The organism is Ruegeria sp. BC8 (assembly GCF_056535705.1).
On the sequence record NZ_JBQFIV010000001.1, the window covers coordinates 702,119 to 1,155,337 of the forward strand.

Consider the following 453,219-nt stretch of genomic DNA (forward strand, 5'->3'; position numbering starts at 1 on the left):
GGGGCATCGTGGCCTTTGCGTCCTCGCTGGATCAGGCCGGGCCGATGACCAAGAACGTGCGCGATGCGGCCATCATGCTTGAGGCGATGTGCGGGCACGACCCGAAGGACTCGACCAGCGCAGAATTGGCTGTTCCGAATTTTGAGGCCATGCTGACCGGAGACATCAAGGGCAAGAAAATCGGCATTCCAAAGGAATACCGGATGGATGGCATGCCCGCCGAGATCGAAAAGCTCTGGGCCGATGGGGCCGAAATGCTGCGTGATGCGGGGGCCGAGATCGTCGACATCTCGCTGCCGCACACCAAATACGCGCTGCCCGCCTATTACGTGATCGCGCCGGCCGAAGCGTCGTCGAACCTGGCGCGCTATGACGGCGTGCGCTATGGCCGCCGTGCGCAGCTGGCGCAGGGCGACGGCATCACCGAGATGTATGAAAAGACCCGCGCCGAAGGCTTTGGCCACGAGGTGCAGCGCCGCGTCATGGTCGGCACCTACGTGCTGTCAGCCGGTTTCTATGACGCCTATTACAACCGCGCGCGCAAGGTGCGGACCCTGATCAAGAAAGACTTCGAGGATGTCTTTGCCGCAGGCGTCGATGCGATCCTGACACCGGCGACACCTTCGGCGGCGTTCGGTCTGGGCGAAATGACCGAGGCTGACCCGGTGCAGATGTATCTGAACGACGTGTTCACCGTGACCGTCAACCTCGCGGGTCTTCCGGGTATCTCGGTTCCCGCCGGTCTTGACGGGCAGGGCTTGCCGCTGGGGCTGCAGCTGATCGGTCGTCCGTGGGAAGAAGGTGACCTTCTGAATACCGCCTACGCTCTCGAGAATGCCGCCGGGTTTGTGGCCAAGCCGGGCAAATGGTGGTAACCCTCAGGCAGCGGTAACAACGCGAGGACGGAGCAGTTCCATGCGCAAAATGCTTCTCATTCCGGCCTTCGGGTTCGTCGCGGCTTGCGATACCGTGGCACCAGTCACGGACTCCGGCTTCAATACGCCGCAGTATCAGGCCGAACGCGAGGCGCAGCTGGCCGGGCAGGGCGCAGCAGGCAACCCGCTGCTGCCGCCCCCGGCCATTTCGCAGGAGCAGTTGAATGCCGAAGCCGGTCCTGCCCCCTTCACGACGGGCGACAGCGCCACGGACATTGCCAACCAGACCGCGGCGGCATTGGCGAGCACATCGGCGCAGCCGACTGCACCGGTGGCCGTAAGCTCAAACGGCATTTCGAACGAGCAGGATTTCGCAGCGGTTTCAAGCAGCCGCAGCATCCAGGATGATGCCGCGCTGATTCAGCAGAACCGTCAGACATACGAGGTTGTCGCGCCGACGGCGGTTCCTCAGCGCGGGTCGGACGGACAGCCCAATATCGTCCAATATGCTCTTACTACGACCAATCCAGTTGGAACACAGCTCTACAGCCGAGCCGGGTTCAATTTGCAGGCCAAGGCACAACGCAACTGCGCAGGCTACGCATCGCCCGACCAGGCCCAGATCGATTTCCTGGCCAATGGTGGCCCCCAGCGCGACCGCAAGGGCCTGGACCCGGATGGCGACGGATTTGCCTGCGGCTGGGACCCCAGCCCGTTCCGCAGTGCCGTCGGCAACTGAACTCTCGCCGATCTGGCACCCATCCCCCAATTTCGGCCCCCGCCGGGATGGGTTGAAGCCGTCGCTGGTGGTGCTTCACTACACCGCGATGAACAGCGCTCAAGCCGCGCTCGAGCGTTTGTGCGACCCGGCCACCGAGGTATCGGCCCACTATCTGATCGGCTGCGACGGAACGCTCTGGCAGATGGTCCGTGAGGAAGATCGCGCCTGGCACGCCGGTGAAGGTGCATGGCGGGGGTTCAGCGACATCAATTCCCGCTCCATCGGGATCGAACTCGACAATCGCGGCGATCATCCTTTCTCCGAACCGCAGATGGCGGTATTGGAAAACCTGCTTTCAAATTTGCAAGAGCGGTTGGGGATCAAGCCCTGGAACGTTATCGCCCATTCGGACATGGCCCCCGAGCGAAAGCTTGATCCCGGTCCCAAGTTTGATTGGGATCGTCTCGCGCAACAAAAAATGGCAGCGGGGCCGGCCGTTCTGAAGGGTATATGCCTTGATGAATTGCCGCCAGACGACCAATACTTTGCATTGGTTGCCAAGAGGGCCGGATACCCCAAAGCCCCTGCCGCGGATCTGCTGAAAGCGTTCCGAAGCCGGTTTGCCCCGTGGCGGCGCGGGCCCCTGTCCAAGAAGGATATGGGCGACATCGAACGACTGGCTGGTTTGATGGAACACCTTGACGGTATTCGGGTGGACGTTTAACCCGGCAACCGCGCGGAGGGCCGGATGGCCGCTGGGGCTTAGGCCCGAGAGGAAAGTCCGGACTCCACAAGGCAACGGTGCCGGGTAACGCCCGGGCGGGGAAACCCGACGGAAAGCGCCACAGAAAACAGACCGCCATGACGGATCGGAGGTTCGCCTCCGGCACATCATGGCAAGGGTGAAACGGTGGAGTAAGAGCCCACCGCGCCGCTGGCAACAGCGGCGGCACGGCAAGCCCCACCGGGAGCAATGCCGAATAGGGTCCCCGCGCGGGCCGGTCGGCGTCAGCCGATACCGCCGCTAGGCTCGCCTTGGCCGAGAGGGACCGGGTTGGCAGCTCGAGCCGCGCAGCAATGCCCGGCCTAGAGGAATGGTCATCGAAGGGGGCAACCCCGGAACAGGATCCGGCTTACAGGCCCTCCGCGCGTATCTTCTTCATCCTCCGGGCGGTGTGTAGGCCGCGACCAGTTTCGAGGCTTTCTCGGTGATGGCAACAAATTCGTCGGCCGACCAGGCCCGAACCGTTTCGACACGCGAAACCGCCCCCGAAGCCGCAACGGCCATACCAACGGCCACGGCATCCGTTCCGTCCGGAGCTTCGCTGATGACCACCACGTCATTTCTTCCGGTCGTCACGTAGAACGCCAGCAGTTTGCCGCCAACCTTCTCCAGCAGCGCCGACACCGGCCCGGTGCGGTTTTCCGGTTTCTTCAGCATCCCTTTGACACCGGCGTTGGAATAAGAGGCATAGGTGATGAAGACAGGCATGACGATCTCCTCGTGAACGAAATGTGCAGAGCGCTCCAATTGGCCGGCTCCTTGGCCCGGAAGACAGGCTTGCCGCATCAAACCAATGCGGTGATCAACACCCAGGCTCCCAATCCGATCAAAACGACACCGGCGACCGGCGTCAGCCATCCCGCCCGGGGCGACAGCTTTTCCAGCGCGACATAGACGGCGATTGCGACGATCCACCAAATGTTCATGATGCCGCCGACGAACAGCAGTGCCATCAAGGCCCAGCAGCAGCCCAAGCAGTAGGCTCCGTGCAGGGCGCCGCATCGAAACGCACCCCAATACCCGGGCCGGTTGTGGCGGGTCAGAAAGGCAGCCGGGCTCTGACAATGGCGGAGGCACGCGGATTTCAACCCGCTGAACTGATACATCCCGGCAGCACAGAGAACGATGCCCGCCAGGATTCCGGACCGGATGGTCATCATCGGGCCATCCATCGCTCCGATCTGTTGCAGGCCCCATTGCAGTCCGGTTGCCCCAAGGCTGAACACGGCCCAGGCAAAAAGATACCCCGACAGAAAGGCCAATCCGAAGCTGGCGCTGCGCTGCCTGTCGGGTCCAACCCGTTTCAACGCCACAAACAATAGGGCAGTCGGGGCCGCGCTGGGCGTCATCATTGCGACCATCATCACCCACCACATGGCAAAGACCAATGCGGCGTACCAAAGCGTCCAGACGGCACCGGCCCCCATCGGCATGGGCTGGCCAATTGGACCGGCCATCCGAGTCATCTCGACGGCCGACATCTGCATCCCGACACCGGCGACCGTGTACCAGACCGCACCCGAAACGATCAGAAGGACACTTCCAGCGACGATCAGACGTTCTTTTCGCAGTACTCGCTCGAGGCTGATCGTTCGGGCAGGGCGGGCCTGTTCCGACGCGTCTGCACTATGGCCCGACAACGCCATGACCTGAGATATTTAAATGCGCCAGATGGGCATGTGAGGACTCGAAGGTCAGGTCTATGGCTGAACCGCTTGTCCTGGCCGTTCCCGAGGCGACCTCGGCGTGGCGGTATTCGAATCCATGCGGCAACTGGATCGACGCGCGATGCGGTTGGCCCGAGACGATATGTGCGATCGGCTTGACGTCCACATCGAACACGTTCTTGACCTTCGCGTAGCCGGTCCGGTCTTCGCGGCTCCAGTTCACGTCGATTTCAGCAAACAGTGTCTCATGCTTGGTCGGCGCCATGGCGCTGTAGACATACCACATGGTGGCCATTTCATCGGTGTCCTCACCGGACATGATGGCCTGCAGGGCGGCCCGCTGATCGGCGTCCGCCCGTTCGTCGATGATCAGTTGCATCTGCCCGTTGCCCTCGTGAATCGGGCCTGGCCAGTGGTAGACACCCGCAGCCCGCAGGCCGGAAAGATCCGTGTCCCCGTAGTGGCCGCTTGTGATGTCAAAGACGACCACGGCCTCGCAATTCCCGTGACTGGGCAGGCTGCTGAACTGGCAGGGGCAACCGAAATCACAGTTGCAATTGGCCAGCGTCTCGCCCTGAAGTTTCCATTCTGTCATGATTTCCCCCAAGCAGACGTGCAAGAAAACTCTGCTGACAGAGGGTCTTGCCCGGTTTCGCTGCCTCACGCCGCACAACCTTGGACCGCGGCGTTCTGGGATGCTGTGACGCGATCATATCACGAAACCGTGATCTGTCCAAACCGGGCGCTGATCCACTGTGTGTCGGATACTGTGATTTGTGTTGAAACACCGCCGATTCCGGTTGACTCGGGCGCGCGACCGGGTAAAAGCGCACGCTCATAGGAATTCAACCGAAAGGCCCCTGCCTTTCCGGACGCAGGAGATAACCATGGCGAAGCCGACGACAATCAAGATCCGTCTGAACTCGACCGCGGGCACGGGCCACTTCTACGTGACCAAAAAGAACGCTCGCACCATGACCGAGAAAATGACCGTTCGTAAATACGACCCGGTCGTTCGGAAACATGTCGAGTACAAAGAAGGCAAGATCAAGTAATCTGCCTTTTTTCGACGTGAAAGCTTAAGGGGTTCTGCTTCGGCAGGACCCTTTTTCGTTGTTTTGACCGGGTCGTGTGGTCCTCAAGCCGCCTGAACCGGCCGTTTCGGGCCGTTGCAGAGGCGCATCAGGCCGACAGGTATTCTGATTGGTGTTGGCTTGCTTTTTTGCCCCGCCTGCCAGTACGGTTCAGCAAACCGCCACAAAATGTTGAGCGCCATGAAAAAAATCTTGTTGCCCGCAATCGCCATTCTGACACTTTCGGCCTGTGAGGACCCGTTCAACCGCCAAGGCGTCGGGTTCACCGGCATTGATGGCGAACCAAGAACCGTTTCGGACGTCAAAGGCGCCGTTGCCTTTGTTCCGCCTGCTACGAACGTCCCGGCTGAGTTGGCTGAATTGCCGACCATTCAGGCCAGCACTGACAAGACAGAATTCGACAAGGTCGCTGGCGTTGCCATCGACAATGGCGGACGGTCCGACACTACTGCCGTTCAGTTGACCGGCAGCAGCAGTACCATGTTCCTGAGCACGGTGAGCGTGAACGGAACCCTGTTCGGCGTGTTGCGCACCGAAAACAACAGCACCAAGGTGGACAACTCGGTTGGGGCCGCGTTCGGCAGCCAGACCGAACGCTTTACAGGCTGTCTGCCTGCGGGCGACGTATACCGCAAAGGCGGCTCGTCGCGCAGCTCGGGTTTCGCGGTTCCGCTGAACTGCAGCTGATCGGATCTTTTGCGATTACAATGATGAAAGGCCCTTGCCATTTGGCTGGGGCCTTTTTCTTTGGGCTGGCTTTGCTGGCGCCGGAACAAAAAAGGGCGGGCCTTGCGGGCCCGCCCTTTGATTTGGTGCTCCGGCAGTCTTACTCGCGATTGCCGAGCAGCTGCAGCAGGAACATGAACATGTTGATGAAGTCCAGGTACAGGTTCAGCGCGCCCATGATGGCGGCTTTGCCCAGCCACTCCTGATCGCCCGCATGGGCCATCTGGATGTAGGTGGTCTTGATCTTCTGCGTGTCATAGGCGGTGAGGCCCGCAAAGATCAGAACGCCCAGGATCGACACGGCGAACATGATGGCCGGCGATTGCAGGAACAGGTTGATGACCATTGCCACGATCAGGCCGATCACACCCATCATCAGGAACGTGCCCATACCGGACAGGTCCTTCTTGGTGACGTAACCATACAGCGACAGACCGGCAAAGGCGATCGAGGTCACAAGAAAGACCTGGGCGATCGAAATGCCAGTGAAGGCCACGAAGATCCAGCTGAGCGACAGGCCCATCACCGCCGCGAAGGCGTAGAAGAACAGTTGAGCGCCAGCTGCGCTGAGGCGGTTGATGGCCGCGCCGAAGGCAAACACCATGATCAGCGGAGCGAACATGACGATCCAGCCCAGAATGTTCGGGCTGAGGGTCACCGGATCGCGGAATACTGACAACAGCTGCGGGCTGGTGCCGACGGCCCATGCAACCGCAAAGGTGATCAGCATGCCCACGGACATCGTGCCGTAGACCTTGTTCATGTGGGCGCGCAGGCCCTCGTCAATCTCGGCAGCGCGCGCGCCAGTCGCCGTCCGGATCGTATCGAATTGTGCCATAGAGGTCTCCCTTGAATTCAGCTTTCAGCCCCCGGTTGCGGGGCGATTTCCCTGCAAATATCGGAGAGTGTAGCGCATGTTTCAAGGGTTTTGGGGCCAAAACTCAGCAATATGGTCAACAATTTCAGCGCCGCTTTGGAAGGTGGCGCTGAAATCCGTTGCAGGCCGTGCATTCAGGGCCGCTTGCGCCAGGTTTCGGGCGCGTCCCAGAACGGGCGGGATGCTTCTGTCAGGGCCTCTGATCGGGTGATCCCGATGTCTTGCAGGGCGCGGTCATCCAGCCGGGCCAGCTCCCGCCGTTGATGAGCGGCCGCAAGCATGCGCTGAAGCCAATTGCCCGTTTTGATCGATGCCGAGGCACAGGGTCGGTGTGCAGCGATTTGGGTCATGACTTGTGTCCTTTCATCGGTCTGTGATGTAAATCTGTTTTCTTATCAGCTTCCTTGAACTATATGGCGGGTTGTGGCATATTTTAAAAATGAATGTTTTTGAATTAATCCATAAGGATTGTTGATGATGCGGAACCTAGACATCACCACCCTGCGCTCATTCGTGGCGGTCGCGGACCACGGGGGCGTGACGCGCGCCGCCGGTTTCCTGCATCTGACACAGTCGGCTGTGTCCATGCAGCTGAAGCGTCTGGAAGAGCTGTTGGGCCTGGAATTGCTGGACCGGTCTGGGCGGACCATCGCGTTGACGGCCTCTGGCGAACAGCTGTTGGCTTATGCCCGGCGAATGGTGGCGTTGAATGACGAGGTCATCTCGAAACTGACCGATCAGGCCTTTGAAGGCGAGGTGGTGCTCGGGGTGCCGCACGATATCGTCTACCCGGCTATTCCACGGGTTCTGCAGCGGTTCAATGCCGACTTCCCGCGCGTGCGGGTGCAGTTGGTTTCATCCTATTCAATCCAGTTGAAAGAGATGTTTCGGCGTGGCGAATGCGACGTGATCCTGACGACTGAGGCTGCGAATTCGGATGGCGGTGAAACCATTGCAGAGCTGCCCCTGCGCTGGATCGGCGCGTCAGGAGGCTCGGCTTGGCGGCGCCGGCCGCTTCCTTTGGCTCTGGGTCGGCGCTGCCTTTTCCGGCCTCAGGTCATTGCCGCCTTGGATGCAGCAGGCATTCCATGGGAGCTGTCGGTCGAAACCGAGAACGACCGCACGATCGAGGCAACCGTCAGCGCGGACCTCGCCGTCCACGCCATGCTTGAGGGGACCGAGGCGGCACATCTGGAGAAGATCGATTCAGGTGGGGTTCTGCCCGAATTGCCGGCGCATATGATCAACCTTTACGGAGGCGATCAGGGGCGCGGCGAAGTGGTTGAGGCCCTCGCCGCGCTGGTGCGGCAGAACTTCCACATGCTTGGCGGAACACCGCTGCGCGCCGTGGTGGGCTGATCCGGTCAGATCGTGATGACGACTTTCCCGGTCGACTTTCGTTCCTTGAGCAGAGCCATGCCCTGCGCCACTTCGGACAACGGCAGGGTATGGCTGATATGGGGCCGGATGCGTCCCTCGGCATGCCAGGCGAAGAGGGTCTCAAAGCTGGTGCGAACGACCTCGGGCCGGAACCTCAGATAGCCACCGATGTAGAACCCGATCACGGTCAGGTTCTTCACCAGCAAGTGATTGGCCGGTATCTGCGGGACTTCGCCGCCGGCAAAACCTATCGGCAGCAGGCGGCCTTCGGGATTGGTCGCCCGGAAGGCAGCCTTGAATACATCGCCACCGATGGCGTCATAGACAACGTCTGCGCCGCCCAATGCCAGCACGCGCTCGCGCAGATCTTCGTCCGCGTCGATCAGGTGATCGGCCCCGGCCGCGCGGGCGACCGCCAGTTTATCGGCGCCCCGGGCCTGTGCGATCACCGTCGCGCCCATAAGCTTGCCAATCTCGACCGCCGTCAGCCCGACCCCGCCAGCGGCACCGGTCACCAAGAGGGTCTCGCCCGGCTGCAGTCGCGCCCGATGGCCCAGCGCCATATGGCTGGTGCCGTAGGCGATCTGGATGGCTGCCGCGTCTTCAAAGCTGCACGACTGGGGGATGAGCACGGCGCGGTCGGCGTCAAAAACACCGTATTGCGCCAATCCACCCTGGCCTGAGTATACCGCGACCCGGTCCCCGGGCTTCAGATGGCTGACCCCTGCGCCGATCGCGTCTACGACCCCCGCAACCTCAAGCCCCAATGTGAAAGGGGCCGCTGGCGTATCCTGGTACGTGCCCTTCTGCATCAGAAGATCGGCAAAGTTCAGCCCGCAGGCGCGAATGGCCACGCGGATCTGGCCTTCGGCGGGCGAGGGCACGGGTATCTCGCGCAATTTGGCCTGCTCTCCGGCAGACTGGATCTGGTAGGCCAGCATCTCAAATCTCCATGTTGGTGCCATTGATCGGGGCCGCCCCTGACTTGTCAATCATTCCGGAAGGGAATGGCCGGGGCGTCTTTGTCGCACTGGCCAAATCGTGCACAACCGTAAACCTTCCTTCAGGTGCGCAGATTCAACCATCTTGAAAATTTTCCAAAAAGCGGCAATATTGCTTGTCAGTGCTGTTTCGGGGGGCACGTTCCGTATTAGAGAGTTCTTTACAAGCGTCTCGCTAGTGTGCGGTCATGGTTCAGTTAGCGTTTTCCCGGGCGGTTGTGTGTAACAGAGGAGAATACCAATGACCCATCACGTCGATGTCCATGTGGGCAAGCGCGTACGGCATCGCCGCTGGTTGATTGGCATGACGCAGCAGCAGCTGGCACAGCAGGTCGGTATCAAGTTCCAGCAGATCCAGAAATACGAAACCGGGGCCAACCGCATCAGCGCATCACGCCTGTGGGACATTGCCGAAGCTCTGGACGTTCCGGTCAGCTTTTTCTTTGAAGGTCTGGAGGACGCCCAGAAGGAAGACTCGGGCAAAAAGTCGGTCCCTGCTGATCTGATGGGCGACAAGGAAGCGTTGGATCTGGTTCGGTCTTACTACGCGATCCCGGAAAACCAGCGCCGGCGCCTGTTTGAGCTTGCGCGAGTTCTCAGCGACGTGGCCTGAGACCGGGACTTGACTTCGCACAGGGCTGAGCGCACCAGTGGCGCATGACCAAAGCCTCTGCAAGTGATCTTGAAGTTGCCGAGAAAATGGCCGACGCGGCGCGTGCGGCCATTTTGCCTTACTTTCGCCAGTCGAATCTTGAAACCTCAAACAAGCTGCAAGGCGGGTATGACCCGGTGACCGTGGCCGATCGCGCAGCCGAGCAGGCCATGCGATCCGTTCTGGCCGAGCTGCGCCCCGACGACGGCATTTTGGGTGAGGAGTACGGTGCGGTCGAAGGCAAATCGGGGCGAACCTGGGTGTTGGACCCGATCGACGGCACCCGCGGTTTCGTCAGCGGCACACCGACATGGGGCGTTTTGATCGCGCTTGGCGACGATAGCGGGCCGATTATGGGGGTGATTGACCAACCCTATATCGGCGAACGGTTTGTGGGTCATGCAGACGGTGCGTTCATGACCGGTCCTCTGGGCAGAACCAGCTTGTCGACCCGTCGGACGGATGCCCTGCGGGACGCGATCCTGTTCACGACATTCCCCGAAGTTGGGACGATCGCTGAAGGCGACGCTTTTCGCGCCGTGGCCGGACAGGTGCAACTGACGCGCTACGGCATGGACTGCTACGCATACGCGCTGCTGGCGGCCGGGCAGGTCGACCTGGTGATCGAGGCTGGACTGAACGCGTATGACATTCAGGCCCCGATCGCGGTGATCAAGGCGGCCGGTGGCGTCGTGACCGACTGGCAGGGCGGGCCTGCCCATCAGGGGGGGCGGGCACTGGCGGCTGCGAACCCTGAAATCCACGCCGCGGCCCTCGAGATTCTGCGCGACTTCTGACGACGGTTGCCGCTGCGGTCGCGATTGATTAGGGTCGTCGCGCCGGTTCTTGCGCCCGTTTTCCACCGGCACACGCATTTCTGGCATGAGGCGGGCAGATGCAGGAGTGCGAGATGCCCGAAATCCTTCTTAGAAACGCCGATGCGATCCTGACCATGGACGACAACCGGCAAGAATTGGCCGGTGCCGATTTGCTGATCCGTGACGGGCAGATTGCCCGCATCGGCCAAGGTTTGACGACCGACGGAGAGGTGCATGACCTTGGCGGCTGTGTGGTGACGCCGGGATTGGTCAATACCCACCACCATCTCTACCAGACACTGACCCGAGCTGTTCCCGCGGGCCAGGATGCGCTGCTGTTCGGCTGGCTGCAGACGCTCTATCCGATCTGGGCGCGGTTCGGTCCCGACGAGATGTTCACTTCGGCTCAGATCGGCCTGGCTGAGTTGGCCTTGTCGGGCTGCACGCTCAGTGCTGACCATCTGTACCTGTACCCGAATGGGTCACGCTTGGATGACACGATCGCGGCTGCTGCGGAGGTGGGGCTGCGGTTCCATCCGACCCGCGGCGCGATGAGCATCGGCGAAAGCGACGGCGGTCTGCCGCCCGATACGTTGGTCGAGGCCGAGGCCGACGTCCTGAATGACATGATCCGTGTGGTCGATGCGTTCCATGACCCGTCCGAGGGCTCAATGTGCAGAGTCGGACTTGCACCCTGTTCGCCCTTCTCGGTCAGTCGGGATCTGATGCGCGACGCCGCACGGCTGGCGCGGGACAAGGGGGTCATGCTGCACACCCATCTGGCGGAAAACGACGAGGATATCCTGTATTCAGAATCCCAGTTCGGCTGTCGACCCGGCCAGTATGCCGAGGAACTTGGCTGGACCGGCCCCGATGTCTGGCACGCCCATTGCGTGAAGCTGGACGGGGCAGAGATCGACCTGTTCTCTCGGTCACGCACCGGGGTGGCGCACTGTCCCTGTTCGAATTGCCGTCTGGGCTCGGGGATCTCGCCGGTGCGCGCGATGCGTGACAACGGTGTCAGGGTTGGCTTGGGCGTTGACGGTTCCGCAAGCAACGACAGCGGCAACCTGATGGCCGAGGCGCGGCAGGCGATGCTTCTGCAACGTGTGGCGAACGGTGCCGATGCCATGTCGGCGCGCGAGGCTCTGGAAATCGCGACGCGGGGTGGGGCGGACGTGCTGAACCGGCCGGACTGCGGCCGCCTGATGCCGGGTAAACGTGCCGATATCGCTGTTTGGGACACAAGGGGTGTGGAATGCGCGGGCAGTTGGGACCCGGCCGCCCTGCTGCTGGCAGGTCCGGTGCACGTCAAACACCTGTTTGTCGAGGGTCGACAGGTCGTTCGGGACGGCAACATTGCCACATTCGACCTGCCGCGCGCGATCGAACGGCAGAACAGGTTGGCCCTAGCATTGCAGGGCTGATCTGCCTTCAGGTCGAAACGCGCCGTCCGCCGATCCACACATCGGCGATGGCGCGGTCATCTCCCATCATGATTGTCGGGAACACCGCCTCCCAAAGGGACTCGGCATTGGCTTCTCGCTGGGCAATCGCGGGGGTCGAGGCGAGGTCGAGCACGATCAGGTCCGCCTCCATTTCGGGGGCGATATTGCCAATGCGGTCGTCCATCCGCAGCGACCGGGCCGATCCTGCGGTGCCCAGCCACAGCAGTTGCGCCGGGTGCAGCGGATGTCCGCGCAATTGGCCAATTTCATAGGCGGCCGCCATGGTCCGCAACATGGAAAAGCTGGACCCGCCGCCGGTGTCGGTTGCCAGGCCGATACGATGGCCATCCCGCATCAACCCGTGCATATCGAACAGACCCGAACCGATGAACGTGTTCGAGGTGGGGCAATGGATCAGCGACGCATCGACCTCACGCAGGCGGTCTCGCTCGCGCGGTTCCAGGTGGATCACGTGGCCATAGAGGCCATTCGCGCCGAGCAGTCCGAACTTTTCATAGGTGTCCAGGTAGTCACGCGCCTCGGGGAACAGCGACCGAACCCATTCGATTTCGTCCGTCTGCTCGCTGAGATGCGTCTGCATGAGGCAGTCCGGGTGTTCTGCCCACAGCGCGCCCATCGCCTCAAGTTGTTCGGGGGTCGAGGTCGGGGAAAACCGCGGCGTGATCGCATAGGAAATCCGGTCGACACCTTGCCATTTTTCGATCAGAGCCTTGGACTGGTCATAGGCTGTTTGGGCCGTGTCCCGAAGACCCTCGGGCGCGTTGCGGTCCATGCAGGTCTTGCCGGCCACGACACGCTGACCGCGCTGCTGGGCGGCCGTGAAAAAGGCATCGACGCTTTCAGGATGAATGGTGCAGAAACTGCACATGGTCGTGGTGCCGTGTGCGGCGGTCAGGTCAAGATACCGGTTCGAAATCTCGGCAGCGTAGTCTGCATCACCGAACTTCATCTCTTCGGGAAAAGTGTAGGTGTTCAGCCAATCAATCAGCCGTTTGCCCCAACTCGCGATCATCGCCGTCTGGGGGTAGTGGACATGGGGGTCGACAAAACCAGCCAGGATCAGGTTTTCGCCATGGTGATGAATGGCGGCCTCGGGGTGCGCGGTTTGCAGGTCAGCGGTACTTCCCAACTCCTGGATTTTCCCGCCCTCGATCAGAACGGCTTCGTGCAGCCGGACCGCCTGATCCGGTTGCGTTTCGAAGGGGGAGTGTTCGAAACTCAGTACGCGCCCTGTCAAAAGCGTCTTTTGCGCCATCCGCCGTGATCTCCGCCTTGGTGAGTCCGGCTTGCAGCATAGGGATGTGAAAGATGCGGGTAAATCGCACCATTGTCATTGTTTTCCGGTAGCTGCTTCTTCTATTTAGGGGCCAATTCCCAGAACAAGGGGCAGCGCATGACAACCGGCACCGAAGACAACAGAACCGACCCCTCCCGCGATGATGACGTCTATGCGCTGGACCGGCGAACGGTGGCCGCAATCCTTTACGCCGTGGATGTCGAGGATCGCGAGAAGCTGATCGAGCTGATGGAGCCGCTGCACGCGGCCGATATTGCCGACCTTCTGGAACAGATCAACCCCTACGACCGGGCGCGGCTGATCCGCCTGTATGACCGGGAATTCGACGGGGACATTCTGTCTGAACTGGACGAATCCGTCCGCGAAGAGGTCATTGGAGTTCTGCGGCCCGACGTTCTGGCCGAGGCCGTACGAGAGATGGAAAGCGACGATGTCGTGGACCTTCTGGAGGATCTGGAGGAGCCGCAGCAGGAAGCGGTGCTGGAGGCCCTTGAGGCCTCGGAACGGATCGCGGCCCTGCAGGCGCTGGCCTATCCCGAGAACTCGGCAGGCCGACTGATGCAGCGCGAAGTGGTCATGGCTCCCGATCATTGGACGGTGGGGCAGGCAATCGACTACATGCGCTCGCAGGACGATCTGCCCGAGCAGTTTTATCACGTTGTTCTGGTCGATCCGCGGCTGAAGCCGGTGGCGCAAGTCATGTTGGGCAAGTTGATGGCCGCGCGGCGCGATACCAAGTTGCAGGACATCGCCGAGGACGAGTTCCACATCATCCCGGTCGATCAGGATGAAGAAGACGTTGCCTATGCTTTCAACCAATACCACCTGATTTCCGCGCCGGTGGTGGACAGTGACAAACGGCTGGTCGGGGTCATCACGATTGACGACGCGATGGCCGTTCTGGATGAAGAAATCGAGGAAGACATGCTGCGACTGGCAGGTGTCAGTGATGACAGCTCGATTTCAGACAGTGTTGCAGCAACCAGTCGTCGTCGTTTGCCCTGGCTGACGGTCAACCTGTGTACCGCCATTTGTGCCTCGCTGGTGATTTCACAGTTCGAGGCGGCAATCGAGCAGATCGTGGCGCTGGCAATTCTGATGCCCATCGTTGCCTCGATGGGTGGCAACGCCGGAACACAGTCGCTGACCGTTGCCGTGCGGGCGTTGGCGACCCGCGACCTGACGGGCTCGAACGTGGCGCGAGTCATCCGCCGAGAATTGCTGGTGGGCATGTTGAATGGGCTGTGTTTCGCCATCGTTCTGGGGACGGTGGGGATGATGTGGTTTGAATCCCCGCTGCTGGGTGTCGTGATCGGTTCCGCCTTGGTCGTGAACATGATCATCGCCGGGTTCGCGGGTACGGTAGTACCGGTGGTGCTGGATCGCCTGGGTGTAGACCCGGCATTGGCCTCGGGAACCTTCGTTACGACGACGACGGATGTGATGGGGTTCTTCATCTTTCTAGGGCTTGCAAGCGTGGTGCTGCTGTGACCGATCTGACCGAAATCAAGGCCGCAGCGCGCAAGGCTGCCTTTGCCCGACGCAAAGCGGCCTTTGACGCGGGGCCGCCGGCCGCCGCGGGCCGCCTGTCCGAGGTGCTGGCCGGATTTCGTGGGGTTCCGCTGACTGGCTACATGCCGATCCGCACCGAAATCGACCCTCTGCCCGCGATGGCCGAGGCCGCAGCCTATGGTCCCGTGGGTGTTCCGGTCATCCAAGGCGCCGGACGGCCTCTGCGGTTTTCGCGCTGGACACCCGAAGGGCCGCTGAAAGATGGTCCATTTGGCGCCAAGGTGCCCGAGACGGACGACTATTTTGACCCTGAAATCCTGATCGTGCCCCTTGTGGCATTCGATCCGCAAGGCGGGCGATTGGGCTATGGGGGCGGGTTTTATGACCGCACGCTTGAAGGGCTGCGCGCCAAACGTCCCACATTGGCCATCGGTTTCGCCTTCGACGCGCAAGAGGCCGAAGCCTTGCCGCTGGAACCGACGGACCAGCCGCTGGACATGATCGTTACCGAGACCAGGGTCCTGACGTTTTAGGCGTCAGTTCTCAAAGTGGCTCCGCAGATAGTCCCAGGCATCAACCTCGGTTCCATCCTCAAGGATGCACACGCCGTATTCCGATCCATCGGTGTTTTTGCGGATCTGATATTCGCCGCCGTTTTCGATGCAGAAGGTCGCGGCCGGATTTGCCATTGTGGTCTTGGTCGTCGCGTGAGCAAAGCTGCCCGAAATAGCGAGAGAGACAGTTGCGGTCAGGACTATGCGTTTCATCGAAATCTCCGAGTGAAAAAACCGGTTGCGCCAGAATTGCAGGTTTCCACCGGAATTCAACCCGCATGCGGCCCGCGAATTGCATCGTTCCGCCTTGTTATTGCCGTTTGCAGGGCCTAGGACCGCGATATGAGAATCTTGTTCCTGGGTGACGTGATGGGGCGCGCGGGCCGCGCCGCCGTTCAACAGCATCTGCCCCGTCTGCGCGACGAGTGGCGGCTGGATTTCGTGGTGGTCAACGGCGAGAATGCCTCGAACGGCATGGGGTTGACCGGCGATCATGCCAAGCTGCTGCTGGAGTCGGGCGCAGATTGTCTGACGTTGGGCGACCACGCTTTCGACCAGAAAGACATGCTGCAATTCATCGAACGCGAACCCCGGATCGTGCGCCCTGTGAATTTCGCCAAGGGTGCTCCCGGTCGCGGACATCGACTGTTCACCGCGCCGGGCGGACGCAAGGTGTTGGTGGTTCAGGTGCTGGGACAGGTGTTCATGAAACGGCCGTTCGACGATCCGTTCTCGGCGGTGGAACCGATCCTGAAGTCCCACCCGCGGGGCGGTCAGGCGCAGGCCATCATCGTGGACATGCATTGCGAGGCGACTTCGGAGAAGATGGCCATGGGCCACTACTGCGACGGACGCGCCAGCCTTGTCGTGGGAACCCATACCCATGTTCCGACCGCCGATGCCCAGATCCTGCCCGGCGGCACCGCTTACCTGACCGATGCGGGCATGTGCGGCGACTATGACTCGGTGATCGGAATGGACAAGCAGGAGCCGATGCGCCGCTTCATCACGGGGATGCCCAAGGCACGGTTCACCCCGGCCAATGGCGAAGCGACGCTTAGCGGCGTTTTCGTGGAAACTGATGACCGTGACGGGCAAGCCAAGACGATCAGCATGGTACGGGTTGGCGGGCGCCTGCAGCAGGCAGCACCGTGAATGCACGTCAGGCTTGCTCTGCGGCCTGCAATACGTGAAACTGACTCTCAGGCGCTTGGGCCGGGACAGGTTTCGGACAGAACACCACGAATGCAACTCCTTCAATTGTCAGATATGGGCAGCGCGATACTTGCGCTGGCGGTTGTTGCGGGCATGTTCATCATGTTCATGCGCGAGGTCTATCCGACCGAGGTCGTTGCCATAGGCGGCGTTTCGGTGATGCTGGTCACCGGCGTGCTTCCCTACCAAAGCGCACTGGCGGTTCTGTCGAACCCGGCGCCCTGGACCATCGCGGCGATGTTCATCATCATGGGCGCTCTGGTCCGGACCGGTGCCCTGCACGCCTTTACAGCGACGGCGCAGAAACAGGCGCAGGTCAACCCGCGCATTGCCATCGGTCTGCTGATGGCATTTGTCGTCCTGGCCTCGGCGGTCGTGTCGAACACGCCCGTCGTCGTCGTGATGATCCCGGTGTTCATCCAGATTGCCCGCACGTTGAATATTTCGGCGTCCAAGCTGCTGATCCCGCTCAGCTATGCTGCTATTCTCGGCGGGACGCTGACCCTGATCGGAACCTCGACGAACCTGTTGGTCGATGGTGTGGCCCGGGCACAAGGCCTGCCGGCCTTCACGATTTTCGAGGTCACGCCTTTGGGCATCATTCTTGTCATCTACGGCATGATTTACCTGCGCTTCATCGCGCCGCGCCTTCTGCCCGAGCGTGACAGCATGGCAACCATGCTCAGCGATCGGTCGAAGATGAAATTCTTCACCGAGGCGGTCATTCCGCCCGACAGCAACCTGATCGGCCGTGAAGTGACCGGTGTGCAGCTGTTCAAACGTCCGGGTGTGCGGCTCATCGACGTGATCCGCGGCGACGAGTCGTTGCGGCGCAACCTGAAAGGGGTCGAACTGAAGGTCGGTGACCGCGTGGTGTTGCGCACGGAAATGACCGAGCTGCTGAGCCTGCAAAGCAACAAGGAACTCAAGCGCGTTGATCAGGTTTCGGCGGTCGAAACACGCACGGTTGAGGTTCTGATCACCCCCGGTTGTCGCATGGTCGGGCGCACATTGGGTGCGTTGCGGCTGCGTCGTCGCTACGGGGTTTATGTTTTGGCCGTGCACCGGCGCAATCAGAATATCGGGGGGCAACTTGACGATCTGGTCGTCCGGGTCGGTGATACGCTGCTGCTCGAAGGCTCGCCGGCCGATATCAGCAAACTGGCTGCCGACATGGACATGGTCGACGTCACCCAGCCATCGGCCCGCGCCTTCCGGCGCGGTCATGCACCGATCGCGATTGCTGCGCTGATTGGGATCGTGGTGTTGGCGGCGCTCGGCGTGGCTCCGATTTTCCTGCTGTCGATTCTAGCGGTTGCGGTTGTGCTGCTGACGCGATGCATCGACGCGGACGAAGCGTTTTCCTTTGTCGAGGGCCGTCTGCTGGCGCTGATCTTTGCCATGCTGGCTATTGGGGCTGCGCTGGACAGCTCGGGTGCGGTCACCCTGATCGCCAACGCGATTGCTCCGTCCTTTGCCAACCTGCCGCCGTTCCTCATCGTTTGGGCCATCTATCTGCTGACCTCCGTCCTGACGGAACTGGTCTCGAACAACGCCGTGGCGGTTGTCGTCACGCCGATCGCCATCGGTCTGGCGCAGGCTGTGGGGGTGGATCCGCGGCCGCTGGTGGTGGCGGTGATGGTCGCGGCTTCGGCCTCGTTCGCCACACCGATCGGATATCAGACCAACATGATGGTCTACGGCCCCGGCGGGTACCGGTTCACGGACTTCATGAAGGTCGGGATTCCGCTGAACCTGACGGTTGGATTGCTGGCTTCGCTGATCATCCCGTTCCTCTGGCCGCTTTGATCTCCGGCACGAATTTGCCGCTTGGAACTGAAAAACCTTGTAAAACGCGCTGATGTCCCGATCTTTTGTGCTGGAAACTGGTGACAAGGGGATCGGACAATGCAAACCGCAAAAAGCCTGCTGGCAGGAACCGCGTTGTGGGCAGCCGTGTGGGGCGCCGCCCAGGCGGGAACCGTTGAAGGCACAGCCACATATCGCGAACGGATCGCGGTTCCGCCCGGGGCAACCCTGTTCGTCGAACTGCAGGACGTTTCACTGGCTGACGCGCCAGCCGTCACGCTGGCTGCGCAGCGCTATGCTTTGACGGGCGTGCCTGCCCAGTTCGAGCTGACTTATGACGACGCGTTGGTTCAGGATCGGCACCGCTATGTGGTGCGAGCCTCGGTGCATCAGGACGGCAAGCTGCTGTTCACCACCGATACCGCTTACCCGGTTCTGACTAACGACGCCGGAAACTCGGTCGATCTGGTCATGGTCAAGGTGCAGGAACGGGGTGCGGCGATGCTTGAGAACACGCAATGGACCGCAACCGAGGTAAACGGCGTTGCGCTGGACACCGAGAAACGCCCGCAGATTACCTTTGCCGAGGGCGGAGCCTTTGGGGGAACAGGCGGTTGCAACCGGTTCAGCGGACAGGCCGAGATATCGGGCAAGTCGATTTCCTTCCCCGACAACATGGCCGCCACTCTGATGGCCTGCCCGCCGCCGCTGGACGAGGTTGAGCGGGAATTCCTTGCCGCTCTCCCAAAGGTCGCAAGCTTTGTTCAGCGCGGGGACACTCTGGTTCTTCTCGATGCGGCAGGTGAACCGGTTCTGCAGTTCCGCCGCGACCAATAATGCCCAAGGGCCGTCAGGCGACGGCCCTCGACCGCCCGGCATTGCGGCCCGAGAAGATGCATCCGCCCAGGAACGTGCCCTCGAGCGCGTTGTAGCCGTGATAGCCCCCGCCGCCGAACCCCGCGACTTCGCCGGCCGCGAACAGGCCGGGCACCACCTGGCCATCGGCGCCGATCATCTGACTGTCCAGATTGGTCTGCAAGCCGCCCAGCGTCTTGCGGGTCAGCACATGCAGCTTGACCGCGATCAGCGGGCCGTTTTTCGGATCGAGGAACTTGTGCGGTTTGGCGGTGCGGATCAGCTTGTCACCGCGATAGTTCCGCGCCGCCAGGATCGCCATCATCTGAGCATCTTTCGAGAACGGATTGTCCACCTGTGAATCGCGGGCTTCGATCTGGGCGCGCAGATGCGCCTCGTCGATCAAGCCGCCGCCCAGATGGTTCATCCCGTTCACCAGTTCGGTAAGCGTGTTGGCGACAACGAAATCCTCGCCCTTTTCCTTGAACGCTTCGACCGGCCCGGTGGCCTTCGACCCCGAAAGGACCCGCTGACGGATGACCTCCTTCCAACTGCCCGAGGTGAAATCGGGGTTCTGTTCAGACCCGGACAGGGCGAATTCCTTCTTGATGACCTTCTGGGTCAGAACGAACCAACTGTATTCATAGCCGGTTTTGAGGATCTCGCGCAGGGTGCCCAGCGTGTCGAACCCGGGCAGGCAGGGGGGCTGCAGCCGGTTGCCGCGCGCATCGAACCACATGGAGCTGGGGCCGGGCAGGATGCGGATACCATGCGCGGGCCAGATCGGGTCCCAGTTGCGCACGCCTTCGGTGTAGTGCCACATTCGGTCGCCGTTGATCACGTGGCCGCCGGCCTTTTCACTGATCGCGATCATCCGACCATCCACATGGAAGGGCACACCCGCCACCATGTCCTTGGGCGGTTCGCCCAGGCGGTCGCGGGGCCAACTCTGGCGCACCATCTCGAAATTGCCGCCGATCCCGCCCGAGGTGACGATGACCGATGGGGCGTAGACCTCGAACTCGCCCACTTCGTCGCGGTTGGTCTTGCCGCCGCGCTGGGCCGCGTCATCGGCCAGAACCTCGCCCGAGACGCCCTTGGCCTCGCCGTTCTGCATGATGATGTGACTGACCTGATGGCGGAACTTCAACTGGATCAGGCCGGCGCTGACATGCTCGCGGACCCGGCGGATGAAATGCTCCAGCACGCCCGGGCCGGTGCCCCAGGTGATATGGAACCGCGGGACCGAGTTGCCGTGACCGTCGGCATAGGACCCGCCGCGTTCCGCCCAGCCGACCACGGGAAACCAGCGCAGGCCCATCTGGTGCAGCCAGGGGCGCATCTCGCCGGCGGCGAATTCGACATAGGCCTCGGCCCATTTGCGGGGCCAGGCGTCCTCGTCCCGGTCGAACTGGGCGCTGCCCATCCAGTCGCGCAGGGCCAGGTCGCGGCTGTCGCGGATACCCATACGGCGCTGCTCGGGCGTGTCGACCATGAACAGGCCGCCAAGGCTCCAGAATGCCTGACCGCCCAGGAAATGCTCGGGTTCCTGGTCCAGCACGATCACCTTCTTGCCGCGGTCACCCAGTTCGGCTGCCGCGGCCAGCCCGGCCAGCCCGCCGCCCACGACGATCGCATCAGCAGTGTTTTCGGTCATGCTCTGTCCTTTCAGCGGTTGCGGTACCAGGCGATGAAGGGGATCGCGACGGCGTACATGGTGATCCCGTAGACGGCCGAGGGCAGGGCCAGCGGGCTGAAGCCGCTTTCGGTTCCGGTGATCAGGGCCGCCAGCGTGATGCCCAGGGTCGAGTTCTGGATGCCGGTTTCGATCGAGATGGTCTTGGCCTCATTCCACGACAGTTTCGCCGCCCGCGCCAGCCCCAACCCCATCAGCAGTAGCGCGAGGTTCAGCGAGATCAACCCGGCGCCCATGATGCCCAGATTGTCGACGAACAGCTGCCAGTTTCCAGCCAGCGCGGCGATGACGATCAACACGAACAGGATGGTGGCCAGTTTCGAAAGGGGGCCGTCGATCCGGTTGGCAAAACCGGTTGCAAAATGGCGCAACCCAACGCCGATGGCGACGGGCAGTGTAGTGATCAGGAACATCGCCAGCGCAAGACCGCTGATCGACACTTCAGGTGCGTCCTCGCCCATGAAGTGGTCGATCGACCAGGCCGCCAGAACCGGTACCGTGACGATCGACAGCAGGCTGATCACCGCCGTCAGGCTGACCGACAGCGCCACATCGGCCTTCGCCAGTTTCGACAGGATGTTGCTGGTGACGCCGCCCGGGCAAAAGCTGAGCAGCATGAACCCGACCGCAATCGCTGGCGGCAGCGCGAACAGCTTGACCGTGACGAAGGCCGCGACCGGCAGCAGAACGACCTGGCAGACCGCGCCGATTGCAAACGGATAGCGCCGGCTGATCACGCGCCGGAAATCTGCCACCTCAAGCCCGATACCCAGAGACAGCATGATGATGGCCAGCGAAACCGGCAGGCCCACGTTTATCAGAAGATCCAAAACAACCCCTCCCAAAGTCGTTTCGGTCCAACCTAAGCGCGCGGTCCCCGGTCAGGCAACCGCGCCGTTGGGTCACCCGTAGCGCTGGGCGAAACGGCGCAGGATTTCGCCGGGCTGCGTGACCTCGGCCGCGTGGCAGCGGTCGATCAGCGGCTGGGCGTCCTCGGGACGGAAATAGCCGTGGTTCTTGTAGATGTGGATGCGCTGTTCAAAATCCTTGGCGTCGGCTTCGGGGTGGAACTGCGTTGCATAGACATTCTGGCCCCAGCGGATCATCTGGAACGGGCAGGGGTCTGACGCGACCAGATGCACGCAGCCCGCGGGCAGGGCCTGCACTGCCTCTTTGTGACCGACGAAGGCATCGAAGTCGGGCTCGAGCCCGGCGGTCAGCGGGTCGCGGGCGCCATCCTCGGTCAGGTGGCAGCGCGACGGGCCGACCGGCTCGCCATAGCGGTCCTTGCTGACCGGCGCGCCCAGATGCGCGGCCAGAATGCCCAGGCCATAGCAGCAGCCCATGAAAGGATGATCGTGCGCCGTGATCTGCGGCATCAGCCCCATGATCGCGCCCTCGATTCGGGCATCCATCTGAGATTTGCTGGCCGGGTCGTCGCTGACGCAGCCCGGCCCGCCGCCCACGATCACGCCAGCATAGTCGGTCACGTCAAGACCTTCGGGCAGGGCCTCGCAATCCAGACGGATGCGGTGGGTACGCTCGGGTGTCAGCCCGGACCGGTTCAGGATCGAGGCATATTCGGCGTCCGAGGCATCGGTCTCGGGGCGCAGCTGCAGGATCAGAAAGCGTTTCATGCGCTGCCCTTAGCGCGCGGTCCGGCAGTCACGCAAGCCCTCACAGCGGCCAGAACACGAGGATCGCCGGCACCGAAACCGCCACGATCAGAATTTCCAGGGGCAGACCCATGCGCCAATAATCGCCAAAACGATAGCCGCCGGGCCCCAGCACCAGCGTATTGTTCTTGTGTCCGATCGGCGTGAGAAACGCCGCCGAGGCGGCCACCGCCACCGTCATCAGGAACGGATCGGGTGAAACCTCGAGCGTGCGCGCCATTTGGATGCCCACCGGCGCGGCCACGATGGCGGTTGCGGTGTTGTTCAGCACGTCCGACAACGTCATGGTCACGACCATCAGAACCGTCAGGATGGCCCAGGCCGGCAGGCCGTCGGTCAGTTGGACCAGCGCATTCGCGATCAGTTCCGTTCCGCCCGAACTTTCCAGCGCACTGCCCAGCGGAATCATCGAGCCCAGCAGAACCACGACCGGCCATTCGATCTGATTGTAGATCTCGGTGATCGGGATGATCTTGGTCAGCACATAAGCGATTACCACCAGCCCCAGCGCGATCGGCAGATAGATCAGCCCAATGCTGGCGGCCAGAACGGCGGCGGCGAACAAGCCGATGGCCAGCCACGCTTTGTCATTCGCGGTCACGTTCAGACCGCGTTGGGCCAGCGGCAGGCAGCCCAGCCACTCGGTCACGTCCGCGCCCCGGTCGCGCGGGCAAAGCAACAGCAGGATGTCGCCCGGCTGTACCTCGGTCTTGCGGACCTGTTGGGTGATGCGCCGGCCCTGGCGGGAAATGCCCATCAGGATCGTATTCTGCCGCCAGGCCAGCCCCAGCCCCTGTGCCGTGCGGCCATTGATGCGGGCGCTTTCGGGCACGACGACTTCGATCACCTCCAGCCCATCGCCGACCGCGGTCAGCAGCTCTTGCCGGCGGGCATCCGAGAAATCCAGATTCAGCGCGGCGCGGAACTCGTCCAGCGCCTCGGGGCTGGCTTCCAGCACCAGCGCGTCGCCTTCCTGAAGGATCGCGTTTGCCGCGCGGCCATAACGGCGCTTGCCGTCCCGGATCAGGCCGATGATGGCGACGTCGGATTTCTCGGCGACCTCGTCCAGCTCGGCGACGCGCTTGCCGATATGGGGTGACTCGGCCGGGATTGTCAGTTCAGCGATATATTCCGCCAGCGTTTCCGAACTCTCGGTCTGTTCGCCGCGGTTGGGGATCAGTCGCCAGCCGATCAGGGCGACGAAGGCCAGACCTGCGATGGCCGCCAGCCCGCCAACCGGAGCGAAATCGAACATGTGGAACGGCTCGCCCAGGGTTTCCTGTCGGATCGACGCGATGATGATGTTGGGCGGTGTGCCGATCAACGTGGCCATGCCGCCCAGAATGGTGGCAAAGCTCAGCGGCATCAGCGTCAGCCCAACTGAACGCCCCGCCTTGCGCGCGGTCTGAATGTCGACAGGCATCAGCAGCGCAAGCGCCGCCACGTTGTTCATGAAGGCGGACAGAACCGCTCCGATCCCGCCCATCAGCGCGATATGCGCACCCAGACCCCGCGAGGCATCGACCAGCGTGCGGGTGATCAGAAACACCGCACCCGACCGCACCAACCCGGCCGAGACCACAAGCACTAGCGCCACGATGATCGTGGCCGGATGGCCGAACCCTGCAAAGGCTTTGTCAACCGGCACAACACCCAGGATCACGCCGACCATCAAGGCGGCAAACGCCACAAGGTCGTAGCGGAACCGACCCCAAAGCAGCAAACCGAATACGGTAATAAAGAGTGCAAAGAGAATGATCTGATCTGTCGTCATTGGGCCACCATAGCGGCACCGGCCTGCCGGGCAAGCGGGTGTCTTGATCCTTTGCCCCGCAAACGTCTATATGTGCGCCGAATACGCAATCACGATTACGAGGACGCAACATGGCAGGCCACTCAAAATGGGCCAACATCCAGCACCGCAAGGGGCGCCAGGACGCCGCGCGGTCCAAGCTGTTTTCCAAGCTGTCGAAAGAGATCACCGTGGCCGCCAAGATGGGCGACCCCGATCCCGACAAGAACCCGCGCTTGCGTCTGGCGGTCAAAGAGGCCAAGTCGAACTCGGTGCCGAAGGACGTGATCGAACGCGCGATCAAGAAATCCCAGGCGGGCGACGGTGAGGATTACGAAGAAATCCGGTACGAAGGCTACGGTCCCAACGGTGTGGCCGTGATCGTCGAGGCGATGACCGACAACCGCAACCGCACTGCGTCGAACGTGCGTTCGACCTTTTCCAAGAATGGCGGAAACCTGGGCGAGACCGGCTCGGTCGGGTTCATGTTCGACCGGAAGGGCGAAGTGATTTATCCCGCATCGGCGGGCGATGCCGACACGATCTTCGAGGCGGCCATCGAGGCTGGGGCCGAAGATGTGGAAAGCTCGGAAGACGGTCATATCATCTGGTGTGCGGATACCGACCTGAACGATGTGTCCAGCGCGCTCGAGGCGGCTCTGGGTGAATCTGAATCCACCAAGCTGGTGTGGAAACCCACGACCACCACCGAACTGGGCCTCGAGGATATGCAGCGCCTGATGAAGCTGGTCGAAGCGCTTGAGGACGATGACGACGTTCAGCGCGTGACCACCAATTTCGAGGCCACCGACGAGGTGATGGCGCAACTCTAAGCGTCGCACTCGGTTGTTTTCGGAGCCCGGCCGAACACGGCCGGGTTTCTTTTTTTACCTGCGACGCACTTGGTTCTTGGCGCATGTGGGTCCTGCGCATACCCTTGGGGTTGAACCGCGCAGAAAGGAACTGGCAGAGACCTTGCGACAGACAGGTCGGGGCCGGCACGACAGGACATGACAGGCAAATCCACGGAATTGGAGCGGCGAAATGTGCCGGTTCTGGCAAGCCAAAGCGTGCTGTCCCAGGTAGCATGGACGATGGGCAGCCCTTCGATCGTCTTGCCGTTTCTGGCGGTCTCCCTGGAGATGCCCATGTTTCTTGCCGGGGCGCTGGTTTCCGTGCGTCAGGCAGGCAACATGATTTCGGACATGTTCTTTGCGGTCCCTGTGTCCGCGAAGCAGCAGAAGAAACGTTCCATTGCCCTGACCGAGGTCGCGATTGGTGCGTGCCTTCTGGCAGCCATCGTGGTTGCGGCGATCGGGGGCTCGCCCATGGTGGCTGCGGCTTTCGTCCTAGCCTTCTTTGCAATCGGCATGATCGAAGAGGTCCAGGCGCTGATGTTCACTGACCTTTGGGGGGATCACCTGCGCTCGAAATCCCGGATCTGGATGAGCTATCTTCAACTGGGGGCAGGGGGGCTTGGGGCCATCGGACTGACACTGACGCTGCATCATCTGACTTCGGACAACCCGCCATTCTCACGTCACTCGACCGTGATCGCGGTGTCTGCCGGGTTCTTTGTGCTGTCCGGATTGTCCATTCTTGCCCTTGCGGAACTGTCGCGGTCGCAACCCAAGGCTCAAACCGGTCGTCGAGCAGCAGGGCAGTTCCTGTCGGACGCTCGGGCCATGTTCGAATTCGCCTGGTTCCGGCGGTATCTGACCATGCGGCTGCCGCTGGTCGGAGTTTCTCTGTCGGTGCCGTTCTTTGCATTGATCGCAGCCGAGGCGCATCATGGTTCGGCCAAGGGGCTAACGGCGTTGATCATTTCGTCGGCGACCGGCTATCTGGTCGCCGCGCCCCTGTGGCAGCTCGTGAACATGAAATCACACCGGGCGGTCATGGTGGCCGGGTCGTTGATGGTGGGGGTGACGGGCGTCGTTCTGGTTGCGGTTCACTATTTGAATCTTGACCACGACGTTCACCTGCACGCGATCGCCCTGTTCGTGGCGACCGTCGCGACAACCGGCATCGGCAGTGCGCGCAAGCTGTATTTCATCGACACCGCGCCCAAGGAACAGCGGGTCAAGGCGTCGGCCGCGATCAAGAGCATTTGTAGGCTCGTGGCGATTGTCGGGTCGGCGGGATTGGCGGCGGTTGCGCATATGAACGAGGTCGCATTGGCGGTCGCTTTCCTCACCCTGTGCAGTTTCTGGTCCGCAATCGCATGCTATCGTCTGGTCACGCCGCAGCCGAAGGATGCGGAACGCGCCACCTGAGCCATCGATCACAGCATGGTGTTACGGGTTTGCCAGCACCTGCGCCGCAACTTTCCGGACCGCTCGCGTCAACGGTGAAAGCGCCGGTGCAAGGATACGCCCGACCTGCCAGGTCAGAGGCACATCCAGCGGGGTGCCGGGCACAAGCTCGCGTAGACGGCCATCCGCGATCGCGCTTTGGACCAGATGCGCGGGGTTCATCCCCCAACCCAAACCTGCGGCAGCAGCGGCTACGAACCCGTGAGACGAGGGCAGAAAGTGGGTCGGCGGAGGCAGCCGGCTACCCGTTTGCGCATGTATCCAGGCCTTTTGCAGGGCATCCTTCCTGTTGAAGGTCAGGCAGGGTGCCTGCGACAGGCTCTGAGCATTCACTCCGCCAGAGAACCAACGAGCCATGAACTCGGGGCTTGCCGTCGGCAGGTATCTGAGCGTGCCGAGGGCAATGGAATCGCATCCCGGGACGGTCTGCCCGCCGACCGAGATGGCAGCGCTGACATCTCCACGCCGCAACCATTCTGCCGAGTGATCCTGATCGTCGATCACAAGGTCAAAAAGCATATCATCAACGGCTGCCATCGCGTCTATGAACCAGGTGGACAGAACATCCGCCGGAACCGCGATCCTGACCCGGGTAGGGCCTGTGCCCTGTTCCAGCGAAAGCTCGCGATTGAGTTGCGCTTCAAGCAGGCCGATGTCTTCGGCATGGCGGGCAAGCCGCAAGCCAGCCGGGGTTCCGGTGCAGGGTGTGCCGCGGTGAATCAACGATACGCCGACCCGATCCTCCAGCGCCTTGATCCGTTGCGAAATCGCAGATGGCGTTACCGCTAGTTCAGCGGCGGCGGCGTCAAAGCTGCCATGCCGCAGAATAGCGGCCAACGCGGCCAGGTGATGTGGGTCCAAGTGCATTAGAAAATCTAATTATGGCTCATTATCTTTAATTTGATACATGCGTATCTGTCGCGTAGTCAACGGACCTGAACAGGAGGGTCCATGTCTACATCCGTCATCGCCGGCTTTGCGCTTGGCTTCAGTTTGATCCTGGCAATCGGCGCACAGAACGCGTTTGTCCTCAGGCAGGGGCTCAGACGCGAGCATGTTTTTGTGTTGTGCCTGACATGCGCCGTGTCGGACGCCATTCTGATCGCCGCAGGTGTCGCGGGTTTCGGCAGCCTGGCAACTGCGGCGCCGTGGTTCGAGCCGATGATGCGATACGGCGGCGCGCTGTTCTTGACGTGGTACGGACTGCGCAGTCTGGCGTCAGCCTGGCGCGGCGGCGCCGCGCTTGAGGTCGGAGAGGCGAAGCGTACAAGTCTGCGCGCGGCCTTGCTGACCGTTCTGGCCTTCACCTGGCTCAATCCGCATGTCTATTTGGACACGGTGGTGCTGATCGGTTCGATTTCGGCGCAGTATGAAGACCGGATGGGTTTCGCCATCGGCGCCATGTCCGCCAGTTTCGTTTTCTTCTTCTCTCTGGGATATGGGTCCCGGGTGCTGTCTCCCATTTTCGCAAGGCCCAGGGCATGGCAGGTGCTGGATGTGCTGATTGGTATCGTCATGTTGGCGATCGCCTGGAAGCTGGTCGCAATGTAGAGGCTTGTTCGTCGCCGGGTTTCCGTGTTCAACCGGACCCATGACAACGATCGCCACCCAATCCCGCCCGCTTGCCGGAATGTTCTGGATGTTCAGCGCTGGGCTGTCTTTTGTGGCGATGACAGCCTTGGTCAAATCTCTGGGTACCTCGATGGATCCGATTGAGGCTGCGTTCCTGCGTTATGCTTTGGGGCTGGTCTTTCTGCTGCCAGCCATGCGGGCGATCCTGACCACGCATCTGACCCGCCGGCATATCGCCTTGTTTGGACTGCGTGGGGCCATACATGCGGTCGGGGTCATGTTGTGGTTCTTTGCGATGACCCGTATCCCGCTGGCGGAAGTGACTGCGATGAACTACCTGACGCCGGTCTATGTGACCTTGGGCGCCGCGCTTTTTCTGGGCGAGACGATGGCCTTTCGCCGTATCGCGGCCGTGCTTGTCGCCATCGTGGGCGCTGTAATCATTCTACGACCCGGGTTCCGCGAGATTTCCGCCGGACATCTGGCGATGCTGGGCACCTCGCTGATGTTGGGGGGGTCGTACCTGCTGGCCAAAGCGATGGTGCAGGACGTGCGGCCTTCGGTCGTTGTGGCGCATCTGTCGATCTGGACGACGTTGTTTCTTATCCCTTTTGCGATCGCCGTCTGGACTCCGCCCAGCCTGCGCGACATCGGCGTGCTGTTCATGATCGCCAGTTTTGCAACGGCGGGGCACTATTTCATGACCTTGGCTTTGCAGGCTGCACCCGTCGCGGTGACTCAGCCGGTCACCTTCCTGCAGCTGATCTGGGCCACGCTTCTGGGTGCGCTCGTGTTTCAAGAGGGCATCGATATCTGGGTCGTGGCCGGGGGGACACTGATCCTCGCAGCGGTCAGTTTCATAACCTGGCGCGAGGCCGTACTGAACCGCAGTGGCTTGACCCCTCCAAGCCTTGCCCCCAAGCTTTAAAAGCCCCGGAGCCCCAAGAGTAACGTTATTGATTGACGAGTCAATAAAAAGCCCTTAGCGTTTGTTCTGTTGAGACTAGGTTTGGGGGCGGTTATGCCAAAACTCGGAATGGAGCCGATCCGGCGCGATGCGATCGTCAGGGCGACGATTGCCGAGTTGGGGTCCAAGAAGTCCCTGGATGTAACCGTCAGCCAGATCGCCAAGCGGGCCGGCATGTCCAGTGCGCTGGCGCACCACTACTTCGGGGGGAAAGACCAGATCTTTCTGGCGGCGATGCGGCGCATCCTTGGCGATTTCGGCGCCGAAGCCCGGGCTGAATTGAAAGCCGCGGCGCCGGACCAGCGCGCCCAAGCCATTATCCGCGCCTGTTTCGCGCCGTCCTGCTTTACGCCCGACGTGATCGCCGCGTGGATGACCTTTTACGTTCTGGCCCAGACCAACGATGACGCGCTGCGCCTGTGGCAGATCTATCAGGCGCGGATCCGGTCGAACCTGATCCACGCGTTGCGCCCGCTGATGAAGGACCCGGTCGAAGCGGCCGAGAACATGATCGCTCTGATCGACGGTCTGTACATCCGCGCCGCTTTGTCCGCGCCCGAGGAACCGCAACTGGCGGTTACCCACGCCATGCGCGTCCTGACGACCTTGCTCGAGGCCGAAAAATGACACGACCCAACATTCTGATCCTGATGGTGGATCAGCTCAACGGAACCCTCTTTCCCGACGGTCCCGCCGAGTGGCTGCACGCGCCCAACCTCAAGAAACTGGCGGCGCGGTCAACGCGGTTTGCCAATGCCTATACGGCCTCGCCGCTGTGTGCGCCGGGGCGGGCCAGCTTCATGTCGGGCCAGTTACCCTCGCGCACGGGCGTCTATGACAACGCGGCCGAGTTCCGCAGCGACATCCCCACCTATGCCCACCACCTGCGCCGCTCGGGTTATTACACCTGCCTGTCGGGCAAGATGCATTTCGTCGGCCCGGACCAGCTGCACGGGTTCGAAGACCGCCTGACCACCGACATCTACCCGGCCGATTTCGGCTGGACCCCGGATTACCGCAAACCGGGCGAGCGCATCGACTGGTGGTACCACAACATGGGCTCGGTTACCGGGGCAGGCGTGGCCGAGATCACCAACCAGATGGAGTATGACGACGAGGTCGCCTATCACGCCAAGGCCAAGCTGTATGATTTGGCCCGTGGCAAGGATGACCGCCCGTGGTGCGTGACCGTCAGCTTCACCCACCCGCATGACCCCTATGTTGCGCGGCGCAAATACTGGGACCTGTACGAGGATTGCGAGCACCTACTGCCCGAGGTCGGCGATCTGGGCTATGAAAACCAAGATCCACATTCCCAGCGCATCTTCGACGCCAATGACTGGCGCAGTTTCGACATCACCGAAGAAGACATCCGCCGCTCGCGCCGGGCCTATTTCGCCAACATCACCTATCTGGACGACAAGATCGGCGAGATCCTCGAAGTGCTGGAGTCCACCCGGCAGGAGGCGATCATCCTCTTCGTCTCGGACCACGGCGACATGCTGGGCGAGCGGGGCCTTTGGTTCAAGATGAACTTCTACGAAGGCTCGGCCCGGGTGCCGCTGATGATCTCGGCGCCGGGCCTGCCGACGGGCCGCATCGACACCCCGGTTTCAACGATAGACGTGACCCCGACGCTGGGTGAACTGGCGGGGGTGGACATGGCGGAGATCGCTCCGTGGACGGATGGCGAAAGCCTGGTGCCGCTGGCCAACGGCACCGAGCGCGCGGCGCCGGTTCTGATGGAATACGCGGCCGAGGCGTCTTATGCCCCGCTGGTGTCGATGCGCTATGGCAAGTGGAAATACAACCGCTGCGCGCTGGACCCCGATCAGCTGTTCGACCTCGAGGCCGACCCGCACGAGTTGGTGAACCTGGCCGGCAAGCCCGAACACGCCGGTACGCTGCAAACCCTGCGCGCCAAGTCCGAGGCGCGCTGGGATCTGGACCGGTTCGACGCCGAGGTGCGCGCCAGCCAGGCGCGGCGCTGGGTCGTGTACGAGGCGCTGCGGCAGGGCGGCTATTACCCGTGGGATTATCAGCCGCTGCAGCAAGCGTCCGAGCGCTACATGCGCAACCACATGAACCTGGACAACCTTGAGGAAAGCCAGCGCTTCCCGCGCGGCGAATGACCTCTTTCGAATTTTGAAGATACGCCCACCGGTGGCAACGCACGGGACATCCGGCGCCACCGGTTGGGGCCAATGGAGACACGACCATGGAAGCAGATTTCGTCATCGTCGGCGCCGGATCCGCCGGATGTGCGATGGCCTATCGTCTCAGCGAGGCAGGGGCCTCGGTTTTGGTGATCGAGCACGGCGGCACCGATGCCGGGCCGTTCATCCAGATGCCGGCGGCGCTGAGCTATCCGATGAACATGCCGATCTATGACTGGGGCTATCAGTCCGAGCCCGAACCCCACCTGAACAACCGGCGGCTGGCCTGCCCGCGCGGCAAGGTGATCGGGGGGTCGTCCTCGATCAACGGGATGGTCTATGTGCGCGGCCATGCGCGCGACTTTGACACCTGGGCCGATATGGGCGCGGATGGGTGGTCCTTCGCGGATGTTCTGCCCTATTTCAAACGGATGGAAAGCTGGCACGACGGCGGCCATGGCGGTGACCCGAAATGGCGCGGAACCGACGGCCCGCTGCATGTGTCGCGAGGGCCGCGCAAGAACCCACTGTTCAAGGCCTTCGTCGAGGCCGGGCGGCAGGCGGGCTACGAGCTGACCGACGACTACAACGGCGAGAAACAGGAGGGCTTCGGCCCGATGGAGCAGACCGTCTGGAAAGGGCGGCGCTGGTCGGCGGCCAATGCCTATCTGAAGCCTGCGCTGAAACGGCCGAACTGTGACATCGTCCGGGGCCTCGCCACGCGCGTGGTGATCGAGGATGGCCGCGCAACAGGGGTCGAACTGATCCGGGGTGGCCGCACGCAGATCGTGCGCGCCCGGCGCGAGGTGGTGCTGGCGGCCTCGTCGATCAACTCGCCCAAGCTGCTGATGCTGTCGGGGATCGGACCGGCCGCGCACCTGGCCGAGCACGGCATCAATGTTGTCGCCGACCGGCCCGGCGTGGGCGCGAACCTGCAGGATCACCTGGAACTGTATATCCAGCAGGCCTCGCTGCAGCCGATCACGCTGTACAAATACTGGAACCTGTTCGGCAAGGGCCTGATCGGGGCGCAGTGGCTGTTCACCAAGACCGGCCTTGGCGCGTCGAACCAGTTTGAAAGCGCGGCGTTCATCCGGTCGAAGCCGGGGGTCGAGTACCCGGATATCCAGTACCACTTCCTGCCCATCGCTGTGCGCTATGACGGCAAGGCCGCAGCCGAGGGGCACGGCTTCCAGGCGCATGTGGGGCCGATGCGCTCCCCCTCGCGCGGGGCTGTGACGCTGCGCTCTGCCAAGCCCGAGGACGCGCCGGTGATCCGCTTCAACTACATGAGCACCGAGCAGGACTGGGAGGATTTCCGCACCTGCATCCGCCTGACCCGCGAGATTTTCGGCCAGGACGCGTTCAAGCCCTATGCTGGCAAGGAGATCCAGCCCGGAGCGGACGTGCAGACCGACGAAGAACTGAACGCGTTCATCGCCGAACATGCCGAGAGCGCCTACCATCCCTGCGGCACCTGCCGGATGGGGCGGGCGGACGATCCGAACGCGGTCGTCGACCCGCAGGGCCGAGTCATCGGGGTGGATGGGCTGCGCGTGGCGGACAGCTCGGTGTTTCCGCAGATCACCAACGGCAACCTGAACGCGCCGTCGATCATGGTGGGCGAAAAGATGTCGGATCATTTGCTGGGCAAAGACCCGCTGCCCCGGGCCAATGGCCGGCCATGGATTCACCCCAAATGGGCTGAGGCACAGCGTTGAAGGCATTGCCGGGGAGGGGAACGCGACCGCGAAGATAACATTCCCCTTTCAATTGATCCGAGTCAAAGTCAGCTTTGGTATTAGGGTCTAGCTGTAGTGCGAAACCAAACTGAAGGAGCGAGCAGGAATGTCCCATACCCCGCATGAACTGGCCGAGGAATTCCCGGACAAGGTTGAACTGATGAGCCAGCTCAAGCAGACCGATGCCCATTTCGCCCGGCTTGCGGACGAATATCACGAACTCAACCGTATGGTGCATCGGGCGGAAACCAATGTTGAGCCGATGGAAGACCTGGCCGAGGGCGAACTGCGCAAAAAGCGGGCCGCGCTCAAGGATCAGATCTGGTCGATCCTGAGCAAAGCGTGAACCAAAAAAGGGCGGGAACTGATCCTGCCCTTTTCCGTTTTTCAGCTCAGGTGACTTCGTAGGGCAGCGTGCCGCGCGTATGGGCGTCGATCTTCAGTCGGCGCTCCAGCGGTGGCACGGACCGTTGGTGGCAGGTCTGGCGTTCGCAGATGCGGCAGGAAATCCCGATCGGTTCGTAGGCGCTGGTGTTGTTGATGTCCAAATTGTCGGCATAGACCAGTGCTTCGGCGTGCCGGACCTCGCACCCGAGGGCGATGGCATAGCGGCGCACTGGCGCACCGAAGGACCCGCCAGACTTTGAAACGTCGCGCGCGATTGAGATATAACGAACCCCGTCGGGTGTTTCTGCCAATTGCAGCAGGAAATGACCAGGCGTTTCAAAGGCCCGGTGCACGTTCCAAAGCGGGCAGGCCCCGCCGAACCGCGCAAATTGCAGCCGTGTGGCCGAATGGCGTTTGGTGATCGTGCCCGCCTGATCGACCCGCACAAAGAAGAACGGGATGCCCTTGGCGCCCGGTCGCTGCAGCGTGGACAACCGGTGGGCGACTTGTTCGATCGAAGCGCCGAACCGGTTGCTCAGCAATTCAAGATCGTGCCGGTCTTCCTGCGCTGCTGACAGAAAGGCGGTGTAGGGCATCAGTGACGCGCCAGCGAAGTAGTTTGCGAGGCCGATCTTGGCGATCGAGCGGGCTTCGTCGCTTTGAAACTTGGCAAAGTCCAGCGTGGCCTCGAGCAGTTTGTCCTGGCTGATCAGCGCGACCTGCAGCAGCAGTTGAAACACTTGGGTCTGCGGCGCTGCGCGCGAAGACAGGCGCAATGTTTTTGTAGCGTTGTCATAGCTGCGCAGGGCCGGAATGTCTTCGAACATCACCTGAACCCCGCGTTCCTTCAGGCTGTCCAGTGCTGCCTGTCGGATGCCTCCCGGTCCTTCGGCGCGGGCGGCGAACCGTTCAGCGGCTCGATCGACCGCGTCAATGTAGTTGTCGCAATAGTGAAAGAAATCGCGAACCTCTTCCCACGGGCTGGCCTGGATGCGGGCATCCTCGCGTCCGAGGGCCTCGTCCAGCGAGGCGAGCCTCTCGTGGGTCTGACGGTAGGCTTTGTGCAGCTCGATGAAGGACCGTGCCAATGCGGGGGCATTGGACGCCGTTAGCCGCAGGTCCGCCAGAGGGGGGATGGCATCCGCGAAGACTGGATCGGCCAACGCCTCGCGCATGTCCGAGACCAGTCGTTCGCTGTCGCCGGTGCTCAGCTCGGTTACATCCATGCCGAATTCCTGCGCCAGCGCCAGAACAACCGTGGTCGAGATCGGCCGGTTGTTGTTCTCCATCTGGTTCAGATAGGGCAGGGACACGCCCAGCTTGGCGGCGAATTCCTTTTGCGTCAGCGTCAGACGCGTCCGCATTTCGCGCAGCTTTGCACCTGCGTAGAGTTTCTGAGTGGCCATCGGTTTTCTTTGCAGTTATTCCGCCTGCGCAGGCTAACTTTGCAAAGTCCCGGGTGCAAGATGGCTAGATGCCGAGTTGACGTTCCCGCCAGATCACGCTGCTGATCGCGACGATGGCTAGGACCGATGTGGCCAACATCAACCACAACAGCGGCATGGCGCCGGTTTCATTGGTCAGCATCGCACCGGCCAGGGCGCTGAGAGCTGCGCCGCCGCCCAGCATGATCGCGCCGCTTAGCCCGGATGCGGTCGCAGCCAGATGTGGTCGCACGGACAGCGATCCGGCGGTTGCATTCGGGATCGACATGCCGTTGCCCAAGCCGACGAATGTCATGAACCCGAAAAAGCTGAGCTCCGAGCCCCAACCCGCCAGAAACAGAACCGCGGACAGCGCGACGCCGATTGCATTCAGCCAGCAGCCCCAGCGCACCATCCGGTTCACGCCATAGCGTACCGAGTACCGGCCGCTGATGAAGTTCCCGAAGAAGTAACCGACGGCAGGGGCGCCGAAATAGATTCCGACTTCGGCGGCGGTCAGGCCAAAGATCTCGGTGCCGATGAAAGGCGCGCCGCCCAGATAGGCGAAGAACGCGCCAGACGACAACGCGGATGACAGCGAATACCCCCAGAACCGCGGAGAGGTCAGCAGTTCGGGATACTCCCGAAACTGTTGGATCAGGGTTTTGCCGCTCTTTGCCGAGGTTTCTCCGAAGTCATGATAGGTCAGCGCCAGCGCGAAGGCGGCCAGTCCGAAAGGCAGCCAGAAATTGGCCTTCCAGCCAAAACTTTCCTCCAGAATACCCCCGATGGCGGGTCCGATCATCGGCACGACGGCCATGCCCATAGTGACGTAACCGATCATGGATGCGGCCTGATCCTGGTCATACATGTCGCGCACCGCTGCACGGCTGAGGACGATCCCCACGACGATAACGGCCTGCCCCATGCGGAAGGCAAGAAATGTCTCGACGTTTGGGGCGTAGATGCACCCCAGCGTTGCCAGCAGAAACAGCACCAGCCCCCACAGCAGCACCGGCCGCCGCCCGGCCTTGTCGGCGATCGGACCGATCAGGATCTGCAGAACGGCGTTGATCAGCAGATACAACGCAATCGACAGCTGCATTACCTTGTAGTCGGCCTCAAAATACACCGCCATGAAAGGCAGGCTGGGAAGGAACAGGTTCATGCTGAGCGCCGACAATCCCGACAGCAGGACAAGCGTTAGCAGCTTGGGCGGAGAGCGGTGCGTAGACGTGGAACTGAACTGCATGGTTCACTCATAGTTCCGGTATTCGGGAAAGGCCATGCCGATGCACAAACATTAACTGATTTGCAATTCCCAGAAATGTAATTGCCAAAATTTTGCAAATTTGCCGAAAAGGCCTTTGGGTGATGCGGAGCAATCTATATTGTCGCCACAAATTTGACAGGGGAAAATCGTGATGAAGGACATCCTTGCCGAGCTTGAAAACCGCCGTGAGGACGCGCGCCTGGGTGGCGGGCAAAAACGGATCGATGCGCAGCATGCGCGGGGCAAGCTGACGGCGCGCGAGCGGATTGAGCTGCTGGTCGATGAGGGCAGCTTTGAAGAGTTCGACATGTTCGTGACCCATCGCTGCACCGATTTCGGCATGGAAAAACAAAAACCTGCCGGGGATGGCGTTGTGACCGGCTGGGGTACGATCAACGGCCGCATGGTCTATGTGTTCAGCCAGGACTTTACCGTGTTTGGCGGGTCTCTGTCGGAAACGCATGCGCAGAAGATCTGCAAGATCATGGATATGGCCATGCAGAACGGCGCGCCTGTAATCGGCATCAACGACTCGGGCGGGGCGCGAATCCAGGAAGGCGTTGCCTCGCTGGCGGGCTATGCCGAGGTGTTCCAGCGTAACATCATGGCCTCGGGCGTGGTGCCGCAGATCTCGGTGATCATGGGCCCCTGTGCCGGTGGCGCGGTCTACAGCCCGGCGATGACCGACTTCATCTTCATGGTCAAAGACACCTCGTACATGTTCGTGACTGGCCCCGACGTGGTGAAGACCGTCACCAACGAGGTCGTCACCGCCGAGGAACTGGGCGGAGCATCGACCCATACCAAGAAGTCCAGTGTGGCTGATGGCGCTTTCGAAAACGATGTCGAAGCGCTGGCCGAAGTGCGGCGGCTGGTCGACTTCCTGCCGCTCAACAACCGGGAAAAGCCGCCTGTGCGCCCGTTTTTTGACGAGCCGGGGCGGATCGAGACTTCTCTGGACACGCTGGTCCCGGAAAACCCCAACACCCCCTACGACATGAAGGAACTGATCACCAAGGTAGCCGATGAGGGTGATTTCTATGAAATCCAGGAGGATTTCGCGAAAAACATCATCACTGGCTTCATCCGGCTTGAGGGGCAGACCGTCGGCGTGGTGGCAAACCAGCCGATGGTTCTGGCGGGGTGTCTGGATATTGACAGCAGCCGCAAGGCCGCACGGTTTGTGCGGTTCTGCGACTGTTTTGAGATTCCGATCCTGACCCTGGTGGACGTCCCCGGCTTTTTGCCCGGCACCAGCCAGGAATATGGCGGTGTCATCAAACATGGCGCCAAACTGTTGTTTGCCTATGGCGAAGCGACTGTGCCCAAGGTGACCGTGATCACCCGCAAGGCTTACGGCGGCGCCTATGACGTCATGGCGTCAAAGCACCTGCGCGGTGATTTCAACTATGCCTGGCCAACCGCCGAAATCGCGGTGATGGGCGCGAAGGGTGCAACCGAAATTATCCACCGCGCCGATCTGGGAGATCCGGACAAGATCGCGAAGCACACCCAGGACTATGAGGATCGGTTCGCCAACCCGTTTGTCGCCGCCGAACGCGGCTTCATCGACGAGGTGATCATGCCGCATTCGACGCGCCGCCGTGTGTCGCGGGCCTTTGCCAGCCTGCGTAACAAGCAGTTGAAGAACCCTTGGAAGAAACACGACAACATTCCGCTGTAATCCGCCGGGGCGCTTTGCCCCGGTTCGATCCACGAATGTTCCCGATTGACCGCTGACACAAAACCGTTTCATGATCCCAGCCACCAGATACGGAACAGCGCAGGAGATGATCCTGGCGCCTGCGACCCCGGAAGGAGGAGCCTGCCTGTGGCAGGTCCGGGGTCGCGCTCTTGTTCTGGCTTTCATGTGTTTTGGATCGCCCGGTATCGCGCAGGACGGGAACCTGTTGCCGGTTCCATCCGGCCAGCCGGTGACACTTGAGGATGTTCTGGTCGATACCAACCCGGGTGAACTCTGGCTGCGGTTTCGATTTGTCGCGCCCAAGATCGGCGATGAGGTGGGCGGTATCGGCTATGACGTGGCCGCGACCGACATGGAGCATCTGTGTCAGACACTGGCCATTCCTTATGTCGCGCACCATCAACTCAGCCCGGCGCGGGTCGTGATCTCGCTGTCCGACCGCCCGGTGGAATTCGGCAACTCGTCTCCGGACGCGACGCAGTATTTTGAAGCCTACCGGTTGGAGCAATCCGCATGTATCTGGGAGGGACTCTGAACATGATTTCCCGATCTCATGTCGTCGGAGCATTCCGAGAAACTGATGCGGCTTTGGAGATACGCATGACACATTCATCCCTGCGCGGGTGCCCGTCGCGGACCGGTTTTTTGAACGAGGTGCCAGCATGTTGAAGCACCGTGGTTTTCCCGGGCGGCTGCCGGGAACCGATTTCCAGTTCACGATCCGCCGGGCAAATCCCAAGGGCGTGACGCCATTGACCCGTCGTGAACGCTATCGGGACCGAAAAGCCGCGGACAAGCGTGCCGATACGGCATTCCTCGAAGCATTGTGGGAGCATTTCGGAGATCAGCCGTTTGAACGCGGAAATCTGGACGCTGGTCGCCTCAGCTGGCTGTTCGGGCGCGAGGTCGTGCCTGCCGAGGATCCGTTCGATCCGGCCAGCTATGATGCGTTGCTGAAGATCGACTTTGAGACTGCGCGGCAATCCTTCCCCGATATCTTCGGTGGGGAGGCGTAGTTCAGCATGAGCCTTCAGCCAAATATTATGGGTTCATCTGCTTGGAGCGCGATCCGGCGGCGACCGGGTATGCGGTCCCGTCGGCGCCCAGTGATGGCTGAAGTCTGTGCCGGAACCCGTTGCAAACCGGGCTCTTTCGGCACGAACCTGCGCGCCGTTTCCGGGAATGGGCAATTTCCAGCCGGAATTTCCGGCGTTGCAATTGATCCGTTGGCGGCCGCATTTTTGCTGTGCAAGGTGATCGGGCCGTGCGGCTCGACTTTGCCTGCGCCGCACATGCACCTACTATTCCGTACCCCTTCCTTCCGCGGGCAGGACCGTGTTTCCAACACAGACCTGCCCGCGCTTTTCTTTGCCCGAACTGCGGAGCCAAGGCGGCAAAAACCTGCGCAAAGCCCTGTTTCACCCCGTTTGATATTGAATAACAAAGCCCGTTTCAGGCATTTGCTGTTCAATTCGACAAGAAACCAAAAGGGGCAGTATACATGCGAATCTCACGAGTTTTCCTTGCGCTCGCAACCTGTGGCGGGTTGGCAGCCTGCGGTGATTCAACCGGGGAACAGGCGCTGCTTGGCGGCGGTGTCGGGGCTGTCGGAGCTGCGGTTCTCAGCGCGGATCCGATCCTTGGCGCTGCGGTCGGTGCAGCCGGCAACGTGCTGTATTGCAAGACGCAAAACAACTGTAACTGATACCGGTTTTCCGGGGCGCGCGCCGTCCCGGTCATCATTTGACGGAACGCCGTTGCGGGGCATCAGCCCGGCAACGGCGTTTTCGTTTGTCCAGAACACAAAGACAGAGGACGTTCCATGTTCAACAAGATCCTGATCGCCAACCGAGGCGAGATTGCCTGCCGGGTCATCAAGACCGCTCGGAAAATGGGAATCGGCACTGTCGCCATCTACTCGGATGCCGACAAGCACGCGTTGCATGTGGAAATGGCCGACGAGGCGGTTCACATCGGCCCCCCGCCGGCGAACCAGTCCTACATCGTGATCGACAAGGTGATGGACGCCATCCGCCAGACCGGCGCGCAGGCGGTGCATCCGGGCTATGGCTTCCTGTCCGAAAACGCGAAATTCGCCGAAGCGCTCGAGGCCGAAGGCGTTGTGTTCGTGGGTCCTCCGAAAGGGGCGATCGAGGCAATGGGTGACAAGATCACCTCGAAGAAGATCGCGCAGGAGGCCGATGTCAGCACCGTTCCCGGATACATGGGCCTGATCGAGGATGCGGACGAGGCGGTGAAGATCAGCCAACAGATCGGCTATCCGGTGATGATCAAGGCCAGCGCCGGCGGCGGCGGCAAGGGCATGCGCATCGCCTGGAACGACGAGGAGGCACGCGAGGGTTTTCAAAGCTCGAAGAACGAGGCGGCGAATTCCTTCGGCGATGACCGGATCTTCATCGAGAAATTCGTGACGCAACCGCGCCACATCGAGATTCAGGTTCTGTGCGACACCCATGGCAACGGCATCTACCTGGGCGAGCGGGAATGCTCGATCCAGCGCCGCAACCAGAAAGTGGTGGAAGAGGCCCCGTCGCCCTTCCTGGACGAGGCGACCCGCCGCGCGATGGGCGAACAGGCCGTGGCGCTGGCCAAGGCCGTTGGGTACGCCAGCGCGGGCACGGTGGAATTCATCGTGGATGGCGACAAGAATTTCTACTTCCTGGAAATGAACACCCGCCTGCAGGTGGAACACCCGGTGACCGAGCTGATCACCGGTGTCGATCTGGTCGAACAGATGATCCGGGTCGCCGCGGGCGAGCCGCTGTCGATCACCCAGGATGACGTCAAGCTGACCGGCTGGGCGATCGAGAACCGGCTGTATGCCGAGGATCCTTATCGCAACTTCCTGCCCTCGATCGGGCGGCTGACTCGCTATCGTCCGCCGCAGGAGGTGGCCGCGGGGCCGCTACTGGAAAACGGCAAATGGCAGGGCGATGCGCCCAGTGGCGAGACAGCCGTGCGCAACGATACTGGCGTCTATGAGGGCGGCGAGATCAGCATGTACTATGACCCGATGATCGCCAAGCTGTGCACCTGGGCGCCGACCCGCGAGCAGGCGATCGAGGCGATGCGCGTGGCGCTGGACAGTTTCGAGGTCGAAGGCATCGGCCACAACCTGCCGTTCCTGTCGGCGGTGATGGATCACCCCAAATTCGTCAGTGGTGACATGACCACCGCATTCATCGCCGAGGAATACCCCGATGGGTTCAACGGTGTAGAACTGCCCGAAGGCGACCTGCGCCGCATTGCGGCCTCGTGCGCGGCGATGCACCGGGTGGCCGAGATCCGCCGCACCCGCGTTTCGGGCCGGATGGACAACCACGAACGCAAAGTCGGCAAGCGCTGGGTGGTCACGCTGCAGGGGCAGGAATATGCCGTGCAGGTGAATGCAGACCGCGACGGCGCCACGGTCAAGTTCGAGGGCGGTGCCGCCCTACGCGTCAGCTCGGACTGGACACCCGGCGACCAACTTGCGGTTCTGGACGTGGACGGCAGCCCGCTCGTGCTGAAGGTGGGCAAGATCTCGGGCGGGTTCCGCATCCGCAACCGGGGGGCGGACCTGAAGGTGCATGTGCGCCGGCCGCGCGCTGCCGAACTGGCCAAGCTGATGCCCGAGAAACTGCCGCCAGACACCTCGAAGATGCTGCTGTGCCCGATGCCGGGCCTGATCGTGAAGATCGATGTTGAGGTCGGCCAAGAGGTGCAGGAAGGTCAGGCGCTGTGCACGGTCGAGGCGATGAAGATGGAGAACATCCTGCGCGCCGAGCGCCGGGGCGTGGTGTCCAAGATCAACGCCGGTCCGGGTGACAGCCTGGCCGTCGATGACGTGATCATGGAGTTCGAATAACGCCCATGTGCGCTTGCCCGGAAAATGTGGGTTTTGCCCGTTCGGCCGCCATCTGCACCGTCGGTGCGGATGGGGCGGGCTTGGCAGACCCCTTCTGCCGGGCGGGTCTGGGTCGTCAGCGCCCCTCGCGCCGCTCGCGGACTTCGCGTTCGCGCAGGGGGGTCTTGTCGATGGACCGGCTGATCTCGCGCACGCTCCACGGCGTGGGCTTGCGCAGCTTCACCACACCGTCCTTGTCGACGAAGACCATTGCGAACCCGCGCGGGCGCAGTTGCGTCCGGATCGGGGATCGCGCCGAAGGGTCGGTGTCGGTCAGCACGATGACATCCCGGTCACGCATCATGTCTTCGCCCTCCAGCAACATGTCGATCTGCTGCTGGAACCGGGGATCGGCTGGCGTATCGGCGAACACCACTATGGGGCGGTGTGTCCAGAGAAACTCGTTCAGATCGCTGTCTCCGGCTGGCCGGATATATGCGGTTTCATCCGGGGCCGCACCGTCGGCGGCGACGGCAGCCACAGGCAAAAAAGCTGACAAAACAAGGGCAAGCGTGCGGGTCATGTGGTCTCCTGTTCCATTGAATATAGACCCAGTTGCCGCGAATGCGACCGGCGAAATGCGTGCGACGATCAAAAAATTGAATGATCGAACCTGCCGTGCGCCGGGTCGGCCCCTCCATATTCATACCCAGCCCCTCGGCGCGCCATTCGGGCCCGCGACGGGAACAGACAAGAGGATTACGCTATGACCGACACGAAGGATTGGCGCGCCCTGGCCGAAAAAGAGTTGCGTGGGCGCCCTGTCGAAGACCTCACCAAGACGACGCTGGAGGGGATCGAGGTCAAGCCGCTGTATACGCAGGACGACATCGAGAACCTGCCGCATATCGGGTCGCTGCCCGGCTTCGGGCCGTTCACACGCGGTGTGAAGGCAACCATGTATGCGGGCCGCCCGTGGACCATCCGCCAATATGCAGGTTTTTCCACGGCCGAAGAATCGAATGCCTTCTACCGCCGCAACCTCGCGGCCGGTCAGCAGGGCGTTTCGGTCGCCTTCGATCTGGCCACGCACCGCGGCTATGACAGCGACCACCCGCGCGTGGTGGGCGATGTGGGCAAGGCCGGGGTGGCGATCGACAGTGTCGAGGACATGAAGATCCTGTTCGACGGCATTCCGCTGGATCAGGTCTCGGTCTCGATGACGATGAACGGCGCAGTGATTCCGATCCTCGCCAATTTCATCGTCACCGGCGAAGAGCAGGGCCATGACAAGTCGGTTCTGGCGGGCACCATTCAGAACGACATTCTGAAAGAGTTCATGGTCCGCAACACCTATATCTACCCGCCCGAGCCATCGATGCGGATCATCTCGGACATCATCGAGTATACCGCGAACGAGATGCCCAAGTTCAACTCGATCTCGATCTCGGGCTACCACATGCAGGAGGCCGGGGCGAACCTGGTGCAGGAACTGGCCTATACCCTGGCCGACGGGCGCGAATATGTCCGCGCGGCCATCGACGCCGGCATGGATGTGGACAAGTTCGCCGGCCGTCTGTCGTTCTTCTTTGCCATCGGCATGAACTTTTTCATGGAGATCGCCAAGCTGCGCGCCGCGCGTACGCTGTGGCACCGGGTGATGACCGAATTCGGGGCCAAGTCGGACCGCTCGAAGATGCTGCGCACCCATTGCCAGACCTCGGGCGTTTCGCTGCAGGAGCAAGACCCGTATAACAACGTGATCCGCACGGCATATGAGGCGATGAGCGCAGTGTTGGGTGGCACACAGTCGCTGCATACCAACGCGCTGGACGAAGCGATTGCTCTGCCTACCGATTTCTCGGCCCGAATTGCGCGGAATACACAGTTGGTGTTGCAGGAAGAAACCGGCGTTACCGATGTGGTCGATCCGTTGGCTGGCTCCTACTATGTGGAAAGCCTGACCAATGAACTGGTCGAAAAAGCCTGGGCCCTGATGGAAGAGGTCGAGGAGATGGGCGGGATGACCAAGGCGGTTGCCAGCGGCATGCCCAAGCTGCGGATCGAGGAAAGCGCCGCGCGCCGTCAGGCCATGATCGACCGTGGCGAAGAAGTAATCGTCGGCGTCAACAAGTACCGCAAGGAAAAGGAAGACCCGATCGAGATCCTCGAGGTCGACAACCAGGCCGTCCGCGAGGCGCAGATCGCCCGGCTGGAACGCATCCGCGCGACCCGGGACGAGGCCGCCTGTCAGGCTGCGTTGGACGAACTGACCCGGCGCGCGAAAGAGGGTGGCAACCTCCTGGAAGCCGCCGTCGAGGCCGCGCGTGCCCGCGCAACCGTAGGAGAGATCAGCATGGCAATGGAAAAGGAATTCGGCCGTCATCGGGCCGAAGTGAAAACGCTGGCCGGTGTCTATGGCGCAGCCTACGAAGGTGACGAGGGCTTTGCCGCCATCCAGAAATCGATCGAGGAATTTGCCGAGGAAGAGGGCCGCCGCCCGCGTCTTCTGGTGGTCAAGATGGGCCAGGACGGTCACGACCGCGGGGCCAAGGTGATCGCCACCGCGTTCGCCGATATCGGTTTCGACGTGGACGTCGGTCCGCTGTTCCAGACCCCGGCCGAGGCCGCGCAGGACGCGATCGACAATGACGTGCATGTGGTTGGCATTTCCAGCCAGGCGGCGGGCCACAAGACGCTGGCACCGCAACTGGTGGAAGAGCTGAAAAAGGCCGGCGCCGAAGATATCATTGTTATCTGCGGTGGCGTCATCCCTCAGCAGGATTATCAGTTCCTGTATGATCACGGGGTCAAGGCCATCTTCGGGCCGGGGACCAACATCCCTGAGGCGGCACAAGACATTCTGCGCCTGATCCGCGAGGCGCGCGCCTGAACTGTGACTTTGGGGGGCTTTCTGCCCCCTTTTTCGCGATGCCTGCGGCCTCGGGCATTCACCCGCTGGGATGTTTGGTGTCAGACTAAGTGCCCAAGTCAGGCTTTTCATGGTATCCGATGGCATGAGGTCGGTTTTGGACGCTGGAGGCGCAATTATGGAGCTTGATCATCTGGCGGTGGCCGCGTCGACTTTGGACGAGGCGGTCGCGCATGTTGAGCATGCCTTGGGTATTCCGATGATGCCCGGTGGCAAACATGGAAAATTCGGCACCTACAACAAGCTTCTTGGGCTGGACGAGGGCCTGTATCTTGAAGCGATCGCGATTGACCCGGAAGCTGCCGATCCTGGGCGGCCACGTTGGTTTGATCTTGATCGTTTCTCGGGGCCGCCGCGGCTCAGCAACTGGGTCTGTCAGGTTTCGGATCTGCAGGCCTATGTCGATGGATTCTCAATCGACATTGGCGATATCCATGACCTTGATCGTGGTGCGTTGCGGTGGAAGATGGCGGTGCCAGGATCGGGGCGTTTGCCGTTCGACAACCTGTTTCCCGCTTTGATTCAGTGGCAAGGTGACCTGCATCCGGCTGGCATGCTGCGGGCCAGTGGCTGCCACCTGCGGCGGCTGGTGGTTTATCACCCGGACGCGCTGGATTTGGCGCAATTGCTCGGCCCGCTCGACAAGGTTGTTTTCGATTCCGGGCCTGCGGCTTTGCGGGCTGAATTTGAAACGCCGCACGGACCGCGGGTGCTGGAATGATCATTCGCCCGGCTCTGCCCCGGGATGCGGCTGAAATTGCAGAGATCACCAATTCGATCATCCGCGAGACGCTGATCACGTTTACCACGACCGAGCGAAGCCACGAAGAAATCGCGCGCGATATCGACGAGCGAGGGCTGGCGTTCCAAGTTGCCGAGCTTGACGGCCGTGTCGCGGGATATGCGACTTATGGCCGTTTTCGCTCGGGTCCCGGATATGCGCACAGCCGGGAACACACCATCCTGCTGGCTCCTGAAGGCCGGGGGCGGGGCGCGGGTCGCGCGCTGATCCGAGCCTTGGAGGAGGTGGCGCGATCGCAAGGCGTGCATGTTCTGGTCGCTGGAATCTCGGCCGAGAACCCGGGCGCGATTTCCTTTCATGCGGCGGTCGGTTTTGAGGCGGTCGGCCGAATGCCGGAAGTTGGTCATAAATGGGGGCGTTGGCTGGATCTTGTGCTGATGCAGAAAATTCTGGCCCCGGAATGAATGGTCGCACCTGACAGTCCGTACTCGGCGCGCTAGTGTGCGCTCATGTCGATCTGGTCCCGCATATCCGAGGCGCTGAGCGCGCTTGCCAAAGGTGAAAGCCTGACGGCCGTTTTTGAGAAGCTACGCACGCCGCCCGAACGTTCGGTGGCCTTCGCGATTGCTGTGATCGCCTTGGGCGCAAAGATGGCCAAGGCGGACGGGCAGGTGACCCGCGACGAGGTGACCGCTTTTCGCGAGGTGTTTCGTATTCCGCCGGAGGAAGAGGCCGGCGCGGCGCGCGTGTTCAACATGGCCCGGACGGATGTGGCCGGGTATCAGGAATACGCACGCAAGATCGCGCGCATGTTCGCCGAAGACAGCACCACCCTGTGCGACCTCATGGAGGGGCTGTTTCACATCGCCATGGCGGACGGGTTCTATCACCCCAACGAGAACGAGTTTCTGGAGGATGTGGCGCGGACTTTTGGCCAGACCGATGCACAGTTCAAAGCCCTGCGTGCGCGCTTCGTTCCAGATGCGCCCAAGGATCCCTACACCGTTCTGGGCGTGACCCCTGACACTCCACTACCCGAGATCCGAAAAATCTGGCGCAGGCTCGTGCGTGACACACATCCAGATGCGATGATGGCCCGTGGTGTTCCCGAAGAAGCAATTCGCCTTGCCGAAAAAAAGATGATCGACATCAACCGCGCCTGGGATGAAATCAACGGCGCGCGGGTCTGAGACGATGCGTCTGGCGACCTACAACATTGAATGGTTCGCCAATTTGTTCGACCGCAATGATGAACTGGTTGTCGATGACAGCTGGTCGGGCCGGCACAATGTCACCAAGGCACAGCAGATCGAGGCCATTGCGACGGTGCTGACGGCCGTCGACGCCGACGCCATGCTGATCGTCGAGGCGCCGAATACGGGCAAATCGCAAAACACGGTGCGCGCCTTGCAGCATTTCGCCGAGACGTTCGATCTGCGTACATCCAATGCGATCATGGGTTTCGCCAACGATACGCATCAAGAACTGGCCCTCTTGTATGATCCCGAGGCCCTGACCGCCCGGCACGACCCGAAAGGAGTGCAAGATGGCGGCCACGATCCCGACGATCTCCCACGCTTTGACCGCGAGTTTCGGATCGATCTGGACATTGACGCGACCGAGGATCTGGTGCGGTTTTCAAAACCACCCATGGAACTGGCGGTCCGAACCCGGGCCGGGTTCGAGTTCCGGTTGATCGGTGCACATCTGAAGTCCAAGGCACCGCACGGTGCCCAATCGCGCGACGAAGCCTTGCGCATCTCTATCGCCAACCGCCGCAAGCAGTTGGCGCAGGCTGTCTGGCTGTCGCGCCGGGTGCGCGCGCACATAGCCGCTGCTGAACCGGTGATCTTGCTGGGCGACTTGAATGACGGGCCGGGATTGGATGAATTCGAACATCTTTTCGGGCGGTCATCGGTGGAAATCCTTCTGGAAACCGGCCTGTACGATCCGCATCCCGCACAGGCACTTCGACCTCGGCCGGGCTGGATCCCATCGACCGCGCGCTTTGCCCGCCCGAAGGAAGGCCAATATCTTGAGGCGTTGTTGGACTACATCATGATCAGCGAGGATCTGAGGGTCCGCAGTCCGGTCTGGCGCATCTGGCACCCGTTCCGGGACGAGCACTGCTGGACGGTGCCGGAATTGCGCGATGCCTTGGTCACGGCCTCTGATCATTTCCCGGTGACGCTGGACATCGACATCTGACCCTTTCAACAACTGATCGCGCCCCTTATATTTCAGGTCATGAAACGATTGATGCTGATAGGTGCCACGGCCCTTTTTGCCGCGCCGGCCGCGGCCCAGGACGAAGGCGGTAAGTCCCTGATGGAGCAGGGGGCCGAACTGTTCTTCGAGGGCCTGCGAAAGGAAATGGAGCCCGCCCTTGAGGACCTTCTGGGGCTTGCCGAGGAATTCGGCCCGGCCATGCAGTCCTTTATCGAGGAGATGGGCCCGGCCCTTGCCGAGATCGGCGGCAAGGTCAAGGATTGGAGCGCCTATGAGGCGCCCGAGATGCTGCCCAATGGCGACATTATCATCCGCAGGAAACCGGACGTTCCCGACCAGCCCGACGAGGTTGCCCCCAAAGAGGACGACGAAGGCGCAACGGATATCTAATAGTCCAGATCAGCCCTAGATTTTGACGATCGGGCGTGATTTCAGCGCGTTCGCCAGTGACTCGAACCTTGCCTCGGCCACTTCGTTGAACAAGGGGCTGAGCGATTTGGGCAGATAAAACTCCAGTTCGCGTTTCTTGGGGTAGAACCGCAACTTTCCGGTGGCCGCGTCGTTCTGCATCCAGAGCATTGCGCCAAAACGCATGGCCTTTCCCAGAATCTCGGCCTGCTTCTGGTCGCGCTCGTCCAGCAGTTCGTACAGAGGGGCGAACCGGTTGCCCTCTCGCTTGTTCCGGTACCGATGCTGCAGGGCAAGTCCGATGAAGACACGTTCCGAGTGTTTCAGGCCGCCCAGGTTGGCGCGAGTCACATTGTCGAAACAGACCTCGGCCCGATAATCGGGGTGGGCGCGCCAGCTGACATCGTGCAGCAGGCAGGCCGCCTTGATCAGCCGAACTCGGGCCGGAGGGGCGGACCGGAACAGCGGCATCACGAAATCATAAAGATGCGGCCCGAAACCTGGCAGGCGAGCGTCCTTTTGTTCCGAGAACCGGCAGGCCTCGATCAAAGGGTCGCAATCCCGCAGAATCTGGGGCATCTGCTCGTACAACAGGCCCTCGCGGATACCATAGCTGGATATTGCGATGTCTTTGGGTTTGAAGGTGCGGATCAGCCGCGACAGCACGTCCATGGCGTAAGGGATCAGGGCCATCCGCGAGCTTGAGACCCCGGCCTGAGAGCGCAGGTGTTCGTGGTCGCCCTTTTCGATGAACTTGATCGTTTCGCGCACCTGCTTGGTGGTCATGCGGTATTCGTGCAGCACGTTCAGCGGATATCCGCGGCGCAGCATGTCCAACCTTGCAAAGGCTCGCCAGCTTCCGCCGACCAGGAACAGTCGGTCGCGCTGCGGCCCCATCTGGTCACGAAGCGCCTCGAGTGTTTCCTTGATGTGGGCCTTTCGGGCGCGGCGCCCGCCCTTGATATCCCGGAGTTTGAGCGGCCCCAGAGACGAGGACACGCACCGTCCGACCGATCCGCCGCCGATCTCTGCCAGCTCCATGGACGAACCGCCGATGTCGCAGATCAGGCCGTAGGCGCCCGGCCAGCCCAGCAGGACACCCTGAGCCGACAATCGGGCCTCTTCCTCGCCGTCGATGACCGAGATATGCAGCCCTGTCTCGGCCAGAACCTCCTGACAGAACTCCGGACCGTCTTCCGCCTCGCGCACGGCAGCGGTGGCTACAACGTGCAGTCCGGGCAGGCCAAGATCGCGGGACAGGTGTTCAAAGCGCCGCAGCGCCGCCAGCGCACGTACGCGACCGCGCGGGTTCAGCCTGCCGGTTTCCGACAGCCCGGCGCCAAGCTCGCACATGACTTTTTCGTTGTAGAAATAAGCGGGTGACCGGGCCGCGCCGTCAAAGATAACCATCCGAACCGAGTTCGATCCGACATCGACCACGCCAACGCGCGAGAGATCTCGGATTCCCGGATGGTCGAACAGCGGTCTTCCGAATGGTCCCCAGTCCGGGATCCTTGCAGCGCTCTGTTCCATGATCTCCCCAACGTTGCCTCGCGCAGGATGCGAAATCGGACCCCACGGGTCAATCACCGGAAACCGCCGTGTCGATTTCGTTGTTCAGAACGCGCACGGCCAAGGTCCGTGTGATCTCGCGCTTTTCTGCCAAAGCGACCTGATCAAGTTGGGCCACCACCTCGGCTGCGGTTTCAAACCGGCGATCCATGTGCTTGACGAGGTAGGCGATGACGTCCGGCCCCGGGTTCAGCTGTCGGTCGACGAACAGCTTGGCCAGAACCGCGCACAGCAAGGCATCATCGGGCGGATCAAGCGCCACATGATGGGCACCTTCCACCCGGCTTTGCAGGTCTGCCAGCGGCAGTTCCCAGTATTTGGGGGCAAGGCGCCCGGTCATCAGCAGGGCATGCCCCTCGGCCAGGACCAGATTGTGGAGGTGAAACAGGGTTTTCTGCTGGTCTATATCCCCGGCGATCATCGGGATGTCCTCGACCGCCACGGGACTTTGCGCAAGTGCGGGAACATCTTCGTGTTTCAGATCAGAGGCCTGCACGATACGCCCGCCTGTCTCGGCGGCCCAGACATGCGCAAGATGGGTTTTGCCCGATCCGGCCGGGCCGCTCAGGACCAGCTTGTTGCCCGGCCAAGAATTGGCCGAAATCATTGCGACGGCCAGCGCATTCGCGGGAGATACGAAAAAATCCTCGCGCCCCAGCGCCGTCATCGCCGGAAGATCAAAGCTCAGCTGTTTGGCCATTCACTCGCTTTCCGGATCCAGCTCGTCACGCCCCGTGTACAGGCGGCTTGTCAGATATTGTGAAGTTCCGAAACGTGCAAGCACGCCCAAGGCCGCAGCGACTGGAACGGCGATCAGCATGCCGACAAACCCGAATAGCGCGCCAAAAACGGACAAGGCCAGAAGCAACCAGACCGGGTGCAGCCCGACCGAGTCACCAACCAGTTTGGGCGTCAGGAAATTGCCTTCGACGACTTGGCCGATGGCGAATATCCCTGCCACCAGACCGATCGAGGCCCAGTCACCCCAGAATTGGAATAGCGCCAAGCCAATGGCCAGCGTACCGCCGATCAATGCGCCCAGATAGGGAATGAAGGTGACCAACCCGGCGATGAAACCGACCACCAGGCCGAATTGTAGGCCGACGATCATCAAGGCAACGGCGTAGTAGGTGCCCAGGATAAGGCAAACCGTACCCATGCCGCGCACGAACGAGGCAAGAACAGCGTCAATATCGGCGGCCAGCTTGCGGATCGTCGGCGCATGGTCCCGGGGCAGCAGATCGTTGATCCGGGCGATCATCCGGTCCCAGTCCAGCAAAAGGTAGACGGCCACGACGGGCACAATCACCAGAAGGACCACGATGTTCACCGCTGACCCGACCGAAGCCATGACCGTTTCGAGGATGTCGCCTGTTTTACCCTTCAGCGTGTCGCCCATTGAAAGAAGGAACTGGTGGGTGTTCGATTCCCGGTCCAACAGCGACGGGAATTGCCGCTCGACGAAGGCTCGCATTTCCTGGAACAGGCTGGGCAGTACGTCCACCAGATCGATCAGCTGAGTGATCAGGGCCGGAACCACCATCAGGATCATCAAGGCAAAGGCAAGAATACTGAAGACGGTAATGATCGCCGTCGCAGCCGCGCGGGAGAGCCCCATGTTCTCCAGCCGATCGGCTACGGGATCCAGGAAATAGGCCACTGCGCCGCCGATCACGAATGGCAGCAGAACGTCGCCCAGCAGCCACAACAGCAATATGAATATCGCAGCGGCGATGCCCCAATATCTGAATTGATCCCGAACCGGCAACGCCATCGCGGCCTCCTGACTGCGTCGTTGCCCTTGTTCTTGGCTGATGAAGGCCCGCGATGCAAGCGGTTCATGGATCAGTGTTTTTGTGTCTCAGTCGTGCAGAGTGCCCAGTTCCGGCGTGTCTTCGGCGGCGGTCTCGTCGGACCAGTTGGTGCGCCAGATCTCGGCGGACCAGTGACCGCAATGTACGGACGGGCGGTCAAATCCCGGCAGCGGCGGCAGCAGCGGAGAAACCACCACGTCGTGCCGTGGTACCGCGAAATAGGGAAAAGAGTAGCGCTCCTTTCCGGATCGGTTGACCACGCGGTGCGGGGTCGATTTCAGGCGCCCTCCGGACCAGAGCTCGAGCATGTCCCCGATGTTGACGACAAACCCACCAGTTGGGCAGTCGGGAGTGATCCAGCCGCCGCCCCGCGTCTGGACCTCCAGCCCACCCACCGGGTCAGGGGCGATGATGGTCAACGCGTCAGTGTCCTTGTGGGGGTGGATGCCATAGCCGCCCTCTTCCGGGGCCTGCGGCGGGTAGTGCAGCAAAGTCATGTTGGTCAACGGGTCGCGGAACGCATTCCGCAGGCTGCCCGCAGGCAGTTCCAGCCCGGCCTCCAACGCGCCCAGCAAGCTGTCGGCCACCTGATCCAGTCGCGCCCAGTATTCCAGGATGATACCATGCGCATCCGGTATTTCTGCGGGCCAGAGGTTGGGTCCGTACAGCGCGCAATCCCGGCGGATGGGCGCATCTTCGGCCACTTCATGGTGCAGCTTGTAGCCCTCATACTTGTCCGCATGTCCCGATCCGTCATTGGGGGTGAAAAACCCCATCGGGATATATCCGCGATAGTTCTCGCGGGTGATCGCCTGCTGCCATTTGCTGGCTTCGTCCACGTCGAAGATTGCGCGAACGCAAACCCGGACCCGCTCGACCAGCTCTGGCGGGATGCCGGTGCCGGTGATCGAAAGGAAACCTATCCCGGTGCACGCATCCATAACCTGCTGGACGGTATTTCCGTGGTGAGGGTGGGCCTCCTGCAACAAAGGCGCAGTGTCGATCGTCGGGATGCGTTCCATCAGTGGATCCTCACGCCTTGTCTGGCCAATTCGGAATGAACCGGAGTCAGGTTCAATTCGGACAGATCCTGATTGCTTTTCAGTGCGATGGCGGCCGCGATGCCGGCCCCTTGGCCCATCACCGCGCAGCAGGCCATGTTGCGCGTCGCCGCGTGGGCGATGCGGTCGGCCCCGTGAGACCGGCCAGCCACCAGCAGCCCGCGCACCCCCTTGGGCAGCATCGAGCGGTAGGGTACCTGCGTGTAGCGCCCGGTGGTGGGCAGGATCAGGATGCCGTAGCCGTCGATGAACTCGGGGTAGATGCCGATCGTGTCCTCGAACCGGCCCTGGTGGCGTACGTCGTCCTCGGTCATGTTGTAGACCGCGTCGATCTTGCGGGTGTCACGGATGCCGATGGTCATGCCGAAGTTTCGCAGCCGTGCATTTTCGCATCCGGGCATGAACCGGCGCAGAGCGTCAATCGCCAGCATGGTCTGGCGGCGGCCCTCGATCTCGCCCCTGGTCAGGCTGTCCGGGTCCGTCCCGTCGATCCCGGCCAGGTGGATCAGGTTCATATAAGTCAGCTCGCCCGTGTCATGCATTGCGCCCCAGGTGCCCGCGATGGTGTTCAGATGCGCCGGAATGAGGCCTTGGTCGATGGCCTGCTGAAACGGCTTGTAGACGAAGGGCGAAAACATGTCGTCCTCCTTGCCGCTGGTCTCGATGTTCCATTCACCGCCGCCGCCCCAGTCCTTGTAGGTCTGCGGGTCGGCCTTTACGCCCTCCATGAAGGCGCGCTTGTCGACCCCGGCCAGGTGGAACATGACCGAGGCCGCCATCATCTGTTCCGGCTCGGTCTTGCGGGTCGGTGCGCCGGCACGGTGGGCCACGTCGGCATCACCCGTGGCGTCGATCACGATGCGGGCAAGGATTGCCTCGCGCCCCGCCTTCGACTCGGTGATCACACCGGTGATCCGGTCGCCGTCCATGATCGGGGCCACGAACTGGCGATGCAGCATCGGGCGGACCCCGGCCTCTTCCACCAACCGGTCAGCCACCAGCTTGAAACCCTCGCTGTCCAACTCGTAGCTCAACGATTGGCTTTCCGGGACCGCCGCGCCCATCTCCTTGGCGCGTTGCTCGAATTCCCATCCGATGCCGCCGGCCTCGATGGTCTTGTCGTGCCTGTACCAGGCAAAGCCCTCGACCCCGACGGCGGTGATATTGCCGCCCATGCAGCCGAAACGGTCCAGCAGGGCGACCTCGGCCCCGGCGCGCGCGGCAGCAAGCGCCGCAGCCAGCCCTGCCGGGCCAGAGCCCACCACCAATACGTCAGTCTTGTGCACCACGGGGATGTCTCGGGCGGGTTCGCGGATGGTCTGCATCGGGGCCTCGTCTTCAGAAGTCTTCCCACTGTTTCGAGACCTGATTGGCGGGTCAATCAAAATTCCGACTGACCTGAGGTCGCAAATCCGCCATTGCCCGATTGCCCCCGGCGGGGCTTTCGCATAATCACGTGGCCGTGGAATTCTCACCTGCAAGGTAAAAACATGCGCCTCAGCCGTTACTTTCTGCCCGTACTCAAGGAAAACCCGTCCGAGGCCCAGATCGTCAGCCACCGGCTGATGCTGCGCGCCGGGATGATCAAGCAGGCTGCCGCCGGGATCTATTCGTGGCTGCCGCTTGGCTTCAAGGTGCTGCGCAAGCTGGAAAACATCGTGCACGAGGAGCAGATCCGCGCCGGGCACATCCCGATCCAGATGCCGATCCTGCAATCGGCCGATCTGTGGCGGGAATCCGGGCGCTATGATGATTACGGTCAGGAAATGCTGCGTATGCAGGACCGCCATGGCCGCGATATGCTCTATACCCCTACCGCCGAGGAACTGGTCACCGACATTTTCCGCGGTCACGTCAGCAGCTACAAGGACCTGCCGCTGACGCTCTACCAGATCCAGTGGAAGTTCCGCGACGAGATCCGCCCCCGTTTCGGCGTGATGCGCGGCCGCGAGTTCTACATGAAGGACGGCTACAATTTCGACCTGACGAAAGAGGACGCGCTGCACGCCTACAACCGCCACCTGGTCAGCTATCTGCGCACCTATGAACGTATGGGTCTGCAAGCGATCCCGATGCGCGCCGACAGCGGCCCGATTGGCGGCGACGATACGCATGAGTTCCTCGTGCTGGCGGATACCGGCGAATCCGAGGTGTTCTATGACAGCGCGGTCACCGACATTCGTCTGGGCGAGCGCGACATCGACTATGACGACAAGGCCCAGTGCCAGGCGATCATGGAGGAGTTCACCTCGCTCTACGCCCGCACGGATGAGACCCATGACGAGGCCCTGTTCCAACAGGTGCCCGAGGAACGCCGTCGCAGCGCGCGTGGCATCGAGGTGGGCCAGATCTTCTATTTCGGCACCAAGTATTCCGAGCCAATGGGCGCCACCGTGCAAGGCCCCGACGGCAAGCAGGTTCCGGTGCACATGGGTAGCCACGGCATCGGCGTCAGCCGCCTGATCGGCGCGATCATCGAGGCAAGCCACGACGACAAGGGCATCATCTGGCCCGAAGGCGTGACCCCGTTCCACTGCGGCATCGTCAACCTGAAACAGGGCGATGACGAGGCCGACGCGGCCTGTGACAAGATCTACAAGGCGCTGACCGCGCTGGGGCTCGAGCCGCTCTATGACGACCGCAACGAGCGGGCAGGGGGCAAGTTCGCCACGATGGATCTGATCGGCCTGCCCTGGCGCATCACCGTCGGCCCGCGCGGGTTGAAGAACGGAGTGGTCGAGCTGACCAGCCGCCGTACCGGCGAAAGCGAAGAACTGAGCCCCGAGGCCGCCGTAACCCGCATTGCCGAGATCTATGAGCGCACCGTCTGAAACCGAAAATACTCCGCTGATTTCGGTCATTACGGTTACCCGTAATCTGATCGAGGCAGGTCGCGAAGATGCGGTGCTGGAGACCCTGCGCGGCGTTCAATCGCAGTCGTTCCGCAATATTGAGCACATAATTTGGGATGGTGAATCTACGGATGGAACCCAAGAACTTCTGAAGGGTGCAATCGGGGGCATTGCATGCAATCCCGATCCAATTCCAGTCCGCTACTTTTGCGGTCCTGACAAGAGCCTGTACGATGCAATGAATAAGGCGGTAGACCTGTGTAGTGGCGAGTATGTTCTATTCTTGAACTCGGATGATCGTCTACCCGGGCCGGACTGCCTTCAAAAAGTTTCAAGAATAATCGGTGAGAGGCGGCCGGATTTCATATATGGCGAAACCGTTTTTGTCGAAAAGGACGGTCGCGAGCGCCATGCCCGTCGACTTACACTGAAGTCAGTTCTGCAAAGAATGCCATTCGGGCACAATGCTATGCTCGTTCGCGCGAGTGTCTTTCGGGAGCTAGGCGGGCATGACCTACAATTTCATAGCGTCGCTGACTACGATATGATCTTGCGTATGATTATGGCCGGATACAAGGGGCTACGGGTTCAGGTGCCTTTGTCGGTTTTTCAAAAAGGCGGTGTTTCTGCGGATACCGTAGCAGCCGGTTCAGAAATGGCTCGTTGTTGGGAAAAAAACTTTGCTGCATATTGCGACATTTCAAGTTATTCGCACGACGAGCGGGTCGAATGGTACCACATGGGTCAGCTTCCGATTCCGGTGGCTTTGGCGATCCTGCGGCAATCGATAGCACAGCCAGTTATTGCCCGCGCTGCATTATACAGCCTTGCCAAGTCTCTACGCCGGTCCGTCCAGTTCTGGCGGCGGTACTAGGACCCGCCCGTCGCCGGACGCGCGCGAAGAAGTTCCCCATCCGCCCTGTCACCTCGGGCGACCACGACGGGGCGGCCCATACGTCGGACCAGATCCATCAATTCGATGTCCAGGAAGCGCAACCCGCAAAGCCGTTTGCCGGTCGCGCGGTCCATCAGGCACATACGCCCGCTTTGGAATGCCAGGCGATAGCCTTTTTCGCGCAGCGTGTCGGCAAGACCGGCCCAACTGGCCGCGCCAGCAAACAGCGGACGGATGACGGCCCGCAGCAACGCCGCGGTTTCGCAATCCATGTCCTGAGAAGTGATCGTCGTGGCTGGCGCACCAACCTGTTCAATTTCCTTTTCAATATTCATGAGCGACCCCCGCTCTTTAAAATGTATTCCCCCACAATCAGGGTGCCAAAATTTCTTTAAAGAAGCAAAATGCGAAACAAAGTTGCTGTGAAAATGTTGCATTTCAAGTTCAGTTTAATGTCTGAACCTCACATTGACTTCATACCTGAAACAATAAGGGCCTGTCTGTGATGGGCTTCACAACCAGCGGTATAATCGTCTTTCGAAAATCATCCGCTGCTGGAATTTGCGCCCGATGGCTGATTCTGCGCCAACACGGCAAAGCGGATTTGGCGGCCGGTCGAGAAGCTGATACAGCGGCGCCAAGTGATAATGAAAGGCAACCCGACCGTGCTGAGTTTTGCCACGATAGTGTATTCCAAGGATTACCCGCTGCTCGAGTTGCAGGCGCGTTCCTTTGCGCGATTTGCTGATCCGGCCAAGGTTGCTTCCATCCATGTGGTTCTGAATGACGTCGACGAAACCGCATTGCGGGCGCGTATCGAGCCCATATTGGCGGCTCATGGTCCTTTGCAATCCAAGGTTCCGGTTAGTGGCGAAGATGGCGTTCGGCTCGCGCCCAGCCCATCTAGCAAGGATTCATTGGCCGACCTATTCGCAACAAAAGCTGGAAGACCTGATCGCCAGGATCGACGAACCGGAACTGTTGAGCCTTGGTCTGCACAACCGGGCGGTTTCCATGCTGACGCCTGAAACCCAAGATCGCTTGTTCGAAGCCTTGGCGCGTCGGGGGATCAGTGATCGTGAGACGACCCAGTCCGTGCTGAATGCAACTGCGTCGCTGGCCGGTTGAACGGGCGCGTACATCCAGAACCGGCTTGACCATCCAGCCAAATCCCGAAAATGTCCCCACCACAGATTTGCCGGAGCAGGAATGGCCAGAACACCCCCTCCCTTTGCCGCCTTCGAATGGAAGATCGCCTGGCGCTATCTGCGCGCCCGGCGTGCCGAAGGCGGTGTAAGCGTGATGACGTGGATCTCGTTGATCGGGATCACGCTGGCCGTGTTCGCGCTGATCGCCACGCTGGCGGTCCGGTCAGGGTTCCGGTCCGAATTCGTGGGCACCATTCTTGGGGCCAACGCTCATGTAACAGTCTACTCGGCCGGCGAACTGGACGCGCAAGGGCAGGTTGATCGCACCATAGTTGATTTCGACGCCATGGCCGAGCGCATCGCGCGGGTGCCGGACGTTCAACGCGCTGCGCCGCTGGTCAAGGGGCAGGTCCTGGTCACCAACCGCGATCGCAGCAGCGGGGTCGAGGTGTTCGGTATCCGCCCTGACGATCTCTACAGCCTGCCCGGTATTGCCGAAAGCGATCAGGCTTACGGCGACCTGTCCCGGTTCGAGGAGGGGATCGCCATCGGCTCGGGCGTGGCCCGCGCCATCGGTGCAACGGTGGGGGATCGGGTCAAGCTGACCTCGCCCAACGGGGTCAAGACCGCCTTCGGTACCTCGCCCCGCGTGAGTGCCTATGAAGTCGTCTACGTGTTTTCGGCCGGGCGCTATGACATCGACCGCACCCGCGTTTACATGCCGTTTTCCGAGGCGCAGAGCTTTTTCAACCGCGAGGGCGTCGCCGACGAGATCGAAGTGATGGTCGATCGCCCCGAGGACCTGAACCCCATCCTGATCCCTATCCTTGAGGCGGCGGGAGAACGCTCGCAGATCTGGACATGGCAGGATGCCTCAGGCGGTTTTCTGCGCGCGCTCGAGGTCGAGGACAACGTGATGTTCATCATCCTGTCGATCCTCGTGCTGATCGCCGCGATGAACATCGTCTCGGGGCTGATCATGCTGGTGAAAAACAAGGGCCGCGACATCGGCATCCTGCGCACTATCGGGCTGAGCGAGGGTTCGGTGCTGCGGGTGTTCTTCATCTGTGGCGCCTTCACCGGGATCATAGGCACCGCGATGGGCGTCATCCTGGGCTGCCTGTTCGCGCTCTATATCGATCCGATCTTCTCTTTCGTGAACTACGTGATGGGCGGCGGCGTCTGGGATCCGGCGATCCGCGGCATCTATGCCTTGCCGGCCGAGCTGCACCTGTCGGACGTGCTCAAGGCGGTGGGGCTGTCGCTGGGCCTGTCCTTCTTCGTCACCTATTTCCCGGCCCGCCGCGCGGCGCGGCTGAACCCGGTCGAGGCGTTGCGCTATGAATGATGTCACCTTGCGTCTGTCCGGCTTGAAGAAAACGTATCTGAAAGGCACACCCGCCGAGGTGCAGGTTCTGCGCGGCGCCGATCTGGAACTGCGCGCGGGCGAGGCAGTGGCGCTTGTGGCGCCTTCGGGGGCGGGCAAGTCGACCCTTCTGCACATCGCCGGTCTGCTGGATACGCCGGATTCCGGGACGGTCGAAATCGGCGGCAAGGATGCGACCGGAAAGGGCGACCGCACCCGCACCGCGATGCGTCGGCGGGATGTGGGTTTTGTCTATCAGTTCCATCACCTGCTGCCGGAATTTACCGCGCTGGAAAATGTCGTGCTTCCGCAATTGGCCAACGGCGTATCCGACAGGGCGGCCAAGGCCCGCGCGATGGATCTGCTGGGACGTGTCGGCGTCGCCGACCGTGCCGACCACCGCCCGGCGGCCCTGTCTGGGGGCGAGCAGCAGCGGGTGGCCTTCTGCCGGGCCTTGGCCAATGAACCGCGTGTCCTGCTGGCAGACGAGCCAACAGGGAATCTGGACCCGGGTACCTCGGATCAGGTCTTTGCCGCGCTGATGGATCTGGTGCGCGAGTCCGGCCTGTCGGCGTTGATCGCCACGCACAACCTTGACTTGGCGGCGCGGATGGACCGGATGCTGCGGCTGGACGGGGGTGTGCTCAGGCCAGCTGAGTGATCGCGACGCCTACGGCCATCACCGCGATCCCGCCGGCGCGCATCAGGGTCAGCGGTGTGACCTGCGCGCCGAAAAGGCCGAAATGGTCAATGGCCGCGGTGCTGATCAACTGCCCCAACAGCACGAAGAACACCGCGTTGCCGACGCCGAAATGCGGTGCGACGTGGGTAATGGATAGCACGTAGAAGGCAATCAGAACCCCACCCAACAGCAGATGTTTCGGGGTCTGCGCAACCTTTGCCAAAGCTTGTGTTCCGGGGAACAGCAGCATCACCAGCGCCGAAGACCCAAACGCCACTGCAAACAGGATGACCGCAGCGGTGGTGGGCGAGCCGATCAGTTTTCCGAGCGCCGCATTCAGCGCGGCGAGAATCGGAACTCCGATCCCGGCGGCGAGCATGATGGCTGCATAATGTGTCATGGCCCGGACCCCTTAGCCGATTTCGTTGATCTGGATCATTGCGGGTCCGGACGGTTCGGGCAACCCTGCTTTTGGCGTTAGAACGGAGGAACGCAATGAAACTGTTGACGTTTACCGCATTGGCCATGGCGGGTACGATAGCCGCCACAGGTGCTGAAGCCCAGGATGCCGAAGCCGGCGAGCAGCTTTACCTGCACCATTGCGCCACCTGTCATGGACTGGATGCGACTGGACACGGGCCAATGGCCGGCGTGCTGTTGATCCAACCGACCAATCTGAAGACGCTTGGTGACGCGGGCGGAGAATTTCCGACCGCGCGTGTGGTGCAGCGGATAGACGGCCGCGATCCTCTGGTCAGCCATGGCAGTCCAATGCCGGTCTACGGGCCGTATTTCGAAGGGCAGGACACCGCCATCAAGACAGATGCCGGCCAGCCGATCCTGACCAGCAAGCCGATTGCCGATCTGGTCGCGTATCTAAAGACCTTGCAAGGCAAGTGAACCTCAGCGGCAGATGCCTTCCACCTTGGCACCGCTCCAAGGGATAACCACGTCGCTTTCTCGCCGGGCACCCGGCAGTTTTTCCGGGTCGAAATGCTTGGCCAGCATGTCATGCAAACGCTGGGTCCGCGGGGCGTCCGGATCCAATGCGCGGCAGCAGACATATTCCTCGACGATGGCGCCCTGCTGTTCAAACCCGTAGTCCAGAAAATCGGCCGAGTTATCCAGATCGAACAGGTAAGGATCCTTGCGGCCACCATGTTCGGCGGCTGCCCTCAACGGGTGATAGCCGGTGGTTTTCCGGTTCTGCCATTGCCAGACATGGGTTAGTTCATGGGCAAAGATCATGGCGGCCACAAGGTTCATCTGGTCGGGGTACCGCGCCATGTAGTCGTCAAGATACCAGTCCTTGGTGAAGTATACCCGGTTGAACAGCGCGATCGCCGCCGGTTTTCCGGTTACGATCTCGTCCTTGACCGGCGGCAGGATACGCTCGCGGCAAGCCAGCCTCGGTCTGGCTTTTCGTTCGTAGGTGATGGAGGCGACCGGCGCGCCTTCGACCAGCCGAACCCGGTCAAGATCCAGCGTTTCGCCTTGAACCTTGCTTGCAAAGGCGCGCTCGTTCTCGGTCAGAGGGCGACCGCAGGACAACAGAGCAAGAAAGAGCAGGATTGAAATCAGCCGGACCATGACCAAACCCTAGCCCGCTGTGGTTCGGTCGCAAGCGATTCTAGAGGCTCATCGCAAGCACCCGGCTGATTTCGGTCAACGACCTGCCGGATTGATGCATCCAGGTGTTGAAGGCGTCCTGTACCGCAGCCATCGCTTTCTTGGAGGTGGCTGGCTTGTCGATGACGCCTTCGGCGATCAAACGGGCGGTTACGTCGCGTGACAGGATAAAGCTGTCTCTTCCGGCAAAGCGCATCGCATACTGGGCTGAAGCCCCGCCCAACCGAGAACCACGTTTTGCGAGCATGTCCAAAAGTCCGACATAGTCGGTAGATGGCCAGCCGCCCAACACTTTGCCAACGCCGCCTTCCGTGCGGAGTTCCATAAGAAACGCTGCGTTGTCGCGCACGGTGGCGATCTTGGTGCCGTTGCGCACGATGCGCGTGTCCTGCAACAGCGCGTCGAATTTCTCATCATCCATGAAGGCGCAGCGCCCAACGTCGAACCCGTCAAAGGCCGCCTCGAAACCGTCCCATTTCGCCTCGATGACCTTCCAATTGAAGCCAGCCTGGAAGATGCATTTGGTGATTGTCGAAAGCCACCGATCCTCTGACAGGGCGCCCAATTCCTTGGCGGATCTGGGCTTGGACAGTTTGTCTTCAAGCGCGTGCGGTCCGCCGTGCCGGTCGGCCGCCAGTCCATAGATCTCATCGAAATGGTGCATCGCAAAGCTCCCTTCGCGCCAAATGTTGCCAATTTGTTCCACTCAATGCAAGGGCGGCGGCCGAGTATGGTCTGCCATTTGGGCAAAACAGTCGGAAAATCAGGAATTTGCCCCATCGTCACAAGAAATACTCGACAAACGACCCCAATTGGGTTTGTGATTGACTCGTCAATCAATGTCCGGTCCGCGAAACCTCGGGCAAGCCGCCCCATGACACGAGGGCGCGAGAGGAATGAAATGCGGTACCGAGGCCGTTTATTGGGAATGACGCGAACTGTTCGCTTTCCTTTTCCGGCCAAATTTGTGCATGTTGCGACATGGTATTGTCGTTAGACAAGTCAGCCGGCGGGCACGTTTCCGCCGGGGTGGGCAAAACAAAGAAACAGGGAGAAAATCCATGAAAAAACTGAATGTAAGCCTTCTGGCGATCATGGTCGCTGGCGCCGCGCACGCGGCTGACATGGGCGCGGTGGACGAGCCGATCAAACTGGCGATCAACGAGTGGACGGGCCAGCACGTCACCACGCATGTCGCTGCAGAGATGCTCAAGGCCGCCGGTTACCAGGTTGAATTCGTCACCGCGGGCATGTTGAACCAGTTCCAGGCGCTGGCCGACGGGGACATCGATGCCACGCTCGAGATCTGGTCGTCGAACGTGTCGGACGAATACGCCAAGAAAATCGAAGAGGGCACCGTGGTCGAAATCGGCGACCTTGGCCTCGATGCGAAGGAAGGCATCGCATATCCGGCCCATGTCGCCGACTTGTGCCCGGGTCTGCCCGCGTGGGAAGCGCTGAAGGACTGCGCTCAAAACTTTGCGACGGCTGAGACCCTGCCGATGGGACGTCTGGTCGACTACCCGGCTGACTGGGGCACGCCCGGGGCAGACCGCATGGTCGGGCTTGAACTGCCGTTCAAGGCTATTCCTGCCGGGTCCGAGGGCGCGCTGATCGCCGAACTACGCGCTTCGACCGAACGCAAATCACCTCTGCTGATCACCTTCTGGCAACCGCATTGGGCCATGTCGGCCTATGATGTGAAATTCGTTGAGTTGCCGCCGGGTGAAGACGCCTGCTTCAACGATCCGGCCTGGGGGCCAAACCCCAATGCCGTCAACGACTGCGATTTCTCGCCCTCGCGCATCTTCAAAGCCGGATGGAGCGGTCTGGCGGACAAGTGGCCTGCCGCGTATGAAATCCTGAGCAACTATCAATTGGCGGTCGAAGACCAGCAGCCGATGATGGGTGCGATCGATGTCGACGGCGGCAAGGTCGAAGAGGTTGTCGCGGCCTGGATGGCGGACAACGAAGACAAGTGGCGTCCGGTCGTGGACGCGGCAACGAAGTGAGCCACCTAAGTGACTGACGCGAATACGCCAGCCATTGCCTGCCAGTCTCTCTGGCAGGTTTTTGGCCAAGGCGCAGAAAAAGCCCTGACCGACGCGTTGTCTCGGTCAGGGAACGACGCCGACAAGGCCGCCGCCGATTTGCGCGAACAGGGGTTCATCCCGGCTGTTCAGGATGCAAATTTCGAAGTCCGCGATGGTGAATTGTTCGTCATCATGGGTCTGTCGGGGTCCGGCAAGTCGACCCTGATCCGTTGCATCTCGCAACTGTTGCCCGGTACGGGTGGCGAGATCCGCATCGACGGCGACAACGTGATGGGTGCCCCGAAGAAGCAGCTGACCGAACTGCGCCGCAAGAAACTGGGCATGGTGTTCCAGCATTTCGGACTGTTCCCGCACATGACGGTGGCCGAGAACGTCGCCTATCCGCTACGCGTGCAGGGTGTGGGCCGCAAAGAACGTCTGGCCCGCGCGCAGGAAGTCATTTCGCTGGTGGGGCTCGAGGGCCGCGAGGACAGCTTTCCCCGGCAACTGTCGGGCGGTCAGCGTCAGCGCGTGGGCATCGCCCGGTCTTTGGCAGTGAACCCCGACATCTGGTTCTTGGACGAGCCGTTCTCGGCCTTGGACCCGTTGATCCGGCGGCAGCTGCAGGACGAATTCCTGCGCATTCAGGCGACGCTGAAGAAATCCATCGTCTTCATCACGCATGATATTCAAGAAGCGCTAAAGCTGGCGGACCGCATCGCAATCATGCGGGACGGCAAGATTGTGCAGATCGGCACGCCGACGGATATCGTTCTGCGCCCCGTCGACGACTATGTGCGCGAGTTCTCAAAGGACGTGGCCAAGGGCCAGCACGCCAAAGTCGCCTCGGTCATGCAAGCGGGCGAGGCCGAGCGCGGTCCCGATGACCCTGGCCTGACAACAAAGATGACATTGGACGCGGCGCTGGCGCGCTGTATGGCATTGTACGAGCCCGTGCCGGTGCATGACGAAACCGGCGCGATCGTCGGCACCGTGCACCCCTCGGATCTGGCCGCAGCCCTGCAGGTGGATGACGCATGACCGTCGTCGCCGATGTTCCCAAACCCACTCGGATTCACCTGACAGCCGGAGCGCAGGCGGCCCTGATCACGCTGATCGTGGGCGCGCTGTGTCTGGCGCTTGAGCCGCACGCGCCCTGGCTCGTCAAATGGCCTGCGTCGTGGGAGGTGCCGGCCACGCAATGGGTGGGCGCCTTCCTCGACTGGTTTCTGAACGCGATCAAACCGGCGGCCCGGCTGTTTTCCGATTTGATGGCCTATCCGATGAACTGGGCCAACTTCGTGTTGGGAAATACGCCCTGGCCGATCCTGATCGGGCTGGTGACTGCACTCGGTTGGTATCTGGGCGGGTTGCCCATGGCGGCGCTGGGCTTTCTAGGCCTCAGCTTCGTGCTGGCTTCGGGCTATTGGGCCGAGAGCATGAACACCTTGGCGCTGGTGGCCGTTTCGGTCCCGGTCGCGCTGATCGTCGGCAGTGCAATTGGCATTCTGGCCAACGAAGTGCCGCGGGTGAAATCGGTGGTTCAGGCAGTATTGGACATCATGCAGACGGTGCCGACCTTTGCCTATCTGACCCCGCTGTTGCTGCTGTTCGGGTTTGGCCCTGTGGTGGGCCTGATCGCCTCGGCCATCTATGCGGCGCCGCCGATGGCGCGCAACGTGATGCTGGGGTTGGAGCGCGTAGAGCCCGAGATCAAGGAAGCCGCCATCATGTCGGGCGGCACCCGGTTCCAGCAGCTGTTCCAGGTGGAAATCCCGGCGGCGGCGACGCAGATCATGGTGGGTGTGAACCAGTGTCTGATGGCGGCCCTGTCGATGGTGATCATCGCTGCGGTCATCGGCGGATTCAACGACATCGGCTGGGAGGTCCTGCTGACCATGCGCAAGGCGCAGTTCGGCGAATCTCTGCTGGCCGGCATGGTGATCGTTGTCTTTGCCGTGGTGATCGACCGCATGAGCGGCACGCTCGCCGCTGAACGCCAGCGCCATGACAACCGCGTCGTCTGGGCGGTTCTTGGCTTTGCGGTCCTGTTCACGCTGCTGTTCTGGGCACGGCTACCCAACCCGTCCGAACTGACGCTGCTGGATCCGGTCGCGCAGGCGGTGGACAGCGGCCTGACAGCCTTTACCCAGAATAACGGACCGTGGCTGGATTCGCTCAAGAACAACTCGATGTTCTATGTGCTGCTGCCGCTGCGGATCGGTCTGGATCAGGCGGTTTTGCCTTTTACCTGGGGGTTCCAGTGGACCCCGGCCATGAGCTATGGCCTGTTTGCGGCCGGTGCGGTGATCGCCTTGCTGATGGCGTGGCGTGGGCACCTGACTGGCGGTCTGGTCACGCTGATCCTGATCGGCATGCTCGAGACCGGCATCGCGAACCTGCCATGGCCCTTCGTTCTGACCGGCGCGGCGGCGTTGGGCTGGGTGGCGGGCGGTTGGCGTCTGGCGGCGCTGTCGGTAGCGCTGCTGAGCACGATCCTGATCTCGGGCCTGTGGGAGAGGGCGTTGCTGTCGCTTTATCTCAGCGGTGCGGCGGTGTTTTTCTGCGCCGTTGTCGGCGGGCTGATCGGCCTCGCCAGCGCGGTCTGGTCGCCGGTCTGGAAGATCGTGCGCCCGATCTGCGACATGCTGCAGACGATCCCCCTGTTCGTGTTCCTGATCCCGGTGCTGATGGTGTTCCAGATCGGCGAGTTCTCGGCCTTTCTGGCGATCTGCGCCTATGCGATCGTGCCGATGATCCGCTACACCCGTCACGGGTTGGTCAACACCCCGGACGAGATGATGGAGGCCGCGATCTCGAGCGGCGCGACCGAGTGGCAGATCATGCGCGACGTGCGTGCGCCCTATGCTGCACCCACGATCCTGCTGGGGTTGAACCAAACCATTCTCTATGCCTTTGCGATGCTGGTGATCGCGGCGCTGATCGGCACGACCGGTCTGGGCCAGTCGATCTATCTGGCGCTGGGGCAGGCGGATGTGGGTCTGGGCATTTCGGCCGGGGCGGCGATGGCCATTCTGGCGCTGATCGCCGACCGCATGGTTCAGGGCTTTGCCGAGGAACGCCGCAAGGCGCTGGGCCTGTAGCCTTGGATCGGGGGCGGCGCAGCTGCCCCCGACAACACTTGATTTTGGACAAGGACCGGGGCCGTTTCCCCCGGTATTCCGGGCGCAAAACAGGCGGAGATGACCATGGCCGGTTGGGGCGCTTTTGTTGCTGCACTTCTGATCTTTCTGCTGAGCCACGCCATTCCGGTGCGTCCGGCCGTGCGCGGGCGGTTGATCGGGTTAATGGGGCGCGGGCCCTATTTCGCAGTCTATTCGGCGCTGTCGCTGGCGGTTCTGGCTTGGCTGATCGTGGCCGCGGCCAACGCGCCTTATGTCGAGGTCATCCCGCCGCTGGCGATCCTGCGCTGGGTGCCGCTGCTGGTGATGCCCGTCGTCTGCTGGCTGGCGGTGGCCGGGCTTGCGGCGACCAACCCGTTTTCCTTCGGCGGGCTGGGACGCCGCCCGTTCAACCCGCAACAACCCGGCATCCTGCGCACCACCCGCCACCCGATCCTGCTGGCGATGATGCTGTGGGCGCTGGCGCATCTGCTGGCCAATGGTAGCCTGGCGCATGTGGTTCTGTTCGGCCTGTTCGCGGGTTTCGCTTGGATGGGCATGGCCCTGATCGACAGGCGCAAGGCGCGCGAGATGGGGGCCGATTGGCCGCGCTTGTCGCGCTACACGGCACGCCTGTCGCTGCGATCGCCAAGCCCCTGGCCGAGGCCTTGGGTCTGGTTGGTGGCTGGGCTGGCCTATGCCGCGCTGTTGCACCTGCACGCGCCGGTGATCGGAGTGTCTCCGCTGCCTTGATGCGGGTGCTGGAAGGGGCGCCCCATGCGTGCTAATTGAAACGACAGGATGAAACCCAGAAAGGTCTGCCGATGCACCTGGCCTACGTCACCACCACCGATCGCGGCGCGACCGACCGCCTGCTGAGCGCGGTAGCCGAACGCCTGCTGGCCAAGGGCGCCCGTCTGGCCGGCGTGGTTCAGACCAACACCGAATGCGCCGACAGCAGCAAATGCGACATGGACCTGCGCGTGCTGCCGGATGGCGAAACCATCCGCATCTCGCAATCGCTGGGCAGCCAGTCGCGCGGATGCCGGTTGGACCCGGCCGCGTTGGAGCAGGCGGTGGGATATGTGACGGCGTCTTTGGCCGACCGTCCGCAACTGCTGATCGTCAACAAGTTCGGCAAGCACGAGGCTGATGGCCGCGGGTTCCGCCCCGTCATCGGCGAGGCGCTGGCGCTGGATATCCCGGTGCTGGTCGGGGTCAACGGCCTGAACCGTGACAAGTTCGTGGATTTCACCGATGGTGCGGCGCAGTCGCTTGAACCCGATCTGGACGCCATCGAGGCCTGGTTCGACAGCGTCGCCAACCTGCGGCCTGCCGCCGAATAACAGCTTTCCCGACGTAACGTCCTGAAAACCGGGCTTGTTCGGTTTCGCGCTGGCTGCAATCCTCTGCCCCGGATGGAAGGAGGATCAGCCATGTGGCAGAATTGGGCAGGCAACCAGACCAGCCAAATACGGCCCAAGCGGCCGACCACGACCGAAGACCTGCAGCAGCTGATCGCCTCGGCCGAAACCCTGCGTCCGGTCGGGGCAGGGCATTCCTTCACCCCGCTGGTTCCGGGCGCGCAACATATCATTGACCTTACCGCCTTGGACCTGCCTGCCGTGACGCAGATCGAAGGTGAACGGGCTTGGGTCAACGCCAATGCCCGGCTGCGCGATCTGTCGCCGGCCCTAAGCCAGCACGGTAAGGCCTTCCGCAATCTGGGTGATATCAACGTGCAAACTCTGGCCGGCGCGGCGGCCACGGCGACCCATGGCACCGGGCGCACCCTGCCGTGCCTGTCTGCCGAGATCACCTCGGCCCGACTGATCGGCGCTGACGGACAGACCCTGACCACCAACGACATTCCGCTGAACATGGTGCAGGTCTCGCTGGGGCTGCTGGGCCTCCTGACCGAGGCGCAGATCAATCTCGTGCCGAAATACAACCTGCGCCGCCGGGTGCGTCTGTCAGACCTGCAGGACACACTGGAGCGCATGCACCAGCATTGGGACGAGAACCGGAATTTCGAATTCTTCTACATCCCCTTCACCGGCAAGACCGTTGAAATCCGACATGACATTACCGACGCGCCCGAGACCCGCGCGCCGCGCGATCTGGACATGATCGCCGTCAAGGTTCTGAAGCTGGCGCGCAGCGCGGGTGGGCTCAGTCCCGGCCTGCGGCGCGCCCTGCTGCGTCTGCTGACGATGGCCCAATCCGACGAGGATTACGTCGGCGAAAGCTGGCGCGTTCTGTGCAGCGACCGGCATATCCGGTTCAAAGAAATGGAATACCACCTTCCGCCCGAAAACGCCCGTGACGTGCTGTCAGAGCTGATCCGACGGTTGGAGCGTGACCACGCCGACATCTATTTCCCCATCGAGGTGCGCCAGACCGCGGGCGACGACGCCTGCCTGTCACCATTCCAAGGTGGCCCACGGGTATCGGTTGCCATCCACACCGATGCGAAGGAAGGCCATCTGCGCTATTTCGAGGCGATGGAGCCGCAATTTGTGCAGGCCGGTGGCCGCCCCCATTGGGGCAAGTTGCACAGCCTGACCTATTCCGATCTGTCGCGCCTCTATCCCGATTTCGATGCCTTCTGCGCATTGCGTGAACGGCTGGACCCAAAGGGCAAGTTCCTGACACCCGCGCTGGCCCGGATGTTCCGCCCATGACTGCAGAGTATCTTGAACATCTCGCCCAAGCGCTGCGCGATCATGGTGTCGACCGGCCGGTTGCCGTCGTCGATCTGGACCGGGTCGAGGCGAATTGCGACGCCGCCCGCGCGGGGCTGGGCCACGGCTTGAAGGCCCGGCTGGTGGCCAAGTCTCTGCCGTGCCTGCCTCTGCTGGACCATACCCGCGCCCGAATTCCGGCAACGGGCCTGATGAGCTTTTCCGAACTCATGCTGTCGGCCCTGCTGGCCGCCGAGCCGGACACCGATCACCTGCTGGGCAAGCCGCTGCCGGTAACGGCCGCCCGGCGGATTCTTGAGACGCATCCCGACGCCGCCCGGCGGGTACACTGGCTGATCGACACGCCACAGCGGCTGGACGCGTATCTGTCGCTGGCCGCTGACACGGGCCACACCCTGCGCCTGTCGCTCGAGATCGACGTGGGCCTGCACCGCGGCGGGTTGACCCCCGATCAGGTCGCGGGCGTCGCGGCAGGGATCGCGGATCACGCCCATGCCACCCTGTCGGGTATGATGGGGTACGAGGTGCATCTGGCCAAACTGCCTGCGCCGCTCAGACGCCGCGCGCGGCGAGCCAGTGCGAAAGCATATGAACGGGCGGTCGCTGCACTGGGGCAGGGGGCGCAGAGGCTGTGCCTGAACACCGGTGGCAGCCTGACCTTTCAGGACCCGGCCACGCAGAGCCTGGCGACCGAGGTCGCCTTTGGGTCGGTCCTGGTGAAACCCTCGGATTTCGACCACGCATCGACCGGGGCGTTTCTGCCTGCCCTGTTCCTGGCCACACCGATCCTCAAGGTCATGCCGCGCAACCCGGTGCCTGGGATCGACCTGCCCGGGCTGCGCCGGACCAACCTCGCCATTTCCGGTGGGCATTACCTGGCTAGCCCCGTCTGGCCCGACGGGTTCGGCTATTCCGGCGTGTTCGGGCGATCAAGCAATCAAGAGGTCTGGGTGGGTCCCAAAACAACCAAGGCGCAGCCCGGCGACATCGCCTTGCTGCGCCCCAGTCAGAGTGAAGCGGTTCTGAACCAGTTCGGCACGGTTCTGGCACTGCGGCAGGGGCGGGTCGTGGCCGAATGGGCCTGCCTGCCCAACTGACGCGGGTCAGATCGCCAGATATTCCTCGCGCAACTGGGTGTTCTCCAGCACCTCGTCCGCAGTGCCGTCGAACACGATGCAGCCGGTGTCCAGAATGATTGCCCGGTCGGCCAGTTGCAGCGCGCGCACCGCGTTCTGTTCGACGATGATGGTGGTCATGCCCTGCTGCTTGATGTGGATCAGCGTCTTTTCGATCTCGTCCACGATCACCGGGGCCAGCCCCTCGTAGGGTTCGTCCAGCAGCAACACCTTGATGTCCCGGGCCAGCGCCCGGGCGATCGACAGCATCTGCTGTTCGCCGCCCGAAAGGGTCACGCCCTCCTGCTTGCGTCGTTCGCCCAGACGCGGGAACAGCTCGTAGATCCGTTCCAGCGACCAGCCGATCGGGGGGGCGATCTGGGCCAGCTGCAGGTTCTCCTCGACCGTCAGGCCGGGGATGATCCGCCGATCCTCGGGCACAAGACCCAATCCGGCGGCGGCGGCCTCGTAGCTGGTCATGTTGTGCAGCGGCTTGTGGTCCAGCCAGATCTCTCCGTGGCGCACCTCGGGCTCGCCCACCCGCGCGATCGAGCGCAGGGTCGAAGTCTTGCCCGCCCCGTTCCGCCCCAGCAGGGCCAGAATCTCGCCCTCGTGGACGTTGAAGCTGACGCCTTGGACGATGTAGCTTTCGCCATAATACGAATGCATGTCCCACACCGACAGAAACGCGGGCGCGGTGCTGGCCATGTTGGCGTTTTTCGAAAAGTCAGGTTTCTCGTTCATAGCTTTTCCTCACGCCGCCTCGCCCAGATAGGCCTCTCGGACCTTGGGGTTTCCGCGGATGTTTTCGGGGGTGTCTTCGACCAGCGGCGTGCCCTGCGCCAGAACGGTGATCCGCTCGGCCAGGCTGAACACCACATGCATGTCGTGCTCGATGATCGCGATGGTGATGTCGCGTTCATCCTTGATCTGTTTCAGCAGGTCGATGGTGTTGTTGGTGTCGGCCCGTGCCATGCCGGCCGTAGGCTCGTCCAGCAGCAGCAGGCGCGGCTTCTGGCTGAGACACATGCCGATTTCGAGCCGCCGCTTGTCGCCGCGCGACAGCGAGGCTGAATGCATGTGCCGCTTGTCGGCCATATTCATCTCTTCCAGCATGGCCTCGGCCTGTTCGACCACCTCTTTTTCGTTGGCGATGGTCTCGTAGGCGTGCATGCGGAATGCCCCGTCGCGCATCGCGAAGATCGGGATCAGCATGTTTTCCATCACGGTCAGTTCGCCAAAGATCTCGGGTGTCTGGAACACCCGGCTGATGCCCATCTGGTTGATCTGGTACGGCTCGCGCCCCAGCACCGACTGGTTGTCGAACAAGACCGAACCGGTATCCGGGATCAGCTTGCCCACCAGGCAGTTCAGCAGGGTGGATTTGCCCGCCCCGTTGGGGCCGATGATAGCATGGACCGAGTTTTCCTCGACGCTCAGGTTCACGTCCGTCAGGGCCTTGAGGCCGCCGAAGCGCTTGCTGACATCTTTTACTTTCAGAATTGCCATTGACGCGTTCCCTTATTCTGCCGGCTCGGTTTTGCCTTCGCGGCTGTCATCCCCGCCAACGCTTTTGCGGCGGATCCAGTTCAGCAACCGCTGACCGCCCTCGACCAGTCCGCCGGGCAGGTAGATCACCACCAGCATGAACAGGATGCCCAGGGTCAGGTGCCAGCCCTTGCCGATGAACGGGTGGATGATGAACACCACCGCGTCCTCAAGCCCGTCGGGCAGGAAGGCGAACCAGCTGTGCAGCACGTTGTCGTTGATCTTCGAGAAGATGTTCTCGAAATACTTGATGAAGCCCGCACCCAGAACCGGTCCGATCAGAGTGCCGGTGCCGCCCAGGATGGTCATCAGAACGACCTCGCCCGAGGCGGTCCATTGCATCCGTTCTGCGCCGGCCAGCGGGTCCATTGCGGCCATCAGGCCACCGGCCAAACCGGCATACATGCCCGAGATCACGAAAGCGGCCAGAGTGTAGGGCTTGGAGTTCAGGCCGGTATAGTTCATCCGCTGCTGGTTCGACTTCACCGCGCGCAGCATCATGCCGAAGGGCGAACGGAAGATGCGGATCGCCAGGTAGAACACCACCATCATGATCACCGCGCACAGATAGTAGCCCGCGTTGAAGTCAAAGCTCCACGCGCCCACATCCATCGTATAGGTCGCGCGCATCGGCAGTCCGAACAGATGCGGCAGATCGGGCGCATTGGCCCCCTGCAGGATCTGCGGGTCGTCGGCATAGACCTGCAGGCCGGTTTCCCCGTTGGTCAAGTTGAACTTGGGGTTCGACAGCACCGAATAGGCCAGCGCAAAGCTCATCTGCGCGAAGGCCAGCGTCAGGATCGAGAAGTAGATCCCCGACCGGCGCAGGCTGACATAGCCGATCAGCACCGAGAACAGCCCGGCGACCACGACGCTCAGCGCGATGGCCGGAATGACGTTGTAGCTGAGCAGTTTGAACATCCAGACGGCCGAGTAGGAACCCACCCCAAGAAAGGCCGCGTGGCCGAAGGACAGGTATCCGGTCAGGCCGAACAGAATGTTGAACCCGATGGCAAAGATGCCGAAGATTACGAACCGCTGCATCAGGTCCGGATAGCCCGCGTTGAACTGCGCCATGGCGCTGTCAGTGGGGAAGGGGTTCAGGATGAAGGGGGCCAGCAGCGTCAGGATTGCGACGACGATCAGCAGGCTTGTGTCTTTTTTGTTCAGTCCCAGCATGGGTTATTCCTCCATCACGCCTTTGCGGCCCATCAGACCCCGCGGACGGGTCAGAAGAACGATGATGGCGACAAGGTAGATGATGATCTGGTTGATGCCCGGGATCGTGGTGGTCGCCCAGGTGGTCGAGGCAAAGCTTTCAAGGATGCCCAGAAGGAACCCGGCCAGAACCGCGCCGGGCAGCGAGCCCATGCCGCCGACCACGACGACCACGAAGCTGAGCACAAGGAAATCCATTCCCATGTGATAGTTGGGCGGGTTCAGCGGCCCGTACATTACGCCCGCGAGGCCAGCCACCGCGGCTGCGATGCCGAACATGATGGTGAACCGTCGGTCGATGTTGATGCCCAGAAGGCCCACGGTCTCCCGGTCGGCCATTCCGGCGCGCACGACCATGCCGAAGGTGGTGAACTGCAGGAACGAGAACACGCCCCCGATGATCACGACCGCGAACAGGAAATAGACCAGACGCCAGATCGGATAGATGATCGCGTTGGGATCGAATCCCAGCGCAACGCCCAGATCGACGGACCCGCTCAGCGCCGCAGGTGGCGGGGTCTGGATCGGGTTGGCGCCGAAGAAATACTTGATGATCTCTTGCAGAACGATGGCCAGGCCGAAGGTCACAAGGATCTGATCTGCATGGGGACGCTTGTAGAAATGCTTGATCAGGCCGCGTTCCATCACGTAGCCGACCATCAACATGATCGGGATGGCAAACAGGATGGCCAGTGGCACGGACCAGTCGATGATGGTCGCGCCCAGTTCGGGGCCGAACCAGCTTTCGACATAGGGGGTCTTCACCTTCAGCGGGTTGCCCAGAAAGTCGGTCTGGGTCTCGTCGACCACCTCGTAGCTGAGGTTGAAGATCTTCTGAAGCGTGACGGCACAGAAGGCGCCGATCATGAACAGGGCCCCGTGGGCAAAGTTCACCACGCCGAGCGTGCCGAAGATCAGCGTCAGCCCCAGCGCGATCAGCGCATAGGCCGAGCCCTTGTCCAGCCCGTTCAGAATTTGCAGTAGGATTGCGTCCATTGTCCTTACCTTTGACTGGTCCCGGCAGCTCTCCCCGGTCGTCTGACCGGAGAGAGCCGTTTTGAGGACTCAGGGGTTTTCTTGCGAAAAACCGAGTGTCGGGGTTACGCGCCCGGGTTGCACTTGCCCAGTTCGCCGCCGGCGAACATCGGGTGATCCGGATCGTACTCGACCTGCGCCCGCGGAGTGATCTCGACGATCTCCAGCGTGTCATAGGCGTTGGTCGGGTTTTCGTTGCCGCGCACGACCAGCACATCCTTGAAGCACTGGTGGTCGGCTCCGCGATACCAGGTCGGGCCGTTGCCCAGACCGTCGAACTCGAAGTCTTCGAGAGCCTCGACTACGCCGCACGGGTTGAAGGTGCCTGCGCGCTCGCACGCATCCGCGTACAGCAGCACCTGGGCATAGCAGGTCTGAGCCGAGTTCGACGGCGGCTTGCCGTACTTCTCGCCGAAGGACTTCACGAAGGCCTTGGTGCCCTCATCCTGCAGCTGCCAGTTCCAGTTCATCGAACCCAGAACGCCTTTGATGTTCTCGCCGGCGCCGGCCGCCATCAGTTCCGAGTACAGCGGAACGACGATCTTGAAGTCCTTGCCGTTTACGACTTTGTCCAGCAGGCCGAACTGGATCGCGTTTGTCAGCGAGTTGACCATGTTGCCGCCGTAGTGGTTCAGAACCAGCACGTCCGCGCCCGAGTTCAGAACCGGCGCGATGTAGGACGAGAAGTCGGTCGAGGCCAGCGGGGTCTTGACGGTGTTGACCGTCTCCCAGCCCATCGCCTCGGTCGACGCCACGATCGACTCTTCCTGGGTCCAACCCCAGTTGTAGTCGGCGGTCAGGTGATAGGCGCGGCGTTCGGTGCCCATTTCCTTGGCCAGCACCGGCGCTAGAGCGGCACCCGACATGTAGGCGTTGAAGAAGTGACGGAAGCCGTTCGCCTTCTTGTCCTTGCCGGTGGTGTCGTTGGCGTGGGTCAGGCCGGCCATGAAGATCACGCCCGCCTCCTGGCAGAGGCCCTGAACCGCAACGGCCACGCCCGAGGACGAGCCGCCGTTGATCATGATCGCGCCATCCTTTTCGATCATCGACTTGGCCGATGCACGGGCAGCGTCGGACTTGGTCTGCGTGTCGCCGGTGACGAACTCGACCTTCTTGCCAAGGATGCCGTTCCCTTTCAGCGCCTTCGACGTGAAGGTGTTCAGGCAGCCGCCGTCGCCTTCACCATTCAGATGCTCGACCGCCAGCTGCTGCGCCAGCAGTTCGTCATTGCCTTCTTCGGCATAGGGGCCGGTCTGCGGCACGTTGAAGCCCAGCGTGACTGATCCGCCAGTGGGTTCGTTGGTATAGGCCGCGGCCGACGAGGCCGTGAAGATCGTCGGCAATGCCAGACCGGCGCTTGTGACGGCACCAGACTTCAGCACGCCGCGACGCGTGACAGATTTGTTTGACATGAATTCCTCCCAATTAGCAGGCTACGCCCTCGGGCTCCTCTTCCGTCGGGTAAAACGCAACCTGCGCAGGGCAAGTATGAGGGGCAGAATGAAAATTCCCCAACAAGTCCCTAGAAATGAAATATTATTTTGTAAATTCTTGAACTCTTTGATTTATGAATTTGTAAATTTTTGGAATTGGAAGATGCTAAGCTGCTCATTGGAAAGGATGAGTCAGAAAATCCCGTTTCGATACAAGCATCGGGTGTCTCGACGCAACCGACAGTCCCACGCCGTCCGATGTCCGGCCGTTGATGCTCGGAGCATCGCATGATCTCCGGGCACTCAACCTTTGCCTGAATTTCCTCGCAGAATCGAGGGCAAACGCAAGGGACCACCTGGACAAATCCGGTGTGCAATATCCATCTGTGTTCTGATTTGCGGAAGAAAATGGTGGGCGACCCTGGAATCGAACCAGGCGTGCGTCTCCGCGAGGGAGTTACAGTCCCCTGCCACACCTTGCGGCCTGTCGCCCACTGTCAGGCGTTGCACCTGACGTGGAGGCGTGATTACTAGCGCTCAAAAGGAGCGTCAACAGGAAAATTCCGCTTTGGCGCAGGAAACATTGTTCCCGGCCCGGAGGCCAGTAAAATGAAGAAACCGAAGTGGGTGATCGAGAAAGAGCAGGCGCGCAAAGCGGCGGCTTCCGAAACCGTTTGGTTATTCGGATTGCACGCCGTGCGTGATGCGTTGATGAACCCCAAACGGCAGAAACTGCGCCTGATCGTGACCCGCAACGCGCTGGACAAGCTGGCGGATGCGATCGCGGAATCGGGCATGCAGGCTGAGCTCGTCGATCCGCGAAAATTCAACGCGCCAATCGACTCGGGCTCGGTGCACCAAGGCGCGGCGCTTGAAGTCAAGCCGCTGGAATGGGGCGGTCTGGCCGAGAATTGCATCGGGCGCGAAAACCCTCGGGTGCTGCTGTTGGACCGCGTGACCGATCCGCACAATGTGGGCGCGATTCTGCGCTCGGCCGAGGTTCTTGGCGCCAGCGCGGTCATCGGCACGCGCCACCACTCGGCGCCGGAAACCGGTGCGCTGGCCAAGACCGCCAGCGGTGCGTTGGAACGCCAGCCCTATCTGCGGGTGCGTAACCTGGCTGATGCGATCGTCGAGTTGCAGAATATGGGGTTCCTGGTTCTGGGCTTGGATGGTGAGGCCGAACAGACCATCGAGGCCGCTTTGGAGGGCAAGCGCGATCGGCCGGTTGCGCTGGTTCTGGGCGCCGAGGGGCCGGGGTTGCGGCAAAAGACCAAGGAAACGGTGGATATGCTTGTCAAAATTGACGCAGCGGGCGGTTTCGGATCGCTGAACGTCTCAAATGCCGCGGCGATTGCCCTATATGCTTCTCAGCCGCATTGAGAGGAGAGACCCATTCCCGCCCCATCCAAGATTGCTACGTGCTGCTACTGCGGAACCCGCGCGGCGCTGGTCCTCAAGGGGCGCCAGCGGCACGAACTCAGCTGTTCCAGTTGCGGTGCCCCACTGCATAACCTGAAGATGATCCCTGTAAAAAAGGCTTCGGATCCACAGCCGCGACACAGCATTCCAATGCAAAAGCCCAAAAAGAAGAGCTACAAGAAAAGGAAAAAAGGCCTTTTCTCGCGCGTTCTGGACGAAACTTGGGATGTGATCGAGGACGTGTTCGACTGAGCCCTTTCCGACACGACCCTTCACAACTGCGTCAAATGGGTTTCGCGGCGCGTCAAAAGTTGCATCTTATAGCGTCTGTAAACCACAACCCGTGAAATCTGATGCTATCCCGACGATCCGTACTTGCCGGTCTTACCTTTTCAATCGCTTGTCCGCTGACATTGCGGGCGCAGACCGCCCCGGTATTCTACTCCGCAAAAGGTGCGGCCATTACCGGTTATGACGCGGTCAGCTATTTTCGAGATGGCGGCCCGGTTCAAGGGCGACCCGACATTGCGGTGATGTGGAAGGGCGCTACCTGGCGGTTTGCCTCGCAGGAGAACCGAGAGGCGTTCGAACTTAATCCGCGTGCCTACGCGCCGAGGTTCGGCGGATATTGCGCCTATGCCATGGCCTATGGCGAGCTGACCAGCACGGACCCGATGGCGTGGAAAATCGTAGGTGGCAGGCTGTATCTGACGCATTCCCTCGAGATCGAAAAGATGTGGCTGACGGACACGACCGGCTTTATCCAGAAGGCCGAGAAAAACTGGCCGGCGATCCTATACGGTTGACAGGCAGATTCCCGCTTATCCGCTCGTGTCATCACAAAAATGCGCGCAGCCCCTTTTTTTTCCTCAACTCATGCCTAAATGTCACAGTGACCGCGGAACGGAACTGCCGCGGGTCATTTCACTGTCCCTCGTTCCAACAACTGGCGCCCAAGGTATCCTTGGGCGCTTTTTTCTTTTCCAAGTCACGGCTAGGCTGCAGCCATGACCGACTATTCCGATGACTTCCTCAGATCCGTCCTGAAACGCACCAAGGTGGTTGCGGTCGTTGGCGTGTCGATGAACCCGGTGCGGCCCAGCTATTACGTCGCGCGCTACTTGTCGCTCAAGGGGTATAGGGTGATCCCGGTTAATCCCGGCCATGCCGGAGCCGATCTTTTTGGGGAAACCGTTCGGGCCTCGTTGTCCGAAATCAGTGAACCCGTTGACATGGTGGATATTTTTCGCAGGTCCGAAGCCGTTCCTCCGATCGTGGATGAAGCGCTGGCTGCATTTCCCGACCTGCGCACGATCTGGATGCAGATCGGCGTCGAAAACGCCGAGGCCGCCGCGGTGGCGCAGGCGCGCGGTGTCGATGTCGTCATGAATCGCTGCCCCAAGATCGAATATCAGCGCCTGTTCGGCGAGCTGCGCATGGGCGGGTTCGCCACCGGCATCATCTCATCAAAACTCTGACCGCTCAGTTGACCGCCACGGCGTTGAGTTCCGCAAGCTGCTCTTGCCGCCGTTTCTCCAGCACGATGTCGCGCGGGACCCAGTCATAGCGCGTGTCCTCGCGCAAAGGACTCCAAAACAGGACCCCTCCATAGCGCCATGGGTCCAGAACGACACCGTCGTACATCGAATCACCGCGTCGGCTGATTATTGCCGTGCTGTGATCGATTCGGAACGGGTTGTCGGCGTTGGCGATCGCGCGGTGCAGGGTCAGCGTGCGAAAGTTCTCCTGCTTCAAGCGCCGTTCGATGTCCTCGGCCCAGTGCCAGCAAAGCCCGCGCGGGCGCAGCCCTTTGTTGACCTTGGCGTTATGGATCAGAGGGGGGTCTGTGATCTGGTATTCCTGCGACAGTTGCGCGGTATAGGCATAGGTGACGCGGGCCGCGCGCTGGGCCTCTTTCGGGTCGACCTCGGGCCCCAGCGCCTGGATCTGGGCTGCAAGCCGCGCGACGTCGTCGCTGCGAGCGGGCGGCGCGGATGAGCATGCGCCGAGCCCCAGAATGGCCAGCGTCGTCAGTGCCCAGATCATGGGTTTGAACATGCCTGTGTCCCTCGTCGCCCCTGCGCCCGGCAGGCGCTTCGGTCAACCACTATAGGGCGTGGATGTTGTTGGTGAAAGCCGGGTCTCAGCCCCGGTCGCGTGCGGCCTTTTCGGCGATGCCGCTGGTGCCCTGCCGTCTGGCAAGCTCGGCCAGAACGTCATCCAGCGGCACGTCGCGCGCGGCCAGCATGACCAGCAGGTGATACAGCACATCGGCGGCCTCGGATGTCAGCCGGTCGCGGTCACCCTTCACGGCTTCGATGATCGCCTCCACGGCCTCTTCGCCGAACTTCTCGGCGCACTTCTCGGGACCTTTGGACAGCAGCTTGGCGGTCCAGCTTGATTCGGGGTCCGCGCCCTCGCGGGATGCGATCGTGGCGGCCAGATCGTTCAGTATGCTCATGTCAGCCTCATGGGGATACCCGCGGCGGCCATGTGTTCTTTGGCCTCGCGAATGGTGTATTCGCCGAAGTGAAAGATCGAGGCCGCAAGCACCGCGCTGGCTCCGCCTTCCGTCACGCCTTCGACCAAGTGGTCCAGATTGCCCACGCCGCCCGAGGCGATCACTGGCACGTCGACCGCGTCCGAGATGGCGCGAGTGAGGGGAATGTTGAACCCCGCCTTGGTGCCGTCGCGGTCCATCGAGGTCAGCAGAATCTCACCCGCTCCCTTGGCGACGACGGTCTTGGCGAACTCTACCGCGTCGATGCCAGTTGGCTTGCGTCCGCCATGGGTGAAGATCTCCCATTTGCCGGGGCTGACGGTTTTGGCGTCGATGGCACAGACGATGCACTGGCTGCCGAACTGGTCGGCGGCCTCGGAGATCACATCGGGGTTGGCCACGGCGGCCGAGTTGAAGCTGACCTTGTCGGCCCCCGCCAGCAATAACGCGCGCACGTCTTCCTTGGTCCGCACGCCGCCACCCACTGTCAGCGGTACGAAGCACTGCTCGGCCGTGCGCTGAACCACGTCGAACATTGTGCCGCGGTTTTCATGCGTGGCGTGGATGTCCAGAAAGCAGATCTCGTCAGCGCCGGCGGCGTCATAGGCCTTAGCCGATTCCACCGGATCGCCCGCGTCGCGCAGGCCCACGAAATTCACGCCCTTGACCACGCGGCCATCGGCGACATCCAGACAGGGAATGATGCGGGTTTTCAGCATGGTTTGTCCTTTGTTGCCGCACCTCTACCGGCAAAGCCCCGCCGATGCCAGAGTTGTGATTGTCCTGCGCCCGGAACCTCGTGAAACTGAAGCGGATTTCAGCAGGAGGTGAAAACCATGCGCAACTTGTTTTTTACAACCGCTTTCATTCTGTCCGGTGCGACTTGGGCGATGGCTGACGACATCATCAAGGTCCCGACCGACAAGTCCGTGACCGAGGCCATCGACGCGCTGCAGGCTGCTGTCGAAAATGCAGGCGCGACTGTATTTGCCCGCGTTGACCACGCGGCCGGTGCGCACAAGGTCGACATGACGATACCGCCCAATCAGGTTTTGATCTTCGGAAACCCGGCCCTGGGAACGCCCGCCATGCAGATCGACCCGCGTGCGGGATTGTTCCTTCCGCTCAAGGTGCAGGCCTATGAGGATGCCGACGGTCAGGTCTGGTTGGCCTACGAGGATCCCAAGGAAACCATGGACGAGCTTGATGCGGTGGAAAAATCCCCGGTGATCGACAAGATGCGCGGTGCGTTGAGCAAGCTGACGAGTGCCGCAGCCAACTGATCGGCGTCATACCTGAGAGGCGCGCGCGATCCGTTTCATGCAATTGCGTACGATCAGAATGTGAAAGGGCATGATCACCAACAGATAGATCCGTCCCAAACGATTGTGAGTCCGCACCCAGGTTGCCATGACTATGCGGTCTTTGTCGCGATGCACGGCGATGCGGAAGTCCAGATGGCGGTCATCGATTCCCACGATGACCTCTGTCTCATCCCTGTAGGTCACGGGAAAAATCGCGCCGGTGCCTGCGTCGGGCGAGCCATTGTCGGTGTTCAAGTACTTGCCGCCCTTCAAGCCGAATGGGGCAACGATTGCGTTCCGGATTCCCATCAGGATCTTCACCCACCCCGGCATGTTCAGACCGGTTTTCATCGCGTCAAACGGTGCAAGGTCGCTTTGGACCGAGTACCCATCAACAAAATCACCCGGAGTGAACAGCGACCACAATTCAGACTGCTCGGGCAGAACCTGTTTGCGGACCGCTTGCAATATCCTAACCCTTCAACGCCGCCAGGGCTTCGCGCAGATCCAGCGCGCCGTCATAGAGCGCGCGGCCTGAAATCGCGCCGTTCAGGTTTGCGCCGCAGTCGCGCAGGGCGATCAGGTCGTCCAGTGAACTGACCCCGCCGCTGGCGATCACCGGGATCGAGACTGCACGGGCCAGATCGGCCGTGGCTTCGACATTGGGGCCTTGCATCGCGCCGTCGCGGTTGATGTCGGTGTAGATGATCGCCGCCACGCCCGCGTCTTCGAAGCTGCGCGCCAGGTCGGTCACCATCACGTCGGTTTCCTCGGCCCAGCCCTTGGTGGCGACACGTCCGTTGCGCGCGTCGATGCCGACGGCGACCTGGCCGGGAAAGGCCTTGGCTGCCTGACGGACCAGATCGGGGTTTTCCACGGCAACCGTGCCCAGAATCACCCGGGCCAGGCCTTTGTCCAGCCAGGTCTCGATAGTGGCCATGTCGCGGATGCCGCCGCCCAACTGGGCCGGTACGTCGCAGGACTTCAGGATCGCCTCGACCGGGGCGGCGTTCACGGGTTCCCCGGCGAAAGCGCCGTTCAGGTCCACCAGATGCAGCCATTCGCAGCCGGCCTCGACAAAGGCGCGGGCCTGGGCGGCGGGATCTTCGTTGAAGACCGTGGCCTTGTCCATCTCGCCGCGCAGAAGGCGCACGGCCTGGCCGTCTTTCAGGTCGATTGCGGGATAGAGGATCATGTCGGGCGGCCTTTTCGTGACTGGTACTGGCGCGGGATATGGCACAGGCGGGGCAGGGGATGCAACGCGACGCAAAGTCAATCTTGCCCGAACGGGTGCCGGCGGTCAGACTGCCTGCAAAACAGGGAGGATACCATGAACAAACTTGCTCTGGCCGCTGCGGCTGCACTTGTCACCTTGGCCACCGGCGCGCGCGCGGATGACCCGGTCGACGGGCTTTGGAAAACCCAGCCGGGCGATACCGGCGGATATCTGCACGTCTCGATCGGGCCCTGCGGCAGCGCCGTTTGCGGCACCATCGACAGCGCCTTTGACAAGGACGGAAACCAGCAGCTGGATTACGAGAATCTTGGCAAGAAGATCATCTGGGACATGGTCGCGGATGGCGGCGGCAGCTATAGCGGCGGCAAGATCTGGGCGCCGGACCGGGACAAGACCTACAATTCCAAGATGTCGCTGGACGGTCAGAACAAGCTGACGGTCAAGGGTTGCGTCGCGGGCGGCTTGATCTGTCGCGGTCAGACCTGGACCCGCGTGCAGTAACCGGTCAGGGGGCCCAGGTCAGGAAGTTTCCGATCATCCGCAGGCCCACATCCTGGCTTTTTTCAGGGTGAAACTGCATCCCGATCATCGTGTCGCGGCCGATCACGGCCGTGACCGGCCCGCCATAGTCCACATGGGCCAGACGTTGCGCCGGGTTGGCGACGCGGAAATGGTAGGAGTGGACGAAATAGACGTGATCGCCTGAGGCGACGCCGTTGAACACCGGGTGCTCGCTCTCGATCACCAGATCGTTCCACCCCATATGCGGAACCTTCAGCGCGCGGTCTTCGGGCTCGATCCGCACCACATCTCCGGTCACCCAATTCAGGCCCGGCGTGTCGGTATATTCACGGCCCGTGGTCGCCATCAGCTGCATGCCGACGCAGATGCCTAGAAACGGGCGGCCCTTCTGCTCGACCGCTTCGACCATCGCATCATGGATGCCCTTGTGCCCGCGCAGCTCGGCCGCGCAGGCGGGAAAGGCGCCGTCGCCGGGCAGCACCAGCCGGTCGGCGCGCGCGACGACATCGGCATCCGAGGTCACGACGACCTCACCCGCGTCCAGCTCGCGCGCCATGCGTTGAAACGCCTTTTCCGCCGAGTGCAGGTTGCCGCTTTCGTAGTCGATGATCGCGGTCAGCATCTATAGCGCGCCCTTGGTGGACGGAATCGCATCCCCCTTGCGTGGGTCGGTCTCGACCGCATGACGCAGGGCGCGGGCGACGGCCTTGAACGCCGCTTCGGCGATGTGGTGGCTGTTGAAGCCGTGCAACTGGTCGATATGCAGGGTGATGCCGCCATGGGTGGCCAGCGCCTGAAAGAACTCGCGCACCAACTCGGTGTCGAAACTGCCGATCTTGGGTGTCGGCAGGTCCACGTTCCACACCAGAAACGGTCGGCCCGACAGGTCCAGCGCGCAGCGCACCTGCGCATCGTCCATCGGCAGATGGCACTCGCCATACCGCCGGATGCCTTTCTTGTCCCCCAGCGCCTGCGTCAGCGCCTGACCCAACGCGATGCCGGTGTCCTCGACCGTGTGGTGGTCGTCGATGTGATAATCGCCTTTGGCCCGGATCGTCATGTCGATCAGCGAATGCCGCGCCAGCTGGTCCAGCATGTGATCGAAGAACCCCACACCGGTCTGGTTGTCATAGGTGCCGGTGCCGTCGAGGTTGACCTCGACCGTAATCGCGGTCTCGGCGGTCTTGCGGCTGATCGAAGCTGTGCGCATTGGCGAAATCCTCTTGCTACAGGGGCGCTTATAGACGGGGATGGGCGGCCTTATCCAGCCCGATCATTGCAATCGCAGCAAACTGTTGCAGGGGATTGCGCCCGGGCGCGGGGCGTGCCAGCCTGCGCCAAACGGAAGCAACAAGGCCACGAAATGTCCACCTGCGTTTTCATCCAGATCCGCTGCAAGCCCGGCACCACCTACAAGGTGGCCGAAGAGATCGCTCTGCGCGAAATCCACTCGGAACTCTACTCCACCAGTGGTGAATATGACCTGCTGCTCAAGCTTTACATCCCCGAAACCGAGGATGTTGGCCATTTCATAAATGAACACCTTCTGGTCATTCCGAACATCGAACGGTCGTTGACAACAATGACCTTCAGGGCGTTCTAAGGCTCAGCCAAGTTCGAACGTCGTCACGCCGAACACGCGGTTCAGGTCGATATCCGGCTCGTGGTCGGAATACATGCGCGCGGTTTCAAAGACTTTTTCCAGGCCCAAAGCGTCAGCCAGTGCAAAGGCCGCCGCGTTGGGCTGTGGCATGTCGACATAGACCTCAGAACTGTGGTGATCAGCGGGAACTTCGGCCAGGACCGCAGCCAGAAGCGCCTGCGCGATGTCCGGATCGTCGGCGAACAGCGGCCCTACCTTGTAGCCATTCAGGCAGGAGCGCAGAGTTGCATACCCGGCGATGCGACCTTTCTGGATACAAACACGCGAGATGTGGCCCGGTGCGCTCAGCCACTCCGTCAGAAAGGCATCCCGATGCGCGGGGAACAGGGCACGGTCATAGATGCGAAGGTCTTCGGACAGGCCACCGAGGGGCGCAACCTCGATACTGGTCTTGGGTAGGCTGGAGAGGATGCCTGACACTGTGCCGGAGACCCGATAATTGTTGTAGGCGAAGACAAAGCCCGACTTGCGGTAGTTGTCCTGTTGTTCGACCACCCCGTCCAAACCCATGTTTCGCCCCGTACAATGCGCCAGGGCGTGCTGGGCGATTTCCAGACCATGACCGGATCCGCGAAACTCGGGCCGCACGATATAGAAACCCAGAAACGAAAACGCGTCGTCGTAGTTCACGGCTGAAACCGAGGCGATCATCGCGCCGTCGAGAAACCCGCCCAGAAATCCGTCGGGGTCGGTCGAGCGAAAACAGATTGCGTCCTCATGACCCGGATTCCAACCCTCGCGTCCGGCCCAATCCACTGCGTGGCGCAGTTCTTCGGCGGTCAGTGTGCGAATTTGGTAGTCTGACATCGGGGCATCCATTTGACTGCTGCATGTCAGAACAGAATGGCGCAGGACCGACCGATCCGCCAGTGCTTGTTGTGGGAAGGTGGATATCTGGAGCGGGCGATGAGATTCGAACTCACGACCCTAACCTTGGCAAGGTTATGCTCTACCCCTGAGCTACGCCCGCAATCAGATATCTTGTGCGACCTTTCGGTCCTCGTTGGAGCGGGCGATGAGATTCGAACTCACGACCCTAACCTTGGCAAGGTTATGCTCTACCCCTGAGCTACGCCCGCGCCGTCGAGTGAGGCGTGAACTATAAATTCTGGCGGAAAGCTGCAAGAGGAAAAACGCACTTGGCCGGAAAAAAATTTGCGACGGAAAAGGTGTGCTGAGCCGTTGAAACCTACAGCCACGGATATTGACAACGGTGGAGACGGAGGGATGAACAAGGTTGAGAACATAAAACTGACTGCGTTGGTCGGAGCCATGCTTCTGAGCCTCTTTGCAGGTCCGTTGAGAAACGAGCAAGCCTATGAAGTTAATGATATTTTCAAACTGCCGCCCGAGGTCAATTCTCTCGAACTGAGTGGATAACAGCGGTTTCGTTCGAAGGCCAAATTTTGCCGTATTCGATAACTAGTATATGCATAATGCGAAATTTCTGCTCAAACTTGTGCCGGTTGGCGCAAGTATTTGGATACCTAAGAGGGGATTGGCATGCACTGGTTTATTTCTATGTCACGGGTTGTGGCGACATCTTTGTTGCTGACCGGGGCAGTTAGCTTCGTTGCGGTGTTGGCTACGCCAGATATCGCCATAGCCAAGAACGGGAATGGCAATGGCAATGGCAATGGTGGCGGAAATGGTAACGGTGGTGGAAACGGAAATAGTAACGGTGGCGGCAACGGAAATGGCAAAAGCGCCGAAAAATCCAGTGCCAGCCTCGGAGGATCTGCGCGCAGCACGAAGGGTGGGTCCGGCCAGGGCAAGGGTTTTCTCGCCGGTCTCGGTCTCGCTAAACCAAAGGCACAACGAAAGAACACCAAAACTACATCACGGACCAAAGGGCAGAACGGTTTTGCAGCCAAACTCGACGAATTCTTCACTGGAAAAAAGAAAGTCGAGAAGCCGATCCGTAAAGCGCGGGTAGCGGCGGCAGTTGTCGAGGAGCCGTATGTCAAACCAATCAAGCACGGCAAAATCGCGTCCGAGCTCAAGGGCTTGAATGCCGCGCACGCCAGCCAGACTGCCCTGATGAATGCGGCCCCGAACAGCATGCCGGGCAAGCTCTACAGCTATCAGCAGAGTATACTTGGTTTCTCTGGCGCGACAGAGGAGCTTGAAATGCGCGAACAGGAATTGTCCGAACTGGAAGGTCTGACCGAAGCGGAGATCGAGGACCAATTTGCGCCAACTGAAGAAGAAGCAGCCGAGGGCATCACCGCACAGGACAAATACGAGGATGCCGTGGCCGAAGCGGAGCAGGCTGTGACCGAAGCCGAAGAAGCCTTGGCAGGGGCGGATGATCCGCAGGAAGCACTTGATACCTTGACCGGTGGCCGTGACTTGTCCGATCCGGCTCTTCATGAACTGCACGATTTGTTGGGCTTGCCAGCGCCAATCGAGGAAGAGGTTTCGATTGACAGCACGCCGGAACAGTTGCCGCAACAGCCTGTCGCGGAGTCCAGCGACGGTTGAACTAGCCCGCTCGGATGAAAAAAGGCGCGCCTGATGGCGCGCCTTTCTGTGTTTTAACGGTTTTATTCCAACTCGACCAAAAGATCCTTGGCGTCGATCTGGCCGCCGGGCTGGACATGCACCGCCTTCACGGTTGCGTCGCGTTCGGCATGGATGCCGGTTTCCATTTTCATGGCTTCGATCGTCAGCAGAAGGTCGCCTTCTTTGACCTCCTGCCCGGCGGTGACGGCGACAGTCGAAACCACGCCCGGCATTGGCGCGCCGACATGGTTGGCCTTTCCGACCTCGGCCTTAGGGCGCTGGGCGGTCGAAGCTTGCACAAGGCGGTTGGGAACGCGGATGACGCGCGGTTGGCCATTGAGTTCAAAGAACACTTTGACCTCGCCATTCTCGTCCGTCTCCCCAATAGCCTGGCAGCGGATTTCCAGCGTTTTGCCCGGGTCGATCTCGGCCGAGATCTCCTCTCCCGGCTCCATTCCGTAAAAGAAGGTGCGGGTGGGCAGGGTGCGTACCGGGCCATAGATGCGGTGACGGCCCATGTAGTCCAGGAACACCTTGGGATACATCAGGTATCCGTTCAGGTCCTCGTCATCGACCTCCATGCCTTCCAGCTGTTTCGAGAGCTCCGCGCGGGTGGCCTCCAAATCAACCGGAGGCACGTCTTTGCCCGGCCGTTCGGTGTTCGGCTTTTCGCCTTTCAACACCTTGGTCAAGATCGTTTCGGGGAAACCGCCCGGAGGCTGGCCCAGATTGCCGCGCATCATGTCGATGACTGAATCGGGGAAGGCCACGTCGGTCGAGGGATCCTCGACCTGCTCGCGGGTCAGGCCCTGACTGACCATCATCAGCGCCATGTCACCCACAACTTTCGAGGACGGTGTCACCTTGACGATGTCACCGAACATCTGGTTCACGTCCGCATACATCTGCGCGACTTCGTGCCAGCGTTCCTCCAGCCCCATCGAGCGCGCCTGCGCCTTGAGGTTGGTGAACTGGCCGCCCGGCATTTCGTGCAGATAGACCTCGGAGGCGGGGGCCTGCAGCCCGGATTCGAAGGCCGCGTATTGGCCGCGCACCGCCTCGAAGTAGTCGCTGATTTCGCGGATCGCCTTCACGTCCAACCCGGTGTCGCGGTCGGTGTGGCGCAGGGCCTCGACCACGGTGCCCAGCGTCGCCTGGCTGGTGTTGCCCGAGAAGCTGTCCATCGCGCAATCCACCACGTCCACGCCCGCCTCGCTGGCAGCCAGGATGGTGGCGCTGGCGATGCCGGCGGTGTCGTGGGTGTGGAAATGGATCGGCAGGCCGACCTCTTCCTTCAGTGCGCGGATCAGCACCCGCGCGGCGGCGGGTTTCAGCAGGCCGGCCATGTCCTTGAGGCCCAGAACATGGGCGCCGGCGTCGCGCAGTTCCTTGGCCATGCCGACATAGTATTTCAGATCATACTTGGCGCGGTTCGGGTCTAGGATGTCGCCGGTATAGCAGACGGTGCCTTCACAGATCTTGCCGTTCTCGATGACCGCATCCATCGCCACGCGCATGTTCTCGACCCAGTTCAGCGAGTCGAAGACGCGGAACACGTCGATGTTCTGCGCGGCCTGGCGCACGAATTCCTGCACTACGTTGTCGGGATAGTTGGTATAGCCTACCCCATTGGCACCGCGCAGCAGCATCTGGGTCATCAGGTTGGGCATGGCCTCGCGCAGGTCGCGCAGACGCTGCCAGGGGCATTCCTGCAGGAAACGATAGGCCACGTCGAAGGTCGCCCCGCCCCAGCACTCGACGCTGAACAGCTGCGGCAGGTTCGCCGCATAGCTGGGCGCCACGCGGATCATGTCGATCGAGCGCATCCGGGTCGCCAGCAGCGACTGGTGCCCGTCGCGCATGGTGGTGTCGGTGATCAGCAACTGACGCTGGGCCTTCATCCAGTCGGCCACGGCTTGCGGGCCTTTCTGTTCCAGCAGGTTGCGCGTGCCCATCAACGGTTCGGCCTTGGGCGCCGGGGGCTTGGGTTCTTTCAGGTCGGCACGCGGGCGCGGGCGATCCTTGGTCTCGGGGTGCCCGTTGACCGTGATGTCGGCGATATAGGTCAGAACCTTGGTGCCCCGGTCGCGGCGCTTCTTGAACTGGAACAGCTCGGGCGTCTCGTCGATGAACTTGGTGGTGTATTCATTCGACAGGAAGGTCGGATGCTTCAGCAGGTTCTCGACGAAGGCGATGTTGGTGGAAACGCCGCGCACGCGGAACTCGCGCAGGGCGCGGTCCATCCGGGCAATCGCCTTCTCCGGCGTCGGCGCCCAGGCGGTGACCTTGGTCAGCAGCGAGTCGTAATACCGCGTGATCACCCCGCCGGCATAGGCCGTGCCGCCATCCAGCCGGATGCCCATGCCCGTGGCCGAGCGATAGGCCGTGATGCGCCCATAGTCGGGGATGAAGTTGTTAAGCGGGTCTTCGGTGGTCACGCGGGTCTGCAGCGCGTGGCCGTTCAGGCGGATTTCGTCCTGGCTGGCCTTGCCGGTGGCCTCGGCCAGGGTCTTGCCCTCGGCGATCAGGATCTGCGCCTGCACGATGTCGATGCCGGTGACCTCTTCGGTCACGGTGTGTTCGACCTGGACGCGCGGGTTCACCTCGATGAAATAGAACTTGCCGGTCTCCATATCCATCAGGAATTCGACCGTGCCGGCGCATTCGTAACTCACATGCGCGCAGATGCGGCGGCCCAGATCGCAGATCTCGGCACGTTGCTCTTCGGTCAAATAGGGGGCAGGGGCGCGTTCCACGACTTTCTGATTGCGGCGCTGAACCGAGCAGTCGCGTTCAAACAGGTGATAGATCTGCCCGTGCTTGTCGCCCAGGATCTGCACCTCGACATGGCGGGCGCGGGTGATCATCTTTTCCAGATAGCCCTCACCATTGCCGAATGCGGCCTCGGCCTCGCGGCGGCCTTCCAGAACCTTCTCTTCCAATTCGTCTTCGGAATAGATCGGGCGCATCCCGCGGCCGCCGCCGCCCCACGACGCCTTGAGCATCAGCGGATAGCCGATCTCGGCCGCTTCCTTGCGGATCGCGTCCATGTCGTCGCCCAGCACCTCGGTCGCCGGGATCACCGGCACACCGGCGGCAATCGCCACCTTGCGGGCGCTGGCCTTGTCACCCAGGGCGCGCATAGTTTCGGCCTTGGGGCCGATGAAAGTGATGCCGTTCTGCACGCAGGCATCCACGAAATCGGGGTTTTCCGACAGCAGGCCATAGCCCGGGTGGATGGCGTCGGCGCCGCTTTCCTTGGCGACACGGATGATCTCGTCGATCGACAGATAGGCCGCGACCGGGCCCAGACCCTCGCCGATGCGATACGCCTCGTCCGCCTTGAACCGGTGCAGGCCCAGCTTGTCCTCCTCGGCATAGACGGCAACGGTGCGTTTGCCCATCTCGTTCGCGGCGCGCATCACGCGAATGGCAATCTCACCCCTGTTGGCGATCAGGATTTTCTTGAAGTCAGTCATGGCAAGTCCCGGTCTTTTGCATTTGGCCGTGTTAATAGACCGAGATTACGCGCAGATATATCTGTAGTTCTGGGTAGAACCGGCATGTTATCGCTCGCAAACGCCGCCTATTGCGGCGTTTTATGGCACATGCTGCATCGCGGCATCAATGTTTGCGTTAACATCCGGCAGATCTTTTAGCGTTGCGGCACCCAATTGTCCCATATTTGCAAGCATGTCCTGCCGCAGAATGTCGATGACATGGGCCGGGCCGCGCGCGCCCAATGCTGCAATGCCATAGAGGAACGCTCGCCCTAACATGACCAGATCGGCGCCCAGCGCGCGCGCCCGCAGGATGTCCAGCCCGCCCGAAACGCCACTGTCGAAGATCAGCGGCAGGTCGGTCGCGGCGCGGATGGCGGGCAGCATGTCGATGCTGGCCGGCGCGCCATCGAACTGACGGCCCCCGTGATTCGACACCCACAGAGCGTCGATCCCGGCCTGTTTCAACCGCTCGGCATCCTCGGGGCGCAGCACGCCCTTTATGATGAACGGACCTTGCCAGTGGTCGCGCAGCCACGTGACGTAATCCATGCCCGGAGAGGTCCTGAGCAGGTATCCGATATGCGCCGTGGGAGGCAGGTTGGCGGTGCCATCGATATATTTGTCCAGCGTGCGCATCCGTGGCTTGCCGTGACGCGCCATGCCCCAGGCCCAGGCCGGACGGGCGGCGATCTGCGCCAGCAGGCGCGGCGTCAGGCGCGGCGGATGGGTCAGGCCCGAGCGGGTCTGCCGTTCCCGGCGCGAGGCCACGGGCACATCGACGGTCAGCACCAGCGTCCCGAACCCGGCGGACCGGGCGCGGGACAGCAAGTCGGCGCGAATGTCGGGGTCTTTGGGCGGGTACAGCTGGAACCAGGCGTCGGGTCCGATATGCGGGGCCATGTCCTCGGGGCATTGGCTGGCGACGGTGGACAGAACATACGGAATGCCCGCCTGCGCGGCGGCGCGCGCCATCAGCGCTTCGGCCCCTGGCCAGACCAGTCCGCACATCCCGATCGGGGCCATGCCGAAGGGCAGCGGATGGTCGCGCCCCAGAAAGCGGGTGCTGGTGTCGAATTCCAGCGGGCCTTTCAGGATGGCGGGCAGAAACCCGATGCGGTCCAGCGCCGCCCGGTTGCGTTTCAGCGTGGTCTCGGCCCCGGTGCCGCTGTCGACATAATCCCAGACAAAACGCGGCAGCCGACGGCGTGCGCGGCGCTTCAGATCCTCGATGCCCGGATAGGTGCTGTGCAGGTCCATGCAGATTGATCCGACCTGCCGCGCGATTCGGCAAGGGTTTCAGTCGGATGCAGCCCGCACCTGACGGCTCAACCAGCGCTACGAAAGAAATTCGCAAAACCGTGCGAACAAGCCGTGAACAAACCCTTTCCCTTGGCGCGCTTCCGGCTTAGTTTGGGCGCATGAGCAGTTTCGATGAAAATGACGCCTTCGAAGGCGCCTCGCTGTCGGCCCGCGCCATGGCCGCGCTTCGGCCCGAGGCGGACTACTTGAATGAATTGAACCCGGCGCAGCGGGAAGCGGTCGAGCTGTTGGATGGCCCGATCCTGATGCTGGCCGGGGCGGGCACCGGCAAGACCAAGGCCCTGACCACCCGCATTGCGCATCTGCTGAACACCGGGCGGGCCCGCCCGAACGAGATCCTCGCCGTGACCTTCACCAACAAGGCCGCGCGCGAGATGAAGGAACGGGTCGGCCGCCTGCTGGGCCAGCCCGCCGAGGGGATGCCGTGGCTGGGCACCTTCCACTCGATCTGCGTCAAGCTGCTGCGCCGCCATGCGGAACTGGCGGGGCTGAAGTCGAACTTCACCATTCTGGATACCGACGACCAGTTGCGATTGCTCAAGCAGTTGGTGCAGGCCGCCAATATCGACGACAAGCGCTGGCCTGCGCGGATGCTGGCCGGCATCATCGACGACTGGAAGAACCGCGCCCTGACGCCCGACAAGGTGCCCACCGCCGATGCCGGGGCCTACAACAACAAGGGCGCCGAGCTTTACGCTCAATACCAGACCCGCCTGCGCGAGCTGAACGCGGTGGATTTCGGCGACCTGCTGTTGCACATGGTCACCATCTTCCAGACCCACCCGGACGTGCTGGAGCAATACCAGCGCTGGTTCCGCTACATCCTTGTGGACGAATACCAGGACACCAACATCGCCCAATACCTGTGGCTGCGGCTGCTGGCGGGTGGGCACAAGAACATCTGCTGCGTGGGGGACGACGACCAGTCGATCTATGGCTGGCGCGGGGCCGAGGTGGGCAACATCCTGCGTTTTGAAAAAGACTTTCCCGGCGCCCATGTGGTGCGGCTGGAGCAGAACTACCGCTCGACCCCGCACATCCTCGCCGCCGCCTCGAACGTGATCCGTGGCAATGAAAGCCGTCTGGGAAAGGAGTTGTGGACCGACAAGCCCGGGGGCGAAAAGGTCCGCCTGATCGGCCACTGGGATGGTGAGGAGGAGGCCCGCTGGATCGGCGAGGAGATCGACGCCATGCAGGGCGGCACCCGCGGCGTGCGGCCGATGAACCTGGACGAAATCGCCATCTTGGTGCGCGCCAGCCACCAGATGCGCGCCTTCGAGGATCGGTTCCTGACCATCGGTCTGCCCTACAAGGTGATCGGCGGCCCTCGATTCTATGAACGTATGGAGATCCGCGATGCCATGGCCTATTTCCGGTTGGTGGTCAGCCCCGAGGATGATCTGGCCTTCGAGCGGATCGTGAACACCCCCAAGCGCGGCCTTGGAGACAAGGCGCAGCAGACGATCCAGCGCACCGCGCGCGAACATGGTGTGTCGCTGGTTCAGGGCGCGCGGATCGCTGTGGAGCAAGGGCTGATCAAGGGCAAGGGCGGCGCAGCTCTGCGCGAACTGGTCGAAGGGCTGGCGCGCTGGAACGCGATGACCCGCGGCCCGCGGATCGAGATCGAGGATGATGCGGTCATCGACGACGGAACCGCGCCCGTGCGCTATGGCCCGCCCGAGGTGTCGCATATCGAACTGGCGCAGATCGTGCTGGACGAATCCGGCTATACCGCCCACTGGCAGAACGACAAGACGCCCGAGGCGCCGGGCCGTCTGGAAAACCTCAAGGAACTGGTGAACCAACTGGACAATTTCGAGAACCTGCAAGGGTTCCTGGAGCATGTCAGCCTGGTGATGGACAACGAACAGGACAGCGGCGGGCCCAAGGTATCGATCATGACCCTGCACGCGGCCAAGGGGCTGGAGTTTCCGGCCGTGTTCCTGCCGGGGTGGGAGGACGGTCTGTTCCCGTCGCAACGGTCGATGGACGAAACCGGCCTCAAGGGGCTCGAGGAAGAACGGCGGCTGGCCTATGTGGGCATCACCCGCGCCGAGGAGGTCTGCACCATTTCATGGGCAGACAGTCGAGTTATTTTCGGGCGGCGAGAGCATCAGTACAAGTCGAGATTCATTGACGAACTCAAAGGAGGATTCGGCGTTGAATCTGGTGAGCATTTTGAAGACTTGACGGCGCCTAGCCTTCATAGCGGATATGGGTCAAATAATCTTGAAACCCGCGCGGCTAAGGCGAATGTCTACAATTCGCCCGGTTGGCGTCGGTTGCAGGCAAGGCAGGGGCAGTATGGAACCTCGCAGCCGCGTGAATCCCGCAACACCGTGATCGACGCGACCGCCGTGGCCAGCTTTACCCTGGGCGAGCGGGTGTTCCACCAGAAGTTCGGCTATGGCGGCGTGGTCGGGATCGAGGGGGACAAGGTCGAGGTCGAGTTCGACAAGGCCGGAACCAAGAAGGTCGTCGCACAGTATCTATCCGCAAAAGACGACGTGCCGTTCTAATCCTGTTGAATGTGCCTGCCGGCACATGCTCGATTTGCTGATTGGCGCCCGGTCTTGCCCGTGGCGCCTTTTTCATGCCGAATGAAAAAAACGGCGGTTCCCAGGGAGGAGTAGGGAACCGCCGTTCTTGTCAACATCAGAGCAGGGAGGAGGAGAGCCCCGATGTATCCGAACCCGGGTTTTCCCCGGTATCTGAAGCGCGCGGTGACACCAGGGAGGAGGAAGGGTGCCACCGCGCTCTTTTCACATCGGGAAGGGAGGAGGAGAACCCGATGTATCCGAACCCGGGTTTTCCCCGGTATCTGAAGCGCGCGGTGACACCAGGGAGGAGGAAGGGTGCCACCGCGCTCTTTTCACATCGGGAAGGGAGGAGGAGAACCCGATGTATGCGTTTCCGGGTCTGGCCCGGTATTTGAAGGGCGCGGTGGCATCAGGGAGGAGGAAGATGCCACCGCGCGCTTTCAACATCAGAGCAGGGAGGAGGAGAGCCCCGATGTATCAGCATCCGGCAGGTTGAGGCCGGTATAGGGTGCGGCAACATCAGGGAGGAGGAGAGATGCTGCCGCTGAAATACAGGTCCTATGGGAGGAGGAGTGGACCTGATCTCGGTGTTTCGTGGCGCTTAGCGCGCGAATTGTTCTTCGGCGGCCTGCATGGCCAGGCGACGGATCATCGAACGGTGCAGGCCCAGATCGGCCAGCTCGCGGTCCGACAGTTCTGACAGTTCGTTCACCGTCTGGCGGTACACGCGATAACGTGCGATACGGGTCTTCATGGTTTCGATCAGAGAGGCGAAACCAAATGTCGATGCGCTCTTGTGTGCGCTGTTGGTGCTTGCGACTGCCATGTTCGTTACCCAATCATCTGTCGTTTCCGCCGCGATGTTCCGGCGCTTGCTTGAGACTGAAGATAGGAAAATGCTGCGATTGCACAATACCGGACAGGATCAATGCTGCTATGCAGCAAGTGCATAGATTGACTGCCGGAATCCAGGCACCCGAAAATATGCCTTTAAAATATGGATATTTTCGTTAGCGCGAACTGCGGGGCATTGCTCGGGTCTGGCTGCCGCCCATCATTTTGATGAAAATTTGCGCGCGTAAACGTGGAATTTGTGCGGTTCAGGATTGCGCGATTTTTGTGCGTCTGGGTCAACTCCCGATTTGGGTGGGGTCATGGGACTTTGTGGGACTGGCGGGAATTGGTGGGAAATCCGGGGCGGTCTCTCTCGGGTTCGGCCTGGATCGCAGGGTGATTCGGCGCCATTTGGTCGAAAAAGTGAGGGGTGTTGGGTGGAATCAGGGTCATCATGCAAGAAATGTGGGAAATCGTGGGAAAATTTTGGCCGCGCTGAATCTGTCTATATGTTGTGTTTGAATATTGTGCGGCGTCTATCTGTGGTCATTTTTCATGTTTGCGTAAGAATTTCCACTGCTGTAGTTTTCCAAAGCTAATCTTCTTGGAAAAAAATCTCATTGATTTCCATGAATTCCCATGGCATCCCTTATTCATCCGATGAGGACGAGGCACATGGGGCGCCAAACGACCCCGAACCAAAAATAAACAGGTTTCATACAGGCATCTCGCTTTCATCACTCAAGAGATCCGGCGCGCGGGCGAGCAGACATCCCCCCAGGTGGCGCGCGCAGCTGGACATCCCGCACAGCGGGTCAATGCGGCGGGTTGATCAGTGGCAGCAGATCAACCCGCCGTTTTTCATCCGGGGGAAGACGTAGGTGGGGCGCAAGCGAAAGGGACAGTCGTCTTGGCGCGCAGGTTTAGAGGTGAAAGCCACCACAAGGTGGACGCGAAGGGCAGGGTGTCGATCCCGGCTTCGTTTCGCCGTGTGCTCGAGGCCTCGGACCCCAACTGGCAGCCCGGTGACAATCCTGAACTGGTGATCGTTTACGGTGACCACCGCCGCAAATACCTTGAATGCTATACTATGGAGGCGATCGACGAGGTCGACGCCAAGATCGACGCGCTGCCGCGCGGCTCGATGCAGCGCAAGATGTTGCAGCGCCTGTTCCACGGGCAGTCTTTCCCGACCAATGTCGATGAAACGGGTCGCCTGGTGTTGCCGGCCAAGCTGCGCAACAAGATCGGGCTGGAGGGCGAGGCGTTCTTTATCGCCGCGGGCGACACGTTCCAGATCTGGAAGCCCGAGACATACGAGGCCGAGGAACTGGCCGCCACCGAAGACTGGTTGGACGAACTGCCCGAGGATTTCGATCCGATGCAGTTCCTTGACGGCATCGAAGGTGCGTGACGGCATGGCCGGCGCGGATCACACTTCATCTGACAAACCCCATATTCCCGTTCTGCTGCGCCCGTTGCTGGACGCGGTTCATCCGGTATCCGGCACCTGGCTGGATGGTACCTTTGGTGCGGGCGGCTATACCCGGGGTTTGCTTGAGGCTGGCGCCGACAAGGTAATCGGCGTCGATCGCGATCCATTGGCCTTTGAAATGGCGGCGGATTGGGCAGCCGAATATGGCGACCGGCTGGCGATGCAACCGGGTGTTTTCTCGCGCATGGATGAATATGCCAACGACCTTGATGGCGTGGTGCTGGACCTTGGTGTCTCGTCCATGCAGCTGGACCAGGCCGAGCGCGGCTTTTCCTTCATGAAGGACGGCCCGCTGGACATGCGCATGAGCCAGGAGGGCGAAAGCGCAGCTGATCTGGTCAACACCGCGACCGAGGAGCAATTGGCCGACATCCTGTTCCACTACGGTGAGGAACGGGCAAGCCGCCGCATCGCGCGCGCCATCGTCAAGGCCCGCACCGAGTCGCCCATCACCACCACCCTGCGTCTGGCCGAGATCGTCGAATCCTGCCTGCCCCGCGCCAAGCCCGGCCAGTCCCATCCGGCCACGCGGTCGTTCCAGGCGCTGCGCATTGCGGTGAACGCCGAATACGAGGAATTGTTCATGGGCCTGATGGCCGCCGAGCGCGCGTTGAAGCCGGGTGGACAGCTGGCGGTGGTCACTTTCCACTCGGTCGAGGACCGGATGGTCAAACGCTTTTTCCAGTCGCGCGCTGGCAAGACCGGCCGTGCCAACCGCTATGCGCCCGAAATCCAGCAGGATCAGCCGCAATTCACATTGAAGACCCGCAAGGCCATCGGCCCCGACCCGCAGGAGTTGCAGGACAACCCACGCGCGCGCTCGGCCAAGTTGCGGGTTGCTGTTCGTACCGATGCTCCGGCGGGGGAAATTGATGCCCGCGCCATCGGCATGCCCATGATCGGGGGTAAGGCAAGATGAAGAGTATTCTGTTTGTATTGACCGCCTTGGGTGTTTTCGGCCTGGCCTTGTGGGCCTATCAGGAAAACTACCGCACCCAGCAGGTACTGAAGGAAACCCAATCCCTGCAGCACCAGATCGGCGCGGCGCAGGCCCGGCTGGCTGTATTGCAGGCCGAATGGGCCTATCTGAACCGCCCGGACCGACTGCGTGAACTGGCCGACCTGAATTTCGAGCGTCTTGCCCTGCTGCCGCTGCGCGCCGAGCAGTTCGGACGTGCCGACCAGATCGCCTATGCCGAGGATCCCGACCTGCCCATCGCCGACCCGATCGAATTGCAGGGGATCACCGACACCCAGGCCCTGGGCGAGGTGCAGATCCCATGACGCGCACACCGCTCCGCCCGCTTGCCCGCATCCTCGAGGCCCGCGCCCGCGGGGAAAACCCCAAGGTGATCGAACGCGAGAATATCCGCCGCCGCCACGAAGAGATGAAGGACCGCGCCCGCGCCCGCGCCGAGGGGCGGTTGCTGGTGCTCAGCGCGTTTTTCTTTGCGGCATTTGCCATTGTCGGGTTCCGGATGGGCGCTTTGGCAACTTCGGAGGCGCAAGAGCCGCTGGCGAGCGCCCCGGGCGCGTCGATTGCCATGCAGCGGGCGAATATCGTGGACCGCGAAGGCCGAATCCTTGCGACTAACCTTGATACCTACTCCGTCTATGCCCAGCCTCCGCTGATGATCGACCCGATCGCGGCCGCGGAAAAGCTGGTGGCGATCTTCCCGGATCTGGACAAAGAGCGGTTGGTCAAGGACTTCACCGGCAAGCGTAAATTCCTGTGGATCAAGAAACGCATCTCGCCCGAGCAGAAACAGGCGGTGCACGACATTGGCGATCCGGGCATCCTGTTCGGTCCGCGCGAGATGCGGCTTTATCCCAATGGCCGGCTGGCCGCGCATATCCTTGGCGGGTCAGGCTTTGGGCGCGAAGGCGTCTCGGCTGCCGAGGTGATCGGTGTGGCCGGGGTGGAAAAACAGTTCGATGACTATCTGCGCGACCCGGCCAACGGAACCAAGCCGCTGCAGCTGTCGCTGGACCTGACCGTTCAGGCGGCGGTCGAGCAGGTGTTGGACGGCGGCATGAAGATCATGAACGCCAAGGGCGCCTCGGCGGTGTTGATGAACGCCCATACCGGCGAAGTGATTGCTGCCGCCTCGTTGCCCTCGTTCGACCCGAACGACCGTCCGCGCCCGCCGACCTCGGGCTTTGACCCCTCGGACAGCCCTCTGTTCAACCGCTATGTGCAGGGCGTGTACGAATTGGGGTCGATCTTCAAGATCTTCACTGCCGCGCAAGCGGTCGATCTGGGGCTGGTGAATGCAGACACGATCATCGACACCTCGGGCCCGATGAAGATCGGGCGTTTCCCGATCGGCGAATTCAACGGCAAGAATTACGGCAAGATCAGCGTGGCCGATGTGATTGTGCACAGCTCGAACCGCGGCACGGGGCGGTTGGCGCTGCAGATCGGCGCCGAGCGCCAGCAACAGTTCCTGGACGCGCTGGGCATGTTCGACCCCACCCCGTTCGAGATCGTCGAGGCCAAGGGCGGGGTGCCGCTCAAGCCCAAGAAGTGGGGCGAATTGAGCACCGTCACCATTTCCTACGGCCACGGCCTGTCGACCAGCCCGATGCATCTGGCGGCGGGCTATGCGGCCATCGCCAATGGCGGGCATTATGTCAGCCCCACGATCTTGCGCCGCAACGGGCCGCAATACGGGCCGCGAGTGATGTCAGAAAACGCGGCCAAACAATCGCTGATGATGCTTCGCAAAGTGGTGACGGACGGAACCGCCAGCTTTGGTGACGTTCCGGGCTATGCCGTGGCCGGTAAAACCGGCACCGCCGACAAGCCCAAGCCGCGCGGCGGGTACTATGATGACAAGGTGATCGCCACCTTCGCTTCGGTCTTTCCGGCCTACGATCCGAAATATGTTCTGATCGTTGCGCTGGACGAACCGTCGATCCTGGCCTACGGCGAAAAGCGCCGCACGGCAGGCTGGACGGCGGTACCCGTGGCGGCCGAGTTGATCGGCCGCATCGCGCCGCTGCTGGGCTTGCGTCCGCGGCTTGAGCCTGAGGATCGCGCTGCTATAACGCTGACCTCGAATTAGGCAGTCCGACAGAGGTGGGTCATGGGCGCAAGGTCAAAGAAACTCAGCCAGCTGGCCCTGACCGCGCGCGGCGGTGCCGACCCGGAGATTACCGGGCTGGCCGTGGACAGCCGTCAGGTCAAGGACGGCTTTTTGTTCGCGGCGCTGCCGGGGACGCGCGTGCATGGCGGCGAATTCATCCAATACGCCTTGCGCATGGGGGCCGCCGCCATCCTGACCGATGCCGAAGGCGCGCGGATCGCCGCCGATGAACTGGCCGCCTCGGACGCCGCCCTGGTGGTGGTGCAGGACCCGCGCCAGACGCTGGCCTATACCGCCGCATTGTGGTTCGGGGCGCAGCCGCGCACCATGGTGGCGGTCACCGGCACCAACGGCAAGACCTCGATTTCGACCTTCGTGCGCCAGATCTGGACCGAACTGGGCCACATGGCCGTCAATCTCGGCACGACAGGGGTCGAGGGCGCGTGGACGGCACCGCTGGCCCACACGACACCCGAACCCATCACCCTGCATCGCTGTCTGGCCGAGGCCGCCGAGGCCGGTGTGACCCACGCCGCGATGGAGGCCTCGTCACATGGTTTGGAACAGCGCCGGCTGGACGGCGTGCACCTGACGGCGGCTGGGTTTTCGAATTTCACCCAGGATCACCTGGACTATCACGCGACGTTCGAGGCGTATTTCGCCGCCAAGGCCGGCCTGTTCGACCGGGTTCTTCCGCAGGACGGAACGGCCGTGATCAACATGGACGACCCGAAAGGCGCCGCGATCCGTGATATCGCGCAGGCGCGCGGTCAGTCGATCCTGACCGTGGGCAGCGGGGATGTCGATCTTTGCCTGTTGAACCAACGGTTTGATGCCACCGGGCAGGATCTGCGCTTTGCCTGGCGCGGCAAGACCTTCCAAACCCGGCTGAACCTGATCGGCGGGTTCCAGGCCGAAAACGTTCTGCTGGCCTGCGGGCTGGTCATTGCAAGCGGAGACGAGCCCGACCATGTCTTTGACACCTTGCCGCATCTGACCACGGTGCGGGGGCGGATGCAGTTGGCCGCGACGCGCAGCAACGGGGCTGCGGTGTTCGTCGATTACGCGCACACGCCCGACGCTGTGGCCACTGCGCTGCAGGCGCTGCGCCCGCATGTGATGGGCCGGTTGATCGCCATCGTCGGCGCGGGCGGCGACCGCGACGCGACCAAGCGCCCGCTGATGGGCCGCGCCGCGGCCGAGAACGCCGATATCGTCTTTGTCACCGACGACAACCCGCGCTCGGAAGACCCCGCCGCCATCCGCGCTGCGGTGATGGCCGGAGCCCCCGACGCGACCGAGGTTGCCGACCGGGCCGAGGCCATCCTGCGCGGCATAGATGCATTGCAGCCGGGCGATGCGCTGCTGATCGCGGGCAAGGGGCACGAGACCGGGCAGATCGTAGGTGACCAGGTTCTGCCCTTCGATGATGTGGAACAGGCCAGCATCGCCGTGGCCGCACTGGACGGGAGGGTCGCATGACACTCTGGACCGCATCCGAGGCCGCCGCCGCGACGGGCGGACGGGCCACGACCGACTGGCAGGCGGGCGGTGTGTCCATCGATACGCGTACGCTGCAACCGGGCGACCTGTTCGTGGCGTTGAAGGCGGCGCGCGACGGGCATGATTTCGTGGCGCAGGCGCTGGACAAAGGGGCTGCTGCCGCGCTGGTCACGCGGGTGCCCGAAGGTGTGGCCGCCGATGCGCCGCTGCTGATCGTCGATGACGTACAGACCGCGCTCGAGGCGTTGGGTCGCGCGGCCCGTGCCCGGTGCAAGGCCCGCGTGATTGGGGTGACGGGCAGTGTGGGCAAGACCTCGACCAAGGAGATGCTGGCGACCATCCTGTCGGATCAAGGCCGCACCCATGCCAGCGTTGCCAGCTACAACAACCATTGGGGCGTTCCGCTGACCCTGGCCCGGATGCCGCGCGACACCGAATATGCGGTGATCGAGATCGGCATGAACCACCCCGGCGAAATTGCACCCCTGGCGCGACAGGCCCGCCCGCATGTGGCGCTGGTCACCACCGTCGCTGCGGTTCACCTCGAGGCGTTCGAGTCGGTTGCCGGCATCGCTCACGAAAAGGCCACCATCTTCGAAGGGTTGGAGGCCGGCGGCACCGCCATCGTGAACGCCGACCTGGATCATACCGACATCCTGCGCACCTGCGCAGCCCGGCATGGCGCCGTGATCGTGGATTTCGGCCGCACCGCATCGGATTATCGGCTGACCGGCGTGACCCAGTCGCCCACGGACATCCACGTGACAGCCGAGGCCATGGGCCAGCCTTTCGCCTTCGACGTGCAGTCTGCGGGGACGCATTTTGCCATGAACGGCCTGGGCGCGCTGGCTGCCTGTGTCGCGCTGGGCATAGATCTGGACGCGGCCATTTCCGGCCTGGCCAAATGGGCGCCGGTCACTGGGCGGGGCGTGCGAGAGACGCTGGCCCTGCCGGACGGCGGGCAGATCGAACTGCTGGACGATAGTTACAACGCCAATCCGACCTCGATGGCGGCGGCGCTGGATGTGTTGGCGGCAGCGCAGAGCGAAAGGCGCATCGCCTTTCTGGGCGACATGAAGGAGCTGGGTCCAAAAGAGCGCGCCATGCACGCAGGGCTGGCCGATGTGCCGGCCATGGCACGGATCGACAAGGTGCATTGCATCGGTCCGTTGATGCGGGCGCTGCACGAGGCGTTGCCCGAGGACAAGCGCGGGCTGTGGTTCGAGACCAGCGCCGAAATGGTTCAAGAGCTTCCGCAGCTGGTTCGGGCGGGCGATGCCGTGTTGGCCAAAGGCTCCCTCAGCATGGCGCTGGCACGGATTGTTGACGGTTTGCGGAAAATGGGGCAAGTGGGCGCGCTTGATGCATGACCACCCATGACCGCGGTGTGAGAAAGGTTTTGTAATGCTCTATTGGTTGACCAGCCTGTCGGACGGAGGGGATTTCTTCAACCTCTTCCGCTACATCACGTTCCGCGCAGGCGGCGCCTTTCTGACGGCCCTGATCTTTGGCTTCCTGTTCGGCAAGCCGTTGATCAATGTGCTGCGCCGGAAACAAGGCAAGGGTCAGCCAATTCGGGATGACGGCCCCGAGGGTCACTTTAACAAGGCCGGCACGCCCACGATGGGCGGGCTGCTGATTGTCGGTGCTCTGGTGACGTCCACGCTGATTTGGGCGCGGTGGGACAATCCCTATGTCTGGATGGTTCTGTTCGTCACGCTGGCCTACGCAGCCATCGGATTCGCGGACGACTATGCCAAGGTATCGAAGCAGAATACCAAGGGCGTTTCAGGCAAAATGCGCCTGGCTTTGGGCATCATTATTGCCGCGCTGGCCGCGCTGTGGGCGACGCTGCACCACCCCGAAATGCTCCAGAACCAGCTGGCCGTGCCGATCTTCAAGGACACGCTGATCAATCTGGGTATCTTCTACATTCCGTTCTCGATCGTGGTGATCGTGGGGGCGGCGAATGCCGTGAACTTGACCGACGGGCTGGACGGGCTGGCCATCATGCCCGCGATGATCGCAGCCTCGACCTTGGGCGTGATCGCCTACGCGGTGGGTCGCGTCGACTTTACCGAATATCTGGACGTGCACTATGTCCCCGGCACGGGTGAGATCCTTATCTTCACCGCCGCATTGTTTGGCGGTGGGCTTGGGTTTCTGTGGTACAACGCACCGCCAGCGGCGGTGTTCATGGGGGATACCGGCTCGCTGGCCCTCGGCGGCGCACTGGGCGCCATCGCCGTTGCCACCAAGCACGAGCTGGTTCTGGCCATCGTCGGCGGCCTGTTCGTGGTCGAGGCGTTGAGCGTGATCATCCAGGTGCTGTATTTCAAACGCACAGGCCGGCGGGTCTTCCTGATGGCGCCGATCCATCACCACTATGAGAAGAAGGGCTGGGCCGAGCCAACCATCGTGATCCGGTTCTGGATCATCTCGCTGATCCTGGCGATGATTGGCCTTGCGACACTGAAAGTACGGTAAGGCTCCCGCCGGGCGCGGTGGGCCTGCGGCCCGCCTGTACCCGTTGGGCCCGGCTCGCGCCGAGGGCGCGAGCCTGACGCCGCCCTTGCCAAGGGTCAATTCTTCGGTACAGGGTAGCGGCGCATTGGCAGATGGAAGAAGGTGCGCGGCATGATCCCGGTCAAAGGGTTTTCAGGACATAAGGTTGCGGTTCTGGGGCTGGGGCGGTCGGGCCTGGCCACGGCGCGCGCATTGCGGACGGGCGGAGCCGAGCCGGTGTGCTGGGATGACAACCCCGCCGCGCGCGAAAAGGCCGAGGCCGAGGGGTTCATGTGTCAGGACCTGCGGCGGGAAGGCGCCTTTGACGCGATTGCCACGTTGATCGTATCGCCCGGCATTCCCCATCTTTATCCCGAACCCAACCCGGTTGTTGCCGCCGCGCTGCAGGCCGGCGTTCCGGTCGACAATGACATTGGTCTGTTCTTCCGCTCGCTGGGCGGTGCCGAATGGGACAAGTTCGATGTGCCGCCGCGTGTGGTCGCCGTCACCGGCTCGAACGGGAAGTCGACCACGGCGGCGCTGATCCACCATATCCTGACCCAATCGGGGCGCGAGGCGCAGCTGGCGGGCAATATCGGGCGCGGCGTGCTGGATATCGAGCCCGGCGGCGACGGATCAGTGGTGGTGCTGGAGCTTTCCAGCTATCAGACCGAGCTGGCGCGTGCGCTGACGCCCGACGTGGCGGTGTTCACCAATCTCTCGCCCGACCATTTGGACCGACACGGGGGCATGGGCGGCTATTTTGCCGCCAAACGCCGCCTGTTCTCAGAAGGCGGTCCCGACCGCGCCGTGATCGGCGTGGACGAGATCGAAGGCGCGTTTCTAGCCGGTCAACTGGCCGAAGGGCCGGGCGACGACCGGGTGATCCGCGTCTCGGTGGCGCGCAAATTGGCCGGCCCGGGCTGGCAGGTCTTTGCCCGCAAGGGGTTCCTGTCGGAATATCGCAAGGGGCGCCAGGCCGCGTCGATCGACCTGCGCGGCATCAAGGGCCTGCCCGGAACCCACAACCACCAGAACGCGTGTTCGGCCTATGCCGCCTGTCGCGCGCTGGGCCTGGCGCCCAAGATGATCGAGGACGCGCTGCACAGCTATCCGGGCCTGCCGCACCGCAGCCAGATCATCGCTGAGGCAAACGGTGTGACATTCGTGAATGACTCCAAGGCCACCAATGTCGACAGCGCGGCCAAGGCGCTGGGCGCGTTCAAAAAAATCCGCTGGATCTGCGGCGGGCTTGAGAAAGAGGGGGGTATCGCCGCGCTGAACGACGCGACCGACGAGGTTCTGTGCGCCTATGTGATCGGGCGCGAGGCGGCCGGCTTCGCCATGCAGTTGTCGGTTGAGGCCCGCGTTTGCACCACAATGGCCGAGGCAGTCGAACAGGCCATGCGCGACGCCGCGCTGGGTGAAACCGTGCTGCTGGCGCCCGCGGCGGCCAGTTTCGACCAGTACGACAATTTCGAACAGCGCGGCGACGATTTCGTGGCGCAGGTTCAAAAGCGGCTTTGAACTGTACATTTGCAATGAACCGCCGGTTGGGCCAAATTGAAGTGCTATCAGCTTGACGCACCAGAATTAATGTTTTTGTTACCCTAGGAATTCAACACGAGGTTAAGACCATGCTGAACCGCAAGCTTTCAATGATCCTGCCGGCCATCCTGGTGGCAGGGGCCTGCACGAACACAGGCGCGAACTACCAACCCATTGTGGATGGACCCGTCAGCCCGAACTACAACGCAGACCTGGCGCAGTGTCAGGCCGTAGCGCGGCAGCAGGGCACGATCGACAGCAATACCGCTGGGGCGGCGGCCATTGGCGCGGCGGGTGCTGCGGGCACCAAAGCCATCATCGACGACAGCGCAAGCGATCTGGGCCGTGCGGCCGTAGCCGGCGCACTGGTGGGGGCAGGGGCCAGCGCTCTGCAAAACACCCAGAAGCAGGAAGTCATCGTCCGCAACTGCATGCGCGGCCGCGGCTACAACGTCGTAGGCTAAAGGCGACCGGCGATCGCAATTCCGGCGGCGTGGCCCGAGGACCACGCCCACTGGAAATTGTATCCGCCCAGCCATCCGGTGACATCCACCGCTTCTCCAATCGCATAGAGGCCGGGGACATCCCTGGCCTCCATCGTTTTGGATGACAGGCTGTCCGTGTCGATGCCGCCCAAGGTGACCTCGGCGGTGCGGTACCCTTCGGTGCCCGAGGGGGTCAGTGCCCAGTCACTCAGCGCATCGGTCAGCGCCTGCAGCGCCGCATCTGACTGATCGGCCAGGTTGCCACGCATCGGGATCTGGGCGCTCAGAAACTCGACCAGGCGGGCGGGCAGGTGGCGCGCGAGTTCGGTGGTCAGGGCCTTGCGGCCTGCGCTTTGCCGCCGTTCGCGCAGAAGGTCGAAAAGGGGCAGTTCGGGGATCAGGTTGATCCGGATCGCCTCGCCCTCGCGCCAGTATGAGGACAGTTGCAGCACAGCCGGCCCGCTCAGGCCGCGATGGGTGAACAGCAGCGCCTCGTCGAAACTCGCGCGATCGTTCGACAGTCGCGCGGGGACGGAAACACCAGACAAGTCTTTGAACCGCCCATCGGGGAAGGTGAACGGCACCAGTGCGGCACGGGTCTCGGTGACGTGCAATCCGAACTGCGCGGCGATGTCATAGGCCAGCCCGGTCGCACCCATCTTGGGGATGGATTTTCCGCCGGTGGCCAATACCACGTTGGCACAGCTCAGGTCATATCGCGCACCCTCGCGCTCGACCACCAGTTCAAAGCCGGCTTCGGTCTTGCGCAGACCGCGCAGCGACGTGTGCAACCACAGCTCTGCGCCCGCGCGGTCCATCTCGGCCAGCAGCATGGCGATGATCTGCTTCGATGAGCCGTCGCAGAACAGCTGCCCCAGCGTCTTTTCATGCCAGGCGATGCCGTGACGGCCTACAAGGTCGATGAAGTCCCACTGGGTGTATCGCGCCAGCGCCGATTTGCAGAAATGCGGGTTCTGCGACAGGAAGTTCTGTGGTCCGGCGTAGAGGTTTGTGAAGTTGCACCGCCCCCCGCCCGAGATGCGGATCTTTTCCCCCGGCGCCTTGGCGTGATCGATCACCAGTACACGGCCGCCGCAATGGGCGGCGCACATCATGCCGGCGGCTCCGGCGCCCAGTATGATCGTGTCAAATCGCATCCCTCGCCCTTGGCGCGGATTGACGCCAATGACAAGAGGAAGAGGCTGGCCTGAGGGGCATTTTCCCTGTAGACTCTCGAACAGATCCCGAAAACGGGACGGTAACGAGGCAGATAGTGGCGGTATCTCATGACTGAGATGGTGTATGGCGCGGTCCAGGACCAGCGCGGTGAACCGATCCTTCCGAAATGGTGGCGGACGATTGACCGCTGGACGATGTCCTGCGTGCTGATCCTTTTTGCGATCGGGCTTCTGTTGGGGCTGGCCTCGTCGCCGCCTTTGGCGCAGCGCAACGGGTTCGATCCGTTTCATTATGTCGAGCGTCAGGCCCTTTTCGGTGTGTTGGCGCTGATCGCGATGATGCTGACCTCGATGATGTCACCCACCTTGGTGCGTCGGTTGGCGGTGCTGGGCTTTCTGGCCTCATTTGTTGCGCTGGCCTTTCTGCCGGTCTTCGGAACCGATTTCGGCAAGGGTGCGGTGCGCTGGTATTCGCTGGGCTTCGCCTCGCTGCAACCGTCCGAGTTTCTGAAGCCGGGCTTCATTGTCGTGGCCGCTTGGCTGCTGGCCGCCGCGCAGGAGATCAATGGCCCGCCGGGGCGGTTGTGGTCGTTTGCGCTGTGTATGTCGATCGTTGGCATGTTGGTGATGCAGCCTGATTTCGGTCAGGCCTGTCTGATCCTGTTCGGCTGGGGCGTGATGTATTTCGTGGCGGGTGCACCGATGTTCCTGCTGCTGGGAATGGCCGGAGCGGTCGTCTTGGGTGGCATGTTCGCCTACGCCAATTCTGAACATTTCGCCCGGCGCATCGATGGTTTCCTGAATCAAGAGGTCGATCCGACGACCCAGTTGGGCTATGCCACCAACGCAATCCGCGAGGGCGGGCTGTTTGGCGTTGGGGTTGGCGAGGGGCAGGTGAAATGGTCGCTGCCCGATGCACATACCGATTTCATCATCGCCGTCGCGGCCGAAGAATACGGCCTGATCCTGGTGCTGATCATCATCGCGCTTTATTCAATCATCGTGGTGCGGTCCCTGCTGCGACTGATGCGCGAGCGTGACATGTTCACCCGGTTGGCGGGCACGGGACTGGCATGCATGTTCGGTGTTCAGGCGATGATCAACATGGGCGTCGCGGTGCGCCTGCTGCCGGCCAAGGGCATGACGCTGCCCTTCGTCAGCTACGGCGGCTCGTCGTTGATTGCGGGCGGCATCGCGCTGGGCATGCTGCTGGCCTTCACCCGCACCCGCCCGCAGGGCGAGCTGGGCGACATTCTGCGCGGACGGGGCTGATGACGAACCCTTATTTGCTGATCGCGGCTGGCGGAACCGGGGGCCACATGTTCCCCGCCCAGGCGTTGGCTGAGGCCATGCTGAACAAGGGTTGGCGCGTGCGCCTGTCCACCGATGCGCGCGGCGCGCGTTATACCGGCGGTTTCCCGCATTCAACCGAGATCGTCGAGGTGTCCTCGGCCACATTCGCCCGCGGCGGGCTGGCGGCCAAGGCACTGGCCGGTCCCCGGACCGCGGCCGGTGTAGCCGGGATGACGGCCCAGTTGCTGCGCGACAGGCCGGACGTGGTGGTTGGGTTCGGCGGCTATCCGTCGATCCCGGCGCTGAGCGCGGCTGTTATGCTGCGTCTGCCCCGCATGATCCACGAACAGAACGGCGTTTTGGGGCGCGTGAACCAGTTGTTCGCCACGCGGGTTGCGCATGTGGCCTGCGGCGTCTGGCCCACCGACCTGCCCGAGGGCGCCCACGGCATCCACACCGGCAACCCCGTCCGGGCTGCCGTTCTGGAACGCGCGGCCGCGCCCTACATCCCGCCCGGAGACTATCCGATGTCGGTGCTGGTGATGGGCGGCAGCCAGGGCGCTCGTATCCTCAGCGATGTAGTCCCCGGCGCCATAGCTGCACTGCCCGAGAGCCTGCGCCAGTATATCCGCGTCTCTCACCAAGCGCGCGAGGAGGACACCGAACGGGTCAGCGCCTTCTACGCCGACCACGGGATTCTGGCCGAGGTCCAGCCCTTTTTCCACGACGTGCCCCGCCGCATGTCCGAGGCGCAGCTGGTCATCAGCCGCTCGGGTGCGTCCAGCGTGGCCGACATCTCGGTGATCGGGCGACCTTCGATCCTGATCCCCTTCGCCGCCGCCGCGGGCGATCACCAGACCGCCAATGCCCGAGGGCTGGTGCAAGCGGGCGGGGCAATCATGATCCCCGAAAATGCGCTTGACGTTCCCGCCCTGACCGAGCAAATCGCACTGGTTCTGACCAACCCCGAAGCCGCACAGAAAATGGCCCATGCTGCCCTGTCGGTCGGGGCGCCCGACGCGACCGAGCGTCTGGTGGCCCTTGTCGAACAGCTGGCGCAGAAGGAGACCCCATGAATCCAGCAACCAAACTGCCGCAGGATGTCGGACCGATCCATTTCGTGGGCATCGGCGGCATCGGGATGTCTGGCATCGCCGAAGTGCTGCTGAACCTTGGGTACCAGGTGCAGGGATCCGATTTGAAAGCTTCGAAGATCACCGACCGTCTGGCTTCGCTGGGGGCTGAGATTTTCGTGGGTCAGCGGGCTGAAAACCTCGACAATGCGGCCGTCGTGGTCGTTTCTACCGCGATCAAGCCGGGAAACCCAGAACTAGACGGCGCGCGCGCGCTAGGCCTGCCGGTGGTGCGCCGTGCCGACATGTTGGCCGAGTTGATGCGGCTGAAATCCAACATTGCCATCGCCGGTACCCACGGCAAGACCACGACCACCACGATGATGGCCGAGTTGATGGTGGCGGGCGATTTCGACCCGACCGTTATCAACGGCGGCGTGATCCATGCCTACGGCTCGAACGCGCGGATGGGGCAGGGCGAATGGATGGTGGTCGAGGCCGACGAGTCCGACGGCTCGTTCAACCGGCTGCCGGCGACCATCGCCATCGTCACCAATATCGACCCCGAGCACATGGAGCATTGGGGTGATTTCGACCGGCTGCGCGCGGGCTTTCATGATTTCGTCTCGAACATCCCGTTCTACGGTCTGGCGGTGTGCTGCACTGACCATGCCGAGGTTCAGGCGTTGGTGGGCCGCATCACCGACCGCCGCGTGCGCACCTATGGGTTCAACGCCCAAGCCGACGTGCGTGCAGTCAACCTGACCTACAAGGGCGGCATCGCGCATTTCGACATCCACTTGCAATACGAGGATACCGTGATAGAGGGTTGCACCCTCCCGATGCCGGGCGATCACAACGTCTCGAACGCGCTGTCGGCCGTGGCCGTGGCACGTCATCTGGGCATGAAAACCGCTGAAATCCGCGACGCGCTGGCCAATTTCGGCGGCGTCAATCGCCGCTTTACCAAGGTGGGCGAGGTGAACGGCGTCACCATCATTGACGATTACGGCCACCACCCGGTGGAAATCGCGGCGGTGCTCAAGGCCGCGCGTCAGGCGACCGAAGGCCGTGTGATCGCCGTGCATCAGCCGCACCGCTATTCGCGTCTGTCCAACCTGTTCGACGATTTCTGCGCCTGTTTCAATGACGCTGATGTCGTGGCCATTGCCGAGGTCTTCTCGGCCGGTGAAGACCCGATCGAAGGCGCCAGCCGCGATGATCTGGTGCAGGGCCTCATCCGCCACGGCCACCGCCACGCGCGCGCGCTGCTGGACGAAGGCGACCTGGAGCGTCTGGTCCGCGAGCAGGCCCGGCCCGGCGACATGGTCGTCTGCCTGGGTGCCGGCACCATCAGTACCTGGGCAAATGCGCTGCCTGACCGGCTGAAGGAAAAACAAGCCGTTTGACGTTAGCAGGCATTTGGGTGCACAACTTGCGGATGTGTCGCTGCCTTGGCACGTGACTCATTTGCGGAGAGAACCATGGATTATTCCGTCATCTTTGCCGCCCTTTGGGTGATCTGCGCCACTGTCGTGGCACTGCTGCCGATGCGCCTGCAATTCCCGCCGGGCATCGTGCTGCTGATCTGCGCGCCGGTTCTGATCGTCTGGCTGGGCGTGGCACATGGCTGGCTGATCGGAGTGCTGGCCTTTGCCGGGTTCGTATCGATTTTCCGCAACCCCATCCGGTATTATTGGCGCAAATGGTCGGGCCGCGAGGTGGAGCAATGAGCTGGTCGATCGCACTTGCCGCCCTGTGGGGCATCGCCGCCAATGTGCTGGCCATGATCCCCAGCAAGGACAACCACTGGACCCGCGCCTATGCGCTGATCGCCGTGGGTATTCCGATCCTGGGATATGTCACCTACGAGAACGGCCCGTGGGTTGGCCTGTTCGTTCTGGCCGCCGGTATGTCAGTGCTGCGATGGCCGGTGATCTACCTTGGGCGGTGGCTGCGGCGGCGGATTTGACCCTGCGGCTTGGAACGGGCTTGCCACGCCCCGCCGAATCCGCGATCTAGCCTCAATGACCACTTTGCCAACGCCTCAAGGCCGTCTGACGCCGAACCGACCACTGAACGACCTCACGTGGCTGCGTGTCGGCGGCCCGGCGGATTATCTGTTTCAGCCGGCTGACCTTGAGGATTTGCAGGCTTTCCTGCGCGACCTTCCGGCCGAGGTGCCGGTGTTTCCCATGGGCGTCGGCTCGAACCTGATCGTGCGCGACGGGGGCTTGCGGGCCGTTGTGATCCGGCTGGGGCGCGGCTTCAACGGCATCGCGGTCGACGGCACCACCGTCACCGTGGGGGCAGCCGCGCTGGATGCGCATGTGGCGCGCAAAGCGGCGGATGCGGGGGTGGACCTCACCTTTCTGCGGACGATTCCGGGTTCCATCGGTGGGGCCGTGCGGATGAACGCCGGCTGCTATGGCAGCTACACGGCGGATGTTCTGAAATCGGCTACGATCGTCACCCGGCAGGGCGAGGTGGTCGAGTTGAAACCAGCCGATCTGAACTTCCGCTATCGCCAGTCCGACCTGCCCGAGGGTGCGGTGCTGGTGTCGGCCACGTTCCAGGGCCCGGCGGGTGACCCGGCCGACCTGCACGCCCGGATGGAGGCGCAGCTGAAAAAGCGAGACGAGACCCAGCCCACCAAGGACCGCAGCGCCGGGTCGACCTTCCGCAATCCGGCCGGGTTTTCCTCGACCGGGCGGGCAGACGATGTGCACGACCTGAAGGCCTGGAAGGTGATCGACGACGCCGGAATGCGCGGCGCCCGGCGCGGGGGCGCACAGATGAGCCACAAGCATTCGAATTTCCTGATCAACACTGGAAACGCCACCGCCGCCGACCTCGAAGGGCTGGGCGAAGAGGTGCGAAAAAAGGTTTACGAAACAAGCGGGATCACGCTAGAGTGGGAAATCATGCGGGTCGGTGATCCGCTGACAGATTAAAGCCCCGACCGTCAGACCAAAACAGGCAAATTCAGGCGACGGATCAAAGGCATAATGAAATACGGACCACCAGATAAGGTCCGGGGACATTGAGGCGCACGAACGTGGGTAGGTCGAGCAGGACAAACCCCAAAGTGGCGGTATTGATGGGTGGCCCCTCGGCGGAGCGCGAGGTGTCTCTCAGCAGCGGGCGCGAATGCGCAGCCGCCCTTGTGGGAGAAGGGATCGAGGTCGTCGAACTGGACGCCGGTCCAGACCTTTGTGCGCGTTTGCAGGACATCAAACCCGACGTGGTCTTCAACGCGTTGCATGGCCGCTGGGGCGAGGACGGTTGCGTGCAGGGTCTGCTGGAGTGGCTGCGAATGCCCTACACGCATTCCGGCGTGTTGGCCTCGGCGCTGGCCATGGACAAGCAACGCAGCAAAGAGGTTTTTCGCGCGGCCGGCCTGCCTGTGGCCGACAGCGCGATCGTTCCGAAATCGGACGTGATGGCGGGGCACGTCATGCCCGCGCCATATGTGGTCAAGCCCAACAACGAAGGCTCGAGCGTCGGGATCTATCTGGTGTTCGAAGGGTCGAACGGCCCGCCGCAGCTGTCGGATGACATGCCCGAACAGGTCATGGTCGAACAATACGTCGCCGGGCGCGAGCTGACGGTAACCGTGATGGGCGACCGCGCCCTGACCGTGACCGAGATACTGACCGACGGCTGGTATGACTACGACGCCAAATACAAGCCCGGCGGATCGCGCCACGTGCTGCCTGCCGACATTCCGCCGCGGATCTTCGAGCTATGCATGGATTATGCCCTGCGCGCCCACCAGGTTCTGGGGTGCCGGGGCGTCAGCCGTACCGATTACCGCTGGGACGAGGCCCGGGGCGAAGAGGGCCTGTTCCTGCTGGAGACCAACACCCAGCCGGGTATGACCCCCACCTCGCTGGTGCCTGAACAAGCCGCGCATCTGGGCATGACCTTCGGTCAGCTCTGCGCCTGGATGGTCGAGGACGCCTCATGCGACCGCTGACCGCCACTCGTGCGCCGGTGATCCACCGCACCAAGCCTCTGTCCGGCCCTGATGCCGAGTTTCAGTCTGCGGACGCCGACGCCGTCCGTGCTGAGCCCAAATTGCGGTTGCGCGGTTGTCGGTTCTTCCGCCGTGGCAAGGGCCGTGCGGACCCGGCACCGTCGCGGTTTAGTTATCGGTTCCAGCGATGGATGCTGACGCCGGGAATCCGGCTGGGGGTCAAGATCGGAGTGCCGCTCTGCGCGGTCGTGGCCACGGTTGGGCTCTACTTCGCGGCCGAAGAGCGGCGAGAAGCGGTTCGGGCGCAGGTGGACAACTTGATCACGTCGTTCCAGGAGCGTCCTGAATTCATGGTCAAGCTCATGGCGATCGACGGGGCGGGGGCCGGCCTTGCTGACGACATCCGCGAAGTCGTGCCTTTGGACTTCCCGCTCAGCTCCTGGGATCTGGATGTCGAGCAGATCCGGGACACGATCACCGGCTTGGACCCGGTCAAATCGGCAACCGTGCGGATCCGTCCGGGCGGCATTCTGCAGGTCGATGTTGTCGAACGTCAGCCCGTGATCGTCTGGCGCACCCGTGAAGGCATCCAGCTGTTGGACGAAACGGGCACCCACGTGGCCGAGATCGCGGCTCGGACCGAGCGCTCCGATCTTCCGCTGATTGCCGGTCAGGGTGCAGATCAGCATGTGGCCGAGGCACTGGAGCTTCTGGCCACTGCGCGCAGCCTGGGCAGCCGGGTGCGCGGTCTGGTCCGCGTCGGCGAGCGGCGCTGGGACCTGGTTCTGGACCGAGGCCAACGGGTCATGTTGCCGACGGAACGTCCGGTGCGCGCGCTCGAGCGTGTACTGGCGGTGAACGAGGTGCAGGACCTTTTGGAACGGGATGTTGCCGTGGTCGATATGCGCATAGGGGCGCGGCCGACCATTCGGATGACAGAAGCCGCCAGCGCAGACTGGTGGAATACAAAAGTGACTATGGGTAACGGGCAGTAATACGATGATGACGGATCTCTATCAGTCTCAACGCGCAATGCGCCAGATGCGCAGACAGGCCATGCAACGCGGTGTCGTTGCAATCCTGGATGTCGGAAGTTCCAAGATCGCCTGTCTTGTGCTGCGGTTTGATGGGTCGGCGCGGCTCAGCGAGGACAACTCGATCGGGTCCATGGCCGGGCAGACCGGGTTCCGGGTGATCGGTGCGGCGACGACCCGATCGCGCGGGGTGCGCTTTGGTGAGATCACGGCCATGCAGGAAACCGAGCGCGCCATCCGCACCGCGCTGCAGGCCGCTCAGAAGATGGCCGATATCCGGGTAGACCATGTGATCGCCTGTTTCTCGGGGGCAAACCCTCGGTCTTATGGGCTGGATGCGCAGGTGGATCTGGACGGTCAGCTGGTGACCGAGGCCGAGATCGGTCGTGTCCTGAACGCCTGCGATGTCCCGGATTATGGGGCAGGGCGCGAGGTTCTGCATGCACAACCTGTGAACTTCGCTCTGGACAACCGATCTGGCTTGATCGACCCGCGGGGGCAGATGGGTCAGACGCTTGCGGTCGACATGCACATGTTGACGGTCGATGCGGTGGCGATTCAGAACATCGTTCGTTGCGTCAAGCGGTGCGACCTGGAATTGGCCGGCATCGCGAACTCGGCCTATGTGTCGGGGATTTCTGCGCTGGTAGAAGACGAACAGGAACTTGGGGCGGCCTGTATCGACATGGGCGGTGGGTCCACCGGCGTTTCGATCTTCATCAAAAAGCACATGATCTATGCCGACAGTGTCCGCATGGGCGGGGATCACGTCACCAGTGACATTTCGATGGGGCTTGGTGTGTCCGCCTCGGTTGCCGAGCGGATCAAGACCTTCAATGGCGGGGTTCACGCCACCGGAGCCGATGACCGCGACATGATCGACATTGGCGGCGACACCGGGGATTGGGAACACGACCGGCGTACCGTCAGCCGTGCCGAGTTGATCGGCATCATGCGACCGCGCGTCGAGGAAATCCTCGAGGAAGTCCGTGTTCGGCTGGACGCTGCAGGGTTCGAACATATGCCAAGCCAACAGATCGTTTTGACCGGTGGAGCCAGTCAGATCCCAGGTCTGGATGGGCTGGCCAGCCGCATATTGGGTCAGCGGGTGCGTCTGGGCCGACCGCTGCGTGTGCATGGGTTGCCGCAATCTGCGACAGGCCCGGGGTTCTCGTCGGCGGTCGGTCTTGCGCTGTTCGCGGCGCATCCGCAGGACGAATGGTGGGACTTTGAAATCCCAGTCGATACCTACGCAGCACGGCCGTTCAAGCGTGCCGTGCGCTGGTTCCGTGACAACTGGTAGGTTCCTGCTCCGGGCTGCGGTGTTTTGCGCAGCCTGGGTTCCGGCTGCGGCTGTCGCGCAGACCCGTATCTCGCCCGAAGCATTCCTGGACGCGGTGGTCGGGAAAACCGTCACGTTCCACGAATTGACCAGCGGTATGCTTGTGGGCACCGAGGAGTTCCTCAGCCCAACCCGCTCGGTCTGGCGGCGAGAGGGCGAGGGCTGCGTCTATGGCCAGATCACGACGCCGGACGGCAAGCTGTGCTTCCTCTATGACACCGAGCCCGGCCCGGTATGCTGGTGGCCATTCGAGCATGATGGGCGGTTGCTGGTCAGGATCGCGCGGCTGGGGGATGGCGAAATCCAGGAAGTCAGCGGGTTTTCGGACGACGGCCTGGATTGTCCTTCCGTTCCCATCAGCTGAAAATTCAGGTTGCGGTGCAGGGATTTATCCCTCAGAATATCGACAAGGCCCGTCAGAGGCTCGTCGGCAGGACCCGAGCAGTCAGCCGCAGTTTGAACAGGATGTCCAGCATCGCACCCGCCAAATCAGGTTGGGGGTTTTCGCGTGTGTGGTGGTCTGTCCGCCCTGAACCGCTAGATTTGCGCAGTCGGGCGAAATGCCGCGAAAAACCGCCTTATTTCTTCCATATTTTGTGGATTCACGCGATTTTTGGCGTGACGTTTGACGTTTGGAAAGGTAGAATCACAAGCGGATAGGCAAGAAAAACACCGCTTTGCGGGATCATAAATACAGGCGGACAGAGCATGACATTGAATCTTTCGATGCCCGGGCACGACGAACTCAAGCCTCGGATTACGGTATTTGGCGTAGGCGGTGCAGGTGGAAACGCCGTCAACAACATGATTGAAAAACAACTCGACGGCGTTGACTTCGTGGTAGCCAACACGGACGCGCAGGCACTGCAGCAAAGCCGCTCGTCGGCGCGGGTGCAGCTGGGCATCAAGGTGACCGAAGGGCTGGGCGCAGGCGCCCGCGCATCGGTCGGCGCCGCCGCCGCCGAAGAAAGCATCGAACAGATCGTCGATCACTTGGCCGGCGCGCATATGTGCTTCATCACCGCCGGCATGGGCGGGGGCACCGGCACCGGCGCCGCTCCGATCATCGCGCAGGCTGCGCGTGAACTGGGTGTGCTGACCGTGGGCGTGGTGACCAAACCGTTCCAGTTCGAAGGCGCCAAGCGCATGCGTCAGGCCGAGGACGGTGTCGAGGCGCTGCAGAAGGTCGTCGACACGCTGATCATCATCCCGAACCAGAACCTGTTCCGTCTGGCCAACGAAAAGACCACGTTCACCGAGGCCTTCTCGATGGCCGATGACGTGCTGTACCAGGGCGTCAAGGGCGTAACCGACCTGATGGTGCGTCCGGGCCTGATCAACCTCGACTTCGCCGACGTCCGCGCGGTGATGGACGAGATGGGCAAGGCCATGATGGGTACCGGCGAGGCCGAGGGCGAAGATCGCGCCATCCAGGCCGCGGAAAAGGCCATCGCCAACCCGCTGCTGGACGAAATCAGCCTCAAGGGCGCCAAGGGCGTATTGATCAACATCACTGGCAGCCATGACCTGACTCTGTTCGAACTGGACGAGGCCGCCAACCGCATCCGCGAGGAAGTGGACCCCGAGGCCAACATCATCGTCGGCTCGACGCTGGATCCCGAGATGGAAGGCAAGATGCGCGTCTCGGTCGTGGCAACCGGCATCGATGCCAGCGAAAGCGGCTCCGAGGCGCCGGCTCCGCGCCGGTCCATGTCCGCTCCTCTGACCCGTACCGTATCGGCGGAAGAAGAGGCAGCACAGCCGGCTCCGGTCGCGGCGGAGGTTGCTGAACCGGCCCCGCAGCCCGAAGCTCCGCGCGAACCGTCTCTGTTTGAAGCGGCCGAAGAGCCTTCGCACACGACTTTGCAATTCGGTCAAGGCGCGGATGAGGCTGTCGAGGACGATGACGACGGGCTGCCTCCCCCGGCCTATCAGCCGCGCAGCGCCGAGTTCGATCCGCAGCCCGAGCCGGTCGAACGCCCGGCGGAAAGCTATCAGCCGCAACAGGTGCCGCATACCCCTGGAACGCCTTCGCCTGCCGCGCTGGAACGGCTGCAGGCAGCTGTTCAGAACGTACCGACTTCGGCCCAGCGTCTGACCGCGTCGCGCCCGCAGGAACCGGCGCCGCAGCGCCAGCCCGCCGCCGAGGAACGGCCGCGGTTCGGGTTCAACCGTTTGATCGACCGGATGACTGGGCACGCCCCGGATACCCCCGCTCAACCGGCCCGGCAACAGCCTGCGATGCGCCAGACTGACGCCACGGCACCCTCGCATGAAGAGGTCGATCCCGAGCAGGAGCGTATCGAAATTCCGGCTTTCCTGCGCCGTCAGGCCAACTGATCGCGGTAACAATATCCACTCACGGGGTCGCCGAAAGGCGGCCCTTTTTCCTTTTGATGCAAACGTTTAAGTGCCAGTAAGCAGGGTTTTGCCGATCTGTTGCAGAACTGTTTCATTCAGTTACAAAGAGTGAGTTGAGCCTTGACCCGCGCTTCCTTAACTGAGGGTGCAACACAGCCGAAAAAGGCTGGACACCGCTCACCGAGGTTCAATTTGCAACAGACGCTCAAATCTTCGATCACGTTCAAAGGCGTGGGCCTGCACAGTGGCAAGCCCGCGACGATGGTTCTGAAACCGGCAGCAGCCGGTCACGGGATCTGGTTCAAGCGGACCGATATCGAACTGGGCAACGCGTTGATCCCGGCCATCTACGATGTGGTCGAAAGAACTCAACTGTGTACGCGCCTGGTCAATGACGCAGGCGTTTCGGTGTCAACCGTCGAGCATATCATGGCCGCGCTGGCAGGGTGCGGGATCCACAACGCATTGATCGAGATTGATGGTCCCGAAGTTCCCATCATGGACGGTTCGTCGATCGACTTCGTGCGCGGTATCATCGCCAAAGGCGTTCGCCGCCAGGCCAGCCCGGTTCTGGCGTATGAGGTTCTCAAGCCGGTCGTGGCCGAGCGGGAAGGTGCCCGTGCCTCGATCCGGCCGGCAGACGGTTTGATCATCGAGTTCCACATTGATTTCGAAGACACTGCGATCGGCAGCCAATCGAAGATCCTGGATATGCGCAACGGGTCGTTTGCTCGGGAACTGTCCGACTGCCGGACCTTCTGCCGCCGAACCGATGTCGAGGCGATGCGCGAAAACGGTCTGGCCTTGGGCGGCACACTGGAGAATGCGGTTGTTGTTCAAGGGGCCGAGGTGCTGACACCGGGTGGCTTCCGTCACCAGGATGAAGCCGTGCGCCACAAAATGCTGGACGCGTTGGGAGACCTGTATCTGGCCGGCGGCCCGATCTTTGGTCATTTCGTCGGCGAGAAATCCGGCCATGCCATGACCAACACATTGCTGCGCAAGCTGTTCGAGACGCCTGGCGCCGTGCGTCCGGTGCTGTGCACGCCTGAGCAAGCCGCACAACTTCCCGGGCAGGGGTTGGTCTGGGACGAAATCCCCGAAGTTGCCTGATCCGGCACGGCCCGGCGACAAATCGGTCGTGGGGCCGATAAGGCGTTTTGCACCGGAATTTTATGTGCTAGACCAAAGCTCAATCCGGGGTTACCCAAAGAGACAAGACGACTAGGATGGGCGGTATGGTTGGCACCAAAGCGGCAGTCAGGCTTGCGGGCGCGATTCTTCTGGCAGCTACTTTGACGGCCTGCGGCAACGCGGGCGGCCTGTTTGGCAACAAGGGCGCTGACAAGTCCCAGAACCTTGAAGGCTTTACGCCCGAGCAGATCTACACCCGTGGCGAATACGAGCTTGCGCAGAATCGTCCCGCAGATGCGGCCTGGTACTTTTCCGAAGTCGAACGGCTTTATCCTTATTCCGACTGGGCCAAGCGGTCACTGATCATGCAGGCTTTCGCGTTCCACTCGGACAAGGAGTATGAAGAAAGCCGCGCCGCCGCGCAGCGGTATATCGACTTCTACCCAACCGACGAAGACGCAGCTTATGCGCAATACCTTCTGGCGCTCAGCTATTATGACCAGATCGACGAGGTCGGCCGCGACCAGGGCCTGACCTTCCAGGCGTTGCAGGCGCTGCGCACTGTTATCGAGGTTTATCCCGACAGCGAATACGCCACCTCGGCGGTGCTGAAATTCGATCTGGCCTTCGACCATTTGGCGGGCAAGGAAATGGAGATTGGGCGCTATTACCTGCGTCAGGATCACTATACTGCGGCCATCAACCGTTTCCGTGTCGTGGTCGAGGATTTCCAAACCACCAGCCATACAGCCGAGGCGCTGTACCGCTTGGTCGAGGCTTATCTGGCCTTGGGTCTGGTCGACGAGGCTCAATCGGCCGGCGCGATTCTGGGCTACAACTACCAGTCGTCTGAATGGTACGACGCGGCTTACAAGCTGCTGACCTCGCGTGGGCTCGAACTCAAGAGCCGCGGCAACAACTGGCTCAGCACGATCTACCGCCAGACCATCAAGGGCCAGTGGTTGTAATCGCCATGGTCACAGGCTTGGGACGCTGACGACCCGATGCTGCGCGCCCTTGATATCCGCGATATGCTGATCATCGACCGGCTGGAATTGACCTTTCAGCCGGGCTTGAACGCGCTGACCGGCGAGACGGGGGCGGGCAAGTCGATCCTGCTCGACTCGCTGGGATTTGTGCTGGGCTGGCGCGGTCGGGCCGAACTGGTCCGGCAGGGGGCCGCGCAGGGCGAGGTCGTGGCCGAGTTCGAACTGCCCGAGGACCATCCCGCCCATGCGATCCTGGCCGAGGCTGGATTGCCCGGCGGGTCGGAGCTGATCTTGCGCCGCGTCAACACTGCCGAGGGGCGCAAGACTGCCTGGGTCAACGACCGCCGATGCTCGGGCGAGGTGCTGCGCGCGCTGTCGGAAACCTTGGTCGAACTGCACGGCCAGCATGATGACCGCGGCCTGCTGAATCCGCGCGGTCATCGCGCCATGCTGGACGCCTATGCGGGGTCCGAGCCGCAATTGACCGCCGTGCGCGCCACCTGGACCGAGATGGCGCGGGCCCGCAAGGCCCTGGCCGAGACCGAGGCCGCCGTGGCCGCCGTGCGCAGCGAAGAGGAATTTCTGCGGCACTCCGTGGCCGAACTCGACAAGCTTGATCCGCAGCCGGGCGAGGACGCCGAACTCGACGCGCGCCGCCGGATGATGCAGGGGGCCGAGCGCATCCGCGACGACGTGGCCCGTGCCTTTGCCCTGCTGGGCGGTGACGGGGCCGAAGGTGCGATGGCGGATGCCGTGCGCTGGCTGGAAGGTGTCGCCGACCGGGCCGAGGGCCAACTGGACGAGCCGATCGCCGCCCTGGGGCGCGCCCTGATTGAACTGGGCGAGGCGCAGGACGGCGTGACCGCCTGCCTCGAGGCGCTGGACTTCAACCCGGCCGAGTTGGAGCAGACCGAGGAACGTCTATTCGCCATCCGAGCGCTGGCCCGCAAACATGACGTGGCCCCCGATGACCTGAGCGGTTACGCCGACACGCTGCGCGCCCGGCTGGGCCAGCTTGAGGCCGGTGACGCCGACCTGGCCGACCGCCGTGTTGCGGTGCAGGCCGCGCAGGCCACCTATAACGCGGCCGCCGAGGCGCTCAGCGCCCTGCGGTGCGAGGCTGCCGGCCGGTTGGACGCGGCGGTGATGGCCGAGCTTGCGCCGCTCAAGATGGAGCGTGCGGTGTTCCAGACCCAGATCACGCCCGCCGACCCCGGACCCGAGGGGCAGGACGCCGTGGCCTTTACCGTGGCCACCAACCCGGGCGCCCCGTCGGGCCCGCTGAACAAAATCGCCTCGGGCGGGGAGCTCAGCCGCTTTCTGCTGGCGCTCAAGGTGTGCCTGTCGGGCGATGACAGCACCCGGACAATGATCTTTGACGAAATCGACCGCGGGGTGGGTGGCGCCACCGCGGACGCCGTGGGCCGCAGGCTTGCTGCGCTGGCGCAGGGCGGGCAGGTGCTGGTGGTAACCCATTCTCCGCAGGTCGCGGCCCGCGCGGCGCATCACTGGCGGGTTCAGAAGCACGTGACCGACGGGCAGACCCTGTCCACTGTCCTGCCGCTGTCCGAACCGGACCGGATCGACGAGATCGCACGCATGGTCTCGGGCGACGTCATCACGGATGAAGCCCGCGCGGCCGCCCGTTCGTTGTTGCAAGCCTGATGCAGCCGGGCGGCGACACTTGCCTTCAATATCTTGTCAGCCGACTTTTCTAAGCGCCCGGCGTGGCTTAGTAAGGGATACCTGTTTATCCGCAAAGCCCCATGACACAATCAACCCGAACCGTCCTGCGCACTCAGCTCAACCAGGCCCTGGCCGCGCTCAAGGACGCGTGGCGGGTGCTGCGGCACCGCGGGCCAAGCCAGATCCAGTTCTGGTTCATCGCGCTGGTGATCGGGATCACGGCGGGTTTCATGGCTTTGGGGTTTCGCAAGGGGATCGCGGCTCTGCAAGCGCTGGTCTATCAGACCGATGACATCCTGTTTCTGCACAGCTTTGCCGAGAAACTGCACTGGGCCTGGATTTTGGCGATCCCCACGGTCGGAGGGCTGGTCGTCGGAATCATCCTGCACCGCTTTACCGATGACGGGAGAGTTCGGTCTGTCGCCGATGTGATCGAAGGATCCGCGATCAGCGATGGCCGGGTCGAAACCAAAGCAGGGGTCGCGTCGTTTTTCGCCTCGCTGATCACGCTCAGCACGGGCGGGTCGACGGGCCGCGAAGGACCTGTCGTGCACATGGCCGGCGTGATTTCGACCTGGGTATGCCAGCGTATCAACGCGGATGGAATAACCGGCCGCGACCTGCTGGGCTGCGCGGTGGCCGCCGCTGTATCGGCCAGCTTCAATGCCCCGATCGCCGGGGCGCTGTTCGCGCTGGAAGTCGTGCTGCGCCATTTTGCAGTCCACGCATTCGCACCGATCGTGATTGCGTCGGTGGCCGGCACCGTCATCAACCGGCTGGCATATGGCGATGTGACCGAGTTTGTCCTGGACACGCCCGGATCACTGCAATTCTACGTCGAACTTCCGGCCTTTCTGATCCTTGGGCTGATCTGCGGGCTGGTCTCGCTGTTGCTGATGCGGTCGATCTTTTTTGCCGAAGATTTCGGCAATCACGTGCAGGCGCGCCTGTCGCTGCCGCGCTGGCTGCGACCCGCCGTGTCCGGCGCGATGCTGGGCGTGCTGGCGGTGTGGTTTCCGCATATCATCGGCGTCGGATACGAGACGACCATCCGTGCCCTGACCGGAGATCTGGTGCTGACCACGGCCATCCTGTTTGCAGTGATGAAAACCGTGGCAGTGGCCATAACCATGGGTGGTCGTATGGGCGGCGGGGTATTTTCTCCGTCGTTGATGATCGGCGCGCTGACCGGCCTTGCCTTTGGCCTGATCGCCACAGGCCTTCTGCCAAGCGTGTCGGGCACGCATACGCTATATGCTTTTGCCGGCATGGGTGCTGTTGCGGCGGCGGTTCTGGGCGCTCCGATCTCGACCACGTTGATTGTGTTCGAACTGACCGGAGACTGGCAGATCGGCCTTGCCGTGATGGTCTCGGTGTCCATGTCAACGGCGTTGGCCTCGCGCCTTGTGGACCGGTCCTTCTTCCTGACCCAGCTCGAGCGCCGCGGGGTGCATTTGGCCGCCGGGCCACAGGCTTATTTGCTGGCGATGCTGCGCGCCGGGGCCGTGATGCGCCCGCTGGGAGATCCGAATACGGCAAGCAGGGAGGAGGTTCAGGAGATGATCGAGCAGGGCCTGTGCGTCCGGGCCAGCGCAACCCTCGAGGCGGCAATGCCGTATTTCGATCGAGACGGAGTCACCTGGCTCCCGGTGGTTGTTCGGGATGACGACGGGGTCGAAAACCCGGTCGGAGCCTTGTACCACGTGGACGCATTGAAGGCGTACAACCGTGCACTGGCCGCAACAGCGGCCGAGGAACACTCATGACGAAGCAGTGGCAGGCCAGCCACTGAGAGTTTCTCTTTGATTTTGACACCTTGTCAAAAGGTGAGAACATTCTAGCCTGATTGAAGAATTATCCTTGATAGTCACTTTTATGGAGGTTTGAACATGTCTTTTGAACGGATTTCCTTGCTGACTGTGGTGGTTGCGGTTTCGATGATTGGTGCTGTCCCCGCACGGGCGCAGGATGCTCCGTACGTGACCGGCTTTCTCGGTATCACCGATATGGGCGACTATGATTTTGATTTTTTCCAGACAGTTCCTTCGGTCGTGGTTGGCCAAGGCACCATCACAACCGACAATGGCGTAACCTACGGTCTGGCCATGGGACTGCGTGTCGCACCGAATCTGCGGGCCGAGATCGAACTTTCATATGCTTCGAATGATACCAAGGAAATCGGTCGCCCGTTTACTCAGTATGACGGAAGCTTTGATGCGACCTTCGGGATGGCAAATCTTTGGTATGACGTCCCGGTACAGGGCAGGTTCAAGCCCTATGTTGGTGGCGGGCTCGGGTTTGCGCGCGTGTCCCACGACGGTCAGTCCGGTGCTGGCGTGACACTGGTCGATGACAGTGACACCGTCATTGCGGGGCAATTGGGGTTTGGCGGACGTTTTCAGGTAGGGGAACGCGGGAACATTGACATCGGGTACCGCTACAAGACGACCGGCGATCTTGATTTCGCCACGACCCAAGTGTTCATCCCGACAGATCTCGCGAATGGCCGCTACTCTTCGCACTCGCTCATTCTCGGATACAGCTACAGTTTCTGACAGACGTAGTTGAGGGCCAGGTTTGTCCAGCCCTCAAATCTGTTCGACCTTCACCGACTCCAGCGGGTAGAACGCAAGGTAGCCCTTGATTTGGGCAACGGCGGGTATCGGATCTTCATAGCTCCAGACCGCGTTCTGCGTCACGCTCGACTTGTTGACGATCGAGTAGTGCGTGGCATCGCCTTTGTGCGGGCAATGGGTCAACTTTTCGGTCTTGTCCAGAAAGGCCATCGCGATGTCTGCACGCGGAAAGTAGATGACGGGGGCCAGATCGCCTTCCAACAGTTCCAGGGCGTTGGTCGTTTCGCCCAGAATCGCGCCACCGGACCTGACGCACCACTTGCCAGGTGCTTTGCGGATCTTGATGTAATCTGTCATGTCTGCTCCTTCCCTCGTCGTCGCGGCCTCGTTGTGGTCAGGCCTTCGCCTATGCCCACAGTATGTGACAAACGGGTGTCACAAGGGCGCGGTTGCGGCATCCAACCACAGTTGCGCGGCATGTGACAGTCTTGGCCGGACTTTTTCCGCCACGTCCCGGTGATACGCGTTCAACCAATCACGCTCGGCACTGGTCAGCATGTCGACGACGATCAGGCGTCGATCGATGGGGACATATGTCAGTGTCCGCCAGCACAGCATCGCGCGCTCGGGGTCTGCGCCGGGCAGGGCGGGGGCCTCCTCAACAACCAGCAGGTTCTCAATCCGAATGCCGAAGGCACCTTCGCGGTAGTAACCCGGTTCGTTCGACAGGATCATCCCGGGCTCGAGCGGAACGTGGCTGACCCGCGCTAGGCGCTGTGGCCCTTCGTGAACGCTCAGGTATGCGCCGACACCGTGGCCGACGCCGTGATTAAAATCCTGGCCTGCGGCCCACAAAGGTGCCCGGGCGATGCACTCGATGTCTCGACCGGCCAGACCAACGGGCCAGCGCAGTTGCGACATCGCGATCATTCCCTTCAGAACCCGGGTAAAGCAGGTTTTTTCCTCGTCTCCCACCGTGCCGATGGGGATCGTCCGGGTGATGTCCGTGGTACCATCCAGATACTGCCCGCCGCTGTCCAGAACCAGAATATGACCGTCCTCAAGCCGGCTGTCGGTTTCTTCGGTCACTCTGTAGTGCATGATGGCGCCGTTTGGCCCGGTGCCCGCAATGGTGTCGAACGAGATATCCTGCAACGCATTGTCGCGCCGCCGGTTCTCCTCCAGCTGTGTGACCACCTGCGTTTCAGTCACGCTGCCGGGGGGTTGGGCATCCAGCCAGCACAGAGTTTCGATGACGGCGGCGGCGTCACGAAGATGCGCGGCGGCGCTGCCGGCAATTTCGGCTTCGTTCTTGCAGGCCTTGGGGCGTGCGCAGGGGTCGCCACCGTCCACAACCCGGTCGCCAAGCACATCGGCAACGGCTTGCGGCAGAGTTCCCATGTCCACTTGCACCGCGCCCTCAAGCGCCGCAACAGCGTTCAGGAACGCGTCGGGTTCGCGGATCGAAACGCGCGACCCCAGATGCTCGTCCATCCCCTTCAGCTTTTTTGCGGCCATGAACAGGTCCACGTGCCCGTCGGCCTGCAAAATCGCAAACCCATGCGCAACCGGGTTATATGGGATGTCTGACCCGCGGATGTTCAGCAGCCACATGATCGAATCCGGCAACGTGATGACGGCAGCCGACCTCCCGTTCTGAGCCAGAACCGAAGCCAGCCGCGAAACCTTGCTTTCGGCGCTTTCGCCTGCAAATTCCAGCGGGTGCACCTTGACCGGGTTCATTGGCGGTGGTGGCTGGTCGGACCAGATGCGGTCCACAAGATTGTCTGACGGAACCAACTGGATCCCGCTATTCTGCAGTTCGGCCCGGGTTGCCGTGATCTGTCCGGCGGAATGCAGCCACGGATCGAACGCCACCCGCCCTCCATCGGGCAACTGTTGTTTCAACCACGCCGAAAGGCTTACGTCGGGCCACGGTACCGGCGTGAAATCGGGCGCCACCTGCGCCTTGACCTGAGTGCGATACCGACCATCCACAAATACGCCGGCCACGTTTCGCAGCGCTGCGCAGAACCCGGCAGAACCAGTGAATCCGGTCAGCCAGGCCAGCCGCCCGTCGCGGGCGGCCACATATTCGCCCTGATGCGCGTCGGCACGCGGGACGATGAAGCCATCCTGTCCTTCGCGCTCCAATTCTTTGCGCAGCGCCGCCAAACGTGGCGGCCCCTGTTCGGGTCGCGCCGTGACTTCGAAAGACTGGAACATCTGCATCTCCTTCGGCTCACTACAGGTCTTGATCGCCTGCCTTCACCTTTCTTTTAAATGCTCTCGCTGGAGGCAAGACCGGCCTCATCCGGCCTTTTTCATGCCCATCACGCGGGCCCGCGCGCGCGGGTCGCTGTCGAACAGCGCGGCCAATTGCTCGGTCATCGCTCCTGCCAGCTGTTCGACATCGGTAATCGTGACCGCGCGATCATAATAGCGGGTGACGTCGTGGCCGATGCCGATGGCCAGCAACTCGACCATCTTGCGCTTTTCGACCATGGCGATGACATCGCGCAGATGCTTCTCAAGGTAGTTGGCGGGGTTCACGCTGAGTGTTGAATCATCGACCGGAGCGCCATCCGAGATCACCATCAGGATCTTGCGCTGTTCACGACGCGCCAGCATCCGGCGGTGGGCCCATTCCAGCGCCTCGCCGTCAATGTTTTCCTTCAGCAGGCCTTCTTTCATCATCAGGCCAAGGTTGGGCCGTGCGCGGCGCCAAGGCGCGTCGGCGCCCTTGTAGACGATGTGGCGCAGGTCATTCAGGCGGCCGGGTTGCTGCGGTCTGCCGTCGTTGAGCCACGCCTCACGCGCTTGTCCACCCTTCCATGCCCGCGTCGTGAAGCCCAAGATCTCGACCTTCACGTTGCACCGTTCCAGCGTGCGGGCCAAAACATCGGCGCAGATCGCTGCAATGGAAATCGGCCGTCCACGCATCGAGCCAGAATTGTCCAGCAACAGCGTCACCACGGTGTCGCGGAACTCGGTATCCTTCTCGACCTTGAAGCTGAGCGGTGTCGTGGGGTTGGCCACCACCCGCGCCAGCCGACCGGCATCCAGAATGCCCTCTTCGCGGTCAAACTCCCAACTGCGGTTCTGCTGTGCCTGAAGGCGGCGCTGCAGCTTGTTGGCCAAGCGGCTTACAGCGCCCTTCAGCGGCTCGAGCTGCTGATCCAGATAGGCCCGCAGCCGTTCCAGTTCGGCGGGTTCGGCAAGGTCCTCGGCCGCAATCTCTTCGTCATGCGTGTTCAGATAGACCATGTAGTCCGGATCGGCCTCGGAGGCGGGCGGTGGGGCGGGCGGCTCCAAAGGCGCTTCGCCCTCGGGCATCTCGGCTTCTTCACCCATCTCGTCATCGGCCATCTCGTCCATCGAGACCTGCGCCTGAGACTGATCCTGTTGCTCTTCCTGAGTTTGCTCGGGCGTCGCGTCGGCGTCCTGGTCGTCTTGGTCGTCCTGGCCGGTGCTGTCCGGATCGGGCTGTTCTTCGGCGTCTTCCTCGGCCTGATCTTCCTGATCTTCGTCCAGTTCGTCCGGGTCGTCACCCAACTGGTCGCCATAGCCCAGATCCTTGATCATCTGGCGGGCGAATTTGGCGAATTCGGCCTGATCCGAGAGCACCTCGTCGAGATTCTCCAACACACCGCCGGCCTGTTCCTCGATGAACCCGCGCCACAGGTTCATGACGTTCTCGGCTGCAGCGGGCAATTCACGCCCCGTGGCCAGATGACGGATCAGATAACCCGCCGCCACCGCAAGCGGTGCCTCGGAGGGTTGCTTGCACTGGTCATAGCCGCGCCGCAACGCCTCGTGGCCGATCTTGACGTCAATGTTCGAAGCCGTGCCGGGCATGTCCCGGGCGCCCATCGCTTCGCACCGGGCGGTTTCCATCGCTTCATAGAGGTCGCGCGCCATATCTCCGGGAGGCGCATAGCGCGCATGCGTCGCATCGTCATGGTAGCGCCGGTTCAGCGCGAGGGCATCTGCGGTGCCCCGCGCCAAAAGAACCTCTTCGCGTGTCATTCGACGTGACACCTGCGGCAGGCGCATCGAGTCTCCGGACAGGCCCGACGGGTCGACGGAATAGCTTACCGACAACTCGGGATCATCGGCCATGACCTTGGTCGCCTCGGCCAGAGCCTTCTTGAACGGATCAGCAGGGTTGTCGTTCTTCTGCGCCATATCTATCAGCCCTCACTCACGCCCTTAGGCCCGACGCCCGGTCGAAGTGACCGGACCCCGTCTTCATCTGGTCCCCGATGTCCCCGCCGGGGGCGTTGCGCCCGAACCGGGCGCAGCCGATGCCATCAACCCAGGCTCACGCTGGCCGCGCTTTCCGGCAGTTCTTCATCAAAACAACGCTGATAGAACTCGGCAACGGTCTGACGTTCCAGCTCGTCGCATTTGTTCAGGAAAGACAGGCGGAAGGCGTAGCCCACGTCGCGGAAGATCTCGGCGTTCTGCGCCCAGTTGATAACGGTACGCGGGCTCATCACGGTCGACAGATCGCCGTTCATGAACGCCGTCCGGGTCAGGTCGGCAACGGTGACCATCTGGCTGACGGTCTTGCGGCCTTTTTCGGTGTTGTAATGCGGCGCTTTGGACAGAACGATCATGACCTCGGCGTCGTGGCTGAGATAGTTCAGCGTCGCCACCAGCGACCAGCGGTCCATCTGGGCCTGGTTGATCTGCTGAACGCCATGATACAGGCCGGTGGTGTCACCAAGGCCCACGGTGTTGGCGGTGGCGAACAGGCGGAAATAGGGGTTCGGCGTGATGATCTCGTTTTGATCCAGCAAGGTCAGCTTGCCGTCATGCTCCAGAACCCGCTGGATCACGAACATCACGTCGGCGCGGCCTGCATCGTATTCGTCGAACACGATGGCCACAGGGTTGCGCAGCGCCCAGGGCAGGATGCCCTCGTGGAATTCAGTCACCTGTTTGCCATCACGCAGCTTGATCGCATCCTTGCCGATCAGGTCGATCCGGCTGATGTGGCTGTCCAGATTGACGCGCACGGCCGGCCAGTTCAGTCGCGCAGCGACCTGCTCGATATGGGTCGATTTGCCGGTGCCGTGATAGCCCTGGATCATCACCCGGCGGTTGTGGGTGAACCCGGCCAGAATTGCCAGCGTGGTTTCGGGATCAAACTTGTAGGTAGGGTCGATTGCCGGAACGCGGTCGCTGCTTTCGGCGAACCCTTTGACGGACATATTGCTGTCGATCCCGAACACGTCACGGACCGAGATCTCTTCGGTGGGTTTTGCGTTGATATCGGTCGATCCGTCAGCCATTCGCCTTGTCCTTATCCTTTGGCCCGTTTTGCCGGGTTTGAACCCGTGTGTGGTGCAACATATTGCAGATAAGGGCAAGGGAAAGCGGCCCCCTTGGAAAGGTGAGCAGGTTTTTCTTTCAAACTGGCCCTATTGACGCGCGGGCGATCCTTGGTCGCGACGCGTACCAGGTGCAGGTCAAGCCGCGTTTGTCAACAAAGGCACTGCGGCCTGTTCGGACGCACATGCCGATCCATGTGTCGGAAATGCTGTATGCAGGTAAGTATTCAATAATCCAAATGTTGAAAATGACCTTATCAGACATATGAAAAATGGTCTCATGGGGCTTTTTGCAAGTTGCTCAAGCACACAGCAGATTTCTTTGCTAGTCGCGAGCCAGAACTGTCAGGTGGCAATACCAGACGTCGAGATGGCAGTTTCTGGATTCAGCGTCATCCTAAGGACGTGTAGAAACTAGGCAGGGCAACACTTTCGGCGAACGGGAAAGTGACCTCGGGCAAATGCCACAAGAAATCGTCACAACTTGCGGCTCGTCACGTGCAGATATTGAAATGTGTTGTGGAGGTGGTACACTATTTCGGACTTAGTTTAAGTAAAAGGTTGCCATGGCTTTAGTAATTACCGGTCCAACGAGGATTTTCTTTCCTCCGAACACGGACACATTTTCTGTGGACTACGACTCCAGCAAGCCAGCGTCTTGGTTTGTATCTGTAACAGATGACGGACTTCTTTCCCCTTCAGATTACTCGGTTACGATTTCCAGTGCTGGTTTACTAACAGTGGACCTGCAGCCGGGGGTTATTGTTCCCCCAAATACAACTCTGAGTTTGATCGTCAGAGCCTCCAGCGGGCCTGGAAATGGCAACAATGCCTCGATTGGGGTAACCGTTAGGTTGCCCGCTGGAACGGTGCCGTGTTTCGTGAAAGGGACATTGATTGAAACTGAAAGTGGCTGTCGCGCTGTTGAGGAACTCGCTGTTGGTGACAAAGTGCGTGCTTCCAGTGGTGAACTGCTACGCATCGAGTGGATCGGAGAGAAGACCCTGCAGGCAGAAGCTTTGAAGCGAAACCCCCAGTTACGTCCGGTTTGCATTCAGAAAGGTGCATTCGGAAAAGGACTGCCTGACCGAGATTTGTACGTTTCTCCACAACATAGGATTGTCGTGGAGGGTTGGCGCGCAGAGTTGCTGTTCGGAGAGCCAAAAGTTTTCGCCGCGGCAGTTCATCTCGTTAACGATCATACAATTCGCCAAGTAAATACGTATGATCCCGTTACATACTACCATATTGCTTGCTGTCGCCACGCGATACTGTTGTCGAATGGTTTGCCAACTGAAAGTTTGTTCTTAGGTGAAATGGCGGTGATGTCCTTCGATCGGGAAGATGCCGAGGAACTCCGTGTGCTATTTCCCGAACTGCGAAACGCGGCATCCGCTTTTGAGCAAACGCGCCTACGTTGCCTAAAACGCCCCGAAGCTGCTGCGTTACGCGATACGTTCGCGCACTAAAACCGCTATTTGAAGTTTCTGCTGTCCTTGATCTGATCCCAGGCCCAGACGACTTCCTGCAGCTGTTCTTCCTGGCTGCGGTCGCCGCCGTTCATGTCCGGGTGCAGCACCTTGATCAGCTTTTTGTAGGCTTTGCGAACTTCGGCCTTGGTCCAGGTGTCCCTAGCTTCGAGGATTTCGATCGCACGACGCTCAGTAGGCGGCAGGCGACGGCCTGTTGCGGCCCGACCGGGGTTCTTGGTCGCGTTTTCGCCCAGAACCTGATGCGGATCTTCGATGCCAAGCCGGGCCCAGGCCCGCGCCTCGGGGTCGCCCATGGGCTTGGTTTCGCGTTCCCACACTTTGTCTTTCGACCGTTGGGCGTTCAGCTCGGCCTCGGTGGTGCCGTCGAAGAAATTCCACTTCTGGTTATACTCGCGCACGTGCTGCTGGCAGAACCAGAAAAAGTCGTCCAGCACATCCGGTGCCTTGGGCGCGCGGAACTTGCCGGCTTCCTGGCATCCTTCGTGGTCACAGACCCGGGTCGAGGTCTCGGACGCGCCCGACATGCCCCGACGCCCGCGCGGATTTTTCTTTTTGGCGCTGGACACCGACATGTCGAATCCGAAGGGATCTGATTTCACCATATGCTCATCCTCATGAACGCGTCTTTTCGACTCGGAGGCAGCAGTTTAATCTAAGTGATCGAAAGTAGAAGAGGGGCGCGGCAAAATATTTGCCGCTGAGCGTAAAAATGACCGTGACCGACGAAATCCGCCAGCGACTTCAGGCCGAGTTCAACCCGCGTGAGCTGGAAGTCGTGGACGACAGTGAACGCCATCGCGGCCACGCAGGGTTTCAGGAAGGCGGCGAAAGCCACTTCAATGTCCGAATTCGCGCTGCCGCGTTTCAGGGGCAGTCCCGCGTTGCGCGTCACAGGGCCGTTCACAAGGCCCTGGGCGACATCGTTCCGCGCATCCACGCCCTGGCTTTGGACATCGGTGATTGAAGCCTTCCGCCCGACTTTTCCGATTATTGTCGGTTTTTTCCAATAATCTGCTATGTTTCCCGTGATTTGCGCGGAGGAAACTATGGAACAGATGAGCCACGCCGTTCGTACGGTGCTGTCAAAATACGCAACCTTTCAGGGGCGCGCGCCGCGCTCCGAGTTCTGGTGGTGGGTGTTGGCGCTCTTTTTGGTGCTGGTTGTCACACAGTTGATAGACGGTGCGGTGGTGGCGCCTTTGCTGGGCTTCGATGCCTTCGCTTCGGAAGCCGGTCAACCGCTGTCGTGGCTAGTCTCGTTGGGCGTGATCGTGCCGAACATCGCGGTGGGTGTGCGCCGTCTGCATGACACCGGGCGGTCCGGTTGGTGGATCCTGATCGGTTTGATTCCGCTGATCGGTACGCTGATCCTTCTGTATTTCTACATTCAACCCAGCGAGCAGGCCGAAAACGCCTACGGTGCCGCGCCGGCCTGACGGGGCCTTCGCCTAGCTGTCGGGCTTTTCTTTCTCTTCCTCGGCATCCGCTTTGGGGGCATCTTCTGACTTGGCCGGCTTCAGCGTCAGCGGCGGGTCGTCATGATCCTGCGCGATGCGGGCCGGAGCCTCGACTTGACCCGCCGCAGCCGCATCGTCCGGGCCAGGAACCGGCCGTGCCAGTGGAGTGTCATCCTCTTCTGGCGGGGTCAGGAGGGCGGCGACGTCATCGTTGGCGACTTCGGTTTCGACCGCACGGCGAAACACCAGAACATTGCGCCAGTTTTCCGCGGTTCCGGTCAGGCCGACCCGCTCCTCGCTGGGCAGCAGCTCGGCGCGCTGGTACTCCCAGCCTTTCGCACCCAACTCGTTCAGCAATTGCTCGATGGTGACGGCAAACCGGCCCTCGGGTGTTTTGACCCCTTTGGCTTTGGTGCCTTTCTTGGGGGCCGGGACGACCTTGTATTCGTAACGCTGCATCAATGGTTCCTGAACTGGTGTTGGCGGGCAATGTATCGTTCCGTCCGGGACGGGGAACAGAAAACTTCACGCCCCGGCGAATTTCAGCCTCGACTGTTGCTTTCCCCATGCGTCGCCTTTGAGGCGATCTTCAGGCACAGCTCGGTCGCCACCGCCATGTCCTGGACCGAGATCCACTCCAGCGGCCCGTGGATGCATTGCATCCCGGTAAAGATGTTGGGGCAGGGGGTGCCAAATTCGGTCAGGCGCGACCCGTCGGTGCCGCCGCGGATCGGAACCGAGACCGGCTCGATCCCCATGTCACGGCAGGCCTCGCGCGCCAGATCTACCGGTGTCATGTCCTTTTCCAGCCAATAGCGCATGTTGCGGTACTGGTGGCTGATCTCGACGCTGATCTTGGCGCGCGGTTCGCTGGCCTGTACTGCATCACAGACCTTGTGCACCAGCTCGCCCTTGGCTTCCAGCCCGTCCATCTCGAAGTCGCGCAGGATCAGCTTGATCTCCATCTCGGACGAGCCGCCGTTCAGGTCGGTCACGTGGATGAACCCTTCGCGCCCGTCGGTGACTTCGGGGGTCATGGTGGCCTGCGGCAGCGTCTGCACGATCTTGGCGGCCAGGTGGGTCGCGTTCACCATCTTGTCCTTGGCCAGGCCCGGGTGAATCGAAACGCCCTCGATCCTGATCACCGCCCGGTCGGCCGAGAAGCTCTCGTATTCGATCTCGCCCAGTTGCTGACCATCCAGCGTATAGGCGAAGTCGGCGCCCAGATCCTTGGGAAGCGCCTCGGTCACGCCGCGGCCGATTTCCTCGTCGGGGGTAAAGGCGATGCGGATCGGTCCATGCGCGATCGTCCTATCGGCCAGCAGGTGCCCGGCCATGGTCATGATGATCGACACGCCCGCCTTGTCGTCGCCGCCCAGTAGCGTGGTGCCCGAGGCGGTGATCAGGTCGTCGCCGACCTTGCTGGCCAGATAGGGATGCTCGGCTGGGGACAGCACCAGCGACGGATCGTCGGGAAAGGTGATGTCGCCGCCATTGTAGCCCTTGATGACCCGCGGCTTGACCCCGGTCGCGTTGAACTGCGGCGCGGTGTCCACATGGGCCAGAAAGCCGATGGTCGGCCCCGGCGCGGTGCCCGGAATGGTGGCCAGAACGACGCCATAGCCCGTCATGGTCACATCCTGCGCGCCCATTTCGGTCAACTCCTGCCGCAGCAGGTTCAGCATGTCGTACTGGATTTCGGTGCTGGGGGTGGTGGGCGAGTTTTCGTCGCTCTGGCTGTCGATGGCCGCATAGCGAACCAGCCGCTCCTCCAGCTCCTGGTCAAATCTGTTCTGCATGGCACCTTACCTCTCTGGCCAAGACAAAGGCCGCAACCGGCCGCCCGAGTCAAGCGCCGCCTCGAGCCTGGAAGGCGTCAAGAACTCCGGGTAAAACTTTGAGCAACCGGGCAAACCCGGCTGCCCGGCCTGTACAAATGGAAAGACCTTATTGGCCCAGCTTCTGCGCAACCAACTGGTTGACCGCCTTGGGGTTGGCCTTGCCGCCGGTGGCCTTCATCACCTGTCCGACGAACCAGCCGGCCAGCTTTGGGTTCACCTTGGCCTTCTCGACTTGGGCCGGGTTGGCAGCGATGATCTCGTCCAAAGCAGCCTCGATGGCACCGGTGTCGGTCACCTGCTTCATGCCGCGCTCTTCGACGATCTGCGCCGGGTCGCCGCCTTCGGTATAGACGATCTCGAACAGGTCCTTGGCGATCTTGCCCGAGATGGCGTCCGAGGCGATCAGGTCGATGATCTCACCCAGCTGCGCGGGCGAAACCGGCGAGTCGGTGATGTCGCGGTCGTCTTTCTTCAGGCGGCCGAACAGCTCGTTGATGACCCAGTTCGCGGCCAGCTTGCCGTTGCGACCCTTGGCGACCTCTTCGAAGTACACGGCCGATTCAACCTCGGCGGTCAGCACCGAGGCGTCATAGTCAGTCAGGCCAAAATCGTTGATGAAACGGGCCTTTTTCTCGTCCGGCAGCTCGGGCAGCTTGGCGGCGATGTCATCGACCCAAGCCTGCTCGATCTCAAGCGGCAGCAGGTCGGGGTCCGGGAAATAGCGATAGTCGTGCGCCTCTTCCTTGGACCGCATCGAGCGCGTCTCGCCCTTGTCGGGGTCATACAGGCGGGTCTCCTGCTCGACCTTGCCGCCGGCCTCGACGATGGCGATCTGGCGACGCGCCTCGACCTCGATGGCCTGCTGGATAAAACGCATCGAGTTCATGTTCTTGATCTCGCAACGCGTGCCCAAGTGCGAAAAGTCCTGCGTTTCCATGTATTTCTCATAGTCGCCCGGACGGCAGATCGACACGTTCACGTCGGCCCGCAGATTGCCGTTCTGCATGTTGCCGTCGCAGGTGCCCAGATAACGCATGATCTGGCGCAGCTTGGCGATGTAGGCGGCGGCCTCTTCCGGGCCGCGGATGTCGGGGCGGCTGACGATCTCCATCAGGCAAACGCCGGTGCGGTTCAGGTCGACGAAGGACATGTTCGGATCCATGTCGTGGATCGATTTGCCTGCGTCCTGTTCCATGTGGATACGCTCGATGCGCACCATGCGCGCGGTGCCGTCGCCCAGTTCCACCAGAACTTCGCCTTCGCCCACGATCGGGTGATACAGCTGGGAAATCTGGTAGCCCTGTGGCAGGTCGGGATAGAAATAGTTCTTGCGGTCAAAGGCCGATTTCAGGTTGATCTGCGCTTTCAGGCCAAGACCCGTGCGCACTGCCTGTTCCACGCAGAATTCGTTGATCACCGGCAGCATGCCCGGCATGGCCGCATCCACGAAAGACACGTTCGAGTTCGGCTCGGCCCCGAATTTGGTCGATGCCCCCGAGAACAGCTTGGCATTGGACGAGACCTGCGCGTGCACCTCCATCCCGATCACCAGTTCCCAGTCGTGCTTGGCACCGGCGATGGTCTTGGGTTTGGGCAGTTCATAGGTCAAGTCGAGCATGGCGCGCCTCATTTCCGCAGAAGTTCAGGCATGGGTATTATGCCCGGCAAGGCCAAGGGGCAAGGGGCAAAGGGCGCCGAGACGCAATTCTCAGTGGCTGGTCAGTTGCAGACCTGAAGGCGTGAAGGTCACGTCGGTCCCGTTGCGCAATTCCTCGCGGAACAGATCACCGATGGCGCGCAAGGCGTCACGCTGTCCACGTGCCGCGAACCGCTCGGGTGAGTTGACGCGGACCGAGTTGTTGAACCCGTTGGCCGCGTGGGCCCAGATAAGCGGGTGCAGTTCGGTCAAATGATCGCGGATCAGCCATTGGGCGGCCTCCCGGATTTGGGACCGGACCAGATCGGCCTTGTCATCCAGACCGAACCCATTCTGCACCGTGATCGCGCAATACGAGGCCAGCAGATTGATCGTTTGCTGGTCCGGCATCCGTTGCACAATGTCGCGCAGACCTTCCAGAAAATACTCGACGTCCAGCCGCGCGCAGGCTTGTTCATCCAAGGCAATTGCGTCGAACTGAACCCACGTGTATCCGCCGGCACCCCACGTGTCGCGCGTGTTCGCGGCATTGCGCAGGGCCTGCACCTCAAGCTCTTCATAGCTGCCGAACCATCGCGGCAGCAGGTGGCTGCCCATCGCGCGCATGTGTCGATGGTTTCGCGGATCCAGCGAAATAAGGCGTTCGTACTGATCCGCCACCCGGGCCCGCTGGGTGCGCTGACCAGCCAGCAGGGCACAGTCGGCGGCGGCGACCACAGGGCTGTCCGGCAGCGCCTTGCGGCACTCGGGCAGGATGGCTGCAGCCCGGTCAAAATGTGCAGCACAGCGTGAACGATGCAGCGGCGGTAGCGCCGCGTCCAGAGCCGTGCCACGCCACGCCCATGCCAGATCGATGTGGGCCAGAGCGACGATGAGAGCAATCATCGGATCATCGGGATGATCCTGTTTCACACCCTCAAGCTCGGAAATACCGCCTAGCAGGTCGTACTCGGCGATCGCACCGCCGTCGGACAGCGCGTGTTCGGCGGCCAGGACAACATCCGATCGCGCGCCAAATGCCAGAAGATCGGCGATGGGCAGCCCGTCCGGGGCTGTTGTCCGCGCTTGGTCCGCGGCCCGGATCTCGGTTGACAGTTCGGCCCAACGATCCTGCCGAGCAAGATGGCGCCCGCGTTCGATCATGTCCCGCCCGATCAGGTCAGCCGCACCCAGTTCCGCAACGGGAATATTGAGACGCCCGACATCTTCCAGACAGCGGGAACCCGCGTCCGAAACCGGAGCCACGTGAGTTGATATGGGATTGATACGGGCAAGACCTGCCCAGAACGACCGGAACATCGAAAACACTCGAAACTGTACAAACTTGTTAACTAGCGATGAATTCTGAACCGGAATTGTGACCAGTTCAAGGATTCTAACATTAAACTTTCTGCTTCAATGGATCAGACAGGATCAATCTACGCGGATTCCGTGAATCGTTTCAGAAAACCGTGAAATGGTGCCGATCAACCCGGAAGCCGGCTTGTTGCAGCGCCTGTTCCAGCTGTTTGTGCGGCGGTAGGGACTCGTCCGGCAGGCGCAACCGCTTGCCGCTGGTCAACACAATCGAAACGCGCACGGAAAAATCCCAGCGCGTGTCGAAGCGGAAGAAGTCGATCTCGGTCAGGTCGATCTCGCCCTGCCGCGCGCCCGAATGCCAGCTCAGTTTGGCCGGGTCCAGGTTCAGCCCGGCATCGGTGTCGCGCAGCACGTCCCACAACGCGGGCAGGGTGCCCAGCGCCAGCAACCCGATCAGCCACCAGGCCGCGCCGAAAACCAGCACAAGTGCCAGCAGCCCCGCATAGACAGCGGCCAGGATGGCGATGCTGCGGGGCGACCGGTTGTGTCGGGTAAAGCGAAACCCGGAGCCCTCGGGCGCCGTCATGCCCCGAGGATGCGCGAGATCATCTCGGTCGTGTCGCGCGACAGGTTCGGGGTTTCGGCGATGCGGGTCAGTTGGGCGCGGATCAGGTCCTGACGGTCGGCGTCATAGCGTTTCCAGGTCTGGAAGGCGGTGCACATGCGCGCGGTGGTCTGCGGGTTGACCGGGTCCAACCGGATCAGCCAGTCGGCCAGCAGGGCGTAGGCCTCGCCGCTGGCGTGGTGGAACCCGGCATGGTTCATTGCCAGCCCACCCATCAGCGCACGGAACCGGTTGGGGTTCTTCCAGTTGAAATCCGGATGCTCGGACAGGGCGCGGGCGATCCGCGGCGCATCGTCCGGGGCGGCCAGCGAGGCCTGAAGCCCGAACCATTTGTCCAACACCAGCCGGTCATGGCGCCATTGGTTGTAGAATGCCGCCAGTTCCGCCTGACCTTTGCCAGCACGCAGCAGGCAGGACAAAGCGCTAAGCTGCAGGGTCATGTTGTCGGCCTTGGCATAGACCTCGGCCGCCATCGCCCCGCCGTCCAGCCGGGTGGTCAGGGCCAGCGCGGCGCTGCCCAGGGCGCGCTTGCCCGCCTGTTCGGCATCGGGCGAATAGGGGCCGTCCACCAGCGCCTCGGAGTGCAGGCGGGGCAACAGGTCTTGCATGTGCTGGGCGGTGGCCTGGCGCAGGGTCTCGACCGCGCGCCAGATCGCCATCGGGTCGGGCGTTTCGCCCTGTTCGTGCAGCGCGGCGGCCAGTTCCGACTGGGTCGGCAGGCCCAACATCAGCGCGCGATAGGCCGGGTCCAGTTCGGCGTCGCGCAGAACGGCCAGCAGACCATCCAGGTATTCGGCATCGGGGGCCGCGTCCTGGGTGATCATGCGCAGCAGGGTATCCTGCGCCAGCGTCCGTCCGGCCTCCCAGCGGTTGAACGGATCAGTGTCATGGGCCAACAAAAACGCGCGTTCGGCGTTTGGGCGGTCGTGTTCAAGGATCACCGGCGCCGAGAACCCCCGCAGGATCGAGGCGACGGGCCGCGCGGCCAGCCCCTCGAAGGTGAAGCTCTGGCGCGCTTCGGTCAGTTCCAGGACCTCGGTGCCGCGCACCTCGTCGCCATTCGGGCCCAGCAGGCCCACGGCCACGGGGATCACCTGCGGCAGCTTTTTGGGCAGGCCGGGCGTGGGCGGTGTGGTCTGGGACAGGGTCAGGGTATATGTGCCGTCGGCCCAATCCTCCTCGACCTTCACCCGGGGCGTGCCGGACTGGCTGTACCAGCGCTTGAACTGGGTCAGGTCGCGGCCGGTCGTGTCCTCGAACACTTTCAGCCAGTCCTCGATCGTGCAGGCCTGCCCGTCATGGCGTTCGAAATACAGATCCAGCGCTTTGGAATAGGCCTCGTCCCCCACCAGCGTATTCAGCATGCCGATCACCTCGGCGCCTTTTTCATAGACGGTCGCGGTGTAGAAGTTGTTGATCTCTTGAAAGCTTTCGGGGCGCACGGGGTGCGACAGCGGCCCGTTGTCCTCGGGGAACTGGCGCGCGCGCAGGTCGATCACGTCATGGATGCGCTTGACCGCGGCCGAGCGCATGTCCGAGGTGAACTGTGCGTCGCGGAACACGGTCAGCCCCTCTTTCAGGCACAGCTGGAACCAGTCGCGGCAGGTGATGCGGTTGCCGGTCCAGTTGTGGAAATACTCATGCGCGATGATCGCCTCGATCCGTTCGAAATTGGCATCGGTCGAGGTTTCAGGGCTGGCCAGTACCGCCGACGAGTTGAAGATGTTCAGCCCCTTGTTCTCCATCGCGCCCATGTTGAAATCATCCACGGCGACGATGTTGAACACGTCCAGATCGTATTCGCGGCCATAGACATCCTCGTCCCATTTCATCGACCGCTTCAGGGCTTCCATGCCGAAGGCGCATTTGCCCTCGTCCCCGGGCCGGACCCACAGGTTCAGATCCACATGCCGACCCGATTTGGTGGTGAAGCTGTCGGAATGGGCAAGCAGGTCACCGGCGACCAGAGCGAACAGATAGGCGGGCTTGGGCCAGGGGTCGGTCCATTCGGCCCAGCCTTCGCCCTTGCCCGTCGGGTTGCCGTTGGACAGCAGCACCGGCAGGTCGCCGTTGATGCGCACGGTGAAGGTGGTCATCACGTCGGGCCGGTCGGGATAGAAGGTGATTTTGCGGAACCCCTCGGCCTCGCACTGGGTGCAGTACATGCCATTGGACATGTAGAGCCCTTCGAGCGCGGTGTTGTTGCCGGGGTCGATCTCGACCTCGGCCTCCCAGATGAACGGCGCGTCGGGGACGCTGGCGGTCAGGCCTTTGTCGGTGACGTCAGGAGTGATCGGGGTGCCGTCGATGCTGGCGCGGATCAGTTTCAGGTCTTCACCGTGCAAAAAGAACGTGCGGTCGGTGGCCTGCGGATTGGGCCGGAACGCGATGCGCGATGTCACGCGCGTTGCGTGCGGGGCCAGATCGAAGGTCAGGCGAACGCTGTCGACCAGAAAACCGAAGGGCGAATAGTCGGACAGGTAGATCGTAGTGGGGGCGGCGTCGCGCATCTGGGGCCTCGTGTCGGTGTGTTCCCGCGCGACGTTAGGAGGATCGCCGTGGCGCTGCAAGCAGGCGGGTCAGGGCGGCATTACCTTGTACGGTTTGAAGCTGTTTCAGCCGGAATGGAAGGACGGATTGATGCAGCGGCAAGTTGCCTATCGGAAACAATGCCCCTAATTGAAGACTGCATACAACGGCACACGATGGGCAGGAGATTCGAGTCATGAACGGCAGAGCTATCCGGAGCGGATTGGACGTAGATCAGGTTCTGATCGATTTCATCGAGGAACGCGCGCTTCCCGGAACGGGCGTTGAGCCCGATGCATTCTGGGCTGGTCTTTCGCGGATGGTGTCCGAGTTTGGCCCAAAAAACCGAGATCTGCTGCAAAAGCGCTCGGATATCCAGGGCAGTGTCGACGCGTGGCACCTTGCGCGCAAAGGGCAACCCATCGACATGGCCGAGTATCAGGCGTTCCTGCGCGAGATCGGCTATCTGCTGGATGAAGGCCCCGATTTCCAGATCGACACGGCGAATGTCGACCCCGAGATCGCCGCGACGCCCGGCCCGCAACTGGTGGTGCCGATCACCAATGCGCGTTTTGCCCTGAACGCGGCCAATGCCCGCTGGGGCAGCCTGTATGACGCGCTGTATGGCACCGACGCGATGGGCGACCTGCCGCAGGGGGGCGGCTATGACGCGGCGCGCGGTGCGCGGGTGATCGCGTGGGCCAAGGCGTTTTTGGACGAGGCCGCGCCGCTGGCCCACGGTAGCTGGGCCGATGTGGCCGGTCTGAAGGTCGAAGGCGGTGCATTGGTCCCGGCGCTGGCCGAACTCGGGAAATTCGTGGGCTTCGGCGGTGCGGCCGAGGCCCCGGACTTCGTGCTGCTGAAGAACAACGGCCTGCACATCCAGATCATGATCGATCCGTCCAGCACCATCGGCGCCTCGGACCCGGTGGGCATTTCCGACGTGCGCCTGGAATCGGCCCTGTCCACCATCATGGACTGCGAAGACTCGGTGGCCTGTGTCGATGCCGAGGATAAGGTCGTGGCCTACGGCAACTGGCTGGGCCTGATGAAGGGCGATCTGACCGAAGAGGTCACGAAGGGCGGCCGGACCTTTACCCGCAAACTGTCCGAGGACATCGCCTTTACCCGGCCCGACGGATCGGCCGGCAGCCTGAAGGGCCGGTCGCTGATGCTGGTGCGCAATGTGGGCCACCTGATGACCAACCCCGCCGTGCTGGACGCCGACGGCAACGAGATCGGCGAGGGGCTGATGGACGCGCTGTGCACCACACTGATCGCCATGCATGACCTGCAGCGTGATGGCGGCAACTCGGTCCACGGCTCGGTCTATGTGGTCAAGCCCAAGATGCACGGACCCGAAGAGGTGGCGTTCTCGGTCGAAATCTTCGGCATGGTCGAGGATATTCTGGGCCTGCCGCGCAACACCGTGAAACTGGGCATCATGGACGAGGAGCGCCGGACTTCGGTAAACCTTAAGGAATGCATCCGCGCCGCGAAATCGCGCGTGGCCTTCATCAATACCGGGTTTCTCGACCGGACGGGGGATGAAATCCACACCTCGATGGAGGCCGGGCCGATGCTGCCCAAGGGCGACATGAAGAATACGCCGTGGATCCAATCCTACGAGGATCGCAATGTCGATATCGGATTGGCCTGCGGACTGAAGGGTCGGGCGCAGATCGGCAAGGGCATGTGGGCCATGCCCGACCGGATGGGCGAGATGCTTGATGCCAAGATCGGCCACCCCATGGCCGGTGCGACCTGCGCCTGGGTGCCGTCGCCCACCGCAGCGACCCTGCACGCGACCCACTACCACAAGGTGGACGTTCTGGCCCGTCAGGACGAGATCGCCGCCGGAGGCCCGCGCGGCACGCTCGATGATCTGCTGACCATCCCGCTGCTGGGCGGCCGCAACCTCAGCAACGATGAAATCACCCGCGAGATCGAGAACAACGCGCAGGGCATCCTGGGCTATGTCGTGCGCTGGGTCGATCAGGGCGTCGGCTGCTCGAAGGTGCCCGATATCAACGACGTGGGTCTGATGGAGGATCGCGCCACCTGCCGGATTTCGAGCCAGGCGCTGGCCAACTGGCTGCATCACGACGTGATCGGCGCTGATCAGGTTATGGCCGCAATGAAGAAGATGGCCGCCGTGGTCGACCGCCAGAACGCGGACGACCCGGCCTATCGGCCCATGGCGCCGGGGTTCGACGGCATCGCCTTCCAGGCCGCCTGCGATCTGGTGTTCAAGGGGCGGGTGCAGCCCTCGGGCTATACCGAGCCGGTCCTGCATGCGCGGCGGCTGGAACTGAAAGCCAGTCAGGGCTAGAACCGGGGCAGACCACCGCAGACAGAGGAAAATATCATGTCGGTTTCACTCAGAAAGGCCCGCACCATCATTCGCAAAACCCTTGAGAAAGGGCGCGAGATGGACCTGAAACCCCTGTCGGTGGTGGTTCTGGACGCCGGCGGCCATGTCATCGCCTTCGAGCGTGAGGACGGCGCGGCCCCCGGCCGGTTCGCGATTGCCCATGGCAAGGCCTATGGATCGGTCATGCTGGGCATGGCAGGCACCGCCCAGATGCAGCGGGCCGAGGCGCAGGCCTATTTCATGGCCGCGGTGAACGGGGTCTATGGCGGGCAGGTCGTTCCGGTTCCGGGCGGCGTGCTGCTGCGCGACCGCAAGGGCGCGGTGATCGGGGCAGTCGGGGTAACCGGCGACACCTCGGACAACGACGCCGCAGCCGCCATGGCCGGGATCGAGGCCGCCGGGCTGACCGGCGAGACCTGATCTGCACAAGCGCCGTTCCGCCGCGGCCGCATCTTGCGGGAAATCGGTCAAGTAATCTGCGGAAATCGGGAACAATATGTGCGTATCTGAACACGTCCTTGCGCCATGGTGCAGGGCGTGTTTTCTTGCACGTTATTGAAGGGGCGGATAATTTCCGACCAGTTCAAGTAAAACAGCAAGGTAGCACAATGTCCCGACCCGTCGTTGGCATCATCGGCAATTCGTATCTGATGAACGACCAGTACCCCACCCATGCCGGGGGGACGATGAATTCGGACGCGGTCGCGAATGTCTCGAACTGTCTGCCGCTGCTGATCCCGGCCGATCCGCGCTATGTCGACGTGACCGAGTTGCTTGAGGTGTGCGACGGGTTCTTGCTGACCGGTGGCCGCCCCAACGTTCACCCCGAGGAATACGGCGAGTCGGCAACTGACGCACATGGCGAATTCGACCGGGCGCGCGATGCCATCACCCTGCCGCTGGTACGGGCCTGCGTGGAACGCGGCCAGCCCTTTCTGGGCATCTGCCGGGGCTTCCAGGAGGTCAACGTGGCCATGGGCGGCACTCTGTACCCGGAAATCCGCGATCTGCCCGGCCGGATGAACCACCGCATGCCGCCCGATGGCACGCTGGAAGAGAAATTCGCCCTGCGCCATGTGGTCAAGCTGACCGAGGGCGGGGTGTTCCACCGCCTGTTCGGTGCCAGTGAGGTGATGACCAATACGCTGCACGGGCAGGGCATCAAGACGGTGGGCAAGGGCGTGGCGATCGACGGCCACGCGCCGGATGGTACGCCCGAGGCGATCTATATCCAGGATGCGCCCGGGTTCACCCTGTCGGTTCAGTGGCACCCGGAATGGGATGCCGCGAATGACCCGGTGTCGCGGCCTCTGTTTCAGGCTTTCGGCGACGCGGTGCGGGCTTGGTCGGCAAGTGCAATGCCGACGCCGGTGCGGCAATCGGCCTGACAATCGGCTCTCGGATTTCTTCAAAAGACCGGCGCGGCAATCACCGCGCCGGTCTTTTTTCGTTTCACACCAGCAGGTTGAACTGCTTGTTGAGCGGCAGGGTCCGAGCGCGCTGGCCGGTCAGGTCAAACAGCGCGTTGCCAAGCGCCGGCATCGAGGGCGGCGTGCCGGGCTCGCCCGCGCCACCCATGAAGCGGTTGGTTTCCAACACCTGAACCTCAACCTGCGGCGCGGTGTGCATGCGCAGCGCGTCATAGTCGGGGAAGTTCATCTGTTCGACCTCGCCATCGGCGAAGGTGATCTCGCCGTAGCAAGCCGCCGACAGGCCATACATCATGCCGCCGAACATCTGCGCCTTGACGTTTTCAGGGTCCAGCGCCAGCCCCATGTCGCAGGCGAACCAGGCCTTGCTGATGCGGATGGTGCCGTCTTCGTCGACCACCTCGATCACCTGCGCGACCGGGGTGCCGAAGCTGTAGGTGAAGGCCACGCCGCGCCCCACGCCATCGGGGGTCTTGCCCGTCCAGTCGGACATGTCGCGCACCGCCTCGAGGCACCCGGCCGAGGGCGCGTGTTCGTCGCGCATCAGCTCCAGCCGGAACTCCAGCGGGTCGCGTCCGGCGGCATGGGCCATCTCGTCGATGAAGGTCTCGTGGAAAAACCCGTTGTGGCTGTTGCCGACCGAGCGCCAGAAGCCCACCGGGATCTTCAGATCGGCGATATGGCCGCTCATGCGATAGTTGGGCACCGCGTAAGGCTGGTTGAAGAACCCTTCGACCAGAACCTTGTCCGGGCCAGCGCCGGGCATTCCGGTATAGCGCTCGACGGCCTGCTGCGTGCAGGACTGCGCGGCGACCGCACCGTCGATCAGCACTGCTTTGCCATCCTGAACCGCACCGCGCATCCGCGCCATCGCACCGGGACGGTAGTAGTCGTGACGCATATCCTCTTCGCGGCTCCAGGTCGTCTGGACCGGAGTGCCGGGCATTGCCATGGCCACCTTGGTTGCGATTTCGCCGAAATCCAACTCTCCGCGGCGACCGAACCCGCCGCCCAGATAGGTGGTGTGGATTTGGACGACTTCGGTATCCAGACCCGCGGTGTTGGCAACGCGGAACTGTATCAAGGTAGGCGCCTGGTTCCCGCACCACAGTTCCAACGCGTCGCCGGTGAACAGCGCGGTGGCATTCATCGGTTCCATCGTGGCGTGGGCCAGGTAGGGGACGGTGTATTCGGCCTCGATCACTGTCGCGCCTTCGGGAACGGTGCTGACATCGCCATCATCGCGCATGGTCGAGTTCGGGTCCGCGTCGAAGGCCTTGGCGATCTCGGCAAAGATGGCGTCAGTTTCGGGCGGATAGGGGGCTTCGCCCCAATCGACGTCGATGGCCTCGACCGCCTGGTCGGCAAGCCAGGTGTTGGTGGCAATAACCGCAACACCGTTGCCCAGATCGACAACCTTTTCGACACCCGGCATTGCCTTGGCGGCGCTGTCGTCGAAACCGTTCATCTGGCCGCCCAGCTTGGGGTTCATCCGGACGCTGGCGAACTTCATGCCGGGCAGGCGCACGTCAACGCCGAACTGGGCGGTGCCGGTGGCCTTTTCCACCATGTCCAGACGCGGCAGGGTCCGGCCCAGATAACGCCACTCGGACGGGTCGCGCAGCGGAGCTTCGATGGGTTCCATCTGCGCCACATCGGCGGCCAGCTCGGTATAGGCGATCTTGCTTCCATCGGGCGCGATGACATGGCCCGAAGCGGTCTTCAACTGAGCCCGATCCACCCCCAACCGGTCGGCGGCGGCCTGTTTCAGCGTCTCGCGGGCCGAGGCACCAGCCGCGCGCATCCGCTCGAACCCGTCCTTCATCGAGGTCGAGCCGCCGGTGACCTGCAGGCTGAGCGCCTTGCCGATCACGCCCAGGGCCTCGCCCAGGTTGTGCTGGAAGTTCGAGACGTCATAGCCCTTGTTGGGCAGGCTCTCGCCGATCAAGGCCGAGTTGTAATAGGCCGCCGCCGCAGGTCCGTGCAGAACGGTGGCCTGATCCAGATCCACGTCCAGTTCCTCGGCGATCAGGGCGGCCCAGGTGGTTTTCACGCCCTGGCCCATCTCGGCGCGCGGCGCAAACAGGGTCACGCCGTTCTGGTCGATCAGGATGAAGGGGTTCAGGGCCGCTTCGCCGTCGCCCGGTTTCAGCGGGTTCTTGGCCGGGCGGTTGACGTAATAGACGCCGAAAGCCACGCCGCCGACGATGGCGGCAGACCCGATCAGGAAGGTGCGGCGCAGGATTTTTCCGATACTGGCCATGGATCAGGCCTCCTTCAGCTTGGCGGCGGCGTCGTGGATCGCGGCGCGGATGCGGGGGTAGGTGCCGCAGCGGCACAGGTTGCCCTGCATAGCCTCGTCGATTTCTTCGTCAGAGGGGGCAGGGTTTTCAGCCAGCAGCGCGGCGGCCTGCATGATCTGCCCCGACTGGCAATAGCCGCATTGCGCGACCTGATGGTCGATCCAGGCCTGCTGGATCGTGGCCAGGTTGTCGGGCGTCCCCAACCCTTCGATTGTGGTGACCTCGCCCCAGACATCGGATAGGGCAACCTGGCACGAGCGGACGGCCTCGCCGTCGATCTGCACCGTGCAGGCTCCGCAGGCGGCCACACCGCAGCCGAACTTGGTTCCGGTCAGGCCCACCTCGTCGCGCAGCACCCACAGAAGGGGGACATCGTCGGGCAGATCGACCTGATGTGGCTTTCCGTTGATCGTCAGCGTGGTCGCCATGGCGCACCTCTTTTGGCTGTGGCTGGTGTCTGACATAATTGATGAAAAATGTCAGTGCGTCAATTGACAATTTCGCGCGAAACTGTCAGAGGTCAATTCATGGCGGAAAAACTGGATGATATACGGGCAAAGGCGATCCTGACTTCGGCGTTTCAGGCCTTTTCCGCCTATGGGTTCCGCAAGACCTCGATGGATGACATAGCGCGTGGCGCGGGTATGTCCCGTCCGGCGGTCTATCTGCATTACAAGAACAAAGAGGCCATCGTTCGCAGCCTGACACAGGCGCATTACGCCGAAAAGATCGCGGCGGTGGCGCAGGCGCTGCAGGGCGACGGAGCGGTGTCCGAGATCCTAGCGCGGGCGATTGACGCGCAAATCGCCGGGATGGCGGCCATTCTGGCCTCGCCACATGGGCTTGAGATGCTGGATACCAGCAAGTCCACAGCCGCCGACATCGTGGCCGAGGGCGAGGCGGCGCTGGCGGCTCTCTACGCCGAATGGCTAAAGCGCGAACTGGCGGCCGGTCGCGTGCGCCTGCCGGACGGTCCGGCCGAGACCGCGCGGACCATCACCGCCGCACTGAAGGGGATCAAGATGACCGCCTCGAACGCTGATGAGTTCGAGCAGCGCATTGCCCAGCTGACCGCGCTGATCGGCGCGGGGCTTGAGGTCAGGTAACCCGCTGCCGGATTTTGTATTCCGCTTTGTCCCACAAACGGTTCTGCATGATGTCGGTCAGAATATCCACGGCGCGTGTCACGTCGCCTTCGTCGATATACAGCGGCGTGAAGCCGAACCGCATGATGTCGGGCGCGCGGAAATCCCCGATCACGCCGCGGGCGATCAGGGCCTGCATCGCCGCGTACCCGTCGGCAAACCGGAACGAGACCTGGCTGCCACGCATCGCGGGGTCGCGGGGGCTAGCCAGTTCCAGATCGGGGCAGGTGGCCTCGACCTGCTGGATGAACTGTTCGGTCAGGGCGATGGACTTGGCGCGCACATCATCCATGTCGGCCATGTCCCAGATATCCATCGCCGCGGCCAGCGCGGTCATCTGGATTACGGGCGGCGTGCCGACGCGCATGCGCTCGATGCCCGCGCCGGGGCGATAGTCCAGGTCGAAGGCAAACGGCGCCTGGTGCCCCAGCCATCCCGACAGGGCCGGGCGCGCGGTGTCGGACCATTTCGGCGCGACATAGATGAAGGCCGGGGCGCCCGGGCCGCCGTTGAGGTATTTGTAGGTGCACCCCACCGCGAAATCGGCGTTGCACCCGGCAAGGTCCACCGGGATGGCCCCGGCAGAGTGGGCCAGATCCCACACCGTGATGACGCCCCGAGCATGGGCCAGATCGGTCAGCGCCTTCATGTCATGCCTGCGGCCGGTGCGATAGTCGACCTCGGTCAACATCAGCACGGCGATTTCGTCGGTGATGTGCTCGGCCACGGCCTCGGGGTCCACGGCCCGAAGCTCGTACTCCTCGCCCAGCGAGCGCAGCAGCCCGTCAGCCATGTAGAGATCGGAAGGGAAGTTGCCATTGTCCGACAGGACCACCTTGCGCCCCGGGTTCAGCTCCAACGCCGAGGCAACCGCCTGATACACCTTGATGGACAGCGTGTCGCCCACCACGACCGTGCCGGGCGCGGCGCCGATCAGGCGGCCGATCCGATCGCCCAGGTCGGTCGGCATGCCCATCCACCCGGCTTTGTTCCACCCGGTGATCAGCATCTGACCCCATTCCTCGGTCAGCATCTTCTGCACCTTCGCGGCCGCCGCCTTGGGCAGAGGACCCAGCGAGTTGCCGTCAAGGTACAGAACGCCTTCCGGCAGGTGGAACATGGCTTTGGTGGCGGCGAAGTCGGTCATGATAAATCCCGGTGTTTTCTTGTGTCCGAACCGGGGTATCGGATCGGTGCCGGGCTGTCCACGCCCGCCTGTTTGTGGCCCGGGTGCACAATATTCGACCGCAAGGCCAAGATGCTTTGCCATCGGGGTCTGAAAGCGGTAGGACTTGGCCCGGAAGCGACATGTGTCGGTGCATGTCGTCGTTCAAAAGGGATGCTCATGCGCCGTATCGACGTACCGCCACTGTGGCTTTTGGGCTTCGCGGTGTTGGCCTGGTTGCAGGGCCGTTATCTGCCGCTCGGCCTGTCGCTGGAAGGTGGGTTGACCGACCTGCTAAGCGGGCTGCTGATCGGTGGAGGTATCCTGCTGGCGGTTCTGGCAATCGTCGAATTCCGCCGCCACCGTACGACGGTCATTCCGCATGAAACACCCACCGCAATGGTGCAATCGGGCATCTACAAGCGCAGCCGCAATCCGATCTATCTGGGCGATGTCCTGATCCTTGCCGGGTTGATCCTGCGCTTCGATGCGGTTCTGTCGCTGGTTTTGGTTCCTGTGTTCGTCTGGGTATTGGAACGGCGGTTCATCCTGCCCGAAGAGGACCGCCTGCGCCGCACCTTCCGTGCGGATTTCGCGCGTTACGAACGCAAAACCCGTCGGTGGATCTGAAATGCGCCGACCCGTGACACAACGTAATGAATGCTGCGCTTGCGAAATAATGTTGCGCAGGATAGATCTTTGCTTAACAAACAATACCGACCACCCGCTCGGTCAGAGTGAAAATTAGGGGGACTTGCCGGTGAAAATAGGCACGCCAAAGGAAATACTGAAAGGCGAGAACCGGGTCGCGATGACTCCGGAGTCAGCCGTGCAGCTGCAGAAATTGGGCTATGAATGCGCCATCGAGAAGGGGGCTGGTGCTGCCGCCGGTTTCTCAGACGAGGCTTACGAGGCCGTCGGGGTCGAAATCGTCAAGACAGCTGCCTCTTTGTGGAAATTGTCGGACATCATCGCCAAGGTGCGCGTGCCCACCGAGACCGAAATGAAACGTCTGACCAAGGGCAAGACGCTGATCTCGTTCTTCAACCCGGCAGGGAACGAAGAAGGGATGGAATTGGCGAAAGCCAAGGGCGCCAATGTCATCGCGATGGAAATGGTGCCCCGCATCAGCCGTGCACAGAAGATGGATGCGCTGTCGTCGATGGCCAACATCGCCGGGTACCGTGCGGTGATTGAGGCGGGCAACAACTTTGGCCGCTTCTTCACCGGCCAGGTGACGGCCGCGGGCAAGGTGCCGCCGGCCAAGGTTCTGATCGTTGGTGCCGGCGTGGCCGGTCTGGCCGCCATCGGGACGTCGACGTCGCTTGGCGCGATCACATATGCGTTCGATGTGCGCCCCGAGGTCGCTGAACAGGTCGAGTCGATGGGCGCCGAATTCGTCTATCTGGACTTTGAAGAAGAACAGCAGGATGGCTCGGCCACCGGTGGGTATGCTTCGGTTCAGTCCGAGGAGTTCCGAAATGCTCAGCTGGCCAAGTTCCGCGAACTTGCGCCCGAGATGGACATCGTCATCACTACGGCCCTGATCCCCAACCGCCCGGCCCCCAAGCTGTGGCTAGAGGATATGGTCAAGGCGATGAAGCCCGGCTCGGTCATTGTGGACCTTGCGGCCGAGCGTGGAGGCAATGTCGAAGGCACCGTGCCGGATGAAAAGGTCGTGACCGACAATGGCGTGACCATCATCGGCTATACTGACTTCCCCAGCCGGATGGCGGCTCAGTCCTCGTCGCTTTATGCGACCAACATCCGTCACATGATGACTGACCTGACCCCCGACAAGGACGGTCAGATCAATCACAACATGGAAGATGACGTGATCCGTGGCGCGACCGTCACCTACGAAGGCGAGATCACCTTCCCGCCACCACCGCCCAAGGTGCAGGCCATCGCGGCCAAACCCAAGGCCGAAGTCAAGGAACTGACGCCCGAAGAAAAACGCGCGCAAGAGATTGCGGCCTTCAAGGCGCAGACCAAGCAACAGGTTACCCTGCTGGGCGTGGGTGGAGCGCTGATGCTGCTGGTGGGGCTGGTGGCTCCTGCCAGCTTCATGCAGCATTTCATCGTCTTCGTGCTGGCTGTTTTCGTAGGCTTCCAGGTGATCTGGAACGTCAGCCACAGTCTGCACACACCGTTGATGGCGATCACCAACGCGATTTCCTCGATCATCATCGTGGGCGCGTTGATGCAAATCGGGTCGGGGTCTTTCCTCGTCATTCTGCTGGCGGCGCTGTCGATCTTCATGGCCGGGATCAACATCTTCGGCGGTTTCCTCGTAACCCGGCGCATGCTCGCCATGTTCCAGAAATCTTAAGGAGGCCGGGCACATGGAATTTGGCTTCACCACTGCCGCCTATGTCGTTGCGGCTGTTCTGTTCATCCTTTCGCTCGGCGGCCTGTCGAACCAGGAAAGCGCCAAGCGCGCGGTCTGGTACGGCATCGTCGGCATGGCGCTGGCGGTTTTTGCCACGCTGGTCGGTCCCGGATCGGGTCTGTGGCTGCTGTCGCTGCTGCTGATCATCGGCGGTGGTCTGATCGGTCAATACGTGGCGCAGCGCGTCCAGATGACCGAGATGCCGCAGCTTGTGGCCGCCATGCACTCGCTGGTGGGTCTGGCGGCGGTTTTCGTCGGGTACAACGCCCATTTCGAGATCAAGAATGTCGCCGAAGTCTTTGCGATCGTTGACGCGGCCAAGGATGCCGACCTGTCGGATCTGGGCGCCTTCGCGAAACTGATCGCCAAGAAAACCCCGGCCGAGCTGGCCATTCTGCATGTCGAGCTGTTCCTGGGCATCTTCATCGGTGCGATCACCTTTACCGGTTCGGTCGTGGCCTATGGAAAGCTGGCCGGCAAGGTCACCTCGGCGGCCACCAAACTGCCGGGCGGGCATGCGCTGAACGCGGCGGCGGCTGGCCTCTCGCTGATCTGTCTGATCTGGTACACCGCTTCGGGTGGCTTCTTCCCGCTGTTCCTGATGACGCTGGCGGCGCTGTTCATCGGCTATCACCTGATCATGGGCATCGGCGGCGCCGACATGCCGGTGGTGGTGTCGATGCTGAACAGCTACTCGGGCTGGGCGGCGGCCGCGATCGGCTTCAGCCTTGGCAACGACCTGCTGATCGTGGTCGGCGCGCTGGTTGGCTCGTCGGGTGCGATCCTGTCCTACATCATGTGCAAGGCGATGAACCGTCACTTTGTCAGCGTGATCCTGGGCGGCTTTGGCGGCACTTCGGGGCCCCAGATGGAGGTCGAAGGCGAACAGGTGGCGATCGACGCCGACGGTGTTGCAGCAGCGTTGAACGATGCCGACAGCGTCATCATCATCCCCGGCTACGGAATGGCGGTGGCGCAGGCGCAGCAATCGGTCAGCGAACTGGTCCGCAAGCTGCGCGCCAAGGGCAAGAATGTGCGCTTTGCCATCCACCCCGTCGCGGGCCGTCTTCCGGGCCACATGAACGTGCTGCTGGCCGAGGCCAAAGTGCCCTATGACATCGTGCTGGAAATGGACGAGATCAACGACGACTTTCCGGAAACAGATGTGGCGATCGTCATTGGCTCGAACGACATCGTGAACCCTGCGGCGCAGGAAGACCCGAACAGCCCCATTGCCGGGATGCCGGTTCTGGAATGCTGGAAGGCCAAGCAGGTGATTGTCTCGAAACGCGGGCAGGGCACCGGGTATTCGGGCATCGAAAACCCGCTGTTCTACAAGGAGAACACCCGCATGTTCTATGGCGACGCCAAGCAGTCGCTGGACAAGCTGCTGCCAATGATCGACTGATCTGTGGCTGAGACCCAATGAGAAGGCGCCCTTCGCGGGCGCCTTTTTTCGTTTCAGGGTATGATGCCACAGCAACCCCCAACGGCACGAGGTGTTCCATGCATAAGGTAAACGGCATCGGCGGCGTGTTCTTCCGCGCCCGCGATCCGAAGGCTCTGTCGCAATGGTACGAGACCCATCTGGGCGTCAATCACTATGACCCGGTTCCGTGGAAGCAGCGCGAAGGCTACACCGTGTTTGCCCCATTCGCCGAAGACACGGACTATTTCGGTGATGCCGCGCAGCAATGGATGATCAATTTCCGCGTCGACGATCTGGCGGCCATGGTAGACCAGCTGCGTGCGGCTGGAATCGAGGTGGAGACCCGTGACGAATGGAACAGCGAGATCGGAAAATTCGCCCGCCTGCACGACCCCGAGGGCAATCCGATCGAGCTCTGGCAGCCAAATCAATGAGATAGAGTGATTGTATGCCGTTGTATTCCTGTAAGTATATGAAATAAAAAGAGAATTGATGATCTGATGTGGTGTCGTATATTGCCCCTGACGAAACGGAGCCGAAAATGACGCCAATCGAGGATCATCCGCTGCGCTATGCGCTGGCCAACGAATTGCACGCGCGGCCGTTCCCCGTGGCGCAGGCGCCATGCACGGTTGTCTTCCTTGCGATCAAAAAGCCGGTCGCCGCGGTGGCGCGCGACCGAGCCGAAGATATGGCCCACCTGATTGACCTGCTGGACCGTCATGGGGCGCAGCATCCGCAGCCTGATGCCACCCACTATGCCGGCCAGATCGGGCGGCATTGGTTGAAGTGGGAGCACCACACGGAATTCGTGACCTATACGGCCATTACTCAGAATGTCAGCGAGCGCGCCTTCAACCCCGCCGATTTCGAGGTTTTCCCCCCCGACTGGCTGATGGCCAGTCCGGGCCAGCGCGTGACCTCGATCACGCTGCGGGTGGTGCCGCGCCCGGATGACGGGGCCACGCAAGCCGCGCTGGCGGATTGGTTCGAGCCGGAAAGCCTGGCGGTGTCGCGGGTACTGGACGACTCGGCGATCTGCGCCAGCGATTTTCGCATCGACCCGGCGGGCCACATGCGGTTTGCCCTGTTCGTGTCCGAGGGCACCGGGCGCAGGCGCACCGGCCGGATCATCCAGCGCTTGTGCGAGATCGAGACCTACAAGGCGATGTCCATGTTGGGCTTTGCCCGGGTCAAGGCCCTGATGCCCCAGATCGGCGAGTTGGACCGGCAACTGACCCAGTTGATGGGCGAGATGACCAAGGACACGACCCATCCCGACGACCTGCTGCCGCAATTGCTGGCCACCTCGACCGAGCTCGAGACGCTGTCGGCGCGTTCGGCCTTTCGCTTTGCCGCGACGGGGGCCTACGAGGCCATCGTGCACCAGCGGATCGAGGCGCTGCGCGAGGATCGCTTTCACGGGCGTCAGACATTCGCCGATTTCATGATGCGCCGCTATGACCCGGCCATGCGCACGGTCAAGGCGACCGAACGGCGGCTGCAGGCGCTTTCGGACCGGGCCATTCGGGCCGGTGACCTGCTGCGAACTCGGGTCGATGTCGAGCGCAGCGCGCAGAACCAGGCCTTGCTGGAGAGCATGGACCGCCGGGCGGATCTGGCGCTGCGATTGCAGCACACGGTCGAAGGCCTGTCGGTGGTCGCCATCAGCTATTACGCCGTGTCGCTGGTCAGTTACCTGCTGTACCCGTTGACCAATGCGGGGATCAGCAAGGGGATGCTGACCGCAGGCGTGACGCTGCCTGTAGTGGCGCTTGTCTGGCTGGCCGTGCGCCGCATCCGCCGCAAGCTGGAATAGCGCGGCTTGCCAACCGACGCGCTGCCTGTATTGCTGCTAGGCAGATCTTTCGCAGGCGGGGCAGATTTCATGATCGGATTGGTTTCAGCCTGGCGGGCCGTGGCCGCCATGTTCATCCTGAACGGCGCCCTGTTCGGCATCTGGGCCTCGCGCATTCCGGCCGTCCGTGACCGTCTGGGGCTGAGCCACGAGGAGCTTGGTTATGGCCTGTTGTTCATGGCAGCCGGCGCGGTGTGTTCCTTTCCAGTCACTGGACGCCTGACCGACAGGTTCGGCGCGGTGACAGTGACGCGGGTGATCGCGGTTCTGTACACAGCATCACTGATCCTTCTTGCGGCCGCCGACAGCTTCGCCATGCTGGCTGCGTTCCTGTTCATCTTCGGGGCCTTCCACGGCTCGATGGATGTGGCCATGAACGCCTGGGCCGCCGAGGTCGAGCAGGCCTACGCCAAACCGGTCATGTCCTCGTTCCACGCGATGTGGAGCCTCGGCGCCGGGCTAGGGGCGCTCAGCGGCTATGGCGCGGTTCAGATGCAACTTGCCGTGTTACCGCATTTCCTGCTGGCCGGCGGGGCAACCGTGGCGCTGGCGCTTGCCCTGTCCTGGGTCCGATGGACGTCGCGGCGGGTGCAGTCCGACGGCGCCACGATCTTTGCCTTGCCCAGCGGCGTTCTGGTTCTGGTCGGGCTGACCGCAATGTGCGGCGCGCTGGGCGAGGGCGCAGTGGCTGACTGGAGCGCCATCTTTCTGCGGGATGTCACGGGGGTGGCTGAAAGCGTTGCGGCCTTGGGCTATGCCGTCTTTTCGGTGTCCATGGTTGCCGTGCGGCTGCTGGGCGGCCTCGTGATCGCCCGGTTCGGCCCGGTGCCGGTGGCCCGGGTCAGCGGAGCCTGCGCCGCCGTCGGCGTGTTCCTGGTGGTATCGGCTGGGGGCGCGGTCGGGGCGCTGGCTGGATTCGCGATGATGGGTGTGGGCTATGCGGTGATCATGCCGCTGGCGTTCAGCCGGGCCGCGAACGACCCGCATGTCCCGCCGGGGCAGGCCATCGCCAGTGTGGCCACTTTGGGATACGGAGGTTTGCTGATCGGTCCGCCGCTGATCGGGCTTCTGGCAGGTATCCTGTCACTGCGGCTGGCCTTTGCCGTCCTGCTGCCGCTGGCAGTGGTGATCGTGGTGTTGGCCGGCGCGCTCAGGCGCGCCGACTGACTTTGGTTCAGCGTCCGCGGATCCGCGGATCGAGCGCATCGCGCAGGCCGTCGCCCAGATAGTTCACGCTGAGAACGGTCAGCGAGATCGCCAGGCCGGGCCAGAACACACGCTCGGGGTACTGCTGCAGATAGTCGACGCCATCGAACAGTAGCCGGCCCCAGGTGGGGAAGTCAGGCGGGAAGCCCAGCCCCAGGAAGGACAGCGCGCTTTCGGTGATGATCGCCGTGGCGATGCCCAGCGTGGCCGAGACCATGATCGGCGACAGCACGTTGGGCAGGATGTGCCGGGTGATGATCTGCGTGTTGCTGGTACCGATCGAGCGGGCGGCCAGAACGAATTCGCGTTCCTTGATGGCCAGCACGTCGCCGCGCACGATCCGCGCCGTAGGCATCCACGAGGTGATGCCGATGGCGCAGACGATCAGGATGAAAATCCCACGTTCAAGCCCGAACGCAGCGGACAGAGGCTCGCGGAACAGCAGCATCATCACCAGCAGCAGCGGCAGCAGCGGCAGGGCCAGGAACAGATCGGTCAGGCGCATCAGCGGCCCGTCCAGCCGTTTGAAGAACCCGGCAACCACGCCGATGAACGACCCCAGGAACAGCGCCAGCAGCATCGCGGTGATGCCGACCGATACCGAGGTCTGCCCCCCAGACATCATTCGCGCCATGATGTCCCGGCCCAGCTGATCGGTGCCGAACGGATGGGCCCAGCTGGGCCCCTGGTTGCGGGCACGGATGTCGATCTGGGTCGGGTCGATGGTCCACAGGAACGGGCCAAGGTAGACGGCCGCGACGATGAAGATGAACAGCATCGCGCCGATCATGGCGCCCTTGTGGGTCTTGAACTGGTCCCACACGTCGCGCCACTGGCTGCGGGGCGGGGTGGTCAGTTCTTCCATTACATCGGCAGTCGGCAAGACCGTCGAGGCCGGCGCCAGGCCCTCATCAGGGACCAGCGTGTCTGATTGATTGTGATCAGTCATAGCGGATCCTCGGGTCCAGAATGCCGTAAAGAACGTCCGCGATCAGGTTGAACAGGACGATCAACACGGCAAAGATGAAGGTCAGCGTCTGCACCATCGGCAAGTCATTGGCCTGAATGGCGCCGATCAGCAGCTGGCCGATGCCGTTCACCTTGAACACCTGCTCGGTGATGATCGCGCCACCAAAAATCGCCGGAATACCCAGAGCGATCACGGTGACCACCGGGATCATCGAGTTGCGCAGGACATGCACCATGACGACGGTGTACTCGCTCAGCCCCTTGGCGCGCGCAGTACGGACGTAATCCTGGTTCAGGTTGTCCAGCATCGAGGCGCGCATGAACCGGCTGAGCTGCGCTGTGATCTGCAGCGCCAGCACCATCACGGGCATGATCATCTGTTTCAGCTGAACGACGAAGCTGTCCCAGTCATTGACCACATGCGTCGTGTCATAGATCGACGGGAACCAGCCCAACTGGACCGAGAAGATCACGATCACCAGCACCCCCGAGAAGAACGGCGGAACCGAGAAGCCGACCATCGACACGAAGGTGCCCATCTGGTCGAACCAGGAATACTGGCGATAGGCCGAATAGATGCCAATGGGCAGGGCGATCAGGATGGCGACCACATAGGCGGTGCCTACAACCCACAGGGTCTGCGGGATACGCTGAACGACGATGTCCATGACGGGCGAGCGGGTCTGCCACGAAATCACACGCAGGTCACCTTCGGAAAAGGTGGTGCCAAAGATGTGGTCGACCAAAACCTGCGGTTCGATCCAGAAGAACTGCACGATCCATTTCCAGAATCGGACATGCATAGGCTGGCCGAGGCCAAGCGCCTCGCGCATCTTCTCTTTGACTTCAGGCGGAACGGTAAGCGGAACCTGTGCCATCGGGTCGCCGGGGGCGAGCTCGAGCAACAGGAAGATGACGAGACTGATGAACAGCAGCGTCGGAACGGCCAGGATCAGTCGTCGAATGGTGAAGTTGAGCATTAAGAGGCGCCTTTATATGCGTCTTCTTGTTGGTGGAACTTGCGAAAGACCGCGCCCCGATACAGATCGGGACGCGGCTGTGCAAGGCTAGCGCTTAGGAACCGGTCTTGCGGTACCAGTCAGCGATGTTCCACAGTTCGCTGTCCCACACGTTCAGGACGACACCGCCCAGAGTGTTTGCGTGGGCCGACAGACGACCACGGTGGACCAGCGGGATCATGCCGCCGTTCTGAACCATGATGTCGTTCAGCTGCTTCGCGATTTCGGCGCGCGGCTCCAGACCTGCGGTCTGCGCCAGTTGGGCGTGCAGCTTGTCGAACTCTTCGTTGCAGAAGCGGCTGATGTTCTCACCCTGCCACTGGGTCTCGGGACGCGGTGCCTTGTCGCACAGGCCGTTGCCCAGATAGCTTTGCGGGTCGGTGCCGTTGAAGGTGTTGGCGTACATTTCAACGTCAGCATAGAACTTCTGGAACGTGTCGGGCGAGCCCGGGTCACCACCGAAGAAGACCGAAGCGTTGATGTTGCGCAGTTCGGTTTCAATGCCGATCTGGCTCCACCATTCCTTGATCAGCGCCTGGAAGTCCTGACGGACGGCGTTGGTCGAGGTCTGATAGACGATTTTCAGCGGAACGCCATCCTTCTCACGGACGCCGTCGCCGTCGGTGTCGACGATGCCGGCATCATCCAGCAGTTTCTTGGCGCCTTCGATATCCTGCGTGTCGCAGGTCATCGAGGTCGAGTTGAACGCAGCCGGAGCCGGCACCCAGTTGCAGGTCACTTTACCCGCCTGGCCATAGCCGATCTCAACCAGCAGCGGGCGGTCGATTGCCATCGACATAGCCTTGTAGACCGCCGGATCCTTCAGGAACGGGTGCGGGTGCTTGGCCGTCGAACGCTCGCCTTCCGGCAGTTCGGGCGACGGGTTGGTCTGGTTCAGCATGATGCGCTCGACCAGCGGGCCAAAGCCTGCCACCGGAGTGCCTTTGCCGCCTTCCTGCATCTGCGCGATCACTTCGGGCGCCAACTGCAGATTCCAGGCATAGTCGAACTCGCCGGTTTCCATCACGGCGCGACCGGCCGCGGTCGCATCGCCGCCGCCCTTGAAGGTCACGGTTGCGAAGGCCGGTTTCGCCGGGTCACGATAGTTGTCGTTGGCCTTGAATGTGATCACGTCGTTCGGCTTGAACTCGGTGACGACAAACGGGCCGGTGCCGATCGGGTTGAAGTTCTGCTCGGTGCATTCCGGAGCTTTCGCGCCCATGCAGTCCGCGAACTGAGCTGCCTGGATGATCGGGCTTTCACCGCCGACGAACGGACCGTAGGGGAACGGGGTCGGCTTGTCGAAAGTGACCTTGACGGTCAGATCATCCACAGCTTCGACGCTGGTGACGCCTTCGAACTTGGTCACCTGCGCACAGCCTCCTTCGGGGTCCATGCAGTAATCGGCGGTGAATTTCACGTCGGCCGAGGTGAACGGCGTACCATCCGACCAGGTGATCCCCGGAGCGATCTTCCACGTGATCGAGGTGAGGTCCTCGCTCACGCCGCCGTTTTCGACGGTCGGGATTTCGGCTGCCAGATACGGCACCATGTTGCCGTCCTGGTCGTAGCGGGCCAGAGGTTCGATCACCAGCGAGGCCGCTTCGACGTCTTTGGTGCCGCCCGACAGGAACGGGTTCAGGATCGAGGGTGCTTGCCAATAGATGATGCTGACGTTGCCGTCCGATCCGCGCTCGGCCATGGCCATCGGGGCCATCGCCGTGCTTGCAATCGCACCAAGCAAAAGGGTTTTGATTTTCATCATACACTCCTTGTTGGACACATTCGTGTCTCGATTTTCTCCGCAAGGCCTGCGGATTTGGCGTTGCCGTGCCGGGCTCAAGCCACTGAAACAAAAGACAATTGCGCAAATGTCTGCGCACTACGCCCAATTTCTCGGCACGGTTACGCGGGGTATCGAAACAGAGTTTGCAGAAATTGCAAGCCTTGCCGCAGCGAAACTGGCAATGCGTTTGACTTTTCCTGTCAGCCCGCCTTAGCGTTCGGCAATCAAAACACTCATGCAGCCAAGGGGAGCGCTCGCGTGCTGGATCAGCCTATCGCCCAGATCAGGGAACTTCGGGTCGAATTCCAAACCAAGGATGGGCCCGTCGTCGGGGTCGAGGACGTCTCGTTCGAGGTCCGTCCGGGCGAAACCGTCTGCATCGTGGGCGAATCGGGATCGGGCAAGTCCGTATCTTCGTTGTCATTGATGCGCCTTGTTGAATTCGGCGGGGGTGAAATCGCCGGCGGACAGTTGATTTTCGACCGCAACGACGGGACCGAACTGGATCTGGCCAAGGCCGATCAGGACCTCATGAAGCAGATTCGCGGCAACGAAATCGGGATGATCTTTCAGGAACCGATGACTGCGCTGAACCCTGTTTTCACGGTCGGGCGACAGCTGACCGAAGGGCTGCGGATTCACAAGGATATGTCCAAGTCCCAGGCCGAAGCACGCGCCTTGGAACTGCTGAAACAGGTCCGCATCCCCGAACCCGAGCGGCGGCTCAAGCAGTATCCGCACGAATTGTCGGGCGGGATGCGCCAGCGGGTTGTGATCGCAATGGCCATGGCCTGCGAGCCGCGCCTGCTGATCGCCGATGAACCCACCACGGCTCTGGACGTGACGATCCAGGCCGAGATCCTCGCCTTGATGGACCGGCTGAAGCGTGAAACCGGCACGGCGGTCATGTTCATCACCCATGACATGGCCGTGGTCGCCCAGATGGCCGACAGGGTCGTCGTCATGTACCGCGGCAACAAGGTCGAAGAGGGCACCGTCACCGAGATTTTCGAGAATCCCCAGCATGACTACACCAAGGCTTTGCTGGCCGCGGTGCCCAAGCTGGGTGAGATGCGCGGAAAATCCGCCCCCGAGCCGATGAAGTTGCTGGGTGTCGAAGGACAGAAGATCGCCCCGATTCCCGGAACCGAGGATGTATTGCTGTCAGTCCGGAACCTGACCACGCGGTTCCCGGTAAAAGGCGGGATACTGCGCCGCACCATTTCGAATGTGCACGCGGTCGAAGATGTCTCGTTCACCCTGAACAAAGGGCAGACGCTGAGCCTCGTCGGCGAGTCGGGTTGTGGAAAATCTTCGGCCGGACGCTCGATCCTGCGGTTGATCGAGCCCATGGCCGGTGAAATCAGTCTTGATGGTGTGGACATCATGAAGCTGGACCAGAAGGGCCTGCGCAAGGCCCGCCTGGACATGCAGATGATCTTTCAGGACCCATTCGCATCGCTGAACCCGCAGATGCAGTTGGTTGACCAGGTGGCCGAGCCGATGCGCAACTATGGCGTGGCATCGGGGTCGGAATTGCAGGACCGGGTCGCACAGCTGTTCGACAAGGTGCACCTGCCACGCAGCTTCATGCGCCGGTTCCCGCACGAAATGTCGGGTGGGCAGCGGCAGCGAATTGCGATTGCCCGGGCGCTGGCCCTGAACCCGAAACTGATCATTGCGGACGAAGCCGTTTCCGCGCTGGACGTTTCTGTTCAGGCGCAGGTTCTGAACCTGATGATGGAATTGCAGTCCGAACTTGGGCTGAGCTATCTGTTTATCAGCCACGACATGGCCGTGGTTGAGCGGGTCAGCCACCACGTGGGTGTGATGTATCTGGGCCGGATCGTCGAACTGGGCCCACGGGCGCGTGTTTTCGAGAACCCACAGCACCCCTATACGCAGGCATTGATGAAGGCGGTTCCGATCGCCGATCCCAATCAGCGCAAAACGGAAAAAGATCTGAATTTCAAACCGATCCCGTCTCCAATTCACCCAATCGGCTATGAGCCTGCGCCTTCGGAATACCGCGAGGTCGAGCCGGGCCACTTCATCCTGACGACCGACAGCGGCTACTGACCCATATGCCACAGCGCCTGACTCCGCTTGAGATCATGACCAAGCTGATCTCGTTTCCCACCGTCAGCCGCGACAGCAACCTGCCGCTGATCGACTGGGTCGAAGACTACCTGAACGGCCACGGAATCCGCGCCCACAGATGGCCGGATCCGGACCAGCCGCACAAGGCGGCCCTGTTTGCCCATGTCGGCCCTTGGGAGGAAGGCGCGGTCGTGCTTTCCGGTCACACGGATGTGGTGCCGGTGGACGGACAACCCTGGGACAGCGACCCGTTTGTCGTGACCGAACGAGATGGCAAGTATTTCGGACGTGGCACCTGTGACATGAAGGGCTTTGACGCCCTCGCCATATGGGCGCTGGTCGAGGCGCAGTACGCCGACGTCAAGCGCCCGCTGCAATTGGCGCTGAGCTTTGACGAGGAGGTCGGCTGCACCGGTGCGCCGCCCATGATCGTCGCCATGCAAGAGGTTCTGCCCAAGGGCTCGGCCGTGGTGGTGGGCGAGCCGTCGATGATGCAGGCCGTCACCGGCCACAAGGGCGGTTTCGGCTATGATACCCATGTGGTTGGATACGAGGTGCACAGTTCGATCATGCATACCGGTGTCAATGCGATCATGTATGCCGCGCCGCTGATCGACTGGGCGAATGCCCAGAACGACATCAACATGGCGGCGGACCCCAGCGACATCGCGGCAGTCTTTGATCCTCCTTGGACAACCTGCCACGTGGGCATGATCAAGGGCGGCACTGCGCACAACATCACGGCCAAGGATTGCCGTTTCATGATGGATTTCCGGGTCGTCCCCGGCGAGCAGGCATCAGCTTGGAAAGAAGCCTATCTGGAACAGGTAAGAGTGGCGGAAGAGAAGATGCAGCAAGTGCATCCTGACGCCCATATCGAGGTGAAGGCCAGCTTTGCCGTTCCGGCGTTGGTCCCGGAAACAGATGGCGAAGCCGAGACGCTGGTGCGCGCCCTTACGGGCGACAACGCAACCCATGTCGTCAGCTATGGCACCGAAGCCGGTCAGTTTCAGGAAGCCGGTTACTCGGCCGTGATCTGTGGGCCCGGAGATATCGCCCAGGCGCACCAGCCGAACGAATACATCACGATCGCTCAGTTCAACGCCGGCCATGACTTCATGCAGCGTCTGGTCTACAAACTGGCGGCGTGACCCAAAAAGAGGCACTGGAAACTCAGGATTTCAGTCAGAAGCTCGGAGAGTTGAACATGCCGGTCAAAAACAGACTTGCCGAAATGCACGCCGAGATCACCAAGTGGCGGCGGCACCTGCATGCGCATCCCGAGTTGATGTACGACGTGCATGAAACCGCCGGCTTCGTTGTCGACCGGCTCAAGGCGTTCGGTGTCGATGAAATCACGCCGGGTATAGGTAAAACCGGTGTCGTGGCCGTGATCCGAGGGCGGACGGACACGCAGGGGCGGGTGATCGGGTTGCGTGCCGACATGGATGCCTTGCCGATCAACGAGGCGACCGGACTGGACTATGCCTCGACCGTGCCGGGCAAGATGCATGCCTGCGGGCATGACGGGCACACCTCGATCTTGCTCGGCGCTGCGCAATACCTTGCCGAGACGCGCAATTTCGATGGAACGGTGGTTCTGATCTTTCAACCGGCCGAAGAAGGCGGAGCCGGCGGTCTGGCCATGTGCCGCGATGGGCTTATGGATCGATGGGGCATTCAGGAAGTCTACGGCTTGCACAACATGCCCGGCCTGCCTGTCGGAGAGTTCGCAATCCGGCCCGGCGCGCTGCTGGCGTCGTCGGACGAGTTCGAGATTGTCGTGACCGGCAAAGGTGGCCACGCCGCCGCGCCGCATGAAGCCATCGATACAACCTTGGTGGCATCGCATATCGTGGTTGCGCTGCAATCGGTTGTATCCCGCACCGTTGATCCAATCCGACGGGTGGTGCTGACGGTGGGGACGTTTGAAACTGACAGCGTCGCCTCGAACGTGATTGCGCACACGGTCCGGCTGCAGGGCACGGTTCGCACACTGGACCCGGAATACCGTGGCATCGCCGAGGAGCGCGTGCGCCGGATCGCCGAAGACACAGCCTCGGCTTTTGGCGCCAAAGCCCGCGTGACCTGGACGCCCGGCTACCCGGTGACGGTGAACTCCGAGGCGGAAACGGCCTTCGCCGCCGAAGCCGCCGAGGCGGTGGCCGGCAAGGTCAATGACGCAACGGATCCGATCATGCCGTCCGAAGACTTCGCCTACATGCTTGAAGAACGGCCCGGAGCCTACATCTTCTTGGGGAACGGCGACACGGCCATGTGCCACCATCCCGAATACAATTTCGACGACCAGGCCATTCCTGCCGGATGCAGCTGGTTCGCCGAGCTTGTCGAACGACGAATGCCCATCGCCTGAAACAGGAAAGACAGTCATGCCGATCAAGAACCGTTTTGCCGAAATGCACCCCGAAATCACCGGTTGGCGGCGCGACATACATCAACACCCCGAAATTCTCTACGATACCCATCGGACCAGCGCATTGGTTGCGGAAAAACTGAAAGAGTTCGGTTGCGACGATGTGGTGACCGGAATTGGCCGGACCGGGGTAGTCGGCGTGATCAAGGGCAGGACCGACACCCAAGGCCGGGTGATTGGTCTGCGGGCCGATATGGATGCGCTGCCAATGCAGGAGCAGACGGGAGCGGAATATGCCTCCAAGACTGCGGGCGCCATGCATGCCTGTGGCCATGACGGTCACACTGCGATGGTTCTGGGCGCCGCCAAATATCTGGCCGAGACCCGAAACTTCGATGGGACCGCGATCGTGATCTTTCAACCGGCCGAAGAAGGCGGCAACGGTGCGGAAGCCATGTGCCAGGACGGTTTGATGGACCGCTTCGGCATCCAGGAAGTCTATGCGATGCACAACGTGCCGGGCCTGCCGACCGGGCAGTTTGCCATTCGCTCCGGGCCTCTGCTGGCGGCGGCGGACGAGTTCGACATCCATCTTGAAGGCCGCGGCGGTCATGCCGCCAAGCCGCAGGAAACCGTGGATACTACGGTCATGCTGTCGCAACTGATCGTGGCCCTGCAGACCATCGTTTCGCGCAACGCCGACCCGATCTTGCAGGCCGTTCTGTCGGTCACTGCGGTCGAGACCTCGTCGAATGCGTTCAACGTGATCCCGCAATCGGCCCGGCTGCGTGGCACCGTCCGCACCCATTCGAACGAGATGCGCGACCTGATCGAACAACGACTGAATGAAGTTGTGCAAGGTGTCGCGGCGACCATGGGTGGCACCGCCACGGTGACCTACTCGCGCGGCGTTCCCGTCACGATCAACGCGGAAGAGCAGACCGGATATGCAGAATCCGCGGCAATTGCCGTCGGTGGCAGCTGTGCCGAAGCACCGATGGTGATGGGGGGCGAAGACTTCTCGTTCATGTTGCAGGAACGTCCCGGCGCCTTCATAGTCCTGGGAAATGGCGACAGCGCCGGGCTTCACCACCCCAAATACGATTTCAATGACGAGATCATTCCGATCGGATGCTCGTGGTTTGCTGAGATGGTCGAACGCCGGATGCCGGTGGCCTGAGATTTTTTTAAGGAGAGAAGACGAAGATGCCAGTGAAGAACCGCTTTGCCGAATTGCAGGATGAAATCACCGCCTGGCGGCGTGATATTCACGAGAATCCTGAAATTCTGTTCGATACGCATCGCACCAGTGCGCTGGTTGCGGAAAAGCTGAAGGAATTCGGCTGCGACGAGGTGGTCACGGGGATTGGCCGCACCGGAGTTGTCGGGTTGATCAAAGGCAAGGTCGACACCAAGGGGAAGGTGATCGGATTGCGGGCGGATATGGACGCTTTGCCGATCCACGAAGCGACGGGGTTGGACTATGCTTCGAAAACGCCGGGTGCGATGCATGCCTGCGGCCATGACGGCCACACCGCCATGCTGCTGGGGGCGGCCAAATACCTGTCCGAAACGCGCAATTTCGACGGAACCGTCGTTGTGATCTTCCAACCCGCCGAGGAGGGCGGCGGCGGCGGCCGCGAGATGTGCGAAGACAACCTGATGGAGCGTTGGGGCATTCAGGAAGTCTACGGAATGCACAATTGGCCCGGTAAGCCTGTGGGCAGCTTCTCGATCCGGCCGGGGGCGTTCTTCGCGGCGACTGACCAGTTCGATATCACGTTCGAAGGTCGCGGAGGTCATGCCGCCAAACCGCATGAAACCGTAGACACCACTGTCATGACAGCGCAGGCGGTTCTGGCGTTGCAGACCATCGCGTCGCGCAATGCCGATCCGATCGATCAGGTCGTTGTTTCGGTCACCTCGTTCGAGACCTCGTCGAAGGCGTTCAACGTGATCCCGCAGAAAGTGCAGATCAAGGGCACCGTGCGCACGATGAGCAAAGAGATGCGCGACCTTGCTGAGCAGCGCATCAACGAAATCTGCTCGGGCGTCGCCGCGACATTCGGCGGTACTGCCGATGTCACTTATATCCGGGGCTATCCGGTCATGATCAACAGCGACGAGCAGACCGAATTCGCCGCCGAGGTCGCCCGCTCGATCTCAGGGGCCTGCGAGGAGGCACCTTTGGTCATGGGCGGCGAAGACTTCGCCTACATGCTGGAAGAGCGTCCCGGTGCCTATATCCTGGTGGGCAATGGCGACACGGCGATGGTTCACCACCCGGAATACAACTTCAACGACGAGGCGATCCCTGCCGGGTGCAGCTGGTGGGCCGAGATCGTCGAACAGCGGATGCCCGCAGCCTGATACCGTGGCGGGGGCGCAGGCCCCCGCTGCCACTGGCGGTCAGGGGCCTGCGTTCTCCAGACCCAGCTTGTCGCATAGCGTATCCACAACCGAATCCAGCGCCGATTTCTGGGTGTTCACGCAGGATTGCGCCGCCGCTTGCGCCGCTGCCAGCGCCGATCTGTCCGACAGCCAGGGCTCGACCGCCTTGGCCAATTCCGGCGCCGAAGCGACTTCTACCGCGCCGCCGCTGTCCACCAGCGGGGCAAATGTCTCGGCGAAATTGTAGTAACCCGGCCCGGTGATCACCGCGGCCCCGGCCTGAGCAGGTTCGAACGGGTTGTGGCCGCCGATCTCTTTCAGCGACCCGCCCAGAAACACGATCGGACACAACGCGTACCACGTTCCGGTTTCGCCCAGCGTATCGGCCACATAGACCTGCGTGTCGTGGGTAACCGGCTGCCCGGCGCTGCGCAGAGCATGGCTTTGACCCGCGGCATCGATCAGGGCGCAGACCTCGGCCCGTCGTTCGGGGTGGCGGGGGATCAGCAGCAGCAGCAGGTCGGGCCAGCGATTCAGCAATTCGGCATGGGCGGCCAGAACGGTCTCCTCCTCGCCCGCATGGGTCGAGCTGGCGATCCAGACCGGCCGCGCGCCGATCTGCGCGCGGATCTGCGTCAGCGTGTTTTGATCCACCGGCAGCGGATCGGACATGGCCTTGAGGTTGGTTCCGGGCTGCACCAGATCGGCGGACGCGCCCATGGCGATCAGGTTTGCGGCCGTGCGGTCGTTTTGCGTCAGGAACAGTCGGAACTGGCTCAGGACATAGCGGGCGGTGTCGGGGCGCTTCTTCCACCCGGCCACCGATTTCTCGGACAGGCGCGCGTTCAGCAGGGCCAGTGGTGTCCCACGCTGGGCGGTCTCGACGATCAGTCGTGGCCAGATCTCGCTTTCGACAAAGACGCCGGCATCGGGCCGCCAGTGATCCAGGAACCGCGCCACCGGGCCGGCGCTGTCCAGAGGGGGGTATTGGTGGCGGGTGCGCGGCGGCAGACGTTTTTCCACCAGCGCCGCCGAGGTCGGGGTGCCAGAGGTGATCAGGAAATGTGCATCCTCGATCCGTTCGCTCATGCGCCTGATAAGGCTCAGAATCGACAGGCTTTCGCCAACGCTGGCCGCATGGAACCAGATCAGCCGACCGTCAGGGCGGGGCAGACTCGCATGGCCCAGCCGCTCGCGCTGACGGATTTCGGAAACACCCGCCGATTGCAGCTTGGCGCGAACGGTGCGCCAGGCCAACGGCATGGCGATGGACGTCAACGCGCAGTACACACGGTACAGCGCCGTGGGTCGCCCCGACAAGTCTGACATGTCAGCCGCCCGTATGGCTCATGTGACGGCTCATCTGGCCGTCGATCTTCTGGCGGGAATAGTCAAAATCATGGCCCTTGGGCTTGAGGGTAATCGCCGCGCGGATCGCCTGTTCCAGCGGCTCTTCGCTGTTGGTGTGGTCGCGTAGGGGCGCGCGCAGGTCGGCCATGTCCTCTTGCCCCAGGCACATGTACAACTCGCCCGTGCAGGTCAGGCGTACGCGGTTGCAGCTTTCGCAGAAATTATGGCTGAGCGGTGTGATGAAACCGATCTTTTGCCCGGTTTCCTCCAACCGGACATAGCGCGCCGGTCCGCCCGTGCGCTCGGCCAGATCGGTGACGGTATATTGGTTTTCGTACTCAGCCCGGACGTCCTTCAGCGACCAGTACTGGTCCAGCCGGTCCTCGTTGCCGATGTCACCCATGGGCATGACCTCGATCCAGGTAAGGTCCATGTCGCGTTCGGCGCACCAGCGGGTGATCTTGGGCAGCTCTTCCTCGTTGAACCCTTTCAGGGCCACCGCGTTGATCTTGACGCGCAACCCGGCCTTCTGCGCGGCATCGATCCCGCCCAGGACCTGTTTCAAGCGACCCCAACGGGTGATCTGGGCGAATTTGTCCTCGTCCAGCGTGTCGAGCGAGACATTCACCCGCCGCACCCCGGAGGCATACAGGTCGTCGGCGAACCGGGCGAGTTGCGAGCCATTGGTGGTCAGCGTCAGCTCTTTCAGTGCGCCGCTGTCCAGATGCCGGGTCATCGAGTCGAAGAACCCCATGATCCCACGGCGCACAAGCGGCTCGCCCCCGGTGATCCGCAGCTTTTCCACGCCCAGTCGAATGAAGGTCGAACACATCCGGTCCAGTTCTTCCAGCGTCAGCAGCTCTTTCTTGGGCAGAAAGGTCATGTTTTCAGACATGCAGTAGACACAGCGGAAATCGCAGCGGTCCGTGACGGAGACGCGGAGATAGGTGATTGCGCGGGCAAACGGGTCGATCAACGGAGCAGTCATGCCCAATAGGTAAAGCGCACCGTGCCTTGCGACAAGTCAGAACTGCGCTTGAGGGGTGGAACGCGGGCGCGGGCAGGGGTAGGCTGGTTGCATGCGATACCTGTTTGTCATTATTCCTGCGTTTTTGACCGGCTGTGATGCGGTGCGGCAAAGCCTTGATCGCGCCCCGGATGCGGAACCTGCGCAGACGACAGAAACCGCCGCTGCGACCGAAGAGGTGGAAGCAACGCCTGTTGCGGCCGTGAACACCGGATGGGCTGGGGCCAAGACAACGATTGCCGGACTGGGCGATCCGAACAAGCCCGGACGCTGGCTTGAAACGCCGTTGGTCGAAACTGAGATCAATGGCCGGGTGGTCGTGCCCAAGACGGGCGCGCAGGCCTATATCACACTTGTACCGGCGCCGTCAGGCGGCAGCCGCCTGTCGGTTGAGGCGATGCGTGCGCTATTGGTGCCGTTTGACGAACTGGTTGAACTGGACGTTTATTCCAACTGATCTTTCAGGTACTTGCCGGCCTCTTTGCGGGCAAACGGCTTCATCGCGTCACCATGCGCGGCCAGAAACGCCCGCACCCGGTCGGGGTCATGTTTGGACAGGTCGCGCAGCCACCAGGCCACCGCCTTCTGGATGAACCAGTCGCGATCGGGGATATAGCCGGCGGCCCACCCCAGAATTCGGTCGCGGCGCTGAAGGTCGTCGGGCTTGGGGTGGTTCTGCTTGGTCCAGGGCAGGGTGGCCACCAGCGCGGCGCGTCGGGTCCACATGTGATCTGAGGTCGTCCAGCTTTCGACCTGATCCAGCCGCGAAGGATCGGCCCACAGGCGCTTTTGCATGGCCATGCTGGCATGATCGGCCACCGCCCAGGCGTCGAAATCGGGCAGCCAGCTTTGCAGCAGGTCCCAAACCGCCTGATCGGGACGGATGCGGGCCTGCGTCAGCAGCTTGGCGGCGGCCAGCCGCGCCTCGTGGATGTTGGTCTGCCACAGCTGATCGGCCAGCGCGACACGGGCGTCCACGTCCATCTGCTGCCGCCAGCTTTTGGTCAGATCATTTAGCACCGGGTTCGGCACCCCAAGATAGGGGCGATCGACCTTGTGATAGGTCGCCATCTGGGCGGCCCGGTCCGGGTCGGCATGGGCCTTGATCTGGTCCAAGGGGCTGTCCGGCATGGCGGCTTACTCGACCGTGACGGATTTCGCCAGGTTACGCGGCTGGTCAACATCGGTGCCCTTGGCGACGGCCGTGTGATAGGCCAGCAGCTGCGCGGGCACCGAATAAAGGATCGGCGCCACCGAAGGGTGGGCATGCGGCATACGGATCGTGCTCCAGACCCCGTCCTTGGCTTCGGCGATCCCGTCGTCGTCCGAGACCAAAATGACCTTGCCCTTGCGCGCCATGACCTCTTGCATGTTCGACACGGTCTTGTCGAACACCGCGTCGCGCGGGGCCATCACCACCACGGGCATGTGCTTGTCGATCAGGGCGATGGGGCCGTGCTTCAACTCGCCCGAGGCATAACCTTCGGCGTGGATATAGCTGATTTCCTTGAGTTTCAGCGCGCCTTCAAGGGCCAGCGGGTACATCAGGCCGCGGCCCAGGAACAGAACGTCGCGCGCCTCGGACAGGCGCTGCGCGGATTTCCGGATCGCCTCCTCCTGGTCCAGCGCGGCGTTCAGCAGAGTCGGCAGACCGCGCAGCGCGGCGGCGTGATCGGCCAGCGCATCGTCGTCCAGTGTGCCCCGGTCGGCCGCGGCCTTGAGCGCCAGCATCAGCAGAACGCTCAGTTGGCAGGTGAAGGCCTTGGTCGAGGCCACGCCGATCTCGACCCCGGCATGGATGGGCAGCGCCACGTCGCTTTCGCGCGCGATAGAGCTTTCTGGGACATTGACCACCGACACGATCTTGTCGGCCTTGCCCTCGCAATAGCGCAGCGCGGCCAGAGTGTCGGCGGTTTCGCCCGACTGGCTGACGAACAGGGCCAGCGTGCGGTCGGTGATCGGCGGTTCGCGATAGCGGAACTCGCTGGCGATATCGACCTCGACCGGCATCCGGGCCAGTTGCTCGAACCAGTACTTGGCGGTCAGACAGGCATAGAAGGCTGTGCCGCAGGCCACCATGGTCAGGCGGTCCAGCTTGGAGAAATCAAGATCCGCGTCCGGCAAAACTACCCTGTCGCCGCCGGTTGGCAGGTACGAGCGGATCGCTTCGGCCACCACCACCGGCTGTTCGGCGATTTCTTTGGCCATGAAATGCTTGTGCCCGCCCTTGTCGGTCCGGGTCTGATCCAGCTGGATCTTGCGGATCTCGCGATTTGCGATCTCGCCCGCCTCGTTGCGGATCTCGACCGAATTGCGGGTGACCACGGCGCGGTCGCCTTCTTCCAGATAGGTGATCCGGTCGGTCAGAGGCGCCAGCGCAATGGCGTCCGAGCCGACGAACATCTCGCCATCCCCGTGCCCGATGGCCAGCGGCGAGCCCTTGCGGGCGGCGACGATCAGGTCATCCTCGCCGTCGAACAGGAAGGCCAGCGCAAAGGCACCTTGCAGCCGGTCGATGGTCTTGAAGGCGGCCTCGACCGGGCTCAGCCCCGATTTCATGTAGAATTCGGTCATCAACGCGACGGTTTCGGTGTCGGTCTCGGTCTGGAAATCGATTCCGTTCTCGGCCAGTTCGGCCCGCAGCTCGCGATAGTTCTCGACGATGCCGTTGTGGACCACGGCAACCGGTCCGGCCTGATGCGGGTGCGCGTTGCTGACCGAGGGTGCGCCATGGGTCGCCCACCGCGTATGCCCGATGCCCGACTTTCCGGGCAAGGGGTCATGCACCAGCAGGTCGCTGAGATTGACCAGCTTGCCTACCGCGCGCCGACGACCCAGCTTGCCGCCGTTTACGGTTGCGATGCCCGCGCTGTCATAGCCGCGGTATTCCAGCCGTTTCAGTGCTTCGACCAGAATGGGCGCCGCTTCGTGCTTGCCCAATACGCCAACAATTCCACACATTTACTCAGGCTCCCTTGTCCCGGCGTGCCTTTTTCGCCTTCAGCATCTCGAACAGCTTGCGGGCATAGCCCGGTTTGTTTTCCTGTTTGGCCCGACCCACCGCCAGGGCGTCGGGTTCGATGTCGCGGGTCACGATGGTGCCCGTGGCCGTCATCGCGCCGCTGCCCACGGTGACCGGGGCCACCAGCATGGTGTTCGAGCCGACAAAGACGTTCTCGCCGATCACCGTGCGGTGCTTCATCACGCCATCATAGTTGCAGGTGATGGTGCCCGCGCCGATATTCGAACCCGCGCCGACCGACGCATCGCCGATATAGCTGAGGTGATTGACCTTGGCGCCCTCGGCGATTTCGGCATTCTTGATCTCGACGAAATTGCCGATACGGGTGTTCTCGGCCAGTTCGGCCCCCGGGCGCAGCCGGGCATAGGGGCCGACCACGGCGCCGCGGCTTACGTGACAGCCTTCCAGGTGCGAAAACGCCCGGATCGTCGCGCCGCTTTCGACCGTGACGCCGGGGCCGAAGACCACGTTGGGTTCGATCACCGTGTCGCGGCCGATCACCGTGTCGGCAGCCAGATAGACCGTCTCGGGGGCCATCAGGGTGACGCCCAGATCCAGTAGCTCGGCCCGGGCGCGGGCCTGGAACACGGCGTCGGCCGCGGCCAGATCAGCGCGCGAGTTCACGCCCAGCGTCTGCGCCTCGTCGCACGAAACGGCGGTGACCTTCAGGCCGCGGTCGCGCGCGATCTCGACCACGTCGGTCAGGTAGTATTCGCCCGATGCGTTGTCGTTTCCGACCGCGTCGATCAGGTCGAACAGGGTGCCCGCGTCACAGGCCAGAAGACCGGAGTTGCAGAAGGTTATGGCGCGTTCTTCATCTGACGCATCCTTGAACTCGACGATCCGTTCCAGAGCATCTCCGTTCATCACCAAACGGCCATACCGGGCCGGGTCGGCGGCCTCGAAGCCCAGGATCACCAGATCGTTGTCAGCCCGCGCGGCGATCATGCGCTCCAGCGTGTCAGGCTGCAGAAACGGGGTATCGCCGTACAGAACGACCACGTCACCGGTGAACCCGTCCAGGGCCTCGCGCGCCTGGGCAACGGCATGGGCGGTGCCCAGCTGTTGGTCCTGCACGACGATGCGGGCGTCTTCATCCTCGGCCTGCGCGACTTTGGCCACCGCCTCGGCGCCGTGGCCGGTGACGATGGCCGTGCGTTCGGGTGCCAGAACCGACCCGGCGCGCATGGCGTGCACCAGCATCGGAACCTGGGCGATCGGGTGCAGAACCTTTGGGATATCCGAATTCATCCGGGTGCCTTTTCCGGCGGCAAGGATGACAAGGGCAGTGCTCATGAATGCGTTTTCTCTTTTGTTTTGTCGCGGTCCGTTTTATCCGCTGAGGGCAAAGGCGCAAGCCGTTCGGCCATCAAACAAGATTGCCGTTTGCAACACGACATGGCGGAAAACTGCCGAGCAAGGAGACAGAATGCGCACGGTCATCTTCGATCTGGACGGGACTTTGGCCGATACGTCGGGCGATCTGCTGGCGGCGGCCAACCATTGTTTCCGGCAGATGGGGCATGGCGACGTGCTGGTGCACGGGCAGGATGCGGCGGTGGCTTTGCGCGGCGGGCGGATGATGCTGACCCACGGGCTGAAACGCGTGGGCGCCTATGACGAAGAGACCGTGAACGCCTATTACCCGGTCCTGCTCGAGGCCTATGGGCAGGCGATCGACACCCACACCACCTTCTATCCCGGCGCGCTGCAGGCGGTCGAGGCGCTGAAGGCCGCCGGATACGGTGTCGGCATCTGCACCAACAAGCCCGAGGCGCTGGCCGAGCTGCTGATGACGCGGCTGGGAGCGCGGGCGTTGTTTGGCTCGTTGGTGGGGGCGGACACGCTGCCGGTGCGCAAGCCCGACCCCGCGCCGCTGCGTGAAGCGGCGCGCCGGGCCGGCGGGCTTCCCGACCACTGCATACTGGTGGGCGACTCGGATACCGACCGTAACACGGCCCTCGCCGCAGGGGTGCCTTCGATCCTTGTGACCTTCGGCCCGTCCGGTGATGACATGGCCGCACTGCAGCCCGATGCGCTGCTGCACCATTTCGACGATCTGCCCGCAATCGTCGCCGAGCTTGTGGGCGCGGCGGCCTGATCTCTTGACCCGCGCTGCGACTGGCCCCACAAACGACGCCATGACCGAGCGATTTTCTGGCAGTTTCACCCAGCAGGAGCCGATCCCCGACGAGGCGATCGAGGCGGCGCTGGCTGTTCTGCGTCACGGGCGGTTGCACCGCTACAACGTGGCCCCCGGAGAGCTGAGCGAAACCGCCCTGTTGGAACAGGAATTTGCCGCGCAGATGGGTGCGAAATACTGTCTGGCCGTGTCGTCGGGCGGCTATGCGCTGGCCACGGCCCTGCGTGCCGTGGGTGTCCAGCCGGGAGATGCGGTTCTGACCAACGCCTTCACGCTGGCCCCGGTGCCGGGGGCGATCGCCTCGGTCAATGCGCGCCCGGTTTTCGTGGGCGTGACCGAGGGGCTGACCATCGATCTGGACGATCTGGCGGCCAAGATGGACCGCGCCAAGGTTCTGATGCTCAGCCACATGCGCGGGCATCTGTGTGACATGGACCGGTTGATGCAGATGTGCGACGCCGCCGGGGTGACGGTGATCGAGGATTGCGCCCACACGATGGGCGCCGCCTGGCGCGGGCAGTTGTCCGGCCGTCAGGGGGCGATCGGTTGCTATTCCTGCCAGACCTACAAACATGTGAACTCGGGCGAGGGTGGTCTGTTGATCACCGATGACGAGATGCTGGCGGCCAAGGCCACGATGCTATCGGGCTCGTACATGCTATACGAACGCCACCTTGCGGCGCCGGGTCCCGAGGTGTTCGAGCGGATCAAGTACACCACGCCAAACGTGTCGGGGCGGATGGACAATCTGCGCGCGGCGATCCTGCGCCCCCAGTTGCGCGAGTTGGATCGGCAGGTGCGGCGCTGGAACGAACGCTATGCCGAGATCGAGGCGGGCCTGCGCGGCACGCCCGGCCTGACTATCGTCGAGCGGCCTGCCGAGGAGAGCTATGTCGGCTCGTCGATCCAGTTCCTTCTGCTGGATTGGGCGCAGGACAGGATTACCGAGGTTCTGCGACGCTGCGCCGATCGCGGAGTCGAGTTGAAGTGGTTCGGCGGGGCCGAGCCGACCGGGTTCACCTCGCGCTATGACAGCTGGCGCTATGCCGAGTCGGAACGGATGCCCGAGACCGACCGGATTCTGCGCGGGATCATCGACATGCGCGTTCCGTTGACCTTCTCACTGGACGATTGCCGCCTGATTGCCGGCATCATCCGCGCCGAGGTCGGCGCCGTTTTCCAACAGTAATTCAATCGAGTGCGCCATGCGGCGCACGCTCGAACACTGCAAAAGCCGCCCGAGGGCGGCTTTTTCATTTGGGTCACGCGATGATTGACCGCGCGGGGAAAGGTCTGTATCAGTTTATTGAACACCTGTTCATTAACGCGAAAGAGGAGAGCGCGGATGTTCACGGCGACAATGCAATTCGATCTGGGTGAGGATGTGAACGCGCTGCGCGAGATGGTGCACCGCTGGGCGCAGGAGCGGGTCAAGCCGATGGCGGCCGAGATCGACAAGACCAACGCCTTTCCCAACGAGCTGTGGAAGGAAATGGGTGAACTCGGTCTGCTGGGCGTAACCGTTCCCGAACAGTATGGCGGCGCCGAAATGACCTATCTGGCGCATACGATCGCGGTTGAAGAAATCGCACGCGCCTCGGCATCGGTGGCGTTGTCCTACGGGGCGCATTCCAACCTATGCGTCAACCAGATCAAGCTGAACGGCACTGAAGAACAGAAGCAGAAATACCTGCCGCGCCTGATTTCGGGCGAACACGTAGGTGCCCTGGCAATGTCGGAACCCGGAGCGGGGTCGGATGTTGTGTCGATGAAACTGCGGGCGGAAAAGCGCAACGACCATTACCGCCTGAACGGCAACAAATACTGGATCACCAACGGGCCGGATGCCGATACGCTGGTCGTCTATGCCAAGACCGACCCCGAGGCCGGGTCCAAGGGCATCACGGCCTTCCTGATCGAGAAAGAGATGAAAGGGTTCTCGACCTCGCCCCATTTCGACAAGCTGGGTATGCGCGGTTCGAACACGGCCGAGCTGATCTTCGAAGATGTCGAGGTGCCCTTCGAGAACGTGCTGGGCGAAGAAGGCAAGGGCGTTGCGGTTCTGATGTCGGGCCTCGACTATGAGCGCGTGGTTCTGGCCGGGATTGGCACCGGCATCATGGCTGCCTGCCTGGACGAGATCATGCCCTATCTGGCCGAGCGCAAGCAGTTCGGCAAACCGATCGGAACCTTCCAGCTGATGCAGGGCAAGATCGCCGACATGTACACCGCGATGAATTCGGCCCGGGCGTATGTCTACGAGGTCGCCAAGGCCTGTGATCGGGGCGACGTGACCCGGCAGGATGCGGCGGCGTGCTGTCTCTATGCGTCCGAGCAGGCGATGGTGCAGGCGCATCAGGCGGTTCAGGCCATGGGCGGGGCCGGGTTCCTGGCGGATGCGCCGGTCAGCCGGATCTTCCGCGATGCCAAGCTGATGGAGATCGGCGCGGGCACCAGCGAGATCCGCCGGATGCTGATCGGCCGCGAATTGATGAACGAAATGCTCTGAAGAAAAACGCCTCGCCGACGAGGTCACGGCGAGGCGTATCCGATCGAAGGATCAGAAGCGATGGACGTAGGACACGCCAACCAGCCACGGATCGATCTCGGCCTTGCCGATGTCGGCTCCGTTGAGGGTGACGTCCGAGTCGATGTCGAACCAGCGGACGTTCAGGCGAACCGCGCCCTTGTCCGTGACCATGTAGTCCAGGCCGGCCTGCAGCGACACGCCGAACGAGTCGTCGACCTTCAGATCGCCCAGCGGCGATTCCTCGTCAAAGAACACGGTGTAGTTCAAACCGGCGCCGACGTAGGGTTTCCAGGCGCTGCTGGTTGCAAAGTGGTAGTTCAGCGACAGTGTGGGCGGCAGGTGCTTGACGCTGCCCGCGTCGACACTTCCGCCCAGCGTGATGTCATGGCTGAACGGCGTTGCGGCCAAAAGCTCGATGCCCAGATTGTCACGAATGAAATACTCGGCGGTGAAGATCGGGCGGGTGTCCGAGTCGACGTCGGCGCTGAAGCCGGCGAGGGACCCGTTGTCGGATTTCGGGTCGAGGTAGCCGATACCGACACCAACGGTCCAGTCCCCCTGAGACTGGGCGAATGCGGGGGCCGAAACAGCGGCCAACGCGGTGGAAAGGGTGAGGATGGCGAGTTTGCTGGTCATGTTCTTGCCTTTGGTTTTGTGTGCAAGCCGACCTTGCCCGCAGGACGGGGCGCCCACTCTGATCTGCATCAAGTTTCGACGATGTTCGATATTCAACTTGGCGCAGCAACCTGTATAAATATAAGGGAAAAACGCCATGTGTCCCGCTGAGGTCATACCGGGTTTGCGGTCTGGTGGCAGCTGGGACATACCGCCCAGGCTGAACATGGCGCACCAGTGTCTCTCGCGGCCCGCTGAGCAGGTGGCGATACTCGATCTGTCTTCCGCGGCTACGACCGAGATCACTTATGGTGAACTTGACCTATTGACCGACCGGCTGGCGCGCGGGTTGCTGGGCCGCGTGCAACCCGGCGACCGGGTCGGCGTGCTGCTCAGCCAGTCGCCGTGGTGCGCGGCGGCGCATCTGGCCATCTGGAAGATCGGTGCAATCTCGGTGCCGTTGTTCAAGCTGTTCAAGCGCGATGCCCTGGCCTCGCGCATCGGCGATGCGGGGGCCGGGTATGTGCTGACCGACGGCGAGGGCGCCGATATGCTGGGTGATCTGGCGCAGCCGCTGATCGTGTCCGAGCTGGGGGCGGACGGGCCCGCCGTGGATTTTGCTGACACCGGCCCCGAGGATCCGGCGGTGCTGATCTATACCTCGGGCACGACGGGCAAACCCAAAGGCGCGCTGCATGGGCACCGGGTGCTGACCGGGCATCTGCCGGGCGTTTCGATCAGCCACAACCATCTGCGCGCGGGCGACTGCCTGTGGACGCCGGCCGACTGGGCCTGGATCGGCGGGTTGTTCGACGTGCTGATGCCTGGGCTGGCGCTGGGCATCCCGGTCGTCGCCGCGCGGCTCGACAAGTTCACTCCCGAGGCCTGCGCGGATTTGATCGCTCGCGGCGGCGTGCGCAACGTGTTCTTTCCCCCCACGGCGCTGCGGATGCTGAAGGCCTCGGACATGACGATCCCCGGTCTGCGGTCCGTGGCCTCGGGCGGCGAGCCGCTGGGCGCGGAAATGCTGGCGTGGGGAGAGCGGGCCTTTGGCCTGACGATCAACGAATTCTACGGCCAGACCGAATGCAATATGGTCGTCTCGTCCTGTGCCGAGGATTTCGCCGCGCGCCCCGGCTGTATCGGCAAGCCGGTTCCGGGGCACGAGGTCGCGGTGATCGACGCCAAAGGCAACCCGACCGACGCCGAGGGTGACGTGGCCATCCGGCGCGGCTCGGCCTCGATGCTGCTGGAATACTGGAACAACCCGCAGGCCACGGTCGAGAAGTTTCGTGGCGATTGGCTGATCACCGGTGACCGCGGTATGTGGGAGGGCGACTATCTGCGCTTTGTCGGCCGCGAGGATGACGTGATCACCTCGGCCGGGTACCGCATCGGCCCCGCCGAGATCGAGGATTGCCTGCTGACCCATCCGGCGGTGGCCACCGTGGGCGTGGTCGGCAAGCCCGATCCGCTGCGGACCGAGATCGTGAAGGCCTATGTGGTGCTGAAACCGGGGTCTGAGGCCTCGGAGGCCGAGTTGCAGGATTGGGTCAAGGACCGTCTGGCGCATTATTCCTACCCGCGTGAGGTGGCTTTTGTGCAAGACTTGCCTTTGACCGTGACGGGAAAAGTCATTCGCAAGGAATTGAAACGTCGCGCGTCCGAGGAGATATGCCATGGCAGATAAATCCAGCGTCCGGACCGGAATCGAGTTCAGCGCGACCGTCATCGCGGTCATCGGGGCTGTGTGGGCCGGAAAGACCTATTTCGAAACGTGGATGCACGACACGATCGACAAGGCTGTCGAAGAAAAGATCGCCGTCATCGAAAAACTGCAATTGGCCGACCTTCTGGTTTTATACGGCTACCCGGATGAGGCCATCTCGGAATTGCGCAAGATCGCCGATCGGGTCGCGAGGCTGGACGCTGAAGACAAACGCAGGATCGCGTTCTACGACAACTATCTGGATGCGGTGGCCGATTCCGACGGCACCCTGAAATTCGAACCGGAAATCCGGATGCTGCACAGCGTCTTCAGCAACGAGATGCAGACCGATGGCTGGCATGACGAGAAGCTGGCCTATGTCGCGATGTTCCTGCCCGAGGCGCAGGCGGATGACGGGTATTTCGATCGTCAGGTTGTTGGGCGGCTCAAGCTTGCGGTCAACCAATACGAGGCAGACGACGACTATGAGAGCCTCGGGAGCGCCTATCGTAACCTGTCGCTGGCCTATCTGTGTCGCGGAGAACAAGACATGGCCGTCGAGGCGATGGAAATGGCGGCCGAGATGCTGCCGTTCGAGTATTATTTCATGGTTCCGATGTGGGACCTTGAGGATTTCCTCGAAGAGCCGGAAATCAAGAAGCTGGACACCGTCTGCTCCAGCAACGTGTCGCAGGGCTATGCGCGCATCATGCAGAGCTTTGGCGTCAGCGAAAACCCCGTTCGCGAATTTCTGAGAGAGTATACCAGATGAAGCTGCGATCTTCCGCTTTGCCCTCGTCCGATGGCTTCAAGCAAAACCGAGCCGCGCACCTCGACGCGCTGGCGCAGATATCTGAGGCCGCCGAGGCCGCGCGTATGGGCGGGGGCGAGAAATCGCGCGATCGCCATGTGTCGCGGGGCAAGATGCTGCCGCGCCGGCGGGTGGCGAACTTGCTGGACCCGGGGTCTCCGTTCCTCGAAATCGGCGCGACGGCGGCGCATGGCATGTATGGTGGCGCGGCCCCCTGTGCCGGCGTGATCGCGGGGATCGGCCGGGTGCAGGGGCAAGAGGTCATGGTGGTCTGCAACGACGCGACCGTGAAGGGCGGCACCTATTATCCGATGACGGTCAAAAAGCACCTGCGCGCGCAGGAGATCGCCGAGGAAAACCATCTGCCCTGCATCTATCTGGTGGACAGCGGCGGCGCGAACTTGCCCAACCAGGATGAGGTCTTTCCCGACCGCGACCATTTCGGCCGCATCTTCTACAACCAGGCACGGATGAGCGCCAAGGGCATCCCGCAGATTGCCGTGGTGATGGGCTCGTGCACCGCGGGCGGCGCCTATGTGCCGGCCATGTCCGACGTGACGATCATCGTCAAGGAACAGGGCACGATCTTTCTGGCCGGCCCGCCGCTGGTCAAGGCGGCGACGGGCGAGGTCGTCAGCGCCGAAGATTTGGGCGGCGGCGACGTGCACACCCGCCTGTCCGGCGTGGCTGATTATCTGGCCGAGGACGACGCCCACGCGCTGGCGCTGGCCCGCCGGGCGGTGGGATCGCTCAATCGCCGCAAGCCGCAGACGGTGGATTGGGCCAACCCCGAAGACCCGGCCTATGACCCCGAAGAAATCCTGGGCGTCGTCCCGGCCGATCTGCGCACCCCGTACGACATCCGCGAGGTGATCGCGCGTCTGGTCGATGGCTCGCGTTTTGACGAGTTCAAGCCTCGGTTCGGTGAAACGCTGGTGACCGGCTTCGCCCATGTCAAAGGCTGCCCCGTCGGGATCATCGCCAACAATGGCGTGCTGTTTTCCGAGGCCGCGCAGAAGGGCGCGCATTTCGTCGAACTGTGCAGCCAGCGCAAGATCCCGCTGGTCTTCCTGCAGAACATCACCGGCTTCATGGTGGGCCGCAAGTACGAGAACGAAGGCATCGCGCGCCATGGCGCCAAGATGGTGACCGCCGTGGCCACCACAAGCGTGCCCAAGATCACCATGCTGGTGGGCGGCTCGTTCGGGGCCGGGAACTATGGCATGGCCGGGCGCGCCTATCAGCCCCGCTTCCTGTGGACGTGGCCAAACAGCCGTATCTCGGTCATGGGCGGCGAGCAGGCGGCCGGTGTTCTGGCGACAGTCAAACGCGACGGGATCGAACGGCAGGGTGGCACATGGTCGGCCGAAGAAGAGGCCGAATTCAAACGCCCGACGCTCGAGATGTTCGAGGAACAGTCGCACCCGCTCTATGCCTCTGCCCGTCTTTGGGATGACGGCATTATCGACCCGCGCAAAAGCCGCGACGTGCTGGCCCTGTCGCTGAGCGCCGCGTTGAACGCACCCATCGAGGACACGCGCTTTGGCGTGTTTCGGATGTAGAGGGGGGGGTTGATGCTGGAAAACCTGAAAGAAAGATATCCGGGGGCGGAGACCTTTCAGTTCGGCGACAATCGCGCATTGTGTGACGATTTGCTGGCTCTGGTCCGCTCGGGGCGCAAGACCGCGACATGTGGAGCGTTGCGTGACTTTACGGCGGGTGGCGAGGCAATGCCGCAGGCAGGCCGCCGTGACATCGCTTTGGACTGGGACGGGCAGCCCGCGCTGGTCATCGAAACGGTCGATGTGACGGTCCGGCGCTATTGCGATGTGGACGAGGCATTTGCCTTGGCCGAGGGCGAAAACGACAGCCTGGAAGGCTGGCGCGAGGATCATCGCAGATATTTCGAAAGAAACGGCGGCTTCGATCCGAAGATGGAGTTGGTCTGCGAACGGTTTCGCCTTGTGGAAGATCTGGCAGGGAAAGGGTAACGGCCATGTTTGACAAGATCCTGATCGCCAACCGGGGCGAGATTGCCTGCCGGGTCATCGAAACCGCGCACAAGATGGGCGTGGCCTGCGTTGCCGTGTACTCGGATGCGGACGCTGCCGCCAAACATGTGCAGACGGCGGATGAGGCCGTACATATCGGCGGGGCGGCTCCGGCCGACAGCTATCTGAAAGGCGACGTGATCATTCAGGCCGCGCTGGCAACCGGCGCGCAGGCGATCCATCCGGGCTATGGGTTTCTGTCCGAGAATCCCGATTTCGTGGATGCGGTGCAGGCGGCGGGCCTGACCTTCATCGGCCCGTCGGCGGATGCGATCCGCAAGATGGGCCTGAAGGATGCCGCCAAGGCGCTGATGGAGCAGGCCGGCGTCCCGGTCGTGCCCGGTTATCACGGCGACAACCAGGACCCCGAGCATCTGGCCGGCGCGGCCGATACGATCGGCTATCCGGTTCTGATCAAGGCGGTGGCCGGTGGTGGCGGCAAGGGGATGCGGCTGGTCGAGAGGCCGGCGGATTTCGCCGCTGCTCTGGACAGCGCCCGGGGCGAGGCCCGAACCGCCTTTGGCAATGATGCCGTTCTGGTCGAGAAATTCGTGGCCAAGCCCCGCCATATCGAGGTTCAGGTCTTTGGTGACGGCACCCATGCCGTGCATCTGTTCGAACGCGACTGCTCGCTGCAGCGCCGCCATCAGAAGGTGATCGAGGAAGCCCCGGCCCCCGGAATGACGCCCGAGATGCGCGAAGCGATGGGCCAGGCGGGCGTCCGCGCGGCCGAGGCCATCGGCTACAAGGGCGCGGGCACCGTGGAGTTCATCGTCGATGCCTCGGACGGTCTGCGCCCCGACCGGTTCTGGTTCATGGAGATGAACACCCGCCTGCAGGTCGAACACCCGGTGACCGAGGCCATCACCGGCATCGACCTGGTCGAATGGCAGTTGCGGGTTGCGGCCGGGGAAAGCCTGCCCAGGCGGCAGGCAGAGCTTTCGATCAACGGCCATGCCTTCGAGGCCCGGCTCTATGCCGAGGACGTTCCCAAAGGGTTCTTGCCCGCCACGGGCACCCTGACCCATCTGGAGTTTCCGCACGGCTGCCGCGCCGACAGCGGCGTGCGGGCGGGCGACACGATCAGCCCGTGGTATGACCCGATGATCGCCAAGGTGATCGTGCACGGCCCGACCCGCACAGTGGCGCTGGAACAACTGCACCGCGCGCTGCGCCAGACGCGGGTGGCGGGAACCGTCACCAACCTGTCTTTCCTGGGCGCACTGACCCGGCACGCCGGGTTTGCGGTGGGCGATGTGGATACCGGGTTGATCGGCCGCGATCTGGACGATCTGGTGCGCGAACCCGCCGTCACCCCGGCAATGACCGTTGCGGCCGCGATGGCCGCGACCGGGCTGGACAAACCCGCCGAGGACACCGGGTTTACCCTCTGGGCCCCGCTGCACCGGGCGCTTCAGCTGAAGCGCGACGGCGAGGTTCTGGATATGGACGTCCAGGTCGCTGGGCCGGACCGGCAGGACTGGCAGGTCGGCGGGATCAGCGTGATCGCCGAACGGGTCAACGGCCGCTGGATCATCGGCGGCCAGCCGATGCCTCCGGTTGCGATTGCGGGCCACGATGTCACCGTGTTCGACGCCTATGGCGTGAGCTTCGAGGTGCTGGACCCGCTGGACCGTGACGTCAGCGCCGCCGGTGACACCAACGTGGTCGAGGCGCCGATGCCCGGGTTGGTCAAGGCGGTGTTCACCGCGCCGGGGCAGGCGGTGAAGGAAGGCGACCGGCTGGCCATCCTCGAGGCCATGAAGATGGAGCATTCGCTGCTGGCAGCACGCGACGGCGTCGTGGCCGAGGTTCTGGCCGAGGCCGGATCGCAGGTCGAGGCTGGCGCGGCGCTGGTCCGGCTGGAAGACGACTGAAACCCTGAACGCCCGCCCTGGACGGGGCGGGCCGGGATTGAACAGGAGGGCACCGCCATGGCGGAACGTGTCGAGATTTTCGAAGTGGGGCCGCGCGACGGGCTGCAGAACGAAAAGCGCGAAATCCCGGTTTCCGAGAAGATCGCGCTGGTCGACTGCCTCAGCCGGGCGGGGTTCAGCCGGGTCGAGGTGGCCAGTTTCGTGTCACCCAAATGGGTGCCGCAGATGGCCGGCAGCGCCGAGGTGCTGGCCGGGATCACCCGCGCCCCCGGCGTGCGCTACGCCGCGCTGACCCCGAACATGCGCGGCTATGAGGACGCGCTCGCTGCCGGGGCGGATGAAATCGCGGTGTTTGCCTCGGCCTCCGAGGGGTTCTCCAAGGCCAACATCAACGCGACCATTGCCGAATCCATCGAGCGTTTCGTCCCGATCCTCGAGGCGGCGCGCCATATCGACCTGCCGGTGCGCGGCTATGTTTCCTGCGTGACCGACTGCCCCTATGACGGCCCGACGCCGCCCGCCAAAGTGGCCGAGGTGGCCGATCTGCTGTTCTCGCACGGCTGTTACGAGATCTCGCTGGGCGACACGATCGGGCAGGGGACACCCGACAGCATCGCGCGGATGCTGCTGGCAGTGCGTGAATATGTGCCCGCGACCCGCCTGGCCGGGCATTTCCATGACACCAACGGGCGCGCGATCGACAATATCGACGCGTCGCTTGCGCTGGGCGTCCGGGTGTTCGACGCAGCCGTGGGCGGATTGGGCGGCTGCCCCTACGCGCCGGGCGCGGCCGGGAATGTGGCCACCGAAGCCGTGGCTGCGCATCTCGAGCGGCTGGGCTATGACACCGGGCTGGACGCCGCCGTGCTGAACGAAGCGGCGGAAATGGCCCGCGCGTTGCGGGCGGGATAAGAGGCTGACATGTTTGAAACTATCTCGATCTCCACCGACCCGCGCGGCGTTGCCACGCTGACGCTGAACCGGCCGGAAAAACACAACGCGATGTCGGCGCAGATGATCGCCGAGTTGACCCAGGCCGCCGCGCAGCTGGGGGAAACCAACGACGTGCGTGTGGTAGTTCTGACCGGCGCAGGCAAAAGCTTCTGCGCCGGGGGCGACCTGGGCTGGATGCAGGCCCAGATGGCCGCCGACCCCGAGACCCGCTTTGTCGAGGCGCGCAAGCTGGCTGAGATGCTGAACGCCCTGAACTCCCTGCCCAAGCCGTTGATCGGCGCGCTGCAGGGCAACGCCTTTGGCGGGGGTGTCGGGATGGCGTCGGTCTGCGACGTGGCCATCGGCGTGGACAGCCTGAAGATGGGGCTGACCGAAACCCGGTTGGGGCTGATCCCGGCCACCATCGGGCCATACGTCATCGCCCGCATGGGCGAGGCCCGCGCGCGGCGGGTGTTCATGTCGGCACGCCTGTTCGACGCCTCCGAGGCGGTCGAGCTGGGGCTGCTGGCCAAGGCCGTGCCTGCGGATCAGCTAGCCGACGCGGTCGAGGCCGAGGTTCTGCCCTACCTGTCCTGTGCGCCCGGCGCGGTGGCCTCGGCCAAGGCGCTGGTGCGGGACCTCGGGCCGCGCATCGACGACGCGGTGATCGACCACACGATCCGGGCGCTGGTCGACCGATGGGAAACGGACGAGGCGCATGAGGGAATCAGCGCATTTTTCGACAAGCGAAAACCTTCATGGAATAGTAAGGTTTGACCGCCCGCGACCATTTGAAGCCAAGGGCTTGCGCCTAGTGCAGCGCTGGGCGTTGGCAAGCCGAATATTCGGTGCCATGCGCGCTTCTGCTCGGTTGACCCTCTGACCCCGCGCGGATAGAGAATGTCCAGTCAACACGCCAATTGACGGCGCGTCTCGTTCGGGATGCGCAGGAAAGGAGCCACTCGTGGAAGAGCTGTTGCGGGAATATCTCCCGATCCTGGTGTTTCTGGCCGTCGCCGTGGGCCTTGGAATCGTCCTGATTCTGGCCGCCGTCGTTCTGGCTGTCCGCAATCCCGACCCCGAAAAGGTCAGCGCCTATGAATGCGGGTTCAACGCGTTCGACGATGCGCGGATGAAGTTCGATGTCCGATTCTATCTGGTGTCGATCCTGTTCATCATCTTCGACCTCGAGATTGCGTTCCTGTTTCCCTGGGCCGTGGGCTTCAAGGACATCAGCGATGTCGGCTTCTGGTCGATGATGGTGTTCCTGGGCGTTCTGACCATCGGCTTTGCCTATGAATGGAAGAAGGGGGCCCTGGAATGGGAGTGATGACGGGTGCAAACACCGCGGGCGTCGACAAGGAAGTCGCCACTCAGGCCCTGAACGCCGAGCTGCAGGACAAAGGGTTCCTGCTGACCTCGTCCGAGGACATCATCAACTGGGCGCGCACCGGCTCGCTGCACTGGATGACCTTTGGTCTGGCCTGCTGCGCGGTCGAGATGATGCACACCTCGATGCCGCGCTACGACGCCGAACGCTTCGGCATCGCGCCGCGCGCATCCCCGCGTCAGTCGGACGTGATGATCGTGGCCGGTACGCTGACCAACAAGATGGCCCCGGCGCTGCGCAAGGTCTATGACCAGATGCCCGAGCCGCGCTATGTGATCTCGATGGGATCCTGCGCCAATGGTGGTGGCTATTACCACTATTCCTATTCCGTCGTGCGTGGTTGCGACCGCATCGTTCCGGTGGACATCTATGTGCCCGGCTGCCCGCCGACGGCCGAGGCGCTGCTGTACGGTCTGCTGCAGCTGCAGCGCAAGATCCGCCGCACCGGCACCATCGTCCGCTGAGGAGGGACCGAGATGAGCGAAGCACTCAAGGAACTCGGCACGCATATCGAGCTGAAGCGCACGGACTGTGTTCTGTCATGGAGCGTAGCCCATGACGAGCTGACGGTTGATGTTGCGCCCTCGAGCCTGGTGGAGTTTGTCGAGTTTCTGAAAACGGATCAGAACTGCAAGTTTTCGACCTTGGTCGACATTACCGGAGTTGATTACCCCGAACGTGCCAAACGGTTCGACGTGGTTTACCACTTTCTTTCGATGTACCAGAACCAGCGTATCCGTATCCGGATTTCGGTGCGCGAGGAAGACATGGTTCCGTCGATCGTCGATGTGCACCCCTCGGCCAACTGGTTCGAGCGTGAAGTGTTCGACATGTTCGGCATCCTGTTCTCCGGCCACCCGGACCTGCGTCGCATCCTGACCGACTATGGCTTCCGCGGCTATCCGCTGCGCAAGGATTTTCCGACTACCGGGTATATCGAAGTCCGCTACGACGAAGCGCAGAAACGGGTCGTGTACGAACCGGTCTCGCTGGTTCAGGAGTATCGCCAGTTTGATTTCATGAGCCCGTGGGAAGGTGCGAACTATGTTCTGCCGGGGGATGAAAAACAGGAGACCTGACAATGGGTGGCATCTGGTGGCTGATCCTTTCTGCACTGACCATCATTCCGATGGTGAAGATTTTGCCGTTTTTCGGGATCAACAAATACTGGTGCCTTCTCTGCCTGGTCCCATTCGGCACGATCGCGTTGCTGTGGTGGGTCGGGTTGAAACTGCAGGAACTGGAGCGCCGCTGAGATGGTCATGCTGCTGGGGGAACTGATTGCGTTGGGTGCGCTGGGGGTCCTGCTGGCGGGGGCCGCAGCCAAAGCGCTTGAGGCGGAAAAGGTCCGGGTTCGGGCCGAAGCGAAAAAGAAACGAGGGCGTTGATGGACGGCTCAAGATACGATGACGGCAGCACGGACGCGCTGAGCGGAGAACAGAAGATCCGCAACTTCAACATCAACTTCGGCCCGCAGCACCCTGCGGCGCACGGAGTTTTGCGTCTTGTGCTTGAGCTGGACGGCGAGATCGTCGAACGTTGCGACCCGCATATCGGCCTGCTGCACCGCGGTACCGAAAAGCTGATGGAAAGCCGGACGTATCTGCAGAACCTGCCGTATTTCGACCGGTTGGACTATGTGGCGCCGATGAACCAGGAACATGCCTGGTGCCTTGCCATCGAAAAGCTGACCGGCGTCGAAGTTCCGCGCCGGGCCTCGTTGATCCGGGTCCTCTATTCCGAGATTGGGCGCGTTTTGAACCATCTGCTCAACGTGACCACGCAGGCGATGGACGTGGGCGCGCTGACGCCGCCGCTGTGGGGCTTTGAAGAACGCGAAAAGCTGATGGTGTTCTACGAGCGTGCCTGCGGTGCGCGCCTGCACGCGGCCTATTTCCGCCCCGGCGGTGTACATCAGGATCTTCCGCCCGAACTGCTGGATGACATCGAGACCTGGAGCCACGAATTCCCCGCCGTTCTGGACGACATTGACGGACTGCTGACCGAGAACCGCATCTTCAAACAGCGCAACTGCGACATCGGCGTGGTGACCGAGGAGGATATCCAGAAATACGGCTTCTCGGGCGTGATGGTGCGCGGATCGGGCCTGGCCTGGGACCTGCGTCGCGCGCAACCCTATGAATGCTACGACGAGTTTGAGTTCCAGATCCCCGTCGGCAAGAACGGGGACTGCTATGACCGTTACCTGGTGCGGATGGAAGAAATGCGCCAGTCGGTGTCGATCATCCGTCAGGCCATCGCCAAGCTGCGCGACTGCCCGGGCGACATTCTGGCCCGCGGCAAGATCACGCCGCCGAAACGCTCGGACATGAAGACCTCGATGGAGAGCCTGATCCATCACTTCAAACTTTACACCGAAGGCTTCCACGTCCCCGCAGGCGAAGTCTATGCCGCCGTCGAAGCGCCCAAGGGCGAGTTCGGCGTCTATCTGGTGGCCGACGGCACCAACAAGCCATACCGCGCCAAGCTGCGTGCGCCCGGTTTCCTGCACCTGCAGGCTATGGACCACGTCGCCAAGGGCCACCAACTGGCCGACGTCGCCGCCATCATTGGCACCATGGACGTCGTATTTGGAGAGATTGACCGCTAATGCTCCGCCGTCTTCATCCCGAACAACCCGAAAGCTTTGCCTTCACCGCTGCCAACCAGCAATGGGCCGAAGCGCAGATCACCAAATACCCCGAGGGCCGTCAGGCCAGCGCGGTCATCCCGCTGCTGTGGCGCGCGCAAGAGCAGGAGGGCTGGCTGAGCCGTCCGGCGATTGAAACCGTCGCTGACATGCTCGGCATGTCGTACATCCGGGTGCTCGAAGTTGCATCCTTCTACTTCATGTTCCAGCTGCAACCGGTTGGGTCCGTCGCGCATATTCAGGTCTGTGGCACCACGTCCTGCATGATCTGCGGGGCCGAGGATCTGATTGCTGTCTGCCGCGAAAAGATCGCGCCCAAGCCGCACCAACTGTCGGCGGACGGCAAGCTGAGCTGGGAAGAGGTTGAATGCCTGGGTTCCTGCACCAACGCGCCGATGGCACAGATCGGTAAAGACTATTACGAGGACCTGACCGCCGAGAGTTTTGGTCGGATCATTGATGAACTGGCCGCTGGCAAGGTTCCGGTGCCCGGTCCCCAGAATGGTCGCTTTGCGGCCGAGCCTCTGGGCGGGGTGACCAGCCTGAAGGATTATCAAGGTAGCAAGGCAAAGCACAATGCCAGTGTGCAACTGGCCACGGAATTGGGCGATACCGTCAAGCGCATCGACGGAACCGAGGTTCCGATACTAACGCCATGGTTGGGCAAGGATGGCAAGGCCGCCGGAGCGAAAGCCGCACCCAAGCCGCCGAAGGTGCCAGAGCAGGGCAAACCAGCCGCCCGTCAGGCCGCGCCCAAGAAATCCGCCAAGGCGGAGCCATCTTCGCCCGAGGGCGCCGCGGCCAAGCCAGAAGCGACTGAGGCTCAGCCCGAAACGCTGAGCGGTGCGCGCGGCGGCAAGCCCGACGACCTCAAGCTGCTGAAAGGTGTGGGGCCGAAGCTCGAGCAGACGCTGAACGAGCTCGGGTTCTACCACTTCGATCAGATCGCAGCTTGGACGCCAGAACATGTGGCCTGGGTTGATGCCCGGCTGAAGTTCAAGGGCCGGATCGAACGCGACGGTTGGATCGAGCAGGCGGCCAAGCTGGCTGCTGGCGAGGAAACCGAATTTGCCAAACGTGCCAAGCAAGACGGCACCTACGAAGACTGAGAGACGGTGCCCGATACGGGCATCGGAGTGTGATGGACAAGGACAAGGAACAGGCCATCGCCCGTAAGGGCCGACATATCGGCGTGGTCATCGCGGTGACCATGCTGTTGTGGCTTGCCATGACCCTGTTCATCGGCCCGGCGCTGGAGCTGCCGGGACGCTTTGCGCTGCTGTTTGATTTCGCCGCGATCGCGGCGTTCATCTATGCGGGCGTCAACATATTTCAACTCTGGCGCATGCGTCAGGACAGCTGAAGGTAACACGCGATGCTGAAGGATCAGGACCGGATCTTTACCAACATCTACGGGATGCACGAGCGCACCTTGAAGGGCGCTCAGGCCCGGGGGCATTGGGACGGCACTGCTGGCCTGATGGAGAAGGGTCGCGACTGGATCATCCAGACGATGAAAGACTCAGGGTTGCGCGGGCGCGGCGGTGCGGGCTTCCCGACCGGCCTGAAATGGTCGTTCATGCCGAAGGAAAGCGATGGCCGCCCGTCCTATCTGGTCGTAAACGCCGACGAATCCGAACCGGGCACCTGCAAGGACCGCGAGATCATGCGCCACGATCCGCACACGCTGATCGAAGGCTGCCTGATTGCGTCTTTCGCGATGAATGCGCACACCTGCTACATCTACCTGCGCGGCGAGTACATTCGTGAGCGCGAGGCGCTGCAGGCTGCAATCGACGAGGCCTATGATGCGGGCCTGCTGGGCAAGAACGCCGCTGGATCAGGATGGGATTTCGACCTGTTCCTGCATCACGGGGCAGGCGCCTATATCTGTGGCGAGGAAACCGCGCTGATCGAAAGCCTGGAAGGCAAGAAGGGCATGCCGCGCATGAAGCCGCCGTTCCCGGCGGGGGCGGGTCTGTATGGCTGCCCGACCACGGTGAACAACGTGGAATCCATCGCCGTCGTGCCTACGATCCTGCGGCGTGGTGCCGACTGGTTCGCCGGTTTCGGTCGCCAGAACAACGCGGGCACCAAGCTGTTTGCAGTCTCGGGTCACGTCAATACCCCCTGTGTGGTCGAAGAGGCGATGTCGATCAGCTTTGAAGAATTGATCGAGACCCATTGCGGTGGCATCCGCGGCGGGTGGGACAACCTGTTGGCCGTGATCCCCGGTGGCTCGTCCGTGCCCTGCGTGCGCGGCGAGAACATGCGCGACGCGATCATGGATTTCGACTATCTGCGCAACGATCTGGGCTCGGGGCTTGGCACGGCGGCGGTGATCGTAATGGACAAGTCCACCGACATCATCAAGGCGATCTGGCGCCTGTCGAAATTCTACAAGCACGAAAGCTGCGGCCAGTGTACGCCCTGCCGCGAAGGTACGGGCTGGATGATGCGGGTGATGGATCGCCTGGTACGCGGCGAGGCCGAACTGGAAGAGATCGACATGCTGTTCGAGGTGACCAAGCAGGTCGAAGGCCATACGATCTGTGCGCTGGGTGACGCGGCCGCATGGCCGATCCAGGGCCTGATCCGCAACTTCCGCGAAGAAATCGAAGACCGCATCAAGGCTCAGAAATCGGGCCGTATGGGTGCGATGGCGGCGGAGTGACAACGATGGAAGCCTATGCAGAGTATTCCCACGCGATTGCGTCTTTGGTGATTTTCACACTGGTCGTTTTGTTCCTGTCGCCGTTTTCGGCACTGGCGAAACAGGGCAAAGGGCTGGCTCCTGGCGCGACCCCCGACCAGGACTACGCCGACAAGGCCTATCGCCTGAACCGTTCCTACCTGAACGGCACCGAGACTTTGCCCGCGTTTCTGGCCGTTACTGTGGCAGCCATTCTATTGGGCGCCAGCCCGTTCTGGGTGAACTGGCTGGCCGCGATTGCCTTGGTCGCGCGACTGGTGATGCTTGTCGTACACATTCAAGGCGTCGGCAAACCGCATAGCGGTATTCGTTCTGTCCTGTATGTGGTGGCGTGGGCCTGCATGTTCGTGATTGGGATCCTTGCATTGGTGGCTGCGTTCTGATGGCCGTCACACTTGTTGATATCACCGCGAACCTGCGTCGCCCGGCTGTCGGTGTGCTTGTTCTGCTGACGCTGCTTTCGGCCTGCGGGACAGCGCCAACCAGCGACCGGATCCTGTTTGACGGCAAGTCGTTTCGGGCCAAGGCAAAGCCGGTCGACAAGAAACGGTCGCCTGCGGATTTCACAGTGACGATCAAAGGCGTGTCGGCTTCGCTGGACGGCGCGCGCGAGGCTGGTCGTTACGAGGGCACCCGGTTCTGCATTCAGAATTTCGGTTCCTCCCGCATTGCGTGGAAGGTTGGTCCTGACACCGAACCGCAGAACCTGCGCGTCGAAAATGACAGCCTGACATTTGCCGGAGCCTGTCAACGACCATGAGCTTCGCTATTGCATATCCTGCGCTGATCGGACGGTCGTTATTGCATAACAGCCGTGCCGCGGAACGTCTTGGGGAACCCAAGACGAAAGGATATGTCATGAAACTTGTGAAACTTGCCGCATTTGCCTGTGCGATGGCGTTGCCCGTCTCAGCGGACGCCAAACCGCCCTTGCGCGAAGTCAAGGAAATCGACAACGAGCTCTACTACATCGCCATCGCAAATGAGATCTCGGAATACTGCCCGTCGATCAGTGGGCGGCGTATGAAGGCAATCGGCGTGATGTGGAGCCTACGGTCCAAGGCCAACAGCCTGGGTTATTCGGACGGCGAGATCCGGGCCTATGTCGAGTCGGATTCCGAAAAGGCGCGGATGCGGGCCAAAGGCGAGAAATACCTCGCGCAGAACGGCGTGAGCTACGGAAAAGCTGAAACATTCTGTGCCCTGGGGCGCAAGGAAATCGAACGAAACAGCGCCATTGGCGTGTATTTGAGGGCGAACTAGACCATGTCTGACCTCCGCAAGATCGTAATCGACGACAAAGAAATCGAAGTCGATGGCGCGATGACCCTGATCCAGGCCTGCGAACAGGCCGGGGTCGAGGTGCCGCGGTTCTGCTATCATGAGCGCCTGTCGATTGCCGGTAACTGCCGCATGTGCCTGGTCGAGGTCGTGGGCGGGCCGCCCAAGCCCGCCGCCTCGTGCGCGATGCAGGTGCGCGATCTGCGCCCAGGGCCGGAAGGTCAACCGCCGGTGGTCAAGACCAACTCTCCCATGGTCAAGAAGGCCCGGGAAGGCGTCATGGAGTTTCTGCTGATCAACCACCCCTTGGATTGCCCGATCTGTGACCAGGGCGGTGAATGCGATCTGCAGGACCAGGCAATGGCCTACGGTATGTCGGCCAGCCGGTTCAAAGAAGCCAAGCGGGCCGTGGATGATCTGGATCTGGGTCCGCTAGTTGGCACGGCGATGACCCGCTGTATCAGCTGCACCCGCTGTGTGCGTTTCACGACCGAGATCGCGGGTATCGACCAGATGGGCCAGACGGGCCGGGGCGAGGATGCGGAAATTACCTCGTACCTGAACCAGACGCTGGATTCGAACCTGCAGGGCAACATCATTGACCTGTGCCCGGTGGGGGCGCTGACTTCCAAGCCTTATGCCTTTACCGCACGCCCGTGGGAACTGACCAAGACCGAAACCATCGACGTGATGGATGCGCTGGGATCGAATATTCGTGTCGATACCAAGGGCCGCGAAGTGATGCGCATTCTGCCGCGAAACCATGATAGCGTGAACGAAGAGTGGATCTCGGACAAGACGCGTTTTGTCTGGGACGGTTTGCGCCGTCAACGTCTGGACACGCCCTATATCCGTGAAAACGGTCGCCTGCGTGCTGCCAGCTGGCCCGAGGCTTTGGCCACCGCCGCAGCGGCGATGAAGGGCAAGAAGGTTGCAGGTCTGATCGGCGATCTGGTTCCTGTCGAAGCCGCCTTTGCGTTGAAGCAGATGATCGAGGGGCTGGGTGGCAAGGTCGAATGCCGAACCGACAATGCCCGCCTGCCTATCGGTAACCGTTCGGGCTATGTCGGCAATGTGACGATCGAGGAGATCGACACGGCGAAAGAGATCATCCTGATCGGCACCAACCCGCGGGACGAGGCCCCGGTGCTGAATGCGCGCATCCGCAAGGCGTGGCTGGCGGGCGCCGATGTCAAATTGATCGGCCCGGCCGTTGATCTGACTTATGACTACGAGCATCTTGGCACCGACCGCGATGCGCTGGCCAAGGCCAAGGCAAGCAGCGAAGCCGTTGTGATCGTCGGACAGGGCGCCGTGTCCGAGGCAGACGGTCTGGCCGTTTTGGCCGCTGCGCGCGCGCTGTCGGGTCGGATGCTTGTTCTGCACACTGCGGCCGCCCGCGTCGGTGCGATGGATGTGGGTGCAGTGACGGAGGGTGGCCTTGAGGCTGCAATCGACGGCGCCGAGGTGATCTTCAATCTGGGCTCGGACGAGGTCGATATCGATGCGGGCCCGTTTGTCATCTACCAAGGCAGCCACGGAGACCGCGGTGCACACCGCGCCGACGTCATCCTGCCTAGCGCGGCCTATACCGAGGAAAACGGTCTCTTCGTCAACACCGAGGGTCGCCCTCAATTGGCGATGCGCGCCGGATTTGCACCGGGTGAAGCCAAGGAAAACTGGGCGATCCTGCGGGCGCTTTCGGCAGAGTTGGGCGAGAAACTTCCTTATGACACGTTGGCCCAGCTGCGGCAAAAGCTGATCGAAGCAGTGCCGCATCTGGCCGGGATCGACCAAGTGCCCGAGAACGAAGAACAGGCAATCGAGGTCGGACCTTTGGGGCAGGCCGATTTCCGGACCGTGATCAAGGATTTCTATCTGACCAACCCGATTGCACGAGCCTCGCAGTTGATGGCCGAGCTTTCGGCGCTGGCCAAGGCGCGCGGTGACCAAAAGATTGCCGCGGAATGAGGCTTGCGACGACCATAAACCGCAAAGCGGGCGGAAACCCGAGCTCGTTTTTCCGAGAGGAGATGCGAGGGGCGTGGTCGTGTGTTTTGCCGAATGAAATGAAGGAAAAAGGTGGCGTGCAGGCAGCGGATGCTGTTTACACCAACTCGCCAAACCAATCGCAGGCGACGCGAGTCTCCGACCAGCCGGTCGGGCCTCGCGATGGCAGCGGAAAACGGAATACCCACGGTGTGAGGACCAATGGCTGAATTCTTTGACACCCCAGGCGGAATAGCCCTGATCATATTGGCGCAGGTGCTGGCCGTCGTGGCCTTCGTGATGATCTCGCTGCTGTTTCTGGTCTATGGCGACCGCAAGATCTGGGCCGCGGTCCAGATGCGTCGCGGCCCCAACGTGGTTGGCGTTTACGGCCTGCTGCAATCGGTGGCGGACGCGCTGAAATACGTCGTCAAAGAGGTGGTGATCCCTGCCGGCGCGGACAGGACTGTTTTCATCCTGGCGCCGCTGACGTCGTTCGTCCTGGCCATGATCGCCTGGGCGGTCATTCCGTTCAATGACGGCTGGGTCTTGTCTGACATCAACGTGGCCATCTTGTACGTGTTCGCAGTGTCCTCTCTCGAGGTTTACGGCGTGATCATGGGCGGATGGGCGTCGAACTCGAAATACCCGTTCCTGGGCTCGCTGCGCTCGGCCGCGCAGATGATTTCTTATGAGGTTTCGATCGGCCTGATCATCATTGGGGTGATCATTTCGACCGGGTCGATGAATTTTGGTGACATCGTGCGGGCGCAGGATGGCTCGTTCGGGTTCTTCAGCTGGTACTGGCTGCCGCATTTCCCGATGGTCTTCCTGTTCTTCATCTCGGCCCTGGCCGAGACCAACCGCCCGCCGTTCGACCTGCCCGAAGCGGAATCGGAACTGGTCGCCGGTTATCAAGTCGAATACTCGGCAACGCCCTTCCTGCTGTTCATGGCGGGCGAATACATCGCCATCTTCCTGATGTGCGCGCTGACCACGCTGTTGTTCTTCGGTGGCTGGCTGTCGCCGATCCCCGGCCTGCCCGATGGCGTGCTGTGGATGGTCGCCAAGATGGCGTTCTTCTTCTTCCTCTTCGCGATGGTCAAGGCGATCACGCCCCGTTACCGCTATGACCAGCTGATGCGGCTGGGCTGGAAAGTGTTCCTGCCGTTCAGCCTGGTGTGGGTGGTGTTCGTGGCCTTTGCGGCGAAATTCGACTGGTTCTGGGGTGCATTCGCCCGTTGGAGCGTAGGAGGCTGACAATGGCAAATATCGACTATACCCGCGCGGCCAAATACTTCCTTCTGCAGGATTTCTGGGTCGGCATGAAGCTGGGATTGAAGTACTTCTTCGCCCCCAAGGCCACCGTGAACTACCCCCACGAAAAGGGTCCGCTGTCGCCCCGGTTCCGCGGTGAACACGCCCTGCGCCGTTATCCCAACGGCGAGGAGCGCTGCATCGCCTGCAAATTGTGCGAGGCTGTGTGCCCCGCGCAGGCCATCACCATCGACGCCGAACCGCGCGAGGACGGCAGCCGCCGTACCACGCGATATGACATCGACATGACCAAGTGCATCTACTGCGGCTTCTGCCAAGAGGCCTGCCCGGTCGATGCCATCGTCGAAGGACCTAATTTCGAATTCGCCACGGAAACCCGCGAAGAGCTGTTCTATGACAAGCAGAAGCTGCTGGACAACGGTGAACGCTGGGAAGCCGAGATCGCCCGCAATCTGGAACTGGACGCGCCCTACCGATGAGCGATCCGACGAAAAACCCATTCGAGCAGATGCTCAGACAGGCGCATGACATGGCCAAGGCGTTCAACCCGGCGCTGGAGAGCTATTCGCCCGTCGACGCGATGCGCGGCTTCGAGGCGTTGTGGCCGACCATGCCCAAAGAGGTCATGGAGATGATGTTCGGCAACACCGTCAATCCGGGCGGACTGGATGCCAAGACCCGCCTGTTGCTGACGCTGGCCGGGCTGACCTGTCAGGGCGCACAGGCCGACACGGCCCTGCGCCAGACGGTACGCCATGCCATCGAGGCAGGGGCCAAGAAACAAGAGATCGTGGAAACGATCGGTCAGATGTCGGTCTTTGCCGGCATCCCGGCCATGACCCGGGCGCTGGAACTGGCGCAGGAGGCCATGGGCGAAAACGAGGAAGATGACCAATGAGCGTATTTGCCTTTTACCTCTTTGCCATCAGCGCCATCACCGGCGGGCTGTTCACCGTGATCAGCCGGCAGCCGGTGCATTCGGTGCTGTGGCTGATCCTGGCCTTCCTTTCGTCGGCGGGACTGTTCGTGCTGCTGGGGGCGGAATTCGTCGCCATGCTGCTGATCATCGTCTATGTCGGCGCGGTGGCGGTGCTGTTCCTGTTCGTGGTGATGATGCTGGACGTGGACTTTGCCGAGCTCAAGGCCGAGATGGCGCGCTACATGCCTCTGGCCCTGCTGATCGGTCTGGTCATCCTGATGCAGTTCGTCATGGCCTTTGGCGCCTGGGACAGCGCTCAAGGCGCGGCGGCCAACCTGGCCCAGCCGATCCCTGCCGACCGCCACAACACCGAGGCACTGGGTGTCATCCTTTACGATCAATACTTCCTTCTGTTCCAACTGGCGGGCCTGATCCTGCTGGTGGCCATGATCGGCGCCATCGTGCTGACGCTGCGCCACCGCAAGGACATCAAGCGTCAGGACATCGTCGGCCAGATGATGCGTGACCCGGCCAAGGCAATGGAGTTGAAGGACGTGAAACCGGGGCAGGGACTTTGAGACGATGATCGGACTTGAACACTATCTTACCGTCGCGGCGACGCTGTTCGTCATCGGCATCTTCGGTCTCTTCCTGAACCGCAAGAACGTCATCATCCTGCTGATGAGCATCGAACTGATGCTGTTGGCCGTGAACATCAACCTCGTGGCGTTTTCCAGTTTCCTCGGCGATCTGGTCGGGCAGGTGTTTACGCTGTTCGTGCTGACCGTGGCCGCGGCCGAGGCTGCCATCGGGTTGGCCATTCTGGTCTGCTTCTTCCGCAACCGCGGCACCATCGCGGTTGAAGACGTCAACATGATGAAGGGGTAAGGGATCATGGAAACCACAATCCTCTTTGCCCCGCTCGTGGGCGCGCTGATCTGCGGCTTTGGCTGGAAGTTCATAGGCGAAAAGGCCGCGCTGTGGACGGCGACGGGTCTGCTGTTCCTGGCCTGTTTGCTGTCGTGGATCGTCTTCTTCAGCTTTGACGGGCAGACCCAGCAGATCGAGATCATGCGCTGGATCGAGAGCGGCTCGCTGTCGACCTCGTGGGCCGTTCGTCTGGACCGGCTGACCGCCATCATGTTGATCGTCGTCACCACCGTTTCGGCGCTCGTGCACCTTTATTCGTTCGGCTATATGGATCACGACCCGCAGTGGCGCGAGGGCGAAAGCTACAAGCCGCGCTTCTTTGCATATCTGTCCTTCTTCACCTTCGCCATGCTGATGCTGGTGACGGCCGACAACCTCGTACAGATGTTCTTCGGCTGGGAAGGCGTGGGCGTCGCGTCGTACCTGCTGATCGGTTTTTACTATCGCAAACCCTCGGCCAATGCGGCGGCGATGAAAGCGTTCATCGTCAACCGTGTGGGCGACTTCGGCTTCGCGCTTGGGATATTTGCGCTGTTCTTCCTGACCGACAGCATCAACTTCTCGGATATCTTTGCCGCTGCACCCCAGCTGGCAGAAACGCAACTGACCTTCCTGTGGGGCGAATGGACCGCGATCGAGGTCATCTGCGTGCTGCTGTTCATCGGTGCGATGGGCAAGTCGGCGCAGTTGATCCTGCACACCTGGTTGCCGGACGCGATGGAGGGCCCGACGCCCGTGTCGGCGCTGATCCACGCGGCCACCATGGTGACGGCCGGTGTGTTCCTGGTTTGCCGCATGTCGCCGCTGATGGAGTTCGCACCGGGTGCAACCGGGTTCGTCACCGTGCTGGGGGCTGCCACCGCTTTCTTTGCCGCGACCGTGGGCTTGGTGCAGACGGACATCAAACGCGTGATCGCCTATTCGACCTGCTCGCAGCTGGGCTACATGTTCGTGGCCGCAGGCGTGGGCATGTATTCGGCGGCGATGTTCCACCTGTTCACGCATGCCTTCTTCAAGGCGCTCTTGTTCCTGGGGGCGGGTTCGGTGATCCACGCCATGCACCACGAACAGGACGTGATGAACTATGGCAACCTGCGCAAGAAGATCCCCTATACCTTCTGGGCGATGATGATCGGTACCCTGGCCATCACCGGTGTCGGCATCCCGCTGACCACGATCGGCTTTGCCGGTTTCCTGTCCAAGGACGCCATCATCGAAAGCGCCTATGCCGGCGGATCGGCCTTCGGGTTCTGGGCGCTGGTGATCGCGGCCGCGATGACCTCGTTCTACAGCTGGCGCCTGATCTTCCTGACCTTCTATGGCGAGGAGCGGGGCGACAAGCACACGCATGAGCACGCGCACGAAAGCCCTATGGTAATGCTGGTCCCGCTGGGTGTTCTGTCGCTGGGCGCCGTGTTCGCGGGCATGATCTGGTACAACAACTTCTTCGGGCACGCAGATCAGGTTGGCAAGTTCTATGGCATTCCGGTGGCCGAGGCGCATGCCGAGGCCGGTGACCATGCCAAGGCCGATGACCATGGCGACGACACGCATGCCACCGAATCCCATGGCGATGAGGCCGCGCATGATGACAAGGCGAAGGGCGGGGATCACCACTATGCCTTTGTCGGCAAACCGGGCGAGGGCGCGCTGTACATCGCGCCGGACAACCATGTTCTGGACGACGCGCATGCGGCGCCGAAATGGGTCAAGGTCTCGCCGTTCATCGCAATGGTTCTGGGCTTTGGACTGGCTTACCTGTTCTACATCGTGAACCCGGCGCTGCCGGGCCGCCTGGCCGAGAACCAGCGTCCGCTGTACCTGTTCCTCAAGAACAAGTGGTACTTTGACGAAATCTACGACGCGATCCTTGTCAAACCGACCGTGGCCCTGGGCCGGTTCCTGTGGAAGGGCGGTGACGGCAAGACGATCGACGGTTTCCTGAACGGAGTAGCAATGGGCGTCGTTCCCTTCTTCACCCGCCTCGCAGGCAAGGCGCAGACGGGCTACATCTTTACTTACGCCTTCTGGATGGTTCTGGGGATCGCCGCCCTGGTCACCTGGATGTCGATCGGCGGAGGCGCAAACTGATGGACAATATCCTATCCATTGTAACGTTCATTCCGGCCATTTCCGCCGGTCTGATGGCGCTGTTCCTGCACGGCAACGATGTGGCCGCACAGCGCAATGCCAAGTGGATCGCGCTGGTTGCGACCACAGTGACCTTCCTTGTTTCGATCGGAATCTATACCGAGTTCGACCCATCGAACACCGGCTTCCAGATGGTGGAAGAGGGTCAGTGGCTGCTGGGCCTGAAGTACAAGATGGGCGTGGATGGCATCAGCGTTCTGTTCGTGCTGCTGACCACCTTCATCATGCCGCTGACCATCTTGGCCAGCTGGAACGTGACCGACCGGGTCAAGGAATACATGATCGCCTTCCTGCTTCTGGAAACGCTGATGCTCGGCGTGTTCATGGCGCTGGATCTGGTGCTGTTCTACCTGTTCTTCGAAGCCGGGCTGATCCCGATGTTCCTGATCATCGGGATCTGGGGCGGCAAGGACCGGATCTACGCCAGCTTCAAGTTCTTCCTCTACACCTTCCTCGGCTCGGTTCTGATGCTGGTGGCGATGGTAGCGATGTATGCGGATGCAGGCACAACGGACATTGCCGCGCTCATGACGCACCAGTTCTCGTCCGAGAGCTTCAGCGTGCTGGGTGTCCACATTGTCGGCGGTATGCAGACGCTGATGTTCCTCGCGTTCTTTGCGTCCTTCGCGGTGAAGATGCCGATGTGGCCCGTGCACACCTGGTTGCCAGACGCGCACGTTCAGGCACCGACGGCGGGCTCGGTCGTGCTGGCGGCAATTCTGCTGAAGATGGGTGGCTATGGTTTCCTGCGTTTCAGCTTGCCCATGTTCCCTGTCGGGTCGGCCGTGATGACCGATCTGGTGCTGTGGCTGTCGGCAATCGCCGTGGTCTATACCTCGTTGGTGGCGCTGGTGCAGGAGGACATGAAAAAGCTGATCGCCTATTCTTCGGTCGCGCATATGGGTTTTGTGACCATGGGCATCTTTGCCGCCAACCAGCAGGGCATCGACGGCGCGATTTTCCAGATGCTCAGCCACGGGTTCATCTCGGCCGCGCTGTTCCTTTGTGTTGGCGTGATCTACGACCGGATGCACACCCGCGACATCGAGGCCTATGGCGGCCTGGTGATCCGGATGCCGGCCTATGCGTTGGTGTTCATGCTGTTCACCATGGCCAATGTGGGCCTGCCGGGCACCAGCGGGTTCATCGGCGAATTCCTAACGCTGATGGGCACCTTCCAGGTCAACACCTGGGTGACCGCAGTGGCGGCCAGCGGTGTGATCTTCTCGGCAGCTTATGCGCTGTGGCTGTATCGCCGCGTGGTCTTTGGCGACCTGATCAAGGAAAGCCTCAAGTCGATCACCGACATGAGCACTCGCGAACGCCTGATCTTTGCGCCGCTGATCGTCATGACCATCCTGCTGGGGGTCTATCCGTCGCTGGTCACCGACGTGATCGGCAATTCGACCGCCGCGCTGATTTCGAACTATGACACGGCTCTGGCCGCGGCCCAAGCCGCGACCCAGGTCGCTTCGCACTAAGGGAGCTTTGGAGACATGATCCAGGCTGATCTCACTGTAATTCTGCCGGAAATCATTCTGGCGATCTATGCGATGGCGGCGCTGATCGGAGCTGTCTACACCAGCAAGGATGCGCTGGCTCCGGTTCTGGTCTGGACGACGGCCGGACTGATGGCGGCGCTGTCGTTCTGGATCGCGTCGAACGGCTCGGGGACCAACGTGGCCTTCAACGGCATGTTCATCGACGACGGGTTCGCCCGATTTGCAAAGGTCGCGATTCTGCTATCGGCCGCCGCGGTTCTGGTTATGAGCCAGGAGTACATGGCGCGCCGGAACCTGCTGCGTTTCGAGTATCCGTTGCTGGTGGCTTTGGCAGCGGTCGGCATGATGATGATGGTCAGCGCCGGCGATTTGATGTCGCTCTATATGGGTCTCGAGCTGCAGTCGCTGTCTCTGTATGTCGTGGCGGCCCTGCGCCGTGACAGCGCCAAATCGACCGAGGCGGGGCTGAAGTATTTCGTTTTGGGTGCGCTCAGTTCAGGATTGCTGCTGTTCGGCGCATCTCTGGTCTATGGGTTCACCGGTACGACGCTGTTCTCGGGCATCATCAACACGGTGCATCACGGCGATGTCTCGGTTGGGCTTCTGTTTGGCCTTGTTCTGCTGATCTCGGGTTTGGCATTCAAGATTTCGGCGGTTCCGTTCCACATGTGGACACCGGACGTTTACGAGGGCTCGCCCACTCCGGTGACGGCTTTCTTTGCAACCGCACCCAAAGTTGCAGCGATGGCCTTGTTCGCGCGCGTTCTGCATGATGCGTTCGGCGGTGCCATCGCGGACTGGCAGCAGGTGATCGTGCTGCTTTCGGTCCTGTCGATGTTGCTGGGGGCCGTGGCTGCCATCGGGCAGCGCGACATCAAACGGCTGATGGCCTATTCGTCAATTGCACATATGGGGTACGCGCTGATCGGTCTGGCCGCAGGCACCGAATTGGGTGTCAAAGCGATGCTGATGTATCTGGCGATCTATGTGACCATGAATATCGGCACCTTCGCCTTCATCCTGATGATGGAGCGCGACGGCAAGCCGGTGACAGACATCGACGCCCTGCGCCAGTATTCCAAGCGGGATCCGGGCAAGGCGCTGGCCGTGCTGATCCTGATGTTCAGCCTTGCCGGCGTGCCGCCAATGCTGGGGTTCTTCGCCAAGTTCGGCGTTTGGCAGGCCGGTGTGCAAGCTGACCTGATTGGGTTGGTCATCGTATCGGCAATCGCCTCGGTGATCGGTGCCTTCTACTATCTGCGGATCGTCTTCTACATGTATTTTGGCGACGAAAATGAAGATCCGATCGAAACCCGCTCGACCCCGGTATTGTGGGTTGCTCTGATGGGGTCGGCCGCATTGATGTTGATCGGTGTGGTCTACCAGTTCGGGATCGAGGGCGCAGCGGCAGCCGCGGCGACGACACTTGTCAACTGATCCGTTCAATAAAGCTTGGAAAGGGGCTCGGCCATCAGGCCGGGCCTTTTTGGCATGAGCACCTGGCCCCAAGGATACGGTCTGCATATCCTGCAGGAAGTTGACAGCACCCTGAACGAGGCTGCTCGGATCGCACCCACTGCTGCGGGTCCGGTCTGGATCATGGCGCATCATCAAACCGCTGCGCGTGGCAGGCGCGGCCGGGCGTGGTCCAACCCCCAGGGCAACCTGGCAGCAACCTTGTTGCTGCGGCCCGAGGGCAATCCAGAGCAGGCAGCCCTTCGCAGCTTTGTTGCCGCGCTGGCGCTTTTTGATGCCTGTGTTTCGGTCACCGGTCGCGCACAGGGGTTCGCATTGAAATGGCCGAATGACGTGTTGTTGAACGGCGGGAAACTGGCCGGCATCCTGTTGGAAAGCACGGGGCAGGGGCGCGACGTATCCCACCTTGCGATCGGCATCGGGGTGAACCTCGCAGACGCGCCTGATCCTGAGACAGTTGAGCAGGGAGCTCTGCGGCCCGTTTCGTTGTTGTCGGAAACCGGGGCTCAGGTGTCCGCCGAGGATTTTCTGACTGAACTCGCCGATGCCTACGCAAAGCTCGAACTGCAGTTTGTTACCTACGGGTTTGAACCGATCCGCCAAGCGTGGCTGGCCCGGGCTGCGAAGCTGGGCGAGGTGATTACCGCGCGCACAGGTGCTTCGGAAACCGTCGGGACCTTTGAAACGGTGGACGCGGGCGGCAACCTTGTCCTAAACACCGCCAAGGGCCGCGTCAGCATTCCGGCGGCAGACGTTTATTTCTGAAAGGGGCGCATATGCTTCTGGCCATTGACTGCGGCAACACGAACACCGTTTTCTCGATCTGGGATGGCGAGAAATTCCTGTGCACGCTGCGCACCTCAACGCACCATGCCCGCACGGCCGATGCCTATTTCACCTGGTACTCGACCCTGGTGAAACATTACGGGATCGAGGCTGACATCACCGACGTCATCATTGCCTCGACGGTGCCGCGGGTGGTGTTCAACCTGCGCGTCTTTGCCGACCGGTTCTTTGGATGCCGGCCGTTGGTGGTGGGCAAGCCCGATTGTGAGTTGCCGGTAGCGCCGCGCGTTGATGAAGGGACGATTCCCGGTCCGGACCGTCTGGCGAATGCGGCCGGTGCCTTTGATCGGCACGGCGGGAATGTCGTGGTGGTGGATTTCGGGACCGCCACGAATTTCGATGTGGTCGCCGCTGATGGCGCCTATGTCGGAGGAGTTATCGCCCCCGGCGTGAACCTCAGTCTCGAGGCCTTGCACCAGGGCGCTGCAGCTCTGCCGCATATCGACGTGACGCGTCCCGAGAAAGTCATCGGCACAAACACGGTTGGATGTATCCAGTCAGGTGTGTATTGGGGGTATTCCGGCCTCATCGAAGGTTTGATCGACAGGATCAAGGCGGAATACGGAATGCCCATGAAGGTCATAGGGACGGGCGGTCTTGCACCGCTGTTCGATCAGGCCGATGTGGGCTTTGATGCAATTGAAGACGATCTGACGATGCACGGGCTTACCGTGATCCATCGCTACAACAAGGAAACTGGCTCGGCATGAGCAGCGAAAGACTGATCTACTTGCCGCTCGGCGGCGCGGGCGAAATCGGTATGAACGCCTATGTCTACGGCTATGGCAAACCCGGTCAGGAACGTCTGATCCTGGTCGATCTGGGCGTGACCTTTCCCGACATGGATACAACGCCGGGCGTCGATCTGATTTACGCCGACATTTCGTGGTTGAAGGAACGTGCGGATCGGCTTGAGGCGATCTTCGTCACCCATGCGCACGAAGATCACGTCGGCGCCGTGGCCCATTGTCATGAGGCCCTTGGCGCGCCGGTCTACGCGCGTGCCTTCACCGCAAATATCGCGCGCCGCAAAATGGAAGATGCCGGACATCCGCCCGAAGCCGTGCGCACCGTTTCCGCCTGGCCCGAGCAGATCAAGGCAGGTCCGTTTACAGTCGGGTTCCTGCCCGTTTCGCATTCGATCCCCGAGAGTGCGGCGCTGGTGATCGACACGCCGGCCGGCCGTGTCGTGCATACCGGTGATTTCAAACTGGACACCAATCCGGTTGTGGGCGAACCGTTTGATCCCGATCTTTGGGCCGAAGTGGCCAAGCCTGGGGTCAAGGCGTTGGTTTGTGACAGCACCAACGTGTTTTCCTCGCATCCCGGTCGCTCGGAGTCGGAGGTTGGGCCGGCCATCACCCAATTGGTCGAGGACGCGACCGGTATGGTGGTTGCAACGACCTTTGCGTCGAATGTCGCGCGGGTCAAAACGCTGGCCGAGGCCGGGCATCGGGCGGGTCGTTCGGTGGTTCTGTTGGGCCGGGCCATGCGCCGCATGATCGAGGCTGCGACTGAAACCGGTATCCTGTCTGATTTTCCGCGCGTGATCAGCGCTGAGGAAGCCTTGGATCTGCCCCGCCAGAACCTGATGCTGATCGTCACCGGCAGCCAGGGTGAGCGCCGCGCGGCCAGCGCGCAGTTGGCGCGCGGCAAATACCGGGGGATCGAGCTGAAGGATGGCGACCTGTTCCTTTTCTCCTCGAAGACCATTCCGGGGAATGAACGCGGTGTGATCCGCATCATGAACCAACTGAGCGAAAAAGGCGTCGACGTGGTCGATGACAGCGCTGGCTTGTACCACGTTTCCGGCCACGCCAACCGCCCTGATCTTGAGCAGATGCATGCCTTGGTCGATCCTCAGATCGTCGTTCCAATGCACGGTGAACACAGGCATCTGCGGGAACACGCCAAGCTGGCCGAGGCCGCAGGTCGTGCCGGTGTCCTGGCGGTCAATGGCACGATGCTGGATCTGTCGGGGAACGCGCCCGAGGTCGTGGATTATGTCGAGACCGGCCGGACCTACCTGGACGGTTCCGTCAAGATTGGCGCGCTGGACGGTGTGGTGCGGGACCGTATCCGCATGGCTCTGAACGGGCACGTGACCGTAACTGTCATCCTGGACGAAGACGATGAGCCACTGGGCGAACCTTGGTGCGATACCATGGGGCTGCCGGAAACCGGCGTGTCGCGGGCCGGATTGATCGAGGTGCTGGAAGAGGACCTGAACCAGTTCCTGATGCGGGCTGAGGTCAAAACGCTGCGGGACGATGACAAGCTGGAAGAAGCCATGCGTCGCATCGTTCGACAAAGTGCACAGATCGAAATCGGCAAAAAGCCCGAAGTCACAGTTGTAATAAGCCGAATGAAATAAGGCGGCTCAGTCTGTTTCGGGCATCGGGTGGCCCTTGAGACGCTGGAACAGACTGGCTTCTTCGTTGTTCAGAAAGAACGGCACGGAGTCGGGGGGCGTTGTATCTGATACGCGCGCCTCGACTTCCGACAGAACAACCTCGGTGATGAAGGGCAAGTCGAACTCCCGCGCCTGTTCCAGCGGAATCCACTGTAGATGTGACAGTTCATCCGAGGCCTGGCTGAAATCGTCCAGATCACCAGCGATCGCATCTGCGTCCAAAAGAAAAAACCGGGCGTCGAACCGGCGCGGACGTCCGGGCGGGGTAACCGCGCGGAACACGAACTGCAGCGCTTCGGCCGACGGAATGTAGCCTCTTTCCGCGAAGCCGGTCCAGGCTTGTGGAACCGGACCCGGCCAGGTGTCGCGGACACCGAGGATAAAGCCGGTCTCCTCCCACAACTCGCGAATTGCCGCTGCCGCCAGTGGCACATGCAGTCCGGCAGGAGCCTGATCGCTCAGCCTTTGTTGGCAAATCTCGGGTACCGGAGTGGCCAGCGGAACTTGCGCGTCCTCAGCATCCACGGCACCCCCCGGAAACACGAACTTGTTCGGCATGAAGGCCGCCGCGGCACCACGTTGGCCCATCAGGATCGACGGGGTTCGAAAACGGTCGCGCAAAACGATGATCGTCGCGGCGTCGCGAATTGCGGATTTGTCCACGGTCATGAGAAGCTCAGCTGCATTGACGGGTCACTTGCTGTCGCCGAACCCATGCATCTTCCGGGCCCATTGAAAGCCGACGACCGCTCCTTTGAGCCTGGGCAGAAGGAACAGCGACAGGGCAACGCAAGCTATCGAAAAGCCGATTGCCATGGCCCATGGAGATGGGCGCAAGCCGACGTAAGTGACATGCAGCGCCGGAGCCAGAAGGTGTCCGACCAGCAGAATGGTCAAGTAGGCCGGCCCGTCATCTGCCCTGTGGTGAAACAATTCCTGACCGCAGTTTTCGCAGGTATCATTCACCTTCAGGTAGCTGTGCAACAGCTTGCCTTCGCCGCAATTGGGGCATTTGCATCGGAACCCTTTCACGATGGCGGGCCACGTGGGGCGTTCCTCCTGAGAGAGGGTGTCGATGGTTTGATCTGTCATCTTGATACTCGCGCTCGGATTTCGGGGATATTGCGCTTGTTTCATCCCGCAGAAAAGGGGGGTGCGTCGCTTTGCACCGACCCTCTCGAAAATATTGACCGGAAATGCGGGTTTCAATGCCGGAAAAAAATTCTGCGGACAGCGACGGAAACTTTGCCGGGCTGCGTTTGAATGAATGTAAGCAGCGGCACAGGGCCGCGACAACAAAGGAAACGAGCAATGAAGAGCGCAAAATTTATCTCGGCCATCATTCTGTCTGCAGTTGCCGTCACCGGGACGGCTGCGCTGGCCAAAGGACCTCGCGACCGTGAACCGGTCAGCTTTCAGGAGCTGGATACCAACGGTGACGGCCAGGTGACCAAGGCCGAGATGGAGGCCCATCGCCTGCAGAAGTTCACCTCGGCCGATACCGACGGTGACGGAAAGCTCAGCGTCGAAGAAATGCAGGCCGAGGCCCAGAAGAAGGCAAACGACCGCGTTTCCGACATGTTCGAGCGTCATGATGCCGACAAAGACGGCTTTCTGACTGCGGACGAGTTGCCGAAACCGCGCCGGGCTGACAAGATGTTTGACCGCCTTGATGCGGATGGAAACGGATCTCTGTCCGAGCAGGAGTTCGCCAATGCACGGGATGGAATGGGTCGGCACCACAAGAAGGGTGGCCGCCCGGACCCAGATAACAACTGACGCAGGATGAAGGACGTGCCGTCCTCTGCGCATACTGTCCGCGGCGACACGGTCGCCGCGGATGCCTGCAGCGACGACGTGTTGCTGAAGCGGTTTGCCGAAGGCGACGCCCTGGCAGCACGCCTGCTGACCGATCGGTTGGGGCCGCGGTGCTATTCGGTTGCTCTGCGCATGTTGAACAACACGGCAGAGGCCGAAGACGTAACCCAGGAAGCAATGCTTCGGCTGTGGAAAGTGGCGGCGGACTGGGTTCCGGGGCAGGCCAAGATCTCGACCTGGTTGTACCGCGTGGTCTTGAACCTGTGTGTCGATCTGCGGCGGAAGAAAACGGCAGGCACATTGGACGATGTGCCAGAGCCTGAGGACGACCAGCCCAGTGTCGTGGACCGAATGCAGCAAAACGCCCGCGTGGATGCGTTGCAAGCGGCCTTGGCACAATTGCCCGAACGGCAGCGCGAAGCTGTCATTCTCAGGCATATCGAGGAGTTGTCCAATCCGGAAATCGCGGGAATCATGAGGATTTCCGTAGAAGCGGTAGAAAGTCTTGTTGCCCGCGGAAAGCGGTCGTTGACGGCCATACTGTCAGGCCGTCAGGAAGAGTTGGGGTATGACCATGTCTGACCAAGATACAGAACTGGATCTCTTGTTTGCCGAGGCACGGCAGGCACATGTTGATCTGCCCGACGATTTGGCGGTTCGTATCCTGACGGATGCCGAGGCCATCCGGCTTGCGGCGACAAAAACAGCGAAACCCAAGTCACAGGGGTTTTTGGGCAATCTCGTTGCCGGTCTCGGGGGCTGGCAGGCGCTCAGTGGGCTTGCGGCGGCCAGCGTGGTTGGCGCATGGGTCGGTTTTGCCGCGCCGTCCTTTCTGCCGGACCCGGCAAATTACATAATGACCCAGGATGCATCCTACATGGTCGCCAATCTCGGTCTCGAGGCCGCGTTTCTGGAGGAAGCGGAATGAATGAAGACGTTAAACCCCCAAGGCGCTGGGTGCCTGTGCTATTGGTGGTATCCCTTGGCCTGAACCTGCTGGTCGCCGGGGTGATCATCGGGACTGCGCTGCGGTTTCACGGTGTGCGGGACGATGTTCCTCCCGGATTTGGACCTGCCCTGTACCGCGCTCTTCCTGATCCGGAACGCAAGGCGTTGAGAGGCGATCTGGCCGACAAGCATCGGCGCGGGGCCGAGAAAAGGTCTCGTGATTTCAAGGCGCTTGGCAAAGCGCTTCGGGCCATTCCGTTCGACCGCGATGAAGTCCAGAACCTGCTGGAAGAACAAGCAAGGGCGAATGACGAAATCCAGGCGGCTCTGCAAGAGCAATGGCTGGCTCGGGTTTCGGCCATGTCCGACGAAGAACGAAAAGCTTATGCCGACCGCTTGGAAGACGTGTTGAAGCGGCGCCCGGATCCCAAGAAACGCAAGGACTGACCCGCTTAGGCCGCGTTCTGTTTCATCCACACCTGGTTCCGGCCTGCCTGTTTTGCCGCATAAAGCGCCTTGTCCGCGCATTTGATCAGGCTTTCGGCCGACAGTGAGCCGTCTGGAAGTGGGGAGAAGGGTGGCTCGCATACCTTCAGCCCGATGCTGACCGTCACCGGAAGCCGGGCAGGAATGTCCGGCAGGACGATCAGTACGCTGCTGACGCCGCTGCAGATATCGGCCGCCTTCCTGAGCGCCTTTTCGCGGGTCGCGTTTGGCAGTCCGAACAGGAATTCCTCTCCTCCGATGCGGGCGAGGAAGCCGTCAGGTCCGAAAGCGCGCTTCATCCGTTTTCCGGCCTCGACCAAAACCCTGTCACCGGCACTGTGGCCGTAACGGTCATTGATGGATTTGAAGTGGTCCAGGTCGGCCAGCATGATCGCAAAACCCCGCTGTTTGTGCACCGAACTGTGCAGCAATTGGTCCATCGCGGTCTGTGCGAAACGACGGTTGTTCAGGCCCGTCAGCGTGTCGATCCACGATTCCTCAAGCCCACGGCGCAACGAGTCGCGCATTTGCTCGTCATGCGCCTTGCGTGCAATCAACGCCTCGACCCGAAGCGATACTTCGTCAGGGCAGAACCCTCCGAGGCAAATCGCATCGGCGCCGCGATCCAGGGCCTCGGCGGCAAGAGTGGTGTTGTCATCGGGAATGATTCCGATCAGAGCGGTCCGCCGAGTGCCGGTGCGGGATTTGAGGTCGGCCAACATGTTCAGGCCGGATGGATCGCTGTTCAATTCGACAACAATCGCGTCAGGTATGGTGCCGGACAAGACTCCGCTGAGGTTGGGCAGGGTATGGCTGCACACCGAATGCTGCGTTCGTCCGTTCAGGGCCTTGTGCCACAGCGTGCGAGTACGTGCGGTGTGGGCCAAGACGGCGATCTGACCATGCCGCGCGGGCGTGATCATTGCTGCGGGGGCTTCGGCAAATCCCACGGATTGAGGGTTGCCACTGTTCTTCAGATCCTGAGTTTCCGCACGGGCGCGCAGCAGGCTTCGCACACGCGCCAGCAACAGCGTATCTTTGAACGGATAGGCCAGAACGTCATCCAGCCCCTCGGACAGGTTCCGCAGCCGGGCGGTCCGATCGTTCTGAGGCGCAATCGAGACCACAGGGACATCCTGCAGGGCCGGAACGGACAGCATCAGTCTTTTGACGTCGCCCGCGTCTCCGTCGGGTAGTGTCTGGGCCGTCAGCACCAGATCCGGCCGGGTCCGCCGCAGCAACGCCCCAAGACCAGCCAGCTTCTCGCCCTGCACGACATGATACCACGCCGCCGTCAGCTGCACCTTCAGCATGATGCGATTGGTCGAGACCCCGTCGAGGACAAGGATGGTTCCCTGCACGGACATTGTTTTCACCGTAGATTGCATGCCTTGCCAAAGTGTTTATGAGTCTGGTTAACAAACCCTTTCCAAATCTTCGAACCGGGGCCTGATCATGCCGATCTCTGCCGAATTCGCCGAAACTCTGGCCTTGAAAGCGCTTGGGTGGCTTGTTGGGAACGATGAATTGTTGCCTGTTTTCCTTGGTTCGACCGGCGCCTCGACGGATGACCTGAGGGACCGCGCCACAGAGCCCGAGTTTCTTGCTTCGGTGCTGGAATTTCTGATGCTTGACGATTCGTGGGTGTTGGCCTTTTGTGACGCAAACGCTGTCCCCTACGATCAACCGGCCCAGGCCCGAAGCGTCCTGTCAGGCGGCGCGGATGTTCATTGGACCTGAACGGGTCCGCGCAGGAGCAAGAATGCATGTCGATTGATGCGCTGGTTTTTGACAAGGACGGAACCCTGTTTGATTTCGCCGCCACGTGGGGGGCGTTCGGCAAGGCGGTGCTGCTGCGTCTGAGCGAGGGCGACAATGCGCGTGCGTCCGTGCTTGGAAAGAGCATTGGCTTTGACTTCGCGACAGAGACCTATTCCGAGGACAGTATCGTGATCGCTGGCACCGTCGACGAGGTCGCAGACGCCTTGTTCCCAGACCTTGACGGCTGGTCCCGCGAGGATCTGGTTCAGACCTTGAATGCGGCTTCTGCCCATGCGCCTCAGGTCGAGGCCGTTGCGCTTGCACCTTTTCTGCAATCCCTGAAAGACGCCGGCAAGAAGCTGGGTGTTGCGACCAATGACGGCGAGATGCCGGCGAAACGGCACCTGGCCTCGGTCGGAATCGAGACCTATTTCGATTTCATTGCGGGGTATGACAGTGGCCACGGGTTCAAGCCTGGGCCCGGCCAGTTGTTGGCTTTTGCCCAACATGTTGGCGTCCCACCGGACCGGATCGCCATGGTCGGCGACAGTCTGCACGATCTGGAGGCCGGTCGCGCCGCCGGCATGTCCACGATCGGTGTTCTGACCGGATTGGCCCGGGTTGAGGATCTTGCACCGATGGCTGATGTCGTTCTTCCTGATATCAGCCACATCCCCGGCTGGCTGAACCTTCGTTAAAGCGCCTTGCCTGAAAATCGGCGGTTCATGAGTTGAAACCGACCTTGGCTGTCGCAGACAGAGCGGCCAGAGACCGGACTTCGGGTCTTGTTTGAGAGTAACAATCGCCGGAGGAACAGATGGCCGACACGAATACTCGCAAGCGCAGGGGTGGTGGACGCGCAGGCGCTGCAGCGCGCCGAGGTGCGGCAGTCATCGACCAGATGCCATGGAATCCGCCGATCAACATCGACCGGCCAACCGAACCGTTGGGCCCCGAGGGCGTCGAAGCCATCCATGACGGCGCCATGCGTATTCTCGAGGAAATCGGCATCGAGTTCTACAATCAAGAAGCCTTGGAGATCCTGCGTGAGGCCGGATGCATCGTCAACGGCGACAACGTGCGCATGGGTCGTGACTTCGTTATGGAAATGGTCGCCAAGGCGCCGTCGACCTTTACCATCACGCCGCGCAACCCGGACCACACGATCGAGATCGGCGGCAAGACGATGTTGTTCGGAAATGTCTCGTCACCGCCGAACTACTGGGACATGGAGATCGGCAAGAAGGTTCCCGGCAACCGCGAAATGTGCCAGAACCTGTTGAAGTTGACGCAGTATTTCAACTGCATCCACTTTGCCGGAGGCTACCCGGTCGAGCCGGTTGACCTGCACGCCAGCGTCCGGCACCTGGATGTCCTTTATGACAAGCTGACGCTGACGGACAAGGCGATGCATGCCTATTCGTTGGGCAAAGAGCGCGTCGAAGATGTCATGGAAATGGTGCGCATCGCAGGCGGTCTCAGCCACGAGGAATTCGAGGCGTCACCGCGCATGTACACCAATATCAACTCGACCTCGCCACTGAAACACGACCACCCGATGATCGACGGGTGCCTGCGGCTGGCCCGGCGGGGGCAGGCCATTGTCGTCACGCCTTTCACTTTGGCTGGGGCCATGGCCCCGGTGACGATGGCCGGGGCCGTTGCGCAGTCGTTGGCCGAGGCGCTGTGTGCGATTGCCTTGTTCCAGTACGTCCGGCCCGGCATCCCATGTGTCATCGGGACATTCACCTCGAATGTCGACATGAAGTCTGGTGCGCCTGCGTTTGGCACACCTGAATACATCCGGTCGACCCAGATGACCGGCCAGATGGCGCGGTTCTATGGGCTGCCCTTGCGCTCGTCCGGTGTCTGCGCGGCCAATGTGCCGGACGGCCAGGCCGTCTGGGAGACGTCGAATTCACTCTGGGCGGCGGTGCAGTCGGGGACCAACATGGTCTATCACGCGGCGGGATGGCTGGAGGGCGGCCTGATCGCGAGCCCGGAGAAGTTCATCATGGACTGCGAGATATTGCAGCAAATCCAAAGATATATGCAGCCCGAGATCTGCGCCACAGGCCCGGACGAAATCGCACTGGAAGCCATCCGAGCGGTCGGGAACGATGGGCACTTCTTTGGCATCCAACACACCCAGGATCGCTATACCACCGCGTTCTATCAACCCTTCCTGAGCGATTGGAAAAACTACGAGGGTTGGGAAGTCGCAGGCGGGATCTGGACAGCCGAACGGGCGCATCTGATGTTCAAGGAGATCATCAACAGCTTTGAGGCTCCGCCCATGGCTGAGGCGATCCGAGAGGAACTGGCTGACTTCGTCGCACGTCGCAAAGCCGAAGGGGGCGCGCCGACCGATTTCTGATAGCGCATCATCGGGCAGGCAGCTGGAACGGCAGGATATCTCATCCTGAGATTTCCGTGAATTTTCCGCATCTTGAACTGCCGCATTTGGCCTTTGTTAAGATCTTTGAGGTGGGATCGGCATGAAACCTTTTTGAGGGCATTCATGCACGGATTGATCAACAGGGCAGTTCAATCGTTTGTATGCGCGACCTATGGGCGTGAGCGCTGGCTTCGGGCGACCGAGGCCGCTGAACTTGGGTTCGCCGAGTTCGAAGCGATGCTCGTCTACGACCGGGAAAAGTCATATCGCCTGCTGGACGTGGTCTGCGATCAATTGAACCGTTCGCGGGACGAGTTTCTGGAAGATCTCGGAACCTATCTGGTCTCACACCCCAACATGGAAGGATTGCGGCGCCTTCTGCGCTTTGGCGGCGTTACCTATGTCGAGTTTCTGCAGTCTTTGGATGATCTGGCCGACCGGGTCAAACTGGCGGTCTCTGACCTTGAATTGCCTGCCCTGGAACTGCTGGAGCGTTCGCCCACAGAATTCGAACTGCGCTGTCATCCCGGGCTGGATGGGTATGCCAATGTCATGATCGGGATCTTGCGAGCAATGGCGGACGACTATGGCGCGCTCGTGATTCTGACGCATGCCGGGCAGAGGGGCGGGGTGGACGTCATCTCGATGGTTCTGGTCGAAAGCGCCTTTGCCGAGGGTCGTCACTTTGATCTGGGGGCGCGGAACTGATGATGGATCTGGATCAACTGGGCAGGATGTTGGAGACGTTGTGCCCGATGTTCACCTTGGTGGATCAGGATGGGCGTATCCTTCAGGTCGGGCCGACACTGCAAAAACTGCGCCCCGACCAGCCGTTGGTTGGCAGCGAATTTCTGGAAATATTTGAACTGGTAAGGCCCAGAACCGTGACGACTATGCCGGCGTTGATGGCGACGGCAGGTACCAAGCTTCATCTCAAGCTTCACGATGAACCGCGCACAGCCTTGAAGGGTTTGGTGGCGCCGCTGCCTGACGATGCAGGCGCGGTTATCAACCTGTCCTTCGGGATCTCGATCCTGGACGCTGTACGGGATTATGCACTGACAAGTGCGGATTTCTCGGGAACCGACCTCGCAATTGAATTGCTCTACCTGGTCGAAGCCAAGTCTGCGGCGATGGAGGCTTCGAGGTCGTTGAACCTGCGGCTTCAGGGGGCAATGCTTGCGGCCGAGGAAGAGGCCTATACGGATACTCTGACCGGACTCAAGAACCGGCGCGCGATGGACCATATTCTCGAGCATTTGGTTTCAACAAAATCCACTTTTGCGTTGATGCATCTGGACCTCGATTTCTTCAAAGCCGTGAACGACGAATTGGGGCATGCCGCAGGCGACTATGTGCTGTCCCAGGCCGCACGGATCATGCTGGAAGAAACCCGCAGCGACGACACGGTCGCCCGGATCGGCGGCGATGAATTTGTTCTGATATTCAAAAGCCTGTCGAGCAGGGCTCAACTTGAACGGATCGCCAACCGCCTGATTAGCCGCCTTCAGAAACCTATGGTTTTCGAGGGCGAGACCTGCGCGATTTCGGCGAGCATCGGGACCGCCCTTACGTTACAGTTTCTATCCCCGAAACCGGCTGAGATTCTACACGCGGCAGATTTGGCCCTGTACGAGGCCAAGCGAAACGGTCGGTCGTGCCATCGCTTCTATTCCGAAGCGGCGCCGGCGCCGGAGTAGCCCGGTGCGTTGATAAGCTGGCTGCTTGGCTACGCAGCGAAAGCCCCGTCCAATTTGCGCGCGATATGCGACTGGACTTCATCCAACTCGCCGACCACAGGCAGCACCGGGCCACGAAATGCGGCCTTGCCCAACTCGTCGGGAATATCATCCAGCACGTGACCCCCGGTGCAGGCAAAAAACGGCAGGCAGATCGCATGGTCGCCGGTCATTTGGGCGGCGTCACTGATCGATGGGGGTTCTTCGACAAATCCGCAGTGGATTGATTTCAGTGATATCAACCCAGCCAAACGGTCAGCGAATTCGTGGGTGACAGCTGCCGGGTTGCGGCTGCGGCCTGAGCCGTGTGCGGCAATCAGCAGATCCGTGGACGTGGTGCTCCAACCTTGCTCGTCGATCAAAGGTTGAAGGGCGCGCGCCACCAGGTTGGGTAGTTGCGGGTCAACGCCCAGTGGGTCGAGTTGGCGTACTGCACGCCCTTCAAGGCGCTTGGGAAGCGCAGAAGTCACGAACCACCCTTTCGCCATGAACAATGGATAAATCGCGCTGCCGTCCGGAATGTCATCAAGGACCTTTTCCAACGCGCCCGGCGCGGCGAGGGTCGCCGATCTGACTGTGACTCGATCCGTCAGTTTATCAATCCGAGCGGCCAGTCTGGCCAGGGATGCCTCGGCCGGGTCTGGGTCGGAGGGTTGGCCATGCGCTACGATGACGGCAGTCGGCATGCTGGGGCTTCCTTGTTCTGTTTCGGGATAGGTGTGGCGCCCTCCCGCAAAGTCAATTCGTCTTTATCCGAGCAACGTCAACCACATCCATACCGTAAGAATGGACACGCCTGTGCCAATCAACACCGAAGAGGCGGCAACTCGTTTGGCCCGGCCATACATGTTGGCGAAGATGTAGGCGTTGAAACCGGGGGCCATCGCCGCGTTCAGAACGCCCGAGCGGAAAAGATCTTGCGGCAGGGCGGTCGCTGTACCGAACAACCAGACAAGGCTTGGATGCAGAACAAGTGAAACGCAGCAAACATAACCGATTGTCCGCAGGTCACCTTCGGGCTTGTACTTGACCAGAACTCCGCCCAGAGCGAATAGGGCGCCGGGCAGTGCTGCACGGGTCACCAGGCTCAGGGCCTCGTCTGCCACAGCCGGAATTCCGATGCCCGTGAGATTGACGATGAAGCCCAGAGCGATGCCCAGGATCAGCGCGTTCTTGAACATTGCCGAAAGCACCGATCGGGCCATGCGCATACCGCCATTGCCTCGGTTGCGGATGACCTCCATCACGGTTATGCCGACGCAGTAGCAGAACGGCGAGTGGAACGCGATGATCGCATAGTTTCCGGTCAGGTTGTCGGGCCCATAGGCGCGTTCGGTGATCGGCAGGCCCAGCAGGACCGAGTTCGAAAACAGGCAGCAGAACCCGATCGCGACGCAGTCTTCCCATTCGCGCTTGAATATCAGGCGAGCGCCAAATACCCCCGCAAGGAAACACAGAGCTGCGGCAGTATAGAAACTGCCCAGAAGGCGCGGGTCAAAGCTGGCGCTCAGGTCCAGATGGGCGATGGCCAGAAACAGCAGGCAGGGGATTGCGAACCCCTGCGTGAACTTCATCAACCCATCGATATGAACTTCTTTGAAATAGCCCGTCAGCGTCGAGACATAACCAGCCCCAATCACAAGAAAGACCGGAAGGATGACGTCGATCAGGCTTTGCAACATCTCACGACCTCAATCCAGGCTGTTCGGTCAGAGCTGGGGGAAGCGCGTGCAATCCGATGTCCTACAATGGCTGCCGGATCACCATGCCGTCATAGGCAGGCTCGACATGGTCAGGGGTCTCGGCATCGACGGCTGCATAGTCCAGATCGATGTGCATATTGGTCAGAACCGCCCGAGCCGGCTTTAGCTGTTCGATCCAGCCAAGGGTCTTTTCCAGGTGGGCATGGGTCGGATGTGGGTTCCGGCGCAGCGCGTCGATCACGAGGCAGTCCAATCCCTGAAGCTCGGGCCAGGCATCATCGTAGATTTCCGCAACATCAGGCAGATAGGCCAGGTTGTTCATACGAAAACCAAGCGCATCGATCGATCCGTGGTTCACCTTGAACGGGCGAAACGGGATTGATCCTCCCGGACCGTCTATCTCGAACGGACCGTCAATTGTCTTCAGGTCGAGGATCGGTGGATAGGGTGAGCCTTCGGGTTGAATGAACGCGTAGCCGAACCGCCCCAGCAATGCGTTTTGCGTGTCGCCATCCGCCCAAACGGGCACCCGCGCGCGCATGTTGAAAACGATCATGCGCAGGTCGTCGATGCCGTGGACATGATCGGCATGCGAGTGTGTGTAGACAACGGCGTCGAGGCGTCCGGTTCTGGTGTCCAGCAGTTGGCTGCGCATGTCCGGGGTCGTGTCGATCAGAACCGAGGTCGTGCCGTCCGGCCCGTCCCGTTCAACCAGCATCGAGCACCGGCGGCGGATATTGCGCGGATTTTGCGGGTCACAATCTCCCCAATGCCCACCCAACCGGGGGACACCGCCAGAGGAGCCACAGCCCAGGATCGTGAACCGCAGCATGCTCATGCGGCAACCGGGTAGGCGGCCGCCTTCGCAAACAGTCGATCAAAATTCGCTTGGGTCTGCGCGGCGAAATCCGGGTAGTCCATGCCAAACAGTTCGGCGCCGACCCGGGCGGTGAAAGCGGTATAGCCGGGCTCGTTCCGCTTGCCCCGGTGCGGCGGCGGGGCCAGGTATGGTGCGTCGGTCTCTATCAGAATTCGATCGACGGGCGCCGCCGCAAAGATATCCCTCAGCTCTTGGCTTTTTGGAAAGGCCGCGATGCCGGACATAGAGAGGTAGAACTCCAAATCCAACGCCGCCCGTGCCAGTTCGGCCGAGGACGAGAAGCAATGCATCACACAAGAGTAAGGTGCGTTCCGAAACTCGTCCTGCAGGATCGCCGAAATGTCCTCGTCGGCTGCACGGGCGTGAATGATCAGCGGCAGGCCTGTACTTTGGGCGGCCTGAATGTGAACCCGCAACGAGCGTTTTTGGATTTCGGCGCTGTCGACGGTGTAGTGATAGTCCAGCCCGGTTTCGCCGATGCCGACAAATTTCGGATGTCGGGACAATGCGACAAGTTCGTCGACGCTTGCCAGCGGCTCTTCGGACGCGCTCATGGGGTGGGTGCCCGCAGCGTAGAAAACCGGGGCATATGTTTCCGCGATCGCGCGCACGGTCGGCTCATTGCGCAGACGTGTGCAGATCGTCACCATGCGTGTCACGCCCGCTTCGGCGGCACGAGCGATGATTGCGTCCAACTGGCCGTCGAAATCCGGGAAATCCAGATGGCAATGGCTGTCAGTGATTGCGGGAGGTTGGGGCGTGTCGCTCATCTGCTCGGACCGGCGGTTTCCTGAATCTTGAACACCGTATCTAGGACGACGGCGACAGGGTCAAGGTTCACCGCCTGCCCGTGCCGCGCACGGGCCGTGATGATGGATGCGGCCTCGGCCCAGCCCAAGGCTTGGGGGCGCGAGGATGACAGGCGCAACAGCACTTCGGCTTCGTTTGGCGCAGCTTCGGGCTGCGGAGGCGCGCCGGTCGCACCGGTTAGAGCAAGGCGAGACAGAGCGATGTCAATCAGATTTAAAAGCAGGTCATAACGCTCGGCTGCTCCGCGCTGCGCGGCCGCTTCGGCCAAAGCCAGCGCGCGCTGGCGGTCGAGGCGGGGCAGGGTGCCAAGTATCTGGATCAGCTCAGCATAGATCTCCATCCCGCCCAGATTGATCAGCCGTACCGCGTCGCCTACGGAACCGGCGGCCAAAGCCGCGAGGTGATCGGATTGCGGAGGCAATTCGGCCCCGGTCTTTGCCAGCGCCGATTTCATGTCCTCCGGCGACAGCGGTGACAGGCGCAGGGTACGGCACCGCGAGCGGATCGTCGGCAACAGCCGTGACGGCTGATGCGAAACCAGCAGCAGTGTCGTGCGGGCAGGGGGCTCTTCGAGCATTTTCAACAACGCGTTTGCGGCGCTGACATTCATTTCGTCCGCCGCATCCACGATAACCACGCGGCGCCCGCCGTCCGCTGAACTGAGGCCGAAGAAGCGGCCCAATTTTCGGATGTCATCGACAACGATCTCGTTACGCAGGCGGCCCTGATCATTCAGGGATCTGGTGATGGCGGCCAGACCGGGTTCGGCCCCGGCCAGCATCCTTGCTGCAACCGGGTGGTCCGGCGCGATGTCGAGTGTCGTCGGAGCCTCGGGCGCGCCGAACAGCCCGTCATCCTGTTGCGGCGGCGTGGCCAGCAGAAACCGCGCGATGCGCCATGCCAGGGTCGCTTTGCCCACGCCACGAGGGCCGGTCAGAAGCCACGCGTGATGCAGCCGGTCAGACGCAAAGGCGGTCAGGAAGGCTTGCTCGGCCGCATCCTGTCCAAACAGCCTGCGTGTCTCGCGCGGGTGAAGCGCGCCGGGCGCCTGGTCCGGTGTGGGTGTGTCGTCGCTCATTCGTGAATTACCGCAGAACCTTCAGGACGGTTTCTCTCACATCCACGGCCACGCTGTCCACGTCGCGATTGCCATCGATCACACGGAACCGGTCCTTGAACTCGTCCGCCAGCGCAAGGAAACCCGAGCGCATGCGTTTTTGAAGGGCCGGGCCAAAATCCTCGAACCGTTCTTCGGTGCCTTGCCGGCCCTTGGCGCGGGAGAGGCCGATTTCCGGATCCATATCGATCAGCAAGGTCAGATCAGGCTCGCGGCCGATCATCAGGCCGTGGAGTTGGTCCACCAACGCGCGCAGATCTCCGCGCGACAGGCCCTGATACATTCGGGTGCTGTCGGCGAACCTGTCGCAAATCACAATCTTACCCGCATTCAAGGCCGGTTCGATCGTGCGCTCCAAATGATCGCGTCGTGCGGCCGTGAACAGAAGAATTTCGGTTTCCGCCGACCACCTGTCGGGGTCGCCTTCGAGGACCAACCGGCGAATTTCCTCGGCCCCGGGCGAACCGCCCGGCTCACGCGTCAGAACAACGTCATGTCCGGCCGCCTCGAGGCTTTCTGCCAGCCTGCGGGCCTGCGTGGACTTGCCCGAACCGTCGATCCCCTCGAATGTCAGGAACAGACCGCGCGGGCTCACATCGACTCCAGCGGGGTGTTGATCATGTCTTTCAGGACGATGCCGCCCACGGTCATCAGCCGCACCAGGAACCCGCCCATCGCCACATCTTCGGCCGCGACCAGAGGGCGCCGGATTTCGGGCAAACCTTCGGGCTGGATCACAAGTTCGGCCAGTTGTTGGCCCTTGGCGATCGGAGCGTTGATCGGGCCTTGATACACGACTTCGGCCTGCACGTTCTGATCGCCCAGAACGGGGAACAGAAGGGTGAGGTCACCGTCGGGCACAAGCCCAACCGTCTTTTGCGCGCCCATCCACACTTTGGCCTGTGCTATCGGCGTTTCGGCGTTGGCAACTGTCCTCTCGATAAAATTTCGAAACGACCAGTTAACCACGGCCTCAGCCTCCTCTGCCCGGCGAGAGATGGTGTCGAGCCCGGAAAGAACGAAGACCACCCGGCGATCGCCTTGCTTGGCCGATCCGACAAGGCCATAGCCCGCCTCTTGCGTGTGGCCGGTCTTCAGGCCATCGGCACCGATATCCAGTTTCAGCAACGGGTTGCGGTTGTTCACGTTCGACGGGGCACGGCCGTCGAATTCGAAGGTTTCCTCGGCAAACAGCGGATAGTATTCGGGAAAATCGGTGATCAGCCTGTCGGCCAGTACGGCCAGATCATGAACCGACATCATGTGACCCGCAGCAGGCCAGCCGTTCGAGTTGGTGAAGTTCGAGTGGTTCATGCCCATCTGCCTGGCGCGTTGGGTCATGTAACGCGCAAAGCCGGCCTCGGTACCGTCCGGGCTGAGCGCTTCGGCGATCACGACACAGGCGTCATTGCCGGACAGGACGATGATGCCTCGCAGCAGGTCCTCGACCCGGACCCGGTCCTGCGTGTTCAGGAACATGGTCGAGCCGCCATAGCTCATGGCATGTTCCGAGACCGGAAGCGTTTCATCCAGCGTCAGTCGACCGTCGCGCAGAGCTTCGAATGCCACGTAGAGCGTCATCAGCTTGGACATCGATGCTGGTGGAAGCGGTTCATCGGCATTCTTCGACAACAGCACAGTGCCTGTCGTTTGATCGATCACGTAGGCCGCGCGCGCGGACGTGTCGAAGGCGTGAACCGGCAGGGCCAGCAGGGCAAGGCCCGCGGCCAGAACAGCCGATTTGAGTGAGGTCAGCATTGGACCCTCCTGTTCAGTTCTTCACGATAAAGGCATCGGTAAAGCCCAGGTCTTTCATATCTCCGAGGATCGCCTTGCGTTCGGCGCGGGTTGTGGCAGGGCCGACCAATACACGCCAGACCGACTTGCCCGCCGACTCCAGTTCCAGAACTTCGGCCGCCAATCCGTTCGTGCGGACCTTTTCGGCCGCGGCTTTCGCATTCGCTTCAACCCCGAACGTTCCGATCTGAACATAGGGTTTGGTCAGGTTCGACGATGCGGCTGTGGCACTGGCCGCCGCAGCCGGCGTCGGCTCGGATGCGTCAATGGCGGCCGCTGCACCTGCGATCGGGTCCAATGGCGTCTCGGTAATTTCATTGGGATCTTTCTTCTGCCACCACTTGCGTTTTTTCTGGGCGGGTGGCGGTGCGACGACCGGATCCGTCAATGCAGCGGTCGCGGACGCATCTGCTGCTTCCTCAATTGCGGGCGCAGCTTCTTCGGCGGCGGCGCTTGCGGCCGCTCCGGCCGCGGCAGCACCGGCGACCACGGCACCGGTGTTTTCAGGTGTTTTTTTCTGCCACCATTTCCGCTTGGCCGGCTTTTCTTCGACATTTTCGTCGGGCCCGGCCGTTGTGACTTCTTCGGCTGCGGTTGCTTCGGCGGCGTCTGCAGTTTCTTCGGTCGGGGCTGCTTCGGGTTCCGGCGAAGACTCCGGCTCGATCGTTTCGCGGCGGAGTGCAACCACCTGCAGACGGGCAGGAGCGCCGGCAAGCATTCCCAGTTTTTCAGCCGCTGCCGAGGACACCTGAAGGGCCGGCCCGGGCAGGTTTCGTTCCCGGCGGAACAAGGCGCCCGTTACGGTCTTGTTGTTGCTTGTGTTTTTGATGGCGACCCGCTCGGGCTGAGACGCGCTGGGGTGTGCCACCCAGATGCCACCCAACGAAGGACGCCCATCCCATAGCCCAGCCTCGGTCACTTCGAAGACGTCCGGCGCTTCAACATCGCGCTGAGAGCCGCTGGCGACTTCGGGGAACAGTTCCGTGGTGTTGCTTTGGGTCTGCCCATCGTCACTGGCTGCCTCCGAGGAAGACTTGCCTGCGTTCAAAGCTTCGTCGCATCCCGTCAGCGCAGTCATTGCAACAACCAGCACCGCCAACGGCCGCGGTCCAAAGCGTGTCTCTGTCGCTCGCTTCATATTGTGTTATCCCTTGCCTGTAGGGCCTTTGCGTGGCTGGCCCCAACCGCGGTTCGACCGGTTCTTTTGCCGGCCTCCTGCAGTCATTGCGCAAATCATAACCTGCGGGTTGTTTCAAGGAAAGACCGCGGGTCCGGCTTCGGCAAGAAATCCCTCTTTTGGACTTGCCACCAACCGATGTTCGTCCTAGACCGCTGCCAGCGCCGGGGAGGTGGCAGAGTGGTCGAATGCGGCGGTCTTGAAAACCGTTGGGCGTGAGAGCGTCCCCAGGGTTCGAATCCCTGTCTCCCCGCCACTCATACCTGTCTCACTTCAGTTGTATTTTCTGATCCGGAATTGTTACGCAATTCCCGCGCGTTGGCGCATGCGCTTTCAATCAGAGACGAAGCAAACCGTACATTCAGAGGACAATTCAGGCGCGAGTCTCAGTGTCGCATTTTAGCGGGGTCGCTTTGGGCTGGATTTCCCTGATAACCTGCAATTTACAGGGAATATTCGCAAACCGGGACTGACTTCCGTCATTTCTTCTATCAGAACTGTATGTTTCTCAGAGGTTTATGTTGCAAATTCCCTAAAAGGTGGAACAGGGAATTTCCTCGTGCGAACAGGGAATTGTTCCGCCGGATCAGGGAGGGCGAAGTCTGTATCAGGGACGCAGGAGCTGGAGATGTCAGAAGCCGAACAGGCGTTCCTGTTCGGACCATTCAAGTGGGTGGGTCACGCTGACCAGACGCTTGAGTGTGAGTTCGGGCGGCTGGCTCCCGTCGAGAATCGCCGTTTGAATCTTTGGTGAGAGAAAGGCGAGCTGAGCACGGGTGCGGATGAAGGCGTCAGGGACGCTTTCGCGGCGGGCAATCTCCATCAGTTGAACTCCGGCCTTCAGATCACGGGCCCAGCCATGGGCGCGGATCAGCATGGACCGGAGGTGGGGATCAGGTTGGGGTGCCATGTCTCCGGCGATGACCTTGGCCTCGACGCCGCGGCGGCACAGATCGAAAGATGCGGTGACGTGGGTGAGATCCGGGTGCAGATGATCGGCCGCGATGCCAAGTGCGCTTGCCAGAGTTTTGGGGTTAAATTCGAGGTCGATCTGTCCTCGTGCAAGTTTGCCTTTGGCCAGAAGAGCAGCGCCGATCTGACAGCCATGGCCTAGAAGCCGGGTTACTAAATCCGCAACTGAAGTCTGAACTGCCTCGGCTGACCCGGCCTCCGGCTGCGCCAGTACTTGGTGCGCCGCGGCGGCGTCTTGCAAATGTCTGACGATGACATCAATGACCGCGTTTTCCAGCGCTGGGCCGGGCAGTCGCCAGCCAGAGATATCCTTGCCGCCTGAGATCAGTCGATTGGAGATATAGTAGCGCAACCGTCGGCCTTTGCGCGTGGTGTGGGTCGGCGTCAACCGATCACCAGTTTCGTCATACAGCAGACCGGTGAGCCAGGCCCCGGGGTCAGTGGAGTGTTGGCGCGCATCGGAGTCGCCGCGTGCCCGCGAGCGGTTGGAGGCCTGTCGCATTTTTTCCTGCACCCGGTCCCAGATGTCCTGATCGATGATCGCCGGATGTTGTCCGTCCCAGATCTTATCCTTGTGGCGGATTTTTCCGAGATAGACCGGATTGCGCAGCAGGTAATAGACTTGACCCCGTGACAGCGGACAATCCCCCTTCACATTGCCATCTGTCCGAACAACCCGTTTTGACCGCAGGTCTTCTGCCGTTGCCCGTTCTTCTACTTTGCGCAGGCAACCAAGCTCGTCATAAAGCCCAAAGAGATGCCGGACCGTTCTGGCCTCCTCTTCATTCACCACCAGCATTCTTGCCTTCGGATCGGGGTGGCGATCATAGCCCAGAGGCAGGTTGCCACCCATCCAAAGCCCCTTCTTCTTCGACGCTGCAATCTTGTCGCGAATACGTTCGGCGGTGACTTCCCGTTCAAACTGAGCAAAGGACAACAGCACATTCAGCGTTAACCGGCCCATGGAAGATGAGGTATTGAAGGCCTGCGTGACGGACACAAAAGAACAGTTTGCCTGTTCCAGCCGGTCGACCAGCTTAGAGAAGTCGGCAAGCGACCGGGTCAGCCGGTCAATCTTGTAGACCACCACCATGTCAATACGCCCGGCATCGATCTCTTCAAGAAGGCGCTGAAGGGCGGGTCGCTCTAGGGTGCCGCCCGACAGGCCACCGTCATCGTAGCGCCCGGACAACAGGGTCCAGCCTTCATGTCGCTGGCTTGCGACATAGGCCGCGCAGGCCTCATATTGCGCATCCAGCGAATTGAAGTCCTGATCCAGACCATCTTCTGAGGACTTGCGCGTGTAGATGGCGCATCGGATTTTTCGGCGCGGGCTCATTTGGCCGCCTTGCCGGTGAGCCCAAAGAAACGCGGCCCTGACCAATGCGCGCCGGTAATCTCTCGGGCGATGGCCGAGAGTGAGCGATAGGACCGACCGTTCCAAGTGAAGCCGTCTTCTGTAACGTCGACTACATGGGTCACACTATTCCACTCGCGTAGCAGGCGCCCGCCGGGTTTTAGGGCAGGGCATGTAGGCCGGGGTTTCTTCCCAGAGCCCTTTTCCAGCGTGGCTTTGACCTGGCGGGGTAGCCTGCCATGACGGCGGGACTGCATCTCAAAGGCGATATAGCGGCGCAGAAAGGGTTGGCTGAGCATGGCGGGGGCGGGTTGATCAAACAGTTGCTGCCAAAGCGTGACCAGATCCGATCGACCCATGGCGGCGAGATCGGCGACATCGCTCGTCTTGGTCATGACGCTTCTCCAGTTCCCGCCGCCAGATGATATGTGGATGGTCCATTTGGTTTGTCGGATGTCCGCCGTTCAATTGTGACGCCTTTTTTCCGCAGACCGCTTAGAGCTGCTCGGACCGAATGAGGCTGCCATCCCGTTGCTTTGCAGAGCGCCTCAAGGCTGGCGCCGCTCGGGCGGCGCAACAAGTGTTGCACTTTGTCAATTTTGGTTTGCTTCCGCTTGGACATGTATTGTCTCCTCTGATTTGGGGCTGGCTAGATGCCGAACCCCGGTACCGAGGAGCGCCCGAATGGCTCGGGCGTGGGTCTTGTCAGAAGAACTTGTCTTGAGGCAGGCAGGACGGTTGCGTAGCTTTTGCCCATGACCAAACCTGCCTCTTTCAAGTACTTCAAAACCAGTCCCGAGGTCATCCGCCTTGCGGTGATGCTGTACATCCGTTTCCCGCTCTCGCTTCGAAATGTCGAAGATCTGTTGCACGAGCGAGGCATCGACGTGAGCCACGAAACCGTCCGATATTGGTGGAACAGGTTTGGTCCAATGTTTGCAGCTGAGATCCGACGGAAGCGTGTGCAGCAGCTGCGCGCGTTCTCGAAATGGAAGTGGCACGTGGACGAGGTTTTCGTAAAGGTGAATGGCAAGCGACATTATCTGTGGCGTGCAGTAGATCACGAAGGTGAAGTGCTGGAAGCCGTTGTCACCAAGCGCCGAAACAAGGCTGCAGCACTAAAATTCCTCAGGAAATTGATGAAACGGCACGGTTGCGCCAAGGAGGTCGTCACAGATCGCTTCGCTTCCTACAAGGCTGCGCTCAGAGAAATAGGCGCGTTCGAAAAACAACAGACGGGCAGGTGGCTCAACAACCGCGCCGAGAATTCACACCTGCCGTTTCGACGACGCGAACGCGCGATGCAGCGTTTCAGGCGCATGCGAAGTCTACAGAAATTCGCCTCCGTCCATTCCTCCGTCTACAATCACTTCAACCAGGAAAGATCGCTAGCCAGTCGAGACACCTTCAAGCTGACCCGCGCCGCCGCTCTTAGCGAGTGGCGTCAGCTTTGTTCCGGATAGGTTCGCGGTTTCCGCGGCAAACTGAGACTGGTTCGAATTCGTCTGACAGCACCGGCCTCAGGTTGTGATCAGGCAACCGGGCTGCACAAGCCGCGTCTGCTCAGCGACAACGGGTCCAGTTACATCTCTGGTGAGCTTGCAGACTGGCTGGAAGATTAACAAATGGATCATATCCGAGGTGCGCCATATCACCCACAGACCCAAGGCAAGATCGAGCGCTGGCATCAAACTCTCAAGAACCGCATCTTATCGCAAAACTATTATCTGCCCGGCGACCTCCAACAACAGATCGACGCCTTCGTCGAGCATTACAATCACCGTCGCTACCACGAAAGCCTACAAAACCTCACGCCGGCTGATGTCTACTTCGGGCGCGGGCAGACCATTCTGAAACAACGCGAAAGGATCAAACGGAAGACAATCGAAACAAGGCGCTTGCTTCACCGAAAATCCGCCGCATAATCGGAAAAACCAGATGGGCCAGATCCTCTCTTAGCTATGGCCGCCTTCTGTACCAAAACCCCTGACGACGGACACTGGCAACATTCGTCTGCTCTCAATCAAAATAAAGGCAATTCATATGGACTTGACTGTACTCATGAAAGACCTGCAGCAACGACGCGACGAGTTGAAACTGCAACTGCACCTTGCGTCGAAAGAAGCTGAGGATGAATGGACAGAGCTTCAGGCCGAATGGGACAAGTTTCTTACAAAAGCCGAGTTCGAAAAGTCCGCTGAGGAAGTTGGAGAAGCGGCACGCGATCTCGGCCTCAAAATGAAGGCCGCGTATGACAAGATGAAAAAGGCAACCTGATCAAGCAGGCTATTGGGTGATTCAGTGCGGCCTCAAACCCGGCTGCCAGCCCGCCAGAAGTTTCATAACTTTGGGCCCAACAATAATGCGATGGGTCTCGCAGAAGGATCCGCGGCCGAACCAAAGGAGACCGAACGATGAACCTGGTCGCAATTCTCATGAAAGATGTTGAAGCGGCGCGCTCCGCGCGTGGCAAAATTGCGGGATTAACCAGAAAGGCGCTTGTTCAGTTAGAAGACGCGGTTGTCGTCTACACTGAAGATGGCGAAATCAAACTTGATCAGACCGTCAACATGACGAAATTCGGGGCTCTGGGCGGTCTTTGGGTCGGTGTGGTTATCGGTGGCGCTATTGGTCTGATGAGCGGGAATCCAGCGCTATTGGCTGCAAGCGGTGTGTTTGGGTCACTCACAGGTGCCGTTGGAGGATCGGTCGCTGATCGTGGCATTCCGGATGATTTTATGAAGAAAACAGCACGATCATTGGAAGATGGTCGTGCCATACTTTTCCTATTGGGTGGAACCGAGAACCCAGAAATGGTTCTTGAAAAGCTGTCTGCTTTTGAGGGTGAGGTGCTGATATCGGATTTCTCTGACGATGTCGTGCAACAGATCAACGATGCTCTTAAGTCAGTATAATCCGCAGGTGTGTTCATCAAAACGATGATCGTTTAGCCATCATACAACGACACCACGGCTGCAGGAAAAAGCTCTTGCCAGTACGTTTTCGGCTCAAGTCTCTGACAGGACTGCCGAATAGGTTACGGAGGGCTCTTCAGCTTCCGGTCCAGCGCCATTTCAATCGCTATAAGCCGGGACGGATGTAGTTGAGGATGGCGGAAATGGTTGCATTGGACAAAGAGCTGACTGCCATGGAAGACGAACTGGACGAAGCCGCTGAAGAAATGGCGACAGACATCCAAGAAAGTATCGACAAGACCAAATCAAAGGTCAAAGAAGCAAATGACCGCATTGACGCTCGGCTAGAGGAGATCGACGCGGAGTTCGATGCTAGGTTGGATGCAATTGACCAGCAAATCGACTCGGCGACAGAAAATTCGAAAGCTCGGTTCCAAAAGAGAAAAGCAGAGATACAAGAGGAATACTCTCACAGAAAAGCTCTTTTGAGCAAAGCAGCCAAGCTGGCAGGTGAGGCACTCGGCTAACGGGCCAACGAACCCGCCAAATTCTAAAGCGGGTTCGACACAGCCGTTTGCTGGAGTTACAAATCGAATTTATGGAAGAAAACAGTTTTCGAGAGCCACTTTCCACTTACGGTGATGCTCTGTCACGGTGGTGGAGCTCAGTAGATCATCCCGCGGCCCTTGCCGCGATCGTGTTTTGTGCGGCGGTTTTGGTTTTTCGTCGTGCACTGGCCATGGTGGTGGTTTCAGCGCTCAATGCATTGCTGTCAAACTTATCTTCCGAGATTGGTGAAGCGACGCGTGAACGCCTCGTTTCGGCTACTCAAGTACTTCTTGTAGCCCTATCGATTTTCCTTGTCTCTGAAGCTCTGGAACTTCCCGAGTTTACAGGTGGCCTCTTTAGGAGCGTTCTAGCGACCGCTGCCATAGTGGCTGTGTTTGCAACTTGGTATGAACTAGCGGGTAACTTTGTTTCAATCTTAAAAACAGGTGAGTTTCAGGATGTAACCCTTGAGGCCGACTGGACCACTAGAGTTACTCGCTTCGCCATTTTTATCTTTGGACTTACTGCGATATTGAAGGTCTGGAACGTCGACATTAGTGGAGCTCTTACTGGCGTCGGTGTTTTGGGCGCAGGGCTTGCGATCGCTGCACAGGACTTAGTACGGAATTTGATCGCGGGAATGACCAACCAAAGCGAGGCTCGATTTGTCACCGGAGACGCCATAGAAGTTGATGGCAAGTTTCTGGGGACGGTTAAAAAGATCGATCTGCGTTCCACACTCGTGGTTGGCTTCGACCAAGTGCCCCGCCATGTTCCGAATGCTGATCTGTCAAATTCTGTTGTTAAAAATTACTCAAGAATGCAGCACAGGCGTATCCTGATTTCAATTCCACTTGTTCTTTCGTCGTCCCGTGACCAAATTGAAAAAGTTAGACGTGATTTGAGTGAGTTCTTGAAGAACAGTGGGGCCTTCTCACTCGATGATGATGCTCCCAAGTACGTTAACGTATCGGGTATCAGCAACAGTTCCATCGACATTCAGTTCTATGCCTGGACGAAGTCTGGTACTTATTCAGACTATCTGGAAACAAGTGAACGCCTTGCCCTAGAAGTTTTAGAGACTGTCGCAAGGGCAGGCACCGCGCTAGCCTACCCCACCCAAACGATACATATGGCAGAGCACGCAGGAAAAAGCTGAAGCCAAACGAACTGGTGGCTAACGAGCCATTTTCATTTTGCAGAACACCTTCGTCTCTGCGCTCTTTGGTTCATTTAGTTCTTTCGCTACCTCATCCTCCAAAAATGCACGGGTGCTTATTTCAGTCATTTCATCCGCGTCCGAATTTGTTGGCGTCTGGACGTCGGAGTTGCCAGACTGGTCGGACAGTGGCCCCCAAACTGCGCGAAGTGCCCCAGCCGATTAAGCGATGTTGTATTTTGTATGCATAACGTGTTCAATTTGAGACAAGTTTACCAATAGGACTCAATTGTTTGGACCCAACTCGCGAAGACAATACAAAAGTGCCGATTTGGTTCCTCACGATGGTCACTATCGCTCTCGTGATTTGCGCTCTGTGGTTCGGGCGCGGGTTTCTCATTCCTCTTGCGGTAACGGGTCTTCTTTATATTCTCACCTCTGCGCTTGTTGATAAGATTCAGCACACCAGTTTGATTGGCTGGTCGCCACCCGGCTGGTTAGCTCAACTTCTGAGCACGGTTTTGATAGTCGGAGCGGTCGTTCTTCTGGGTCTTGTTGCCGCTTCATCAGCGGATGATGTTCAAGACGCGTTGCCAAGATACCGGGAGCGCTTCTCAATTTTGTCGGAACAACTGGAAGGTTTTCTCGGACCCAAGATCGTGATCGCAATCCAACAAGCCATGGAGCAAGCCGATGTAGGGCGTTGGTTTACTGCAGCAATGAGCGGAGTGGGCGGAGCACTTTCAATGCTTGGCCTTATAACGCTCTATTTGATCTTCTTGACTGCTGAACGACTAGCTTGGGCTACTAAATTGCCACTTTTGGCTTCTGGGGAGGAAGAGGCACATCGCGCCAAGAAAGTGCTTTCGAGAATTTCCAATGGCGTGAAGCAGTATATGTGGGTGAATGCAGTAACAAGTGCCATGAGCGGCGTTGTTGCATTCGCCATTTTTTCGTGGGTTGGCTTGGACTTTGCGCCACTACTTGCACTGACCGTGTTTGTAGCCGGCTTCATTCCAAACATTGGGGCGTTCATCGCAATTGCGCTGCCCTCTCTCGTTGCTCTGATCCAATTCGATACTATGAGGCCGTTTTTAATCGTGTTGATTGGCTATGGCCTTGCGGATCAGTTCATCGCCAATGTCATACAGCCGAAAATGCAAGGTCGCTCTCTGAACCTCAGCACGTTCATGGTAATGGTCGCTCTTACTTTCTGGGCCACTGTCTGGGGCGGGATCGGCGCGTTTTTAGCGATACCGATGACGGTAATCGTTATGGTTTTTTGTGCAGAAATCCCCGCAACACGGTGGATCGCAATAGTTCTGTCAGCGGATGGTCAATTACTGGAAGAGCAGAGTGTTGCTTCAAAAAAGAATAATCAATCGGTGTTGTCGCATATAGGCCAATCCAAAAAACGCCAAGAGTTTGAAGAGGAAATTGAGCAACTTCGCGCAGACTTCGACAGTAGAGATAAATAGTCTACGCTTAACAGGGGCGCGACTATATCGATGAAGTTCTCTACCAGTGTCAAAACGGCGGCCAGGTTGTCAAATTTTTTAAGCCACCATTATTTGCCCCTGTAATCGATTGAACGTGGCTGCAGCGATGACGGCGAGTAATGGATCAGCAAACAGTGGTTGAACCGTGCATGCAAAGTGTTTGGAGGGTATCGCAGTCAAGCGTTTGGCTTTTGGTTCGGATCTCAATTCCAATCCCAAATTAGCAAAACTGTAGCGCTGCGAGAGTATACAGAACTTTGAATTTAAACTAATACTTACATCATTAAATAAGTTCTGGCCCGCAGCGATAGGAGAGATTGACATGGCTGATATTGCGAAATGGATGGATGATCTCAAGCAAACACGTGACGAGCTTCGTTTGCAACTTCATCTTGGTGCGAAAGAAGCAGAGGATGAATGGGAAAGCCTTATGCGTGACTGGGACTCGTTCTTGAGTAAGTCTCAGTTCGAAAAGTCCGAAGATGAAGTCGGAGAAGCGGCCCGCGAGCTGGGTCTGAAGATGAAAGCCGCCTACGAACGTATGAAGAAAGCAGTTTAGTCTGCGGAAACAAGCGAGGATCACTAAACGCGAAAAGTTTTGAAAAACTCAAACGTATGGCGTGGCTACGTCATTTTAATTGGGGTGTTCTGAGCGAGATAGTCTCAATCGCGTAGTGTCCTTGCAAAATTGCCATCTCGACGATTGTTCATTTCTTAACCGCAAGGGACAGGCGATCAGATCGCGCGCCGTCGTCTTGCGGTGGCACGCTATCAATCTGGCTTAGTGGTTTTGCTATGCTTGTTGCAGTGATTGGCCTATTTTTTGGGAACGTTGCCTGTTCTTCTGTCTGGGCGATAACTACGGGAAAGCGCTGGGCGGCGGAATCCTTGCTGTTTGAGCCTGGATCTTGCTGTCGTCCCGGTGCTTGTCGCGCCTCGAATGAGCGCTGAACGAGAACCGGAACCTGTCATTGAATTTCGCGATCTCGCAATGGACGATATCAAGGCGGCATAGTCGGAATGGCTGGGTGAGGCAAAGCATCTGGAAGAAAATGTGCGGCGTATTGCCTCCTATCCGTTTGGCGCTGTGGAATCGACTCTGCTTGGCCCGCTTTTTTCAACGACGGCGAAGTCTCTCTACAAGAAGGTGCAAACTACCAATCACAACAAAGGCGAAACTAGTCGGGACAAGGGAGCACCAATTCTGATACGTTTTGGTTGCTGCGACAGCCTTTTCGAAAGTTCGAAGGAACGTTCGAAATCAGCTTCAAACATCGCTTCTAGTTGTGATGCAGCACTATCATCAAAGTAAACCGCCATGGCTTCAAAGTTCAATCGAAACGACCGGTTATCCATGTTCATGGTTCCGACAACTGCAAGCGTATCGTCAACAAGTACGACCTTTTGATGCATGAAACCCGCATCATAGCGCATCACTTTGACTCCTACGTCGCGGATCTCGTCAAAGTATGCGAAGGCAGCCAACCAAGGAACGGTATGGTCTATGACCTCCGGGACCAATATACGCACATCTAGGCCGCGTAGCGCCGCTAGTTTAAGCGCGGTCAGAATATCGATATCTGGCACAAAATAAGGAGATGCAATCCACACTCGTTTCTTAGCTTCAGCGATGCAGGATATGAAGAACATGGCCCCTGTTTCCAGTTCGTCACCCGGACCAGTAGCGACCAAAAGTGATGTCATGTCAGCTTTATCTCGATCGGCATTCCAATTCAGGTCATCGATCAGTATTTCGTCTGTTGCCCAGTGCCAGTCTTCCACGAAAATCAACTGAAGCTGGGAAACTACTGGGCCAGTCATCTGAACATGTGTGTCGCGCCAATTACCAAAACGTGGATCGAGTCCTTTGTACTCGTCTCCGAAATTCAAACCACCCGTGAAGCCCACATGACCGTCGACAACTACTGTTTTGCGGTGATTGCGAAAATTGAGCTGAAAACGGTACTTCGGCCCCCTTGTCGACTTCGGATCGACGAACTCTACCCCTGCTGACTTTAAGCGCTGAAAATAGGTGGGAGGAAGCTTTTTGCTTCCTACAGCATCGACCATGAAGCGGACCGACACCCCTCGTTCAGCGGCATTGATCATGTGATCGCAAAGGGCTCGGCCAACGCCATCATCGTTGACGATATAGGATTGGACAAGCACGTATGATTTTGCAGTATCAATCGCCTTGAAAATCGCTGAGAACGTCTCCTCACCATCTATGAGAAGCTGAAAACCATTTCCGTCTACTCCGGGTAGTTCTGCGATCTTTTCAAAAAGTGTTGTGTCGTTCTTGGGTTTGGACTTAGGCCTATGTTGTTCGCGATAAGTCGCCACACCTTCAAGAACCTGTTCGCTTGAGGCACGACTTATTTCATAGCCACGATATTTGTGGTGTCCAAGAAACAGATAAAGCGGCACACCAAGGTAAGGTGCTGTTACAAGAAAGATTGCCCAACCGATCGCGCCTTGAGGAGTACGCGCCGTCTGGATAGCGCGCCACGCGAAAACAATCGCAATGACCTCTGACGCGATGAGTGCAATAATCAAAACCGTGCCGAGCATTTCATCGCCCATTCCATAGACAGGGGAAAGCCTGACTGAGTTACCCTCGGGCCAAAGCTATGTGAGTTTCCCATTCGTAACAACTTTTGGGCCCTCCGTCTGGTCTTGTCAGACGAACTTTTGTTGGGCGTGGCGGGGCAGTAAAGCCGCCGTTCGGATTTCGGAAGCTGTCGTTGGGGCAATCCTGGCTGACCGACTGCTCAGAGCCCAAAGCGGACCTTCGAACTCGACGCGGCAACAGGCAGAACTAAGCGCGAAACGGAAATCGCTCCACTGCTATCTAGCAGTAATGGTGTCTCAAAGTAAGCCTTTCGCGTACACGTTGAATGCTTCTGGTCGGTTGTCTCGTGGCTATAAACTCCACTGCTCAATGCCTTTTGCTAGCCAGAGAAGAGGGTCAGGTGCCTCCGCGCGACCGGAACTCTGATGGAGAGCACCCCTCCCACTTTGAGAAGGCCGTAGAAAAGTTCTGCCGGTGCGAAAAACCAATGCTTTGAGCGACCTCGTCAATTTCGCGGCCTTGCCGTAAAGCCTCTCGCGCGATGGCATGGCGCGGGCCATCGCGGAGGCGATCAAAACGGCTGCCCTCTTTTTTTAGGGCATCCTGGAGGGTTCTGAGCGGTTTGTCGAGAAGGTTAGCGACTTCGGTTTGCGCAAGAGGGCGCTGGTTGGTGCGCAATGACGCGTATTGCAAATGAGTTACGAGGTCGGACATCTCACAGGACGCATTGGGCACTTCGGGCGCCTCTGCCATGGCCAAAAGAAGGAGATCGGACAGGTCGGGCCTGGAGTGTTTGAGCGGCGTCCGCAAGAGGTGATCATCGAACTCAACTGTTCCGATATCACCCTCCGAAACCTGGCTCACGCCACTGAGAAGTGTTGTGTGGTGAGCGCGCGCTCCGGGATAGCTCACCCGGATATGCGCGCTGCGTGTGCCCGTGCGCTGGGCGAGAAGGTTGCAGATCAGTCCGATTGTGTATTGCACATCGAGCGAGGCTTCCGGGCCCACGCCGAAGGGGTGAACGTACGTGAACCGACAACGATCCCTTCGCACTCGGAGGCCAACACTGACCCCGGGAACGATATAGGGAACCGTGTCGCGCAGAATGCAGAGGGCGGCCCAGATAGTCTCAGAATGAATGACGGCTTTGCCGAAAAGCCCCATATCCGCGAACTCTTGGTCCATACCTGCCCTCAGCATGATCCCGCCAAGATCATCGAGGTGGTCGATGCGGGCGAGGCCCTCTAGGTAGGTGCCGTCGGGCATCCAACGCTCCGCCTGATTCGGAACATCGAGCCCCGCTACCTCTGCGGAGAGACCTTTCCCCAGACCAAACATGGGATCAGACAGGCACTTAAACAAACCCAGCAACAGGCCCGCACGGACCTGTCTCGAGTCGTCGGGACGGCAAAACGATCGATCTTCCCGTGTGTTTGAAGACAATAGTTGGTTCCTTGGGCGCTAGTGTTGATTCTTAGATTAAGCGATTTGTGCCTACAACACTGCAGCAAAAAGAACTCGACGCGGCGCCTCCCGGACATGTCCTACGAAGAGCGCTGCCAAAAGGTAGCGGTTTCATTCTGGCTCGCGCTTCATGCCGCGCGACATGGAAGCAGTCTGACAAAACGAGGTGCGTCGCGCAGTTCAAATCAAAAGGAGGAGACAGCCGTGAAACTTTTTGAACTGACCAGGTTGCCCATGGCGCTCTTGGCAGGAACGCTCGCCCTGACTGCCGCGCCAGCTGTGGCCCAAGATGACTGGGATCGCTCGGTCTTGCCGGTCCCAATGACTGAGTTTGGTGGCCATATCGCGCTCCGCACCTCGGACTCGAGTCTCGATTTTCCGCGGCAGGTGTCCGCACCCGAGGGTGCGCCCAATGTTCTCTTGATCATGCCGGACGATGTGGGCTTTGGCGCGCCGACTGCCTTTGGTGGTCCCGTGCCAACCGAAGCCTATGATCGGCTTGCCGAGGATGGCCTCCTGTTCACCCGGATGCACACGACGGCACTTTGCTCTCCGACCCGATCGGCGCTGATTTCCGGGCGCAATCACCATTCCAACTCAACCGGCGTCATTATGGAGCTGGGCACTGGTTTCCCGGGCTACAACTCGCTGATGCCAAAAGAGAACGGCACCATTGCCGAGATCCTGAAAGGCAACGGGTACAACACCGCTTGGTATGGCAAGAACCACAACGTGCCGGACTGGCAGTCGAGCCAGGCCGGGCCGTTCGACCTGTGGCCGACGGGGCTTGGTTTCGAGCAGTTCTTTGGCTTCATCGGTGGCGACACAAGCCAGTTCACGCCCGCGATCTTTGACGGCACCAAGCCGATTGAGCCGCCGAACACCGATGATTACCACCTGGATGAGGACATGGCCGACCGGGCCATCAACTACATCCGGGAACAGCACGCGCTCGCACCGGAAAAGCCCTTCTTCGTCTACTACGCGCCGGGCACAAGTCACGCGCCGCACCACGCCCCGCAAGAGTGGATCGACAGGTTCAAAGGCCAGTTTGATCAGGGCTGGGACGCCGTACGCGAAGAGTCCTTCGCGCGTCAGAAAGAGCGCGGCATCATTCCACAGGATGCTGTGCTTACGCCGCGTCCGGAACAGCTTCGTGCCTGGGATTCGCTGAATGATCAGCAGAAAGAGCTCTATGCCCGCATGATGGAGGTCTATGCCGGGGCGCTGTCGCACATGGACTACCAGATCAACCGCATCATCGACGCGGTCGAGGAAACCGGCGAACTCGACAACACGTTGATTATCTACCTGATGGGTGACAACGGCGCGTCGGCTGAGGGCAGCCCGGATGGATTGCTAAACGAGATGACGTTCTTCAACAACATCCCCGTGCCCTTCGAGGACACGTATGCGCGCATCGATGAGCTGGGCGGACCGAATACGTTCGGCCACTTTCCCTCGGCCTGGGCGCACGCGATGAACACGCCGTTCCAATGGACAAAGCAGGTGGCCAGCCATTTTGGCGGGACCCGCAACGGCATGATCATCCGCTGGCCCGCTGGCATTGAAGCGCGGGGGGAGGTCCGTGATCAGTTCCACCACGTTATCGATATCATGCCGACAATCCTCGAAGCGGCTGGCCTGCCAGCACCGACCTCGATCAACGGGGTGGCCCAGTCCGAGATCGAGGGCACCAGCATGATGTATGCCTTCGATAACGCGGAGGCACCCTCAACCCGCCGGACCCAGTATTTCGAAATGCTGGGCAACCGCGCGATCTACAGTGACGGCTGGATGGCGACCACCACACCGCCGGAAGCCCCCTGGGTCAGCGTGGTAAAGCCGACCGATGTAATCACCGAGTGGGATTGGGAACTCTATAACGTTGCCGAGGACTTCACCCAGGCCAACAACCTTGCCGCAGAGAACCCCGAGAAACTGGCAGAGTTGCAGCTTCTGTTCTACGGCGAGGCAGCAAAATATGACGTGCTGCCGATTGTCAGCAGCAAGGTGGAGCGCATGGATGTCTCGCTGCGCCCCAGCCTGACGGCGGGTCGTACAGAGTTCACCTACTACGACAACATGACACGCATTCCCGAAGGCACCGCGCCCGACTTCAAAAACAAGTCGCACACCATCACGGCGCATATCGAGATCGCTGACGGGGACAATGACGGGATGCTCGTCACCCAGGGCGGCCGGTTCGGCGGCTGGGCGCTCTACGTGCTCGATGGCAAGCCGGTCTACACCTACAATGTTGCCAATCTTGAACGTTACAACATTGAGGGCGACCCTCTGTCGGCTGGCAAGCACACGATCCGCTACGAGTTCGAGTATGATGGCGGCGGCGTCGGCAAGGGCGGCATGGGCAAGCTTTTCGTTAACGATGAACTCGTTGGCGAGGGTCGGGTCGAGCGCACCATGGGCTTCCGAATCTCGCTCGATGAGACATTCGACATCGGCTCCGACGCGGGCGAACCCGTGAGCGAAAGCTACCACGTGCCCTTCGACTTCCCCGGCACGCTGGAGAAGGTCGAGGTCAAGTTGCGGTAACCGAGGTGTTCAGGTGTGGACAGGGGCATCAGCCCCTGTCTGCGCAACGAAGACATCAACAGCTATCCCTCAAATCGAATCTGGAGAACACTCTTCATGACAAGAAGAACCACCATATCCATCGCGATAATTCTGGCATTGTCGGTATCGGGATTGAGCCCGGCTTACGCTGAGGTCGAATACGAACCCATTCCAGAATTTCTCACAACGCCTGACGAGGTAGAATCGACGCGTCTCGGAACTCTGACGTTCAAAGACGGCTATCCGACGGGAGACACAGCCCAGAAGGTGCAGGATGAGCTCGACTACCTTCACGGGATTGAGACCTTCATGAACACGATCCAGGTCGTATCGATGCACGGCTTCTACAAAGGCTTTCTCGACATCGGCGTGCAGCACAACGAAGTGCTGCTGTTCGAAGAACTGATGGACGCGCATTCGCTCTTTCTCACGGCGAATGCCGACACACCCTATTTCCTGTCATTCATCGACCTGAACGATGGCCCCATGGTTGTCGAGACCCCGCCTAATGTGCTGGGCATCTTCGATGACATGTGGTTCCGTTGGGTCATCGATTTCGGCTTCCCCGGCCCTGACCGCGGTGAAGGCGGCCGGTATTTGCTGGTGCCCCCGGGATATGACGGCGTACTGCCCGAAGGCGGCTACTATGTGGCCCATTCCCGCACGAACCGGGTCTTCATGCTGGGGCGTGCGTTCCTTGAGGACAATGACCCAAAGCCACCGATGGACACGGTCAAAGAATACACCAAGATCTACCCCTATGTTCCGGGTGGAACGGGCACGAGCATCGGGTCATTTCTGTTGGGCGAAGCGCCAATCGCCGGTGTAACCACGGAACATCCTTCTCCTCGGTTCGTCAACGGCACTGGCGTGTCGTTCAACACCATCCCACCGAACGATTTCACCCATTACGAGTGGCTTCACGAAGTGATCCAGATGGAACCTGCCTCTTCGTTTGATGTCGAGCTTGCAGGGCAAGCAGCTGCAATTGGCATCGTGAAGGGTGAAGAGTTCAATCCGGATGAGCGGATGAGACGGATCCTTGATGAGGCAGTCGCGGTCGGCAACGCCGGGGCCCGTACCCTTGGCATGGGCGCACATCCCAGGGACCATTTCCGATACTACGATGAGGACTCGGCCTGGTGGGCAAGTCTTTGGGCAGGTGGCTATGACTTCATGAACCCGCCGGGTGTGGTCGAAGACGGAGAGATCAAGCCGTTGGAGGACAAAGGCGCGCGCAAGTATCATTCGCGGACGTCGTGGTTCTACACCGCTACTGGCGTGACACCGGCGATGATCATGCGGCTCGAAAACATCGGCTCGCAGTACCTGATTGCCAATGTCGATTCCGATGGTAACCCGTTCGACGGCGCCAAGACCTACAAGCTGGATCTACCGCCGGACATTCCCGCGGCGCGCTTCTGGTCGATGACGGTCTACGACAACCAATCACGCGGGATGCTGCAGACATCGCAGCGCTATCCGCGTGCGGGCAGTCAGACCTACCCGAGCCCGGCAGCCGTGGAAAACGAGGACGGTTCGACAACCATTTGGTTCGCGCCGGAACAGCCGGAAGGTGTGGAGCGGGGCAACTGGATCGAGACCGATCCGAAAAAGGGCTGGTTCACCTTCTTGCGCCTCTACTTCCCCGAGAAGGCGTTCTTCGACAAGTCCTGGCGGCCCGGTGAGTTCGAGCTGGTAAGCGGCGACTGATCGCCGTCAGGCGGGGGCGGCGTCCTGCGCCCCTGCTGCTCTTTTAACATGCAAGGTCAACTCTGATGTTAGTCAATCAACCATGCCGTCACTCAAAGTCGCAGCTGTTTTCTTTAAGTCCGAGCCTAAGGGGCGCATGCTGAGTTCAATGATGGATCCTATCGGTTGCCGAGTATTCACCGTGTCGAGACCGTCGATGTCTCCGTGAAATGAACCCGGCTTGGATACGATTGGGGCGTTCGATTTACTCCCGATCACAACGCAAACGGTAAGTTTATCAAAGACGTCGCGTTCACTGGCTTCAAAATTTCAAAGGGAGAGAACCAATGTCCAACCTTGTCATCATACTTTTTGAAGGCCGTCATGCCGCGGACGAGGCGCTACTTCGCGTCGCGAAAATGTCGAAGGAATGGGAGGCCGACATTAATGAGTTCATAGTGATTACGCGGAATGAAGCTGGCGACATCCGGATCAAGAACTCTGACACGCTCACCGCGACTGGTATGCTCGGCGGAGGTGCGATGGGTAGCCTGACAGGCGTAATGATTGGTGCGCTGGCAGGCAATCCGGCGGCTGGCCTGCTACTTGGGGCGGCTGCTGGAACCGGGATGGGAACACTGGCCGGAGCCCTCGATCAGGCCGATGACGAAGACCGTCTGGCGGCTATGATCGGTTCCAAACTGAAGCCAGATACCTCTGCGCTTGCAATGATCGGCTGGACCAGCCGTCCGACAAAGCTGCTCAACGAACTCGAGGGCCTCAAGGGCGAAGTGATCGAAACATCCTTATCGGTCAGTGATGAAAAAGAGCTGCGCGCCGCATTGAGTACGCAAGCCTAGCCATAGGCTAATTGACCGTCGATCGTGCGGATCGGCCACACTGATCCGCATAAAATCTGTAACCGCTCGAACTGTCCGCCATACTTTGCTGAAGGTCCGGTGGTCGACACAAGAGGTTGGGGCTGCTGGAGAAAATCGAAATGAGTGGATTGGATATTTTTGCGTGGATCGTGCTGATTGTGTTGATCCTCACATTTCTGGTCGGGTTCATTTACCTGGCCATGTTGCCAGGCAAAATCGCCACAGAGCGCAGTCATCCACAACGGGACGCGATCAATGTCGCAGGTTGGGTCGGAGCTCTGACTTTTGGGGTTTTCTGGCCGCTCGCTTTGATATGGGCTTTCACAAGGTCGCCATTGTCAAAACAGATTGAATCGAGCGGGGGCAGACGTGCGGATTCAGGAGAGACCGCATGATTGTCTTTCTAACCCTAGCTTATGTCGCGGTTTTGTTCGTTCTCGTAAAGATGAAGGTTCTACCCAACACCAAGGCCACATGGCTTTCAACGATTGTGTGGATGGTCGTGCTGTTGATCTTTCTTTTCATTCCAATGCAGTGGGGCGCTCCTTCAGGACCGATAAAGGTCCTAACACGCGCCACCCAGATTGTTCCGAATGTTGCGGGACAGGTGATCGAAGTTGCAGCGAAACCAAACGTTCCGCTGGAAGAAGGTGAAGTACTTTTTCGCCTCGATCCGGAGCCCTTCGAGATAGCCGCTCGACAGGCGGAAGCCACCCTGGCGCGGGTTGAGGCACAGGTTCGTCAGGACCAAGATGCGCTTGCCTCAGCACAAGCCCAATTACGTCAGGCTCTTGCGCAACGGGACCTCGCAAAACTACGTTTTGAAGATGACAGCAGGTTGGCCGTCAGCGGTACGATCTCTCAAAGCCGACTCGAATCAACAGAAGCCAGCCTGGAAGCTGCGGAAGGCGCTGTAGATCAAGCTCGATCTGCCGTGTCACGTGCCGAGGTGGAAATCAGTGCCCTCACAGATGACGGTGAAGTCGCGAAACTGGCTGAGGCCAGAGCGTCCCTTAACCAGGCTGAATGGAATCTTGAACAGACGATTATCCGTGCGCCATCAGAGGGATACCTGACCAATCTCGCGATTACTGAAGGTCAGCGCGTGGTTACGTTTCCCTTTGCTCCAGCGGGAGTGTTTGTCGACACAGCCGAAAAAGTTGTGATCGCCGAAGTCCATCAGATTTATCTCCGCCACATCGAAGTGGGTCAGCCTGTCGAAGTGGCTTTCAAAACAATGCCAGGTGTGTTGATAACAGGTACCGTCGAAACCGTGCTCGACATTGCCTCGCAAGGGCAAGCGCAGGTGACCGGTACGGTGTATCAGGCAGGTCAGATCGCGAGCGAACCGTTCATTGTAAGGATAGTTCTCGACGATCCAAACATCCTAGATGAGATCCCGCCTGGTGCCGCCGGAATCGCGGCGATTTACACAGAAAGCGCGTCCGCCACACATGTTATTCGTAAGGTCATCATTCGGATGAACTCAATCTTGAACTACATCCGCCCGGACATTTAGAAGTTCAATAGTTGCGAAGCTTACTTGCTACTTGGCTTAAACAAACACTTTAAGCGGAGATTTCTAGACTGTGGTTTGGTGATCCACTTTGGACCACTGAGAGGCATTTGAATGATTTTCGTAATGTCGGCTTTGTCCGCATTGCAGCCGTTCGCGATATTCAGGCCAATGTCCGCATCGGGCCCAGAACAGACTTTTTAGATGGTTTAAACTGTCATGTGATATCTAGCGCGACGAGCGTTAAACAGGCCTACCTCGTCTCGGCAGGTACATCGTGCTTCAAGTAGTCCAACACCGCTATGCAAAACTCTTCCGGCTTCTGAACGGGGAACAAGTGCCGGGCATTCTCGATCACTCTCAATTGGCTTGATGGGATCAACGAGTGTGCGGCACGAGTGGTAATTTGGTAGAAAGTGCGGCTTTGAGCACCCAAAGCGATCGCAACAGGAAGTGCCAACTCCTGCAGATCTTGGCTTAAAACTGGTGGTGCCGGAGGTCCGGCGAAGAGCAGCGGCAGCATCCTCGCATTCTCAACCATCATCCCCCGAATATCCTCGGGAAGCCCATTAAATGCGCCATACTGCGCGTTAACGTCATCCACGAATTGCTGAACCGTACCTTCAAGGTTTTCTGCTTCGGCTAGAATGCGAGCTTTCTCGCTCATTGTGACTCGATCGTTTAGAGCCTCTTGGGCTTTTTCCTCGTCAGAAACAAACGTTGCCAACGCGGGTTCGTAAAGGAACATGCGCTTAACGAGCCTTGGATGCTGTACTGCCATCGTTAGACAAACCCCTGCGCCCAAAGACCACCCAACAAGTGTCACTGGTTCAAGCTTCAGACTTCGAATGAACTCGGCGAGATCATCTGCAAGGACTTGTATGCTGAAATTCTCTCCGTCGTCTGGCCACGCACCTGTTCCGAAGTAACGCATCGTCAATCTGATCATCCGGTAGTGTGGGGCGATTAGATCACGGTGCGCATCCCAAACCCGATGATCTGCATTCGATCCATGAACAAAGACCACGGGCTCTCCTTCGCCGTCTTGGGCGTAGGACAGCCTGTCCGCATTTATTGCAACTCTCTGTTCCATTGCTCTGGCGAAGTACTCTTGTTGCATTTGTTTTGAGAGATATAGCGCCAGACCCGAAGATACTTGGAGCAATAATTCAGCTGTGTTCAGCCAAGAAAGCCAGGGCGTCCCTCTCAAAACGTGGCCATTCCGGGTCGTTGTCCGGGATGGTATGGTTGGAGCTTTCGTAGGCGATGAACTTCGCGTTGGGTAATCCCTTCGCAAACAATTGTCCTTGTTCGACCGGTTGCATCCTGTCACTGGTCCCATGACAAACAAGGCACGGCACCTCGACCTTGGACAATATCGGTGAGATATCGATGTTATCAATCACACCGCGATACCGCCCCATGTTTTCGGGTGAAATCATCTTGCGCATATCTTCGGCATATTGCCGCCGTTCTTCTTGGCTCGCGCCCGGCACGATGATTTGCGCCATCAAATCACGCAGAGACGGATAATCATCGTCCCACCCGGCAGTCATCATTTGCTTAATTGCGTTGGCGCGTTCCACATCTTTTTGTGATGTTCTTTTTGCCCGACCAACGGGGAACCCACCTATCATTACGATCGCAGACACGCGGTCAGGTCGGCGCGCTGCGAAGGCGGCTGCCACTGCTGACCCCTGCGATATCGCAAGGATCGGGGCGCGCTTGATACCCGCTGCGTCGAAAACGGTTTCCAAGTCATCAACGAACCGTTCGAACGTGCATGTTTCGGCGTCCCAGTCGGATAGACCGTTGAGCCTGGCATCAAAACGGACCAAACGATGCCGTTGAGCGATGGACGTATAAATTGGAGCTTTCCCCGGATTGCGCCAGTCAAGCTCCAAGTGTCCAATCCAACTTGGCGCCTTTACGACCGGAGGACCGTCTCCAACTGAGCTCCAGGCCAGACTAATGTTGTCGTCAGTTTTGCAAAAACGAATTTCCTGTGTTTTGGCGAAGCGAGCACGCGAATTGGACACATGTTCATCGGTGAAGTTGAACGACAGCACTTCGATCGGCTGTTCAATGCCTTTGAACGTATGTAGCCCTTCCCGGCGTAATCGTTTGGCATAATCCGCTCCGGCAAGATCACAAAGTACCTTTGAGGCCAGAATGCCCCCGGGTACGGCTGCCGATTGGAGCCGCGCAGCGATGTTGACGCCGTCTCCGAAGATATCGTCGCCATCGACGGTGACGTCGCCGACATGCAAACCCGCTCTAAGCTGGATACGTTCCGGAACCAAATAGGGATGGTCTGGCTCTCTTAGCTCGGTTTGGATCGCAATTGCCGCTTCTAGGGCGTTTCCGGCCGACGGAAATTCAATCAATGCTCCGTCGCCCAACAGTTTGACCACCCGGCCAGACTTTTGCTCAACGATCGGCGTTACCAAATCGCGGTACAAGGTGTTCAGTGTTTTGAGAAGTAGCTTGGAGCCACCCTGCATCATCCGACTGAAGCCGACGACATCGAGAGACACGATTGCAGCAAGGCGACGTTGACTCATGGTTACTTCCCGCAAGTTGGCTCGAAAACACTACCACGTTAAAAGACTGTTAGAACCGGCAACTTGCCTAATACCTGCCAACGGGCGGTGGCATGATCGGTGAATAAGATCTCTAGTTGCCGGAAGACGTGTGGAGGCGATCATTAAAAAGGTATGCCTATCCGTTTTCTCGGGGAACGGCGGATTTGTCTGCTAAGAGGTCAGTCAGACGGAACGCAGCGAATGGCTGCTCTGAGCCCATGCCCGACCGACATCGTAAATTCAAACTATTGTTGTGGCGAGTACCAAATCGGCGAAGTATAGGCGCGTTCCTGTGCTGTCATAGGGACACCATCCGGCATGTTTATTCCGAACTTCACTGCATCATACGCCGTCCAGCGCGGGGTTGGAATTTCTATAACCCGGGCATAATAAAATGCGCTTTCCGAGGGATCGAAATCCGGGTCTTCCCACACGGCTCCCAGCTCAGAGGCTCCAATCGTGTTAGTCCACGAGGGGATAGAAAGGTCCACTGTGGTGCCTATTGACGGCAACTTACCAGCGGCATCTGGTTCGCGGGAACCAGACCAGGCCACGTCGTAGACTTTTTCCCGTTGCTCTCCATCTGCATCTATCCAGCCCTTTATGATCTGGATTCGATCTAGGTTTGCTCCCATCGGATCACGAAGCGCATATACCAAAAAAAAGGTGCGCCTTCCCCTGGGCCAAGATTCCCACCCATCGGCACACCCTTGGTGTATCCCACAAGCGCCAAGTCCCGCCGCAAGGCATCCTCTTCGGTAAAAGAATATCCTCCGAACATTCGGACGCGCATTCGAGGTCCTGTAGTTGCGTAGGTTTCACGCCGATGCATCGCATCCCAAATGGCTTCGCGGGAATTCTCTTGCGCCCATACAGCTGTCAAACCGCCAGTAATATATTGCGACGAAAGCAGCGCAACATTCCCGTCTGCATAGGTCTTGCTGACATGTTGGCTGCGCTCTTCGCTGGGCTCATAACCGGTGAACTTCCCGAAGAAATTGTCGTTATCTGGAGCCGTTAAGCCTGTGTGTGTGTCACTAGCCCCGCCCAGGCCAAACTTGAAAGGGTTTACTCCCAAACCCTTTTCCAAAGATAGGCCGCGAAGTAACCCGGATCGAGCATATTCACCAGGTAACATTTCTGGCTCTTTCGGAACAGAAGCATCCAGATTGCCGTAGTCCCATGTTTCGAAGTCAGCAAATTCATCGTCTGGTGATAGGAACGGGTGGGCCTCACCATCTCCCTTAATCTGAGTTGGTTCGTATAGTCTTTCCCATTTGTTTCGCGCTTCTGCGTATGCGGGATCTAACGGCACCCCATCCGCGAAGTCATCGACTAACGGGAACATCCAGCCGTTAGACAAGTTCCCATTATGTGGAATAGCAAGAACACGCCCGCCTGTCGTATGCTCATAGTTCTCCAACCATTTCCAAAGATCACGAGGGTTAGGTGAGCCCACAGGTGGCGTTGTTGTATAAGGCAGTATCTGTCTTGTGAGCTCCGGGCCGTCGCGAAAGATCACATTTCGGTGCAAATTGTTCCCTGCAACAAGTGATGTCCATTCATAGGCGATAAAGGTGCTGAACACGCCTGGATCATTGTACTCTTCCGCGGCATCGATAATGTCGTCCCAAACACGGGCGTACGCGGGGTTGCCCGGTTGATAGTTCAGCGCAGGCGAAACCTGTCCTTGAGCAAACGCCGCTGTAAGCTCGAGCGCTGCCGCTAGTGCGGCTTCGCCACCCTTATTGAATTCTTCATGGAAATATCTGCCTTGCTCATCTGCTAAGATGTTGGGAGAACCTCCGATGATGTCGGTGATAGCACCCATCGCATCCGAATGATCTGTAATCATGAAGAAATCGAGAGGCATCGACAGTTTTACAGGTTGCCCCGTGTTCGACACAACTTCTTCTCCGCGCGCAAACCGATAGGCATCGCGCGGCATGAGGCGCGTACCGCCTCCACCAGCATCCCCGGAAAGACCAGTATGAACGTGAGTGTCACCAAAATAGACTTGAGTTGGATATGCGCGCTCAGCGTAAGGTGAATAGGGTCGACCGGAAGGACCGGAAAGGCCTGTCGGATTTATTGCATCCTGAGCTAAGACTGGGCTCCCCAGAATGAGAGCTGCTGACAAAAGAAAGCGAAACAATTTTTCCTCCATAATTGAAGACACCTTACCACAACTCTGCTCGAGAAGTTATTTCGACTGAGTTCGAAGGTTTGCTAAGGGTCTTGTCAGAAGAACTTTGCTTGAGCGGGGCAGGGTGGTTGCGTAGCATTTGCCCATGACCAGACCGGCCTCTTTCAAATACTTTAAAACCAGCCCCGAGATCATCCGCCTTGCAGTGATGCTGTATGTCCGTTTCCCTCTCTCGCTTCGGAATGTCGAAGATCTTCTGCATGAGCGAGGCATCGATGTTAGCCACGAAACTGTCCGATATTGGTGGAACAGGTTTGGCCCAATGTTTGCTGCTGAAATCCGAAGAAAGCGTGTTCAGCAATTGAGAGCATACTCCAAATGGAAGTGGCATGTGGACGAGGTTTTCGTGAAGGTGAATGGCAAGAGACACTACCTCTGGCGTGCCGTCGATCATGAGGGCGAAGTGCTGGAAGCCGTTGTCACCAAACGTCGAAACAGAGCTTCAGCACTGAAATTCCTCAAGAAATTGATGAAGCGGCACGGAAAAGCGAACAACTTCGTCACGGATCGCTTCGCTTCCTACAAGGCGGCGCTTAGAGATTTGGGTGCTCTCGAAAAACTACAGACGGGCCGGTGGCTCAATAACCGGGTTGAGAATTCGCACTTGCAGTTCCGACGACGCGAACGCGCAATGCAGCGTTTCAGGCGCATGCGAAGTTTGCAGAAATTCGCCTCCGTCCATTCCTCCGTCTACAACCACTTCAACCAGGAAAGATCGCTCACTAGCCGAGACACCTTCAAGCTGACACGCGCCGCCGCTCTTAGCGAGTGGCGTCAACTTTGTTCCGGATAGGTTCGCGGTTTCCGCGGCAAACTGAGACTGGTTCGAATTTGTCTGACAGCACCCACTTGACCGTCACCGCCAAATGCCTTGCCCGTCAGCATGCCCGCGGTCACCTGTAGGCTGCCGAACGTCGCGTCCGTTTCCCAATCGTGGATGATGGCCGGGTCGAAGGTCAGGTAGAAACGCGGATTTTTCAGCTTGGGAACATAGTAGAAGTCGATCGTGGTAGTGTTCACATTCTGACCTTGATCATTTCCGCCCTCCAGTCCGAATGTCTGAACCCAGGCCGGGGCGAAAATTGCTCCGTTGTTGAGAAACCACGCGTAGAAGGCCGAGGTTTCACCGGCAAATTGACCATAGCCGGCGGCTTCGGTTTCTGCTGTGTCCAGAAACAGTTCAAAAGTGAAAGCGGCCCCGTTTTTCTCGGTAAGGTAAAAAACGTCAATGTAGGTAACGCTGATGTCGCCCAGCGTGAATTCAACCCCTGGCTTTCCGCCGAAGATGGGGTTTGCGTTGAACGGGCTGTCCGATCCGGGCACGGTGATCCGGAAGGCCCGTTTCCCACCCTCACCAAAAGGCTGCGTATAGAAGGCCTCGAACAGACCGGTGTTCAGGTCGGAATTGATCTGGTTGAACTGATACTGAAGCCCAAACTGCGTCGTGAGCAGCGTTGGATTTGTTCCGTTGTTGATCTCGCTGAGGTCTTCCTGAGCTTTGGCAGGTGGTGCAATGGTGGCTGCAAAGAGAGCTACCATTGCAGGTAATCTGCGCAGCTTCGGTGCAAGCGATGTGCCCGAGGCTCGATACAAGGATTTGATTTCGACGGTGTCCACTCGGCTGTTCCCCATCTCGAGTTGGTTCTGATCTCGTCAGCCTTTCGACACGCGCTGACACTCTCGCATGAGACAAGCCCAGATTTCGAATTGCAACCTGAAAGAATTTTCATACACCATGAGGGATCATGAGGGATGATGTGCTACCCAACGCGTCCTCGACCGTTGTCAGATTTTCTGCCGATCTGGCCGGAGGTTTCTGTTCCATTGATCTATGCTGCCAGTTCGGCCACCATACTCAAGTCCGTTTCGACGACCTTGGCTGTGAGAATGGTCCTATTGATGGGTTTTAATTGGACACGGCTATCCAAAGCCGGCCTTCACCCATAGCCGGGCACCGGCGGTTGGGTCCGCACTGTGTAATTCGCCAATCCGCAGATTTAGCCGTTGCAGCGAATATCAGGTTCGGCGGGCCGCACCGCAGCATGCCGTGCTACGAGTGAACGGCAGGTCTGGGCCGTCCTCAAACTATGCAATGGTCCCTATCCTGCGCATTGCTGTAATTGGGGGATCGCGCAGCATCGGTCAAAGTGGGCTCAGTGTTGCCGTTCTCCGCAGCAAGCATGATTGGCTGGTCCCAGCCTGAAGCAGGCATTCACAATCACGCTTTTCAGTTTTGCACCAAGCCATTGACTAGGACATGCGCGACGTTCAGGAAATCATGTTGTCTGCTGTAAACGACTGAAATGGGCTCGGTGCCATCGTTGTCTGCTGTTAGCATGATTGGCCGCACGCAGCCCGAAGCGGACCTTCGCAACCAAGCTTTGCTAACTCCGAAATACACAACGAAACGGCCAGTTGCAGAGGTTGTATCGGCGGTGGCAACCAACCATTCATGTCGTCGACTAACCTGTTCAACGTCGCACTACAACTTCTCCGAACTGATCCCACGAGGACCTAATCTTCGAAGCGTTCATTTGGCTCGACCACATTTACTTGCTTCGGAACTTGGTCGGTGTCATTCCGGTCTGACCTCGAAAAAAGCGAGTGAAATGGGACTTGTCAGAATAGCCGAGCATCAGTCCGATCTCTGCAATTGTCATCTGGTTTTGTTTGAGGTGCTCCTTGGCGACATCGATACGCAGCCGTTTGATTTCGCGCGGTAGCGTTGTGCCTTGTTTTTGAAGCGCTTTCAGAAACCGTTCCGGTTGTATTCCCAGCATTCCAGCCACCATCTCTGGTCCCAAATCGGTTTCATCCAGTTTGTCGCGTAAGACAGATCGCAAAGCTGCCACCACGGTTACTTCTTCATCTTGTCGAAGTGATGCTATGGGCTTGGCAGAACCCTCAGAGACGTGGTGCAAAAACAACCATTCCACAGGAAAACTAATTTGCATTCCGGGATCAGTCCCAAGGCCAACCTCGATCCCTTTGTAGTCGATAGGCAGCCCATTGATGTATCTGCTTTCCCATCGCACACGGGAAGAGTCCCAGGACTCTCCGACGACGGTCTGCAATAGGCGTACATAGATTGCGGCACCAAAACCGGTCACCTGAATGGGTGGGACGGTTGGTTCCTGTTGCCTCTCGATACGATAAGTCGCTTTGTCTGCTTCAATGACAAGGCTGTGCCGCACAGAATTGGACTCCTGCGGCACGAGCTCAACAAAGCGGGTAAAAAACTCGAACAGCGTTTTTGTAGATTGCAAGGCTTGAGCGAAGGGCGGCCATCCTTGTAGGTCAAACGCTTCCCCTACATTCAGTCCTAGGTATCGATCCCCTGATACTTCTGAGAAAGCATTTACCAAGCCGTAAACCAACTCGGAGTGAACGAACACGGATGGGTTAGTCATCAGTTCAGCTTTCAAGCCGACCTGATCCAATGCTGGTTGCGGATTGATCTTACGTTCGGTGAGATATTGCAGAAAGGGAGCGGCTAAAGAGAGGCGAACAAAGCCCTCGCTATGCTCTCGGGAGGTGGAGTTGAAAGGCAAGCTCATAACCCTTGTTGGATTAGCTTTAAGAAGTGGCCATTTTTGCAGTCACATTCGTACATCCTAATTCAAAAGGGGCAACCGAGCCAATGAATTCCAGACTATAGTTGGCAAAACATGAATATGAAGGGAGTACTTATGTCCGGCTTACGAATGTCTCTTTACTCGACGGCAATTGTCGCGGCAGTTCTTTCTTTTTCGGCGACCGCGCAGGCTCAGGATCAAGAAGAACCCCAAACGCTGTTTACCAACGTGCATGTCTTCGACGGTGTGAATGAACAGCGGATCGAAAATGCAAGCGTTCTGGTTGAGGGCAACCTTATCAAGGTCGTCTCAACTGATGCGATCGATGCCCCCAATGCGGAGGTGATCGATGGCGGCGGTAGGACACTCACACCGGGCTTCATTGAGCTTCACGCACACCTCATGCTCATGGGACCGTCTATCGCTTCCATGGAAACGAACTCGACCTGGGAGGATTTTGGCATCCATGGAACCAGGATGGCCGAGATGTACCTGATGCAAGGATTTACGACTGTAAGAGATGCTGGCGGCGCCAACGGCGGTCTGCGGAGGGCCATCGACGCCGGACAGATCGTCGGTCCACGTCACTATGCGTCAGGCGCGTTCCTCGGGACACGCGGCGGCCACGCTGACTTCGCATCCTTCACCTCGCCGCCGGGCGGACAGACCAACTTCGGTAATCTGAACATGGCGCAACAAGTCAGCGGTGTCGATGATGTCTACCTGTATGGTCGTAATAACATGCGCATGGGGGCGACACAGCTGAAATTCATGCAGTCGGGTGGGGTGATCTCGGCGTTTGACCCATGGCAGTTGCTCGCCGGCTCCAAGGAAGAAATCGAAGCTGCCGTTCAGGTTGCCAACGAATACGGCACCTATGTCATGGCGCATTCTTACCGCAAGGAAGCAATCATGAACGCCCTTGAGGCCGGTGTAATGTCCATTGAACACGGCTTCTCCTTCGATTGCGAGATTGCCGAGATTATGAACGAGAAAGGGGCTTACATAACGACTAACCTCACGGCTTTTGATCCGGGTTTGTTGGATATCCCATCGGTCAAGAACGAGCCCAAGAGCCTCGCGAAAGCGATATCGGCGTCCGCGACTTTCGCGAACTACATTCCGAATATGAAGGAATGCCCGGTAAAACGCGGCTTTCAGACCGATTGCGTGGGATCAGTGGAAGCATGCAACATCCAGATTGCTTATGAAAAACATCTCAATAACGAGTTCTTCGGACCGTACCAGTCGATGGTGACACTTACGTCAATCGGCGGTGAGGTCGTAGCTTTGTCAGGCGATTTTTCGAACCCTTACACGGCTGGCAAGCTCGGTGTGATCGAGGAAGGCGCCTATGCGGATATCCTGCTGATCGACGGTAATCCGCTCGAAGATTTCTCGGTGGTTGGTACGGGTGATCAATGGTTTGGGGCCGACCCGAGGCCTGAAAGCCCAGAAACAATCCGCCTGATCATGAAGGACGGTGTGATCTACAAAAACACACTGGATTGACCAGATAAGGCAGCCGGAGAGCATTCATGCGAAATTGGTTTTGCTCCGCAGTATTCGCAGGGTTGGTTTTGTGCGGTTATGATGCTGCGGCGACGCCTGGAACCGCGTTGGACTGGGCAGACCTGCTAGATCCGTCTGCGCAGGTCTTTGATGACCCCTATCGTGATCTCAGCCCTGAACAGTTCGACGATGTTCTTTTCGTTGTGCGTATACGCGGCAGGTTGCAGCAGGAGGTTGGCAGCGCCGAAGAACGGCAGAAATGGCAATTGCATTTAGCAGAGACCGAAGACGCCTTGGTGTCAGACGGAATTGACGTCGACTGGTTACTCGATCAGCGCGAGGTTGTGACTGAACGTCGAAGAAAGGCTGGAACGAGCGGAAACCCGCAATTCGACGGCCGAACAATCACACTCGCGGGCTTTGCCATTCCTGCTCCGAGCGATCCGGACGGCCGGCCTGTGGCGTATTTGGTGCCAGAAAGAGGGATGTGCAGCCACATGCCTCCACCTCCGCCTAACCAGATGATCCGTGTGCGGTTGAACGGGGACTGGGCGCCTAGCTATTTCCACGAACCCGTTCGGCTGACAGGCACGCTGACTATCGATCCTTCCGTTCATAATATGATGGTTGTGGATGGCCTCATGCCTATGAATGCGACTTTCCAGCTAGAGGCGGAACGTGTCGAAACTCTGGAAACCGAGGCAGACAGGTTGGAATGGAAGCAGCGTGCTGCTGATCGCATCCGCGCGGCAGGAAATCGCAAGACCGGTGGGGCACAGGCGTCAAAATGATAAGACTTCTGGTTGCCGCATTGAGCCTTGCATTTGCTGGCGCAGCGTCGGCTCAGGGACTATCCGGGCCATCTTCAGTCGAAGCCGATCTTGCGCCCGGAGACGGGCTCACCGATCCGCAATATCGTTCCGATTTTCCACGCAACATCGCACCGGGTTGGTTTCAGTGGAAAGACCGACTGGCTGAGGGTGGTTTTCGGTTCAACATTGACTACCTGGCATTGGGCCAAACCACGGATGCTGATCTGGGAACCGGCGAAGCAGCCAGCGAAATTGCGCGGTTCTACGGCAGTTGGCAGGCAACTGAACGGGGGTCTCTGACATTCAAGATTGAAGACAGGCACAGTTATACTGACGTTGCTCCGCAATTTCTCGGGCTGGATGGCGGAGCCCTTTCAATCACGGGAACAGCCTTCAATGACAACAGTTTGCTTTTGACCAATTTGTTCTGGACCCAAAGGGCTGAGAATGGGTCGTGGGCGCTGCAAGTCGGCCAGATTGATGTAACGGACTTTGTGGATATCTACGGGTTGGTAAGCCCCTACAGTGGTTTTCAAAACCTGTCTTTCAATACCAACCCGACAATCAACACGCCCAACCAAGGCCTTGGTATTGCCGGTGGGGTAAAGCTGAGCGAGAACCTCTACGCCGTTGCCAGCGTATCAGACGCAAACGCCGACCCGTCCGATCCAAACTTTGATGTGTTTAGCGACGGCAATCTCTTCAAGTCGCTCGAACTTGGGTACACGTCCGGCTTTGATCGCATCTACTTCGACAATATCCATCTGACCCTCTGGCATGCGGATGCGGCTGACGATGGCAGTCGAGCAGAAGATTATGGCGCAGCGTTTTCCGCCGCATGGTTTGTTGACAATAAATGGATGCCGTTCTTCCGTGCAGGGGCCTCGAAGGGAACCGCAGCGCTTTATGAACGGTCGATTTCTGCCGGTCTCGGTTACTATGGTCGCAACACCGATTTGGCCGGTCTGGGCCTAAACTGGGCCGAAGCAAGAGGCATAGATGGCGATCAGTTCACGCTTGAAGCTTTCTACCGCTTTTCAATCTCACCCGGACTGCAGATCACGCCATCGGTACAATTCATTTCCGACCCGCTTCTAAATCCCGATCAGGACCGGATTACCCTGTTCGGTCTAAGAACCCGGATCGTTTTCTAATGCGGGGTGAAGGCAGTCACTAAGGGGTGTGCCAAAGGGCAACTAAGAGAGATCAAGCGCGTGCCGGAATTTTCAACGCCGGTCGAATGAAGTTGGGAAGCAAAGGAACAATCTATGAAGATTGCATACGGAATTCTTGCAGCCTTAGCAGTTGTGTTTTTCATCCTTGGAGGCAGCGATGCCCATGCCAAGGACAACAAGGGTAAAAAGCCGAACAAGGGGGGCAAGAACGGTGATGTCAGCATTCAGATAGAAGACAAACCCGGCAAAGGCCCAAAAGCTGTACCACCTGGACAGATCAAGCGCTACACGCGCGGTGCCAAGCTCCCATCTGACCTGGAGTTCGAGGATATTGGGGACCTTTCCAAATGGAAGCTTGGGGAGCCGGGCAAAGGAAACCGCTACATTCTGGTCGATGACGAAGTCCTCGAAGTTACGAATGACCTGTCTACCGTGGTCGATGCCGTCGGCATCGTCGGTGATCTTCTAAATTAGGCGAAAGTACGATGTTTCAGGGCAAGAACTACCTCGTTTGCCCTGACGCTGGCCGGGGCGATCATTTGTGAACCCCGGCCCAAGTTCAAAACCCGGATCCGAGGCGCTACGATGATAAAGGCCCTTCTTGTTCTTTTTGCGCTTGCTACCTTTTCGTCAGCACGCGCCCTACTCGCTCAGGAAAACGGTGCAACTGAAGTCCCGCAAACAATACGCTTTGAGGGCTATGTATAGCCCAGTCGCGAAGCAGAACTGTCGCCTTTGGTGGACAATGTGGTCAACCGGACTTTGCAAAGTCTGCTTTCTGCGCATCGCTGACCTTAAAGCGCGTTGAAGCATTTTGTATTTTGGGCTCCCTGCAGCCATCCGAACCGAGCCCGCCGAGCGACCGCTTCTGGCAGCGAATGTCAAGGTTTCCTGCTATCCCGATGACAGGGCTGAAGTTTCTGAGCGGTTCCAATGGCTGCTTTTGAGCCGTCATCCAAGCTTGAGCCGCTGCGCCGCCGCAAGGCGGCTACGAGCCCACTTTGACCGATGCTGCGCGATCCCCCAATTACAGCAATGCGCAGGATAGGGACCATTGCATAGTTTGAGGACGGCCCAAACCTGCCGTTGGTCGCGCTTCAGGGTTTCTGCAGTCGCAGCCCGCATTGCGGACATTCGCTGCGAGTGCCTGTTAGGGAAGTCGGCAAACCCGACGAAGCTACCGTTCGTATCGCCTAATCCAAGGTCCGCAATCTGCGCTTCAGGCTATCCCTGTCGCCACGTGTCGGTCGTGGCTCCATTGTCGGGGTGACTGGCCATACATCCGTTTGAACTCGCGGCTGAACTGGGAGAAGCTTTGGTAACCCACATCCCAGGCGGCCTCCGAAACGGTCTTTCCCTCGGCGATTTTCGTCGCGGCTTTGTTCAGCCGCATCGATTTCACGAACTGGATCGGCGACATTGTCGTGGCTTCCTTGAAACGCCGATGGAAGACCGCGCGGCTCATGCCCACCCGATCGGCCAAATCGTCGATGGTGACCTGCTTGTTCAGGTGGTTTGCAAGATAGGCGATGGTGCGCGCGATTTCGTTGCCGACGCCAAAGGCACGTCTTGCGGCGGTGCCGGCCTCGCCCATGAGCACCGCGTAGCACAGTTCGCGCAACCGCCCGCACACGAGCCTCGACGGGCTCACCCCGCGGGAGTATCACCAATGGTCAGAAGAGGACCAAACCCTGAACAGAGCTAACCAATAAAAGCGGACTCCAAGGGGAGCAGGTCGGACCAATTCAGATGGGGAGGCTCACAGGCCCGATAAGGGCAACGCGAGACAAAGTTGGTATTCGCTGTTGGTCCAGCTCCAAATCTTTACAACGTCAGACCGGTGCCAGTTAATTTCTTTCGGAGGCTTGTTTGGCAACTTGGTCACCTGCAGTTTCAAATACTACCAGCCCTAGCGGTGCTGCCACGGCGACGAAGGAAAGTTCCTTGACTCTATCGCTGCCACGAACCACAAAAGTGTATTGGTGAAAGTATCTCGTCGCCGCGATGCTGCCGGTTACGATAAACCAATGGCCTTCAGACTAACTGTAGCATGTGCCCCAGCATAGGAACGGGTTTCGCTGGGGTCTTCGCTATGAGCTCGTTCCTCGCAAGCATTTGCAACTGTCACCGGACATGCACCTGTCATCGCGTGACCAAGGAAAGAAGGCGCCGCATGAACAGCACTTGGCACATGAATTGCGTGTTTGATGCCCGATAGATCAGGTCTCTGGCTCCGTTTGGATCAGTCACTCATTGGGTTTACGCGCTGCATACTTTGTTTGATCTCGACACTTTTGGTGTCGCTCTCAGGAACGCAGCTTGCTGCCCAAGTCGCAGGCAATGCCAGTGCAACGGTTTGTGACGAAGGTTTCGAAAACAGAAACGGATCCTGCCAAAGTCCAGACGTACCCCAAAACGCATATTTAACGGGTAGCTCCTATGGCCGCGGGTGGGAATGCAATCACGGTTTTCAGAATGTCGGAGAACTCTGTGAGAAAATAAGAGTTCCTGAAAATGCCTACCTGGCATCAACCGGAGATCAGTGGACGTGCAATCGGCTGTTCCAGCGTGCCGGAGAAGAGTGTGAAGAAGTGATTTCGCCCCAAAATGGGTACGTCGAAACTCGGTTTGGCGTGCAGGAAATACACTGCAACTGGGGATTTCGTAAAGAAAACCAGGATTGTGTTGCAATAGATGTCCCAAAAAACGGTCGTCTGAGCGACAAAAGAAGCTCGGATGGATGGGTGTGCCTCAGAGGTTACAGGGCGGCGGAGAGCAGCTGTGAACCAGTGGCAATTCCACAGGATGCATATCTCGCCCCTGAGACTTTTTCCGGATGGAAATGCGAACGTGGTTTTCGCGCAAACCGGAACAGGTGCGATAAGATTCAAGTTCCTTCCAACGCTCATTTGAACCGAAGAGGTGACGGTTGGGAATGTAATCGTCCATTCACAAGACAGAACGATACGTGCACGGAAAATGTGCCATAACAATGCGTTGGTGGAAACCTATGCCGCATGAGAAATCAGGAAGGACAAAGCCGTGAACAATGACTCGATTGATGAAAACCTGGGCAAAAGCATCAAGGCTGAAAAGGCGCGTCGCCGGTCCAATAGGATAAAGATATCTATTGCATCGGCGGTGTTTGTCGCAGCGATAGTTGTAGTGGTGTTTCTCTGATGCGCAAAAATACCCCTCAAATTACCCTTTCCGGTTCAAAGATGTCAGCTCGAGGTCTGGAACAACGAGCATTTCAGGACCGCAGTGTTCGTAAGTCGCGGAACGCTGACGTATCAGGAGTGATTGAGGAAGAGTTTGGAAAGTACTTGATCAAGGCCGGCGTTCTGAGCGGCGATAGTGTTGCACGGGCGTTTCCCAAACCGCCGGCAAAAACGCAGACAATGATTGCCGATGCAGTTGGAGAAACACCAGCATTGGCTATAGAAGCCTTGAAAGAAATTCTCGAAGAACGAGACAGGAAGCGTAGCGGTCAACGCCGTTTTGAGGGAAACTCCGGAACCCTCGTTCCCAGTGAAAGAGAATATGCCGAGGCATTGCGCCAGATCAGGCTCACCCCTGCGCAGGTCAGGTTGCTGAAAGCACTTACCATCGCGGGCAAGGACGGTCTGACCATTGGTAACTTGTCTCAGGCGGCCGGCTACAAATCGCGCGAAGCCTCTATCAAGGTCTTCAAGAAAATCGGGCTATTGATTGCGGAATATCTGGAGCTGGATCTTCCCGAAGCCGGATCGGCACAGAATGATGGAGCCGCACAGGTTCTGGCATTTTCTCACATCGAAAGTGACGACGAGCCCGCAACTTGGATTATGCATCAGGAACTGCGCGACGCTGTTCGTTCGGTTCTATGACGCACGTTCCAGCCCCCGCTTTTGAAGTGAGCTCTAAATCGGAACACATGCACGAAAGGTTGGTCACGTAGCTTATGTTGGAGAAACGACCATATCCGCTCGACCTGATTTATGTACCTGTGAAACGGGCAAAAACGCTTGATCAACAAAAAGTTCTGACGCTGGCCGAAAATATCCTGAAGAACGGCCAGAAGACCCCGATCCAGATACGCGCGGACAACAAGAGGTTCGTGCTGATCGAAGGCCTTCACCGACTGGAGGCCATTCGCGCCCTAGGCGGTGACACTGTGGAGGCATATCTGGTGCGCGCCAGACTACACTGAGTAGTTATTGGCGTTCGACAAAGCCTCGGAAAATGTCAGCAGGCGCTGGCTTTTTTCGTCCCAAAGATGCAATCGTGCACAGTGAAGGCTCTCATATAGAGTAATACGTTGGCAATTTTCCAACTCGGAATGGTCCCGCAAAACTTCGTTTAGCCGATAAAACGGTATGCGGCTGGCAAGGTGGTGAACATGGTGAACGCCAATATTTGCAGAGAACCAAAGCAGGATGCCTGGTAAGGCATAATGAGAACTTCCATGGAATGCGGCGTCCTGAAGGTTCCACTCTTCTTCCCGTTCCCATGTCGTGTGTTCAAACTGGTGTTGAATATAGAAAAGCCAAATACCAATCGAGGCGGCGACGATCATGGTTGGCAGGAATACATAAACCAGCACATCCAGGCCTCCGGTCCAAAAAATCAGAGCCAGGACCACCGCAATCGCGGCGTTTGTTCCCATTGCGCTTGCCCAATACAGCCAGCCTGACCGCATGAAACCAAAGGGTAAGCGATTTTGCAGAAAGAACGTGTAGACAGGCACGATACAGAACAGGAAGAAGGGGTTCCGGATTAACCTGTAAGCGGCACGACCGGCCCGCTTGCGCTTCAGGTATTCCTCTACAGTCAACGTAGGGATATCGCCCATCCCGCGCCGATCGAGGTTGCCGGTTGAGGCGTGGTGAATCGCGTGGCTTTGCCGCCAGACGTCATAAGGTGTGAGGGCGAGAACACCCAAGACCCGGCCTGTCCAATTGCAAACGGTACGGTTTTTAAAAAATGATCCGTGACCACAATCATGCATGATGATGAAGAGACGCACCAGAAATGCAGCGTTAAGGATTGCCAGTGGAATAGCGACCCAGACACCAAGGGAAAGCGCAAACCACGCTGCGCCCCATAGTGCGAAAAAAGGGATAACAGTAATTGTCAGTTCAAAAACACTACGCTTGTTATCGGGTACGCGGTATTGAACGAGCGCCCGGGTCAATTCCTGCTTTTGCAACTGACTTTTTCTCCAACGGCTCTTGGGAACCCTCTGAACAAACGGGCACCCCAGAAGGATGCCCGTAGCAGGCTATGCGAGTGCCAGGTTGGAAGCGCTTTCGCGTCCGTCACGGCCAGCTTCGACGTCGAAGGTAACCTTCTGGCCGTCCTTCAATTCGCTAATGCCGGAACGCTCAAGTGCGGAAATATGCACGAACACGTCGCGCTTCCCATCTTCAGGCTCGATAAAGCCAAAACCTTTGGTTGAGTTGAACCATTTTACTGTGCCATTTGCCATGGTGGAAGTCTCCTAATGCTTGTCGCCCGCATCATTGCAGCGACTCGGCGTGGTCGGTCTGAATCGAGGGACTGAACGCCGAATTGAGGAGACAGCAGGTCGAAAAAGAAAAACGTAAGCCACGTATATATGGACTTTGGATACGCACGATACAAGCCCTGATGCTTTGGCTAACAACAGAGGCTTTGAGACTGCCGGGCTCGAAACTGTTCAAACGAACCGAACCACCTCTGACCGCCGATGCCGTCGAATGGGAAACCCTGAAATGGGTCGACTGGTTCAACAACCGCCGCCTGCTGCAGACCATCGGAAACATCCCGCCAGCAGAAGCCGAGGAGAAGTTCTATGAACAGCGTAACGAGTTCGATAAAGTCGCCTGAAACGGAGTAATCAGCCTCCGGAAAACCCGGGGCGGTTCAAGTGTCTATCTTGACCCTCGGCAAATCTCTCAGGCCAGATTGTTCTTGTGCGCTTTGCCGTTCTTCATAATCACATCGAAATTGTCCGCAGAGGCCATGACCGTAAGGTCGGCAATCGGGTCTCCGTCCACGAGCAGAATATCTGCGTAGGCTCCGGGTTGGATGACACCGACTGGACCAGCCTGGTAGGGATTACGCGGGCCGGTCAAGTCCCAAAGCTGACCATTCAGACCTGTTGCCTGCCGCAAAATCTCGGCGTTGCTGAACCATGGCGTCCTGAGCTGCAATTCCTCCAACTGCGTTGCTTTCGTTTGCCTCGATCCGACAAAGTCTGTTCCGAGTGCAATCTTAGCGCCGGACTCTCGCGCTAATCGAAGCATGGCGTCGAGACCATCAAACGCCATCTTTTGGCGTTCTGCCTGGGCGGGCGTGAACCCTGCCGGAATGTCTGCTGCAAAAAAGCCAACCTGGGTTGAAAGCCAGACCCCTTTTTCCACGGCCAACTCCATCGACTCAGGCGTCATGAGGTTGCAGTGTTCAATACATTGGTAACCTGCCTCAATGGCGGCCCGAACCGATGTGTCCATGTATGCGTGCGAGGTCGCGTAAGTGTTCCAACGTTTGGCCTCCTCTACTGCCGCTTCGAGTTCTGCCGGCGAATACTCGTTGATATCCAATGGGTCGTAGAGGCCAGTCACGGCGCCGCCTGAAAAGACTTTGATGAAGTGCGCACCCTGCCGGAACTGCTCGCGTGCAGCCGCCAGTACTTCAGGTACCCCGTCTGCGAAAAGTGTGATCCCAAGTCGCTCCGCTTCTGTGAATGGCGGCCCACCGAAGGCTCTCGGACGCACGGATCGCGGCCGAAGATCGCCATGACCGGCGGTCATTGAAATCGCAGCGTTTGACGCCTGAATGCGCGGACCGGGGTGGAGGCCCTCGTCTATGGCGCGCGCCAAACCGAGAATGCCGCCACCAGTATCACGGACACTGGTAAAGCCACGCATCAGGGTGGCTTCACTTTCACTCAATGCCAATGCAGCAATGTAATCTGGACGTGCTGTCAGGAAACCAGCTGGGTCCTGGTTCCACTGCAGGTGCACATGCATGTCGAGGAGCCCCGGCATCAAGGTCCGTCCATCTCCATCGATGCGCGGTACCTCTGGCGCGGCATCAACAGCGGGCGAGACATCCTTGATCAATTCCCCTTCGACAAGAACGTTCGTGAGTTCGGTCAACTCATCGGACATCCCGTCATAAACACGCACGTTCGTGAAGAGCGTTGCATCTGGAGCTTGAGCTCGGGCTCGCGCCGGCACCAGCGCCAGCGCAGCGGTCGATGCAAGGCTGGACAAAAATACGCGTTTGGAGATCATAACTTAACCCTCAAGATGGCGAAGAAGTTAATGAAGGCTACCTCAGGCTCGCCTGTAAAACCATCTGGTAAACCTGATGAAGAGGGTGACGTAAGGTATAGATTTTTTAGGGCGTAAAACTGAAGGTAATCCCACGTAGCAAGAACACCGGCTTTGGGTTCAAAGCAGCCATGCGGCGCTGAGGCGGGCCGCGTGACCACCTTGGTGGAGCCTCCTGACGCCTCCGGCCCAGAGCGGACTTTTAAGTAGCGCGCCGAGAATGGCGGCTTCGAAAGCCACAGCGAACAAGCAAGCTGCCCAACCCGGACGATGTGCGCCGCTACTCGGTGTGTCACACCGCACGGATCTCGAGTTACTCGCGACCGACGTCGCGCCTACCTTGGTGGCGAGTGTGTGAAAGGCACTGCGGGTATTGAACGAAACGGGCGTTGCGTTGTTCGAACGTTGGCTTTGGCAACTGGCAAGAAGGTCAGACGGGCCTTAACGTGGCGCAACACGTCAGACACCGAGACTACGGACCAGAAATGAAATCCGAGATTCCAAAACACAGCGCAATCTGGGGACAGATCATTGTCGGTGAGTTGAAGAAAACAGGCCTTTCCGAGCGGGATATCCGAAAGGAGTTCGGGATAACCAGATCTCAACTCGAAGACCCGGATGCTCGCTGGTCCTTCGACAAGACTGCCTGGTTGTTTGAAAAGGCGAGCGCTTTGACCAGGGACGACCTTGTCGGATACCGCCTGGCACAGTCGCCGGACCTGGTCAGGAAGGCCGGGTTGCTCGCCTATGTCGGCGTTTCGGCACCTACCGTTGGCGGTTACCTTCGAAACATCACCCGTTTTCAGCGCGTGATCGGTGACGCGAGCAAGACGGCCATGGAAGAAGGCCCGGAAACCACCCGGCTGACCTGGCACTACGATGTGCCAGCAAGCATTCCGACCGGGCAATATGCCGAGTTTGGAGCCGTTGGCACGGTCTTCGCCCTGCGGGACTACTCCAATCGGCAAATCCGTCCGACGCATGTTCGGTTCGCGCATCAGCGGCTGACCGGCACCGAGGCCCTCGACAGGTTCTTTGGCTGCAATGTCCTGTTTGGTGCCGCGGAGAACAGCATTGCCTTCAAGGCGGCTGATATGGATGTGCCGCTGTTGACGGCCGACGACAACTTGCAGCGGACGCTTTCGGTCATTTGCGAGAACACGCTGGCTCGGATGCCGCAGACACCCAACAGTGTGGCCCGGGTTGTTGAGAGGCAGATCACGGCGCGTCTTGCAGCCGGCACGGCCCAGCAGGACGCAATTGCGGCGGAACTTGGGATGAGCGCCCGAACGCTGGCCCGCCGACTGACCGACGAGGGCACGAGCTTCGCAGCGGTCGTCGCCAATCTGCGAAAGGCTCTGGCCCGGGACTATCTGCTCAACAGCACGCTTCCGCTCACCGAGATCGCCTATCTTCTCGGATATAGCGACGCCAGTACCTTCAGCACGGCATTCCGAAGATGGTACGGACAGCCCCCCAGCGACTTCAGGGAGCAGCCAGCAACAGAAGCGCCCCTGGCATAGGGCGAACGATCTGAGTAGAGGCCGGACTGCTCGGATCATAGGCCCGCACTTTCACGTTTCTCCGTCTTCCTGAACCACCCTGACGCAACAAACCCGGCAGGCATGAGGCCTAACGGGTTTGAAGCAGATGCCGGATCTCTCCAGCGTCGGTTGGAAGGGGTAAACCGTTCCGGTTGTCTCGTTGCGGGATCAGCGCTTGTGCTTGTTGCCACCCTTCTTGCGATCGTCCTTGCGATCTTGACGATCCCGGTCTTCGGCGATCTTGCCACCGAGCGCACCGGCGGCTGCGCCGAGGGCCAGGCCGTCCTTGGCGTCGCCGCCGGTGATTTCGGTCAGCACGGCGCCGGCCACAGCGCCCTTGAGGGCTTTCTCACCGATGTCACCGGCATTGGCGGCCATCGGGGCAGCGAGGGCGAGTGAGGCGGCAAGGGCGGCGAATACGGTGTTCTTGAGGGTGTTTGTCATCGGTTCCAACCTTTCTGACGGTGGCGACCTCCGTGGCCGCCTTCTGTGGAAAGATCTAAGCGAACCGCCATGCCCCCGCTTGAGAGCATCCGACAGCTTCATTGGAATGGCTGACATTGCAGAGCAACAAGCCAAATTCGACGGTTGTTCTGCCGTCAAGACTTTCGCCTGACGCAATGCCAATCATCCAAGGGGTCGCCTCCTTGGCCGCGATGGCTGCATGGGCCGTTCCGGCGCAGGCACGACACTCCCAACCAGACGGCATTCTATCCGCCGCTACTCAGGTCAAAGATTGATCCGCAGCCTCAAGCCGAAAACGGTCGTGTCCTGATCGTTGAAGCCCGGGTTGATCATGTGCTGGACGTCCGCCGTCAGGGCGACATTGTCCGACAGGTCCAACCGATAGAAGGCCTCCATTGTGGTCTGGGTGTCGAGCGTTTCATCTACCGGGTCCGCAACGGTCGCGCCAAACCCAAAGAGGTCGTCATAGAGGCCCGGCCGCCATAGAAGTCCAGCGTTGGCTGCGCGTCGGGCGATCGGCGCCTCACCCTCCGACCAGCCGAGGCGTCCGTAGATCATGAATTCCTCGTTGATCGTGTGGTTGGCAGACAGGATCGCCCCGTAGCTCTCCGGCACGCCTGCCTCGGTGCGTTCATCGACGTGAAATACCCCGAGGTGAACGTTGGTTAGAAAGCGCTTCGAGCGTTCGGGCGTCCATCCGATCTCGGCGTATTTGTAGAACTCGGGGCCACCGGGAAACCACTCGACATCGGTCAGCGAGCCGTTTGCATCCGACAGGACACCGAGGGCATAGATCTGGTCGGTCAGGAAACCGCCCCCCGCAATGCCGAAGCCGGGATCGGGGATCGGCAGGACCGGGCTGAACAGGATCGAGAAATTGGAGAAAGTCGTGCGTGGGTTCACGTAGCCGAGGATGTCCGAGTAGTCTCCCGGATCGATCCGGCCGGCCACGACACCGGCCTTCCCGCCAGCGAGCGTCTGGGACCAGTAGGCGACGGAGAGGGTCGTGTCGGTGTCACTGAATGTCGTTGCGGTGACGCCCGCATAGCCGATTTCCCCGGCAAGCCCGCTTGGCGCGATGTCCGTGCCGAGCAGATGGCGGTTCTCCAATGTGAAGACCAATTGCCCGGGATTTTCGCCGCCGCGATTGAGCAGCGTCCACTGGCCCAGAATGCGCGCCTGGCCCAAGGCGGCCTCGTCGATATCGGTCAGGCTCTCGGTCGCGGACTGGTAATAGGCCTGGTAGTCGAAGGAGAGGTTCAGGCCGGTGCGTTCGGCAAAGCGTTGCCGCGATGCCTCCAAGGGGTCCAATGCCGCATCCAGCCCCGGCCAGCGAGAGTCCTGCAACCTCCGCACTCGGTCTTGTTCCAGTTGGGCCTGCGTGGATGCCGGGCCACCGAGCGAGACCGCTGCGGCGGCCTCCAGGGCGGACGTTGGCCGGCTTTCCTGCGCCAAGGCTCCGGTTGATAACCAGAAGCCAGCGACGATGACCGTACCGAGAAGCCTTGCCTGTCCCATATGAGGTCTCTCTTGTTGCTCTTGATTCTTCTTCGGCCCGCTCATGCAAGTATCGCCAGTACGACATCCCGGCCCGTCCAGAGGACGAAGGCCGAAAGCGTAGCCGTGATCATGGCAGGCACACCGTCTTTCCAAGTGTCCCAGATCAGATGACAACCGATTGCGCCAAGCGACGTGCCCAGAAGGGCAGCGGCCCCGAGCGGCCCGAGCAAGCTGCCTTGAAACCAGATCGCCACCGCCCCGAAAAGCTCGACACCACCGACAAGCGCCATGATCTGACGGTTCAGCCCGTATTTGACGAACATCGCCAGTTGCGTTTCGAAGATGAGCTTCTGCCAGCCAAGGATCTTGATCGAACTGGCGAAGAGAAAGAAGGCGGACAGCAGGCCAATGGCAACTATTTGCATAATACGACTCCGCCGACACACACAGGGCTGAAGTTCATTTGATGTTCCCTTCTGGATCGTCCCGAGTGTGCAGTCCGGTTACTTGAGATCGTCCTGCGCCTTGATCTCCGGCACACGGGCGAGGGCTTCGGCCATGTCGGCGCTGCTCATCAACTCGATCATCTGGTAATCCTCCAGCAACCCGTCACCGAGACGGCTGACATAGAAGGCCTGGATGAAGGTGGGGTCGTCCGGCAGGGCGACGGTGATGTAGTTCTTCCCGTTCCCAAGCCCCCAATAGTAGCTCAAAAGCTCGCCGCCGAGCGCCTCGATCCCACCCTTCACCGAGGCCGCGCGGTCCCCGGGATTGGCGATCTGCATCTCCCAGGCGGCGCTGTTGGATGCGCCGATAAACAGGAAGGTGCGCATGTCTTTTGTGTCCTGCGCCGCTGCAACTGTCGCAGAGACGCAAAGGGCTGTCGAAAGAAGGATCCTGTTCATCTTGCCACCCGGAATTGCTTCGATGTTGTGGTCAGTACAGCATGGCTGCCCTGACCGTTCTTGTGGGTTCAATGCCCCGGAGCTCCGGGAATGGAGTGTTCCAGCTCGGCAGGGCGGAGCGGGAACTCGGAATGCTCATCCTCTGGCGTTTCGATGTCGGCGTGCCAGGTGAATTCCTTGTCCCCGAGGTCCAGATCGATCTCGCCCCCTTCGATGACCGGGTAACGGATCGGCTGCCCGGGCCGCAGGTCGATATTAGCGACACCGTCGTCGATAATGACCTGCCCGCTCACCAGAACGTAGGGGATTCCCTTGGTGAAGGAGCCGTTCATTCCCTTCTTCATCGATGATGTTTCGGTGATCGTGTCGGGGTCGAAGATCGTGATATCCGCGATCATGCCTTCCTGCATCCGGCCGCGTTCCTGCATCGCCTTCAGGCCCACCTTGGAAAAGTACTTCGCGGGAATGTAGGAGGCGTTGTTCACCATCTCCATCAGCGCGATGCCCTGTTCACGGGCCTCGCGGAACACGATGCCATAGGTGCCGGCATTGCGCGGGTGCCCCCCGTACTCCGTGAAATCGGCCTCGATCGGCAGCGGTTCGCCATCGACGGTGAAGCCGACGATGTCGTTGGCGATCGCAATATCCTTCATGTGGATCCAGCGCTCCAGGTCTGCTTCGGGGCGGACTGTGATGAAAATCGGCTTGCTCGGATCCTCCTTCTGCTGCCGGAAGAACTCCTCGTCGGACTCGTAGAGTTCGCCGGTGCTGGTATCGAAGATATCGCGGGTCGGAACGATATTGTTCGCCTCGATCTTGTCCGGCAGCAGTTGCGGTGTCGCGATGTTCGGATTGCCGGTGATGGCCGGGTAGTATTCCGCGAAGATGGTCATTCCGCGCATTTGCAGGCGGCGCGCAAGCTCGTAGATTTCTTCCCACCCCTGGTTCTGGATGTGGGAAAGGATCAGGGCCCCGTCGAGCGCAACGGCGTTTGCGATCACCTCGTTTGCGCCCAGGGAATAGTAGAGCGGCAGGCTCTCGGTCGGACCGAAACGGGTATGGGCGCCAAAGAAGCGGTCATACTTCTTCGCCATTTTCTGAAGCGCGAAAATCTCCTTCGGATAGGTGTTGTATCCCATGTATCCCACCGTCGTGTTGACGGTGATCGCCCCGGCGCGAAGACCCTTTTCATACATGGTCATGACTTCGACGAGCTGATCCGCAGTTGGAATATCCAGCGCCCAGCTGGCATGTCCGTCTTCTTCCTCGGCTGCACCGCGTGACTTGAGGATGTAGGTCGGATCGGATGCCAGCTCGACTGAAACCCCATCCATCACGACACGCCGGATCTCCTCGTGCCCCATCCCGGAACCGAAGTTGAGAAAGGAATTGCCCTCGTACTTGTCGTAGAACAGGTCGGCATCCGCCACGCCGCTCTCGGTATCGAGGATCGTCGTCGTGCCATCATGGGCCATCATCTTCTGATCGAAGCCGCCAAAGGAATGCGAATGGGTGTTGATGAATCCCGGCGCGACTACATGCCCGGAAACGTCGATCTCGCGCTTGCCCGTCAAGGCATCTTCGGTGATCGCGGTGATCCTGTCGCCGGTCACGCAGACATTGCGCACGGCATCAAGATTGGTTTCCGGGTCCATGACACGGCCGTTGAGAAGCGCGACGTCGCACTCCTGAGCAACCGCCATCGAACTGCAGAGGGCCATGAGAGTGGCAAGAGTGAGGTGTTTCACGGTCAGTCCTTCCGGGATGATTGCGTCGGGGAAAAAACGCGGGGCGGACGAGGGAGACCGCCCCGCGCTCTCCTCAGTCCAGCGTGTTCTTGTAGATCACGCCGTCCTTCATGATGACCTTCAGGTTGGGATCAGGATCGGCCAGAAGAAGGATGTCTTCGAGCGGGTTGCCATCGACCAGCAGGAGATCCGCGTAAGCGCCTTCCTCGACCACGCCGAGCGGGCCGTCTTGATACGGATTGTTCAAGCCCGTAAGCCGGTTCATGCGGGCGCCGTTCGATGTGGCCATGCGCAGAATGTCGAAGGGTTTGAACTTGGCCTCGTGCAGGTATTTGAACTCGTCGTTCATCTTCTTGTCCTGCTCAAGCGTCTGGTCCCAGTTGTTGATGAGATCGGTGCCCAGAGTGTAGAGGTCGATCATGCCCGGTGTCGTCTGGATCACCTCGATCATGTTGGCGGCGGCGTCACGGACACTCTTCCATTTGGCGAACGAGGCTGGCGTGTAGAAGGCTTCCGCCTGTTCGGTCGTCACCGAGTAGACCGGGGCTACCGCCGTCGCGAACATGATCTGCTTTTCGACCATGATCTCGGCGGCCTCCTTGGTCAGGAACGGGATGTGCTCAACGGTCTTTGCACCGTTGTCGATACAGTTGCGGATCGCCTGCTCGGTGAACACGTGGCAGGTGACGTAGGTGCCCCATTGCTCGGCGGTCTTGACCGCCATCTGGATCTCGTCCGCCTGGTACTGAAGCGAATGCAGCGGGTCGAACTCGGACGTGACCCCACCGCTGACCATGACCTTGATCTGGGTTGCCCCGCGCCGCAGGTTCTCGCGCACCGCCATGCGGATCTGCTCCGGGCCATCCGCGATGAAGCTCATGTCCGTGTCGACCCAATGCGATGGGCCTTGCCCCGACAGGGTTGGATGCCGGTCGTTCAGCTTGCGGAAATCGGCATGGCCCGATGTCTGCGTGATGAAGGCCTCCGAGGAATAGATCCTCGGGCCGGGGAACATACCGGTATCGATGATCCGCGCGATGGACTTTGCCGGTCCGCCGAGGTCACGAACCGTCGTGAACCCGTTCATCAGGATGCGCTCGGACCGGATCGTTGCAACGCCACCAAGATGGAAGGGCGTGATGTTCTGGCGCAACCCGTCACTGAGCGGGTTGAACACCAGCAAATGCACGTGCTGGTCATGCATCCCCGGCATGAGCGTGCGCCCGCCGCCGTCAATCATGGTTGCGTTGGGCGCTTCGATCCCGTCCGTCGAAATTTCCTTGATCAGGTTGCCTTCGACCAGAACGCTGGCGTTTTCGATCCGCGCCTCGTTCACGCCGTCAAAAACATGGACATTGGTGAACAGGGTCTGCGGCAGCGCTTCGTCCTGCGCAGAGGACATGCCGGCAGCGAGCGACACCACGCCCGCCAGTAATGTGGACTTGAAAAGATGCTTCATAAGTTTGCCCTTCCGCAATGTTGACGGCGGGGCCAGCGCCCCGCCGAAAGTTCAGTTCAACGTGTTCTTGTAGAACTTGCCGTCCTTCATGATGACGCGAATGCTCGGCACGTCCTGCCCGCGTGGCTCGGCATCGAACCATGTATCGACAGCGCCGATGGCAGTGATGTCTTCGAGCGGGTTTCCGTCAACGATGAGGATATCGGCATACGCACCTTCCTCGATCACGCCGAGCTTGCCTTCGGGATAGGGGTTTCCGCGTCCCGTCAGTGCGGCCAGTTCGCCGCCATTCGAGGTCATCATCTGCAAGGCCCAGAGGTTGCCGAACTCACGCGCCATGAAAGCCTTGGTGAAGTCCATCGACTGCCGGTACGGCACACCGGTCAGCAGCACGTAGTCGGAATCGAACACCATCTTCGGCTTGTACTTCCGCACCAGATCAAACAACTGCTCGCTGTTTTTCCGCAACCAGAGGAACTTCGCCGTCGGCGGGAAGGTCGGGTCCTGGTGCATCGGATGCTCAAGCGCCTCGGGCGCCAACGCGGTCAGGTTGGGCGAGAAGAACGCTTCCTTCTCTACCAGCTTCTGCATCGTCGGTTCCGTTATGGTCAGGCCGTGATCCACCACTTTGACCCCGAGATCGAGCGCGCGCGACAGGTCGCTATCCATGAAGACATGCATGGCGACATAGGAATCCATGTCCCCGGCCACCTCGACGGCAGCGGCGATTTCTTCGTCTGTAAAGGCGGACTGGTAGATCGGGTCCTTGATGGAGGTCACACCACCACTGACCATGATCTTGAGGTAGTTGGCCCCAAGCGCAAAGTTCCGCCGCGCGCCGTGGAGCACTTCGGCAGGGCCGTCGACAAGCCGCGTGATCTCCAGCCGTTCAAGATTGCTTTCGTTCTTGCGTTGCCCGGCGATCCCCCAGTCGCCATGACCACCGGTCTGGCTGAGGCAGGCGCCGGACGAGTATATCCGCGGGCCCGGAAGCGAACCCTCGTCGATTACCGCACGAAGTCCACCATGTGCACCGCACATGTCGCGCACGGTTGTGAAGCCCATCGCCAGCATTTCCTGCGCAAAGGCCGCAGAACGTGCGCCGATCTCCTCCCATGTCGTGTCCTGAAGGCCCGGGATCGTGCCATCCTTGTACATATTCACATGCACATGGCTGTCGATCAGTCCCGGCATCAAGGTGCGTCCGCCGCCGTCGATCACATTGACCTCGACCTCTTTGGTCTCGATACCGCGTTCGGTCTGGATGGTGAAAGAATAGCCGTCGATACCGCCAACAGGATCGGGCAGGCGCTTGCTTCCGCCCGTTCGAACTTCGACTTCCCACGTGCCGGATTCGGGAATGTCCTCTGCAATCTTGTGAATCTTGTTCTTGACGACGAGCACGTCGACATCTTTCAAGCCGTCATTCACCCCGTCGAAGACCATCACGTTCTTGAACAGCGTGACCTCCGAGGGAATGTTGGGGATATCCTGCGCAATGGCAGGCGTCGTGAGCGCAATTGCCATTGACATGGCCGGCAGCAACGCCTTCAGGTTGAGTGTTGTCATTCGGTGTCCTCCCAGGGGTCGGTCTTCCTGCGGACCGATCCTCCCACTATGCACATGTGCCCCGAGATTCTTTTGACCCGCTGATCCCGTGGTGCATTTTTCTGACCCGATCCGGTCAATTTCAGCCAATTTCTGCTTGGCCGTCAGGCGCCCGCGCCCGTAGCGTGTCGGAGAGCGAAAGGGTGATGTGGATGCCGCAAGGAGAACAAAAGGACGGTTTGTCCCTCGTACGTGCTACGGTCCTCGGCCCCGTCGTAGCGATGATGCGGCGGCTCGATGCGGATCCGGCCTTTGCGCTCGGGCTGCATGGATTGAGCGAGGAACAGGTCCTGAACCCGGCCGAGTTCATCCCGCATGACACGGTCTATGCGGCGCTGGCCTCCATCGCCGACATCACCCGGCCGGATATCTGCGCCTTGGCGGGACAACAGACAGACCTGTTGAAGTTCCTGCCGCGTGGGGCGCTCCTCGGCCAGTCGGTGACCCTTGGCGATTTCTTCACCCGGTTCACCCAGATCGTCTCGAAGGAAAGCAACGCGGTGTCCTTCCGGCTCCTGATCGAGGAGGAACACGCCTACTTCACCACCAGTCGCAATTTCGAACCCGAGGTGTCGCCGGGCCATTCGGACGCCTTTCTCGTCGGGATCTGGATCTCCCTGCTGCACCGTGTTCTCGATTTCCGATGGGATCCAACCCAGGTTGTTCTGCGCCTCTGCGATCCGACCCTGCTGCCGGAGCAGTTTCATGGCGTGCGGGGCATCAAGTGCAACAACAGGGGATTCTCCATCCGCTTTCCGGCGGCCTGGCTGTCGCTTCCAATCAACCCCGAACTCCTCGTGAACCACGACAATGATATCGAAGAACCGGTTCAGGTCGATGTGCCCCTGGACTACCTCGAAGGCTTCGAAATTCTCGTGCGATCAAGGCTGTCCGATCCGGCGCTGACGGTGAGCGAGGCCGCCCGGATGTGCAGCATCACCACCAAGGTGCTGAACAAGCGCTTGTCCTCCTACGGAACAACGGCGTCCAAGGTGATCAACCGGCTGCGGATGGAAAAGGCCTCCGAACTGCTCACCACATCTGATCATTCGATCAAGGAGATCGCCCAATTGGTCGGCTTGTCCGAAACATCGGCACTCACCCGAGCCTTCACGCGGAACTTCGGCATATCCCCGAAAGATTGGCGCAATAAGGAGGCACAAGAGGCCCAAATTGCCGGAGCGCCTGCAGATTAGCCTGACCCCGCTGCGACTTCTCGACTACCGCAATCTCTTGGAACCTCGGTCGCCAATGGTAATGCCGAAGAGATGCATGAACCGGCGAGCCCTTCGCGGGGAGCAATCGATGGGAAAGGAGACCTCCATGCTATCCGCAGCGAACTCCCGCTTGCCGCCCAACGTGCTGATCAAGCATGACCGCTTTGGGCTGATTGCCTCCATCGTTCTCGGCAATGGGAGCGGCGGATTTGTCCGCAATGCAGTCATTGAGCGTAGGTGAGCGAACGTCTGCCTCGAGCCCAAAGCGGACTGAAATGTGCTCGCCAAAATGAATTGCGGCGATAGACATTCTCTTGAGCGGTCTAACCCATCACTAAATGCATTCACCGCCATCGATAACCAGGGCTTGCCCCGTCATAAAAGCGGATTCATCTGAAGCTAAATAGACAATCCCATGGCCAATCTCTTCAACTGTCGCCCATCGACTCATGGGGATCGCCTGCTCGATGTAGCTTTCCAGTTTGGCACGGCCTCCCATCTGCTTTTCGAAGCCTGCATTGAAAGGGGTGTCTACAAATCCTGGACATAGGGCATTGAAACGGATTGCATGGACAGCGTAGTCGGCTGCCATCTGCCGAACCATCGCAACAGCAGCGTGCTTTGTAGTCGCATAGGCGATCATACCCCGGTCATATTGAACCCCAGAATTGGAGGCCGTGACGATCACGCTGCCTCCACCTTGTGATTTCATATGGGCGACGACTGCACGCGCGGCAATGAAGTGAGCGCGGACATTCAATGCCCAAGAAGCATCCATTCCATCTGGTTCCACTTCTTCCAGCGTTCCTTCGATCTGCAACCCAGCGTGAGAGTGCAACACGTCAAGCCGACCGAAGTTTTTAACTGCTTCGTCTATGGTTCTGGTAAGGGCATCGTCATCGGTCACATCAAGCTGTATGGCAGATGCTTGATTTCCCTGCGCAACGATCGCGGCCAAAGTGGCTTCAGCAAGTGTTGCATCGCGATCGGTTACCACAACATGCGCACCCTCTTGTGCCATTGCCATTGAACCCGCCCGACCAATTCCTGATCCCGCGCCCGTCACGAGCGCGACCTTACCTGCAAGCCGCATGTCACTTGGCTCCTTTATTTAATTATTCGATTTTGAGGCGCCTCGGCGCAAAAGCAGCTGCGCTGCTACGAGCAACAAGAGCGACGCGCCCATAACCATAGTGCCGATGGCATTGATCTCGGGTGTTACGCCGCGCCGGATGGATGAGAATATGTAGATTGGCAGGGTTGTTTCTGAGCCAGCTACGAAGAACGCGATGATGAAATCATCAAATGAGAAAGTGAAGCTGAGCAGGAAGCCTGCCAAAATTGCCGGTGCTATCAACGGCAGGGTCACCTGTCGAAAGGTGCCCCAGGGCGTCGCAAAGAGGTCAGCCGAAGCTTCCATGAGCGCGCGGTCCATACCCGATAGCCTTGCACGTACGATGATTATGACCAGCGCCATTGTGAACATGGTGTGTGCGGCGACAAGCGTGGGCATCCCCATGGAAAGTTGCGGGGGATTTGCTCCATCGGGCCATAGGCTTGCAAGAAGCGGGTTTAGCCAGCCGAATACGGTGACCAGGGCAATGAGCGTCGCGATGCCGATGACGATACCGGGTATCATTATCGCAATATAAATCATCGCATCAAACAAAGTTCGGAGCCATCCCTTAACCCCTTGTAAAGCGATGGCTGCCATGGTTCCGAGAGTGGATGCGAGGCAAGCAGTTATGAATGCCGCAAGCAGACTGGTCTCGAGCGCGTCCATTACAAATGGGTTGTTCAGCGCTTTACCATACCATTGGGTCGAGAACCCCATGAACTGGCTTGCGTGTCGTCCGGCATTAAAGCTGAAAAGCGCGATGATGCCGATTGGAATATAGAGAAAAAGGTAGACGCAAATCGCGTATAAGCGCATCGGACCCTCACATCAGCGAGACATCTTCGCGCTGGCCACCCAGGCGCGAGATGAATTTCATGTAAATTGAGACAGTGACAAGCATTACGACAACCAGAGTCATTGCGACCGCCGATCCGTACGCCCAGTTCCGAGACTGCAGGAACAGGTCCACCAGCGCATTTCCGACGAAAAAGACCTTTCCGCCGCCCAAGATCGCTGGGATCAGAAACTCGCCCATCAGCAAGATGAAGACCAGCATGCAGCCAGTTGCGATACCAGGCACCGACAAAGGAAGTGTCACCTGACGGAACGTACGCCATGGGGTAGAGCCGAGATCAGCCGATGCTTCCAGTAGGCGTTTATCCAGTTTGTCTAAGCTTACAAAAATCGGGAAAACCATCAGAGGTAGATACCCATAGACAATCCCGACAAGCACAGCGAACGGCGTATTTATCAGGCGGATATCATCGATGCCGATCGACTCCAGTAAAGCGGGCAAGCCACGCCCCCCAAGGATGAAAATCCAAGCGTATGACCGGATCAGGATCGATGTCCAGAACGGCACGATCACTAGGATCAACAGCGAAGTTCTCCACTTTGGTGAACAACGCACTGCAAGAAAGTAGGCGAGCGGGTAGGCAATTACCAACGCAGCGATAGTCCCCAGAGGTGCAAGGATCAAAGTGTTCTTAAACGCCGTCCATCGCGCAGGAAGGTTGGCATATTGTTCCAACGTGAACGCTGGAACGTAGCCTCCGGCGGCACCCCGTTCGCCAAAGGAAAAGACGAAGACGACCAGCAGAGGAAGGGCTAGCATTACCAAAAGCCATATTCCTGCTGGAGCCAGCAACAGTGCTTTTCTGCCTCGTTCGGTCATTTTGTCCTCGTCTTTTCCGATATTGGCGGCCTTGCTGCTTAGGCCGACTTGAAGCGGGCGAGCAACTCGGCACGGTTTGGATCGGTTAGTGTAGCCGCCGCGCCGAACTCGAGTGCATTCAGAAGGTCAGCTGCCGGATAAAGGATCGGATCTTCCAGTAGTTCCTTCGGCAGCAACGCATTGGTGCGAGCATCAGCCGATGGATAGCCGTGAGCGAGAACTTCTTTCGCATTAACTTCCGGGTTCAGCAGGAAGTCGATCAAGGCATAAGCGGCATCCGTATGGGGTGCGCCCTTAGGAATAGCGTAGTAGTCGGACCAGAGTTCACCGCCCTCAGTTCCCAGAACGTAGGCGATTTCAGGCATGTCGACATTCATCTGCTTGCCGTCACCTGTCCAGCACATCGTCATCCAGGCGTCACCGTTACGCATCGGTGGCTGATAATCCGACGAGATTGCAAACAGATGCGGTTTGGCATCCAGCAACAATTTCTCGGCATCCGCCAGTTCCTTCTCATCGACCGAGTTGAAGGAGTAGCCGAAGTATTTCAGGGCATTACCGATGGTGGTGAGTTGGTAATCATGCACCATTGTCCGGCCTGAGTAACCTTCCATAGTAAGGTCCCAGAACTCTTTCCATGTGGTTGGAGTCGGAGCGCCGTCAAGCTTGCTGGTGTTCACTGCAAAGCCAGTCGTGCCCCAGTTTTTTGGCACCGCGTAAAGCTGGCCATCGACAGAACCGGCATCGGAAAAGCGCTGTTCGAATGAACCTGCGTCGTAGTTTGGCAGTTTGGACGTATCGAGCGGGATGATCAGATCTTCACCCACATACGTAGTGATCGTGTAGTTGGTTGGAACGAAAACGTCCCAGCCAGACCCTCCAGCCTGTAGTTTTGCCAACATCTCTTCGTTCGAGCCAAAAACATTGACCTGAACATGGGCGCCAGTGGCTTCCGTGAAGGCTTCGAAGTTCATCTCGTCATGGTAGTTCGGCCATGTGGCGAGGATCACTCGGTCGCCAATGTCCCCGGCAGCAAATGCCGGGCGTGGACGCAACCCAGGAATGGCCGTGCCCAGAACGGCCGTTGCCATCCCAAGACCTGTCACGCCTAAGAAATGTCGCCGTGTAACCGAACCCTTTTGGTACCGGCGAAGCTCTTCCATGAACTTTTGCTTGGAAATAGTCCCATTATCCTTGGTCATTGTGAACCTCTCTGTTGTTGGATTGCGGGATTTGTTATTTTTCCAGGATCAGCAGTGCGCCTTCGCCCCATGAAACAAAGGCCTGCTCTCCTGCATTGAACGTCCCCTCGTTCAATTCCGCTTGCCTTGGCACAAGTACGTGGAAATCACCCAGTGCTTCGTTGCGCGCAAGGTATTCTGTGTGCTCCCCAAGGAAGATCCGATTTTGAATGGTAACTGGCAGAGCGATTTCAGCTGTGGGTAGCGCGCGGGTCAGCGTGATCTGTTCAGGACGGATACTAACGCACACTTCCTGCCCTGCATCTATTGGAATCTCCGGAGTTCCGTGCACCTTTTGGCCACTCGCTAAACGCACAGTGATTTGGTCGGCTGCTGAGTCAGTCACAGTTGCATCAAAGAAATTTGAGGTGCCTACAAATCCAGCCACGTAGCGGCTGCGGGGCATGTCATAGAGTTCGCGTGGGCTGCCAACCTGCACAATACTGCCGCCTTCCATCACACAAATTCGGTCGGACATTGAAAGCGCTTCTTCTTGGTCGTGCGTGACGAGGACAAAAGTTATTCCCAGTTGTCGTTGCAGGTTCTGCAGTTCAAACTGCATTTCTTTTCGAAGCTTTCGATCCAGAGCAGCCATTGGTTCATCAAGCAGCAAAAGCTTGGGCTCGTTTACGATCGCACGCGCCAAAGCGACGCGTTGCTGCTGACCACCAGACATCTCCCAGATGCGACGTGGGCCAAACCCACCAAGACGGACAGTTTCCAGCGCTTGCTCAACCTTTGTCGCGATTGTTTGTTTGTCTCCGCGTGGTCGTTGTTGGCGCAGGCCGTACGCGATGTTGTCGAACACGCTTAGGTGAGGAAAAAGAGCATAGTGCTGAAACACCATGTTGACTGGGCGATGGTGCGCATCCAAGTCGTTGACGACTTCTCCATCGAGCAACACCTGACCTTCGGTTGGCTTCTCGAAACCTGCCAACATTCTAAGCGCAGTGGTTTTGCCGCAACCAGATGGGCCTAAGAACGACAGGAACTCTCCTTTCCCAATGGAAAGATTCAGGTCTTTGGCGGCGACCACATTCCCGAAGGTCTTGGTCACTCCTCGGAGTTCCGCAATCGTCTGCATGGTGACGCTCATGTCAAAGCTCATATACTGCCGTTTTCCTTTTGCTTGATTTTTTGGCATTTGTTGGCATACCACTCAAACAAGGAAAAAGTAACAATAACTCGGAATAACTGTATATACCACAATTGGGGTATAGAGGTGCTTTTCGAAAATCTGGAGCGGCGTGTGTACGATTGGATGGAAGAGGCCGGCAGGGTCGTGGAGAAGATCGGAACCCCAGAATTTCCATGTGCTTTGGCAGATGGCTTACGGCAGGTCGCACCATTTGATTTTACGGTGGTGTTTGGCCATGTTGGAACCGAAGCACCAATAGACCTTCACGACGATTTCCCCAAAAGCAAACGGCGTATTTTTGTTGAGGATTACCAAGCCGGGCCCTACGTACTTGATCCATTTTTTTTGGCCGCGACAAAACCAATAACACCGGGTCTGTACCGCATGCGCGATATCGCACCGGACAGGTTCTATCAGGGCGAATACTATCGCAGCTATTACAAAAGGACTGGGTTAGCAGAGGAGATTGGCTACTTTATCGATATCCCAGGCGCTGGGATGGTTGTGGTCTCGCTCATGCGAGCAGAGAAGCCTTTTTCCGCCAAGGAAATTCGTCATTTGCACGCTCTATGGCCGCTCGTTCGGGCAGCCTGTTGCAAACATTGGAGTGACTTTCCAACGATGGCCCGCGGCGCCGCAGCGAATGGCGTTAGTCGTCGCGTTGATCTAGCATTCCAGGCATTTGGCGATGGCGTTCTGACGCCACGAGAACGAGAAGTCGTTGAGTTCACATTGAAGGGCCATTCGGCAGAAGCTGTTGGCACAATTCTCGGCATTTCTCCAGGCACAGTCCGCATCCACAGACGCAACATTTACGCGAAACTTAGGATCAACTCGCAGGGTGAGCTTTTTTCAAAGTTCATTGAAAAGGCGCTTTAAAACGTTCCTTGAACACCCACTTTATCCGTTTTGCCGACCTTGCTACCTTGTGACCCGGAAAACACCAAACATTTGGACGGCACTGTCTGATAGCCAAGGAACGCAAAGGGAGAGGGTTGGGACGCCCGGGACCCATGTTGGGCTAAATTAATACCCGAAAACGCTTTCGGGCCATTGTCTATCTAACCGGATCAGCCGTTTTTAAAATGGCGTCAAGATACGAAAGGCAAAATTTCATGGACGCACCAGTTATCCAGTTGATTTTTATGCTCATCTTGCTGGTTGTCGTGATCTGGCTTTATATCCTGCCGATCACGATGGCAGGGCGGCGCAACCGATCCGGTTTGATCTGGTTCCTGATCGGTCTGGTTGGATCACCTCTTTTGGCTATTCTTTTGCTGCTGGCTCTAGGTGACGCACCCGAACAACCAACAACCTAATTTTGGGACGATACCATCTGACACTCAAAAGGGCTTAACCGGAAGGTATCTGGACGCTCGTGAGCCATAACGTCCTGCTCAGCATGCAATAAGGGTGCCAATTGAGACACTATACTTCCGGAAGTGAAGACAACAAATCCTTCTCACTCTCCACAACCGTGTACTGTAAACTTAAGGTCGGCCGATTTGATTGGAGAACCACAGACCGCTTCGTCCGCAATTCAGTCATTGAGCGTAGGTGAGCGAACGTCTGCCTTGAGCCCGAAGCGGACATTCGTAAAAAGATTTTGCAATTCCGAGACTGGGTGTAGGTGCGTTTAAACTTCTACATGTATAAGATTGATTTTATAAATTAATATGCTGAAACTTCGCCCAAAGTTTGCATGCTACAGAGAACCCATCGAACAAACAGGCTCTCAGGCTTCTATACGGTGCCCAATTGCAGTTTACTCCCAATCACCAGCAGACGAGCGCCACGTTTTAGCGTCCGCGTCCCAAACACTGGCCGTAACGCAAGGCGTTGGGTTTATTCCGTCGCAATTGGATCCATGAATACCTGCCACAACAACGCGTTGGCGCCCAAAATCAACGACTGTCCAGCCTTGATTGAGCAAGGAGTGCACCTCTTCACCAACCCAAAAATGCGACATGCATCCGCCAGTTCCGCAATAAAAAGATGCGGCGCTTGAACACGCGAAACCAGACTCATTCAGAACCCAGTCGCGTCGTAGATCTCCGTCGAGATCGACCCTCTCAACCGCACCCCAGTCTAAGTCAAACTGACCGTCGTTGAACTCCGCGCAGGCCTGTGCCGCCAGATCAACCTTCGCCTGCAAACCGGGCGGAAGTTGCGATACATCAGCCGCGACAGCTGGTGAGTTCCATACTAGACCAGAGACCAGCACAAACCTGGAAACTAAACCTTTCAATTGACGCACTATTTGGGAAGCTGTTTGGAAGGTGGCATCAATTGCACTGATCATATCTGTAGTCCCCGTATTCCAGCCAGTTTACCGAGCCTTCGCTAAAAATCAGAAACTCGGACCTGTCTTCCCCAAGCAGGGCGACGACAAATCCGGCGGGCGGCTCATAGTTTCCGAAGTAACTGTAGGCCGTCATGGCTCTGATCGACTCGCCGTTGACCGTTACTCGCGCGTCCCACTCCCCCTCTGGATTGTCCAGAATTACATATTCGATTTGGCGTTTTTTCGCTCCGCCACCACAATAGACGATGCCTTCGGGTGCTTCGTAGGAGGTCCCTTGGCTAGCATCTGAGTCGCAGGCGGAACGAAGGGACCGAATTGCTGCGCTGGAACCCTTCAAGTCAAAGATTCCGTAGCTGACATCTTGATCAATCATCGACAGATTAACCGATGCATTGGCCGCAAGCTGGTCCAGTACAAAACCATAGTCCTCTTGACTATTGAAACTGACCTCGACGGGATAGTTGTCGACGATCTGCACGGCAGCGTTTTCTGCGCCAACCTGAAATGCCCCAACCTCGGTAGTGCCGTTCTTCAAAAAACGAATGGAAAGCCCTTGCTTCTCCACAATGTCCTGGCTGTCCTCATATCCAGCTGGAGCGAAGCGGATACGGTTACACTGAAGTTCCAGGGTCATGTTTCCGGTTTGATTAAATGCATTGGGATTAGGCCCGGAGTTGAACGACCACTCCGCTGATGCTGTGGTCGCTCCTGCCATCAGTAGCATTCCAATGGAAATGGTTTTGAAGCTCATTTTTTCTCTCCATTGAGTTACGGTTCGCACTGTCATTCAGCAGAAATTCCGGCCCGTTGCCCGGACAACCAGGTCAGGAAACAGGCTCGCCGTATTCGTTTGCGCCTTCTTCCGAAGGGCGCGTCAACCACCAGATCATCAGAATGGAGAGAACCAATTGAAGAATTGAGACAACAACAATACCGGTCACGCCCAGGACGGCCGCAGGTCCTCGCAATGCATCGGGGTTTTCCGTCCCTTGCTCCAATACCGAAAAGAACGCCACCCCACCCAGCATAACAAAGAGCGTTGTAATGCTGAGCGCCATCGGCAGCAGCAAATACCAGCCAGGTCGTCCTGTATCATGCAGCCTTCGCCAACCGGCGGCCAGCATAGGTATGAGAACAGCCAGTTGGAAAACAGAGGACAGGACCCGAGATCCCTGGCCTGTTTCGGGGTTGGTCCCGAATATGATCGTATCCAGCACAGCTAAAGCGGCACTCACGAGAACCACAAACAAGAAGAACCACCAGTATTCTGAGCGTATAGCCCGACCGGAGAACTGGAAGTATTTCGAGAAACACGTCTTAACGGCTTCACCAAATCCCATCTTTCAATCCCTTCATTGTTTTTGTACGGCCTCAAATCGCTTCGCCGCTCAGGGGAACACACTCTTAGCTCCCAGTTACTTTTTTGTTTGAACGCAGAGGCCTATCGTACGAGAGCGTAGAGAAATTTACGCGCGGAAAAAATATTGATTTATTAAAAATTTGATTCAAACATGCGAATTCGACACAACTTTATTTTACCTCCGTTGTTGCCGGCCCCGGCAATCAACTCGATATCGTTCCCCCGACCAATCCGTTGGCGACAAATCTTTGAGATAGGTAAGCACCGGATCGAGCTGTGCTCAATTGGCTGAGTAGAAGCGGACGCTTCAAAAAGGAGCATCCAATTTCACTAGATTCGATGGACCCTGATGGAGAAGAAAATGACCAAAAAGACAGTGATGATTGCAGGCACAACTTTGTTTGCATTGCTTGCGGCATGTGACGAAACGAGTACGTCTAGCGCGTCCGCCGAACTCACACCCGCTCAGCAGGCGTGTTTGCGAGATGTAGCCAAAACAACGAACAATTCGCAAGTCGTTGTGCTCTCATCCGCGTTTAGCGAAGCTGGAACACAAGTCACTGTCGGTGTTGGTGAGGACCGTGCTCCTTGGAATTGCATTGCTTACAGTGATGGCGCGACAGCTGGTATCGAGTTCCTGGGCGACGAAGGCGCACTGTAATCTGGTCGCTGTGTATCTCGAAAGCACCAGTCGTGATCAAATTTGAGTACCGGTAAGCTCAGACATTCAAACCTCGTAATAGGATTGGGTTTTAACATGCTCAATCATGCTAAGGTTGTAGAAAATGCCCGTAACCAACTCGGTTGTAATTGCGATCATTTGCACTTTTTTGGCTATTGTATCAGTCCCAAAATACAGCATGGCCCAAACTTGGGACATCGCGTCCCAGCACTCTGTCAGTGGCGTAACGGTGTATGATACCGATGAGCTGTTAACGTTTGCCGGTCAGTTGGCCTTTGACCGGTCGGGGCGCATCACAGCGGCGGATGTCGCATCAACGATTACGCAGATCTACCGAGAAGACGGTTACTTCTTGGCTGAGGCCTGGCCTGGACCCGATGGGCAGAGCATAGTTGTGGATGAAGGACGCATTCAAACCATCGAAATTGAAGGGGTAGATACGCGCACGTTCCAAACCTTGGAAAAGATCTTTCGCCCACTCACCACCGCATACCCGATAACTCTCAAACAATTTGAGCGGGCAGTTATGCTCGCCGAGGACATACCCGACTTGGACGTGTCGACCGAACTTGATTACCCGGATCAGGCTGGTGCTCGGCTGAGAGTATTGGGAGAGCCACTGCGAAAACAAGCCGGTAGTGCGACACTCGACAACCCTCCGCGTGAGCTGGGAGAAGCGCTCAGCTTCTATGTCGTGCAAGAGTTTTATTCGACGCTGACTGTCGGGGATTTGCTGCGATTTGAGGGGTCTGGCAACTACAATTGGGACAAAGACGACGAACACTCTTTGTGGGGCGCTGTTACCTATCGCACGCCGCTAAACAGCGATGGTCTATACGGTGAGGTTTTCTACGGAAACATAAATGCAAAACGTGACCTCTCGGGGGAGTTTGCAAGAACAGATGTTGATGGCGAGAACTTCACCGTCGCGTTGGGCTACCCCGTGATCCGCGATGTGGCCCGTTATGGATATCTTCTGCTGGATTATCGCCTTTCCGAGGCGGACTCAGTCAGTGGCGGCGTGCCATTATCCAGTGACGCAGGTGTCGTCGGCCTAACGTATCTCTATGGGCAAAACTATCCAAAAGGGCAAACTCTGGAGGCTGGGTTAACTTTATCGTTTGGCAACAATAATACGACGGACGCGAATTTTGACGACGGCGACTCCTCGTTCTGGCATCTACGGGGCGGCATTGGATACGAAAGCCCGCTAACGAGCTTGTCGCCCAACACAGCTTGGCGCACTGAGATCTGGGGCCAGTTCACAACCGACCGGCTGCCCTCGGTAGAGGAGTACTTCCTTGGTGATCGTTATGCTTTGCGCGGATATCGTTTTGACGAGGTAGATGGTGATTCCGGGATCTCCGCGATTTTCGAAGTGTCTCATTCCTACTTCCCTAGGTCCCAGAGCATACATCGCTTAACACCCTTTGCTTTTTTCGACGTGGGGTACATCTCGAACAATGACCCTGCGAGTTTTGAAGTTGAAAGTGCTACACTGGCATCGACAGGTCTGGGTTTGGACATTGAGTTTAAGCAAAACCTATTCTTGTCCGGATATGTCGGTGTTCCTTTGAGGGACGGTCCTTTGACCGACTCTGGCGATCCTGGCGCGTATCTTGCTCTGACAACAAGTTGGTGAGGATGTTATGAAACGGAACCGCATTGCTTTACTTTCCGCAGCTTGTTTGATTGCTGGACTGGCCGCTACGCAGGTCTTTGCCCGCGGAAACCAATACGGTTGGTGCCGAGGTGTAGGGAACCCACACCAGTCCGGCCAAGGATGTGGGCAGACCGGTGGGCAAGGGCCAGGCAATCAAATTACCGGCCCAACGCAGCCGGTGGCAAATCAGTTGCCACCTCGAGGAACGCCGCAAACGCCCACGTCCGTTACTGTTCCAGTCCTTGCGCCGGGCGCGGTCCCGAACGCAATTCCCGGTCGGGTTCCTATCGCAACTCCGATAGCTGTGCCCGGTCAAGTTCCAACACCCGTCGTAGCGCCGACCCTAGCTCCTCCATTGGTGCCAAACCCGACGCCAAACCGGGTTCCGACAGCCGTTCCCAATCAGGTTCCGCCGTTGGCTACCGGACCGACTGCCGTGCCGCCGCAAGTTCCGACTGGGACTCCCAATCAAGTTCCGATAGCTGTCCCAGGCCAGGTTCCGCCTCAACCCAATGTGCCGCCCCTGGTGCCAACAGCAACACCCAACCAAATACCAGTCGCTGTTCCTGGCCAGGTTCCGCCTCAACCTAACGGTCAAACTGCTGTGCCACCGCTCGTACCAACTGCGACCCCCAATCAGGTTCCCACAGCAGTTCCTGGTCAAGTTCCACAGTTGACACCAAAACCTACGGCAACTCATGTGGCCGTCCCAGGACATCCGAAACCACAAGGCGTCGTGACAGTTATGCGCCCAAAGCCAAGGCCGACAACCGGTACTGTCCAGCCAACTGGCACAACACAAGTGACCCACCATTTGACCCACCAAAGCAATTCAAAGAAACACGATCATGTCGCAGCAACACCTGGACGGCATGACCCGCACGACTTACCCAGGTTCCGCAACGCAGCGACCAAGGAAAACTGGGAATGCGTTGCCAGCGGATTTGGACAGCGCCGTTACGATGCAGGGCGCGGTGTGTTGCTGAACAACGGAGCGTTGCGGCACCTCGGAAACGTGGACGCTATGGCACGAGATGTCCCTGCACGGCATCCAAAACACTCTGGATGCATTATTTCGGTTAAACGAAAGCAGCGCTGAAGCTCACTTGGTGGGTTTTGCTCGGACAATGAGATTAATCGACCAAAAGTTCCTCAATTGTCATCTGGGTCTTGTCAGAAGAACTTGTCTTGAGGCAGGCAGGACGGTTGCGTAGCTTTTGCCCATGACCAAACCTGCCTCTTTCAAGTACTTCAAAACCAGTCCCGAGGTCATCCGCCTTGCGGTGATGCTGTACATCCGTTTCCCGCTCTCGCTTCGAAATGTCGAAGATCTGTTGCACGAGCGAGGCATCGACGTGAGCCACGAAACCGTCCGATATTGGTGGAACAGGTTTGGTCCAATGTTTGCAGCTGAGATCCGACGGAAGCGTGTGCAGCAGCTGCGCGCGTTCTCGAAATGGAAGTGGCACGTGGACGAGGTTTTCGTAAAGGTGAATGGCAAGCGACATTATCTGTGGCGTGCAGTAGATCACGAAGGTGAAGTGCTGGAAGCCGTTGTCACCAAGCGCCGAAACAAGGCTGCAGCACTAAAATTCCTCAGGAAATTGATGAAACGGCACGGTTGCGCCAAGGAGGTCGTCACAGATCGCTTCGCTTCCTACAAGGCTGCGCTCAGAGAAATAGGCGCGTTCGAAAAACAACAGACGGGCAGGTGGCTCAACAACCGCGCCGAGAATTCACACCTGCCGTTTCGACGACGCGAACGCGCGATGCAGCGTTTCAGGCGCATGCGAAGTCTACAGAAATTCGCCTCCGTCCATTCCTCCGTCTACAATCACTTCAACCAGGAAAGATCGCTAGCCAGTCGAGACACCTTCAAGCTGACCCGCGCCGCCGCTCTTAGCGAGTGGCGTCAGCTTTGTTCCGGATAGGTTCGCGGTTTCCGCGGCAAACTGAGACTGGTTCGAATTCGTCTGACAGCACCATCCCGAGCGCTCCCGCCTCAGGATCAGGCGCGCGAGATTTCGGATCATTCTGCTCCTAGAGCGAACGCACCTAAAGATGGGCGTGAACAACCGAAAGCGCGTGATTGAGAGTGTTCACTGCGAACTCTCTTTGGCTGTCCGGATCAATTAGAGGCAAACGTGCATCTTCCTGTTCTGGCTTGTCGCCCACAGGAAACTTTTCGCCTTCCAATACTGTTCCCCAAACCTGAATATCCTTGATTGCCATGGGATCCACCGTCAATGGGTTGTCATTCAAAATAGTGAAGTTCGCACGCTTGCCAGGTTCGATACTGCCAAGGTCCCGCTCAAGACGATGAGAATAGGCGGCGTTGATTGTCACTCCACGCAAGGCCTCTTCGACCGGGACCGTCTGATCCTGTCCTGCTACCCGACCGGAACTCGTCACGCGGTTCACCGCACACCACATTAGGAACAATGGATCACCTGGCGCCATCGGCATATCGGAATGCAATGACCAGGATACACCCGCTCGATCCAGATCACCAAGACGGACCATCTGATTGGCGCGTTCAGGACCAAGACCAGTTTTACTGTATTGATCCGCAAGTGCCGTCACGTAGTAGGGATTTGCTGAAACAATCGCGCCCAGACGTTTGATACGAAGGACCTGATCGGGCGCACTCACAGCAAAGTGCACGATCACCGTTCTATGATCGAAACGCGGGTTTCTGCGCAAGTTCCGCTCTAAGGCGTTCAATACACGGTCCAACCCGGCGTCACCGTTGACGTGAATATGAACTTGGTAGCCGGCGTCCCAATAGGTTTGAAACGCGCGTTCAAAGGCCGGCAGGTCCATCATCCACTCGCCATGGTAATCGCCAAGCGGATCGTCCCTCAGTTGAATGGCAAGGGAATATATCGCACCGTCCGCAAAAAGCTTGACGCTGCCTTTGGACATACTGGTCTTGCCACCATACCAGTCGACAAGTGCTTCTGTCTGTTCGATCACATCTTCAGCATTGTCATATTTGGCGATCAGGCTTTTTCCATCTGGAATGAAGCTCCACCGAAACGGCATTGAGGGTGCGGAGAATACAGCGTTCACCGCATCCTGAACCGGGCGTGCGAGAATGCCGCCGGGCTCGTTGCCGTAGGTCACGCCTTTCGCATGCAAATAATCGCGCATGGTCTCCAAACCAGCGCGAAACTTTTCAGGGGTCGCCACGTATGGCGCAATCAAAGGCAGAACTGCAAACAAACCCTGTTCCCAGAAGTGCCCATGCTCAAAGCTGGATTGCATCTTTTCTGAGTCGGACCAAGCGTCCATGACCTCCTCGGTAACGCCTGCGGCCTCCATTGCAGCTGAATTCAGGATGAATTCGTGGCAAGAGCGTGCCCACACAAAGATAGGTCGTTCGCTGCTGATCTGGTCAAGGTCCGACCGTGTCAATGGACCATAAAATGCAGCGTGGTATCCCCATGTCATGACAGGGGTGTCCGGGTCTTGCTGACCATCAACAGCTTCAGACAACCGTGCCAGAAAGTCATCCTTGTCCACAACGGCGCGTGATAAACCTTGTGGCAAGTCCCAGTCCTCTATCGAAAGAATGACGGACGAAAGGCTCAAGCCGCCCAAAACTGGGTGATCATGCTGGGCGATAAAGCCGGGAACGATGATGTGGTCGGCGAATGTGTCATCGACGGTGAAGGGCTGTTCACCAATCGCCTCTTGAACTTGCTCTCTAGTGCCGGTCGCCAAAACCCGACTGTTTACAACAGCAACGGCTTCGGCGCTTGGAAGGTCGGGATCAAGTGTGACGATCTCGCGCGCCGTAAAAATCGTGACTTCATCAAGATCGAGTATCGCTCCGCCAAGATCGGTCAGCGTGCCTTCTTGCCCGAACAATGTACTCGGAGCAACGAGGATCGTCGTGCTCGTCAAGAAGGACCTAATAAATGCCCGTCTGGAGGTGTTTCCCATGGTGGATGCCTCTCCCTAATGCACTTAACTAACACAAAATACGCAGATGTTTTCAACGCGGTTAACCAAAAGACGCCCGTAAGCCGCACCAGAAGAAACGCTATTCAGAGTTTTGCTGACTTGGAGTCCTTCGAACCGCAGTTCTTGATGGAGGCCAATCGAAGCATTCAGCCTCTGTCTTCCCCAAGCTGTCTTTGGGTTCGATGCGGTTACTCGCTCCATTGCGACCAATGTCTGTTTTGTCCGCAGAGCAGTCATTCGTCCAAACTCTACGAGCACTGCTCGGAGACATAATCTGACACTCGCCATCGAGTATGCTAAACTGGATCGTGCGAGGCACACATACATTCAGAAACCGCATCTTTGGGAGGATGGATGTATGATCATGCGCATTTTTCAGGTGACAACGCGGCCGGGAAAAGAAGAGGAATTTGGCCGCTTTTTTCGCGGCACTGCGATCCCGTTGATGAAAAACACCCCTGGAATCGTGCACCTTCTTCCGGGAGCGCCGAGAGAGGATACGCCACGAGAGTTCAGTTTCGTTATGGTTTGGGAGAGCTTGGAGGCACTGAAGTCGTTTGTGGGAGAAAACTACCAAAGCCCGCACATCGATCCGATAGAAGCTGACCTCGTCGAGTCTCGATCCATCAAGCACTATGACTTGGTCAACGGCTAATCGCGAACGGGAGGATCAGGATGTCGAAGGGTAGGGGAAAATCGCTGCCAGAACGCGTCCTTGATCTGAACGAACCGAAGGCTGAGGACTTGGCGGCATTGGAACTCCGGTTGCGGGAGGCGCAGGATCGGCAAAGGGCGACCGCCAAAATCCTGGAGGTCGTCAACAGCTCAATTGAAGACCCTCAACCTGTTTTCAACTCGATTGTTGAAGCAGGTCAAACGCTGTTCCCAAAGTCGACAGTCAGCATTGGATTACAGGACGGCGACAAACTGATTTTGGGAGCAATTTCTGGTCCCGAACCGGCTGGTGTCGAGGCTTGGCGGCGTCGCTTTCCGGCGCCACTTCATCCAGAAACAATCCATGGCCATGTCATTTTGAACGGCGAGGCGATTGATCTGCCGGACGTCGCCGCATCGAAAGACAGGTTTCGTATCGGGGCTGGAAACTTCCTCGCCTCAGGGTTTCAGGCAGTCACCATGGTGCCGATTTCACAAGGAGGACAAACTGTTGGAGCTCTCGCCGTGTTGAGGCATTCAACCGGAAGACTTCAAAAAGAGCAGTTCGATATTCTCACAACATTTGCGGCACAAGCGAACATCGCCTTGGACAACTTGCACTTGCTGAGCCAGATGCGTGAGGCGAATGACACTTTGACACACGTGTCCAAACAGCTTGCCAAATACATGCCACCCCAACTCTACGAGTCAATCATTGCCGGCGACCAACACGCGGCTATCGAAAGCCGCCGCCGTAAGCTCACGATCTTCTTCTCAGACATCGTCGACTTCTCCGAAATCACAGATCATCTCGAAGCCGAGGAGTTGACTACTTTGTTGAATGAGTATCTTTCAGCAATGTCCGAAATCGCCCTGAAGCACGGCGCATATTTCGACAAGTTTGTCGGTGACGCCATGATGCTGTACTTTGGCGAACCCGAAAGCCTCGGGGTAGAAGAAGATGCCGCTGCATGTGTGCGAATGGCAATAGATATGCAACGCAAGCTTGGCCACTTGCAAACGGAATGGCAGCGCAAAGGATTGATCGATCGACCATTTCGCGCTCGCATGGGCATAAACACTGGTTACTGCACTATTGGAAACTTCGGCTCGGAAGACCGGATGGACTACACTGCTATCGGACGCGAAGTGAACCTTGCTGCGAGACTTGAGGCCGAGTGTGATCCAGGAGGTCTCTTACTCGCTGCCGAATCCTATTCTTTGGTAAAAGACTGGCTTCCGGTTGAGGAACGAGAGCCTGTTCGAGTGAAGGGATTTCAAAACCCCATTCGCACCTATGCTGCGACCGCTATTTATGAAAGTGCCGACCGCGATAGCCGCATTATTCACGAGGAAGATGAAGGCTTTTCTCTTACAGTTAATCGTGATCGCATAAGCAAGGGGGCAATCCTCCGACTAAAGTCCCTTGTTTCAGATCTGGACGACTAGTCAAATTTTCGGTCACGGCAGCTCAGTCCAAAACCTGTGACCTCACATACTAAAAATGGCTGCACGACAATCGAAAGGCCAGTTTCCCGCCACGCTGCGACGCCAGGACGGGCTTCATTGAGAAATCGCGTGTGCAAAAGACCGCTTTCACGCGTGCAAGTGGGAACCAATGGCAAAGCCAACCACACTTCACAAGATGGTGAGTAGCAGGCTTGGCAGTCCAGAGCGATGAGTTGCACTAATCGCACCGTGTACTGTGCTAAAAAAGGGCGGACTCGTATCACTTACAGTATCGGGGTATTCGTCATGCGCTTTTCTCTCACCATCGCAACACTCGTTGTCTTGGCCACTCAGTCTTTTGCGCAAGACTCCGTTCTCATCGGGGACGCCCCGCTTCCTGCCGACATTGCAATTGATATAACGCCAGATTCTCCTTTTCTTGGAATTTGGACGGGGAGATGGGACTCTTGGAGAAGTCATATCCTCGTCGTCGAAAACCGAGATGAGGATGGGTTGTTCAATGTTGTTTACTCGGTCGGACGTGGCCAGCATGGCCGCGGAAACTGGTTCCGGAGCAAAGCGCGTTTAGATGGGAACACTTTGGTGTTCACCGACAGTGACTTCGCGGCGCGTTATTCAATTTCGGGTACGGGGCGACTGCGGGGCATCTATCCAACCGAGGATCGCGTCGCAATACTCGAGCGACAAACCCTCTCAGAAGTCCTCGCGACGGCGACCCGCCAGTGGTATGAGGTTGGAACGCGAGACTTCCTTGGGACGGAACTCCGAGAAGACGGCGCAACAGTCGAGCTTGCTGTGGCTATCTACCGACCTCCTGGTGATGGGCCTTTCCCGTTGGCTCTCGTTCATCACGGCTCAACCGGCTCTGGAACCGATCCGCAGGCCTTTGATCGGTTCTTTTCCAACGATTGGCTTGCGGACGTTCTGAACTCACACGGTTGGATCGCTGCGTTCCCACAGCGCCGCGGTCGGGGTGGGTCCGACGGATTGTATGACGAAGGCTTTGCTGAAGATCGGACCGAAGGCTATTCGACGGAGGCCCGGCTATCTTTGGCAGGGGCGGAACGTGCGCTGATGGATGCAAAAGCAGCGCTACATGCGTTGCAGGAACGACCGGATGTGAGTGATGGATCGGTTCTACTGATTGGTTTCTCGCGCGGGGGCATTGTTGCCCTTATGCAGGCCGGCGACGATCCGGGAAACACCGCTGGTGTGATCAACTTCGTTGGAGGATGGATGGCAGAGGGCTCCGGTGATCCCCAAATCAATCCGACGCTCTTTCGTCGTATTGGAACATTTGATGGGCCGGTTCTTTCCATCTACGGGGAAGATGACATGTTCTACAGCATCGAGCATTCCCTATCCAACCTCACCGCAATGGAAGCGATGGGTGCCAAAAGTGAAACTCATATCGTGGCTGTTCCTGGCTACAACAAAGGTCATTGGGTATTGTGGTGGCCGATGCTCTGGGAGGAGATCGTCAGCGACTACATCCGGCGCCTCCAGGATCAACGTTGAAACAATGAATTGGACTGCGACCCTGTTATCTCCGCGTTTTTTGCCGGATGCTTCGGTGAATTTCCGTTTCTGTCTGGAAGCAAGTTTTACCGATATGATTGGAATTGCAGCTTCTGTCTGCCGAGAAGCCAAACACTGAGTCTTGCGGGAAAACCGCTACGAGCCCGAAGCAGACCGTTGTCATTCTAGTGCCCGCGCCTCAAAACGCACATCAAAGCATGTTTGCAAAAGGCTCATGCAATTGAGCTTTACGTGACAATTCCGTAGGAAAAGACCTCTAAGTCTTCATCAAAACTCCGCAATGAATGCCGCCCCAATTTATGCGGCTCTTCAGATACCAAGCTGACAAAGTCGCCAGTTGCCAAAAGCCGCGCATCCAGTTTTCGCGTCAAGCTCTCTAACCTGCTGACTATCGCAACTGATGTGCCGGTTACCGTAAAATCCAAGCGCTTTTCAGTGCCAACATTCCCGTACACAGCCGCGCCAGTGTGCAAACCAATCCCAAACTCAGCACGGTCTGATGGATCAAGCTCTTTATGCCTTTGGAACGCTTCTCGCGCCGCCGACAGGGCAGCTTCGCACATGTCTTCGGGTAGTCTTCGTTGGCCATCAAAAGGAAAGATCGCAAGCAACCCATCGCCAACGAATTTCAGAACCTCTCCGCCGTGGTCGTGTACCGCCCCGCCGACGCAGTCGAAGAATTGGTTGACGGTCGCGACATATTTTTCCGGTGACAGGCGCTGGCTCAAAGCCGTAGACCCGTGTATGTCACTGAACAATAGAGCGCAGTCAATTTTGCTGACATCTCCCCGGGCTATTTGACCGTTCAATACAGATCGACCGGACACCTTGCCCAAGTAAACCTCCATCAACTCAGCTGCCAGGAACTGCTCTGACAGAACACGCGCTGTACCAAGCAAAGGTAGAGACAGTCGCGACAGACCATCTACCTCACGGTCTGTGAAACCAGAACGACGCTTTGTTGCAAAAGAGACTGACGCCCCCAAAGCCCACTCGACCTTGCCGTCAAATACAACGGTACGATTGCCGAATGGTGCACTGAATACGACGTAGTCGGTGACACCTGCCTCAGCGAGTTTTTGGAATAGCGAAAATCTGTCACGGGTCGCTTCGTCAGTCAGATCTGCTCGCATGAAAGGAAACTTGATCGAGCCGTTCGTAAGGTCGTCCGCCAAGTCCCAGACTTCCTTGTTGAAGTGCTGTTTCGCTATCTCATTGGCCAATTTCGAGTTCTCTCCGAAGGGTGCTTTGTCGAAGAGATCAGTTGTCACCGAGCTTCGTGGAAGAACAGTCCATTCAATTCGATGGTTGGAAGCATCCCATGTTGCGTCGAGCAATCCAATTACAGGGTGCATCATCAGGCGGCCCAAGGAAACACGCGAAACCGGCACGCCACCATCGATCAGCCTGTGACTTAGCTGCTCGACTAGCCCGCCAAGGTCGGCATCAAAAAAGGCCAGCTTCTGCAACCAATCTGCAATGCGGTCGAAAACATCCGCCATAACGTACACCTCTGCCACCATCTTGTTACAGCCGGAGGCTCATGTCATTGGGTTTGTCTTCGAACTCTCATTTCTCTTGCAATGGGTTTGCAAATTCTCACACGCGTACGCTCACGATTTTCAGACGAACGTCAGGTTCGAGTCCTCCTCAGACCTTGATCGCGTGCTCAGCATAGACAACGATTGGCTTGGTCTCTCGGCTGCATTCGACGACAAAGCAAAAGCATGTTTAAGGTTGTCAGCCCGCTTCGCACAATGGAGAATCAAATGCGTCGATCGAACCTGATGCTGCAAATAACTATGGGGGTAATGGGGGGTGCTGCATCTTCCCAACCGCTCTTTGAGGATTCCAAGGCCTTCAATCCTTCCAGCGAAACGGCAATGGCGATTACCGGGCCAGTAATCTTGTCTACCAAGCGGATAGTCTTCGAGACCGGCGCTTCTCTTGATCTCGAGGTTCATGACGCCAAGAGTTCAGGTAATTGGGGCGTGTCTGGTGACGTGCCTATTGCTCAGGTATTCCGGGTATCAGGTGACGTCGGACCGTTGCGTCAGGGAAACACGCTTTGTGGAGACCAGCCAATCACATTTATGGCGGCCTGGAACGAAGAAAGTTCTGGGTTCGACTATCTCGGCATCGCGATGTTTACGGGTGCGGCAGCGCCTACAAGCGTTGATGACCAGACTATTTGTGCGACCTATTTCTACTCGATGGATGTTTCGGGCTAATTCAGAAGTTGTCCGAGGCTAGCCACTTCGTCCGCAAAGTAGTCACTCAGTGAAGACGCAGCGAACAGAGGATGTGAGCCCCAAGTGACCGATGCTGCGCGATCGACCGACGGCGGCTGTGCGCAGAAAGTTGACTTTGCAAAGTTTCGCGCTTGTCCTTTCGAGGATGAATATCAACTGGCAAATTTCTGCCGGGGATCCGGCTGGGCTCTTTTCATTACCCATTAGATCGCCTTAAAACTATCCGACCCCTCAACCCGTCAATGTAATGTCTTGAAGAACAGCGACAGCAAAGCGAATACGAAACGGCCGTGCCTGCACGGTACTGCTCGCGCTGCGTTTGCGATGGGGCTTTTTGCTCTTGTTTCTGCCTGCGCTCAGGCCCCAAGCGGCGCGGATCTCGATCCAGAACGTCAGGCCATGGCGTTGCGCGAGGTCTCTCAAAAACAAGCTCGAGGGCAAAGGGTATGGTGCGTACCCTACGCACGTAACCTCAGCGGTATCGAAATTCGCGGAAACGCCAAGGACTGGTGGGGCAAGGCGCGCAATACTTTTGAGCGAGGCAATGAACCGGTTGTTGGTGCGGTCATGTCATTTCGAGCAACCCGAGGGATGCCGCTTGGTCACGTGGCTGTCGTATCCGATGTCGTCACTGACAGAGAAGTCATCGTGAACCACGCCAACTGGCACCGCAACGAGGTATCATTGAAGATGGGCGTCAAGGATGTATCCAAAAACAATGATTGGACATTGGTCCGAGTTGAAAGTCATCCGGGCCGGTATGGCAGCTTCTACCCGGTGAACGGGTTCATTTATCCCAATGTTGGGGAATAACTTAATTCAATTGTGAACCGCACACTGTGCGTATCCGACGGATGGGTCACAAGCGGCTCAGTAGTTCACGCGGGCCAGTGACGGAAAAAGTCCGCAAATCGGATAATTGTGGCGGTAGAGCGAGTGACCGCATCGAGCCCTCCGTGGAAGTGAAGAATTTACGCAGCGAGCGCTCGCAGCAAGATTACCCACCGCATCGCCGAAAATCACCCGCTGCATGACAGAGGAGAATGCGGACGTTCAGGCAGAACGCAGCGAGATTGCGATCCGGTATGACCGGGTCACGGACCAAAACAACCGTTCTCGAATTACTATGCAGCCAGTAAGTCGGATGCAAAATTGCAAAAGCTCGCGGCCGTTCACTCCGCCCTCTAAAATCACTTCAACCTTTAGCAATCTCTTACCAATCGAGACACCTTGAAGCTGACATGCAACGCTACCCTCGGCGAATGGCGCGAGCTTGGTGCAGCAAAAAGGCAGCTATTTGGGGCTGGCCGAGAATGCTTTGAGTTTGTTTGATGACTCTCTCTCGAAGTTTTTGAACACCGAAGCGACGACAGATTTTTTGCCGTCGCTTCGCCATTCCGCGAACTCAGTTCAGGACTTTAGGTAGGTGTCAAACCAATCAATGGTGCGGTCCCAGGCCAAGTTTGCCATTTCCTCGTCATACCGAGGCGTACTGTCGTTATGAAAGCCGTGGTTGGCATTCTCGTAGATGTAGGCCTCGTAAACCTTATTGTTGGATTGCAGCGCAGCTTCGAACTCCGGCCAACCTGCGTTGATGCGTTCATCAAGCTCTCCCATCTGAATCAGTAGCGGTGCCTGAATTCTAGCCACATCCTCGGAGGCCGGTTGGCGGCCGTAGAATGGCACGCCGGCTGCCAATTCGGGGTAGGCCACGGCAATTGCGCTGACCACACCACCGCCATAGCAGAAACCCACAGCGCCAACTTTCCCAGTACAGTCTTCCCGGTTCAACAGGTATTCGAAGCCATTGAAGAAGTCATTCATCAGCTCGACCCGGTCGACTGTCTTCTGCAACTCGCGCCCATCTGCGTCGTTGCCGGGGTATCCGCCAACCGACGTTAGGCCGTCAGGAGCCAGTGCCATAAAGCCTGCTTTCGCCAAGCGTCGCGCCACATCTTCGATGTAGGGATTCAGACCGCGGTTTTCGTGTATCACGAGCACCCCGGGCAGGGGTTCTTCCACACCAGCGGGACGAACAAGGTAGCCTCGGACATCACCCGTTCCGTTCGGAGAGGGGTAGGTTATGTAGTCTGCGTGGATATCGGGATCGTTGAACGACACCTGCTGTGCCAGCGCATAGTTCGGGCTGAGCATGTTCAATAACGCGGCAGCCGTTAAGCCGCCAACCGCGAATTTTCCGGCGCGGTCCAGAAATTGGCGTTTGGTGATCTTTCCGTGCGCATAATAGTCGTACAGATCCAGCAGTTCCTGATCGAAGTCTTTTGCCGTCATGCGAGTCATGGTCAATCTCCTGATGAGGTGGCGATTCAATCCGTGGGATACTATTAGTTCAAAGGGTTATGGTTTGTTCGAAGTTCTAGGCAGGTCGGCTAAGATATTGCCGTAGCGGGTTCTTTTTTTGTGTGCTGATCGCGCAGAACGTTCTTTTGGACTTTTCCCATGGTGTTTCGTGGCAACTCTTGGACGAGTTCGTAGCGACGCGGATGTTTGAAGCGCGACAGCCTTTCCCTGATGGTTGTTTCAATCTGATCCGTGTCGAGTTCTACGCCTGGCTCAGCAACCAGAGCGGCAATGATCTTTTCCCCGAAGTCGTTGTCAGGGACGCCAAAAACTGCCGACTCCAGTACGCCATCGATGTCGTTTAAAACGTCTTCGATTTCCTTGGGGTAGACGTTGTAACCGCCAGTAATGATAAGGTCTTTTGAACGACCTACAATCGACAGGTAGCCATCCTCGCTGTATTTGCCCAGATCCCCGGTGATAAAGAACCCATTCTCACGAAGTTCCGCAGCGGTTTTTTCGGGCATCTGCCAATAGCCTTGAAAAACATTAGGGCCGCGTATCTCGATCATTCCTACCGCCCCTCTGGGCAGTTGCTCACCGGTTTCAGGATCAGTGACGATCACCTCGATGCCGGGCAATGCCATACCAACAGTTCCTGCGCGACGTTCGCCAGTATAAGGGTTCGAGGTGTTCATGTTTGTCTCGGTCATACCGTAGCGCTCCAGGATGCGGTGGCCTGTGCGCGCTTCGAACGCCTGATGGGTTTCGGCCAGCAATGGGGCAGAACCCGACACGAACAGCCGCATGTTTCCCACAATCTCTTTGGTGAAACCGTCATCCGCCAGCAATCGAGTGTAAAAAGTGGGGACACCCATTAGAAGGGTTGAATGCGGTAATTCCTCCAAGATCATTCCAATGTCGAACTTTTCCATCAGCCGAACTTCGGACCCGGCGACTAGTGACGTGTTCATCGCCACGAAAAGCCCGTGCGTGTGAAAGATCGGCAAAGCGTGAACCAAGCGATCGTTTTTTGTGATACCCCACAAATCCGCGAGAGCTTGTGCATTGGTCAAAAGGTTCTGGTGGCTCAACATTGCGCCCTTAGAGCGACCCGTGGTTCCCGACGTATAAAGCAAAGCCGCAAGGTCGTCCGGGGCGCGATCCACGGTCTTAAACTCGCGGGGCTGCGTGTCAGCCTGGCGGCTTAAGCTTGATTTTTCACCGCCAAGGGTAAGCAGCCTTGCGCCATACCGGTCCGCCAGTGTTTTGATCTCAGCTTCGTCGTTGTCGTCGCAGACGATCACCGCAGGCTGGGCGTCAGATGTGAAGTAGTCCAATTCTGCCATTGTGTAGGCAGTGTTTAGCGGCAAATAGACAGCACCTGCCTGAACCGAAGCAGCATAGAGTGCAATCGTATCGGCCAACTTTGGGGCCTGCACAACGATGCGGTCGCCAGGAGAAACTCCACTTTTCCGCAAAACATGCGCGATCTGCGCAGCGCGTTTCAGAAACGCGTCATATGACACTACCTTTCCGTCATCGAGTAGCAGGAACGGAGCCTCGTTTCCCGCGTGGTGGGCAAACAAGCTGTCATAAAGTGTGTTAGTCACGCTGGATTTTCCTCAGGTCTGGCCGCAAGTACTGCGGTTGAAGCCGCGCGCACGGAACGCGAGGTTTCGATTGTGGCGTGCGTCACAAATTCTTCGTGGTGACGTTCAGTCTTTTTCAAGTCGTAGAGGTAATTGACCATTGCGCCGCCGGATTGGGATCGTCCGTTCTGTGACGGATCGGCCCCGGCATGCAGTTCGTGAAGCTCGGCTCCATTGCCCAGATGAAAGCGGGCCACAGGGTCCAGCGGCATCCCATCCTCGCGCTTGGCGTGTAACAGGTATCGGGCGGCCATCGCCCGCACGTCCTGCGGAGGGGCTGTTCCCGCAAGTACGGCTTCGGCAGCATGGCCATGCTCGGGATGTCCTGTTTCGCCAGCTAACCACCGGTTCATACCGGGTATCGGAGACAAGGTCACAAATGTGTCGAGGCCCGGAAGCTCTCGCGAAAGTTCGGTCACAACCTGTTTGATCAGCAGGTTTCCAAAGCTGATACCCGTTAGCCCCTTTTGGCAGTTTGAAATTGAGTAGAATGCGGCGATTTTGGCCCGCTCTGGTTCGATCGGTTCTCGAATTTCGTACAAAAGCACATCAATCGCGTTCGGAATCTCAGTCGTCAAAGCAACTTCGACAAAAATCAGCGGCTCATCCGGCATTGAGGGATGAAAAAATGCAAAACAGCGACGGTCGGGCGGGAAAAGCCGGCGCCGCAAGTCGTCCAGATCATGAATCTGATGGACGGCCTCATAGGCGACGATTTTGTCCAGAACGCGGGCTGGTGTATCCCAACTGATTTGTTTGAGGACCAAAAAACCCCGGTTGAACCAGCTTCGCAGTAAATGCACGAAATCTACATCTGTGCGCTTGAGTTCGGGGTTGGATTTGAGAAAACGCAACAGGTCAACGCGCATTGCCACAAGCTCTTGCGTCGCGCCGGAGGGTTGATTCAGACGGCGCAGCAATTCTTGCCGTTTGGGTTCGGCCGCCTCGCTAAGCCTTTTATACAGATCGACACTTCTATACTCGGCATAACGACGCGCCGTCTCAGACAGTTGGTCCGCGTCTAACTCAAGCTGGTCGTTCAAATAAGCGAAGAAGTCCAGTTTTTCCGGGTCGTCCAAGGTCTGGTATCGATCCAGTATCGTTGATGCGAGTGCGAAACCTGATACTTCACCTTCCGCAGACAAGAGTGCTTCACATAGCTCCGATACGGATCGCTTGTCATCTATGCCCCGCTTTTTGCCGGGGCGGTCGAACAGCTGATCAAGCAAATCGCCCAGAAACCAGTTCCGCTGCATTTCACGACTCCATCTGACTGCTCAGATACTCACCGGTTCGACGGTAATGATCGATCAAATGCCGCGTTGCGCTATCTGCATCGCGATCCAGTGCTGCGTCCAGTATTTCCTGATGCTCTGCGTTGATATCGCGCTTTTTGTAACTCGACCCGCCAGCCGCCAGATATCGATAGCGGATGTTCAGGTCGTAGAGCTGCGAGCAATACCGCAAGAGTAAAGGAAGCCTCGCATTGTCCAACAAGGCCATGTGAAACGCCTTGTGTGCGTCTTCAAAGTCGTGTTCCCCTTTTTGGCTCGCCTTTTTCATATGGTGGTGCCGCAAAACAAGCCTGTCTTCCCAGGCTGAGTCTGCATTGGCGACGGACTTGCGCAACGCGGTTTCTTCAAGACCGCATCGCAACATAAGGATTTCCTCGAAGTTGCATTTGCTTACTGGTGCAGCCCTGAATCCGCGCTGGTCAATTCGTTCCACCAACATATCCGATGTCAAAAGGCTTAGAGCTTCGCGAACCGGGCTTGCGCCGGTCTCAAGGAGCCCACGGAGCTGTTCGATCTTGAGCTTTTGGCCGGGCGGCAGCTCGCCAGTCAGGATCATTTCGCGCAGCTTTCGATACGCACCATGAGTGGCGGATGTCTCTTTCACCTCGGTATCAAGCATGGCATCCATGTCTGGCATTCCCTTCTACGTGGTACAGTCTGCTGGGAGCTCTTAGCTGAGCGTGCTCCTTCCAGTCGATAGCCCGATTGAGATGTTCAGCGAGCCCTCGTTTATCAGCCATCGCCGAAGTACAAAGCTGCGTGCACCGCTTTTGTGCATCGGGTCATCTTCTGCCAGCTTTCGGGCGGCTTCGAGACTGTCGGCCCTATAGATGATGAGGCCAATGCCCTGCATATGCTCGCCGGTTTCATCCGACATGGGACCTGCAAAAGCCAGCTGCCCTGAATGTTCAAGCTTCGCCTGATACGCCAGGTGATCCGGCAGTGAAGCCTTTACGTCTTCGGGCGCTTTGGCTGGCGTGCTCAGTGCGACGTAAAGCTCCAAAGCAAGCGCACCGCGGCTTTTTGCTTCTGATTTGTAGTCTGCCCAAGCAACCATTCGCGGCCTCCAAAAATATCGATATTATTTGACATATGGCAAAATAGTCGGCAAAAATCAAGCAAGCTAACATGGAAGGTGACAATGAAATACCTGGTGGGAGAGACTTCGGAAGGCACAGCGGTTTTTGCCGTGAACGGTGAAAACGCAGTGAATCTAACGGCTTTGGACCCTGCCGTCGGTTCCGACTTGATGGGTTTGATCAGCAAGCCTGGCCTGGCCGACTCGCTGGCTGAAAAAATCACCTCGGCAGATAGTGTGCCGTTATCCTCAGTCACACCGGCGTTGCCCGTGGCGTCACCCGGCACGATCATTTGTATGGGTTTGAACTATACGGATCACATCAAAGAGGGCGGCTACGACATCCCCGAATATCCAACGCTGTTCATGCGCGGTAAGAATTCGATCATGGCGGCAGGCCAGCCTATGGTGCGGCCTGCGTGTTCGGAAAAACTCGACTACGAAGCCGAACTAATGCTGATCGTTGGAAAACGCGGCCGCCATATCTCGGAGCAGGACGCGCTGGATTATGTCTTTGGCTACACTGTATTCAACGATGGTTCGCTGCGGGACTATCAGCGCAAAACCGTTCAGTGGACGCCCGGCAAAAACTTTGATGACACGGGCGCGGTCGGTCCTTTCACCGTGACGCCGGATGAGTTGCCGGAAGGGGCATCAGGTCTGAAGATCGAAAGCCGTGTGGGCGATGAAATCCTGCAAAGCTCGAATACGGCCAACATGATCTGGGGGGTCCAGCAGGTAATTGCGACGATTTCGGAATATACCACTTTGGAGCCGGGGGATCTGATTGCGCTGGGCACGCCGCCTGGTGTGGGACACGCCAAAAAGCCCAATCCCCGTTGGTTGAAGCCCGGCGAAACCGTTGAGGTCGAGATTGAAGGCATTGGAATTTGCGCCAGCCCAGTCATTGACGAAAAAGACGCCAAGTCCAAGGTGGCCGCAGCATGACCGCACCAACCGGGGCAGAGCTGGAAGCACTTCGCGCCAAGGCGCAGCAAGATCATCGTGATCTGCGCGAGCGCATTCCGCGTTTGTCCGACGATGCAATTGCCTTGATCCTTCGCGAGTCCAGGTCTCACTATGCGTGGACCGACCAGCCGGTTTCTGACGATCTGCTCAAAGAGATTTACGACATCACGATCAACGGTGCGACCAGCATGAATACGCTGCCCGCCCGCTTCGTTTTCGTGAAAAGTGCCGAAGGAAAAGAGCGGCTTGCCAAGTCGTTGAAGCCAAAGAACGTTCCAAAAATGATGGATGCGCCGGTCACGGCGATCATTGCCTATGACATGGACTTCTGGAAGGAATTGCCTTTTCTTTTCCCGCACGAAGACCGACGGCCATTGTTTGAGAACAATCCCGAATATGTAGCCGATACAGCGTTTCGCAATGGAACGCTTCAGGGCGCTTACTTCATGATCGCCGCCCGAGCGGTAGGGTTGGATGTCGGTGCGATGTCAGGCTTTTCGAACAAGATCGTCGACGAGGAGTTCTTTGCAGGAACAACGCTCAAGTCGAACTTTTTGTGCAATCTGGGCTACGCAGATGAAACGGGACTGTTTCACAAGCTGCCTCGCTTCCCATTCGAAAAGGTTTGCTCTTATGCATGAGGAGGTGACCCAGTGGCCATGAAATTGAAACCTGTCGTCACGTACCGCACGACAGCTCAATGCCCGACGCACGCGCGGACCGAGATTCCCATTCGTGATTTAGATGTTGTCGTAGACGAACCGGTCGAACGGGGCGGAACAAATCTTGGCCCGTCTCCGACCGAAACCGCAATGGCAGCGCTGATCGCCTGCACCAACGTCATCGGGCACAAGAATGCGCACCGTTTGGGAGTTGATCTTGGCACAGTGACGATAGACGCGAAATGCAGGTTGGATCGCCGTGGTGTCCTAATGGAAGAAGAGATCGATGTTCCGTTTCCGGAAATTGAACTCACTGTGAATTGTGAAACGCCCGCCAGTCAGGAGGAGCTGACACGCGTGGGTGAGGAAACGGCCAAATACTGTGCCATCGCAAAGCTGTTCGAAGCGGCAGGCACTGACCTGACCGTCAACTGGGTCAAAACAAGCAGCTAAAAGTCAACAGACCCGACTTTCTGGGAGGAGAGAAATGAAAAACTGGACCAAACGCAGCCTTGTTGCGGCTGCTGTGGCAAGCGTCATGGCGATGCCTGCCAAGGCGGAAGAGACCATTTCAGCCGTTGTGATTGATGGGTACCCAGATCGGGCCCTTTGGGTGAAGGAATTCACCAATTTCTTCATTCCAGAAGTGGACAAGCGGCTGGCTGAGTCCGGTAACTACAAGATGAGCTGGCAAGAGAACTATGGCGGTTCGATCGTCAAGCCGAAGGGTGTTTTGGAAGGTGTCCAGCTCGGCCTTGGAGATATCGGGATCGTCACAACGATCTTCCATTCTTCAAAGCTTCCTAGTCAGGGTATCTCGGGGTCGACGCCCTTCGTTGCATCCGACGCCCGTGCTGTGGCCAAAGCCGTGGATGAAATCGCGCGTGAGTTCCCGGCGATGCAAAATGAGTTTGCCGCGCAGAACCAAGTTTATCTGGCGACGGGCGTTGTGCTCGACACATATCAGATTTTCTGCTCAGAGCCGGTCGAGAAAGTTGCAGATCTTGAAGGACGCAAGATCGCGGGTGCCGGCCTGAACTTGCGCTATCTCGAGGGTATCAAGGACGCGGCGGGCGTACGCGGAGGCCTCACTGATTTCTACAACATGGTTCAAACCGGCCTTGTCGATTGCGTAATGATTTGGCCGGAAGCTTCCAAGACGTTCAAAATCGTCGAAGTGGCCCCTTACATGTTGAAGGCAGACCTTGGTGCGGTAAATACAAAAACAGTCACCGTCAATGCCGACTACTGGGCGAGTCTGCCCGATGAGGTCAAAGAAGTACTACAGGCCGTGGCTATCGACTACCGTGACCACGTGGCAGGTATTGCAATGGATCGAGCCGCTGCGTCGCGAGATGCATTTGTAGAAGCTGGCGGATCGATCATTGAAATCTCGGACGAAGACCGCGCTGCGTGGGCAAATGCGATGCCCAATGTTGCGCAGGAATGGGCTGCAACGCTGAATGAGAACGGCGAGCAGGGCACAGATATGCTGGCCGCTTATCTCGGCAAGCTTCAGGATGCTGGTTTCACTGGTGTGCGGGACTGGACGGCCGAATAATCGTTCGGCGACCCGAGAAAGGGGCCAGACATGCTGAAGACCGCAGTAACCGTCCTGTCGCGGGTCGCCAATTCGGTTGCTATCGCCGCCAACGCATTGGGTACGCTTGTCGTCCTGGCGTTGGTGGTCATTCTGAATGTTGACGTCATTGCGCGGGGCCTTTTTTCGGCCCCACTGCGCGGAACCTACGAGATGGTGCAATTCTCGGTCGTGATGATCGTGTTCCTGCAGCTGGCCGACGTTGTCAGAGTGGATCGATTGACGCGCTCGGACGGGTTTTTGAACCTGCTACACCATCGTCGCCCCGGTCTGACAGCCAACCTGAGGCGCATCATCAACGCCATTTCGGCAATCTTCATGGCCCTGATCGCCTATGTAACCTTCCCAGAATTTTTTCATATGTGGGAGACACAGGACTACTTCGGAGTGCCCGGTCTTTTCACATTGCCTTGGTGGCCGGTCAAACTGGTCATCGCGTGCGGTACTGCGCTTGCCTGCGTGATCTTCCTGCTCAAGGTCGTCACGGCGCAGGACCGCCCACAACTTGTCCGCACCCCAGAGCATGACGAGGCCGCAAAATGACTCCGATCGAGATTGGCCTGATCTCGGTCATCGCCATCGTCTTTCTGATTTACGCGGGCGTTTACATTCCTATCGCTCTGGGCGTGGTCTCGTTCGTGTCGATCTGGCTGATGCGGGACAACTTCACGCTTGCGCTCAACCTGTTGAAAGTGGCGGTTGGCGATAGCGCGATGGAGTATAGTTTTGCGACCATCCCGCTGTTTACCTTTATGGGGCTCATCGTTTCAAAAGCGGGACTAGGCAGGGATATTTACGAGGTCATGACCATGCGATTTCGCAAGGTCAAAGGCGGTATCGGAATGGCGACCGTTGGAGCAAATGCCGTGTTTGCGGCCGTTACCGGGTCGTCCATTGCGTCCGCATCAGTGTTCACCAAAGTCTCGGTCCCGCAAATGATGGCGCAGGCTTATAACCCGCGCTTTGCGGTTGGGGTTGTAGCCGGGTCTTCGGTCCTGGGGATGATCATCCCGCCGTCGGCAATGTTGATCATCTATTCCTTCGTCGCCGAACAATCCGTTGGGGACATGTTCCTGGCGGGGGTAATTCCGGGGATTATGCTGGCAATCGCTTATGTCGGCGCGATTTGGGTCATGGGGCGCTTCACCCCAGCTTTCGTCGGTGGTCGTGTTGTTGAAGACACCGAGTGGATGTCAGGACGCGAGATCGCCTCCAAGACACTGCCGACACTGTTCATCATTACCATCGTGCTTGGTGGTATCTACACGGGTTGGTTGACGGCAGTAGAAGCAGGGGCCGCCGGAGCTTTCGTTGCGCTAATCATCGCGGTTGCCCGCAAATCGATGTCTCCACGCGCTTTCTGGGACGCGTTGCTGGAAACCGGGCACATCACGGCGGCGATCCTGTTCCTGATTACGGCGGCTTCAATATATAGCCGAATGCTGGGACTGGCGGGGTTGCCAAATCAGTTGCAGGATCTGCTCGCGGGGAATTCCGCGTCCTTTTGGTCGATCATGCTGCTCTATGTTCTGTTGATGCTGTTTCTGGGAACATTGCTCGACACGGCGTCGATCATTCTAATCGTTGTTCCGTTGTTCCTGCCCATGGCCGAGGCGCTGGATATGTCGCTGATCTGGTTCGGCATTATCACCGTGGTCGGAGCCGAAATCGGGCTTTTGACACCGCCTTTGGGCATATCCTGCTTCGTTATCAAATCCACGATCAACGATGACCGCATATCACTCAAAGACGTGTTCATGGGCGCACTTCCATTTGCGTTCGTAATGCTGATCGTTCTGTTCATTCTGATCGAGTTCCCGATCCTCAGCCTTGCCCTGATTTAAGGAGGCCAAGATGCGCTCTGTCACCAAAGACAATATCACTGACGTCTTCATGGGGTACCTGTCCAAAGACTCCGATCCACGGATGCGCGAAATCATGGGCTCCCTGGTTAAACACCTGCACGATTTCGCCCGGGAAACCAACCTGACGCATAACGAGTGGCGGGCCGGGATTGCGTTTCTGGAAGGCTGCGCCGCGGTGGAAACCGAGGATAGGCATGAATTTGTGCTCGCCTCGGACGTGTTGGGCCTGTCGTCATTGGTTGACATGCTGCATTCCAGCCCTGACGCGACCAGTTCGTCTGTGTTGGGGCCGTTTCACGTCTCTGGCGCACCCCCGCTGCCGATCGGTGGCGATATGAAACGTCACTACGGCGGGCCGGTTCTGCTGGCCGAAGGCGTGATCCGGGATACAAGGGGCAATCCGATTGCGGGTGCCGAGCTCGACATCTGGCAAACAGCGCCAAACGGGCTCTACGCCAGTCAGGATGAGGAACAGGATATCTACTCTTTTCATGGCTTGATGACGGTCGGCTCAGATGGCCGTTACGCTTTCACCACAGTCAAACCAGTCGAATACACGGTGCCATCTGATGGGCCAGTCGGAGACATTCTGCGAGCCTGTGGTCGCCATCCCTGGCGACCGTCGCACCTGCATTACATCGTCAAAGCTCCCGGTTATCGTACTTTGGTGACCGAGATATTTCCCGACGATGATCCCTATCTGGATGAAGACACGGTGTTTGGCGTGCGCGACGATCTAGTGATGACCTATGTTGAACGCCCAGCTTCTGAATTTCCTGATGGCATGGAACTTTCTGGTAAGATCACTGAACCTTTCTTGCATGTGAATTTCGACGTGACGCTTGCCAAGGACTGATTGACAGATAGGAGGCTTGAGGTGCTGAAACGTATCTTCATTTTGGGCACTGCGCTGTTTTGCAGTGCCGCCATCGCACAAGAGCGCCCCATCTTCGACGCGCATATTCATTACAGCCACGACGCCGTCGAACTGGTGCCACCAGAACAGGTGGCTAAAATCCTTCGGGATGCGGGCGTGCGGAAAGCGCTAGTTTCCAGCTCAGACGACAATGGCACTCAGCTGTTGTTGGCCGCGGCACCGGACATCGTCGTTCCAGCGTTGCGCCCGTACCGTCGTCGCGGCGAAATCAACACCTGGATGCACGATGAAACTGTAATTGACTATCTGGAAGAAAACCTGGCCAAAAACGACTACGAAGCTATCGGCGAGTTTCACGCTTACGGCGACGATATCAAAACGCCGGTCATCCAGCGTATGATTGCACTGGCCAAAGAGCGGAACCTCATTTTACACCACCACGGTGATCGAGAGGCAGTTGACCTAATCTTCGAAACTTGGCCAGAGGCGCGGGTTTTGTGGGCGCATTCTGGCTTTGATGACCCGGCCAGTGTGTCTGACGCGTTGGATACCTATCCCAGACTTTGGGCGGACTTGGCTTTTCGGTCGGATATGGTTTCACGCGGCCGATTAGACCCGGATTGGAAGGCCGCGTTCGAGGCGCATCCCGATCGGTTCATGGTCGGTACGGACACATTTGCGCCGGAACGTTGGTACTATGTTGGCCCCCACGCAGATTTTTCGCGTGAATGGCTGGATCTGCTGCCGGATCGGATCGCAGACAACATCGCCTATGCCAACGCTGAACGTTTGCTGGCATCAGAATGATCCGTTGGGTTGTATGGCTTCTTGCTTCACCTGGCGCAGCAATTGCTTGTGACGCTGTGGGGCAACGCATGGGGTCGGAAGCCCCAGATGCGCCTGAGGTTTATTTGGATGTCATCGAAATTCCGTTGGCCCAACCGTTTTCCGTTCTGATTTCAGTCTGCGGTGAAGCAACAGCACATGAGATGCATGTTGATGCAATCATGCCCGCTCATCAGCACGGGTTGAACTACGCTCCCGAAGTTTCGCCATTGGGCGACGGAAAGTTCCGGGTCGATGATTTGCTGTTTCACATGCCGGGACTTTGGGAACTGCAGGCTGACGTTGATATTGGAGGGCGATCGTTGTCCTACACGTCAGAGATTCCGCTCAAATGAAGTTCTGGGCTTTAACCGCGCTAATGACGCTTCCGGCTACTGTACACTCAGAAATTCTATTGTCCGAAGATGAAATACAGCAAACGCTTTCCTTCGGGCCGTGGCCGCCAACATACCAGCCAGACCCCAGTAATCGCGTTTCAGGTGACTCAAGAGCTATTTCGCTCGGCGCGGCTTTGTTCAACGATCCGGTGCTGTCGGTAGACGGCGCTTTTTCTTGCGCGAGTTGTCACGACCCCGAACAGGCATTTGCAACATCCGAGGCGCGGGCGCTCGGCCGTGTCAGGTTGGATCGGAACACCCCATCCCTGAGAAACCTTGCGGGTCTGCGCTGGTACGGTTGGGGCGGCAAGAGCGATAGTCTCTGGGCAGCAAGTCTGCATCCGATCATCGAAGAACAAGAGATGGCTCATAGCAGCGAAAGTCTAAAGGCGGCAATTTCCGAGAGTTCTTATGCTGCTGATTTTGAGTCCATTTTTGGCAATATCCGAAATCAAGACCCGGAGTTGGTGCTGGTCAACACTGCCAAGTCTCTATCAGCCTATTTGGAGACGCTTAGAACCGAGCGGACACAATTTGACAGTTTCCGCGATGCGCTGGAACGCGGAGATCTGTTGGCGGCTGCGAACTATCCCGAAGCTGCTCAGAGAGGTCTAAAGCTCTTTCTGGGGCGCGGGAAATGTGCCCTTTGCCACAATGGCCCGGCATTTTCCAACAATGAATTTCACGACGCCGGTGTGCCTTACTTCCTAAGCGAAACCGAAGTCGATGAAGGACGGTTCGGCGGGTTGAACTTCCTGTTTTCAAGCGTCTACACACTGGACGGGGAATGGAACGACGATCCCGCCAAGCAAGGTGCATGGGCGGTTCGCAGTGTGCGTAGGCGTCATTCTGATTTTGGGACCTTTCGTACGCCAAGCCTGCGAGGTGTGGCTGAAACTCCGCCCTACATGCACGACGGCAGTCTGATCGACTTGGATGCGGTGGTCCGGCACTACAGCGAGCTTGATACCGAAAGGCTGCATGCCGACGGTGAGGCCATGCTCTCAGAACTGAGCTTGTCCGAGCAGGAGATCGCTGATCTCATTATGCTTTTGGAGACTTTGTCCGGCGTTGCATGGCCTTGAGATACTCCAATTCAGCCAAAGTGCCGCCTGAGTTATGCGGCACGTCGCATTTTGCTAACCCCCTTTCCACGTCAGAGAGTGTGGCCAACAAAACAAGGTCGTTGCAGTGGTCCGAATGATCTAGGCCGAACCCCTTGTTGCCTACTTTGGTCGGGCCGTTCCCGAGTAAAATATCGTCTTGCTCCAGCGCCTGCCCACAAAAACTTTCGTCACTGGTCGCTTCGCATGCTAAAAGGCTGCACTAAGGCAATTGGGTTGGGCGCTTTTAACAAACGGCAAACGGGCAGGTGGCTCAATGACCGCCTCGAGAACTCCCACCTGCCGTTTCTACGACTCGACCTCGCGTTACAGCGTTTCAAACACATGCGAAATCTACAGAAATTCGCCGTCTTCAAATCCTCTGTATTTGACCACTTCAACTAGGAAAGATCGCTAACCAGCCCAAGCACCTTCAGGCTGATCCGCCTCGCCGGTCTTTGCCAGTGGAGTCAGCTTTGTTCCGGATAGGTTCGTGGTTCCCGCGGTAAACTGAGACTGGTTCGACTTCGTCTGACAGCACCGCCACCCATTCCCGACTTTCGCCACTGTTTTCTTGCCACGGATTTCTGTGGGTAGTACCGTGCGCTGTGCCGCTCTTCCTCGATCAGAGAAAGCGCGATATGCAGACTGAGGCCGCTTTTCCGAAGCGTGCAAAGTTCACCTAAATCCGCCGCGGTCCATTCATCTCTCTGCTTCCATCATGTTGACTGAAAGATAGGATCGTCCATCTGGACAATGGCCAGACAGGAAACCTTTCGCGATCTCTACTCAGACAACACTGCGCCATTCAGGTCAAAGTGCATTGGGAACAATGCGCGCAGAAACCGGAAAACAATTCTCATTGCTTCGTCGCGGTCAAATGAATCCGGGTGGAGTAGGTAATCAGTCCACATGCCTTCGAGCATTGCGAGTGTGCCGTGTGTGGCGTCCCTGGCAACTTGGTTAGGGTGTTCCGTGCCAGTTTCTTTTGCAATTCGAGCGAAAGCGTTGAAAACCAAGTTCCGAAGCTTGGCGTCGCGGGTATCTGAAAACGCAGCGATTGCTGCTCTGTTTCGGGCCTCGCCTCGAAATGCGTACCAAATGGAGACGTTTTTCTTGTTGAGAATGGTTTCACTCAAGTCACCCCGAACAATCATCTCAATATGTTCCTGTCCGGTTTGCCCGGTCGCTTCCAACAAGTCATAAAGGCCGTTGTAGTATTGTTCGGATGAATAGCGGGCGGCTTCGTCGACCAAGTTGTCTTTCCCACCAAAATGAAGATGAATCATGCCGCGGGACAGATTGGCGCGTTGGATGATCTCGCTGACTGAGGTCTCGGAAATCCCTTTCTCTGCCACCGAGTCGAGTACGGCCTCTATCAGAGAAAGGCGATTTCGTTCGCGTATTTCTTGTCGTCTTCCGGTCATATGATTAGGCGGCTCTATTTGTTTTCAGTCTCTTGCGGTGGCGTCTAGTGGCCGATGCGACGTTGGCCAGCCTCTATGTCGAAATAATCAGTTGACACAACTAGTGCAAAAATCCCAGATTTAAATGGACGATTGTCCATTTTGTGATCGACTGTTGTCACAGCATCGAAATCGAAATTCAGCAGGGAAGCATGGCAGGAGTACTACGAAGTGAGACGGGCAAGGGCCTGGCACTTAGCGCGCCTGCGACGCTCTACGTGGGGCTGCTTGTAGCCGTACCGCTCTGTATTCTTGTCGCCTACAGTTTTTGGACCCAGACATATGTCCAGATTGACCGGACATTGACTTGGGCGAATTACCAAGAGGCGTTTACTGACCCCTTGGTTCGACACCTAATGATCCGTTCGGTTGCAATTGCGGGTGCGGTGACCTTGGCAACGGTTTGTCTGGCCTATCCGATTGCCTACTTCATTGCTTTTCGTACGCAAAAAAAGACCCTCTGGCTGTTGTTGATCACTATTCCTTTTTGGAGCAGCTACCTTCTGCGCGTGTTCAGTTGGAAACTCATTCTTGGTTTCAACGGGGTGTTGAACTCGGCACTGATTTCATTGGGTTTGATACAAGAACCACTGACATTCCTGCTCTACAATGAGTTTGCTGTGGTCCTTACGCTCGCCCACGCCTGGGCACCGTTTGCCATCCTGCCGATCTATGTATCGCTGCAAAAGATTGACCGCAGCCTTTTGGAGGCCGCAACAGACCTTGGCTGCAGTAAGTTGGAGCGCTTTGTACGTGTGACACTGCCCCTGACGGTGCCGGGGATCATCGCGGCCTGCCTGATCATTTTCATCCCAACCGTCGGCGATTACGTCACTCCGGCCTTGGTCGGTGGATCTCAGGGAAAAATGGTCGCGAACTTGATCCAGGTGCAGTTTGGCGCCGCCAATAATTGGCCGTTGGGTGCAACCCTGTCTCTTCTCGCCATGCTTTCGGTCGGCTGCGTTGCGATCCTGTTCGTGGTGATCGTCACCGCATTGGGTCGGAGGATCAGATGACCAGGGTATTTCGCATCTCATGGTTGCTGGTTTACGCGATTGCCTACCTGGTGTTTCTCTATCTGCCGGTTTTGCTGTTGCCGCTGTTTTCGTTCAATGACGGAACCATCGTGGCGTTCCCGCTCAAAGGTTTCACGTTGAAATGGTACGCGCAGTTGGGTCAGCAAGACACGCTGTTGCAAGCCATGGTGAATTCGCTGATCGTCGGCAGCGTGACCGCCGTGATGGCAACTTCTCTGGGTCTCTTTGCAGCTCGCGCCTATGTCCGCTATCGCTTCACGGGGCGTGAGTTGTCCGAGGGACTGGTCATGCTTCCACTGGTCATTCCCGGCATCATCGTTGCCAGTTCAATGCTGGTTCTGTTCATCAGCATCGGGCTGAAACCATCGCTGACCACCGTGATCCTTGGGCATGTGTTTGTGGCGCTGCCCTTTTCCGTGTCGATCATGAAGTCTGCGTTCGACGACTTCGACCAGTCCCTGGAGGAGGCCGCGTTCGATCTTGGTGAAAGCGTTGTTGGGACGTTTCGACGTGTTACCCTGCCAATCGTCGCGCCGGGAATCATTGCTAGCCTGTTGGTCACCTTTACAGTGTCGTTTGACGAGTTCGTCCTGGCCTTTTTCCTATCCGGAAACAGCCCAACACTGCCGGTGTATATCTGGAGCCAAATCCGCTTCCCGGCAAAGCTGCCCAACACGTTGGCACTGGGGTCACTGCTATTACTGTCATCGGTCCTGCTGCTGTTGATTGCCGAATATTTCCGCCGCCGTTCCATCCAGTCCTCAGATTGAAGCCAAAGGAAACAAGTAAGATGAGCGAACAGAACATCATCGAAATTCGGGGCGTAGAAAAACGCTTTGGTTCCTTTGTGGCTGTGTCTGATCTGAACCTGACCTTGAAAGAAGGTGAGTTCTTTTCGTTGCTTGGCCCTTCAGGCTGCGGCAAGACAACGGCTTTGCGTATCATCGCGGGTTTTCAGGATCACGAAGAAGGCGAGATCCGGATCGATGGTCGGACGATGGGAGAGGTGCCTGCCAACAAGCGCCCTACAAATATGGTGTTCCAAAGCTATGCGATCTTTCCGCATTTGAACGTCGGCGACAATGTTGGCTTCGGATTACGCAAAACAAAGCTGTCTCGGAGGGAAATCAAAGAGCGTGTTGCCGAGGCGCTTGAGATGGTCGAGCTTGGCGGCCTGCAGGACCGAAAAGCCAACGAATTGTCGGGAGGTCAGCGGCAACGTGTGGCACTCGCCCGGGCACTCGTTATGCGGCCCAAGGTATTGCTCTTGGATGAACCGTTGTCTGCGTTGGACAAAAATCTGCGCGAAGCGATGCAGTTGGAGATGCGACGCCTTCAACAGAAGCTTGGAATTACTTTCGTCATGGTCACGCATGACCAGTACGAGGCGATGACCATGTCCGACCGCATCGGCGTCATGTTCGCCGGGCAGCTCAAGCAGGTGGATAAGCCAGAGGTCCTGTATTCCCAACCCTGCAACCGGGAAGTGGCTTCTTTCATCGGTGGAATGAACTTTCTGGATGCCGAAGTGACTTCGGAGAAGTCTGAAACGCTTGAAGTCAACGTCAAGGGCTTTGGGAAGATGGAAATCGGGGTGAACCCCAACGTCCAGGTGCATGACAAGGAACTTCTTGTCGGGGTTCGACCTGAGCAACTGGAAATCAGCTCGGAAAAACCGGATGGCTATGATGCTCTTGTTCAGGGCGAGGTCTCGGACGTCGCCTTTTATGGCGAGAGTGTCCACTACTATGTGCGCGTCGATGGTCTGAAAGACAGCATTTCCGTCGCAGTACCAAACTACTTTCACACGGTCGATCACACGCGCGGCGATACCGTCTGGCTTGGCGTTCAAAGCGCCTCGGTGATTGACTTGGGTAAACGTGAATCTTTGGGAGGAGAACAATGATTAAAACAGCATCACTTACGGCAGCAGTAGTTGCCACCTTTACCGCGGGCCAAGCTCTGGCGAACGCCGCTGACCTGACCGTTTTTGACTGGTCCGGATATGAGGATCAGGGTTTCTACGGCGATTATGTCGAAAAGTACGGTGGGGCGCCCAGCTACACCTATTTTGGCAGCGTGGAAGAAGCGTTCACCAAGCTTCAGTCCGGGTTTGAGGCCGATTTGGCTCACCCCTGCACAGATGCTCTGAGGAAATGGGTGGCGGCAGATTTGATCAAGCCAATCGACACCAGCAAGCTGGAGAATTGGGACAAGTTGATGCCCAAGATCAAAGAGGTCGATGGCATCACGATCGATGGGCAGACCTACATGGTGCCGTTTGAGTGGGGCAACACCGGCCTGATCTATCGCACCGATATGATTTCGGCGGATGATGTTTCGCTGCAATTGCTTGCAGATCCCGCCTATCAGGGCAAAGTCGCCATTCCGGACGCCGCTTCCAGTGCCTTTGCAATGGCAGCCTTGGCGACTGGAGCGTCCAGCTATACCGATATGAGTGACGAGGAATTCCAAAAAGCGGCGGACTATCTGCGCGCGGTTCATCCGAACGTGCGGTTTTATTGGTCCGATGCCGGCCAACTGGATCAGGCAATTGCCAGCGGTGAGGTCACGCTGGGTTGGGGATGGAACCAATCGGAACTGAACCTGATCTGGAACGAAACCCCAGCGGTCATGATGCGTGATGTGGACAAAGGCATCGCGACCTGGGTCTGCGGTTATGTACATCTGAAATCTGCGAAGCAGTCGGATGAGCAGGTCTATGACATGCTGAACGCGCTCAGCTCCGCGGCAAGTGGGAAGTACATCATTGAAAGTTGGGGGTACGCCCACGCCAATGAAGACGCTTTTGCGCAGGCAGACCCGGAGTTGATCGAAACTTACGGGTTCTCGGATGTGGACAGCTTCTTTGAAGGCAGCTTGTTCTTCGACGCCGTTAACCCCGAATTGGAGGCCAAGATGTTGAAGGAATTCGAGCGCATTAAAGCGGGCTTCTGAGGGCGCTCTTACAACACAGCCGGGAATGGTGGGGATGTAGAAACCCTTCCATTCCCACGAAACTATTTCCGATTTTCTTGGAGGAAGCGCGGCAATGTCAGGCGCTGACGGATATTCTGTACTCTTTGAACCGGTTCAAATTGGGCCAGTGACGGCTCGAAACCGGTTCTACCAAGTGCCCCACTGCAACGGCATGGGGCACTTGCGACCGCAGGCCGAGGCTGCCATGCGGGCAATGAAGGCCGAGGGTGGTTGGGCCGTCGTCTCCAACCAGGAGACGGAAATTCACCCGACTTCTGACCTGTCCCCGTTTGCCGAAAACCGACTTTGGGATGAGCAGGATATCCCGGCGCTGCGCCTGATGACCGAGGCGGTGCATGGAAAGGGGTCTTTGGCGGCTATTGAATTGGCGCATAACGGTCACCACGCGCAAAATCATCTGAGCCGGGCCCCTTTGCTGGCGCCTTCAGAACTTGCCTTGCAAACTGCTTATCCCAAGCAAGCCAGGGCGATGGATAGGGCGGACATTCGCGAATTTCGCAAGTGGCATCGCGCAGCGGCTCGCCGTTCGCGCGAAGCCGGGTTCGACATCGTGTATGTATATGCCGGGCATCACATGACCTTGCCTCATCATTTCCTGCTGCCACAGTTCAATGATCGAACGGATGAGTATGGAGGTTCACTGGAGAACCGGGTGCGGCTAACCCGCGAGCTTCTTGAAGAAACCAAGGAAGAGGTTGGAGACGATTGCGCCATTGCCCTGCGATTTGCGGTTGACGAAATGCTCGGGGCAGACGGCATGCAAGCGCAGGAAGAAGGCCGTGCTGTAGTCGAGTTGCTGGCCGAGCTTCCTGACCTTTGGGATGTTAACGTGGCAGATTGGAGCAACGACTCTGCAACTACCCGGTTCGAGCCCCGCGACGGCTTTCAAACCTCATATATCGAATTCGTGAAACAGGTGACTTCCAAACCTGTTGTTGGCGTCGGGCGTCTTACGTCGCCGGATTTGATGGCGTCACTGGTCAGGAAAGGCATTCTTGATTTTATCGGCGCGGCGAGGCCATCCATCGCTGATCCGTTTCTGCCCAACAAAATCAAGGAAGGTCGCATCGAAGAAATCCGTGAGTGCATCGGTTGCAATATCTGTGTTTCATCCGACTCTCTCGGTGTCCCCATACGCTGCACACAAAACCCGACCATGGGCGAAGAGTGGCGGCGGAAATGGCATCCAGAGTTCATTGAGCGTCGGGGGAAAGAGAAAACTGCGCTCGTTGTGGGCAGCGGACCAGCCGGACTTGAATGCGCCATGCAATTGGCGCGGCGGGGATACGAGGTAACTCTGGCGGAAGCCAAGCAAGAGCTTGGCGGCCGTGTCTTGCAGGAGTCTGGTCTGACCGGGCTGTCCGCTTGGACCCGCGTCACAGATCACAGGATTTATGACCTTAGGCAAAGAGGTAACGTTCAACTGTTCACCGACAGCCTGTTGTCAGCAACCGAGGTTGTCGAGCTGGGTATTCCGAACGTCTTTGTCGCAACTGGCGCAAAATGGCGACGAGACGGGCGCGGGAAATCTGGATTTCACGGCGTATCAATAAGCGCCGGCGCTCAGGTATTTACGCCGGATGACATCATGTCAGGGACACTGCCGGGGAGCGGTCCGGTTTTGGTCTACGATGATGAACAGGCATATCTCGGTGGTGTATTGGCGGATCATCTGGCTCGGGCTGGACATGAGGTCGTCTTTGTAACCCCGGCTTCAATGGTTTCGCCGTTTACTGAACTAACGCTGGAACAAACTCGAGTACAACGCAGTCTTCTGGAGGGCGGCGTTCAACTGGTCCTGTCTCATACATTGGACAACGTGGCGCCGGGGCAGGCGACCGTGCGATGTGCGTACACGGGGCGAGAACAGACCAAAGACTGTGGTTCAGTTGTGTTGGTGACGCAGCGCGCGCGCGAAACCAACCTCTACGATGAGCTGCGCAGCTTGGCCAGCAACCCGCTGACTACGTTGGAATTGATCGGGGATGCAGCAAACCCCGGCTTGATCGCGGACGCAGTATATTCGGGCCACATGGCTGCTCGGAATTTCGAGCGCGAGGCGGGCGAAATTGACCGCGAATTTTTCCGTCGGGAACTCGTTTCCCTTGAATTTGTTTGAGGTGCGCCATGCCAAAAGATGATTTGCAAGTTATGCGCGACTTGATGGGCTCGCAACGTGAAGGGTTCGCCTTGCCTCGTCACTTCTACACGTCTCAAGCCGTATACGAGAACGATATCAGTGCGTTCTGGAACCGAAACTGGATCTGGGTCGGCCATGTTAGCCAGGTCCCTGAACCGGGTGATTATTTCCTGTTCGACTATGGGCCCGAGTCCATCATCATCGTTCGGGATCGTGAAGGCGAAGTGCGCGGGCATCTGAACGTATGCCGCCATCGTGGATCGCGGGTTTGCATCGAACGGAAAGGCAAAGCCCGCAACTTCATATGTCCGTATCACGCGTGGACTTTCGACTTGAACGGCAAACTGCGGAACGGTCGATCAATGGGATCGGGTTTTGATCCGGGCCAGTATGGGTTGTTCCCGGTTCAGGTGAAGATATACCAAGGTCTGATATTCGCCTGTGCAGCCGCGAATGCACCACCTCTGGATGCCGCGTTGGAGCGACTCGCCCCACTTTCAAAGCCGTTTGACTTTGAAAATCTGAAGGTCGCTCATGAAGCCTCGTATCCGGTTCCCGCGAACTGGAAACTGGCCTTGGAAAACTATCTGGAGTGCTATCACTGCGCCCCGTCTCATCAGGACTATTCGCGCAGTCACTCGTTGAAAGATCCTGCTCAAGTTCTTGAGTTCAGTGGCGCTCTTCACGAGCGGATGGACGAAGTCGGAGTTCCCTTGGAGGAATTGGACCTGACCGGAGAAAACGCGTTCGCGCCGGGTGCAGATGTCTATTGGCGGCGCTACCCGCTGTTTCCCGGGTATTTGACGGGCAGCAAGGATGGTACGCCTTTGGCTCCCGCTCTTGGAGAGCTAAAGGGTCACGACGGCGGTGCCACCGATCTGGGGATCGGGACTTTGAACTACTTCCTCGTTTATGCAGATCACATGGTTGGCTACCGGTTCGTTCCGCGCGCCCTGCAGGAAACAGATATTCAGATCGTCTGGTATGTGCGCGGCGATGCTCAAGAGGGTCGTGACTACGACAAGGACGCGTTGACATGGCTCTGGCATGTCACGTCGCTCGATGATGAGCGGATCATCCGTCACAATCAGGAAGGCGTGAACTCCCACCATTTCGTGCCGGGACCACTGTCCGAGATGGAGTGGAGCATTCCTGGTTTCTATCGCAACTACTTCAGCATGATCTGACAGGCTCAGAATTCGGAGAAACACCATGACAGAGTTAACGAAGCGCAGATCAAGACGGCGCGGGGGCGGGCGTGAGGCACGTGCTGCCGTGCGAACCAGCAATGTCGCTTCGCAGGCAATCTGGCCGGGGATTGCCGGAGGAAGATACAAGCCCCTTTCAGACGCTGACATTGCGCGCATTCATGAAGCCGCCCTGAGTATTCTGGAGCGTACGGGCGTCGGTGATCCAACACAGGAAGTTCTTGATCTCGTGCTGCCCAAAGGGGCGACGGTGAACGAGCACGGCAGGCTATGCTTTCCTCGGGCCTTGATGGAAGACCTGTTGGCCAAGACCGCAAGCGAATTCTATGTCCATGCACGCGGATCTCGGGCTGGAAAGGACGATATGCACTGCACCAAGGACAAGGTGTATTACGCAAATTCCGGTACGGCGGTGACAACGTTTGACGCGGAAACGCGCAGTTACCGACCATCAACGCTCAAGGATATCTACGATTTCACCCGACTTGTAGACCGGCTCGACAACATTCACATGACCGGTGATACGGTTCTGGCAACGGATGTCCCGCAGGACTACGAGCATGACATGAGCATGCTATACGCCATTCTGGCGGGAAGCGAGAAACCGTCCTGCCTGACATTCCGCACGCGCGAACACATAAAAGACGCCATTCATATGTTCGATCTGGCATCGGGCGGGGAGGGAAAGTTCCTTGAAAAGCCCTCGGTGATTTTTGGAGGCTGTCCTATCGTTTCACCGCTTCGGTTCGGGCGGGAAAACCTGGAAATCCTGATTGATACTGCAAAAATGGGCCTTGTCTGCGACCTTGCCGTTCCGCCACAAGCCGGAGCCACGTCACCAGCGCCATTGGCCGGCACGCTGGCGCAGGCGGTGGCCGAGACCCTTTCCTGCGTGGCCGTTGCCAACCTGATCAACCCAGGAACACCTGTCGTCTTTGCGGCTTGGCCGTTCATTACTGATCTGCGCACTGGATCGTTTACTGGCGGAAGTGGCGAGCAGGCTTTGATTTCAGCCGCTGCTATTCAGATGGGCAACTTCTACAACCTACCAACCAGCGTCGGATGTGGAATGACGGATTCCAAAATCCCCGATGCGCAATATGGGCTGGAAAAAGCGCTTACCTTCGCTTTGGCGGCCCATGCGGGAGCAAACCGGTTGTGCGAGTTTGGTGGAATGCTCGGCAGCCTGATGGGCTGTAGCTTTGAGTCAATGGTGATCGACAACGAGGCAGCGGGCATGATCTCTCGAACACTGCGCGGGATCGAGGTGAGTGACGATACGCTTTCGGTCGACGTCATCCATGAATGCGCAATAGATCCCGGTCATTTCCTTGGTAATGCGCAGACCTTGCAATACATGGAGACCGAGTATGTCTACCCAACCTTGATGGATCGGGAGCTTACCGACACTTGGGAGAAGGCAGGCCGTCAGGATATGTTCGAGCGGAGCAGGTCGGTTGTGAACGATATCCTATCCAATCACTACCCGAACTACTTTGGCAGCAAGGCTGATGAAGAGGTTCGATCCAAGTTTCCGATCAAGTTGCCGCCTGAAGAAATGCGGGCTGGGTGAGCGTAGCAGGTCGCGGTAGGGGCTCGCCACTTGCAAGGTTGCGAGGCCACCCCGAAGCCATTCCTAAGTTCTCAACGCATTCTGGCGCGTCAGGTCCTCGGTCGCCAGCCGGATGCCCTTTTCAAGGATGTCGAACATCTGGTTCAACTCGTCTTCCGAAATGATCAACGGCGGAGAAAACACACACATATTGATGATTGGCCGCAGGATCAGTCCGTTCTCCTGACAATGATGATCGATCAATGCGCCAACTGATTTATCAAGATCCAGCAAGTTATCGGCTTTGGCGTCCGCAACACACTCAACACATCCAACCAGCCCCATACCGCGGGCATCACCGACGAGCGGCAATTCAGCTAGGGCCTGAAGGCGTTCTGCGAACAGCGGCGTGATCGCGCGGACATGCTCAAGAACGCCGTCACGCTCCATGATTTCGATCGTCTTCAAACCGGCCGCCGCGCTTACTGGGTGGCCCGAATAGGTGAAGCCATTAGAAAAGGTAGCGTCCTGGGCGTGTTCGCCGCTTATTTCTGCTATCAGCCGATCAGAAATGATGCAGGCCCCCATCGGCACATACCCTGAAGTCATTCCCTTAGCGCAGGTGATGATATCCGGCTGAATACCGAAGACGGCTTCGGACGCAAACCAATGCCCAAGCCGTCCGAACCCAGTCACAACCTCGTCCGAGATATACAGGACATCGTACTTTCGGCAGATTTCCAGACAGCGCAGATGATATCCCGGTGGAGGTACGATGACACCTCCAGAGCACAAGATCGGTTCAGCGATGAAAGCTGCGACCTTGTCTGCTCCGGTCTGCAGGATCATGTTTTCCAGATCCGCTATTTTTTCGTCCAGAAAGTCGTCGACTGTCTGCTCGGGGCGACGCGTATAAGGATTCACATTCGGCAGGAAGCGCGTCAGGTGACTTGCCTGGTCCAGCCAACCTTTGTCTCGCTCTTTTCCGGACACTGAGGCCGCCAGGTAGGTCGATCCGTGATAGGCTTTCTGCCGCGATATCACGATCTTCTTTTCAGGCTTGCCCAGAAGGTTGTTGCGAAACTGCACAAACCGAAGAGCGGAATCCACGGCGGTTGAGCCACCTGTCGTGAAGAACACATGGTTCAGGTCGCCCGGCGTCCGCTTGGCGATCTCATGCGCCAACCGGGCGGGGGCTGAGTTGGCATTGTTGAAGGGCGAAAAATACGCCATCTCTTTCGCCTGCTGGGCCATGGCATCGGCAATTTCAGTGTTTCCATAGCCCAATTGCATACACCACATGCCAGCAGGGCCGTCTATTAGGCGCTTTCCGTCCTCAGTGAAGACGTGAACGCCCAGACCGCTTTCTGCAAAGGTGCGTGCGTTTTGGCCCAAACATGACATTCCCTCCCACGGGTGCAGGAAATGTTTGTTATCCCACTCGCGAATGGACCGAAAGTCAGAGTTGGAAAGGGTCATGCAGCGTCTCGATGAAATGGAAATCACAAAATGAACAAACATTTATTCAATGTCAATTCTTGAACTTTCGCTCTGCTAAATGCGAGAAGACAAAGGGCGACCACCCAGCGGAGGACAAACAAGATTACTCTCGAGCCTGATATCCCAACCAATGCCCGTGATCTGGGTAAGCTGCAGAACCGAAAGCAGTTGATCCAAGCGGCTGCAGAGGCCATCTACAAGTACGGAATTCGCGGCACGACCTCGGCGAGAATCCAAGAGTTGTCAGGACTGTCGCAAGGGATGGTAAACCTACACTTTGGCTCCAAAGAAAAGCTTCTGCTTGCGGTGGCTGAGGAATTGTCAGTCCGCTACGCGGAGCAGTGGAAGGTCATCGCAGCCAATCCCGAGTTGGGCCCGGCAGACAAGTTAATCTCTTTCATTAAGGCAGACTTCGATCCCTTGGTCCTAAATGCACGGGACGTCGCAATTTGGTTTTCCTTCCGGGCCGAAGCGCTCTCGAACCCGAAGGTATTTCCTTTCATCGACTCGCGAGACAAAGGTTTCAGGGCGGCGATACTGGAGCTGTTGGAGCAAATAAAGGTTGAAGGCCAGTACGATGACGTAGACGCCAATCTTGCAACAGACGCATTGGTTGCTTTGCTGGAAGGGCTCTGGACCGACTACCACTTGCACTCAGAGATCTTCAAACCTTCGGAGGCTTTGAGGATCTGCCTGTTTGTACTGCAATCGATGTTTCCAAAACACTTTAGCAACCAAAAGATCTAAGGATGAAGGTGGCTTTTGAAAATAGGAACCTACCGAGGTCAATCCCTAATCCGTCCGTGTCTCGTGAATGAATCGCCGCAAGTCATTAGTCATTGGTTGGGCCCATAAGACGCACATAAGCAATGCAAAACACCAAATAGCAGCGCGCCGATGATCAGCGAACTAGCCGAAGCTTCCAACCCGCGGCCGCGCGCGATCAGCAAGAATCCAATAACAATGTCAGTAAAAATCCCCAGATGATAGTATGAGCTGCGCCGGCATCTTCAATCCCGTCGGATATGACCGTTTTCACAACAACGACATCAGCGTCGGCATATGTAGCAAGAAGTCTCATGGTTGGGGGCAGGACCGCCAAACTGGCACCAACCTCATTGGCTGCTCCTAACGGTGTCGGACGTTCGTCAGAACTGCCGCTATGACCGGGTCACGGACAAAGTTCTAGGATTCTTCAAACAGATCGGTCATCCGTAGGATTGCACTACACGGCCGTCGAGAGTGGGAAGGAGTACTTTTCTTCTCTTCCGAAAGTGTCGTGACTCAATTCAAGGCCTCCCTACATGCTGAGAAGGCCGTTTCGGCTCACCGGTGTCCAGAAACCCTCCGGTGGAGCCTTTTTGTGTGTCCGACGGTATCGTTCACAAAACTAGGTTGCTGGATGCTCGGGTGCGTCACCCAAAGCCAGTAGTAAAAGGATGGCCAAAAGCGGTGATCCAACCAGACCGATCAGGAACCAGATCAAACCGGATCGGTTGCGCCGCCCCGCCATCGTGATCGGCAGGATATAAGCCAGATCACGCCAACCAGCAAGGCTAGCATAAATATCAGTTGGATAACTGGTGCGTCCATCAAATTTCACCTTTCGTATCTTGACGCCATGTATAACACGGCTGATCAAGTTTGACAGACGGTGGCCCGAATGTGCTCTTGGGCAAAAAATAACTCCCGACATTGGTCTCGGGTGTCCTGGCACTCTCCCGGTGGCTTCCTTGGCGATTAAACGGTGTAGTCCCAATGGTTAGAGCGTTCCGGAGCGCACAGTGGCAAGGTCGGGAATGCGGACAAATTTTCTGTGCGTTGAGAGAACTCTCTAAGTCTAGCCAAAATCGGCAGATTGGCCAAATATCAGTGATTTTCTACCAAAACGTTTAACTGTTGGTCGGTTGACTAAGAGAAAAGACCTCTTTCCGATCTCAACCGCCAATCTCGCTCCAAGCTTCACCCGTAGCACTGCTGGGCTGAGTGATAGCTAGTATAGTGTGCAGTGTGACGACGGACTCCTTGACTTTCACACTCTACTCAAAATCCTTGCAGTCAATGAGGGAGAGAGTTTGTGCAAGCTGAGGGATTTGTCAAAGGGCGGCCGATTGACCTGGCAGTTTTGGACTACGGGCTGTTCAAGGTTCATTCCACGGGTCGCATCATTGGGATCTGCGGCTTTCTGATCCGGACGGATCTGGGAGAAGCCATACTCATCGACACCGGGTTGCCCGAAAAATATGCGACCGATACCGAAGCCGCGGTCAAAGAAGATCTTTTGTACGAGTTTGGCGAAGTCCTAAAATGTGAACCGGAAAATCTGCCACGCGCGCAACTGGCAAAACTCGGTCTCATTCCATCAGACATTACGTTGCAGATTTGTACCCACACCCATATCGACCATATCGGGGCATTGGGCGACTTTCCGAGCACTCCGATACTGATCTCTTCCGTGGAGCGGGCTCTGCCTCGTCCATTGTATTGGGGCGGTGTGCGGCCTTTGGAGTGGCCCGATCGGGATTACCTCTTGGTTGATGGCGACGAAGAGATTGGACCAGGTATCCTGGTATTGGCGGCACCCGGTCATGCACCTGGCCAGATCGCCCTGATGGTCGATCTTCCCTCGGGTCCGGTTTTGCTCACCAGTGACGCGATATCCCGACCGTCAGAAATCGATGAGAAATTTGCAGGGTCATGGGACGAAGAAGCCGCGATTGCCAGCGCAGACAGGTTGATGCGTCTAGCATCCGAGCGAAACGCCTTTGTGATCTATGGGCATTGTCCAAATCAATGGCCAGTTCTGAAGAAAGCACCAGAGGTCTACCGTTGACCCCAACCGGTGGTCCACCTTTCCCGAAATCGATTGATCTTCCTGAAAACTACCTGACGTCCCGCCCTTGATTCAGAATGATTACATTTCCGCTGGAAACGTCACCGGCCGGTGAAATGAGAAAACTGACCCAAGAGGCGACTTGCTCGGGCTGCATCGCATGACCATGCGGCATGGCGCCAACGGCTTTCTCCAAGACTTCCTCAGACAAGACATTGAACAAGGGCGTCTCGGTCATGGCTGGCGCCAGCGAGTTCACACAGATTTTTTCCTTTGCGTATCGACGGGCTAGGTCTTTCGTAAGGGTATCCATCGCCGCCTTTGATGCCCGGTAGTGCGGAGGGTCAAATACATCGAAATTGTAAGCTCCGTTTGATGAGATATTCACAATCTTTTTGACGCCCTCGCGTTCCAACATCAATCGGACAGCCTGCTGGCAACAATGGAACGCAGAGTTGAAATTGATTGCCATCTGCCTTTCCAGTTCCTCGGGCGGTATATGCGGGAAGTCGGACATGAAGCAGGTGCCAGCGTTGTTTACCAAAGCATCGAGGCCGCCATGAGCTGACTTTATGCCATCAAAGGTCTGGGCGATTGCAACTGGATCCGTCAAGTCAACGCAGAATGGTGTGAAATTTGAACCTAACTCTGCCGCCAGTTCATCCAAACCTTCCTCGTTGAGGTCCAGTCCAAGGACGTGGAACTCACATGTCCGCAATTGGCGGCAGATGGCCTGTCCCATTCCTCCTGCAGCGCCGGTCACAACGGCTGTTTTCATAGTAACTCCTCGAACCCTGGCGAAACAGTGGATATCTTGAACTACAGAAGGAAACCCGCAACGCAGGTTTCTGCAAGTATGGATAGTCAATCTCTAAAAAAATTCGGTGAGCGTCTGGTTTGGGCTCGGAGTTAGACCTTGCGATGTCATTCCACCGCGCTTTGGCGCCGGATGTGCTTTTCGACGTTGCAACTGAAGCAAACGGCAGCATGGTCCGCAATGCAGACGTTCAAGCAAGTTGCAGCGAATGACCGCTTTGAGCCCATACCTACCCGGTGTGCTCCCCGCAGCGAATGTCAGCTTGTCCGGGCTGCTCCATGCTCGTGCGCGGCGTCCTCGCGCCGTTCCTCAAGTGCCTGTCGGACAATTTGGTACGAAGATGACAAGAATAGGCTCGCCATGATCGCAGCGACAATGAGGTCAGGCCAGCCCGTTGCGGTGCCCCAGACACCCAAAGCGGCAATCATCACGGCCACATTGCCGATGGCGTCGTTCCGCGAGCATAGCCAAACCGACCGCACGTTGGCGTCTCCATCCTTGTAGCTGACAAGCAAGAGTACGCTCGCAAGGTTTGTTGCGAGAGCCAGCGCACCGATGATCCCCATGATTTCGGCCTCTGGAACACCCACGTAGAACACCCGATAGACGGTCGAACCAAACACCCACGCGCCCATCAGGAAGAGGCTGATCCCCTTCGCCAAGGCTGCGTTCGTTCGAGCGCGAACAGAAGCACCGATCACGGCGAGGGAAATACCATAGGTGAGCGCGTCCCCAAGGAAGTCTAACGCGTCTGCTTGAAGTGCCTGAGACTTTGCATAGTGTCCGGCGGTCATCTCGACCACGAACATTGTCGCATTCAGCGCGATGACGATCCATAACCGGCGTTTGTATTCGTTCGACATCCCGTCAAACTTCACGTCGCTACCGCAGCATCCTGCCATTTTTGAAACCTCTTCAGAATCGCCTCGGTTCTAATGTAGTCTCTCTAGTGACTAGAGGTTCAAGAGGGTTTTCGCATGTTCTCAATTGGAGAGCTTTCGAAGCGGACGAAGGTCAAAGTGCCTACCATCCGCTACTATGAAGAAATGGGTCTCCTGGCTCCACCGGAACGTACAGCAGGCAACCAGAGGCGTTACACAAACGATGGTCTGGAACGCCTGAGCTTCATCCGTCATGCGCGTGATCTTGGCTTCTCCATCGACGCGATCTCATCTCTGATCGAGTTGCAAAACCATCCAGACCGATCATGCGAAGCCGCCACCGAGATCGCCGAAGGTCAGTTGTCCGAAGTGCGAGCCAAGATCAAACGACTCAAAGCGCTTGAGAACGAACTGAAGCGTATTGCTCAAGGATGTGATGGTCGCGGCGTGGCAGAGGACTGTTATGTCTTGGCCTCGCTCGCAGACCATGACCTATGTGGCCGGGATCACTGACCCTCGAAAGCTGACATCTATTCGGTAACTCCGAACGGCAGCTTTGTCCGCACAGCAGACGTACGTCGCAAGTCTTTTCAATGTCTACCGTGCGGACCTAATATTTCGGTGGTGTGATCTGCTCAAACGACCGCTTTGTGCGCATTGCAAATGAGCGAAAGCACCTCGGGATGATTGGAAATCTGGCGGCGGGTCCAAAACAGCGTGGCAATCGCTTTAAGAAGCGGACAATTATCCAGTGTGTGAGCAACGCAGTTCCCGTCAACGCTATCTGGATTTACTTACCGGACCATGAAGCTTGATTATTGCGGTTTGTGTTCGTCTCGTCTGAGTAATAGACACTTGATGCGGTGTTCTTTGGGAGAGTGGCTGTCCTCCTGAAGACCCCTGTCGCTTGTGTTTAGCAAATCAATACCAGGTTGAACGATTGACATGCATTCGCAGTTGGTATGCTATCCGCAACCATAACGTTAACAGAAATTTGCGACACGGTATCGTGAATTCAATGCGGTTAAACGGCTGCAACATGGGAGAAAATAATGAAAAATCCAATACTCGTACTGACGCTTTTGATGACGACGACGTCTTTGGCCAGTGCCGAAACTCTGCGTTGGGCGCGCTCGGGGGATGCGCTGACGCTCGACCCGCATTCGCAGAACGAAGGGCCGACGCATACCGTGCGCCACCAGATGTATGAACCTCTGATCATTCGGGATACGAGCGGTGCGTTTGAGCCTGCGCTGGCGACCGATTGGGCCCCCAGCGAGAGCGATCCGAATGTCTGGGTGTTCAACCTGCGTCAGGGCGTGAAATTCCATGACGGCGCCGATTTCACTGCAGAAGACGTGGTGTTCAGCATCAACCGTGCGAAGCAGCCGAACTCGGACATGAAAGAACTGATCAATTCGATTGTCGAGGTGCGCGCTGTCGACGACCACACGATCGAGATCGAGACGGACGGTCCGAACCCCATTCTGCCTGCGAACCTCACCGACCTGTTCATCATGGACAAGGGCTGGACCGAGGCGAATAACGCGGTCAACGTTCAGGATTTTGAAGGCGGTGAGATCACCTTTGCGACCGTCAATGTGAATGGAACCGGCCCCTACAAACTGGTCAGCCGCGAACCGGACGTCAAAACGGTGATGGAGCGGAACGAGGATTATTGGGGGCGCGATCAGTTCCCGATGGCGATCAGCGAAATCATCTATACACCGATCCAGAATGATGCGACCCGCGTTGCGGCGATGTTGTCGGGCGAGGTGAACTTCCTTCAGGATATGCCGGTGCAGGACCTGGACCGGGTGAATGCCGTCGACGGTTTGGTCGTCAAACAAGCGCCGCAAAACCGGGTGATCTTCTTTGGCATGAACCAGGGCGCGGATGACATCGAGGCGGATAACGTCGATGGTAAGAACCCCCTTGCCGATGTCCGCGTTCGTCGGGCCATGTCCAAAGCGATCAATCGAGATGCCATCCAACAGGTGGTCATGCGCGGTCAGTCGCAACCTGCCGGGATGATCGCCCCGCCGTTCGTGAACGGTTGGACTGCCGAGATGGACGGTGAAAGCAGCACGGACGTTGAAGGTGCAAAGGCGCTTTTGGCCGAAGCGGGTTATCCGGACGGATTCTCGATCCGGCTGGATTGTCCCAACGACCGGTACATCAATGACGAAGGTATCTGTCAGGCCGCTGTCGGGATGCTGGGTCAGATTGGCATCACTGTGAATCTGGATGCCAAACCGAAGGCGCAGCACTTCCCGCTGATCACGGACGGAAAGACCGATTTCTACATGCTGGGCTGGGGCGTTCCGACGTATGACTCGGAATACATCTTCAACTTCCTGGTCCATGGCCGTGAAAGCGACATTGGGACGTGGAACGGCACCGGGTATGACAATGATGAGTTGGATGCCAAGATCGAGTCGCTGGCCTCGAACACGGATCTCGTCGCGCGAGATCAAGCGATCGCCGAGATCTGGCGCGTGGTGCAGGATGAACAGTTGTATATTCCGATCCACCATCAAGTGTTGAACTGGGGTATGGCTGAAAACCTGGACATCAACGTTGATCCCGAAGATCAGCCTATGGTCAAGCATTTTGGCCTGAAGTAAAAAACGTGGCCGGGCCTCGGGATGCGAGGCCCGCCACCAAAGAGTGGGAGCTATCATGAAACGTCTGACCACTGCCGCGCTATTCTGCGCGCTTGCCTTGCCCGTCGCAGGCGAAGAGTTCACGTTTGCCGTTACAACGGACCCGCAAACAATGGACCCTCATGCTGTCAACTCTGCCCCGGTTCTAGGTTTCTTGAACAACGTCTACGAAGGGCTTGTGCGCAGGGGCAAGGACATGACCATTGAACCGGCGCTGGCCACGAGTTGGGAAACCATCGGGGACGGAGTTGGATGGCGGTTCAAACTGCGCGAGGGCGTAACGTTTCATGATGGTTCTGATTTCAATGCGGATGACGTGATCTTCTCGTACCAGCGGGCGTCTGACGAAAACTCGGACACACGCAGCTGGTTCGCACCCGTCAGCGAGGTGGTGAAGGTTGACGACTACACCGTCGATGTCATGACCACCGCGCCGAACCCGATTTTCCCGGACAGCATTGCCAACTGGATGATTATGGATAGCGGCTGGGCCGAGGCAAACGACGCAGCACTGCCTGACAAAGAATCGGGCAACTATGCGACCCTGAACGCCAATGGCACCGGTGCTTTCCGAGTCACCGCGCGAGAGCCGGGCCTGCGCACTGTTCTGGAGCCGTTCGACGGCTGGTGGGACACAGCAGAACACAACCTGACCCGCGCTGAATTGGTGCCAATCCAAAACCCGGCGACCGCTCTGGCGGCTTTGTTGTCTGGAGATGTGGACTTCATCAACCCGGTCCCAATTCAGGATGTGGCTCGGTTGCAAGGCAATCCGGATGTGAAGGTCATTCAGGGCGTCGAAGCGCGCGTGATCATGTTGGGCTTTGATCAGCAGGAAGGCGCGAGCGAAGCCGGGCAGGGTGGCTCGGACCTGTTCCGAGATGTGCGCGTCCGCGAGGCGGTGGCAAAGGCAGTAAACGTTCCCGCTATCCTGCAAACCATCATGCGTGGCAATGCTGAGGTGGCGAGCCAGTTGGTCAGTCCTGCGATGCGCGGCTATTCGGCTGCGAACGCGGATCCCTATGTCTACGATCCCGAGGGTGCCAAAGCTTTGCTGGCTGAGGCTGGCGCTGAGGGGGCCGAGATCAGCTTTAAGTGCCCCAACAATCGCTACCTGAACGACGAAGCCGTTTGCCAGGCGATCACCGCCATGCTGTCTCAGGCCGGGCTAAACGTGACGCTCGATGCGATGCCGGTTCAGAACTACTGGCCCGAACTGCGGGCAGACAATTTTGACATGTATCTGTTGGGTTGGTCACCCGGTACGTTCGATGCCGAGCATCCCGTGCGTTTCCTCGCTTCGACCCCGAATGAGGAAAAGAAGTTGGGTTCCTGGAATTTTGGCGGCTATTCGAACGCTCGCGTGGATGAATTGCTGCCGCTGATCCAGTCCGAGATTGACGAACCCACACGTCAGGCAATGCTGGACGAGGTGGCAGGTATCCTGCACGACGAGGTGGCCTATGTGCCGCTTTACGTTCAACCGTTGGTCTGGGGCGCGCGCAGCAATATCGAGCTGACACAACGGCCCGACAACTTCTTCCTTCTGCGCTGGGTAACGGTCAACTAAATGCTGTCATACATTATCAGGCGTGTGGCTCAGTCGGCGCTGGTTCTGTTCGTCGTGGGCCTGGTCGCCTTTTCCATGTTCCGCTTTGTCGGCGATCCGATCGACAATATGCTGGGACAAGAGCGGACCATGGAAGATGTGGAACGTCTGCGGGCGCAGCTGGGGCTCGATCAGCCGTTTCCGGTGCAATATGTGAAGTTTCTGCAGGAAGCGGTACAGGGCAATTTCGGCGTCAGCTTCCGTCAAGGGCGTCCGGTCGCGGAAATCCTGGCCGAACGCGCTCCGGCAACGTTGGAACTGGCGCTGGTCTCAGCCGTGTTTGCCATAGTCTTGGGCATCGCGCTGGGTGTGTTCACCGCAATCCGGCGAGACGGGTTTGCAGCGAATTTCATCATGTCAGCATCCCTGATCGGGGTTTCCCTGCCGACATTCCTGATCGGAATCCTGTTGATTTACATCTTCTCGGTCGAACTTGGCTGGCTGCCCAGCTTTGGGCGCGGAGAAGTCGTAGACCTGGGCTGGTGGAGCACCGGCTTGCTGACAAGCAGTGGCCTCAAGGCGCTGATCCTGCCCGCGATTACATTGGGTCTATACCAGATGACCCTCATCATGCGGCTGGTGCGCTCCGAGATGCTGGAAGTACTCCGGCAAGACTATATCCGCTTTGCCCGCGCCCGTGGGCTGAGTGACCGGACCATCAATTTCCGCCATGCGCTGAAGAATACTATGGTCCCGGTCATTACCATTATCGGCCTGCAACTGGGCGCCATCATCGCCTTTGCCATCATCACCGAGACAGTGTTTCAGTGGCCGGGCCTGGGCCTTCTGTTCATCAATGCAATCCAATTCGTGGATATCCCTGTCATGGCAGCATACTTGATGATGATCTCGGTCATCTTTGTCACCATCAACCTTGCGGTCGATATCCTTTACGCCTTTATCGACCCGCGCCTGAGGGTCAGCGCATGAGCCGTGTGAAACGCATTCTGGATAGCGACCAGTTCTACGCCTTCCGCCGCTCGCCTGTGGCCATGGTGTCGGCGACGGTGGCATTGATCCTGATCCTGGCCACGATCCTCGCACCACTGATTGCGCCGACAAACCCGTTTGATCCGGCCAGCCTGAACCTGATGAATGGCTTCACCCCGCCGATGGAACCCAATGCCTTTACAGGCGAAACCTTCCTAATGGGCACAGACGATCAGGGGCGCGATGTGTTCTCGACCATCCTCTACGGAATGCGGATCTCGCTATTCGTTGGGGTGGCGGCCGTTCTGTTCGCGATGGTTCTTGGGATCATACTGGGCCTGCTATCGGGGTATTTCGGCGGGTGGACCGAAACCATCATCATGCGCACGGCGGATGTGCAGCTGACTTTCCCATCGATTCTTCTGGCCATGCTGATCTTTGGGATCGCCAAAGGCATTACCCCGGTGGAGTATCGCGACCAGATGGCGATTTGGGTGTTGATTCTGGCCATTGGACTGTCCGATTGGGTGCAGTTTGCTCGGGTAGTTCGGGGCGCAACGCTGGTTGAGAAGAACAAGGATTACGTCGCCGCCGCTCGCATCATCGGGCAAAGCCCGCTGACCATCATGCTGCGCCATATCCTGCCCAATGTACTGTCACCGGTGCTGGTGATCGCGACTATCTCATTGGCGCTGGCGATCATTGCCGAGGCGACGCTCAGTTTCCTTGGCGTTGGCGCGCCACCGACCCAGCCCTCGCTGGGGACGCTGATCCGCATTGGGCAGGGATTCCTGTTCTCGGGTGAGTGGTGGATCCTGTTCTTCCCGGCCTGCACCCTGCTGGCACTGGCGCTGAGTGTGAACCTGCTGGGCGACTGGCTGCGTGACGTTCTGAACCCGAGGCTGAAATGACCGATCCCGTTCTTTCGATCCGCAACCTGACAGTGGAAATCCCCACACGCCACGGCATCTTCAAGCCGGTCGAGCATGTGACCTACGACCTGCATCCTGGCGAGATCCGGGGCGTTGTCGGCGAAAGCGGCGCCGGCAAGTCCATGACCGGCAACGCCGTGATCGGCCTTCTGGATCCCCCGGCCCATGTCTCCGAAGGTGAGGTCTGGCTGAACGGTCGTCGGATTGACGAACTGGACGCCGAGGACAAACGCCGAATCCGGGGCAAAGAGATCGGGATGATCTTTCAGGACCCGCTAACCTCGCTGAACCCGTTGTTCACAGTGGGTGAGCAATTGGTCGAGACGATCCAGCTTCACCTCGGCCTGTCCGCTTCCGAGGCTAAAGAACGCGCCATTGCGCTGCTGGATCGCGTGTCCATCCCGGACCCGGCGGACCGTTTCAACCAGTATCCGCACCAGTTCTCCGGAGGGATGCGTCAGCGGGTGGTAATCGCGCTTGCACTCTGTACCGAGCCTAGTGTTCTGATCGCGGACGAACCCACAACGGCCTTGGATGTATCTGTCCAAGCGCAGGTGCTGGATCTGATCAAGGAACTGGCGAAGGAGCGTCAGGTCGGCGTGATCCTCGTTACCCACGACATGGGCGTTATCGCCGACACCACCGACTCGGTAACCGTGATGTATTCCGGTCATGTGGTTGAAAGCGGAACGACCGATCAGATCCTCGGCGCACCGAAACATGAGTATACCAAATCTCTGATTGCCGCCGTGCCGCGCCCGCACACCAAAGTTGAGCGTTTCCCAGTGGTCAATTATGGCGAGCGGGAAAGAACCTTCAAGATCGACGATCTGGCGGCCCATTGGGACAAGACCGATCTGTCGAAATCCGGCAAACTGCTGGAAATCGAAAGCATTACTAAAACGTTCCTCCAAAAGGGCGGGCTGCTGCCCTCGCAACGCAAGTACTTCACTGCCGTCGATCAGGTGAGTTTCGACATTCGCGACGGTGAGGTTTTTGGCCTTGTCGGCGAAAGTGGCTCTGGCAAGTCCACAGTCGCCCGGATGATTGGAACACTCTATCCTGTGGACGGTGGTCGGGTGATCTTTGATGGCGAAGACGTCACAGTGATGGAGGCAGAGGCCCTGCAAGCCTACCGCCGCCAGATCCAGATGATCTTTCAAGATCCGTTCTCCAGCCTAAATCCCCGCATGAGGGTCGGGGACCTCGTTGCCGAGCCCATCCATCATCACAAAATCCTGCCCAAGCCCGCAATTGAACCGCGCGTGCGCGAACTGCTTGACTGGGTTGGCCTGGCCAAGGACGCGTGGCGCAAGTATCCACACGAGTTTTCCGGTGGGCAGCGTCAGCGTATTTGTATTGCTCGCGCCCTCGCAACTCAGCCCCGTTTTCTGATCTGCGATGAGCCGACCAGCGCCCTGGACGTATCCATTCAGGCGCAAATCCTGAACATTCTCAAAGACCTGCAGGAGCATCTGGGCCTGACTATGCTCTTTATCAGCCATGATCTTCCTGTCGTACGTCAGATGTGTGACCGGGTGGGCGTGATGCGGCATGGGAAGCTGCTTGAGGTTCAGGAGACGGACGCGTTGTTCGAAGCTCCCGAGCATCCGTATACACGGGAACTATTGGATTTGATGCCACGGCTAAAGCAATTGGCATAACCTTAACGGTTTGGTCTTGCATCGGTTTTCCAGAAGAAGTTGTTTGAGAGGTACGCGCGCAAGCAATCAACGGTAGTTTGAATTCAAACACCGACTTGAATTGGCTCCATCGCAAGGCGTCTAGTATTCGTTGTCGACCCAATTTCGGACCTGGACGAAGCTAGATGAAATGCAATCTCGATCAATGAGGTCTGCGTCGAGGTCACAGCCGACGGCAGCAATACGGTTTGCGACTTCAGAATTCAGGATACCCCTTGAAAGACAGCTTTCCGCGCCTCACCAAACATCTCGACACGGCAGTACGCGAGACTTGTAGGGGACTAGGTGTCGGTCATTGGTTTCAAACCGAGCGGCTACGGCACACACCCCCTATGCCGGACCAAAGCATCGGAGAACTGACCTCAGAAACAAGTCTGCGGCTGGATTCCAACCAATACACTGTCCACTAGCGCGCATAAGCGCTGAGTTCCGGACCTTGCAGAGCGGAAAATATCCGCTCTGCAGTTCCTGAATAGAATCTGCAGGTGGCTAGAAAGGGTTTGCCTGCTTGCCGCCGAACGCAAACGGCACTCCGTCCGGATCACACAGGATGGGGATTTGAGCTTGAACGGATTCGCTTAAGTTCAAGGAGGCCGGATGCGCCCCTTTGGTTTCAGCGGCACGGAAGGCGTCAGGGACTGAAGCAACTTTTAGGCTCGGGACCCAAGATGCGTTTGAGGCGGTTGCCCAAGTCGCGGCATGCTGGATTGCAACAAGACGGCCCCGAGGCCCGAGGAGAGTGGCGCAATCCTGGTCCCGATCGGGAGACACCTGCCATCCGAAGAGTTCGATGTAGAACGCCTGCGGAAAGCCATCATCGTTGCTGATATACACTTCAGGGCCAAACTGCCGTCTCGGCACGGGGAAACTGTGCCGAGACAGCGAAATCCCCACCAAAGCGCCGAGCGGATCGCGAACGAGTGCGTTGCGCCCGACGCCCGGCACCTCGAATGGCTCCCGAACAATTTTGCCTCCGAGCGTGTCGACGCGCTTGGCCGCCAGGTCCACGTCGGGGACCTCGATGTAGGCGACCCAGCCCTTCGCTTGCTCGGGCGGCGTCTCGATCAAACCCGCGCCCGCTTCGTCACCGGAAAGGGCGAGGACGAAATCCTGCTCGCCGCCACCCCATGCAAAATCCGATGCCCGCTCGACTTCATAAGACCAGTCGGCGACGTGCTGGTAGAATGCCATTGAACGCGCCCTGTCCGGTGTGAATAGGTCATGCCATACGATTTGACCGGCCTTCGACTGTGTCATCGCCTTACTTCCTGACATCTTTGAGTTTTTTGACTCCGCGGACCATCTTCCCGAACGCCTTGTCGCGCGACCTGCGTTCCGCAAGACTCGCGGAGTTAAACGCATCTTCGGCCATGAGCTTGCGCCATCTGCGAAGCCGATCGCTATCAAGAACACCCTCATCGATAGCCTTCAGAACAGCGCATTCCGGCTCAGAATCGTGCTGACAGTTCTTGAATCGACACTGCGCGGCCAACTCCTGAATGTCGGCGAAAAGATCATTGATACCTTCCGCTGCATCGGTGAGCTGCAGTTCCCGCATGCCCGGACTGTCCAAGACCAGACAGCCATTGGGCATAGCATGAAGCTCGCGCCGCGTTGTCGTATGCCGCCCCTTTGCGTCGTCCTCACGAATGGTTTGGGTTTCAATGGACTGACTCTCGAGCAGCGCATTGGCCAACGTTGATTTACCAACACCAGATGAGCCGAGAAACGCCACCGTCTTGCCGGGTTCGCACCAGGGAAGCAGTTTTGTCCGGGGCGCGTCGCCGCGGGCGTCAAAGGCGACCACGTCGATCATGTCCGATACCGCGCGAGCAGCGTCGATATAGTTCTGCGGGTCTGTCACGAGGTCGGTCTTTGTGACGACGATGACGGGTGTCATCCGTGCCTCCAAAGCCAGAGCTGCATAGCGTTCCAGCCGGGCCACCTTGAAGTCCTGATTGCAAGACGTGACGATAAAGGCCGTATCAATGTTCGCCGCGATCAGTTGTTCCTGCCGGTCGGTTCCGGGCGCACGCCGCTTTATGAGGCTTGTGCGCTCAAGAACCCGACTGGAGCGCGGACGTGTGGAGTCCAGCATCAGCCAGTCTCCGACAGTTGCGTCGGCTCCCGGCGGAAGTACCGTATCTATGCCGTCACCGACGACATGCAGCCCATTGCGATGCACTTCGACAACGCGAACGGGAGGTGTCGCCGACAAGTCCTCTACGCTGATCTGTTGGGCGAAAAACGGTTGCCATCCCAATGCCTGAAGAGGGCTGGGATTGGCGTGCGATCCCGCTTCGCTTGCGCGAGGCGGAAGGAAGTTGGAGTAATCCCTTGTCATAGGGTGTTCACTTTCATGTCTCTGGCCCAGGTCAGATTTGGGCGCTGATGGTAGGAAAGAGTGCGCACATCAAAACACTCCGTCGGCAACAAAGCGACGGCGGTGCTTCAGATCTTGAATATGCTCCGGGAGGCGCGCTGCCTCCCTTCCTTACCGGGACATAAAATCTCCATTTCCGATAAAGTGCACATAGGAAGACCGCGGGCAGAACACAACAGTTGACCGGTGATTTGGCGCACGTCGTCACTTCTCTGTAGCAACCGTTCAACACGAAGAAGAGTGTGTGAACTTTACCCGCGTAGCAGCCTTTTGTGCTGGAAACAGCAGTTGACGGCACCGAGCCGAAATTCCCCCAAAGTCCTCCTTGGGCCGTTATCACACATCCCTACAACCGGAATATTAGCGCCTTCGTCCGCAATGTGGTCTTGACCCCTGGAACTGGACCGAACCGAGTGCGAAATTTTGGGTGCATTTCTGGCAACAGGGGAGTGTAGCGATGCCGAAGAAACGATTCATCGGCGAACAGATTGCCTTTCGATTGTGGACAGGATGCTTCATCAGTCGATCAATCTAATACTCATGACGGGCTGACTGGCTTAGAACCGCAATTCCTCTGAAACGACACTACTTCAGGAAACCTCCTGACCTTTCTCGGAACATACTTGCAATCTTGCCTCTTGGCGTAGTCACCTATGGGTGACGAGCGGAGGAAGTCGATGAAGCCTTGGACAATCATGTTTTGTGCGTTCTGCACATTCGCTCTTGTCGCTTGTGCCCCAAAAGTTCGTACATATGAGAAAACCAATTCGGTTTCATTCTCGGCAAGGACAAACAGCACACTTGGGCAGACGGCGACCCGGCTTGGGGACCCCAACGACGGCCGGTCCGGTGTCAAATTGATCAGCGACGGCGAACAAGCCTTGGTGTCACGGCTTCTACTCGCTGCAGCGGCTGAACAATCGATCGACGCTCAATACTACCTTTTGCATAACGACCCGACAGGTCACCTCTTTGCGGCCAGCCTTTTGCAGGCGGCGGATCGAGGCGTACGTGTTCGCTTGCTTTTGGATGACATGGACACATCCGGATACGACGCGATGACAGCCGCATTGGACTACCACGAGAATATTGAAATCCGTCTGTTCAATCCTTTCTGGCGCGACCAAAGCCTGATCATTGCCGGGCTCACGGATTTCAAGCGGATCAATCGCAGAATGCACAATAAGTCGATGACCGCAGACAACGTGTTCACAATTGTCGGTGGCCGGAATATCGGCGCCGAGTACTTCCTGGCACGGGAGGAAATGAACTATGCGGATCTGGATGTTCTGGCAGCCGGTCCTGTCGTAAATGAAGTTTCACACAGCTTTGACGAATATTGGAACAGTGAGTTCGCGGTTCCGGCCCGCGTGGTCGTCGGGCAACCTGAAGAATTTTCGCTTGGCCAAGCGCGAAGCAGACTGAATGAGCTTGTGGAGGCGGCAAAGCAGACCCAGTACGGCGAAGCTCTCAGAAAATCTGCAAGAGAGAATTTTGCAGACGGCACGCTTTCCTTGGATTGGGTGCCCGCAAAACTCTACGCCGATCCGCCTTCCAAAGCCGCAGGGCTTGATAACTCAGATCCAATTCTTGCGTCGCAACTGCTGCCGTATTTCGAAGGTGCTGACAGGGAGGTCAATATCGTTTCGGCCTACTTCGTGCCACGCAACAACGGCGTGAAGTGGATGACCGAACTGGAAAACCGAGGTGTCGAAGTCAAAGTCGTAACCAACTCGCTTGCTTCAAACGACGTAGCACCAGTCTATGCGCACTACGCCAAGAAACGCAGGGCGTTGCTGCGTGGTGGGGTCGAGCTTTATGAATTGCGGCCTGACGCTTATCAGGTCCAACGTCGTGGAATAAACTGGGCTCAATCTCGGTCGGGTCTTCATTCCAAAGCGTTCGCTGTCGATGACAGATATCTGTTTGTCGGTTCGTTCAATTGGGACCCTCGTTCAGTCAACATAAACACAGAAATGGGCATTCTCATCGACTCTCCGGCGTTGACCGCACAAACCATGGGTGCTTTGGACGATGCGCTTCCAGCATATACATATCATGTGACGCTGGAGAGTGCTGGCCAACTCAAATGGAGAACACGGGGCGAGAACGGAGAAATCCTCGAATATGACTCTGAACCAACGGGTTCGGCTTGGGATCATATCGTCGCTGGATTTTTCAGTATTTTGCCAATCGGCTCTCAGCTTTAGTAGCGTGGGAGAAGGTCCGTTCTTCTACTGTGCTGTTGACGTTCTATCAATTGCATCGCGCTTGTGGCAGTCTTCTTCGCATTTGAAGAAAAGTGGATAAGTAGGAGGGGCACATGGAAATTCGAACCACATCCGGGCGCGGCCGTCTATACGACAGCGTCCTGGACACGGTCGGCAACACGCCGTGCATTCGCATCAAAAAAATTGCGCCGCCCAACGTGACGGTCTACGTCAAGTTTGAAGCCTTCAACCCCGCGGGCTCCGTCAAGGACCGCCTTGCGCTGAACATCATCGAAGCTGGTGAAAGGGAAGGTCGGCTTAAACCCGGGCAAACGGTCGTCGAGGCTACCTCGGGAAATACCGGGATTGGTCTTGCGATGGTATGTGCCGCAAAGGGTTATCCGCTTGTGGTCACTATGGCTGACAGCTTCTCGGTGGAACGCCGCCGGTTGATGCGGTTTCTTGGGGCCAAGGTTGTGCTCACGCCTCGTGCGCTCAAGGGTTTTGGGATGTACTACAAGGCCAAGGAGTTGGCCGAGGCAAATGGCTGGTTTCTCGCCAGCCAATTCGAGACAAGCGCCAACGCCGACATCCACGAGGCCACGACAGCGAGGGAAATACTCAGCGATTTCGAAGGAGAGCGGCTGGATTACTGGATCACCGGTTATGGAACGGGCGGCACTGTTTCGGGCGTCTCGCGCGTGCTCAAGCGGGATCGCCCTGACACCAAGATTATCCTGACCGAACCTGCAAACGCTGCGATTGTCGGGTCTGGCTACGTGAACACCCGCAACGAGGCCCATCAGCCCACTGAGAGCCATCCGGCCTTCGAGCCGCATCCCATTCAGGGTTGGACGCCCGACTTCATCCCGTATGTGCTTCAGGAAGCTCTGGACAATGCTTACTACGATGAACTGCTCCCCGTCGCCGGAGCGGATGGTATTGCATGGTCCAGGCGTCTGGCCGCAGAGGAGGGGATCTTCACCGGAATCTCAGGGGGATCCACATTTGCCATCGCAATGGAAGTGGCCAAAAGCGCCCCGGACGGATCGGTGATGCTGGTGATGCTGCCCGACACAGGCGAGCGGTATCTTTCGACACCGCTCTTTGACGGGATTGCCGAAGATATGACGGATGAGGAACGAGCGATTTCCATGTCGACACCAACGGCGCAAATGCCGTCTGAGTGAGCCAGGTCTCGTCGCTCATCGATCCGGGTATTAGAACGTTCGATCTGTAGCGTTGATGCCGTCGGAAATTCTGCGGACAACGTGGTTATGGCAATGCGTGGCTGCTCGATCAAACGCTCCGGTTGGGTCGCGCTGCAGAAGTTGAACCGACTTCAACGGATGGCTGCCGAGTGTCCTGTATCATCGCCTGTGCGGGTGCATACTGACCTATTGCGTTGATCGAGAAAGCCTGTCGTTGACCAAAGATTTGCTTCTTCGATGGAAGTACAGAAGTTGCACCTTTAACTGAACGGCTTTTGGGTGCCCTTGTGCACGGCGGATTGGGTGATGCAGCGCCTCCACGACCTCGGGCTGACGTGGCACCACCTTTTGGGGCGCTCGATGGGCGTCATGATCTCTCAGGAAATCGCCTGCCTCAACCGCCCATCGGATCGCTGCAACTTGGTTTCTGGATCGTGAAGCCGCACAAGGGTTTGAGTACTGCGCCGCCGTCGCCGCGCAAAGTAAACTGGCTGCAATAAACGCCGGCCTGGACGCTATGTACTCCTGGTCCGGAGAGCAGAACCTTAGCCAATTCCGGCAGGAAACACTTGTGCTTTGGGGCGATCGGGATCGGACTTATCCGTGGAGTCAGACTCATATGCTTTAGCAAGAAATCCCCAAGACCTCGCTTGCGGTCGTGCCGGGTTGCGCCCATGCGGTTCATGCCGAGAAGCCTGAACTATTCCAGCGTCTGGTCTCCGACTTTCTGGAGTGATGGGCGCTGCAGGCGGCAAGGTGCTCTGCAGGAAACAGCCGAGCTCAGGTTGTTTAAGTTGCCTAGGCGTTTATTCAAGAGCGAAGCGTGCTTATCTTCGTGCCGGTCTCAGCGCACGGGTTTCACGCGCCGGGCCAGAAAAACCTAAGTGAATCGCTCGTGGCTTGATTTGACGGCGACACGGGGCCCACACTCAAGTCTCACGAAATGCTTTCGCAAAATAGTCGCTGAACGGTTTGATAAGGTAGGCAATCGGTGTTCTGTCCTGCGTCCGTATGAAGGTTTCGACCGGCATTCCAGGGACCAGAGGTGTTTCCGCGGGCAGTTTTTTCTGCTCGCCGGCGTTCAGTGCGATCTCGGCCGTGTAGTAGGTCTGGTTTGTCGAAGCCTCCTCGAACGCATCCGCAGAAACCAGGGTGACCCGTCCTGTCAATTCGGGCGTCTTGCGCTGATCCATGGCCGAAAAGCGCAAAACGACATCTTGTCCGACGAACATCTGGTCGACGTGAATGGGGTCGACGCGGGCACTTATGATCAGCGGACGATCCTGCGGAACCAGGTACAATACCGGTTCAGCCGGTTTCACAACCGCGCCAAGGCTGAAGATGTTCAATCCATGTACGACCCCAGAGACCGGCGCCGTGATTTCAAGGTTGGCGATACGCTCTGCGATATTCGTCGTTTCCTCGCGTAATTCCAGTTCCCGATACCTCAGGTCCCTGAGGCGGGTAATGGCATCTTCGCGGCGTTTGCTTTGCAATTTGAGGATTTGAATCTCGATTTCGGTCTTTCGCCCCTCGGATTCCGCGATACGGGCAGTCAGATCACCCATCGTTCCGCTCAGGCGTGCTTCTTCTCGTTGCAATGACAGAACGCGGGATGCGGGGGCCAATCCGCGTTCAAACAAGGACTCCTGATCCGTCAGTTCCTTTCGTATCAGGTCCAGCTGGGTGGCAAGCGCCAGTTTTTGAGCATCAATCCCGACAATCTGGTTGTCGATCTGACCAACCCTTTTGAGTTGCTGATCAATCTCCTGCGCGATGGATTGCTTGCGCGCCACAAACAATCGTTCCTGCCCATAGACCAAGTCCGCGATATCGATGTCCAAAGATGCGGCTTGCTGAAGTATGGGGTCAAAGCGAATTTCTTCGGTTCCGTCTCTTTCCGCCTCAAGACGACCACGGCGGGCCATGAGTTCGTAAAGCTCTTTTTCGGCGATCGCCAATTTGGTGGCAAGGTCATTGGACGCCAGCTTGATCAGAACATCACCGGCCTCGACCAAGGACCCTTCGTCGACAAGTATCTCGGCGACCACGCCGCCATCAGGGTGTTCCACAACCTGTTGATTTTGATCGACTTCAATTCGACCGCTGGCAACGATTGCCCCGGCAATATTGGTCGTGAAGGACCAATAGCCAAAGCCCCCAAGCAACAGCATCAGGCCCACGAGACCCACGAGCACTGGTCCGCGCGCTGACCAGGAAACAGACGAGTTTACGTCGGACCGCTCCGGTTTCATTTCAGGCCTCCCTGTCTGGCGGTTTTTGCGATTTGTTCGTGGTTGATAACGAGTTTCCGAAGCACGTCTTTTTTGGCGCCGAAGTCCCGGATGGTTCCGTTTTCCAGCATTATCAGCTTGTCGCATTCCTGAATTGCGGCCGGCCGGTGGGCCACGATCAACACGGATTTTCCGTTTGCCTTGAACTCTTCAATTGCGCGATTGACCGCGGCACTGCCTTCGACGTCGAGGTTTGAATTGGGTTCGTCCAGCACGAGCAGAACGGGGTCGCCGTACATGGCGCGGGCAAGGCCGATACGTTGCATCTGACCACCGGACAGCTGCCCTCCGTTCGCCGACACATTGGTGTCATAGCCATCAGCGAGCCGCAGTATCATCTCATGCGCATCTGCTTTCTTTGCGGCTGCCACGACGGCGGCATCGTCCGGCTCGGGCGCCATTCGGGCAATGTTTTCGGCAATCGTGCCGTCAAACAGCTGAAACCGCTGCGGAAGATAGCCGATGAGGCTGCCAAGTTCGGTCGAGCCGTATTGATCCAGTGCGGCGCCATCCAGCCGGATCGTGCCGCTGTGCGGACGCCATACGCCAGTCAAGGATCTGGCGAGTGTGGACTTCCCCGCGCCGGACGACCCAATCAAGCCGACCGCTTCGCCAGGGTTCACGTTGAACGAAACGGATTTCAGAGCGGCTTGTCGTGAGTTCGGCGGAAATACGGTCAGGTTTTGAACAACCAACTTGGCTTTGGGTTTCGGCAGTCGCGTATTCACACGTTCGGGCGGTACGGTGCCGAGCAGTTCGGCCAGATTGTCCCAGCCTCTTTTTGCGGTCTGAACCAACTGCCATTGCGCCACAAGCTGCTCCATCGGTGCCAGCGCCCGGCCCAGCAGGATTGAGCTTGCAATCATTGCGCCTGCAGTCAGTTCCCCCTGAAGCACAAGAAATGCACCAACACCAAGGATGGCCGACTGCAAAAACAACCGGAAAGTCTTTGTTACGTTGGCAAAGCTGCCGCTTACATCAGCCGAGCGGATCTGCTCCTTCAGCGCCCGGTCGCGCAACGTCTTCCACCGCGTGTAGGTCGCATCGCGCATACCCATCGCCTCAACGATTTCGGCTTCGTTCCGCAGCTGGTTGGACATTGCTTCGGACGAGGCGACAGCACGGCTGGCATTCGACATGGGGCGTGCCGAAAAGACTCGGTTCAAGCCGGTCAGTGCCAAGATGACCAAGCCACCCAGCGCAGCGACAGCACCAAGCCAATGGTGGAATATCCAGATGCCCAAAAGGAAAACGGGCGTCCAAAACACATCGAAAAAGGCCATTGGAACCGGAGAAGACAAAAGCCGCTGAACAGCCTCAAGATCGCGCAGGCCGGTTTCCGTTTGATCGTCCGGAGCGACCGAGGCTTTGCGCTGCACCGCCTCGAATACCCGACGGTCAAGCCGCGCCTGGAATCGGGCCGCGACGCGTCCGAAAATCCTCCCCCGAGCATATTCAAGCAGGCCCAGAATGCCGTACAAGAACGCAACAAGCACCGAGAGAGCGACCAGCGTTTCCACCGATCGACTGCCCAAAACCCGGTCGTATACCTGCAGCATATACAATGGCCCGGTCAGCATCAGAAGGTTGGTGAAGCAACTGAGAACACCGACAAAAACGTACAGCCGCCAGCTTTCCCGACGCACTTCGCGAAGTTCCTGACGCCCCGTTTCAACTACGAATTTGGGTTTTCCCATTGGCCGTCACCTTTGTTCTCAACTGATGATCGATACGCTGATCTGACCCGGTTGGATTTGTTTTTGGTTTCGGCCTCAGAGGGCCCAAGAACGATCTACGCGCTACCGCCGGGGACATATCGTGATTCAGAAATATTTGATCCGAACGGCCTGTGCGCTCCGTACCAGCGGTAAGCCAAACGTTGGCTTGCAAATCTCAGGTGGAGGAAATTATGACGACAATTGCAGGAATTGCCGCAGGAAATCCAAGCTTTAGCATTCTTGTCGCAGCAATAGGTTTTATCGATGACCAGAAGGGGACTGACTACCTTGGTGTCCTCAGTGGAACGGCTGGCGATCCTTCTGCGACCTACACGGTTTTTGCCCCGACAAACGCGGCATTCGGGCAGCTCGCAGCTGATCTGGGTTTTGCGGGCGACGTTACTGACACCGCAGCCGTAACCGCATTTCTGACCTCTTTGAACGAAGATCCGGTCGAAACCGCAACGCTGCTTGAGACGATCGTCACCTATCATGTTGCAGTTGGCACCCAAGGGTCGTCTGAGATTGCGTCGGCGGGTTCGGTGACCTCACTTCAGGGCGGCGTGATCGACGCGTCCGAACTGCCGACACTTGGCGATCTGGAGCCGGACCTCATCAACCCGTCGCTGGTGCAGACAGACATTCTGGCGGACAACGGCGTGGTCCACGTAATTGATCGCGTTCTGCTGCCGATCGATCTGCCAGGAAATGACGCCCCGACGATCACCGAAACCGTTCTTGCGGTAAGCGGCGCATCCGGTTTTGACGAAAACGGGGGTGATTTCGACATTCTCCGAGAAGCCCTGATCGCCGCTGATCTGGCGGGCGCCCTGAATGACCCGAATGCCGACCTTACCGCCTTTGCGCCGACCGATGACGCGTTTATCGCGCTCTCGAACTCGCTGGGATACGAAGGCAGTGATGAGGGCGGGGCATTTGCATACCTTGTTGACGCACTGCGTTTGCTCAACGGCGGAAACGATCCCATCGAGCTGTTGACGACGGTGCTGACCTACCATGTCTCGGGTGAAAGCCTGCAGGCCAGCCAGGTTCTGGCGTCTGAGGAAATCGAAACGCTCCAGGGTGGAACGATTGGTGTGGATGCCGAGACCCTTACCCTGGTCGATGCCGATCCGGACGTTCAGGATCCAAGCCTCATCGCGACCGACATTCAGGCGTCGAACGGTGTGATCCATGTGTTGAACGGCGTTCTGCTGCCCGCCGATCTGCTGCAATCTGACGGTTCAGGTGCAGTCGATTTCGTCATCGGAGACGATGGGCGCGAAGTCATCCGCACAGGTCGGGACAATGACCTGATCGATGCCAAGGGCGGCAACGATATCGTTTTTGCAGGACGTGGTGACGATCTGGTTCTCGCCGGTGACGGTCGGGACAAGGTTTTCGGCGGCAAGGGTGACGACACCCTGAACGGAGAGGGTGGAAACGACATCATCTTCGGCGGCCGTGGAAATGACGAGATCGCGGGCGGTGCCGGAAACGACAAACTCATCGGCGGCTCGGGCTCTGACAGCTTCGTCTTTGAACAAGGCGGCGGTCATGACACTGTGTTCGGCTTTCGCGCAGGTCGCGACAAGATCGACCTCAGCGCCTATGGCTTCACAGATTACGAGGAAGTCGAGGATGCGATCAGCGGCCGTTTCTTCAAGACCAAGATCGATTTGGGAGACACGGAAATCTCGTTGTTCGGCGTCCGTGCCAGCAGCCTAGACGAAGGTGATTTCATTCTCTGATAGGCAAGCCCGCCTGGACCGACCAAAACTGTTTGGGCGGGCTTTTCTTGTTGAAACGGCTTCACTACATTTTTCGGTAACAGTGTTTTGGATGTGTGGGTGGCGACAGCCGGGGCAAACGCCATAAATTTCCATAAGTTATCGATTTTCAACACTTTCATTCTTTTGGCCCGCGTGCATACTGCAAGGCGCAGGCACCCAATCAAGGCCGAAAACTCGTGATTACTGCGGTGCCGGGCGAGGTCGGGCCACGCATTGCGCGAAGCTCACCGCTGGCATCCTCAAGGCGGACCTCTCTGGCCACCATCGGCTGTATGTCAACGTCACCCCGCTCGATCAGTCCAAGCAGACGCGGGTATTTCCAGGACGGCATGCCCCGGGTGCCAAAAACCGAGAGCTGTTTGGAATATATCGCGCGCATGTTCATGCGCATCCAACCTTCACCCGACGGCATCCCAATCTGTACATGACGGCCCAAGATCGCGAGGCACTCCAGCGAAGCGTTCGTCGTTGTTTCGATGCCCAGAGCTTCGATGGAAACCTGCGCTCCTCCACCGGTGATATCCAGGATCGCGGTCGCCGCATCCTCTTTGGATGCATTGACCGTCGCGTCCGCGCCGTGGCGTTTTGCGTGCTCGAGTTTCTCGTCGACGACATCCACCACGACAACCCGGCATCCCAGCATTTTCGCAAGCAAGAGAACGGACAGACCAATTCCACCGGTTCCATGGACGGCAACCCATTCGCCCGCAGCAACATCTGCTCGGTCCGTCAAAGCATGCCATGCGGTGGTGACGCGGCATCCCAGGCCGGCGGCGAGGGCAGGGGAGAGTGTGTCTGGCAAGTGAACCAAGTTATGGTCAAAGGGCACCGCAACATATTCCGCATAGGCGCCCGGTGCGCCAAATCCGGGAACGATCTGGTTGGCGCAGGTATTCGACACTCCGGTTTGACAGGCATGGCAACTGCCGCACCCTAGGATGAATGGGGCGATGAGGCGATCACCCACTTTGTGTTTCGCATTGGACCCGGCCTCGACCACGGTGCCACAGTATTCGTGCCCCAGGATGGAGCCGTTTTGAACTTTCGGGTGGGCACCGGACCAGCCGTGGTAGTCCGAGCGGCACACGCCGCAGGCGGCGACCTCCAAGACCACTCCGTTGTCGGGGCAGGTTGGGTCCGGGACCGTTTCAATCGAAAGGTCCTCGTTGAACTCTCTGACGACTGCAGCTCGCACTTCGCGCTCCCAAAATGGTTTCTTCGACCCAGAAATCCCGTCCCGTCAGAACTAGACGGGTCGGTCGCCTTTCACGGTTACACGCCGCCCCTTTCGTTCCGCGGGCCAATAGTCCCAGATGGCACGATGCATACAGCAACGATTGTCCCAAAACGCCATATCGTTGAGCGACCACCGGAACCGGATTTGATAGTTGATCTGTTCGGCATGCTCGAAAAGCATGTTGAGGATCGCCTCACTTTCCTTGGCCGACAAGCCGATAATCTTCGTTGTGAACGTTCGGTTGACGAACAGCGATTTTCGTCCTGTCTCGGGGTGAGTTCTGACGATCGGATGAATTGCTTCGGGGCAATCAATATCCGCGTCCTTTTGGCCCCGGTCGCTGTACCGGCCCTTGTATATGTGCTCGGAGCTGTGGAGGGCGGACAGGCCGCCGAGCATGCTTTTGATCGGTTCGGACAGATCATCGTAAGCCGCATACATATCGCTGAACATGGTGTCCCCGCCGCAAGGAGGGGCAATGTGGATCTGAAGCAATGTTCCCAATGGCGGCGTCTCATCACATGACACGTCCGAGTGCCAGAACTCACCGTTGGCTACCTTTGAATTTTTGGTGGCATGGATCTCGAATATCTCCGGATACCCTTCCATCGTTGGGGCTGCGGGGTGTACGTGGAGCGGCCCGAAGCGTTTCCCAAACTCGATGTGCTGCGCAGGCGGTATCTCTTTCTGCTCTTTGAAGAACAGAACCTGATAGGTGTGAAAGGCATCGCGGATCTCGGCGAACTGGTCTTCGGGCACAGGCTGGCTCAAATCGACCCCATAGATCTCGGCCCCGAGGTTAGGAGCGAAAGGCTGGGCAACGATGGACGTGTAGGTGTTGGACTTTGGGGCAACCATGGGGACCTCGGGGCGCTGTTTCATTGAGCCTGTTTCGTGCAGGGTACAGATCAAAAAATGTAAACAAAAACGAAAATGATTTGATCAATCGGTGAAATTCTCTCACCTTTCATGGACCCGGACAAAGGTGGCGAGGTCTTTGGGATGAGCATTCGAGCGCTGCGAACTCTGGTCGCAATACATCGGCATGGAAGCTTTCGAGCCGCATCGGAGGCTGAGCATCTGACGCCGTCGGCGGTAAGCCATCAGATGCGGAACCTTGAAGTCATGTGGGGGCTCGACTTGTTTGACCGGTCGGCGAAGACACCCAAACTGACCAGTGCGGGGCTCATGCTTGTTGAAGAAGCGGCGGCGGTCGTTGCCGCGTATGATGGCCTGGCTGACAAGGTGAGATCGGACAAGGAGCTTGCAGGCGAGATAATCTTGGGTGCAGTTCCAACGACTTTGACGGGTTTGGTGCCTGCTGCGTTATCAAGGCTGAAGTCAGAGCATCCTGACGTGCGTGTCAGAATTGTTCCGGGCTTGACCAATCAGCTGCTGTTGCAGCTGGACCGCAAACAGGTTCACGCGGCAATCATCTCACGCCCGGATATCCTTCCGAAGTCGCTGGAATTCTCGGAAATCGTGACCGAGAAACTGGTCCTGCTCGTCTCGGAAAAAACTCCGGACCTTTCTCCCGAAGAACTGCTCGGCGCGTTGCCGTTTATCCGGTTCACTCGCGACGCAGTTGTGGGGAGGCAGATCGAGACCTGGCTGCAAAGGATGGGCATAGAAGTCAAAGACGCCATGGAGCTTGAAAGCCTCGAGGCAATATCAAGCATGGTCGCCGCGGAACTCGGGGTCTCGATCATACCTGACAGTCGTCTGGCGTCTTATGACCATTTGCGGCTCAGAAAAATTCCTCTGGAGCAGTTCGGACCCCGACGCATCGTCGGTCTTGCGAGTGTGGCAATGTCCCCTCGTGCCAGAATGGTGGACGCAGTCCGGGGCGCGCTGCTGGATGCGGTGGGACCCTAGTCGGTTCTCAGGCGGAGCCGAGGCCCCTGATTGCTTTCGAGAATTGCTTTGGTGGCTGCACGTTATTGAAGCCAGAAGCCGGTAGAGTGGCGGCGATGATTTTCGCTGCACCCAGAACCAATTCCGTCACCGACGGGCGGGCTGCTGTTCGCTCGAAAACTGTGCATTTCTTGGTAGGCCGCCAACTGGAAAAGCCCGTACAACTTGCAAAGTTTGAATTGATCGTCACACTTCTCGTATGAGCGAGTATTTTGATGAGATGTTCAACGGCGACGGATCTCTCAGAGGTCCTTACGAAGAGATCGGACGTTGGTTCAATGCGGAAGATGTCTCACGGCTGAGGGCCAAACAGCGCGAAGCCGAAGAAGTTTTCAGGCTGACGGGGATTACTTTCAACGTCTACGGCAAGACCGAGGCCGAAGAACGTTTGATCCCATTTGACATCGTTCCGCGCGTGATTTCAGGACGCGAATGGCAACGTCTGGAGCGTGGCATCGAACAGCGGGTTCGGGCGATCAATGCGTTTCTTCACGACATCTATCACCGTCAGGAAATCGTGCGTGCCGGTCGCGTTCCGGCAGAGATGATTGCCAGCAACGAAGCCTTCCTGCCGCAGATGCTGGGTGTCTCACCGCCGGGGCAGGTCTACACCCATGTGGTTGGCGTCGATCTGGTGCGTACTGGGCCAGACGAGTTCTTCGTGTTGGAAGACAACGCCCGTACGCCGTCCGGGGTCAGCTACATGCTCGAAAACCGGGAAACCATGCTGAAGATGTTTCCCGAGCTTTTCAGCGCCACGAATGTGCGCAATGTATCCGATTATCCCCGCAATCTGAGACGCTCGCTTGCGGCCAGTGCGCCGGCCTGCGCGGATGGCGAGCCGACCGTCGCGGTATTGACACCGGGGATCTATAATTCAGCCTATTTTGAACATGCGTTTCTGGCCGATCAGATGGCCGTGGAACTGGTCGAGGGCCACGACCTGCGGGTTGTCGACGGGCGCGTCTGCATGCGCACCACGCGAGGTTACAAACCAATCGACGTTCTTTACCGCCGGGTTGACGATGATTTCCTGGACCCGCTGAATTTCAACCCGGACAGCGCGCTGGGCGTTCCCGGCATTCTGGACGTCTATCGTGCTGGGGGTATTACGATCGCCAACGCGCCGGGCACGGGCATTGCCGATGACAAGGCAATCTATTCCTACATGCCGGAAATCGTTGAGTTCTACACGGGCGAGAAGCCTCTGCTCAAAAACGTTCCTACGTGGCGCTGCAGCGACCCCGAGTCGCTGTCCTACGTATTGGACAACCTGTCGGATCTTGTCGTCAAAGAGGTGCACGGCTCGGGCGGCTATGGAATGCTGATCGGCCCGACCGCCAGCAAGAAAGAGATTGCGGCCTTCCGTGACAAGCTCAAGTCGCGGCCGTCGAACTATATCGCGCAGCCCACGTTGTCTCTCTCGACAGTACCAATCTTCGCCCGTTCGGGACTTGCCCCCCGGCATGTCGATCTGCGGCCGTTTGTTCTGGTGTCCCCGGATGGGATCGAGATCACTCCCGGCGGCCTGACGCGCGTTGCGCTGAAAAAAGGGTCCCTGGTCGTGAATTCAAGCCAAGGCGGCGGGACCAAAGACACCTGGGTTCTGGAGGACTGACCATGCTGGGAAAAACTGCTGGCGGGTTGTTCTGGATGTCCCGGTATCTTGAGAGGGCGGAAAACACGGCCAGACTGCTTGAAACAGGCCAGAGGATGGCGCTGACCCGGACCAAGAACTCCGATGCGGAATGGGGCTCGGTTCTGAAAACCGCCGGCGTTTTCGGCGGTTACAGCGCCAAATATGATGAGGTTTCAAAAGACAATGCCGTGGATTGGATGTTGCGAGATGCCGACAATCCATCCTCGATCAAGTCGGTCATCAAGCTGGCGCGAGACAACGCGCGCCTTGTTCGAACCGCATTGACCCATGATGTCTGGAGCGCGGTGAACGCCACGTGGATGCAGATTGATCAAGCCATGAAGCGCCGCGTGAACGAGAGAGACCTGCCGGGGACGCTGGAGCTTATTCGTCAACAGGCGGCTCTGGTTCGTGGTGCGACGCTAGGGACCATGCTGCGCAACGATATTTTCGACTTCACCCGGATCGGCACGTTTGTCGAGCGGGCCGACAATACCGGGCGCATCCTGGACGTGAAGTACTATGTCCTTCTACCCACGGCCTTTTCGGTCGGTTCGTCACTGGACAACATCCAATGGGAGAGCATCCTGCGGTCCGTGGGTGCGGGTGGTGGCTATCGCATGACCCACGGCCAGAATACCCGGCCGTCGGAAATCGCTCAGTTTCTGATCCTCGATCAGCGGATGCCACGCAGCCTGCATTTCTGCTGCAGGAAAATCCAAGAGAACCTTTCTTATCTCAGCAAAGACTATGGCTTTGCGGGGCCGTCGGTTACGGCGGCCGATGCGCTGTCCGAAAAGTACCTCGACCGGCAGATTTCTGATATCTTTGACCTTGGGCTGCACGAGTACATTCAGGACTTTTTGAAGGATCTTGGGAACTTGAGCCGCCAGATTGAAGTTGACTACCGGTTCTATGAGTGACCAATGAAACTGCATATTCGCCACGAGACACGATACGATTTCGACGCGCCGGTTCCCTTTGGCCTGCAGCAGCTGAGAAAGACGCCCAAATCCTTCCGCAATCAGAATATCCTCTCTTGGAGCACCGAAGTGACCGGGGGGCGCAAGGAACTGAGCTTTGAGGACTACCACCGCAACACGGTGGAGCTGATCAGTTTCGAAGCGAATACACAGAGCATCTCATTGATCTCGGGAGGTGTTGTCGAGGTTGAAGATACGAATGGTGTGTTGGGACGTCACGAGGGGTCGACACCGTTGTGGCTTTTTCAGCGGAGCACGCCTTTGACAACGCCGGGCAAGGGTGTTGCAGACTTAATCGCCGAGTTGCCGGATGGTGAGCCGCTTGAGCGGATGCATGCGCTGTCCGAAAGCGTTCGGGCTCAGGTCTCCTACGAAGTGGGAGGCTCGCACCCGGACTGGAGCGCAGAAGACGCTCTCAAGGCCGGGCGCGGCGTGTGTCAGGACCACGCGCATGTGTTCATCACCTGTGCGCGGAAGATCGGTGTGCCGGCCCGCTATGTCTCGGGTTACCTGATGATGAACGAAACCGAATTGCAGGATGCCACTCACGCGTGGGCCGAGGTTCATTTGGACGGGCTTGGCTGGGTTGGATTCGACGTGTCCAACGGGATTTCACCCGATGATCGATACGTGCGTGTCGCAACCGGTCTGGACTATGCCCAGGCGGCCCCGGTAATAGGAAACAGAATTGGGGCAGCGGGCGAGCAGTTGACGGTTCAATTGCAGGTCGCACAGCAGTAACGGAGAACCTGATGACCTATGCTGTGGGCATGCGGCTGAACCGCGGACTGGTTTTCATGTCGGACACGCGCACGAATGCAGGTGTCGACAACGTGTCCACCTTCAACAAGATGTTCAATTGGACCGTCGAAGGCGACCGTTCAATCACCTTGTTGACGGCTGGCAACTTGGCGACCACCCAAGCCACCATAAGCCTGCTGGAAGAACGTACAAAAGCACCGGAAGACCGGTCGCCGTCGATCCTTGAAGCGCCGACGATGTTTCAGGTCGCCCAATTGGTTGCGGCGACGCTGAACGACGTCATCGAGGGGCATTCCCGAGCGGGCCAACAGGCAGACAGCGCCTTTCACGCGACCCTGATCCTGGGGGGGCAGATCAAAGGCGGCCCGTCGCGCCTGTTTCTGATCTATCCCGAGGGCAATTTCATCGAGGCCGGTGAGGATACCCCGTTCTTTCAGATCGGTGAGACGAAGTACGGCCGCCCCATACTGGTACGTGCGTTTGATCCGGACATGAGCTTTTCCGAAACGGTAAAGCTGTTGCTGGTCAGTTTCGATTCAACGATCAAGGCCAATTTGTCCGTCGGTGCACCGCTTGATCTGCTGCTTTATGAGGAAGACAGCCTTACGGCCGGCACGCGTTCAAGGTTCGAGCCTGACGATCAGTACTTTCGGACCATATCCGAAGGGTGGGGCGATGCGCTGAAGGTCGCCCTGTCAAAGCTTCCGGCATACGAAGCCTGAGGAGCGAAATCTTGTGCTCCCGCAGGGCGCAGGTTTCAGGCTGCCAAACCCTCAGCAGCCATTTGACTCAGGGTCACTCAGATAGGCGATCATCTGGTCCAAGTCGCGGCGAATCCCGTGCAGGTCTTTGATCTTTTGATCCACATCGGCCAACTTGCTTTTTAGGTTCGCGATCACCTCGGGCCGCGGGATAGTGATTTCCGGGTCTTCCGGAAGGAAGCGCTTGATTTCCGACAGAGAAAAGCCAAGCGACTTGCTCATTGCGATGGTTTTGATACGGGAAATCATTGCGTCGGGATAGTCGCGATAACCGTTCTCTAGGCGCTCGGGCGGTGGGATCAGGCCGTGTTTTTCGTAGAACCGAATGCTTGACGCTGACACGCCCGTGGCTTCTGCCAATTTTCCGATCTTCATGCCCTTGACCTTCAACCATTATCGAAGGTTTATATCACCTGGGATCGAGAAGAAAAGGATCCCAAGATGACTGTTTCACCGCTGTTCGAACCGCTCACATTGCCAAACGGGGCGGTTCTCAGAAACCGTCTGGCAAAAGCTGCAATGGAAGAAAGCCTGGCGGCTTTCGGGCAGGTGCCAGACGAGAAAATTCACCGGCTTTATCGCCGCTGGGCTGCGGGCGGCGCGGGCTTGTTGATTACTGGAAATGTAATGGTCTCGGCTGATGCGCTGTCCGGCCCCGCCAGCGTGGTTCTGGAAGACGGAACTGATCTTGCGCCTTTCCGGGAATGGGCCGAGGCAGGGCAGATGCGCGGCGGAGCAATCTGGATGCAGATCAATCATCCCGGTCGTCAGGTCCTGGCGAGCCTGGGCGAAGAAACGGTGTCGGCCTCCGACGTTCCGGTCGAGATCCCCGGTATGTCCAAAAACTTCAACCCGCCGCGGGCCCTGACCGAGGCCGAAATTCAAGACCTGATTTCCCGTTTTGCTCGAACAGCTGCGTTGGCCGAAGAAGCAGGATTTGACGGCGTTCAGATACATGCCGCCCACGGCTATCTTATCAGCCAGTTTCTATCGCCCTTGACCAATCGCCGTACCGACCATTGGGGCGGCTCTTTGGAGAATAGGGTGCGTTTCCTGTTTGAGGTCGTGCGCGCGATCCGGGCCAGCGTGTCCAAGGGTTTCACCGTTTCGGTGAAGCTGAACTCGGCTGATTTTCAGAAAGGTGGATTTGGGCAGGATGATGCCAAATGGGTGGTCAACCAACTTGGCGGTATGGCTATTGATCTGGTCGAATTGTCCGGCGGTTCCTATGAGAGTCCGGCCATGCAGGGCAGGCAGGAGGATGGCACCAGCACGGCCCGGCGCGAAGCCTATTTTGTAGACTTTGCGCGGGACATCGCTGCTGACGCGAAAATGCCGATCATGGTGACCGGCGGCATTCGCTCTCGGGCTGTTGCCGAGGATGCATTGGCCAACAAAAGGGGCGGGATTGGCGTCTCGGTTCTGGGGGTGGCCCGTGCTATGGCGTTTGAACCTGATCTTGTCGAAAACTGGCGGAATGGCAAATCAGAGTCGGTCAATATCCCGGAAGTGTCTTGGAAAAACAGAAGGCTGGCGGGGTTCGCCTCGATGGTGCTGGCGTATTTCCAGCTTGAACGACTGGCAAATGGCAGGCCACCGAAGGTACCGCACTCGGCGTTTTTTGCGCTGATGCGAAATCAGATGCGGGCGAAGCGATGGACGAAACGATACCGTTCTTGGCGCGATGCCCGAGCATAATGTGGTCTGGGACGCCTAAAGCAAGGAGCCAAAGGCGTTTGTGCGGGTGATCACCGTGTGGCGGCACCTTTGACGCTCGGCTTCCGGCGCCGACCGCAGGTGTTTCTTCCGTTGCCGCCAGAGTTGGAAATGGGCGCAACCTTACACAGGTTGCGCCCGAATTTTTGCCTGCTCGCCGCTTTTAACCAAGCAACCCTGGCAGGGTCAGCGAGATTGCGGGCACAAAGGTGATCAGCATCAGAGCGACCAGAATTGCCAGGTAAAAGGGCCATATCGTCCGAACCGCCTTTTCCATCGGCAGTTTGCCAACGGCGCAGCCGACAAACAGGCAGGAGCCAACCGGAGGGGTGCACAGTCCCAGGCCCAGATTTACCAGCAAAATCATTCCGAACTGCAGGGGATCAATACCAAGGCTGTTGGCAACCGGCAGGAAGATCGGCGTGCAGATCAGGATCAGGGCAGCCATGTCCATGATCATACCCAGAAGCAACAAGACCGCATTGATCATCAGTAGGATAAGGATCGGGTTTTCCGTCAGGCCTGTCAGCAGATCCACCGTTTTATCCGGCACTCTGTAGAACGTCAGCATGTAGGCAAAGGCTCCCGCGCAGGCGATCAGGATCATGACCATGGCCGTCGTACGTACGGCCGACGCAACCGCGATGCAGAACTTGTCCCAGGTGATGCTCCGGTAGACCACGAGCGTGACGACAAAGGCATAGATGGCGCCGAACGCCCCGGATTCGGTGACCGTGAAGATGCCTGACAGGACACCTCCGACGATGATCACGGCAGTCAGCAGCCCGGGGATCGCGCTGAGAAAGCTGATGACCAGAGCCTTCCAGCCCGGAAAGGTTTCGGCCTGATACCCTCGGCGCACCGCAACAAGATACGCGGCGACGGCAAGGCAGAGGCACATCAACACGCCCGGAACTACACCCGCGAGGAAAAGCTTCGAGATCGAAATGCCCCCCCCCGCTGCAATGGCGAAGATAATCATGTTGTGACTGGGCGGGATGATGATCCCTGCGATCGACGACGTGACCGTCACATTGACCGCATAGTCCGCGTCGTAGCCTTTCTCCTTCATCACGGGAACAAGAATTGAGCCGAGAGCAGATATGTCGGCGATGGCCGATCCGGAAATTCCACCAAACAACATCGACGAAAACACATTCACGATGCCCAGGCCCCCACGAACGGCGCCGACTGCGGCTGACGCGAACCGCACTAGACGCATGGCGATCCCGCCGTGGAACATCAGTTCGCCGGCGAAGATGAAGAACGGGATTGCCATCAACGAGAAAACGTTAATGCCCGAGATGATCCGCTGGAACCCGATCATCAGCGGCAAACCTTCGAACCAGAACGCCGAGATGGCGGCAATGCCCAAGGCGAAGGCCACGGGTGTTCCGATCAGTACACACAGGGCGAAGACGCCAAGCAAAAGAAGAATTCCCATGATCCGCCTCTATTCGATGCTGTCTTTTCGCTCGTCAAAACCGACGCAGAGGCGGATCAGGTGACCAACGGAAAACACAAGGATAAGGCCCCCGCCAATGGTCAGGGGCAATGACCGCAAGCCTTCTGGAACCTGGATCAAGGGGATGAGCGACCCCCATTTGAACATCGTAAGCCGCGCCCCGAACACCAGCATCAGAGCACCGAATCCGGCCATGATCACATCCGTGCAAACGACTAGAGCCGTCCTGACTCGCTGCGGAACGGCCGAGCGCACTAGGGACACGGACAAATGCGTGTTGTCGTGCACACCGACCGCCGCGCCGATGAACGCGATTGTCATGACCAGCAACAGGGCGACCTGCTCGACCCACGTTGGCGTTGCGTTCAGGACGTAGCGGCCGAAGACGAGCCAGCCGAATATCACGGTGACCACGACCAGCGCGACACCGGTCACGATCCGACATGCATCGGCGATGCGGTCGAGGATCTTGACCATAGTGCGCACTGAGGGCGGGGGCGGAGATGTATTGCTCATAAGCCTGAAACTCTTGACCAGATGTCCGGCCCCGCATTGGCAGGGCCGGACGGTATCAGATCCGATACGGTCCGATCACTCGGTCGCCTGGATGGTTTCAACCAACGGGCGGAGGTCAGGGTTGGTTGCGAAATAGGCTTCGTAGACCGGGGCCATCGCGGCCTGGAACGGCGCTTTGTCGGCCACTTCGTTCACTACCACACCCGCAGCCTCGACCGCCGCGCGGCTGGCCGCTTCACGCTCGGCCCACAATTGCCGCTGCAACTCGGCGGACTCTTGCGCCGCCTCTCTGACTGCGGCCTGCAGTTCGGGCGACAAGGCGTTGAATTTGTCGGTGTTGACGCACACGCATTCAGGGATGATCAGGTGCTGGGACAGCGAGTAATAGCCGGCAACCTCGAAATGGCCGGTCGACTCGTAGGACGGCCAGTTGTTCTCGGCGCCATCGACGACCCCGGTCTTCAGGGCCTGATAAACCTCGGCGAAGGCCATGGGCGAGGGGTTGCCGCCAAGTTCGGCAATCATGCCGGTGAACAGATCGTTGTTCATGACCCGCACTTTCATGCCCTGGACATCGGCCGGGGTATTGATCGGCTTGGTCCCGTTGTAGAAGGATCGGGCGCCGGCGTCATACCAGGCAAGCGGGGTCAATCCCTTGGCTGCCATACCGGCCGCGATCGCGGCACCGCCCTCGCTGTCCAGAACGCGGAACATGTGTGGGACGTCCTTGAAGATGAAGGGCAATGAAACGACATTTGCCTCGGCGACAATCGGGCCAATCGGACCCAGGTTGAAATTTCCGACCTCCAAGGCGCCAGCGCGGACCTGTTCGACCGCATCGGGCTGGCTGCCCAATGTGCCGCCGTGGAACATTTGCAGGTTGATTTCACCGCCGGTCTTTTCGGTGACCAGTTCGGCGAATTTGTCCATCGCGACAGTATTCGGGTAGCCGTCTGCGTGGATGTTCCACCCGCGCCAATCCTCGGCCAAAGATGCGCTGCCGGTCATGACGACCATGGCTGCGGCGCCGATCAGTGTTTTTGTAAGTTTGGTGTTCATGCTTTCCTCCCTAGAAGCAGACAGATGTTTTTGGTGATCGGTCGGAGCCGGCTATGAAAAGAGCAGGCCTCCGTTGATGTCGATGTTCGCGCCCGTAATGAAAGCGGCGGCGTCCGAGGCCAGAAACGCGACCAGGTTTGCCACATCCTCGGACGTGCCTTCGCGTTTCAGCGGTGTGGCGCTGGCCACGTTGGTGCGGACTTCGGTCTTGGTGAAGACATTGTGGAAGTCTGTGTCGATCATGCCCGGGCAAACCGAATTGATCCGGATCTCGGGCCCCAGTTCCTTGGCCAGCCCACGTGTCATCGTCATGACCGCCCCCTTCGAGGCCGCATAGGCAACCGCGCCGGGACCACCCCCGTCACGACCCGCCTGACTGGCGAACCCGACGATCGCGCCGCCTTTTTTCATGTGCGGCAACACCGACTGAACGGCGCGGGCAAAAGAAGTGGTGTTCAGGTCCATAACGTAACGCCAATGGTCCATGTCCATCTCAGACAGGGTCTTTCGGGCCACCAACCCTCCGGTCACATGGACAAGAATGTCGATCCGGGGCCCGAAGGCGGCAATCGTTTCTGAGACCAGCCTGTCCACATCCGCGCCTGACGTCATGTCGCCCTGTACGGCAATCGCCTGACCGCCGGCAGCCGTAATCTCCTGGACCGCAGACTCTGCACCCGTGGATGAGCTGTGATAGTTGATTGCGACCGATGCTCCGGCCTCGGCCAGTTTCAGAACGCAGGCACGGCCGATGTCCCGTCCGCCGCCGGTCACGATCGCAACCTTCCCTGCAAGGTCCCGGTTCAGGCCAATCTGTTTGGCGTTCAATTCGGTCATTCTCTTGTCCCTTTGGATCCCCGGTCAGCCTGCCGCGCGCCCGTTCCGATCTTTGAGTTCGGACGGGCAAGAAGCAGTATTGCGTATTTTAGTCGACTAGTATACTAGTATTGTCAACAACTTTGTTTGGGGATCACAAAAGGCATCGCACGGTGCGTGCCAAATCAATTGGCTGGAGATACATTGAGGAGTATCGAGAGAGGGGCCTCGAGCCTCAGAAGATCACCCGAGTTGGTCACGCGCAGAAAAAGGCAGGAAATGCAAAGTATTACGGACAAGATCGAGCGGCGCACAACCACCGACATCGTTTATGAGAGCCTGTACGAGGCGATCGTTTCGCTTGAAATCCTGCCGGGGACGAAACTGTCCGAAGCCGACATCGCAAAAAAATTTGAGGTGTCCAGACAGCCCGTCCGCGATGCTTTCAACAGGCTCGAGGCGCAGGATTTGCTGCTGATCCGGCCTCAGAAAGCCACCCGGGTCCGTAGCTTTTCGATGGAACGGATCGGTCATGCACGCTTTGTTCGCCTGGCCGTCGAGTTGGAGGTGGTGCGCGCTGCATGCCAGGTCTGGAAGCCCGAATACTCGAAGCTGCTGGAAGACAATCTCAGGCGGCAGAAAGACGTGGTTTCAAGGAGCGACGCCGAAGAGTTCCATCAACTCGACTACGACTTTCACCGGTTGATTTGCGAGCTGAGCGGCAACCCGCTGGCCTTCGACACGATCCAGGAATGCAAAAGAAAGATCGACCGCCTGTGTGTTCTGAGCCTAGGGCGCGAGAGCGAGGCCGAGACTCTGGTTCGGGATCATGTGGCGCTGGCCAAGGCGCTTGCAGACCGCGACGAGGCGCTGGCAAGCGAAACCATTCGCCGTCATCTGGGCCGTATCGACAAGACCATCGAGGAGGTTTACGCGAAACATGCCGAGTATTTCGAGTGAAATGAACGCCGCCACCTGACCGAGGACACTGCATCATGACAAAAAGCTATCCGATTGTGTCGCCCGCGCCGGGCGTCTCGCGCCAGGTTTTGGCAGATCACGAAGACCTCATGATGGTGTCCTTCCGCTTTGAGAAAGGTGCCGAAGGCGCACTGCACGACCACCCGCATGTGCAGTCGACATTTGTGCGGTCCGGGCGGTTCAATTTCGTCATCGGAGATCAGGAGCGAGAGCTGGGGCCCGGTGACAGCCTGATCATTCCGTCCGGCGTAAGCCATGGTTGTGTTTGCCTGGCGGCCGGAGAGTTGATCGATTGTTTCACGCCCAGGCGGGACGACTTTCTGTAAGGCGCTTTCCGCGAGCGCCCTTGCTTCGGGCTGCGATTTTCTTGAAGCCTTGCGGCTGGTTAATCTGTTTTTTGGCGAGACGGGCGGGGCAGGGGGCATATCATTGCGCCGGAAATCGGATCAACCGACAGCGGCCCCGCAGCTTGGGCTAGGAATTGCGGTCCTCGCGTGCTGATCCAATGCCAAGGATCAGGTCAGCACATCGTTCGCCCAGCATCATGGCGGGTGCGTTTGTGTTGCCGGCGTTGATATCCGGCACGGCGGACATGTCGCACACCCGCAAGCTCTCGATCCCACGCACGCGCATTCTGGCGTCCAGCACGGCCATACCGTCGCCGTCCTGGCCCATTTTGGCGGTGCCCGCCGGGTGATAGTTGGTTTTCACGAACCGTTTGCAGTGTGCTCGCAGCGTCTGGTCGTCGTCCGCTGTAGGAATCACGATTTCGCGGATCCTTTGCGCAAGCGGGCCCGAAGTGAATGCCCGGCGAAAGAAACGCTGCCCCCGGATCATCTCCTGCATGTCGTCTTCATGCTTAAGAAGGTTCGGCGAAACCACCGGCATGGCGTCGGGGTCTGCCGAGCGAAGCCGAACCTCACCGCGTGATTTCGGTTTGACCACGACGGTCGTGACGGTCAGGCCAAAGTCATCCTGCACCTCGTCCAGCGCGTCGCGATCCAGATAGACGATGGGAACGCAAAAGGCCTGAATGGTCGGTTCTCCAGCAGGGTTCGACGGATTGACGAACGCGCCGGCTTCTACCCCGGCCGACGTCACCGGGCCGCTGCCGAACAGCTTGAACTGGATGCCGTTGCGCAGCATCCGCCAGCCCTCACCTTGTTTGAAATATCCGTAAGGGCCGTTGGCAAAGGCGGTGATCGGAACTTCGGGGTGGTCGATCAGGTTTTGGCCGACCCCGGGCAATGGGCAGACCACGGCAATATCGTGTTCGGCAAGATGTTCATCCGGTCCGATACCCGACAGCATTAGAATTTTCGGCGTGACCAGGGCGCCAGCGGCAAGCACAACCTCACCATCACATCGGACGGTGTGGGACCCGCGTTTGTCTCGATACTGCACGCCGACGGCCCGATCGTTTTCGATGATGACTTTGCTGACTTTTGCGCCCAACCGGATGGTCAAATTCGGGTTCGCCTCAAGTGGAGCGAGGAAAGCGTAAGCTGACGAGCTGCGCTTTCCGGCGCGATTGGTGAACTGATAGAACCCGACGCCGCGCTGCGTTGCGCCGTTGAAGTCCGTGTTGAATGGTTCGCCAAGGGCCTGCACCGACTGAACGAACCAACGGGACATGTCGTCGATATGCCCCGGATCCGAGACCTGCACCGGACCGTCGCTGCCATGCAGGTCGTTGTGCAGCCTGTTGTTGCCTTCCATCCTGCGGAAATAAGGCAGCACATCATCCCATCCCCAGCCGACCCCGTCGTTGGTCTGTCTCAGCAGGTCGTTCCATGCGTCATAGTCGGAAGGCCGACCGCGCATATAGACCTGCGCATTCACCGACGACCCGCCGCCCAGCACGTTGGCCTGCGGAATGTCATGCACGCGGCCGTCCAGGTGGTCCTGCGGTTCGGTCTGGTGGTAGGTCATGAACTTGGACCCGTTGATCATCTTGAAGATACCCGGCGGCATGTCCAGCAGCGGATGGCGATGCGAATGCCCCGCCTCCAGCACCAGAACCCTGCACTTGCCTTTGTTGACCAGCCGCGCTGCTGCCGCGGCGCCGGCCGAGCCGCCGCCGATGACGATGTGATCGAAGGTTTCCGTCATGATTTCGCCTTCAGGTCCGGCGTTTGGGCTCGCTGATCGAGTCGCGCTCGACCAGTTCGCATTCCAGCTTCACGAGTGGATGCCGCTGACCGTCCGTCGGTCCATGGAACAGCTGTTCGACGACCCAGCGTCCCATCGCCCGGGTGGGAAGGATCATCGACGTCAGGGGCGGCGACAGGTGCCGCGCGGTTTCGTCATCGTCAAATCCGATGACTGAAATGTCCTCGGGGATGGACAGGCCAAGTTCCTTGAGAGCCTCATAGCAGCCGATGGCCATGCGGTCATTCTGGCAGAAAATGGCGGTTGGCGGAGAGGGCAGGTCCATCAATTCGCGCGTGGCGGCGTAGCCTGCGCTGGGCAGCCAGTTGCCCTCGATGACCAAATCCTCGTCAAATGGAATGTCGGCGGAAGCCAGGGCGTTTCTGTACCCGGTCGTACGCCCGGCGGCGCATTCCATGAACGGCTCGCCGGTGATGGTGGCAATTCGTTTGTGCCCGGCCTTGATCAGGGCGTTGGTCGCCGTATGTCCGGCAGCGACTTCGCCGGGGATCACCGCAGGAAAAGAGAGGTCGTCGCAGAAGCAGTTCAACAGCAGAACCGGGGTGGCCGTCTGCCTGAGGATATCCGGCACGACCACCCGCCGCGTAAAAACGGTCGCGTAGATGATGCCTGCAACCTGTTGGTCGAGGAAATACCTCAGCGTTCTGGGCTCGACCTCGGGGTCGTTTTGTGTTTCGGCCAGCAACACAAGGTTTCCGGTGTCCCGAACGGCCTGTTTCACCCCGTTGAACGCGTTCACCATCTCGGGGCTCGACGCCAGATCATCCACGACGAAAGCTATGGTTCCGTCCAGCGCCGCGGGCCGGCGCGCGCTGTCCTGGGGTTTCCTGAGTTGAGAGGGCATGGCGTATCCAAGCGTGTTGGCGGCATCCAGGACCCGTTGCTTGGTATCCTCGGAGATCTTGACGGAATCATTCTTGTTGAGAACCAGCGATACTGTCGTCTGCGAACACCCGGCGACGCGCGCAATGTCGTGCATCGTCACGCGCTGCCGGCCCGCGACTCGTCCTACACCCCTGTGCTGCCCGGCTTTGTTCGCTTGATCGTTCATCGCTCAACCTTTTTGTTCGCATCCTTTTTATCGACTATGCGGAGGGTGCGCAACTAATATTAGTAAGTGATAATTAATATTAGTGTTGACGAAATAATATTATTAGTGTTTTGATCGGCGGTGCGGTCGCCATTGTGGTCTGGCCGAGCAAGTGCGGGAGGCGAAATTGCGGTCTGTAGTGGGGGAGTTGGGTCAAGTCGTTCGCCATTCGATGTTCATCGATGGCCGCTTTGCCGACTTTGACGCGGACGCGGTCGATGTCGAAAACCCTGCAAATGAAGAGATCGTAGCACAGGTTCCAGATGGTGGTGCCATGCATGCCGATGCGGCGGTCGAGGCGGCCCGCAGGGCTTTTGGCGCGTGGTCTGCGCGCCCGGCGATCGAGCGGGCGCAAATGGTCCGAAAGCTCGCCGAGGCCATCCGGGTCGACGCCGCGCGTCTGGCTGCTTTGATCACAGCCGAGCAGGGCAAGCCGATCTCGCAGGCCCGAGGTGAAGTGGATGCCGCCGCTACCTTTCTTTGCCATGCAGCTGAAGAGGCCCGGCGGATTTCGGGTGACATAGTGGCCTCGGACAACAGGTCCGAAGAAATCCAGATTCGGCGCCATCCCTATGGGGTTGTCGTTGCGCTGACGGCCTGGAACTATCCCTTGGCATTGGCGGCCAGGAAAATCGGGCCAGCGCTGGTCGCGGGCAACACCGTTGTTTTGTTGGGACATGAAATCACGCCGCTTTCCGGTCTTGCGGTTGCCGAGCTTGCGGACAAGGTAGGGTTTCCGCCCGGTGTTCTGAGTGTTCTGACGGGGAGAGGGCCGGTGGTTGGGCAGCGGTTGGTCGAACACCCCGATACGTCGCTGATCACGATGACCGGCAGCACGCGCGCCGGGAAAGAGATTTTTCGCACAGCGGCCGACCGGATCAAGGTTGTCCGGCTCGAGCTTGGGGGCAAGGCTCCGTTCATCGTGATGGAGGATGCGGATGTTGACGCCGCCGTTTCGGCCGCCATTGCCGCCCGGTTTGCCAATTGCGGCCAGATCTGCACCTGCAACGAGCGTATGTATCTGCATCGCGGCATTGCAGATCAATTCTTGGAAAAATTCGTGTCAGAAGCCCGCGCTTTGTCGATCGGGGATCCGATGGAGGACTGCGACCTGGGGCCCAAAGTCAGCAAGGTCGAAGTGACCAAGGTCGCCGAAATCATCCAACGCAGCATCGCAGAGGGTGCCACGGTGCATCTCGAAGGTGGGCCTTTGACGGACGGCGCGCACGGCAAAGGGCACTGGATGTCCCCGACCGTTCTTGAGGTCTCCGACAACGGCAATGCCGCGATGCAGGAGGAGGTCTTTGGTCCCGTGGCGACAGCCATGCGAGTCGATGATTTTGATCAGGCGATAGCCTTGGCGAATGACACGTCATTCGGGCTGTCCGCCTATCTCTTTACGGCATCGCACCGCCGATTGATGGAGGCCCCGAGCCGTTTGAAGTTCGGCGAACTGTACCTGAACCGTTCGAACGGCGAAGCCGTGCAGGGGTTTCACACAGGTTGGGGGCTGTCCGGGGTTGGGGGCGAAGACGGCGCCTATGGCTTCGATGGCTATCTGAGGAAACAGACGACTTACATGAATTGGGCATGACCTGAAAACTCGCGGTCAAAACGGAGGCGACCGCACCAATGGAGGAGGAATAACCATGAAACGAAGAACTCTTTTGATCTCGACGGTTGTCGCAGGTGCGCTGTTGGGCACCACGGCGATGGCACAGGATCTGCCGCCGCTTGAGCAGAAAGATCGCTACAAGGTCGGCTTTGCGCAGATGGAGTCGAACAATCCCTGGCGCATTGCCGAGACGAAATCGTTCCATGACACGGCAGAGGCCTGCGGCTGGGATCTTATCGCGACGGATGCGGCCGGATCTGCGGCCAAGCAGGTTGCGGATGTGGACAGCATGATCGCGCAAGGCATCGACGTCCTGTTCCTGCCCCCGCGGGAAGAAAAGCCGCTGATCCCGGCCGTTATGAAGGCTCGTGCCGCCGGCATTCCGACCTTTCTGGTGGACCGTTCGGTTGATCCAGCCGTCGCCAAGCCGGGCGAACATTTCGTGGCATTTCTTGGATCGGACTTCATTGATCAGGGCAACCGGGCCGCGCAATGGCTGATGGAGAATTTCGAGGGCGACAAAGGCATCATCGTCCAGTTGGAAGGCACGACAGGGTCCTCGCCTGCAAATGACCGCAAAAAGGGCTTCGACGACGCGATTGCAGCGGATGACCGTTTTGAGATCGTGGCCTCTCAGACCGGGGACTTTGCACGCGACCTGGGTCGTCAGGTGATGGAAACCCTGCTGCAGGCGCATCCCGACGTGAACGTGGTCTACGCCCACAATGACGAGATGGCGATCGGCGCGATCCAGGCTCTGGAGCTGGCCGGCCGCAAACCCGGCGAGGACGTGACCATCGTTTCAATCGACGGGACACGCGATGCGCTACAAGCCATCATCGACGGCAAGATGGGCGTCACGGTCGAAAGCTCGCCTTTCTTCGGCCCTCTGGCCTGTGAAGTCATGAAGAAATACGCGGCTGGCGAGACGATCCCGGAATGGGTGAAAGTCGAAGATCGCATCTTTACCAAGGACAACGCGGCCGATCACATCGACGAAGCCTATTGATTCTCCCTGGTAGGTGGTGCTGGCCTTTGGTCGGTGCCGCCTGCAAGCAATCGGAGGAAGACATGTCATGAATGCGCTTGTCTCGATGTCGGGAATTGAAAAGTCCTTTGCCGGCGTACCGGCACTCAGCCAGGCCAGCCTGGAGATCGCACCGGGCGAGGTTCATGCGCTGATCGGTCAGAACGGTGCCGGCAAATCGACGATGATCAAGGTCCTGACCGGAGTTTACGACCGGGATGCCGGCGACGTGCATCTGGCGGGTGTGCCGAGCCGCATCTCCACTCCGCGCGAAGCGCAGGAATCCGGAATTGCCACGATCTATCAAGAGCTCAACCTGGTGCCGCTGCGGTCAGTGACCGAGAACATCATCATGGGGTACGAGCCCAAACGTCTTGGCTTTCTGGTCGACTGGCGCGAAGGCAACAGGCGCGCACGCGAGGTTCTTGCGCGCTTTGGCATAGATATCGACGTGACCGAGCCGCTGGGAAATTTCTCGACGGCGATCCAGCAATTGGTTGCGATTGCGCGGGCTGTGTCATTGGACGCAAAGCTGGTCATCATGGACGAACCCACCTCGTCATTGGATGCCAGCGAGGTCGAGGTTCTGTTCGGTGTGGTGCGCGAGTTAAAGAAACAGGGCGTTTCCGTCCTGTATGTCTCGCATTTTCTCGATGAGCTGTTCCAGATCTGCGACCGGGTCACAACGATGCGAGACGGCTGCACAGTCAGCACGCGCAACGTGCAGGACACGACCAAACTGGAAATGATCGCGGACATGCTGGGCCGCAACAAGGACGAGATCGCGGCAGACGGGCTCACGGACTTCGCCGGCGCTAAGGCCAAGAAAGGCGATATCGTTTTGCGGGCTGTCTCTGTCTCGACAGGCCCGCGACTGACGCATTTCGACCTCACGCTCCACCGCGGGGAGATCGTTGGGCTGGGCGGGCTTCTGGGCTCTGGCCGGACAGAGGCTGCGCGCGCGTTGTTCGGTGTGGACGGGGCCCGCAGCGGCGCAATCGGGCTGCACGGTGCGGTCGGGCAACCGTCCGGACCGGGTGACGCGATCGCAAACGGGGTCGGCTTTCTGACCGAAGATCGCAAGGCCGAAGGGATCATTCCTGACATGTCCGTGCGCGAGAACATGACGCTGGCCCTGCTGCCGAAACTGGCCAGCCGTGGTCAGATCGACTTTGCCCGCGAGCGCGAGATCGTTCAGGCCTTCATCGACGACCTGGGCATCAAGGCGGCGCATATGGACCAACCCATTCGCGAGTTGTCCGGCGGCAACCAGCAGAAGGTGCTTCTTGCCCGTTGGCTGGCGACACAGCCCGACATCCTGATACTCGACGAGCCGACCCGAGGCGTGGATGTCGGCGCCAAGCGAGAGATCCAATCTTTCATTCGGTCTTATGTCGAAAAGGGGTTCGGCGTTGTCCTCATCAGTTCGGAATTCGAAGAACTGGTGGAAGGCGCTGACCGCATCGTGGTCATGCACGAGGGGCGCTCGGTCAAGGAACTGACCAACCCCGGGATTACCGAGAATATACTGGTGCGCGCGCTTGCGCATCATGAAGAAGGAACTGGTTCATGGACCGCGCAATGAAGTTGCCGCAACGGGTCGCATCGATGCCCTTTCGCTTTCATGGCGGCATCGCCGCGTTGGTCGCCCTGCTGGTGTTCAATGCGTTTTTCACCCCAAATTTCCTGCAGCTGCAGACCCTGTTCGTGAATATCAGTCAGGTTGCCACGATCGCCATCGTGGCCATGGGCATGACGCTGGTCATCGCCACGGGTGGGATCGATCTGTCGGTTGGCGCGGTCATGGCTTTGGCCGGGGCGCTGGCTCCACTGATCTTTCTGTCGGATCTGGGCGCCGCCAATCCGATGCTTGGCGTCACTTTGGCCATTGTCCTGCCGCTGCTCGTCGCGGGTTTATGCGGGGTATTCAACGGCGTGATGGTTGCTGTGTTGAACGTGCAGCCCATCGTTGCGACGCTCATTCTCTTCATCTCTGGTCGGGGTATTGCCCAAGTCTTGACGAACGGGAACCTGCAGACATTTTCCAACCCTTCATTCAGTTATCTTGGAACCGGCAAGGTGCTTGGCTTGCCGTTCCAGGGGTGGCTGGCGCTGGCGATTGCCTGTGTGCTGTTTTGGGTGATCACCAGAACCACTTGGGGCCGCTACCTGCTGGCGATCGGCGGCAATGAACGTGCGGCCTATCTGGCGGGTGGTCCCGTCCGGCGGGTCAAGATCGGGGCCTATGTCATCTGCGCGGTGCTTGCAGGCCTGGCCGGTCTGATCGTGGTTGCGATCAACTCGGCCTCGGACGCCGCGCGCAACGGCAATCTGATGGAGCTTGATGCCATCGCGGCCGCTGTCGTTGGCGGGGCTCTTTTACAAGGCGGACGGGCGCCGATCTTTGGTGCCATACTGGGCGCCGTGATCATCCAGCTGGTCAAATATACATTGCTGGCCAACGGGGTAGAGGACGAAGTTGCACTGATCGCCAAAGCCGTCATCATAATCCTGGCCGTTTGGGTCCAGCAGTTCCGGAGGGCTTGATCGATGTTGGATGAAACGGCTTTTGACCTGCGAAAGTACCTTCGGCGCAATTCGGCCTCGGTGACGGTGTGGATCGCACTGCTGGCTTTGATTCTGTTCGGGCTGATGCGCTATGACAACTTTGGCAGCGCCTACAACTTCTCGTCTTTCCTGAACTACAACGCGATGTTCATCGCGATTGCGCTGGGCATGTGCTTCGTGATCATGACCGGCGGGATTGATCTGTCGGTTGGATCCGTGGCGGCCTTTACGTCGGTCGTTGCGGCTTATCTCAGCCCATACGGGATTCAGGTTGCCCTGCCGGGGGCCGTGCTTGCCGGGATTGGTTTCGGAGCGATCAACGCCTTTTGCATCATCGTCCTTCGCATCCCGCCTTTCATCGCCACACTGGCGACCATGCTTGCCGCAAAAGGCGGCGCATTGGTGATTTCGGGCGCCCAGACAATTTCGGTTGATTGGGGGTCGAACTTTACCAAGCTTGGCATGGGGCAGGCGTTTGGTCTGTTTCCATGGGCAATAGTCATAGTGGCCGGACTGATGCTGGTACTGTGGCTGGTGCTGGAAAGAACAACCATCGGGCGGACCGTCTTGGCGATCGGTGGCAGCGAGGATGCCTCGAACCTCATGGGTCTGAAGGTGAATCGTGCCAAGGCTTTCGTCTACCTGCTTTCGGGCGGCTGCGCAGGGCTGGCTGGCGTCTTTCTGGCCTCGGGTTTTGGAGCCGGACAACCCCTTGAGGGCATCGGATGGGAATTGTCGGCCATCGCGTCCGTTGTTGTGGGCGGCACCTTGTTGACAGGTGGGATGGGTTCGATCCCTGCGACCGTGGCCGGAGCGCTTTTGCTGGGTCTGGTGTTCAACGTTCTGAACTTTGAAAACGGTCAGGGGACCATCAGTTTCAGCGCCTATTGGCAGATGGTCATACGTGGAGGCTTTCTTTTTGCGGTCATCCTTTTACAGTCTCGGGTTATTGCCAGGCAGCAGAAGGTCTTGGGTTCGTGAATCGCATAGAAAGTGTTTCAGCGCGGCTGTTCAACGTCCCGCTCGCCGAAGTCCTGGTCGATGCCAAACATGGGGATCACACGTTCTTTCAATTGATCACCGTTACCATTCAAACGTCGGATGGGGTCGAGGGGGTTGGGTATACCTATACCGGTGGCAAGGGCGGCCACGCCATCTTGGCGATGATCCAGCATGATCTAGCGCCGTTCCTGGTTGGACAAGACGCCGAACAGATCGAAAGCCTGTACGATGCCATGCAGTGGCATGTCCACTACGTCGCACGGGGCGGGATCGCATCGTTCGCCATCTCGGCCGTGGATATTGCCCTTTGGGACATTCGTGGCAGAAGGCAGAATGCACCGCTGTGGCAAATGGCCGGCGGAGCGTCCAAACGGTGCAAGGCCTACGCCGGCGGGATCGACCTGAATTTCTCGTTGGAGAAACTGCTGCGGCAGACCGAAGGCTACCTTGCGCGTGGGTTCAACGCGGTCAAGATCAAGGTTGGGCAACCGGATCTGGCCGACGATTTTGCACGTGCCCGGGCAGTGCGCGAGATGCTGGGGCCGGACCGGTTCTTCATGGTCGACGCGAATTACTCCATGAGCGTCGAGCAGGCCATCGTGGCAGCCCGAGGGTTCGCCGACTGCGATATCCTGTGGTTCGAGGAACCGACTATTCCAGACGACTACAAAGGCTATGGCCGAATTGCCGAAGCCACGGGCGTTCCCCTTGCCATGGGTGAAAACCTGCACACGATTCACGAATTCGAGTACGCCTTCGATGATGCGAAGCTGAGTTTCATCCAGCCCGATGCCTCAAACTGTGGCGGGATCACCGGCTGGTTGCGCGTAGCCGCGCTGAGCGCCCAGCACGGCATTCCGGTTTGTAGCCATGGCATGCAGGAGCTGCACGTCAGCCTTGTTTCTGCGCAACCCAATGCGGGTTGGCTGGAAGTACACTCATTCCCGATAGACCAGTACACGACCCGTCCGCTGGTCGTGGAAGACTGCCTGGCCGTGGCCCCGGATACGCCGGGGACCGGAGTGGAATTCGACTGGGACAAACTGAATGCGGAACACAGGGAGATGCATACATGACGACCCAGACGATCTCTGCGGCGTATTACAGGGGCAACAAGAGCTTTGCCGTGGAACAGGCCCAGGCGACGGCACCGGGCCCCGGCGAGGCCGCCATTCGCGTTGCCTATTGCGGGATTTGCGGGACGGATATGCACGTCTACCACGGCAACATGGATGCCCGTGTCGGTCTGAACCGGGTAATCGGGCACGAGATGTCCGGTGTCGTAGAAGCGGTGGGCGCGGGCGTCGATACTGTAAAACCCGGCCAGAAGGTCGTGGTCCGACCGCTTGATCACTGCGGCGAATGCCCGGCCTGCAAACGGGGGCATCAGCATATCTGCCAGAACCTCAAGTTTCTCGGCCTCGATACCGATGGTGCCATGCAAGAGATCTGGACCGTTCCGGCCCACACCTTGCACGTTCTACCGGATGACTTGCGCATGGATCACGCGGCGCTGATCGAGCCGGTCGCCGTTGCTTGCCACGATGTGCGGCTGTCTGGACTGCAACCTGGCGAGGACGTCGTCGTCATCGGCGGTGGCCCGATCGGCATCCTGGTTGCCATGGTTGCGCGGGACGCGGGCGGAAACGTCGTGATTTCCGAAGTGAATCCGAACCGTCTGGCGATCGCAGAAAGACTTGGCTTTGATACGATCAACCCAACCGAGACCGATCTGGTGTCCACAATCAACGCGCGCACGGGCGACAAAGGGGCGGATGTGGTTTTCGAGGTATCGGGAACGCAGCCCGGTGTTGATGCGATGACCGCCGTTGCCGCGACGCGGGCCCGGATCGTGATGGTCGCGATTCATGCTCAAAAGCCCCAGATCGACCTGTTCCAATTCTTCTGGCGAGAGCTGCAACTGATCGGTGCTCGGGTCTATGAGCCGGAGGATTACGATAAGGCGATCGCAGTTGTCGCCTCGGGCGGAGTGGACGCGGATGTCGTGATCACTGATGTCAGCCCTCTGGCAGACATTCAGGCCGCGTTCGAAGCACTGGATCGCAGCCCAACCGCAATGAAAAGCCTGATCGAAGTAGGACCGCGTTCATGAGTGTTTTGCAAAGTTTCGACCTGACGGGGAAAACGGCCCTTGTGACCGGGTGCAAACGCGGCATCGGGCGCGGTATGGCCGAGGCATTGGCATCGGCCGGAGCTGATATCATCGGAGTGTCGGCCTCGCTTGAACTGTCCGGGTCAGAGGTCGAAAAAGCCGTCACGGCGATGGGGCGCAGTTTCCGGGCTTACCAATGCGACTTCTCGGACCGCTCCGCGTTGCATGGGTTCATTGATCAGTTGAGGGCCGACGGACAAACTCCTGATATCCTTGTCAACAATGCCGGTACGATCAAACGCAAACCTGCTGCCGAACACCCGGACGACTGGTGGGACGAAGTGATTGAGGTCAACCTGTCCTCGCAGTTTGTTCTGTCCCGCGAGATCGGCAAGGACATGCTGGCGCGCGGCTCGGGGAAGATCATCTTCACCGCATCGCTGCTGACGTTTCAGGGCGGCATCACCGTTCCCGGATATGCGGCCTCGAAAGGTGGTATCGGACAGCTGACGAAGGCCCTGGCCAATGAGTGGGCCGGGCAGGGTGTGAACGTGAATGCAATCGCCCCCGGCTACATCGCGACCGACAACACCCAAGCCCTGCAGGACGATCCGGTTCGGTCGAAGTCGATCCTGGAACGAACACCCCAGGGCCGTTGGGGTACGCCAGGTGATTTTGCTGGACCTGTAGTCTTTCTGGCTTCTGCAGCGTCGGACTACGTCAACGGTGAAATCCTTGTTGTCGACGGGGGCTGGATGGGGCGGTAGCACCGTCAACGCTCCATGTGACCCAAGGCCTCAAGTCCCGATGTAGTGAACCTTCAATCGCCGCGTCTTTTGTGCCTCGCGATGTTCGAACAGGTACAGGCTTTGAACGCGGCCCAGCGGAAGCTGTCCCTGTTCGACCGGTATCGACACCTGCGTTTGCGTCAACAGCGCCCGCAGATGCGATGGCGCGTTGTCGTCTTCGCTCGGGCGGTGGTGATACTTGCCTGGTGATTTGGGGGCCAGTTCTTCGAAGAACGTCTCGATATCCTTGACCACCTCGGGATCTGCATTGGCCTGTACCAACAGCGCGGCACCTGTGTGGACGCACCAAACGGTCAGCAGGCCCGAGACAAACTCATGTTCGGAAACCGCACGCTGAACCACCCCGCTGATGTCGGTCAGGGATTTGCCGGGCGTTTCAATGGACAATTCAAAAAACTCTTGCTTCATCCATCAGATCCTTTCCTTGATTTTGCGGGAGTGTGCCCAGCTTTCCGCGCCCCATTCGGCATTCAACTTGGAGGCTTAAGTATCTGATTTGTAACACTCTAGAGCTTTCATTCATGCAAACAGGCTTTTGAACTTGTCTATGCACAGACGAAACCCATCTTCGAAATTTCCGTTGCCGGGATGATAAACGCTTTCGAAGGAAATCACGCCTTCATAGCCGTCGGATCGGAGCGCGTCCGCGATGGGTTGGAACAGAGGCGCAAGCTGACCTTCCCCCATGCGGCGCACTTCCAGCGTTGCCCGCGGTGTATCGACCTTTACGTCCTTGATGTGAATGTGCCCCAGATAGCCGCCGCGCAGTTCTTCGTAACCGTCCGGGTATGCCAGTTCATGGCACCAGCAGTTGTTTCCGGGGTCCCAAAGAACTTTCAACGCATCCTTTGCATCCAACTCGTCGATCAGTTTGCGGGCGGTATAGTTCGAATTGACCAGCGTGCCGTTTCCGGTTTCCACGACAAGCGTCACGCCCTCAGCCCTGGCCAGTTCAACCGCCGGCGCGATCAGCGGTGGCATCGAGTCCCATACCCCATGCGCGACGTTCCACTTCTCGGCGCCGTTTTTTCCCCAGAGTATCTGCTCTTTTCGTTGGGTCATGATCCGAACCAGCGGAGACCCCACGACATGCGCCATGTCGATCACGCGTTTCAAGGCGTCCATGTGTCGGGTGTGCAGCTCGTCACCGGGCCTGTTGGCAGCTGTCATCCCCGCGAAGATATGGCGCGACAGACAGGACACAGGCTTGCCCCGGTCGCGCAAGAGCGCGTCGATTTCGGCAATTTCCTGCGGGGAATGGTCCCCGACCTCGGTGTCGCCTACGAACTGAAGTTCTGCATAGTCCAGACCGAATTCGTCCATCACGTCCACTGCATGCCGCAGATCGCGGGAAATGCCGTCGCAAATCACACCTAGTTTCATGTCCGGTCCCCTCAGCGATGCAATTCTGCGCCAACGATCTCTTCGATGACGCGGGTACACACCCAGTTGTCGCCGTTCGGGTATTTGGTTTTTCCGGCGTGAAAGATCTGCATTGCGGACGAGGCGGTATGCATTGGAACGCCCAACGCACCGGCCAGGGCCAGAGAGATCGTCAGGTCCTTGTGCATCGTTGCGATATGGCTGCCAGTGGCTTCGAACTTGCGATCAATGATGTTTTCAAGGGCGGTATTCACAACACCACATCCCGCGCTGGAGGATGAGAACACGTCAAGCAATGCTTGACCGCTGACACCGGCTTTGGCCGCCAGGGCCGCAGCCTCGAATGTGGCGGAAAAGATCGATCCGATCAGGGATTGCAGGCAGGCTTTCACGGTTTGCCCGTCACCGGCGTTTTCTCCAACCCGGTGTATGGTTGCCGACACTGCTTGCATGACTTCGGCATTTTGGTCCAGCACATCCGCAGCACCGGCAGCCATCATCGTCAATGTGCCGTTCTGCGCGCCGGGAAACCCACCCGAGACCGGAGTGTCGATCAGGTTGATGCCCGAACCCTCCATGTCTCGCCCGATGGCGCTTGCTTCGGCCGGGGTAATGGTCGCCGACAGGATCACAGTTCCGCCTTCGGCCATGTTCGCAACCAGTCCGTTTTCTCCCAGAATGACATCGCGGGCCTGATCTCCGTTCATCACCATGACGAACACGCTGGCGGCGTGACGGCCGACCTGTCCCACGCTGTCCCTGGCCAGGCCGCCCATGTCGGCTAATGCCGTCATGCGCGTCTCGCTCAGGTCGAAACCGGATGTTTCAAAGCCATTCTTGATCAGGTTCTTGGCAAGGCCGCTGCCCATGTCGCCAAGACCGATTACGCCTGCTGTTTTCATTTGGACTCCTCCCGTTTTTCCGCCATTTCGCTATGGCAGACGTTTCGAAAAATGATGCTCAATTGCATCGGTTTTCGCGGGAGTTTCACGCGTCTTGAACAGACGTCGGGCGAGTCCGGAAGACACCCCGCTGCCCGTTTACGTACCGTAAGTAAACGAACAATGCCGCGCACAGGCAAGCAAAGAAGTGATACGGGTGGAAAGAAACCGCCTGATCCGACGCGTTACAAGAACGCCGCCATGATGCCGCGCAGTTCGGCCAACCCGCGCATTCGTCCGATCAGTGGATAGCCGGGAGTGCTGTGTCCGCCCAGATCGCCCAGCAGCTCTTGTCCGTGGTCGGGTCGCATCGGAATTTGCCAGTCGTCTCGCCCTTGGGATTTGCGGCGGCGTTGTTCGCCCATCAGCTCGCGAATGGTTCCGACCATGTCGGTGTCGCCCTCCAGATGCGCAGCCTCATAGAAATCCGGCTTCTGTCTGTCCGACCCCGCGATGCGTCGGGTATTCCGAAGATGGACAAAGTGAATCCGGTCGCCATGCCGGCGCACGAACTCCGGCCCATCGAATTCAGGGGAAACACCCAGCGATCCGGTACACAAGGTTGCGCCGTTCGCGGGCATATCAACCGCATCCAGTACGGCGCCGTAGTCCTCGGTACTGGACATGATCCGCGGCAGACCGAGCAGCGAGAAGGGCGGATCATCCGGATGACAGCACAAGCGCAGCCCCAATTTTTGGGCGACCGGGGCGATCTCAGACAGGAAGTCGATGAGGTTTGCGCGCAGCCGATCACGGTCTATCTCGGCATATGTCCGCAGCAAGGCGCGCACGTCCTCTACGCTCCACTGATCGTTGGCGCCGGGCAGCCCCGCGGTGACATTGTGCTGCAACTGGGCCTTGGAGACATCCGACATGCCTATGAAGCGATCCTTGGCCGCTTGCTGAACGGCGTTGGAGTAGTCTTCGGACGCGCCGGGACGTTCAAGAATATGTATGTCGAAAACTGCAAAATCGGTCAGGTCGAACAGCATGGCCGTTCCGCCATGCGGCTGCAGGGCGCGAAGGGCGGTGCGCGTCCAATCCAGGATCGGCATGAAGTTGTAGCAAACAACTTTGATGCCACGGGCGGACAGGGCCCTGAGGCTGGACTTGTACGCCTGCAGATGCTCGGCCATGTCCGCCGACTGGGTCTTGATCGCCTCTGAGACGGGCAGGCTTTCGACAACGTCCCAACTGTACCCGGCAGCAGCCAGAACTGCCTGCCGATCGGCGATGCTCGGTTCGTCCCAGGGCAGTCCCGCCGGGATGTGATGCAGCGCGGTGACGATACCCTGAACCCCGACCTGATGGAGATCGGCCAGAGCGATCGGATCCTCGGGTCCGAACCAACGCCAACATTGTTTCATGGCAGCCATCCTTCATACAGCGGGTGATCGGGCCTGATGGGAAGGGCAACGCGCTGCCCGGTGCGCGCAGCGTGATAAATCGCCGTCACAAGGCCGATGGACGCAGCGCCATCCTTCAGCGTAACGGCCGAATTTGCCTCGGACCGCAGCGCCTTGCCGACTTCGGTAAAAAATCCTACGAACCCCGTTGGCTCGGCCGCGGCGGCGGCAAGAGCCGCGTCGATAGCGGCTTGATCCGCCGGATCCCGTGCGACGAATGACCAGGGCGTTTGACCCGGGGCATAGGGTTCGGTGCCAGAAGTGGCGGTCAGTTTTTCAAAGACGAACCGCAGGCGTGTTTCGTCCGTGGCGGCGCCTAGTGTGATATTGCTTGTGCACAAAGCGCCGGAACTCATGCCGAAGCAGATCGCGGCGCAGTCTTCGGTCTCGATCGGGTTGACCCGCGTTGTGGTCATTGCAGAAACCCAGGCGATATCACCCGCGATATGAGTCAGCAGATCATGGTTGTGGATGGCATGGCCCAGAACCGCGCCGCCGCGTTCACCGGCCCATGTCCCCCGCCACGGTACCGCGTAATAGTCCGCCCCTCGGGACCAATGGGTTTCAAGCGCGGCAGTTTGGACCGCTCCGGTCAGGCCTGCGCGTTGAAGGTGGCGCAATTGGGCCAGTGACGGGCCCCACCGGTATTGAAAGACCGGAAACACCTGCTTGCCCGCGCTGCTTGCGGCTGCCGTGATCCGATCCACATCCTGCATCGAGGTCGCAAGAGGCTTCTCGCAAACAACGTGTTTTCCAGCAGCCAATGCTGCAAGCGTGGTCGGCACATGCAGATGGGGCGGCAGGCAGAGGTCGATGACATCAATCGTCGGATCATCCAGAGCGTCCTGAATGTTGGTCAATGCTCGAAAACCCGAGTTCTGCCGTATCTGTTCGATCCGGTCGATATTCTGGTCGACCACGGCGGCTACGCAAAAGGTGCGGTCAAGCCGTTCCAGAGCGTCCAGATGCTGCGCACCGATACCTGCGCCGAGGATCGCAACGTTGATCATCTGCGTTCCGCCATTTCCTGCGCGCGCAGTGCCAGTTCCATGACCGTAAAGCAGTGGGTCTGCGTCATTGCGGTTTCGGTCCGGTTGAGGATGTCATCGGCGAGGCGCGAAAAGTAGGGAAGGCCGGCGTCGGATGCGTCGATCTTTTGGCAGGTGTCACCATTAACGAGGATCAGATGATCTGTCCCCGGGGCTCCACCCACATCGACGTATTTCCGCAACTCGATGTATCCTTCGGTGCCTAGGATCGTCAGACGACCATCCCCCCAGTTTGGCAAGGCATCCGGCGTAAACCAGTCAACCCGGATGTACCCGGTTCCATTCTCGCTGCGCAGATTGATCTCGCCGAAATCCTGCAATCCGGGATCGCTCGGGTTTGCGTAGTTTGCCACATAAGCGTTTGTGATTTCGGCGGTTTTCGAACCCGTGTAGTGCAGGAACTGATCAATCTGATGCGAGGCGATGTCGGTCAGAATGCCGCCGTAGCAGTCGCGCCGAAAAAACCATTCCGGCCGGGTCGCCCGGTTCAATCGGTGCGGGCCAAGTCCGACCGTCTGGACCACGCGCCCGATGGCACCGGCCTCGACCAGCTCGATGGCCCGGGTGCTGACGGGCGTTTCGAACCGCTCCGAGAAGTTCACCGACCAGATCCGACCGGTGTCTGCGACCGCTCTTTTGATCTGGTCGAGTTGTTCGAACGTCGTGCAGCCCGGCTTGTCGCTCATGACATCCATACCGTTCTGCATCGCGCGGATCGCCAACGCGGCCCTATCTGCCGGTATCGCTGAAATCAGCGCCAGATCCGCCCCGCAGGTCAGGGCGTCTTCCAGTTGGGCCAGCCGTGGAATTTCGGGAAACCTTTTGACGTAGCCCGCCAGCGTCTCCGGATCGCCCTGTGTCCAATAGCCAACGCAGTCCACGCCGATTTTGCGCATGTTTTCCGTCATGCCATAGATATGGCGGTGGTCGAGGCCAAGGGCGACGCAGGTCAGGCTCATAAGATGACTCGTGTTTTATGGCCGGTTCGATTGGCGATCTGCATCGCGTCGATGACGGCGTGGGTCAAAAGGGCACTGCGTCCGGTGGCCATAGGTTGTGTTCCACTGGAAACGGCCTTGGCGAAGTCCTCGATGACCGCCTGATGCCAGGCATGTGTGAACGCCATGGGATCGGCCCCTCCGCCTGTGGCGGCGGTTTCGCCGACCGTGGATTCCCGGCCGTCGAAAGTGGTCACGGTCAGGACACCTGACTCCAGATGCGCTTTGGCTAGAGTTCCCTGGATCGTGATGGACTCAGCAGACCCGGGATATTCGGCGGTAGTTGCCATCAACGTTCCCACCGCGCCGTTGTCCATTTCAAAGACTGCACCCGCCCAATCCTCAGCCTCGAGATCGTGTAGAGGAGTTTTTCTCATCACGGCCTGAATGTCCGAGATCGGCCCTAGCAGCCACATCGCAAGGTCAAGCGTGTGGATCGCCTGCGAGATCATGACGCCGCCTCCGTCGCGTGCATAAGTGCCGCGACCCGGTTCGTCATAGTAGCTCTGATCGCGCCACCAGGGGACACGAATCTCGACCGTGGCGATCGCGCCCAGCTCACCCTGTTCAATGGCTGATTTCAGCGCCTGCGACGCGGCGCGTGCGCGGTGCTGAAAGACGATGCCCAGCGGTACGCCCGACACCTCGCACTGCTCGACAATCGCTTTCGCGGCGCCCAGCGTTCTTTCGATAGGCTTTTCCATCAGGATCGGTTTCGACGCGCTCGAAAGAATCCGAACCAACTCTGTGCGCTGATCGGGTGGGGTTGCGATGATCGCAAAGTCGACCTGTGGGTCGTTTGCGATTTCCTCGACCGAGACGAATGCGCGGGTCTCGTTTCGCCGCGCGAACGCAGCTGCCTTGTCGGGATTGCGCCCAAGGACTCCGGCAAGACCGAGGCCTTGATCCGATGCCCGAATGGCGGCGACATGCGTGCCGGAAACCATCCCCAAACCAATCAGCGCAATATTCATTCAATCCCCCGGGTCACCCGGTCAGTCTGCGGGTTCGAACGGGAAAGATGCAACCATTAAAAACTGTGTTAACAATTGACGGTAGCAGTATCGGAGGCAGAATTGACTGGCAATTTGAATGGGATGGCAGAAGACCTGTACCTGGGCATCAAGGACCTGCCGATCGTATCTCCGCATGGTCACTGCGATCCGGGGTGGTTTGCAACCGATGCGCCGTTTCCCAACCCGGCAGAGCTGTTGGTGGTTCCCGACCATTACGTGTTCCGTATGCTCTATTCGCAGGGCGTTCCCTTGTCGGAACTCGGCGTTGGGGAAGAGGGGCGAAAGAAGGATCCTCGCGCCGTTTTCCGTACTTTTGCCGAGCACTGGCATCTGTTTCTGGGAACGCCTTCCCGGATCTGGATGAACTACGTGCTGCATGAAACGCTGGGCGTGTCCGAGGAGTTGTCTTCGCGCACCGCAGATCTGATCTACGACAAGATCGCGGAAAAGTTGGCGCAACCCGATTTTCGCCCGAGGGCATTGTTCGACAGGTTCGGGATCGAGGTTCTGGCTACTACGGATTCGGCTCTCGACACTCTCACACAGCATCAGGAGATCCGTGCAAGCGGATGGGGCGGGCGGGTTGTTCCGACGTTCCGCCCGGACGGGGTCTTGGATGGGGCGGACCCGGAGTTCGTGCAGAACCTGAACAAGTTGGCCGAGCTGACAGGCTGCGATCTGGACAGCTATGTTGGCTATCTCAACGCACTGCGGATGCGGCGAGCTTATTTCATCCAACTGGGCTGTACCGCCACCGACCACGGGATCGAACGTGTACAGACCGAGTGGCTTGAGGACCCGGATGCGCTGTACCAGCGGCTGAGACAGCGGGAAGGGACCGAACAGGACGCCCGCCGTTTCTACGGGCATATGCTGATCGAAATGGCGCAGATGTCTGTCGATGATGGTCTGACCATGCAGATACATGCAGGCAGCAAGCGCAACACGAACCACGCGTTATTGCGGGATTTCGGACGGGACAAGGGGGCCGACATTCCAATCGCGATGGATTGGGTCACGGGCCTTGAGGCGCTGTTGAACCGGGTCGGAAACTCGGCGGAACTGCGCATCATTCTGTTCACACTGGACGAAGGCACCTATGCCCGTGAACTGGCACCAATGGCGGGACATTGGCCGTGCCTTCGGATCGGGCCGCCCTGGTGGTTCCATGACAGTCCGGCCGGGATTGCGCGGTATTTTGATCAGGTCGTTGAAACGGCCGGATATTACAATCTTGCCGGATTCAATGACGACACGCGGGCTTTCCTGTCCATTCCTGCACGACACGACCTCTGGAGGCGGGGCGTGGCGATTCATTTGGCCGAGCAGGTTGCGCGCGGTTACTTCGGTCGGGACAGTGCCGAGCATCTTGCACGGTTGCTGGCGGTCGATCTGGCGAAACAGGTTTATGGATTGCAAAGCTAGATGGGTACAATTCTTCACTTCGGCCTCGGAAACTTTGCCCGGGCGCATTTGCTGAACTACACCGATCAAGCGGGCGGATGGGACGTTGTCGGCGTCAGCCTGCGTTCATCCTCGGTTCGGGATGGATTGGCCCGGCAGGGTTTCGAGTACGATCTGTGCGTGCAGGGGCAGGGCGTCCGGCGCATTAAAGCTCTTCGCGACGTTCTGGTCGCGCCCGAGGGTCGTGCAGCGATTTTCGATGCGATGACGGATGCCGAGATCATCTCGGCGACCGTGACCGAGAAAGGTTATCATCTTGATGCCGCGGGCAAGCTGAACCTCCAGGACCCGGCGATTGCCGCCGATCTGGCAGGGCAGGGGCCCGCGACTCTGATCGGGTTTTTGGCTTTTGGCCTTGCGGAACGGCGCAAACCTGTGACGGTGCTAAGCTGCGACAATCGTATGGAAAATGGCAAAACGCTCGAGACGGCCGTTTCCGATTTCGCGAAAGCAGCCGGTCTGGACGTCAATTGGGACGCCGTTCGCTTTCCCAACGCGATGGTCGACCGGATCACCCCGGCCACAACGGACGCTGTACGCGCAATCAGCGGCGATCCCATGGCCGTTCCGACCGAGGCGTTCTCTGAGTGGGTGATCGAAGACAATTTTGCCGGACCGCATCCGGATTGGCCGGGCGTGCAATTGGTCGATGACGTGGCCCCGCACGAGATTCGAAAGCTGCGCATGTTGAACGGGGCCCATTCCCTGTTGGCTTATGCCGGGTTGGAGCGGGGCCTGACCTACGTCCACGAAGCGGTCCGAGACCCGGTTCTGCGCCCGCTAGTTTCCGAGTTGATGAAGGATGCGGGCGCAACGCTGCCCGCCGCGGTCCAAGCACAGGTTCCGGACTATGCCGAGGCTCTGTTGCGCCGCTTTGAAAACCCCGAGTTGGCGCACCGTCTGGACCAAATCGCGATGGATGGAAGCCAGAAGCTGCCCTATCGATTTGTTTCCACACTTCGTGAGACCGGCTCTCAGGCGGTGATCGCGGGGATGCGGGCCTGGGTCTCCTATTGCATGTCCGAGACCGCCAAAGGTCGGGCGCTGAACGATCCTTGCGCGTCGGAAATCGCGTTGGCTGCCAAGCAGCCAGATCCGCTAATGCCGCTTTTGCGTCTTGTCGGAGCCGAGGATCTCGCGCCGTTTATCCGGGAGTGATCGCGCCGCGGAACTGAACAACGGTGGATGCCAGATTGTGTCCAGCCATCAGGGCCTCGGCCTGTGATTTCCCAGTCAGCAACGCCGCGAGGTACCCACCGTTGAAACTGTCGCCTGCCGCGGTCGTATCCAGCACGTTTTTGGCAGGCTCATAGGTTTGGTCAATGCTCTGACCAATGGACAGGGGGCCATTCTCTCCGCGCTTCAACGCGCCGATTCCGTGATGACCAGCAAAGCGCGCCGCCACCTGTTCGGCGCTTTCCCCGAGAAGTGCCATCTCGTCGTCGATGGATGGCAGGGCAATGTCCGCACGCCGCCAAAGCCGTTGGTTGATCTGCCGGGCGTGTTCAACGCTATCCCAAAGACGTGGACGAAAGTTGCTGTCATAGACCAACCGGACTGAAGCGCCTTCGAGCCAGTCCAGAAGCGCAAGCCTTACCGAATGCGGAAGAATGGCCACGGAAATCCCCGACAAGTACAGCACGTCATAGCCGTTCAACGAGCTAAAGTCGTGATTGGCAAAAAGCTGACGGGCGGCCGCTTCGCTGCGCCAATAGGTAAAGCTGCGTTCACCGTCCGCAGAGGTCGTGATCGCGTACAGGCCCGGAGAGGCGTTCGGAATGATGCGGATGCCGGATGTCCCGATGCCATGACTGGCGATGAAGTCCGCGATGCGCCCCGAGAACGGGTCGTCGCCCAAACATGTCACATACTCCACCTGCAGGTCAGGCGCTGCGCGGTGCATGTAGATGGCCGTGTTCAGCGTATCGCCCGCGACACCCACCTTTGCGCCGGTTTCCAGCATGGACAATTCAATCATTGCTTCGCCGATGCAGGCAATTCGCGTCATTTCTTTTCTCTTTTCCAGATGATTAGACCGGCAGCCATGATCAGCGCAGCCCCTGCCAACGTGAATGCGTCCGGTACCGTGTCAAAGAACAGATAACCCCAGATCGCAACATAGATCAGGAACGAATAGGTAAATGGCATCAGCTGGTTCGCCGTTCCGAACCGATGCGCGTTCGTCAGCAGTTGATGCCCGCACCACCCAAAGACGCCAAGACTGATCAGGACGATCAGGCTCCAGGTGTTTTCCGGTTGGATCCAAAACCAGATGGCGAACGGCAGCAGGACCACCGTCCCAGTAAGCCCGAGGTAGAATTGCATGGTGTCCACGGCAACAACCCCCGACAGCCTGCGCGTCATGATCGAGTACAAGGCCAACGCGGTGGCATTGTAGACGATCAGCAGCATGGTCGGATGAAATGCCGAACCAAACGGCCGCACGACAACCAACACCCCTAGGAAGCCCAGGATGATGGCCGTCCAACGCCATGGGCCCACGCTTTCTTTCAACACAAAGACGGACAGAAAGCACACAATGACCGGGCTGGAAAACATGATTGCCGACACGACGGTCAGGGGCAAAAACCGCAGGGCATAAAAATTGAAAACGGTCGCCGAGATCAGCAGCAAGGCCCGGCTAATGACCTGCCATGGATGGTCGGTCTTGAACCGGTTGGCCTCAATCCCGCCCTTGGCGATCACGCCCACAGAGATCACGAAGTGCCCTGCATAACGCATGAACGCCAACTGAAATGCCGGCACGCCGGCCAACGCCAACCATTTGGCGCCAAGGTCCACCAGCGAAAAGAACAGCCACGCCGTCAGCATCAGCACGATGCCAAGGCGCGGCAGGTCCGCGTTGGGGTTGGCGGCGACGGCCATAGATCAGGTGTTGAAACGTTTGACGTAGTAGTCAACCATCTGGCTGACCATGTCATCCGCCTGACCGTGGTCGCGCGCGTCGTTCAGCGCGGAAAGTGCGCCCTGTGACATCACGCTGGTAACGCCGGCCTCGCGCGCCATTCGATCATAATACCCAAGGTCTTTTGCGGCGTTCTTGATTGCAAAGGCCAGCTGGTTTGGATCATTCTCGACACCGTAGGCTTTGACGAAATCCATCATTCCGGAATGCAGCGGTCCTGCGGCCATAACGTCATACAGCTGCTTGCGGTCAACGCCGGTGATGTCAGCCATGGCAAAGGCTTCGGCCATCGCGTTCGCGACCGTCATGCCGAAGAAGTTGTTGATCAGCTTGATCGTATGTCCCGATCCGACAGGGCCCAGGTAAAAGACGTTTTCACCCAGATCCTTCAGTGTCGGCTCGGCCTTGTCGAAGGTAGCCTTGTCGCCGGACGTCATGATGTTGAGCTTGCCTTCCAGCGCATGCGACGGAGTCCGGCCAAGTGGCGCGTCAAGATAGCTTCCGCCGGCTGCGGCAACTTCCTCGGCCAGGGCGCGTGTACTGCCCGGAAGCGAGGTGCCAAAGTCGATGACGATCGCCCCGGGCTTCAGTCCCGCGATCACTCCATCAGCACCGCGCATACGGCCTTCGACCTGCTCGGACGTTCCCATGCACAGCATCACGATGTCGCTGGCCTGAGCCAACTCCCGCGCGTTTTGCGCCTCGCGGGCGCCCCGGTCAATCGCGGCGTCCAGATGTGTGCGGTCGCGGTTTCCCAACACCGTGACCGAGTATCCCTGGTCCAACAGCCGGCTCACCATGGCTCCGCCCATGAGTCCCAGGCCGATAAACCCGATTGATGGTTTGCTCATTGGTTTCCCTTTCCGTGAATATGTCTGGTTTTCATTCTTGTGTCTGTCGCGGGCGGATTTGCAGTCTGATTGCTCATATTGCCCGGGGAGTAGTCATTGGTCTTTTGAATGGTCCGAAATCTTGGCCTGCCGCGTCTCAGTCAGGCCGGCGCCCGCGCTCGAGCGGTTCGCGCCCTCAGCTCCTGTTCGATGCGTGATGTGACTTCGAGCGTTCGGGCTGCATCCTCGACATCAATCAGAGGTGGGGCGCCATCGATCACGTCAAGGAAGTGGTCCAGTTGCGCCTCCAGCGGTGTGCGTGTTTGGTCCGGCCTTGGAAGTTGGTCTTTTTGGGCCGCAGTGCCCCAATCTTGTCCGCGCCACAGGGTCATGGATGGAAAACTGACGGCGCCCCTGGTTCCCGTGATCCACATCATGTCCTGACGGGTCGTGCCGATGTTCGGATTTTCGCCGGTTCCGGCTTCAAACCCCCAAGGGCTGGGCGCGGTGTCGGCAAAGCTGATGGTACCCGTCGCGCCGTTTTCGAATGCGATCGCCACAGCGCCGCTCTCGATCCGATCCGTTCCGCGGATCGACGCACCGGGCAGGGCGACGACATCCGAGATTTCTCCGATCACAAAGCGCAGGACATCGATATCATGCACGAGATTGATCATCACCGGGCTGCCGTCGGAAGTCCGCCAGTTCTGTTCAAAATAGCTGTCGGGTTTACGCATGGCCCACAGCAACGAGACGTTGATGACTCGTCCGATCGTACCTTGCGCGATCACCTCCTTTAGGTGCTGCAAGGTTGTGTGGTACCGCCTATGATGGCCAACCAGGCTGCGGACATTGGCCTCGCTAACGGCCGTCTTAAGGCGCAGGGCATCATCGACCGATGCGGCAACCGGCTTTTCGATCAGCATATTCCAACCACGGGACGCGGCCAGAATGCCATGTTCGGCATGCAGGCGGGTCGGCGTCGCGATGATGACGCCATCCACTGTGTCCTGCACCTCGTCCATACTGGCAAAACGCGGCGCGTCGATCTGGATCGAGCCATCCGGATCGGCCAACCCGACCAACGTGCAGCCGGGATGCTCAATGACGGCGCGGACGTGGCGGATACCGATCAATCCGCCGCCGGCTACGAGGATCCGTTTCACATCACCGCTCCGATTTGCCAGGGAACGAATTCGTAATCACCCAAGCCCTGCGCCTCGGACTTGGTCCGCGCGCCCGAGGCGACTTGGAGCAGCCGTCGGTATATCTCCTGTCCTTTTTCTTCGACGCTGACGCCTTTGGTCAGAATGTCGCCCGCGTCCACGTCCATGTCTTCGGGCATGCGCGCCGCCAATTCGGAATTGGTGGCGATTTTCAGCGTCGGCGCCGGTTTGGACCCAAAGGCCGACCCGCGCCCCGTGGTGAAACACACAAGGTTGCACCCGGCCGCGATCTGCCCGGTCACCGAGGCCGGGTCGTATCCGGGGCTGCCCATGAAGGTGAAGCCTTTGGCGGTGATGGGTTCGGCGTATTTGAATACACCGGTCAAAGGGGTGGTTCCGCCCTTCGCCGCAGCCCCCAGCGATTTCTCGAGGATGGTCGTCAGACCCCCTTGCTTGTTGCCGGGGCTTGGGTTGTTGTCCATCGAACCGTGATTGCGGGCGGTGTAGTCCTGCCACCAATCGATCAGTCCGATCAGTTTTTCCCCAGTTGCGCGGTCACGGGCACGGCGGGTCAACAGGTGTTCGGCTCCGTAGATTTCGGGCGTCTCCGCAAGGACACCCGTGCCACCTTGAGCGACCAACAGGTCGCAGGCATGTCCGAGCGCCGGGTTCGCGGTCAAACCGGACCAAGCGTCCGATCCACCGCATTGCAGCGCAACCATCAGTTCAGACGCCGGGGCTTCGCTGCGCTTTGCCTCATTGGCGATGGGCAGCATCTGGTTGATCTTGCTGATGCCCATTTCCACGGTCCGGCGCAATCCGGCCACGTTCTGGATGTTCATCGTCTGAAAAGTGGGGCTTTGCTTCAACCCATACGCATCCAGCAGCCAGTCGATCTGGTTCATCTCGCAGCCCAGACCGACCATCAGCACTGCGGCGTGGTTGGGATGTTTCGCAAACCCCCACATGACCCGTTGAAGAGCTTCGAAACCGTCGCCGGAATCTGCCATTCCGCAGCCCGTTCCGTGGACAAAGGCCACCACGCCGTCGACATTCGGATACGCGGCCAGCTTGTCCGGTGTGAAGTGGTTGGCGATCATGCGGGCCGCCGTAGCAGAACAGTTCACGGTGGTCAGAACCGCAATGTAATTGCGCGTGCCGACCCGACCGCTGTCCCGATGGTAGCCCATGAATGTATCGACCGAGGTGGCGGGTCTCATAGGCCTGTGATCTGTTGCAAAGTCATAGTCCACGTTGGTGTTTCGGAACTCGACATTGTGGGTGTGTACATGATCGCCGGGGTGGATCGGTTGGGTGGCGTAACCAATGATCTGGGCGTATTTTCTGACCGGATCGCCGGGTGCAAGGGTCGCCGTGGCGACCTTGTGGCCCGATGGGATGCGCGCGTTAGTCGTGACGCCTTCGACCACACTGCCGGCCTCCAGCAGCCGAGTTGCAACCACCACGCTATCCGTTCGATCTAAACGTACAAAAGTCATAATCAGCTTTCCTGGCGGCTGCAGCTAGGCGCAGAACGGCGAGTCCGATGTCCACCGGTGAATATCTATATGCGGCTGTCTAGACAGCCTTGCTCGTGCCGCCTCCCAATTGGATTTGCAGACACGCCAATCCCGCAGCTCGGTTTCGGGGCGCGATCTGGATCTTGCGATGAAGCTGGGGAAATGGTCTCGACCTGTGGGTTGGCCTGCCGCACTGAAGCGGATGTCGAACGACCAGCGGAACCGGTCCGTTTCGTTGACCAGCGACGCATGTGGCGTCAGCGGGTGAAACAGGATGACCCCGCCCGCCTTGACGGGCAAGGGCACGGCTCGGTCTTCGTCAATGAACCCGTCGGCAATGCCTGTCTGCGTGCGCGCGCAATGCGGCAGGATGGATTGGTCCTGTGCCTTTGGCAGCACTTGCAGGCAGCCGTTCTCGATCGTTGCATCGTTGACGGCAATCCAAACCGTGACCATGTCGGTCTGGTCCGCATCCTCCAACGCAACTGCCCGGTCCTGATGCCAGTCCGTTGCGGTTATATGCGCCCGTACCTCGTCCTTGGACAGCTTGAGGGCAGGGGGCTTCAGCCGAACGTGCTGGATCGGATTGCTGACCAACTCTGGCCCGATCAACTGCTCGACGATGTCAAGCATGGGTTGGGCCGTCAGCAAGTCGAACACTGCGGGTCCTATATGGAACGGTGTGTCAGCCATGATCCGGTCGCCGGGCAATGAGATGTCCAGCGGCTGGAAATAGTCGCAACCGGCCTGATAAGCGGACAGAAGTTTGTCCCAGAATGACATCCCGGATGGTTCGTCCTTGACCAGCCCTTTTTCGTACCAACCGTCAAAGAGCCGGTTCAGGACATCCGAGTATTCGGCTTGCACCCGATCAAGGACGTCACCGGGAATTACATCCTCGACCACGAGGTATCCGTCCGTCTGGAACTTGCCAATCTGATCTTGTGTCAGCATGGGTGCAACCTCACAAAAGCAGCGCGATGATGCCCGGCCAGATCAGAAGAACGGAAAGCGCCAGCAGCTGGATCCCGATGAATGGCAGGAAGCCGCGGAAGATATCCGTCAGGCTGATATGCGGCGGGGCCACCGATTTCAGGTAGAACGCCGCCGGGCCGAACGGGGGCGACAGGAAGCTGACCTGCATGTTCATACAGAACACGACGCCGAACCAGATCGCGACATGGCTGGGCTGCAACTGGCCGATGAGTCCGATTTCCTCGATGGGAAGGCGCAGAACGATCGGCAGAAAGACCGGAATGATCAAAAGCACGATGCCGACCCAATCCATAAACGCGCCCATGAACAGCAGGATCAGCATCATAACCAGAATGACCAGCATCGTCGGCAGGTCCTGCCCAACGATCAGATCGGCCACGTATTGGGGCCCGCCGGCAATGGTGTAGGCACCCGCCAGCGCGGCGGCGCCGATGGTGACCCAGATGATGGTGCCTGTGGATTTGAGCGTTCGCATCAAGCTGTCCCAAACCAGCTCGAACGATCCTTCGCCCCGCAGGATGGCGATGATCAGAACGGCGAAGGCGCCCATGCCTGCTGCCTCGGTGATGCCTGTGATCCCGCCATAGATCGAGCCGAGAACGACGCCGATGACGACCAGCGGCGCGACGAGGCCTTTGCCCATTTCCCACCCGATTTTGGCGCGCTCTCTGCCAAAGACGAAGAAGATCAGCAGAAGGGCGACGATCGTAATACCGGCAAACCAGGGCAGGTAGTCAGCTGTCCCCAATCGCGCGGGCTCGCCCTGGCTGGCAGCGTTCGAGCCGGAAAGCTCGAAAAACGCGGCCCGGATAAACAGAACGGTGGAAAATCCGGCGACGACGATGCTCATGAAGGCGGCAAACAGTTTGCGCTTTTCAGCCGGTTCGGGGTCGCTCGGGTCCGGTTCCGGAAGCGGCGCGTGGTGAGGATTCAACTGCGTGCGGATGATAATGTACAGGATGATCATCGAGGCCAGCATGAAGCCCGGAATAAAAGACGCGGTGAACAGCGACTTGATCGAGGTTTCGGTGATCAGCCCATAGATGATCAGAACGATCGAGGGCGGGATCATGGTCCCCAGCGACCCCGAGGCGCAGATGACGCCGATCGCGAGGTTCTGATCGTAGCCGAGGCGCAGCATCTGGGGCAGGGCGATCAGGCCCAGCAGGACAACCTCACCACCGATGATGCCGGACATGGCTGCCATGATCACCGCCATGATCGAGGTCACGATCGCGATGCCGCCGCGCGTTCTGGACAGCCAGACATTCAGCGACGAATACATGTCGCGCGCGATCCCGGATCGCTCCAGCAGCGATGCCATGAAGATGAACAATGGCACGGATATGAGCACGTAGTCCGTTAAGAGCCCATATATCTTCTGCGCCAGAATATAGAGTGGCCCAGTCCCCGGGCGTCCGGTCAGAATGCCATCGCCGAATGAAAACGGGTTCAAAAGAAGTGTTGGCTCGAACTTCAGAACAAGAACCAGAACCGCAAGCGAGGCCGAGGCCAGACCCAGGGGCATCCCGATCGCCAGAAGCACGATCAGGGCGACCATCAGGATGAGTGAGATCGTTCCAATATCCATTAGTCTTGTCCCACCGCTCGTTTGATCATTTCAATTTCGTCTTCGTCCGGTTCATCCGTGTGGATTTCCGGTTCTTTGTTCCAATCCGCGATCAGGTTCAGAACGGCCTGCATGGCGACCAGGGTGATCACGATCAGGACCATGGGCTGCAACGTCGCCGGGATCGGCGGGTTGAAGGCCGAGCCATAAAGCTCCCATTTGTAGAGTTTGTTGACGAAAACCTGCTGATAGCTGCCGTAGACCAGAAAGAACGCGAACATCACGATCAGGATGGTCGAGATCGTGTCGAACACCCGCTGCAACCAGCGAGGAACCGCATCATACAGCAGAAAGATCCGGATATGGCTGCGTTGCTGCATGGCATAGTAGCCGGACATCAGGAACACGAAGCTGGCGAACCACAGTGTCATCTCGTTGGCCCATTCGGTCGGCTTTTCGAGGATGTAGCGCATGAAGACTTCGTACAGCATCACCACCGTCATGATGGCGATCATCATCATCGTGACCCGGCCGATGAAAAGGGCGAAGCGGTCCATCGCAGTCGTGCCCTCGTATTCCATCGCGGCCGGCTGGACGGTCTTGGTTCCGATCACCGCAAGGATCGGCAGCAGTATCAGCGCGCCGATATCGACAATATCGACAAATCCGCCGAAAACCCCGGTCATTTCGGGCGTCACGTCGCTGCGCAGATAGATTTCCGTTACCTGGCTTTTCAGAGATTCGGACGTGTAGGGCAGCCAGTCCAACAGGAAGGCCGGCAGATGCCAGACGAGCCAACTGGCCGTTGCGACGAAGGCGAGCGGGATGAGCCACTCCAGTATTCCGCCTGAGTTTTTTTGCATCACGTAGCCCTCGTCCTTATCCGTCGATCCGGTGGTGATCGATAAATTCCAGGTCCGGCTCGACACCCAGTCCGGGGCCGGTCGGGATCGTCACGCGGCCTTTGTTGGCCTTGACTTGTTTCTGTATCTCCAGCGGAACGGACAGCAGATCGTCGCGAAACTTGTTGTCCGTGGTGTCGAATTCCAACATCGGTTCCCAAGGGTGCAGACCGCCCGGAATTGCCGGCATTGCCGCGAGCAGATGCAGGTTGGTGGCCACAGCAACCGCACTTCCCCAGACGTGATTGACGACCGGGGCGAAGTGTGCGTGGCACAGCGCAAGTACCCGCAGATACTCAGAGATTCCGCCCAACGCGCATACTTCGGGCTGAGCGATATCGACACTGCGGTTTTCGAGAAGCGCGCGCCATGCCCAGCGATTGAACACAGCCTCGCCGCCGGAGATATTGACCTTCAGCCCCGCGCGCAGTTCGCGATAGCCATCAAGATCCTCAGGGGCCACCGGTTCTTCAAACCAATAGGCGTCAAGCTCTTCCAAGGCGCGGCCCACATAAAACGCGTCCGAGGTCGTGTAGGCATGATTTGCGTCGACCATGAAGGGGAAGTCTTCGCCAACCCCGCGACGCACCGCCTCGCAGAGCTGCACGTCCGGTTTGGGTCCGAACCCGGTCTTCATCTTGGTGGCGACAAACCCTATGTCCTTGATCGTTGCGGCTTCGTCCTTGAACCGGGCGGCAAGGTCGGCGATCGGCTCATCCCGCAGCATCATCCCGTAGCCGTAGCAGGGAACGCTTGTCCGATGCGCGCCGCCGATGAGTTTGTGCAGCGGCAAACCGGCCACCTTGCCGACGATGTCCCAAAGGGCGATGTCCACGCCGGACAGCGCCTGTATCGGCATTCCGCCTTGCCCATGATCTCGCAGAAGGTTGTACACCTTGTGCCAGATCACGTCCTTGTCCAAAGGGTCCAGCCCCAGAACCATCGGCTGAATGACCTGTTCAACGATGGATTTGTTGGCTCTTGCTACGTTGCCGGGGCCAAAACACTCTCCCCAGCCGGTCACGCCTTCGTCGGTTTGAACCTCGACCAGATGGGTTGTGCGCTTGTCATAATACTGCTGCGAATACCCCAGGACTTCGGGCATCTTGTACTGCAGTACATGGCTGGTGATCTTGGTGATTTTCATGAAATGCAGGGTCCCGGGCACATTCGGAGAGGCCGTCAGCACGGCCTTTCCGATTGTCGTTGAATGGCCGAAGCCCGATTATTGCATTGCGCCCAGATCGCGCAGGAAGTTGATGTGGCTTTCCAACAGCGCCTTGGCCTCTGGGGTCGTGGCGAACTCGGTCCACCCGACCTGAACGGCTGCGCGGTAGGCGGCCAGATCTTCCGGCGACCACTCATACAGCTGAACGCCTTTGGCCTTCAGGTCCTTGGCGGTCTGAGCGTTCTGCACTTCGTTGATCGTCGCATTGTGCAGCGCCAGGCTGTCCATCGCGACTTCCATGATCTTTTTGTGATGTGCAGGCATCGCGTCCCAAACGTCCTTGCGGCAGGCCAGATGGTCTGCGGGCATCGAGTGGAAGCCGGGATAGTTCGTGTGACTGGCGATTTCGTACAGACCCAGACCCACGTTGTTGGTCAGGTTCGCAGCATCCGCGCCGTCGATGATGCCGGTTTCCAGAGCGGTGAAGATTTCGTTGAAGTCCATCACGATCGGCGATGCGCCCAACTCGGCAAAGACCTTAGTGGCCAGGCCCGGGGGCGAACGGAATTTCCAGTCTTTGAAGTCATCGACCTTGGCGATCGGCTTGGTCGAGGCCAGAGATTCCGGCCCCGGGATCCACCAGCCGATGAATTCCATGTCGTAGCCGTTGTACAGGTCATTGACGGCATCTCTGCCGCCACCGTGCAGCAGCCATGCCATTTGCTGATAGGGGTTCTGATAACCGCCCAGCAGATCGCCCGCGAACTGGAAGGCCGGGTTTTTGCCGGTCTGATAGCCGCCGCCGGTCATGTCGCAGTCGAGGATGCCTGTCGCCGCGGCATCGAAGGTTTCGACCGATTTGACCACCGAGGACGAGTAGAACATCTCGACTTCGATCTCGCCGTTCGACATTTCCTGGATGTCTTCGACGTATTTTGCCGCCATCTGCCCGGACAGCGTCTCGGGCGAGAAATGGGTTTGAATTCTCAGCTTGGTCGTTTCAGCCACCGCGAAACCGGCCGCCATCGTCGTTGCTACGGCCGCAACAGCCGCTGTCTTGACTATTTTCATATTGTCCTCCCAGACGTTGAGCAGTGCGCCGGGTGGGAGATCTTGCCGCCTCCCTTGTCGACACGCTGCTAGACGTTAAGCGGTCGAATCGAATGCAACAAGTAAAATATGAAATTTTCAAGAATTTCGAGATTCTTGCAATAAATCGAAAATATGATTAGGACACTAAGTGGCCAGACCTGAAAGGTGCAAACCGGAATGAATGAAGAAGTAGATATTTATCAGCACCTTAAAATGCGTCTGATCTCGAACGGATTCGAGCATGGTGCCAAGGTTCGGGCCGAAGAGTTGCGCAAGGACTATGGGTGCTCGGCCAGCACGGTTCGCGAAGTTCTTTTTCGTTTGTCATCGGTGGGTTTGGTGGACTTTCAGGAGCAGAAGGGCTTTCGCGTCCCGAAGCGTTCACCGCAAAAACTGATCGAGCTGACCCACATCCGCGTTTTGCTGGAGGGAGAGGGCACCGCAATGTCGATCCGCAACGGCGGGGTGGATTGGGAAGCCAGACTGACCGCGGCGCATCACAAGCTGAGCCATATCGAAAAGCGCATTCATGCCACCGACGACCCCAGCGAGCTGATCGAGATCTGGTTTGCTTCGGAAAAGGAATTCCATCAAACGCTGATCTCGGCCTGCGGATCGGAAACGTTGAAGCAGATGCACGGCCGAATTTACGCGCAATTCCGGCAGCAGCTGATGGTGGCGGACCGGCGGTTCGAGTTCATCTCCGAGAACATCCGGCATCACGCCGACATCCTCGAGGCCGCATTGTCCGGCGATGAGCAACTGACCAAGCAGAAGATTCATGACCACCTCAAGCGTCATCTGACAGGCAAGACGATGGGCGACTAAGCGCGGAAGTCATCCTCAAGATAAACGCGGATGATATCTTCAAAGCTCGACTCTGCGCGGAAGCCCAGCTCGAGCGCGCGGTCGGTTTGAAAGTCGCGTGGCCAGCCTTTGACAATGCGCTCTATGTCGGGGTCGGGAACATGTTTGATCAGGTTGACCGCGTCTTGACCGGCGACAGTGCGCAGAGCTTCGATCTGTTCGGCGACCGTACAACTGATGCCGGGCATGTTCAGGGCGCGCCGGTCGTTCAGCAGCTTCGTATCAAGATCGGCCGCGCGGGTCAGAAATCTTGCCGCTGCCCGAGGGCTGGCGTGCCAGTGGCGAACGGTGTCGTCGACCGGCAGAACCGCCTCAAGCCCGTTCAGGGGCTCTCGAATGATACCCGAAAAGAAGGAGGAAGCGGCGGCATTCGCCTTGCCGGGCCGCACGCACAGCGTCGGCAGCCGCAGGGAGATGCCGTCGATGTATCCTTTTCGACTGAAGTCGGAAATCATCAACTCGGACGCAGCCTTCTGCGCCCCGTAGCTGGTCAGAGGGGCGCACAGGAATTCATCGTCGATCCTTGCGGGGAAAGGGGCACCAAAGACGGCTATGGACGAAGCGAAGACCAGCCGCGGGCGGTAGGCGCCGCTGGTGGCGTCATGCTCGTCCTTCAATGCGTTCAACAGTGCCCAGGTCGTCATCAGGTTGACGTCCCAACCAAGGCCAAAATCAGCTTCTGCCTGACCCGAGACAATCGCGGCCAGATGAAAGATCACGTCAGGGCGCTGAGCGGCCAGAAGCTTGGCCGAGTTTGGGACCGCGATGTCGCCAACGGTTTTTTCTCCCGGTGCACCCTCGGCCGGAAATGAAAGGTCGAACAATGATACACGGGCGTCCGGGCCAAAGGTCTGTTCGGCCGAAATGTGATGCGCCAGTTTCTGCCCCAGCATTCCACCGCCGCCGATGATGAGGATATGCGTCACGACATGCCATTCCGTTTTCTGAGTTCGAGGTAGAGCGCAGAATGATCCAGCTCGGCCCCATCCATTTCGTTTATCAGGTATTCGAACCGGTCGCGTACGGCTTGCGTATTGGGCAGTTCCAGGCCCAGACCGCGCGCCTCAGCCAAGGTGTTGTCCAGATCCTTCAGCTGAAACTTCGAGAGTCCGCCGGGAACGAAGTCCCGGTTGGACATGCGTTCCCCGTGCTGCTGCAGGATCACGCTGTCGGCAAACCCACCGCGAAGCGCGGCGCGCAAAGCAGCCGGGTCTGCGCCACCTTGTTCGGCCAGCAGGGTTGCCTCGGCAACGGCGGAAATCGTGACGGCCACGATTGTCTGATTGGCTAGTTTGCACAATTGTCCGGCGCCGCTGGGGCCGACATGCACGGGGCGCCCCATGGCGGACAGGATTGGCAGTACCTCCCGCATGACCTTCTCGTCGCCGCCCACCATGATCGCCAGCGAGCCCGCCTCGGCCCCCTTGGTGCCACCGGAGACTGGGGCATCCAGATGCCGCAGGCCGAGGGTTTCGAGTTGGGCAGACTGCGCGCGGGCATGTTCAGGCTTGGCACTGGACATGTCGATCCAGACGGCACCAGATTTCAACTGGTCGCAAAAGGAAGGGTCTTCCAGCAGCGCGCCGGTTGCGTATCCGTCGGCCAGCATGGTCACGATCACATCGGCTTGGGCAACCGCGTGGGCCGGGGTGTCTGCAACCGTGGCACCTTGGTCCGCCAATGGCCGTGCCTTTTCGGCGCTACGGTTCCAAACGGTCAGGGGAAAGCCTGCCGCAAGCAGGTTTCGTGCCATCGGCGCCCCCATTAGGCCGGTGCCCAAAAGGGTCACTTTGCGCTGTTCACTCATGCTTGCTTGTCCTCCTTCGGGCCGCACCACGCATGGTTATAGCCAAACCAAAATCTCTGTCATACGCTAACGGCATCAAGTTCCTGCGCCAAAGCCTGTCGCGTTTCCGTGCAGAATTTTTTGGTGCTGCCCGGTCGCACTCGGGCCCGGGGCCCTGGTGTTTGATCGCAAGTAGTGAAAGGTAAATTTTACATATGTCAGAAAGACTTGTGGGGAAGCGCGTCCTTGTGACGGCCGCCGGACAGGGTATCGGTCGTGCCAGCGCAATTGCAATGGCGCGCGAAGGGGCGCAGGTGTTTGCGACGGATATCAACCTCGAAAACCTTTCTTCGATTCGGTCCGAGAATCTCGAAAATATCGAAATTTTCGAGATGGACGTCACCGATGACGCCAGCGTCGCTCAGGGGGCTGAGCGGGCAAATCCGGACGTGTTGTTCAATTGTGCGGGCTTCGTGCATCACGGGACCATCCTGGACGCCACCGATGAAGAGTGGGATTTTGCGATGGACCTCAATGTGCGGTCCATGATGCGCACAACGAAGGCTGTGCTGCCGAGGATGGTCGAACGGGGCGGCGGCTCGATCATCAACATGTCTTCCGCTCTGGGGTCGATCATCGGCGCGCCCAACCGCTTTGTCTATGGCGTGACCAAAGCTGCGGTTGTGGGGCTGACGAAATCGGTTGCGGTTGATTTCATCACGAAGGGCATCCGCTGCAACTGCATCTGCCCCGGAACGGTCGACAGCCCCAGTTGGCGCGATCGGGTCGAGGCTTTGGCCCAAGAACTGGGCAGCAGGGAAGAAGCCATGGCGCAGTTCGTGGCCCGCCAGCCCATGGGCCGCGTCGCCAAGGCGGAAGAAATAGCGGCACTGGTCGTCTACCTGGCAAGCGATGAGAGTGCTTTCACCACAGGACATACACACATAATCGATGGGGGGTGGTCAGGCCAATGACGAAGATAACAAAGGACGATCTGCGGTCGCGGAAATGGTTCATGAACTCGGACAACCTCGAGATGACCGCGCTGTATCTGGAACGGTATCTCAATTACGGCCTGACCCGCGCCGAGCTTCAATCCGGCAAGCCAATCATCGGCATTGCGCAAACGGGTAGCGATCTCAGCCCGTGCAACCGCCACCACCTGGAATTGTCCAAACGTGTGCGCGACGGGATCATCGCGGCTGGTGGCACGTGCATCGAAATTCCGGTGCACCCGATTCAGGAAACGGGTAAGCGGCCCACTGCCTCGCTGGATCGCAATCTGGCCTATCTTTCGCTGGTCGAGAGCTTGTTTGGTTACCCGATCGACGGCGTGGTGCTAAACATCGGTTGCGACAAGACCACGCCGGCGCTGTTGATGGCGGCCGCCACCGTCAATATCCCCGCAATCGCTCTGTCGGTCGGCCCGATGCTGAACGGCTGGTGGAAGGGTGAACGCGCGGGGTCGGGAACCGTGATCTGGAAGGCTCGGGAAGACCTTGCTGCCGGTGAGATCGACACTGATGAGTTCATGGAAATCGCGGCGGCTTCGGCGCCTTCGGTTGGCTATTGCAACACGATGGGAACGGCGACCACGATGAATTCGCTGGCCGAAGCCTTGGGAATGCAACTGCCCGGGTCCGCCGCGATACCGGCCCCGTACCGGGAACGCGGACAGATCAGCTATGAAACCGGCAAGCGCATCGTCGAGATGGTGTGGGAGGATCTGCGCCCAAGCGATGTCATGACGCGGGCGGCATTTGAAAATGCGATCGTCATCAACTCGGCGATCGGTGGATCGACGAACGCGCCGATCCATTTGAACGCGATCGCCCGGCACCTAGGCGTTCCTCTCAACAACGATGACTGGCAAAGCCTGGGTCACGACGTACCGCTGCTGGTAAACATGCAGCCGGCCGGGAAATACCTTGGAGAAGATTACCAGCGCGCCGGCGGTGTCCCTGCCGTGGTCGGTGAGTTGATTGATGCCGGATTGCTGCCCAACCCCGATGCGCTGACGGTCAACGGCCGGTCGATGGGCGAGAACTGCCGGACACGCCGGTCGCTGAACGACGACGTGATCAAGCCGGTGAGAAATCCGGTCAAGCATCAGGCCGGGTTCATCAACCTCTCGGGCAACCTGTTCGAAAGCGCGATCATGAAGACATCGGTGATCTCGTCCGCTTTCCGCGAGGCCTACCTGTCGAACCCGGATGACCCCAATGCATTCGAGGGCCGGGCGGTCGTTTTTGACGGGCCTGAGGACTTTCATCACCGCATCGATGATCCGGCAGAAAACATCGATGCAGACTGTATCCTGATCATGCGCGGGGCCGGACCCAAAGGTTACCCGGGCGCGGCCGAGGTGGTGAACATGCGGCCGCCCTCATACCTGTTGAAACAAGGGGTCGAGGCGCTGCCCTGCATCGGTGATGGGCGCCAGTCCGGCACGTCCGGAAGCCCGTCGATCCTGAACGCCTCGCCCGAGGCGGCCGAAGGCGGCGGGCTGGCGCTGGTGCGAAATGGCGACCGGTTGCGCATCGATCTGGGCAAAGGGACGGCGGATATGCTTGTTCCGCTGGAGGAGCTGCATGAACGCGCCCGCGAACTGGAAGCTGCAGGTGGCTATTCGGTCCCGCCCGACCAGTCACCGTGGCAGGAGATCTTCCGCGAGAAGGTCGATCGTCTGGATCGCGGCATGACGCTGAAGGGCGCCGACAAATTCAGGGACATCGCGCGGCAATTCCTGCCGCGGGACAATCACTAAAAGGAACCGAAATGAAACTTGTTCGCTACGGAGCCGCAGGGTCGGAAAAGCCTGCGTTGGTCGACTCTGCGGGTCAATTGCGGGATTTGTCCGCCCATGTCACCGATATCACCGGTGAAACGCTGGGCGACGCCGTGCTGGACAGGCTGCGCGCAATTGATCCCGAAAGCCTGCCGATTGTTGAAGGGGATCCGCGGATCGGAGCTTGCGTGGGCAAGATCGGCAAGTTTCTGTGCATCGGACTGAACTACTCGGACCATGCTGCCGAAACGGGCGCGGATATTCCCAAGCATCCGATCCTGTTCTTCAAGGCAAATTCCGCCATCGTGGGGCCTTATGATGACGTTGTGATGCCGCGCGGGTCCACCCATACCGATTGGGAATGCGAGTTGGGTGTGGTGATCGGGAAAACGGCGAAATACGTCTCCAAGGCCGATGCTTTGGACTATGTCGCCGGTTATTGCATCGTCAATGACGTGTCCGAGCGGCATTTCCAGACGCAACTGACCGGACAATGGACCAAGGGCAAGTCCTGCGACACGTTCGGTCCGACCGGTCCGTGGCTGGTCACCCGCGATGAGGTTCCCGATCCTCAGGCGCTGGGCATGTCCCTGGACGTGAACGGTCAGCGGATGCAGACCGGAAACACGGCCACCATGATCTTTACCGTTGCCGAGATCATCGAGCATCTGAGCCAGTTGTTCACCCTTCATCCCGGTGACGTGATTTCGACCGGCACACCGCCCGGGGTCGGCATGGGGATCAAGCCCGATCCGGTCTATTTGAAGAAGGGCGACGTGATGGACCTGAGGATCGACGGGCTGGGTTTGCAGCGGCAGAAGGTCAGTCAGGATGACTGAGCTGTTGCAGATCGGCGGGATTACCGACCGGATGAAAGATCGGCTGTCCGCCGCATTTGATATTCGCCGGCTGGACGATTTTGATGCCGCGCGCATCACCCATGTGGTCACGAACGGACATGACGGCGTGCCGCCCGACCTGATGGCCCAACTGACAAACCTGAAGATGATCAGCGTCTATGGGGTTGGATATGATGCGGTCGATGCAACGGCTGCTGCAGCCCGCGGAGTTGTCGTCACGCACACCCCGAATGTGCTTAACAACGAGGTCGCAACCACCGCCGTTCTGGTGATGCTGGCCTGCTACCGAGAGCTTGTTCGCGACCATGAATACGTCCGATCGGGACGGTGGGAGACAGAAGGCAATGCCCCTTTGACCCGATCAGCCGACAATCAAAAGGTTGGAATTCTGGGGCTTGGCCGTATCGGCCAGGCGATTGCCGACAAACTGGCGCCGTGGTCGCCCGAAATCTCCTATCACACCCGCAGTTCCAAGGATGTGCCATACCGGTATTTCGACAATCTGGTCGACATGGCCGAACACGTGGATGTGCTGATTTGCATAACACCGGGCGGGCCGTCGACCAACAAGCTGGTCAACGCCGAGGTGATGCGGGCGTTGGGGGGCAGGGGCACGCTGATCAATGTCAGCCGCGGGTCCGTCGTTGACGAGGCAGCTTTGATTGAAGCGCTGCAAAGCGGTGCGCTTGGCTGGGCAGGGCTGGATGTTTTCGAGGATGAACCTCGCGTTCCACAAGCGTTGCGCGAGTTGCCAAACGTGGTTCTGTTGCCGCATGCGGGCAGTGCTACTGTCGAAACGCGTGCCGCGATGGGTGATCTGACGGTCGACAATCTGTTGCAACATCTCAAGGACGGATCGGTTCTGACCGCCGTGCCAGAATGCAAAGATCTGTGAATTGACCGCTTGGGCGCTCAGAACCCGTTGACCCGCTCGATCAGCCAATAGAGCGATATGCAGCCGATGGCATAGCCTGTTACGGGGGTGGCCAAGTGGGTCACCCAACCGGCGTTCCGTGGCGCGATAAGGCGCCACATCGCAATCAGAAGCGCGAGCACTGCGATAAAGGCAAGCTGACCGGCCTCAACGCCGATGTTGAAAGCCAGCAGCGCTGCAGGGATCTCTTGCGAAGGCAGGCCGATTTCAGCCAGAGCACCGGCAAAGCCAAGCCCATGCAGCAGGCCGAAACTGAAGCAGACGATCCACGGGTATTGCTCGGATAACCGCAGCTCGCCCTCTTTGTGCCTCAGGATTTCCAGAGCAAGGAATACGATGGACAAGGCAATAACGGCTTCGACGGGGCCGGCGGGCACGTTGAGAAACCCAAGCGTCGCCATCGCCAGCGTCAGCGAATGCGCGACTGTGAACGCGGTTATCGCACCGACCAACCGCCATGGGTTCCGCACCAGAACAAAAAGCGCAAAAACGAACAACAGGTGGTCCCAGCCGCCCAAAATGTGTTCGAACCCAAGCAGAAAGTAGCTGCTGAAAACCGACCAGATCGTAGGCTCCGCCGGAACCATCAATTCGGCCTCATCAGGCGTAAATCTGAGCGTCACGGGTTCAGTGTTCAGCGGTCGAACGCGCAGCAAGACATCGTTCTGCTGGCGCTCCAACCCGTCAATGGCCACAACATGGCCCGCGATTTCGGCATCACATTCTGCAATCCAAGAAGACACCCAAGCCTGGTTTTCCGCTGTTGGCTCCGGGCCATTTGCCGGCGCGCAATGGTCGGGCAGAACCGCATCGATCTCCATGGGTTGTCCGTTCACGTCGGGAATACGCCAAAGGATTCTCCAGGTGCCCGGCGCCAGTTCATTCAGGTCCAGATAGCCGGGGTCAAGCGCGTGTGCTCGGCCGAATTGCGGAACCATGCCCAGCCAGAAAGCCAGCAGAACAAAGAAGACCGTTTTCACGAGCCGCCCTCTGTGGATTCGGGTGTCTCGACCCGGTATCGGGCGGCCAGGCTTTCGTATTGAGCCTGCGCCAGATCCTGAGCCGTCGCCCTGCGCCAATCGTTCAAAACGGAGTCGTAGATCTCGGCGAGCGGCGGAAGATAACCGGGCTTTGCTTCGGTCACGCGGACAAGATGTTGCCCGTATCCCGAGTTTATCGGACCGATCCAAATCATCGGCTCGCTCCCGTCAAGCTGTGACGCAAACCCGCGACCAAAGGTTGTGTCGATTGCACCCGGGGCTGTCAGTGGCATCGACCGCGCCAACAAGGACGAAACGCCAAGGCTGGACCAATCCGCGCCACCGTTCAGCGCCTGCAGAGTATCGTCGGCAACGCCCGGGTCTGGGGTTTCACCCAGATAGATCTGATCAAACGCGATCAGTGTAGGGGTCGTGAAGCGGTCTGCGTTCTGGGCCAGATGCTCTTGTAGAACAGCCTCCTCGGGGGCGACCGAGGATGCAATTGCGGTGGTCAGAAACTCCATTTTTCGGGCAAGGCGGGCCCGGATCACCTGATCACCACGGTCCAATCCAAGCTTTCGGGCCTCGCGCACAAGAATTTCTTCGCGGGTCCAAGAATCGACCAGCGCCTGCAACTCGGCGTCGGTGGGTTGGCGTTTCCAGCTGGCTTCGAACCGTGTTCTCAAAAGCGCGATGTCGTCGCTGTCAATTGTGATCGTTTCGGCCTCTTCCGGGGGCTCGGCCTCGTCGGATACAAGATAGAACCAGCCGAAAATGGCCAGCCCGATCAGAATGAAGTGGAACAGCGGTTCTTTGTAAAAGCGCATGAAAGATCTGACCTGCTGGCAATTCGATACCCGATCGTTGATCCCAACGGCCCGTCATGTCAAATTGCCGATTTCAATTTGGGGTGAAGATGTTGCTGCAACGACCCCGGCCCAAGGGCGCGGTCCCGCGCCCCCGGTTTCGGTCTTGGTTCATTCGCTGGCAGGCGTGTACCAGATCGGTGACGAATACGCCCGTTCCTGATGGACCAGCTGGGCCTCGGCCGGCAGATCGATTCCAAAACGAAGCTTGTCGTACAGCACCCAGCGCGGGGTCGGGATTTCCAGAACCCGCACGTAGTAGAATGCCCGTGCGTCGGGATCGAAGTCGGGATCCGTCCACACGGTCACCAATTCCGATGCGCCGATCGAGTTGCTCCAGCTGGCGGTGTCCAGATCGACGGTATTGCCGACTTCGGGAAGGTTGCCATTGGAATCCAGCGCGCGATCGTCGGACCAGGCCACGTTGTAGATCTTTTCCTGAAGCGCGCCGTCTGCATCCAACCAGCCCTTGACGACCTGAACTCGATCAAGGTTCGCACCGACGGGGTCACGCAGCGCGCCGATCAGGAAAGTCGGTGCGCCTTCGCCCTCGGGCGGACGCAGGTCACCGCCCATCGGCACCCCTTTGGTGTATCCCACATCGGCCACCAGACGCGTCAGCAGGTCGGACTCATCGAAATCCCATCCGCCGAAGAAACGAAGCCCGATGCGAGGCCCGGTCGTGGCGTATGTCTCGCGTCGCTTGAACGCGTCGAAAATGGCCGAGCGCGTATTCTCGGACGCCCAGACTGCGGTATAGCCCGATGCGACCAGCGTATGCCCCTCAAAGGCGCCCAGATCGCTTTCGACAAACGGGTGCAGAACGCGCGTAGCCGAGGGCTCGGCGCTCACGGATTTGCCGAAATAGTTGTCTTCCTCGGCCGTGGCCAGCGACGTATGGCTGTCTGTCGCGCCGCCCATCCCGAACTTGTAGGGGTTCACGCCGAATTTCTCTTCAAGCATCAGCCCACGCTTCAGCGCCTCACGCGCATATTCGCCGGCCAGCATGTCATCGGTTTTCAGCTCGGAGATATCGAGGTTCCCGACATCCCAGTTTTCATAGTCGGCAAATGGGTCGTCGGGGCTGAGATAAGGATGGGCTTCGCCGTCACCCTTGATCTGGGTGACCTCGTAATGCGGTTCCCACTTGGCGCGGTTCTGTACGTATTCCTCATCCACCTTGCCGCCGTGATAGGTGTCTTCGGTCGGGAACATCCAGCCGTTCGACAGATTGCCGTTATGCGCGAAAGCAACGGCACGGCCTCCGGTCTTGGCCTGGTACTCCTCGAGCCACTCATAAAGTGCCTTCGGATCCGTGTTCCCATAGGGCGGCTGCGTGACCGGCGGCACCATCTGCAGCGCACGGATCGGGCCATCGCGCAGCATGACGTTTCGATGCAGGTTGAATCCCTTGGGCACCGAGGTCCATTCGAAACCGATGAACGCTGTGAAATTGCCCGGGTCGTTGTGCCGTTCCGCGGCCATCACGATATGTTCCCAGGTAAACGCAAAGGCGTCCGCTCCGGGGCTGTATGATTCAAGCAGGTCTTCCGGAAGGGTCATCTGCGAGAAATTGGAAATGATGTCGAACGCCGCTTTGGCAGCTTCGTCTCCGCCCGCAGAGTATCCTTCGTACCATTCCAGACCCTTGGGATGTGCCAAGACCCCCGGCTTTCCGGCCTGCAGGTCCGGGGCAAACCCCATCAGGTCGGTGTGATCCGTGAGAACCATCCAATCCAGTGGGCGCGCAAGCCGAACCGGCTGTCCGGTCGACGAGATGACTTGTTGGCCTTTGGCAAATCGCCAGGCGTCATCCGGCAGCAGCGTGTTCCCGAACGTTCCGGCGTCCAGTGACAACCCGGTGTGCAGGTGCGTGTCCCCCCAAAGAGGGCGCTCCGGGAATGTCCGGTTGGCATAGGGCGAGAACGGACGCTCGGCAAAGGTTCCCTCTGCGGCTTCCTTGGTCGGCACAGCGTCGGCGAGAACGCCTGCCGGGCCGAGTGTCAGCAGCATTGAACAGACGTAGAGTCGCAGCATGAGAACCTCCCAATTCAACAGCTTCGAATTCAAAGAAACAGTTTTATGTCATAACATTCTGATATGACGATAGCATGCGAGTGGGGCCGACTGTCAATTCTGCCGGGTTCAGGAAGCCAGAAAACCCTGTACTCACGGAAGGGCGGGAGCTTTCGCCGCCGGTCTCTTGACGTACGATCCGAAGAGCGCCGTGACTAAGGTGCGTCCGAGATTATGCGCGGTTTGGCCAGGCGGCTTTCCAGAAGATCGCCCGTCTCTTCGGCGATCGGGTAGGCCACAAAGGCCAGCGCCGCGTTGATTTGCTTCAATAGGCGCAGCGTCTCCTGGTGGATATTGGTTGTCTCGATGCTGGCCGGACCCCGACTTTGCAGGCGCTTCAGGTGTCGCTCCTGCAGGTATTGTTCTTCGATCCGGATGCGATCCTTTTCGGCCACCAATTGGCGGGCCGCCTCAGCGTCGCCGGTGGTCAGAATGCTCAGAGCCAACTGGCCGTTCGTTGTGATCTGATCGTGGAATTGTTCAATGTCGGTCAGACCTTCCTTGGAAAAGGTAATGCCCTCGTCAGCCATTTTTTTCGCCAGCGCCACAAGGTTGACCGCGATCCGGTCGGCGGCCTCTTCAAGATTGTTGGCCATCGACACCAGCTCGAGTGTCTTTTTCTCCTGCTGAGGTGTCAGATCGCCTTCCCGCAGTCGCGAGACGTAGATCTTGATGTCAAAATGCATGCGGTCGACATCGTTTTCCCGCAATTCGATGGTGCGGGCAAGTTCGGGGTCCCAGTTCCGGAACAGGTGAATGGTCGGCACCAGCATCGCCTGAACCGTTTCAGCCATGCGCAGCAGTTCGCGCTGTGCGCAGGCCAGCGCCAGAGGCACGTGGTCCAGTGCGCTGGGGTCCAATGCCGTCACGTTGTCGGCGGTGATGCTGGAGTGGCGGGGAACGAACGTGTCGGCCAACCGGATCAGCAGGTTGGTGAATGGCAGCGCAACGACCAGAAGGGCGACATTCATCGCAATGTGCAGCATCACCACCTGTTGACCGGGCGCTGTGCCGAACGCGGATATGTTCAGTACGCCGGTCAGCAGCAGGGCCAGCGCCACCAAAGTGACACAGGCCCGAGCCACCAGGTTGGCAAGGACGATCAACTTGGCCGGGCGTTCCTGAGACCAGAGCAGGGCGAATGAGATCACGGCGCCACCGAGATTGGCACCGATGACCAGTGCGGCGGCCACCGTGCCGCCAACCAGTGCTGACGCCGCGAATGTGGCAAAGGTCAGCACCGCGGCAAGGCTGGAATGCATGAGCCACGCCAGAATTGCGCCGACCACATAGGCGCTGATCAAGTCACTTTGAAAATATGCGGCAATGCTTTGAACGATTGGGCTGGACCCGATTGGCACTGTGGCTTCGCGGATCATCCCAAGCGACAACAGCACCAGGGCAAAACCGATGATGATGCGCCCGATTTGTTTCGTCCGCCGTCGTCCGGCTTTCAAAAACACCACGACGCCGACCAGCAATGCGAATGGCATCACCGCCTGGACGGGCAAGGTCAGCACCTTTGCCATGAGGGCGGATCCCACCTCCGCCCCCAGCAGCAGCGCAAGGGCCGAGGGTGGGGCCAGCATGCCCGATACCGCGAATCCGGCTCCGATCAATGCAACTGCAGTCGAACTTTGCATAAGCATCGCTGCCATACCGCCGCCCAATGCAGCGGACACTCGGTTTTCGGACAGAATTTTAAGGCCGCGTTTCAACTCGGGCAGGAACGCTCGCTCCACTCCGGTCCGGATCAACCGGACAGACCACAAAAGCAGGGCGACGCCGGCCGCCAGATGGGTGGCCAGCACGATCATGCGTTCAATACCTTGTTTGCGCTGCGCCGTTGCATGGCCAACATTCTGCCTTCCACAATGGGGTGAGTCCGACGATTTTCATCACCAGTTTGAGGGCAATGCAACAAAATATTTGCAAAAATGAGGTAAACGCCACAGAAATTGAATGTCGTCTAGCCGGGGCAATAGGATGTCAAAGGCCAAAACTCGTCAGAAACACAGCAAGAAAGGGCGGGATCGGCTGAAAAAGTCCGATCGTCGCCAACGTATCCTGCTTGAACTCAAGCTGCGCCCGCATGTGCGCATCAGTGATCTGGCCCGCAGTTTCGACGTATCCACCGAGACCGTCCGCAGGGATTTTGACGCGCTGGCCGAAGATGGCCTGATTGCGCGTGCGCACGGTGGCGCGTCGGCGCCGGTGCAAGGGCATTATCTTAGCCTGGACGAGCGCAATGCGGCCCGGGTTGCCGAACGCGAGCGGATAGGAAACGCCGCCGCTGGCCTTGTGCGTGAAGGTGAGACGGTCATGATCGACTCGGGCTCGACAACCGCTCAACTGGCGCGCTCATTGGCATATCGCGACATACGTTGCACTGTCATCACGAATTCTATTCCGGTGGCCGTGACACTGGGCGGCAGCGCGGCCGAGGTGATTGTTTGCCCCGGTGCTTATCTTGCCGCCGAGGCTGCCGTCGTTGGTTACGAAACGCTGGAGTTTCTGGGCCGGTTCAACGTCGATCGCTGCATGATCGGCGCGTCGGGATTGTCCGATGATGGCCCCAGCGAGCCGATCGGTGATATCGCCGCCGTCAAACGCGCGATGCTGGGCCGTTCTGCAGAACGCCATCTTCTGCTGGATGCCCAGAAGTTCAATCAGAAGCAGTTGCACAAAGTGTGTGAACTGTCGGATTTGGACACGTTGATCGTCGACACGGTCCCGCCAAGCCAGTTGGCTGTGGCGCTGAGCGTGGCAGATGTCGAACTGTTGATCGCCGATCCTGCGCCCGAGCAGGCTTTGGCCTGAACCGTTGAGGTCCAGCCCGGGCCGGGACCGGCAGCGCAGAGGGCCAGGGGGCGAAATTGCGGTCTAAAACCTTGGCGCTGCCTTATCCCTAAGAAGCGTAGTCCGGCCGGGATCATCCCGACCGGATTGCGTGGGTATCAGGCCTCTTGCAGTAACCGTTCGCTTATGTCCCACAGCTTTTCGGCTGATGCGTCATCGCAGGCGTGTGCGTTGACCCCAAAATATCGGGCCGTCGGGCTGTTGGGGTCGGTCGGGGCAGCAATGTCGGCGTCCTCGCAATACACTCCTGGTTTGCCAACCAGCTTTGGCGAAGTCGCCGCCCAAACCGTTGTTGACGCGCCCTGTTCGGGCGTCTTGAAACCCTCCTTGGCCAATGCGGACGGCTCGCCATCCTCGTTCAGCCAACCCAGTGCGATCATCTCTTCCTTCGGCAGGTGCCGTTGCAGAGGGGTGAATATCCCACCGGGGTGTACCGAAAACGCCAAACCGCCGGTCTCTGCCAAACGGCGGGACAGGGCGTTGGCAAACAACGCATTTGCGGTTTTTGCTTGGCCATAGGCCTGCCATTTGTCGTAGTCCTTCTTTTCGAACTGGATATCATCCCAATGCACGTCGCAAATCTTGTGTGCGGTCGAGGAAAGAGCAACGACCCGCGCGCCCGGCGTTTGCTCCAAAAGCGGCAGCAGCAACTTGGTCAGGGCAAAGTGGCCCATATGGCAGATACCGAATTGGGATTCCCAACCGGGTCCAACACGGGCCTCGGGGCACGCCATGATCCCGGCGTTGTTGATCAGCAGATCCAGGTTTTGCAGGTCGCTGGATACCGTCTCGGCAAACCGTCGGACTGATCCCAGATCCGCCAGGTCCATCGGTGCGGTTCTGACGTTGCCACCCACGCTCGCCAGGCTCTCTTGCGCTTTGGCTTCCGACCGTACGAGAACGATCACCGCGGCCCCCTTGTCGGCAAGGGCGCGGACGGTTTCGAGGCCAATGCCGCTGTAGCCACCGGTTACGATTGCGGTCTTTCCGGTCAGGTCGATATCGGCCAGCACTTCGGCCGCCGTGCTTTTTGCGTGAAATCCTGAATTTGTAGGAACTTGGTCGGGAACTGCCATCAGGTATCCTTGCGATTTCGGGGGCAACATCGCCCGGTTGCATCATGGATGAACCTAACCTGTCCGCCTCGGGTGGGACACAGAGCTTCCTCCTCAACTCTTGCTCGATTCTCCGAAACCCAAGAGCAAAGCGTGCAGCTCAGGTCACGTGATCCCGGGTCAGTTCTCGGGGCGGAACGCCAAATTTCTTGGCGAACTCACGGCTAAATTGGGCCGGGCTTTCATACCCAACTGCATGTGCAGCACTCGATACAGGCGTTCCCGTCTGCTGAAGCAGTTGGAAGGCCTCGGTCAGGCGTAGGTCTTTCTGGAACTGCAGCGGACTGTTGGCCGTCACCCGTTTGAAGGCGTCATAGAATACCGACGCGCTCATGCCCGAGATCGCGGCCAAGTCCGAGGCTTTGATCGTCGAGCGGTACTCTTTGCGGATATGCGCGATTGCCTTGGCGACTTGGTTGGCCTTGCTGTCCGCGCGGATGATACGGCGCAGTGCGCGCCCTTTGTCGCTGCGCAGAACCCGGAAATAAACCTCGCGGACGGCGGCGGCACCCAGCGTTTGATCTGCGATCGGATCGCGGCGCAAACGGAAAAGACGTGCAAATGAATCAATGACTTCCGCGTCGGCCTGACCGCTTTCCAAGGCCGGACCTGCATCGTCCAGCGAGGTGCCGCCCATGTCGGTGTAGACGCCCCGCAATACGCGCATGTCGATGCCGAGATACAGGGCGATGTAGGGGTTTTCGGGCGAGGCATCCACAAGGCCCGAGACCATTGGCAGGGCGCTTCCAACGACAATGACGTCCCCTGCGTCATAGCGGACATGCTCGGTTCCGTATTGTACCGACTTGCTGCCCTGAAGCACCAGCCCGATCATGGGCTCAACGACCGAGCATGACGGTCGTTTGGATTGGCGCGTCTGCGCCAATACCATGTCTCGCACACCACAGGGCCAAAAGCCGTCATCCAGCTGGGCCTCGGTAATCAGTGCCTTGGCGTCGTCAAGGAGTGTCTGCAGTTCCAATGGGATCTCTCCGGCCAGTCTGCAAAGACTATAACCTGCATTTTTCCGCACAAGAGTTTCGGTCTGACATTCGGAGGATCAGGCAAGCCCGCCGGAGAAACAGCCTGCTGAATTTCCAGAGACGTGCGGTTGACCACCCTTACTTAGATTGGGGCCAACTGATCTGACCGGTCTAGGTACAAAGGTAACCGTGGTCGCAGCCTGATTGGTGCTGAGAGAACCCGGGCGAATTGTCCGAAGGGGCAGACCGGCTGCTATTCCGCCGCCGAAATCTCCCATGGCGGACGATAGATGCAATCAGCCAGTGTTGCCCGGTTCAGGTCGTCAAAAAACGCTTGCTCGGCTTGCTTCAGTCGATCCCTCAAAAGGCAGCTTGGAGTCAGAGTGCACGCACTGCCATCGGCCGAGAAACACTCAACGATTGGTTGCCCGGTCTCCAGAGTGCGCACTACGTCGCCCAAGCGGATGTCCGACGCCGGGCGAGACAGGACAGCCCCGCCGCCACCGCCCCGCCGCGTTTTGAGGTATCCGGCATTGGCCAGCGCCGAAATGACCTTGGCGAGATGGGCGCGTGACACCTTGAATTCAACCGCCAGTTCGCCGGTTGAAAACGGGCGGTCCGGGCTGCCAGCCAGCCGCATCAGAATGCGGAGACCATAGTCAGTGAATGAGGTGAGGCGCATGGTCGCGTTTTCCAATCGGTATTTTCTATGCGTATTAGCAAAACAGAATGCGCAAATCAAATTCCGATTCGAGATGCTCGGGTCGTGAACCCTGAAAGCACGGACCATGACGAACTTCGATATGCACGAAGCTGATCTTGAGACAGACGCTCTGATTGATCACATCCTCACACGGTATCACGAAACACACCGGACCGAGCTTGAACAGCTTCAACATCTTGCCGAACGCGTGGCCTTGGTTCACCGAGACGACCCCCAAGCCCCCCGAGGGTTGGTCCGCGCGCTGGCCGAACTGGCGGCCGAAATGGAAACGCACATGGCAAAAGAAGAGATCGTCCTGTTCCCCGCCATGCGCATGGGCGGCATGGAAGGGATCGAAAACCCGATCCGGGTTATGCGCGCCGATCACGATGGCCACGCCGAGAGTATCGCTCTGATCCGGCATATCACCCATGACCTGACACCGCCCGCACATGCCTGCGGGTCTTGGCGACGGCTTTACGATGGGCTGCGGAACCTTTTGGCGGATCTTGACCGGCACATGATGCTTGAAAACCGGGTCCTGTTTCCACGGTTCGAACGGTAGAGGGGATCAATCATGCTTCTTGCAGGTGTCGACGCAAGTGAGGCAGGCGGAACGGATCATTTGCTGGCGACAGTGGCCGCGCGATTGCAGGAAGAAGGTCTGTGCTTGCTCGGAGCGTTGCGTGTGAACATTCCGGATACTGGCGCCCAGTTTTGTGAGACAACGCTTGGACTGCTGCCGCATGGCCCCAATATCCGGATCACGCAGGATCTGGGTTCAGGCTCAGGCGCGTGTCGCATGGACGCCGGTGCGATCGAAGACGTGGTCGGCATCGCGACCGCTCGGTTGCGAGATGACGGTTGCGACATCGTTCTGCTGAACAAATTTGGTCTCAGCGAGGCCGAGGGGCGCGGATTTCGCACCCTCATTGCCGAGGCCTTGGCGCGGGAAATTCCGGTCCTGATCGGCGTGAGCAAAACCCATCGCGCCGCCTTCGATCAGTTTGCCGGTGGAACCGCCAAACTCCTGCCGCCCATCGAGGACGTTGTGGTCGAATGGTGCCGATGCTCCATCGCGCAAGGCCGAAACACGGCGGCACCGGGTTGAACCCGCACAAATACAACAGCCAAACGGATGAGGCAGTACATGCAGCATATGGTGAGCCCAACACAGACATCGAACAGGCCAAGGCCGCCGGGACAGGCAGTCGTCTCGCGTTTGGCCTGCTTGGCGGTTCAGCCCATTCTCGCACGTGTGGTCCGTAGGGTCGCGCAGGAACATCCTGCGCTGTTTGCCCGACTTGGCCCGTATCAAAGCGCCGATTTCCTGATCGACCCGATCGAGCTGCCGTTCGCGCTGCATCTGCGTCCAGATCCTCAGAACCTGAGCTTTCGTGCCGTACCGCGGTCGATGCTGCCTGACGCAACAGCAATTATCCGAGGGCGGTTCCTACTGCTGTTGGAGCTGGTTGATGCGGAACAGGACGGCGACGCGGCCTTTTTCTCACGCGATCTGGAGATCACTGGAGATACCGAGGCCGTCGTCCGTTTGCGCAATGCATTGGACGACATGGATGGATCCATCGCTCAGGAGGCTGCGGACATGTTCGGCCCGCCTGGCCGCGCGATCCTGTCCCGGTTGCGCCGAAATTACCAAGAAGTAGAAGGAGCGACTGCTTCATGAGCCTCGCCGAATTGATATGCCCCGCCGGAACTCCCGCTGCCCTGCGCACAGCGGTCGATGCCGGGGCCGACGCCGTCTATTGCGGCTTTCAGGACGCCACCAACGCCCGGAATTTTCCGGGGCTGAATTTCACGCCGCAGGAATTGGAGGAGGCGGTCGCTTATGCCCATGCCAAGGGTGCCAAGGTCCTTCTGGCACTCAACACTTATCCCCCGGCGGGCAAGGTCGACCTTTGGCGGCACGCTGCCGACACCGGTGCGCGGATCGGCGTTGATGCCTTCATCGTGGCTGATATGGGCGTGGCCGACTACATCGCCCGAACCCATCCACAGATGCGCTTGCACCTGTCGGTACAGGCTGCAGCGTCGTCACCCGAGGCGATCCGCTACTATTGCGAGAATTTCGGTGTCAAACGCGTGGTCCTGCCCCGTATTTTGACCATTCCCGAGATCCGGCAGATCCGAAAAGAAATCCCCTGTGAGATCGAAACCTTCATCTTCGGAAATCACGGTCTGATGGTCGAAGGGCGCTGCAGCCTGACGAATTATCTGACTGGGCAGTCCACGAACCTCGATGGCGCTTGTTCGCCGGCGTCCGACGTGGAGTACGTGCGCGATGCCGATGGTTCGATGTCATCGAAGTTGGCCGGCTTTACCATCGATCGGTTCGGGCCAGATGAGAAGGCGGGTTATCCGACGATTTGCAAAGGCCGCTATCAGGTCGCACATCGTCCGGACGGGTACTATGCGTTCGAGGAACCGATCAGCCTGAACCTGGCCCGCCTTCTGCCTGAGTTGATCGATGCCGGGGTGCATGCGTTCAAAATCGAAGGGCGGCAAAGGTCCAAGAGTTATGTCCAGTCCGTGGTGTCTGCATTTCGAAACGCTGTCGACGATATCCGGGCGGGTCGCGAAGCGGATATCGGGAACCTCATCGCACTGACCGAGGGTCAGAAACAGACGCAAGGCGCTTTTGCCACGAAGAAATGGCGGTGAAACGATGACGAAACTTACATTGGGCCCGATCGCCTATCACTGGTCGGCCGACCAACGCCGGGATTTCTATGCGCGTGTCGCCGACGAAGCTCCGGTGGATGAGGTCTATCTGGGCGAGGTCATCTGTTCAAAACGCGCCCCGTTCCAAGAGGCTGACCTGCCGTCCATTATCGAAAGGCTCGAACGGGCGGGCAAAAAGGTGATTTTGTCCTCCTTGGCCGAAGTGATGCTGAAGCGAGAGCGCAAGGCCACCGAAGACCTGTCTGAGATGGAGTCGCCCGAGATCGAAATCAACAACGCTGCGGGACTGTATGCACGCGGTACGCGACCGCATCGCATCGGCCCATTCATGAATGCCTATAACGAGGCCACAATCCGCTGGATGGCGTCAAAGGGGGCGACGCATGTCTGCCTGCCCACCGAGTTGCCAGCGCCCTCGATCGCCGTCGCGGCGCGAATGGCGCGCGACTTGGGTCTCGGGGTTGAAGTGCAGGTCTTTGGCCGGGCGTCGCTGGCCGTTTCGGCGCGGTGCTATCACGCGCGCTCGCACGGGCGGACAAAGGACAATTGCCAATTCGTCTGCGAAGAAGACCCCGACGGGATGCCACTGCGTACGAGGGATGAGCAGCCGATCCTGCGCATCAACGGGATCCAGACCCAATCCGAAGGGTATCTGATCCTGCTGCAGGAACTGCCCCAACTGGTTGCCGATGGTGTGAGCCATCTGCGATTGATGCCGCAGGCCGTCGACATGGTCACCGTCGCTGAGGTTTACCGGGCGCTGTTGGATCAAAGCATGTCGACCGAGGCGGCCGAAGCCCGGTTGCGGCAGGTTTGTGCAGATACGCCGTTCAGCAATGGGTTCTATCACGGTCAAGCCGGCTATCGCAGGATAGCCCAGGCGTCCCTTGCATGATCGGAAACCATGCTGTCCTCGCCTCATCGGATCATGTTTCCTGCGGCGGGGGCAGCTGCCCTTCTGGGGGTGAGCGGCCTGTTTCTGGGGCAGGATTTCATCACCCATTGGTCGCCGTTGCCGGGGCTGTACGCCTGGCATGCGCATGAGATGTTGTTCGGCTTCGTCGGCGCGGCATTTGCGGGCTATTCGCTGACGGCGATGCGCAGCTGGTCGGGGGGCGATTCTGTCTCGCCAACCGGCACATTGTTGCTGTTTGCGATTTGGGCGATGTCCCGGTTTGCCGCCATCGGTGCGCTTGGGGGCGAACCCATGTTCATCGTCCCAATGGGCACGGCGTTCTTGCTCTTTCTCGCCGGTCGTCTCGCTTGGGCTGCACTGCGCGCGCGCGCGGTTGCCGGAGGTCTGCAGGCGCTTTTCGCCCTTTTGTTGTTCATCTGCCAGATTGCCTTTCTAACTGGGTCTGCGCCGTCCTTCTCCTCAGTTTTGCTTGTGGCACTTTTAGTGTCGGTTGTCGGTGGGCGCATGATCGCTGCTTTCACATGGAATTGGACGCACCAAAGCCCAACCGCCGCGCAAAAGTTTCGGTGCGCGAGGGCATTGGGGGACGCTTCGGCGGCAGCTCTGGCTTTGACTGCGGTGCTTTTCGGACTTGTTTCCGTCGCCGATGGTCCGCTTATCGGCGTCCTTCTTGTGATCTGCGCCGGGTGCGAAGGTGGGCGTCTGTGGCTCTGGCATTCAACGGCAGTTCTTCAGGATGGATTGCTGGCGATGCTTCATATTGCCTTTGCGTGGTTGCCCGCTGGTCTGTCCCTGTTGGCGGCTTCGCTGTACTTCCCAGACTTGCTGGCGGCGCATGATGCGTTGCACGTTCTGACCGTCGGAGCGGTCAGCTGCGCGATCTATGCCGTAGCTGCCCGTGCGGTCGCGCGCCGTTGCGGCCGGCTGCGCCCCAGCGCGATCGATGGTATTGGATACGCTTTGCTGTGCCTTGCCGCGGTTTTGCGGACGTCCTCTGCAGACGCGCCCGCGGCCCTGGCTTGGGGAGCATGTTGGGCCGTGTTCCTCTGGCGGCACGTCCAAGCGTTGGGCCGCCCGCTCGAGCGACCCGTGTTCAGCGGTCGGGCCAGCAACAGGATAGATCCGGGCGTCGCCGATCAGTTGCCCTGATTGCGTGCCTCGAGCCGTTCAAGGTTCACGACGGTCGACAGCATCAGCCGGTCATGGCTCCAGTCCTGAGTCTGGCGGATCGTGGCTGCACCCAAGGCCAGGAGAACAGCGAACAACAGGGCTGAACCCAGGAACATTGCCGGCAACGGTGCCGAGAACGAGGGCGCATCGGCCAGCGCGATCACGCGCTGTTTCAGAACCCGTTTGGCCTTGCCACCAGAGACCAGCGCCACGTTCAAAACCCGTGGCCGGCCTTGTGCGACGGTGCGGGCGCAATAGTTCAGCAGGCAATCGGTATAGTCGCGCGCGTCGATCCCGCGCCGGGTGACGACGGACTGGTCGCAGGCCAGTTCGCGCAATCGGCTGAACTGGTATTTCAACACCCAGTAGGCAGGGTTCCAGAACAGCAGCGGTCGCACGGCCTCAAACGCAATCTCCCATTCGACATCCCGGGCGCGAACGTGCTGCAATTCATGCGCCAGGGCAAATCGCAGTTCACGGGGGGTGTCCAGTAGATGGCTGGGCAGAACAACGTGGCGACGACGCGCCCCGCGCACGGCAAATGGAACCGTGATCCGATCGGACAAGCGGATGTCCACGTTGGCCGAACGCCGCCACAGGAAGCTGGAAACCACCGTATCGCGGATCGCCAGCGCATCCCGGACGGTGCGGACCAGCATCCGGAGGGCGGCCAGGGCCAGCAGCACCAGCACGGCCGTCACAAGGGCGCTTTGTCCGGACAGAACCGTGTCGACCCAACGTTCGCGCGTGTTCAGCAGAGCTTCGAATTGTGTAGCCGGCATCGCGATTTCACCGCGCAAATACGCCGCTACCGCAATATCACCGATGGAAACGGCCTGACCCGGCCAGAAAAAACCGGCGGCTGCCGTGACCCCAAGGGCCAGAACAGGGCTGAGCATGACGCAGACGCAAAGAACCTTCAGCACGCGCAGCTGTGTCATGTAGTCGTGCCGCAGACGCGTTCGGGCCACGGCCATGCGGGCGCACAGCCAGATGAGTGCTGAAAGAACCAGCACCACGTTCAGGTCGAGAAATACATCGAGAACCGGTTTAACCGCTGTCATTTTGCAGTCTCCTCTCTACCAGTGCTCGAATTTCCTCCAGATCAGCTTCGGTCAGGCCGGCGTCGTCGACAAGTCGTGCCACCAGCGAGGCCGGGGTGTCATCGAACAACGTGCGGGACAGGTTCTGCAGCGACCGCGCCTGATAGGTGTCCTTCTCAAGCAGCGGACGGTAGATCAGGGTTTTGCCATTCTTGCGGCTTTGGACAAATCCCTTTTCATCCAGGATACGCAGGATCGTCGCGCCCGAGGTGTAGGCTAGGTTCCGCTCGGGCGGCAGCCGGTCCAGCACGTCGCGCACCGAGCCTTCGCCAAGTGCCCAGAGCTCGTTCATGAACTCCAGTTCAACCTCGGTCAGCAGATTTCCTGTCTTTCTCTTTCGCATCGGTCTCGGTGTCACCATTTTGCCTGTTATGCTTGCCAGACAAGCATCCTTTCGCGGTTACGCAAAGCCTAAACTTTCCAGAAAACGAAAATGCCCCAGCCGATCGACAGGAAAAGCGGGGTCCAGACCGGTTGGCCGACCAGCCCCAGCCACGCCAGAAAGATGTAGGCCGAACCCAGCAGGGTGATGAACAGCCGGTCGCCCAACGTGGTGGTCAGGCCCAGCACGCCCCGGCGTTCGATCCCGTCGCGGAACTTGACCACCTCGAGCACGCCGATCAGGGCGATGGCCGAGAAGATGCCCACGAAAACCGCCAGCGTTGCCGGGGTCCAGGCCATCCAGAAATCGGGCCACAACGGGTCGGTCCATGAAAAGCCCTTGGGTTCTTCCTGACCGACATTGCCCCAGCCGGCCTTGGCTTGCGCCAGCGCCGAGGACGGGGCGAGCAGGGAGAGGGAGAGAAGGAGTTTGCGCATGTCGAACCTCATACACGTCCCATCGCGAAGCCGCGCGCGATGTAGTTGCGGACAAACCAGATGACGATGGCGCCGGGGATGATGGTCAGGGTGCCGGCGGCGGCCAGCAGGCCCAGCTCGTAGCCGGCGCTGGACGCGGTGCGGGTCATCACGGCGGCGATGGGTTTGGCCTCGACCGCCGTCAGGGTCTTGGCCAGCAGCATTTCCACCCACGAGAACATGAAGCAGAAGAACGCCGCCACGCCAACGCCCGCCTTGATGTTGGGCAGGAAGATCGTGACGAAGAACCGGGGGAAGGAATAGCCGTCGACATAGGCGGTTTCATCCAGCTCTTTCGGAATGCCGCGCATGAAACCTTCCAAGATCCATACCGCCAGCGGCACGTTGAACAGCGTGTGCGCCAGTGCCACCGCCAGGTAGGTGTCGAACAGATGGATCGACGAATACAGCTGGAAGAAGGGCAGGGCGAACACGGCCGCCGGGGCCATGCGGTTGGTCAGCAGCCAGAAGAACAGCTGCTTGTCGCCCAGGAACCGATAGCGCGAGAACGCGTAGGCCGCAGGCAAGGCTACGCAGACCGAAAGCACCGTGTTGATCGTCACGTAGGTGATCGAGTTGATATAGCCCCAATACCACGTCGGATCGGTGAAGATGGTGATGTAATTCTCCAGCGTAAAGGTCTGGGGAAAAAGGGAAAAGCCTGAAAGGATCTCGTTCGTTGTCTTGAAGGACATCGCCACCAGCCAATAGATCGGCAGCATCAGGAACGCGATATACAGGATCGGGATGAGAGACCGCTTCTTCATTGCGCGTCATCCTTTGTCATGAGGGTGTAGAAGACCCAGGAAACCAGCAGCGTGATGGCGAAATAGATCAGGCTCATCGCGGCCGCGGGGCCAAGGTCGAACTGTCCCAGCGCGATCTTCACCAGGTCGATCGACAGCAGGGTGGTCGAGTTGCCGGGGCCGCCCCCGGTCAGAACGAAGGGTTCGGTGTAGATGTTGAAACTGTCCATGAATCGCAGCAGCACCGCGATGGTCAGAACCGTCTTCATCTTGGGCAGTTGGATATAGCGGAACACCGACCAGGGGCTTGCCCCGTCGATCTTGGCCGCCTGGTAATAGGCGTCGGGGATCGACACCAGGCCCGCATAGCACAGCAGCACCACCAACGAGGTCCAGTGCCAGACATCCATCACCACGATGGTGATCCAGGCCGACAGCGGCTGTTGGGTCATGTCATAGTTGATGCCCAGCACGTCGTTCAGGAAATACCCCAGCAGGCCGATCTTGGGCAGGGTGAAGATGTTCCACATCGAGCCGACCACGTTCCACGGGATCAGCATCGGCAGGGCCATCAGGACCAGGCAGACCGGCACCCAAAAGCCCTTGCGCGGCATCGACAGGGCCACGATGATGCCCAGCGGCACCTCGATCATCAGGATCAGCGCGGTGAACAGGAACTGCCGCCCCAGCGCCGCCTGGAACCGGTCAGACCGCAGGATCTGTTCGAACCAACCCAGTCCTTCCCAGAAGAACTGGTTGTTGCCAAAGGTTTCCTGCACCGAGTAGTTGACCACCGTCATCATCGGCACCAGCGCGTTGAACGCCACCAGCGCCAGCACCGGCAGGACAAAGAACCACGCTTTCTGGTTTTCCGTTCTCATCGGGCGCGCTCCTCGGTTGCGATCCAGCCGTCGCGATACACGCGCGTCTGTTCAGGTTTGAATTTCAGAAAGACTTGCGATCCGGGCTCGGGGGGCGCGTGTTCGGTCACCGCCTTCAACGCGGTGTTGCCGACCATGGCACTGACCACAAAATGCCGGCCGATATCGGCCACCTTGGTGACATGGGCCGGAATGCCCTCGGGGCCAAAGCCCACATATTCGGGCCGGATGCCCAGATCGGTGCGGCCGCCGCTGCCGCTGACCGGACCTTCCAACACCACCTCATGCCCTTCGAACAGGGCGCGGTCGCCGCGGGCCTCGCAGGGCAGAACGTTCATGCCGGGCGAGCCGATGAAATGGCCCACGAATGTGTGCTGCGGGCGCTCGAACAGCTCGACCGGGGTGCCGATCTGGACCACTTCGCCTTCCTGCATCACCACGACCTCGTCGGCGAAGGTCAGGGCTTCGGTCTGGTCGTGGGTGACATAGATCATCGTCGCCTGGACGCGCTGGTGCAGCTCTTTCAGCTTGGACCGCAGCTTCCATTTCAGATGCGGGTCGATCACGGTCAGCGGCTCGTCGAACATCACCGCGTTCACGTCGTCGCGGACCAGACCGCGCCCCATCGAGATCTTCTGCTTGTTGTCGGGGCTGAGGCCGCTCGCGCGGGTGTTCAGCATGTCGATGACATCCAGCATCTCGGCGATCTCGTCGACGCGGCGCTTGATCGTCGCCGGATCGACGCCGCGGTTCTTGAGCGGAAAGGCCAGGTTCTCGCCCACGGTCATCGTGTCGTAGATCACAGGAAACTGGAACACCTGCGCGATGTTGCGCTGATCAGGGGGCAGGGCGGTTACGTCGCGGTCGTCGAACAGGATCTGCCCCTCGGACGGGGTCAGCAGGCCCGAGATGATGTTCAGCAGCGTGGACTTGCCGCAGCCCGACGGCCCAAGCAGAGCATAGGCCCCGCCATCACGCCAGGTCACGTCGATTTCTTTCAGCGCATAATCCTGTGGGCCTTGCGGCGATGGCATGTAGCTGTGTTTGAGGTTTGCAAGCTTGATCTGTGCCATGTCAGGCCACCCTTTTGCCGTCTTGGCCGAAATACCGGCAATGGGCCGGGTTCATGTAGAATGTGTGGTCCTCGCCCACTTGATAGGGGTGGACCCCTGCAGCCAGAGACACCCAGGCGTCCTCGCCATGTTGGAAATGCGCGCTGGAGTCGGACCCGGACAGCTCGGTCACGATCACGCGACCGGTCAGTTCAACGTCGTCGTCAGAAGCCTTGAGCGGAGTAACACGGTGCGGACGCACGGCGACCATGTATTCGCCATCGGCAATCCCGGTCACAGTCCATCCGCCTCCACCGGCCAAGCGCGCTTGGGCACCGGCGACCGTGACGCGGGCCACGTTGATGGGCGGGTCAGAAAACACCCGCGCGGCGGCGAGGTTTTCGGGATTGCGATAGATGTCCGCCGTCGGGCCGAACTGGGTCACGCGGCCGTCTTCCATCAAGGCGGTGTAGCCGCCCAGCAGCAGCGCCTCTTCGGGTTCGGACGTGGCATAGACCACCACGGCGCCGCGCCCGGCGAACAGCTCGGGCAACTGCTCGCGCAATTCCTCGCGCAGCTTGTAGTCCAGGTTGGCTAGTGGCTCGTCCAGGAACACGGCGCGGCTGTCCTTGGCGATGGCGCGGGCCAGTGCGGTGCGTTGCTGTTGGCCGCCTGACAGTTCATGCGGACGACGGTGCAGCATCGGGCGCAGTTGCAGCAGGTCGGCGGCCTCTTCCACGCGGCCTTCGATCTCGGATTGCGCCATTCCGGCAACGCGCAGGGGCGATGCAATGTTGTCGAATACAGTCATATGCGGGTAGTTCACGAAGAACTGGTGCACGAGGCTGATCTTGCGTTTTTGTGTGCTCAGCCGGGTCACGTCCTGCCCATCCATCAGAACTTTGCCCGAGGCAATCGGATCCAGGCCGGCCATCATCTTGATCAGAGAGGTCTTGCCCGACCCGGTCGCGCCCAGCAGCACGTTGAAATGGCCGGTCTGCAGCGTCAGGGACGTGGGTTTGATATGGGTAACGGTGCCGACCCGCTTGGTTGCGTTTTGTAGTTCGATCATGTCCGTGGGTTCCGATCCCGCAGCGCGTGGCAACGCTGTTTGGTCTTGGTTGGTAAGGGGCGCCGGTACCGGCGCCCCCCGGGGAGTAGTGGCTTACTGGGACTGCCAGCGTGCCACCAGTTCGTCGTAGTTGACGGTCTGGCCTTGCGGCTTCTCGTTCTCCAGCTTGGCTTTCGGCGCGCCCGGCTTCTCCAGCCAGAAGGCCGGATCCTGCGGTTCGTTCAGGCGCGGACCACAGCCGCCATAGACGCCGGCGCTTTCATCCGCGGCCTGCATGCGGGCCATGGTGATGTCCATCTCTTCAGCCAGACGGTCCATCGCCTCTTGCGGGGTGAAGGCGCCCGAGTTCACGTCACCGATCTGCTGCCACCAGATTTGGGCCAGCTTCGGATAGTCGGGAACGTTGATGCCGGTCGGCGACCACGCCACACGGTCGGGCGAGCGGTAGAACTCGACCAGGCCACCCAGCTTGGGTGCGCGTTCGGTGAACGACTCGTGGTTGACCGAGCTGTCGCGGATGAAGGTCAGACCCACATGGGACTTCTTCACATCGACAGTCTTGGACGTCACGAACTGAGCGTACAGCCACGCGGCCTGTGCCCGATCCGACGGGGTGGACTTCAGGAAAGTCCACGATCCCACATCCTGATAGCCAACCTTCTGGCCTTCTTCCCAATAGGGGCCATGCGGGCTGGGCGCCATCCGCCACAGCGGGTTGCCCTCATCATCGACGGTATTGTTGCCTTCGGACTTGGGCTTGACCATGTCGGCGGTAAAGGCCGTGTACCAGAAAATCTGTTGGGCCACGTTGCCTTGCGACAGAGCGGGCAGCGACTGGTAGAAGTCGTAGGACGCCGCACCCGGAGGCGCATAGGCCCGCAGCCACTCGTCCCATTTGCGGATCGCGTAAACGGCCGCCGGGCCGTTTGCGGCACCGCCCCGCGACACCGAGGCGCCGACCGGGTTACAGGTGCCCGCTTCCATGCGGATGCCCCATTCGTCAACGGGTACACCGTTCGGTTCGCCCTTGTCGCCGGCACCGGCCATCGACAGCCAGGCGTCGGTCATCCGCCAGCCAAGGTCAGGCGCGCGCTTGCCGTAGTCCATGTGGCCATAGATCGCGACACCGTCGACTTCCTTCACGTCATTGGTGAAGAATTCAGCGATATCCTCGTAGGCAGACCAGTTGACCGGAACGCCCAGATCATAGCCGTATTTTTCCTTGAATGCGGCCTTGTTGGCTTCGTCATCGAACCAGTCCTTGCGGAACCAGTACAGGTTGGCGAATTGCTGGTCGGGCAGCTGGTACAGCTTGCCGTCGGGACCGGTGGTGAACTGGATACCCATGAAGTCATCCAGGTCCAGCGTCGGCGAGGTTGTCGCCGCCCAATCACCCGCCATCATATCCGACAGGGGATAGGCCAGTTGCAGGCGCGAGTGCGTACCGATCAAGTCACTGTCGTTGACATAGCCGTCATACAGGTTCCGTCCGGTCTGCATCTGCGTCTGAACGGCCTGAACGACCTCACCTTCACCAAGGATCTGGTGGTTGACCTTGATGCCGGTGATTTCCTCGAACGCCTTCGTCAGAACTTCGGATTCATACGAGTGGGTCGGGATACCTTCGGACAGAACGTTGATCTCCATCCCGGCATACGGTTCGGCAGCCTTGATGAACCACTGCATTTCCGCCATCTGCTCGTCTTTCGACAAGGTGGATGGTTGGAATTCATCGTCGACCCAGCGCTGTGCTGCGGCTTCGTCGGCCCAAACAGGACCGTGCCCCGCAATGACGGCAGCCGCCGCCACTGCGGACAAAAGATGTTTCCGCATCTTTCTCCTCCCAAAATTTATGGTTCTCCGGCGCGAACCGGATGACGAACAGCATCAGCGATTTTTCGCGAGTCTGTCAAACTAAAAAATTAGTAAATGGCGAAATTGGCCTGTTCGACCCAACGAATTCAACGACTATAGAATTGAAAATATATGGTTTTTATCCCACCCGACGTGGCGTCATCGGCTAGGCGAAAAGAGCATACCAATGACGCTTCGTTATGGATTTTTTGGCGTCACCGCTTGGTCGAGCTGCAAATCTGGATGCAGAAAGTCGCCGCAGTGGTAGCGCGCGATTTGCGTTTCTCGGGGGCGAAAATGGCAGCCCGTAGGGGAATCGAACCCCTCTTTCCAGGTTGAAAACCTGGCGTCCTAACCGATAGACGAACGGGCCACGTCAGCATTGCCCAAGCACAAGTGGCAGCCCGTAGGGGAATCGAACCCCTCTTTCCAGGTTGAAAACCTGGCGTCCTAACCGATAGACGAACGGGCCACGCTGGCTTGTGGAGGGCCTTTTACGGATTACGCCCCCCACCCGCAAGACGAAAAACGCACGGCCAGGAAACTTTTTTGCGGGTCAAAAAAGGCAGTGGCGTCAGCGGTCAATTTGCTTCGGCCGCGTCTTCCAGGCGCAACTGCACGCTTTGCCTGCCACCCCATGTATTGACCTCGAGCCGACCGGCAAAATGGAACCGCGCGCCACCGTGATTTGACAGCCTTTCGCCCATCGGTCCGTCAAAGGCACCAAATGCAATCGCGTCCAGCCCACCACCCATTCCGTCCGACAGCGACAGCTTCAGATGGGTTTCTCCGACCCGCTTGGCAAAGCGGACCTGCAGGTCGGGCATTGCAAATCGAGGGGCAGGGGCCCCGGCGCCAAATGGGCCGGCCTGCTCGATCTTTTCGATCAGATCAACCGAGGCCGCCCCGGGCATCAGCGCACCGTCCAGCTTGAGGTCGGCAGGACCGGCTTGGCCCGCCCCCTGTTTTGCCAGCAACTCCGAGAGTCTCTCCATCGCCGGTTCCAGCTGGTCGCGCATCACGGTCAGACCTGCGGCCATCTTGTGACCGCCGCCCTTGACCAACAAACCCTCGGCGGCCAACCGGTGGATTGATGCGCCAAGATCGACACCCGAGACCGAACGGCCCGAGCCTTTGCCTTCGTCACCGTCGAAACCAATCACGACGGCGGGACGATTCGACGCCTCTTTCAGGCGAGCCGCCACGATCCCAACGACGCCGGGATGCCAGCCGTCACCTGCAGCCCACACCAGCGGCGCATCCAATCCACGTTCTTCGGCCTGCGCCAGCGCTGCGGCGCGGACCGCATTCTCGATGTCGCGCCTTTCGGTATTCAGGTTATCAAGGCGCCGGGACAAGGCCTCGGCCTCGGTCACCGAGTCGGTGCTGAGCAGCCGCGCGCCGAGGTCTGCCTGCCCGACCCGGCCGCCGGCATTGATGCGCGGCCCAAGCAGAAAACCCAGGTGGTAACTGTTGGGCGCCGAATCCATGCGCGCCACTTCGGACAGCGCAACCAGTCCGGGGCGTTGCCGCTGCCCCATCACTTTCAAACCCTGCTGAACCAGCGCCCTGTTGACCCCGATCAGAGGTGCCACGTCTGCCACGGTCGCCAGCGCGACCAAATCCAGCATCGCCATCAGGTCCGGGCCTTGGGCGTTGGCCTCGCGCAGTTGGCGCCCGGCCTCGACCAACATCAGAAAGACAACGGTTGCAGCACACAGATGGGCCAGGTCACCGCTTTCATCCTGGCGGTTGGGGTTCACCACGGCCACGCAATCCGGCAGCGTTTCGGCGCCCAGGTGGTGATCGAGAACGATCACATCGGCCCCCTTGGCTGCGGCAATTGCTTCGTGGCTTAGCGTGCCGCAGTCAACGCAGATGATCAGATCATGCGTTTCAGCAAGCTGGCTCATGGCGGGGGCGTTGGGGCCATAGCCCTCGTCGATACGATCGGGCACATATAAGGTCGCCTGACGCCCCATCTGCCTGAGCCAAACCAGCAACAGGGCTGCCGAGCTGCCGCCGTCGACATCATAGTCGGCGAAAACGGCGATGCGCTGGTTGTCCCGTACCGCTTTCAGGAACCGCGTTGCGGCGATCTCCATGTCGCGCAGGCTGCGAGGATCGGGAAGAAGGTCGCGCAGTTTTGGAGACAGAAAGCTCTCGGCCTCCATCGGCGGGACACCTCGCCGTGCCAGCACCTGGCACAGGGGGCGGGGCAGGTCGGTCTGCTGGGCCAGCATCTCGGCGGCCCGGTCCAATTCAGGCGATGGACCAATCCACCGGCGGCCCGTCAAAGACTGTTCAACACCCAGAAAGCTCAATCCACTTCTCCTGAAAAGGGCCGAATCCTGTCGGACCCGGCCCTTGAATGGTTGTGTCTGCGGGCCGCTCAGCCTTCGACATGCGGCCAAATGGGGGTGCGGTAGGACATGCGCCGCACCGATCCGGTTTTCGAGCGCATCAGCAGGGTCGTCGTCTCGACCCAACCCGGTTCCCGCTTGATCCGCGGCAGCAGCGACCCGCCGGTGACACCGGTCGCCGCAAAGATCACATCTGCGGTGACCATCTCGTCGCGGGCATAGACACGATCCAGATCGGCAATACCGGCTTTGGCCGCCCGACCGCGTTCGTCATCATTGCGGAACATCAGGCGTCCAAAGATCTGGCCACCCATGCATTTCAGCGCGGCGGCCGCCAGAACGCCTTCGGGCGCGCCACCCTGGCCCATGTACATGTCGATGCCGGTCGTCTCGGACTCGGCACAGTGCATGACGCCAGCAACGTCCCCGTCGGTGATCAGGCGGATCGCAGCGCCGGTTTCGCGCACCTCGGCTATCATCGCCTCATGGCGCGGACGTTCCAGTATGCAAACGGTAATGTCCTCGGGGGTGCATCCTTTGGCTTTGGCCAGCGCCTCAACCCTTTCCCGCGGGGACATGTCCAGTGTCACCACGTTATCGGGGAAGCCCGGCCCGATCGCCAGCTTGTCCATGTAGACGTCCGGCGCGTGCAGCATCGAACCGCGCGGACCCATCGCGATGACGGTCAAGGCGTTGGGCATATCTTTTGCGGTCAGCGTCGTACCCTCGAGCGGGTCCAGAGCGATGTCCACGCCCGGGCCGTTGCCGGTGCCGACCTCTTCGCCGATATACAGCATCGGCGCTTCGTCGCGTTCGCCTTCACCGATGACTACCACGCCAGCGATATCCAGCAGGTTCAGCTGTTCACGCATCGCGTTGACCGCGGCCTGGTCGGCGGCTTTCTCGTCTCCGCGTCCGACCAGCGAGGCCGAGGCCAGAGCGGCCTGCTCAGCCACGCGCGCAAGTCCAAGGGACAGAAGGCGGTCGTTGAAATCGATTTTGGCAGCGCTCATGCGATGTAATCCTTTGGTAAAGCGAAGACGTCCTGACTGGCATAGCCTGCTCGTGGCGCAGGCCGCAAGGGTTCAAACCTGCTCGATACGCAGAGCTACCGGTTCGCCCGCAACCACATCCGTGGTGCGCAAGTCCTCCAACGCAACGTCCAGCGTGGCGCGTGTGGTCTTGTGTGTAACGATCAGTACCGGTGCCGTGTCCTCGGCATGTGCGTATTGGCGCATCCGGTCGATTGAAACGCCGGCATTGCCCAGAATCGCGGCCACCTTGGCCAGCGCACCTGGTTTGTCCAGCAATGCAAGGCGCAGATAATAAGGGGCAGGCAGGCCGGTGATTGCGGGCTTGGAGTCGACCAGCGACGTGGCGGGTTGACCAAAGGTGGAAATCCGCAGGCCCCGAGCCAGGTCGCAAACATCCCCCATCACCGCACTGGCCGTCGGGCCTTCGCCAGCGCCGGGTCCGCGCAAAACGATCTGTTCGACGGCGTCGCCCTCAATGACCACCATGTTGGTGCCGCCTTCCAGCTGCCCCAAAGGCGAGTCACTGGGTACCAGGCAGGGTTGCATCCGTTGTTCAAGCCCGCGCGGCGTGCGCTGCGCAACGCCCAACAGCTTGATGCGGTAGCCCATATCGTCGGCCTGATGGATGTCATCCAGGCTGATATGCTGAATGCCCTCGATCTCGATCCCGTCGAAATTCGGCTTTGTTCCAAACGCGATAGAGGCCAACAGCGCCAACTTGTGCGCCGCGTCGATGCCGCCAACGTCAAGGTTGGGATCCGCTTCGAGATACCCCAACTGAGCGCACTCCTCGAACAGGGCGTTGTAGCCCAGACCCTGCGACTGCATTCGGGTCAGGATATAGTTGCAGGTGCCATTCATCACGCCCATGACGCGCTTGATGTCATTCCCGGCCAACCCTTCGGTAAGGGATTTTATGACCGGAATTCCTCCGGCCACGGCGGCCTCGAACCGGATCACACGGCCTGCGGCCTCGGCCTGTTCCGCCAATGCCTGGCCGTGAATGGCCAGCAGCGCCTTGTTTGCGGTGACCACATCCTTGCCGCTGGCCAATGCCGCCTCGACCGAGGCCTTTGCCGGGCCATTTTCACCCCCCATCAGCTCGACGAACACATCGATGTCGTCGCGCTTGGCCAAGGCCACAGGGTCGGTTTCCCACGCGAAGCCGGACAGGTTCACCCCGCGATCTTTGGCGGCGTCGCGCGCCGAAACGGCAACGATCTCGATCGGACGACCAGTGCGTGCTTGGAGCAATTCGGCATGACGGCGCACGATCTTGACGACGCCCACACCCACGGTTCCCAAGCCAGCAATTCCAAGCCGTAGCGCCTGTGTCATTCCGTGGGTTCCTTTCCGCTCGAAGTCTGCCTGTTGGACGCAAGGTCCTTTGTCGGCTGCCATAGCTGGTTCAACGCGGCGGTGCAATCCGTCAGGGACAGAGTTGTTGCGCAGTGGGCGAGCGTACGGGGCTTACTGGGTCTCGGCGTTCTGGAGTGCCTGTGCCTTTTGCGACAGCCGCTCGGCCCGTTGTTCCAATTCTTCTTCCACGGCGGCTGCCTCGTTCACCGGGTCGACGGGCGGCACGTTGACCTGGGTCAACGGGATCAGCTTGGGGTAGGGCGCGGCCTTTACCGAGGCCGCTTCGCTTCCCTCCAACTCGGGAATATCTGCGCACGCGGCCAACAGGAGCAGCGGCAGGATGACGGAAACAGCTTTCATTTCGCGACCCGAACAGTGAGGAACCTGAACGTGATGCACTTTTTGCATGAACGGTTCAAGCGGGGTTCTATATGAACGTACGTTCATATACGATGGATCCATGGCACGTACTCAAGGCTCTCATTCCGATATCACCGGGCCCCGCATTCGCGAGGCCGCCCTGGGATTGTTTGCACGGCATGGCTATGCCGCTGTTTCCATGCGTCAAATCGCGGGGGAGGTCGGAGTGCAGGCCGGCGCGCTCTACAATTACACTCCGGACAAGCAAAGCCTTCTGTTCCGCCTGATGCAGGACCACATGCAAGAGCTGCTGGCGGCCTATGAAGCGTTGGAACCACAGGCGGATGCATTGGGTGCCTTGCGGCAATTCGTGGGTTTCCACATCCGGTTTCACATGCAGCGACCCGACGAAGTGTTCATCGCCTACATGGAGCTGCGAAATCTGACGCCTGAAAACTTCGCCGAAATCGAAAAGCTGCGCCGACGGTATGAGGATGCGTTACAGAGCATCCTGCTGGCCGGCCAGAAGGACGGTCTATTCTCTGTTCAGGATGCGAAGATCGCGACGCTAGCGGTGATTGCCATGCTGAATGGTGTCATGACGTGGTACAGGGCCGGTGGACGGCTTTCGCTGGACGAGGTCGAGCAGATTTATTGGGATATGGTACGCAAGGCGGTCGCGGCCTGATTGGCCGCGCCACGTTACCGGTTGTCTGGAGTCAGTGCGCCGGCTTGATGAAAGTACCGTTGCGCAACTCCCGAAACGCCTGCTCGAGTTCGGCACGCGTGTTCATCACGATCGGGCCATGCCATGCTACCGGTTCATTGATCGGCGCACCCGAGATCAACAGGAATCGCACGCCTTCAGGCCCGGCCTGAACGGTTATTTCGTCTCCGGTGCCAAACCGCACCAGCGTCCGGTTGCCCGACATGTCGCGAATGTTCAGCTCTTGCCCGGCGACTTCCTTCTCAAGCAGAACGCCGGTCGGCTGCGAGGCGTCGGCGAAAGCGGCCTGCCCATCGAAAACATAGGCGAAAGCACGGCGATAAGTATCTATCTTGAATGTCTTTTTCACCCCTGCAGGAATCGATAAGTCCAAGTATTGCGGGTCCGCGGCGATACCGTCCACCGGCCCGGTCTTACCCCAGAACTTGCCGACGATGACCCGCACCGTGGTGCCATCATCATCGATCACTTCAGGAATGTCCTTGCCCTGAACGTCCTGGTACCGAGGAGCCGTCATCTTTTGAGCCGAGGGCAAGTTGCCCCACAGCTGAAACCCATGCATCTGCCCGGATGCATTTCCCTTGGGCATTTCCTGATGCAGAATTCCGGACCCCGCCGTCATCCACTGGACGTCTCCGGCACCCAGTTGGCCGCTGTTGCCCAGCGAGTCGCTGTGATCGACGGTTCCCGACAGCACGTATGTGATGGTTTCAATGCCGCGGTGGGGGTGCCAGGGAAAGCCGGCCTGGTAGTCCTGCGGGTGCTCGTTGCGGAAGTCATCAAACAAAAGGAAAGGATCCAGTTCGGACGGATCCTGAAATCCAAAAGCGCGGTGAAGCTTTACACCAGCGCCTTCCATCGTCGGAACGGCCTTGCGGGTTTCGAGTGTTGGTCTGAGCGACATTTGGATCTCCTGTCTCTGGACCCGTTATCTAATTTTCGCTGAAGTACGGTCAATTCGCGAGAAAGCACTGCCTCTGTGCAAAATTGCGCCGGGTGAGTCTTGGCCTGTTGCTTGACGCTGAAAGCGGGTATGGGGGGCAGGCAAAGGCGGAGTTGGAAATGCAAGAAGACGTACTGGCAACGATTCAGGCTTCATCGGCACGGCGGTGGATGGGGGTGGGAATGCTCGTCACCGTGGGCGCGTTCGTGACTTATGTCGCCTTGGCCGCACCGCCAGCGCCGGAATGGCAGCTGTTCCTGTTCGTGGTCGGAGGCGGCGCGCTTTGGCTTGCGCATCGCGTCTGGCATGCGACTGCGGACCGGATCGAGCTGACGCGCACGGAATTGCGGACAGGCAGCGGCAAGCTGATTGCCGAGGTTGGTGAAATCGAAGGGGTGGATCGGGGTGTATTCGCCTTCAAGCCGTCAAACGGCTTTCTGCTGACGACCCGTAGCAAACGGGGCAGGGCTTGGGCCCCGGGCCTTTGGTGGCGCGTCGGGCGACGTATTGGCGTCGGCGGCATGACGTCCGCCGCTGAGACCAAGTTCCTGTCAGAAATGCTTTCCGCGATGCTGGCCGAGGCAGAATAGCTCTCAGCACCCGCCCGGTGCGTCGATCTTGTCGTAGACGCGCGGGTGGGTGAATACGAAATTGTCCATGGCGAATTCGTTTTCGCCGTATCCGATGCGGAAGGGACGGCGATAGAAGTCCTTCACTTCGACCAGGATCATCTTGCCGTTGTCCGGCATGATGGGCAGCTTGTCCCGGATTTCGCTGATGGTGCCATCGGTCCACTCCTCGAAGCTTTCGCCGCGAACACAGGACCACTGCACATAGTGCCGGTCATCCGGCAGGTCGAAGCGAAGGAACGAGATGCGCATCGACACGTCGGAGCGGTCCGACATCATCTGCTGCAGCAGGTCGTACAGCGTATCCATATAGGTCGCGTTGATGTCATTGCGTTCGCGGGAAATGACGTCGGCGATCGCATAAGACGCCTTTAGATTCCGCGAGCTCTGTTTGTATCCGTCGAAGAACGTATATGACGCACACATGCCCCAGAAGAGCAGGGGATAGATCATCACGGCCTCGATACTGATCACGCCGGATTCCTTGCGGGAAAACCGTTTCAGATACCGGACAGCCAGCGAGAAGATTGAGCGATCAGGTCGGTTCATAGACAAACACCGTTGTTGCGTGCAATTCGTACCTACCGTTGGGCTTTTTCCGCGCGATGGTTCCCAAAACAGTTCCCCACCACAGTGGCTTGACCTCCACGCAGGCTCGGACAATCATCAGTTCGTCTGACGTGCCAGGCTCGAATATCTGGCTGTTGCGGATCGTTGCCGGAGTATCGATGCAGTAGGGGTTGGGATCCAAAGTGTTCCCCACAAACGGGTCGACGCGGGTCAATTCTAGGATCAGGTTCTCCTCACACTTCGGGATATAGCCTGCCTTGTCGCAGACGATGTCCTTCAACAGAGTGTGGGTCCAGCCGTCCTGAACGTTGGTGGTATACTTGTCCAGGTTGTTCAGGCGAACGTCGCGGATCGTTTCGTCCAGACCACGCTCGAGATTGGCGTGGTTGAAGGCCCCGATTCCGACTTCGACGGCCGAATAGGTCGTCATGATGAAGATGGGGAACCAGAAGACGAACTCGATCGTCGCCATCCCATCTTCTTTCCGCCGGAACGTGCGGAATTGATGAAGCAAACGCTTGATCATTGGGTCAGCCTCAAATTGCGGATGGTCGATCCGATCGATGCAAATACGTCGACGATTTCGTCACCGGTCGCCTCGTAGTAGGCGCCATCATCGCTTTTGCAGTCTTTCAGAAGGGCCTTGCCCTGATCGGGAGCTTCGAAAGCGATAGTGAAGACTACGATGCCATTGGCGCGAGCGGCGGCACACATTGCGCGCGCGCGCGGGTCCTTGGTGCCCGACCCGATCGAAGTGACCGCGTTGTTGTACCAGGTGTTGCCTTTCGTGCTCCCCAGCGCTTCGCGGAACAGGTCGCGGATCGCGCGACGGGTCGTGCGTTCCCAGACCTGAGCCCAGGTCAGGTTGACCGATGTCGCGGGGTCGCCATTGTTGTCCAGAACAGTGCGGGTCTCGCTTCTGCTGTAGTCAAAGTTGTAGCAGACGCCGCCGGACCGGTAGGTGCACCGATAGACAGTATACTCGTCGTTGCCATAGGGATCGTCCTGCCAGATCTCGCGACCCCAGTACCAACCCTTGCTGCTGTCCCATTCGGTATAGTCGACATCGTGCCAGAAGTACTTCTCGGTCTCGTAGTCATAGGTCGAATAGGTGGACTTTTTGGCATTCCACCACAGAATGGACGTACCCTCACGGTAGGGGTCGTTTACCATGTATTGTGTGGTGTTCGCGCCGTCCGTCATCAGCACCAGAACCTTCATCGAGTCGTTGCTGGAGTAGCTGTTGGGACGGGTGGCGAACTCTGCAGGCACTTCGTCACCCGCCAGGCGTGCGATCACCGGCTGAATGCTTTCGTCAAGCAGGGCAAGACCCCATTTCAGACCGACGTCGATCGACGTGTTTCCGCCGGCCGTAAAACTTTCGATGTGATCTTTGAGAACCTGCGGATCCTTTTGCAGGACGGAGACCTCACGGTTGGCGAGTTCGTCACAGACTTCGCTGTAGACGTAGCCGTTGCTGGGGCGCCGGTCATAGGTGCTCCACGGCGTGAAGTGCAGTGTGCGTTGGCGGATCGTATCGGGGTCCAGCGCGGTGGTGTTGAACTCGCTGCTGGTGAAGTTGATGCAGTTTGCCCGGTTATTGGTGCCGGTCGTGCTGAATTCGTCCATCAGATAGTCGGGCAGCGACACCTGAGTTGCGTATGGGATGATCGAGATCGACAGCTTCCCGTCCTCGGTCTTGTCCGCCATCTCTTGCACGAAGTTTTTGGCCGCCACTTTCAGGTTGGCCAGGCGATTGTAGCTGTTCATCGAGCCAGAGACGTCGAGGACCAAAGAAATCTCAACATCATCAATGGCTTCTTCGGCGACGCTGGTTGCCGCGCTCACAATCGAGTCGACATCCCACCACTGCATGAAGTGCATGCCGACATCCATCTGGGCGCTCGCTTCGACCTTGCGGTAGCCTTCGATCGTAACGGCAGTCGCGCCGCAGACATTCGGCGTCACGATGGGTTCACCAACGAGGTACTGATCCAGGCCTTCTTTCTTAAGATAGTCGACGACCACGTCCTTGGGGCAGAGGTCCTGGTCGAGGTCCGCCGCCGCCAGAACGGCGCGATCCAGCGCGTATTGCAGGCGCGCACGTTCGCGATCGTACCGCATAACGTCCACGGCGAAGCCCGCCGCGGTGAAGATGATCATCATCAGGAAGAGGGCGAAGATGGTCATCGTCCCGCTTTCCGAGGTCACGAAAGACTCGACGGAGCCCCGGCAGCGGTCTGCCTGGCGCGGTTTCCCCGACCGTTTCGATGTCCATTCAAAATTGCGCATAACGAAATCCTTTTGCCGGCCAAAAGCAGCGAAGCCAGTTCTTCGGAACTTTAATAATTTAGATGTGGATCGTGGCGAGAATTGGGCGTGATCGTCACTATGGTGCTCTTTTTGAATGAAAATCGGCGGCAGTCTGGCTGGGAGGGGCATCTTTGTTTCGTTGCTCGGGACAATTTCTGGAAATCGTAAATGTCCGCGACTCGGCTCGGTTGGTCGAAACGCGCTGTTCATAAATTGATGAAAAAAAGTGCAAATCTCGATTGCAGCCGCTTGCCAAGGGTGCGACAAAACGTCATGACGCTCGACGTCAACCGGCATGGAGGATTTTATGACGGCCATCAAGGAACCCAGCTTTCGGGAGAGTGTAGATCTGATGTTCAACAGGGCGGCTGCCCTGATGGATCTTCCACCCGGACTTGAGGAAAAGATCCGGGTCTGCAATGCGACCTACACCGTTCGGTTTGGCGTGCGTCTGCGGGGGCAGATACATACTTTCACCGGCTATCGCTCGGTTCATTCCGAGCATATGGAGCCGGTAAAAGGCGGTATCCGCTATGCGATGGCCGTGAACCAGGACGAGGTCGAGGCGCTTGCCGCGCTGATGACCTACAAGTGCGCTTTGGTCGAGGCTCCGTTTGGCGGGTCCAAGGGCGGCCTGCGTATCGACCCGCGCAAATACGAGGAGCATGAGCTGGAGCAGATCACCCGCCGTTTCGCCTATGAGTTGGCCAAGCGCGACCTGATCAACCCGTCGCAGAACGTCCCGGCCCCTGACATGGGCACCGGCGAGCGTGAAATGGCTTGGATGGCTGACCAGTATGCGCGGATGAACACCACAGACATCAACGCGCGGGCCTGCGTGACCGGCAAGCCGTTGAATGCCGGCGGCATCTCGGGCCGGGTCGAGGCGACGGGGCGTGGCATCCAATACGCGCTGCGAGAATTCTTCCGGCATCCGGAGGACGTCAAAAAGGCTGGCATGTCAGGCTCGCTGGACGGCAAGCGGGTCATCGTTCAAGGCCTCGGCAACGTGGGTTATCACGCGGCCAAGTTCCTGAGTGAGGAAGACGGCTCTCTGGTTGTGGGCATCATCGAACGTGACGGTGCGATCTATAACCCCGAGGGGATCGACGTCGAAGCGGTTCACCAGTGGATCGTCAAACATGGCGGCGTGAACGGCTACCCTGATGCAACGCACACCGCCGAGGGCACTGCTGTGCTGGAAGAGGAATGTGACATTCTGATCCCGGCCGCGCTGGAGGGCGTGATCAACCTGTCCAATGCCGAGCGCATCAAGGCGCCGTTGATCATCGAGGCCGCGAACGGTCCGGTGACTGCCGGGGCCGACGAAGTGCTGCGCAAGAAGGGCACCGTTATTATTCCTGACATGTATGCGAACGCTGGCGGTGTGACGGTCTCGTATTTCGAGTGGGTGAAGAACCTCAGTCACATCCGTTTCGGTCGGATGCAGCGCCGTCAGGAAGAGGCACGGCACGAGCTGATCGTGAAAGAGCTGGAACGGCTAGACCGCTATCTTGGCGATGCATGGTCGATGTCTCCGGACTTCAAGGCCAAATACCTCAAAGGCGCGGATGAGCTTGAGCTGGTGCGCTCGGGTCTGGATGACACGATGCGCATCGCCTACCAGGCCATGAGCGAGGTCTGGCATGATCGCGACGACGTCGATGACCTCCGCACCGCGGCTTACATCGTGTCCATCGACCGTGTGGCCAAGAGCTATCGGGCCAAGGGCCTCTGACGTCTCGGAAACCGGGCAATCGGGCTTTGACAAAAAGTCCGGTTGCCGCACATCCTGCGCTGGAGTTCAGGCAGTGAAACCAGCGAGGATCTCATGCAAATTACCCGTTCTGCAGCTTGGGCCGCGGCGATTGGGTCCGCGACCCTGGCGCTTGCGACTGCTGCCATCGCCCAACCCCGACAGGGCTGGACGCCGACTGTGGAAGGGTTGGCTGTCTATCAGGGCAGCGCCGATCTTGAGGACGGCGGTGATTTCAGCGCATCGCGCGCATTTCTTCGGGCAGGCGGCATTTACAGCTATGGTGACGGGTCCTTTGTGGGTTTGCTGGCGAGTTTCGGTCAGTTTTCTTACGATTTCGGGTTGCCCGGAAACCAGCCGTGGGGCGACATCCGCGACATTCGCCTGAGCGTTCCATTGCGTTTCACTCTGGACAACGGGGCTGCGGTGATCGTCTCGCCCCAATTGAGATGGGACTATGAGACCGGCGCCAGTGCCTCGGACGGTTTCACCTATGGTGCTTTCGCCGGCATTTCATGGGCGGTGAACCCCAATCTGCGCATCGGCCCGGCATTTGGCGTGTTCTCTGAGGTTGGAACAAACGACCTCGAAGTCTTTCCCGCGCTTCTGGTCGACTGGACCTTTGCCGAGCGCTGGCGTCTGAGTACCGGGAGCGCGCTGGGGGCCACTCAAGGCCCCGGCGTCACATTGGAATACAAGGCTTCGGAAAGTGTCAGCGTGGGGCTTGCCGTTCGGTCCGAGCGGGTCCGCTTTCAGCTGAACGATAACGGGTTGGCACCGGGCGGCGTGGGCGAGGACAGCAGCATTCCGGTTGTTCTGTCGGTCGAATACGCGCCAAACCCCGGAGTTTCGCTGTCGGCATTTGCAGGCGCCGAGTTTGACGGCGAGTTGCGCCTGGACAACGCGGCAGGGCAAGAGGTCAGCCGGCAGGGCTATGATACCGCTCCGATCGTTGGCTTTGCCTTCCGTCTGCGGTTCTGAGGGCGAACTTGTTTGCGACCGGTTTGGTCGCGCGTTGACAAGTTCTTGTCGAAAACGGATGCGGAGCCCCGAGCCCGGATTGCTACTCCTGTTGGCAGTTGGTTTGATGCCAGCAAACCCGCAGGGAGATCTGAATGCGCTTTTCCGGCTTACGCGTCCTGAAGGAAGGACTGACGGGCAACAAGGGTTGGACGGCGCATTGGCGTGATCCCGAGCCCAAAGCCGAATACGACATCGTCATCATCGGCGGCGGCGGGCACGGTCTCAGCACCGCGTATTACCTCGCGAAGGAGCACGGACTGACCAATGTCGCCGTGCTGGAAAAGGGCTATATCGGCGGCGGCAATGTGGGGCGCAACACGACGATCGTGCGCGCCAACTATTTTCTGCAAGGAAATTCCGAGTTCTATTCGCATTCCCTCAAGCTGTGGGAGGGGATGGAAGAGGACCTGAACTACAACGTGATGCATTCACAGCGGGGTATCATCAACCTGTTCCATTCGGACGGGCAGCGGGACGCGGCCGCGCGGCGGGGCAACATGATGATCAGCCAGGGCGACGATGCCATCCTGCTGGACCGCGATGCGCTGCGCGAGATGCTGCCCTATCTGAACTATGACGATCTGCGCTTTCCCATCTATGGCGGCCTGTATCATCCGCGCGGCGGCACGGCCCGGCATGATGCCGTGGCCTGGGGCTATGCCCGCGGGGCGGATCAGCGCGGGGTGGATCTGATCCAGAATTGCGAGGTCACCGGCATCGACATCGAAAACGGCGCCATGCGAGGGGTGCAGACGACGCGCGGGGCGATCCGAGCTAGGAAGGTAGGGATCGTCGTTGCGGGCCGTTCGGGGCTTGTTGCCGGCATGGCCGGGATGCGCCTGCCGATCGAAAGCCACGTGCTGCAGGCCTTCGTGACCGAGGGGCTGAAGCCTTGCATCGACCATGTCGTGACCTTTGGCATGGGCCATTTCTACATTAGCCAATCCGACAAGGGCGGGCTGGTTTTCGGCGGCGACCTGGATTTCTATGCCTCCTACGCGGCGCGGGGCAATCTGCCGACGGTCGAAAGCGTGATGGAAGCCGGCGTGGCCCTGATGCCGATGATCGGCAAAGCCCGGGTGCTGCGGTCCTGGGGCGGGATCATGGACATGTCGCCGGACGGGTCGCCGATCATCGACCGCACCCCTATCGACGGGCTGTACCTGAACTGCGGCTGGAACTACGGCGGGTTCAAGGCGGTTCCGGGCTCGGGCAACGTGTTTGCCCACCTGATGGCCACCGACCGGTACCACGAGAACGCGACAGGGTTCCGGCTGGATCGTTTCCGCACCGGGCGCGGGATCATCGATGAAGAGGGCAAGGGCTCTCAGCACAATCTGCATTAGGGGCGGGCCGGGATGTTTCGTTCGAAAATTTGTGAAGACCAGGAGGCGCGGCCATGAGGATCACCTGTCCCTATTGCGGCGAGCGTGACCGCCGCGAGTTCTACTATCGCGGGGCCGCCGTCGATCTGGACCGGCCAGCCCCGGATGCCGGGCCGGAGGCTTGGGACGATTTCGTCTATTTGCGCGACAACCCGGCGGGCGAGACGCGGGATCTGTGGTATCACGAGGGCGGCTGCGGCGCATGGATCGTCGTGACACGCAACACGCTGACCCACGAAATTTCGGCGACCGAACCTGCGTCCGGGGGCAAACGATGAGGGTCGCGGACAGGGGGCTGATCGACCGCGGCACTCCGGTCGAGTTTTCTTTTGACGGAATCCGGTATACGGGCTTTGAGGGCGACACACTGGCCTCGGCGCTGCTGGCCAATGGCGTGCGCCTGATGGGGCGGTCGTTCAAGTATCACCGCCCGCGCGGCGTCCTGACCGCCGGCAGCGAAGAACCGAACGCGCTGGTCACCATCGGCCGGGGCGCCGCGCAGGACCCGAATGTGCGGGCCACGATGCAAGAGATCTATCCGGGCCTCGAGGCGCGCAGCCAGAACCGCTGGCCCAGCCTGAATTTCGACGTGATGGCCGTGAACGATCTGGCCGCGCCCTTCCTGGGGGCGGGCTTCTACTACAAGACCTTCATGTGGCCCCGCAGCTTTTGGGAGAAGCTGTACGAACCGATGATCCGCCGCGCCGCGGGGTTGGGCGCGCTGTCCGGGCAGGCCAACGCCGACAGGTATGAAAGCGCCTATGCCTTCTGCGACCTGCTGGTGATCGGGGCTGGCCCGGCGGGTTTGATGGCCGCCCTGACGGCCGGCCGGGCCGGGGCGGATGTCATTCTGGCCGACGAAAGCAACCAGATGGGCGGGCGTCTGCTGGCCGAGAGGCTCGAGGTGGATGGCAAGCCGGGTCACGTCTGGGTGGACGAGGTTCTGGCAGAACTGCGGGCGATGGAGAACGTGCGGCTGATGACCCGCACGACGATTGCCGGCGCCTACGATCAAGGCACTTTTGCCGCGCTCGAACGGGTCTTGCACCATACGGGCGACCGCGCCGCCGGTGCGCCGCTGGAAACCTATTGGCGGATCGCCGCCCGCCGCTCGGTTCTGGCGGCCGGGGCGCTGGAACGCCCGGTGGCGTTTCGAAATAATGACCGGCCCGGCATCATGACCGCCGGTGCCGTGCGGGCCTATCTGAACCGCTGGGGCGTCGCGACCGGCCGGAGTGTCACGATCTTCGGCAACACCGATGACATTCACCGGACGGCCCGCGACTTGCTGGCCGCTGGGGTCCACGTTGCCGCCGTGATCGACAGCCGCCACGACGGGCCGGTGTCGACCGACTATCCGGTGTTGCGCGGGGCGCAGGTCTGCGGCAGTTCGGGGCGCAAGGGGCTGGAGTCGATCACCGTGCGCCGGGCCAGCGGAGAAGAGCGCATTCAGACCGATTGTCTGGCGATGACCGGCGGATGGAACCCCTCGGTCCACCTGACCTGCCACATGAACGGGCGACCGACCTGGCGGCGTGACATTGCCGCCTTCGTGCCCACGCCGGGTGCCGTGCCCGGGATGCGCACGGCCGGGGCCTGCAACGGCGCGTTCTCCACAGCCGCCTGTCTGCGCGAGGGCATTTCGGCTGCGACCGAGGCGCTGGGTGATCTGGGCCTTAAGGCGCCCAAACTCGAGCCGCCGCAGGCCGAGGATCAGCTCTATGAAATCGCGCAGCTGTGGGCGGTGCCGGGCAAGGGGCGCGCGTGGCTGGATTTCCAGAACGACGTGACCGTCAAGGATGTCAAACAGGCCGCGACCGAGAACTTCCGCTCGGTCGAGCACATGAAGCGTTATACCACGCAAGGCATGGCCACCGATCAGGGCAAGAACTCGAATGTCGCGGCGCTGTCCATTCTTGCGGATGCCACCGGGCGGGCGATCCCCGAGACCGGAACCACCACCTTCCGCCCGCCTTACGCGCCGATTGCCATCGCCGCGCTGGGCGCGGGGGCCGAGGGGGCGGGGTTCAAGCCGCAGCGCTTCACCACCTCGCACAAGGCGTCAGTGGCGCGCGGGGCGCCGATGGTCGAGGCCGGGCTGTGGTATCGGCCCAGCTATTTCCCGCAGCCGGGCGAGACCACGTGGCGCCAGTCCTGCGACCGCGAAGTGCAGATGGTGCGCACGGCGGTCGGCGTGTGCGATGTCTCGACCCTGGGCAAGATCGACATTCAGGGGCGCGACGCCGCGCAGTTTCTGGATTTCGTCTATACCAACACGTTTTCGACACTGAAGGTCGGGCACGTGCGCTATGGGCTGATGCTGCGCGAGGACGGGTTCGTCATGGATGACGGCACCACCGCGCGATTGGGTGACAGTCATTTCCTGATGACCACCACGACCGCCGCCGCTGGTGACGTGATGAAGCATCTTGAATTCGTGCGTCAGGGTCTGCGGCCCGATTGGGACGTGTCGCTGGTTTCTGTGACGGAGCAATGGGCGCAATTCGCCGTGGCCGGCCCCAAATCGCGCGAGGTGCTGAACGGCCTGCTGGACACCCCGCTGGATGATGCTGCGTGGCCGTTCATGGCCTGCGGGCCGGTTTCGGTTCTGGGGGTGCCGGGGCGTCTGTTCCGGATCTCGTTCTCGGGCGAACACGCCTACGAGATTGCGTTGCCTGCGCGGTATGGGGCCAGCCTGTTCGACATCCTGACCCGACAGGCCGAGGCGCTGGGCGGTGGCCTCTATGGGATGGAGGCGCTGAACGTCCTGCGGATCGAGAAGGGGTTCATCACCCATGCAGAAATCCACGGGCGGACGACGGCCTTTGACATCGGGATGGGCCGGATGGTGTCGCAGAAAAAGGACTGTATCGGCAAGACCATGTCCGAACGCCCGGGGCTTGAGGAGCCGGGGCGCGAGCGGTTGGTCGGCCTCAAACCGATCGGGGAAAGCCGCCAGTTGCTGGCCGGCGCCCATCTGTACAACGAAGAGGACGCGCCGGTGCGCACCAACGATCAGGGCTATGTGACCTCGGTCTGCTACTCGCCGACGCTGGGCAGCATGCTGGGGCTGGCGTTTCTGGCCGATGGCCCCGACCGTCATGGCGAGATCGTCAAAATGGTCGATCATCTGCGCGGCGTGACCACGCTGTGCGAGGTGAATGACCCGGTGTTTTTTGACCCAGAGGGAGAGCGTGTACGTGGATAAGCTGATTGCCCAGACCCTGTGCGACGGGCTGCTGCCGCTGACCATCGGAACGGTCTCGGTCACCGAGGTCGACCCGGGCGCGATACATGCGGTTTCGGCCTTTCAAGGGCAGGCCAAATCGCTGTCCGAGGCGATGAAGGCGGCGCATGGCATGGCGCTGCCGGCCCCGAACCGGGCCACCGGGAAGTCGGGCGCGCGGGCGGTCTGGTTCGGCCCGGGTCAGGTCATGCTGATCGGCTCCACGCCGGACCCGTTGCTGTCCGCCCACGCCGCGGTCGTCGACCAGTCCGATGCCTGGGCCGTGGTGCGGCTTGAGGGCGACGGGGCCGAGGATGTTCTGGCCCGTCTGGTGCCCGTCGATCTGCGCCCGCAACAATTCAAGCGCGGACATACGGCGCGCACGCTGCTGTTTCACATGACGGCGTCAATCACTCGGGTTGGCGAGAAAGCCTTTCAGATCATGGTGTTCCGGTCGATGGCCACATCGTTGGTGCATGATCTGCAGAGGGCAATGGAAGGTGTGGCAGCACGCGGTTAGACTGTTGCAAAGAACTGATTCCAAGGGGACCTTATGCTGCGCATCGCACTTGCCGCCACTCTGCTTGCCACACCGCTGGCTGCCGCTGAAACCAAGGAGCAAAGCTGCCGCTATCAAGCAGACGTTGTGGCGGCGGTACAAAAAGCCCGTCTTGATCGCGTGAAAGAGCGGGACGTTCCTGAAGCGGTGGCCGAGGCCGGCCCGACCTGGCCCGAGAACTACAACGCCGCGATCCCGTTGATCACCCCATGGGTCTACGAGCAGAAGATGCGCGACATCCGCAAAAAAGACCTAGGCGCCGCCTGGATGGAGCTGTGCCTGCAGCAGTAATCCACAGCGCCGCGAATTGGCTGTGGACAAAGGCCTGCCGCGCCCTTGGCGGGCGGCCCGGTTTCTGCCATGTATGAAGCATGTCATTGCCCCCTGGATTTCTGGATGAGCTACGCACCCGTCTGAGCCTGTCTCAGGTCGTCGGGCGCAAGGTCATGTGGGACAACCGCAAGTCCAATCCGGGCAAGGGCGACATGTGGGCACCATGCCCGTTCCATCACGAAAAAACCGCCTCGTTCCATGTGGATGACCAAAAGGGGTTCTATTACTGCTTCGGGTGCCATGCCAAAGGCGACGCGATCAGCTTTGTGAAGGAAACCGAGAACGTCTCGTTCATCGATGCGGTCGAGATCCTGGCGCGCGAAGCCGGATTGCCGATGCCCGCGCGCGACCCAAAGGCGCAGGAAAAGCAGGACCATCGGGCGCAATTGGCCGATGTCATGGAGCAGGCGGTACAGTTCTTTCGCCTGCAACTCAAGACCGGGGCAGGGGCCGAGGCGCGCGCCTATATGGACCGCCGCGGTCTGGACGCTCAGGCGTTGGATCGCTGGGAAATCGGGTTTGCGCCCGATGGCTGGCAGGCGTTGTGGGACCATCTGCGCGGCAAGAACGTGGCCGAGGACCTGATCCTGGGCGCCGGTCTGGCCAAGCCGTCGAACAAGGGCAAAAAGCCCTATGACACCTTCCGCAACCGCATCATGTTCCCGATCCGCGATCCGCGCGGCCGGTGCATCGCGTTCGGCGGGCGGGCGATGGACCCCAATGACAACGCCAAGTATCTGAACTCGCCCGAAACCGCGCTGTTCGACAAGGGGCGAAGCCTCTACAACCACGGACCGGCCCGTCAGGCGGCAGGCAAGGGGCAACCGCTGGTCGTGGCCGAGGGCTATATGGATGTGATCGCCCTGTCCGAGGCAGGTTTCGGCGCCGCCGTCGCACCGCTGGGCACCGCGATCACCGAACATCAGTTGCACATGCTGTGGCGCATCGCCGACGAGCCGATCATCGCGCTGGATGGCGACACGGCCGGTCTGCGTGCGGCGATGCGGGCCATCGACCTGGCGTTGCCGTTGCTGGTGGCCGGAAAGTCGCTGCGGTTCGCTCTGATGCCCGAGGGCAAGGACCCCGACGATCTGCTGCGCGCCGAAGGCCCGGCGGCGGTTCAGGCGGTGCTGGACGCGGCCATTCCGATGGTCAGGCTTCTGTGGCGGCGCGAGACCGAGGGCAAGGTGTTCGACAGCCCCGAGCGCAAGGCGGCCCTCGACAAGGCGCTGCGCGAAAAGATCCAACTGATCCGCGATCCTTCGATCCGGTCGCATTACGGGCAGGAAATCAAGGATCTCCGCTGGCAACTCTTCCGCCCGCAGCGGCAAGGGGCAGGGGCTCGAAACTGGCAGCCGAAAGGCAAATGGCAACCGCCAAAACCGTCGGCAACGCCCGATGCGCGGGCCTCGTTCCTTGCGTCCTCGGAGAATGCGGATATCCAACTGCGTGAAGCGGCAATCCTTGCGATTGCAATCCTGAACCCCGAGGTGGTCGTGCAATTCGAGCACCAACTGGAAGAGATGGAATGCCTGAACCCCGATCACGCAGCCCTACGCGATGCGATCCTGCGGCACGCGATCGACGATCCCGACAACCTCAGAGAGCACATTGTTCAGTCTTTGGGGCCGGCCCCTCTTGAAAACCTGCTGGCCCTTCGCCATGTCGCTGTAATCCCCTGTGTGCACAAACCGGGCGACGTCGAAAAGGCACAGATGACTCTGGCCGAGGAACTCGCAAAAATCAAAGCGCTCCGGGGGCTGGATGCCGAGATTGCTGAAGCCGAAGAGGAGTTGTCCGAACTGGCGGACGAAGCGTTGACGTTCCGGTTGGCCCAGGCCGCCGAAGAACGCAACCGCGCAAGCCGCAGCCAGAACGAGGACAGGGCCATTTTCGACATTGCGGACAACGGGGCGCGAATCAATCGTGACGAGAAAGACGCGTTTCAGGCGATCATGTCCGGCATCAAGTTCGAGCGGAAACGCCGCTGAAGTGGTGTTTTCATAAAGCACTGGAAAAGAAAAACGGGTAAACGGGTGGCCGAATCACTTCTACGCGCTAATGATTCGGTTCCATCGAATCACCCATCCCTGCAGGAGCACTGAATGGCCGCCAAGGATACCAACGAGGAACGGAAGTCCGACGACCAGGAACAGGAAATCTCGCTGGACATGAGCCAGGCCCAGGTCAAGAAGATGATCGCCGAGGCTCGCGAGAAAGGCTACATCACTTACGATCAGCTCAACCAGGTCCTGCCGCCGGATCAGGTCAGTTCGGAGCAGATCGAGGACGTGATGTCGATGCTGTCCGAGATGGGCATCAACATCATCGAAGACGAAGAGGCCGAGGAGGAAGAGCAGAAGGGCTCGACCGATCTGGTCACCACCGACAGCAACCGTGAGGTTGCGCTGGCCGGTGCGCAAACCGAAAAGCTGGACCGGACCGATGACCCGGTGCGCATGTATCTGCGCGAGATGGGGTCGGTCGAATTGCTGAGCCGCGAGGGCGAAATCGCCATCGCGAAACGGATCGAAGCCGGTCGCAACACCATGATCCTCGGGCTCTGCGAAAGCCCGCTGACCTTCCAGGCGATCTCGATCTGGCATGACGAACTGTTGTCCGAGGACATCCTGCTGCGCGATGTCATCGATCTGGAAGCGACGTTCGGCAATCAGATGGACGAGGATGGCGACGTAGAAGAGCCGGTGGTGGATACCTCGACTGTCGCGGCCGCCAAGCCCGCCAAGGACACTGGTCCCGAACTGGACGCCGACGGCAACCCGATTGCCAACGACGATGACGACGACGAAGACGATCAGGCGAACATGTCGTTGGCCGCGATGGAAGCGGCACTGAAAGATCAGGTTCTGACTCAGCTTGAGCGGATCTCGACGGATTTCGCAAAGCTCTCGGAGATGCAGGACAGCCGGATCTCGGCAACTCTGAACGAGGATGGGTCGTTCAGCGACAAGGATGAGCAGACCTATCAAAAGCTGCGCGCCGAGATCGTTGAACTGGTGAATGGCCTGCATCTGCACAACAACCGGATCGAAGCCCTGATCGATCAGTTGTACGGCATCAACAAAAGGGTGATGTCGCTGGACAGCGCCATGGTGAAGCTGGCCGACCAGGCCCGCATCAACCGCCGTGAGTTCATTGACGAGTATCGCGGTCGTGAACTTGATCCCAACTGGCTGTCCGACATGGCTCAAAAGCCGGGCCGGGGCTGGCAAATGTTCATCGAACGGTCGTCGGACAAGGTCGAGGAACTTCGCAACGACATGGCGCAGATCGGTCAGTATGTCGGTCTGGACATCAGCGAATTCCGCCGCATCGTGCAGCAGGTCCAGAAAGGCGAGAAAGAGGCGCGTCAGGCCAAGAAGGAAATGGTCGAGGCCAACCTGCGCCTGGTAATCTCGATCGCCAAGAAATACACGAACCGTGGCCTGCAATTCCTTGATCTTATTCAGGAAGGAAACATCGGCCTGATGAAGGCGGTGGACAAGTTCGAATACCGCCGTGGCTACAAGTTCTCGACCTATGCGACCTGGTGGATCCGTCAGGCGATCACGCGCTCGATCGCGGATCAGGCGCGCACCATCCGTATTCCAGTGCACATGATCGAGACGATCAACAAGCTGGTGCGGACCGGCCGCCAGATGCTGCACGAGATCGGCCGCGAGCCGACGCCGGAAGAACTGGCCGAAAAGCTGCAGATGCCGCTGGAAAAGGTCCGCAAGGTGATGAAGATCGCCAAGGAGCCGATTTCTCTGGAAACCCCGATCGGGGACGAGGAAGACAGCCAGCTGGGTGATTTCATCGAGGACAAGAATGCCGTGCTGCCGCTGGACAGCGCCATTCAGGAAAACCTCAAGGAAACCACCACGCGTGTACTGGCCTCGCTCACCCCGCGCGAGGAGCGGGTTCTGCGGATGCGTTTCGGCATCGGCATGAACACCGACCACACGCTGGAAGAGGTTGGTCAGCAGTTCAGCGTGACGCGCGAACGTATCCGGCAGATCGAAGCCAAGGCCCTGCGCAAGCTGAAACATCCCAGCCGAAGCCGAAAGCTGCGGTCCTTCCTGGATCAGTGATCAAAAAGGCGCCTCGACCGAGGCGCCTTTTTTCATTTGAGCTGCGGTTTGGTTCACGACGGCCAAACGTGAATTCAGTTTGGCGGGAATTCGCAAGTGGTCAGAGCTTTCGCGGACCATATCGCTTGTGTCCACTCATGGGACAGGTCGGGGCGAGGCGGCAACGCTGATGACCCCCGGCCGCTTGTCAGGCAAGCTTTCTGCGCCGGGACTGATCCTTGAACGCGCTGGGAGATTGCCCGGTCCAGCGTTTGAAGGCAGTCGAAAACGCCGCCTGGTCTGCGTAGCCAAGGCTGTACGAGATCTCAGAAAGGCCCATGTCGTTCTTCAGAAACGTTCTGGCGAGGTCGCAGCGCAGGTCGTCGACAATTTCGCGAAAGCTGGTGCCTTCCTCGGTCAGGCGCCGACCGAATGTCCGCGGGCTCATGCCCAGATCCTTGGCGACCTGTTCGGCGCGGGCGATGGCTCCTGGAAGCGATTGGGTGATCCGCCCTTCGACCCGCGACCGCAATGTCTGTTTTTCGTCACTGTTTTCATGCAGCAGACGGTCACCATATTCCATCAGGTGCTGTCGCAAGCTGGGGTCGTAGGTCGGGACGGGCACGTCGAGCGTTGATTGCGGCAAAATGATCTCGAGCTTTTCCGCGCCAAACACCACCGGGAATTTGCCGAGTTTGGAATAGTCTTCCTCTCGCGCGCCGACCTTGTGCTGAAACCGTAGTTCGATCGGTTGGATCGGGATCCCCGTCAGAGCACGCAGGCGGGCAATGCAGGCAAACATGAGGAACTCGGTTCGCCGGTGGTACCGCGAAAAGCTTGGGTCCTTCCACCTGGCCTCGATGGTTGCCGAATTTCCGGACTCATGCAGCCTCACGGCGATGGCCGGATCAATCAGCCGGTGGAAGTGGTTGGCGTTCTCCAGAACCTGCCGGAGATCTCGGGAATATTTGCTGATATAAGCCGTCAGGCTGGAAGTTGCGCTGAACTGCAACCCCGTTCGCGCTCCGAACAGGATGTCGTTGAGTTCATCGCAAGCGTGGCGGGCAAACAAGGCCTCGCTGTGGGCGCTGTACAGCTTTGCAGGCGGCGCGAGGTCTTGCGCACTCAGCCCGCTTTTGGCGAGGACTCGAACGACCGTATCAGTATTCCCTGCCTGCGCCTGCAACGCGGACGCCAGCAGCTGAATTCTGGCGATATCGACTTGCATGCCACGCTCCGGAACCCACTGAATTGGCCGGATTATGTAGCGAATTTTGTCATTTGCATAGTTTTTGTGAGGTGACAGTGCCCACACGGGGTCAGACACGGCGCAAGTATTTGCGCCGGAAATGGCTTCAGATCACAAAGACGTGGCCGGGCAAAGAAAGACTCGATGGTAGGGCCGTCATAGATCAGCCGCGTGCCGGGTCAGTCCCGTGGGGATCGGGCAGAGCCGAAGGATTTGGTCACACCAACCGATCTGTGGCTCCCCGGCACACATTGAACAAATGTCCCAGTTCCCCGGACGCAAGGCACCACTCGCGTGCGCACTGTTCCTGAAATCATCGTGAACGACGCTGTTCTGGGCTTGGTGAAAAACTAGGCTATGCTGCGTGTCGAAATCAGGGAAGATATTTGCAATGAAACATATTCTGACATGCGCCGCGTTTGCGGCAATGGTTGCAGCCGTTCCGGTCGAGACTGAAGCCGCCCCGAACGGGTACCGGACCGAGCCGATGAACAGCACCGATTTTGAGGTCATCCCCCGCGCCCGGCAGGACGTTGATGGGTATTGGTGCGCGGCGGCGGATTTTGCTCGGCGCAAACTGGGGGCCGGCTGGCAGGAGCGGATTTACGTTTTGCGCGGCTATGGGCCCAGTGTGACAACCGGGCGTCGGACCGCGGTGCAGTTTTCCATCAAACCGCCGACAGGCGGCGTGCCACAGCAACCCAGCGTAGTGGTTTCGGGATTTCAACCGGGCTACAGCATATCGGTCCAAGGTGCGAATGCCCGGTGCAACGTGCGCCCCTTCTTCAACTGACGCGAACAGGGCCACCCGGTTGATGCAGGCCGAATTCACCATCGAAACCCGAGGGCAGGGGCTGTACGAGTTCACCTCCGACATCCGTGACTGGCTGTCCGCAAGTGGGGCCGACGGATTGCTGACGCTGTTCGTCCGCCACACATCCTGTTCACTGTTGATACAGGAAAACGCGGATCCCGAAGTTCAGACGGACCTGCAGGCATTTTTCTCACGGTTGGTTCCGCCCTCAGATCATCCGTCGATGTCTTATCTGAAACATACGTATGAAGGGCCCGATGACATGCCGGCCCATATCAAGGCGGCGATGATGCCGGTCTCGCTTTCGATCCCGGTCCGACGTGGGCAACCTGCCTTGGGAACATGGCAGGGTATCTACCTGTTCGAACACCGGACCGCGCCCCATGTTCGCCGAGTTGTGGCGCATTTTGGGCGACCCTGCATATAGCGGTTGAAATTTCCGACTACCCAAACTCTAGCGGCTGCCCTATAGTTGTGGATAAGTCGGCCACAGCGCTGACAAAAAGAGGCGGAACAAGGGACGAGGAGACGGCGGATGCGCTGCCCGTTTTGCGGAAATATCGATACTCAGGTCAAGGACTCACGTCCGGCAGAAGATCACGTGGCCATCCGCAGGCGTCGGTTCTGCCCCGCATGTGGGGGCCGTTTCACCACCTATGAGCGGGTCCAGTTGCGTGACCTTGTGGTCATCAAGACAAATGGCAAACGCGAGGATTTCGACCGGGACAAACTGGAACGGTCAATCCGTATTTCGATGCAGAAGCGCCCGATTGATCCGGACCGCATCGACCAGATGATATCCGGCATCGTGCGGCGCCTGGAAAGCATGGGTGAGACCGACATTCCGTCCAACAAGATCGGCGAGATCGTCATGGAAGCTCTGGCGCGGATCGACACCGTCGCCTATGTTCGCTTTGCGAGCGTATACAAGAATTTCCAGGCGGCCGATGATTTCGAGGAGTTCGTCCACGAACTGCGCCCGCCGCAGCCCTCGACTGACGAGTGACCGAAACAGACATGCGATACATGGCGCTGGCCCTGTCCTTGGGGCGGCGCGGACAAGGATCTTGCTGGCCCAACCCCGCGGTCGGATGCGTTCTGGTGAAAAACGGCCGGATCGTCGGGCGCGGGTGGACGCAGCCCGGCGGTCGCCCTCATGCGGAAACCGAGGCTCTGGCCCAGGCCAGCGAACAGGCGCGCGGCGCGACCGCTTATGTCTCGCTGGAGCCATGTTCGCATCACGGCAAGACGCCACCTTGTGCTCAGGCGTTGATCGACGCCGGAGTGGCCCGCGTGGTTTCGGCGATCGAGGACAGCGATCCGCGCGTCGCGGGGCAGGGTTTTGCCATGTTGCGCGATGCCGGGATTGAGGTCACGACCGGGGTTCTGAGCGATCAGGCGGCAATGGATCACGCGGGCTTTTTCATGAAGACCGAGCAAGGCCGACCCTTCGTGACGCTGAAACTTGCCAGCAGCTTTGATGGACGGATCGCAACCGAGACCGGGCAGAGCAAGTGGATCACCGGCCCCGAGGCCCGCCGGGCGGTGCATGCCATGCGTGCGCGGCACGATGCGGTGATGGTCGGCGCGGGCACCGCGCGGGCCGACGATCCTTCGCTGACGGTTCGTGATCTGGGTATCGACCGGCAGCCCGTGCGTGTCGTGGTTTCACGTCACCTCGAATTGCCTTTGCTCAGCCAGTTGGCCCGAACCGCCTCTGATATTCCCGTTTGGTTGTGCCACGGCCCGTCGCCCGATCCCGAGCGTGCCGCGGCGTGGCAGGGACTGGGCGCACGGCTGATATCCTGCGCTTTGCAGGATCACCGGATCGATGCTGCAGACATGCTCCACCAATTGGGGCAGGCCGGTCTGACCCGGGTTTTCTGCGAGGGGGGCTCGGCTCTGGCCGCGTCCCTGCTGGCAAATGATCTGGTCGACGAGTTGGTCGGTTTCAGCGCGGGCTTGGCCGTCGGGGCCGAAGGCTTGCCCGCAATTGGTGCCATGGGGCTTGAGGAGCTGGGCGACGCGCCCCGTTTTTCGCTGGTTGAAACCCGGGACTTGGGTGGCGATGTTCTGCATGTCTGGCGCAGGCCAGTGCGTTAGCGTCGCGCCCTAGCGCCACAGGTTCGCATGTGTCGCGAAAGCCCCCTGAAGCTTGGCCAGCAGCCGGATTGCCGGCCCAGCAGGTGAAATCGGGCCATGCGCCAAACGGTCTGCGACAACCTCCGCCGGGCAGGCATCGCGAGTGACTGGATCGAAATACCGTGGATAGTCGATGAGCGTGGCGTAGGCCAGGCCCAGTACCGTCGGTCGCGCGCCTCGTCGGGCCGGGACCGATCCAAGGTCCGTCGTCAGGCCCCAGCCGGCGTAGAACGGAGCCCCAAGCGTAGTGACCTTTATCCCGCGCAGCAAAGCTTCGAACCCAAGCAGTGAGGTCATTGTCCAGACCTCATGAACCTCTGGCATAACCAGTGCCGGGTCGACCTCGTGGAGGACCACATCTGCAAGACCCTCGGCGTCTATTCGACCGTCGCGAAGCCCGGCCTCAACATCCGGATGCGGTTTGTAGATCAGAACTGCGTCGGGATTGGCCGCGCGAACGGTGTTCAGCAACTCGAGATTTGTGCGGACCGCGCTGGTGCCCAACCTGATCGAGGCGTCATCCTCTACCTGGCCAGGTACAAGAATACGGTGCCCGTCCGGCAGGGGCGGGCAACTGCCGCCCGTATTGTATTTGCTTAGTCCCGCCGCAGTTAGTTGCGTCACCAGGCGGCGTATCCGTATCTCCTGATCGGGTCGCAACTCTTCGCGAGCAGTGATCAGTTCTTCCAGACGGCTGGGTCGGGTGGGGTCGTTGTAAATTCCAAGGTCGTCAGTCACCAGTGAAAGCGGGGGCACAAGGTTGGCCCCTAACCCGCGCGAGCGCAAAAAACCGTCTTCGACGCGGACCACATCTTCGGCTTCCAGATCACGATTGGCCCAGACCATATGCGGCCTGTCGGACGCCGAGGGCCGTTCCGGCACGAAACGGACTTTTTTCCACTTCCCGAAGGTTTGCTGGATATGCCTGCGTTTCCACAAACGCATTCCAGATGCTGTCCAGCCGTGCCTGTCCTGTCGCCAGGCGCGGCTTTGGGCCTCAAGCGTATCCAGCACCGTTTCCAGCTCACACAGCTGGTCGCGATAGGGATCGTACCACGTCGGGTACAGTATCATGGCGGCAGCGAATAGTTGAGCGCGGGTCAGATTGCGCTGCCGGCGCGGCAGAGGCATCTCGTCCTGCGTCAGACCCCACCCGGCATAGAAGGGTTGCCCAAAAACCCTAGGTTTGTGACCGGCCAGAATGGCCTCAAACCCCAGTTGCGAGGACAGGGTATAGACCCCAATCGCGCCTTCCAGCAACGACCAGGGGCTGATCTGATCCGCCAACAGGGAGACGCGGTCAGTTTCGTCATCCGCCGAGAAAAAACCGCGCCGATGACCCTGCAGTGTTTCCGGGTGGGTCTTGATGATCACACGCGCGCCGGGGTTTTCCTCTTGGGCCATGATCAGCATTTCGAGAAACCGCGCAGGGTCGCCCCGGCTTGCCGTAACCGCCGCATCGCCCTGTATCTGATCGACAACGAGCACATAGCCCGGATCCGGGGGTGCGATATCCGGGTCGCAGGCCGAATACTTGCTCAGATGCGATTCCTTCAGCCGTGCGATCGCGCCGCGCGCCCGATCCAGCAGGGCGGTGTCATCCAGCGGGTGCGTGGCCAGCAGAGTTTCGAGGTCCGACGGTTGTGACGGATCGAAATGCATCGCACGTCGTTCCAGAAGCAGGCCCAGTGGCGGCTCGTGATCGCGCCCCGGCAGCAGGGATCGCAGGAATGCATCTTCGACCCGCAACAGCGGGATATTCCGGTCTTTCGCTACTCGGGTTCCGCGGTGCGCGGTCGGGCTTTCGCCCCAGATGCCCACCATGTCGCCCGAACGCGGAAGCCCAACGCGAATGTCGAATCCTGCCAGCGACAGGATGCGTCTGACCCTGCGTTGGGTCAGAAACCCGCCATTGTAGACATACAGGCGCGTTCGATCCTCGGCGTCCGCAGTGTCGGCGCCGGGTTTCATGCCTCAGTTTCCGGTCAGCGTGGCGACGTTTGCAACGGGTGTCAGACCGCCGGCAATCAGCGAAATCGACTTGGTCCACTGTGCATAGGGGGCTTCGGTCACGTAAATCGTGTCGTCGTCGCGGATCACGAAATCACGTGCTACAAACAGACCGTTTGGCGCCGTGAGGTTCAGCAGGTAGATCACGCGTTGTTCGCCCTGAAGGTTTGGCTGGCCCAGCACTTTGCGTGCGATATCTTCACGCTCGTCCCTCAGAACGAAGATCCCCGTGGGATCCGAGGACAGCGATTGCAAGCCGCCAACCTGCGCCAGCGCTTCCAGCGCGGACAGATCCTGACTGTCGAAGGCGACCCGGGATTGCCCACCCGTGGCCCCCAGCGCGATATACGACCGGGTGTCCTGTTCGACCAGGATGCGATCACCGCCGCGCAGTGCGATGTCGGTTTCAGGATTGCGGAACAGATCGTCATACCACACGGTGCCACGCTGATTGCCGCGGATCACCGTGACCAGCGCAATATCCGGGGCGACCGCCACGCCGCCGGCCCTGGCAAGCATCGTCGAAAGCGTGCGGGTCGGGCGCTCGATCGGGTAGATGCCAGAGGCGCCGATCGTACCGGTTACCGAGACCGTCGCACCGTCACCCGCCACGCGGCGGATCTGAACCTGCGGATCAGGCGTCTGCTCGCGCAGCTTTTCTGCAATCAGCGAGCGTAGCTGCTCGGGCGTGTTGCCCGAGGCGCGCAAGCGGCCGGCATAGGGCACGAAGATAAAACCTTCGCTGTCGACCTGAACCTCATCGAGATTGGTCGATGGGCCGGTTTCACCAGCCAGCAGACCGTCGTCGACGTTTTCCCAGATGGTCAGGCCAAGCACGTCGCCGGGACGAATGGTGTCGGATGTTACGCTTTGTGCTGACCGGAAGGCAGGGGGAAAGCCAAACTGTGGAACCGCAGAGGTGACGTGGGCCACCCGGTCATCAACTTCGACCACGTGGGCGTTGCCGCCATTGACTGTCGAGCCCGCCAGAATTTCGGTTTTGTTCGGCCCTGCCTTGGGCAGTTGGCACGCTGTCAGTAGGCCAATGGCTGCAACAAGGGACAACCCTCGTATCCATCGAGTAGGGAAACGCTGCACTGCCGAAATACCTCGAGTTTCGTATGTAGTCTTTTGGTTTGCGGTCAAACTAGCGGTTTCATACTTCAAGTTCCAGCCAGCCAAGCACCGTGTCATTCAACGATTTTCAACTGTGGCGTGATGGTCGCGATTCCGGTCGGCGCGGCCTGATAAGGGTCGCGAGCCTGCAGCATCATGTCAGCAACCCGCCGCAGCAATTGGCGCCGTCCGCCGCGCGAGTAATACCCGCCCGGCACCTGGCTGGTTTCCAACAGGAATTGGCGGTATGCTCGATAGGCTTCCGTGTCCGGTTTTTGCGGGTGCCTGAAAAATTCGTCAATCGGTTGATGCGAGACCAGTTCAGGCTTGTCGTAGACCGACTTGCCGAAGATACGCAGAGGGATGCCGCGCCACAGAGCCTGCTGTCCGGCGGTGGAGTTGATGGTCAGGGCCGAGCTCGCGTGATCCAGAAGGCGCGCCAGCTTTCCCCCTGGCACGTAATGCACGCGATCCGAAATGCCCAGTTCGCGCGCAAGTGCTTGGACGCGTCTTCTTAGCGGCTCGCGCTGGTTCTCAAGGGGATGTTCCTTGATGACCAGGCGGTGGTGGGACGGAGCGCCCTTGGCGAACCCCTCCATCACCGGGGTGATGAAATCGGCCATGCATGAAAAGTCTGAATGCGCCTGGACCGAACTGTCGTGCCCCAGTTGCAGCAGCACCAGATGATAGGGGAACCCGCCGCGCCTTACGCGCCAGGTGGCGAGAACGCGCTGCAGTCGATGGATCGGCATGAGCACCAAACGTTTGAAATACAGTTTGAATTCCTTTGAGACAGGCACTTCTCGGTGCGGGCGGAAATTACGGTACCCACGGTTCGCACACAGAACGAACCAGTGGTACAGTGCGCCGTAGAAAATGTGTTGCCGCATATCCCCCCAATGTGACGGGGGTGGGGGCGTTTTGGCGCCCGAGCTTTGCAACGCTTGCTGCATCTGGGCGATTTCCAGATCCATCAGGCGAGAATGTCCGTTTGACCCATTGCGTTCATAGGTGACCCACCAAGGTCGAAGGTACCCTTCCTCGAACACATGAACACGGATGCCGTGGCTTCGCGCCGTACGGATCGCGTCGGCGTGCACCGGGCGAACATCGCCATAAAGCACGATGTCGGTTACACCGCGCGACAGGATAATGTTCGTCAGGCTTTCCGGCCAGTTTTCTAGCCCGCTGCGATAGGGGATATAGCTGGCGCGATCGAACCAAAAGGCCTGGTCCCCGGCGTTGAACCCGACACGCCACACCTGCACGCCAGCCGCGCGCAACATGCGACCCAGGCCGCTGAAGAACGGCCCATGCGGCCCCTGCAGAAACAGGAATACGCGACTGTCGGAGTTGTCCTTCGGTTGCCTCATGCCAGATGCTCGAATTCTGGTTGCCCGTGTTTTATTGAACAAACTATGCCTTTTTGCGGCCAGCCGGGCAAGGCAGGGCTTGCTCCGCCCGCCACTTGGCCTTACCTCGGCGTGGATTGCATGGCACAGCTTAGGCGCAGAGGGTTAACGGAATGTTTACTGGGATCATCACCGATATCGGCACAATTATCGAGTTGGAGCAGCAGGGCGATCTGCGTGCACGCATCCGGACAGGCTATGAAACATCCGGCATAGATATTGGTGCGTCGATCGCCAGCGACGGGGTTTGCCTGACCGTCATTGCGCTGGGTGATGACTGGTACGATGTTCAGATCAGCGCCGAGACCGTTTCCAAAACCAATCTGGACGGCTGGAAGGTGGGCTCAAGGGTCAACCTTGAACGGGCCTTGAAGGTGGGTGACGAATTGGGTGGCCATATCGTATCGGGACACGTGGATGGCGTCGCAGAGATCGTCGCCATGGCCGAAGAAGGTGACAGCACCCGCGTGACCCTGCGCGCGCCCAACGATTTGGCGCGCTTCATCGCGCCAAAGGGCTCGGTTGCTCTGAACGGCACTTCGCTTACGGTCAACGATGTCGACGGGTGCGATTTCGGGATCAACTTCATTCCTCATACCAAAGAGGTGACGACCTGGGGCGCGGCCAAGGTCGGAGATCGGGTCAATCTGGAAATCGACACGTTGGCCCGGTATGTGGCCCGATTGGCCGAAGTTTCGTGATCGCCAGCAAAGAAATTGCGTCGCGTTAGGTACGGCCCACTTCGTTTGCGGACTGGCCTTTGCGCGCGCGCTGGTCTATCCCGCGATGCAACACCTGCTCTGTGAAAGGCTGCCCCATGAGCTTTGAAACACCCGGACCGGTCGAGGCCCAGCTGCGCGACGCGATCAGCCCGATCGAAGAGATCATCGAAGAGGCGCGCCAAGGCCGGATGTATATTCTGGTTGATCACGAGGATCGCGAGAACGAAGGTGACCTGGTGATCCCGGCGGAATTCGCCGATGCCGCAGCGATCAATTTCATGGCCACCCATGGCCGCGGGCTGATCTGCCTGCCGATGACGGCCGAGCGGATCGACCGTCTGGGCCTGCCGATGATGGCCGTGAATAACTCGTCGCGGCACGAAACCGCCTTTACCGTTTCGATCGAGGCGCGCGAAGGCGTCAGCACCGGGATCTCGGCCGCCGACCGGGCGCTGACCATCGCCACCGCGATCAACGAGCAGAACACCATGGCGCATCTGGCCACGCCCGGCCATGTCTTTCCGCTGCGCGCCAAGCGGGGCGGGGTGCTTGTGCGTGCCGGCCACACCGAGGCCGCCGTGGACATTTCGCGCCTGGCCGGGCTGAACCCCTCGGGCGTGATCTGCGAGATCATGAAGCCCGACGGCACCATGGCACGACTGCCCGATCTGGTCGAATTCGCCAAGGAGCATGGGCTGAAGATCGGCACAATCAGCGACCTGATCTCGTACCGCGCGCGCCACGACAATCTGGTGGTCGAGACCGCGCGCAGAACGGTCACGTCGGAATATGGCGGCGAGTGGGAGATGCGGATCTTCACCGATCAGACCCACGGGATCGAACATGTGGTGATGATAAAGGGCGACATCAGCACGCCCGAGCCGGTGCTGACCCGCACCCACGCGCTGCACGAGGCCTCGGACATTCTGGGTCTTGGTCCGAAATCGCCGCAAGAACTGCCGCGCGCGATGGAAAAGATCGCAGACGAAGGGCGCGGCGTGGTCTGCCTGTTCCGCAACCCGCGCAACTCGCTGTACGCGGCCGAGGACGAAGGACCGCGCACCATCAAGCAAACCGGTCTGGGCGCGCAGATCCTGTCCAAGATGGGCATCAAGGAACTGGTGTTGCTGACCGACTCGCCGCAGACGAAATACCTGGGTCTGGACGCCTTTGGCCTGTCCATCGTCGGGACCCGCTCGATTCTCAAGGATGACTGAGCATGGCTGAGCAAGACAAACACGGCGTTGTGCCGACTCCGAAATTCGATGACTCGGTCAAGCTGCTGATCGTCGTGGCCCCGTTCTATCGCGCCATCGCCGACGACCTGGTTCGCGGCGCCAAGGCCGAGATCGAGGCCGCCGGCGGCAACTGCGAGGTGGTCGAGGTGCCCGGCGCGCTCGAGATCCCGACCGCGATTGCCATGGCCGACCGCCAGTGCAACTTCGACGGCTATGTGGCGCTGGGCTGCGTGATCCGGGGCGAGACCACGCATTATGAAACCGTCTGCAACGATTCCAGCCGGGCGATCCAGTTGCTGGGCCTGCAGGGGCTTTGCATCGGCAACGGCATCCTGACGGTTGAAAATGCCGCGCAGGCCGAAGTGCGCGCGAATCCGGAAAAGATGAACAAAGGTGGCGGCGCGGCGGCTGCGGCCTTGCATCTGATCGCGCTCAGACGTAAGTGGGGCGCTTCGAAAAAGGGCGTCGGATTCAAGCCGCCGTCCGAGTCCATCCTCGTGGCGGGCGACAGCAACGGATCAACGACAGCATGACCCAGACAGACACGCCGAAACCGGCAAACCGGAAACGCCTGATGAAATCCGCCGCGCGGCTGTATGCCGTGCAGGCGCTGTTCCAGATGGAGCAGTCGGGCCAGACGACCGAGCAGGTGGTCAACGAGTTTCTGGATCACCGGTTCGGCGCGGTCTACGAGGGCGACGAGATGTTGGAAGGCGACAGCACGCTGTTTCGCAAGCTGGTGGATGATGCTGTGAACTATCAAGCGCCGATCGACCAGATGACCGACCGTGCGCTGGTGGCCAAGTGGCCGATCTCGCGCATCGACCCGACCCTGCGGGCACTGTTCCGCGCGGCCGGCGCCGAGCTGAGCCAGAGCGACACGCCGCCCAAGGTGGTCATCACCGAATTCGTCGACGTGGCGCGTGCCTTCTTCCCCGAAGGAAAAGAGCCGAAATTCGTCAACGCGGTACTGGATCACATGGCCCGCGAGGCCAAGCCCGAGGCGTTCTGACGCGCCACGGGCGATTTTACCCGGCATAAAATTGCGCTAGACTCCTGTCTTGTGAAGGAGGTGCGTCATGCCGAAACTGATCCGTCTTTACATCACCCAGGTCGCGCTCGGCTTTGTGATCTCGGCTGTGTTTGTCGCGGTGCTGCTGCTTTTGAACGTGGCCAACCTGCGTCACCTCATCACCGGGTCCGACATCGGCTTTATCGCGCTGATCATGATCTGGTTCATGAAC

General features: G+C 59.6%; 428 protein-coding genes, 6 tRNA genes, 1 other RNA gene and 5 pseudogenes (2 of these 440 only partly in view). 258 read left to right on the forward strand and 182 right to left on the reverse strand.

The window, feature by feature from the left end; genetic code table 11:
* From gatA to rnpB, 4 genes are all read left to right on the forward strand, one after another.
* A protein-coding gene (gatA, locus tag ACR3EK_RS03705) for an Asp-tRNA(Asn)/Glu-tRNA(Gln) amidotransferase subunit GatA (RefSeq protein ID WP_480632712.1) crosses the window boundary here: on the forward strand, positions 1–875 show its 3' portion. The gene continues 613 nt to the left of window position 1, outside the view; 875 of the gene's 1,488 nt are visible here — the last part of the coding sequence; the start codon falls outside the window, past its left edge; the stop codon is at positions 873–875.
* A 40-nt stretch (positions 876–915) separates the two neighbouring features.
* Complete coding sequence (locus tag ACR3EK_RS03710; RefSeq protein ID WP_093964748.1) at positions 916–1,614, forward strand: hypothetical protein; 699 nt, start codon at positions 916–918, stop codon at positions 1,612–1,614.
* Positions 1,553–2,320, forward strand: coding sequence for an N-acetylmuramoyl-L-alanine amidase (locus tag ACR3EK_RS03715; RefSeq protein WP_480632713.1), 768 nt, complete (start codon positions 1,553–1,555; stop codon positions 2,318–2,320). The genes ACR3EK_RS03710 and ACR3EK_RS03715 overlap by 62 nt, the downstream gene beginning before the upstream one ends.
* Before the next feature lie 12 nt (positions 2,321–2,332).
* An RNA gene (gene rnpB / locus ACR3EK_RS03720) (RNase P RNA component class A) lies at positions 2,333–2,748 on the forward strand.
* A 7-nt stretch (positions 2,749–2,755) separates the two neighbouring features.
* Here rnpB and ACR3EK_RS03725 read toward each other — a convergent pair.
* The 3 genes from ACR3EK_RS03725 to ACR3EK_RS03735 all read right to left on the reverse strand — a co-directional run bounded on the left by ACR3EK_RS03725 (position 2,756) and on the right by ACR3EK_RS03735 (position 4,642).
* Positions 2,756–3,088, reverse strand: a complete 333-nt coding sequence (locus ACR3EK_RS03725; protein WP_480632714.1) for a GYD domain-containing protein — start codon at positions 3,086–3,088, stop codon at positions 2,756–2,758.
* Between the two features lie 77 nt (positions 3,089–3,165).
* On the reverse strand, positions 3,166–4,026 hold the full coding sequence (locus tag ACR3EK_RS03730; RefSeq protein ID WP_480632715.1) for a DUF2182 domain-containing protein: 861 nt from the start codon (positions 4,024–4,026) through the stop codon (positions 3,166–3,168).
* Positions 4,007–4,642, reverse strand: a complete 636-nt coding sequence (locus ACR3EK_RS03735) for a DUF1326 domain-containing protein (RefSeq protein ID WP_149774645.1) — start codon at positions 4,640–4,642, stop codon at positions 4,007–4,009. The genes ACR3EK_RS03730 and ACR3EK_RS03735 overlap by 20 nt, the downstream gene beginning before the upstream one ends.
* Positions 4,643–4,934: 292 nt before the next feature.
* On the opposite strand from ACR3EK_RS03735, the gene rpmG reads away from it, so the two are divergent.
* Entirely contained in the window at positions 4,935–5,102 is a 168-nt protein-coding gene (rpmG, locus tag ACR3EK_RS03740; RefSeq protein ID WP_007799108.1) for a 50S ribosomal protein L33, read from the forward strand.
* A gap of 219 nt (positions 5,103–5,321) precedes the next feature.
* Complete coding sequence (locus ACR3EK_RS03745) at positions 5,322–5,828, forward strand: lipoprotein (protein WP_170340151.1); 507 nt, start codon at positions 5,322–5,324, stop codon at positions 5,826–5,828.
* A 139-nt stretch (positions 5,829–5,967) separates the two neighbouring features.
* Here ACR3EK_RS03745 and ACR3EK_RS03750 read toward each other — a convergent pair whose 3' ends face one another.
* Both ACR3EK_RS03750 and ACR3EK_RS03755 read right to left on the reverse strand, forming a co-directional pair.
* On the reverse strand, positions 5,968–6,705 hold the full coding sequence (locus ACR3EK_RS03750; protein ID WP_170340154.1) for a Bax inhibitor-1/YccA family protein: 738 nt from the start codon (positions 6,703–6,705) through the stop codon (positions 5,968–5,970).
* 173 nt (positions 6,706–6,878) lie between these two features.
* On the reverse strand, positions 6,879–7,094 hold the full coding sequence (locus ACR3EK_RS03755) for a DUF1127 domain-containing protein (protein WP_093964754.1): 216 nt from the start codon (positions 7,092–7,094) through the stop codon (positions 6,879–6,881).
* A 127-nt stretch (positions 7,095–7,221) separates the two neighbouring features.
* On the opposite strand from ACR3EK_RS03755, the gene ACR3EK_RS03760 reads away from it, so the two are divergent.
* A complete protein-coding gene (locus ACR3EK_RS03760) occupies positions 7,222–8,103 on the forward strand; it encodes a LysR family transcriptional regulator (RefSeq protein ID WP_093965049.1) in 882 nt (293 codons plus the stop codon).
* A gap of 5 nt (positions 8,104–8,108) precedes the next feature.
* On the opposite strand, the gene ACR3EK_RS03765 is transcribed toward ACR3EK_RS03760, so the two are convergent.
* A complete protein-coding gene (locus tag ACR3EK_RS03765; RefSeq protein WP_480632716.1) occupies positions 8,109–9,065 on the reverse strand; it encodes an NADPH:quinone oxidoreductase family protein in 957 nt (318 codons plus the stop codon).
* 301 nt (positions 9,066–9,366) lie between these two features.
* On the opposite strand from ACR3EK_RS03765, the gene ACR3EK_RS03770 reads away from it, so the two are divergent.
* From ACR3EK_RS03770 to ACR3EK_RS03780, 3 genes are all read left to right on the forward strand, one after another.
* Positions 9,367–9,738, forward strand: a complete 372-nt coding sequence (locus tag ACR3EK_RS03770) for a helix-turn-helix domain-containing protein (protein WP_093964756.1) — start codon at positions 9,367–9,369, stop codon at positions 9,736–9,738.
* A gap of 44 nt (positions 9,739–9,782) precedes the next feature.
* On the forward strand, positions 9,783–10,574 hold the full coding sequence (gene hisN / locus ACR3EK_RS03775; RefSeq protein ID WP_480632717.1) for a histidinol-phosphatase: 792 nt from the start codon (positions 9,783–9,785) through the stop codon (positions 10,572–10,574).
* Positions 10,575–10,687: 113 nt separating this feature from the next.
* The gene (locus ACR3EK_RS03780; protein WP_480632718.1) at positions 10,688–12,022 is read left to right on the forward strand and encodes an 8-oxoguanine deaminase; all 1,335 of its coding nucleotides are present in this window, start codon (positions 10,688–10,690) and stop codon (positions 12,020–12,022) included.
* A 7-nt stretch (positions 12,023–12,029) separates the two neighbouring features.
* Here the strand turns inward: ACR3EK_RS03780 and guaD are convergent, their stop codons facing one another.
* Positions 12,030–13,319, reverse strand: coding sequence for a guanine deaminase (guaD, locus tag ACR3EK_RS03785; protein ID WP_480632719.1), 1,290 nt, complete (start codon positions 13,317–13,319; stop codon positions 12,030–12,032).
* Positions 13,320–13,457: 138 nt separating this feature from the next.
* Here guaD and mgtE point away from each other — a divergent pair, with 138 nt between their 5' ends.
* A complete protein-coding gene (gene mgtE, locus ACR3EK_RS03790; RefSeq protein ID WP_170357218.1) occupies positions 13,458–14,852 on the forward strand; it encodes a magnesium transporter in 1,395 nt (464 codons plus the stop codon).
* On the forward strand, positions 14,849–15,406 hold the full coding sequence (locus ACR3EK_RS03795; RefSeq protein WP_170340768.1) for a 5-formyltetrahydrofolate cyclo-ligase: 558 nt from the start codon (positions 14,849–14,851) through the stop codon (positions 15,404–15,406). The genes mgtE and ACR3EK_RS03795 overlap by 4 nt, the downstream gene beginning before the upstream one ends.
* Before the next feature lie 3 nt (positions 15,407–15,409).
* Here the strand turns inward: ACR3EK_RS03795 and ACR3EK_RS03800 are convergent, their stop codons facing one another.
* On the reverse strand, positions 15,410–15,640 hold the full coding sequence (locus ACR3EK_RS03800) for a putative hemolysin (RefSeq protein ID WP_170357220.1): 231 nt from the start codon (positions 15,638–15,640) through the stop codon (positions 15,410–15,412).
* Between the two features lie 129 nt (positions 15,641–15,769).
* Between ACR3EK_RS03800 and ACR3EK_RS03805 the strand changes: the two genes are divergently transcribed.
* The 3 genes from ACR3EK_RS03805 to ACR3EK_RS03815 all read left to right on the forward strand — a co-directional run bounded on the left by ACR3EK_RS03805 (position 15,770) and on the right by ACR3EK_RS03815 (position 19,288).
* Positions 15,770–16,582, forward strand: coding sequence for a TIGR00282 family metallophosphoesterase (locus tag ACR3EK_RS03805; RefSeq protein WP_170357221.1), 813 nt, complete (start codon positions 15,770–15,772; stop codon positions 16,580–16,582).
* 90 nt (positions 16,583–16,672) lie between these two features.
* Positions 16,673–18,451 (forward strand): SLC13 family permease, encoded by a 1,779-nt coding sequence (locus tag ACR3EK_RS03810; RefSeq protein WP_170365626.1) that lies wholly within the window; start codon positions 16,673–16,675, stop codon positions 18,449–18,451.
* 99 nt (positions 18,452–18,550) lie between these two features.
* Positions 18,551–19,288: a YbaY family lipoprotein gene (locus tag ACR3EK_RS03815; protein ID WP_480632720.1), complete on the forward strand. Its 738-nt coding sequence runs from the start codon at positions 18,551–18,553 to the stop codon at positions 19,286–19,288.
* 13 nt (positions 19,289–19,301) lie between these two features.
* Here the strand turns inward: ACR3EK_RS03815 and ACR3EK_RS03820 are convergent, their stop codons facing one another.
* The 4 genes from ACR3EK_RS03820 to ACR3EK_RS03835 form a co-directional block, all read right to left on the reverse strand.
* Complete coding sequence (locus ACR3EK_RS03820; protein ID WP_170434568.1) at positions 19,302–20,963, reverse strand: FAD-binding dehydrogenase; 1,662 nt, start codon at positions 20,961–20,963, stop codon at positions 19,302–19,304.
* Between the two features lie 11 nt (positions 20,964–20,974).
* Complete coding sequence (locus tag ACR3EK_RS03825) at positions 20,975–21,832, reverse strand: bile acid:sodium symporter family protein (RefSeq protein WP_480632721.1); 858 nt, start codon at positions 21,830–21,832, stop codon at positions 20,975–20,977.
* 72 nt (positions 21,833–21,904) lie between these two features.
* Positions 21,905–22,639 (reverse strand): glutamine amidotransferase, encoded by a 735-nt coding sequence (locus ACR3EK_RS03830; protein ID WP_480632722.1) that lies wholly within the window; start codon positions 22,637–22,639, stop codon positions 21,905–21,907.
* 40 nt (positions 22,640–22,679) lie between these two features.
* Entirely contained in the window at positions 22,680–24,452 is a 1,773-nt protein-coding gene (locus tag ACR3EK_RS03835) for an SLC13 family permease (protein WP_480632723.1), read from the reverse strand.
* A 110-nt stretch (positions 24,453–24,562) separates the two neighbouring features.
* Here ACR3EK_RS03835 and ACR3EK_RS03840 point away from each other — a divergent pair, with 110 nt between their 5' ends.
* Positions 24,563–25,303, forward strand: a complete 741-nt coding sequence (locus ACR3EK_RS03840) for a YebC/PmpR family DNA-binding transcriptional regulator (RefSeq protein WP_170390965.1) — start codon at positions 24,563–24,565, stop codon at positions 25,301–25,303.
* Between the two features lie 177 nt (positions 25,304–25,480).
* Positions 25,481–26,746, forward strand: coding sequence for a permease (locus ACR3EK_RS03845; protein ID WP_480632724.1), 1,266 nt, complete (start codon positions 25,481–25,483; stop codon positions 26,744–26,746).
* A 21-nt stretch (positions 26,747–26,767) separates the two neighbouring features.
* On the opposite strand, the gene ACR3EK_RS03850 is transcribed toward ACR3EK_RS03845, so the two are convergent.
* Positions 26,768–27,652, reverse strand: coding sequence for a LysR family transcriptional regulator ArgP (locus ACR3EK_RS03850; RefSeq protein WP_480632725.1), 885 nt, complete (start codon positions 27,650–27,652; stop codon positions 26,768–26,770).
* 84 nt (positions 27,653–27,736) lie between these two features.
* Between ACR3EK_RS03850 and ACR3EK_RS03855 the strand changes: the two genes are divergently transcribed.
* The 6 genes from ACR3EK_RS03855 (at position 27,737) to ACR3EK_RS03880 (ending at position 33,568) form a co-directional block, all read left to right on the forward strand.
* Entirely contained in the window at positions 27,737–28,336 is a 600-nt protein-coding gene (locus tag ACR3EK_RS03855; RefSeq protein ID WP_093964771.1) for a LysE/ArgO family amino acid transporter, read from the forward strand.
* Between the two features lie 40 nt (positions 28,337–28,376).
* Positions 28,377–29,285: a DMT family transporter gene (locus ACR3EK_RS03860; RefSeq protein WP_170357230.1), complete on the forward strand. Its 909-nt coding sequence runs from the start codon at positions 28,377–28,379 to the stop codon at positions 29,283–29,285.
* Positions 29,286–29,378: 93 nt separating this feature from the next.
* Positions 29,379–29,951, forward strand: coding sequence for a choline-binding transcriptional repressor BetI (gene betI, locus ACR3EK_RS03865; protein ID WP_170420352.1), 573 nt, complete (start codon positions 29,379–29,381; stop codon positions 29,949–29,951).
* The gene (betC, locus tag ACR3EK_RS03870) at positions 29,948–31,456 is read left to right on the forward strand and encodes a choline-sulfatase (protein ID WP_170436657.1); all 1,509 of its coding nucleotides are present in this window, start codon (positions 29,948–29,950) and stop codon (positions 31,454–31,456) included. The genes betI and betC overlap by 4 nt, the downstream gene beginning before the upstream one ends.
* 86 nt (positions 31,457–31,542) lie before the next feature.
* On the forward strand, positions 31,543–33,201 hold the full coding sequence (betA, locus tag ACR3EK_RS03875) for a choline dehydrogenase (RefSeq protein WP_480632726.1): 1,659 nt from the start codon (positions 31,543–31,545) through the stop codon (positions 33,199–33,201).
* Positions 33,202–33,328: 127 nt separating this feature from the next.
* Positions 33,329–33,568, forward strand: coding sequence for an HP1242/YdcH family protein (locus ACR3EK_RS03880; RefSeq protein ID WP_093964776.1), 240 nt, complete (start codon positions 33,329–33,331; stop codon positions 33,566–33,568).
* A gap of 46 nt (positions 33,569–33,614) precedes the next feature.
* Here ACR3EK_RS03880 and ACR3EK_RS03885 read toward each other — a convergent pair whose 3' ends face one another.
* Positions 33,615–35,015 carry a helix-turn-helix domain-containing protein gene (locus ACR3EK_RS03885; RefSeq protein WP_093964777.1) on the reverse strand — a complete coding sequence of 467 codons (1,401 nt, stop codon included), beginning with the start codon at positions 35,013–35,015 and terminating at the stop codon, positions 33,615–33,617.
* A gap of 64 nt (positions 35,016–35,079) precedes the next feature.
* On the reverse strand, positions 35,080–36,285 hold the full coding sequence (locus tag ACR3EK_RS03890; protein ID WP_480632727.1) for a multidrug effflux MFS transporter: 1,206 nt from the start codon (positions 36,283–36,285) through the stop codon (positions 35,080–35,082).
* Positions 36,286–36,457: 172 nt separating this feature from the next.
* Between ACR3EK_RS03890 and ACR3EK_RS03895 the strand changes: the two genes are divergently transcribed.
* The 5 genes from ACR3EK_RS03895 to ACR3EK_RS03915 all read left to right on the forward strand — a co-directional run bounded on the left by ACR3EK_RS03895 (position 36,458) and on the right by ACR3EK_RS03915 (position 41,879).
* Positions 36,458–37,990 (forward strand): acyl-CoA carboxylase subunit beta, encoded by a 1,533-nt coding sequence (locus ACR3EK_RS03895; protein ID WP_170340194.1) that lies wholly within the window; start codon positions 36,458–36,460, stop codon positions 37,988–37,990.
* A 70-nt stretch (positions 37,991–38,060) separates the two neighbouring features.
* Positions 38,061–38,546: a DUF6497 family protein gene (locus ACR3EK_RS03900; RefSeq protein WP_480632728.1), complete on the forward strand. Its 486-nt coding sequence runs from the start codon at positions 38,061–38,063 to the stop codon at positions 38,544–38,546.
* A 127-nt stretch (positions 38,547–38,673) separates the two neighbouring features.
* Positions 38,674–39,027, forward strand: coding sequence for a hypothetical protein (locus ACR3EK_RS03905; protein WP_170340793.1), 354 nt, complete (start codon positions 38,674–38,676; stop codon positions 39,025–39,027).
* A gap of 485 nt (positions 39,028–39,512) precedes the next feature.
* A complete protein-coding gene (locus ACR3EK_RS03910; RefSeq protein ID WP_093964781.1) occupies positions 39,513–39,716 on the forward strand; it encodes a hypothetical protein in 204 nt (67 codons plus the stop codon).
* A gap of 117 nt (positions 39,717–39,833) precedes the next feature.
* Positions 39,834–41,879, forward strand: a complete 2,046-nt coding sequence (locus tag ACR3EK_RS03915; RefSeq protein WP_170390970.1) for an acetyl-CoA carboxylase biotin carboxylase subunit — start codon at positions 39,834–39,836, stop codon at positions 41,877–41,879.
* Between the two features lie 115 nt (positions 41,880–41,994).
* On the opposite strand, the gene ACR3EK_RS03920 is transcribed toward ACR3EK_RS03915, so the two are convergent.
* A complete protein-coding gene (locus ACR3EK_RS03920; RefSeq protein WP_170340796.1) occupies positions 41,995–42,441 on the reverse strand; it encodes a DUF4174 domain-containing protein in 447 nt (148 codons plus the stop codon).
* A 144-nt stretch (positions 42,442–42,585) separates the two neighbouring features.
* On the opposite strand from ACR3EK_RS03920, the gene scpA reads away from it, so the two are divergent.
* From scpA to ACR3EK_RS03950, 6 genes are all read left to right on the forward strand, one after another.
* Positions 42,586–44,751, forward strand: a complete 2,166-nt coding sequence (scpA, locus tag ACR3EK_RS03925; protein WP_480634001.1) for a methylmalonyl-CoA mutase — start codon at positions 42,586–42,588, stop codon at positions 44,749–44,751.
* A 157-nt stretch (positions 44,752–44,908) separates the two neighbouring features.
* Complete coding sequence (locus ACR3EK_RS03930) at positions 44,909–45,511, forward strand: VOC family protein (RefSeq protein WP_480632729.1); 603 nt, start codon at positions 44,909–44,911, stop codon at positions 45,509–45,511.
* Positions 45,508–45,996, forward strand: coding sequence for a GNAT family N-acetyltransferase (locus ACR3EK_RS03935; protein ID WP_170340801.1), 489 nt, complete (start codon positions 45,508–45,510; stop codon positions 45,994–45,996). Before ACR3EK_RS03930 ends, ACR3EK_RS03935 begins: the two co-directional genes overlap by 4 nt.
* 45 nt (positions 45,997–46,041) lie before the next feature.
* Positions 46,042–46,722 carry a TerB family tellurite resistance protein gene (locus tag ACR3EK_RS03940; protein WP_480632730.1) on the forward strand — a complete coding sequence of 227 codons (681 nt, stop codon included), beginning with the start codon at positions 46,042–46,044 and terminating at the stop codon, positions 46,720–46,722.
* 4 nt (positions 46,723–46,726) lie between these two features.
* Positions 46,727–47,740: an endonuclease/exonuclease/phosphatase family protein gene (locus ACR3EK_RS03945; protein WP_170390975.1), complete on the forward strand. Its 1,014-nt coding sequence runs from the start codon at positions 46,727–46,729 to the stop codon at positions 47,738–47,740.
* Positions 47,741–47,779: 39 nt separating this feature from the next.
* On the forward strand, positions 47,780–48,151 hold the full coding sequence (locus ACR3EK_RS03950; RefSeq protein ID WP_170340211.1) for a hypothetical protein: 372 nt from the start codon (positions 47,780–47,782) through the stop codon (positions 48,149–48,151).
* A 15-nt stretch (positions 48,152–48,166) separates the two neighbouring features.
* Here ACR3EK_RS03950 and ACR3EK_RS03955 read toward each other — a convergent pair whose 3' ends face one another.
* From ACR3EK_RS03955 to ACR3EK_RS03975, 5 genes are all read right to left on the reverse strand, one after another.
* Positions 48,167–49,702 carry a Ppx/GppA family phosphatase gene (locus ACR3EK_RS03955; RefSeq protein WP_480632731.1) on the reverse strand — a complete coding sequence of 512 codons (1,536 nt, stop codon included), beginning with the start codon at positions 49,700–49,702 and terminating at the stop codon, positions 48,167–48,169.
* 49 nt (positions 49,703–49,751) lie between these two features.
* Positions 49,752–50,441, reverse strand: coding sequence for an HdaA/DnaA family protein (locus ACR3EK_RS03960; protein ID WP_170357244.1), 690 nt, complete (start codon positions 50,439–50,441; stop codon positions 49,752–49,754).
* Positions 50,442–51,515 carry an AI-2E family transporter gene (locus ACR3EK_RS03965; protein WP_170357245.1) on the reverse strand — a complete coding sequence of 358 codons (1,074 nt, stop codon included), beginning with the start codon at positions 51,513–51,515 and terminating at the stop codon, positions 50,442–50,444.
* 87 nt (positions 51,516–51,602) lie between these two features.
* Entirely contained in the window at positions 51,603–52,577 is a 975-nt protein-coding gene (locus ACR3EK_RS03970) for an isopenicillin N synthase family dioxygenase (protein WP_480632732.1), read from the reverse strand.
* The gene (locus ACR3EK_RS03975) at positions 52,577–53,941 is read right to left on the reverse strand and encodes an FAD-dependent oxidoreductase (protein ID WP_480632733.1); all 1,365 of its coding nucleotides are present in this window, start codon (positions 53,939–53,941) and stop codon (positions 52,577–52,579) included. The genes ACR3EK_RS03970 and ACR3EK_RS03975 overlap by 1 nt, the downstream gene beginning before the upstream one ends.
* A 165-nt stretch (positions 53,942–54,106) precedes the next feature.
* Between ACR3EK_RS03975 and proS the strand changes: the two genes are divergently transcribed.
* Positions 54,107–55,447 (forward strand): proline--tRNA ligase, encoded by a 1,341-nt coding sequence (gene proS, locus ACR3EK_RS03980; RefSeq protein ID WP_170585661.1) that lies wholly within the window; start codon positions 54,107–54,109, stop codon positions 55,445–55,447.
* Entirely contained in the window at positions 55,431–56,342 is a 912-nt protein-coding gene (locus ACR3EK_RS03985; RefSeq protein WP_480632734.1) for a glycosyltransferase family 2 protein, read from the forward strand. The genes proS and ACR3EK_RS03985 overlap by 17 nt, the downstream gene beginning before the upstream one ends.
* On the opposite strand, the gene ACR3EK_RS03990 is transcribed toward ACR3EK_RS03985, so the two are convergent.
* Both ACR3EK_RS03990 and ACR3EK_RS03995 read right to left on the reverse strand, forming a co-directional pair.
* Positions 56,339–56,698: a hypothetical protein gene (locus tag ACR3EK_RS03990; protein WP_480632735.1), complete on the reverse strand. Its 360-nt coding sequence runs from the start codon at positions 56,696–56,698 to the stop codon at positions 56,339–56,341. The two genes, ACR3EK_RS03985 and ACR3EK_RS03990, sit on opposite strands and share 4 nt — an antisense overlap.
* Before the next feature lie 177 nt (positions 56,699–56,875).
* Positions 56,876–57,202, reverse strand: a complete 327-nt coding sequence (locus ACR3EK_RS03995; RefSeq protein WP_480632736.1) for a hypothetical protein — start codon at positions 57,200–57,202, stop codon at positions 56,876–56,878.
* Positions 57,203–57,239: 37 nt separating this feature from the next.
* On the opposite strand from ACR3EK_RS03995, the gene ACR3EK_RS04000 reads away from it, so the two are divergent.
* From ACR3EK_RS04000 to ACR3EK_RS04010, 3 genes are all read left to right on the forward strand, one after another.
* Positions 57,240–57,491 carry a hypothetical protein gene (locus ACR3EK_RS04000; RefSeq protein ID WP_480632737.1) on the forward strand — a complete coding sequence of 84 codons (252 nt, stop codon included), beginning with the start codon at positions 57,240–57,242 and terminating at the stop codon, positions 57,489–57,491.
* Positions 57,492–57,572: 81 nt separating this feature from the next.
* On the forward strand, positions 57,573–58,859 hold the full coding sequence (locus ACR3EK_RS04005) for a lipoprotein-releasing ABC transporter permease subunit (RefSeq protein WP_480632738.1): 1,287 nt from the start codon (positions 57,573–57,575) through the stop codon (positions 58,857–58,859).
* The gene (locus tag ACR3EK_RS04010) at positions 58,852–59,538 is read left to right on the forward strand and encodes an ABC transporter ATP-binding protein (RefSeq protein ID WP_480632739.1); all 687 of its coding nucleotides are present in this window, start codon (positions 58,852–58,854) and stop codon (positions 59,536–59,538) included. The genes ACR3EK_RS04005 and ACR3EK_RS04010 overlap by 8 nt, the downstream gene beginning before the upstream one ends.
* On the opposite strand, the gene ACR3EK_RS04015 is transcribed toward ACR3EK_RS04010, so the two are convergent.
* A complete protein-coding gene (locus tag ACR3EK_RS04015; RefSeq protein WP_170340233.1) occupies positions 59,522–59,959 on the reverse strand; it encodes a DMT family transporter in 438 nt (145 codons plus the stop codon). The two genes, ACR3EK_RS04010 and ACR3EK_RS04015, sit on opposite strands and share 17 nt — an antisense overlap.
* Before the next feature lie 95 nt (positions 59,960–60,054).
* Between ACR3EK_RS04015 and ACR3EK_RS04020 the strand changes: the two genes are divergently transcribed.
* Complete coding sequence (locus ACR3EK_RS04020; protein ID WP_170585678.1) at positions 60,055–60,459, forward strand: c-type cytochrome; 405 nt, start codon at positions 60,055–60,057, stop codon at positions 60,457–60,459.
* 3 nt (positions 60,460–60,462) lie between these two features.
* On the opposite strand, the gene ACR3EK_RS04025 is transcribed toward ACR3EK_RS04020, so the two are convergent.
* Together ACR3EK_RS04025 and ACR3EK_RS04030 are read right to left on the reverse strand one after the other, a co-directional pair.
* Complete coding sequence (locus ACR3EK_RS04025) at positions 60,463–61,149, reverse strand: hypothetical protein (protein ID WP_170340237.1); 687 nt, start codon at positions 61,147–61,149, stop codon at positions 60,463–60,465.
* A gap of 40 nt (positions 61,150–61,189) precedes the next feature.
* Positions 61,190–61,852, reverse strand: a complete 663-nt coding sequence (locus ACR3EK_RS04030) for a DNA-3-methyladenine glycosylase I (RefSeq protein ID WP_480632740.1) — start codon at positions 61,850–61,852, stop codon at positions 61,190–61,192.
* 397 nt (positions 61,853–62,249) lie between these two features.
* On the opposite strand from ACR3EK_RS04030, the gene ACR3EK_RS04035 reads away from it, so the two are divergent.
* From ACR3EK_RS04035 to ACR3EK_RS04065, 7 genes are all read left to right on the forward strand, one after another.
* Positions 62,250–63,200, forward strand: a complete 951-nt coding sequence (locus ACR3EK_RS04035) for an ABC transporter substrate-binding protein (protein WP_170369440.1) — start codon at positions 62,250–62,252, stop codon at positions 63,198–63,200.
* 9 nt (positions 63,201–63,209) lie between these two features.
* Positions 63,210–64,262, forward strand: a complete 1,053-nt coding sequence (locus ACR3EK_RS04040) for a quaternary amine ABC transporter ATP-binding protein (protein ID WP_093964806.1) — start codon at positions 63,210–63,212, stop codon at positions 64,260–64,262.
* The gene (locus ACR3EK_RS04045) at positions 64,259–66,325 is read left to right on the forward strand and encodes an ABC transporter permease (RefSeq protein WP_480632741.1); all 2,067 of its coding nucleotides are present in this window, start codon (positions 64,259–64,261) and stop codon (positions 66,323–66,325) included. Before ACR3EK_RS04040 ends, ACR3EK_RS04045 begins: the two co-directional genes overlap by 4 nt.
* Positions 66,326–66,430: 105 nt before the next feature.
* Positions 66,431–67,096, forward strand: a complete 666-nt coding sequence (locus ACR3EK_RS04050) for an NnrU family protein (RefSeq protein WP_170420373.1) — start codon at positions 66,431–66,433, stop codon at positions 67,094–67,096.
* Between the two features lie 71 nt (positions 67,097–67,167).
* Complete coding sequence (locus tag ACR3EK_RS04055) at positions 67,168–67,689, forward strand: DUF2478 domain-containing protein (RefSeq protein ID WP_480634002.1); 522 nt, start codon at positions 67,168–67,170, stop codon at positions 67,687–67,689.
* 90 nt (positions 67,690–67,779) lie between these two features.
* The gene (locus tag ACR3EK_RS04060; RefSeq protein WP_480632742.1) at positions 67,780–69,027 is read left to right on the forward strand and encodes a D-arabinono-1,4-lactone oxidase; all 1,248 of its coding nucleotides are present in this window, start codon (positions 67,780–67,782) and stop codon (positions 69,025–69,027) included.
* Positions 69,024–70,145 (forward strand): alanine racemase, encoded by a 1,122-nt coding sequence (locus tag ACR3EK_RS04065; protein ID WP_480632743.1) that lies wholly within the window; start codon positions 69,024–69,026, stop codon positions 70,143–70,145. Before ACR3EK_RS04060 ends, ACR3EK_RS04065 begins: the two co-directional genes overlap by 4 nt.
* A 6-nt stretch (positions 70,146–70,151) precedes the next feature.
* Here ACR3EK_RS04065 and ACR3EK_RS04070 read toward each other — a convergent pair whose 3' ends face one another.
* The 6 genes from ACR3EK_RS04070 to ACR3EK_RS04095 all read right to left on the reverse strand — a co-directional run bounded on the left by ACR3EK_RS04070 (position 70,152) and on the right by ACR3EK_RS04095 (position 75,890).
* Positions 70,152–70,907 carry an ABC transporter ATP-binding protein gene (locus tag ACR3EK_RS04070; protein ID WP_093964811.1) on the reverse strand — a complete coding sequence of 252 codons (756 nt, stop codon included), beginning with the start codon at positions 70,905–70,907 and terminating at the stop codon, positions 70,152–70,154.
* A 9-nt stretch (positions 70,908–70,916) separates the two neighbouring features.
* Positions 70,917–71,672, reverse strand: a complete 756-nt coding sequence (locus tag ACR3EK_RS04075) for an ABC transporter ATP-binding protein (RefSeq protein ID WP_093964812.1) — start codon at positions 71,670–71,672, stop codon at positions 70,917–70,919.
* A 12-nt stretch (positions 71,673–71,684) separates the two neighbouring features.
* Positions 71,685–72,890 carry a branched-chain amino acid ABC transporter permease gene (locus ACR3EK_RS04080; protein ID WP_480632744.1) on the reverse strand — a complete coding sequence of 402 codons (1,206 nt, stop codon included), beginning with the start codon at positions 72,888–72,890 and terminating at the stop codon, positions 71,685–71,687.
* A gap of 3 nt (positions 72,891–72,893) precedes the next feature.
* Entirely contained in the window at positions 72,894–73,925 is a 1,032-nt protein-coding gene (locus ACR3EK_RS04085) for a branched-chain amino acid ABC transporter permease (protein WP_170340251.1), read from the reverse strand.
* 104 nt (positions 73,926–74,029) lie between these two features.
* Positions 74,030–75,376, reverse strand: a complete 1,347-nt coding sequence (locus ACR3EK_RS04090) for a substrate-binding protein (protein ID WP_093964815.1) — start codon at positions 75,374–75,376, stop codon at positions 74,030–74,032.
* Positions 75,377–75,806: 430 nt separating this feature from the next.
* A tRNA-Tyr gene (locus ACR3EK_RS04095) sits at positions 75,807–75,890 on the reverse strand.
* Positions 75,891–76,006: 116 nt separating this feature from the next.
* Here ACR3EK_RS04095 and rlmB point away from each other — a divergent pair.
* From rlmB to ACR3EK_RS04110, 3 genes are all read left to right on the forward strand, one after another.
* Positions 76,007–76,780 (forward strand): 23S rRNA (guanosine(2251)-2'-O)-methyltransferase RlmB, encoded by a 774-nt coding sequence (rlmB, locus tag ACR3EK_RS04100; protein ID WP_480632745.1) that lies wholly within the window; start codon positions 76,007–76,009, stop codon positions 76,778–76,780.
* A 452-nt stretch (positions 76,781–77,232) separates the two neighbouring features.
* On the forward strand, positions 77,233–77,625 hold the full coding sequence (locus ACR3EK_RS04105; protein ID WP_244952320.1) for a YHS domain-containing (seleno)protein: 393 nt from the start codon (positions 77,233–77,235) through the stop codon (positions 77,623–77,625).
* A 201-nt stretch (positions 77,626–77,826) separates the two neighbouring features.
* The gene (locus ACR3EK_RS04110) at positions 77,827–78,297 is read left to right on the forward strand and encodes a CoA-binding protein (RefSeq protein WP_093964819.1); all 471 of its coding nucleotides are present in this window, start codon (positions 77,827–77,829) and stop codon (positions 78,295–78,297) included.
* Between the two features lie 4 nt (positions 78,298–78,301).
* Here the strand turns inward: ACR3EK_RS04110 and ACR3EK_RS04115 are convergent, their stop codons facing one another.
* The 3 genes from ACR3EK_RS04115 to hisF form a co-directional block, all read right to left on the reverse strand.
* On the reverse strand, positions 78,302–78,877 hold the full coding sequence (locus ACR3EK_RS04115; RefSeq protein WP_254433922.1) for a hypothetical protein: 576 nt from the start codon (positions 78,875–78,877) through the stop codon (positions 78,302–78,304).
* 85 nt (positions 78,878–78,962) lie between these two features.
* Positions 78,963–79,280: a phosphoribosyl-ATP diphosphatase gene (locus tag ACR3EK_RS04120; protein ID WP_480632746.1), complete on the reverse strand. Its 318-nt coding sequence runs from the start codon at positions 79,278–79,280 to the stop codon at positions 78,963–78,965.
* Positions 79,277–80,038 carry an imidazole glycerol phosphate synthase subunit HisF gene (hisF, locus tag ACR3EK_RS04125; protein ID WP_170340861.1) on the reverse strand — a complete coding sequence of 254 codons (762 nt, stop codon included), beginning with the start codon at positions 80,036–80,038 and terminating at the stop codon, positions 79,277–79,279. The genes ACR3EK_RS04120 and hisF overlap by 4 nt, the downstream gene beginning before the upstream one ends.
* A 117-nt stretch (positions 80,039–80,155) precedes the next feature.
* Between hisF and ACR3EK_RS04130 the strand changes: the two genes are divergently transcribed.
* Positions 80,156–80,602 carry a DUF302 domain-containing protein gene (locus ACR3EK_RS04130; protein WP_480632747.1) on the forward strand — a complete coding sequence of 149 codons (447 nt, stop codon included), beginning with the start codon at positions 80,156–80,158 and terminating at the stop codon, positions 80,600–80,602.
* 6 nt (positions 80,603–80,608) lie between these two features.
* Here ACR3EK_RS04130 and ACR3EK_RS04135 read toward each other — a convergent pair whose 3' ends face one another.
* Both ACR3EK_RS04135 and hisA read right to left on the reverse strand, forming a co-directional pair.
* Positions 80,609–81,091, reverse strand: coding sequence for a DUF2867 domain-containing protein (locus ACR3EK_RS04135; RefSeq protein ID WP_480632748.1), 483 nt, complete (start codon positions 81,089–81,091; stop codon positions 80,609–80,611).
* 4 nt (positions 81,092–81,095) lie between these two features.
* Positions 81,096–81,818: a 1-(5-phosphoribosyl)-5-[(5-phosphoribosylamino)methylideneamino]imidazole-4-carboxamide isomerase gene (gene hisA / locus ACR3EK_RS04140; RefSeq protein WP_170340263.1), complete on the reverse strand. Its 723-nt coding sequence runs from the start codon at positions 81,816–81,818 to the stop codon at positions 81,096–81,098.
* Positions 81,819–81,953: 135 nt separating this feature from the next.
* Here hisA and ACR3EK_RS04145 point away from each other — a divergent pair, with 135 nt between their 5' ends.
* On the forward strand, positions 81,954–82,361 hold the full coding sequence (locus ACR3EK_RS04145) for a DUF2147 domain-containing protein (RefSeq protein WP_480632749.1): 408 nt from the start codon (positions 81,954–81,956) through the stop codon (positions 82,359–82,361).
* 4 nt (positions 82,362–82,365) lie between these two features.
* Here the strand turns inward: ACR3EK_RS04145 and hisH are convergent, their stop codons facing one another.
* Together hisH and hisB are read right to left on the reverse strand one after the other, a co-directional pair.
* A complete protein-coding gene (gene hisH / locus ACR3EK_RS04150; protein ID WP_170525221.1) occupies positions 82,366–83,004 on the reverse strand; it encodes an imidazole glycerol phosphate synthase subunit HisH in 639 nt (212 codons plus the stop codon).
* On the reverse strand, positions 83,005–83,592 hold the full coding sequence (gene hisB / locus ACR3EK_RS04155; protein WP_170357270.1) for an imidazoleglycerol-phosphate dehydratase HisB: 588 nt from the start codon (positions 83,590–83,592) through the stop codon (positions 83,005–83,007). It abuts the gene before it with no gap.
* A gap of 153 nt (positions 83,593–83,745) precedes the next feature.
* Between hisB and ACR3EK_RS04160 the strand changes: the two genes are divergently transcribed.
* Complete coding sequence (locus ACR3EK_RS04160; protein ID WP_170357271.1) at positions 83,746–83,985, forward strand: Lrp/AsnC family transcriptional regulator; 240 nt, start codon at positions 83,746–83,748, stop codon at positions 83,983–83,985.
* Between the two features lie 3 nt (positions 83,986–83,988).
* On the opposite strand, the gene ACR3EK_RS04165 is transcribed toward ACR3EK_RS04160, so the two are convergent.
* From ACR3EK_RS04165 to ACR3EK_RS04175, 3 genes are all read right to left on the reverse strand, one after another.
* Complete coding sequence (locus ACR3EK_RS04165; protein ID WP_480632750.1) at positions 83,989–84,852, reverse strand: GNAT family N-acetyltransferase; 864 nt, start codon at positions 84,850–84,852, stop codon at positions 83,989–83,991.
* A gap of 88 nt (positions 84,853–84,940) precedes the next feature.
* Positions 84,941–85,015: transfer RNA gene (locus tag ACR3EK_RS04170), tRNA-Gly, on the reverse strand.
* Positions 85,016–85,049: 34 nt separating this feature from the next.
* A tRNA-Gly gene (locus ACR3EK_RS04175) sits at positions 85,050–85,124 on the reverse strand.
* 148 nt (positions 85,125–85,272) lie between these two features.
* Here ACR3EK_RS04175 and ACR3EK_RS04180 point away from each other — a divergent pair.
* On the forward strand, positions 85,273–85,425 hold the full coding sequence (locus ACR3EK_RS04180) for a hypothetical protein (RefSeq protein WP_480632751.1): 153 nt from the start codon (positions 85,273–85,275) through the stop codon (positions 85,423–85,425).
* Positions 85,426–85,548: 123 nt separating this feature from the next.
* Positions 85,549–86,529: a hypothetical protein gene (locus ACR3EK_RS04185; RefSeq protein ID WP_480632752.1), complete on the forward strand. Its 981-nt coding sequence runs from the start codon at positions 85,549–85,551 to the stop codon at positions 86,527–86,529.
* Positions 86,530–86,591: 62 nt separating this feature from the next.
* Here the strand turns inward: ACR3EK_RS04185 and ACR3EK_RS04190 are convergent, their stop codons facing one another.
* Complete coding sequence (locus ACR3EK_RS04190) at positions 86,592–90,029, reverse strand: pyruvate carboxylase (protein ID WP_480632753.1); 3,438 nt, start codon at positions 90,027–90,029, stop codon at positions 86,592–86,594.
* Between the two features lie 120 nt (positions 90,030–90,149).
* Positions 90,150–91,310, reverse strand: coding sequence for an alpha-hydroxy acid oxidase (locus ACR3EK_RS04195; RefSeq protein WP_480632754.1), 1,161 nt, complete (start codon positions 91,308–91,310; stop codon positions 90,150–90,152).
* Between the two features lie 161 nt (positions 91,311–91,471).
* Between ACR3EK_RS04195 and ACR3EK_RS04200 the strand changes: the two genes are divergently transcribed.
* Positions 91,472–93,892, forward strand: coding sequence for an ATP-dependent helicase (locus ACR3EK_RS04200; protein WP_480632755.1), 2,421 nt, complete (start codon positions 91,472–91,474; stop codon positions 93,890–93,892).
* 622 nt (positions 93,893–94,514) lie between these two features.
* On the opposite strand, the gene ACR3EK_RS04205 is transcribed toward ACR3EK_RS04200, so the two are convergent.
* Positions 94,515–94,739 (reverse strand): DUF1127 domain-containing protein, encoded by a 225-nt coding sequence (locus ACR3EK_RS04205; protein WP_093964832.1) that lies wholly within the window; start codon positions 94,737–94,739, stop codon positions 94,515–94,517.
* A gap of 954 nt (positions 94,740–95,693) precedes the next feature.
* Between ACR3EK_RS04205 and mraZ the strand changes: the two genes are divergently transcribed.
* The 9 genes from mraZ to ACR3EK_RS04250 all read left to right on the forward strand — a co-directional run bounded on the left by mraZ (position 95,694) and on the right by ACR3EK_RS04250 (position 105,351).
* Positions 95,694–96,161 carry a division/cell wall cluster transcriptional repressor MraZ gene (gene mraZ, locus ACR3EK_RS04210; RefSeq protein WP_254920219.1) on the forward strand — a complete coding sequence of 156 codons (468 nt, stop codon included), beginning with the start codon at positions 95,694–95,696 and terminating at the stop codon, positions 96,159–96,161.
* Between the two features lie 4 nt (positions 96,162–96,165).
* Positions 96,166–97,161 carry a 16S rRNA (cytosine(1402)-N(4))-methyltransferase RsmH gene (gene rsmH, locus ACR3EK_RS04215; RefSeq protein WP_480634003.1) on the forward strand — a complete coding sequence of 332 codons (996 nt, stop codon included), beginning with the start codon at positions 96,166–96,168 and terminating at the stop codon, positions 97,159–97,161.
* Positions 97,158–97,526, forward strand: a complete 369-nt coding sequence (ftsL, locus tag ACR3EK_RS04220) for a cell division protein FtsL (protein WP_480632756.1) — start codon at positions 97,158–97,160, stop codon at positions 97,524–97,526. The genes rsmH and ftsL overlap by 4 nt, the downstream gene beginning before the upstream one ends.
* The gene (locus ACR3EK_RS04225) at positions 97,523–99,310 is read left to right on the forward strand and encodes a peptidoglycan D,D-transpeptidase FtsI family protein (RefSeq protein WP_170357278.1); all 1,788 of its coding nucleotides are present in this window, start codon (positions 97,523–97,525) and stop codon (positions 99,308–99,310) included. The genes ftsL and ACR3EK_RS04225 overlap by 4 nt, the downstream gene beginning before the upstream one ends.
* 21 nt (positions 99,311–99,331) lie before the next feature.
* Positions 99,332–100,813, forward strand: coding sequence for a UDP-N-acetylmuramoyl-L-alanyl-D-glutamate--2,6-diaminopimelate ligase (locus ACR3EK_RS04230; RefSeq protein ID WP_480632757.1), 1,482 nt, complete (start codon positions 99,332–99,334; stop codon positions 100,811–100,813).
* Positions 100,810–102,204: a UDP-N-acetylmuramoyl-tripeptide--D-alanyl-D-alanine ligase gene (locus ACR3EK_RS04235; protein WP_480632758.1), complete on the forward strand. Its 1,395-nt coding sequence runs from the start codon at positions 100,810–100,812 to the stop codon at positions 102,202–102,204. Before ACR3EK_RS04230 ends, ACR3EK_RS04235 begins: the two co-directional genes overlap by 4 nt.
* A 34-nt stretch (positions 102,205–102,238) precedes the next feature.
* The gene (gene mraY / locus ACR3EK_RS04240; RefSeq protein WP_170357281.1) at positions 102,239–103,321 is read left to right on the forward strand and encodes a phospho-N-acetylmuramoyl-pentapeptide-transferase; all 1,083 of its coding nucleotides are present in this window, start codon (positions 102,239–102,241) and stop codon (positions 103,319–103,321) included.
* 150 nt (positions 103,322–103,471) lie between these two features.
* The gene (gene murD / locus ACR3EK_RS04245) at positions 103,472–104,866 is read left to right on the forward strand and encodes a UDP-N-acetylmuramoyl-L-alanine--D-glutamate ligase (protein WP_480632759.1); all 1,395 of its coding nucleotides are present in this window, start codon (positions 103,472–103,474) and stop codon (positions 104,864–104,866) included.
* 110 nt (positions 104,867–104,976) lie between these two features.
* Positions 104,977–105,351, forward strand: coding sequence for a glycine zipper family protein (locus ACR3EK_RS04250; protein ID WP_093964839.1), 375 nt, complete (start codon positions 104,977–104,979; stop codon positions 105,349–105,351).
* Here ACR3EK_RS04250 and ACR3EK_RS04255 read toward each other — a convergent pair.
* On the reverse strand, positions 105,348–106,529 hold the full coding sequence (locus ACR3EK_RS04255; protein ID WP_480632760.1) for a BaiN/RdsA family NAD(P)/FAD-dependent oxidoreductase: 1,182 nt from the start codon (positions 106,527–106,529) through the stop codon (positions 105,348–105,350). The genes ACR3EK_RS04250 and ACR3EK_RS04255 overlap by 4 nt on opposite strands.
* A 129-nt stretch (positions 106,530–106,658) precedes the next feature.
* Here ACR3EK_RS04255 and ftsW point away from each other — a divergent pair, with 129 nt between their 5' ends.
* The 16 genes from ftsW (at position 106,659) to ACR3EK_RS04335 (ending at position 123,996) form a co-directional block, all read left to right on the forward strand.
* The gene (ftsW, locus tag ACR3EK_RS04260) at positions 106,659–107,822 is read left to right on the forward strand and encodes a putative lipid II flippase FtsW (protein ID WP_093964841.1); all 1,164 of its coding nucleotides are present in this window, start codon (positions 106,659–106,661) and stop codon (positions 107,820–107,822) included.
* On the forward strand, positions 107,822–108,919 hold the full coding sequence (locus ACR3EK_RS04265; RefSeq protein ID WP_480632761.1) for a UDP-N-acetylglucosamine--N-acetylmuramyl-(pentapeptide) pyrophosphoryl-undecaprenol N-acetylglucosamine transferase: 1,098 nt from the start codon (positions 107,822–107,824) through the stop codon (positions 108,917–108,919). Before ftsW ends, ACR3EK_RS04265 begins: the two co-directional genes overlap by 1 nt.
* The gene (murC, locus tag ACR3EK_RS04270) at positions 108,916–110,325 is read left to right on the forward strand and encodes a UDP-N-acetylmuramate--L-alanine ligase (RefSeq protein ID WP_480632762.1); all 1,410 of its coding nucleotides are present in this window, start codon (positions 108,916–108,918) and stop codon (positions 110,323–110,325) included. The genes ACR3EK_RS04265 and murC overlap by 4 nt, the downstream gene beginning before the upstream one ends.
* Positions 110,326–110,400: 75 nt before the next feature.
* Positions 110,401–110,649, forward strand: coding sequence for a DUF2484 family protein (locus ACR3EK_RS04275; RefSeq protein ID WP_480632763.1), 249 nt, complete (start codon positions 110,401–110,403; stop codon positions 110,647–110,649).
* Complete coding sequence (locus tag ACR3EK_RS04280) at positions 110,646–110,888, forward strand: DUF2484 family protein (RefSeq protein WP_170371537.1); 243 nt, start codon at positions 110,646–110,648, stop codon at positions 110,886–110,888. Before ACR3EK_RS04275 ends, ACR3EK_RS04280 begins: the two co-directional genes overlap by 4 nt.
* A 55-nt stretch (positions 110,889–110,943) precedes the next feature.
* On the forward strand, positions 110,944–111,870 hold the full coding sequence (murB, locus tag ACR3EK_RS04285) for a UDP-N-acetylmuramate dehydrogenase (RefSeq protein WP_480632764.1): 927 nt from the start codon (positions 110,944–110,946) through the stop codon (positions 111,868–111,870).
* Between the two features lie 104 nt (positions 111,871–111,974).
* Positions 111,975–112,895: a D-alanine--D-alanine ligase gene (locus tag ACR3EK_RS04290; RefSeq protein WP_170357290.1), complete on the forward strand. Its 921-nt coding sequence runs from the start codon at positions 111,975–111,977 to the stop codon at positions 112,893–112,895.
* The gene (locus ACR3EK_RS04295) at positions 112,883–113,890 is read left to right on the forward strand and encodes a cell division protein FtsQ/DivIB (RefSeq protein WP_480632765.1); all 1,008 of its coding nucleotides are present in this window, start codon (positions 112,883–112,885) and stop codon (positions 113,888–113,890) included. The genes ACR3EK_RS04290 and ACR3EK_RS04295 overlap by 13 nt, the downstream gene beginning before the upstream one ends.
* Before the next feature lie 7 nt (positions 113,891–113,897).
* Positions 113,898–115,232, forward strand: a complete 1,335-nt coding sequence (gene ftsA, locus ACR3EK_RS04300; protein ID WP_093964849.1) for a cell division protein FtsA — start codon at positions 113,898–113,900, stop codon at positions 115,230–115,232.
* A gap of 19 nt (positions 115,233–115,251) precedes the next feature.
* Positions 115,252–115,635, forward strand: a complete 384-nt coding sequence (locus ACR3EK_RS04305) for a hypothetical protein (protein WP_260065228.1) — start codon at positions 115,252–115,254, stop codon at positions 115,633–115,635.
* A gap of 344 nt (positions 115,636–115,979) precedes the next feature.
* Positions 115,980–117,611: a cell division protein FtsZ gene (ftsZ, locus tag ACR3EK_RS04310; RefSeq protein WP_170368145.1), complete on the forward strand. Its 1,632-nt coding sequence runs from the start codon at positions 115,980–115,982 to the stop codon at positions 117,609–117,611.
* A gap of 213 nt (positions 117,612–117,824) precedes the next feature.
* Positions 117,825–118,745: a UDP-3-O-acyl-N-acetylglucosamine deacetylase gene (gene lpxC, locus ACR3EK_RS04315; protein ID WP_093964852.1), complete on the forward strand. Its 921-nt coding sequence runs from the start codon at positions 117,825–117,827 to the stop codon at positions 118,743–118,745.
* Between the two features lie 125 nt (positions 118,746–118,870).
* Positions 118,871–119,734, forward strand: a complete 864-nt coding sequence (locus ACR3EK_RS04320; RefSeq protein WP_170340921.1) for an outer membrane protein assembly factor BamD — start codon at positions 118,871–118,873, stop codon at positions 119,732–119,734.
* A 36-nt stretch (positions 119,735–119,770) separates the two neighbouring features.
* Positions 119,771–121,420, forward strand: a complete 1,650-nt coding sequence (recN, locus tag ACR3EK_RS04325) for a DNA repair protein RecN (RefSeq protein WP_480632766.1) — start codon at positions 119,771–119,773, stop codon at positions 121,418–121,420.
* Between the two features lie 101 nt (positions 121,421–121,521).
* Positions 121,522–123,207, forward strand: coding sequence for a chloride channel protein (locus ACR3EK_RS04330; protein ID WP_170364553.1), 1,686 nt, complete (start codon positions 121,522–121,524; stop codon positions 123,205–123,207).
* A 123-nt stretch (positions 123,208–123,330) separates the two neighbouring features.
* On the forward strand, positions 123,331–123,996 hold the full coding sequence (locus tag ACR3EK_RS04335) for an outer membrane protein (protein ID WP_480632767.1): 666 nt from the start codon (positions 123,331–123,333) through the stop codon (positions 123,994–123,996).
* Between the two features lie 33 nt (positions 123,997–124,029).
* Here the strand turns inward: ACR3EK_RS04335 and ACR3EK_RS04340 are convergent, their stop codons facing one another.
* From ACR3EK_RS04340 to cobS, 4 genes are all read right to left on the reverse strand, one after another.
* Positions 124,030–124,374, reverse strand: coding sequence for a DUF427 domain-containing protein (locus ACR3EK_RS04340; protein WP_170357298.1), 345 nt, complete (start codon positions 124,372–124,374; stop codon positions 124,030–124,032).
* A gap of 78 nt (positions 124,375–124,452) precedes the next feature.
* A complete protein-coding gene (locus ACR3EK_RS04345) occupies positions 124,453–126,243 on the reverse strand; it encodes an aminopeptidase P family protein (RefSeq protein WP_480632768.1) in 1,791 nt (596 codons plus the stop codon).
* 84 nt (positions 126,244–126,327) lie between these two features.
* A complete protein-coding gene (gene cobT, locus ACR3EK_RS04350) occupies positions 126,328–128,205 on the reverse strand; it encodes a cobaltochelatase subunit CobT (RefSeq protein WP_480632769.1) in 1,878 nt (625 codons plus the stop codon).
* Positions 128,206–128,330: 125 nt separating this feature from the next.
* Positions 128,331–129,317 (reverse strand): cobaltochelatase subunit CobS, encoded by a 987-nt coding sequence (gene cobS, locus ACR3EK_RS04355; protein WP_093964859.1) that lies wholly within the window; start codon positions 129,315–129,317, stop codon positions 128,331–128,333.
* Between the two features lie 668 nt (positions 129,318–129,985).
* On the opposite strand from cobS, the gene ACR3EK_RS04360 reads away from it, so the two are divergent.
* The gene (locus ACR3EK_RS04360; protein ID WP_480632770.1) at positions 129,986–130,825 is read left to right on the forward strand and encodes a Hint domain-containing protein; all 840 of its coding nucleotides are present in this window, start codon (positions 129,986–129,988) and stop codon (positions 130,823–130,825) included.
* Positions 130,826–130,830: 5 nt separating this feature from the next.
* On the opposite strand, the gene ACR3EK_RS04365 is transcribed toward ACR3EK_RS04360, so the two are convergent.
* Complete coding sequence (locus tag ACR3EK_RS04365) at positions 130,831–131,451, reverse strand: J domain-containing protein (protein WP_480632771.1); 621 nt, start codon at positions 131,449–131,451, stop codon at positions 130,831–130,833.
* Between the two features lie 107 nt (positions 131,452–131,558).
* On the opposite strand from ACR3EK_RS04365, the gene ACR3EK_RS04370 reads away from it, so the two are divergent.
* Both ACR3EK_RS04370 and ACR3EK_RS04375 read left to right on the forward strand, forming a co-directional pair.
* The gene (locus ACR3EK_RS04370; RefSeq protein WP_093964863.1) at positions 131,559–131,813 is read left to right on the forward strand and encodes a BolA family protein; all 255 of its coding nucleotides are present in this window, start codon (positions 131,559–131,561) and stop codon (positions 131,811–131,813) included.
* An 82-nt stretch (positions 131,814–131,895) separates the two neighbouring features.
* Positions 131,896–132,285, forward strand: coding sequence for a DUF805 domain-containing protein (locus tag ACR3EK_RS04375; protein ID WP_170340933.1), 390 nt, complete (start codon positions 131,896–131,898; stop codon positions 132,283–132,285).
* A gap of 12 nt (positions 132,286–132,297) precedes the next feature.
* Here the strand turns inward: ACR3EK_RS04375 and ACR3EK_RS04380 are convergent, their stop codons facing one another.
* From ACR3EK_RS04380 to pepN, 6 genes are all read right to left on the reverse strand, one after another.
* Complete coding sequence (locus ACR3EK_RS04380) at positions 132,298–132,765, reverse strand: DUF4177 domain-containing protein (RefSeq protein ID WP_170441955.1); 468 nt, start codon at positions 132,763–132,765, stop codon at positions 132,298–132,300.
* A gap of 83 nt (positions 132,766–132,848) precedes the next feature.
* Positions 132,849–134,105, reverse strand: coding sequence for a peptidase T (gene pepT / locus ACR3EK_RS04385; RefSeq protein ID WP_480632772.1), 1,257 nt, complete (start codon positions 134,103–134,105; stop codon positions 132,849–132,851).
* 148 nt (positions 134,106–134,253) lie between these two features.
* Positions 134,254–135,765 (reverse strand): Asp-tRNA(Asn)/Glu-tRNA(Gln) amidotransferase subunit GatB, encoded by a 1,512-nt coding sequence (gene gatB, locus ACR3EK_RS04390; RefSeq protein WP_170365804.1) that lies wholly within the window; start codon positions 135,763–135,765, stop codon positions 134,254–134,256.
* 90 nt (positions 135,766–135,855) lie between these two features.
* Entirely contained in the window at positions 135,856–137,049 is a 1,194-nt protein-coding gene (locus ACR3EK_RS04395; protein WP_342355350.1) for a hypothetical protein, read from the reverse strand.
* Between the two features lie 196 nt (positions 137,050–137,245).
* Positions 137,246–137,689 carry a hypothetical protein gene (locus tag ACR3EK_RS04400; protein WP_170340328.1) on the reverse strand — a complete coding sequence of 148 codons (444 nt, stop codon included), beginning with the start codon at positions 137,687–137,689 and terminating at the stop codon, positions 137,246–137,248.
* Complete coding sequence (gene pepN, locus ACR3EK_RS04405) at positions 137,686–140,238, reverse strand: aminopeptidase N (protein ID WP_480632773.1); 2,553 nt, start codon at positions 140,236–140,238, stop codon at positions 137,686–137,688. The genes ACR3EK_RS04400 and pepN overlap by 4 nt, the downstream gene beginning before the upstream one ends.
* 215 nt (positions 140,239–140,453) lie before the next feature.
* On the opposite strand from pepN, the gene ACR3EK_RS04410 reads away from it, so the two are divergent.
* The 3 genes from ACR3EK_RS04410 (at position 140,454) to ACR3EK_RS04420 (ending at position 144,019) form a co-directional block, all read left to right on the forward strand.
* The gene (locus ACR3EK_RS04410; protein WP_480632774.1) at positions 140,454–142,589 is read left to right on the forward strand and encodes a malate synthase G; all 2,136 of its coding nucleotides are present in this window, start codon (positions 140,454–140,456) and stop codon (positions 142,587–142,589) included.
* 36 nt (positions 142,590–142,625) lie between these two features.
* A complete protein-coding gene (locus ACR3EK_RS04415) occupies positions 142,626–143,051 on the forward strand; it encodes a GlcG/HbpS family heme-binding protein (protein ID WP_093964871.1) in 426 nt (141 codons plus the stop codon).
* A 188-nt stretch (positions 143,052–143,239) separates the two neighbouring features.
* Positions 143,240–144,019: a gamma-glutamyl-gamma-aminobutyrate hydrolase family protein gene (locus tag ACR3EK_RS04420; protein ID WP_480632775.1), complete on the forward strand. Its 780-nt coding sequence runs from the start codon at positions 143,240–143,242 to the stop codon at positions 144,017–144,019.
* A 64-nt stretch (positions 144,020–144,083) separates the two neighbouring features.
* Here ACR3EK_RS04420 and ACR3EK_RS04425 read toward each other — a convergent pair whose 3' ends face one another.
* Both ACR3EK_RS04425 and ACR3EK_RS04430 read right to left on the reverse strand, forming a co-directional pair.
* On the reverse strand, positions 144,084–146,324 hold the full coding sequence (locus tag ACR3EK_RS04425) for a xanthine dehydrogenase family protein molybdopterin-binding subunit (protein WP_480632776.1): 2,241 nt from the start codon (positions 146,322–146,324) through the stop codon (positions 144,084–144,086).
* Positions 146,325–146,327: 3 nt separating this feature from the next.
* The gene (locus ACR3EK_RS04430) at positions 146,328–146,792 is read right to left on the reverse strand and encodes a (2Fe-2S)-binding protein (protein WP_480632777.1); all 465 of its coding nucleotides are present in this window, start codon (positions 146,790–146,792) and stop codon (positions 146,328–146,330) included.
* Between the two features lie 99 nt (positions 146,793–146,891).
* Between ACR3EK_RS04430 and ACR3EK_RS04435 the strand changes: the two genes are divergently transcribed.
* Entirely contained in the window at positions 146,892–147,470 is a 579-nt protein-coding gene (locus tag ACR3EK_RS04435; protein WP_480632778.1) for a TetR/AcrR family transcriptional regulator, read from the forward strand.
* Here ACR3EK_RS04435 and kynU read toward each other — a convergent pair.
* The gene (gene kynU / locus ACR3EK_RS04440) at positions 147,463–148,656 is read right to left on the reverse strand and encodes a kynureninase (protein ID WP_480632779.1); all 1,194 of its coding nucleotides are present in this window, start codon (positions 148,654–148,656) and stop codon (positions 147,463–147,465) included. The two genes, ACR3EK_RS04435 and kynU, sit on opposite strands and share 8 nt — an antisense overlap.
* Positions 148,657–148,854: 198 nt before the next feature.
* On the opposite strand from kynU, the gene ACR3EK_RS04445 reads away from it, so the two are divergent.
* The 6 genes from ACR3EK_RS04445 to ACR3EK_RS04470 all read left to right on the forward strand — a co-directional run bounded on the left by ACR3EK_RS04445 (position 148,855) and on the right by ACR3EK_RS04470 (position 155,520).
* Positions 148,855–149,304, forward strand: coding sequence for a methyltransferase family protein (locus tag ACR3EK_RS04445; protein WP_170450700.1), 450 nt, complete (start codon positions 148,855–148,857; stop codon positions 149,302–149,304).
* A gap of 130 nt (positions 149,305–149,434) precedes the next feature.
* Positions 149,435–151,006: a Re/Si-specific NAD(P)(+) transhydrogenase subunit alpha gene (locus ACR3EK_RS04450; RefSeq protein WP_170357314.1), complete on the forward strand. Its 1,572-nt coding sequence runs from the start codon at positions 149,435–149,437 to the stop codon at positions 151,004–151,006.
* A 13-nt stretch (positions 151,007–151,019) separates the two neighbouring features.
* Positions 151,020–152,474: an NAD(P)(+) transhydrogenase (Re/Si-specific) subunit beta gene (locus ACR3EK_RS04455; protein WP_093964877.1), complete on the forward strand. Its 1,455-nt coding sequence runs from the start codon at positions 151,020–151,022 to the stop codon at positions 152,472–152,474.
* Between the two features lie 98 nt (positions 152,475–152,572).
* On the forward strand, positions 152,573–152,929 hold the full coding sequence (locus ACR3EK_RS04460; RefSeq protein WP_170364530.1) for a VOC family protein: 357 nt from the start codon (positions 152,573–152,575) through the stop codon (positions 152,927–152,929).
* A 107-nt stretch (positions 152,930–153,036) separates the two neighbouring features.
* Positions 153,037–154,314, forward strand: coding sequence for a DUF3422 family protein (locus ACR3EK_RS04465; RefSeq protein ID WP_480632780.1), 1,278 nt, complete (start codon positions 153,037–153,039; stop codon positions 154,312–154,314).
* A 69-nt stretch (positions 154,315–154,383) separates the two neighbouring features.
* Entirely contained in the window at positions 154,384–155,520 is a 1,137-nt protein-coding gene (locus ACR3EK_RS04470; RefSeq protein WP_480632781.1) for an MFS transporter, read from the forward strand.
* Positions 155,521–155,527: 7 nt separating this feature from the next.
* Here the strand turns inward: ACR3EK_RS04470 and ACR3EK_RS04475 are convergent, their stop codons facing one another.
* From ACR3EK_RS04475 to ACR3EK_RS04485, 3 genes are all read right to left on the reverse strand, one after another.
* Entirely contained in the window at positions 155,528–156,508 is a 981-nt protein-coding gene (locus ACR3EK_RS04475) for an ABC transporter permease (RefSeq protein WP_480632782.1), read from the reverse strand.
* Positions 156,501–157,508, reverse strand: a complete 1,008-nt coding sequence (locus tag ACR3EK_RS04480; RefSeq protein ID WP_170340351.1) for an ABC transporter permease — start codon at positions 157,506–157,508, stop codon at positions 156,501–156,503. The genes ACR3EK_RS04475 and ACR3EK_RS04480 overlap by 8 nt, the downstream gene beginning before the upstream one ends.
* Positions 157,509–157,602: 94 nt before the next feature.
* Positions 157,603–159,309: a peptide ABC transporter substrate-binding protein gene (locus ACR3EK_RS04485; RefSeq protein ID WP_480632783.1), complete on the reverse strand. Its 1,707-nt coding sequence runs from the start codon at positions 159,307–159,309 to the stop codon at positions 157,603–157,605.
* 282 nt (positions 159,310–159,591) lie between these two features.
* On the opposite strand from ACR3EK_RS04485, the gene ACR3EK_RS04490 reads away from it, so the two are divergent.
* The 5 genes from ACR3EK_RS04490 to ACR3EK_RS04510 are packed head-to-tail and all read left to right on the forward strand — an operon-like array spanning position 159,592 to position 166,177.
* Entirely contained in the window at positions 159,592–161,412 is a 1,821-nt protein-coding gene (locus ACR3EK_RS04490) for an ABC transporter ATP-binding protein (protein ID WP_480632784.1), read from the forward strand.
* Between the two features lie 5 nt (positions 161,413–161,417).
* Complete coding sequence (argE, locus tag ACR3EK_RS04495; protein WP_480632785.1) at positions 161,418–162,584, forward strand: acetylornithine deacetylase; 1,167 nt, start codon at positions 161,418–161,420, stop codon at positions 162,582–162,584.
* 56 nt (positions 162,585–162,640) lie between these two features.
* Positions 162,641–163,807 carry a M20 aminoacylase family protein gene (locus ACR3EK_RS04500; protein WP_170357322.1) on the forward strand — a complete coding sequence of 389 codons (1,167 nt, stop codon included), beginning with the start codon at positions 162,641–162,643 and terminating at the stop codon, positions 163,805–163,807.
* A gap of 16 nt (positions 163,808–163,823) precedes the next feature.
* The gene (locus tag ACR3EK_RS04505; RefSeq protein ID WP_480632786.1) at positions 163,824–164,987 is read left to right on the forward strand and encodes a M20 aminoacylase family protein; all 1,164 of its coding nucleotides are present in this window, start codon (positions 163,824–163,826) and stop codon (positions 164,985–164,987) included.
* 26 nt (positions 164,988–165,013) lie between these two features.
* Positions 165,014–166,177, forward strand: coding sequence for a M20 aminoacylase family protein (locus ACR3EK_RS04510; RefSeq protein WP_480632787.1), 1,164 nt, complete (start codon positions 165,014–165,016; stop codon positions 166,175–166,177).
* Between the two features lie 39 nt (positions 166,178–166,216).
* Here ACR3EK_RS04510 and ACR3EK_RS04515 read toward each other — a convergent pair whose 3' ends face one another.
* Both ACR3EK_RS04515 and moaA read right to left on the reverse strand, forming a co-directional pair.
* Complete coding sequence (locus ACR3EK_RS04515) at positions 166,217–167,527, reverse strand: 3-deoxy-D-manno-octulosonic acid transferase (RefSeq protein WP_480632788.1); 1,311 nt, start codon at positions 167,525–167,527, stop codon at positions 166,217–166,219.
* Between the two features lies 1 nt (position 167,528).
* Positions 167,529–168,536, reverse strand: coding sequence for a GTP 3',8-cyclase MoaA (gene moaA, locus ACR3EK_RS04520; protein WP_480632789.1), 1,008 nt, complete (start codon positions 168,534–168,536; stop codon positions 167,529–167,531).
* 91 nt (positions 168,537–168,627) lie between these two features.
* Here moaA and ACR3EK_RS04525 point away from each other — a divergent pair, with 91 nt between their 5' ends.
* A complete protein-coding gene (locus tag ACR3EK_RS04525) occupies positions 168,628–169,032 on the forward strand; it encodes a hypothetical protein (protein ID WP_170340364.1) in 405 nt (134 codons plus the stop codon).
* On the opposite strand, the gene ACR3EK_RS04530 is transcribed toward ACR3EK_RS04525, so the two are convergent.
* The 3 genes from ACR3EK_RS04530 to glmU are packed head-to-tail and all read right to left on the reverse strand — an operon-like array spanning position 169,020 to position 172,893.
* Positions 169,020–169,706, reverse strand: coding sequence for a DNA alkylation repair protein (locus tag ACR3EK_RS04530; protein WP_480632790.1), 687 nt, complete (start codon positions 169,704–169,706; stop codon positions 169,020–169,022). The genes ACR3EK_RS04525 and ACR3EK_RS04530 overlap by 13 nt on opposite strands.
* Positions 169,707–169,712: 6 nt before the next feature.
* A complete protein-coding gene (gene glmS, locus ACR3EK_RS04535) occupies positions 169,713–171,536 on the reverse strand; it encodes a glutamine--fructose-6-phosphate transaminase (isomerizing) (protein WP_480632791.1) in 1,824 nt (607 codons plus the stop codon).
* A 4-nt stretch (positions 171,537–171,540) separates the two neighbouring features.
* On the reverse strand, positions 171,541–172,893 hold the full coding sequence (glmU, locus tag ACR3EK_RS04540; RefSeq protein ID WP_480632792.1) for a bifunctional UDP-N-acetylglucosamine diphosphorylase/glucosamine-1-phosphate N-acetyltransferase GlmU: 1,353 nt from the start codon (positions 172,891–172,893) through the stop codon (positions 171,541–171,543).
* Between the two features lie 133 nt (positions 172,894–173,026).
* On the opposite strand from glmU, the gene ACR3EK_RS04545 reads away from it, so the two are divergent.
* The 3 genes from ACR3EK_RS04545 to ACR3EK_RS04555 all read left to right on the forward strand — a co-directional run bounded on the left by ACR3EK_RS04545 (position 173,027) and on the right by ACR3EK_RS04555 (position 176,249).
* A complete protein-coding gene (locus tag ACR3EK_RS04545; RefSeq protein WP_170340984.1) occupies positions 173,027–173,698 on the forward strand; it encodes an HAD-IA family hydrolase in 672 nt (223 codons plus the stop codon).
* Positions 173,699–173,738: 40 nt separating this feature from the next.
* The gene (locus ACR3EK_RS04550; RefSeq protein ID WP_480632793.1) at positions 173,739–174,929 is read left to right on the forward strand and encodes a DegT/DnrJ/EryC1/StrS family aminotransferase; all 1,191 of its coding nucleotides are present in this window, start codon (positions 173,739–173,741) and stop codon (positions 174,927–174,929) included.
* 156 nt (positions 174,930–175,085) lie between these two features.
* Positions 175,086–176,249 carry an isovaleryl-CoA dehydrogenase gene (locus ACR3EK_RS04555; RefSeq protein ID WP_170340987.1) on the forward strand — a complete coding sequence of 388 codons (1,164 nt, stop codon included), beginning with the start codon at positions 175,086–175,088 and terminating at the stop codon, positions 176,247–176,249.
* Between the two features lie 51 nt (positions 176,250–176,300).
* Here ACR3EK_RS04555 and ACR3EK_RS04560 read toward each other — a convergent pair whose 3' ends face one another.
* Positions 176,301–176,906 carry an OmpW/AlkL family protein gene (locus ACR3EK_RS04560; RefSeq protein WP_170357333.1) on the reverse strand — a complete coding sequence of 202 codons (606 nt, stop codon included), beginning with the start codon at positions 176,904–176,906 and terminating at the stop codon, positions 176,301–176,303.
* Between the two features lie 136 nt (positions 176,907–177,042).
* Here ACR3EK_RS04560 and ACR3EK_RS04565 point away from each other — a divergent pair, with 136 nt between their 5' ends.
* From ACR3EK_RS04565 to ACR3EK_RS04715, 31 genes are all read left to right on the forward strand, one after another.
* Complete coding sequence (locus tag ACR3EK_RS04565) at positions 177,043–178,575, forward strand: AMP-binding protein (protein ID WP_480632794.1); 1,533 nt, start codon at positions 177,043–177,045, stop codon at positions 178,573–178,575.
* Complete coding sequence (locus tag ACR3EK_RS04570) at positions 178,565–179,365, forward strand: hypothetical protein (protein WP_480632795.1); 801 nt, start codon at positions 178,565–178,567, stop codon at positions 179,363–179,365. Before ACR3EK_RS04565 ends, ACR3EK_RS04570 begins: the two co-directional genes overlap by 11 nt.
* Positions 179,362–180,966, forward strand: a complete 1,605-nt coding sequence (locus ACR3EK_RS04575; RefSeq protein WP_480632796.1) for a carboxyl transferase domain-containing protein — start codon at positions 179,362–179,364, stop codon at positions 180,964–180,966. Before ACR3EK_RS04570 ends, ACR3EK_RS04575 begins: the two co-directional genes overlap by 4 nt.
* Positions 180,967–180,978: 12 nt before the next feature.
* Complete coding sequence (locus tag ACR3EK_RS04580) at positions 180,979–181,395, forward strand: ASCH domain-containing protein (RefSeq protein WP_480632797.1); 417 nt, start codon at positions 180,979–180,981, stop codon at positions 181,393–181,395.
* 5 nt (positions 181,396–181,400) lie between these two features.
* Positions 181,401–183,332 carry an acetyl/propionyl/methylcrotonyl-CoA carboxylase subunit alpha gene (locus tag ACR3EK_RS04585; RefSeq protein WP_480632798.1) on the forward strand — a complete coding sequence of 644 codons (1,932 nt, stop codon included), beginning with the start codon at positions 181,401–181,403 and terminating at the stop codon, positions 183,330–183,332.
* A 57-nt stretch (positions 183,333–183,389) separates the two neighbouring features.
* Positions 183,390–184,244, forward strand: coding sequence for a hydroxymethylglutaryl-CoA lyase (locus ACR3EK_RS04590; protein WP_480632799.1), 855 nt, complete (start codon positions 183,390–183,392; stop codon positions 184,242–184,244).
* 9 nt (positions 184,245–184,253) lie between these two features.
* Positions 184,254–185,042 carry a crotonase/enoyl-CoA hydratase family protein gene (locus ACR3EK_RS04595; protein WP_170440849.1) on the forward strand — a complete coding sequence of 263 codons (789 nt, stop codon included), beginning with the start codon at positions 184,254–184,256 and terminating at the stop codon, positions 185,040–185,042.
* Positions 185,043–185,229: 187 nt separating this feature from the next.
* A complete protein-coding gene (locus tag ACR3EK_RS04600; protein WP_093964903.1) occupies positions 185,230–185,595 on the forward strand; it encodes an NADH-quinone oxidoreductase subunit A in 366 nt (121 codons plus the stop codon).
* Positions 185,586–186,119 (forward strand): NuoB/complex I 20 kDa subunit family protein, encoded by a 534-nt coding sequence (locus ACR3EK_RS04605; RefSeq protein ID WP_093964904.1) that lies wholly within the window; start codon positions 185,586–185,588, stop codon positions 186,117–186,119. Before ACR3EK_RS04600 ends, ACR3EK_RS04605 begins: the two co-directional genes overlap by 10 nt.
* Positions 186,120–186,131: 12 nt before the next feature.
* A complete protein-coding gene (locus ACR3EK_RS04610; RefSeq protein ID WP_170340389.1) occupies positions 186,132–186,734 on the forward strand; it encodes an NADH-quinone oxidoreductase subunit C in 603 nt (200 codons plus the stop codon).
* Positions 186,735–186,736: 2 nt separating this feature from the next.
* The gene (locus ACR3EK_RS04615) at positions 186,737–186,910 is read left to right on the forward strand and encodes a hypothetical protein (RefSeq protein WP_010442775.1); all 174 of its coding nucleotides are present in this window, start codon (positions 186,737–186,739) and stop codon (positions 186,908–186,910) included.
* Between the two features lie 7 nt (positions 186,911–186,917).
* The gene (locus ACR3EK_RS04620) at positions 186,918–187,043 is read left to right on the forward strand and encodes a hypothetical protein (protein WP_261391884.1); all 126 of its coding nucleotides are present in this window, start codon (positions 186,918–186,920) and stop codon (positions 187,041–187,043) included.
* Complete coding sequence (locus ACR3EK_RS04625) at positions 187,043–188,266, forward strand: NADH-quinone oxidoreductase subunit D (protein WP_480632800.1); 1,224 nt, start codon at positions 187,043–187,045, stop codon at positions 188,264–188,266. The genes ACR3EK_RS04620 and ACR3EK_RS04625 overlap by 1 nt, the downstream gene beginning before the upstream one ends.
* Positions 188,266–189,414 (forward strand): NADH-quinone oxidoreductase subunit E, encoded by a 1,149-nt coding sequence (locus ACR3EK_RS04630; protein WP_480632801.1) that lies wholly within the window; start codon positions 188,266–188,268, stop codon positions 189,412–189,414. The genes ACR3EK_RS04625 and ACR3EK_RS04630 overlap by 1 nt, the downstream gene beginning before the upstream one ends.
* Before the next feature lie 32 nt (positions 189,415–189,446).
* Positions 189,447–189,668 carry a DUF5337 domain-containing protein gene (locus tag ACR3EK_RS04635; protein ID WP_093964908.1) on the forward strand — a complete coding sequence of 74 codons (222 nt, stop codon included), beginning with the start codon at positions 189,447–189,449 and terminating at the stop codon, positions 189,666–189,668.
* A 12-nt stretch (positions 189,669–189,680) separates the two neighbouring features.
* Entirely contained in the window at positions 189,681–190,979 is a 1,299-nt protein-coding gene (gene nuoF, locus ACR3EK_RS04640) for an NADH-quinone oxidoreductase subunit NuoF (protein ID WP_093964909.1), read from the forward strand.
* Between the two features lie 5 nt (positions 190,980–190,984).
* The gene (locus ACR3EK_RS04645) at positions 190,985–191,401 is read left to right on the forward strand and encodes an MAPEG family protein (protein ID WP_170341009.1); all 417 of its coding nucleotides are present in this window, start codon (positions 190,985–190,987) and stop codon (positions 191,399–191,401) included.
* Positions 191,401–191,778: a hypothetical protein gene (locus ACR3EK_RS04650; RefSeq protein ID WP_170341011.1), complete on the forward strand. Its 378-nt coding sequence runs from the start codon at positions 191,401–191,403 to the stop codon at positions 191,776–191,778. The genes ACR3EK_RS04645 and ACR3EK_RS04650 overlap by 1 nt, the downstream gene beginning before the upstream one ends.
* Before the next feature lie 98 nt (positions 191,779–191,876).
* On the forward strand, positions 191,877–192,281 hold the full coding sequence (locus ACR3EK_RS04655) for a DUF5333 domain-containing protein (protein WP_170357345.1): 405 nt from the start codon (positions 191,877–191,879) through the stop codon (positions 192,279–192,281).
* A 3-nt stretch (positions 192,282–192,284) separates the two neighbouring features.
* Positions 192,285–194,270, forward strand: coding sequence for an NADH-quinone oxidoreductase subunit NuoG (gene nuoG, locus ACR3EK_RS04660; RefSeq protein WP_480632802.1), 1,986 nt, complete (start codon positions 192,285–192,287; stop codon positions 194,268–194,270).
* Between the two features lie 240 nt (positions 194,271–194,510).
* The gene (gene nuoH / locus ACR3EK_RS04665; RefSeq protein WP_170340401.1) at positions 194,511–195,548 is read left to right on the forward strand and encodes an NADH-quinone oxidoreductase subunit NuoH; all 1,038 of its coding nucleotides are present in this window, start codon (positions 194,511–194,513) and stop codon (positions 195,546–195,548) included.
* A gap of 2 nt (positions 195,549–195,550) precedes the next feature.
* Positions 195,551–196,045 (forward strand): NADH-quinone oxidoreductase subunit NuoI, encoded by a 495-nt coding sequence (nuoI, locus tag ACR3EK_RS04670; protein WP_093964915.1) that lies wholly within the window; start codon positions 195,551–195,553, stop codon positions 196,043–196,045.
* Positions 196,042–196,464 carry a carboxymuconolactone decarboxylase family protein gene (locus tag ACR3EK_RS04675; RefSeq protein WP_170341019.1) on the forward strand — a complete coding sequence of 141 codons (423 nt, stop codon included), beginning with the start codon at positions 196,042–196,044 and terminating at the stop codon, positions 196,462–196,464. The genes nuoI and ACR3EK_RS04675 overlap by 4 nt, the downstream gene beginning before the upstream one ends.
* Positions 196,461–197,063, forward strand: coding sequence for an NADH-quinone oxidoreductase subunit J (locus tag ACR3EK_RS04680; RefSeq protein WP_170340404.1), 603 nt, complete (start codon positions 196,461–196,463; stop codon positions 197,061–197,063). The genes ACR3EK_RS04675 and ACR3EK_RS04680 overlap by 4 nt, the downstream gene beginning before the upstream one ends.
* Before the next feature lie 4 nt (positions 197,064–197,067).
* Complete coding sequence (gene nuoK, locus ACR3EK_RS04685; protein ID WP_005984024.1) at positions 197,068–197,373, forward strand: NADH-quinone oxidoreductase subunit NuoK; 306 nt, start codon at positions 197,068–197,070, stop codon at positions 197,371–197,373.
* Between the two features lie 6 nt (positions 197,374–197,379).
* Positions 197,380–199,506 carry an NADH-quinone oxidoreductase subunit L gene (gene nuoL, locus ACR3EK_RS04690; protein ID WP_480632803.1) on the forward strand — a complete coding sequence of 709 codons (2,127 nt, stop codon included), beginning with the start codon at positions 197,380–197,382 and terminating at the stop codon, positions 199,504–199,506.
* On the forward strand, positions 199,506–201,047 hold the full coding sequence (locus ACR3EK_RS04695; RefSeq protein ID WP_170365885.1) for an NADH-quinone oxidoreductase subunit M: 1,542 nt from the start codon (positions 199,506–199,508) through the stop codon (positions 201,045–201,047). Before nuoL ends, ACR3EK_RS04695 begins: the two co-directional genes overlap by 1 nt.
* A 15-nt stretch (positions 201,048–201,062) precedes the next feature.
* The gene (gene nuoN / locus ACR3EK_RS04700) at positions 201,063–202,505 is read left to right on the forward strand and encodes an NADH-quinone oxidoreductase subunit NuoN (protein ID WP_170368179.1); all 1,443 of its coding nucleotides are present in this window, start codon (positions 201,063–201,065) and stop codon (positions 202,503–202,505) included.
* 54 nt (positions 202,506–202,559) lie between these two features.
* Positions 202,560–203,309: a biotin--[acetyl-CoA-carboxylase] ligase gene (locus ACR3EK_RS04705; protein ID WP_480632804.1), complete on the forward strand. Its 750-nt coding sequence runs from the start codon at positions 202,560–202,562 to the stop codon at positions 203,307–203,309.
* An 11-nt stretch (positions 203,310–203,320) separates the two neighbouring features.
* Complete coding sequence (locus ACR3EK_RS04710; protein ID WP_170391064.1) at positions 203,321–204,100, forward strand: type III pantothenate kinase; 780 nt, start codon at positions 203,321–203,323, stop codon at positions 204,098–204,100.
* Positions 204,097–205,764 (forward strand): ribonuclease J, encoded by a 1,668-nt coding sequence (locus ACR3EK_RS04715; RefSeq protein ID WP_170450649.1) that lies wholly within the window; start codon positions 204,097–204,099, stop codon positions 205,762–205,764. Before ACR3EK_RS04710 ends, ACR3EK_RS04715 begins: the two co-directional genes overlap by 4 nt.
* Positions 205,765–205,770: 6 nt before the next feature.
* On the opposite strand, the gene ACR3EK_RS04720 is transcribed toward ACR3EK_RS04715, so the two are convergent.
* Together ACR3EK_RS04720 and ACR3EK_RS04725 are read right to left on the reverse strand one after the other, a co-directional pair.
* Complete coding sequence (locus ACR3EK_RS04720; RefSeq protein ID WP_170581368.1) at positions 205,771–206,472, reverse strand: NUDIX hydrolase; 702 nt, start codon at positions 206,470–206,472, stop codon at positions 205,771–205,773.
* A gap of 24 nt (positions 206,473–206,496) precedes the next feature.
* The gene (locus tag ACR3EK_RS04725; RefSeq protein WP_480632805.1) at positions 206,497–206,895 is read right to left on the reverse strand and encodes a DUF983 domain-containing protein; all 399 of its coding nucleotides are present in this window, start codon (positions 206,893–206,895) and stop codon (positions 206,497–206,499) included.
* 219 nt (positions 206,896–207,114) lie between these two features.
* On the opposite strand from ACR3EK_RS04725, the gene ACR3EK_RS04730 reads away from it, so the two are divergent.
* The 4 genes from ACR3EK_RS04730 to ACR3EK_RS04745 are packed head-to-tail and all read left to right on the forward strand — an operon-like array spanning position 207,115 to position 209,016.
* Complete coding sequence (locus ACR3EK_RS04730; protein ID WP_480632806.1) at positions 207,115–207,582, forward strand: EF-hand domain-containing protein; 468 nt, start codon at positions 207,115–207,117, stop codon at positions 207,580–207,582.
* A 6-nt stretch (positions 207,583–207,588) separates the two neighbouring features.
* A complete protein-coding gene (locus tag ACR3EK_RS04735; RefSeq protein WP_480632807.1) occupies positions 207,589–208,203 on the forward strand; it encodes an RNA polymerase sigma factor in 615 nt (204 codons plus the stop codon).
* Entirely contained in the window at positions 208,196–208,549 is a 354-nt protein-coding gene (locus tag ACR3EK_RS04740) for a hypothetical protein (protein WP_254429904.1), read from the forward strand. Before ACR3EK_RS04735 ends, ACR3EK_RS04740 begins: the two co-directional genes overlap by 8 nt.
* Complete coding sequence (locus ACR3EK_RS04745) at positions 208,546–209,016, forward strand: periplasmic heavy metal sensor (protein ID WP_170341035.1); 471 nt, start codon at positions 208,546–208,548, stop codon at positions 209,014–209,016. Before ACR3EK_RS04740 ends, ACR3EK_RS04745 begins: the two co-directional genes overlap by 4 nt.
* A gap of 5 nt (positions 209,017–209,021) precedes the next feature.
* On the opposite strand, the gene ACR3EK_RS04750 is transcribed toward ACR3EK_RS04745, so the two are convergent.
* Positions 209,022–210,422 (reverse strand): diguanylate cyclase, encoded by a 1,401-nt coding sequence (locus ACR3EK_RS04750; protein ID WP_480632808.1) that lies wholly within the window; start codon positions 210,420–210,422, stop codon positions 209,022–209,024.
* Between the two features lie 88 nt (positions 210,423–210,510).
* On the opposite strand from ACR3EK_RS04750, the gene ACR3EK_RS04755 reads away from it, so the two are divergent.
* From ACR3EK_RS04755 to ACR3EK_RS04775, 5 genes are all read left to right on the forward strand, one after another.
* Positions 210,511–210,795, forward strand: a complete 285-nt coding sequence (locus ACR3EK_RS04755) for a DUF3572 domain-containing protein (protein WP_093964931.1) — start codon at positions 210,511–210,513, stop codon at positions 210,793–210,795.
* Between the two features lie 26 nt (positions 210,796–210,821).
* Entirely contained in the window at positions 210,822–211,514 is a 693-nt protein-coding gene (locus tag ACR3EK_RS04760) for an HAD family hydrolase (RefSeq protein ID WP_480632809.1), read from the forward strand.
* Between the two features lie 119 nt (positions 211,515–211,633).
* Complete coding sequence (locus ACR3EK_RS04765) at positions 211,634–213,193, forward strand: trimethylamine methyltransferase family protein (protein ID WP_480632810.1); 1,560 nt, start codon at positions 211,634–211,636, stop codon at positions 213,191–213,193.
* Positions 213,194–213,337: 144 nt separating this feature from the next.
* On the forward strand, positions 213,338–213,922 hold the full coding sequence (locus ACR3EK_RS04770) for a heme NO-binding domain-containing protein (RefSeq protein ID WP_170357357.1): 585 nt from the start codon (positions 213,338–213,340) through the stop codon (positions 213,920–213,922).
* Positions 213,922–214,914, forward strand: coding sequence for a diguanylate cyclase domain-containing protein (locus tag ACR3EK_RS04775; RefSeq protein ID WP_480632811.1), 993 nt, complete (start codon positions 213,922–213,924; stop codon positions 214,912–214,914). Before ACR3EK_RS04770 ends, ACR3EK_RS04775 begins: the two co-directional genes overlap by 1 nt.
* A 29-nt stretch (positions 214,915–214,943) precedes the next feature.
* Here the strand turns inward: ACR3EK_RS04775 and ACR3EK_RS04780 are convergent, their stop codons facing one another.
* The 8 genes from ACR3EK_RS04780 to ACR3EK_RS04815 form a co-directional block, all read right to left on the reverse strand.
* Positions 214,944–215,639 (reverse strand): CbiX/SirB N-terminal domain-containing protein, encoded by a 696-nt coding sequence (locus tag ACR3EK_RS04780; RefSeq protein WP_475143327.1) that lies wholly within the window; start codon positions 215,637–215,639, stop codon positions 214,944–214,946.
* Between the two features lie 63 nt (positions 215,640–215,702).
* On the reverse strand, positions 215,703–216,635 hold the full coding sequence (locus ACR3EK_RS04785; RefSeq protein WP_170404291.1) for an AEC family transporter: 933 nt from the start codon (positions 216,633–216,635) through the stop codon (positions 215,703–215,705).
* Between the two features lie 61 nt (positions 216,636–216,696).
* On the reverse strand, positions 216,697–217,494 hold the full coding sequence (locus ACR3EK_RS04790; protein ID WP_170434760.1) for an MBL fold metallo-hydrolase: 798 nt from the start codon (positions 217,492–217,494) through the stop codon (positions 216,697–216,699).
* A complete protein-coding gene (locus ACR3EK_RS04795; protein WP_480632812.1) occupies positions 217,491–218,306 on the reverse strand; it encodes a TatD family hydrolase in 816 nt (271 codons plus the stop codon). Before ACR3EK_RS04795 ends, ACR3EK_RS04790 begins: the two co-directional genes overlap by 4 nt.
* Positions 218,303–219,424 (reverse strand): DNA polymerase III subunit delta', encoded by a 1,122-nt coding sequence (locus ACR3EK_RS04800; RefSeq protein WP_480632813.1) that lies wholly within the window; start codon positions 219,422–219,424, stop codon positions 218,303–218,305. Before ACR3EK_RS04800 ends, ACR3EK_RS04795 begins: the two co-directional genes overlap by 4 nt.
* A gap of 7 nt (positions 219,425–219,431) precedes the next feature.
* Positions 219,432–220,058, reverse strand: a complete 627-nt coding sequence (gene tmk, locus ACR3EK_RS04805) for a dTMP kinase (protein ID WP_170341058.1) — start codon at positions 220,056–220,058, stop codon at positions 219,432–219,434.
* Positions 220,055–221,221, reverse strand: coding sequence for a D-alanyl-D-alanine carboxypeptidase family protein (locus ACR3EK_RS04810; RefSeq protein WP_480632814.1), 1,167 nt, complete (start codon positions 221,219–221,221; stop codon positions 220,055–220,057). The genes tmk and ACR3EK_RS04810 overlap by 4 nt, the downstream gene beginning before the upstream one ends.
* A gap of 13 nt (positions 221,222–221,234) precedes the next feature.
* Positions 221,235–222,338, reverse strand: a complete 1,104-nt coding sequence (locus ACR3EK_RS04815) for an SPOR domain-containing protein (protein ID WP_254433920.1) — start codon at positions 222,336–222,338, stop codon at positions 221,235–221,237.
* A 265-nt stretch (positions 222,339–222,603) separates the two neighbouring features.
* Between ACR3EK_RS04815 and ACR3EK_RS04820 the strand changes: the two genes are divergently transcribed.
* Positions 222,604–222,693: transfer RNA gene (locus ACR3EK_RS04820), tRNA-Ser, on the forward strand.
* A gap of 375 nt (positions 222,694–223,068) precedes the next feature.
* Here ACR3EK_RS04820 and ACR3EK_RS04825 read toward each other — a convergent pair.
* Genes ACR3EK_RS04825 through ACR3EK_RS04835 form a run of 3 tightly spaced genes read right to left on the reverse strand, consistent with a single transcriptional unit; the run spans position 223,069 to position 225,388 of the window.
* Entirely contained in the window at positions 223,069–224,748 is a 1,680-nt protein-coding gene (locus ACR3EK_RS04825; protein ID WP_480632815.1) for a recombinase family protein, read from the reverse strand.
* Positions 224,745–225,161: a DUF2924 domain-containing protein gene (locus ACR3EK_RS04830; protein WP_480632816.1), complete on the reverse strand. Its 417-nt coding sequence runs from the start codon at positions 225,159–225,161 to the stop codon at positions 224,745–224,747. Before ACR3EK_RS04830 ends, ACR3EK_RS04825 begins: the two co-directional genes overlap by 4 nt.
* Entirely contained in the window at positions 225,158–225,388 is a 231-nt protein-coding gene (locus ACR3EK_RS04835) for a DUF3489 domain-containing protein (protein ID WP_093964945.1), read from the reverse strand. Before ACR3EK_RS04835 ends, ACR3EK_RS04830 begins: the two co-directional genes overlap by 4 nt.
* Before the next feature lie 133 nt (positions 225,389–225,521).
* Between ACR3EK_RS04835 and ACR3EK_RS04840 the strand changes: the two genes are divergently transcribed.
* From ACR3EK_RS04840 to ACR3EK_RS04875, 8 genes and pseudogenes are all read left to right on the forward strand, one after another.
* Positions 225,522–226,229 (forward strand): IS6 family transposase, encoded by a 708-nt coding sequence (locus ACR3EK_RS04840; protein WP_010442732.1) that lies wholly within the window; start codon positions 225,522–225,524, stop codon positions 226,227–226,229.
* A gap of 42 nt (positions 226,230–226,271) precedes the next feature.
* A pseudogene (locus ACR3EK_RS04845) lies at positions 226,272–226,691 on the forward strand (integrase core domain-containing protein); the annotation flags it as partial.
* Between the two features lie 136 nt (positions 226,692–226,827).
* A complete protein-coding gene (locus ACR3EK_RS04850; RefSeq protein WP_170422177.1) occupies positions 226,828–227,043 on the forward strand; it encodes a hypothetical protein in 216 nt (71 codons plus the stop codon).
* Positions 227,044–227,180: 137 nt separating this feature from the next.
* Positions 227,181–227,681, forward strand: coding sequence for a DUF1269 domain-containing protein (locus ACR3EK_RS04855; protein ID WP_170422174.1), 501 nt, complete (start codon positions 227,181–227,183; stop codon positions 227,679–227,681).
* A gap of 203 nt (positions 227,682–227,884) precedes the next feature.
* Positions 227,885–228,208 (forward strand): hypothetical protein, encoded by a 324-nt coding sequence (locus ACR3EK_RS04860; protein ID WP_170422171.1) that lies wholly within the window; start codon positions 227,885–227,887, stop codon positions 228,206–228,208.
* A gap of 71 nt (positions 228,209–228,279) precedes the next feature.
* Entirely contained in the window at positions 228,280–229,389 is a 1,110-nt protein-coding gene (locus ACR3EK_RS04865; RefSeq protein WP_170422168.1) for a mechanosensitive ion channel family protein, read from the forward strand.
* Positions 229,390–229,682: 293 nt separating this feature from the next.
* Positions 229,683–230,867, forward strand: a complete 1,185-nt coding sequence (locus ACR3EK_RS04870) for an AI-2E family transporter (RefSeq protein ID WP_170422165.1) — start codon at positions 229,683–229,685, stop codon at positions 230,865–230,867.
* Positions 230,868–231,210: 343 nt separating this feature from the next.
* Positions 231,211–231,447: a hypothetical protein gene (locus tag ACR3EK_RS04875; protein ID WP_170422163.1), complete on the forward strand. Its 237-nt coding sequence runs from the start codon at positions 231,211–231,213 to the stop codon at positions 231,445–231,447.
* A 602-nt stretch (positions 231,448–232,049) separates the two neighbouring features.
* Here ACR3EK_RS04875 and cls read toward each other — a convergent pair.
* Both cls and ACR3EK_RS04885 read right to left on the reverse strand, forming a co-directional pair.
* Entirely contained in the window at positions 232,050–233,471 is a 1,422-nt protein-coding gene (cls, locus tag ACR3EK_RS04880) for a cardiolipin synthase (protein ID WP_245223189.1), read from the reverse strand.
* A 385-nt stretch (positions 233,472–233,856) separates the two neighbouring features.
* The gene (locus ACR3EK_RS04885; RefSeq protein WP_480632817.1) at positions 233,857–234,726 is read right to left on the reverse strand and encodes a helix-turn-helix transcriptional regulator; all 870 of its coding nucleotides are present in this window, start codon (positions 234,724–234,726) and stop codon (positions 233,857–233,859) included.
* A gap of 402 nt (positions 234,727–235,128) precedes the next feature.
* On the opposite strand from ACR3EK_RS04885, the gene ACR3EK_RS04890 reads away from it, so the two are divergent.
* From ACR3EK_RS04890 to ACR3EK_RS04910, 5 genes are all read left to right on the forward strand, one after another.
* Positions 235,129–237,480 carry an arylsulfatase gene (locus tag ACR3EK_RS04890; RefSeq protein ID WP_348540085.1) on the forward strand — a complete coding sequence of 784 codons (2,352 nt, stop codon included), beginning with the start codon at positions 235,129–235,131 and terminating at the stop codon, positions 237,478–237,480.
* A gap of 96 nt (positions 237,481–237,576) precedes the next feature.
* Positions 237,577–239,214: a DUF1254 domain-containing protein gene (locus ACR3EK_RS04895; protein ID WP_170612385.1), complete on the forward strand. Its 1,638-nt coding sequence runs from the start codon at positions 237,577–237,579 to the stop codon at positions 239,212–239,214.
* A gap of 326 nt (positions 239,215–239,540) precedes the next feature.
* Entirely contained in the window at positions 239,541–240,053 is a 513-nt protein-coding gene (locus tag ACR3EK_RS04900; protein ID WP_480632818.1) for a DUF1269 domain-containing protein, read from the forward strand.
* Between the two features lie 140 nt (positions 240,054–240,193).
* On the forward strand, positions 240,194–240,469 hold the full coding sequence (locus ACR3EK_RS04905) for a DUF3302 domain-containing protein (protein ID WP_170422179.1): 276 nt from the start codon (positions 240,194–240,196) through the stop codon (positions 240,467–240,469).
* Positions 240,466–241,593: an HlyD family secretion protein gene (locus ACR3EK_RS04910; RefSeq protein WP_170422152.1), complete on the forward strand. Its 1,128-nt coding sequence runs from the start codon at positions 240,466–240,468 to the stop codon at positions 241,591–241,593. The genes ACR3EK_RS04905 and ACR3EK_RS04910 overlap by 4 nt, the downstream gene beginning before the upstream one ends.
* 250 nt (positions 241,594–241,843) lie before the next feature.
* Here ACR3EK_RS04910 and ACR3EK_RS04915 read toward each other — a convergent pair whose 3' ends face one another.
* The 3 genes and pseudogenes from ACR3EK_RS04915 to ACR3EK_RS04925 form a co-directional block, all read right to left on the reverse strand.
* Positions 241,844–242,710 (reverse strand): alpha/beta fold hydrolase, encoded by an 867-nt coding sequence (locus tag ACR3EK_RS04915; RefSeq protein WP_170800535.1) that lies wholly within the window; start codon positions 242,708–242,710, stop codon positions 241,844–241,846.
* A 49-nt stretch (positions 242,711–242,759) separates the two neighbouring features.
* Entirely contained in the window at positions 242,760–244,154 is a 1,395-nt protein-coding gene (locus ACR3EK_RS04920) for an alpha/beta fold hydrolase (RefSeq protein WP_480632819.1), read from the reverse strand.
* A gap of 266 nt (positions 244,155–244,420) precedes the next feature.
* A pseudogene (locus tag ACR3EK_RS04925) lies at positions 244,421–246,342 on the reverse strand (DUF3604 domain-containing protein).
* A gap of 124 nt (positions 246,343–246,466) precedes the next feature.
* On the opposite strand from ACR3EK_RS04925, the gene ACR3EK_RS04930 reads away from it, so the two are divergent.
* The gene (locus ACR3EK_RS04930; protein ID WP_480632820.1) at positions 246,467–247,174 is read left to right on the forward strand and encodes an IS6 family transposase; all 708 of its coding nucleotides are present in this window, start codon (positions 246,467–246,469) and stop codon (positions 247,172–247,174) included.
* On the opposite strand, the gene ACR3EK_RS04935 is transcribed toward ACR3EK_RS04930, so the two are convergent.
* Positions 247,156–247,998, reverse strand: coding sequence for a hypothetical protein (locus tag ACR3EK_RS04935; RefSeq protein ID WP_480632821.1), 843 nt, complete (start codon positions 247,996–247,998; stop codon positions 247,156–247,158). The genes ACR3EK_RS04930 and ACR3EK_RS04935 overlap by 19 nt on opposite strands.
* A 932-nt stretch (positions 247,999–248,930) precedes the next feature.
* Positions 248,931–249,938 (reverse strand): helix-turn-helix domain-containing protein, encoded by a 1,008-nt coding sequence (locus ACR3EK_RS04940; protein WP_170357373.1) that lies wholly within the window; start codon positions 249,936–249,938, stop codon positions 248,931–248,933.
* Between the two features lie 147 nt (positions 249,939–250,085).
* On the opposite strand from ACR3EK_RS04940, the gene ACR3EK_RS04945 reads away from it, so the two are divergent.
* The 4 genes from ACR3EK_RS04945 (at position 250,086) to ACR3EK_RS04960 (ending at position 253,929) form a co-directional block, all read left to right on the forward strand.
* Entirely contained in the window at positions 250,086–251,468 is a 1,383-nt protein-coding gene (locus tag ACR3EK_RS04945; protein ID WP_480632822.1) for an amidohydrolase family protein, read from the forward strand.
* 26 nt (positions 251,469–251,494) lie between these two features.
* Entirely contained in the window at positions 251,495–252,259 is a 765-nt protein-coding gene (locus tag ACR3EK_RS04950) for a DUF3299 domain-containing protein (protein WP_170357374.1), read from the forward strand.
* Positions 252,256–253,434: a carbohydrate porin gene (locus ACR3EK_RS04955; RefSeq protein WP_480632823.1), complete on the forward strand. Its 1,179-nt coding sequence runs from the start codon at positions 252,256–252,258 to the stop codon at positions 253,432–253,434. Before ACR3EK_RS04950 ends, ACR3EK_RS04955 begins: the two co-directional genes overlap by 4 nt.
* A gap of 114 nt (positions 253,435–253,548) precedes the next feature.
* On the forward strand, positions 253,549–253,929 hold the full coding sequence (locus ACR3EK_RS04960; RefSeq protein WP_170337130.1) for a hypothetical protein: 381 nt from the start codon (positions 253,549–253,551) through the stop codon (positions 253,927–253,929).
* 745 nt (positions 253,930–254,674) lie between these two features.
* Here the strand turns inward: ACR3EK_RS04960 and ACR3EK_RS04965 are convergent.
* On the reverse strand, positions 254,675–255,049 hold the full coding sequence (locus ACR3EK_RS04965; RefSeq protein ID WP_480632824.1) for a helix-turn-helix domain-containing protein: 375 nt from the start codon (positions 255,047–255,049) through the stop codon (positions 254,675–254,677).
* Positions 255,050–256,497: 1,448 nt separating this feature from the next.
* Between ACR3EK_RS04965 and ACR3EK_RS04970 the strand changes: the two genes are divergently transcribed.
* The 3 genes from ACR3EK_RS04970 to ACR3EK_RS04980 all read left to right on the forward strand — a co-directional run bounded on the left by ACR3EK_RS04970 (position 256,498) and on the right by ACR3EK_RS04980 (position 257,647).
* Positions 256,498–256,635, forward strand: coding sequence for a hypothetical protein (locus ACR3EK_RS04970; protein ID WP_170343549.1), 138 nt, complete (start codon positions 256,498–256,500; stop codon positions 256,633–256,635).
* A complete protein-coding gene (locus ACR3EK_RS04975; protein WP_170357376.1) occupies positions 256,635–257,324 on the forward strand; it encodes a hypothetical protein in 690 nt (229 codons plus the stop codon). The genes ACR3EK_RS04970 and ACR3EK_RS04975 overlap by 1 nt, the downstream gene beginning before the upstream one ends.
* A gap of 74 nt (positions 257,325–257,398) precedes the next feature.
* Positions 257,399–257,647 carry a ParB N-terminal domain-containing protein gene (locus ACR3EK_RS04980; protein ID WP_480632825.1) on the forward strand — a complete coding sequence of 83 codons (249 nt, stop codon included), beginning with the start codon at positions 257,399–257,401 and terminating at the stop codon, positions 257,645–257,647.
* Here the strand turns inward: ACR3EK_RS04980 and ACR3EK_RS04985 are convergent.
* Together ACR3EK_RS04985 and ACR3EK_RS04990 are read right to left on the reverse strand one after the other, a co-directional pair.
* Entirely contained in the window at positions 257,639–258,646 is a 1,008-nt protein-coding gene (locus ACR3EK_RS04985) for a fatty acid desaturase (RefSeq protein ID WP_170357378.1), read from the reverse strand. The genes ACR3EK_RS04980 and ACR3EK_RS04985 overlap by 9 nt on opposite strands.
* Positions 258,647–258,718: 72 nt before the next feature.
* A complete protein-coding gene (locus tag ACR3EK_RS04990; protein WP_170357379.1) occupies positions 258,719–258,925 on the reverse strand; it encodes a cold-shock protein in 207 nt (68 codons plus the stop codon).
* 239 nt (positions 258,926–259,164) lie between these two features.
* Between ACR3EK_RS04990 and ACR3EK_RS04995 the strand changes: the two are divergent.
* Positions 259,165–259,305, forward strand: a pseudogene (locus ACR3EK_RS04995) (IS3 family transposase); the annotation flags it as partial.
* A gap of 68 nt (positions 259,306–259,373) precedes the next feature.
* Here the strand turns inward: ACR3EK_RS04995 and ACR3EK_RS05000 are convergent.
* On the reverse strand, positions 259,374–260,717 hold the full coding sequence (locus ACR3EK_RS05000) for a metal-dependent hydrolase family protein (RefSeq protein WP_480632826.1): 1,344 nt from the start codon (positions 260,715–260,717) through the stop codon (positions 259,374–259,376).
* A 524-nt stretch (positions 260,718–261,241) separates the two neighbouring features.
* On the opposite strand from ACR3EK_RS05000, the gene ACR3EK_RS05005 reads away from it, so the two are divergent.
* The gene (locus tag ACR3EK_RS05005) at positions 261,242–262,279 is read left to right on the forward strand and encodes an AraC family transcriptional regulator (protein WP_170342831.1); all 1,038 of its coding nucleotides are present in this window, start codon (positions 261,242–261,244) and stop codon (positions 262,277–262,279) included.
* A 189-nt stretch (positions 262,280–262,468) separates the two neighbouring features.
* Here ACR3EK_RS05005 and ACR3EK_RS05010 read toward each other — a convergent pair whose 3' ends face one another.
* The 7 genes from ACR3EK_RS05010 to ACR3EK_RS05040 all read right to left on the reverse strand — a co-directional run bounded on the left by ACR3EK_RS05010 (position 262,469) and on the right by ACR3EK_RS05040 (position 269,946).
* Complete coding sequence (locus ACR3EK_RS05010) at positions 262,469–262,744, reverse strand: glycine zipper domain-containing protein (RefSeq protein WP_170343544.1); 276 nt, start codon at positions 262,742–262,744, stop codon at positions 262,469–262,471.
* A 285-nt stretch (positions 262,745–263,029) separates the two neighbouring features.
* Complete coding sequence (locus tag ACR3EK_RS05015; protein WP_170422141.1) at positions 263,030–264,328, reverse strand: carbohydrate porin; 1,299 nt, start codon at positions 264,326–264,328, stop codon at positions 263,030–263,032.
* Positions 264,325–264,690 carry a DoxX family protein gene (locus ACR3EK_RS05020; RefSeq protein ID WP_170342826.1) on the reverse strand — a complete coding sequence of 122 codons (366 nt, stop codon included), beginning with the start codon at positions 264,688–264,690 and terminating at the stop codon, positions 264,325–264,327. Before ACR3EK_RS05020 ends, ACR3EK_RS05015 begins: the two co-directional genes overlap by 4 nt.
* A gap of 78 nt (positions 264,691–264,768) precedes the next feature.
* A complete protein-coding gene (locus ACR3EK_RS05025; protein ID WP_170357382.1) occupies positions 264,769–265,098 on the reverse strand; it encodes a hypothetical protein in 330 nt (109 codons plus the stop codon).
* Positions 265,099–265,238: 140 nt separating this feature from the next.
* A complete protein-coding gene (locus ACR3EK_RS05030; RefSeq protein ID WP_170343541.1) occupies positions 265,239–266,873 on the reverse strand; it encodes an amidohydrolase family protein in 1,635 nt (544 codons plus the stop codon).
* A gap of 118 nt (positions 266,874–266,991) precedes the next feature.
* On the reverse strand, positions 266,992–268,377 hold the full coding sequence (locus ACR3EK_RS05035) for a metal-dependent hydrolase family protein (RefSeq protein ID WP_170342821.1): 1,386 nt from the start codon (positions 268,375–268,377) through the stop codon (positions 266,992–266,994).
* A gap of 51 nt (positions 268,378–268,428) precedes the next feature.
* A complete protein-coding gene (locus ACR3EK_RS05040; RefSeq protein WP_170343540.1) occupies positions 268,429–269,946 on the reverse strand; it encodes a metal-dependent hydrolase family protein in 1,518 nt (505 codons plus the stop codon).
* A 164-nt stretch (positions 269,947–270,110) separates the two neighbouring features.
* Between ACR3EK_RS05040 and ACR3EK_RS05045 the strand changes: the two genes are divergently transcribed.
* Both ACR3EK_RS05045 and ACR3EK_RS05050 read left to right on the forward strand, forming a co-directional pair.
* Positions 270,111–271,181 (forward strand): helix-turn-helix domain-containing protein, encoded by a 1,071-nt coding sequence (locus ACR3EK_RS05045; protein ID WP_170364437.1) that lies wholly within the window; start codon positions 270,111–270,113, stop codon positions 271,179–271,181.
* 127 nt (positions 271,182–271,308) lie between these two features.
* The gene (locus ACR3EK_RS05050; RefSeq protein WP_261392068.1) at positions 271,309–271,443 is read left to right on the forward strand and encodes a hypothetical protein; all 135 of its coding nucleotides are present in this window, start codon (positions 271,309–271,311) and stop codon (positions 271,441–271,443) included.
* 93 nt (positions 271,444–271,536) lie between these two features.
* Here the strand turns inward: ACR3EK_RS05050 and ACR3EK_RS05055 are convergent, their stop codons facing one another.
* From ACR3EK_RS05055 to ACR3EK_RS05075, 5 genes are read right to left on the reverse strand one after another with little or no spacing between them, the layout of a single operon-like run.
* Positions 271,537–272,295: an SDR family NAD(P)-dependent oxidoreductase gene (locus ACR3EK_RS05055; RefSeq protein WP_480632827.1), complete on the reverse strand. Its 759-nt coding sequence runs from the start codon at positions 272,293–272,295 to the stop codon at positions 271,537–271,539.
* An 18-nt stretch (positions 272,296–272,313) separates the two neighbouring features.
* Positions 272,314–273,135 carry an ABC transporter permease gene (locus ACR3EK_RS05060; protein ID WP_010442232.1) on the reverse strand — a complete coding sequence of 274 codons (822 nt, stop codon included), beginning with the start codon at positions 273,133–273,135 and terminating at the stop codon, positions 272,314–272,316.
* A 7-nt stretch (positions 273,136–273,142) separates the two neighbouring features.
* Positions 273,143–273,994, reverse strand: a complete 852-nt coding sequence (locus ACR3EK_RS05065) for an ABC transporter permease (protein ID WP_093962199.1) — start codon at positions 273,992–273,994, stop codon at positions 273,143–273,145.
* Between the two features lie 38 nt (positions 273,995–274,032).
* A complete protein-coding gene (locus ACR3EK_RS05070) occupies positions 274,033–275,196 on the reverse strand; it encodes an ABC transporter substrate-binding protein (RefSeq protein WP_480632828.1) in 1,164 nt (387 codons plus the stop codon).
* Between the two features lie 34 nt (positions 275,197–275,230).
* Positions 275,231–276,343, reverse strand: coding sequence for an ABC transporter ATP-binding protein (locus ACR3EK_RS05075; protein ID WP_170343552.1), 1,113 nt, complete (start codon positions 276,341–276,343; stop codon positions 275,231–275,233).
* A gap of 153 nt (positions 276,344–276,496) precedes the next feature.
* Here ACR3EK_RS05075 and ACR3EK_RS05080 point away from each other — a divergent pair, with 153 nt between their 5' ends.
* Both ACR3EK_RS05080 and ACR3EK_RS05085 read left to right on the forward strand, forming a co-directional pair.
* On the forward strand, positions 276,497–277,252 hold the full coding sequence (locus ACR3EK_RS05080) for a helix-turn-helix transcriptional regulator (protein ID WP_170343062.1): 756 nt from the start codon (positions 276,497–276,499) through the stop codon (positions 277,250–277,252).
* Between the two features lie 236 nt (positions 277,253–277,488).
* Entirely contained in the window at positions 277,489–277,692 is a 204-nt protein-coding gene (locus tag ACR3EK_RS05085) for a hypothetical protein (RefSeq protein WP_058283652.1), read from the forward strand.
* A gap of 446 nt (positions 277,693–278,138) precedes the next feature.
* Here the strand turns inward: ACR3EK_RS05085 and ACR3EK_RS05090 are convergent, their stop codons facing one another.
* The 3 genes from ACR3EK_RS05090 to ACR3EK_RS05100 form a co-directional block, all read right to left on the reverse strand.
* The gene (locus ACR3EK_RS05090) at positions 278,139–278,675 is read right to left on the reverse strand and encodes a hypothetical protein (protein ID WP_170450522.1); all 537 of its coding nucleotides are present in this window, start codon (positions 278,673–278,675) and stop codon (positions 278,139–278,141) included.
* On the reverse strand, positions 278,659–279,429 hold the full coding sequence (locus tag ACR3EK_RS05095; protein ID WP_170343554.1) for a hypothetical protein: 771 nt from the start codon (positions 279,427–279,429) through the stop codon (positions 278,659–278,661). The genes ACR3EK_RS05090 and ACR3EK_RS05095 overlap by 17 nt, the downstream gene beginning before the upstream one ends.
* Before the next feature lie 73 nt (positions 279,430–279,502).
* Positions 279,503–280,018, reverse strand: coding sequence for a DUF805 domain-containing protein (locus ACR3EK_RS05100; protein ID WP_170357387.1), 516 nt, complete (start codon positions 280,016–280,018; stop codon positions 279,503–279,505).
* 381 nt (positions 280,019–280,399) lie between these two features.
* On the opposite strand from ACR3EK_RS05100, the gene ACR3EK_RS05105 reads away from it, so the two are divergent.
* The 3 genes from ACR3EK_RS05105 (at position 280,400) to ACR3EK_RS05115 (ending at position 284,314) form a co-directional block, all read left to right on the forward strand.
* Positions 280,400–280,699, forward strand: coding sequence for a hypothetical protein (locus ACR3EK_RS05105; RefSeq protein ID WP_170343556.1), 300 nt, complete (start codon positions 280,400–280,402; stop codon positions 280,697–280,699).
* 124 nt (positions 280,700–280,823) lie between these two features.
* Positions 280,824–282,362 carry a ShlB/FhaC/HecB family hemolysin secretion/activation protein gene (locus ACR3EK_RS05110; RefSeq protein WP_170366794.1) on the forward strand — a complete coding sequence of 513 codons (1,539 nt, stop codon included), beginning with the start codon at positions 280,824–280,826 and terminating at the stop codon, positions 282,360–282,362.
* 1,244 nt (positions 282,363–283,606) lie between these two features.
* Positions 283,607–284,314, forward strand: a complete 708-nt coding sequence (locus tag ACR3EK_RS05115) for an IS6 family transposase (RefSeq protein WP_010442732.1) — start codon at positions 283,607–283,609, stop codon at positions 284,312–284,314.
* A 124-nt stretch (positions 284,315–284,438) separates the two neighbouring features.
* Here ACR3EK_RS05115 and ACR3EK_RS05120 read toward each other — a convergent pair whose 3' ends face one another.
* Entirely contained in the window at positions 284,439–286,292 is a 1,854-nt protein-coding gene (locus ACR3EK_RS05120) for an amidohydrolase (protein WP_480632829.1), read from the reverse strand.
* Positions 286,293–286,710: 418 nt separating this feature from the next.
* On the opposite strand from ACR3EK_RS05120, the gene ACR3EK_RS05125 reads away from it, so the two are divergent.
* The 3 genes from ACR3EK_RS05125 (at position 286,711) to ACR3EK_RS05135 (ending at position 289,994) form a co-directional block, all read left to right on the forward strand.
* On the forward strand, positions 286,711–287,007 hold the full coding sequence (locus ACR3EK_RS05125; RefSeq protein ID WP_480632830.1) for a putative quinol monooxygenase: 297 nt from the start codon (positions 286,711–286,713) through the stop codon (positions 287,005–287,007).
* A gap of 20 nt (positions 287,008–287,027) precedes the next feature.
* Positions 287,028–288,455, forward strand: coding sequence for an adenylate/guanylate cyclase domain-containing protein (locus ACR3EK_RS05130; protein ID WP_480632831.1), 1,428 nt, complete (start codon positions 287,028–287,030; stop codon positions 288,453–288,455).
* Between the two features lie 306 nt (positions 288,456–288,761).
* Positions 288,762–289,994, forward strand: coding sequence for an alpha/beta hydrolase family protein (locus ACR3EK_RS05135; RefSeq protein ID WP_480632832.1), 1,233 nt, complete (start codon positions 288,762–288,764; stop codon positions 289,992–289,994).
* 248 nt (positions 289,995–290,242) lie between these two features.
* Here the strand turns inward: ACR3EK_RS05135 and ACR3EK_RS05140 are convergent, their stop codons facing one another.
* Positions 290,243–291,517, reverse strand: coding sequence for an adenylate/guanylate cyclase domain-containing protein (locus ACR3EK_RS05140; protein ID WP_480632833.1), 1,275 nt, complete (start codon positions 291,515–291,517; stop codon positions 290,243–290,245).
* A gap of 225 nt (positions 291,518–291,742) precedes the next feature.
* Here ACR3EK_RS05140 and ACR3EK_RS05145 point away from each other — a divergent pair, with 225 nt between their 5' ends.
* Together ACR3EK_RS05145 and ACR3EK_RS05150 are read left to right on the forward strand one after the other, a co-directional pair.
* On the forward strand, positions 291,743–292,246 hold the full coding sequence (locus ACR3EK_RS05145) for a hypothetical protein (protein ID WP_170404075.1): 504 nt from the start codon (positions 291,743–291,745) through the stop codon (positions 292,244–292,246).
* Between the two features lie 345 nt (positions 292,247–292,591).
* Entirely contained in the window at positions 292,592–293,080 is a 489-nt protein-coding gene (locus tag ACR3EK_RS05150) for a CHAP domain-containing protein (protein ID WP_480634004.1), read from the forward strand.
* 597 nt (positions 293,081–293,677) lie between these two features.
* Here ACR3EK_RS05150 and yghX read toward each other — a convergent pair.
* From yghX to ACR3EK_RS05175, 5 genes are all read right to left on the reverse strand, one after another.
* Positions 293,678–294,568 carry a YghX family hydrolase gene (gene yghX / locus ACR3EK_RS05155; protein ID WP_170339342.1) on the reverse strand — a complete coding sequence of 297 codons (891 nt, stop codon included), beginning with the start codon at positions 294,566–294,568 and terminating at the stop codon, positions 293,678–293,680.
* Positions 294,569–294,657: 89 nt separating this feature from the next.
* Positions 294,658–296,181 carry a malonate--CoA ligase gene (locus tag ACR3EK_RS05160; RefSeq protein WP_480632834.1) on the reverse strand — a complete coding sequence of 508 codons (1,524 nt, stop codon included), beginning with the start codon at positions 296,179–296,181 and terminating at the stop codon, positions 294,658–294,660.
* Entirely contained in the window at positions 296,178–297,476 is a 1,299-nt protein-coding gene (locus ACR3EK_RS05165) for a malonyl-CoA decarboxylase (protein ID WP_480632835.1), read from the reverse strand. The genes ACR3EK_RS05160 and ACR3EK_RS05165 overlap by 4 nt, the downstream gene beginning before the upstream one ends.
* Before the next feature lies 1 nt (position 297,477).
* A complete protein-coding gene (locus tag ACR3EK_RS05170) occupies positions 297,478–298,143 on the reverse strand; it encodes a GntR family transcriptional regulator (RefSeq protein ID WP_480632836.1) in 666 nt (221 codons plus the stop codon).
* 42 nt (positions 298,144–298,185) lie between these two features.
* The gene (locus ACR3EK_RS05175) at positions 298,186–298,572 is read right to left on the reverse strand and encodes a YciI family protein (protein WP_480632837.1); all 387 of its coding nucleotides are present in this window, start codon (positions 298,570–298,572) and stop codon (positions 298,186–298,188) included.
* 84 nt (positions 298,573–298,656) lie between these two features.
* Here ACR3EK_RS05175 and ACR3EK_RS05180 point away from each other — a divergent pair, with 84 nt between their 5' ends.
* The 11 genes and pseudogenes from ACR3EK_RS05180 to ACR3EK_RS05230 all read left to right on the forward strand — a co-directional run.
* Positions 298,657–299,541: a fumarylacetoacetate hydrolase family protein gene (locus ACR3EK_RS05180; protein ID WP_170585919.1), complete on the forward strand. Its 885-nt coding sequence runs from the start codon at positions 298,657–298,659 to the stop codon at positions 299,539–299,541.
* Positions 299,538–300,203 carry a malonic semialdehyde reductase gene (locus ACR3EK_RS05185; RefSeq protein ID WP_480632838.1) on the forward strand — a complete coding sequence of 222 codons (666 nt, stop codon included), beginning with the start codon at positions 299,538–299,540 and terminating at the stop codon, positions 300,201–300,203. Before ACR3EK_RS05180 ends, ACR3EK_RS05185 begins: the two co-directional genes overlap by 4 nt.
* Positions 300,204–300,221: 18 nt before the next feature.
* Positions 300,222–300,677 (forward strand): OsmC family protein, encoded by a 456-nt coding sequence (locus ACR3EK_RS05190; protein ID WP_480634005.1) that lies wholly within the window; start codon positions 300,222–300,224, stop codon positions 300,675–300,677.
* A 34-nt stretch (positions 300,678–300,711) separates the two neighbouring features.
* A complete protein-coding gene (locus ACR3EK_RS05195; protein ID WP_170339331.1) occupies positions 300,712–301,785 on the forward strand; it encodes a C4-dicarboxylate TRAP transporter substrate-binding protein in 1,074 nt (357 codons plus the stop codon).
* A gap of 30 nt (positions 301,786–301,815) precedes the next feature.
* On the forward strand, positions 301,816–302,367 hold the full coding sequence (locus ACR3EK_RS05200) for a TRAP transporter small permease subunit (protein ID WP_480632839.1): 552 nt from the start codon (positions 301,816–301,818) through the stop codon (positions 302,365–302,367).
* The gene (locus ACR3EK_RS05205; protein ID WP_170339327.1) at positions 302,364–303,668 is read left to right on the forward strand and encodes a TRAP transporter large permease; all 1,305 of its coding nucleotides are present in this window, start codon (positions 302,364–302,366) and stop codon (positions 303,666–303,668) included. Before ACR3EK_RS05200 ends, ACR3EK_RS05205 begins: the two co-directional genes overlap by 4 nt.
* 10 nt (positions 303,669–303,678) lie before the next feature.
* Positions 303,679–304,545, forward strand: coding sequence for a dioxygenase family protein (locus tag ACR3EK_RS05210; protein WP_480632840.1), 867 nt, complete (start codon positions 303,679–303,681; stop codon positions 304,543–304,545).
* 21 nt (positions 304,546–304,566) lie between these two features.
* Positions 304,567–305,373, forward strand: coding sequence for an amidohydrolase family protein (locus ACR3EK_RS05215; RefSeq protein ID WP_480632841.1), 807 nt, complete (start codon positions 304,567–304,569; stop codon positions 305,371–305,373).
* The gene (locus ACR3EK_RS05220; protein WP_480632842.1) at positions 305,370–305,747 is read left to right on the forward strand and encodes a hypothetical protein; all 378 of its coding nucleotides are present in this window, start codon (positions 305,370–305,372) and stop codon (positions 305,745–305,747) included. Before ACR3EK_RS05215 ends, ACR3EK_RS05220 begins: the two co-directional genes overlap by 4 nt.
* Positions 305,744–306,874 carry a cytochrome-c peroxidase gene (locus ACR3EK_RS05225; protein ID WP_480632843.1) on the forward strand — a complete coding sequence of 377 codons (1,131 nt, stop codon included), beginning with the start codon at positions 305,744–305,746 and terminating at the stop codon, positions 306,872–306,874. The genes ACR3EK_RS05220 and ACR3EK_RS05225 overlap by 4 nt, the downstream gene beginning before the upstream one ends.
* 255 nt (positions 306,875–307,129) lie before the next feature.
* Positions 307,130–307,381, forward strand: a pseudogene (locus ACR3EK_RS05230) (IS6 family transposase); the annotation flags it as partial.
* A gap of 296 nt (positions 307,382–307,677) precedes the next feature.
* Here the strand turns inward: ACR3EK_RS05230 and ACR3EK_RS05235 are convergent.
* A complete protein-coding gene (locus ACR3EK_RS05235; protein ID WP_480632844.1) occupies positions 307,678–308,319 on the reverse strand; it encodes a TetR family transcriptional regulator C-terminal domain-containing protein in 642 nt (213 codons plus the stop codon).
* A 191-nt stretch (positions 308,320–308,510) separates the two neighbouring features.
* Between ACR3EK_RS05235 and ACR3EK_RS05240 the strand changes: the two genes are divergently transcribed.
* From ACR3EK_RS05240 to ACR3EK_RS05270, 7 genes are all read left to right on the forward strand, one after another.
* A complete protein-coding gene (locus ACR3EK_RS05240; RefSeq protein ID WP_170442154.1) occupies positions 308,511–309,374 on the forward strand; it encodes an ABC transporter permease in 864 nt (287 codons plus the stop codon).
* Positions 309,371–310,165: an ABC transporter permease gene (locus tag ACR3EK_RS05245; protein WP_170339925.1), complete on the forward strand. Its 795-nt coding sequence runs from the start codon at positions 309,371–309,373 to the stop codon at positions 310,163–310,165. The genes ACR3EK_RS05240 and ACR3EK_RS05245 overlap by 4 nt, the downstream gene beginning before the upstream one ends.
* A gap of 20 nt (positions 310,166–310,185) precedes the next feature.
* On the forward strand, positions 310,186–311,301 hold the full coding sequence (locus ACR3EK_RS05250; RefSeq protein WP_480632845.1) for an ABC transporter ATP-binding protein: 1,116 nt from the start codon (positions 310,186–310,188) through the stop codon (positions 311,299–311,301).
* A complete protein-coding gene (locus ACR3EK_RS05255) occupies positions 311,298–312,353 on the forward strand; it encodes an ABC transporter substrate-binding protein (RefSeq protein WP_170339920.1) in 1,056 nt (351 codons plus the stop codon). Before ACR3EK_RS05250 ends, ACR3EK_RS05255 begins: the two co-directional genes overlap by 4 nt.
* A 94-nt stretch (positions 312,354–312,447) precedes the next feature.
* Complete coding sequence (locus ACR3EK_RS05260; protein ID WP_480632846.1) at positions 312,448–314,514, forward strand: oxidoreductase; 2,067 nt, start codon at positions 312,448–312,450, stop codon at positions 314,512–314,514.
* An 8-nt stretch (positions 314,515–314,522) separates the two neighbouring features.
* Positions 314,523–315,722, forward strand: a complete 1,200-nt coding sequence (locus tag ACR3EK_RS05265) for an aromatic ring-hydroxylating oxygenase subunit alpha (protein WP_480632847.1) — start codon at positions 314,523–314,525, stop codon at positions 315,720–315,722.
* Positions 315,723–315,747: 25 nt separating this feature from the next.
* A complete protein-coding gene (locus ACR3EK_RS05270) occupies positions 315,748–317,316 on the forward strand; it encodes a trimethylamine methyltransferase family protein (RefSeq protein ID WP_480632848.1) in 1,569 nt (522 codons plus the stop codon).
* A 63-nt stretch (positions 317,317–317,379) separates the two neighbouring features.
* Here ACR3EK_RS05270 and ACR3EK_RS05275 read toward each other — a convergent pair whose 3' ends face one another.
* Complete coding sequence (locus ACR3EK_RS05275; RefSeq protein ID WP_480632849.1) at positions 317,380–318,774, reverse strand: aminotransferase; 1,395 nt, start codon at positions 318,772–318,774, stop codon at positions 317,380–317,382.
* 189 nt (positions 318,775–318,963) lie between these two features.
* Here ACR3EK_RS05275 and ACR3EK_RS05280 point away from each other — a divergent pair, with 189 nt between their 5' ends.
* Positions 318,964–319,542 (forward strand): TetR/AcrR family transcriptional regulator, encoded by a 579-nt coding sequence (locus ACR3EK_RS05280; protein WP_480632850.1) that lies wholly within the window; start codon positions 318,964–318,966, stop codon positions 319,540–319,542.
* A gap of 643 nt (positions 319,543–320,185) precedes the next feature.
* Here ACR3EK_RS05280 and ACR3EK_RS05285 read toward each other — a convergent pair.
* Positions 320,186–320,437, reverse strand: coding sequence for a hypothetical protein (locus tag ACR3EK_RS05285; protein WP_480632851.1), 252 nt, complete (start codon positions 320,435–320,437; stop codon positions 320,186–320,188).
* A 435-nt stretch (positions 320,438–320,872) separates the two neighbouring features.
* On the opposite strand from ACR3EK_RS05285, the gene ACR3EK_RS05290 reads away from it, so the two are divergent.
* Entirely contained in the window at positions 320,873–321,628 is a 756-nt protein-coding gene (locus tag ACR3EK_RS05290) for an N-acyl homoserine lactonase family protein (RefSeq protein WP_480632852.1), read from the forward strand.
* 49 nt (positions 321,629–321,677) lie between these two features.
* Here the strand turns inward: ACR3EK_RS05290 and ACR3EK_RS05295 are convergent, their stop codons facing one another.
* Entirely contained in the window at positions 321,678–322,406 is a 729-nt protein-coding gene (locus ACR3EK_RS05295; protein WP_170579920.1) for an SDR family NAD(P)-dependent oxidoreductase, read from the reverse strand.
* Positions 322,407–322,702: 296 nt separating this feature from the next.
* Positions 322,703–323,347, reverse strand: coding sequence for a cation efflux transmembrane domain-containing protein (locus tag ACR3EK_RS05300; protein ID WP_170363787.1), 645 nt, complete (start codon positions 323,345–323,347; stop codon positions 322,703–322,705).
* 75 nt (positions 323,348–323,422) lie between these two features.
* Here ACR3EK_RS05300 and ACR3EK_RS05305 point away from each other — a divergent pair, with 75 nt between their 5' ends.
* The 6 genes from ACR3EK_RS05305 (at position 323,423) to ACR3EK_RS05330 (ending at position 331,127) form a co-directional block, all read left to right on the forward strand.
* Positions 323,423–323,839, forward strand: a complete 417-nt coding sequence (locus tag ACR3EK_RS05305; protein ID WP_170363786.1) for a MerR family transcriptional regulator — start codon at positions 323,423–323,425, stop codon at positions 323,837–323,839.
* Between the two features lie 539 nt (positions 323,840–324,378).
* The gene (locus ACR3EK_RS05310) at positions 324,379–325,953 is read left to right on the forward strand and encodes an ABC transporter substrate-binding protein (RefSeq protein WP_170371396.1); all 1,575 of its coding nucleotides are present in this window, start codon (positions 324,379–324,381) and stop codon (positions 325,951–325,953) included.
* Positions 325,954–326,008: 55 nt separating this feature from the next.
* The gene (locus ACR3EK_RS05315; RefSeq protein ID WP_480632853.1) at positions 326,009–327,562 is read left to right on the forward strand and encodes an ABC transporter substrate-binding protein; all 1,554 of its coding nucleotides are present in this window, start codon (positions 326,009–326,011) and stop codon (positions 327,560–327,562) included.
* Positions 327,563–328,531: an ABC transporter permease gene (locus ACR3EK_RS05320; RefSeq protein ID WP_093964992.1), complete on the forward strand. Its 969-nt coding sequence runs from the start codon at positions 327,563–327,565 to the stop codon at positions 328,529–328,531. It begins immediately after the preceding gene.
* Entirely contained in the window at positions 328,528–329,442 is a 915-nt protein-coding gene (locus ACR3EK_RS05325) for an ABC transporter permease (RefSeq protein WP_170339892.1), read from the forward strand. Before ACR3EK_RS05320 ends, ACR3EK_RS05325 begins: the two co-directional genes overlap by 4 nt.
* A complete protein-coding gene (locus ACR3EK_RS05330) occupies positions 329,439–331,127 on the forward strand; it encodes an ABC transporter ATP-binding protein (RefSeq protein ID WP_480632854.1) in 1,689 nt (562 codons plus the stop codon). Before ACR3EK_RS05325 ends, ACR3EK_RS05330 begins: the two co-directional genes overlap by 4 nt.
* Positions 331,128–331,655: 528 nt before the next feature.
* Here ACR3EK_RS05330 and ACR3EK_RS05335 read toward each other — a convergent pair.
* Together ACR3EK_RS05335 and rsgA are read right to left on the reverse strand one after the other, a co-directional pair.
* The gene (locus tag ACR3EK_RS05335) at positions 331,656–332,441 is read right to left on the reverse strand and encodes a VOC family protein (protein WP_480632855.1); all 786 of its coding nucleotides are present in this window, start codon (positions 332,439–332,441) and stop codon (positions 331,656–331,658) included.
* On the reverse strand, positions 332,428–333,510 hold the full coding sequence (gene rsgA / locus ACR3EK_RS05340; protein WP_480632856.1) for a ribosome small subunit-dependent GTPase A: 1,083 nt from the start codon (positions 333,508–333,510) through the stop codon (positions 332,428–332,430). The genes ACR3EK_RS05335 and rsgA overlap by 14 nt, the downstream gene beginning before the upstream one ends.
* A gap of 716 nt (positions 333,511–334,226) precedes the next feature.
* On the opposite strand from rsgA, the gene ACR3EK_RS05345 reads away from it, so the two are divergent.
* A complete protein-coding gene (locus ACR3EK_RS05345) occupies positions 334,227–335,759 on the forward strand; it encodes a phospholipase D family protein (RefSeq protein WP_480632857.1) in 1,533 nt (510 codons plus the stop codon).
* 113 nt (positions 335,760–335,872) lie between these two features.
* A complete protein-coding gene (locus ACR3EK_RS05350; RefSeq protein ID WP_480632858.1) occupies positions 335,873–336,949 on the forward strand; it encodes a PLP-dependent cysteine synthase family protein in 1,077 nt (358 codons plus the stop codon).
* A gap of 950 nt (positions 336,950–337,899) precedes the next feature.
* Here the strand turns inward: ACR3EK_RS05350 and ACR3EK_RS05355 are convergent.
* Together ACR3EK_RS05355 and ACR3EK_RS05360 are read right to left on the reverse strand one after the other, a co-directional pair.
* Positions 337,900–339,225 (reverse strand): HlyD family type I secretion periplasmic adaptor subunit, encoded by a 1,326-nt coding sequence (locus ACR3EK_RS05355; RefSeq protein WP_480634006.1) that lies wholly within the window; start codon positions 339,223–339,225, stop codon positions 337,900–337,902.
* A complete protein-coding gene (locus ACR3EK_RS05360; protein WP_480632859.1) occupies positions 339,222–340,961 on the reverse strand; it encodes a type I secretion system permease/ATPase in 1,740 nt (579 codons plus the stop codon). Before ACR3EK_RS05360 ends, ACR3EK_RS05355 begins: the two co-directional genes overlap by 4 nt.
* A 212-nt stretch (positions 340,962–341,173) precedes the next feature.
* Here ACR3EK_RS05360 and ACR3EK_RS05365 point away from each other — a divergent pair, with 212 nt between their 5' ends.
* Positions 341,174–342,733 carry a fasciclin domain-containing protein gene (locus ACR3EK_RS05365; RefSeq protein ID WP_480632860.1) on the forward strand — a complete coding sequence of 520 codons (1,560 nt, stop codon included), beginning with the start codon at positions 341,174–341,176 and terminating at the stop codon, positions 342,731–342,733.
* 202 nt (positions 342,734–342,935) lie between these two features.
* Here ACR3EK_RS05365 and ACR3EK_RS05370 read toward each other — a convergent pair whose 3' ends face one another.
* The gene (locus ACR3EK_RS05370) at positions 342,936–343,970 is read right to left on the reverse strand and encodes a zinc-binding dehydrogenase (protein ID WP_480632861.1); all 1,035 of its coding nucleotides are present in this window, start codon (positions 343,968–343,970) and stop codon (positions 342,936–342,938) included.
* 51 nt (positions 343,971–344,021) lie between these two features.
* Positions 344,022–344,894: a TauD/TfdA dioxygenase family protein gene (locus ACR3EK_RS05375; protein ID WP_480632862.1), complete on the reverse strand. Its 873-nt coding sequence runs from the start codon at positions 344,892–344,894 to the stop codon at positions 344,022–344,024.
* Between the two features lie 87 nt (positions 344,895–344,981).
* Here ACR3EK_RS05375 and ACR3EK_RS05380 point away from each other — a divergent pair, with 87 nt between their 5' ends.
* The 5 genes from ACR3EK_RS05380 to ACR3EK_RS05400 all read left to right on the forward strand — a co-directional run bounded on the left by ACR3EK_RS05380 (position 344,982) and on the right by ACR3EK_RS05400 (position 350,032).
* Positions 344,982–345,887: a LysR family transcriptional regulator gene (locus tag ACR3EK_RS05380; RefSeq protein ID WP_480632863.1), complete on the forward strand. Its 906-nt coding sequence runs from the start codon at positions 344,982–344,984 to the stop codon at positions 345,885–345,887.
* Positions 345,888–346,125: 238 nt separating this feature from the next.
* Positions 346,126–347,544 carry a circularly permuted type 2 ATP-grasp protein gene (locus tag ACR3EK_RS05385; protein WP_170339274.1) on the forward strand — a complete coding sequence of 473 codons (1,419 nt, stop codon included), beginning with the start codon at positions 346,126–346,128 and terminating at the stop codon, positions 347,542–347,544.
* A gap of 2 nt (positions 347,545–347,546) precedes the next feature.
* Positions 347,547–348,488: an alpha-E domain-containing protein gene (locus tag ACR3EK_RS05390; RefSeq protein ID WP_480632864.1), complete on the forward strand. Its 942-nt coding sequence runs from the start codon at positions 347,547–347,549 to the stop codon at positions 348,486–348,488.
* 3 nt (positions 348,489–348,491) lie between these two features.
* The gene (locus ACR3EK_RS05395; protein WP_480632865.1) at positions 348,492–349,289 is read left to right on the forward strand and encodes a transglutaminase family protein; all 798 of its coding nucleotides are present in this window, start codon (positions 348,492–348,494) and stop codon (positions 349,287–349,289) included.
* Positions 349,290–349,300: 11 nt separating this feature from the next.
* Positions 349,301–350,032, forward strand: coding sequence for a proteasome-type protease (locus tag ACR3EK_RS05400; RefSeq protein WP_170339269.1), 732 nt, complete (start codon positions 349,301–349,303; stop codon positions 350,030–350,032).
* A 51-nt stretch (positions 350,033–350,083) separates the two neighbouring features.
* On the opposite strand, the gene ACR3EK_RS05405 is transcribed toward ACR3EK_RS05400, so the two are convergent.
* On the reverse strand, positions 350,084–350,461 hold the full coding sequence (locus ACR3EK_RS05405; protein ID WP_170363770.1) for a MerR family transcriptional regulator: 378 nt from the start codon (positions 350,459–350,461) through the stop codon (positions 350,084–350,086).
* Between the two features lie 51 nt (positions 350,462–350,512).
* Between ACR3EK_RS05405 and ACR3EK_RS05410 the strand changes: the two genes are divergently transcribed.
* Positions 350,513–351,769, forward strand: a complete 1,257-nt coding sequence (locus tag ACR3EK_RS05410) for an NADH:flavin oxidoreductase/NADH oxidase family protein (RefSeq protein WP_480632866.1) — start codon at positions 350,513–350,515, stop codon at positions 351,767–351,769.
* A 181-nt stretch (positions 351,770–351,950) separates the two neighbouring features.
* Here the strand turns inward: ACR3EK_RS05410 and ACR3EK_RS05415 are convergent, their stop codons facing one another.
* From ACR3EK_RS05415 to ACR3EK_RS05430, 4 genes are all read right to left on the reverse strand, one after another.
* Positions 351,951–353,231 carry a TRAP transporter large permease gene (locus ACR3EK_RS05415; protein ID WP_170339264.1) on the reverse strand — a complete coding sequence of 427 codons (1,281 nt, stop codon included), beginning with the start codon at positions 353,229–353,231 and terminating at the stop codon, positions 351,951–351,953.
* A 9-nt stretch (positions 353,232–353,240) separates the two neighbouring features.
* Positions 353,241–353,729 carry a TRAP transporter small permease gene (locus tag ACR3EK_RS05420; RefSeq protein WP_480632867.1) on the reverse strand — a complete coding sequence of 163 codons (489 nt, stop codon included), beginning with the start codon at positions 353,727–353,729 and terminating at the stop codon, positions 353,241–353,243.
* A gap of 114 nt (positions 353,730–353,843) precedes the next feature.
* A complete protein-coding gene (locus ACR3EK_RS05425; protein WP_093961689.1) occupies positions 353,844–354,827 on the reverse strand; it encodes a TRAP transporter substrate-binding protein in 984 nt (327 codons plus the stop codon).
* 51 nt (positions 354,828–354,878) lie between these two features.
* Positions 354,879–355,664: an SDR family NAD(P)-dependent oxidoreductase gene (locus tag ACR3EK_RS05430; protein ID WP_480632868.1), complete on the reverse strand. Its 786-nt coding sequence runs from the start codon at positions 355,662–355,664 to the stop codon at positions 354,879–354,881.
* Positions 355,665–355,922: 258 nt separating this feature from the next.
* Here ACR3EK_RS05430 and ACR3EK_RS05435 point away from each other — a divergent pair, with 258 nt between their 5' ends.
* Together ACR3EK_RS05435 and ACR3EK_RS05440 are read left to right on the forward strand one after the other, a co-directional pair.
* Entirely contained in the window at positions 355,923–356,603 is a 681-nt protein-coding gene (locus ACR3EK_RS05435) for a GntR family transcriptional regulator (protein ID WP_480632869.1), read from the forward strand.
* A gap of 35 nt (positions 356,604–356,638) precedes the next feature.
* Positions 356,639–356,950, forward strand: coding sequence for a cupin domain-containing protein (locus ACR3EK_RS05440; protein ID WP_170339254.1), 312 nt, complete (start codon positions 356,639–356,641; stop codon positions 356,948–356,950).
* Between the two features lie 148 nt (positions 356,951–357,098).
* Here the strand turns inward: ACR3EK_RS05440 and ACR3EK_RS05445 are convergent, their stop codons facing one another.
* Positions 357,099–358,736 (reverse strand): GMC family oxidoreductase, encoded by a 1,638-nt coding sequence (locus ACR3EK_RS05445; RefSeq protein ID WP_480632870.1) that lies wholly within the window; start codon positions 358,734–358,736, stop codon positions 357,099–357,101.
* A 10-nt stretch (positions 358,737–358,746) separates the two neighbouring features.
* Positions 358,747–359,847, reverse strand: coding sequence for a LacI family DNA-binding transcriptional regulator (locus ACR3EK_RS05450; RefSeq protein ID WP_244952396.1), 1,101 nt, complete (start codon positions 359,845–359,847; stop codon positions 358,747–358,749).
* Positions 359,848–360,058: 211 nt separating this feature from the next.
* Between ACR3EK_RS05450 and ACR3EK_RS05455 the strand changes: the two genes are divergently transcribed.
* From ACR3EK_RS05455 to ACR3EK_RS05490, 8 genes are all read left to right on the forward strand, one after another.
* On the forward strand, positions 360,059–361,480 hold the full coding sequence (locus ACR3EK_RS05455) for an aldehyde dehydrogenase family protein (RefSeq protein WP_480632871.1): 1,422 nt from the start codon (positions 360,059–360,061) through the stop codon (positions 361,478–361,480).
* Between the two features lie 55 nt (positions 361,481–361,535).
* Positions 361,536–362,510, forward strand: a complete 975-nt coding sequence (locus ACR3EK_RS05460; RefSeq protein WP_093961695.1) for an ABC transporter substrate-binding protein — start codon at positions 361,536–361,538, stop codon at positions 362,508–362,510.
* A gap of 67 nt (positions 362,511–362,577) precedes the next feature.
* Positions 362,578–364,113 (forward strand): sugar ABC transporter ATP-binding protein, encoded by a 1,536-nt coding sequence (locus ACR3EK_RS05465; protein ID WP_480632872.1) that lies wholly within the window; start codon positions 362,578–362,580, stop codon positions 364,111–364,113.
* Positions 364,098–365,075, forward strand: a complete 978-nt coding sequence (locus ACR3EK_RS05470; protein WP_170339851.1) for an ABC transporter permease — start codon at positions 364,098–364,100, stop codon at positions 365,073–365,075. The genes ACR3EK_RS05465 and ACR3EK_RS05470 overlap by 16 nt, the downstream gene beginning before the upstream one ends.
* Positions 365,076–365,078: 3 nt before the next feature.
* Positions 365,079–366,077: an ABC transporter permease gene (locus tag ACR3EK_RS05475; RefSeq protein WP_170419410.1), complete on the forward strand. Its 999-nt coding sequence runs from the start codon at positions 365,079–365,081 to the stop codon at positions 366,075–366,077.
* Entirely contained in the window at positions 366,074–367,174 is a 1,101-nt protein-coding gene (locus tag ACR3EK_RS05480) for a mandelate racemase/muconate lactonizing enzyme family protein (RefSeq protein ID WP_170419408.1), read from the forward strand. Before ACR3EK_RS05475 ends, ACR3EK_RS05480 begins: the two co-directional genes overlap by 4 nt.
* On the forward strand, positions 367,171–368,211 hold the full coding sequence (locus ACR3EK_RS05485; RefSeq protein WP_480632873.1) for a zinc-dependent alcohol dehydrogenase: 1,041 nt from the start codon (positions 367,171–367,173) through the stop codon (positions 368,209–368,211). The genes ACR3EK_RS05480 and ACR3EK_RS05485 overlap by 4 nt, the downstream gene beginning before the upstream one ends.
* On the forward strand, positions 368,208–368,978 hold the full coding sequence (locus ACR3EK_RS05490; protein ID WP_093961700.1) for an SDR family oxidoreductase: 771 nt from the start codon (positions 368,208–368,210) through the stop codon (positions 368,976–368,978). The genes ACR3EK_RS05485 and ACR3EK_RS05490 overlap by 4 nt, the downstream gene beginning before the upstream one ends.
* A gap of 30 nt (positions 368,979–369,008) precedes the next feature.
* Here the strand turns inward: ACR3EK_RS05490 and ACR3EK_RS05495 are convergent, their stop codons facing one another.
* The 7 genes from ACR3EK_RS05495 to ACR3EK_RS05525 all read right to left on the reverse strand — a co-directional run bounded on the left by ACR3EK_RS05495 (position 369,009) and on the right by ACR3EK_RS05525 (position 375,771).
* Entirely contained in the window at positions 369,009–369,428 is a 420-nt protein-coding gene (locus ACR3EK_RS05495; RefSeq protein WP_170461745.1) for a secondary thiamine-phosphate synthase enzyme YjbQ, read from the reverse strand.
* A 111-nt stretch (positions 369,429–369,539) separates the two neighbouring features.
* Positions 369,540–370,403, reverse strand: coding sequence for a sugar phosphate isomerase/epimerase family protein (locus ACR3EK_RS05500; protein WP_170357457.1), 864 nt, complete (start codon positions 370,401–370,403; stop codon positions 369,540–369,542).
* A gap of 11 nt (positions 370,404–370,414) precedes the next feature.
* A complete protein-coding gene (locus tag ACR3EK_RS05505) occupies positions 370,415–371,305 on the reverse strand; it encodes an NAD(P)-dependent oxidoreductase (RefSeq protein ID WP_170357458.1) in 891 nt (296 codons plus the stop codon).
* 224 nt (positions 371,306–371,529) lie between these two features.
* Entirely contained in the window at positions 371,530–372,711 is a 1,182-nt protein-coding gene (gene uxuA, locus ACR3EK_RS05510; protein WP_480632874.1) for a mannonate dehydratase, read from the reverse strand.
* The gene (locus tag ACR3EK_RS05515; RefSeq protein ID WP_480632875.1) at positions 372,708–373,760 is read right to left on the reverse strand and encodes a Gfo/Idh/MocA family protein; all 1,053 of its coding nucleotides are present in this window, start codon (positions 373,758–373,760) and stop codon (positions 372,708–372,710) included. Before ACR3EK_RS05515 ends, uxuA begins: the two co-directional genes overlap by 4 nt.
* On the reverse strand, positions 373,757–374,758 hold the full coding sequence (locus ACR3EK_RS05520) for a Gfo/Idh/MocA family protein (protein ID WP_480632876.1): 1,002 nt from the start codon (positions 374,756–374,758) through the stop codon (positions 373,757–373,759). Before ACR3EK_RS05520 ends, ACR3EK_RS05515 begins: the two co-directional genes overlap by 4 nt.
* A complete protein-coding gene (locus ACR3EK_RS05525; protein ID WP_480632877.1) occupies positions 374,755–375,771 on the reverse strand; it encodes a Gfo/Idh/MocA family protein in 1,017 nt (338 codons plus the stop codon). Before ACR3EK_RS05525 ends, ACR3EK_RS05520 begins: the two co-directional genes overlap by 4 nt.
* Before the next feature lie 123 nt (positions 375,772–375,894).
* Here ACR3EK_RS05525 and uxaC point away from each other — a divergent pair, with 123 nt between their 5' ends.
* The gene (gene uxaC, locus ACR3EK_RS05530) at positions 375,895–377,238 is read left to right on the forward strand and encodes a glucuronate isomerase (RefSeq protein ID WP_480632878.1); all 1,344 of its coding nucleotides are present in this window, start codon (positions 375,895–375,897) and stop codon (positions 377,236–377,238) included.
* Positions 377,239–378,435, forward strand: a complete 1,197-nt coding sequence (locus tag ACR3EK_RS05535) for a mannitol dehydrogenase family protein (RefSeq protein ID WP_480632879.1) — start codon at positions 377,239–377,241, stop codon at positions 378,433–378,435. It begins immediately after the preceding gene.
* Here the strand turns inward: ACR3EK_RS05535 and ACR3EK_RS05540 are convergent.
* The 10 genes and pseudogenes from ACR3EK_RS05540 to ACR3EK_RS05585 form a co-directional block, all read right to left on the reverse strand.
* Positions 378,422–379,285 carry a sugar kinase gene (locus tag ACR3EK_RS05540; RefSeq protein ID WP_480632880.1) on the reverse strand — a complete coding sequence of 288 codons (864 nt, stop codon included), beginning with the start codon at positions 379,283–379,285 and terminating at the stop codon, positions 378,422–378,424. The genes ACR3EK_RS05535 and ACR3EK_RS05540 overlap by 14 nt on opposite strands.
* A complete protein-coding gene (locus ACR3EK_RS05545) occupies positions 379,282–380,163 on the reverse strand; it encodes a DMT family transporter (RefSeq protein WP_480632881.1) in 882 nt (293 codons plus the stop codon). The genes ACR3EK_RS05540 and ACR3EK_RS05545 overlap by 4 nt, the downstream gene beginning before the upstream one ends.
* Positions 380,164–380,166: 3 nt before the next feature.
* Positions 380,167–381,075, reverse strand: a pseudogene (locus tag ACR3EK_RS05550) (NAD(P)-dependent oxidoreductase); the annotation flags it as partial.
* A 119-nt stretch (positions 381,076–381,194) separates the two neighbouring features.
* On the reverse strand, positions 381,195–382,199 hold the full coding sequence (locus ACR3EK_RS05555) for a Gfo/Idh/MocA family protein (protein WP_480632882.1): 1,005 nt from the start codon (positions 382,197–382,199) through the stop codon (positions 381,195–381,197).
* Complete coding sequence (locus tag ACR3EK_RS05560) at positions 382,196–383,698, reverse strand: UxaA family hydrolase (RefSeq protein ID WP_480632883.1); 1,503 nt, start codon at positions 383,696–383,698, stop codon at positions 382,196–382,198. Before ACR3EK_RS05560 ends, ACR3EK_RS05555 begins: the two co-directional genes overlap by 4 nt.
* Positions 383,699–383,722: 24 nt before the next feature.
* Positions 383,723–384,673, reverse strand: coding sequence for a phytanoyl-CoA dioxygenase family protein (locus ACR3EK_RS05565; RefSeq protein WP_480632884.1), 951 nt, complete (start codon positions 384,671–384,673; stop codon positions 383,723–383,725).
* 10 nt (positions 384,674–384,683) lie between these two features.
* On the reverse strand, positions 384,684–386,306 hold the full coding sequence (locus ACR3EK_RS05570; RefSeq protein ID WP_170403878.1) for a TRAP transporter large permease: 1,623 nt from the start codon (positions 386,304–386,306) through the stop codon (positions 384,684–384,686).
* Positions 386,306–387,148, reverse strand: coding sequence for a TRAP transporter small permease subunit (locus ACR3EK_RS05575; RefSeq protein ID WP_174819626.1), 843 nt, complete (start codon positions 387,146–387,148; stop codon positions 386,306–386,308). Before ACR3EK_RS05575 ends, ACR3EK_RS05570 begins: the two co-directional genes overlap by 1 nt.
* Before the next feature lie 16 nt (positions 387,149–387,164).
* Entirely contained in the window at positions 387,165–388,334 is a 1,170-nt protein-coding gene (locus tag ACR3EK_RS05580; RefSeq protein ID WP_480632885.1) for a mandelate racemase/muconate lactonizing enzyme family protein, read from the reverse strand.
* 78 nt (positions 388,335–388,412) lie between these two features.
* Positions 388,413–389,426, reverse strand: coding sequence for a TRAP transporter substrate-binding protein (locus ACR3EK_RS05585; protein WP_480632886.1), 1,014 nt, complete (start codon positions 389,424–389,426; stop codon positions 388,413–388,415).
* A gap of 198 nt (positions 389,427–389,624) precedes the next feature.
* Here ACR3EK_RS05585 and ACR3EK_RS05590 point away from each other — a divergent pair, with 198 nt between their 5' ends.
* Positions 389,625–390,275 (forward strand): GntR family transcriptional regulator, encoded by a 651-nt coding sequence (locus ACR3EK_RS05590; protein ID WP_170389667.1) that lies wholly within the window; start codon positions 389,625–389,627, stop codon positions 390,273–390,275.
* On the opposite strand, the gene denD is transcribed toward ACR3EK_RS05590, so the two are convergent.
* A complete protein-coding gene (denD, locus tag ACR3EK_RS05595) occupies positions 390,272–391,240 on the reverse strand; it encodes a D-erythronate dehydrogenase (RefSeq protein ID WP_480632887.1) in 969 nt (322 codons plus the stop codon). The genes ACR3EK_RS05590 and denD overlap by 4 nt on opposite strands.
* Positions 391,237–392,121, reverse strand: coding sequence for an NAD(P)-dependent oxidoreductase (locus ACR3EK_RS05600; RefSeq protein ID WP_480632888.1), 885 nt, complete (start codon positions 392,119–392,121; stop codon positions 391,237–391,239). Before ACR3EK_RS05600 ends, denD begins: the two co-directional genes overlap by 4 nt.
* 194 nt (positions 392,122–392,315) lie before the next feature.
* Here ACR3EK_RS05600 and ACR3EK_RS05605 point away from each other — a divergent pair, with 194 nt between their 5' ends.
* The 4 genes from ACR3EK_RS05605 to ACR3EK_RS05620 are packed head-to-tail and all read left to right on the forward strand — an operon-like array spanning position 392,316 to position 396,643.
* Entirely contained in the window at positions 392,316–393,074 is a 759-nt protein-coding gene (locus ACR3EK_RS05605) for an SDR family oxidoreductase (RefSeq protein WP_170371322.1), read from the forward strand.
* Positions 393,071–394,867, forward strand: coding sequence for an IlvD/Edd family dehydratase (locus tag ACR3EK_RS05610; protein WP_480632889.1), 1,797 nt, complete (start codon positions 393,071–393,073; stop codon positions 394,865–394,867). The genes ACR3EK_RS05605 and ACR3EK_RS05610 overlap by 4 nt, the downstream gene beginning before the upstream one ends.
* 11 nt (positions 394,868–394,878) lie before the next feature.
* Entirely contained in the window at positions 394,879–395,727 is an 849-nt protein-coding gene (locus ACR3EK_RS05615; protein WP_170371507.1) for a fumarylacetoacetate hydrolase family protein, read from the forward strand.
* Positions 395,720–396,643 carry a 2-hydroxyacid dehydrogenase gene (locus tag ACR3EK_RS05620; RefSeq protein WP_480632890.1) on the forward strand — a complete coding sequence of 308 codons (924 nt, stop codon included), beginning with the start codon at positions 395,720–395,722 and terminating at the stop codon, positions 396,641–396,643. Before ACR3EK_RS05615 ends, ACR3EK_RS05620 begins: the two co-directional genes overlap by 8 nt.
* A gap of 17 nt (positions 396,644–396,660) precedes the next feature.
* Here the strand turns inward: ACR3EK_RS05620 and ACR3EK_RS05625 are convergent, their stop codons facing one another.
* From ACR3EK_RS05625 to ACR3EK_RS05640, 4 genes are all read right to left on the reverse strand, one after another.
* On the reverse strand, positions 396,661–397,662 hold the full coding sequence (locus ACR3EK_RS05625; protein WP_367647507.1) for a HupE/UreJ family protein: 1,002 nt from the start codon (positions 397,660–397,662) through the stop codon (positions 396,661–396,663).
* The gene (locus ACR3EK_RS05630) at positions 397,659–398,489 is read right to left on the reverse strand and encodes a peptidyl-prolyl cis-trans isomerase (RefSeq protein ID WP_480632891.1); all 831 of its coding nucleotides are present in this window, start codon (positions 398,487–398,489) and stop codon (positions 397,659–397,661) included. Before ACR3EK_RS05630 ends, ACR3EK_RS05625 begins: the two co-directional genes overlap by 4 nt.
* 150 nt (positions 398,490–398,639) lie before the next feature.
* Positions 398,640–400,565 (reverse strand): DUF3604 domain-containing protein, encoded by a 1,926-nt coding sequence (locus ACR3EK_RS05635; protein ID WP_480632892.1) that lies wholly within the window; start codon positions 400,563–400,565, stop codon positions 398,640–398,642.
* A 194-nt stretch (positions 400,566–400,759) separates the two neighbouring features.
* Positions 400,760–402,421, reverse strand: coding sequence for a Na/Pi cotransporter family protein (locus ACR3EK_RS05640; protein ID WP_480632893.1), 1,662 nt, complete (start codon positions 402,419–402,421; stop codon positions 400,760–400,762).
* A 169-nt stretch (positions 402,422–402,590) separates the two neighbouring features.
* On the opposite strand from ACR3EK_RS05640, the gene ACR3EK_RS05645 reads away from it, so the two are divergent.
* The gene (locus tag ACR3EK_RS05645) at positions 402,591–403,424 is read left to right on the forward strand and encodes a DeoR/GlpR family DNA-binding transcription regulator (protein WP_170363732.1); all 834 of its coding nucleotides are present in this window, start codon (positions 402,591–402,593) and stop codon (positions 403,422–403,424) included.
* Between the two features lie 137 nt (positions 403,425–403,561).
* On the opposite strand, the gene ACR3EK_RS05650 is transcribed toward ACR3EK_RS05645, so the two are convergent.
* The 3 genes from ACR3EK_RS05650 to ACR3EK_RS05660 all read right to left on the reverse strand — a co-directional run bounded on the left by ACR3EK_RS05650 (position 403,562) and on the right by ACR3EK_RS05660 (position 406,243).
* Positions 403,562–404,539 (reverse strand): oxidoreductase, encoded by a 978-nt coding sequence (locus ACR3EK_RS05650; RefSeq protein ID WP_480632894.1) that lies wholly within the window; start codon positions 404,537–404,539, stop codon positions 403,562–403,564.
* A gap of 139 nt (positions 404,540–404,678) precedes the next feature.
* On the reverse strand, positions 404,679–405,560 hold the full coding sequence (locus ACR3EK_RS05655) for an AraC family transcriptional regulator (protein WP_480632895.1): 882 nt from the start codon (positions 405,558–405,560) through the stop codon (positions 404,679–404,681).
* Between the two features lie 254 nt (positions 405,561–405,814).
* Complete coding sequence (locus ACR3EK_RS05660) at positions 405,815–406,243, reverse strand: RrF2 family transcriptional regulator (RefSeq protein WP_480632896.1); 429 nt, start codon at positions 406,241–406,243, stop codon at positions 405,815–405,817.
* A 106-nt stretch (positions 406,244–406,349) separates the two neighbouring features.
* Here ACR3EK_RS05660 and ACR3EK_RS05665 point away from each other — a divergent pair, with 106 nt between their 5' ends.
* The 6 genes from ACR3EK_RS05665 to ACR3EK_RS05690 are packed head-to-tail and all read left to right on the forward strand — an operon-like array spanning position 406,350 to position 411,032.
* Positions 406,350–406,829 (forward strand): hemerythrin domain-containing protein, encoded by a 480-nt coding sequence (locus ACR3EK_RS05665; RefSeq protein ID WP_480632897.1) that lies wholly within the window; start codon positions 406,350–406,352, stop codon positions 406,827–406,829.
* A 12-nt stretch (positions 406,830–406,841) separates the two neighbouring features.
* The gene (locus tag ACR3EK_RS05670) at positions 406,842–407,375 is read left to right on the forward strand and encodes a DUF2478 domain-containing protein (protein WP_480632898.1); all 534 of its coding nucleotides are present in this window, start codon (positions 406,842–406,844) and stop codon (positions 407,373–407,375) included.
* Between the two features lie 48 nt (positions 407,376–407,423).
* Positions 407,424–407,951 carry a ubiquinone anaerobic biosynthesis accessory factor UbiT gene (ubiT, locus tag ACR3EK_RS05675; protein WP_170371605.1) on the forward strand — a complete coding sequence of 176 codons (528 nt, stop codon included), beginning with the start codon at positions 407,424–407,426 and terminating at the stop codon, positions 407,949–407,951.
* On the forward strand, positions 407,948–408,946 hold the full coding sequence (gene ubiU / locus ACR3EK_RS05680; RefSeq protein WP_480632899.1) for a ubiquinone anaerobic biosynthesis protein UbiU: 999 nt from the start codon (positions 407,948–407,950) through the stop codon (positions 408,944–408,946). Before ubiT ends, ubiU begins: the two co-directional genes overlap by 4 nt.
* Before the next feature lie 4 nt (positions 408,947–408,950).
* Entirely contained in the window at positions 408,951–409,862 is a 912-nt protein-coding gene (ubiV, locus tag ACR3EK_RS05685; protein WP_170357487.1) for a ubiquinone anaerobic biosynthesis protein UbiV, read from the forward strand.
* 9 nt (positions 409,863–409,871) lie between these two features.
* On the forward strand, positions 409,872–411,032 hold the full coding sequence (locus tag ACR3EK_RS05690) for an NnrS family protein (protein WP_480632900.1): 1,161 nt from the start codon (positions 409,872–409,874) through the stop codon (positions 411,030–411,032).
* On the opposite strand, the gene ACR3EK_RS05695 is transcribed toward ACR3EK_RS05690, so the two are convergent.
* The 14 genes from ACR3EK_RS05695 to ACR3EK_RS05760 all read right to left on the reverse strand — a co-directional run bounded on the left by ACR3EK_RS05695 (position 411,020) and on the right by ACR3EK_RS05760 (position 423,735).
* Positions 411,020–412,117 carry a M56 family metallopeptidase gene (locus tag ACR3EK_RS05695; RefSeq protein ID WP_170598168.1) on the reverse strand — a complete coding sequence of 366 codons (1,098 nt, stop codon included), beginning with the start codon at positions 412,115–412,117 and terminating at the stop codon, positions 411,020–411,022. The genes ACR3EK_RS05690 and ACR3EK_RS05695 overlap by 13 nt on opposite strands.
* Positions 412,104–412,499, reverse strand: a complete 396-nt coding sequence (locus tag ACR3EK_RS05700; protein ID WP_170339764.1) for a BlaI/MecI/CopY family transcriptional regulator — start codon at positions 412,497–412,499, stop codon at positions 412,104–412,106. The genes ACR3EK_RS05695 and ACR3EK_RS05700 overlap by 14 nt, the downstream gene beginning before the upstream one ends.
* 68 nt (positions 412,500–412,567) lie before the next feature.
* Positions 412,568–412,837 (reverse strand): DUF2160 domain-containing protein, encoded by a 270-nt coding sequence (locus tag ACR3EK_RS05705; protein WP_370797609.1) that lies wholly within the window; start codon positions 412,835–412,837, stop codon positions 412,568–412,570.
* A gap of 146 nt (positions 412,838–412,983) precedes the next feature.
* Positions 412,984–413,781, reverse strand: coding sequence for a carbohydrate ABC transporter permease (locus ACR3EK_RS05710; RefSeq protein ID WP_170339760.1), 798 nt, complete (start codon positions 413,779–413,781; stop codon positions 412,984–412,986).
* Complete coding sequence (locus ACR3EK_RS05715; protein WP_005983941.1) at positions 413,778–414,641, reverse strand: carbohydrate ABC transporter permease; 864 nt, start codon at positions 414,639–414,641, stop codon at positions 413,778–413,780. Before ACR3EK_RS05715 ends, ACR3EK_RS05710 begins: the two co-directional genes overlap by 4 nt.
* Positions 414,638–415,714: an ABC transporter ATP-binding protein gene (locus tag ACR3EK_RS05720; RefSeq protein WP_480632901.1), complete on the reverse strand. Its 1,077-nt coding sequence runs from the start codon at positions 415,712–415,714 to the stop codon at positions 414,638–414,640. Before ACR3EK_RS05720 ends, ACR3EK_RS05715 begins: the two co-directional genes overlap by 4 nt.
* 1 nt (position 415,715) lies before the next feature.
* The gene (locus tag ACR3EK_RS05725; RefSeq protein WP_170357492.1) at positions 415,716–416,765 is read right to left on the reverse strand and encodes an ABC transporter ATP-binding protein; all 1,050 of its coding nucleotides are present in this window, start codon (positions 416,763–416,765) and stop codon (positions 415,716–415,718) included.
* Between the two features lie 93 nt (positions 416,766–416,858).
* Complete coding sequence (locus ACR3EK_RS05730; protein ID WP_170339174.1) at positions 416,859–418,598, reverse strand: ABC transporter substrate-binding protein; 1,740 nt, start codon at positions 418,596–418,598, stop codon at positions 416,859–416,861.
* A 319-nt stretch (positions 418,599–418,917) separates the two neighbouring features.
* Positions 418,918–418,992: transfer RNA gene (locus ACR3EK_RS05735), tRNA-Glu, on the reverse strand.
* Between the two features lie 24 nt (positions 418,993–419,016).
* Positions 419,017–419,091 (reverse strand) — tRNA-Glu (locus ACR3EK_RS05740).
* 109 nt (positions 419,092–419,200) lie between these two features.
* Positions 419,201–420,943 carry a single-stranded-DNA-specific exonuclease RecJ gene (gene recJ, locus ACR3EK_RS05745; RefSeq protein WP_480632902.1) on the reverse strand — a complete coding sequence of 581 codons (1,743 nt, stop codon included), beginning with the start codon at positions 420,941–420,943 and terminating at the stop codon, positions 419,201–419,203.
* A 68-nt stretch (positions 420,944–421,011) separates the two neighbouring features.
* Entirely contained in the window at positions 421,012–421,995 is a 984-nt protein-coding gene (gene glpX / locus ACR3EK_RS05750; protein WP_170366893.1) for a class II fructose-bisphosphatase, read from the reverse strand.
* Positions 421,996–422,067: 72 nt separating this feature from the next.
* The gene (locus ACR3EK_RS05755) at positions 422,068–423,354 is read right to left on the reverse strand and encodes a homoserine dehydrogenase (protein ID WP_170371483.1); all 1,287 of its coding nucleotides are present in this window, start codon (positions 423,352–423,354) and stop codon (positions 422,068–422,070) included.
* Between the two features lie 132 nt (positions 423,355–423,486).
* Positions 423,487–423,735 carry a hypothetical protein gene (locus tag ACR3EK_RS05760; RefSeq protein WP_170339166.1) on the reverse strand — a complete coding sequence of 83 codons (249 nt, stop codon included), beginning with the start codon at positions 423,733–423,735 and terminating at the stop codon, positions 423,487–423,489.
* Between the two features lie 100 nt (positions 423,736–423,835).
* Between ACR3EK_RS05760 and ACR3EK_RS05765 the strand changes: the two genes are divergently transcribed.
* Positions 423,836–424,423: a TetR/AcrR family transcriptional regulator gene (locus tag ACR3EK_RS05765; protein WP_170339745.1), complete on the forward strand. Its 588-nt coding sequence runs from the start codon at positions 423,836–423,838 to the stop codon at positions 424,421–424,423.
* A 31-nt stretch (positions 424,424–424,454) separates the two neighbouring features.
* On the opposite strand, the gene ACR3EK_RS05770 is transcribed toward ACR3EK_RS05765, so the two are convergent.
* A complete protein-coding gene (locus tag ACR3EK_RS05770) occupies positions 424,455–425,366 on the reverse strand; it encodes a pirin family protein (RefSeq protein WP_480632903.1) in 912 nt (303 codons plus the stop codon).
* Positions 425,367–425,524: 158 nt separating this feature from the next.
* On the opposite strand from ACR3EK_RS05770, the gene ACR3EK_RS05775 reads away from it, so the two are divergent.
* Entirely contained in the window at positions 425,525–425,995 is a 471-nt protein-coding gene (locus tag ACR3EK_RS05775; protein ID WP_170339740.1) for a hypothetical protein, read from the forward strand.
* A 3-nt stretch (positions 425,996–425,998) separates the two neighbouring features.
* On the opposite strand, the gene ACR3EK_RS05780 is transcribed toward ACR3EK_RS05775, so the two are convergent.
* Genes ACR3EK_RS05780 through ACR3EK_RS05790 form a run of 3 tightly spaced genes read right to left on the reverse strand, consistent with a single transcriptional unit; the run spans position 425,999 to position 428,794 of the window.
* Positions 425,999–426,583, reverse strand: a complete 585-nt coding sequence (locus ACR3EK_RS05780; protein ID WP_480632904.1) for a TadE/TadG family type IV pilus assembly protein — start codon at positions 426,581–426,583, stop codon at positions 425,999–426,001.
* The gene (locus ACR3EK_RS05785) at positions 426,570–427,076 is read right to left on the reverse strand and encodes a TadE/TadG family type IV pilus assembly protein (protein WP_254439036.1); all 507 of its coding nucleotides are present in this window, start codon (positions 427,074–427,076) and stop codon (positions 426,570–426,572) included. The genes ACR3EK_RS05780 and ACR3EK_RS05785 overlap by 14 nt, the downstream gene beginning before the upstream one ends.
* Before the next feature lie 50 nt (positions 427,077–427,126).
* The gene (locus tag ACR3EK_RS05790; RefSeq protein ID WP_480632905.1) at positions 427,127–428,794 is read right to left on the reverse strand and encodes a Tad domain-containing protein; all 1,668 of its coding nucleotides are present in this window, start codon (positions 428,792–428,794) and stop codon (positions 427,127–427,129) included.
* Positions 428,795–429,224: 430 nt separating this feature from the next.
* Between ACR3EK_RS05790 and ACR3EK_RS05795 the strand changes: the two genes are divergently transcribed.
* The 9 genes from ACR3EK_RS05795 (at position 429,225) to rpoD (ending at position 441,293) form a co-directional block, all read left to right on the forward strand.
* Positions 429,225–430,655: a Glu/Leu/Phe/Val family dehydrogenase gene (locus ACR3EK_RS05795; RefSeq protein ID WP_093961747.1), complete on the forward strand. Its 1,431-nt coding sequence runs from the start codon at positions 429,225–429,227 to the stop codon at positions 430,653–430,655.
* A gap of 93 nt (positions 430,656–430,748) precedes the next feature.
* Positions 430,749–431,654, forward strand: coding sequence for a hypothetical protein (locus ACR3EK_RS05800; protein WP_480632906.1), 906 nt, complete (start codon positions 430,749–430,751; stop codon positions 431,652–431,654).
* A gap of 134 nt (positions 431,655–431,788) precedes the next feature.
* Positions 431,789–433,042 (forward strand): sarcosine oxidase subunit beta family protein, encoded by a 1,254-nt coding sequence (locus ACR3EK_RS05805; RefSeq protein ID WP_480632907.1) that lies wholly within the window; start codon positions 431,789–431,791, stop codon positions 433,040–433,042.
* Positions 433,043–433,095: 53 nt separating this feature from the next.
* Positions 433,096–433,359, forward strand: coding sequence for a sarcosine oxidase subunit delta (locus ACR3EK_RS05810; RefSeq protein WP_005983905.1), 264 nt, complete (start codon positions 433,096–433,098; stop codon positions 433,357–433,359).
* Positions 433,356–436,289: a sarcosine oxidase subunit alpha family protein gene (locus tag ACR3EK_RS05815; RefSeq protein ID WP_480632908.1), complete on the forward strand. Its 2,934-nt coding sequence runs from the start codon at positions 433,356–433,358 to the stop codon at positions 436,287–436,289. Before ACR3EK_RS05810 ends, ACR3EK_RS05815 begins: the two co-directional genes overlap by 4 nt.
* A complete protein-coding gene (locus ACR3EK_RS05820; RefSeq protein WP_170357502.1) occupies positions 436,282–436,827 on the forward strand; it encodes a sarcosine oxidase subunit gamma in 546 nt (181 codons plus the stop codon). Before ACR3EK_RS05815 ends, ACR3EK_RS05820 begins: the two co-directional genes overlap by 8 nt.
* A gap of 33 nt (positions 436,828–436,860) precedes the next feature.
* Positions 436,861–437,157 (forward strand): hypothetical protein, encoded by a 297-nt coding sequence (locus ACR3EK_RS05825; RefSeq protein WP_170357503.1) that lies wholly within the window; start codon positions 436,861–436,863, stop codon positions 437,155–437,157.
* An 80-nt stretch (positions 437,158–437,237) separates the two neighbouring features.
* Positions 437,238–439,190, forward strand: a complete 1,953-nt coding sequence (dnaG, locus tag ACR3EK_RS05830) for a DNA primase (RefSeq protein WP_480632909.1) — start codon at positions 437,238–437,240, stop codon at positions 439,188–439,190.
* Positions 439,191–439,304: 114 nt separating this feature from the next.
* On the forward strand, positions 439,305–441,293 hold the full coding sequence (gene rpoD / locus ACR3EK_RS05835; RefSeq protein WP_170339724.1) for an RNA polymerase sigma factor RpoD: 1,989 nt from the start codon (positions 439,305–439,307) through the stop codon (positions 441,291–441,293).
* Between the two features lie 187 nt (positions 441,294–441,480).
* Here rpoD and ACR3EK_RS05840 read toward each other — a convergent pair whose 3' ends face one another.
* Positions 441,481–442,500 carry a helix-turn-helix domain-containing protein gene (locus tag ACR3EK_RS05840; RefSeq protein WP_480632910.1) on the reverse strand — a complete coding sequence of 340 codons (1,020 nt, stop codon included), beginning with the start codon at positions 442,498–442,500 and terminating at the stop codon, positions 441,481–441,483.
* 412 nt (positions 442,501–442,912) lie between these two features.
* On the opposite strand from ACR3EK_RS05840, the gene ACR3EK_RS05845 reads away from it, so the two are divergent.
* From ACR3EK_RS05845 to ribD, 4 genes are all read left to right on the forward strand, one after another.
* Positions 442,913–443,314 carry a hypothetical protein gene (locus ACR3EK_RS05845; RefSeq protein ID WP_480632911.1) on the forward strand — a complete coding sequence of 134 codons (402 nt, stop codon included), beginning with the start codon at positions 442,913–442,915 and terminating at the stop codon, positions 443,312–443,314.
* A gap of 22 nt (positions 443,315–443,336) precedes the next feature.
* Positions 443,337–443,762 (forward strand): secondary thiamine-phosphate synthase enzyme YjbQ, encoded by a 426-nt coding sequence (locus ACR3EK_RS05850; protein WP_480632912.1) that lies wholly within the window; start codon positions 443,337–443,339, stop codon positions 443,760–443,762.
* Between the two features lie 108 nt (positions 443,763–443,870).
* Complete coding sequence (nrdR, locus tag ACR3EK_RS05855; protein ID WP_039534475.1) at positions 443,871–444,341, forward strand: transcriptional regulator NrdR; 471 nt, start codon at positions 443,871–443,873, stop codon at positions 444,339–444,341.
* A gap of 11 nt (positions 444,342–444,352) precedes the next feature.
* The gene (ribD, locus tag ACR3EK_RS05860) at positions 444,353–445,438 is read left to right on the forward strand and encodes a bifunctional diaminohydroxyphosphoribosylaminopyrimidine deaminase/5-amino-6-(5-phosphoribosylamino)uracil reductase RibD (protein WP_480634007.1); all 1,086 of its coding nucleotides are present in this window, start codon (positions 444,353–444,355) and stop codon (positions 445,436–445,438) included.
* Positions 445,439–445,447: 9 nt separating this feature from the next.
* On the opposite strand, the gene ACR3EK_RS05865 is transcribed toward ribD, so the two are convergent.
* The 3 genes from ACR3EK_RS05865 to ACR3EK_RS05875 all read right to left on the reverse strand — a co-directional run bounded on the left by ACR3EK_RS05865 (position 445,448) and on the right by ACR3EK_RS05875 (position 449,976).
* Positions 445,448–447,448, reverse strand: a complete 2,001-nt coding sequence (locus tag ACR3EK_RS05865; RefSeq protein WP_480632913.1) for a capsular polysaccharide biosynthesis protein — start codon at positions 447,446–447,448, stop codon at positions 445,448–445,450.
* 3 nt (positions 447,449–447,451) lie between these two features.
* Entirely contained in the window at positions 447,452–448,585 is a 1,134-nt protein-coding gene (locus ACR3EK_RS05870; protein ID WP_315901692.1) for a polysaccharide biosynthesis/export family protein, read from the reverse strand.
* A 92-nt stretch (positions 448,586–448,677) separates the two neighbouring features.
* Positions 448,678–449,976 (reverse strand): capsule biosynthesis protein, encoded by a 1,299-nt coding sequence (locus ACR3EK_RS05875; protein WP_480632914.1) that lies wholly within the window; start codon positions 449,974–449,976, stop codon positions 448,678–448,680.
* Positions 449,977–450,128: 152 nt separating this feature from the next.
* Between ACR3EK_RS05875 and ACR3EK_RS05880 the strand changes: the two genes are divergently transcribed.
* The 5 genes from ACR3EK_RS05880 to ACR3EK_RS05900 all read left to right on the forward strand — a co-directional run.
* A complete protein-coding gene (locus tag ACR3EK_RS05880; protein WP_480632915.1) occupies positions 450,129–450,716 on the forward strand; it encodes a riboflavin synthase in 588 nt (195 codons plus the stop codon).
* 116 nt (positions 450,717–450,832) lie between these two features.
* A complete protein-coding gene (ribB, locus tag ACR3EK_RS05885) occupies positions 450,833–451,954 on the forward strand; it encodes a 3,4-dihydroxy-2-butanone-4-phosphate synthase (protein ID WP_480632916.1) in 1,122 nt (373 codons plus the stop codon).
* 2 nt (positions 451,955–451,956) lie between these two features.
* A complete protein-coding gene (locus ACR3EK_RS05890) occupies positions 451,957–452,508 on the forward strand; it encodes a 6,7-dimethyl-8-ribityllumazine synthase (protein ID WP_480632917.1) in 552 nt (183 codons plus the stop codon).
* Entirely contained in the window at positions 452,505–452,987 is a 483-nt protein-coding gene (nusB, locus tag ACR3EK_RS05895) for a transcription antitermination factor NusB (RefSeq protein ID WP_149776798.1), read from the forward strand. The genes ACR3EK_RS05890 and nusB overlap by 4 nt, the downstream gene beginning before the upstream one ends.
* A 67-nt stretch (positions 452,988–453,054) precedes the next feature.
* Positions 453,055–453,219, forward strand: partial view of a hypothetical protein gene (locus ACR3EK_RS05900; RefSeq protein WP_170339706.1) — the 5' portion only. It continues 132 nt past the right edge of the window; the window shows 165 of its 297 coding nt (coding positions 1–165); the start codon lies at positions 453,055–453,057; its stop codon lies beyond the right edge, outside the window.

Excerpts from the sequence above, each read along its gene's own strand:
- ACR3EK_RS05085 (WP_058283652.1), top strand. The coding sequence starts at position 277,489 with ATGGACGCACCAGTTATCCAGTTGATTTTTATGCTCATCTTGCTGGTT.
- ACR3EK_RS04715 (WP_170450649.1), top strand. The coding sequence starts at position 204,097 with ATGAGCAGCGAAAGACTGATCTACTTGCCGCTCGGCGGCGCGGGCGAA.
- ACR3EK_RS05235 (WP_480632844.1), bottom strand. The coding sequence starts at position 308,319 with ATGACCGGAAGACGACAAGAAATACGCGAACGAAATCGCCTTTCTCTG.
- ACR3EK_RS04055 (WP_480634002.1), top strand. The coding sequence starts at position 67,168 with ATGCACCTGGCCTACGTCACCACCACCGATCGCGGCGCGACCGACCGC.
- betC (WP_170436657.1), top strand. The coding sequence starts at position 29,948 with ATGACACGACCCAACATTCTGATCCTGATGGTGGATCAGCTCAACGGA.
- ACR3EK_RS03940 (WP_480632730.1), top strand. The coding sequence starts at position 46,042 with ATGTCGATCTGGTCCCGCATATCCGAGGCGCTGAGCGCGCTTGCCAAA.
- ACR3EK_RS05495 (WP_170461745.1), bottom strand. The coding sequence starts at position 369,428 with ATGAAGCAAGAGTTTTTTGAATTGTCCATTGAAACGCCCGGCAAATCC.
- ACR3EK_RS05695 (WP_170598168.1), bottom strand. The coding sequence starts at position 412,117 with ATGACAGCGGTTAAACCGGTTCTCGATGTATTTCTCGACCTGAACGTG.
- ACR3EK_RS05825 (WP_170357503.1), top strand. The coding sequence starts at position 436,861 with ATGCTGCGCATCGCACTTGCCGCCACTCTGCTTGCCACACCGCTGGCT.
- ACR3EK_RS04115 (WP_254433922.1), bottom strand. The coding sequence starts at position 78,877 with ATGTTCAAACCCATGATCTGGGCACTGACGACGCTGGCCATTCTGGGG.
- glmU (WP_480632792.1), bottom strand. The coding sequence starts at position 172,893 with ATGAGCACTGCCCTTGTCATCCTTGCCGCCGGAAAAGGCACCCGGATG.
- ACR3EK_RS04835 (WP_093964945.1), bottom strand. The coding sequence starts at position 225,388 with ATGTCCAAGCGGAAGCAAACCAAAATTGACAAAGTGCAACACTTGTTG.
- ACR3EK_RS04750 (WP_480632808.1), bottom strand. The coding sequence starts at position 210,422 with ATGTCCGTGCAGGGAACCATCCTTGTCCTCGACGGGGTCTCGACCAAT.
- ACR3EK_RS04755 (WP_093964931.1), top strand. The coding sequence starts at position 210,511 with ATGCCGATCTCTGCCGAATTCGCCGAAACTCTGGCCTTGAAAGCGCTT.
- ACR3EK_RS05145 (WP_170404075.1), top strand. The coding sequence starts at position 291,743 with ATGTTTAAGGTTGTCAGCCCGCTTCGCACAATGGAGAATCAAATGCGT.
- ACR3EK_RS04060 (WP_480632742.1), top strand. The coding sequence starts at position 67,780 with ATGTGGCAGAATTGGGCAGGCAACCAGACCAGCCAAATACGGCCCAAG.
- ACR3EK_RS05355 (WP_480634006.1), bottom strand. The coding sequence starts at position 339,225 with ATGAAACCGGAGCGGTCCGACGTAAACTCGTCTGTTTCCTGGTCAGCG.
- ACR3EK_RS04590 (WP_480632799.1), top strand. The coding sequence starts at position 183,390 with ATGGCGGAACGTGTCGAGATTTTCGAAGTGGGGCCGCGCGACGGGCTG.
- ACR3EK_RS04815 (WP_254433920.1), bottom strand. The coding sequence starts at position 222,338 with ATGACTGCGCTGACGGGATGCGACGAAGCTTTGAACGCAGGCAAGTCT.
- ACR3EK_RS05705 (WP_370797609.1), bottom strand. The coding sequence starts at position 412,837 with ATGGCCTGGACCCCGGCAACGCTGGCGGTTTTCGTGGGCATCTTCTCG.
- ACR3EK_RS04445 (WP_170450700.1), top strand. The coding sequence starts at position 148,855 with ATGCGCCGTATCGACGTACCGCCACTGTGGCTTTTGGGCTTCGCGGTG.
- ACR3EK_RS04770 (WP_170357357.1), top strand. The coding sequence starts at position 213,338 with ATGCACGGATTGATCAACAGGGCAGTTCAATCGTTTGTATGCGCGACC.
- ACR3EK_RS05465 (WP_480632872.1), top strand. The coding sequence starts at position 362,578 with ATGAATGCGCTTGTCTCGATGTCGGGAATTGAAAAGTCCTTTGCCGGC.
- cobS (WP_093964859.1), bottom strand. The coding sequence starts at position 129,317 with ATGGCTGACGGATCGACCGATATCAACGCAAAACCCACCGAAGAGATC.
- ACR3EK_RS05255 (WP_170339920.1), top strand. The coding sequence starts at position 311,298 with ATGATTAAAACAGCATCACTTACGGCAGCAGTAGTTGCCACCTTTACC.
- ACR3EK_RS05610 (WP_480632889.1), top strand. The coding sequence starts at position 393,071 with ATGACGAAGATAACAAAGGACGATCTGCGGTCGCGGAAATGGTTCATG.
- ACR3EK_RS04145 (WP_480632749.1), top strand. The coding sequence starts at position 81,954 with ATGAACAAACTTGCTCTGGCCGCTGCGGCTGCACTTGTCACCTTGGCC.
- ACR3EK_RS05650 (WP_480632894.1), bottom strand. The coding sequence starts at position 404,539 with ATGGCAGTTCCCGACCAAGTTCCTACAAATTCAGGATTTCACGCAAAA.
- ACR3EK_RS03975 (WP_480632733.1), bottom strand. The coding sequence starts at position 53,941 with ATGCAGACCATCCGCGAACCCGCCCGAGACATCCCCGTGGTGCACAAG.
- ACR3EK_RS04185 (WP_480632752.1), top strand. The coding sequence starts at position 85,549 with ATGCACTGGTTTATTTCTATGTCACGGGTTGTGGCGACATCTTTGTTG.
- ACR3EK_RS03900 (WP_480632728.1), top strand. The coding sequence starts at position 38,061 with ATGATCCCAGCCACCAGATACGGAACAGCGCAGGAGATGATCCTGGCG.
- ACR3EK_RS05525 (WP_480632877.1), bottom strand. The coding sequence starts at position 375,771 with ATGAATATTGCGCTGATTGGTTTGGGGATGGTTTCCGGCACGCATGTC.
- nuoF (WP_093964909.1), top strand. The coding sequence starts at position 189,681 with ATGCTGAAGGATCAGGACCGGATCTTTACCAACATCTACGGGATGCAC.
- ACR3EK_RS04830 (WP_480632816.1), bottom strand. The coding sequence starts at position 225,161 with ATGACCAAGACGAGCGATGTCGCCGATCTCGCCGCCATGGGTCGATCG.
- ACR3EK_RS05590 (WP_170389667.1), top strand. The coding sequence starts at position 389,625 with ATGAATGAAGAAGTAGATATTTATCAGCACCTTAAAATGCGTCTGATC.
- ACR3EK_RS04230 (WP_480632757.1), top strand. The coding sequence starts at position 99,332 with ATGGGCGCAAGGTCAAAGAAACTCAGCCAGCTGGCCCTGACCGCGCGC.
- ACR3EK_RS04335 (WP_480632767.1), top strand. The coding sequence starts at position 123,331 with ATGTCTTTTGAACGGATTTCCTTGCTGACTGTGGTGGTTGCGGTTTCG.
- ACR3EK_RS04980 (WP_480632825.1), top strand. The coding sequence starts at position 257,399 with ATGTTGGAGAAACGACCATATCCGCTCGACCTGATTTATGTACCTGTG.
- ACR3EK_RS03990 (WP_480632735.1), bottom strand. The coding sequence starts at position 56,698 with ATGAATATTGAAAAGGAAATTGAACAGGTTGGTGCGCCAGCCACGACG.
- ACR3EK_RS05165 (WP_480632835.1), bottom strand. The coding sequence starts at position 297,476 with ATGCAGCGGAACTGGTTTCTGGGCGATTTGCTTGATCAGCTGTTCGAC.
- ACR3EK_RS04455 (WP_093964877.1), top strand. The coding sequence starts at position 151,020 with ATGGAATTTGGCTTCACCACTGCCGCCTATGTCGTTGCGGCTGTTCTG.
- ACR3EK_RS03965 (WP_170357245.1), bottom strand. The coding sequence starts at position 51,515 with ATGGCGTTGCCGGTTCGGGATCAATTCAGATATTGGGGCATCGCCGCT.
- ACR3EK_RS04485 (WP_480632783.1), bottom strand. The coding sequence starts at position 159,309 with ATGAAAATCAAAACCCTTTTGCTTGGTGCGATTGCAAGCACGGCGATG.
- ACR3EK_RS05570 (WP_170403878.1), bottom strand. The coding sequence starts at position 386,306 with ATGGATATTGGAACGATCTCACTCATCCTGATGGTCGCCCTGATCGTG.
- ACR3EK_RS03950 (WP_170340211.1), top strand. The coding sequence starts at position 47,780 with ATGAAACGATTGATGCTGATAGGTGCCACGGCCCTTTTTGCCGCGCCG.
- ACR3EK_RS05200 (WP_480632839.1), top strand. The coding sequence starts at position 301,816 with ATGCTGAAGACCGCAGTAACCGTCCTGTCGCGGGTCGCCAATTCGGTT.
- betI (WP_170420352.1), top strand. The coding sequence starts at position 29,379 with ATGCCAAAACTCGGAATGGAGCCGATCCGGCGCGATGCGATCGTCAGG.
- ACR3EK_RS05380 (WP_480632863.1), top strand. The coding sequence starts at position 344,982 with ATGGACCCGGACAAAGGTGGCGAGGTCTTTGGGATGAGCATTCGAGCG.
- ACR3EK_RS04605 (WP_093964904.1), top strand. The coding sequence starts at position 185,586 with ATGGGAGTGATGACGGGTGCAAACACCGCGGGCGTCGACAAGGAAGTC.
- ACR3EK_RS05795 (WP_093961747.1), top strand. The coding sequence starts at position 429,225 with ATGACGGCCATCAAGGAACCCAGCTTTCGGGAGAGTGTAGATCTGATG.
- ACR3EK_RS03920 (WP_170340796.1), bottom strand. The coding sequence starts at position 42,441 with ATGACCCGCACGCTTGCCCTTGTTTTGTCAGCTTTTTTGCCTGTGGCT.
- ACR3EK_RS04840 (WP_010442732.1), top strand. The coding sequence starts at position 225,522 with ATGACCAAACCTGCCTCTTTCAAGTACTTCAAAACCAGTCCCGAGGTC.
- ACR3EK_RS05115 (WP_010442732.1), top strand. The coding sequence starts at position 283,607 with ATGACCAAACCTGCCTCTTTCAAGTACTTCAAAACCAGTCCCGAGGTC.
- cobT (WP_480632769.1), bottom strand. The coding sequence starts at position 128,205 with ATGGCGCAGAAGAACGACAACCCTGCTGATCCGTTCAAGAAGGCTCTG.
- ACR3EK_RS05865 (WP_480632913.1), bottom strand. The coding sequence starts at position 447,448 with ATGAAACCCGGCGCCGACACTGCGGACGCCGAGGATCGAACGCGCCTG.
- ACR3EK_RS05755 (WP_170371483.1), bottom strand. The coding sequence starts at position 423,354 with ATGACACAGGCGCTACGGCTTGGAATTGCTGGCTTGGGAACCGTGGGT.
- ACR3EK_RS05890 (WP_480632917.1), top strand. The coding sequence starts at position 451,957 with ATGGCTGAGCAAGACAAACACGGCGTTGTGCCGACTCCGAAATTCGAT.
- ACR3EK_RS05485 (WP_480632873.1), top strand. The coding sequence starts at position 367,171 with ATGACGACCCAGACGATCTCTGCGGCGTATTACAGGGGCAACAAGAGC.
- ACR3EK_RS03890 (WP_480632727.1), bottom strand. The coding sequence starts at position 36,285 with ATGCAGTTCAGTTCCACGTCTACGCACCGCTCTCCGCCCAAGCTGCTA.
- ACR3EK_RS05815 (WP_480632908.1), top strand. The coding sequence starts at position 433,356 with ATGAGGGTCGCGGACAGGGGGCTGATCGACCGCGGCACTCCGGTCGAG.
- ACR3EK_RS05310 (WP_170371396.1), top strand. The coding sequence starts at position 324,379 with ATGAAAAATCCAATACTCGTACTGACGCTTTTGATGACGACGACGTCT.
- glmS (WP_480632791.1), bottom strand. The coding sequence starts at position 171,536 with ATGTGTGGAATTGTTGGCGTATTGGGCAAGCACGAAGCGGCGCCCATT.
- ACR3EK_RS04225 (WP_170357278.1), top strand. The coding sequence starts at position 97,523 with ATGACGCGCACACCGCTCCGCCCGCTTGCCCGCATCCTCGAGGCCCGC.
- ACR3EK_RS04075 (WP_093964812.1), bottom strand. The coding sequence starts at position 71,672 with ATGGCAATTCTGAAAGTAAAAGATGTCAGCAAGCGCTTCGGCGGCCTC.
- ACR3EK_RS04275 (WP_480632763.1), top strand. The coding sequence starts at position 110,401 with ATGGATTATTCCGTCATCTTTGCCGCCCTTTGGGTGATCTGCGCCACT.
- ACR3EK_RS04855 (WP_170422174.1), top strand. The coding sequence starts at position 227,181 with ATGAACCTGGTCGCAATTCTCATGAAAGATGTTGAAGCGGCGCGCTCC.
- ACR3EK_RS05335 (WP_480632855.1), bottom strand. The coding sequence starts at position 332,441 with ATGTCAGGAAGTAAGGCGATGACACAGTCGAAGGCCGGTCAAATCGTA.
- mraY (WP_170357281.1), top strand. The coding sequence starts at position 102,239 with ATGCTCTATTGGTTGACCAGCCTGTCGGACGGAGGGGATTTCTTCAAC.
- ubiU (WP_480632899.1), top strand. The coding sequence starts at position 407,948 with ATGAGCCTCGCCGAATTGATATGCCCCGCCGGAACTCCCGCTGCCCTG.
- ACR3EK_RS05020 (WP_170342826.1), bottom strand. The coding sequence starts at position 264,690 with ATGCAAATAGTTGCCATTGGCCTGCTGTCCGCCTTCTTTCTCTTCGCC.
- ACR3EK_RS05295 (WP_170579920.1), bottom strand. The coding sequence starts at position 322,406 with ATGAAAACAGCCGTTGTGACCGGCGCTGCAGGAGGAATGGGACAGGCC.
- dnaG (WP_480632909.1), top strand. The coding sequence starts at position 437,238 with ATGTCATTGCCCCCTGGATTTCTGGATGAGCTACGCACCCGTCTGAGC.
- ACR3EK_RS04780 (WP_475143327.1), bottom strand. The coding sequence starts at position 215,639 with ATGCCGACTGCCGTCATCGTAGCGCATGGCCAACCCTCCGACCCAGAC.
- ACR3EK_RS05575 (WP_174819626.1), bottom strand. The coding sequence starts at position 387,148 with ATGCAAAAAAACTCAGGCGGAATACTGGAGTGGCTCATCCCGCTCGCC.
- hisH (WP_170525221.1), bottom strand. The coding sequence starts at position 83,004 with ATGCTGACCGCGATCATCGACTACGAAAGCGGCAACCTGCACTCGGCG.
- nusB (WP_149776798.1), top strand. The coding sequence starts at position 452,505 with ATGACCCAGACAGACACGCCGAAACCGGCAAACCGGAAACGCCTGATG.
- ACR3EK_RS04850 (WP_170422177.1), top strand. The coding sequence starts at position 226,828 with ATGAAAGACCTGCAGCAACGACGCGACGAGTTGAAACTGCAACTGCAC.
- murC (WP_480632762.1), top strand. The coding sequence starts at position 108,916 with ATGAATCCAGCAACCAAACTGCCGCAGGATGTCGGACCGATCCATTTC.
- ACR3EK_RS05015 (WP_170422141.1), bottom strand. The coding sequence starts at position 264,328 with ATGAGCGGGCCGAAGAAGAATCAAGAGCAACAAGAGAGACCTCATATG.
- ACR3EK_RS05250 (WP_480632845.1), top strand. The coding sequence starts at position 310,186 with ATGAGCGAACAGAACATCATCGAAATTCGGGGCGTAGAAAAACGCTTT.
- kynU (WP_480632779.1), bottom strand. The coding sequence starts at position 148,656 with ATGACCGACTTCGCCGCCACCAAAGCCATGTTCCACCTGCCGGAAGGC.
- ACR3EK_RS03880 (WP_093964776.1), top strand. The coding sequence starts at position 33,329 with ATGTCCCATACCCCGCATGAACTGGCCGAGGAATTCCCGGACAAGGTT.
- ACR3EK_RS04710 (WP_170391064.1), top strand. The coding sequence starts at position 203,321 with ATGCTTCTGGCCATTGACTGCGGCAACACGAACACCGTTTTCTCGATC.
- rpoD (WP_170339724.1), top strand. The coding sequence starts at position 439,305 with ATGGCCGCCAAGGATACCAACGAGGAACGGAAGTCCGACGACCAGGAA.
- ftsL (WP_480632756.1), top strand. The coding sequence starts at position 97,158 with ATGAAGAGTATTCTGTTTGTATTGACCGCCTTGGGTGTTTTCGGCCTG.
- ACR3EK_RS05725 (WP_170357492.1), bottom strand. The coding sequence starts at position 416,765 with ATGATCGAACTACAAAACGCAACCAAGCGGGTCGGCACCGTTACCCAT.
- ACR3EK_RS05445 (WP_480632870.1), bottom strand. The coding sequence starts at position 358,736 with ATGACGGAAACCTTCGATCACATCGTCATCGGCGGCGGCTCGGCCGGC.
- ACR3EK_RS04025 (WP_170340237.1), bottom strand. The coding sequence starts at position 61,149 with ATGGTCCGGCTGATTTCAATCCTGCTCTTTCTTGCTCTGTTGTCCTGC.
- guaD (WP_480632719.1), bottom strand. The coding sequence starts at position 13,319 with ATGGCGCAAAAGACGCTTTTGACAGGGCGCGTACTGAGTTTCGAACAC.
- ACR3EK_RS05000 (WP_480632826.1), bottom strand. The coding sequence starts at position 260,717 with ATGATCTCCAAACGCGTATTTTTGTCCAGCCTTGCATCGACCGCTGCG.
- ACR3EK_RS05010 (WP_170343544.1), bottom strand. The coding sequence starts at position 262,744 with ATGACAAACACCCTCAAGAACACCGTATTCGCCGCCCTTGCCGCCTCA.
- ACR3EK_RS05210 (WP_480632840.1), top strand. The coding sequence starts at position 303,679 with ATGCGCTCTGTCACCAAAGACAATATCACTGACGTCTTCATGGGGTAC.
- ACR3EK_RS04010 (WP_480632739.1), top strand. The coding sequence starts at position 58,852 with ATGAATGATGTCACCTTGCGTCTGTCCGGCTTGAAGAAAACGTATCTG.
- ACR3EK_RS04810 (WP_480632814.1), bottom strand. The coding sequence starts at position 221,221 with ATGCTGACCTCACTCAAATCGGCTGTTCTGGCCGCGGGCCTTGCCCTG.
- ACR3EK_RS05765 (WP_170339745.1), top strand. The coding sequence starts at position 423,836 with ATGGCACGTACTCAAGGCTCTCATTCCGATATCACCGGGCCCCGCATT.
- ACR3EK_RS05205 (WP_170339327.1), top strand. The coding sequence starts at position 302,364 with ATGACTCCGATCGAGATTGGCCTGATCTCGGTCATCGCCATCGTCTTT.
- ACR3EK_RS05095 (WP_170343554.1), bottom strand. The coding sequence starts at position 279,429 with ATGAGCTTCAAAACCATTTCCATTGGAATGCTACTGATGGCAGGAGCG.
- ACR3EK_RS05455 (WP_480632871.1), top strand. The coding sequence starts at position 360,059 with ATGTTCATCGATGGCCGCTTTGCCGACTTTGACGCGGACGCGGTCGAT.
- ACR3EK_RS05470 (WP_170339851.1), top strand. The coding sequence starts at position 364,098 with ATGGACCGCGCAATGAAGTTGCCGCAACGGGTCGCATCGATGCCCTTT.
- cls (WP_245223189.1), bottom strand. The coding sequence starts at position 233,471 with ATGGGCGATGAAATGCTCGGCACGGTTTTGATTATTGCACTCATCGCG.
- ACR3EK_RS05150 (WP_480634004.1), top strand. The coding sequence starts at position 292,592 with ATGGGGCTTTTTGCTCTTGTTTCTGCCTGCGCTCAGGCCCCAAGCGGC.
- ACR3EK_RS05035 (WP_170342821.1), bottom strand. The coding sequence starts at position 268,377 with ATGAAGCATCTTTTCAAGTCCACATTACTGGCGGGCGTGGTGTCGCTC.
- ACR3EK_RS04475 (WP_480632782.1), bottom strand. The coding sequence starts at position 156,508 with ATGACTGATCACAATCAATCAGACACGCTGGTCCCTGATGAGGGCCTG.
- ACR3EK_RS05385 (WP_170339274.1), top strand. The coding sequence starts at position 346,126 with ATGAGCGAGTATTTTGATGAGATGTTCAACGGCGACGGATCTCTCAGA.
- nuoL (WP_480632803.1), top strand. The coding sequence starts at position 197,380 with ATGGAAACCACAATCCTCTTTGCCCCGCTCGTGGGCGCGCTGATCTGC.
- ACR3EK_RS04530 (WP_480632790.1), bottom strand. The coding sequence starts at position 169,706 with ATGCCGGACAGCCCCTTGGACCAGATCAAGGCCCATGCCGACCCGGAC.
- rlmB (WP_480632745.1), top strand. The coding sequence starts at position 76,007 with ATGAAGAAACCGAAGTGGGTGATCGAGAAAGAGCAGGCGCGCAAAGCG.
- ACR3EK_RS03960 (WP_170357244.1), bottom strand. The coding sequence starts at position 50,441 with ATGGCCAAACAGCTGAGCTTTGATCTTCCGGCGATGACGGCGCTGGGG.
- ACR3EK_RS04080 (WP_480632744.1), bottom strand. The coding sequence starts at position 72,890 with ATGCTGGGACTGAACAAAAAAGACACAAGCCTGCTGATCGTCGTCGCA.
- ACR3EK_RS04905 (WP_170422179.1), top strand. The coding sequence starts at position 240,194 with ATGAGTGGATTGGATATTTTTGCGTGGATCGTGCTGATTGTGTTGATC.
- uxaC (WP_480632878.1), top strand. The coding sequence starts at position 375,895 with ATGGCAGAAGACCTGTACCTGGGCATCAAGGACCTGCCGATCGTATCT.
- hisA (WP_170340263.1), bottom strand. The coding sequence starts at position 81,818 with ATGATCCTCTATCCCGCAATCGACCTGAAAGACGGCCAGGCCGTGCGC.
- ACR3EK_RS04130 (WP_480632747.1), top strand. The coding sequence starts at position 80,156 with ATGCGCAACTTGTTTTTTACAACCGCTTTCATTCTGTCCGGTGCGACT.
- ACR3EK_RS04885 (WP_480632817.1), bottom strand. The coding sequence starts at position 234,726 with ATGCCCGACGGCACCTACCTAGAGGGCCTCGCCCGCATCGACCACCTC.
- ACR3EK_RS05665 (WP_480632897.1), top strand. The coding sequence starts at position 406,350 with ATGACGAACTTCGATATGCACGAAGCTGATCTTGAGACAGACGCTCTG.
- ACR3EK_RS04280 (WP_170371537.1), top strand. The coding sequence starts at position 110,646 with ATGAGCTGGTCGATCGCACTTGCCGCCCTGTGGGGCATCGCCGCCAAT.
- murD (WP_480632759.1), top strand. The coding sequence starts at position 103,472 with ATGATCCCGGTCAAAGGGTTTTCAGGACATAAGGTTGCGGTTCTGGGG.
- ACR3EK_RS04795 (WP_480632812.1), bottom strand. The coding sequence starts at position 218,306 with ATGAGCGACACGCCCCAACCTCCCGCAATCACTGACAGCCATTGCCAT.
- ACR3EK_RS05125 (WP_480632830.1), top strand. The coding sequence starts at position 286,711 with ATGATCATGCGCATTTTTCAGGTGACAACGCGGCCGGGAAAAGAAGAG.
- ACR3EK_RS04425 (WP_480632776.1), bottom strand. The coding sequence starts at position 146,324 with ATGGCCAGTATCGGAAAAATCCTGCGCCGCACCTTCCTGATCGGGTCT.
- ACR3EK_RS03935 (WP_170340801.1), top strand. The coding sequence starts at position 45,508 with ATGATCATTCGCCCGGCTCTGCCCCGGGATGCGGCTGAAATTGCAGAG.
- ACR3EK_RS05330 (WP_480632854.1), top strand. The coding sequence starts at position 329,439 with ATGACCGATCCCGTTCTTTCGATCCGCAACCTGACAGTGGAAATCCCC.
- ACR3EK_RS05110 (WP_170366794.1), top strand. The coding sequence starts at position 280,824 with ATGCCCGTAACCAACTCGGTTGTAATTGCGATCATTTGCACTTTTTTG.
- ACR3EK_RS05545 (WP_480632881.1), bottom strand. The coding sequence starts at position 380,163 with ATGGCCGTCGCCGCCAACCCCAACGCGGACCTGCCGCGCCTTGGCATC.
- ACR3EK_RS05005 (WP_170342831.1), top strand. The coding sequence starts at position 261,242 with ATGAAATCCGAGATTCCAAAACACAGCGCAATCTGGGGACAGATCATT.
- ribB (WP_480632916.1), top strand. The coding sequence starts at position 450,833 with ATGAGCTTTGAAACACCCGGACCGGTCGAGGCCCAGCTGCGCGACGCG.
- ACR3EK_RS04655 (WP_170357345.1), top strand. The coding sequence starts at position 191,877 with ATGAAACTTGTGAAACTTGCCGCATTTGCCTGTGCGATGGCGTTGCCC.
- ACR3EK_RS03725 (WP_480632714.1), bottom strand. The coding sequence starts at position 3,088 with ATGCCTGTCTTCATCACCTATGCCTCTTATTCCAACGCCGGTGTCAAA.
- ACR3EK_RS03910 (WP_093964781.1), top strand. The coding sequence starts at position 39,513 with ATGCGAATCTCACGAGTTTTCCTTGCGCTCGCAACCTGTGGCGGGTTG.
- ACR3EK_RS05265 (WP_480632847.1), top strand. The coding sequence starts at position 314,523 with ATGCCAAAAGATGATTTGCAAGTTATGCGCGACTTGATGGGCTCGCAA.
- ACR3EK_RS03755 (WP_093964754.1), bottom strand. The coding sequence starts at position 7,094 with ATGACCCAAATCGCTGCACACCGACCCTGTGCCTCGGCATCGATCAAA.
- ACR3EK_RS04610 (WP_170340389.1), top strand. The coding sequence starts at position 186,132 with ATGAGCGAAGCACTCAAGGAACTCGGCACGCATATCGAGCTGAAGCGC.
- ACR3EK_RS04020 (WP_170585678.1), top strand. The coding sequence starts at position 60,055 with ATGAAACTGTTGACGTTTACCGCATTGGCCATGGCGGGTACGATAGCC.
- ACR3EK_RS04765 (WP_480632810.1), top strand. The coding sequence starts at position 211,634 with ATGGCCGACACGAATACTCGCAAGCGCAGGGGTGGTGGACGCGCAGGC.
- ACR3EK_RS05435 (WP_480632869.1), top strand. The coding sequence starts at position 355,923 with ATGCAAAGTATTACGGACAAGATCGAGCGGCGCACAACCACCGACATC.
- ACR3EK_RS04050 (WP_170420373.1), top strand. The coding sequence starts at position 66,431 with ATGGCCGGTTGGGGCGCTTTTGTTGCTGCACTTCTGATCTTTCTGCTG.
- ACR3EK_RS04250 (WP_093964839.1), top strand. The coding sequence starts at position 104,977 with ATGCTGAACCGCAAGCTTTCAATGATCCTGCCGGCCATCCTGGTGGCA.
- ACR3EK_RS04030 (WP_480632740.1), bottom strand. The coding sequence starts at position 61,852 with ATGCACCATTTCGATGAGATCTATGGACTGGCGGCCGACCGGCACGGC.
- ACR3EK_RS04735 (WP_480632807.1), top strand. The coding sequence starts at position 207,589 with ATGAAGGACGTGCCGTCCTCTGCGCATACTGTCCGCGGCGACACGGTC.
- ACR3EK_RS04900 (WP_480632818.1), top strand. The coding sequence starts at position 239,541 with ATGTCCAACCTTGTCATCATACTTTTTGAAGGCCGTCATGCCGCGGAC.
- ACR3EK_RS03995 (WP_480632736.1), bottom strand. The coding sequence starts at position 57,202 with ATGAGCCGCCAATATGGGCTCGATACGCGCCCGCAATGCGGTTTCGTC.
- ACR3EK_RS05800 (WP_480632906.1), top strand. The coding sequence starts at position 430,749 with ATGCAAATTACCCGTTCTGCAGCTTGGGCCGCGGCGATTGGGTCCGCG.
- ubiV (WP_170357487.1), top strand. The coding sequence starts at position 408,951 with ATGACGAAACTTACATTGGGCCCGATCGCCTATCACTGGTCGGCCGAC.
- ACR3EK_RS05185 (WP_480632838.1), top strand. The coding sequence starts at position 299,538 with ATGACCGCACCAACCGGGGCAGAGCTGGAAGCACTTCGCGCCAAGGCG.
- ACR3EK_RS05180 (WP_170585919.1), top strand. The coding sequence starts at position 298,657 with ATGAAATACCTGGTGGGAGAGACTTCGGAAGGCACAGCGGTTTTTGCC.
- ACR3EK_RS05775 (WP_170339740.1), top strand. The coding sequence starts at position 425,525 with ATGCAAGAAGACGTACTGGCAACGATTCAGGCTTCATCGGCACGGCGG.
- ACR3EK_RS03850 (WP_480632725.1), bottom strand. The coding sequence starts at position 27,652 with ATGCACTTGGACCCACATCACCTGGCCGCGTTGGCCGCTATTCTGCGG.
- ACR3EK_RS03885 (WP_093964777.1), bottom strand. The coding sequence starts at position 35,015 with ATGGCCACTCAGAAACTCTACGCAGGTGCAAAGCTGCGCGAAATGCGG.
- ACR3EK_RS05710 (WP_170339760.1), bottom strand. The coding sequence starts at position 413,781 with ATGAAGAAGCGGTCTCTCATCCCGATCCTGTATATCGCGTTCCTGATG.
- ACR3EK_RS05520 (WP_480632876.1), bottom strand. The coding sequence starts at position 374,758 with ATGAGCCTGACCTGCGTCGCCCTTGGCCTCGACCACCGCCATATCTAT.
- ACR3EK_RS03810 (WP_170365626.1), top strand. The coding sequence starts at position 16,673 with ATGCAACTCCTTCAATTGTCAGATATGGGCAGCGCGATACTTGCGCTG.
- ACR3EK_RS04860 (WP_170422171.1), top strand. The coding sequence starts at position 227,885 with ATGGTTGCATTGGACAAAGAGCTGACTGCCATGGAAGACGAACTGGAC.
- ACR3EK_RS05345 (WP_480632857.1), top strand. The coding sequence starts at position 334,227 with ATGAAGCCTTGGACAATCATGTTTTGTGCGTTCTGCACATTCGCTCTT.
- argE (WP_480632785.1), top strand. The coding sequence starts at position 161,418 with ATGCCACAGCGCCTGACTCCGCTTGAGATCATGACCAAGCTGATCTCG.
- ACR3EK_RS04790 (WP_170434760.1), bottom strand. The coding sequence starts at position 217,494 with ATGAGCATGCTGCGGTTCACGATCCTGGGCTGTGGCTCCTCTGGCGGT.
- ACR3EK_RS03835 (WP_480632723.1), bottom strand. The coding sequence starts at position 24,452 with ATGACGACAGATCAGATCATTCTCTTTGCACTCTTTATTACCGTATTC.
- uxuA (WP_480632874.1), bottom strand. The coding sequence starts at position 372,711 with ATGAAACAATGTTGGCGTTGGTTCGGACCCGAGGATCCGATCGCTCTG.
- nuoI (WP_093964915.1), top strand. The coding sequence starts at position 195,551 with ATGGCAAATATCGACTATACCCGCGCGGCCAAATACTTCCTTCTGCAG.
- ACR3EK_RS05275 (WP_480632849.1), bottom strand. The coding sequence starts at position 318,774 with ATGACCCTTTCCAACTCTGACTTTCGGTCCATTCGCGAGTGGGATAAC.
- ACR3EK_RS04065 (WP_480632743.1), top strand. The coding sequence starts at position 69,024 with ATGACTGCAGAGTATCTTGAACATCTCGCCCAAGCGCTGCGCGATCAT.
- ftsW (WP_093964841.1), top strand. The coding sequence starts at position 106,659 with ATGACTGAGATGGTGTATGGCGCGGTCCAGGACCAGCGCGGTGAACCG.
- ACR3EK_RS05430 (WP_480632868.1), bottom strand. The coding sequence starts at position 355,664 with ATGACCGAATTGAACGCCAAACAGATTGGCCTGAACCGGGACCTTGCA.
- ACR3EK_RS05580 (WP_480632885.1), bottom strand. The coding sequence starts at position 388,334 with ATGAAAATCACCAAGATCACCAGCCATGTACTGCAGTACAAGATGCCC.
- hisB (WP_170357270.1), bottom strand. The coding sequence starts at position 83,592 with ATGCGCACAGCTTCGATCAGCCGCAAGACCGCCGAGACCGCGATTACG.
- ACR3EK_RS04630 (WP_480632801.1), top strand. The coding sequence starts at position 188,266 with ATGCTCCGCCGTCTTCATCCCGAACAACCCGAAAGCTTTGCCTTCACC.
- ACR3EK_RS04645 (WP_170341009.1), top strand. The coding sequence starts at position 190,985 with ATGGAAGCCTATGCAGAGTATTCCCACGCGATTGCGTCTTTGGTGATT.
- ACR3EK_RS05850 (WP_480632912.1), top strand. The coding sequence starts at position 443,337 with ATGCAGGCCGAATTCACCATCGAAACCCGAGGGCAGGGGCTGTACGAG.
- ACR3EK_RS04620 (WP_261391884.1), top strand. The coding sequence starts at position 186,918 with ATGCTGCTGGGGGAACTGATTGCGTTGGGTGCGCTGGGGGTCCTGCTG.
- ACR3EK_RS05190 (WP_480634005.1), top strand. The coding sequence starts at position 300,222 with ATGAAATTGAAACCTGTCGTCACGTACCGCACGACAGCTCAATGCCCG.
- ACR3EK_RS05100 (WP_170357387.1), bottom strand. The coding sequence starts at position 280,018 with ATGGGATTTGGTGAAGCCGTTAAGACGTGTTTCTCGAAATACTTCCAG.
- ACR3EK_RS04930 (WP_480632820.1), top strand. The coding sequence starts at position 246,467 with ATGACCAGACCGGCCTCTTTCAAATACTTTAAAACCAGCCCCGAGATC.
- ACR3EK_RS05460 (WP_093961695.1), top strand. The coding sequence starts at position 361,536 with ATGAAACGAAGAACTCTTTTGATCTCGACGGTTGTCGCAGGTGCGCTG.
- ubiT (WP_170371605.1), top strand. The coding sequence starts at position 407,424 with ATGGTGAGCCCAACACAGACATCGAACAGGCCAAGGCCGCCGGGACAG.
- ACR3EK_RS04745 (WP_170341035.1), top strand. The coding sequence starts at position 208,546 with ATGAATGAAGACGTTAAACCCCCAAGGCGCTGGGTGCCTGTGCTATTG.
- betA (WP_480632726.1), top strand. The coding sequence starts at position 31,543 with ATGGAAGCAGATTTCGTCATCGTCGGCGCCGGATCCGCCGGATGTGCG.
- ACR3EK_RS04625 (WP_480632800.1), top strand. The coding sequence starts at position 187,043 with ATGGACGGCTCAAGATACGATGACGGCAGCACGGACGCGCTGAGCGGA.
- ACR3EK_RS05390 (WP_480632864.1), top strand. The coding sequence starts at position 347,547 with ATGCTGGGAAAAACTGCTGGCGGGTTGTTCTGGATGTCCCGGTATCTT.
- ACR3EK_RS03710 (WP_093964748.1), top strand. The coding sequence starts at position 916 with ATGCGCAAAATGCTTCTCATTCCGGCCTTCGGGTTCGTCGCGGCTTGC.
- ACR3EK_RS05700 (WP_170339764.1), bottom strand. The coding sequence starts at position 412,499 with ATGCGAAAGAGAAAGACAGGAAATCTGCTGACCGAGGTTGAACTGGAG.
- ACR3EK_RS05075 (WP_170343552.1), bottom strand. The coding sequence starts at position 276,343 with ATGAGCTTTGACATGAGCGTCACCATGCAGACGATTGCGGAACTCCGA.
- murB (WP_480632764.1), top strand. The coding sequence starts at position 110,944 with ATGACCACTTTGCCAACGCCTCAAGGCCGTCTGACGCCGAACCGACCA.
- ACR3EK_RS04595 (WP_170440849.1), top strand. The coding sequence starts at position 184,254 with ATGTTTGAAACTATCTCGATCTCCACCGACCCGCGCGGCGTTGCCACG.
- ACR3EK_RS05090 (WP_170450522.1), bottom strand. The coding sequence starts at position 278,675 with ATGATCAGTGCAATTGATGCCACCTTCCAAACAGCTTCCCAAATAGTG.
- ACR3EK_RS04410 (WP_480632774.1), top strand. The coding sequence starts at position 140,454 with ATGAACGGCAGAGCTATCCGGAGCGGATTGGACGTAGATCAGGTTCTG.
- ACR3EK_RS03915 (WP_170390970.1), top strand. The coding sequence starts at position 39,834 with ATGTTCAACAAGATCCTGATCGCCAACCGAGGCGAGATTGCCTGCCGG.
- ACR3EK_RS05585 (WP_480632886.1), bottom strand. The coding sequence starts at position 389,426 with ATGAAAATAGTCAAGACAGCGGCTGTTGCGGCCGTAGCAACGACGATG.
- ACR3EK_RS05360 (WP_480632859.1), bottom strand. The coding sequence starts at position 340,961 with ATGGGAAAACCCAAATTCGTAGTTGAAACGGGGCGTCAGGAACTTCGC.
- ACR3EK_RS03770 (WP_093964756.1), top strand. The coding sequence starts at position 9,367 with ATGACCCATCACGTCGATGTCCATGTGGGCAAGCGCGTACGGCATCGC.
- ACR3EK_RS05425 (WP_093961689.1), bottom strand. The coding sequence starts at position 354,827 with ATGAACACCAAACTTACAAAAACACTGATCGGCGCCGCAGCCATGGTC.
- ACR3EK_RS04615 (WP_010442775.1), top strand. The coding sequence starts at position 186,737 with ATGGGTGGCATCTGGTGGCTGATCCTTTCTGCACTGACCATCATTCCG.
- ACR3EK_RS05790 (WP_480632905.1), bottom strand. The coding sequence starts at position 428,794 with ATGACCATCTTCGCCCTCTTCCTGATGATGATCATCTTCACCGCGGCG.
- ACR3EK_RS03985 (WP_480632734.1), top strand. The coding sequence starts at position 55,431 with ATGAGCGCACCGTCTGAAACCGAAAATACTCCGCTGATTTCGGTCATT.
- ACR3EK_RS04500 (WP_170357322.1), top strand. The coding sequence starts at position 162,641 with ATGCCGGTCAAAAACAGACTTGCCGAAATGCACGCCGAGATCACCAAG.
- nuoN (WP_170368179.1), top strand. The coding sequence starts at position 201,063 with ATGATCCAGGCTGATCTCACTGTAATTCTGCCGGAAATCATTCTGGCG.
- ACR3EK_RS05135 (WP_480632832.1), top strand. The coding sequence starts at position 288,762 with ATGCGCTTTTCTCTCACCATCGCAACACTCGTTGTCTTGGCCACTCAG.
- ACR3EK_RS04200 (WP_480632755.1), top strand. The coding sequence starts at position 91,472 with ATGAGCAGTTTCGATGAAAATGACGCCTTCGAAGGCGCCTCGCTGTCG.
- ACR3EK_RS04695 (WP_170365885.1), top strand. The coding sequence starts at position 199,506 with ATGGACAATATCCTATCCATTGTAACGTTCATTCCGGCCATTTCCGCC.
- ACR3EK_RS05645 (WP_170363732.1), top strand. The coding sequence starts at position 402,591 with ATGTCAAAGGCCAAAACTCGTCAGAAACACAGCAAGAAAGGGCGGGAT.
- ACR3EK_RS04015 (WP_170340233.1), bottom strand. The coding sequence starts at position 59,959 with ATGACACATTATGCAGCCATCATGCTCGCCGCCGGGATCGGAGTTCCG.
- ACR3EK_RS05070 (WP_480632828.1), bottom strand. The coding sequence starts at position 275,196 with ATGACCAAGGATAATGGGACTATTTCCAAGCAAAAGTTCATGGAAGAG.
- nuoK (WP_005984024.1), top strand. The coding sequence starts at position 197,068 with ATGATCGGACTTGAACACTATCTTACCGTCGCGGCGACGCTGTTCGTC.
- ACR3EK_RS05760 (WP_170339166.1), bottom strand. The coding sequence starts at position 423,735 with ATGAAAGCTGTTTCCGTCATCCTGCCGCTGCTCCTGTTGGCCGCGTGC.
- ACR3EK_RS04255 (WP_480632760.1), bottom strand. The coding sequence starts at position 106,529 with ATGCGATTTGACACGATCATACTGGGCGCCGGAGCCGCCGGCATGATG.
- ACR3EK_RS03805 (WP_170357221.1), top strand. The coding sequence starts at position 15,770 with ATGAGAATCTTGTTCCTGGGTGACGTGATGGGGCGCGCGGGCCGCGCC.
- ACR3EK_RS05505 (WP_170357458.1), bottom strand. The coding sequence starts at position 371,305 with ATGAAAACAGCAGGCGTAATCGGTCTTGGCGACATGGGCAGCGGCCTT.
- ACR3EK_RS05055 (WP_480632827.1), bottom strand. The coding sequence starts at position 272,295 with ATGCGGCTTGCAGGTAAGGTCGCGCTCGTGACGGGCGCGGGATCAGGA.
- ACR3EK_RS03815 (WP_480632720.1), top strand. The coding sequence starts at position 18,551 with ATGCAAACCGCAAAAAGCCTGCTGGCAGGAACCGCGTTGTGGGCAGCC.
- ACR3EK_RS04725 (WP_480632805.1), bottom strand. The coding sequence starts at position 206,895 with ATGACAGATCAAACCATCGACACCCTCTCTCAGGAGGAACGCCCCACG.
- pepN (WP_480632773.1), bottom strand. The coding sequence starts at position 140,238 with ATGCGCGACGCCGCCCCCACTACGATCTACCTGTCCGACTATTCGCCC.
- ACR3EK_RS04000 (WP_480632737.1), top strand. The coding sequence starts at position 57,240 with ATGGCGTTCGGCTCGCGCCCAGCCCATCTAGCAAGGATTCATTGGCCG.
- ACR3EK_RS05605 (WP_170371322.1), top strand. The coding sequence starts at position 392,316 with ATGTCAGAAAGACTTGTGGGGAAGCGCGTCCTTGTGACGGCCGCCGGA.
- ACR3EK_RS03765 (WP_480632716.1), bottom strand. The coding sequence starts at position 9,065 with ATGCTGGCCTACCAGATCCAGTCTGCCGGAGAGCAGGCCAAATTGCGC.
- ACR3EK_RS05350 (WP_480632858.1), top strand. The coding sequence starts at position 335,873 with ATGGAAATTCGAACCACATCCGGGCGCGGCCGTCTATACGACAGCGTC.
- ACR3EK_RS04910 (WP_170422152.1), top strand. The coding sequence starts at position 240,466 with ATGATTGTCTTTCTAACCCTAGCTTATGTCGCGGTTTTGTTCGTTCTC.
- ACR3EK_RS04430 (WP_480632777.1), bottom strand. The coding sequence starts at position 146,792 with ATGGCGACCACGCTGACGATCAACGGAAAGCCACATCAGGTCGATCTG.
- ACR3EK_RS04570 (WP_480632795.1), top strand. The coding sequence starts at position 178,565 with ATGGCAGATAAATCCAGCGTCCGGACCGGAATCGAGTTCAGCGCGACC.
- ACR3EK_RS04365 (WP_480632771.1), bottom strand. The coding sequence starts at position 131,451 with ATGGTGAAATCAGATCCCTTCGGATTCGACATGTCGGTGTCCAGCGCC.
- ACR3EK_RS03820 (WP_170434568.1), bottom strand. The coding sequence starts at position 20,963 with ATGACCGAAAACACTGCTGATGCGATCGTCGTGGGCGGCGGGCTGGCC.
- ACR3EK_RS05375 (WP_480632862.1), bottom strand. The coding sequence starts at position 344,894 with ATGAAACAGCGCCCCGAGGTCCCCATGGTTGCCCCAAAGTCCAACACC.
- ACR3EK_RS04650 (WP_170341011.1), top strand. The coding sequence starts at position 191,401 with ATGGCCGTCACACTTGTTGATATCACCGCGAACCTGCGTCGCCCGGCT.
- ACR3EK_RS03895 (WP_170340194.1), top strand. The coding sequence starts at position 36,458 with ATGAAGGACATCCTTGCCGAGCTTGAAAACCGCCGTGAGGACGCGCGC.
- ACR3EK_RS04510 (WP_480632787.1), top strand. The coding sequence starts at position 165,014 with ATGCCAGTGAAGAACCGCTTTGCCGAATTGCAGGATGAAATCACCGCC.
- nuoH (WP_170340401.1), top strand. The coding sequence starts at position 194,511 with ATGGCTGAATTCTTTGACACCCCAGGCGGAATAGCCCTGATCATATTG.
- ACR3EK_RS04465 (WP_480632780.1), top strand. The coding sequence starts at position 153,037 with ATGACGCCAATCGAGGATCATCCGCTGCGCTATGCGCTGGCCAACGAA.
- pepT (WP_480632772.1), bottom strand. The coding sequence starts at position 134,105 with ATGCAGAACAGATTTGACCAGGAGCTGGAGGAGCGGCTGGTTCGCTAT.
- ACR3EK_RS04295 (WP_480632765.1), top strand. The coding sequence starts at position 112,883 with ATGCGACCGCTGACCGCCACTCGTGCGCCGGTGATCCACCGCACCAAG.
- nuoG (WP_480632802.1), top strand. The coding sequence starts at position 192,285 with ATGTCTGACCTCCGCAAGATCGTAATCGACGACAAAGAAATCGAAGTC.
- ACR3EK_RS05105 (WP_170343556.1), top strand. The coding sequence starts at position 280,400 with ATGACCAAAAAGACAGTGATGATTGCAGGCACAACTTTGTTTGCATTG.
- ACR3EK_RS04070 (WP_093964811.1), bottom strand. The coding sequence starts at position 70,907 with ATGAACGAGAAACCTGACTTTTCGAAAAACGCCAACATGGCCAGCACC.
- ACR3EK_RS05030 (WP_170343541.1), bottom strand. The coding sequence starts at position 266,873 with ATGGCGGTTGCTCAGGAGTGCGACGTCGCGCTTCTCAACGGCCGTGTC.
- gatB (WP_170365804.1), bottom strand. The coding sequence starts at position 135,765 with ATGCTCGACTTGACCTATGAACTGCCCAAACCCAAGACCATCGCCGGT.
- ACR3EK_RS05175 (WP_480632837.1), bottom strand. The coding sequence starts at position 298,572 with ATGGTTGCTTGGGCAGACTACAAATCAGAAGCAAAAAGCCGCGGTGCG.
- ACR3EK_RS05140 (WP_480632833.1), bottom strand. The coding sequence starts at position 291,517 with ATGGCGGATGTTTTCGACCGCATTGCAGATTGGTTGCAGAAGCTGGCC.
- ACR3EK_RS05240 (WP_170442154.1), top strand. The coding sequence starts at position 308,511 with ATGGCAGGAGTACTACGAAGTGAGACGGGCAAGGGCCTGGCACTTAGC.
- ACR3EK_RS04825 (WP_480632815.1), bottom strand. The coding sequence starts at position 224,748 with ATGAGCCCGCGCCGAAAAATCCGATGCGCCATCTACACGCGCAAGTCC.
- ACR3EK_RS05040 (WP_170343540.1), bottom strand. The coding sequence starts at position 269,946 with ATGACAACACTCAACCTGAAGGCGTTGCTGCCGGCCATGTCAATGGCA.
- ACR3EK_RS04560 (WP_170357333.1), bottom strand. The coding sequence starts at position 176,906 with ATGACCAGCAAACTCGCCATCCTCACCCTTTCCACCGCGTTGGCCGCT.
- ACR3EK_RS03715 (WP_480632713.1), top strand. The coding sequence starts at position 1,553 with ATGGCGACGGATTTGCCTGCGGCTGGGACCCCAGCCCGTTCCGCAGTG.
- ACR3EK_RS04090 (WP_093964815.1), bottom strand. The coding sequence starts at position 75,376 with ATGTCAAACAAATCTGTCACGCGTCGCGGCGTGCTGAAGTCTGGTGCC.
- ACR3EK_RS05475 (WP_170419410.1), top strand. The coding sequence starts at position 365,079 with ATGTTGGATGAAACGGCTTTTGACCTGCGAAAGTACCTTCGGCGCAAT.
- ACR3EK_RS04550 (WP_480632793.1), top strand. The coding sequence starts at position 173,739 with ATGACCGAGCGATTTTCTGGCAGTTTCACCCAGCAGGAGCCGATCCCC.
- ACR3EK_RS05130 (WP_480632831.1), top strand. The coding sequence starts at position 287,028 with ATGTCGAAGGGTAGGGGAAAATCGCTGCCAGAACGCGTCCTTGATCTG.
- ACR3EK_RS03845 (WP_480632724.1), top strand. The coding sequence starts at position 25,481 with ATGACAGGCAAATCCACGGAATTGGAGCGGCGAAATGTGCCGGTTCTG.
- ACR3EK_RS05320 (WP_093964992.1), top strand. The coding sequence starts at position 327,563 with ATGCTGTCATACATTATCAGGCGTGTGGCTCAGTCGGCGCTGGTTCTG.
- ACR3EK_RS04205 (WP_093964832.1), bottom strand. The coding sequence starts at position 94,739 with ATGGCAGTCGCAAGCACCAACAGCGCACACAAGAGCGCATCGACATTT.
- ACR3EK_RS05600 (WP_480632888.1), bottom strand. The coding sequence starts at position 392,121 with ATGAGTGAACAGCGCAAAGTGACCCTTTTGGGCACCGGCCTAATGGGG.
- ACR3EK_RS05780 (WP_480632904.1), bottom strand. The coding sequence starts at position 426,583 with ATGAACCGACCTGATCGCTCAATCTTCTCGCTGGCTGTCCGGTATCTG.
- ACR3EK_RS04635 (WP_093964908.1), top strand. The coding sequence starts at position 189,447 with ATGGACAAGGACAAGGAACAGGCCATCGCCCGTAAGGGCCGACATATC.
- ACR3EK_RS04705 (WP_480632804.1), top strand. The coding sequence starts at position 202,560 with ATGAGCACCTGGCCCCAAGGATACGGTCTGCATATCCTGCAGGAAGTT.
- ACR3EK_RS05730 (WP_170339174.1), bottom strand. The coding sequence starts at position 418,598 with ATGCGGAAACATCTTTTGTCCGCAGTGGCGGCGGCTGCCGTCATTGCG.
- ACR3EK_RS05810 (WP_005983905.1), top strand. The coding sequence starts at position 433,096 with ATGAGGATCACCTGTCCCTATTGCGGCGAGCGTGACCGCCGCGAGTTC.
- ACR3EK_RS03840 (WP_170390965.1), top strand. The coding sequence starts at position 24,563 with ATGGCAGGCCACTCAAAATGGGCCAACATCCAGCACCGCAAGGGGCGC.
- ACR3EK_RS04195 (WP_480632754.1), bottom strand. The coding sequence starts at position 91,310 with ATGGACCTGCACAGCACCTATCCGGGCATCGAGGATCTGAAGCGCCGC.
- ACR3EK_RS05365 (WP_480632860.1), top strand. The coding sequence starts at position 341,174 with ATGACGACAATTGCAGGAATTGCCGCAGGAAATCCAAGCTTTAGCATT.
- ACR3EK_RS04525 (WP_170340364.1), top strand. The coding sequence starts at position 168,628 with ATGCGATACCTGTTTGTCATTATTCCTGCGTTTTTGACCGGCTGTGAT.
- ACR3EK_RS05635 (WP_480632892.1), bottom strand. The coding sequence starts at position 400,565 with ATGCTGCGACTCTACGTCTGTTCAATGCTGCTGACACTCGGCCCGGCA.
- ACR3EK_RS05065 (WP_093962199.1), bottom strand. The coding sequence starts at position 273,994 with ATGACCGAACGAGGCAGAAAAGCACTGTTGCTGGCTCCAGCAGGAATA.
- ftsZ (WP_170368145.1), top strand. The coding sequence starts at position 115,980 with ATGACATTGAATCTTTCGATGCCCGGGCACGACGAACTCAAGCCTCGG.
- ACR3EK_RS04950 (WP_170357374.1), top strand. The coding sequence starts at position 251,495 with ATGCGAAATTGGTTTTGCTCCGCAGTATTCGCAGGGTTGGTTTTGTGC.
- proS (WP_170585661.1), top strand. The coding sequence starts at position 54,107 with ATGCGCCTCAGCCGTTACTTTCTGCCCGTACTCAAGGAAAACCCGTCC.
- ACR3EK_RS03830 (WP_480632722.1), bottom strand. The coding sequence starts at position 22,639 with ATGAAACGCTTTCTGATCCTGCAGCTGCGCCCCGAGACCGATGCCTCG.
- ACR3EK_RS04470 (WP_480632781.1), top strand. The coding sequence starts at position 154,384 with ATGATCGGATTGGTTTCAGCCTGGCGGGCCGTGGCCGCCATGTTCATC.
- ACR3EK_RS04760 (WP_480632809.1), top strand. The coding sequence starts at position 210,822 with ATGTCGATTGATGCGCTGGTTTTTGACAAGGACGGAACCCTGTTTGAT.
- ACR3EK_RS04875 (WP_170422163.1), top strand. The coding sequence starts at position 231,211 with ATGGCTGATATTGCGAAATGGATGGATGATCTCAAGCAAACACGTGAC.
- ACR3EK_RS04420 (WP_480632775.1), top strand. The coding sequence starts at position 143,240 with ATGTCCCGACCCGTCGTTGGCATCATCGGCAATTCGTATCTGATGAAC.
- yghX (WP_170339342.1), bottom strand. The coding sequence starts at position 294,568 with ATGACTCGCATGACGGCAAAAGACTTCGATCAGGAACTGCTGGATCTG.
- ACR3EK_RS05840 (WP_480632910.1), bottom strand. The coding sequence starts at position 442,500 with ATGCAAGTCGATATCGCCAGAATTCAGCTGCTGGCGTCCGCGTTGCAG.
- ACR3EK_RS04345 (WP_480632768.1), bottom strand. The coding sequence starts at position 126,243 with ATGTTCCAGTCTTTCGAAGTCACGGCGCGACCCGAACAGGGGCCGCCA.
- ACR3EK_RS03860 (WP_170357230.1), top strand. The coding sequence starts at position 28,377 with ATGACAACGATCGCCACCCAATCCCGCCCGCTTGCCGGAATGTTCTGG.
- ACR3EK_RS04580 (WP_480632797.1), top strand. The coding sequence starts at position 180,979 with ATGCTGGAAAACCTGAAAGAAAGATATCCGGGGGCGGAGACCTTTCAG.
- ACR3EK_RS04045 (WP_480632741.1), top strand. The coding sequence starts at position 64,259 with ATGACCGTCGTCGCCGATGTTCCCAAACCCACTCGGATTCACCTGACA.
- ACR3EK_RS04375 (WP_170340933.1), top strand. The coding sequence starts at position 131,896 with ATGGAACAGATGAGCCACGCCGTTCGTACGGTGCTGTCAAAATACGCA.
- ACR3EK_RS04915 (WP_170800535.1), bottom strand. The coding sequence starts at position 242,710 with ATGCAACAAGAGTACTTCGCCAGAGCAATGGAACAGAGAGTTGCAATA.
- ACR3EK_RS05315 (WP_480632853.1), top strand. The coding sequence starts at position 326,009 with ATGAAACGTCTGACCACTGCCGCGCTATTCTGCGCGCTTGCCTTGCCC.
- ACR3EK_RS04235 (WP_480632758.1), top strand. The coding sequence starts at position 100,810 with ATGACACTCTGGACCGCATCCGAGGCCGCCGCCGCGACGGGCGGACGG.
- ACR3EK_RS05500 (WP_170357457.1), bottom strand. The coding sequence starts at position 370,403 with ATGAAACTAGGTGTGATTTGCGACGGCATTTCCCGCGATCTGCGGCAT.
- ACR3EK_RS04380 (WP_170441955.1), bottom strand. The coding sequence starts at position 132,765 with ATGCAGCGTTACGAATACAAGGTCGTCCCGGCCCCCAAGAAAGGCACC.
- ACR3EK_RS05260 (WP_480632846.1), top strand. The coding sequence starts at position 312,448 with ATGTCAGGCGCTGACGGATATTCTGTACTCTTTGAACCGGTTCAAATT.
- ACR3EK_RS04940 (WP_170357373.1), bottom strand. The coding sequence starts at position 249,938 with ATGAGCTTGCCTTTCAACTCCACCTCCCGAGAGCATAGCGAGGGCTTT.
- ACR3EK_RS04720 (WP_170581368.1), bottom strand. The coding sequence starts at position 206,472 with ATGACCGTGGACAAATCCGCAATTCGCGACGCCGCGACGATCATCGTT.
- ACR3EK_RS05305 (WP_170363786.1), top strand. The coding sequence starts at position 323,423 with ATGTTCTCAATTGGAGAGCTTTCGAAGCGGACGAAGGTCAAAGTGCCT.
- ACR3EK_RS05220 (WP_480632842.1), top strand. The coding sequence starts at position 305,370 with ATGATCCGTTGGGTTGTATGGCTTCTTGCTTCACCTGGCGCAGCAATT.
- ACR3EK_RS04945 (WP_480632822.1), top strand. The coding sequence starts at position 250,086 with ATGTCTCTTTACTCGACGGCAATTGTCGCGGCAGTTCTTTCTTTTTCG.
- ACR3EK_RS04555 (WP_170340987.1), top strand. The coding sequence starts at position 175,086 with ATGTTCACGGCGACAATGCAATTCGATCTGGGTGAGGATGTGAACGCG.
- ACR3EK_RS05170 (WP_480632836.1), bottom strand. The coding sequence starts at position 298,143 with ATGGATGCCATGCTTGATACCGAGGTGAAAGAGACATCCGCCACTCAT.
- ACR3EK_RS04320 (WP_170340921.1), top strand. The coding sequence starts at position 118,871 with ATGGTTGGCACCAAAGCGGCAGTCAGGCTTGCGGGCGCGATTCTTCTG.
- hisF (WP_170340861.1), bottom strand. The coding sequence starts at position 80,038 with ATGCTGAAAACCCGCATCATTCCCTGTCTGGATGTCGCCGATGGCCGC.
- ACR3EK_RS04400 (WP_170340328.1), bottom strand. The coding sequence starts at position 137,689 with ATGACGGCGCCCGAGGGCTCCGGGTTTCGCTTTACCCGACACAACCGG.
- ACR3EK_RS04515 (WP_480632788.1), bottom strand. The coding sequence starts at position 167,527 with ATGTCAGACTTGTCGGGGCGACCCACGGCGCTGTACCGTGTGTACTGC.
- ACR3EK_RS04955 (WP_480632823.1), top strand. The coding sequence starts at position 252,256 with ATGATAAGACTTCTGGTTGCCGCATTGAGCCTTGCATTTGCTGGCGCA.
- ribD (WP_480634007.1), top strand. The coding sequence starts at position 444,353 with ATGCGATACATGGCGCTGGCCCTGTCCTTGGGGCGGCGCGGACAAGGA.
- ACR3EK_RS05670 (WP_480632898.1), top strand. The coding sequence starts at position 406,842 with ATGCTTCTTGCAGGTGTCGACGCAAGTGAGGCAGGCGGAACGGATCAT.
- ACR3EK_RS04480 (WP_170340351.1), bottom strand. The coding sequence starts at position 157,508 with ATGCTCAACTTCACCATTCGACGACTGATCCTGGCCGTTCCGACGCTG.
- ACR3EK_RS05640 (WP_480632893.1), bottom strand. The coding sequence starts at position 402,421 with ATGATCGTGCTGGCCACCCATCTGGCGGCCGGCGTCGCCCTGCTTTTG.
- ACR3EK_RS05630 (WP_480632891.1), bottom strand. The coding sequence starts at position 398,489 with ATGCGCTTTTACAAAGAACCGCTGTTCCACTTCATTCTGATCGGGCTG.
- ACR3EK_RS05565 (WP_480632884.1), bottom strand. The coding sequence starts at position 384,673 with ATGCTGACACAAGATCAGATTGGCAAGTTCCAGACGGACGGATACCTC.
- ACR3EK_RS05060 (WP_010442232.1), bottom strand. The coding sequence starts at position 273,135 with ATGCGCTTATACGCGATTTGCGTCTACCTTTTTCTCTATATTCCAATC.
- ACR3EK_RS04575 (WP_480632796.1), top strand. The coding sequence starts at position 179,362 with ATGAAGCTGCGATCTTCCGCTTTGCCCTCGTCCGATGGCTTCAAGCAA.
- ACR3EK_RS04965 (WP_480632824.1), bottom strand. The coding sequence starts at position 255,049 with ATGGGCGAGGCCGGCACCGCCGCAAGACGTGCCTTTGGCGTCGGCAAC.
- ACR3EK_RS03735 (WP_149774645.1), bottom strand. The coding sequence starts at position 4,642 with ATGACAGAATGGAAACTTCAGGGCGAGACGCTGGCCAATTGCAACTGT.
- ACR3EK_RS05325 (WP_170339892.1), top strand. The coding sequence starts at position 328,528 with ATGAGCCGTGTGAAACGCATTCTGGATAGCGACCAGTTCTACGCCTTC.
- ACR3EK_RS03750 (WP_170340154.1), bottom strand. The coding sequence starts at position 6,705 with ATGGCACAATTCGATACGATCCGGACGGCGACTGGCGCGCGCGCTGCC.
- ACR3EK_RS05540 (WP_480632880.1), bottom strand. The coding sequence starts at position 379,285 with ATGACGCGAATTGCCTGCATCGGCGAAGCAATGATTGAATTGTCCATG.
- ACR3EK_RS04505 (WP_480632786.1), top strand. The coding sequence starts at position 163,824 with ATGCCGATCAAGAACCGTTTTGCCGAAATGCACCCCGAAATCACCGGT.
- ACR3EK_RS04160 (WP_170357271.1), top strand. The coding sequence starts at position 83,746 with ATGTCCACCTGCGTTTTCATCCAGATCCGCTGCAAGCCCGGCACCACC.
- ACR3EK_RS05195 (WP_170339331.1), top strand. The coding sequence starts at position 300,712 with ATGAAAAACTGGACCAAACGCAGCCTTGTTGCGGCTGCTGTGGCAAGC.
- moaA (WP_480632789.1), bottom strand. The coding sequence starts at position 168,536 with ATGACTGCTCCGTTGATCGACCCGTTTGCCCGCGCAATCACCTATCTC.
- ftsA (WP_093964849.1), top strand. The coding sequence starts at position 113,898 with ATGACGGATCTCTATCAGTCTCAACGCGCAATGCGCCAGATGCGCAGA.
- ACR3EK_RS04675 (WP_170341019.1), top strand. The coding sequence starts at position 196,042 with ATGAGCGATCCGACGAAAAACCCATTCGAGCAGATGCTCAGACAGGCG.
- ACR3EK_RS05560 (WP_480632883.1), bottom strand. The coding sequence starts at position 383,698 with ATGACTTTTGTACGTTTAGATCGAACGGATAGCGTGGTGGTTGCAACT.
- ACR3EK_RS03800 (WP_170357220.1), bottom strand. The coding sequence starts at position 15,640 with ATGAAACGCATAGTCCTGACCGCAACTGTCTCTCTCGCTATTTCGGGC.
- ACR3EK_RS05770 (WP_480632903.1), bottom strand. The coding sequence starts at position 425,366 with ATGTCGCTCAGACCAACACTCGAAACCCGCAAGGCCGTTCCGACGATG.
- ACR3EK_RS04435 (WP_480632778.1), top strand. The coding sequence starts at position 146,892 with ATGGCGGAAAAACTGGATGATATACGGGCAAAGGCGATCCTGACTTCG.
- ACR3EK_RS05880 (WP_480632915.1), top strand. The coding sequence starts at position 450,129 with ATGTTTACTGGGATCATCACCGATATCGGCACAATTATCGAGTTGGAG.
- ACR3EK_RS03780 (WP_480632718.1), top strand. The coding sequence starts at position 10,688 with ATGCCCGAAATCCTTCTTAGAAACGCCGATGCGATCCTGACCATGGAC.
- ACR3EK_RS05490 (WP_093961700.1), top strand. The coding sequence starts at position 368,208 with ATGAGTGTTTTGCAAAGTTTCGACCTGACGGGGAAAACGGCCCTTGTG.
- rsgA (WP_480632856.1), bottom strand. The coding sequence starts at position 333,510 with ATGACAAGGGATTACTCCAACTTCCTTCCGCCTCGCGCAAGCGAAGCG.
- ACR3EK_RS05245 (WP_170339925.1), top strand. The coding sequence starts at position 309,371 with ATGACCAGGGTATTTCGCATCTCATGGTTGCTGGTTTACGCGATTGCC.
- nrdR (WP_039534475.1), top strand. The coding sequence starts at position 443,871 with ATGCGCTGCCCGTTTTGCGGAAATATCGATACTCAGGTCAAGGACTCA.
- ACR3EK_RS04585 (WP_480632798.1), top strand. The coding sequence starts at position 181,401 with ATGTTTGACAAGATCCTGATCGCCAACCGGGGCGAGATTGCCTGCCGG.
- ACR3EK_RS04005 (WP_480632738.1), top strand. The coding sequence starts at position 57,573 with ATGGCCAGAACACCCCCTCCCTTTGCCGCCTTCGAATGGAAGATCGCC.
- ACR3EK_RS04085 (WP_170340251.1), bottom strand. The coding sequence starts at position 73,925 with ATGGACGCAATCCTACTGCAAATTCTGAACGGGCTGGACAAGGGCTCG.
- ACR3EK_RS03760 (WP_093965049.1), top strand. The coding sequence starts at position 7,222 with ATGCGGAACCTAGACATCACCACCCTGCGCTCATTCGTGGCGGTCGCG.
- ACR3EK_RS05415 (WP_170339264.1), bottom strand. The coding sequence starts at position 353,231 with ATGGGAATTCTTCTTTTGCTTGGCGTCTTCGCCCTGTGTGTACTGATC.
- ACR3EK_RS04340 (WP_170357298.1), bottom strand. The coding sequence starts at position 124,374 with ATGACAGATTACATCAAGATCCGCAAAGCACCTGGCAAGTGGTGCGTC.
- ACR3EK_RS04960 (WP_170337130.1), top strand. The coding sequence starts at position 253,549 with ATGAAGATTGCATACGGAATTCTTGCAGCCTTAGCAGTTGTGTTTTTC.
- ACR3EK_RS05300 (WP_170363787.1), bottom strand. The coding sequence starts at position 323,347 with ATGGCAGGATGCTGCGGTAGCGACGTGAAGTTTGACGGGATGTCGAAC.
- glpX (WP_170366893.1), bottom strand. The coding sequence starts at position 421,995 with ATGAGCGCTGCCAAAATCGATTTCAACGACCGCCTTCTGTCCCTTGGA.
- mgtE (WP_170357218.1), top strand. The coding sequence starts at position 13,458 with ATGACAACCGGCACCGAAGACAACAGAACCGACCCCTCCCGCGATGAT.
- ACR3EK_RS05875 (WP_480632914.1), bottom strand. The coding sequence starts at position 449,976 with ATGAGGCAACCGAAGGACAACTCCGACAGTCGCGTATTCCTGTTTCTG.
- ACR3EK_RS05715 (WP_005983941.1), bottom strand. The coding sequence starts at position 414,641 with ATGAGAACGGAAAACCAGAAAGCGTGGTTCTTTGTCCTGCCGGTGCTG.
- ACR3EK_RS05440 (WP_170339254.1), top strand. The coding sequence starts at position 356,639 with ATGACAAAAAGCTATCCGATTGTGTCGCCCGCGCCGGGCGTCTCGCGC.
- ACR3EK_RS04165 (WP_480632750.1), bottom strand. The coding sequence starts at position 84,852 with ATGTCAGACTACCAAATTCGCACACTGACCGCCGAAGAACTGCGCCAC.
- ACR3EK_RS05225 (WP_480632843.1), top strand. The coding sequence starts at position 305,744 with ATGAAGTTCTGGGCTTTAACCGCGCTAATGACGCTTCCGGCTACTGTA.
- ACR3EK_RS03855 (WP_093964771.1), top strand. The coding sequence starts at position 27,737 with ATGTCTACATCCGTCATCGCCGGCTTTGCGCTTGGCTTCAGTTTGATC.
- ACR3EK_RS04865 (WP_170422168.1), top strand. The coding sequence starts at position 228,280 with ATGGAAGAAAACAGTTTTCGAGAGCCACTTTCCACTTACGGTGATGCT.
- ACR3EK_RS05420 (WP_480632867.1), bottom strand. The coding sequence starts at position 353,729 with ATGGTCAAGATCCTCGACCGCATCGCCGATGCATGTCGGATCGTGACC.
- ACR3EK_RS04975 (WP_170357376.1), top strand. The coding sequence starts at position 256,635 with ATGCGCAAAAATACCCCTCAAATTACCCTTTCCGGTTCAAAGATGTCA.
- ACR3EK_RS05450 (WP_244952396.1), bottom strand. The coding sequence starts at position 359,847 with ATGAACGATCAAGCGAACAAAGCCGGGCAGCACAGGGGTGTAGGACGA.
- ACR3EK_RS05025 (WP_170357382.1), bottom strand. The coding sequence starts at position 265,098 with ATGCGCACCTTCCTGTTTATCGGCGCATCCAACAGCGCCGCCTGGGAG.
- ACR3EK_RS05720 (WP_480632901.1), bottom strand. The coding sequence starts at position 415,714 with ATGGCACAGATCAAGCTTGCAAACCTCAAACACAGCTACATGCCATCG.
- ACR3EK_RS05805 (WP_480632907.1), top strand. The coding sequence starts at position 431,789 with ATGCGCTTTTCCGGCTTACGCGTCCTGAAGGAAGGACTGACGGGCAAC.
- ACR3EK_RS04800 (WP_480632813.1), bottom strand. The coding sequence starts at position 219,424 with ATGAGCGACGACACACCCACACCGGACCAGGCGCCCGGCGCGCTTCAC.
- ACR3EK_RS04120 (WP_480632746.1), bottom strand. The coding sequence starts at position 79,280 with ATGAGCATACTGAACGATCTGGCCGCCACGATCGCATCCCGCGAGGGC.
- ACR3EK_RS05270 (WP_480632848.1), top strand. The coding sequence starts at position 315,748 with ATGACAGAGTTAACGAAGCGCAGATCAAGACGGCGCGGGGGCGGGCGT.
- ACR3EK_RS05515 (WP_480632875.1), bottom strand. The coding sequence starts at position 373,760 with ATGATCAACGTTGCGATCCTCGGCGCAGGTATCGGTGCGCAGCATCTG.
- ACR3EK_RS04920 (WP_480632819.1), bottom strand. The coding sequence starts at position 244,154 with ATGAGTCAACGTCGCCTTGCTGCAATCGTGTCTCTCGATGTCGTCGGC.
- ACR3EK_RS03745 (WP_170340151.1), top strand. The coding sequence starts at position 5,322 with ATGAAAAAAATCTTGTTGCCCGCAATCGCCATTCTGACACTTTCGGCC.
- ACR3EK_RS04740 (WP_254429904.1), top strand. The coding sequence starts at position 208,196 with ATGTCTGACCAAGATACAGAACTGGATCTCTTGTTTGCCGAGGCACGG.
- ACR3EK_RS05660 (WP_480632896.1), bottom strand. The coding sequence starts at position 406,243 with ATGCGCCTCACCTCATTCACTGACTATGGTCTCCGCATTCTGATGCGG.
- ACR3EK_RS04190 (WP_480632753.1), bottom strand. The coding sequence starts at position 90,029 with ATGACTGACTTCAAGAAAATCCTGATCGCCAACAGGGGTGAGATTGCC.
- ACR3EK_RS04330 (WP_170364553.1), top strand. The coding sequence starts at position 121,522 with ATGACACAATCAACCCGAACCGTCCTGCGCACTCAGCTCAACCAGGCC.
- ACR3EK_RS03970 (WP_480632732.1), bottom strand. The coding sequence starts at position 52,577 with ATGGAACGCATCCCGACGATCGACACTGCGCCTTTGTTGCAGGAGGCC.
- recN (WP_480632766.1), top strand. The coding sequence starts at position 119,771 with ATGCTGCGCGCCCTTGATATCCGCGATATGCTGATCATCGACCGGCTG.
- ACR3EK_RS04370 (WP_093964863.1), top strand. The coding sequence starts at position 131,559 with ATGACCGTGACCGACGAAATCCGCCAGCGACTTCAGGCCGAGTTCAAC.
- ACR3EK_RS05845 (WP_480632911.1), top strand. The coding sequence starts at position 442,913 with ATGAAACATATTCTGACATGCGCCGCGTTTGCGGCAATGGTTGCAGCC.
- ACR3EK_RS03945 (WP_170390975.1), top strand. The coding sequence starts at position 46,727 with ATGCGTCTGGCGACCTACAACATTGAATGGTTCGCCAATTTGTTCGAC.
- ACR3EK_RS04545 (WP_170340984.1), top strand. The coding sequence starts at position 173,027 with ATGCGCACGGTCATCTTCGATCTGGACGGGACTTTGGCCGATACGTCG.
- ACR3EK_RS04895 (WP_170612385.1), top strand. The coding sequence starts at position 237,577 with ATGACAAGAAGAACCACCATATCCATCGCGATAATTCTGGCATTGTCG.
- ACR3EK_RS05690 (WP_480632900.1), top strand. The coding sequence starts at position 409,872 with ATGCTGTCCTCGCCTCATCGGATCATGTTTCCTGCGGCGGGGGCAGCT.
- ACR3EK_RS04180 (WP_480632751.1), top strand. The coding sequence starts at position 85,273 with ATGAACAAGGTTGAGAACATAAAACTGACTGCGTTGGTCGGAGCCATG.
- ACR3EK_RS05080 (WP_170343062.1), top strand. The coding sequence starts at position 276,497 with ATGGAAGAGGCCGGCAGGGTCGTGGAGAAGATCGGAACCCCAGAATTT.
- ACR3EK_RS04415 (WP_093964871.1), top strand. The coding sequence starts at position 142,626 with ATGTCGGTTTCACTCAGAAAGGCCCGCACCATCATTCGCAAAACCCTT.
- ACR3EK_RS04265 (WP_480632761.1), top strand. The coding sequence starts at position 107,822 with ATGACGAACCCTTATTTGCTGATCGCGGCTGGCGGAACCGGGGGCCAC.
- ACR3EK_RS05615 (WP_170371507.1), top strand. The coding sequence starts at position 394,879 with ATGAAACTTGTTCGCTACGGAGCCGCAGGGTCGGAAAAGCCTGCGTTG.
- ACR3EK_RS04990 (WP_170357379.1), bottom strand. The coding sequence starts at position 258,925 with ATGGCAAATGGCACAGTAAAATGGTTCAACTCAACCAAAGGTTTTGGC.
- ACR3EK_RS04565 (WP_480632794.1), top strand. The coding sequence starts at position 177,043 with ATGTGTCCCGCTGAGGTCATACCGGGTTTGCGGTCTGGTGGCAGCTGG.
- ACR3EK_RS05535 (WP_480632879.1), top strand. The coding sequence starts at position 377,239 with ATGGGTACAATTCTTCACTTCGGCCTCGGAAACTTTGCCCGGGCGCAT.
- ACR3EK_RS04785 (WP_170404291.1), bottom strand. The coding sequence starts at position 216,635 with ATGTTGCAAAGCCTGATCGACGTCATCCTTCCGGTCTTTCTTGTGATT.
- ACR3EK_RS03730 (WP_480632715.1), bottom strand. The coding sequence starts at position 4,026 with ATGGCGTTGTCGGGCCATAGTGCAGACGCGTCGGAACAGGCCCGCCCT.
- ACR3EK_RS05395 (WP_480632865.1), top strand. The coding sequence starts at position 348,492 with ATGAAACTGCATATTCGCCACGAGACACGATACGATTTCGACGCGCCG.
- ACR3EK_RS04110 (WP_093964819.1), top strand. The coding sequence starts at position 77,827 with ATGACCGACTATTCCGATGACTTCCTCAGATCCGTCCTGAAACGCACC.
- ACR3EK_RS05410 (WP_480632866.1), top strand. The coding sequence starts at position 350,513 with ATGACTGTTTCACCGCTGTTCGAACCGCTCACATTGCCAAACGGGGCG.
- ACR3EK_RS04775 (WP_480632811.1), top strand. The coding sequence starts at position 213,922 with ATGATGGATCTGGATCAACTGGGCAGGATGTTGGAGACGTTGTGCCCG.
- ACR3EK_RS04730 (WP_480632806.1), top strand. The coding sequence starts at position 207,115 with ATGAAGAGCGCAAAATTTATCTCGGCCATCATTCTGTCTGCAGTTGCC.
- rsmH (WP_480634003.1), top strand. The coding sequence starts at position 96,166 with ATGGCCGGCGCGGATCACACTTCATCTGACAAACCCCATATTCCCGTT.
- ACR3EK_RS04460 (WP_170364530.1), top strand. The coding sequence starts at position 152,573 with ATGCATAAGGTAAACGGCATCGGCGGCGTGTTCTTCCGCGCCCGCGAT.
- ACR3EK_RS04680 (WP_170340404.1), top strand. The coding sequence starts at position 196,461 with ATGAGCGTATTTGCCTTTTACCTCTTTGCCATCAGCGCCATCACCGGC.
- hisN (WP_480632717.1), top strand. The coding sequence starts at position 9,783 with ATGACCAAAGCCTCTGCAAGTGATCTTGAAGTTGCCGAGAAAATGGCC.
- ACR3EK_RS05050 (WP_261392068.1), top strand. The coding sequence starts at position 271,309 with ATGCTATCCGCAGCGAACTCCCGCTTGCCGCCCAACGTGCTGATCAAG.
- rpmG (WP_007799108.1), top strand. The coding sequence starts at position 4,935 with ATGGCGAAGCCGACGACAATCAAGATCCGTCTGAACTCGACCGCGGGC.
- ACR3EK_RS03955 (WP_480632731.1), bottom strand. The coding sequence starts at position 49,702 with ATGGAACAGAGCGCTGCAAGGATCCCGGACTGGGGACCATTCGGAAGA.
- ACR3EK_RS05785 (WP_254439036.1), bottom strand. The coding sequence starts at position 427,076 with ATGGCGACGATCGAGTTCGTCTTCTGGTTCCCCATCTTCATCATGACG.
- ACR3EK_RS05400 (WP_170339269.1), top strand. The coding sequence starts at position 349,301 with ATGACCTATGCTGTGGGCATGCGGCTGAACCGCGGACTGGTTTTCATG.
- ACR3EK_RS04035 (WP_170369440.1), top strand. The coding sequence starts at position 62,250 with ATGAAAAAACTGAATGTAAGCCTTCTGGCGATCATGGTCGCTGGCGCC.
- ACR3EK_RS05620 (WP_480632890.1), top strand. The coding sequence starts at position 395,720 with ATGACTGAGCTGTTGCAGATCGGCGGGATTACCGACCGGATGAAAGAT.
- ACR3EK_RS03930 (WP_480632729.1), top strand. The coding sequence starts at position 44,909 with ATGGAGCTTGATCATCTGGCGGTGGCCGCGTCGACTTTGGACGAGGCG.
- ACR3EK_RS03905 (WP_170340793.1), top strand. The coding sequence starts at position 38,674 with ATGTTGAAGCACCGTGGTTTTCCCGGGCGGCTGCCGGGAACCGATTTC.